Origin of the sequence: Cupriavidus sp. USMAHM13, assembly GCF_001854285.1 — a bacterium.
Taxonomy (GTDB): domain Bacteria; phylum Pseudomonadota; class Gammaproteobacteria; order Burkholderiales; family Burkholderiaceae; genus Cupriavidus; species Cupriavidus malaysiensis.
This window is the reverse complement of record NZ_CP017752.1, coordinates 1,294,073-1,752,037: the sequence shown is the minus strand read 5'-3', so window position 1 is coordinate 1,752,037 and position 457,965 is coordinate 1,294,073. Positions and strand designations below refer to the sequence as shown.

Here is a 457,965-nt window from a genome sequence, read left to right as displayed (position 1 = left end):
CCTGCTCGATCCGGCCGGACACGCCTTGCCGGACAAGGCGGACCCGGTGGCGCTCGCCACCGAGGCGCCACCGGCCACGGCCTCGGTGATCGCCGCGCCCGGCCTCGGCGCGCCGCCTTTCGCCTGGCACGACAAGGACTGGATGCAGCGGCGCGCCGAGGCCGACCGCTACGCCACCCCCATGTCCGTCTACGAAGTCCACGCCGCTTCCTGGCTGGGAGCCGCCAACGACCCGGCCTCCGGCTGGCAGACGCTCGCGCAGCGGCTGGTCCCCTACGTGGCGGAGCTGGGCTTCACGCATATCGAGTTCCTGCCCGTGATGGAGCACCCCTTCGGCGGCTCCTGGGGCTACCAGCCCCTCTCGCTCTATGCCCCCACCGCCCGCCTCGGCCCGCCGCAAGCCTTCGCCGCCTTCATCGACCGTTGCCACCAGGCCGGCATCGGCGTGATCCTCGACTGGGTGCCGGCGCACTTCCCGACCGACCCGCACGGACTGGGCCGCTTCGACGGCACCGCGCTGTACGAGCACCAGGATCCACGCGAGGGCCTGCACCAGGACTGGAACACGCTGATCTACAACCTGGGCCGGCACGAGGTGCGCGGCTTCCTGCTGTCAGGTGCCTTGCACTGGCTGGAGCACTTCCACGCCGACGGGCTGCGTGTCGACGCGGTGGCATCGATGCTGTACCGCGACTACAGCCGCGCAGCCGGGCAGTGGGTCCCAAATCGCTTCGGCGGCCGCGAGAACCTGGAGGCGGTGAGCTTCCTGCGCGAGCTCAACACCGTGGTCCACGAGCGCTGCCCGGGCGCGCTCACCATCGCCGAGGAATCCACCGCCTGGCAGGGCGTGACCGCCAGCACCGCGAGCGGAGGACTGGGCTTCGACTTCAAGTGGAACATGGGATGGATGCACGACACCCTGCGCTACCTGTCCCATGACCCGGTACACCGCGCCTGGCACCACCAGGACATGACCTTCGGCCTGGTCTATGCCTGGTCCGAGGCCTTTCTGCTGCCGCTGTCGCATGACGAAGTCGTGTACGGCAAGGGCGCCATGATCGGCAAGTGCCCGGGCGACGCTTGGCAGCGCTTCGCCGGCCTGCGCGCCTACTACGGGTTCATGTGGATGCATCCGGGCAAGAAGCTGCTGTTCATGGGCGGAGAACTGGCCCAGTGGCGGGAATGGAACCACGACGGCGAACTCGACTGGGCCCTGCTCGAGCACCCCATGCACCGTGGCGTGCAGGCCCTGGTGCGCGATCTCAATGCCTTGTACCGCGAACTCCCCGCCCTGCACGCCCTCGACCACAGCCCGGAAGGATTCCAGTGGGTGGTGGGCGACGATCACCAGAACAGCGTGTTCGCCTGGCTGCGCCGCGCCGCCCCGGGCAGCGACGAGGTCGTCCTGGTGGTGGTCAATATGACGCCGGTGCCGCGCCACGGTTACCGCGTGGGCGCGCCGCTCGCCGGCTGCTGGCGGGAGCGGCTGAACACCGACGCAGCCTGCTACGGCGGCAGCAACGTCGGCAATGGCGGCACCGTGATGACCGAGGCGCGGCCCTCGCACGGACAGCCGGCATCCCTCAGCCTGACGCTGCCGCCACTGGCCACGCTGGTGCTGCAATACGCCGGCGCACGCGAGTGATCATGCCCCTGCCTGTCGCCGACCGTCTCCTGCCCGGCAAGCCCTACCCGCTCGGCGCCCACTGGGATGGACTCGGCGTCAATTTCGCGGTGTTCTCGGCCAATGCCTCGCGCATCGATGTCTGCCTGTTCTCGACGAACGGGCGCAAGGAAGTGGCGCGCATGCCGCTGCCGGAATGCACTGACGAGATCTGGCATGGCTACCTGCCCAATGTCGCGCTCGGCTCGCTGTACGGCTTCCGCGCCTTCGGCCCCTACCAACCGGCGCGCGGCCACCGCTTCAATCCCCACAAGCTGCTGCTGGATCCGTATGCGCGCCAGCTGAGCGGCCCGGTGCGCTGGTCCGACGCCCTGTTCGGCTACCGGCTGCAGAGCGCCCGCGCCGACCTGATACCCGATCGCCGCGACAGCGCGCCGACCATGCCCAAGGCCGTGGTGGTGGATGAGAGCTTCCATTGGGGCAACGACCGCCCGCCCGACGTACCCTGGCAGGAAACCGTCATCTACGAAGCACACCTGCGCGGGCTTTCGATGCTGCGTGACGACGTGCTGCCGAACCTGCGCGGCACCTTCGCCGCGCTGTGCGACCCGCGCTTGCTCGATCACCTGCTGCGCCTGGGCGTGACCGCCGTGGAGCTGCTGCCGGTGCATGCCATCCTGCAGGACCGCTTCCTGCTGGAGCGGGGACTGCGCAACTACTGGGGCTACAACACCCTGGCGTACTTCGCGCCGGAGCCCTCCTACCTCGCCAGCGGCCAGTTGCAGGAAATCAAGGTGGCGGTGCGGCGCCTGCATGCCGCCGGTATCGAAATCATCCTCGACGTGGTCTACAACCACACCTGCGAAGGCAACGAGCTGGGGCCCACGGTCTCCTGGCGCGGACTGGACAATGCGTCCTACTACCGCCTGGTAGCAGGCGACGAGCGCCACTACGTCAATCACACCGGCTGCGGCAACACCCTCGCCTTGTCGCATCCGCGCGTGCTGCAGATGGTGCTGGACTCCCTGCGATACTGGGTCGAGTGCTACCACGTGGACGGCTTCCGCTTCGACCTCGGCAGCGTGCTGGGGCGCGAGCGCGATGGCTTCGACGCCGGCTCGGCCTTCTTTGACGCCTTGCTGCAGGACCCGGTCCTGGCCCATGTCAAGCTGATCTCCGAACCCTGGGATCTCGGCCCCGACGGCTACCAGCTCGGCAACCACCCCCCCGGCTTCGCCGAATGGAACGACAAGTTCCGCGACACGGTACGCCGCTTCTGGCGCGGCGATGCGGGCCAGCGCGGCGAACTGGCGGCGAGGCTGTCGGGCTCGGCCGACCTGTTCGACCGGCGCCACCGGCGTCCGTGGGCGAGCATCAACTACATCACCGCGCATGACGGTTTCACGCTGGCCGACCTGGTCAGCTACCAGGCCAAGCACAACGAAGCGAACGGCGAAGACAACCGCGACGGCACCGACGACAACGCCAGTTCCAACTGGAGTACCGACGGCAGCCTGGAGGGACCGACCGACGATCCGGCCACGCTGGCACGGCGTGCCCGCGTGGCGCGCGCCTTGATGGCCACCCTGCTGCTGGCGCAGGGCACGCCCATGCTCACCGCCGGCGATGAGTGGGGCCGCAGCCAGCAAGGGAACAACAACGCCTATTGCCAGGACAATGGGCTGTCGTGGCTGGACTGGAAGCAGGCGCAGAGTGCCGCGGCGCAGCCCTTGCTGGGCGTCGTGGGCCGCCTGCTGGCATTGCGCCGGCGCCTGCAGGCGCGCGCCGCCAACCGATTCGCCCACGGCCAGCTTGCGCCGTCGCCGGGACTGGCGGACATCGCCTGGTTCGACCTCGACGGCCGCCCCCCCAGCCCCGAGTCCTGGGCGGATCCCGGGATCCGCACGCTGGCGCTGCGGCGTGCCGCCACCCTGCTTCAGCCCGGCCGTTCAGAGCCGCTGCGCCAGCCTGCGCAGCCGGCCGGCGGCGAGACGGTGCAAGTGACCCTGCTGCTGCTGAACGCCGGCGACACCGATGCGGTCTTCCATCTCCCGGAGCCGCCACTGCCATGGCAACTGGCCTTCGACAGCAGCCGCCCGGACGCCGGCGCGGCGGACCGGCCGCTCCCGGACACCACGCTGCAGGCGGTGCCAGCCCATTCCCTGGTGCTGCTGGAGGCACAGGCGCCACCGGCGGTGCAGGCAGACGCGCCACCATCACCCATGTCCCTCGCCGCACCGGAGCCCACCGCATGAACGTCGCCACCGCCCGCCCGGCGCCGCCGGCCACGCCTCTGCAGGCACTGGCCATGCGGGCCGGCGTGCAGCCGCTCTGGCTGGACGCCTGGGACCGGCCGTGCACGGTAGCGGACGATGTCCTGCGCCGGGTGCTGGCCGGGCTCGGGCTCGCCTGTGCGACGGACAGCCAGTGCGAGGCCTCGCGCGCGTGGCTCGATGCCGACGACGCCACCCAGCCACTGCCGCCTCTGCTGACCGCGGACCAGGAGGCGGTCGTCCACCTGCCCTGGCGGCCGGGCCCCGATCCGCGCTACCGGCTGGAGCTGGAGGACGGCCGCCATGTCGCCGGCACGGCAGCGCGCGAGGATGCGTACACCCTGAAGCTGCCGCCGGTCGGCACCTGCGGCTATCACCGTCTGTCCATCGGCGACGCGGAAACGACACTGGCCGTCGCTCCCAGCCGCTGCTACCTGCCCGAAGACGCCCTGCGCGAGGCGGGACGCCGGGCCCGCCGCGCGTGGGGCGTGGCGGTGCAACTCTACAGCCTGCGCCGCGGCGCGCCGGCCGGCCTGGGCGACCTCACCGCGCTGGCCATTTGCTGCCAGGCCGCCGCGCGCAAGCATGCCGATGCGGTTGCCATCACGCCCCTGCATGCCGGCTTCTCCGCGTTCCCGGAACGCTTCAGCCCCTACGCGCCGTCCAGCCGCCTGTTCCGCAACCCACTCTACGTGGATCCGTGCGCGTTGTTCGGACAAGGTGCCGTGGACAGCGCGGTAGCCGCCCTCGGCATCGGTCCGTTGCTGGCACGGCACGAGCGCCGCGCCAGGATCGACTGGGCCGCGCTATCGCCGCTGCGCTATGCCGTGCTGCGCTGGCTGTGGCAGCGCAGCGAACAGCTGCTGGCACCAGGCATGCTGCGCGCCTGCGCGGCCTTCCGCTCGCGTGGCGGCAGCGCCCTGCACGCCCATGCCTGCTACGAGGCCATCCAGGCCCGGCGCATGGCCGAAGCCGCAAACCGCATGCACACGCATGAGGCCGCCGACTGGCGTTGCTGGCCGGTGCCGCTGCGCTCGCCGGCAGATCCGGCGGTCACCGCCTTCGCCTCGGCCCACGCGGAAGAGATCGCCTACCACAGCTTCCTGCAATGGCTGGCCTGCGACGGCCTGGCGCGTGCCCAGCATGCCGCGCGCGAGGCCGGCATGGCCATCGGCATCATCGCCGACCTGGCCGTCGGCACCGATCCAGGCGGCAGCCACGCCTGGTCGCACCAGCAGGAGTTCCTCACCGGCTTTCACGCCGGTGCGCCGCCGGACCGGTATAACCCGCAGGGCCAGGACTGGGGCGGCGCGGTGTTCTCGCCGCGCCAGCTGCGCCGCCACGGCTATGCCGCGTTCATCGACACGCTGCGCGCCAACCTGGCCCATGCCGGCGGCCTGCGTATCGACCACGTGCTGGGACTGGCCCGCGTCTGGCTCGTGCCGGCCGGCGCCTCCGCCCGGGAAGGCGCCTACTTCAGCTTTCCGCTGCAGGACCTGCTGCGCCTGGTGGTGCTCGAATCGTGGCGGCATCGCGCCATCATCGTCGGTGAGAACCTGGGCACGGTGCCGGCCGAGTTCGACACCATGCTGTCGGCACATGGCGTGCTGGGTATCGGTGTGCTCTGGTTCGAGCGCGTGCCCTCCGACGCTCCCCCCGCCCCGGCGGAGTCGACCGCGACTACTGCGACTACTGCGGGCACTGCGGGCACTGCGACCACAGCGGACATCGCGGACACTGAAGCAACCGCCCCCCCGGCCTTCCTGCCCCCCGCGCTCTGGCCGGTGCAGGCCGTCGCGACTTCCTCGACGCATGACCTGCCCACCATCGCTGGCTGGTGGTGGGGACGCGATCTGGCATGGCGTGCGCGGCTCGGCCTGCTCGCCCCGGGCGAGTCGCTCCCCGCGGCACAAGGTATCCGCGCGCTCGAACGCACCGCGCTATGGCAGGCGCTGTGCGCGGCAGGCCTGGCCGGCGGCGCCGAGCCCGCCCGCGCGCAGGCGCCGGTCGAGGCGGTGCTGGCGTGGCTGGGGCGCACGCCAGCGGCGCTGCGCCTGGTCCCGCTGGAAGACCTGCTGGGCCTGCGCGAACAGCCCAATCTGCCTGGCACCACGAGCGGCCATCCCAACTGGCAACGCCGGCTGGACGCCGACGTGCGCGACCTGTTCGACGCGCCCGCGATCCGCGCGCGCGCCGCCGCCCTGCGCAGCGGCCGCCTGCGGGGCGCGCCGCCGCCCCTGCCAGGAACCCGCCCAACCGGAGCCAGCCCATGACGGAAGCCATCCGCAACGGACATGCGGACGAAACCCGCACGGCGATGTCCTGCGCCATCATCCGGCGCGCCTTCCTGGACCATGTCTTCCATACGCAAGGCAAGCTGCCCGGGCACGCCGGACCGAACGATCTCTATCAAGCGCTTGCGCATACCGTGCGCGACCGCCTGGTCCAGCGCTGGATCAGCACGTCGGAAGCCTATCTCGGCCAGCCCTCGCGCACCGTCGCCTATCTGTCGGCGGAGTTCCTGGTGGGGCCTCACCTGGGCAACAACCTGGTCAACCTGGGCATCTACGACGAGGTGCAGGCGGCCATGCATTCGCTCGGCCTGGATCTCGACGACATCCTCCGGCAGGAGGACGAGCCGGGCCTGGGAAATGGCGGCCTGGGGCGGCTGGCGGCATGCTTCATGGACTCTCTCGCCACGCTGGAGATCCCCGCGCTGGGCTACGGCATCCGCTACGAGTACGGCATCTTCCACCAGGCCATCGTCGATGGCGTGCAGGTCGAGCAGACCGACAGCTGGCTGCGCCGCGGCAACCCGTGGGAGATCCAGCGCGCGGAATGGACGGTGGAGGTCCGCCTGGGCGGCCATACCGAGCACTATACCGATGAACATGGCTGCTACCGTGTGCGCTGGGTCCCGGCCAAGACGGTGGCCGGCGTGCCGTTCGACTCGCCGATCCTCGGCTACCGCGTCAACACGGTGAACACGCTGCGCCTGTGGCGCGCCGAGGCCACCGAGGCATTCGACTTCCCCACCTTCAACCGCGGCGATTACCTGGGCGCGGTGAGCAAGAAGGTGACCTCGGAGAACCTGACCAAGGTGCTTTACCCCAATGACGAAACGCAGCAAGGCAAGGAACTGCGCCTGGAGCAGCAGTACTTCTTCGTGGCGTGCTCGCTGCGGGACATGCTGCGCCTGCTGGCGGCCGACGGCATGCCGGTGCGGAGGTTCCACGAGAAATTCGCCATCCAGCTCAACGACACCCATCCGGCCATCGGCATCGCCGAGCTGATGCGCCTGCTGGTGGACGAGCACGACGTGCCATGGGACGAGGCCTGGGCGATCACCTGCCAGTCCTTTGCCTACACCAATCACACGCTGCTTCCCGAGGCATTGGAACAGTGGCCGCTGCCGCTCTTCTCCCGCGTGCTGCCGCGGCACCTGGAGATCCTGCTCGAGATCAACGCCCGCTTCCTCGACGAGGTGCGCATCCGCTTCTACGGCGACAGCGCCCGCCTGACGCGGCTGTCGCTGATCGACGAGCACGGCGAGCGCCACGTGCGCATGACCAACCTGGCCTGCGTGGGCAGCCATGCCATCAATGGCGTGGCGGCGCTGCATTCGCGCCTGATGCGCGAAGACGTGCTGAAGGACTTCTTCGACATGTGGCCGGAGAAATTCTCCAGCATCACCAACGGCGTGACGCCGCGGCGCTGGCTGGCGCTATCCAACCCGCGCCTGTCGAAACTGGTGTGCGAGGCGATCGGCAAGGACTGGATCTCGGACGCGGAGCGCCTGCATGCGCTGGAGCCGCTTGCCGACGACGCCGGCTTCCGCCATCTGTGGCAGGCGGTGCGGCGGGAGAACAAGCTCGACCTTGCGCAACTGGTGCGCCAGAGCACGGGCATGGTGGTGGATCCGGCATCGATGTTCGATGTGATGGTCAAGCGCATCCACGAATACAAGCGCCAGCACCTGGCCGTGCTGCATATCATCGCGCTCTATCACCGCATCAAGTGCGATCCGGACGCCGACATCGTGCCGCGCACCTTCCTCTTCGGCGGCAAGGCGGCGCCTGGCTACCAATACGCCAAGCTGATGATCCGCTTCATCACCAGCGTGGCCGATGTCGTCAATCGCGACCCCCAGGTGCGCGACCGGCTCAAGGTCGTGTTCCTGCCGAATTTCAACGTCACCTGCGGACAACGCATCTATCCGGCCGCCGACCTGTCGGAGCAGATCTCGCTGGCGGGCAAGGAGGCCTCCGGCACCGGCAACATGAAGTTCGCCATGAACGGCGCGCTCACCATCGGCACCTTGGACGGTGCCAATATCGAGTTGCGCGATGCCATCGGCGCCGACAACTTCTTCGACTTCGGGCTCAGCGTCCCGCAGGTACAGGCTTTGCGCGAAGATGGCTACGACGCCAGTGCGTGCTACCGTGGCAACGCGGAGCTGCGGGCCGTCATGGACCTGATCCGCCAAGGATTCTTCTCACACGGCGACGCGACACGATTCGACCTCCTGTTCGACGAACAGCTGCGGCACGATCCCTATTTCCTGCTGGCGGACTTCGCTTCCTACGTGGATTGCCAGCGGCAGGCCAGCGCCGCCTTCAGCGATCCGGCGCGCTGGCAGCGCATGTCGGTGCTGTCATGCGCGCGCTCGGGGTGGTTCTCCTCCGACCGCGCCATCCGGGAATACTGCGATCGGATCTGGAAGGTGAAAGCCGTGCCGGTGCGCTTGCTGCATCGCGCCAGCGGGGCACCGCGGCATGCGGAAGCCGCGGCACACGCGGGAGGGAAGCCATGACGGATTCCGGATGCCAACGCCGCGGTGGCGCTTTCGGCAGCGATTCCACCTCGACCGCCCCTTGCGGGCCGGCCGCGAGCGCCGCGCATGGCCACAGCGCCGGCGGCGCGCCGGCCGCAACCCACGCGCCGCATGACTATGCCTTTGGTCCGGCCTGGCTCCCCGACGGCCAGGTGCTGTTCCGCCTGTGGGCACCCGACGCGCAGCGCCAGGGCCGGGCAGTCGCGCTGGAACTGGCCGGCACGGAGCGGATCCGCATGGCACCGGGCGATGACGGCTGGTTCCGCGCGCTGGCGCCCTGCCGCGACGGCACGCGTTACCGGTTCCGGCTGGACGACGGCACCGCCGTGCCCGACCCGGCTTCGCGCTGGCAGCCCGACGATGTGCGCGGAGCGAGCGTCGCCTGCCTGCCCGAGGCGGTCCGCGCCTATCCCTGGCAACGTCCCGACTGGCACGGGCGCCCCTGGCACGAAGCCATCCTCTACGAAATGCACGTCGGCCTGTGCGGCGGCTATGCGGGCGCCACGGCGCAACTGGAGCGCCTGGCGGCAATGGGCTTCACCGCAGTGGAACTGATGCCGCTGGCCGAGTTCCCGGGCCGGCGCAACTGGGGCTACGACGGCGTGCTCCTGTTCGCGCCGGAATCCAGCTACGGCACGCCGGATGCATTGCGCGCGCTGGTGGACCGCGCGCACTGCCTGGGCATGATGGTACTGCTGGACGTGGTCTACAACCATTTCGGCCCGGAAGGCAACTACCTGCCGCGCTACGCCGCCTCCTTCTTCCGCGCCGACCGGCACACGCCGTGGGGCGCCGCCATCGATTTCAGGCAGCCCGAGGTACGGCGGTTCTTTACCGAGAACGCGCGCTATTGGCTGGATGAATTCCGTTTCGATGGCCTGCGTCTCGATGCCGTGCATGCCATCGAGGACGAAGGCTGGCTGGCCGAGCTGCCGGCCGCGTTGCGCGCCAGCCTGCCAGGCGCGCGCACACCGCGCCGCCGCATCCACCTGATCCTGGAGAACGACCACAACGATGCCGGCCTGCTGCACGCCGGCTACGATGCACAATGGAACGATGACGCCCACCATGCGCTGCACGTCCTGTTGACCGGCGAAACGGCGGGCCACTACCACGATTACACGGCAGCCGCCGGCACGGCTGGCACGGACCGCAGCGAGATCGTCGATGGGCAAGCCGGCGGCAGCCCGCCGCTGCGGCACCTGGCGCGCGTGCTGAGCCAGGGCTTCGCCTGGCAAGGCGAGGTTTCGCCCTACCGAACGCGGCTGCGCGGCGGCGCGGCGGGGCAGGCGGTGGCGCCGGTACGGCGCGGCCGGCCCAGCGCGCAGCTCCCGCCCACCGCCTTCGTCTGCTTCCTGCAGAACCACGATCAGGTCGGCAATCGCGCCCTGGGCGAGCGGCTGACCACGCTGGCGGGCGCCGACGCGCTGCGCGCCGCGGTGGCCCTGCAACTGCTTTGTCCGCAGATCCCGCTGGTCTTCATGGGCGAGGAAGGAGGCGCGAGCACACCGTTCCTTTACTTCACCGATCACCCGCCGCCACTGGCCGCAGCCATCCGCGCGGGACGCCGCCGCGAGTTCGCCGCCACCGCGCCGCGCGGCGACGACGCTCGCCTCGCCGCCGTGCCGGACCCGAACGACCCCGCCGCGTTCGAGGCATCGCGCCCCTGCCTGGAGCCGGAAAGCGAGTGGACGCACTACTATCGCACCCTGCTCGCGATCCGCCGCCGGCAGCTGCTGCCTCGTCTGGCGGGATGCCGCAGCGCGGGGGTCGACATCCTCGGCACGGCCGCCCTTTGCGCACGCTGGCGGCTCGGCGACGGCACCTGCCTCACGCTCTGGCTGAACCTCGGCGGCGCACCGGTGCCTTGCGGCACGCTGCCCGCCGAAGCCATCCTGCTGCACGAAAGCGGCGCCGGACGGGCCGCGGCGCTCGAGCGCGGCATCTTGATGCCCTGCAGCGCCATTGCCACGCTTTGCGCGCAGGTGGCGGCGCATGATCATGTACACAGCACCCGCACGACCTGACCTGCCGGCCGGCTCCCCGCTCCCCCGCGTGCCGATGCCGCCGCGCGCCACCGCCCGCCTGCAACTGCAGCCGGGCTTCACGCTCGACGATGCCGGCGGGGTGGTCGGCTACTATGCGGCCCTCGGCGTGAGCCATCTCTACCTGTCGCCGGTGTTCGGCGCACGGCCAGGCTCGACGCACGGCTACGACGTCACGGACTACACCCGCGTGCGTGACGAACTCGGCGGGGATGCGGCCTTGGCCACGCTGGCACGCCGCGCGCGCGCGGCCGGGCTGGGCCTGATCCTGGACATCGTGCCCAATCACATGGCGGCGGACGCGACCCACAATGCGTGGTGGCGCGACGTGCTGGCCAACGGCCCCGAGAGCGAGTTCGCCGGCTTCTTCGACATCAATTGGAAGGCGCACGATCCCGGCCTGCGCGGCAAGGTGCTGGTACCCATCCTGCGCCACACCTACTGGGAGTCGCTGACGCGAGGCGACGTCGAGCTGGTGCCGGCGGGCCCGCACGGCCCCGCCTTCCTGCGTTATTTCGAACAAGAGATGCCACTGGCGCCGGGCAGCCTCGATGCGCGATCGGCCGCGGATCCGGCCTGGTTCGATGCCGCGCGCGAAGGCGGCCGTGAGCGCCTGCATGCGCTGCTCGAACGCCAGCACTATCGCCTGGCCTGGTGGCGCACGGCCGCCACGGCGCTGAACTGGCGGCGCTTTTTCGAGATCAGCGATCTCGTGGGCCTGCGCCAGGAGCACCGTCCGGCGTTCGACGCCACGCACGCGCTGGTCTTCCGCTTGCTGCGGGAAGGCCATATCGATGGGGTACGCGTCGATCATGTCGACGGCCTGGCCGACCCGGCCGCGTACTGCCGGCGCCTGCGCGCGGAACTGGCGGTCCATGCGCAGCGCCGCCCCGCCTCCATGCCGCTGCGGCATCCGTGGCTCGTGGTGGAGAAGATCCTGGCGTCCGGCGAGGCCCTGCCGCAGGACTGGCAGGTCGACGGCACCACCGGCTATGACTTCATGGACCAGGTGTCCGCGGTACTGCATGATCCGGCCGGCGCGGCGCCGCTGGATGGCTTGTGGCGGCGCATCGCCGGGGAGCGGGAGGACTACGCGCGCGTGCTGGCGACGGCGCGCCGCCAGATCCTGACGCGCCATCTGGTCGCCGAGTATGAGTCCGCCCGCATCGGGCTGCATGCCTGGGCGGCATCCAATCCCGCCACCCGCGACCTGAGCGGGGCGGCGCTGGGCGCCGCACTGTCGGCGCTGCTGGTCGCCATTCCGGTCTACCGTTGCTATTTCGACGGCCACCTGGCAGGACGCGATGACGAGGCCGCCAGCGCCGAAGCCACGATGCTGCGCCGGGCCGCGCGGCGCGCGCGCGCCGGGCTGGCGCCGGAGGAATCCACTGCGCTGGACTTCATCCTGGGCTGCCTGCGCGCACCGTATCCGTCCAGGGCGAACGGCAGCGCTGTCGCGCAGATCCGCCGGCAACTGCAACAATTGATGCCTGCCCTGGCGGCCAAGGCCGGGGAAGACACGGCGTTCTACCGCTATGGCCGGCTGCTGTCCCGCAACGAAGTCGGCAGCCTGCCCGCGACGCTCGCCACGGCGCCCATGCACTTCCACGCCGAGATGGCCGCGCGGCACCTCGCCTTTCCGCATGCGATGCTGGCCACTGCCACGCATGACCACAAGCGCGGCGAGGATGCCCGCATGCGCCTGGCGGTGCTGAGCGAACTGAGCCCGGAATGGACGGAAGCCGTGACCGCGTGGGAGCGCGCGTGCGAACCGCTGCTGGCGACCCTGCCGCAGCAACCGGACCCGACCGACCGGCTGATGCTGTACCAGTCCCTGATTGGTGCGTGGCCGATGCCGCCGGATGCGCTGGCCCACCATGGCGAGCCCGGCATCTTCCTGCAGCGCATCGGCGAGTGGCAACGCAAGGCCATCCGTGAAGCGAAACTGCACGGTAACTGGACCCGGCCCGACCTGAACTATGAAGCCGCATGCGAGGCATTCCTCCGCGGCCTGGCGCTCGACTGGCCCGGGTCGGGCGTGCTGGTCCGCATCGGCCAATTCGCGCGGCGCCTGGCACCGGCCGGCGCGCTCAACAGCCTGGCGCAGGCCTTGATCCAGCTCACGGCACCAGGCGTTCCCGACCGCTATCAAGGGTGCGAAGGCTGGGATCTCAGCCTGGTCGATCCCGACAACCGGCGCATGCCGGACTTCGCTCGCCAGACGGCGCAATTGCACGATGCCGCAGGCTGGGCACACTGGCTCGACCACTGGCAGGATGGACGCGTCAAGCAGCAATTGATCCATCATGCCCTGGCAGCCAGGCGCGAGTCCGAACCCTTGTTCTCGCAGGGCCGTTACCAGCCCCTGACCGCCGACGGACCGCTGGCGTCGCAGGTGCTCGCCTTTGCGCGCACGTCCGGCGCCAGCCGTGCCGTCACGATCGCCACCCGCCTGTCGGCACGGCTGGTCGACCGCGCCCTGCCGCGTATCCCGCCGGGCTGCTGGACCCATACCGCACTCGATATGCGCGCGCCGCACGGCAGCCGATGGAGGGATGCCCTCACCGGGCAGCACCTGGTTGCGACCGACGGCACGCTGCCGATGAGCGAGATACTCATGCTGCTGCCGGTGGCCCTGCTGTTCCGTCAATCATGAACATCGATGGCGTCGGTCCTACGTACTGCACGTACTGCACGTACTGCGCGCACCGCAGCGTGACCGTCCCGGCCGGCCACGACGCCTTCGCACGCGCCGGACAGCGGGCGCCCGGTATCGCCGGAACCATCGTCGCGAAGCCGGATTCCAATCATGGAGCGCTGGCGCCGGCCTGGCGGAACAGCGTTGTACCACTCAGCCGGGCGGTCTTGCGCCCCGCACGCCTGCGCAGATGCAGCGCATGAGATCCAGGATCGCGCGTTGCGCGTGGAATCTTGCCTTGGCGGCCGCACCGCCCTGCTCGACGGAGGATTGCCCATGCCAGCGGCCATCGAAGACTATGCCCTGATCGGGAATTGCGAAACGGCCGCACTGGTCAGCCGCAGAGGCAGCCTGGACTGGCTATGCCTGCCGCGCTTCGACGCGCCGGCCTGCCTGGCCGCGCTGCTGGGGACCCGCGAGCAAGGCCGCTGGCGCCTGGCCCCGGCCGCACCGGGCGCCAGCATGCGGCAGCACTATCATCCCGGCAGCCTGGTACTGGAAACGGTCTTCGATCAAGGCGATGGCGAAGCCGCCTTGATCGACTTCATGCCGCTGCGCCGGAACGGTACGCCGCACGGTACGCGTTCCGATGTGATCCGCATCGTGCGCGGCCTGCGCGGCACGGTACGCATGCGGATGGACCTGACCTTGCGCTTCGACTACGGCGCCACCGTTCCCTGGGTCACACGGCTTGCGCACGAACCGGGCCTGCAAGCCGTAGCCGGCCCGGACATGGTGATATTGCGCACGCCGATACCGCTGCAAGGCCGGGGGCTGGCCACCATTGGCGAATTCTCCGTCGAGGCCGGCCAGGACGTACCGTTCCTCTTCACCTGTTCGCCCTCGCACCTGGCCTTGCCCGTCGCGCTCGATGCGCTGCGCGAGCTTGAACGGACGGATCGCTGGTGGCAGCGCTGGTCCGACCGCTGTACGGTCGGCGGAATCTGGCAGGAACCCGTCCGTCGTTCGCTGCTCACGCTCAAGGCGCTGACGTACCGTCCGACCGGAGGCGTGGTCGCGGCACCGACCACTTCCCTGCCGGAAGTGCCCGGCGGCGTGCGTAACTGGGACTACCGCTACTGCTGGTTGCGCGATGCCACGCGCACCTTGCTGGCGCTGATGTCCGCCGGCTACTACGAGGAAGCCGAGGCCTGGCGCAACTGGCTGACCCGTACCGTGGCCGGCAGCCCTGGCCAGGCTCAGATCATGTATGGCCTCGGCGGCGAGCGCCATCTGTGGGAGAGGGAACTGGACTGGCTTCCCGGTTACCGCGGCGCGCGCCCGGTGCGGGTGGGCAATCTTGCCGCGACCCAGCTCCAGCTGGACGTGTATGGCGAAGTCATGGATGCCCTGTACCACGCACGGCTGGGCGGCCTGCGCCACGACCCGGCCTCCTGGGCACTGCAGCGAGCGCTGATCGGCCATCTGGAATCGATCTGGACGCTACCGGACCAGGGGATCTGGGAAGTACGCAGCGGCGGTCATCCTTTCACCTTCTCCAAGGCCATGGCCTGGGTGGCACTGGACCGGGCCATCAAGACCGTGGAGATGCACGACTGGCCAGGCCCGGTGTCCCGCTGGCGTGCGCTGCGGGCGGCGATCCGGTCCGACGTTCTCGCCCACGGATACAATGCCGCGCGCCGCTGCTTCGTCCAATGCTACGGCGGCGACGCCACCGACGCCAGCCTGCTGCTGCTGCCGATGCTGGGCTTCATCGAGGGCGACGACCCCCGCATGCTCGGCACCATCGAGGCGGTCGAACGGGACCTGATGGCGCACGGCCTGGTGCGCCGCTATACCAGTGAGGCGGCGCCGGACGGTCTGCCGGGAGACGAGGGAGCCTTCCTGGCCTGCAGCTTCTGGCTGGCCGATGCCTATGCCCTGGCCGGGCGCCTGCAACAGGCGCGCGAGCTGTTCGAACGCATGCTCCGCTTGTGCAACGGGGTGGGCCTGCTGGCCGAAGAGTTCGATCCGCGCAGGCGCCATATGGCTGGAAACTTTCCGCAGGCCTTGTCGCACATCGCCTTGGTCAATACGGCGCTCCTGCTCGACAGGCTGGGCGCATCGTCTTGACCCCTGCACGGCGGCTCCGGTGGCACTGGCGAATCGGCCGCGGCCGGTGCAATGGTGCCACGCGTGCCCCGGCAGCGGCACCCTGCCAGCTTCGATCCGCCTCGAACTCCATCGGCGGCCTTGCGCCCATGTCCCGACTTCCAGCGTCAGGCAATAACGCCTTGACGCTTCACAACTAGCGCCCGTACCGCCCCACGATGCTCATGGCGCTGAGCGTATGGCCCTTGAGGGCCGCGAACAGCTCATCCCGGGTCAACCCGGGCGGCAACGCATCGGGCTCCAGCCTGGTCGCGATCACAGTGATCGTGTAATGGTGCGGCAGGTCGCCGACGGTCGGGCATGGGCCGCGATACGCGGCTTCGTCGCCGACGTTCTTGCCGAGCGTGATGCCATGTCCGCCGCCCTTGCCATCGCCCTCCTTCAACTGCCCGCGTTCCGGTGCGACGTTGTAGGCAACCCAGTGCGAGACGCCCATCCCGCCCGCGCCATCGGGATCCCACATCATGATGGCCAGGGACCTGGTGCCGGCTGGCAGGTTGGCCCAGGACAACTGGGGCGAGACCCCCTTGCCGCCACAGGCAGCGCCGCCGCTGTCGGCGCCGTCATTGGCATAGCGGGCGGCGATGGTGCCCGCGTCGGCAAACGACGTGGAAGATATCTGCATGCCGGCCGCGTGGGCGGTGGCGCCGCCCAGCAGGAGCAGCGCGCCGGCGACCGGCGCGCAGAGATGTCTGGTGAGTATCATGCGTATCCTCCGGTGAGGTGCGGACGCTGCGGGCAAGGCGTGCGATCCCGCCGCGGCGGCTGCATGCCCGCAGCGCGCGACGACGGCAGCGCAGACGGCATGGCCATTTTCGCTTGCAGCGCAATCATGCGTTGGACCCTTTGGCCCAAGGGAAAATCCCGATCGCAGCGTATCGCAGACGCCCATCGCCCGGGGGCGCACCAGCGTGGCATCGTCGCCCCGCCACGGGATGTGACGCAGCGGCCGGCTACTCGCACCGTGGGCGCGCAAGGCGCCCCGGGGCCATTCATCCGGCCAGGCCCTTGTTCGGGTTGATCAGGAACTTCTCCCCCGTCGCGCGCTTGTTGTAGACGGCGATGACGTCCAGGTCCAGCACCTCGGCCAGCGAGATCTCCTTCGAGTAGTGGCTGGCAAAGGTGGTCTTCAGTTCCGCCACCACGCGTTGCTTCAGCGCGTTGGCCCGCTCGCGCCCGATCTTCTGCAGGAACGGGAACAGCAGCCAGCCGCCCATGCCCCAGGCCATGCCGAAGTTGCGGCTGAACTCGGTCGGGCTGGTGTCCAGGCCGCCGTAGAGGTAGACCTGCTTGTGGGTGGTCGAGCCATAGCGGCTGTACTCTCTGGCCGTCCTGTTCAAGGCCGCTTCCATGCAGGTGAGGATCTGGCCGCCGAGCTTGCCGCCGCCCGTGGCATCGAAGGCGATGGTCGCGCCCGTGGCGACGAGTGCCTCGGTGAGGTCCTGCATGAAGGTGGGCGACGCGGCGTTGCAGACGTAGACCGCACCTTGCGCCTTGAGCAGGTCCGCCTGCTCCTGCTTGCGCACGATGTTCACCAGCTGGATGCCATCCTTGAGACAGATCCGGTTGAGCATCTGGCCCAGGTTGGAGGCCGCGGCGGTGTGCACCAGGGCGCTATGCCCCTCGAGCCGCATGGTCTCGACCATGCCTAGCGCGGTGAGCGGGTTGACGAATGACGACGCGCCATCCGCCGCCGTGGCGCCTTCGGGCAGGACCAGGCACTGGTCGACGGGAACGCAGCGGTACTGCGAGTACATCGCACCGCCGATGGCGGCCACGGTCTTGCCGATCAAGGCTTGCGCCGCAGGGGACGAGCCGGCCTCGACGACCACGCCCGCGCCCTCGTTGCCAACCGGCATGGAGGCATCCAGGCGGCCCGCCATGCTGCGCATCGCGGCTTCCGGCACGCGCGCGGTAACGACGGGGCGCTCGGCCGTGCCGCTGGCCTTGGCCGTGCTCATGTCGGCTGCACCGAACAGCAGGCCCAGATCCGACGGGTTGAGGGGTGAGGCTTCCATGCGGATGAGCACTTCATCCGGGCCGGGCTGCGGCACGTCGATGCTGTCCAGCGACAGCTGGAGTTCGCCGCTGCGCTGGATCTGCGAACGAAGTTGAAGTGCGGGGGGCATTCGATGTCTCCTTGGCCTGTCGGTTTGTGGTGAACGGGGCGGCAGCGGGGGCTGTCTTCGCCGGCAGTCAGCAATGTAGCAAGTTCCGGCAAACCCCGTACTGGGCCGGAAAATCAGGCCATGCGTCAGCCGACAGGCCCTCATGCACCGCACTGATAGTGGGAATAGTGGGGATAGTGGTGGATCGATCGATCCGCCGGCGGTCAGCCGTCCGGCCATCCCCCCGAGGACGTTGCCGCGGCACAGGTGCTTGTGTTCGCCACCTCTCCGGCTAGACTGGAAAGTACGGACGAAGGCTGCCTGTGCGGCAGCCGGCCCTCGCGCATCGTGCTTCGCGCCTCGCGCGGCTGGCCGACGAGCGCGCGGGCCGCTCCGGCAAGGAGACGGCATGGAGCGCTCCATGGCGAGACTCGAACAAGGCGTTGCATCCAGACTGGCGCGGAGCATGGCGGCCGGCGCGGTCATGCTCGCGGCGGCCGCCTTCGTCGCGTCGGCCGATGCCCAGCCCGTCGTCACAGGGCCGCTCAGCATCAACGGGTCGCTCCTCGTCCTCGGGCCGGTGACCGTCGATGGCCCGCTGACGGTGGCCGGGGACATCTATGCGCGCGGCCCGGTCACGGCGGCATGGATCGAACGGATTCCTCGCGGCGAACCCGCTGCACGCAGGTTCTGGGGCGACAACACGATTCGCGGCCCGCTGACCGTGCACGGTCCGCTGGTCGTGCACGGCGATCTGGAGGCGCATGGCCCGATCACCGTCGATGGCCCCATCGGGGCCGTCGGGCGCGTGGGCGCGGAAGGCCCGGTTACCGAGCGCCGCTGAATGCGCGCCGGGCGGAGCGTCTGCGGGTCTGTACCGTTCCTCAGGGGACACCCGGGCGAGACCCGCCGTGCGGCCGCCTGCAGTCGAGATTCCTTGCAGCTGGACGAACCTGAATCGAACGACCACGACGGAGCCGGGACTCGCCTTCGCCTCCAGCGCGATCGTGCCGGCATTCACCCCGGGTTCCGCGGCGGCCTGAGCCATTACCGTAACCTGGATCGGAACTGGGATCTGCAAGCGGCCTTCAACGGCCTGCTCGTGCAGGTTCCTGGCCTGTATCTTGTCGGCGAGCGGGACCCCGGCCTGGCGCTTGACAGCTGCTGGTGCGCCGGCGCACCGGCCAGACAGGCAGCCCGCCGCAGCCGCTTCAGGCCTGTGGCACCAGCCTTCCTCGCCGGGCCTTCGCCGTGCCATCTTGCAGGACCCTCACCACATCGGGACCCCGGGCAAAGTCCTCCCGGATCGATCGACCCAGTGCGAGCGCGGCAGCAGAGGCCGGGCCACCGGCGACATGAAGATGGATCGCGAAGGCCGGCAGCTCCGGCAGCCCGCATTCCGGCGCCAGGATGTCGAACTCCGACGGCACGGTGGAAGCCAGGGATGCCGTCACGGCGAGATCGGCCCGCACCGTGGCGGCGGTCGCGTCGATGCTGCCGCTCTCGAACACGGTCCGCCAGGGCCGTCCACACTTGCGCAGCGCATCGAGCACCGCCGGCCGGAACACGCACGCTTCGTCGACCAGGGAAACCGGCAGCCGGCTCCTGCGGAAAGCGGTGCCCCCTCTTGCCCCGACCCATACCAGGCGCTCCACGGCCAGGCATTCGCCGCGCGCGGCCCCAGGTAGCTCCTCGACCAGCGCGATGTCGACCTCCCCCCGCTTGAGGGTTCTCAGCAATTCCGTCGACGTGGCGCAGACAAGGGTCAGTTCGACGCGGGGATGATCCAGCGAAAACCCCTTCAGGATCGGACCGAGCCTGGCAGCAACGAGATCCTGCGGCGCGCCCAGGCGCACTGATCCTTCAATCGTGCCTCCCTTCATCTCGTCCCGCAGCGCGTCATGGACCGCCAGCAGGTGCCGGGACGGGCCAAGCCATCGCTCCCCCTCCGTGGTGAGGCGCAAGGCACGATGATCCCGAGCGAATAGCGGACCGGCCTGCGCTTCGAGCCGCCCGATCTGCTGGCTGATGGCGCCTTGCGTCAAGTGCAGCATGCGGCCAGCGGCTGTCATGCTGCCGTGGTCGGCCACGGCAACGAAGGCCCGAAGCAGGGCGATGTCGAGGTTGCGTGTCATTTCATCATTAGAGAACCTAATGGAAGGTATCAGACAATTTCGCTGTCGTAATGCCAAGTATGCGCGTAAAAAGAGGATTCCGAACAGCAGAAAGAGGCCATCCCGTGCCGATCCGAGACTACCTGCCATTGCTCGTCTTCGTCATGGTCGCCACCGCCACGCCGGGTGGCGCCACGACGCTGGCAACGGCATCGGGAGCCCATTTCGGCTATCGGCGCTCCTTGCCCTACATGACCGGCATCGCGGCCGGACTCGGCTCGATGGCGGCGGCCGCCGCCGCCGGCCTGGGCGCCGTCATGCTCGCCGGCCCGGCCCTGCAGATGGCCCTGAAGCTGGTCGGCTCGATCTATCTCGTCTGGCTGGCCTGGCGCATCGGACGCAGTTCATCTCCCCATGTCGGCTCGCCGCTACGCAAACCGGCCGGCTTCGCCAGCGGCGTCTGGATGCTCTGGCACAACCCCAAAGGCTGGACCATGACGCTCGGCGCCGCGGCCTCGTTCGCGACCATGGCGCACAGTCCGTTGCAACTCGGCGCGCTGCTCGGGCTTTCCTTCGCCGCGGCCGCCATGGTTTCGCTCTCGCTATGGTGCTGGGCAGGCCAGGCCTTCGCCCGCCTCCTGCGCAGCGAAGCGCAATGGCGTTGTCTCAACGGGACCTTGGCGCTGCTCCTTGCGCTGTCGATCGTCGCGATGTGGCTGCCCTAGACAGGGATCACGTGGGCTCCAATGGCGGCGGTAGGCACGCAGCGGACCTTGGCGCACCATCGGGATGCGCGCAGGCGGTAAGATGGGCGCTCCCTCCCCTCCATTGGAAATCCCACGATGCAAGTACTGGTTGACGCAGACGCCTGCCCGGTTGTCGTCAAGGAAATGCTGTACCGGGCCGCGCAGCGTGTCGAAGTGTCCGTCACGCTGGTCGCCAACAAGTATCTGCGCACGCCGCCTTCCCGCTTTATCAAGGCACTGCAGGTGCCGGCGGGATTCGACGCCGCCGATGACCGCATCGTCGAACTGGCCGGCAGCGGCGACCTCGTGATCACCGCGGATATCCCCCTGGCCGCCGCCGCCCTCGACAAGGGCGCCCACGTGCTCGACCCGAGAGGCACCTGGTTCAGCCGCGAGAACATCCAGGAGCGCCTGACCATGCGCGAGGTGATGGACCAGCTGCGCGCCTCGGGCATCGATACCGGCGGCCCGGCCCCCTACACCCCACAGGATGGCAAGGCCTTCGCCAGCCAGCTGGACCGCTTCCTGGCACGCCGCACGCCGCCAGGGTCGCCCGCCTGAGGCGTGGCTGGCACCGCCATGCGAGCGTGGGCCGGCTCGCATGGCGGTGCGATCGACGGTTGCTTGCCGGCCGGCTACAGTCCGCCGGAGCGTTGGGCCAGGACGAAAACCAGGACGTCGTCCATTGCCTGCCTCGCCCAGGAGAAAGCAGATCGCCGGGACCGCCAATGGCGCAGATCGAGCGAGCAATGGCGCAGTTTGCATGTCGAAATTGGCCTACCGATCTCTATACTGAGTCCCGATCCGGCGCAGAAGCCAACCCTGGCCCGGCATTTGATGAGTATCCCCATGACACGCAACCAGGCCTATTTCCTGGACATCGGATGGCAACCCTTGCTGAAGGACCTCGGTCTTGCCGCGGACCGGGTCCTGCGCAAGGCTGGGCTGCCTGACGACCTGCTGTCCCGCAGCGGGGACGGCCTGACCACAGACGAGTATTTCCGTTTCTGGCGCGCCTTGGAGGCCGAGGCCGGCGATGCCATGTTTCCATTGCGCATCGTCGAGACCGTTTCAGCCGAGTCGTTCTCCCCGCCATTGTTTGCAGCCCTTTGCAGTGCGAATCTCATGCAGGCGGTACAGCGCCTGGCCAAGTACAAACAGCTCGTGGCACCGATGAAGCTGGATGTGAATGTCGGACAGGCGGGCGAACTGACTGTGTCGCCTCGCTGGCAATCGGTGCCGACCGATGTCCCTTACTCATTGCAGGTCGCCGAGATCGCGTTCTTCCTGCGACTGGCCCGACTTGCCACCCGCGAACCCGTCAAAGCGCTTCGAGTGGAGATCTCGCGACTTCCGCCCAGTGCTTACACCCGTCGTTACGAGAACTTCTTCGGCGTGCGCGTACAGCATGGGGAGAGCCCAAGTATCACATTCACGGCCGCGGACGCTTTGCGACCATTTCTCACGATCAACGAAGGGATGTGGCGCGTCTTCGAGCCTGACCTGCGCCGCCGGCTCAGCGAGCTGGACGCGACAGCGACCGTTGCCGAACGCGTGCATGCCGTCTTGCTGGAACTGCTGCCCGGCAACGCGGCCACCATCGAGAAGACCGCCGAGCGCCTGGGCATGAGCAGGCGCACGCTACAGCGTCGCCTGGAAGATGAGGGACAGAGCTTTCGCGCCCTGGTCAATTCGACGCGGGAAAACCTGGCCCGCCACTACCTTGGCAATACCAAGATGTCCGCTGGGGAGATCGCTTTTCTCCTCGGCTTCGAAGATCCCAATTCCTTCTATCGCGCATTCCAGGACTGGACGGGGCAGACGCCCGACAGTGCTCGGCACGCCATGCGCCTGAATTGAGCCGGGACATTCCACTCTTGCCGGGTCCGCGAAGATGGCACGGATCACCGCATGGCTGGCACAGAATGCAAGTGCGTCGATGCGGTTCCATCTCTAAGGTCGTGGTGTCCCCACTCCCTGATGAGATTCCGCATGAGCTCCACGCGCGTCACCCGCTTCACACACTTCACACACGCCATCGCCCTGTTGGCTGGCCTGGCTCTGGCGCAACCGTCGTTCGCTCAGGAAAGCTGGTCGCTGGCCAAGGACGCCGAGGGCATCAAGGTCTATGTTCGCAACGTCCATGGCTCGCCCTTGCGCGAGTTCCGGGGCGAAGTTCCACTGGACAATACGCCTGAGCAGGTCGCCAGCGTGTTGCGCGATGCCGATGCCTTCCGCAGGTGGATGCCGGATGTCGCCACCTCGGAACTGCTCAAAGCCACCGACACCGAGCAGTTCCATTACCTCGAAAACAAGGCGCCCTGGCCGGTGTCGAACCGCGACGGGGTCTACCATTTCACCTATTCCCGAGCCGGGGACGGCACGATCACCATCCAGGTGGAGGCCATGCCCCGGTACGTCCCGCCGCGTGACGGCAAGGTGCGCATCCCCCAGGCCAACGGCCAGTGGAAGCTGGTGCCCGATGCCGGCGGCGTGCGTGTGACCTACCAGATGCATGCCTCCCCCGGCGGTGCGATCCCGGACTGGCTGGCCGACCGGACGGTAGTGGACACCCCGTTTGGAACGCTCAAGGCGTTGAGGAGCTACCTGCAAGCACCCCGCTGAAACCTGCCGCAGAAGCGTGGCGCCTTTTGCTTGAAGTGTGGCGCTGATCGCTAGAGCTGTGACACCACTCGCTGCATACAGTGGAGGTCAAGGAAGGGCGGCTCGAACCCGAGCCGCTATCCACTCAGCCCAGGATCCAAGGACATTCGATATGACGACCAAAGTTGCCCTCGTGACAGGTGCCTCCGCCGGTATCGGTGAGGCCACCGCGCTCAAGCTCAAAGCCCAGGGCTACACGGTATATGCGGCGGCACGTCGCGTGGAACGGATGCGGTCCCTGGCCGCTGCCGGCGTCCACGTGCTGTCGATGGATGTGACAGACGATGCCTCGATGCAGACCGCCATGACCAGGATCATCGCGGAAGCGGGCCGCATCGACGTGCTGGTCAACAATGCCGGGTATGGCTCCTATGGCGCGGTCGAGGACGTGCCACTGAGCGAAGCGCGCGCACAATTCGACGTCAATGTGTTCGGGGCGGTGCGCCTGACCCAATTGGCACTGCCGCACATGCGGGCGCAGCGCTCGGGCACCATCGTCAACATCACCTCGATGGGCGGCAAGATCCATACCCCGCTGGGAGCCTGGTACCACGGCACAAAGTTCGCGCTGGAGGCCATCAGCGACTGCCTGCGCATGGAAGTGCAACCCTTCGGCATCGACGTGGTGGTGATTGAACCGGGGGGTATCAAGACCGAATGGGCCGACATCGCGGCCGATAAGCTCCGCGTGATTTCCGGCAAGGGGGCCTATGCGGGACAGGCGCGTGCCATGGCCGAGTCGATGAATGGAGAGGCCAGCCGCAAGCGGCAGTCGCCCCCTCAGTTGATCGCCGACACGATTGCCAAAGCAGTCAGCGCTCGTCGGCCGAGGACCCGCTATGCGGTGGGCTTCGGTGCCAAGCCGATGATCTTCCTGCGCAGCCTGCTGTCCGACCGGGCGTTCGATGGCTTCATGCGCATGGCCACCGGCATTTCGCGCACCGCGCTTGCTGGCAAACCCTGAAGACCGCTGCGGGCAAAAGACAAGCCTCACCGGTTGCAAGGCTGGGGTCGCGGCCCGCCGGTTTCCGATCCCACCTGATAGCGGCGTGCCAACAGAATGCACGCCGGTATCCCATGCAGGGCGTATCCGGTCATGCCACGCACGACCGGCTGGCGAACTGGCATTTGCCGCCGGAGTGACTGCGCAAACGGCAAGCAGCCACCTGTCGAAACTGCTGGACGGTGGTCTTCTCTCGGTCGAGAAGGAGGGACGTCACCGCTATTACAGGCTCGCCGACCCGCATGTGGCATTGGTGCTCGAAGGGCTGGCGGCGATCAGTACGAACCGGGCCGTCCGCCGGAAGCCACTGGGTCGCGAAGCGGAGACATTGCGCTTCGCTCGTTGCTGCTACGACCACCTCGCCGGACGAGCCGGTGTCGCCGTTACGCAAAGGCTGATAGCGCTGGGCTATCTCGCGGTCGCACCTGTCCGGCTGACATCGGTTTCATTCCACATGATCGGGTTTCCCAGGCATCAGAGATCGGAAGCCGCACGCACGGGCCGACGGGCACGTTGGCGCAGGTAGATGTTGTTCAAGACCAGCGCGGCACCGGTCATGCACGCCCCGGCAATCTGCATATCGGTCGGCACGATGCCTTCCATGGCCGATACGAGAAAGGTCGTGATCGGCACGACATCCATGAACAGGACGCCGTTCAGCGGCGTGAGGATGCGGTTGCCGAGATTCCAGCAGAGAATGCCGACGAATCCGGCGACGGGTCCCATGTAGAGAAGATGGGGCAGGATGGCGAGCAGGTCGGCCTTGCCGGGGACGGGAATGACGTGCCGGGCCAACAGGACGCCGTTGATCGAGACGATGCTCAGAAGCCCGAGCCCGGTGGTGATGGTCGTGTATTTCAAGGCCGACCAGCGGGTGAAGAAGCTCGCGCTGAAGGTGTAGATCACCCAGCACAGGGCGCCGAGCACGATGAGCACGTTCGCGGCGTAGCTCTGCGGTTCGCCGAGAAGGCCGGCGATATCGCCTTTGGTGACAACCAGGATCACGCCGCAGAAGGACAGCAGGATAAACAGCAGCGAAAAGCGCGGCGGCAGAACGCGCCGGCCGATCGAGTTCACGACCAGGCCGAGCATCGGTTGGGTCGCCATCATGATCGAGGCAGTCAGGGCGCCATCCCTGCCGGCAATCTGCTGGCCGAGGAACACCAGAAAGCCGAAGCCGGCGAAGCCCACCGTCCCCAGGAACCAGGCCAGCAGCATCGACTGCCCGTCGGCGTGGAGCGCGGAGCGTCCCTCGGTCGAGACCAGCAGTACAAGGAATGCCATGCCGGCCGTCAAATAGCGCAGCGACGTGAAGGTGAACGGATCGATCCGCGTCAGCGCGCTGGACATGACGGGAAACATGATCCCGAAGGAGAGCGTCGCGACAACGCAGCACAGCACGCCTTTGGCATAGCCGCCGGAGGGCAGGCGGGACGCTCCTTGCCGCCTTGCGGAATCTGTTCCCGCCGACGGCGGGCGGGAAGCCAGGCGCCCGGGGCTGGCAGCGGCTGCGACGGTTTCCGATGGTTCCACGGACATGGGATTTTCTACCTCCTCGTATCGGGAGAGCGTCGGCCGGCTGGCTCGCTCCTCCATTGCTCGGATGGTAGGAGTTCCCTATCATTAAGAAAATTGGATATTTCTTATCGAACAGTTTCGAAGAACTGAACTATGATCCGGCCCAATCTCGACATGGATATCCTGCGCACCCTGGTGGCCGCACAGGACCTCGGCAGCTTCAATCGCGCAGCCGACCACATCGGCCGCTCGCAGTCGGCGGTGAGCCAGCAGATCCGCAAGCTCGAGGAACAGATCGGCGAGCCCTTGTTCCGCAAGGAGGGACGGGGGCTCGCACCGACCGAAGCGGGAGACGTGATCCTCAGCTACGCGCGGCGGATTCTCGACCTGAACGACGAGGCGGTCTCGGCCGTGCGCGGGATGTCGGTCGCGGGTGCGGTGCGCTTCGGCGTGCCGAGCGATCTCGCCGAGACGTGGCTGCCGAAGGTACTGGGACAGTTCAAGCGGGCCCACCCCGCCGTCCTGATCGAGGCCGTCGTAGAACGCAATGCGCTGCTGCTCGAACGCCTGGACAAGGGCCAGCTCGACCTTGCCCTGGCGTTCGGCGGGGACGCGCGGCACGACGGCGAGCTGCTTGCCACCTTGCCGATGACCTGGATCGGTCCTGCCGCGGGCCAGGCGGAGTTCAAGCCTGGACAGCCGTTGTCGCTGGTCGTGTATGCGCCCCCCTGCTTCTTCCGCCAGGCCTGCATCGAGGCGCTCGACAAGGCGGGAGTCGCCTGGCACACCGCTTTCACCAGCTCCAGCCTCCATGGGCTCTGGGCCGCTGTCGACGCAGGCCTGGGCATTACCTTGCGCACGGCGCTGGGGCTGCCGCGCTCGTTGACCGTACTGGATGCAAGCTCCGGCCTTCCGCCCGTTCCGACCATACGACTGGCCCTGCATGACGCAGGCCGCGCGCTATCGCCCGCCGCCGAGCGGCTGAAGACCATCCTGGTCGAGACGTTGTCCGAGAGCCTGCCGCCTCCCGGCTATTGAATGCCAGAGGCGCTGGCGTCGGTGAAGGATCCCGCCGCGCCGGTCCGGAACGGGCCGACGGCGATCCCCCGTCAGAACGGCCAGAAGAAGAAGTGCCGCTGCTGCTTGCGCGGATGGGTCACGCGCGGCGGCCGAGACTCCGGCCCGAGCCGCGCGCCCGCGTCGATCACCCGCGCGCGCAGCGCCATGTCGTAGAAGGCGCCAACCATCGGCAGGGCGCTGTGCGCGCCCTGCCCCCAGTAGTCGCCGAGCGTCACGCGTCCATCGTCGAATCCCACCCAGGCGCCCGCGACCAGTTGCGGATGCATCAGGATGAACCAGCTATCCGCATTGTCCTGCGTCGTGCCGGTCTTGCCGGCCACATCCGCGTAGATCCGGAAGCGCGACCGGATGCCGTTGCCCGTGCCACGGCTGATCACGTCGCGCATGACGTCGACGAGCACCTGGGCCGCACCGGCAGGCAGCGCCCGTTCGGGCACGGCGCTCGGGAATTCGGCGAGCACCTGGCCGTCATGATTCTCGATGCGCGTGACCATGCGCGGTTCAATATAGGCACCGCGGTTCGCGATGGTGCTGTATGCCGAGACCATTTCCTTCAGCGTGACCGGGCTCGTGCCGAGCGCGAGCGACGGTACGGCTTCGAGCGAACTCTCGCGCACGCCCATCGCGCGCGCGAGCTGCGCGACCTTCTCGGGGCGCTCCTTCTGCATGAGCTGGGCGGTGATGCGATTGCGCGAGTAAGCCAGCGCGTCACGCAGCGTCATCGGCCGGCCGCTGGGCGGTTCCGCGTCGGCCGGCCGCCAGACCGCATGCCCGCTCAATGGAATGGCGACATCCCGGTCGACGAAGGTATCGCTCGGCCGTGCGCCATCCGCGAAGGCCGCGCCGTAGAGGAAGGGCTTGAAGGTCGAACCGGGCTGGCGCCGGGCCTGTTGCACATGATCGAACGGCACTTCGCGGAAATCGCGGCTGCCGACCCAGGCCTTGATGTCGCCGTTGCGCGGATCGATCGCGACGAAGCCCGCCTGGACCTGCGTCTTGCTCCGGCACAGCGCGCGGACGAATGCAGCATTCGCCGCGAGCTTCCTCAGCGCGGCCTGGTCCGTCTGCCCCCCGTCGCGCGCGGCGCGGTACTCCGCCGTCTGCCGCATGAAGGCCTGGAACAGCTCATTGCCCGGCCAGCATCCCGTCCGCTCATCCCACGCCTCGTTGGCGATCGCTTGCAACTGATTGGTCTGCCAGGCCATCGCCTGCGTGGCCATCCCCTGCAGGCGGGAATCGATGGTGGTGCGCACCACCAGTCCGTCGGCATAGATGTTGTAGCCGTTCCGCCCGGCCCATGCGCTCAACCACTTGCGCAGTTGGGCCGAGAAATGCGGGGCGACGCCCGGTGGTGCGCTCTGCGGCTCGAAATCGACGTTGAGTGGTTGCCGCACCAGCCATGCGTAGGCACCGGGCTTGAGCTTGCCGTACTTGTCCATCTGCCCCAGCACCGTATTGCGCCGCTGCAAGGCGCGCTCGGGATTCAGCACGGGGTTGTAGGTGCTGTTGGCCTTCAGCATGCCGACCAGGGTCGCGCTTTCGAGAATGTCGAGCCGATCGGCGGATTTGCCGAAGTAGGTGCGTGCGGCCATTTCCACGCCGTAGGCGTTGTACAGGAACGGCACCGTGTTCAGGTAGGTCTCGAGGATCTGGTCCTTGCTGTACACGGATTCGATCTTGAACGCCGTGATCGCTTCCTTGAGCTTGCGCGTGAGGGTCGGCGCGCGGCCGATCTCGTCCGGATACAGGTTGCGAGCCAGCTGCTGGGTGATCGATGAGCCGCCCTGCCGGTCGCCCGAGAACGTATGCAACGCTGCCGACGCGGTACGCCTCCAGTCGATGCCATGGTGCTCGTAGAAGCGGCGGTCCTCGGTCGCGACCAAGGCGTCGACCATATAGGGTGAGATCCGCCTGAGCGGCACCCACTCGCGATTGACCGGCTTGAACTGGTCGAGCAGCCGGCCGTCGGCCGACACAATCAACGCCGGCCGGTCGATGCGGGCCTTGCGGATGTCGCCCATGCCAGGCGTGTACGGCACGAGCGCCAGCACGAACGCCACGAACAGCGCTGGCACGGCAAGGAGTGCAAGCACGATGCCGCGCCGCGTCGGGTGACGCAGGCGGCGCAGTGCGCTGCTGACAGCACGCCCGGCCGCTGCGCTGCCGGCGGCGAGCAACGGCCGGATGCGGGCGAGCAAGCGGGCGCAGTGCTCTCGAAGCAACGATACATAGCGGCTATTCACTGGGGCGGGGGCGCTGGCGGAAAGGGCCGGATCGTACCAAAGCGCAAGCGCGTTGCCGTTGTCAGGTTGCGACTGCAGCGCGCCGCATTTACAGACGATTACATTTGTTTCGCGTTGACAACAAGAGGCGAGCCTTATGCCGCAGGACTTCTTTTTTTCCGCAAGAAGCGCGGCCGGGTCAACGCTTGCCGACCCGGTCGCGGAGCGTCCCCGCGCTGGTGTCGAACGTCCTCAATAGATGCCCGCCGACCTCAATGCATCGACGGCCATGTGCATGCCCAGCACACCCAGGACAAGGCCCATCGCCCAGCGTTGGGCCAGCAGGAGTCCCGGGCGGCGCGACAGGAGCGTCGCCATGCTGCCGGAGCAGACCGCCACCAGGCCATTGACCGTGGCGAACACGACGATCAGCGACGATCCCAGCGCCAGCGATTGCCTGAGAACGCTGCCGTTCTGATAGTCGATGAACTGCGGCAGCAGGGACAGGAAGATCATCGCGAGCTTGGGATTCAACAGACTGGTCGTTGCCCCCATCACCAGCAGCCGGCGCGGCCGTTCGCGCGGCAGGTCGCGCACCTCCAGGGGAGAGCGGCCACCCGGCTTCACGGCCTGCCACGCCAGATAGAACAGATAGAGCGCGCCCACGGCACCCAAGGCACTGCCCGCATAAGGCACGCCGAGGAAGAACGCCGTGATGCCGAACGCGGCCCCGAACATATAGAAGAGATATCCGAACATGACGCCCGCGAGCGATATCATCCCCGCCATGCGGCCTTGCGCGATCGAGCGCGACATCACGTAGACCATGTTCGGCCCAGGGGTTACAGCGAGCATTCCGGCAACCGCCAGGAATCCGTAGATCGACGCCGTACTATGCATTTTCGTGGGCTCATCCAAGTGATCGTCGCTGCTAGTATCCGGCTGCCATACACTCCAGTAAAACGAATTAAACTGAACCCATTACTCAGCTTTTCTGATCAAAATGAAGAAGCTCGACCTGGACGTGCTTGAGATGCTGGTGGCGGTTGCCGAGACGGGTTCGTTCGCGCGCGGGGCAGAGTCCGTGCATCGGTCGCCGTCGGCAGTGAGCATGCAGATCAAGGGACTTGAAGAAGCGCTGGGAAAACCGCTCTTCGTGCGAAGCACCCGCAATGTCGCGATTACCGCGGAGGGCAAGACGCTATTGGACTATGGCCGCCGAATGCTGGCGATGCGAGAGGAAGCCTGGGCGTCGATCGTGCGTCCGGAGATCAAGGGCCGCGTCACCATCGGCGTTCCCGACGACTACGCCTCGTCGTTGCTGCCACAGGTCCTGGGCAAGTTCGCGGTCGCTCATCCGCGCGTCGAGATCCGGGTGATCGGCCTGCCCAGCAGTGCGCTCGTTCCCTTGCTCAAGGACAACACGCTGGACCTGGCCTGCATCACGAAAGCGAAGGGCATTGCGGGAGAGTTCATCCGGTACGAGCCGATGGTGTGGGCCGGGTCGCCGGCAAGAAAGGTGTGGCAGGAGCGCCCGCTTCCACTCGCTGTGTTCGCACAGGGCAGTACTGCACGCGCCAATGCCATCCATGCGCTGCAGCGGGAGAACATCAGGTTTCGCATGTCCTACGAGAGCCCAAGCCTGTTGGGCGTGCTCAGCATGGTCGAAGCGGGGCTCGCCATCGCGCCGCTGGCGCGATGCAGCGTGCCGGGGCACCTGGTCCAGCTATCGCAGAACGAAGGGCTGCCGCCCCTGGATGATCTCGAGGTCGCTCTGGCCCGCAGCGCCCGCTCCGCACGGCCGCCTTGCGATTTCCTCGCTGAACAGATCCTGGCTGAGATGCGCGTTTGAGCGGCTTGGGCTTCAGCGATGCGCCGAGATCCCGTGGTAGCGTAAGCGTTGCTTGGTCCGCCCGACTGCGAACGCACCACGAACGCACCACGAACGCCCCACGAACGCACCACGCACACGCCAGCCCCCCCAACGTAGAACAACCGTGAGAATCCACATGACGCCAATGAGACAAGCCGAACACGCCCCCCAGGCGTTTCAGACCGCCTGGAACAGCCATGACATGGAGTCCCTCGGAGCGTTGTTCCACGAGGATGCGACGTTCGTAAACCGGTTCGGGCACTACGTGCGCGGCGTGGCGGCAATTATCGAAATGCACGCGCCCATCCATGCCACCATCTACAGCGATTCCACGCTGGAGAACGAGCTGATCGACGTGGTCGCCATCCATGACGACGCGGCCGTCGTGCACTTCTGGAGCCGGCTCACGGTCGGCATCGCGCATCCGGCGGGTCCGCACGCGGTCGACACGCTGATCCTCGCCGTGCTGACGCGCAAGGCTGGCACGTGGCGGATCCAGGCGCTCGAGAACGTCACCCTGACGAATCCCCGTACGGGAGAAGCTATCTTGAGAGATAGCCGAGGTCTCTGATCGAACACCTGGATGTTGGCGCGCGGCTGGCCGGCAGTGCATGCCGCCGGCGGTAACTCATCTTGCGCCCATCGAGCGTTGTCCCGGCTCCAGAAGGCCGAAAGGCGGCCACTAGCGGCCAGTAGCCGCCCACGCGCATCGTTCGGTCCGCCACCATCGGCCGGCCATGTGTTCCCCCGCTCGCTTGCGCGATGGCATGGATGAGCTATTGCTTGTTCATACATCCCCCTCTTGGAGCAAGGTCATGGATGAACCCAGCGCATTGCAAGCCACCGTGGACCATCTGGTGCAAGCCGGTAAGGGCCTGCTGGCCGCGGACGAAAGCGGGCCGACGATCGCCAAGCGGTTCCAGCGCATCGGCGTGGAATCGAATGAGGAGAGCCGGCGGGCGTGGCGCACCCTGCTCTTGTCGACACCCGGCCTTGGCGAATTCATCAGCGGAGTGATCCTCTACGAGGAGACACTGGGCCAGTGCGCCGACGATGGCACGCCGCTGCCGGAACTGGCCGCGCGCCAGGGCATCGTGCCCGGCATCAAGGTGGACAAGGGCAAGCTCGCGCTCGCCCGTGCCCCCGGGGACGAGATCACCGAAGGCCTCGACGGGCTGGCCAGGCGGCTGGCCGGTTATCGCCAGCAAGGTGCGCGCTTCGCCAAGTGGCGCGCGGTATTCAATGTGTCGGACCAGCTGCCCGGCCGGCTCGCCATCGAGGCCAATGCGCAGGCGCTGGCCAGCTATGCCGCGATCTGCCAGGAGTCTGGCATCGTGCCCATCGTCGAACCCGAGGTGCTGATGGATGGCGCACACTCCATGGCCCGCTGCGCCGACGTCACCGAGTGCGTGCTGCACGAGGTCTTCCACGCCTTGCACCGGCATGCGGTGACGCTCGAACATATGCTGCTGAAGCCCAGCATGGTGCTCCCCGGCAAGGAGGCGGCACCGGCCGCTCCGGCCGAGGTTGCCGCGCAGACCGTGCAGGTGCTCAGGCGCACGGTGCCGGCGGCGGTGCCGGGCATCTTCTTCCTCTCCGGCGGCCAGACGCCGACCGAGGCCACCGCCAATCTCGATGCCATGAACCGGCTCGGCCCGATGCCCTGGCGCCTGAGTTTCTCCTACGGACGCGCCTTGCAGGAGCCGCCGCTGCTGGCCTGGCACGGCGAGGCCGCGAATGCCGCGCCAGCGCAACGGGCGCTGCTGCTGCGCGCAAGGCTGAATGGCATGGCGTGCTTGGGGCAGTACCAGCCGGCGCTGGAGGAGGGAGCGGGCTGAGCGTACGACGGGCAAGGCCTCCGGGAGGCGCCCCGGCCATCCATCCGGACGGCGGGGTTCCTATGCCGCTGGCGGGCGATTCGCCTTCACCGGCCGCCTCGGATTGGCAGCCATCCTGCGGGGCGCGAGAACACTGGCCAGTGCATCCAGCCGGAAGGAACCTCCGACCTCAAGGGTCGACCATGAGAGTCGACCATGAGAGTCGACCATGACGGCGATTTCGCCGACAATGCCGATATCGTGTCCCATCCCGGACAGCGCTGTCGACACCTGGAGAACTCGCCGTGCGCCTATACCTTTCGTCTTTCGATGTCGGTGCCGATCCCGGGCGACTTGCGCGACTGGTTGGCGGCGAAATGCGGGCGACCATCATCGTCAATGCGCTCGACCATCGTGCAGCGGCGCGCGCGCAGTGGCTGGAGAGTCAGGCGGCAAAGCTCCGCGCCTTGGGGTTCACGGTGCAGGAACTCGATCTCCGGCAGTTCTTCGGCGCCCGTGACCGCCTGAGCGAAGCCTTGCAGAAGTTCGACGCGGTATGGGTCAACGGCGGCAACGCCTTCATACTGCGCAGGGCCATGAGGCAAAGCGGATGCGATCTCCTGCTCGCCGATTTGCTGGAACGTGACAGGCTCGTCTACGCCGGATTCAGCGCGGCGGCAGTCATTGCCTCGAGCACGCTTCGTGCGCTGGACCGCGTCAGCGATCCAGCCGAAGTACCGCCGGGATACGATCCGGCCGTGGTCTGGGATGGGCTTGGATTCCTGCCGTTTTCCCTGGTCGTACACTTCGAGTCAGATCATCCCGAGTCGGCCGCGGTCGGCGCGGAAGTGGAGTATTACAAGCGTCACCGGATGCCATTCCGGACACTCCGGGACGGCGAGGCCCTGGTGATCGATGGCATTCGCAATGAGGTGGTCGGCCAAGCCGGTTTGCCGCGCTAACGTTCCGAGTCTTGCATTCGTTGAGCACTCAGTCTGGCGAGAGGTCCTGCGAGGCCAGCAAGGAAGCGCACGCGGTCACAATCACACCGGCGGCGCTGTGCCTGCGATTGCACTGCGGTGCCGGGCGAAGATGCGGGTCGGGGACACCCCGGGGTAACGCGGGAACAGGGGACCGGCGCACACACGCACCGCGGCGCAAGGCATGCGTTACGTGCTCGGGTGACGGGCACGCTCGTCCCGCGCAAATTCCTGGCGATGTGCCCGCTTGGCAGAACCGAACGCGACCAAGCTGAGCAGCGCCAAGGCCCAGACACAGATCATGCCGTACCGCATCACAAGGCCGAAGCCGTGTACGAGCGCGGCACGAACGATGACGCCGTGCGGATCGGCAGTCGCAAGCTCCGCGCCATGCTGCGTGAGTTGCGCAATACTGCCTGCGGCGACCTTTTCCGCGAGCCAACGCAACGGCGTGGTTTCGGCAATGCCAGGAAGCGCGTGCGTAAGATAAGACAGCACGCCTTCGAGGAGGATGAAACCCATCAGCGCGATATTGATGGCCAGGCTGATCATTCTCGCGCTCATATCGATGCCTGAAGCCATGCCCGCGCGGTTCGGCGACACGGCGCCCGTCGCGGTATTGGTGACCGGCGTATTGGTCAGGCCCAGCCCCGTTCCGCACAACAGGCAACCCGGCAGCATCGTGAGCCAACTGGCCTGCTCCATGCCGGCGCCGAACCTCATCAGCAGGAAACCGAGACCGATGGTGAACATGCCAAGCGGAATGACCCTGCGCGCGTCGAACCTGAGAGCGAGCCGCTCGGCAAGTGGCGGGACGACCAGCGTCGGCAGCGTGTAAGCGAGCAGTGACAGTCCGGTATTCACACTGGTATAACCGAGCGCGCCTTGAAAATAGATCGGCAGGTAGATCATGAACGGCCAGTAGCTGAAGTTCATGCCCACCGACCCGCACAGCGCCCCCGAGAACGGGCGGATCCTGAAGACGGAAAAATCGAACATCGGCCGGGGACTGCGCTTCTCGACAAAGATGAACACGATGAAACTCAGCACCGTCGCCGCGACAATGCTTAACGCGGCGGGGCTGCCCAAGCCGAGATCCGGTCCTTGCGTAATGAAGTAGACAAGGCCGAAGCACGACAAAGAGAGCGTGAGGATGCCGGCAACGTCGAGGTATTGCGCATGGGGGTCGCGCGACTCCCGCACGCCGGCGAAGACGAGACCCAGTGCCACGATCGAGATCAGTGCGTGGACGAGAAAGACCCATTGCCAGTTGGCGACCGCGACGATCATGCCTCCGATGATCGGGCCGAAGCCGAGGCCGATGCCGAAGATGATTCCCCAGACGCCAAACGCCCGGCTGCGTTCACGTCCCTCCTGAAACTGATGCGAGAGCACCGCCACCTGGCAGATCAGCATCGCTCCGCCGCCCATTCCTTGAAAAAAGCGGCTGACGATCAGGACAGGCGCGCTTTGCGCGAGCCCGCAGATCAGGGAGGTGACGGCGAACATCACGATGCTGGCCACATAGATACGTTTGCGTCCGAATCGGTCCGCCAGCGCCCCGGTCGCCATCAGCACGGTGGTGCATGCAAGCGTGTAGGCGTTCATGATCCATTGGATCTCCTTGAAATCCGCGCGCAGCACGCTTTCCAGGATGGGGAGTACCGTCGGGACACTGGATATCTCGAGGCCGAACATCAACGAAGTCAAGCAGACTGCGGCCAGCGCGAGGGCGTTTCTTGGCGGGTGGGAAAGTGTCATGGATATCGCAGTGGAATGCGTTTGCGTTTGCGTTTGCGTTTGCGTTTGCGTTTGCGTTTGCGTTTGCGTTTGCGTTTGCGTTTGCGTGAACACGTCCGGTGTACACGGCGGGAGCGGCCCGATCAGCATCTCGTCGGATGTACTATATCGGGAATAAATTTCCCCATTGACGCAAATAATTCCCATGAATTACTCCCACGAGGCCCCAATGTGATGGACAAACTGGATGGCGTGGCGGTCTTTGTGCAGGTCGTCGAAGCCGGCAGCTTTACGCTTGCAGCCGAGCGCATGCGGCTGACGCGCTCGGCCATCGGCAAGGTGATTGCGCGGCTCGAGGGTCGCCTTGGCGTGCGCCTGCTCCAGCGCACGACGCGCAGCCAGACACTGACGGAGGCCGGGCAGGCCTATTACGATCGATGCGTCCGGGCGCTGGCCGAACTGGAAGCCGCCGAGGTGGAACTCGAGAGCGGACACAGCGAGCCGCGCGGCCGCCTGCGGGTCAGCGTGCCGCTCGCGTTCGGCCACCATTGCGTCGCGCCGGTGCTGTTCGGGCTCGCACGCAAGCATCCCGATCTCCAGATCGATATCTCGTTTACAGACCGGGCAGTGGATCTCGTCGAAGAAAACATCGATCTTGCGGTGCGCATCGGCGCATTGCGTGACAGCACGAGCCTGGCGGCACGGCGCCTCGGGGTCCAGGACCTGAGCATCGGAGCCGCGCCGTCGTATCTGGCGCGGCATGGCACGCCTGTCGCGATCGATGAATTCGAGGGGCATGCGGGGATCGCTTACTCGCGCGCCGGCGTGATGTCGCCATGGCGCGTGCTCGACACGGACGGCATGGAGCGGGAGTTGCTGGTCAAGCCGCAATTGAGCCTGGACGATATCCAGGCGATTGCCGGGGCAGGCGTCGCCGGGCTGGGGCTCGTGCAGTTGCCGTGCTGGTTGCTGACGCGATATGTGGCGGCAGGTGAGCTCATCGCCGTGAGGGAGCGCTGCGGCGTGCGACTGCAGGAAATCCATGCGGTGTGGCCGAAGACGCCCTATCTGCCGTTGAAGACCCGTTGTGCGATCGATGCACTGGTTGCCGAGATTCCGCTGATGAACCTCGGCTGACCTCGGCTGACCTCGGCTGACCTCGGCTGAGGGCAAGGCTCGCCAGCGCCGGTACGTGAGCGCAAGTCGAGTGCCGGCAGTACACCTGCGACGCGGCGTACAAGGTCGATGTCGCGAGCGCGGCCCGGCCAGCCGGCCAGAAACAAACCTACACTCATCCATAGACTCATCCCCATCCGTGCCCCCGGATTCTGGCCGCCACACTGGTCCGCTGAATCATTGAGACCGGAGGTGAAGGACATGTCATGCGGGAATCGGCGCCAGGCGCCGAGCGCAGCCATGGCCCGGCGCTGGCGAGCCATGGCAACGACGCGATCAGCCCGCACGGCATGGCAGGCAGCGACCGATTTCAGGGATCCAGTGAACCAGGTCGGCCGGGGCGCGGGCGGGCCTATCCGCTCCCCAAGCGAGTTCCTCTTCACGCCGCGCATCGCGGCAAAGGAGATGCCATGGAAAAGCCTCTCGCCACCACGGCCCTGTTCATCGCGGGCTTCGGCCCCATCGTCCAGGATGCCCGGGCAAGCCGGGACCTCTACTGCCGGACCCTCGCCATCCCGTTCCGGGAAGAGCACGGCGGCTATCTCCATACGGAGCGCCTGGCAGGCGCTAACACCTTTGCCTTGTGGCCACTCTCCCAGGCGGCGCAATCGTGCTTCGGCGCGGAGGAGTGGCCCGGCGACGTGCCCATCCCGCAAGCCTGGATCGAGTTCGACGTCGAGCGCGTCGAAGCGGCGACGGCGGAACTCGAATCGCGAGGGTATCGGCTGCTGGTCAGGAACCGGCAGGAACCATGGGGCCAGACCGTCAGCCGTTTCATCGGACCGGAAGGGTTGCTGGTGGGCATCACCTTTACACCGACGATGCGGGCAGCCGGGTGATGGGCGCCGGGCGCGGCATGGCAGCGCGCGCTCACGGACGCGGCCGGGATGCGGCCGGGATGCGGCCGGCCCGGCCCCGCCTCTGCCGTTTCCGCCCCGCACCGCCGGTACCATCCCGCCGCCGGATCGGGAACACCACTGGCGCAAGCCCCGGCTTCGCCGTGGGTCCGGCCCCCGGGCCCGGCCCGTCAACACCCATAGCCCGCATCTATATATTTATTGAATTTTTCAACTTCACTCATCAGGCGGGCTCCTCGATACTCGTCCCCAGCCGCCGCTCAGAGCGGCATCCTTCCTATCGAGGAGACCACGCGATGATCCGCAGCGCCGCCGCAGCAAGACGGTTCCCCGGCATGGCCCGTTCCGCCAGCCATGCCTCCCCCGAAACCCGCAGGCGCCGTGGCTGGCCGCTGGCGGTCGCTGCGGTGCTGTCCGTGGCCTGCGGGACGTTCTCGTCGGCCCTGCAGGCGGAGAACGCCTATCCGTCCAGGCCCGTGCGCATCGTCTGGCCCTTCTCGGCCGGCGGCGACGTCGATGGCGTGCTGCGCGCGATGGCCCAGGTCCTGCAGCAGTCGACCGGACAGGCTTACGTGGTGGAGAACAAGACCGGCGCCGCCGGCGTGCTGGCGATGCAGGCCACGCTGTCGGCGCCGGCGGATGGCTACACGCTGCTGGCCGCGCCGGTCGGGGTCATGGCGGTCGCGCCGCAGGTACGCAAGTCGCCGATCGATCCCTTGACGGCGTTCGCGCCGGTCTGCCGCTTCGCCGAGACCTCCGGCTATGTCTTCGTCGGCAACCATGTCAAGGCCAGGACCTTCAAGGAGCTGATCGACTATGCGAAGGCCAATCCCGGCAAGCTGAGCTATGGCAGCGGCGGCATCGGCACGCAGCTCCACCTGACCGGCACGATGGTCGAGCGCACCTACGGCATCAAGCTGCTGCACGTGCCCTACAAGGGCGCCTCCGACAGCGTGGCGGACATCCTCGCGGGCCGCCTCGATATCATGTTCGACCCGACGCTGATCCCCTATGCCAAGAGCGGCAAGGTCCGCCCGCTCGCCTACCTGTCGCCCAAGGCGCCGGAAGACTTCCCCAACGTGCCGAACCGCGACCAGGCCGGCCTGCCCGCCATGCCCGGAGCCTGGTTCGGGCTGTTCGTGCCGAAGGACACGCCGCAGCCGGTCATCGACAAGGCGGCGCAGGAATGCGAAAAGGTACTGCAGAGCAAGGACCTGCTGGAGCGCATGAAGACCTTCGCGATGTGGCCGTCCTACGCCGGCCCCAAGGCGTTCGGCGAGCTTTACCAGCGGGACTACAAGACCTTCGGCGAGATCATCCGCAGCGCCGGCATCAGCCTCGAGTGACGGCCGGCGGGCGATGGCCGGGCGGCCGCCCGTCCGCCCCCCGCGCCTGCACCGCCTCCAGCCCGCCGCCGTGCGGGCCGCATCGCTTCCGCAAGGATCTTCCCCATGACCCAGGCAGATTGCCCAGCCCCCTCCTATCGCTTCGTCTACACGACGCCGGACGACCCGCTCGCCGAACCGCTGCTGGCCGGGCTGAGCGAGGAATACGCGAGCCGCTACCGGGAGCTGGCGGCGCAGCGCACCGAACCGCACGAGATGGAAAAGTACGCGCCGGCATTGTTTTCCCCCGCTGCGGGCGGCAACTTCCTGCTGCTGCTCGACCAGGGCCAGGCGATCGCCGGTGGCGCCTTCAAGCGCCATGCGGATGCGGACACCGCGGAGATCAAGCGGGTATGGACCCACCCGCAACGCCGACGCCAGGGGCTGGCCGCGCGCGTGATGCACGAGCTGGAACGGCAGGCCGCGCGGCAAGGCTACCGCCACCTCTACCTGACCACCGGCTCACGGCAGCCCGAGGCCATCCAGCTCTACCTGAATCTCGGCTATACGGCCCTGGAAGACCTGGCGGCCGTCACCACGGTCCGCATCGGCCTGCCCTTCGTCAAGCGCCTCCCCGCTGCGGATGCGGCGCACGCCGGTGCGGCCGCGGCTCAGGCCTGGATCGGCGAGCGCGCATAGCCGTCGAGCAGGATCTGCCGGAAGCGCTGCGCGGCCGGCGACAGTTCGCGCCCGGCAAGGCTGACCAGCGAGATCGGACGGGCCACCTGCGGATCGACCAGCGGGCGGCAGACCAGGTCCTCGCCGGCCATCAGTTGCGCGGACAGGCCGGACATGATGCCCAGCCCCAGTCCGGCCCTGACCAGCCCGGCGGCGGTCACCAGTTGCCCCACCCGGTAGGTGCGCTGCAGGCGCAGGTCGGCCTGGTACAGGAGCTGGTCGAAGTAAACGCTCATCGGGCCTTTGGCGTTGAGGGCCACGATCGGCTCGCGCACCAGGTCGGCACAGCGGATCGCCGCCGCGGCCGCCATCGGATGCGCGGCCGGCAACAGCACGGCGATGGTCTGGGTGCCGATGGCGACGGGCTCGAGCTCCGCGTCGGCCGCCACCTGCGTGATCAGGGCCAGGTCCAGGCGATGGCTCTTCAGCAGGTCGACCGAGCACTCGGTACGCAGGTCATGGATTTCCAGTTCGATGTTCGGGCAGGCCTGGCGGAACTCCGCGATCGCCTGCTGCAGGACCTCGGAGCCGAACAGCACCGGCAACGCCCCGAAGCGCACCCGTCCACGCCCCCCGACCAGGAATTGCTTCAGGTCGTGCTGCGCGCGCTCGACCTCGTCCAGCACCCGCTTGGCGATGGCGAGGAACTCCTCGCCGACCGGCGTCATGGCCACGTTGCGTGTATCGCGGTCGAACAGCTTGGCCTCGACCAGCCCTTCCAGCGTGCGGATGGTGGCGCTCAAGGTGGGCTGCGTCACATGCAGCCGCGTCGCCGAGGTACTGAAGCTGCGGGTTTCCGCCACCGACACGAAGGCACGCAGTTGGGACAGGCTGAATTTCATCGAGTCACTCTATCAATGAATAGAACATTTCTATTTCACATATAAGTTACCTTATTCAATACTCGGGCTCAACCACGCTCCGCCGCGGCCTCCGGCGACGGCCCAGGCGGTACCGCATGTGCCAACGACATATGCCAACGACACCATGAGGAACACGCCGACATGAGCCTGGATACGATCGCAACCATCCTCAACCCGCGCGCGGTGGCAATCGTCGGCGCCTCCGACGAATTGCAGAAATGGGGCGGCAGCATGCTCGCCCTGCTGCGGAAATTCCACTACGGCGGGCAGATCTACCCCGTCAATCCCAAAAGCCAGGAGGTCCAGGGCCTGCCGGCCTTCGCCAGCGTGCGCGCTATCGCCGCCCCGGTCGACATGGCGCTGGTGGCGGTGCCCAACGAGCGCGTGCTCGACGCGATCCGGGACTGCGCCGGCGCCGGGGTCAAGGCCGTGCTGATGGTCACCTCGCAGTTCGCCGAGGCCGGCGAGCAGGGCCGTGCCCTGCAGGAGCAGGTGGTGGCGATCGCCCGCGCGGCCGGCACGCGCATCATCGGCCCCAACTGCATGGGCTACTTCAGCAGCCATGCCTCGCTCTGCCTGTTGAACTCGCAGGCGCTGATGCGCAATGCAAGCCTGCCCGCGGGCAGCATCGCGCTGGTCAGCCAGAGCGGCGCGCTGGCCGGCACCATGCTGGCGCGCGCCTACGACCTGGGCGCCGGCTTCAGCTTCTGCGTCTCGCTCGGCAACCAGGCCGACCTGGAGATCTGCGATTTCCTCGAATACGCCATCGCGGATGCGCACACCCGCGTCATCTCCCTCTATGTCGAGGGGCTGAAGGATCCGCTGCGCTTCCTGGACCTGCTGCGCCGCGCGCGGGCCGCCGGCAAGCCGGTGCTGCTGACCAAGGCGGGGCGTACCGATTCCGGCCAGCGCGCGGTGCAATCGCATACCGCCAGCATGGCGGGTGCCTACCGCACCTTCGAGGCATGCGTGCGCCACGCCGGCGCGGTCATCGTCGACGATCCGCTCGAACTGGTGGTGCAGGCCGCGGCCTGGGCCAGCCTGCCCGCTCCCGCGAAGCGGGGCGTCGCGGTCTTCTCCGGCTCCGGCGGCGGCGGCGCGGTGGCATCCGACCTGGTCGACGAGGCCGGCCTGCGCGCCGCCACCTTGTCCGGCGCCACGGTGCAGGCGCTGGCCGCGCTGATGCCGGCGGCCTCCGCCCACCTACCCTTCGACCTCGGCTCGGTTCCTGCCGCCGACCGCCTCCGGCGGCCCGACTGGCTGAAGCGGGTATTGGCCACGATGATGGCGGACGACCATGTCGGCGCGGGCCTGTTCGTCATGACCACGCAGCCCGACATGGTCGGCGCGGCCGAGACCGTGATTGCCTGCCAGCGCGACGCCGGCAAGCCGCTGCTGTTCGTCAACGCCGCCAGCAGTTGCGGCGATGCCGCCGTGGCCAGGCTGCGGGAGGCCGGCCTGCCCCACTTCGCTTCCGTCAAGGAGGCCACCCGCTTCCTCGTCAACCGCCTCGCCGATGCCCGCGCTGCCGGCACGGACGAAACGCCGGCGGCGCAGCCGCCGTTCTCCCGGGCCGAGGTCGACGCGGCCTGCCGCCAACTGCGCGCCGGGCTCGTGCCCGAGCACCAGGCCAAGCAGCTGCTGTGCGCGGCCGGCATCGCCACCACCGGCGGCGAGGTCGCCGCATCCGCCGGGGAGGCCGTCGAGCTGGCGCGCCGGCTCGGTTTCCCCCTGGCGATGAAGGTCGTATCGCCGCAGATCAGCCACAAGAGCGATATCGGCGGCGTGGCCCTCGACATCGCCGACGAGGCGATGGTGGCCAGCCGCTTCGCCGACCTGCGGGCGGCGGCGGGCAAGGTTCCCGGGGCGGTGTTCGAGGGCTGCCTGCTGCAGCGGATGGCGCGCGCCGACGCCGAGTTGCTGGTCGGCACCCACTGGGATACCCAGTTCGGCGCGATGCTGACGTTCGGCTTCGGCGGCACGCTGGTCGAACTGCAGCGCGACACCGCCCTGCTGCCCGCCACGGCGTCGCGCCCGGCCATCGCGCGGGCGCTGTCGGCACTGCGCCAGTATCCGCTGCTGAACGGATACCGCGGGCGGCCGCCGGCTCGGGTGGACGGCATCGTCGAACTCATCCACCGGATGGGACAGCTTGCCGCCCACCTGGGCGAACGCCTGGCGGAATGCGAGGCCAATCCGGTCATGGTCCACGGCGACACGATCCTGGTAGCGGACGCACGCGCCGTCTGGAAGGAGGAGCAATGAGCCTGGTCACTTACGAACGATGCGGGCATCTGGCCTTGATCACCCTGCGCCGCAGTGAGCGGCGCAATGCCATCAACGCCGAGATGACCGCCCTGCTGCACGAAGCCTGGCAGCGCTTCGCCAGCAGCGACGAGCGCGTTGCCGTGCTCAGCGCCGACGGCGACCATTTCTGCGCCGGGGTGGATGTGCAGGACGCCTCCAAGGAAGCCTGGAAAGGCGTGCCCAATGTCGGCGTCAAGCTCGACAAGCCCCTGATCAGCGCGGTATCCGGATGGGCGGTGGGCGCGGGCTTCACGCTGACCATGATGAGCGACCTGTGCGTGGTCGACGAGACGGCGCAGTTCCTGTTTCCCGAAGCCAGGCTGGGCCTGTTCGGCGGCATCACCGCCAGCCTGGTGGCGCGCATCCCGCACAAGATCGCCATGGAATTCCTGATGCTGGGCGACCCGCTGGGCGCGCGGCGCGCCTATGAGGTCGGCCTGGTCAACCAGGTGACGGAGGCGGGCCGGCACCGCGAGCGCGCGCTCGAGATCGCCGAGCGGCTGGCCGGCTATGCGCCGCTGGTGCTGCAGACGATCAAGCGCTCGGCGCAGGAGACCTTGCCGAAATCGCCCGCCGAACTGGCCTACCCGCAGATGGGACATCTCACCGCGCTGGCCGCCAGCGAGGACTACCGGGAAGGCGTCAAGGCCTTCGCGGAAAAACGGAAGCCGGACTTCCGCGGGCGCTAGCACGCCGCGTCAGCCGCCGTGCCGAGCGCCGGGCATGGGCCTGGCCGGGGAGGCTCCCCTTCCCCGGCCAGGACAGCGAATACCCGGCGCGCCATGAAAGAGGAGACAAAAGAGGAGACAAGAAAAGAGAAAACAAGCGCGCCGCCGAATCTCACAGACGTGCCCGGATAGCTGTTATGCTTGCCATTGTCTTTCAAGAGAAACAAAAGAAACAATACTCCTGTGCAAGACAATACGTCCGAGCTTCCTCACCCTGCCTCAGACCTCTATACCGTCCACCTGGCCTGGCTTCGCTTAGCCATCGCCTGCTATCGAGAATACGTTTCAGTTGCAATCACCACGCTTTCCGAGCCGTATCGCGCAGGCTGGATCGAGTGGGACGGGCGGACCTATTACTACGTGTGCGGCCTCGACGCGCATAGCGCGCTCGGCCTTGGCCAGGTCTTCAGCGCGGCCACGCATGGCACGCTGGTCGTCATCGACCCGGCCGCCTATCCACCGGCACTTCTGAGCCTCTTCCCGATCGATCCCCGGCTTCTCTGCGGCGAGACGATCTCGCCGTCCTCGCTCGCCGGATGCCAGCAGCGGCCCGGCGACACCGGGCCGTAGCAGGCCGCCGTCCACGCTTCGATCCGGATCCCCCGATTCCGGCCCCGCCGGCCATCAGCAGACGTCCACCATGCTGAAGATGCGCCGCATGCCCGTGTCGGTGGAACGGGCGTGCTCGCGCGTGGTGCGGAACAGGCAGTCGAGGAAGGCAATGACGGCGCCGGGCATCGGTTCGAAGCTGCGCGTCACCAGGCAGGTCGCGCTCTCGCCAAGAGTCTCGCCGTCCAGGTGCAATGTCGTCACACGATCGCGCATCTCCGTCGTCTCGACGAGCGGCCACGGCACGAAGGTCAGCATATCGGTGTCGCGCACGATGGCCAGCGCGGCCTGCACCGAACGGGCGACGTGCAGGCGCTGCACCTTGCCGCGGCGAACCGTCGCGAAAAACTCGCGCAATACCGGCGACAGGTGTTCGACCGGGCGGCTGACCAGCCAGTCGTAGTCCTTCAGGTCGGCCAGCCGGCGCACGCCGGCGGCCGGGTGCCCGAGGCGCCCGACCACCGCGTAGGTGTAGCGGAACAGCCGGCGCGTCTCCAGCACGCCCGCCTGCGAGGCGTCCGGCGGCGGCCCGAGGGCGAAATGGAGGGCGCCGCTGCGCACGTCCGGGTATTCGTCGCCCAGGTGCTCGGCGATGTACAACTGCACGTCCGGGCGCAAGGCGCGGTACTCGCGGATCGTGGCCGGCAGCACACTCTGCAGCAACCAGGGGGTGACAGCCATGCGCACCTCACCGCCGGTCTTGCTGCCCCGCTGGAGCATCTCCTCGCCGGCGCGCTGCAACTGCCCCAGCACCAGCCGCGCATGCGCCAGCAGCGTGGCGCCCGCTTCGGTCGGCGCCAGGGCCTGCGCGTGGCGCTCGGTCAGTGCCGTACCCACCTGCTGTTCGAGTTCCCGCATGGACTTGCTGACCGCCGCCGCCGAGCGGCCCAGCGACAGGGCCGCCTTGCGCACGCCGCCGTGGTCCACCACGGCCACCAGGCACTCGAGTTGATGCAGTTTCCAGTGGATCGTCATCGCACGCTCTCCGCTTACTGACTGTGCGCCGGCCTGGCGCGGATGCGGCTTCGTTCGCTGCGGCACGCCGCGCTCCGACGGCGCGCCGCAGCCGCGCGCACCGGAAAGATCATCCTGGCCCCGCCCAATGGTGTCAATCAACGGTTGACGGCGAGCGCTCCCACGACCTTTTTCCGCGCCGACGGCTTGGCTACCATGCGCAGCAGGTATAGCGGCACGGCACCCGGTGCGCCGCCATCGCCGATATGGCCGGCGCGTGCTGCCGCCCCCTTCTCCCCCTTCTGCCACCCCACCCGCTTCCCGACGACCATGCCGACCACCGCACCCGATATTCCGCAAGCGATCCGCGACAGCGAAGCCGAGATGCGCGCGCTGCGCCACCGCATCCACGCCCATCCCGAACTGGCCTACGAAGAATTCGCCACCAGCGACCTGGTGGCCGAATGCCTCAGCGGCTGGGGCTACACGGTGACGCGCGGCCTCGGCGGCACGGGCCTGGTGGGCACGCTGCGCGCCGGCAGCGGCACGCGCGCACTCGGGCTGCGTGCCGACATGGATGCACTGCCGATCCACGAGGCGTCCGGCAAACCCTATGCCAGCACCATCGCCGGCAAGATGCACGCCTGCGGACACGACGGCCACACCGCCACCCTGCTGGCAGCCGCCAAGCACCTGGCCGCGACGCGCCGCTTCGACGGTACCGTGCACCTGATCTTCCAGCCGGCCGAGGAAGGCCTGGCCGGCGCGCGCAAGATGATCGAGGACGGCCTGTTCGAGCGCTTCCCCTGCGACGCAGTGTTCGCCTTCCACAATATGCCGGGCTTCCCGGTCGGCAAGCTGGGCTTCCGCGCCGGCCCGGCCATGGCGTCGTCCGATACCGTCGTGCTGACCGTGCACGGACGCGGCGGGCATGGCTCGATGCCGCACGGCACCATCGACCCGGTGGTGGTTGCCGCCCATATCGTGGTCGCGCTGCAGACCATCGTCTCCCGCAACGTCGACCCGCGCCGCATGGCCGTGGTCACCGTCGGCGCCATCCACGGCGGCGATGCGCCCAACGTGATCCCGGACTCGGTCGAGCTGCGCCTGTCGGTGCGCGCGCACCAGCCGGAAGTCCGCCTGCAGCTGCGCGAGCGCATCGAGGCGCTGGTGCAGGCGCAGGCCGCCGTGTTCGGCGCCCGCGTCGACATCGACTACCGCTGGCGCTACCCTGCCCTCGTCAACGACGAGGCCATGACACGCTTCGCGCGCGAGGTCGCGCGGGAATGGCTCGGCGCGGACGGGCTGGTCGAGGACTTCGAGCCCCTGACCGGCAGCGAGGACTTTTCCTTCATGCTCGAACAGTGCCCGGGCAGCTATTTCATCATCGGTAACGGCGACGGCGAGCTCGGCTGCAGCGTCCACAATCCCCATTACGACTTCAACGATGCCATCCTGCCGATCGGCGCCGCTTACTGGACCCGCCTCGTCGAGCGTTTCCTGCCGGTGAACGGCCAGGCCCGCGAGGAGGGCGCCGCATGAGTGCCGAGCACGCCCCTGCGGTGCCGCCGCGGGCCGCCGCCGCGGCCGGCGGCCAGGCCAGCCTGCCCAGGAAGATCGCCGCCATCACCATCGGCAACGGCCTCGAATTCTTCGACTTCGCCATCTACACCTACTTCGCCACGATCCTCGGCAAGCAGTTCTTTCCGGCCAGCTCGCCGATGACCCAGCTGCTGCTGTCGCTGGCCACCTTCGGCATCGGCTTCGTGGTGCGCCCGCTCGGCGGCATCGTGATCGGCAGCTACGCCGACCGCGCCGGCCGCAAGGCAGCCATGAGCCTGACGCTCTGGCTGATGGCCGCCGGCTCGGCGGTCTTCGTGGTGGTGCCGACCTATGCGCAGGCGGGGCCGCTGGCGCCTTGCCTGCTGGTGCTCGGCCGCTTGATCCAGGGCTTCGCCGTCGGCGGCGAGGTCGGGGCCTCCACCTCGATGCTGCTGGAGTATGCCGGCCCGCGCAACCGCGGCTTCTTCGCCAGCTGGCAGTTGTTCAGCCAGGCGCTCAGCACCCTGCTCGGCTCGCTGGTCGGGCTGGGCCTGAGCGCAGCCCTGAGCCCGGCGCAACTGGAGGCCTGGGGCTGGCGCATCCCCTTCCTGATCGGCCTGGCGCTGATCCCGCTCGGCACCTACGTGCGGCGCCATCTCGACGAGACCCATGCCCGGGCCGACGTGCGCGGCGGCAAGGCCGCCGGCACCCCCGTCATGGCCGTGCTGCGCGACCACCGCCGCAAGGTCGTGCTGGGCGTGCTGATGACCGCGGGCGCGACCTCCTCCAACTACATCGCGCTGCACTACCTGACCAACTACGCGGTCGGCGTGCTCAAGCTGCCATTCTCGACCGGACTGTGGGCCTCCCTGCTGGCCGGCGCCCTGCAGATGGTGCTGGCGGCCGCCGCCGGCATGGCGAGCGACACCTGGGGCCGCAAGCGCGTCGCCAACGTCGCCCGCGTGCTGCTGCTGGTGGCCATCCTGCCCGCCTTCGGCTGGCTGTCGGCGGCACCGGGCATCGGCCGCCTGCTGGCCGTGGCCGCGATCCTGGTGGTACCGACGGTGTTCATCTCCGTCAGTACGGTGACGATGATCACGGAGGTCTTCCCGCGCGCCGTGCGCGCCACCGGGCTGTCGATCGTCTACGGCATCGGCGTGTCGATCTTTGGCGGCTTCGCGCAGTTCCTCTCGACCTGGCTGATCGAGCTCACCGGCTCGCGGCTGGCGCCGGCGTGGTACGTGATGGCCCTGGGCGTGCTCGCCTTGTGGGCGGTCACGCGCTCCGAGGAGCAGGCGGGACGCGCGCTCGACTAGTCTCCACGGCTGCCGCGCCTGCCCGCGCCTCCCGGGCAGGCCCGCCGCGCATGCTACGATTGGGCGCTTTCCCTCCCGCCCTTCCCAGCCATGCGTGTCGGCCGCCCGATTCCTGCGCCACCGCAGCCCGTCTGCGATTTCTGCGGCGCCAAAGCCGTGCTCATGCAGCCCGGCGAATCCGCCTACCCCTACCGTGACGACCACGGCCCACTGTGGGTGTGCACCCCCTGCGAAGCCTGGATCGGCACCTATCCACGCAGCAAGCGCCACGTCCCGCTCGGCCGCCTGGCCAATGCCGAACTGCGCCAGGCCAAGTCCGAGCTGCACCAGGCGCTGGAGCCGCTGGTGGCGGCCAAGATGCGGCGCGACGGCTGCCGCGCCTTCGAGGCGCGCGCCAAGGGCATCCGCTGGCTGGCCGCCCAGCTCGGCCTGGCGGACACTTCCGGCAGCATCCACGCCTTCGACGCCGCCCAGTGCCGCCAGGCGATCGGCCTGATCGGGGCCTTTCTCGCCCAGCGCCGCGGCGCTGCCGGGGAGCCCGGCGACGAAAGCTGAGCGCGGCACCTCCCTGGCGGGCCCCTCCCTGAGCGAAGGCCTGCGGCTGCACCTGCCGCCGGGCAGAAGTACAATCTATCCGTCTCGTTTTCCGGAACGGAGGTTGGATTGAAAACCGCCACGGCTGCCCGCACCAAGTCCAGGACGGGCGGCACCAAGCCCGCCGCCAAGGCGTCCGCGCCCGCCACCGCGCGCACGCCCCTGCGCACCGCACCGCCCACGCCCACGCCCGAAAGCGACGCCGCCGGCGAGCGCGCCGACACGCCGACGCTGCGCGCCTTCTCCCTGCTCGAATTCCTGGTCGCCGCCGACCGGCCGCTGACGCTGGCCGAGATCATGCAGGGCTTCGACGCGCCCAAGGCCTCGCTGCACCGCATGCTGGGCGCGCTGGAGGCTGGCGGCCTGGTGATCCGCGAGCCCGGCGCGCGCAATGCCTACGCGGTCGGCCCGCGCCTGGCGCGCCTGGGCGTCGCCATCGTCACGCACTCCGGCACGCGGCAGTTGCGCCACGCCATCCTGGCCCGCCTGGTGGCGGACATCGGCGAGACCGTCAACCTGACCATGCTCAACGAGACCGAGGTGCTCTACCTGGACCGCATGGAGGCGCCGTGGCCGCTGCGCCTGGACCTCAAGCCCGGCTCGCGCGTGCCGCTGCACTGCTCGGCCAGCGGCAAGCTGCTGCTGTCGCTGCTGCCGCGCGAGCAGCGCGCCGCGCTGGTGCGCCAGCTGCGGCTGGAGCGCTTCACGCCCAACACCATCACCGACGTCGAGCTGCTGGAGGCCGAACTGGACCGCTCGGCGCACAAGCAGATGGGCGTCGACAACGAAGAGTTCGTGGCCGGCATCTCCTGCGTCGCCGTGCCGGTGCACGACACCGCCGGCCATGTGGTGGCGGCCCTGGCCGTGCATGCCCCCACCGCCCGCTCGCCGCTGTCGCGCTCGCTGCAGTTCGTGCCGCGGCTGCAGGATGCGGCGCGGGAACTGGCCGGTACCTTCTGAGGCGCCTGCCGCGCATCCACCGCGCCCCGCTGGCCGGTGGTGCGGCGACGGCATGGCACCGGCCCGCGCCGTCCCGGGCGCGGCAGCGATTCCCCGCCTGATTCCCTCCCCGCCGTTCAGCAGCTTACGCACCACCCCCAGGAAAAGACTGCTTTTCTCTCCGCTCACGCATTTGGCACCGAGCCACCGCTAAACTGGCGCGCACTTGCCGCCGGGCACCGTAGCAGAATGCACCGAATCACCGTGCGGCGATTCACCGCGCGAGCCGGCGCGGCCCAGGCCAACAACGTGGAGAAACGCGCACGCGAATGACCGCGCCCGGCACGGCTTGCGCGCCCCGATGGCGAGGCTGGCTCGGATGATCGAGTCGCTCGCGCCATCACTGCTTCTGCTTTGTGCCATGGCAGGCCTGCGATTCGGCCCCGACTTCTGCGCCCGGCGCGGGTCGCTGCGCCTTGCTGGGCGCGCTCGCGGCCGGCATCGGCGTGTCCACGCTGTTGCTGGCGGCCCTGCTCGCGCAGGAGCGGCTCTATCCGGTTCATGGGCGGACCTATCCGCACTGGCTGGCCCGCAACCTCGGCACCCTGGATGCCGCCGCGCTCGATCGGCTGCGGCGGACCGACTGCCTTGGCCATCGTCTCGAAATGTTCGAGAAGGATGATGGTGCCTGGGTGGTCCGATGCGGCTTCACGTGGCTGGAGGGTCGGACATTGCTGAGCCCGCCCTACCCCGGCCGGGTCCCCGGTGTCGGGCACCCCGGACTAGGCGTCATCCGACACATTGGAGGAAATACCGTTGTCATCCCAACAGATCTGGCTGTCCCTCTGCGTCCTGGCTTCGCTGGAAGGCGCCGGACTCTTCGTCATGGCCCTCGGCAACCCGGCCGCCGCCATGCTGTGCGCGCTGGCCGGCCTGTGCGCCGGACTCGCCCTCGCCTTCCGGCTGCTGGCCAGCCACCCGCCCCACGGCGATGCGCGCCTGCAGCGCCGCCGGCTCGCGCATGCTGCCAGCGCCGGCGCGGCGCTGGGCCTGGCACTGAGCCTCGGGCTCCAGGCCTGCGCACTGCCGGACGGGGAGATGGCCGCGGGCGCCGGCCCGGCCGCGTCTTACCACTGGCTCTGCCTGCTCGCGATGGTGTGGGCGATCTTCAGCTGGGCCGCCTACCGGCTTGCCCTGGCGGAGCGCCTCACCGCTTGAACCACCGCTTGAACCCAGCCGTCCCGCCCAAGGCCCCGCCCGGGGCCGCGGGCGGTTGTGGAGCGGCGCCGCGATGGAACTGCCCGGAAAGCGATTACGAAGGTTGCGGGGCACGCCGGACCGGCCGGCGGTCGAGCAACGACAGCTGCGCCGCGCTCAGCGTGTCGAAGTAATCCATCACGACGCTATCCTGGCCGAACCTCCGGCGATCGAGCGCCGCGTGGGCGAGCAGCATCGAACTCTGGTGCCGCAGGGTCGCACAGACCCTGATCTCGTCGGGATCGGCCTCGGGGTGCTCCTCCGCCAGTCCCAGCGCGATTTCGTCGATCATCCGGCCGACAACCTGCTTCAGTTGTGACGGCGGGAAATCCTCCCGCTGCGTCACGGCGGTCAGGTTGAGATGCAGCATGGGATGGCTGCGGTGATCACGCAGCACTTCGAGAAAGGACAGGCGCATGCGTTCCTCGACCGGGCAGCCGCGCGAGGCGATGCGGATCTCACGCAAGAGGCCGACCGTCTGCTCGAGATGCTGGTGCAGCAGGCAATGCGCGATGGCCTCCTTGCTGCCGAAGTACTGGTAGAGCGAGCCGATGCTGACACCCGCCACCTCGGCAATGTGGTTGGTGGTCGCTTCGGCCAGCGGGACCGCGTCCAGAACGCGAGTTGCCCCCGCGAGGATGCACGCGACCATGTGCTCCGAACGTGCCTGTTTCGGGACCTTCTTCAGCATGATGCCTTTCCTGTCCGCGACGGCGAATGCGAGTTTCCGCGCCCTGTACCGCCGCCTATGATTTGACGCACCGCCTCCCCTGCAAGCCCGACGGATCACGGAAACCGGCAGATGCCTGCCATGCCGGCGATCCGATGGGCCAGGAGGAAACCACAGTGGTACGCGGATATTTGCACCTCGCCAACTTTCTGACAACCGGATTGATTTTCACCATGACCGAATCGAGCCTTGCGCAGCACGTGGAGACCGGCGTGCCCGGGATGATCTTCGAGCGCAATGTGGAAGTGCCCATGAGCGATGGACTGACGCTGCGGGCCAATGTCTACCGCCCCGACCAAGCCGGCCGCTTTCCGGTCGTGATGCTGCACGGGCCCTACGGCAAGGACACCAGGGACGCCGACGCGCCCGCCTACCAGGACGCCTGGAACAAGCTTGTCGCCGGGAACCCGGAACTCTGCAAGACCTCGTCCTGCCGCTTCATCCGCTGGGAAGCGCCGGATCCGGAGCACTGGGTGGCGGACGGCTACGTGGTCGTTCACGCCGACTCGCGCGGCAGCAATGCCTCGCCCGGCATGCTCGATCCCTTCTCGCCGCGGCAGACCGAGGACTACGCCACGCTGATCACCTGGGCATCGCGCCAGCCCTGGAGCAGCGGCAAGATCGGCCTGCTCGGCATCTCCTACTACGCGATCAACCAATGGCAGGTCGCCGCGCGCCAGCCCGAAGGGCTCGCGGCCATCGTCCCGTGGGAAGGCGCCTTCGACCACTATCGCGACATCGCCTATCACGGCGGCATCGCCAGCACGGAGTTCCAGAAGATCTGGTTTGCCCGCCAGATCCTGCTCAACCAGCACGGCAACGGCGAGACACCGTATGTCGACGCAATCTCCGGCCAGAAGACCACGGGCGAGCCCTTGCCGCAGCACGTGCTCGAAGCCAACCGCATCGCGCCGACCGAGGCGCACCGCCGGCAGCCCTTCGACACGGCTTTCTACCGCGAGCGCACCCCGATCGGCGCCCGCATCCAGGTGCCCCTGCTGTCGGTCGGCAACTGGGGCGGCCAGGGCCTGCATGGGCGCGGCAACATCGAAGGCTATCTCGCCGCCGGCAGCCGGCAGAAGTGGCTGCGCATCCATACCGGTGATCATCATGCGCCGTTCTACGCGCCGGAGTCGGTCGCGCTGCAGAAGCGCTTCTTCGATTTCTTCCTGAAAGGGGAGAAGAACGGCTGGGATGACGAGCCGCCGATCCAGCTCGCCATCCGGCGTCCGGATTCGATTGCCTGGCGCAGCGAAACCGAGTGGCCGCTGCCAGGCACGCAGTGGCAGCGCTTCTACCTCAACGCCGAGGACACCAGCCTCGCCCCCGGCCGCAGCGGCGCCCCCGCCGCCGAACGTTCCTATCCGGCCATGAGCGGCGCCCAGACTTTCAGGACGGCGCCATTCAGCGAGGAGGCCGAGTTCACCGGCCCGGTGAAGCTGAAACTGTGGGTGCGTTCTTCGACGGCCGACATGGACATCTTCGCGACGCTGCGCCTGCTCGACCCCGAGGGCCGCGACGTCACGTTCGACGGGGCGTCCGAGCCGCATGCGCCGGTGTCGCAGGGCTGGCTGCGCGTGTCGCATCGCGCACTCGATCCGGCGCACTCGACCGAATACCGGCCTTATCACGCGCACCTCGCCAGCGAGGCGATGGTGCCGGGCCGGCTCTATGAGGTCGACGTGGAGATCTGGGCGACCAGCATCGTGGTACCGAAGGATTTCCGGCTCGCGCTGACGGTACAAGGCTCGGACTGGGCGCAGCCGGGCCTCGACGGTCCGTTCCACGGCTCGGGCCCCTTCCTGCACGCCGATCGCGATGATGTGGTCTATGGCGGCGTCAACACCATCGCCACCGGCGAGGGCCAGGAGTCCTACCTGCTGCTGCCGCTGATCCCGCGGCAACGCTGACGGGGGATCGGGCAGGACGAGATGGCGCGGCCATTGCAACCGGACCTGGTGGCCGGATGCCTTCCGCTTTTGCCCCCGGCCTTGCCCCCCCGCCTCTTGCCTTCCGCTTATGCTCCGACCCGCGGCGGCCGCGCCTCGCCCGCGCCGCCGCGCGCCTTGCCGCCCCGCTCCTCCTCGGTCCACCCTTCGCCGGCTCGCGTTCCGGGCTGGGCATGCGGCCCCGGGGAGGCAAGGCGCGCCGCCGGCGCCTCCTCCAGCTTCGGCGCCAGGCCCTGCAGCGAACGCCCATCGATCCCCACCTCCTGCAACAGCGAATCGATCAACGGCGCATGCGCCCGGTACGACAATGCGGCCGACATCGCCTGCTCGGCAAGGTTACCGCCCCCGCCGGCCGCCGGGCCGGCCGCCTCGGAGGCAGCGCCGCCCCGGTTCAGGCCATCCACCTGGATGATCTTGATGCCGTCGATGGCCTTGATCGGCTCGACCGAGTGCTGGATGATGCCAGGCAGCGCCTGCAGCAGGGCCAGCCTGAACTTCAGGCTGGTCTGGTCGGACGACAGCGCATTGACGGCGTCGTTCAGCGCGCGCTGCGCCTCGGCCTCCGCCAGGCCCTTCTGGCGGGTCGCCTCGGCCAGCTCGACGATGGCCGCGGCCTGCAGTTCCGCCGCCTCGCGCTCCGCGCGAGCCCGCGTCGTCACGTGCACGGCCTGCATCTCCGCTTCCTGGGCAGCCTCGATCAGCGCCACCTGCTTGGCACGATCGGCCTCGGCGGTGCGCCGGGTCGTCTCCACCATCTGCTCGGCCTTGACCGCCTCGGCAAGCGCCTCGTTGGCGCGTGCCTGGGCCTGGGACTGCGCCTCCGATTTGCCGGCGATGACGATGGCCTTCTCCTGCTCGGCGATCTCCGTCACCTTGGCCTGCTCGATGGCGGCCATCTGGGTCACGCGCTGCAGTTCGATCTCCTTGACGCGCACGTCGCGCTCGGCCTCGACCTTGCGGCCGCGCACGGCCTGCTCGCGCTGGATCTCGGTTTCCTGCACCTGCCGCTCGGCGGAGATGCGGCTCTGCTCGGCCTCCTGGTGGCGCTCGGCCTCATAGGAAGCGATGCGCGCGTTCTGCTCGGCGCTGCGCGTCTTCACCTGCTGTTCCTGCTCCAGCTTGAGGAAGGCTTCCTCCTGCTCGATGGTGAGCTTGCGCTCCAGCGCGTTGCGGTTCTTCTCGCGCACCGACACCTCGGTATCCTGCTCGACTTCGTTGCGCTCGCGCCGGCGCCGCTCGGTTTCCTGCGTCAGCTTGGTCAGGCCTTCCGCATCGAAGGCGTTGTTCGGGTCGAAGAACTCCTTGGAGGTCTGGTTGAAGTTGGTCAGCGACACGCTTTCCAGTTCCAGCCCGTTCTTGGTCAAGTCCTCCGCCACCGTGTTCTGCACGCCCTGCACGAACTGCTCGCGCGCGTCCTGCAGGTCCTGCATGGTCATCTGTGCCGCCGTGGAACGCAGCGCGTCGACGAACTTGTCGTCGACCAGCGAACGCAGGCTCTCGGGCGCCAGCGTGCGCTGGCCCAGCGTCTGCGCGGCGGTGGACACGCCCTCCACGGTCGGCTTGACGCGCACGAAGAACGCCACCACGACATCCACCCGCATGCGGTCCTTGGTGATCAGGCTGTCGCGCGTGGCCCGGCTGACCTCGAGCTTGAGCGTGTTCATATTGATCGGGATAACCTCGTGAAACACGGGCAGCACGATCGCGCCGCCGCTCATGATGACCTTCTGCCCGCCCAGCCCCGTGCGGACGAAGGCACGCTCGGCCGAGGCGCGTGTGTACAGGCGCGAGAAGATCACGCCGATCACGACCAGGCCGATGATGCCGGCCAGGGCGATGACGCTCCAGAAAACGAGGGAATCCAGGTTGGCCATGGGGTTGCGAGTCTCCGTCAGCGGAAAGTGGATGAAGCAGCCGGCGATTGCCCCGGCTGGCGGCCCCTACAACAGATCGGGCCGCGGATTGGGAATCGCGCGGTAGAGGCTGCCGGAGGCGCGCGCCACCACCAGCACCTCCTGGCCGCGCGACAAGGTCTGCGTGGCGTCCTCCGGCGCGACGCGGATGTAGTGCGCGCGGCCGTGATCGTCGATCAGGCGCGCGCCGGCCGGGTGCTCGGCGCTTGCCTGGCCCAGCGTGATCCTGGCGACGCGCCCGACGAAATCGGACTCGGACACCGCCGAGCTCTCGTCCTGCGGGAAATAGCGCACCAGCAGGCCGCCGGCTCCCCTGACGAACGGCAGCGCGGCCAGCGCGGCCAGCGCCGCCGCCACGGCGCCGGGAAGCAGGTGCGCCGTGGCGGTGGCCAGCAGCCATTGCAGCAGCAGGCCGGCAATGGAGAAACCTGTCAGGAACAGGATCAGCAGCATCAGCAAGGGCACGCGTCCGACGTGCAGCCAGCCCAGGCATGCGCCGACGATGCCGGCGCCGCCGCCTTCGCCCGCATCGAGCGCGCCGGCGGCCGCCGCATGCGGGCCCGGCAGGTGGGCGGTCAGGAAGTGGTCGGCGTGGCCGGTCAGTGTCAGGCCGGCCAGCAAGGCAAGCGCCTCCAGCGTGCCGATGGCGACCATGGCACCGATAGCGACCACGAACGGCACATAGCCGGGATGCAGGAGTTCACTCATGAGAGGGCAGCACAGGACGGTTCAGGAAGGCCGGACCCGCGGGCCGCGGCGCAAGCGGTGGCGCACGGCCTAGGCGGCGGCGCTGCCCTGCCTTGTCCGCAGCCGTTCGAGGCGCTCGCTGACGCGCTGCTCCTTGAGCAGGGCGTCGAGCTGCCTGAGCGATGCCGCGTCGGCCTGGGCAGGCGCCGCCCCCCCGGCAGGGAGCCCGCTGGCGCCGGCCATCGCACGGCTGAAGCCCAGGCCCAGCTGCTGCGCCCGTGCCGATGGTGCCGACGGCGCCGCTGGGTGCAAGGAAGCCGACGCCCGCGCGGCGAGCAGGTCGGACAGTGCCAGTTCCATCTCTTCGCGCTTGGCGCGCAGGGCCAGCAGTTCGGCCTCGGCCGCGCCGGTCCGCTCGACCGTCTCCTGCAAGCGCTGATGCAGCAGCACGAGGCTGTCCTCCAGTTCGATCTGCCGCGCGGCGCCGGTGCGTGCCAGCGCCTCCTCCCCGCTGCGAAGCGCGACGGCGATCTGCGCGTCGAGCCGCCCGATCTCGTCGTTCACGCGGGCGATGGCCTTGGTCGACTGGTAGCGGGCGGCCTCGTGCCGGCCCAGGTGCACGCGCGCCCGGCCGATCACCTCGTCGAACTCGCGCAGGTATTGCTCCAGGACAGCCAAGGGAGTCCGGCTCTCGATCGAGCCGACCAGCGCATGCACGTTGGCCGCCAGCAGTCTCGCGATGCGGCTGTGAAGTCCTTCGCTGTTCATGGCGGCTCTCCTCGGTGGACGGTGGCTGCGACGCATGGGGAAAGGCGACGCTGGCAGGCAGGGCAACGACGCATCCGGCAGCGATTCTTGCGGTGCGTCTGGCGGCAGGTACGAGGCGCGGCCCGGGAGGGGGCGGGACAGGTTCAGGATCGCGCCGGCCCGCGCCGTCGCGCCAGGTACCGGGGCGATTCTCGCCGGCGCTGCAATCGCTGGGCTTCAGACCATTCTCGAGATCGGCGTAATCCGTCTGAATTGCAGGAATCGCGTGGGATGCCGCGACGCCGGGCAGCATCCGACCAGGTGCGCCAGCACGCCTTGGCCCCGGGCATGGCTGCACGGAACAAGGCGCCGCCGGTGGCTCAGCGCAGCCCCAGCGCCTGCGCCAGGCTCCGGGCCTGGGGGAACCAGTGCTGCAGTGCCAAGCCCAGGCCGATGGCCAGCGCCGCCACGGCAAGCGCCGGACGCGCCGACACCCGCACGGCGGCGCGCAGCCAGCCGGCCTCGTCGGCACGGCGTGCCACGCGCAGCAGGCCGCCGGCCAGCAGGGCCTCGAACGCGATCTCGGCCAGCATCAGCGGCCCCTGGCTGAACACGTAGGCGGCACCGATCACGGCGGCGGCCAGCAAGCCGAGGGCAAGCAGGACCACGCCGAACAGGTCGTCGGCATCGGCCGCGCCGTCCAGCAGGTCGCCGGCGCCGCGCCCTGCCGCTTTCCCGGTCTCACCGAGGTCCGCCAGGCCGGGCAGGTCCGCCGCCGCCACATCGAAATCGCCGGAGGCGCCACCGCCATCGAAGGTACCGCCCTGCCCCGCCACCGGGCGCGCGCCGCGTGCGGCGCCGCCCGCCCCGCCGCGGGGCAGCGGCAGGCAATCCACCAGATCCACGCCCCCATCGGCCCCGTCGCTCGCACGCGCCGGTTCGTCACCGGTCCCGCGGCGCCCAGCGGGCAGCCCGACATAGGCCAGCCAGACGCGCACCGCGCACAGGAAGCCGCAGTAGGCCGCGACCGTCGCCAGCCCATAGCGCAGCGGCAGCGACGACAGCCCCGCGAGCCAGAGCAGCTTGCTGGCGAGCACACCGATCGACAGCGACCACAGCGCGATCAGCATGACGTGGCAGCGGATGAAGAAGCGGCTGGCCAGCATGGCCAGCACGCGGCGCTTGGCGAGCGGCTCGGGCAAGGCCCGTTCGGCGCCGGCACGCTGGCGGCGCCCGGGCGGGCGCGATGTCGGGTTCGCTTTGATGGTCATGCGGCGCATGATACCCGGCACCAGGCGCCGGGCGCCCAGATGAGCGCGACCGCGTCTATCACACGCCAGTGCAGGCAACGCTGGCAACGCTGGCAACTGGGGCACACCGACTCACACCGGCGCTCCTCCAAGCCGTCGACCACATACATACATTCACGCATGTATGTATAATCCGGCGCATCTCATGCCCGAGCAAAGGAACGCACAAGATGCAGCCGCAACAGATCGTCATCGTGGGTGGAGGGGTAGCAGGCCTCGAGGTCGCCACCGCCCTGGGCAGGCGCTCCGCACGCGCCGGACGGACCATGGCCGTCACCCTGGTCGACCGCGACTCCGCCCATGTCTGGAAGCCCATGCTCCATACCATCGCGGCAGGCACGCGCGACGTCTCCCAGCAGCAGACCACCTTCCTCGCCCAGGCCCGCGATGCGGGCTTCACCTACCAGCCGGGCGAACTCGCCGGCCTCGACCGGGCTACACGCGAGCTGCGGATCGCTCCGCTGCACGCGCCCGACGGGCGCCTGCTGGTGCCGGCCAGGCGCCTGGCCTACGACGCGCTGGTGCTCGCGATCGGCAGCGAGGCCAACGACTTCGGCACACCGGGCGTGGCCGCGCACTGCTTCAAGATCGACTCCCGCCTGCAGGCCGACGCCTTCAACCGCGAAGTCCGCCTGCGCATGCTCCAGTGCCTCGCGCAGGACGAAACCCTGTCGATCGGCATCGTCGGCGGCGGCGCCACCGGGGTCGAGCTCGCGGCCGAGCTGGTGCAGCTTGCGCAAGCCGCGGTCGCCTACGGCGCGCAAGGCTTGCCGGCCCGCCTGTCGATCACCCTGATCGAAAGCGGGCCGCGCCTGCTCGCGGCATTTCCGCAGGACATCTCGGCCGCCACCCAGGCCCGGCTCGAAGCGCTGGGCGTGCGCGTGCGCACCGCCACGCGCGTGACCGAAGCCACCGCGGACGGCTTCACTCTCGCTGACGGTGGCCAGGTGGCAGCCTCGCTCAAGGTGTGGGCGGCCGGCGTCAAGGCGCCCGGCCTGCTGGCGCGGCTGGACGGTCTGGAGGCCTCCCATGCCAACCAGTTGCTGGTACACCCCTCGCTGCAGACCACGCGCGATCCGCGCATCTTCGCCATCGGCGACTGTGCCAGCCTGACCCTGCCGGGCAACCAGCGCCCGCTGCCGCCGACGGCGCAGGTCGCCCACCAGCAGGCACAACACCTGATCCGCCATCTTCCCGGCTGGCTGCGGGGCGACAAGATTCCCGCCTTCTCCTATCGCGACTTCGGCGCCCTGGTCTCGCTGGGCGACTACGACGCCTTCGGCTCGCTGGGAAAATTCGGCCTGTTCAAGGGCCTGACGATACGCGGGCGGCTCGCGCAACTCAGCCACGCGCTGCTGTACCGCAGCCACCAGGCGCGGCTGTTCGGCTTCTGGCGCGGCGGACTGCTGTGGCTGGTCGACCGGCTCAACACCCGGCTGCGCGCGCCGATCCGGCTCGATTGAGGGCATCCCTCTCCGGGCGGGGTCCAGCGCCCGTCCGCGGCACACAAGCCAGTTATGGACCCAGCGGTCCATAACTGATATGCTGCCGGACATTGAAACTGCCCGCGAGCGCGTTCCCCGGTCCACCATGGCAAGGCCACAGGAATTCGATACCGCCGAAGCCTTGTACAAGGCGATGGACGTATTCTGGCGCAAAGGCTATGAGGCAACCTCGCTGGCCGACCTGCTCGACGCGACCGGACTGAGCAAGAGCAGCCTGTACGCCACCTTCGGCGGCAAGCGCGAGTTCTTCCTGGCCGCCTTCGACGCCTACCGCCAGGGACGGGCAGCGGAGATGCACCGCATTCTCGGGCACGGCCCCGCGCGCCAGGCCATCGAGCGCTTCTTCCGCACGCTCTTCGCCGATGTCGCGACGCCCGGTCCCTTGCGCGGCTGCATGAGCATCAACCAGGCTGTCGAAATGGCCCCGCAGGACGCGTCCATCCGCGAGCGGGTCATCGGCGACCTGCAGTACATCCAGGCGGCGCTGACCCAGGAGGTTGAAAGGGGCCGCGCGGACGGCTCGATCGCCGCCACGCGCGACCCCGCCGAACTGGGACGGCTGCTGGTGCTGGGCTTCCCCGGCCTGCAGGTGATGGCGCGCGCCGGCTTCCCGCCGCAGGAACTCGAGCACGCCCTGGCGCTGCTGCTCTCCCACCTCGACTGAACCGCGCCGGGTCCATGCGGCAACCGAGCCAGCCCGCCGATTTCATTTCCCCATTATGGACTGCTCGGTCCATATCCATCCGAAGCACCTTCTCAGGAGAACTCCATGCGCATCCAGCAAGTCCGCAATGCCACCTTGGTCATCGAGTACGGCGGCAGCCGCTTCCTGATCGACCCGATGCTCGCCGAGCAAGGCGCCTACCCCGGACTGCCGGGCACGATGAACAGGCACCTGCCCTACCCCACCGCCGCGCTGCCGGTGCCCGTCGCCTCGTTGCTCGACGTCGACGCCGTGATCGTGACCCATACGCACCCGGACCACTGGGACGAAGCCGCCCGCACCCTGGTGCCGAAACACCTCCCCGTGTTCGTCCAGCATGAAGCCGATCGCGCCTTGCTTGCTTCGCAGGGCTTCGGCGACGTCCGCCTGCTGCGCGACGCGATCTTCCAGGGCGTCACCCTGCGCCAGACCACCGGGCAGCACGGCTCGGACGCCGCCATCGGCGCCATCGGCGACATCCTCGGCGAGGTCTGCGGCGTGGTCTTCGAGCACGCCGGCGAGGACACGCTGTACCTGGCCGGCGACACGGTATGGAACGCGCAGGTCGAGGACAACCTGCGGCGCTACAACCCGCAAGTCGTGATCCTCAACGCCGGCGACGCCCGGGTGATCGGCCTCGGCGCCATCATCATGGACGCGCAGGACGTCTGGCAGGCCTATCAGGCCGCGCCGGGCGCGACCTTGATCGCCTCGCATATGGAAGCGGTCAACCACGCCGTGCTGACGCGCCGGGCACTGCGCGAATTCGCCATCGAGAAAGGCATGACGGACCGCCTGCGGATTCCGGAGGACGGCGAGGCTTACCGGCTCTGATGCCGAGCGGCCGTCCCGGGCCGCGCCCGCCGCCTCACAGCATCGCCGAATGCAGGTGATGCGGGTCCTCCAGTGTCTCGGCCACGATCTGCAATGACTCTTCGATCTCGTCGCGCTCGCTCGGGCCGCCCAGGCACAGTCGAATGGCATCAGGCGGATTACCGTCGGTGGAGAAGGCAGAGCCGGAGACCGCGCCGATGCCGCGCGAGCGCAGATGCAGCGCCAGTTCGGAGGGGCGCCAGGCACTGCCGTCGAGCGGCAGCCACAGGTGGAAGCCCTCGCCATCCGCCTCGTAGGGATGAGCACCCAGCACGCGCGCGGCGATCGCCTGGCGCGCAGCGTTCTCCTGGCGCAGCACGGCGAGCATTTCGTCGGCGGTGCCATCCTCGATCCACGCGCGCGCCAGCAGCGTGGTGAAGGGACTGGCCATCACCGAGGTGGCGCGCAGCGTGCCGGCCAGGCGCTGGGCCTGGCGCGGCGTGGGCGCGTGGACGAAAGCGGTGCGCAGCCCTGCGCCGAAGCACTTCGACAGTCCGGTGAGGTAGTAGGTCAGTTCCGGCGCCAGCGCAGCGAAGGCATCGGGCTTGCGACGCGGCAGCATGCCGTAGGCATCGTCCTCGATGATCGGCACGTTGTAGCGCAGCGCGATATCGGCCAGGATCTCGCGCCGCGCCTGGGGCATGGTGCGCGTGCTCGGGTTCTGCAGGGTCGGGTTGCAATACAGCACCGCTGGCCGCTGCGCCTTGCAGAAGGCTTCGAAGGCCGCCCCCAGCATGCCGTCTTCGTCGCCCGGCAGCGCCTGCAGGTGAACGCCAAGCTGGGCAGCGATGGCCTTGATGCCCGGATAGGCCAGCGCCTCGACGCATAGCGTCTGCCCGCTGCGCGCCACTTGCGACAGCAGCGCCACGAGGGCGCTGTGGATGCCCGGGCAGACCAGCAGCGTGTCGCCGCCGGCGGCCGGCACCAGCCGCCGCAACCAGCCGGACACCGCGGCCCGATCGGAGGGCGTTCCGCCGAAGTCCTGGTAGCGCAGCAGTTGGTAGGGATCGGTGCCGCCGAGCAGCGCGGCGGCCGATTCGCGCAGCCGCGCGGCCAGCGCCGGCGGCTCCGGCGGCATGTTCATGGTCATCTCCGCGCTGGTGCCGGCACGCAGCGGCAGCGCGGGGGCACGGCCGCGCACATAGGTGCCGCTGCCGGCCTTGGCATCGATCAGGCCGCGCTTGCGCGCCTCGCCGTAGGCGCGCGCCACGGTGGAATAGTTGAGCCGCAGCGCCTCGGCCATGTCGCGCAGCCCCGGCAGGCGGTCGCGCGCCTGCAGCCGGCCATCGGCGAGGGCCTCCTCGATCAGGTCGGGGATCATCAGGTAGGCGGGCTTGGGGCTGTCAGCGATGCGCTTCGCCCAATGACTGGTCAGGCCGGACACGGCTCTCTCCTTCTGGAACGTGCGCCGCGGCGGCGCCAGCGCTGCCGATGCATTTCGCGTGCCATCCGGACGTCATGGCGCCACGCGCCAGTCTCGCCTGCGCTTCGCTCCATGCATGGCCATGTGCGCCTGCATTGTTCGCATCATTGATCGCATCCTTGATTGCATTCCGGATCGCCACTTGATGGTGCGCGAGGCATCGCCTGCACCAAGCCGATGCCTCGCGCGGGCAGCCTCCGCGCGCTCGCGGTGCAGGGCCGCGGCGCCGCCAGGCGCCATGCCGGCGCGGCACGTGGCGCCGAGGCCATCGCGCGGATGCGATCAAGCATGCGATCGATCGCTCGCCGTATGAATGATCGGTCCTTGATCGCATGGTCGAGCGGCACCGATGGCATATCGCTTGCACCGCTGCCCATGCCGGCGGCGAGCGCCGGCCGGACCGCCCCGAGCCTCGCGCCGTCCGCTCAACGCAACCCATACGCACTGGAGCCAAGCATGCCCGCAGTCAACCACCCCGCCCACAAGGATGGCGATGTCCTCGTCGATTTCGAGGAGAAGGTGTTCGAGGACGTCAAGGCCGAGCCCGGCGAGAAGGCCCTGGTGACCTTCCACACCGTAGCCTTCGAAGGCTCGATCGGCTTCGTCAACCTGCTGCAGGCCACCCGCCTGCAGCGCAAAGGCTTCGACACCAGCATCCTGTTATACGGCCCGGGCGTCACGCTCGGCCTGCAGCGGGGCTTTCCCACGCTGGGTGACGAGGCCTTCGCCGGCCACCTCAACTTCAACAAGCAGCTCAAGAAGTTCATGGCCGAAGGTGGCAAGGTGTACGCCTGCCGCTTCGCGCTGCAAGCGCTCTACGGCCATGGCGAAGCGTCCCTGGTCGAAGGCATCCGCCCCATCAATCCGCTCGACGTGCTCGACTTGAAGCTGCTTCACCGCAAGGAGAACGCGCTCATCCTCGACACCTGGACCGTCTGAGCCGGCAGGGGATCCGCCATGTCCGACCCACGCATCGTGCGCGCCGCCGCCGTCCAGATCGCACCCGATCTCGACAGCGGCGCCGCCACCCTCGCCAAGGTGCTCGACGCCATCGACCGGGCCGCGCGCGACGGGGTACGGCTGATCGTCTTCCCCGAGACCTTCGTGCCCTACTACCCCTACTTCTCCTTCGTGCGCCCGCCGGTGCAATCAGGCCAGGAGCACTTGCGCCTGTACGAACAGGCCGTGGCCGTCCCCGGTCCCGTCACCGAGGCCGTGGCAGCGCGTGCGCGCCGCCACGGCATGGTGGTGGTACTGGGCGTCAACGAGCGCGACCACGGCAGCCTCTACAACACCCAGCTCATCTTCGACACCGAAGGCCGGCTCGCACTCAAGCGACGCAAGCTGACGCCTACCTTCCACGAGCGCATGATCTGGGGCCAGGGCGATGCCGCCGGTCTCCAGGTGGCAGAGACGGCCATCGGCCGCGTCGGGGCGCTGGCCTGCTGGGAACACTACAACCCGCTGGCGCGCTATGCGCTGATGGCCCGGCACGAGGAGATCCACTGCAGCCAGTTCCCCGGTTCGCTGGTAGGTCCCATCTTTGCCGAGCAGATCGAGGCCACCATCCGCCACCACGCGCTGGAGTCCGGCTGCTTCGTGGTCAATGCAACCGGCTGGCTGACGGAGGCGCAGATCGCTTCGGTCACCACCGACCCCGCATTGCAGAAGGCGCTGCGCGGCGGTTGCCACACCGCCATCATCTCGCCCGAGGGGCAACACCTGGCGCCGCCCTTGCGCGAAGGCGAAGGCATGGTGGTGGCCGACCTCGACCTGGCCCTCATCACCAAGCGCAAGCGCATGATGGATTCGGTGGGCCACTACGCGCGCCCCGAGCTGCTCAGCCTGCTGATCAACGACCGCCCGGCGGCCCCCGTGTCCGTCATGCACGCACCACGGCCCCAGGTGCCCGCCGCCGCCATCCACCCAGACGACCGGAGTCCAGACCATGCCTTCTCGCGACACGCTGCCGGCCTCGAGCCGGCAGTTGATGACTGAACTGCAGTCCATCGGGCTGCGGCTGGAAGACCCGCGCGCCGGTGCCGCCAGCCGGCGCGGCGGTGCCGGTCCGTCCGACCACAAGGCCGTCACCATCGACGGCGTGACCATCATGGTGCCGGTCCATACCAGTACCGCCTGGCACTCGCCCTACGTGGCAGCCACGCCCGACGCGCACGGGCGCAGCACGCTCATGCGCGGCGCCATCCCGATCGCCAGCGTGAGCTTTCCACGCACGCCGCGCTTCTATGCGATGCAGACGCTGGACGGCGTTCCGTACTCGCACATTGCCACCCTGCACGGCGCCGATGTGCTGGCGACCACGGTACTGCAGGACTGCATCCGCTACCAGAGCCGGCGCAAGACCTGCCAGTTCTGCGCGATCGGCCAGTCGCTGGCGGCCGGCCGCACCATCGCGCGCAAGACTCCGGAGCAGCTCGCCGAGGTGGCGCGCGCGGCGGTGCTGCTCGACGGCGTCAGGCACATGGTACTGACCACCGGCACGCCGCCGACGCCGGACCGCGGTGCCGCCCTGTTGTGCGACAGCGCCTTCGCCATCCGCGCCGCCGTGGACCTGCCGATCCAGGGCCAGTGCGAACCACCCGACGACAACCGCTGGTTCGCGCGCCTGCGCGCCGCTGGCATCGACAGCCTGGGCATGCACCTGGAAGCGGTGACGCCATCGGTGCGCGCGCGCATCATGCCCGGCAAGGCCACCGTGCCGCTGTCGCGCTACCTCGATGCCTTCGCGGCGGCGGTCGGGGTGTTCGGCCGCGGCCAGGTCAGCACCTACATCCTGGCCGGCCTGGGCGACACCGCCGAGTCCATCCTGTCGATGTCGCAGCGGCTGCTGGAGATCGGCGTCTATCCCTTCGTCGTGCCCTTCGTGCCGATCTCCGGCACGCCGCTGGAGGATCATCCGGCCCCCTCGCCGGACTTCATGCGCGCCGTGCTGGCGCCGTTGGGCCGCATGGTGGCCGCGGCCGGGCTGCGCTCGGCGGACATCAAGGCCGGCTGCGGCAAGTGCGGGGCCTGCTCCTCGCTGTCGGCCTACGAGGGGGATGCGGCATGAGACCCGAGTTATGCGTGGAGGTGCCGGCCGCGCCGGCCTACCAGGTGCGCTGGGCCGAGGCCGGCTGGGAGATCGAACAAGCCTACGCACTGCGCCGCGCGGTGTTCTGCGCCGAGCAAGGCATTTTTGCCGAGGACGACCGTGACGCGGTCGATGACGCCGCACAGCTGCTGGTGGCGGTGCGCTGCGACGAGGCCGCTGGCGGCCCGCCCGGCGCGCGCGGCCCGGTGGTCGGCACCGTGCGCATCCATGAAAGCGAGCCCGGGGTCTGGTACGGCTCGCGGCTGGCGGTACAGGCGCCCTACCGGCGCCACAGCCGGCTCGGCGCCACGCTGATCCGCCTGGCGGTGAGCAGCGCGCATGCGCTGGGCTGCCGGCGCTTCCTCGCCCACGTACAGAGCCAGAACGTGCCGCTGTTCCGCCGCCTGCACTGGACCACGCTGGCCGAGGAGACGCTGCTGGGCTGGCCGCACCACCTGATGGAGGCCGACCTGCACCACTATCCGCCCTGCCATGCACCGTATGCCGGCTTCGTCATCGACGACGGGAGCGCACAGCACGACAGGAGGCCGTCATGAGCGCCGCCACCCTGGCCGACCTGCTGCGCGCCAGCCGCGGCTTCGGCCACAAGACCGATATCGCCGGCCTGCTCGCCCGCCTGCAGCAGGCGCTGCCGGCCGGCGCGCAGGCGGAGGCGCGCGGCATCCTGCTCGGCGACGACTGCGCCGCCATCGCGGATGGTGACAGCCATCTGCTGTTCGCCATCGAAGGCATGGTCGGCGATTTCCTGCGCGCCATGCCCTGGTTCGCCGGCTACAGCGCGGTGATGGTCAACGTGAGCGACATCTACGCCATGGGCGGGCGCCCCCTGGCGGTGGTGGATGCCATCTGGAGCGAGGGCCTGGAGCCGGCCGACGAAGTCGTGCGCGGCATGGCCGCTGCCGCGGCCGCTTACGGCGTGCCGCTGGTGGGCGGCCACAGCAACGCGCGCAGCGACGGCCCCCAGCTTGCAGTGGCCATCCTCGGGCGCGCGCGCCGGCTGCTGACCAGCTTCGGCGCGCGCCCCGGGCAGCGCCTGCTGATGGCGGTCGACCTGCGCGGCCGCTTCGAGGAGCCCTATCCCTACTGGAACGCCACCACCGGCGTGCCCGGCGCACGCCTGCGCGCCGACCTCGAACTGCTGCCGGCATTGGCCGAGGACGGCCTGTGCGCTGCCGCCAAGGACATCAGCATGGCCGGCGCGGTCGGCACCGCCTTGATGCTGATGGAATGCTCGGGCGTGGGCGGCACCATCGACCTCGACGCGTTGCCGATCCCGCCGGGCGTGCCGCTGCCGCGCTGGCTGTCGGCCTTTCCCAGCTACGGCTTCCTGCTCGCCGTCGACGCGGCCGACGCCGCCACGGTGGCGGCCCGCTTCCACGCGCGCGGCCTTGCCTGCGCGGAGATCGGCATGCTCGACGCATCGCGCCGCGTGACAATCGCCCAGGCCGGCGAGCGGGCCTTGCTATGGGACTTCGGCTGCGAGCCCTTCATCCTGCCCCGGCCCGCCGCGGCCGGCTTGCCACCCGCCGGCATCGATGCCGTGCCTCTGGGAGCCTGAACCATGCCCGTCACGCACTTCCGCGTCCGCTGGCCCGACCAGCGCGAAACGCTGTGCTATTCGCCCTCTTCCGTCGTGACCGAGCACCTCGAGGCCGGCGCGGCCTACCCGCTGCCGGTGTTCCTGGACCGCGCGCGCAGCGCGCTGAACCAGGCCTCCGAGCGGGTGCGCCGCCGCTATGGCTTCGCCTGCTCGGCGGCCCAGGACCAGCTCGACGTTATCGAAGCCACCGCCGCCCGCTTTGCCGGCCAGGCCGGTGCCACGGTGACGGTACTCGCCTTCGAGCGCTAGAACGCCCTCCGTGAACCTCCCTCTGCCAAGGAACCCGCGTCATGCCTGACACCACGCCTACCCCTCCCGCCACCAGCGAGGCCCGCCACTACTCCGTCATCATTGTCGGCGGCGGCCAGGCCGGTCTCTCGCTCAGCTACTACCTGCGCCAGGCCGGCATCGAACACCTCGTGCTGGAGCAGCACACCATGACCCATACCTGGCACACCCAGCGCTGGGATGCCTTCTGCCTGGTCACGCCGAACTGGCAGTGCGCACTGCCTGGCCACCCCTATGCCGGCGACGACCCGCACGGCTTCATGAAGAAGGACGAGATCATCGCCTACCTGGACGGCTTCATCCGCGCGGTCGCCCCGCCCGTGCTCGAACACACCGAAGTATGCAGCGTCAAGGCGCGCCCGCAGGGCGGCTTTGCGGTGGTCACCACACGCGGTACCTTCGGCGCCGACCAGGTTGTGGTAGCGTCGGGCGGCTATCGCACGCCGATCGTGCCCCGCCTGGCCGAGCGGCTGCCGGCATCGATCAGGCAAGTCCAGTCGGCCGACTACCGCAACCCGCAGGCCTTGCCCGAGGGCGCGGTGCTGGTGGTGGGCTCCGGCCAGTCGGGCGCGCAGATCGCCGAGGACCTGCACCTGGCCGGGCGCCAGGTCTACCTCGCCGTGGGCGAAGCCCCGCGCTGCGCGCGCTTCTACCGCGGCCGCGATGTGGTCGACTGGCTGGCCGAGATGAAGTACTACGACCTGCCTGTCACCGAACACCCCCTGCGCGAAGGCGTGCGCGACAACACCAACCACTACGTGACCGGACGCGACGGAGGACGCGACATCGACCTGCGCCGCTTCGCCGCCGAGGGCATGGAACTGTATGGCGTGCTGGAGGACTACCGCGACGGGCGCCTGCGCTTCGCACCCGACCTGCGCCGGAACCTCGACAATGCCGACGCCACCTACAACCGCATCAACGCCGGCATCGACCAGTACATCGCCGCGCACGGCATCGACGCGCCGCCGCCCAGCCTCTACACACCGGCCTGGACACCCGCGGCCGAACGCACCGAACTCGACCCGCAGGCAGCGGGCATCGGCAGCGTGATCTGGTGCATCGGCTTCCGGCCCGACTTCGGCTGGCTGGAGGTGCCGGTATTCAACGGCCGCGGCCACCCCGGGCACGTGCGTGGCGTCAGCGCGCATCCCGGCCTGTACTTCCTCGGCCTGCCATGGCTGCACACGTGGGGCTCGGGCCGCTTCTCCGGCATCGCGCGCGACGCGCAGTACCTGGCGGAGAGGATCGCGGCGGCGTGCTCGCCGGAGGCGCTGGCGGCTTGAGGCCCACCGCTCGGCCGCATGCGCGGCCGCTCGCCGCTATGGCTCGACGCTCGGCGCGATCAGCGCCTCGAACCATTCGAAGAAGGCATTGAGGCGCGCGGAGCGCTGGCGCCGGTGCGGATAGACCAGCGAGAGCGGCATCGGCGCGGCGCGGTGCTGCGGCAGGACTTCGACCAGTTCGCCGCGGTCCAGCAGGTCCTGCACGTCGAAGCGCGGGATCTGGATCAGGCCGATGCCGGCCAGGCAGCAGGCGATATAGGTCTCGGCATTGTTCGCCACCACGCGGCTCGGCATCGACACCGTGACGGTCTCGTCCTGGTGGCGGTACTCCCAGGGCAGCGTCCGGCCGGTGAGCGCATTGGCGTAGCCGACCGCGACGTGGCCACGCGCCAGGTCCTCGGGCGCGCGCGGCGTGCCGTACTCCCCCAGGTAGCCCGGGCTGGCGCAGTTGATCAGGGCCAGCCGCCCGACCGGGCGCACCACCAGGCTGCTGTCCTGCAGGGCGCCGACCCGGACCGCGCAGTCCACGCCTTCCTGCACCAGGTCCACCATGCGGTCGGTCGAACCCAGCACCAGTTCCAGGCGCGGGTGGCGCCGCAGCAGCGCGGGCAGCGCCGGTGCGACCAGCCGGCGCGCGATACGGCTGGGCACGTCGACCACCAGCCGGCCGACCGCCTTGCGCTGGCCGGCGCGGAACAATTGCTCGACCTCGTCCGCCTGCGCCAGCAGGGGGCGCACGCGTTCCAGCAACTGCAGGCCATCGGCGGTCGGGCGCACCTGGCGCGTGGTCCGGTGCAGCAGGCGCGTGCCGACCCCCGTTTCGAGCTGCTGCACCGCGGCCGAGACCGAGGCACGCGGCAGTTCCAGCGCGTGGGCGGCCTTGATGAAGCTGCCCATCTCCGCCACGCGCACGAAGACGCGGTATTGTTCGAGTCGGTCCATCTCGGCCTTGTGCTCAAGCAGGGAATCCGCGCGGCGGACGCCGCGCCACGGCCCCTCTCCGGCGCACGGCAGCGGCGCTCACGGGGGAGGCGACGGCCGCATGATAGCGCGGCACCCCGCCCGTGCCGGTGCCTACCTGGTGGTGTAGCCGCCGTTGATCAGGATGGTCTGTCCGGTGATCCACCAGCCGTCGCTGACCAGGTGGCGGACAAAGGGCACCACGTCCTCGATGTCGGTGAGCCCGGTGCGGCTGAAGGCCGACAGCGCGGCCGCGGTCTTGTGGTAGGCCACCGCATCGTCGCCCTCGGCGGGATAGAAGAAGGGCGTGTCCATCGGGCCCGGCCCGACCGCCGTCACCGAGATGCCGCGCGCGCCGAACTCCTTGGCGGCGGCGCGCGTGAAATGCTCGACCGGCGCCTTGGTGCCGGCGTAGGCGGCATAGAACGGCGTGAAGGCCCCCAGCAGCGAGGTGACCAGGGTCACGATCCTGCCGTGGTCGTTGACGTGCTTGCCGGCCTCGCGCAGGAAGAAGAAGGCGGTCTTGGCGTTGACCTCGGCCATGTCGTCGTATTCGGCCTCGGTGATCTCGGTGAAGGGCTTCTTCAACACCTTGCCGATGGTATTGATAGCGATATCGGGCCGGCCGACCGCCTGGACCACATCGGCGAACAGGGCTTCCATGGCGCCGGCGCGGCGCAGGTCGGCCTGGAAGGCGACGGCCTGCGCACCGGCCGCCTTGAGCGCGGCCACGGTCTCCTCGGCGGCCGCGCGGGTGGCGTCGCTGTTGTAGTGGATCGCCACCGCGCGGGCGCCGTGCCGGGCGAGGTCGCGCGCGATCAGCCCGCCGAGGTTCTTCGCCCCGCCGGCGATCAGGACGGTCTTGCCTTGGATAGAGTGGTCAGCCATGCATGCCTCCGCATCGATTCGAGAGTCTCAAGACTAGGCGATCGCGCCGGCCTGCGCAGCCCGGCGCGGCTGGATGGATTGTCCAGGAATCCGTTCCAATCGCATGCCGCAGCACCGCAGCACCGCAGCGCTTCGACACCGCAGGCGCCACGGCCGGCGGCTTGGCGACCGGCGGCGGCCCGTGCTATGGTCCTCCGGCAATGCATGCGGCCCGCGCGCCGGCCTGCCGCGCGGGACTGGACCCCGACAGGCCCCATACTCAGGAGGGGATATGGTCAGACTGGTGCTGCTGCTGATGGGCATCGACTACCTGCACCGCCGCGCCCGCGCCATTCTCTGGACGGGCGCGCTCTGGGCGGTCGCCGGCATCGCCATCTTCATCGACGCGCTCGACGGCGCCCTGCATTTCCCCATCCAGTTCTTCGCCTGGCTCTTCCTGATCGAAGGCCTGGCGACGCTGGTGGTCGCCTGGAGCGGCGTGGGCGGCCAACGCGTGCTGCGCTACGTCAAGGGCATCGCCGTGGTCGGCGCGTCGGCCCTGATCTTCGCCGGCCACCACTACGGCCACTTCCTGCTGTCGATGATCTTCGGCGCCCTCTTCCTCATCGACGGGCTGCTCCAGTGCGTGTCGGCGTGGGTGGTGCGCTACCGGCGCTGGCACGTCGCCCTCGCCTGGGGCGTGGCCGAACTGCTGATCGCGGTGTTCTTCTTCCAGCCCTACCCGACCCACTATGTCGGCACGCTGCCCTACGGCCTCGGCCTGTTCCTCTTCTTCGGCGGCCTGAACATGCTGACGCTGGCCGCGCGCGTCAGGCGGCTGGCCGCCAATCCGGCGCTGCGCGGATCTTCGCGGCCCGGCCGGCTGCCCGAGGCCGACGTGGCGGGGACCATGCCGGAGGAGGACGGCGGCGGCGACGCTGCACCGGCACCGCCCGCCTTCGACCGCGCCGAATGGGACGGGCCGCCCGCCGACGGCGAACATGCGCTGACGGTGCACGTGTGGACGCCCACGGGATCGGCCAGGACACCCGCGCAGTCGCCGCCGATCATCCGCCGCTACATCGCCGCGGTCGACGCCAACGGCGTGATCTCCACCGGCCATGCCGCGCTGGAAACGCCGGAAGGCATCTACATCAGCCTCTACCCGGCGGTCGAGATCGACCGCTCGCCCGACGACTTCGGCCGCCTGCTGCGCGCCACCGCCGACAACGACGTACCCGGCCTGTTCCAGCCCGACTACGCCACCGAAGCGCAGGCCTGGTGTCCCTCCACGACGCGCGTGCGCATCCGCAACTACGATCCCCTGCGCTTGCAGGCCTTCTGGCAGCGCTACCGCCGGAACACCACCTACAACCTGACGCACCGCAACTGCTCCAGCACCGTCGCCCACGCGCTGGAAGCCGCGCTCGAAGGCGCGGTGGGCCGCCTGCATGGCGATCGTGCCGGCTGGCGCAGCCTGCTGCGCGTGCTGGTGACGCCGGAGCTGTGGGTGGCCGCGCAGATCCGCAAGCGCGCGGTGACCATGGCATGGACGCCCGGCCTCGCGCTCGACTACGCGCGCGCGCTCAGCATGCTGGCCGATCCCCGGCCTTTCGCCTGGCGCAAGGCCGCGCGCGCCGCGCGCACCACGCTCGCCCGGCTGCGCCAGCAACGGCGCGACTGGCAGGTGCAGGACGAAGACGCCGGCAGCGCGCGGCGCTGAGGCCGGCAGGCTGCCGGGCGCTCAGGCGGACGCATCCCGCCAGCCGTCGCAACGAGCGATCGACGGCAGCATGCCGGGCTTCGCGCGAGTCGAGGCTCCTGCCGGCGCGCCGGCCGCCCCTCCCGCACACGTGAACCGGCACACGGAGACGATCGGCGCCGCGCGGCAGGCGATGCGGGACACCGCCTCGCACGGCCTCGCACGGCTTCTCGACAGGCCTGGTGATTCCACGAATTCAAGAACCGGGACACCAGGGGCACCAGGGCACCAGGGCACTAGGACTCAGGGCACAAGTGCAGCTCGAACTGCCGCATCAGCGCCATCACCTGCGCGCGTCGCGGCGTCTTCAGCGCCATCAGGATGGCGCTGACGTGCTCCTTGACGGTGTCTTCGCGCAAGCCAAGCCGCCTGCCGATGACGCGATTCGAGAGACCGTCGAGCAGCAATTGCAGCACGTCGCCCTGACGGCGGGTGAGACCCAGCTCCGCCGGCGTGATCGGTTGGCGCGGGACGCCGGCGCACGGCGTGTGCGGCGGCATTGCTGGTGACAGGTCCCATTGCGCCGGCGCAGCCGCTGCCGGGGCCGGCAGCGGCGCCTGCCGGATCAACTGGCGGCGGTCGCGCACGCAGTGCTTGGCGAGGATGGCAGAGACATGCTCCTTGACCGTACCCTCCTGCAGGCCGAGCAGCAGGGCGATGCGCTTGTTGGAGAGACCGTCGACCAGCAGCGCGTACACGCTGGCCTGGCGCGCGGACAGCATGGGCAAGGCCACGGCCTGCGCATGCGGGGACCGTTCGTCCCCGGGGCAGCCCGGCAGCGTCGCGCCGACGGCCTGGCTCTCGTCTGCGACCGGCGCAAGGGCGCAACCCGCCGCGCCGTCCTTGCCACCACCGTCCGGCAAGCCGTCAGCGCGCATCGGCAAGGGCAAGCCCCGCCGCGCTTCCTGCTGCTCGCCGCAGGCCCGCACCTGCGTGTCGACACATGGCATCAGAACCCCAGCCCAGCCGGTCATCTTGTCGTTGTTACCGGTGCCTGCCACAGCGCAGTCCCTTCCCGCTCGATGGGTGGCCTGTCGGCCACCACGTTGCCCCTCCATTCCCGCATAGCCAGGACAGCTCTGACTTCCGGCTGTTTTCCGCGAAGTATACCGAGAAGGCAGCGCCCGTAAGGAAGCTTCGCATGACGGGTTGCGCGCGCGAGACACCCGGGCCCTTGCCGTGCAGAGAACGCCATGCGGCAAGCGCCGATGGCTGCCATCGATCGCAGCCGGAGCGCTGCGCGACGGCACGGCGCACATGGCACGCTAGGGAAAGCACTGATCCGATCGCCATGCTTCCGCGGCACCGCTGTAAGTCCCGCGTCAGGTCAACTGCCGAGAATCCAGGCTATCCAACTCAAGACACTAAAGGAGACGCTTCATGTCCACCGACCTGATCGGGAAGATCCAGGCGCACCCGAAATACGCGGCGCTCAAGCGCAGGCGCAACAGCCTCGGCATCCTGCTGACGATGCTGATGCTGATCGTCTATTACGGCTACATTGCCCTGATCGCCTTCGACAAGACGCTGCTGGGGCAGCCCTTCCGCAGCGGCGTGACCAGCATCGGCGTGCCGGTCGGCTTCGGCGTCATCCTCTTTACCGTCGCTATCACCGGCATCTACGTGCGGCGCGCCAACCGCGAGTTCGACCGCCTGACCGTGGACATCCTGGAGGACGTGGCGAAATGAAGACCCCATCCTTGCGCATCCTGGGCGGCCTCGCGGCCGCCACCGCCTGCGGCGCGGCATTCGCCGGCGGCGGCGACGTCGGCGAGACCGCCAAGCAGGCCACCAACACCACGGCCATCGTGCTGTTCTCGCTGTTCGTCCTCGGCACCTTGTGGATCACCAAGTGGGCGGCCTCGCGCACGCGCTCCGCCGCGGACTTCTACACCGCGGGCGGCGGTATCACCGGTTTCCAGAACGGCCTGGCGATCTCCGGCGACTACATGTCCGCCGCCTCCTTCCTCGGCATCTCCGCGGCGGTGATGAGCAGCGGCTACGACGGCCTGATCTACTCGATCGGCTTCCTGGTCGGCTGGCCCATCATCACCTTCCTGATGGCCGAGCGCCTGCGCAACCTGGGCAAGTTCACCTTCGCGGACGTGGCGGGCTACCGCTTCGCGCAGGGCCCCATCCGCAGCTTCGCCGCGCTCGGCACGCTGGTGGTGGTGGCCTTCTACCTGATCGCGCAGATGGTGGGCGCCGGCCAGCTGATCAAGCTGCTGTTCGGCCTCGACTACTGGGTGGCGGTGGTGATCGTGGGCGCGCTGATGATGGTGTACGTGCTGTTCGGCGGCATGACGGCGACCACCTGGGTACAGATCATCAAGGCCTGCATGCTGCTGGCCGGCGTCACCTTCATGGCCATCATGGTGCTGGCCCAGTACGGCTTCAGCCCCGAGGCCCTGTTCGCCAAGGCGGTCGAGGTCAAGACGGCCATCGCCAGCGCCTCCGGCAAGAACCCGGACGAGGCCGCCAGGATCGGCCTGTCGGTGATGGCCCCGGGCGGCTTCATCAAGGACCCGATCTCCGCCATCTCCTTCGGCATGGCCCTGATGTTCGGCACGGCCGGCCTGCCCCACATCCTGATGCGCTTCTTCACCGTGCCGGATGCCAAGGAAGCGCGCAAGTCCGTGCTGTGGGCCACGACCTGGATCGGCTACTTCTATGTGCTGATCTTCATCATCGGCTTCGGCGCCATCACCCTGGTGCTGACCAACCCGGAGATGGCCGACGTGGCCAAGGGCGTGATCAAGGGCGGCGCGGGCACCGCCAATATGGCGGCCGTGCTGGTGGCCAAGTCGGTCGGCGGCGACGTCTTCTTCGGCTTCATCTCGGCGGTCGCCTTCGCCACCATCCTGGCGGTGGTCGCCGGCCTCACGCTGTCGGGCGCCTCGGCGGTATCGCACGACCTGTACTCGACCCTGCTCAAGCAGGGCAAGGCCAACAGCCATGAGGAACTGCGCGTCTCGCGCATCACCACGGTGGTCCTGGGTATCGTCGCGGTCGCGCTCGGCATCGCCTTCGAGAAGCAGAACATCGCCTTCATGGTGTCGCTCGCCTTCGCCATCGCGGCTTCCGCCAACTTCCCGGTGCTGTTCCTGTCGATGCTGTGGAAGGGCTGCACCACGCGCGGCGCTGTCATCGGCGGCTTCCTCGGCCTGGTGTCCTCGGTCGGCCTGACCATTGTCTCGCCTTCGGTGTGGGAAGCCACGCTCGGCTACCCGAAGGGTTCGGCCTGGTTCCCGTACACCTCGCCGGCACTGTTCTCGATGGCGATCGGCTTCGCCGGTGTCTGGCTGTTCTCGCTGCTCGACAACAGCGCACGCGCCAAGGCTGAACGCGCCGCCTTCGACGCACAGGAAGTGCGCTCCGAAACCGGCCTGGGCGCAGCCGGCGCCTCCTCGCACTGAGGCATCGGCCCGGTGCCGACGGGCCCGGCGGCGCCACGCGCGCCGACGGGCCTGGTTCCTCCTCCCCCTCTGCCCCTCTCCCCCACCGCGCGCGCGGCAGCGCCCGCACCGCCCTGTGTCGACATCCGCGGCACAGATTCGGGCGTTTCTCATGTGGAATCGGAAATCTCTTGAGACACCGCTGGCGTCGCGCCGATAGCCTTGGCGCGCTCCCCATATGCCCGCCAGCCTGTCATGCCAAGCGCCTCACCCGCTCACGCCCCAGCCGCCGCCCCGCTGCGATATCGATGGTTGCTCTGGGTGCTGGGTATCGACTCGGCACTGCTGATCCTCGTGCCCTATCTGCTGTTCGTGGTACTGGCCATGCTGGGAGGCGGCATGTGCAACGGCTGCTCGGTCGGCTGGCGCGATGCGTCAGCGCTGATGCCCGCCTTCGGATGGGTGCTGCTCGGCGTGAGCGCACTCTTTCAGGTCGCACTCAGCGCAGTCGTCTATTTCGTGTACCGCTGGATCGATCGTCCGCCGCACCGCTGGCGCCCGCTGGCCGTGATCCTGCTGCTGGCCTACCTCTGCTGGCCCCTGCTCGCGCTCATTGCGGGCGGAGCTTCCGCTCCCTGAGCCACGCCCCCCCCGCGACATTCCCGCCGGCTCGCGGAAGCGCGCCCCGCACAAGGCAAGCAGGACAAGAAACGCGGCATCGCTGCAGCGAAAGGCATGGTGCGCATCCTCACCTTCGACAGGAAAGGCGCCAAGACCAAGCGCGGGATGGCCTGGCCTTGACGCTGACCGGTGCGCGCTACCTCGGCACGGAGGCTCGAAGGCGCGTACCGGCGGCGGCGCTTGCATTCCCTATGGCCACGGACGTGGCCGAGCAGCGCATGCCGCGCGGGTGGATAGCGGCCTGATCATGTTCTGCTCACCGGCAGCAATGGCGGCGTCAGGCAAGGCCCGGCGCCGCCGCACGGCCTCCTCCTCGCTCAGGTTCACTCCACCACCGCTCCGCTGGCCTTCACCAGCGGCGCCCAGCGCCCGCTCTCGCTCTGCAGGAAGGCGCCGAACTGCCGCGGCGACATCGGCATCGCCTGCAGCCCCTGGTCGTCGAAGCGCTTGACCACCTCCGGCGCCTTGAGCGCCTTGCGAGCCTCTTCGTTGAGCCGGTTGACGATGGCGTCCGGCGTGCCCGCCTTGACCACCATGCCGAACCACACGCCGGCATCCAGGCCGGGCACGCCCAGCTCGGCCAGCGTCGGCACCTCGGGCAGCTGGGCCGCGCGGCGCGGCGCGGCGATGGCGAGCGGCTTGACCTTGCCGCCCTGGATCAGCGGCGAGGTGGTGATGACCGGGTCGAACATCATGTCCACCTGCCCTGCCATCACGTCCTGCAGCGCGGGCGCGGAGCCCTTGTAGGCCACGTGGGTGAAACGGCCGCCGGCCTTGTCGGCGAACATGCCGCCCAGCAGGTGGCCGATCGAGCCGATCCCCTGCGAGGCATAGTTGACGCCGCCAGCCTTGCTGTGCGACAGCGCCATCAGTTCCTTGACCGACGCGGCCGGGCTGTTCTTCGGCACCACCAGCACCAGCGGTGAGGTCGCCAGCGCGGTGACCGGCTTGAAGTCCTTGAGCGGGTCGTAGGAGAAATTGCGGTACAGGCCCGGGTTGATGGCGAACATCTCGGTGGCGGCGATGAAGACGGTGTGGCCGTCGGCGTCGGCGCGCTTGACCTGCAGGGCGGCGATCTGCCCGCCGCCGCCCGGACGGTTCTCCACCACCACCGGCTTGCCCAGGCCGTTGCCCATCTGCTGGGCGAGCTGGCGCGCGATCATGTCGGTGATGCCGCCGGCCGGGAACGGCACCACGAAGGTCAGCGGCCGGTTCGGGAAGGTGTCGGTATCGGCGCCGGCGGCGGGTGCCGCCAGGCAGGCGGCGGCCGCTGCGGCGGCCGCGCCCAGTGCAAGGCGCGCGAACGCGCGCCGGGGATGGCGATGGCTCATGCTCTGTCTCCTGTTTCCTGTTTCTCGTTGTGGACGGGGCCGTCGATGCGGCCCTCTGGATGGCGGCGCGGCGCCGGTGCCGCGCCGCCGTGGTACGGCGGCCTGCGCTCTGAGGCCTCGGGTCCGGGGCCTGAGCGCCGGCGCCTCAGGCCGCGGCGAAGCTCGCGCGCACGCTGCCGACGCCGCTGATGCGCGCCTCGTAGCAACGGCCGGGCTCGGCCGCCACCATCGGGCCCAGCGCGCCGGTCAGCACCAGGTCGCCGGCACGCAGCGGATCGCCCAGCGAGGCGAGCTTGCGCGCCAGCCACACGGCGGCATTGAGCGGATGGCCGAGGCAGGCCGAGCCCTGGCCCGCCGAGACGCGCGCATCGCCGGCAAACATCTCCATCTGCACGGTCTTCAGGTCCAGCCCGGCCAGCGGCACCGGCACCGCGCCCAGCACCACCAGCCCGCTGGAGGCGTTGTCGGCCACGGTATCGACGTAGCTGATGTTCCAGTCGGCGATGCGGCTGCCGACCACCTCGATGGCGGGCAGCACGTAGTCGACCGCGCCGATCAGGTCGACCAGGGTGGCATCGGCGGCGCTCACGTCATGCTTGAGCACCAGTGCCACTTCGGCTTCCACCTTTGGCTGCAGGGTGCGCGCCGGCGGGATGGGCTCATCGTCGCCGTACACCATGTCGGCGAACAGCGTGCCGAAATCGGGCTGGTCGACGCCGAGCTGGCGCTGCACCGCCGGCGAGGTCAGGCCGATCTTGCGGCCGACCACGCGGCGGCCGCGCGCCTGCCAGAAGGCGACATTGGCGCGCTGGATGGCATAAGCGGTGTCGGCATCGCCGGCGGCGATCTCGCCGCGCAGCGGCGCGACCGGGCTGCGCTCCTGCTCGGCGCGGCGCAGGCGCTCGGCCAGGGTGGCGATGAGGTCTTGCTGGGTCATGTCTGGGGCGTCCTGTCGTTGGAGGGAGGGTTGGCAGCCGGTCTCAAGCGTCCGTTCCGGCCTGCGCGGCGTGCATCACGGCGAAGCCGGCGATCCATTCAGGAATCGCACGGTAGTAATCGATCTCGGCCTGGTAGGGACCGGCTGCCGCCAGCGCGGCAAAGGCGCCGATCCAGGTGCGGATCTCGTGCGCCGACTTGCCGCCCTCGCGCGTGATGGCGGCATCGGTCATGCCGTCCACGGCGCTCAGCTCGCCCCGCTGCAGGGTGGCCAGGAAGGCCTGGTCCCATGCCGGGTTGAGCGCGTGCATGGCGCTATCGCCGGCGGTGAAGGCGCGCGCCGCGGCGACGGTGCGCGCCTGCCGCGCCGCGCGCGCCTCGGGCGAGGGATTGCGCCCCGCGATCAGCCGCTCGGCATTCTCGGGGCTGGCCGTGGCCAGCTCGGGCACCGGGGGCTCGTGCGAGATGCCGCCCGAGCCCACCACCAGCACACGCTTGCCGCTGCGCGCGGCAAAGCGGCCGATGGCATCGCCCAGCAGGCGCGCGCGCCGGCACGAGGCCATCGGCGCGGCCACCGAATTGATGAAGACCGGGATCACCGGGTAGCGGTCGAGGCTCCCGGTCAGCACTTCCAGGGCCTGGGCGCAGCCGTGGTCGACCTGCATGCGGTAGGACAGCGCCACGTCGACGTCCGCCGCCAGCACCGCCTCGGCCAGCGCCAGCGCGGTGTCGCGCGGCACGTCCAGCGGACCGGCCAGACTCCGGAAATCGCCCACCGCGCTCGCCGCCGCGCCGATGCAGAACGGCGGCATCAGGTCATAGAAGAAGCCGTTGTAGTGGTCCGGCGCGAAGGCGATGACCAGTTCGGGATCGAAGGCGGCCACCCGCGCGCGCGCTTGCGCCAGTACGCCCTCCACTTCCGCCAGCACCGCCGGCACCGGATCGAAGTAGCCGTGCAGCGGCGTGTGCGACAGGCATTCGAGATGGATGGGCATGTCAGGCTCCCGCCACGCGTGCCAGGGCCGGCCCGCCGGCATCCGCCGCGCGGCCCGGCTGCGGCGCCGGCTGCGCCGGGCCTGCCGGGGCTGCGGCCACGCCTGCGGCGACGGGCAGCGCCAGCTTGTCCGCCACGCCGAGGATGGCGCGCGAGACATCCTGCGGCGAGCAGGTCGCGGCCACGAAACGGTCCGGACGCAGCACCACCACCGAGTCGGGCTGGCCGCCGAACCAGTCCTTCAGGCGGCCATGCACATCGCCCACTGCCAGCACGCCGTCCGGCACGTCGTCGCGGAATTCCAGTTGCGGGTCGGGCTTGGCGATGACGAAGCAGGCCCCCAGCCGCTGCCACGCCTCGCGCGCCGGGGCGCTGAGCCCGAAGGTCGGGTCCATGCCCCAGCTCAGCACGGCGAAGCGGTTGCCGATCACGTCGTCCAGACGCGCGATGCGGCCGTCCTCGCAGCGCACCAGCGGCTGCAGGAACATGCGCCCCACCGGCGAGGCACCGAGCGGATCGGGCCCGTGCACCAGGCGCCCCACCAGCGATTCGCGCTTCTCGCTCATCAAGCCCAGCAGGCGGCCGAGCGCCGAGTTGCCGGCTCGCTCCAGGCGCCGCGCGAGGAAGCCGGGCCGGGTCTCGCGCTCGGGCACCCCGGGCAGCAGCACCACGCCCTGCTCATAGCGCGGCATCGGCTTGAAGCGCATCTCGACGAAGTAGCGCTTGGCCGACGGGAAGGCGTTCATCACCCGCGTGAAGGCGTCGCGCAGGCGCGCCGCGCCACGGCTGGCCGGCGCGAAGATGTCGCCCGCCACCTCGGACAGGTGGATCATCGAGCGGGCATGGGCGCGCCGCTCCTGCGTGTAGCTGTCGAGCAGGCGGTCGCCGGCCTGGCCCTTGGCCACCATGGCCAGCTTCCAGCCCAGGTTGGCCGCGTCGCGGATGCCGCTGTTGTAGCCCTGCCCCTGCCACACCGGCATGATGTGGGCGGCATCCCCCGCCAGCAGCACGCGCCCGGCGCGGAAGCTGCGCGCCAGCCGCGCGTTGTGGGTGTAGACGCGCTTGCGGATGTAGTCGACCTTGTCCGGCTCCGGCACCAGCTTGCGGATCAGCGCCGCCATGTTCTCCGGCCGCGACAGTTCTTCCTCGGTCTCGCCGGGCATCACCATGAACTCGAAGCGGCGGATGCCGTGCGGCAGCGCAGCCGACACATAGGGGCGCTCCGGGTCGCAGTGCATATAGATGTGGGGCGTGCCGATGGGATCGTTGCGCACGTCCACCACGATCCACTGGTTGGGCTTGGTGCGGCCCTCGAAGGGCATGTCCAGCGCGCGGCGCACGAAGCTGTTGCCGCCGTCGGCGCCGACCAGGTAGGCCGCGCGCACGCGCACCGGCCGGCCGGCCTCGTCGGCCGAATCGATGGTGACGCCGTCGGCATCCTGGGTGAAGCCGCCGACTGCCTGGCCGAACAGCACCTGCACGTGGGGGAAGCGCGCCAGCCCTTCGTAGAGCACACGGTCCGCCAGTGGCTGGATGAAGGCGTTGCGGCGCGGCCAGCCGTACTCGTCGGTGCGCGGCTCGATCGAGGCGAAGCAGCGCCCGCCCGGCGTGACGAAGCGCATCCAGTGGTTCGGCGTGGTGTGCGGCAGCAGCGCGTCGGCCAGGCCGACCGACTGGAATACGCGCAGCGCCTCGTCGTCGAGGCCGATCGCGCGCGGGTAGTCGATGATCTGCTCGAGCTTCTCCAGCAGCACGACGCTCACGCCCTGCAGGCCGAGGATGTTGGCGATCATCAGGCCCACGGGGCCGGCGCCGATGATGGCGACGTCCGCGCGCAGGTCGTGGGGACGGCCGTCTCCGGCCGCCTTGTCCTTGTCGAAGGCGGGGTTCATGTCTCCTCCTTGTTCCCTGGCGGGCCGGTGCCGGCAAGCCTGGCGACCGCGGGACCCGCAGGGAATCGATGTGGATACGGTTGGAAAGGGTGCGATGCGGGAGCGTTGCCGGACGGCTTACCGCGGCTTACCGCAGCCGAGCGCGGTGGAACGCGGCTCGGCGCGGCGGCATGGCCGCCGCGGGCCGGGGCCTGGCAACCGCGGCGAGGCGGGGCGCGTGGGACATTGTCTGCTCCAGAATCGGTCTTGGTATGGGCTGCAGTCTAGAGTTCCGGTTGCCGCCGGACAAAAAAACGTTCAACATGTGCAAGGAATGCACGCCATTGATTTACAAGGATTTTTTTCCATGCCAGCCACCCCGGTAAAGCGCACGGTCCGACACTCGCCCTATGCCAACGTACGCGGCCTGTCACGCGGCCTGGCCGTGCTGCGGGCGCTCAACCGCATGGAAAGCGGCCGCGCCACCGCGCAGCAGCTCAGCGAGGCCGCCGGCCTGCACCGCACCACGGTGCGCCGCCTGCTGGAGACACTGATCGAAGAGGGACTGGTGTGGCGCAGCGAGTCCGACGACAGCTACCGCCTGACGCTGCAGGTACGCGCGCTCAGCGAGGGCTTCACCGACGACGAATGGATCTCCACGCTGGCCGCGCCGCTGATGGGCGAACTGCTGCAGCGCGTGGTCTGGCCCTCCGACCTGGCCACGCCCGACGGCGACGCCATGATCATCCGCGAGACCACCCACCGCTTCAGCCCGCTCTCCTTCCACCGCGCCATGGTCGGGCGCCGCCTGCCGATCCTGCTGACCTCGGCGGGACGGGCCTATTTCGCCTTCTGCAGCGACGCCGAGCGTGACAGCGTGCTCAAGGTGCTGCGCGCCGGCGGCGGCGGCCCCGAGCAGGCCGCGCTGGCCCATGACGAAGCCTTCCTGCGCCGCCTGGTCCAGCGCGTGCGCGACGACGGCTTCGCCACCAACCGCAGCGACTGGACCGAACAGCGCAAGATCGGCGCGCTGGCGGTACCGGTGCGGCACGGCGAGCGCGTGCTGGGCAGCCTCAACGTGGTCTACCTGGCCGCCGCGCTCGGCGCCAAGGAGGCCGTGGAACGCTTTGCCGCGCCCTTGCAGGAAGTGGCGGCGCGGATCGAGGCGGCCCTGGCCGGCAGGGCGGCCTAGGCATGCGTTGACGATGCGCTGACGATGCGCCGACGATGTGCTGACCATGCGCAGGTACACAGCGCTGACGCTGGCCGCGCCGCCGGAACCCTTCATGCCGGCCGGGATCCGCGCCATCGCGCATGAGGATCCACACAAGGTGCATTGGCCATCCGGCAGGACATGGATGGCGGATGGCGCGCTCGGTGCCCGGCTGCGGTGCTTTGTAGACCTTGCTACATGCTTGAAATAGGTGCTGCGCCCGCCTAGGATGAGCCGCATGAAACCCGCTCCTGCTCCGGCCGGCGCCGACTGGCGGCTCCTGGTCATCAGCCTGCCGACGACCGCGGCCACCGCCCGCATGCGATGCTGGCGTGCCATCAAAGCGCTGGGTGGCGCCGCCCTGCGCGATGGCGTCTACCTGCTGCCCAACCGGCCCGAACTGCTTCAGCCCTTGCAGGCCATCGCCGACGATGCGGCGGCCCAGGATGGCAAGGTGTGGCTGCTGCCGGTGCTGGCCATGCCGGAAGAGGCCGACTACCAGGCGCTGTTCGACCGGTCGGCCGAATACGCGGCGTGGACAGACGAACTGGCGGCGGCACGCGCGGCCATGGCGAGCCTTGGCGAGGCCGAGCTGCTGCGCTTGGCACGCCGTCTCGGGCGGGGCTACGACGCGATCCGGCGCATCGACTTCTTCCCCGGCGAACTCGCATCCATTGCCGAAGCGAAGTGGCGCGACTTCAATGCCGCGATCGATGCGGTGTTGTCGCCAGGCGAACCGCGTGGTGCCGCGCGGGGCATCATCGCGCGGCGCGACCCCGCGCAGTACCAGGGGCGCCGCTGGGCCACCCGCAGGCATCTCTGGGTCGACCGGGTGGCGTGCGCCTGGCTGATCCAGCGCTTCATCGATCCCCATGCGACCTTCCTGTGGCTCGACGACGTGCGGCAGTGCCCGGCAGACGCCCTGGGTTTCGACTTCGACGGCGCGACGTTCACGCACTTCGAAGACCGCGTGTCGTTCGAGGTCCTGCTGGCCAGCTTCGGGCTGGAGGAAGACAAGGGGCTGTCGAAGCTGGCGCAATTGGTGCACGTGCTGGACGTCGGCGGCGCGCCGGTCGCCGAGGCGAGCGGGTTCGAGGCTGTGCTGACCGGTGCGCGCCAACGCCTGCCGGATGACGACGCCCTCTTGCAGGAAATGAGCGCGGTGCTGGAGTCCCTCTACACCCACTATGCCGGCGCGGCCCGGCGCAAGCGATAGCGCTGCTCGAATGCGGCAGACGCCACGCCACGGCGCCGGGCCTGGCGAAGAACGCCGCCGGCGATCATGGCTTGCAACTGCCGACGGCTTAAATCGCCGCAGGCCGGCAAACCCGGTCGATTCTCGATCGGAGCCCTGCCCCCCCCACCAACGAGGGGTGTGGTCAGCCCCGGGGGCGGACGATACGTTAGCGACGCTGGCGGAATATAGGCGATGCCGGAACGAGGCACGGGCCGCCGCGGGACAAACCATAAGACATCACGGGGAAACGATATGCGGGTCATCGGCCTGGCGGCGCTCGCCGCCTGCTGCCTGGGGAGCCGGCCGATGCCGGGCCGGGACCATCGTCCCCAGGCACGCCACCGCCCGCCAGCCTATGCGCGCCCCCAGGGCCCCGGCGCGGCGGTCGTATCGGCGACGGTGGCGACGGTGGCGACGCTGCTCACCGCATGCACTCCCGTACAGCCCTACGTACCGCCGACGCGCGGCGACACGGCGCGCCTGCTGCTGCGGCCGACGACACCGGCCAACATGTCCTTCGCGCTCTACGCCTACGATGACGCGCATGCCTGCCACAGCCCGGCACGGGTGATGACGGGCAATGCGAGCACCGGCCACCAGTCGAGTACGCTGCGCGCCGGGCCGCTGGCGACGCTTTCCTATGTCGGCGTGGACGGCAGGCGATCCTGCCGCGTGGTCTTTTCCTTCTATCCGAAGGCAAACCACACCTATCTGCTGGCGATGTCGCAGGACGGCATGCGCTGTGCCGTGAACGTGCTCGATGCCTCCGATGGCGACAATCCCCGGCCCGAGCGCTCCTTGATCGCACGCACCCCGCGCGCCGGCGGCTGCGACCCCGTCAACAAGAATGCGCGGGCCGACGAGGCGATCAAGTCGACCTACGACGGTGCCACGCCGGACAGCGGCCAGCGTGCCGCCAACAGCCTGGACGATTTCAACGACCTGCTGCCGAAATGAACATCTTGCTCCACAAGGGATGGCGCGCCGCATGCCTGGGCGCGGCCTGGCTCGCGCTGGCGGCCCCGGCCGCGCAGGCCATGGCGCCTGACCAGTTCTTCAAGAAGACGGCGCCCAGCGTCTGGCGCGTGCTCACCTACGACGCCGACGGCATCCAGTTCGCGCGCGGCAGCGCGGTGGTGATCGGCAAGGAGACCCTGCTGACGAACTGCCACGTGCTGGCCAAGGCGAAGCGCTTCGTCATCAAGCAGGACAACATCAGCTACGAAGGCAAGCTGCAGTACCTCGATGTCGAGCGCGATCTCTGCCAGATCACGGTGCGCAACCTGAACGCACCGGCCGTGCCCCTGGGCGACAGCGACAAGCTGGTGGTGGGCCAGCACGTCTACACGCTCGGCAATCCGGAGAATCTCGAACTGACCTTGAGCGAAGGCCTGGTCTCCGCCTTGCGCCAGGATGAGGAATCCGGCCTGAAGCTGATCCAGACTTCCGCGCCGTTCTCGATGGGGTCGAGCGGCGGCGGCCTGTTCGATGAAGAAGGACGCCTGATCGGCATCACGACCCTGATCCATCGGCGCGGGCAGAACCTGAACTTCGCCATGCCCATCAACTACCTGCGGGAACTGCCTGCGCGCAGTGCCGCCGCACTGGCCAGGCGCTCGGCCGCGCTCGCGGCCGGGGCCGGGTCCAGTCCGGTAGCGGCACAGGGCCGTGCCCCCGTGGGCGACAGGCCCGGCGGGCGCCCGGCACCTGCCGCTTCCGGCTATGCCGAAGTGAACGACATCGACAAGCTGCTGCAGGTCGCTCCGCGCGCCCGTGCCGGCTACGAGAGCTTCCTGAGCAAGCCGCAGCCGCGCGCCTTCGCCATCGCGGAGAACGGCGGCTGGTGGATCTCCTATGGCATCAAGCCGAAGGACCCCGCCGCCGACCCCGATCCCGCCGTCCGCGCCGTGCCCGACTGCGAGACATTCCATCGGCGCCGGTGCACCCTGTACGCCATCGACAATGTCGTGGTGTACAAGCCGGAAAAGCAATGAGCGGGCGGCAATGAGCCCGCGGCCCCTGCCCGGCAGGACCGAGGCGGAACTCGCGCGGGATTAGCGCAGGACCAAGGCAGGACTAGGGCGCCACGATCTCGAACTGCGGATCGAACTTGTCCAGCATCCCCATCCAGGCCTGCAGCACGGCCGGGTCGCCTTCGATCTTCGCGCGCCCGGCGCCGACCGCCTCGCGCAAGGTGGTCTGGCCCAGCAGCGCGCCGATCAGCACGGCACGCGGCACGGTCAGCGTGGCCTGGGCATCGGCATGCTGCTGGTCGGCCTTGTAGCGGAACACCGCGTTCTCCACCGTGAGCGCGTAGCGCTTGCCGGTATCGGGCTGGACCCAGTTGATCTTGAGCGTGCGGCCGGCGGCGCGCTCGCCGTTCAGGCGCACCGCCAGGTAGTCGAGGAACATCGGGTCGGTCATCGCCTGCACCATGTCCGGGCTGGCCGACTGCGTCGAGGCGAGGCGCTGCACGCCGTTGCGCAGTTCGCGCGCGCCCATCAGGTAGGCGCTGCGCCAGCTGGCCGACTCGGCCTGGTAGCCGAGCTGCTCCAGCGCGTCGGCCTCGAGCTTGCGCGCGGCCTGGTTGTCCGGGTCGGCGAACACCACGTGCTTGACCACCTCCGCCACCCAGCGGTAGTCGCCCTGGGCATAGGATTCGCGCGCCTGCGCCAGCACCTTGTCGGCGCCGCCCATGTACTGCACGTAGCGCTTGGCCGCTGCCTCGGGCGGCAGCGGGTGCAGGTCGGCCGGGTTGCCGCTGTACCAGCCCAGGTAGCGCTGGTAGACCGCCTTGGCATTGTGGTTGACGGTGCCGTAGTAATCGCGCAGGTCCCACTGGCCGGCCAGCGCCGGTGGCAGCTTCACCCTTTCGCCGATCTCGGTCATGGTGTAGCCCTGGTTGGCCAGGCGCAGCGACTGGTCGTGGATGAACTTGTAGGCATCGCGCTGGCGGCCGAGGAAGGCGTCGATGTTCTGCTGCCCCCACTTCGGCCAGTGGTGCTGCGCGAACAGTACCTCGGTGCGGTCGCCGTAGCGGTCCAGCGTGGCATCGAGCGCGCGCCACCACTGGTTGGCGTCGCGCACCTGGGCGCCGCGGATGGTGTACAGGTTGTGCAGGTTATGGGTGGCGTCCTCGGCCGCGCACAGTGCCTTCCACTGCGGGAAGTACATCAGCATCTCGGCCGGCGCCTCGGTACCCGGCGCCATCTGGAACTCGATCTGCACGCCGTCGATGGTGCGCGTCTCGCCGCTCTTGCGCACCAGGTCGGTGGGCGCGATCAGCGTCACGGTACCGAGCGAGACCGTCTTGCCCAGGCCGGCGTCGACCTGTCCCGTCGGCCCCTTGGGCAGCAGCGCGCCGTACATGTACTGGGCGCGGCGGCTCATGGCATTGCCGGCGTAGATGTTCTCGCTGACGGCTTCCTCCATGAAGCCCTCGGGCGCCAGCACCTTGACGCGGCCCGCCTTGACGTCTTCCTCGCGGATCACGCCCTTGACGCCGCCGAAGTGGTCGACGTGGCTGTGCGTGTAGATCACCGCCACCACCGGCTTCCTGGGCCGGTGCTGGTAGTACAGCTCGAGCGCAGCGTGCGCCGTCTCCGCGGTCAGCAGCGGATCGATGAGGATCAGGCCGGTGTCGCCCTCGATCAGCGTCATGTTGGAGAGATCGAAGCCGCGCACCTGGTAGATGCGATCGGTGACGCGGAACAGGCCGTGCTTGAGGTTGAGCTGGGCCTGGCGCCACAGGCTGGGGTTGACCGTGGCCGGCGCGGCATCGGCGCGCAGGAAGGCATAGTCGCTCAGGTTCCACACCACCCGGCCCTGCGCGTTGCGGATTTCACTATCGGCCAGCGTGCCCAGCCAGCCGCGCTGGGCATCCTCGTAGTCCTGGCGGTCATTGAAGGGCAGCTGCTGCAGCACGGCCTCGTTGGCCTGGCGGGTGGCGGCGGTGGCATCGCCAGGCGTGGCGGCCGCGTCGGCCGCCAGCGCCGGGGGCATGCCGGCGGCGCCGGACAGCAAGGTCAGGGCCGCGGCCAGCGCGGCGGGCTTGCGAAGCATGGTGTCTCCTCGTTGTGTTCTCGTGGTGTTCCTGCACCTGCCAGGGGCGGCCGGCCCGGCTGCGGACGGCTCCGCCCGGCAGCATGACGCATCCCCTGCCCTGGCGGCAAGACTAGAATTGCTCTGAACATTCAGTACAATTCCAGTGTGCGAGCGATCCCCTTGCCCTGTCAAGGTGCCGGAATATCGAGGGAGGGTCCGGCACAAGGGGGCATCTGGCCGAGGCGGAGGGGCCAGTGCCCGCTGCTACAATTTCCCGCCGACCCAGTACCCCTGCCCATGACTGCCCCAGCCTCCGCCGCGCCCGCCACTCCGGCCACGCCAGACGCCCAGGCCACGCCGGCCAAGAACCGCCGCGGCCTGGAGACACGCCAGCGCGTCATCGCACTGACCAAGGGCCTGATCGCCGAACACGGCTATGCCGAAGTCACGCTGGACCAGATCTCGGCCGCTGCCAGCGTGGCCAAGAGCAGCCTGCTATGGCATTTCGGCAGCAAGGAAATGCTGCTGGCGGAGGCAGCCATCAGCCTGTTCCGGGAAATCGAAGGGGAGATGCAGGCGCGCGCCCCGGCCGGCCGGAGCCAGGCCGAGCGCCTCGACAATCTGTTCGATCGCGTCGCCGACTATTTCACGCGCCACCCCGAGACCAAGGGCGTGGTGCTGGCGCTGCTGTTCTCAGGCAGCGTTCCCGAGGCCGTGCGCGAACACATCCGCGCGGGTTGGGACGGGCATGTGCGCGCGCTGGTGGAGGCGCTGGGCACGCCGGAGCGGCCGCTGCCACCGGAGATGGCGCGGCTGCTGCTGGCGGTGTTCCATGGGTGCTATTGCCATTGGTATGCCAACGGGCGCGGCGAGCCGATCGCAGCCTACCTGGCGCCGGCGCGCGAGCTGATGCGGCAGTGGCTCACGGCGCCCGCTGGCGCAGCGCCGGCGGCAGGGGCAGCGGCGATCGAGCCCGGCGCCGCCGCGGCTCGCCGCAGGCGGTCTTGATGCAGGGTGAGGGGTGATGGCCGCACCCGCGCCGGCATGCGGCAAATAGGACTAGATGCTGAACGTCGGGTTGCCGAACTGCGTCAGCAGGGACTCGATCAAGCCGATGTCCTCGGTATGCGGCGTGCGGTCTTCGGTGATGCGGGAAGGCCCCGCGTAGATCGCGGTGATGTGCCGGCGCACGGTCAGCACACCAGACTGCGGCGCATCGACCTCGACCTCCAACCAAGGTATGTGCCGGTAACTGCCGGCAACCCAGCCGGTCGAAGTCAGATGCTGCACTTCCCACTCTTCGCTGTTCGGCATGTCTTGAACTTCCTCCTGTAGTCAGATCGTTGAGATCGGTCAGATCGGATGGCGCGTGGCCATCGCGGGAGCGGCGGAGCCGCTCATGTTTTGTGTCGGCATCGGATCGGGCCCTTGGCCGGCCCGCACCGCGGCATCTCCGGCCTGGCGCGCAGGCGGCGGTCCGGATGCACCGACAACCTCCTGTCGCAGACCCGCGTTTGCCAAGGTCGTTCCCGCTCAGCGCGGGGACTTGCCGCCGGGCAGCCGAAGGCCGCCGGCCTTGGCGCCGCGCAACTGGCGCGCACGCAGATGCGCCGCGGCGCGTTCGCCGGCGCTGCGCGCGGCCTGCTTGGCACGGGCTTCCGAACGGTGCGTGGCGTGCCGCATCGAAACATTGGCGACGACTTGCTCGACACCATTGCGGTACTCGGAAATGACGTAGTTCGCGAACCAGATGCCGGGTTCTTGCTGAATGGGGTACACCGAAACGGTGAACGGGGTGATGCTCTGATTCAAGTTGTTTCCTGCTTTGCCAGTGCGCGCGCCAGGGGCCTGGCGCCGCGCACTGCGGTCAACACGGACTGGTGCGGCTTCGGCTTCCAGTCGACGTGGAAAAAACAATGCGCGTCATGCCCATCGGCAGAATCGCTTGCACTGTTCGGGGAGGACCATGCTTGCGCTCGCCATCGCGCCCTGTACATGCGCGATCGCCGCGGAGCGGCGGTGCCGCTGGTCGGATAGTGACAGGCGCGTGGCGCCCGGAAGGGATCGGGTGTACACCCGAGCGGCCGCCGAGCTTGTTCTCTTCTATTGATGATGTGTCGCGGCCTGCCTATGGCTTATCACCGGCATGCGGTGATAAGGCGCAATGATACCATCTTCGATACCTGCCAGCAGGAACCGGCCCGTTCCCCCACGCCGCCGGCACCCCGCGCGTGCAGCGCTATCGCTGCCACCCCGCCTCGGGATCGCGCTTCTGGTCGCGATACGTCCACTGCGTTCCGCAGACCTGGCACACGAAGGTGCTGACAGTCAGCGCAGGCCCTCTGGCCGGCTTGATGCGCTGGGTATCCGTGATCCGCAAGGCGGGGTGCCCGGGTGCGCCGAACTTGTGCATTTCCATGGCCTGGCAGGCCGGACAGAGCGTCATATCGCGTCCTTCGTGAGTGATGGGGGCCACGGCCAATGTCCTGGGCAAGGAACGGCCCCTGCCAAGGGTAGCCATCATGAACGGGAAAGCCGGCGCCGCACAGGCGTGACGCTCCATGCGCCCGATCGGACACAGCCGCCGGGGCGAATCCTTGACATTCCATCCACATACAGGTATAAGGAGCGGGCAAGATTTTCAGGCAGTAACTTTGAAGTACTGGGTGCGTAACACACTTCAAGCGTTTCCTCGTTTCTTCCTTGATCGTCATGCTCCGCCAGCGGTTTTTCCTGGCGGAAATTCTTTGAGGAATCCAAACATGGAAACCGGTACCGTCAAGTGGTTCAATGACTCCAAGGGCTTCGGCTTCATCACGCCCGACGCAGGTGGCAACGACCTGTTCGCGCACTTCTCGGAAATCCAAGGCAGCGGCTTCAAGTCGCTCCAGGAAGGCCAGAAGGTCCGCTACGTGGCCGGCGTAGGCCAGAAGGGCCCGGCAGCGACCAAGATCGAAGCGATCTGAGTCTCGCCTCCCAGGCAGAAAAGCCCCGCAATGCGGGGCTTTTTTTGTGCCCGCCGGGATCCCGGTTGGAGCCCGCCGCGAGACGGTCAACGGGCCCGGCTCAAAGACCGGCCGTGCTCATGCCCTCCACCAGGCCGTCGATGATTTCCTCACCGGTCTTGACGGCGGCACGCTTCGCGGCACCCAGGCTCTCCCACTGCGCGACCGGCAGCGCGAAGACCCTGCCATGCTCGGCATTCGGCGGACTGCCTTCGCGGCAGATCACGACCGAGGCGTTGTACGCGCGGTCGGGCCGGGGCTCATGCCATTCCCGCGGCGGCTCGTATGGGTAAACCAGCGGGTAGAGATCGAAGCCCTTGTAGTTGGCGCTCGGGTAGGCATCCACAGCCTTCTCCGGTTGATGGTATGCCCCCACTGTACGCGCATTCCCCACATAGAAGGGGAATAGTTGGCGGCGACCTGGCGTTTCCACGACGCCTCGGACGGTCCGCCAGCGCACCAGTCGTACTGAGCCGCCCCAGGCCGATCCGCTTCCCCAGGGGCCATTCGCGCAGGCTCATGACGATCGGCCCAAGTTCTCCCCCAAACGTTTCGATCCGAAACATCGCGGCCCATCAGTCCGCGATACGCTCACCGTGTTGCCGCAACCACGGCAACCGGGATTGGCGTCCCGACCACGTAGACGGCCGCGAGCACGCGGCCGGATCTTGCAATCGCCCTGGAGGACGCCCATGCCCGAACCCACCCGCCAGACCCTGGCCGCCGAACGCAGCGGCCCCGACCTCTACCTGACCACGCGCTTCCCGCTGGAAACCCCGCTGAGCGTGGCCGAGCAGAAGGCCGCGCAACTGCATGCGCTGCTGCGCCTGCTGTGCGAGCAGGCGCCGGGCGATGGTGGCCCCGACGCCGGCGATGACTGCGCGCAGCACAGCGCGCTGTCGCTCGCGGCCGAGTTGGCGCACCAAACCCTGGTATTCAGCGAGATGGCGCTGCGGCACGCGCCGGAGACCGCCGGCATCGGCTAGCAAGAACACAGCAAAGCGGCCGGCATGGCCGGCCGCGCTGGCGGCGCTCCGCCGGCCAAGGCTCGTCCTGACACCTTGGCACCATTCGCGCAGGTCTTACAGCACGGTCAGGCGCACGTCGATATTGCCGCGCGTGGCGTTGGAATAGGGGCAGACGGTGTGCGCCTTGTCCACCAGCGCCTGGGCGACGTCGCGCTCCAGGCCCGGCAGCGCGATGCGCAGGTCGACCTCGATGCCGAAGCCGGTCGGGATCGCGCCGATGCCGACGTTGCCGGTGATCGCGACATCCTTGGGCAGCGCCACCTTGTCACGCGCGGCGACGAACTTCAGCGCGCCGAGGAAACAGGCCGAATAGCCGGCCGCGAACAGTTGCTCGGGGTTGGTGCCATCACCACCGGCGCCGCCGAGTTCGCGCGGCGTGGACAGCTTGACTTCCAACGCGCCGTCGGACGAGACGGCGCGGCCGTCGCGGCCTCCGGTGGCGGTGGCTTCGGCGCGGTAGAGGACTTTTTCGATCGACATGACAGGACTCCTGCTTGGGTTGTGATGGGCGGGCCGACAGGCTTCCGCCGGAATTTTCATACGATTAAATCGCACACTACTTATTTGCCGCAGCGACACCAGGGAAAGACTCCAGCCCCCAATTCCGCACAAGCCATCAGCAAAATCAGCAAAGGCGATCCGCTGCCGCTCGGGATCCCCTCGGATCCCTGCGCCGTCGCGCTCGCCATGGAGAGGAATATAGATCGCTCACGATTTAATTGCAAGCTACTTTTCACCAATGGAGGCAACCGGATCATGCGTCCGATGCGTCACTCCCTGGCGACAGGAGTCGCTCACGTAGCGCCCCGATCAGCACTTTTTCGCGCCAGCCAACGATTTTCATCTGTCCTTGTCGATTTCCGCCTGCCTCCTTCGTCGTACCATCAGAGCCGCCCGCCACGCGAGAGCCGCCGAAGGAGGGCAGGCTCCCCCTATGTCCCCGATCCCAACAGGAGAGAACAATGCGAGTCATGGTGATAGTGAAGGCAAGCGCCGAATCGGAAGCCGGCGAGATGCCCAGCACGGAGCTGCTGGAGGCCATGGGCAAGTTCAATGAGGAACTGGTCAAGGCCGGCATCATGCAGGCCGGCGAGGGCCTGCAGCCCAGCGTGCGCGGCAAGCGGGTGCGCTTCTCGGGCAAGGAGCGCACGGTGATCGACGGCCCCTTCGCCGAGACCAAGGAACTGATTGCCGGCTTCTGGCTGTGGCAGGTCAAGTCGATGGAGGAAGCGGTGGAGTGGGTCAAGCGCTGCCCCAACCCGATGGAAAGCGAATCGGAGATCGAGATCCGCCCGCTGTTCGGCATGGAGGACTTCGGCGATGCCATGACGCCGGAACTGCGCGAGCAGGAAGCGCGGCTGCGCGCCCAGACCCCGGGTCGATAAGCGCGGCGGCGGCGCGCGCGCCCTACCCTGCTTCCGCAGCGCGGCCCGGTCGGCTCACCCGGCCGGACCGCGCCGCCCTTCATTCGTACTGCTTGCCCAGCGCCAGCATCCCTGGCGTGCCGATGACATCGTTGAGCGCCGCGAAGGACAGCATCTTGTCCAGGTAAGGCGTGGTGGTACCGTGCGCGCCAAGGCTCTGCAGGTAGTCGCGCAGCGCGAAGCTCAACGCGCGCACCGTGCCACCGGGGAAGATCACCAGGCGGAAGCCGATCGCCTGCAGCTCGGCCGCGGACAGCACCGGCGTCTTGCCGCCTTCGACCATATTGGCCAGCAGCGGCGCGCGGCCGCCCAGGCGGGCGATGGCCGCGCCCATGTCTGCGCGGCTGCGCAGCGCTTCCACGAACAACACGTCGGCGCCGGCTTCCGCATAGCGCTCGGCACGCGCCAACGCCGCCTCCATGCCTTCCACCGCGACCGCGTCGGTGCGCGCCACGATCAGCGTGTCGGCATCGCGGCGCGCATCGCAGGCGGCGCGGATCTTGCCGGCCATTTCCGCCGCCGGGATCAGCGTCTTGCCGTCGAGGTGCCCGCAGCGCTTGGGCATGGCCTGGTCTTCCAGCTGGATGGCCGAGGCGCCGGCACGCTCCAGCACGCGCACGGTCTGCATCACGTTGAGCGCATTGCCGAAGCCGGTATCGGCATCGACGATCAGGGGCAGGGCCACGCGCTCGCGGATATGGCGCATGACCGAGGCCACGTCGTCGAGCGAGAGCAGGCCGATATCGGGCCGCCCGAGGCGCGTGTAGGCGATGCTGGCGCCGGACAGGTAGGCGGCCTCGAAGCCGGCCTGCTCGACCAGCAGCGCCGACAAGGCGTCATAGACACCGGGGGCGGTGACGATGTCGGGGCGTTGCAGTCGTTGCTTCAGAGTCATGAAAGATCCTGGTGAGTGGATGACGTCTGCCCGTGGCACATGGCCGGGCGTGGCGTGGCGTGGCGTGGCGTGGCGTGGCGTGGCGTGGCGTGGCGTGGCCGGCACTGTAGCGCGAAGCCGCCATCGGCGCACCCTGTCCCGGCATGGCCGGCCGCTGCCGTTCCCGCCACCGGCAACTGGTGGACTAGAATGCAAGCAACGCCCGGACCACCCCAGGATCCGGCCGCAGGCCCCTCCACCACGCGGCCTGCCCCTCAGGACCCCCGCCATGCTGATCTTCCGCCAACTCTTCGACCAGACCTCCTCCACCTATACCTACCTGCTCGGCGACAGCGCCAGCGGCGAGGCGGTGCTGATCGATCCCGTCTTCGAGCAGGCCCGCCGCGACCTGGCCTTGATCGCCGAATTGGGCCTGCGCCTGCAGTGGACGGTCGACACCCACGTGCATGCCGACCATGTGACCGGCGCCTGGCTGCTCAAGCAGCATGCCGGCAGCCGCATCGCCATCTCCGCGGCCAGCGGCGCCGAAGGCGCCGACCGCTACCTGCAGGACGGCGACACCGTCGCCTTCGGCCCGCGCCACCTGCTGGTGCGCGCCACGCCCGGGCATACCAACGGCTGCATCAGCCTGGTGCTCGACGACGAGAGCATGGCCTTCACCGGCGACTGCCTGCTGATCCGCGGCACCGGCCGCACCGACTTCCAGCAGGGCAACGCCAACGCCCTGTTCCACGCGGTGCAGGACAAGCTCTTCACGCTTCCCGACGCCTGCCTGCTGTACCCGGCGCACGACTACCGCGGCCTCACCGTCACCAGCGTCGGCGAAGAACGGCGCTTCAACCCGCGCCTGGGCGGCGAACTGTGCGAGAGCGACTTCGTCGGCTATGTCAGCAACCTGCGCCTGCCCCATCCCCGCCAGATCGACATCGCGGTGCCGGCCAACCTGCAGTGCGGCGCCGCCGCCAGCGCTCCGTCCCAGCAGGCCGAGCCGGTCTGGGCGCCGCTCAGCTATACCTTCGCCGGCATCTGGGAGCTCCAGCCGCAATGGCTGGAGGAACACCTGGAAGCGCCACAGATCATCGATGTGCGCGAACCCGCCGAATTCGACGGCCCGCTGGGGCGCATCCCGCACGCCCGCCTGATCCCGCTCGGCGACCTTGCCGCGCGCAGCGGCGAGATCGCGCCGGAGCGTCCGGTCGTCACCGTCTGCCGCGCGGGCGGCCGCTCGGCCCAGGCCACCGTGATCCTGCGGCAGGCAGGCTTCGAGTCGGTGGCCAATCTCGCCGGCGGCATGCTGCGCTGGCGGGCCGAGGGACGGGTGGTGGAGAACGCAGGCGTGTAGGCGGCGGCTGTCACCCCGGCGGCGATGGCAAGGCCGCTCGCGCGGCCCGTCCGGTCAAGCCGCCCGGCGAACGGATGACGCGCCGGCTGCCGAAGCGCCGGCGCGCCTCGCTACAATGCCCTCACCTGGACTTATCCCACTTGACGGTGAGAATCGACCATCCGCCCTCTTCCGGCCTCCCCGGCATCCTGCTGCGCCAGATCGAACCCATCGACATGGCCGCGTGGTATGCCTACCTGAGCCTGCCCGAGGTCTATGAGCACACCAGCTGGAACCTGCACGCCGCGGCGGACCTGGCGCCGCAGTTCGAGGGCTTCGCCTCCGCCGCACCGGACTCGATCCGCCGCATGGCCATCGTCGACCAAGCGACGGCCGGGGTGATCGGCACCATCGGCTTCCATACGGTGTCGACGGCCAACCGCGCGGCGGAGATCGCCTATGACCTGTCGCCTGCGTACTGGGGCCGAGGCATCGCCCGCGCCGTCTGCGCCTCGGTCACCGCGTGGTCCTTTTCCCACTACGGCTTCCAGCGCGTGCAGGCGGTAGTCCTGCGCAGCAATGCCCGCTCGGCGCGCGTGCTCGCCGCCTGCGGCTACCGCTGCGAGGGCTTGCTGCGGTCCTATCGGATGGTGCGGGGCCGGCCCGGCGACTTCTCCATCTACTCGCGGCTGGCCACAGACCCGGCCTGACCCGTGGACCCGCGGGCCCGCGCATGCCGCCAGGCGATCGCGCCGGGTCCCTCCCCGCCTACAAGTCCAGCACCAGCTCCCCGCCCGCCGCCCGCGACACGCAGATCAGGATCGAGCGGTTCGCTTCCCGTTCCGCCTCGCTCAGCACATAGTCCCGATGGTCCGCCCGGCCCGCCAGCAGCGGCACCTCGCAACTGCGGCACAGGCCTTCGCGGCAGGAGGACGGCAGGCATAGTCCGTGGCCTTCCAGCACGGACAGGATGCTCTGCCCGGCCGGCACCGTGAAACGCCCGCCCTGCCGTGCCAGCGCCACCTCGAAGGCACCGTCCGCCGGGCCCGCTCCCTCGGCCCCCTCGCCCCCTTCGGCGGCTTCGCCCCGCGCGGACGGCGGCGCGAAGCGCTCGAAGTGCACGGCCGGCGCGGGCACCCCGGCCGCGCCGGCGCCGGCCGACACCGCATCCATCATCGCGCCCGGGCCACAGCAGTACACATGCCAGCCGGCGGGCAGCTCGCGCAGGCTGGCGTGCAGGTCCGCCGGACCGCCCTGCTCGTCGTCGGCGTGGAGCCGGCAGCGCGCCGCATGGGGCGCGAGCGTCTCCAGGTAGGCCGCATGGCGGCGCGAGCGCACGCAGTACAGCAGGCGCCAGGAGCGCTGGTGGTCGATGCACCAGCGGATCATGCTCAGGATGGGCGTGATGCCGATGCCGCCGGCGATGAACAGGTGCCCCGCCGCATCGGCGTCGAGCTGGAACAGCGCGCGCGGCGCGCCGACCTGGAGCCGGTCGCCCGGACGCAGGCGCTCGTGCGCATAGCGCGAGCCGCCCCGCGAAGCCGGCGCCAGGCCGATCCCGAGCCAGTAGCGGGAGCCATCCCCGGCGCTGCTGGCAATCGAATACTGCCGCGTGCAGCCGTTGGGAAAGGCCACATCGACATGCGCGCCGGGCACGAAGGCCGGCAGCGGCGCGCCGGCCGGGTGGCGCAGTTCCACGCCCAGCACCCCCTCGGCCTCCCGCCGCAGCGCGGTGACGAGCAGTTCCATCACGCCACCTTTGCCTGCGGGGACGCTGCGCGCTGGCGTGCCTCGTCTTCGAGGCGGCGCGCCACCGCCCAGCGGAACTGCGACAGTGCCGCATCGATGGAGAACGGGATCATCTTGAAATCCGGTTCGAGCGCCAGCGAGCGCTGCTGCGCGGTGATGATGTCGCGGTCCTCGGCGAAGGCGGCCACCACGCTCTCGTGGATCGAGCGCGTCACCTCCGGCTGGTCGATGGCGAAGTTGTGCGGATGGGCGAAGAAGTAGTGCGTGGAGTGCTCGGTCTCCGGCGTCAGCGCCTGGCAGCCGCGGAACTCGGCCGCATCCACGCGGTGCCCTTCCGGCGCGCCGGTGCCGGCCGGCGCCATGCCCGAATCCATCACCAGGATGGCGGGCAGCGTGAAGTTGTAGATATTCCAGCGGTCGACCTTGCCCGGCCACTGCTTCACCTGCCTGGCAAACGGCGGCGCCTCGGTGCCGAGGGTCCAGCGCGTGATGCGCACGCCGTCCTCCAGCCGCTCCACCTGCGGCTGCACGCTGGCGTAGTCCTCGCTGCCGCCCAGCGTGGTGGGATGCACGAAGGGCAGGTGCGAGAAGTCGAGCAGGTTGTCGGCGATCAGCAGGTAGTTGACGTCATAGTGGATATAGCCGTCGAGGCTGCGCCAGGCGGGATCGTCCAGCCAATGCGTATCCGGGATCAGGGACGGATCGGCGGCCTCGGCATCGCCCATCCAGATCCACAGCCAGCGGTGCCGCTCCACCACCGGGAAGGTGCGCACCTTGGCCTGCGGCGGGATGCGCTGCTGCGCCGGCGCCTCCACGCAGCGCCCGCCCGTGTCGAACTTGAGCCCGTGATACAAACAGCGCACGCAATCGCCCTCGCGCCGGCCGATCGAGAGCGGGGCGCCGCGATGGCAGCAGCGGTCTTCCAGCGCGACCACCTTGCCCTGCGCGTCACGGTACATCAGCACGGGGATGCCGATGATGGTGCGCGCGAAGAGCTCGCTCGGGCCGACTTCCTTGTCCCAGCCGGCGACATACCAGGTATTGCGGATGAACATCTTCGTTTCTCCCAGGTGCGGCAATGGCACGGCCATTGCCAGCCTTTGCAATGTGCAGCGGCGCGATGCGCCTGCATGGTGGGGCGGGCATCGGCCGGTTTCAGTGATTCGGGGATTGGGTAATTCAGTGATTCAGTGATTCAGTGATTCAGTCGACGATCTTCCAGTCGCCGCCCTGGATCTGCACCATCGCCACCGCGCGGCGGTCGTAGCCGGAATGGTCGGTGGCGGACATGGTGCAGACGCCCTGCGTGGTCACCACGTCGCGGGTCGTCTCCAGCGCATCGCGCAGCGCCGCGCGGAAGGCCGGGCTGCCCGGCCTGGCCGTCGCCAGCGCCTTGCCCAGGGCCTGGCGCAGCACGATGCCGGCGTCCCACACATTGGCGGCGAACACCGATACCGACTGCTTGCCGTGCACCGCCTCGTAGCGCTGCACGAAATCGGCGGCGACCGGGCGCACCGGGTTGGCGCCGGCCAGCTGGCCGGCCACCAGCACCGGCCCGACCGCGAAGATCGCGCCCTCCGCGTCCTTGCCGGCCACGCGCAGGAAATCCCGGTTGGCGATGCCGTAGGTCTGGTAGACCTTGCCACGGAAGCCGCGCTCGGCCAGGGTCTTCTGCGGCAGCGCGCCGGGTGTGCCGGAGGCCGCGATGAAGACCGCGTCGGGCTTGGCCGCCATGACCTTCAGCGCCTGCGCCACCACCGAGGCATCGGTCTTGGCATAGCGCTCCTCGGCCACCAGCCGGATACCGGCGGGCGGTAACTGCGCGCGCAGTTCGCCGAGCCAGGCCTCGCCGTAGGCGTCGCCGAAACCGACGAAGGCCAGCGTGCGCACCCCGTCCCGCTGCATGCGCGCCAGCGTGGCCTGCATCATCAGGGCCTCGTTCTGGATCACCTTGAAGACCCAGCGGCGCGTGGCATCCATCGGCTGCACGATCTTGGCGCTGGCGGCCAGGCTCAGCAGCGGTACGCCCTTCTCGGCGGCCACCGCCGCCAGCGGCAGCGTGGCCGGCGTCGACGAGGAGCCGAGCACCACGTCGACCTGCTGTTCGTCGGCCAGGCGGCGGAAGTTGCGCACGCTGAAGGCGGGATCGGACGCGTCGTCCAGCACCGTGTAGCGGATCGCCTCGCCGCCGACTTCGCGCGGCAGCATGTCGACCGCCTGGCGGGCCGGAATGCCCAGCGATGCCGCGGGGCCGGTGAGGGACAGCGTGACGCCGACCTGGACATCGGCCCAGGCGGCAGGACTGCACAGGCCGGCGAGCGCAAGCAGCCAGCCCAGCGGGTGGGAACGGACCATGGTTGTCTCCTGTGTTGTGGTGATCGCGGTGATCGACGCCTTCTGCGAGGCGTGTTGACAGGAGTCTAGGCAGCGGCCCAATATGTCTCAACCTCATGACGAACATGATTGGAATGTACGCCATGCATAACGATGCCTTCGACTACAACCTGCTGAGCGTGTTCGACGCCATGCTGCGCGAGCGCAGCGTGACGCGCGCCGCCGAGCAGCTCGGCCTCACCCAGAGCGCCATGAGCCACGCCCTCAACCGGCTGCGCGACTACTTCGACGATCCGCTCTTCGTCAAGACCGGCAAAGGCATGGCGCCGACCACCAAGGCCGAGGCCCTGGCCGGCCCCATCCTCGAAGTGATGACCGCCATGCGCACGCGCGTGCTGCCGCAGGCGAGCTTCGACCCGGCCACCATGGAGCGCACCTTCACGCTATGCATGACGGACATGGGCGAGCTGGTCTTCCTGCCCCCGCTGATCAAGCACCTGCGCGTCATCGCCCCGCACTGCACGCTGCGCACCATGCAGGTCCCCATTCCGCAGATCGAAGCCCTGCTCGCCTCCGGCGAAGCCGACCTGCTGCTCGGCTCGGTACGCACCGCGCCGGAAACCTTGTTCCAGCAGCAGATCTTCATGCACGGCTTCGCCACCATCGTCAGCACCAAGAACCGCGACGTCGGCGAGCACCTCACCCGCGAGCAGTTCGAAACCATGCCGCACATCGCCGTCAGCCTGGCCGGCCGCACCAGCCCGGCCTACGACGCCGCCTACGAAAGCCACGGCCTGCGCCGCCGCATCTACCTGCACACCCCGCACTTCCTCGCCGTGCCGCTGCTGATGGACGAGCAGCCCGACCTGATCGCCACCGTGCCGCAGGAACTCGCCAATGTGTTCTGCCGCTACGGCATCGTGCGCACGGTGCAACCGCCCGTCACGCTGCCGCCGTTCGCGCTCAGCCAGTACTGGCATCCGCGCTTCCACCATGACCCGGCCATCGTCTGGCTGCGGCAGTGGATCAAGCAGATCTTCGACCGGTATCCGGTGATCGAGGCGGTGGGGGGGACCGTCCGGGACGCGGCGGTGGCGGCAAGGCGCAGCAAGCAGCCCGCCAAGGGCAGACGCATGTGAGAACCGCCAGAACCGGCAGCCCAAAGCAATGATGCCATCCGTCCATCTGCCTCCCCGATCCGCTGCGCAGAACGACACGCTGGCGCCGGCCTGAGCGACGGTCCTGTAAGTGCCCGCTGCCGCTGCCGGCCCGCCGCAGCACGAAAACGGCGCATCGGGTGTGGAGAAAGAGAGCACGGCTTACCACGCATATCGCCGCTTTGATTCCGCAACGCTTGGGGGAAAATCGCGACCTTCGACCTGTGCACGGGCACGGAAATTCGCGGGCGAGATTGCGGGAAACATGGGGATTTCAGGGGAAGGCGTCGGCCGCAGTGCGGTGGCCACGCCATATCACGCTTCGCACGCCGCGCCACTGACCCACGACCGCATCGCAGGATACCGCGCGGACGTCGACGGCCTGCGCGCGATATCGGTACTCGCCGTCCTGGTTTTCCACGCATTCCCGGGGTTCCTGCGCGGGGGCTTCGTCGGTGTCGATATCTTCTTCGTGATATCGGGGTACGTCATCACGAAGCACATGCTGCGCGAGATCGACGCCGGCAATTTCAGCTTCCTCGGCTTTTACAGCAGGCGGATACGGCGGATCTTCCCGGCGCTATTGCTGGTCTTCGTCGGACTCTATGCCTTCGGCTGGTTCAACATGCTGCCCGAGGAATTCAAGCAACTGGGCAAGCACATCGCGGCGGGCGCCGCTTCCATCGCGAATCTCGTGCTCTGGCGTGAAGCCGGATACTTCGACGTTTCCGCGGAACTCAAACCTCTCCTCCACCTGTGGTCGCTCGGCGTCGAAGAGCAGTTCTACCTGGCCTGGCCGGTTCTCCTGCTCGCCACGTTGCGCGCGCGCCAGTCCCCGCTCTGGCCGATCGCTATCGTAGGTCTCGGATCGTTCGCGCTGAACATCAGCAGCGTAGCGCACCACCACGCCGTCGCCGCCTTCTACTCCCCACTGACGCGCGCCTGGGAGCCGATGATCGGGGCGCTGCTTGCCTATCGGCACCATTCGGACCATGCGCGGCAGGCTGCGGCAGGGCGATCGGCACCGCTTGGCCAGGTCAAATCGATGGCCGGCTTCAGCCTGTTGGCGCTGTCGCTCGCCTTCGTCAATGCCTCCTCGGCGTTTCCCGGCTGGTGGGCGCTGGGCCCGACCATGGCGGCCTACCTGCTGATCGACGCCGGAGCCACTCGGACCATTGCTCGCCGCGTACTCGGCTGGGCGCCGCTCGTCGCGATCGGGCTGGTGAGCTACCCGCTCTATCTCGCCCATTGGCCACTCCTTTCGGCACTGCGGATCATCAGCAGCGGCACAGCCCCGGTGACATGGCGCGCCCTTGCCCTGCTGCTCAGTCTGCTACTGGCCATCCTGACCTATCGGTATCTGGAAATGCCGATCCGCCAATCGCGGCATCCGCGACGGATCGTCGGCATGCTCCTGCTGCTGATGGCGGGATGCGGCCTCGCCGGCTACAACGCCTACCAGCGTGACGGCATGGGATTCCGCATGTCGAGGATGGTCGGCGCCTTCGCCGATGGCGTGCAGTTCGACCGCGACAAGCTCTGGCGGCGCGGCGCATGCTACCTGGAAGGTGCGGACCGCGTTTTCAGTACCTCGTGCGTGGACCCCGGCACGGGAACGCTGGTCATGCTGTGGGGCGATTCCCGATCCGCCGCCCTCTATCCCGGCGTGCGCAGCGCCAGCCAGGAGCGGGGCGTGCGACTGGCGCAATTCAGCACATCGGGATGTCCGCCCCTGATCGGTGGCGAGGCCCGTTGCGCGCAGGCCAATGCACAAGCCTTGGCGCGCGCCAGAGAAACGCGGCCTGCGGTCGTCTTACTGACGGCAAACTGGACCACCGACCGCCTGCAGGCACTACGTGGCACCGTTGATGCGCTGCATACCATCGGAGTCAAGCGCATCGTCCTGATCGGACAGGTCGCCACCTGGCAAAGCTCGCTGCCCAAGCTCTATTGGCTGTTCTGGCGCGAGCACCACGAGACCATGCCAGCACGAACACTGTTCGGGCTCGACCCATTGTCGAAGCAGTACGATCAGGAGGGATCCGCAATCGCGAAGAGCCTGGGCATCGAGTACATTTCCGCGTACGACGCTATGTGCAATGCCTCGGGCTGCCTGACGCGGACCGGCCCGGGACGCGGCAATATCGTCATGTTCGACGATTCCCACCTTACCCCCGCCGGCGCCGAAGCGGTAATGGGGCGCATTGCGCCGCGGGTCTTCAACGACTAGCTGCCTGGCGGCGTGCCGGAACGCGGGAAACTCGCTTTCCCGGTGCGCTCGGGCGCAGGAAAGCAGCCCCGCGCTGCGTCACCCTTCCACGCGGAATTTGGCAGGTGGCTCCGGCCACATTCGCGCTCAGCCAGTACTGGCATCCACGCTTCCACCATGACCCGGCCATCGTCTGGCTGCGGCAGCGGATCAAGCAGATCTTCGACCGGTATCCGGTGATCGAGGCGGTGGGGGGTGGTGGGGCAGGCGTCGGCGCCGGGAAGCGGCCAGGCGGTGGAAGACGGCGGTAAGCGCCGCGGCACTTGCCTCGCAGCACGCACGGCGAAGCGAAAACGCATTCAGATGTATCAATCGGAAACACCTCGGCGCGTGGATGCCGGGTATCGTCCTGCTATCGCCCCAACCGGGGCGAGCGGGTTTAGCAGCCCGAATGACGTAGGCGGACACACCCCCAAACCCTGCCCAGGAGCCCGCCGATGCACGATCCCACCCGCTACGGACTGAGCGCCGAACAAAGCGGTACATCCCTCTTCCTAACCACGCAGCTCTATCGCACGTTGTCCGCGCAGGGCAATCCGGCATTGAGCAGCCTGACGTCGATCCTGAAGGCGATGGGGCTGCGGCTGACAGTGCGGCCGCTCTAGGCCTTGCGGCCTGCGGCCACCGCGGGTGGCGCGCCGCCCCATCTTGCGCCACGCAAACCCATCCGGTAGAATCCCGCCCCCACCCGTTTGGCCGAGATTGTCCGCCGCCATGCCTCAGATCGTAGTCAGCCATCTGCGCAAGACCTATCGCATCCATGAGCGCGACCCCGGCGTGCTCGGCGCCCTGCGCGCGCTGGCGCGGCCGCGCTATCGCACGGTGGAGGCGCTGGCCGACGTGTCGTTCACGCTGGAGCGCGGCGAGCTGCTCGGCTTCATCGGGCCGAACGGCGCCGGCAAGTCAACCACCATCAAGGTGCTGGCGGGCATCCTGCGGCCCGACGGTGGCCGCGTCGAGATCGACGGGCGCGTGCCCTTCGCCGACCGCGAGAAGCATGTGGCGCGCATCGGCGTGGTGTTCGGCCAGCGCACGCAGCTGTGGTGGGATCTCCCGGTCGGCGACGGCTTCGCCCTGCTGCGCGATATCTACCGGGTCGACCCGGCGCGCTTCGCGCGCACGCGCGACGAACTGGTCGCGCTGCTGCAGCTCGAGCGCCTGCTCGACCAGCCGGTGCGCCAGTTGTCGCTGGGGCAGCGCATGCGCGCGGAGATCGCCGCGGCGCTGCTGCACGAGCCCGACATCCTGTTCCTCGACGAGCCGACCATCGGACTCGATGCGCCGTCCAAGCTCGCGGTACGCGACTTCATCCAGCGCGCCAACCGGGAACGCGGCACCACGGTGCTGCTGACCACGCACGATATGCACGACATCGAGGCCCTGGCCCGGCGCGTGATCGTGATCGGACACGGCCGCGTGCTGGCCGACTGCCCGGTCGACGCCCTGCGCGCGCAGGTGGTCGCGGCCCGCCGCCTCGACGACGGCCTGCCGGAAGACGCGGAGGACGAGGGCATGACCATCGAGGCGGTCATCACGCGCTTCTACGCCATGCACGGCGCGGCCGAGGCCTGACCCGCATGCCGCCACCCGACCGCCTGCGCCCCTACCTCGCCGCTTTCCGCTCGCGCTTCCTGCAGATGCTGCAGTACCGCACGGCGGCCTATGCCGGCTTCGCCACCCAATGCTGGTGGGGCGGCATCAAGATCATGATCCTGGCGGCCTTCTACGGCGGCGCGGCGGCGGCAAGCGCGCCCATGTCGCTGGCGCAGTCCGTCACCTATACGTGGATGGCCCAGGGCCTGCTTGCGCTGCTGCCCTGGGGCGGCGACCCGGAGATTGCGCTGTCGGTACGCACCGGCGCGGTGGCCTATGACCGCCTGCGGCCGGTCGACGCCTATGCCTTGTGGTTTGCGCGCTCCGCCGGCTGGGCCGCCGCGCGCGTGCTGCCGCGCGTGGCGCTGATGCTGGTGTTCGCGGCCATCGCGCTGCCCTTGGCCGGGCTCGGCGGATGGGGCTGGCAGCCGCCTGCCGGCCTAGCCGAGGGCGCGGCCTTCCTGCTCTCGGTGCTGCTGGCGCTGCTGCTGTCCACCGCGCTCGTGATGCTGCTGAACATCGCCGCGGCGGCCGCGCTCAACGAGCGCGGCATCAATGCGCTGGCGACGCCGATCGTGATCGTGCTGTCCGGCAACCTGCTGCCGCTGGCACTGCTGCCGGACACCTGGCAGATGGCGCTGCTGATGCAGCCGCTCGCCGGCGTGCTGGATATCCCGGTGCGCCTCTACTCCGGGCAGCTGGCCGGCGCGCGGGCGCTGGCGGGACTGGGCCTGCAGGCCTTCTGGATCCTGCTGCTGGTCGGCGTGGGCCACGCGGCCATGGGCCGCACCATGCGCCGGCTCGAGGTCCAGGGGGGATGAGGACGATGAGGGGAATGCGTGAAATGAAGCCCATGGGATCGCTCGCCTTGTTCGCCCGCCTCGCCCTGTCCTCGCTGGCGGGGCAGGCGCGCTACCCGGCCTCGGCGCTGATGCTCACCCTGGGCCAGTTCCTCGCCACCGGCATCGAGGTGGTGGCGGTGTGGGCATTGTTCCACCGCTTCGGCGAGGTGCAGGGATGGAAGATCGGCGAAGTGGCGCTGTGCTACGGGCTGGTCAACTGCATGTTCGCCCTCGCCGATGCGCTGGGGCGCGGCTTCGACGTGCTGGGCACGACCCTGCTGCGCACCGGCGAATTCGATCGCCTGCTGCTGCGCCCGCGCCCGCTGGCGCTGCAACTGATGGGCTACGACGTGCGCATCAGCCGGCTGGGACGGCTGCTGCAAGGGCTGATGGTGCTGGCCTTCGCCACCGTGCAGGGCGGCATCGCCTGGACCCCGGCGGCCACCGCGATCGCCCTCTTCGCGCTGGCGGGCGGCGTGGCGCTGTTCCTCGGCATCCTCGTGCTGCAAGGCACGCTGTCCTTCTGGACCATCGAGAGCCTGGAGATCGCCAATGTGTTCACCTACGGCGGCGTCGAGGCGGCCCAGTACCCGATCGCGCTGTACGCCGCCTGGTTCCGCCGCATCCTGACCTTCGCCGTGCCCCTGGCCTGCGTGGCCTACTATCCCGCGCTGGCCATCCTGGGCAAGCCCGATCCGCTCGGCGCGCCGGCCTGGACCGGGCTGGTGTCGCCGCTCGCCGGATTCGCCTTCCTCGCCATCGCCTTCGGCGCCTGGCGCATCGGCGTGCGCCACTACGCCTCGACCGGCAGCTGACCCGCGCGCAAGGCGGCGACGACGGCGTCACCCATCGCGGATGTCCCGACCCGGGTCGTGCCTGCGGCATGGATGTCCGCCGTGCGCAATCCCGAGGCGATGACATCCCTGACCGCCGCCTCGATGCGGTCCGCGGCGTCCGCCTGAGCGAGCGAGAAGCGCAGCATCATGGCGGCCGACAGGATCGTCGCCAGGGGATTGGCGATGCCCTGGCCGGCGATGTCGGGGGCGCTGCCGTGGCTGGGCTCGTACAGTCCCCGCTTGCCCGCCCCCAGGCTGGCCGACGGCAGCATGCCGATGGAGCCGGTGAGCATGGCGGCTTCGTCGCTGAGGATGTCCCCGAACATATTGCCGGTGACCACCACGTCGAACGCCTTGGGCGCCTTGACCAGCTGCATGGCCGCGTTGTCGACGTACATGTGCTCCAGCGCCACGTCCGGATAGGCCTTGCCGACTTCGCTCATGACGTCGCGCCAGAGCCGGGAGGTTTCCAGCACATTGGCCTTGTCCACGCTGGTGACACGCCGGCGGCGCCGGCGCGCTGCCTGGAAGGCGACATGGGCGATGCGCTCGACCTCGGAACGCGCATACCGCATCGTGTCGAAGCCCTCGTCATCGCCCGGGAAATGCCCGTCCGCCGCCATGCGGCGTCCGCGCGGCTGGCCGAAGTAGACGTCGCCGGTGGCATCGCGAAGGATCAGGATATCGAGGCCGGAGACCAGCTCGGGCTTGAGGCTGGAGGCCCCGGCCAGCTGCGGATAGCAGAGCGCCGGCCGGAGATTGGCGAACAGGCCCAGGTCCCGGCGCAGCCCGAGGATGGCCTGTTCAGGGCGCAGGTGGCGCTCCAGCTGGTCGTAGCGCCAGTCGCCCACGGCACCGAACAGCACGGCATCGGCCTCTCTCGCCAGTTGCAGCGTGGCTTCCGGCAGCGGATGGCCGTGCGCCGCATAGGCGACCCCGCCTGCCGGCGCGTAGTCCATTTCGATTGGCAGGTCGAGGGCATCCAGGACCTTGGTGGCTTCCGCGACGATCTCGGGTCCGATACCGTCGCCGGGGAGGATGGCGATCTTCATGGGCAGGTGCTCCTTGGCGAAATCAGGTCGCACGCTCGATCCGCTTGGAGCCGCTTGGAGCCGCTTGGAGCCGCTTGGAGCCGCCGGAGCCGCGCAGCCGGGTTGCCCGGCCCGCGGTCCTTGCGATGGACTTGCCTGGCTTGGCCAAGCCGGCACCATGTTCTCGCAGCACGGGGCTGGCGGCGGCAACGGATCCTCCGGTGCCCGGAACGAGCGCGCGATGGGTGAGTGAACGCGCATTGTTCGCCGGCTCTGGAAGCGCAACAAGGCAAGCATCGATCCTGGTATAGGAAGTGCCAGTATCGGAGTCCGCTCATCCGGTGGAAAATTATTCCTTTTTCTTTTTATTTATTAGGATTTCATCCCAATAAGGTCCGCACCTGCAGCCCATTTTGGAATCGCCCTCCGCGTGCGCCGCGTAACATTTCCATCACTCTCAAGGATGACGGATCATGAGCACGGACACTCTGCGGTACTTCGATTACGCGGCAACGACCCCGGCGGATCCCCGGGTCATCGCGGCAATGCTTGGCTGCCTGGGCGCCGACGGCGCCTTCGGAAACCCGGCGTCGAACACGCATGCCGCGGGGCGGCAGGCCAGGGCGCTGGTCGAGCAGGCCCGCGCGCAGGTCGCCGGCCTGATCGGCGCGGAGGCCGATGAGATCATCTGGACCTCCGGCGCGACCGAGTCGAACAACCTGGCCCTCAAGGGCTTCTTCGACGCCGAGCCGGCGCGCCGCCACCTGGTCACCAGCAGGCTCGAGCACAAGGCCATCCTGGACACGGCATGCCACCTCGAACACCTCGGGGTTGCCGTCACCCGCCTGTCGCCCGACGCGGCCGGCGAGATCTCTGCGGCCGCCGTCGCCGCGGCACTGCGCGCGGACACCGGCATCGTCTCCCTGATGCTGGTGAACAACGAAATCGGAACCCTCACCGACGTCGCGGAGATCGCGCGCGCCGTCCACGCTGCCGGCGCCCTGCTTCACGTCGACGCGGCACAGGCCGTCGGCAAGACCGGGATCGACGTGAAGGCGATGGGGATCGACCTGCTGTCGATGTCGGCCCACAAGTTCTATGGGCCGAAGGGCATCGGCGCACTCTATGTGAATCGCCATATCGCGCCCCGCATTGCCTGCCAGATGCACGGCGGCGGCCATGAGCAGGGACTGCGCTCCGGCACCCTGGCCACCCACCAGATCGTCGCCATGGGCACGGCATGCGAGCTGGCGCGCGCGGAGATGGCGTCGGACAACCAGCGCATCGCGCAATGGCGCGAACGCCTGCTGGACGGTGTGCGGGCACTGGGGGTCGTCACCCAGAACGCCCGCGGCGCCAGGCGGATTCCGCACACGGTCAGCCTGACCGTGGCGCTGCCCGGCTTCTCCCCTTCCATGCTGGGCGACGACCTGGCCATCTCGTCCACCTCGGCCTGCAACTCGGCGGCCGGCAAACCCTCCCACGTGCTGACCGCGATCGGCCTGGACGCGGACGCCGCGGCACGCACGGTGCGGCTGAGCCTCGGCCGCTTCACCACCCAGGACGATGTCGACTTTGCGGTCGCGTGTTTCCGCCGGGCCATCGAGCGCTGCCGGGAAGCGGAGGAAAGCGGCCAGACACTTCAGGTCAAGCAGCTATCGGATGAGGTGGGTGTCAGCGCGCAGTTGAGCGGCACCGACGTACGCGCCGCGCACGCCATCGGCTTCCGCTCCATCGTCTGCAACCGGCCCGATGGCGAGGCCGCCGGACAGACGCCGTTCGCGCAGATCGCTGAGGTCGCCGGCGCGCTCGGCATGACGGTGCGCTACCTGCCGGTGGAATCCGGCCGCGTCACCGACGAGGCCGCCGCGGCCTTCCGCGCGCTGGTGGCAGGCCTGCCGAAGCCGGTCCTCGCGTACTGCCGCACGGGCACGCGCGCGGAGATGCTGTGGAATTCGGCCGGCATGCCACGATGACGATGGCTGCCTGCCGAGCGGAGCGCGCCGCCGCTCGGCCGGCTTCCACGCCGGCGATGCCGCCATCCGGCCGGCTTCCGAGGGCATGGCCTTTGCCGACACGCCAAGGCCGTCGTCGCGCCGAGGCCACGGGCCTATGATGCGGGTAGCAGCCACCCGCGCAGAGGTGGAACCGCCTCCGTAAGGAAACCCGCCTCTACCTCGTTCCCATGCATCTATTAGCCATCTCCGGCAGCGCCCGCGAGGCCTCCACCAATACCGCCATGCTGAAGGCGATGCAGGCGCTCGCGCCGGCCGGCATCGAGTTCTCGGTCTTTCACCATCTCGACAGGCTGCCGGTCTTTTCCCCGGACTTCGAGCAACATGCCCCGCTCGAAGTCGCCAGGTTCCTGGACCTCGTCGCCCGGGCCGACGGGCTCATCATCTCGAGCCCCGAGTATGTCCGCGCCATCCCGGGCGGCCTCAAGAACGCCATCGATTGGATGGTCTCCCGCTTCGAGATCGTCGGCAAGCCGGTGGCCCTGGTGCACGGCTCGCACCGGGGCGATGACATGCTGGCCTCGCTGAGGCTCGTGCTCGCGACGGTAAGCAGCAGCTTCCTGGAGCAACCGTTCCTGCGAATCCCGCTGATCGGCAGGACGCCGGAGGACATCGCGGCGTTGCTGCATGCCCCGCCATACGCCGCGCAGATCGGCGAGTTCCTGCGCGACTTCACGGCGGCCATCGCCCAAGTCCAGGGGCACGACGCCGGGCGCACGGCCCCGCCTGGCCGGGGCGGGTAAGATCGATCCTCCCGAAACGGAGGACGCATGCCAGATACCCTGCAAGCCAGCGAACGGCTGTTCTCATACGGCACCCTGCAGGCACCCTGCAGTTCGAACAGGGCTTGACGGAGCGCGCATGGCAGCGCGTGGCCGCCAGCGAGCGACCGGCGCGCTCAAACCTTCGGAAACACCTCCACCACATGCCGCAGCAGCCTGCCCGCCACCGGCGACAACGGCCGCCCGCTGCGCGTGACCACATGGATCCGGCTGTGGTTCAGGATCGGGTTGGCCAGCGGCAGCGACACCAGGTCGGTGAACTGCGCGCCTTGCAGCGGGATCGAGCGCGGCGTCATGATGTAGCCGAGCCCCAGCGCGGCGAACTCCCATAGCACCTTGAACGAGTTGGTGACGAGCATCGGCTTCAGCGTGACCTGCTCGTCCAGTTCCGCTGCCTGCACGTGCTTGCGCACGCCGAAGGACTCGACCAGTGCCGCGCCCTGGTGCGGCGCCAGGTCGGCTAGGCTCAGCGCCTTGCGCCGGCGTGCCAGCGGATGGTCCTTGCGCACGTGCACGCGGATCGGGGAGAGCCGGGAATAATGCGAGCGCAGGCGCGCGTCGTTGGGCGGCTGGAACACCAGGCCGATATGCGCCATGTCTTCGACGATGCAGCGCACGGTCTCTTCGGTGCCGGCCACGCGAATGTTGTAGGTCACGCCCGGATGCGCGACCAGGAAGTCGCGCAGCACGGGTTCGAGCACCATGTCGATGAAGCCCTCGCCGAAGGCCAGTTCGATGTGGCCGCGCTGGGCGTTCTTCAGGCTGTTCACCTCGGCCAGGAAGGTGTCGTGCAGGTCCTGCTGGCGGCGCGCGAACAACGCGAGCATGCGCCCGGCATCGGTCACCACCACGCCCCGTCCGCGCCGTTCCAGCAGCGTCAGGCCGGTGTCCTGCTCCAGCTTGGCCACGGCGCGGCTGACCACCGACGGGTCCAGCGACAGCACATCCGCCGCGCCGCGCACCGAGCCGGTCTCGATGATCTGCAGCAGGCACAGCGCCCGCCTGCGGTCCAGCACATCCTCCATCCGTTCTTCCATGGCGCCGGCGCCTCGTATGCGGTGATTTGAATGTTGTCATTTATACAACGATTCTCCGCTTCCGCTGTCATGGATGCGACGGACGCCTCTGCGGATAATGCGACCAACCACCCCCGATCCCAGCGCACCATGACCGCATCCACCGCCCCCGCCACCCCTTCCGCCTTGCTGCGCGCCATCGACGCCATCGCCCCGGAGTTCGTCGCCATCCGCCACCGGATCCACGCGCATCCTGAACTGGCCTTCGAGGAACGCCGCACCAGCGACCTCGTCGCCGAACGGCTGGCCGCCTGGGGCTACGAGGTCCATCGCGGCCTCGGCACGACCGGCGTGGTCGGCCGGCTGCGCAAGGGCTCGGGCACGCGCGCCCTCGGCATCCGCGCGGACATGGATGCGCTGCCGATCCAGGAAAAGACCGGGCTGGACTACGCCAGCACGCTGCCCGGCAAGATGCACGCCTGCGGGCATGACGGCCACACCGCCATCCTGCTGTGCGCGGCGCGCTATCTGGCCGAATCCGTTGACTTCAACGGCACGCTGAACCTGATCTTCCAGCCTGCCGAGGAAAACGAGGGCGGCGCGCTGCGCATGCTGGAGGACGGCCTGTTCGAGCGCTTTCCCTGCGATGAGGTCTACGCCCTGCACAACACGCCCGGCCTGCCGGTCGGCCAGGTCGGCCTGATCGCCGGCCCGGCCATGGCCTCGTTCGACCGCGCCACGGTGACGCTGCACGGGCGCTCGGCCCACGGCGCCATGCCCCACCACGGCATCGACGTGATGCAGGGCGCGGCCAGCATGGTGCTCGGCCTGCAGTCCATCGTCAGCCGCGAGATCGACGCGCTGAAGGCGGCAGTCATCACCGTGGGCTCGATCCAGGCGGGCGCCACCTACAACGTGGTACCCGAAAGCGCGACCATCAAGATCGGCGTGCGGGCGCTCGATCCCAAGGTGCGCACCCATATCGAAGCGCGCCTGCGCGACTTCGTCGCGGCCCAGGCCCGCAGCTTCCAGCTCGAGGCCGAGGTGGTCTACGAGCGCAAGTATCCGGTGCTGGTCAATCACGAGCGCCAGACCGAGCGCGCGCGCGAAGTGGCGGTGCGGCTGCTGGGCGACGACAAGGTGGTGGCGCGCGGGCCGGTGATGGGCAGCGAAGACTTCGCCTACATGCTGGAGCATCGTCCCGGCGCCTATATCCGGCTCGGCAACGGCCTCGGCGAGGACGGCGGCTGCATGGTCCACAACCCCCTGTACGACTTCAACGACAGGGCGCTGCCGGTCGGGGCGGCGTTCTGGGCCAGCCTGGCGCAGAGCTACCTCGCCTGAGCCCATCCGACCGCCCCCCCCCCGAATCCACAAGAAACCACAAGAAACCACAAGCCATCGTCAGACAGGGAGACAACCATGACCTCGCAGACACGCCGCCGCTTCCTCCAGTACGCCGGCCTGGGCGCCGGCTCCACGCTGCTCGCCGGCCTGCCCGCCCGGGCGGCGGAACCTTATCCAAGCCGGCCGCTGTCGCTGGTGGTGCCCTACCCTGCCGGCGGCGCGACCGATGCGTCCGCGCGCATCTTCGCGGAGTCCATCGGCAAGAGCGTGAAACAGCAGGTCGTGGTGGAGAACTACGGCGGCGGCACCGGGCTGATCGGCGCCAACAAGGTGCTGGCGGCGCCGGCCGACGGCTATACCTTCTTCGCCGGCTCGATCAACGAGGTATTCCTCGCCCCGCTGCTGAACCCCTCCGCCCGCTACAAGCCCCAGGACTTCCTGCTGGCCGCCCCGGTCAGCGACGCCAACATCGTGCTGCTCGTGCGCAGCGGCCTCGCGGCCGACTCGCTGGACAAGTTCCTGGACCTGGCCAGGCAGAACCGGAGCAAGCCGCTCACCTACGCCACCGTCGGCATCGACTCGATCTACCACCTGATGGGCGACGCCCTCGGCGCGCGCACCGGCGCGACCTTCCTGCACGTGCCCTACAAGGGCGCCGCGCCGGCGCTGCAGGGCCTCGCCGGCGGCGAAGTGGACTTCGCCATCCTGCCCTACCAGTCGAGCTTCGACAGCATGCAGGGAATGGGGCGGCTCAAGGTGCTGACGAGTTTCTCGCGCGCGCTGCCGGCGCCGCTCAGGCACATCCCGCTGATCTCGCTGAGCCGCCAGGTACCCGACTTCGAATACACCATCAGCGGCGGCTACTTCGTCAGGCAGGGCACGCCGGCCGAGCGCGTCGCGGCACTGCGCAAGGCCATCGGCGAAGCGCTGGCCAAGCCCGACGTCCGCGCCAGGCTGGAGGCCGAGGGCCGCACCGTGGAGCGGCCCATCGACAGCCAGGCCCAGGCCGACCAGTGCTTCGACCAGTACATGGGCCGCGTCACGCAATTGCTGCGCAGCGTCGGGCGCAAGGCGGTCGCCTAGCGTGCGGCCGGGCGCGGCCGCGCCCGGCCGTGCCGGCCGATCGGACGGCCCCGCCAGGGCGGGAACCGCCCTGGCTGCCGCGATGCCGGCGCCCGGGTGAAGCGCCCGCAACTTCGGCTCGCCCGGCGGCGCACGGATCCGCCCGCCCCCCGCGCTCCCTCGTGTTTCCCACGTAGAATTCGGCTGCCGCCGCGATGTACCGGCGCCATGCCTTGATATTCGGGATGCACGTCGATCTCCTCACCCTTTACTTTCTTGCGGTCGGAACGCTTCTCGCCAGTGCGGGGATGATGTTCTGGGAGCATCGGACACACCCACGGCGCAGCCGGTCGCTGCGGATCCTGGCGGCAGGATTCGGCACGCTGGCGCTTGGCTGCATCGCGGTGCTGCTTCGCCACGACCTGCCCGGCGCGCTCGGCTCCGCCATCGCCAACCTGGTCATGCTGTGCGGCTACCTGCTGGTCCTCGCCGGCGTCGCCTCCTTGCGCGGGCGGCAGTACCGCGCCGCCTCCGCCGGCCTGCTGCTCGCCATGGCGCTGGTCTGGGTGGCCGGCGGAGTGCATTGGCAGGACGCCATCTGGAACTACGCCAGCGCGCTCCCGATCGCGCTCATCAGCGGCCTGACCGCGTGGGAGATGCGGCGCTGCGAGGCGATGAAGGCGCTCCATGCGCGGCGCATCGTGGTCGCGGTGGCGGCCCTGCATGCGCTGATCTACGCGGCCCGGACCTTCGTCCTGCCGTGGCTGGTGACGGCCGGCGGGGAGCCCATGCAAATGCTTGCCAGCCAGATCACGATGTATGAGGGCGTGCTGTACTCGGTCATCCTGCCGATGACCCTGCTGAAGCTGGTGCGCGAGGAAACCCACGGACAACTGCTGCGCGAATCGCAGACCGACTACCTGACCCGCCTGGGCAACCGCCGCTGGTTCTTCGAACAGGGCGGGCGCCTGATGCGCGGCGCGGCGCAAGGCGGGCCGCTCGCCATGCTCGCCTTCGACCTCGATCACTTCAAGGCCATCAACGACCGCTACGGCCACCAGGCAGGCGACCAGGTACTGGCGGCCTTCGCGGAGACCGCCCGCGGCGTGCTGGGACCCGAGGCCATCCTGGCCCGCATCGGCGGCGAGGAGTTCGCCGCACTGCTGTGCGGCGACGGCGCGCGCCGCGCGCGGGCACTGGGCGAGGCCGTGGCGGGCCGTTTCGCCGAGACGGTGGCCCGGCAGGTCGACGGCCCCGGCATCGCGGCGACGGTCAGCATCGGCCTTGCGCAATTCGAGCACGACCTGCCCACACTGGCCGACGGGCTCGCCGCGGCGGACCGGGCCTTGTACCGTGCCAAGTCACTGGGCGGCAACCGCCTCGAAGTGGCGCGGCGCGATCCGCGCCCGCCTCAACCATCCACCGGGCAGGCCGGCGTCTCCAGCGTGAGCTGATAGAAGGCGGCATCGAGCCAGCGCCCGAACTTGAATCCGACCTGCTGGATGGTCCCCGCGTGGACGAATCCCAGCCGGGTGTGCAGGCCGATGCTGCCGGCGTTGGAAGCATCGATGCACCCCACCAGCACGTGCACCTGCGCCTCCCGCGCGCGCCGGACCACCTCCTCCAGCAGGCGCACGCCGAGACCGCGCCCGCGGTGCTCGTGGTGCACGTAGATGCTGTGTTCCACCGTGTACTTGTACGCCGGGAACGCCCGGAAGGTGCCCCAGCTGGCGAAGCCCAGCAGCGTGCCCGCGCCGTCGACGGCACCGATCACCGGGAAGCCGCCGGCGCGCTTCGCCGCGAACCAGGCCGCCATCGCCTCGGGCGGACGGGGCCGGTAGTCGTACAGGGCGGTGGAATTGGCGATCGCCTCGTTCAGGATCTCGAGGATGGCCGGCGCGTGCTCCGCTTCGGTGCAGTCGATCAGGGAAATACCGTCGCGCGGGTCTTGGGGGGTCATGGAAGCTCCTGGGTGTACGGGTGGGCCGGCGCCGCGCGCCAGGCCTCGTGCCGAGGATTATGCCGTGTTACCGGCCGGGCCTGGAGGCCACCGACGGAACGGACCGTACACATTGTTGGCGACCAGCGTAGCCGCCGTCATCAGGATCATCGAGCCGGCACCGCTGCGGTCAGCATGCCCGCCACGCCGATGATGCCGATACACCAGGAAGCGGAGGCCTGCAGCACGGCAGAGAAGCCGACGAACGAGAGGAGCAGCAGCATGAGCTGGCACGGACGATCCCGCGCCCTGCTATCCCGCTTGCGATCCGGGCTCACAAGGCGTGCGGCGCATGCCCTCCGCCATGCGCCGACGCATCGTCATATTCGCGCGAGATATCCTGGTTGGTGTAGTCGCGCAGCCGCGAGGCGGCAAACACGCTGAGCGCCGCGCACACCAGCACGTAGATGGCGATCGCATAGCCGGAGTGGTAGCGGGCGAACAGCGCCGTGGCGATCAGCGGCGCCGGGCCGCCGGCGATCACCGAGGCGAGCTGGTAGCCCATCGACGCACCGCTGTAGCGCAGCCGCCCGGTGAAGGTCTCGGCGATCAGCGCGGCCTGCGGGCCGTACATCATCGCGTGCGGCACCAGCGAAAGCACGATCGCGGCAAACACCCAGGCCGGGTTGCGGGTGTCGACCATGGCGAAGTACAAGAAGCCGAACACGCCCACCGCCAGCGCGCCCGCGATGTACATGCGGCGGCGCCCCAGCAGGTCGGACAGGTGGCCGAAGAACGGGATGGTGAAGAACTCGAGCACCGCGGCGGCGAGCACGGCGGTCAGCAGCAGGTCGCGCGACATGCCGAGCGTCATCACGCCATAGGTGAAGACGAAGGCCGTGAAGATGTAGAACGGCGCCTGCTCTGCCATGCGCACCAGCGCCGACAGCAGGATGTCCCCGGGCTGGCGCCGGATCACCTGCAGCATCGGCGCCTTCTCGATGCGATGCTCGGCCAGCAGCCGCGCGAAGACCGGCGTCTCGAGGATGTTCAGGCGGATATAGAGGCCGATGGCGACCAGCACGATGCTGAGCAGGAAAGGAATGCGCCAGCCCCAGGCCAGGAAAGCGTCGCCGCTCAGCCGGCTCACGGCCAGCACGGCGAGGTTGGCCAGGAACAGCCCGGCCGGCACGCCGAACTGCGGCCAGGAGGCGACCAGGCCGCGATGCGCGTCGGTGCGCGCCCACTCCATCGACATCAGCACCGAGCCGCCCCACTCGCCGCCGACGCCCACGCCCTGGACGAAGCGCAGCAGCGTCAGCAGGACCGCGCCCCAGATGCCGATCCGCGCGTAGGATGGCACGAAGGCGACGGCGAAGGTGGCCAGGCCCATCAGCAGCAGCGTGGCCACCAGGGTCGCCTTGCGGCCGATGCGATCGCCGTAGTGCCCGAAGATGGCCGCGCCGATCGGCCGGGCGATAAAACCGACCGCGTAGATCAGGAAGGCCTGCAGGGTGCCGACCAGGGGATCGGATTCAGGGAAGTACAGCTTGGCGAACACGAGGCCGGTCACCGTGCTGTAGAGGAAAAAGTCGTACCACTCGATGGTGGTGCCGACGGTGCTGGCGATCACGGCGCGGCGCAACTGGCGGCGCGCCTCCGTTTCGGACAGGGGTATCACGGAGGGGGATATCACGGAGGGGGACTCAACCCCGGATGGTGCGGGATCCATTTGCATGCCCCCAGCATGTCCATAGCGATAATGTATAGACAACCCGGCGGCCGGCGGGGTTCCGGCCGGCAGGGGTGCGGCACCCTGCGCCGGCGGCTGCGCGGCCGGCCGGTCTCGCATAGAAGACTTGCCTCGCGCCGGCGACGCTTGCCGCTCCCCGCCGATCCCTGGGCTCAGGATGCCTTGACGTTCTCGCTATGGTCCGCACCGCCGTCTTCACCTCCGGCCAGCGCCCCGGCCAGCGCGCCGATGAGCCGGCCGGCATCCACGCGCCGCTTTGCCGCCAGGCGGCGCTCTCCCAGCTCGCGCAAGGTGGCGCCACCGAAGGACTCCATGATGTCCGGCAGCCGGCGCACCGCGCCGCGGGCGCCCCAGCAACCGTCATTCACTTCGGTGGGGAAGACCCAGACCCGCTTGCCGATGACGTCGGCCGGCACACCTTCCGCGCGCGCTACCGCAGCGGTCACTTCCTTCACCAGCCCGGCGCGCGCGGCATCGGTGTACTGCCCTTCGGGCACCGAGGGCACGATGCGGTAGATCGGCGCGGTGGCCGGCTCGCCGGCGCGGTACACCGCCGCCGGCCGGTGGACGAAGATCCAGGTGACGTCGCGCACGCGCGGATTGCACGGGTCGAGGCCTTCGTGCTGGATCAGGATATCGGTCAGATCGCGCATCAGCTGCGCTTCGGCCTCCGGGGGCAGCGCCCCCTGCGGCAGGTAGGCATCGATCATGGGCATGGCGGACTCCTGTCGACTGGCTCGCAGTCTCTCGTGCTGCCGCCCCGACCACCGGGGCGACTGGAGGCCAGTGTAGGGATGCGCCCCGGGACCTGATAAGTGGCCGAACTGCCATTACACGGTGGCATTTCAGACAGCGGGATTTCGGACAGGACAATGCCCGCTGCAGGCACCGCCGCCGGGCCGGCGGCGGACCCGCCATCATTGCGCGGGCTGACGCGCAAAGCGGCGCCGGTACTCGCTCGGCGACACGCCCGCGACGCGCTTGAACAACTGCCGGAAGCCGCTCAGGTCGCTATAGCCGACCCGTTCGCACACCGCCTCGATGGCGATGCGCTGCTCCGCCAGCAGGCGCTTGGCCACCTCCATGCGCAGGGTCTGCAGGTACTTGAGCGGTGGAGCGCCGACGGCCTGCTTGAAGCGGCGGTTGAGCGTGCGTTCGCTGACCGCGAGCCGCTCGCACAAGCGCGCGAGGTTGAAGGGCTCGCGCAGGTGCTTCTGCATCCAGCGCTGGGCCTGGGCCACCAGCGGATCGTCGTGCTCCAGCCGGTCGATGCGGTCGAGGTCGATGAAGGTGTCCTGCGAGTCACGGCGACGGTCGATCAGCATCACCTTGGCCGTGGCCGCCGCCAGCTTCTCTCCCGCCAGCCGCTCCACCAGCTGCAACGCGAGACTCTGGTACGAGGTGACCGCACCGCTGCACAGGATGCCATCCTGCTCCGTCAGCACCTCGGCGGCGCGCAGCTCCACCGCCGGATAGCGCGCGCCGAAGCTCGCCGCCCGCGACCAGTGCGTGGTCGCCCTGCGGCCATCGAGCAAACCCGCCTCCGCCAGCAGGAAGGTTCCCGTGCAATAGGCCGCCAGCAAGGTGCCGCGCTCATGCTGGCGGCGCAGGGCCGCCAGCAGCGGCGCCAGGCGCGCGGGGCGACCCAGCAGCTTGTCGACGTCGGACACGAACGGCCCGGCCACCCACACGGCATCGGCCGCGCTGGCGCCGTCGATGCGGCCGTCCACCGCGATCATCTGGCCGGCAGCCGAACGCACCGGTGCGCCATCGAGCGATTCGACGCGCCAGCGGAACACCGCGCCGGACCTGCCGTCGGCCGCCGCGCCGGCCAGGCGGTTGGCGGCCAGCAGGATGTCGATCGGGGCGGCAATGCCCGAGCCCAGCGCGTGGTCCAGCGCCCAGATGCGGATAAGAGGCATGGTTGGCAGGAATGGCCTTGTATGGGGCCGATCCTAACATCCCAAGGGCAAGCGGACCGGGCGGGGCGCGCGCGATGCAACCGAGACACGCGCCGATGTGAAAGCGGCCGGCGCGTCCTGCCCTACGGCTTTCAGCCGGACCAGTCGCCAGGGCAAATCCCGCCTGCCCGCACGCGGCCAGCCACCTCCCCGATATGCTCCCTGATCGCCACCTCGCCCCGCGCCGACCAGTCCCGGCGCGACATCGCCCCGCTCACCACGCCCACGAAGCGCACCCCCGCCGCCCATGGCGGGTGCATTCGAGGATGCCGCTGGAAGAATCGGCCAGCGTGAGGTCGAAGTCGAACATCACGGCGGCGGTCTGCTGGCCTGTCACGTGCCATCTCCTGCGAGCCGGCGGCTCTTGCTATGCCCGGCACGCCCGGGCCCTGGTCCACTGCGTCATTCGACAAGCCCCCCCCGATCGACAGCGCCTCCGTACGCGTCGTTGCAAAGGCTCGCCATCTCCGTGCCATGGCTGCGCTTTGCGCCTGGCCTGCGACCTGGAGGCACCGCCGCTCGGGTGCATTTTCCCTGACGCCGCGGACTATTCCAGATGCTCCCCCGCTTCGTTCTCGCTGGAAAACAGCCGGAGTTCTCCCAGGTGCTGTGCCAATGCGCTCTTGAGTTGAGCGCGCTCGAAGGCGCTGGTGGTATAGCGCGTCACACTGCGGTAGTAGCGCTCGCTCAGATCGGCCATCATCCCCGCATAGGCTTGGGCCAGCTCCGGCAGGAAACTGAAATGTTCATAGTTGACGATGGCGGATACCTTCTCGCCGACCGGCGCCAGGCGCTCCTCGACCGCGCGGCGGATACGCTCGATATCCTCGACGCTGCGCACCTCCATGCCCTCGAGATTGATATAGAGACACTTGCTCCCTGCGTCGTAGCGCAGGCGTTTCGCCATCGGCAGATCCAGCAACTGCGCACGCAATCCCATCGGGGCGTGGGCAAAGATGCGAGCGTCCATGATTTTCAGCGGCGTGCGCACGACCGGGCGGAAGGTCATGTGCGAAAGAATGTCCTCCTGCAGATCGATCCCCGGTGCGATCTCGGTCAGCTCGAGCCCGGACTCGCCCAGTTCGAATACGCATCGCTCGGTGATGTACAGGACCACCGTGCCGTCCTCCCGGGCGAATCCACCACCGAAGGTCCGGTGCTCCACGGCATCGACGAACTTCGATGCCGGCCTGTCGTGGCGCACGCTCAGCTTGCCGTCTGCGACGGCGAGCTCGAACTTGTCGGCGGTGAAGGTGCCGACAAAGACGACCTTGCGCGCGTTCTGCGAGATATTGATGAAGCCGCCCGCCCCGGCCAGGCGGTGGCCGAAGCGACTGACGTTGACGTTGCCTTCCGCATCCGCCTGCGCCAGGCCGAGAAAGGCCACGTCGAGCCCGCCGCCATCGTAGAAATCGAACTGGCTGGGCTGGTCGATCACGGCCTGTGGATTGGTCGCGGCGCCGAAGTTCAGTCCGCTGGCCGGGATGCCGCCGATCACCCCTGGCTCCGCCGTCAGCGTCAGCAGATCGATGATCTGCTCTTCGGCGGCCACGTTTGCGATGCCCTCCGGCATGCCGATGCCCAGGTTGACCACGTCGTTGTTGCGTAATTCCATCGCCGCGCGCCGGGCGATGATCTTCCGGGCGTTCAGCGGCATGCTGCCGATGCTCGACAGCGGCACGCGCAACTCCCCCGCGAAGGCCGCGCTGTATGGCGTGGAAAATGTCTGCATGTGGTATTCGGGCTTTTCGGCCACCACCACGGCGTCGACCATCACCCCCGGAATCTTCACCTCGCGCGGCTTCAGCGTGCCGCGCTCCGCCAGGCGCTCGACCTGCGCGATGACGATGCCACCGCAGTTGTGCGCGGCCATCGCGATGGCTTGTGCCTCGAGCGTCAGCGCCTCGCGCTCCATCGTGATATTGCCGTCGGGATCGGCCGTGGTGCCACGGATGATCCCGACGTGGATCGGCAATGCCTTGTAGAAGAGATACTCGCGGCCGTCGATCGGCATCAGCCGCACCAGGTCGGCCTGCGTGCGGGCATTGAGCTTTCCCCCGCCCCACCGTGGATCGACAAAGGTACCGAGGCCGACGCGCGTCAAGGTGCCGGGCTTCCCTGCAGCGATATCGCGAAACAGGTGGCAGATCACCCCCTGCGGCAGGTTCCACGCCTCGATCGCGTTGTTGACGGCCAGCTCCCCCAGGCGCGGCACCAGGCCCCAGTGTCCCCCGATCACACGCCGGACGAGACCGATGTGGCCGAGGTGGTTCAGCCCCCGGTCCTTGCCATCGCCCTGCCCGGCCGCGTACACCAGTGTCAGATTGCGTGGACAGCGCAGGTCCGATGCCTCGCCAGCCTGGCTTTCCAGGAACAACTCTTCCATCGCGACCGCGATGTTCTCGGCGAAGCCGATACCGACGAAGCCGCCGGTGGCAACGGTATCGCCGTCACGTATCCATTGCACGGCCTGGCGCGCGCTCATGAGCTTGCCGGTCTGTGTGCCGTAGAGGTCTTGCCTGGCCAAGAAATCGCTCACCTTGTTGTCTCCTGCGCGCCTTGAGCTGCGCTCCGTCGGCTGGCGCTATGGTGTGATGCCCATCCAGCCATGCACTGCGATCCCGCAGCGAATCGACGGCTGTCTTGAGGCAAGTGATTAGCCGCACGTCCTGATCCGGCTCTCCGCTTGCCAGTCCGGCCACGGGGAGCACCGTGCGGACGCGGGACTTCGCACAAAGCGTGCCACCGGAGCCAAATCCCTTGTTCCGCGCGGCACCGCGGCCGTCCTGGTGGGGCCCGGCAAGCGCGCGGGCCCGCCGGGCCGGCGCTTGCAGCCACGAACCGTCCCGGATTGGAGACAACTGCTGGTGCGATCCGCGCTCCACGGGCCACTATCGCCCCCGGAAGCCGCGGAGAACGCCAGAAATGAAGGCGACGGCGATATCTCCACTCGTGGAAAAGCCGTCTCCAAATCGAGACACGAGGCCGATTTGCCGGCGTGGCGCGCACTATGTGCGACGACGACATGGCCTCAACCACGGCGGCGCACTACGGCCCGCCACCGTCACGTACACAGGCGGCCCGGGTGGCGGCGCGCCAGAGGCCCGCCGCCACCCGATGCTCTCCTCAGTTCGGCACGGAAACCGTCGCCACGCCACCCGAGACGCTCACCTGGATACGGTCACCGGCAGCCGGAGTCATGGTGAAGTTCGGCACGTTGGCGGCCGTGATCGGCGGCGCCGCTCCTGCCGCACCGCCGCGCGGCGTCGTGCGTACCACTTGCGACGGTGGCAGCGGCGTGCCGCTCCTCAGGTTCGCGTACACGGCGTCGAGCGCGCGTTGCTCATAGACGGCCAAGGGCACGAAGAGCGAGTCGTATCCCGGCAACAGATCAATGAAGCCGTCGAAGTGCTGCGCGTTCGTGACCTCGATATACGACAGCTTGCTGCTCCCATCGACCCGCGCATTGAGGCCCAGGTACGGGCGGGCGCCGTGGTTGACCGGCAGCAGGGCATCGTTGCGCCCCTGCACGATCAGGGCTGGCTTGCCACGCAGATTGCCGCTGCGCAGCGTCTGCGACAGGCCAAGCTGCAGCGCCTGCGAGGCGGCGTCACTGCCGCTCAGCAGGTTGCGCAGGCACAGCGCGCCATCCAGGTTGGCGGCCTGCGTACCGGAGGAGTCGATCGACTGCCTGCTCTGCGCCGCGCCACCCTGGGCAAGGTTGTTGATCAACTGCACGCCGGTCGTGGGCGGGATACCGTTGCCGGTCGCGGCCAGTTGCGCCAGCAGCGTGGCGTTCATCGTGGCCGGGTGGAACGAGCCATCCACCGCCGCAAAGCTGAGTTCGCACAGGTTGTCGAACACGCTGGCGCGCGCCAGGGCGTTGCCGAAGGTGGTGGCCACCGACGGATCGATCTCGAAGTACGCCATCGAGGCATGCAGGAGGTCGGATTCGGGCTCCCAACCGTAGTCGCGCATCTTCTGCAGCGCCTCGTCGGCCTGCGCCGCCGTGGTGGTGGCCGACAACAGGCCCTTGGCGTGCAGCGCTGCGCAGCGGTTCGCCTGCACGGTGGCAGGCCAGCCGAACGCCACGGCAAAGTAAGCCTGCGTCGGCGCGCTCGCCACGCTGGCCGACAGCGCCGCGCACAGCCGGAACTCGTTGGCATAGCTGACGTAGTCGAACAGCGGCTTGCCGTTGATCGGCAACGTTGCGCCGCCGCGCTGGACCTGCACGTTGATCGAGGGCGGCAGGCTCAGCGCGGGCTCGCCGACCGCCACGCCATCGATCAGGTTGTCGGTGTCCTGCTCCGCCGCCGCAATCGCCGCGCCGCCACCATTGGACACGCTGGAAGCGATCACGATGGTGTTGCCGGGACGCACCGGCAACTGGCTGACGGTCTGCCCGCTGGAGACGCCCAGCTTGTCGTTGATGGCCCAGAAGGCGAACTGCACCGCCTGCAGCGTGAAGAGGCCCCAGTCCTTCTCGGGGTTGCGCTGCGAGTGCGCATGCTTGAACGCCAGCCGGTTGGGCGTTGCCACGTTGAAGGCGGCAAGCCGGCTCGCGGCGAGCGGCGCGGCGAATTGCGCCTGGCTGCCGGCGAGCGTACGCGTCGTGCGCGTGCCGTCCTGCAGCGGCACCGTATCGGTGGCCAGGTCGTGCGGGCCGGCGCCGGTGCCCTTGTCGGTATAGGCGACGGCGCACTTGCGCTTGAGTCCCCACTCACCGGTCGAAATGGCCCCGTAGATGCCGCGCGAACCCGACGAGGTCGCGGTGATGATGCACGGATGCGCGGCATCGAATGCGTCGGGGATCTGCACCAGCAGCACCACGTTCTGCTGGCCGGAGCCGTCATCCGAGTACGCGACATACTCCGCGCCGGCCACCATGCCATTGCCGGAGGTGACGTTGCCGTCGGCATCGACGTTGGGGCCGTAGAGTGTGCCGTAGCCACCCTTGGCGCTGGTGTCGATCAAGGCGCGATAGTTGTTGTAGATGGTCAGGCGCCGCAGCTCTGCCGCGGTCGGCGCAACGGCGTTGGCCACGGCGGGTGCCGTGGCCGAGGCCAGCCCGGAGGCGCCCAGGCCCGCGGTCAGCAAGTCGTCGCTCACACCGTCGAAGCGCCTGACGGTCACGGTACCGACGAAGGACGGCTTGGTATTGCTCACCGTATTGCCGTTGTTGTTGCCGTTGCCGCCGGCATTGCCATGGTTGGCCGCTGAGTTGCCATCATCACCGCCACCGCACGCCGCCAGGCCGATGACGCCGGACGCCGCCATCGCTGCCAGCAGCATGCCGCGCGAGGACCAGCGGCCCGGACTCTTCCCTTGTATCGTTTTCATTCTGTCTCCTGTTTTTGATATTCACTGCAAATCGATCGCCGGGCGGGCGGAGGCAAGGTCGCGAAGGCATAGCCTGCCGCACCACCCGCCACGGGGTGGACTGGCAGTTCCACCGGGCACGGCCAGCCTTGCGGCGGGCGTGCCGGATCAGACCATCTGTGCGAGAGGGTCGCCCCGCGCTCCCGGCGAGGTAGTCATGGACAATTGCCGACGATGTAGTAGCCGGCGGCCGTCTGTGCCAGCGTGCTCGTGTAGAAGAGGTTGTCGAGCCCCATGCTCTGGTTCGAGCCGTTCGCGTAGGCAATGCCGCCACTGTCGTGCGCGCGCCCGGCCTGCACGTGCGCGTAGTTGCTGGCCGTGGTGGCGGTACAGGTGAAGGACGATTTGGTCGTCGCCGATACGGCGGCCGAGGGTTGGCTTTCCCCTGCCGTCGGATCGACCGCGGTCACGGTGTAGCTGTAGGTCGTGCCGGCGATCAGGCCGGAATCGGTATAAGCGGTGGCCGTCGCCGAACCGACCTTGCTGCCGTTGCGGTAGACGCCATAGCTGCTGGCATTGGCGACGGCGTTCCACGACAGCGAGACCGATGTGGAGGTCGTTGCCGTGACCGCAAGCCCCGTCGGCGCGCTGCCCGCCTGCCCCGTCCCGCTGCCGGCGCGCAGGTTGTTCTTGACCCAGTAGTCCATGACGAAGACCGGATAGTTGATGTGGGTGGCATCGACATAGTTGGTATTGTCGCCGCCGGTGCCGGCCGGCCACGCGTGGGCCATGCCGGAGACCGGGATCTCATGGGTGCGCACCTTGCCGTTGCTGTCGGTGTACGGCGTATTGGTGCCGCCGCCCGAAATCGACACCTGCGAACCCTGCGTGAAGGTGCCGCCGTAGACGAGACGCATGGCCGCCGCATCCATCGGGCCGTACGCCTGCGCCACGGTGTAGTCCGAGGTGCCCCAGACCGCGCCGGCGATCTGCGTGGAGAACTTGCCCGCGTTGGAGCCTGCCCATGCCTTGCATTGGTTCGCCGCCGTCGTCGCCGTGAAGCCTGACGGCACGTAGCCGATCTGCGCGGTGGTGGTGCCCGGCGGCGGACCGGCGTTGATGCCGATGCCGGCGAAGATGTCCGGTGCGATGCAGCCCAGCACCATGGTCATGCCGCCGCCGGAGGACAGGCCGGCCACGTAGACCTGGTTGGGGTCGATGGCGTACTGCGAATTGGTGACGAAGCGATTGACGAGGTCCAGCAGGACGCCGACGTGACCGGCCGTGCGGCTGGGCGAGGTGTTCGCGTAGTCCCAGCAATGGTTGCTGTAGACGTTCCCCGTGGCATTCGGGGCCAGGATCACGGCGCCATACTGGTCGGCGACCGACTTCCAGTTGAAGCCGGCGCCATTGGCGTTGTCGATGACATCGCCCGAGGCCGTCTGCACGCACCCGTGCAGCACCAGGACGAGCGCGCGCTTGCCGTTGGGCGTGGTCGGCTGGCTGGCCGGCCAGTAGAAGTAGCCCGTCAGGTTACCGCCATTGACGGCGTCCGCCGCCCAGGTCTGCTGGCTGCTCCATGCACCAGGCCCCGCCGTGGCGGCATGCAATGGAAATGCGCACAAGATCGCCACGCAGGCCGCCAGCCAGCCTGCGATCCGTCGCCATAGTCTTCTCGCCATGATGTCTCCTCATCTTCTTTTGTGGATGTCTTCGGGATTGCCAGCGCTGCCAGAACGGCAGGCTGGAGACGCCTGGAACAGGCCTGAAGCGGAGTCGACCAGTGACGCAAAGGCTGCGGCCGAGGCACAGTCCTGAACATGACAGCTGATTCATGTTTCATGCTAGTGGGAGCGCGGGGCGGCTGTCAACCCATCGTTGCGACAGGGCTCGCATGGCCTGCGCCGCCGGGCCGGCGCCACGCCGCAAGCGCTCGGCCCGCGGCGCCTCGTGTCCGGGAAGGCTGCCGGCGACCGTGCCGGCCGGCCAGCGCGATCGCCCGCGATCTGCCCCGAAATGACACGCTTCATGCCACGTTTAGTACTTTCATCATTAATGTCATATGTACTAAACAAAGATCATGGATCTCCCCGACTGCCGAAGGCTGGGGCCGCCCCGGCCACCGCGTTCGGCCGCGGCGACGTTCCCGGCCGCGCCTCAAGGCGCCGCACCACCGCCCCACAACGTCCGGCGTCGCTGCCTTGCCCGTCAGCGCACGACAGTCGTTCGCTCCATTGACGAAGCGATGCCTCAGGCCCGAAGCCTCGATTCAGGGGCAAGCAGCTTACGGATGGTGGAACTGGACCGTGCGCCCCGCACAGACGGAAAGCACTCCAGATGCCGGGGGAGTACTGCGGCAGGTCAATACATTCTGTCTAGGCCGGCGCACCTGCGACCGCGGTCTCGTGCAGATGGCGCCAGGCGATACGCCCCGCCCCGTCGCGCTCGAATACCACGGTAGCGCGCCGCACGGTGCGGCAGCCCGCACCATCGGTCTGCGTCTCGCGGTAGGCTACGACCGCGCCGCCAGGCCACGCGGCAATCTCGCTCAGCGCATCGATCTCGATGCGCAGGCCGGGACGCTTGCCGTGACCCTGCGAGAACAGCGTGTCGAGAGCGGCGCGATCGCATGCCGCGCCGGGCAGCGTGACCATGGAGAAACGCGGCGAGAAGCGTGCCAGCAGCGCGCCGAGTCGAGCGGGCCCGGCGCGCCCGGACAGCCATTGTTCGATGTCGACGTGCGCGTCGACGACTTCCTGGAAGAAGGGGTTGTGTGGAGGCATGGCGCTCAGGTCAGGTGGAGTCATTGGGAAACGGGGCGCGCGGCGGCAGCGCGTGGCGGTGCGAGCCGCGCCACCAGCGGCAGGGGCAGCAGCGTCAGCAAGGCAGCGAGCAGCAAGCATTGCCGATACGCCAGCGGCGCCGTGCCGGCTGCCTGGCGCGGCAGCAGGAAGTTCAGCGCGCTGCCGAGCACCGCAACGCCGATGCAGAAGCTCAGCTGGCGGTTGATGTTCCACAGCGCGCTCGCCTCGCCCATGCGCGCTGAGGGCACGTCGAGAAACGCCGCGCTTTGCGACGTGCTCGTGCACAGGCTGGCGCCGAATCCCATCGCGGCGAAGGCCAGCACCCGCCCCGCCTCGTGCATCGCGATGGGCGTGGCGAGCAGGACTATGCCCGCGCAATCCACCGCGATCCCGCTGAAGAAAAGCGGCCTCGCGCCCCAGGCCGGAAAGCCACGGCGCACGATCGCGATCGCGAGGAAAGACGCGGCAGCCCACGGCAGCATCAGGGCCCCCGTCTGCGTCGCGCTCAGTCCGAGCGCGCCCTGCAGGTAGAGCGCGGCGACCAGGTTCACCCCGGAAAAGACCCCGGGCACGCACAGATAGATCACGATGCCCATGCGCAGCAGCGGCTGCGCGAGCAGACCCAGGTCGATGAGCGGGGCGGCCGCGCGGCGCGCGTGACGCACATAGGCCGTGCCGGCGACGAGCGCGACGGCAAGCGGCGCGACGGCGAGGTGCGTGCCGCCGTGCTGGCCCGCCAGGGTCAGGCCGAACAGCAGCGCGGCCAGCGCGAGCACGCTCAGGGCCAGGCCCGGTACATCGAGCGGTGGCAGCTCGGCCGCCGCGGCGCCGGCGGGCAGCCAGGCCAGCGCGAGGCCGCATGCGGCCCCGGCGAGGGGAAGCATGCCGGCGAAGATCCAGCGCCACGATGCGTGATCGGCCAGCACGCCACCGAGCGCGGGCGATAGCGCTGGCACGAGCAGCGCGACCATCATCACCACCGATGTCAGCCGCGCGCGCGCTTCGGGCGCATAGGCTCGATAGGCCATGGCCTGCCCGACGGGTATCAGCAGGCCGCCGCCCAGCCCCTGCACGAGGCGCCAGCCCAGCAGCGCGCCGATCGACGGCGCGACGGCCGCGCCCGCGCTGGCGAGGCCGAACAGCAGCAGCGACCCCACCAGCACCCGCCGCTCGCCGCAACGGCGCGCGAGCCACGCACCGAGCGGGATCACCACGGTCAGCCCCAGCATGTACGCATTGCCGACCCACGCAAGCTGCGCGACCGACGCCTGCAGTTCGCGCTGCAGCGCCGGGTACGCGGCGTTCGCCACGAACATATTGGCAAGGTCGATGGCGAAGCCCAGCAGGTAGACGGCAGCGACTTTCGAGCGATCGGACATGGTCGGGGCAGGCAGGATCAGGCGCCGTAGTGTAGAGTCCGGGATTCGCTCGGGTAAGGCTGATAATGTGGCAGGACTGGTCGAATAGTTTTGACAATCGTTTTGACAATCGCAGGGGCCGGCGATGGTAAGCCTGGATCGTTTCGAGGTATTCCGCGCGGTCGTCGAGGCCGGCTCGTTCACGGCCGCGGCCGCGGTGCTCGGCCAGGCGCGGGCCGCGGTCAGCTTTCACGTCAAGCAGCTCGAGGCCGAGCTGGGCGTGACCTTGCTGACGCGGACGACGCGGCGCATTGCGCTGACCGACGCGGGTGAGCGCTTCTACCAGCGCTGCCTGCGCGTGCTCGCCGAAGCCGAGGGTGCGATCGAGGAAGCGCGCGGCGAGCACGGCGGCATGCAAGGCGTCCTGCGCCTGACATCGACCGTCGAATACTCGCTGATGGTCGTGGCCCCCGCGCTCGACGCCTTCATGCAAGCGCATCCCGGGCTGCGCGTGCGGCTGGAAACGCATACCGCACAGGTCGATCTCGTGCGCGAACGCTTCGACGTGGCGGTCCGGCTGGGCCGGCTCGAGCAGTTCCAGCACCTGCCCTACCGCGGCGTGTGCCTCGACACCTATGAGGTGCGGCCGGTGATGTCGCCCGCGCTGCTGGCCGGCGCCGGCCTGGCGCGCATCGGTTCGCCCGACGCGCTGGCGCGCCTGCCCCAGCTCGGCCACAGCCGGCTGGAGCGCATCGCCGCCTGGACGCTGCGCGATCGCGAGGGCCGCGAGCAGGTGTTCCGGCCGGCCGCGAAGCCGCGCCTGGTCGCGGACAATGCCTCGGTGCTGCTCGCGCTGGCGCGCCAGGGCAGCGGCGTCGCCCTGCTGCCGGAATGGCTGGTACGCGGCGACCTGGCCAGCGGGGCACTGATCGACGCGCTGCCGGGCTATCGCTTCCCCGAGCAAGGTGTCTATGCGCTGTATGCGCCGACGCGGCATGTGCCGCAGAAGATCCGCGCCTGGGTGGACTTCATGAAGCGCTATGTCCGCCGGCGCGCTGGGCAGGCCGGCCCCGATGCCGCGCCGGCGTGAGCGCGGATGCCGGCCGTGGATCTATCCCGCCGCCGGCACACCTGGCGCACGCCTCGGTACGCCGTGGGCACCGCCGCCACGGTGCCTTCCTGACCGCCGCCCAGGGCGGCCGGATCGACTGTTCGGCCCAGACAGGGACATTCGCGATCGGCCGGTACGCACGGCGTCGTCGCTTCCCGTGAACGGACACTTTGCGGTATCGCACATTGCAAACTGTATATGTTCGGCATGTGAAACGGGCTGATATCGTATTCGCCTGATACAGATGAATAGCGCCGATCCACTTCCCGTCTTGCACGGCCCGCCGAATGAAACTGCCGATCTATCAGATAGACGCATTTACCGATAAGGTCTTCAAGGGCAACTACGCTGCGGTAGTGCCACTCGAACGCTGGTTACCCGATAGCCTGATGCAGGCGATTGCCACTGAGAACAACCTGTCTGAAACAGCCTTTTTTGTAGAAAATGCCGACGGTGTGTTCGACATCCGCTGGTTTTCGCCGCTGACGGAGATTGCCTTTTGCGGACACGCCACGCTGGCGAGCGCATACGTGATCTTCAAGCGCTGCAGTGATACCAGGGCCATCGAGTTCTTTGCCGAGGCAGTCGGCCGGTTCAGCGTTCTGCAGACGCGTAATGGCCTGATCGAGATGAGCTTCCCGCAACGCCGGCCCGAAAAACTGGAAGAAATCCCAGACAATCTTCTCAAAGGGCTTTCGATAGCGCCCCGGGAAGTCCTGGTCAATCAGCAAGCCTACGTCGCCATCTACGATACAGAACACGAGGTGAGGTCCGTTGTGCCAGAACTCAATCTGCTCTCGGCACTGGGTCCGCTCGATGTCGTCGTGACAGCGCGCGGCGACAATCACGATTTTGTATCGCGCTACTTCTGGCCTGCCAATGGCGGCGATGAAGATCCCGTGACCGGATCGATTCACGCGGCGCTGGCGCCATTGTGGTCCGAGCGACTGGGCAGGTCAGAACTCGAGGCCATGCAGGTATCGCGCCGCAGCGGATTGCTGCATTGCCGCGTGCAGGACGACCGGGTCTATGTCTCCGGTCAAGCGGTCCAATACCTAGAAGGAACGATCGAGGTCCCGGAAGCTTAAGGTGACCGTCGTACCGGGCAAGCGGCCGTTCCAGTGGAGGCCGCCTACGACTGGAGATCGCGAATCGACAGTCCGGCGGCGGCTGAATCCCAACGACTTGTGTTTCGCCACATGGTTTTCCCGGACGGCCCCCGGGGCAGCGCGCCGCCGGTGACGGCGCCCCCTCACTCACATGCGGCCCTTCCACGGCACCAGCCAGGTCTCCGTCTTGCGCATCAGCAGGTCGAAGAGGTAGGCGATCAGCCCGATCAGCATGATGCCCATGATCACCACGTCGGTGCGCAGGAAGTTGGAGGCATTGAGCACCATCTGCCCGAGGCCGGCGGTGGCCGCCACCATCTCGGCCGCCACCAGCGTGGTCCAGCCGAAGCCGATGGCGATACGCATGCCGGTGAGGATGTCGGGCAGCGCCGCCGGCAGCACCACATGGTGGATCACCTGCCAGGGCGTGGCGCCCATCGAGTAGGCGGCGTTGATCTGCTCGATGGTGACCGAGCGCACCCCGGCGCGCGCCGACATGGCGAGCGGGGCGAAGCAGGCCAGGTAGATCAGCAGGATCTTGGAGGTCTCGTCGATGCCGAACCAGATCACGATCAGCGGCAGGTAGGCCAGCGGCGGCAGCGGCCGGTAGAACTCGATGGGCGGATCAAAGACACCGCGCGCGATGCGCGAGACGCCCATCATCACGCCGATCGGCACCGCCGTGGCCACCGCCAGCGCGAAGGCGCCGAACACGCGCACCAGGCTGGCGCGGAAATGCTCCAGCAGCGGCAGCCCGCCCTGCACATTGCCGTTCCAGGCGTCGACGAAGGCGGCGACGATGGCTTCCGGCGTGGGCAGGAACAGCGGCGGCAGCCAGCGCAGGTGGCTGGCCAGCCACCACAGGGCCAGCAGCGATACCACGGTGACGGTGGAGATGCGCGAGCTGGAGCCTTCGCCGGGCAGGCGGTAGCCCGACACGGTGCGCAGCGGGCGGCGCGGCGCGGCCGGCGCGGCGCGCACGGTGGCCGCGGCTTCGAGTCTCTGGGCGGGAGCGGTCATGGTCTTGTCCTCAGTGCGTGGCATGGATCAGGTCGACGATTTCTTCGCGGTAGCGGATGAACTCCGGGTCGGACTTGACCGCGCGCGCGTCGCCGCACTCGATGTAGCGCCGCGCGAAGGGCAGCTCGTAGCTGTGCTCGATGCGGCCCGGCGACGGCGTCATCACGATCAGCCGGGTGGCGAGGAAGAGCGCCTCCTCCACGCTGTGCGTGATGAAGAAGACGATCTTCTGCTCGCGCGCCCACAGCCGCAGGATCAGCGCCTGGATCGATTCGCGCGTGAGCGCGTCGAGCGCGCCCAGCGGCTCGTCCATCAGCATCACCTCGGGGTCGTTGGCGAGCGCGCGGGCGATGCCCACGCGCTGCTGCATGCCGCCCGAGAGCTGGTAGACCGGCTTGTCGGCCACCTTCTCCAACCCGACCTGGGCCAGCTTCTCGCGCGCCACGCGCAGCCGTTCGGCGCGCCCCACGCCGCGCAGGCGCAGGCCGAGCGCAACGTTGTCGACCACGTTGAGCCAGGGCATCAAGGCGTGTTTCTGGAACACCACGCCGCGCTCGGCGCCAGGGCCGTGCACGGGCTTGCCGTCGAGGCGGATCTCGCCCTCGGACGGCTGCATGAAACCGGCGATGCAGGACAGCAGCGTGGTCTTGCCGCAGCCCGAGGCGCCGAGGGCGACGACGAAGTCGCCGCGCTCCATGGTGAGGTTGACCTGCGAAAGGGCCAGCGTCTGGGCGCCACCGCGGCCGCCGTAGTTGACGCTGAGATTGTCGATTTCCAGCTTGGACATGACAGACTTCCTGAAGAGGCTCGAGGCCCCGCCCCGCCATGGTGCGGGGGCCTGCTGCATTCCCCGGCGCAGGGCACTGCGTGCCGCCGCCGGTGCCACGCGTGCCCGGCTTACTGCGCCGCGCGCCGCACCCATTCCGCATTGACGCCGGTGCTGTAGTCCGGCAGCACGTTCTGGATCGTGCCCTGCTCCTTCAGGAAGAGCGCCGCCGAGCGCAGCGCGCTGGCCGCGCCGCCCCCCAGCCAGCGCGCCGAGGCCTGTTCCTGCAGCGTGGGGAAGCCGTACAGCGCCATGCTGGCGGGCACCTCGTCCGCCTTGGCTCCGGTGATGCGCGCCACCGCCTTGACCATCGGCGAGTCGGCGTTCCAGGCGGCCTTGTTGTTGCGGTAGTTGTCGTCGGCGGCGGCCAGCACGCGCACGAACTTGACCATGAAGTCGGGGTTGTCGTGCGCAAACTTCTTGTTGGCGATCATGCCGTCGAAGGTGGACTTGCCGGTCTGCGCGGCGATCTGCCCCGATGTCACCAGCACCTTGCCCGAGCGCTTGACCTTGGCCAGCACCGGGTCCCAGATGAAGGTGGCGTCGATGTCGCCGCGCTCCCACGCCGCGGCCACTTCGGGCGGCCGCATGTTCATGATCTTGACGTCCTTGGGATTGACCTTGGCCTCCTCCAGCGCCACCAGCGTGTGGTAGTGCGTGGTGGAGACGAAGGGCACGCCCACGCGCTTGCCCTTGAGATCGGCCACGCCGTTGATCTGCGTGCCGTTGCGCGCCACCATCGCCTCGGCCGCGTTGATGTCGTCGAGGATCCAGAACAGTTCCACCTCCAGCCCCTGCGACAGTGCCGAGGCGATCGGCGAGGTGCCCGCCTCGCCGATGGCGATCTGGCCGGAAGCCATGGCGCGGATCACGTCGCCGCCGCCGGAGAACTGCCGGAACGAGACCTTGTAGCCGGTCTGCTTCTCCACCTCCTTCATTTCCTGCGCATAGCGCCACGGCACCACCATGTCCTGGTAGGCGATGACGACTTCCTTGCCCTGCGCGTGGGCGGCCGGCGCCAGGACGGCTGCCAGTGCCACGCTTGCTGCGAGTTGCTTGATCCAATGCATGGTCGGACTCCTCGATGAATGAGACTGCGTTCACGCCGCCCGCGGGGACGGCGCGGTGGACCGGTACCGGCGCGCCGCCCGCTTGCGGTGCGTGCAAGCGGGCTTGCTACGGTGCCTGTGCGAGGAGGAGAGGTTGATAAGCATGAGGCATGCCAGTGTCTCCTTTTGCCGGGGACGTCTCGGTGCGTCCTCTCGTTGTGCCGTCTGGCGCGCTGCCGGTGGCCCGGCGGCGCCGCGACATGCCGCTCTGCGCCGCATGTATGCGCCATGTTAGGGAGCCCGACCGGGCGGAGTTAGTGCCACCGGGGGCTTGTTATGGGTCCACCCGGCACGGTGTTCCGGTCACGCCCCATTTCTTATATTTTTCGATACGAATCGTACCGATTTACCAATTTCCTGATTGACCCCGGACGACTTCCGTCCTACATTCGCCTCACAAACTCTTTCCGGAACATTTAGTTCCGTTTTTTAACACATCGGAGACAAGCCATGCCAGAGCAACGCACCACCGCAGCCACCGGCCCGCAAGCCATGACGCCGTCCGAAGCCTTCGTCGAGACCATGGCGGCCAACGGCGTGACCGACATCTTCGGCATCATGGGTTCGGCCTTCATGGATGCCATGGACATCTTCGCGCCGGCTGGCATCCGCCTGGTGCCGGTGGTGCACGAGCAGGGCGCCGCGCACATGGCCGACGGCTACTCGCGCGTGTCCGGCCGCCACGGCGTGGTGATCGGCCAGAACGGCCCCGGCATCAGCAACTGCGTCACCGCCATCGCGGCCGCCTACTGGGCGCACTCTCCGGTGGTGATCGTCACGCCGGAAGCCGGCACCATGGGCATCGGCCTGGGCGGTTTCCAGGAAGCCAAGCAGCTGCCGATGTTCCAGGAATTCACCAAGTACCAGGGCCACGTGACCAACCCGGCACGCATGGCCGAGTTCACCGCGCGCTGCTTCGACCGCGCCATGGACGAGATGGGCCCGACCCAGCTCAATATCCCGCGCGACTACTTCTACGGCCAGATCAAGGCCGAGATCCCGCAGCCGCGCCGGCTGGACCGCGGCCCCGGCGGCGAGCAGAGCCTGAACGAGGCGGCCGAGCTGCTGGCCCAGGCGAGGTTCCCGGTCATCATCTCCGGCGGCGGCGTGGTGATGGGCGATGCGGTGGCCGAATGCCAGGCGCTCGCCGAGCGCCTGGGCGCGCCGGTGGTCAACAGCTACCTGCACAACGATTCCTTCCCCGCCAGCCATCCGCTGTGGTGCGGCCCGCTGGGCTACCAGGGCTCCAAGGCAGCGATGAAGCTGATCGCGCGCGCCGACGTGGTGCTGGCGCTGGGCTCGCGCCTGGGACCGTTCGGCACCCTGCCGCAGCACGGCATGGACTACTGGCCCAAGGACGCCAAGATCATCCAGGTCGACGCCGACCACAAGATGCTCGGCCTGGTGAAGAAGATCTCGGTCGGTATCTGCGGCGACGCCAAGGCCGCCGCCGCGGCGCTGACCCAGCGCCTGGCCGGCCGCACGCTGGCCTGCGACGCCACCCTCCGTCAGCGCGCCGACGAGATCGCCGCCGAGAAGGCCGCATGGGAAAAGGAACTGGACGAGTGGACGCACGAGCGCGACCCGTACAGCCTGGACATGATCGAAGAGCAGAAGCAGGAACGCACGCCGAACGGCGGCCACTACCTGCACCCGCGCCAGGTGCTGCGCGAACTGGAACGCGCCATGCCCGCCGACGTGATGGTCTCCACCGACATCGGCAACATCAACTCGGTGGCCAACAGCTACCTGCGCTTCGACAAGCCGCGCAGCTTCTTCGCGGCCATGAGCTGGGGCAACTGCGGCTACGCCTTCCCCACCATCATCGGTGCCAAGGTCGCCGCGCCGCATCGCCCGGCCATCTCGTACGCCGGCGACGGCGCCTGGGGCATGAGCCTGATGGAAACGCTGACCTGCGTGCGCCACAACATCCCGGTGACGGCCGTGGTATTCCACAACCGCCAGTGGGGCGCGGAGAAGAAGAACCAGGTGGACTTCTACAACCGCCGCTTCGTCGCGGGCGAACTGGACAGCCCGTCCTTCGCCGGCATCGCGCGCGCCATGGGTGCGGAAGGCATCGTGGTAGACCGCCTGGAGGACGTCGGCCCGGCGCTCCAGCGCGCCATCGACCTGCAGATGAACCACGGCAAGACCACCATCGTGGAGATCATGTGCACGCGCGAACTGGGCGACCCGTTCCGCCGCGATGCGCTCTCCAGGCCGGTGCGCTTGCTGGACAAGTACAAGGACTTTGTCTGAGGGCGGAGCAGGGGCCTTCGCACTGCCGATGTTCTGCTCCCCTCTCCCACTCGTGGGAGAGGGGCCGGGGGTGAGGGTGGGCGCCGGCGCGAAGTGCATGCCATCGTGCTGGCGCAGGCCTGCCCTCTCCCCCAACCCCTCTCCCGCACGCGGGAGAGGGGAGCCCGGTTGTCGGCAAGGCCAGGGCTTTCGCGCTGCCGAGGCATCGCCCCTTTGAACACCGCACTATCGAGTCCACACCATGAAAGCGCTCCACCGCATCATCGACCATGCCCGCGCCCAGCCACGCCGCATCGTGCTGTGCGAGGCCGACGACGTCCGCGTGCTGCAGGCCGCGCAGCGCGCAGCGCGCGAGGGCATTGCGCGCATCCTGCTGGTAGGCCGGCCCGACGTCGCCTGCCGCACGGCGCTGGAGGCAGGCGTGCCGCTGGAAGGCATCGAGCTGGTCGATCCGGCCACCTCCCCGCTGGCTCCGGCGCTGGCGGCCGAACTGCATGCGCTGCGCGCCGCCAGGGGCATGAGCGCCGAACAGGCGCAGGCGGCAATCCTGGACCCGCTCTGCTTCGCCAACCTGATGGTCCGCGCCGGCCATGCCGACGGTTCGGTCGCCGGCGCGCTGCACACGACCGCCGACGTGGTGCGCACGGCGCTGCAGGTCATCGGCGCGGCACCCGGTTGCAGGCTGGTCTCCAGCTTTTTCCTGATGATGTTGTGCGAGCCCTTCCACGCCCTCAAGGGCGGCCTGATCTTCTCCGACTGCGGCCTGGTGGTCGACCCCGATGCGCAGGGGCTGTCGGAGATCGCCATGGCGGCCGCGGACAGCGCGGCCGGCCTGCTGATGGAGGAACCGCGCGTGGCCATGCTGTCCTTCTCCACCAGCGGCAGCGCGCGCCACGCGGCGGTGGACAAGGTGGTGGCGGCCACCGAGCGCGTGCGCGCGCTGCGGCCCGAGCTGGCCATCGATGGCGACGTGCAGCTCGACGCGGCCATCGTCGCCGAGATCGCGCAGCGCAAGGTGGCGCATTCGCGCGTGGGCGGACATGCCAACGTACTGGTCTTTCCCAGCCTGGAAGCCGGCAACATCGGCTACAAGCTGGCCGAGCGGCTGGGTGGGGCCAAGGCCATCGGCCCGCTGCTGCAGGGGCTGGCCAAGCCGGCCAACGATCTCTCGCGCGGCTGCAGCGCCGAGGACATCTTTCACGTGATCGCCGTCACCGTGGTACAGGCCCAGCGTGCCGATGCGGCACGCACGCCGGCGGCCGATGCCACGGCGACCGCGGCCCCGGCACCATGAGCGCCCTGCCCGCCGCCGGCGCGGCGGCGCTGTTCGCGGGGGCGCTGCCCATGCTGGCCGTGATGGCCGCCGCCGGCTACTTCCAGACGGTGACCGGCTTCGGCCTCGGCATGATCGTGATGGGCGCGGCCAGCGTGCTGCAGCTCGCCCCGGTGGCGACGCTGGCCGTGCTGGTCAGCCTGGTGACGCTGGCCAACAGCGCGGTCGCCCTGCCCGGCCGGATGCAGCGCATGGACTGGCCGGCGGTGCGCGCCGCCACGCTGGGCCTGCTGCCCTCGGTGGTGGCGGGCGCCCTGCTGCTCGATTACCTCGACCAGCGCGCGGCCGACCTGCTGCAACTGCTGCTGGGCGCGGTGATCCTGTACGGCGGCCTGGGCGCGGCCTGGCGGCCCGAACCGCTGCAGCGGCGTTCCAGCCAGCGCAGCTTCTTCCTGAGCGGGGTCTTCGGTGGCCTGCTCAGCGGCCTGTTCGGCGTCTCCGGACCGCCCCTGATCTTCCAGTTCTACCGGCAGCCGCTGCGGCTGGCGGAGATCCGCGGCGCGCTGATCCTGGTCTTCACCGTGAGTTCGACGATACGCACGCTGTTCAGCCTGAGCCAAGGGCGGCTCGATGCCGCGCTCTGGCTGCAGGCGGCACTGGCGGTGCCGGTGGTGGCGCTGGCCACCGCGGCGGCGCGGCGCTTTCCGCCACCGCTGTCGGGGGGCGCCACGCGCCGGCTGGCCTTCGGCGTGCTGGTGCTGATCGGCGGCGGCCTGGCGGCGCCGGCGCTGCTGGCCTTGCTGCGCGGCGGCGCCGCCTGACGCAGCGGCGCGACTGCGCCGACGGCTGCCAGCCCAGCCCCAGGCTCTTCTGCAGAGGGGTCAGGCCTCGCAGGGCGGCAACTGCGGCCGCCCTCGTTTCTCCACGCTCGCGGGCATCGCGCGTGCCGCGGCGCGCCGCCATCCCCGCCCCGTACCATACCCGCCACCGCATTCCGGACCCCTGCCCAATTGGCGGGACGATTGGGTTAGCGCCCGCTCCCTCCCCCCTCGTACCCTTGCTGCGCCGGCGTATCGCCGCGCGGACAACCATAACGCCTGACACGGCGGAGGAACGAGGAGAAACGCATGAAGAGAGCGGGAGCATGCCTGGTGGCAGCATTGGGCGCGGGAGCGGGTACGGCAAGCGCCCAGTCGGGCGTGACCATCTACGGGGTCGCGGACGTCTACATGGAGTACGTCAAGTCCGGCGCCAACCATGCCATGCGCATCGAGGATGGCGGGCTGTACCAATCCCGCTGGGGACTGCGCGGCAAGGAGGAACTCGCATCGGGACTCGCCGCGGTGTTCAACCTGGAAACGGGCCTGGCGCTGGACAGCGGCAACGTCCAGCAAGGCGGACGGCTGTTCGGCCGCCAGGCGTGGGTCGGCCTGAGCAGCACCACCTGGGGCGCGCTGACCCTGGGCCGGCAGAACACGCCGATCTACTACATCGAGGGGCAGGCCTCGGCCTTCGGCTTCTCACCGTATGGCCCGCTCGGGCGCCTGCAGAACAGCGGGCCGGCCGGCAGCAGCCTGACGGCGCGCGCCGATAATTCCATCCGCTACGAGACGCCCGAGATCGCCGGCCTGCAGGCCAGCGCGCTGTTCTCCTTCGGCGCCGAGCGCACCGGCCCGCCGCGCGACGCGGACTGGCTGAAGGCGGTGGGACTGACCTACTCGCGCGGCCCGCTGTGGCTTGGCCTGGCCTACGAGCGCACGTACAGCATCGCCGCGGTCGCCAATGCCGACCGCGACGAACGCGCGATCGGCGCCACCTACGAACTGCCCTGGTTCAAGCTGTTCGTCAACGGGCGCCAGGCCACGCGCTGGGTGCCGGGGCAGGCAACGCTCAAGGACCGCGGCTTCCACGTCGGCGCCACCATTCCGGCGGGCCCGGCCGGCCTGGTGCTGCTGGCCTACGGCATGCAGCGCTCGGTCGACACGCCGAACCGCGGCCAGCAGGCCTCGATCGGCTACCAGTACTCGCTGTCCAAGCGCACCACGCTCTACGCGAATGCCAGCAAGATCTGGAACAAGAACAAGGCCAACTATACGTTCTCCAATGTGCCGAACGAGGTCACGCCGGGCGGCGTTTCCAACCCGCAGGGCATCATGGCCGGGATGCGGCACCTGTTCTGAAGTACGGCGGCAAGGAGGCCGGATACGGCCTCCGGGCGGGCGCTCCGCGCGGCAGGCGGAGTACCGCGCCGCGCTCAGCCGCGCGGACCTTCCCCCATGCCCGCGAGCGGGATGCCGCCGAGAAAGCGCTCGACCCGCGTGGCCAGGTCCACCGGCGCCTCGTCCATCGGATAGTGGCCCGCATTGCCGATCGCTTCGATCGCCAGTTCGAGGAACAGCGCACCGTAGGTCTGCTTCATGACCTCGGCGGTCAGCGACGGGTCGTGCTCGCCGACCAGCAGCAGCGTCGGGATACGGGTGCCGGCGAGCTGGGCGGAATGATCCGTATCGGCCCAGGCCCTGAAATAGGCCGCGAAGGCCTCGGCGTCGGCGTGCCGCTCCGACTCGCGGACCATCTTTTCCACCCAGTGCCGGCTCAGCCGATTGCCGGTCGAAAAGTCGATGATGCCGAAGCGCGCCTCGGCATCTCCGGAGGCGCGCTCGAACAGGCTGCGCGAGGCTTCGTCGAACGGCACCGCGGTCGGCGGCACCGGCGTGACACCGACCATGGCGGCGACGCGCGCGGGGGCGAGCGCCGCCACCGCCTGCATGCCCTTGCCTCCCATCGAGTGCCCGAGCAGCGCGAAACGCTGCCATCCGAGCGCATCGGCGCAGGCCAGCACGTCGCGCGCGATCTCGCGCATGGAGAACTCGCCCCGGACCGCCTTGCGGCTGCCGTAGCCCCGGTAATCGATAAAGGCGTAGGTGAAGCGCTCGCCGTCCAGCGCGTCGGTGAAGGCGCCCCAGCCCCGTGCATGGCCGAACCAGCCGTGCAGGGCGATGACATGCCTGGGACCGGTGCCGACCGTGAAGATTGCGGCGTCGATATCGCGGCTCATTGCGTCTCGCATTGCGTCTCCCGTTGTGATTGGATCGGACGCCCATCTTGCCGCACGCGCCGCGCGGCCGGCGCCCCGGCGGCGAGATTCCCGGACCATCGGGTAAGCGCCCGGCCCGTCCGGCGCCGCCGCGCAGAACGGTGGACGCTTGGGTAAACGCCTCGCCATTGCGGGAAGCGGCCCGCCGCCAGATCCGTAGAGTAGCAGCCGGGATACGCACGGTTTTCCGGTGCGTCGCGGCCGTGCAACACGGCACATTTCGACAAGACACGACGCCGTGCGGCGCACCGCCACGCACCGCCACGCATCATCGGCACCAGTCATGAGGAGACAAGATCCAATGCACCACCGCAAGCACCTGACCTGGCGCGCCGCTCCCGCGCGGCTGGCCGCGCTCGCCATCCTGGCCGCCACGCTCGCGGGCCTGCCGGGCGGCGCGGCACGGGCCGCGGGCACGGACGGGGCCCCATCGCCTGCGCCGTCGCCGGGCTGGAAGCCAACCAGGCCGATCGTCTTCATCGTGCCCTTTCCCCCCGCGGGCATCAACGATGTGCTGGCCCGCACCGTGGCCCAGCGCCTGTCGACCGCGCTGGGCCAGCCCGTGGTGGTGGAGAACCGCCCTGGCGCCAGCGGCAACATCGGCGCGGAGGTGCTGTCGCGGGCAACGCCCGATGGCCACACGATCGGCATCCTGAACAGCATCCACGGGGTCAACGCCGCCTTCTACCGCAAGCTGCCCTACGACATCACGCGCGATCTCGTGCCGGTGGCGCCGCTGGGCGAATCGCCGCTGGTGCTGGTCACCAATCCGCGCACGCCCTACCAGTCGGTCGCCGAACTGATTGCCTATGCCAAGGCGAATCCCGGCAAGGTCAACTACGGCGGGCCGACCAGCTACCCGCTCGAGATGATCAAGACGATGGCCGGCGTCGATATCACCAACGTGCCGTACAAGGGGAGCGGACCGACCATCAACGACATGATCGCCGGCCACATCGACCTGGCGACCGGCCCGCTGCTGGAATACATGCCCCACGTCAAGACCGGCAAGCTGAGGCTGCTGGCCGTGGGCACCGCCAACCGGCTCAAGGCGCTGCCGGCCGTCCCCACCGTCGCGGAGAGCATCCCCGGCTATGACATCACGGTGTGGTACGGCGTGTTCGCGCCCAAGGGCACGCCGGCGCCGATCGTGGAACGCCTGCGCGGCGAGATCCGCAGCCTGATGAAGGATGCCGAGGTACGCGACAAGCTGGCAGCGCTCAGCGTGGATACGGCCTTCAGCCAGGCCGGCGCGAATGCGCTGCCGAACCGCGTGGCCAGCGAAACCGAGCGCGCCAAGCGCATCGTCGCCAGGACCGGCGGCTATCTCAACTGAAGCGGCGGACCGCCGAGAGGAGGCAGAGGTGAGTGACCTCTTTCCACTGCGCCGCCGCTGCGCCGCCATGCTGGCCGCTTGCGCCCTGTCCGGGCCGTTGCTGGCACAGCCGCTGCCGCCCGAAGCAGCAGCTGCGGCGGCGCGACGTACGGCGGAACAGGTCTGCGCGGCGTGCCACGGGCAGGCGGGCCAGAGCACGCAGGCCCGATATCCCAGCCTGGCCGGCCAGGATGAAACGTATCTCTTCAAGCAGCTGCGCCAGTTCCGCGCGGCCGACGGCAAGCCGGCACTGCGCCAGGACGCCACCATGGCCGCGGTGGTTCACGGCATGGGCGACGAGGAGATGCACGAGCTGGCCCGCTACTTCAGCCGCCAGCCCCATGCGCGCGGACAGGCCGCGCAGCCGCAGCTGGTCGAGGCCGGCAAGGCCATCTATCGGCAAGGCAACCCCGCCAGCCGGCTGCCTGCCTGCGTGACTTGCCATCGGCCCGACGGCGGCGGCATCCCGCCGGACTTCCCGCGCCTGGCCGGCCAGCAGCCGGCCTATGTCGTCAAGCAGCTGCACGCATGGAAGGCCGGCACGCGCGGGGGACCGGGCAAGCTGATGAGCCTGCTGGTCCCGCTGATGAGCGACGAGGAGATCGAGGCGGTCGCGCAGTATGTCGCGCAGCTGCCCTGAGCGGCCCCCCCCTCGGCAAGAAAGACTTTCGCCGTCCCGCCGTACGCTTGCCGGCGACGGCTCCACCAGGAAGCAACAGAGGAAGAGAGTACGCAAGATGAAGATCGACAGGAGACAGTGGTTCAAGACCGCCAGCGCCCTCGGCCTGGGGGCCGCATCGTTCAAGGCGCTGGCGCAGGGCAGCCCCGCGGATGCCCGCGCCATGCCCGGCGGCGCGGCGCCGCTGCCGGTATCGCGCCCGGGCAGGATCCATACGATCGAGTCCGGCAGCGAGACGGTGCGTGTCGGCATCCTCGACCCGAAGGCGGCACCGGTCGTGCGGATCGAATCCGGCGATCTCGTCAAGTATCCCGACACCTGGGTCAACTGGGCCAACGGCGCCAAGTACGGCATGCGCTACGAAGACCGTGAGCCGGTGCGCAAGCGCTTCCCCCAGGGGCCCTACTCGAACGTGGGGCCGGTGGAGCTGCTGGGCGCGATGCCGGGCGACGTGGTGGAGTGCCGCATGGTGCGGCTGCGGCCGATCGGCTGGGGCTGGAACTCGGCGCCCAAGGGCGTCGGCGCGCTGCCGAACGATTTCGCCAAGCCCTACCTGCGCTACTTCAAGTTCGACGAGGAACGCCGGTACACCGAGTTCGCGCCCGGCATCCGCATCAAGCTGGCGCCGTTCCAGGGCGTGATGGCGGTGCAGCCGGCCGGCGACGAGCCCGTCAGCGGCATCCTCAGCGGTCCTTACGGCGGCAATCTCGTGCTGCGCGAGCTGGTCGAGGGCACCTCGCTGTTCCTGCCGGTCCAGCGCCCCGGCGCCATGATCTGGACCGGCGACTCCCATGCCGCGCAGGGCGACGGCGTGGTCAACCAGACCGCCATCGAGACCGCCATGGAAGACATGCGCATCCAGTACTTCCTGCACAAGCGGCGCGCGCTGGCCCTGCCGATGGCGGAAACGCCCGGCCACTGGATCGTGCTCGGCTTCGGCAAGAATCTCGACGAGGCGCTGACCGCCTGCCTGCGGCAACTGATCGAATGGGTCAGCGCGGCGGCAGGGATGGATCCGCAGGATGTCTATTCGCTGGCCAGCATCGCCGCCGACTTCCGCATCACCCAGTACTCCAACCAGACCGCCAGCAACTACACCTCGATTCCGCCCAAGACCGTGCACTGCATGCTGCCCAAGGCCGTATTCGACGCCGCCATGCTCGACCAGCTGTCGCGCTCGCTGCGCGGCTGACGGGCCCGCCCCTCGGCTGCCGCGCGGTGCCTCAGCCGGCCCGCGCGGAGCCGGTCATGCCGACGCGGCGGAACTCCGAGGGGCTGAGCCCGAGGTGCTGGACGAAGAAGCGCGTGAAGTGTCCCTGCGCGCTGAAGCCGAGCTGGTGCGCCACGTCGCTGATGCTCGCCTGCTGCTCGGCCAGCAGGCGCGTGGCGATGCTGACCCGCACCCAGTCCAGGTACTGCTGCGGCGAGATGCCCATGCAGGCCTTGAACTGGTCGAACAAGCGGCTGCGCGACATGCCCACGGCACCGGCGACCGTTTCCACGCTGGGGTTCTCCCACACATGCGCGCGGATATATTCCGCGGCACGCTTGATGCGGTAGTCGAGCGGCCTCGCGCTGGCCAGGACTTCGGTCATGGAGCGGCGCTGCACGTGGCGCGCGGCCACCTGGCCTACCAGCCCGGCGAGCGCGGCCTCGCAATCCGCCGGGCCGTCGCCGGCGTCATGGGCCAGGCAGCCGGCGAGCGCTGCCAGCGCCGCGGCGGTCGGCGCGTCCATGCGCACGAGCGGCTGCGGAAAACGCAGGCCGACGGCGGGATGGTCGGCCGCGAGCGTATCGCCCAGCCATTGCGGCTCCAGCAGCAAGGCCAGCAGCAAGGAAGGCTCGCCCTCCTGCGGCAGCTTGGCGTGCGTCGCCCAAGGATTGATCAGCAGCGCGCAGCCGTCGCCCAGCCGGTGCTGCTCGCCGTCGACCTTGAAGCAGGCGTCCGCGCCGCCGAGCTTGAAGATCAGGTGGAATTCCGCATGCGCATGGGCCACGAGCGGCCCTGCGGTCAGGTGCAGGGTGGCGCGCCCGAAGCTGCCAAGGGCGATGCGTATCTGGCGGTCTCTTGCCATTCAGAATGTCTCCGCGTGAACCGCGCCGGCCGGGCTGTCCTGCGGACGGCCCGGCACCGCCGCGCCGAGGGCCCGCGCACAGGCAGGCGTGCGGGGGCGGGCGCGGACGTTCCGGCTCGGGTGGGATCGAGTCCCTCTCGCTTGAATGCAAACGTTTGCATTCCGCCAGCGCATTATCGATGCCGCGCCAGGAGCGTCAAGAGGCGTATCGCAGACACTGGTCGCACGGACGCCGTGCCCACGCGAGAATCTCCAATGAAGACAAGGAGATAGCGCACGGCATCGGAAATCATCGGAAATACCCTAGGGTTGCCTGGGCACCACGGCAAGTGCTGCCGGCGGCGCACCAGGAACGCTCCCTGGTCCCGCCCGCTCAAGCCCCGCTCCACGGCGGCGGCACCTCCAGCCCGCGTGCCAGCCCTTCCAGCGCTGTCACGGTGGCGCCCGGCAATGCCACGCCATCCGCGCGGCGCGCCCGCGCTTCGGCATAACCGCGCTCGCCGGGCAAGCGTGGCGGGCCTTCGGCCGAAGGAGGCAGGCCGCGGATGGCCGCGGCCAGTTCGCTCACCTGCGCGTGGAAGCGGGCCGGCTCCATCAACTGGGCAATGTCGATGGCGAGGAACCACGCATTCTGCGTGTGGCGCGCTGCCCCCGCGCCCGCCTCCGCGCCGAGCGCCGGGGCAAGGATCGGATGGCCGGCCAGCAGGCTGCAGGCGATCTCGGCCATCAGGGCCAGGCCGGAGCCCTTGGCCCCGCCCAGCGGCAAGGGAGTCGCCGCCCGCCGCGCGTCCGTGGTCGGCCTGCCCTCGGCATCGATGGCCCAGCCAGGCGCCAACGGCATGCCGGTGGCGCGCGCCTGCATCAGCTTGCCCAGCGCGACGGCCCCCGAAGCCATGTCGAACAGGATCGGGTCAGACGGGTGAGACGGCCCCGGGCAGGCCATCGAGAGCGGCGCGGTCGAGACTCCCGCGGCGGCGGCACCGTGGTAAGCCATCAGCGGGCCGGAGGCCGCCATGGCCATGGCGAACAGCCCGGCCCGGGCGGACCGGGCGGTGTGGAAACCGAGCGCGCCGGTATGCGTGGTCTCGCGCAGCAGCACCAGGCTGGCCCCGGCGCGCCTGGCCCCGGCTTCGGCCAGTTCGCGTGCCGCGCGCATGCCGACCGCGCCGGCGCAGCGCCCGCCTTCCACCACGGACAGCGCCGGCAGGCACAGGCCGGGGCGCGGCTGTGCCTGGCCGTCCATCTCGCCGCTGGCCAGCCAGCGCGCATACAGCGGCAGGCGTGCGACACCGTGCCCGTGCGCGCCGCGCAGGTCGGCCCACACCAGGCTCTCGGCGACCAGCGCGGCATCCGGGGCTTGCAGGCCGGCACAGGCCAGCAGCGAGGCGGCGAAGGCCTGCAGCCGCGCGGCATCGATGCGCAGGGGAGCCGCTTCGCTCATGCCGCCTGCTCCCGCTCGCGCCGCACGGGGAAGTACCTGCGCAGCCAGTCCGCGACCAGGTTCAGGACCATGCGGTTGTCATCGGAGAAGATGAAGTGGTCGACATTCGCCACCAGGTGCAGGTCGGCCGGCATGCCGGCGTGGCGGAACAACTCGATCGATTGCTCGGTCGGCGTGACCGAGTCGTCGGCGGGATGCAGCAGCAGCAAGGGCCTGGGCGCGATCTTCGCGACCACCGCATTGGGGCGGAAGCGCAGCATGCTCTCGACCACCTCGAAGGGAAACTCCAGGAAGGAGCCGGCCGGCAGGTTGCCGCGCAGGCTGGGCGGAATGGGCACGATATCGAAGCGCGACACCGGCATCGACACCCCCTGGCTGCGCTGCGCGCGGCCGCGCGCCACCATCTCCTCGAAACGCTGCCAGGCCTGCGCGCCGGCGTGCTGCTGGCGCAGCTTGGCTTCGCCATCGCCCCAGCCGGCCGAGGCGATGCAGGCGGCGATGCGCGCATCCACGCCGGCCGCGTAGACGGCCACCGCCGCGCCGAAGCTGTGGCCCATCACCGCCACCCGCGCGGGATCGACCTGCGGCAGGGTCTGCAGGAAGCTGACCGCATGGCGCGTGTCGGCCACCTGGTCTTCGCACAGCACCTTGGCCCGCTCGCCCTCGCTGTTGCCGCAGCCGCGCATATCGAAGCGCAGCACGACGTAGCCGAGCGACGAGAACAGGCGCGTGGCCAGCTGCACCATGCCGTCGTCCTGGTTGCTGCCGAAGCCGTGCAGGACCGCGATGGCGGGCCGGCGCTCGCCGGGCTCGGCATCGGCGGGCAGATGGAGGGCTCCCGCCAGCAGGAGGCCGTCGGAGTCGAATGTCACAGGGGTATGCACGTTGTGTTTCCAGGGTGGGTTGACAGGAAGTCGTCGGCCCGGGCGAGCGGGCCATGGATACCGCCGGCGCGGCGGCGTTGTGCGAGCGGCTCAGCGGCCGCCGCGCTCCGCCAGCGCGCCGATGGCCCGGATGCCGGCGCGTACCGCATCCTCGTCGGTCTGCGACGAGGCCGCGCTTGCGCCGGCGGCGCCCACCAGCGTGTCGCCGAAGAAGATGGGCAGGGAGCCCTGGGAGGGGAACATCGGCCCGCCGTAGGACAGCGCGCTGATCTGGCCGAACACGATGGGATTGGCCCGGTAGCGTTCCATCAGCTCGCGCCCGCTGACGCCGCCGGTGGCGACGCTGGCGAGCGCCTTGCCGCGCGCCACGTCGAAGCTGCCGAACGGCACACCGCTCATGCGGGCAGCGGCCACCACATGCCCGGAGGCATCGACCACGACGATGGAGATGCCGGTCTGCAGCGACTTCGCATAGGCCACCGCGGCCTGGATCAGCGCTTGCGCCTGATCGAGGGAAATGTGGGCGGCCGGCACGGTGCCCGCGGGGGCCGCCGGCTGCGCGGACGCGGATGCCGCCGCGCCGAAGCAGGCGGACAGGACAAGGGAAGCCAGGGCTTTGCTCAGGGTCATGGGAGCTCCAGTGGAGTGAAACCTGCGGCCGCGCCGGCAGCGCGGCGGCGCCTCGCATGACATCGCCGTGCCGCCCCAGGGCCATCGACCATGAGGGTAAAGGCCCGCCGTGCCAGCGCAGGCACCCAAGACTCCACTGGCTTGCCCAATGGTCCGATTCTGTCCGGCCGGCATCCGTGCACCCTGTCCGGCGCGCCAGGCCGAGGCGGCATGCATCACCGAAGTGCGCAGCAGGGCCGGCTGACGGCTCGCATTAGAGACATTACGGGCCACCCGGCTGCCAGCGGGCGTGGCCGGACTTCCAAGCCACCGGACGGACGGCAAGGCGGACCCGCAATGTCCCAGCACTCACAAGAAGTAGCTCTCAACCCACATTCAGCATGCGCATTGCGCCACGATGACACTCCGCCCGTGCCGAACACGATACAAAGACCGCGCGATGGCGAGCGAAGCGGAACCAGACCGCGCCTCCGGCACGCGGGTGCCGCCGCCACCGCGCCCCAATGCGGCGCGGAGCCTCACCCCCGCTGCCCCGCCCCCCGCATCCGGTAGGTCAGCACCGGCCGCAGGCGCGCCAGGATGGTCAGCAGGCCTTCATCGCGCAGGGCATGCACCACGCTGTCGATCGGCTTGTAGGCGTCGGGGGCTTCCTCGTAACGCAGCGCGTGGTCGCCGCAGATGACCAGGCTGCCGAGCCGCGTGCGGGCGAGCTGGTCGGGCGTGTAGCGCCGCGCCAGCCGCTCGCGGCTTTCGCCACGCGACCACTTGCGGCCGGCGCCGTGGGCGAGCGAGAACAGGCTGTGCGCGGCGGGCAGCGGCCGCACCAGGTAGCTGTAGTCGCCGCGCGAGCCGGGGATCACCACCGGGCCCTGGTCGGCCGGCGCCGCGCCCCGGCGGTGCAGCCAGCCGCGCACGCCGTCCACTTCGGCCGCCGCCACGAGGTTGTGATGCCGGTCGAGCAAGGCCTGCCCCGCACCGCCGCCCAGGCGTGCCAGCACACGCCGCGCGAGCAGGGCGCGGTTGGCGCGCGCCAGGCCTAGCGCCTGCGCATGGCTGGCGAGGTAGGCGGCGGCCTCCGTGCTGCCTTCCGCCAGGCCATCGTGGCCGCAGCGCGCCATGTGCTCGTGCAGGACGGTCTCGCCCAGTCCGCGCGCGCCACCGTGCACCAGCAGCAGCAGGCGGGCAGGATCGATGCCGAGCGCCGCCACGGCGGCGGCGTCCTCGATACCGTCGACCTGCTGCAGCTCAGCGAAGGGATTGCCGGCCCCCGGGCCACCCAGGGCGTCGAGCACGGCAGCGTGGCTGCCGTGCGCCGCCGCCAGCCGCGCGGCCTCGTCCTGCCAGGCGGCATCGGGCGGACCGTCGAGGTCGCCCAGGCTCCGGTCGAGGCGCTCGGGGCTGGCTGCCGCGGCGTCGACGCCGGTCTGCCACAGCGCCATGCCGGCGCCGATATCGCCGCCGACCAGCGCCGGATAGAGGCGGCCGACGGCGAAGCTGGCGGCGCCCGCCGGATAGGCACGGCCGGGATGCAGGCCGGGCATGGCGACCAGCCGCCGCATGCCGGGCAGCTCAAAGGTGGAGTGGAGTTGATGGACAGCCTGGCTGTCGATCCAGGTGTCGTCCGAAGCGATCAAGGAGATCCCCTCGGCAAAATGCACGATGCCGTTGCCCATAGGCCTTTCCGGAGAGATTGCGGGAAGCAGGAACCAGAGGTGGCAGGCCGGAGCCGGGCAACGCAAGCCTTCCCGCGCAGGAGCGGGAAACGGGGAACAGGGTCAGCCGAGGCGCGGTCTGCAAAGAATCAGAACAGTCTTCATGTCGATCTCCTTTGCATAGCGGTTGGGTTGAGGCAAGTTGGCGATGCTAAGCCGGCCAGGTGTGCGCGGCAAGCCCCACGGCCGGGTGGAATGCTTCGCTGTCGCGACGGCACGACAGCGGCCGGCCCGGCCGCGCCGGCGCCCGCCGCGCCGCGGCGCCTGCTCGCAAACCCGGAGCCCGGGTGCCGGTGGCGCTGTCCGGCCTCCACCGGCGCCGCCTTTTTTCCTTGTGCATCAAGGCTGTGCAACCCTTGCACGTTTTCGAGAATCGTTTTACGCGAGGACCGGACCCGCCTAGCATGCGCTTACCCCTTCGATCCGGACACGAGACCGGCCACAGGAGACAGCATGCGATCGCACCACCACGGCAAGCCGCCGTCCGGCTGAAGCCCCGCTTCCGCTGCCACCGGACAGACCGGTGCAGCGGCAACAGGTAACAGGCCAGCCGGCCTGGCCGCCCCGCCAGGCCGCCTATTCCGACGCTTGATGCGCACGCGCGCCCGGTCCCCGCGAGGGCACCGGCCGGCCGCGCTTGCGCCCGGCGCCACCGCATTACCGCATTACCGGATGACTTGACCGCCCGCCGCCAGCCGCGGCGGTTCCCCTCTCCGAACGAGATCAACGAGACCAACGAGACCAACCATGACCCCCTCCTCGCAAGCGATCACCGAAGCCGCCACCAGCCGCTTCGTCACCATCCAGGAAGCCGGCCAGGACCTGCGCATCCACTACAACGACGTCGGCAGCGGCGCCGAGACCGTCGTCATGCTGCACGGCTCCGGTCCCGGCGCCAGCGGCTGGGCCAACTTCAGCCGCAATATCGAGCCCTTCGTCGCGGCCGGCTACCGCGTGCTGCTGGTCGACTGCCCAGGCTGGAGCCAGAGCGACACCATCGTCTGCACCGGCTCGCGCTCCGAGCTCAATGCGCGCGCGCTGCTGGGCGTGCTCGACGCCATCGACCACCCGGGCCCCGTGCACATCATCGGCAACTCCATGGGCGGCCACAGCGCCGTGGCCTTCGCGCTGGCCAATCCGGCGCGCGTCGGCAAGCTGGTCCTGATGGGCGGCGGCACCGGCGGCCCGAGCCTGTTCCAGCCGATGCCGCTGGAGGGCATCAAGCTGCTGCAGGGCGTCTATCGCGAGCCGACCCTGGAGAACCTCAAGAAGATGCTGAACGTCTTCATGTACGACGCCAGCCGCCTGACCGAGGAACTGATCCAGGCCCGCCTGGACAACACGCTGGCGCGGCGCGACCACCTGGAGAACTTCGTCAAGAGCCTGGCCGCCAACCCGCGCCAGTTCCCCGACGTGGGCCACCGCCTGGGCGAGATCGCCGCGCCGGCGCTGGTCATCTGGGGCCGCGACGACCGCTTCGTGCCGATGGACGTGGGCCTGCGCCTGGTCTGGGGCATGCAGAACGCCGAGATGCACATCTTCAACCGCTGCGGCCACTGGGCGCAGTGGGAGCATGCCGAGAAGTTCAACCGCATGGTGCTCGACTTCCTCGCGCACTGAGCCGTCCGTCCAGCGCCCCCCGCCACCACAGAACCACTACGGAAGAGACAACAGCATGGACGTTCGTGAAGCCATCCGCACGCAGCCGATGCGCCGGCTGCAGTGGCAGACCGTGGCGGTCTGCCTGGTGCTGACCATGATCGACGGGTTCGAGATCCTGGTCATGGCCTTCGTCGCGCCGCACCTGGCCAAGGCCTGGCACCTGAGCCCGGTGGAGGTCGGCTACCTGCTGAGCGCCGGCGTGCTCGGCACGGCCCTGGGGGCGATCTTCCTGTCGCCCCTGGCCGACCGTATCGGCCGGCGCCCGCACGCCATCGCCTGCCTGGTCCTGATCACGCTTGGCATGGGCCTGTCAGCGGCCGCGCAGAACGTACCGCAGCTGGTGGCGTTCCGCGCCTTCGCGGGGTTGTCGATCGGCGCGCTGGTGGCCACGCTCAACATCACCGCGTCCGAATACAGCTCGCAGCGCCGGCGCGGCGTGGTGATGGGGATCTACGGCATCGGCCTGCCCGCCGGCGCCGCCCTCGGCGGCGCCCTCAGCGGCCTGCTGATCGCCGCCTATGGCTGGCGCGCGCCCTTCATTTTCGGCGCGCTGATCACCGCGCTGATGCTGGTGGTGGTCATCGCCGTCCTGCCCGAGTCGATCGACTACCTGGTGGACAAGCGCCCCCGGCGCGCGCTGGCGCAGTACAACGCGATCGCGCGCCGGCTCGGCTACGCTGCCGTGGAGCAGCTGCCCGAGGCCGCCGCGCAGGCCCGGCGCGGCGGCGTGCGCCAGGCCATCTTCGGCGGCGTGATGGCGCGGCGCACCGTCTTCCTGTGGCTGTCCTACGCGCTGCTGACGGCCGCCTTCTACTTCGCCAACACCTGGACCGCCAAGCTGATGGCCGACGCCACCGGCAGCCCCGAGCTGGGCCTGCGCGCCGGCGTGCTGGTGCCGCTCGGCGGCGTGCTGGGCGCGCTGCTGTTCGCCGCCCTGACCCTGGTGGTGCGTCCGCGCCTGGCGACCCTGTTCATCCTGTGCGGCGGCGCCGCCGCCTTCCTCGCCTACGCCAATGCGCTGGGCCACGGCGCGGTCGGCCTGTCGCTGGCGCTCGCGCTGGCGGTCGGCGTCTTCGCCAATGGGGGCATCGCCGCCTTCTACGCCATCAGCCCCTCGGTCTACCCGGCGGCGGCGCGCGGCGCCGGCGTGGGCTGGATGATCGGCTTCGGCCGCGTGGTGTCGATCCTGTCGCCGCTCGCCACCGGCTACCTGCTGGCATCCGGCTGGGCGCCGCGGCTGACCTACCAGCTGTTCGCGGGGTGCCTGCTGCTGGCGGGACTGGCCTGCTGGCTGCTCGACCGCACCTACCGCGGTACTGACGGCGGCACGGAGAGCGCTTCCGGCGCGGCCGGGGCCTCGCCGGAAGCCGCCGCCTGAGTGGACGCGCCGGCGGCGCCGGAGGCCCCGGCGACGCCCGGCGCCGGCCCGGCCTGGTCCGCCGGCAAGGCATGCCCGCGCGTGGCCAGCCAGCGCACCACGCCGCCCAGCAACGCGGTATCCAGCGGCCGCGCCGGGTCCAGCGCCAGGCTGCGCCGGTAGTAGGGACTCAGGTCGAGCCCCACCCCCAAGCCCAGCACTTCGATCTCGCCGCGCGCCTCCTCGCGCGCGACCACCTGCTGCAAGTGGCGGTCGAGGTAGTGCGCATCGTTGGCGAGCGCGGTGGCACTGTCCATCGGGCTGCCATCCGAGATCACCACCACGATGCGGCGCGCGCCGGGCCCGCCCGCATCGAGCGCGCGCAAGCGCCCGCAGGCCCATTGCAGGGCCTCGCCGTCGATGCCTTCGCGGAACAGGTCGGACTTGAACAGCGCGGCAATGCCGGCCCGCGAGCGGCGCCAGCCGCGCGCCGCCTCCTGGAACACCAGGTGGCAGCGCTCGTTGAGCCGGCCGGGACGGGGCGGGCGCCCGCGTGCCAGCCAGTCCTGGCGGGCGCGGCCGCCATGCCAGCCACCAGTGGTGAAGCCCAGCACCTCGGCCGGCACGCCGGCCAGTTCGAGCGCGCGTGCCAGCGTGTCGACCAGCATCGCCACCAGTTCGACATGCCCCTTCATCGAGCCCGAGCAGTCGACCAGCAGGCTGACCGCGCAAGCGGCCCGCGGACGCAGGCGCTCCTGCCGGAACACGCGCCGCTCGGCCGGCGAAGCGGCCAGCAGCGCCAGCCTGCGCCCGTCGATGCGGCCGCTTTCCTCGCCGAAGGACCAGCCCTGCGGACGCGGCTGCGCCAGGGCGGCGGCCAGTTCGCGCGCCAGCCGCGCCAGGTTCAGCCCGCGCGCGGCGAGCAGGCGGTCGAGCCGCTCGCGGTATTCGCGCAGCAAGGCTGGCCGCACCTGCTGCGCGGCCTGCAGCTCGCGGTCGTAGCGCGTGGTGAAGACGCGATAGGCATCGGCGCCGTGCACCATGCCGGGCGCGGCCGCCAGCCCGCCGGCGACCGCCATCCAGCCGCCGGCCTCCTCGTCGACCTCGAGCCAGAGCGCGAAGGCGGCGCGCACCGCCGCCTGCCTGTCCTCGTCCTTGCCGTCCTCCGCCGCGGCCGGCTGCCCGAAGCCCGCCGCCGCCAGCATGGCGCCGACCTGGCGCGACAAGGCCAGTGCATGCGTGGCATAGCCGCGCTGGTCGGCGCGGTGGCGCCTGAGGCCGGCCAGCGCTGCGCCCAGCGCGGGCACGATGGCCGCGCGCGTGGCTTCGATCAGGTCTTCGGTATCTTCCAGCACCGGCCGGCCCTGCACGCGCGACCAGGCGATCTGCGCCACCGTGTACAGCAGGATGCCCGCGTGGCCGTCGGTGAAGCCCGCCTGGTGGAAGCCGCGCGACCAGTCTTCGAAGCGCGCGCGCAGGTTGGCGGCGACGCCGCGCAGCGCCGGCGGCACCAGCGCCTCGCAGCGCATCTGTTCCAGCCATTCGAACAGCAGCCGTTCGAGCGGATCGTGCGGACAGAGCGCGCGGTGCACAGCGGCATCGGAGTACGCCAGGCGCAGCGCCACGCCGTCGGCCGCGCCGCGCTGTCCGGCCAGGCCGTCGGCGGTGTCGGCGCGCAGATGGGGGGCCTGCAGCGGCAGCGGCCGCAGGCCGCGTGACAGGCGGCCTGCGCGGTAGTGCAGGCTGGCGTCGCCGCTGAGCGCGCGCGCCGCCGCCGCGCACAGTTCCTGCCGGCGGCGCAACCGGGTGGCCGCGACGTTTGCCGCCGTGCCGGCGGTGCCGGCGCCACCCCTGCCCTCGTTGCCGTCGTTGCCGTCGTTGCCGTCGCCGCTCATGCGGCCAGCCTCTGCAGCGGTGCGGCGGGTGCCAGCGCCATTTCCAGTTCGCGCCCGAACACGCGCTGGAAGTACTCGGCCACCACCGGCCGCTCTGCTTCGTCGCACTTGTTGAGGAAGGTCAGGCGGAAGGCCTGGCCGGGGTCGCGGAAGATCAGGCTGTTCTCCGCCCAGTCGATCACGGTGCGCGGCGACATCAGGGTGGACAGGTCGCCGCTGGCGAAGCCGGCGCGCGTGAGCGCCGCCACCGCCACCATCGCCTCGGCCAGTTCGCGCCCACCCGCTCCACCCGCGCCCGCCAGCCCGGGCACGCACGCCAGCACGATCGCGACCTCCTCCCCGGCCGGCAGGTAGTCCAGCGTGGCCACCACGTTCCAGCGGTCGAGCTGGGCGTGGTTGAGCGCCTGGGTGCCGTGGTACAGGCCGTTGAGGTCGCCGAGGCCGACGGTGTTGCAGGTGGCGAACAGGCGGAAGGCCGGATGCGGCCGGATCACCCGGTTCTGGTCGAGCAGCGTGAAGCGGCCGTCGCGCTCCAGGATGCGCTGGATCACGAACATCACATCGGGGCGGCCGGCATCGTATTCGTCGAACACCAGCGCCACCGGCCGCTGCAGCGCCCACGGCACGATGCCTTCCTGGAACTCGGTGACCTGGCGCCCGTCGCGCAGCACGATGGCGTCCTTGCCGACCAGGTCGAGGCGGCTGATGTGGCCGTCCAGGTTCACCCGCACGCAGGGCCAGTTCAGGCGCGCGGCCACTTGCTCGACATGGGTCGACTTGCCGGTGCCGTGCCGGCCCTGCACCATCACGCGCCGCCCGCGCCCGAAGCCGGCCAGGATGGCCAGCGTCGCCTCCGGCTGGAAACGGTAGGCCGGGTCGACCTCCGGCACATGCTCGTCGCGCTGGCTGAAGGCGGGCACCTGCAGCGGCACATCGATACCGAACACCTCGCGCACCGGAACCATGCGGTCCGGTCCGGCCATCACGCTTTCCGTCACGGCTTCCTCCTCGTCTGCGTCACATTGCGGTCCGCCACGCGGCGGCCTGCCTCCCTGGATGATAGTACCGTTTCGTTTTTCTGTACAAATCATTCCGTTTAATGGTTTACAGCATTGACCTTCTCGCAACCAGATCCTAGAGTCACGCTCAAACAAAGATGTTTACGGGACTAATCGTTCCGTTTAATTAACAAGAAAAGGAAACACGAAAAGGAGATCGACCGCATCCCGGATGCCGTGCGCGCCGCCCCCGCGGCCGCATGGCGCCGCCCGGGTGCCGGGCATGCGCCACATGCCCGCGCATCCGTTTTCCCCGACGCACGCGCTGCCGCCTTTCTGGCACCATGCCGACAGGCGCGCAAGGTAGTACAACAAAGCAAAGCACATGACAGCGCGGCGTCTTCCAACCCAAAGACGCATTGGAGACAGCAAGCAATGAGCAGTAATCCGCAACAAGGCAACGGGCTGCAGCACGGCCTGAAGCAGAGGCACATGACCATGATCGCGCTGGGCGGCGTGATCGGCGCGGGACTCTTCGTCGGCAGCGGCGTGGTGATCCGCTCGGCCGGCCCCGCCGCCGTGATCTCCTTCCTGCTGACCGGCCTGCTGGTGGTGCTGGTGATGCGCATGCTGGGCGAGATGGCGTGTGCCATGCCCGGCGGCGGCTCCTTCTACGAATACGCGCGCGAGGCCTGGTGCGACAAGCCGGCGGTGGGCGAGCTGGCCGGCTTCCTCAGCGGCTGGATGTACTGGTACTTCTGGGTCATCGTAGTGGCCCTGGAGGCGGTCGCCGGCGCCGACCTGATCCGCTTCTGGCTGCCCGGCGTGCCGGCCTGGAGCATCAGCCTGGTGCTGCTGATGCTGCTCACGCTGACCAACCTGATCTCGGTGAAGTCCTTCGGCGAGTTCGAGTTCTGGTTCGCCTCGATCAAAGTGGCGGCCATCGTCGTCTTCCTGTTCGTGGCCGGCCTCTACGCGCTCGGCATGTGGCCCGGCGCCAGCGCGGCGGCCAGCGTCGCCACCCTCACCGGGCACGGCGGCTTCGCCCCCCACGGCATCATGCCGGTCCTGACCGGCGCGGTGGCCGCCACCGGCTTCTACTTCGGCGCCGAGATCGTCACCATCGCCGCCGCCGAGACCAGCGAGCCGCAGAAGGCGGTGGCGCGCGCCACCAGTTCGGTCATCACGCGCGTGCTGGTCTTCTACGTCGGCTCGGTGCTGCTGGTGGTATGCCTGGTGCCGTGGGACTCGGACGGCATCGCCACGCCCTACGTCAGCGCGCTCAACGCCATGGGCATCCCGGCCGCCGCCCAGATCATGAACGCGGTGGTGCTGACGGCGGTGCTGTCGGCGCTGAACTCCGGCCTGTACGCCTCCTCGCGCATGCTGTTCGCGCTGACCGCGCGCGGCGACGCCCCGCGCGCGCTGGCCAAGGTCAGCCGCAGCGGCGTGCCGGTCAACGCCATCCTGTTCGCCACGCTGTTCGGCTACGGCGCGGTGGTGATGTCCTACGTCTCGCCGGACAAGGTGTTCGCCTTCCTGGTCAACTCCTACGGCACCGTGGCGATCTTCGTCTACATCCTGATCGCGGTCTCCCAGCTGCGCCTGCGCGCGCGCATCGAGCGCGAAGCGCCCGAACGCCTGCGCGTGCGCATGTGGGCCTTCCCGTGGCTGACCTACCTCGCCATCCTGGGCATGGCCAGCATCGTGGTGGCGATGGCCTTCATCCCCGACCAGCGCACGCCGCTGCTGCTGGGCGTGGCCAGCCTGTGCCTGCTGCTGGGCGCCTTCCTGCTGCGCCGCCACCTGCGCCGGCACGCCGAGGCCACCATGCCGGCCGGCGCCTCGCGCCCGCGCCTGCGCAAGCTCTGACCACGGCGGGCCGCCGCCGCGGCCCGCTCTTCTCCCCCCTACGTCCTTTCCCTCTCCGCGGGCGCGCCGAGCCATGGCGCCCCGCCGTGCCGCCATGCCGCCGGCCCTGGTACCAGCCGTACCAGCAGCCGTACCAGCCGGCGGCGCCGGCCCGCCCCGCTGGCCCAATCGATTCCCGCGCCTGGCCCTACAGCATCGCCGCCGCGCTCTCTATGCTGGTGGCATCACCGACGGGGCGGCAGCGCCGGCTCCCCGCACCACCCGAGAGAACGAGGAGAGACAAGATGAGCGACACGCAGGTCACCGTGGCCACGCTGCAGGCCTTCAACGACGCCTGGAACCGGCACGACATCGACGCGCTGATGGCCTTCATGGCCGACGACTGCGAATTCCACGCGGTGGCCGGCCCCGAACTGACCGGGCGCGCCTTCCGCGGCCGCGCGGCGGTGCGCGAGGGCTTCCTGCTGGCCTGGCAGACCTTCCCCGACGCGGCCTGGGTCGACGGCGAGCACTTCGTCAGCGGCCAGCGCGGCGTCAGCGAATCCACCTTCCGCGGCACGCGCGCCGACGGCACCCGCATCGAGGCGCGCATGGTCGATGTGTTCACCTTCCGCGACGGCCGCATCGCGGTGAAGAACGCCTACCGCAAGGACCGCCCGCCGGTGGCCGCGCCCGCAGCCAACTAAGCCGCCACGCCGGACCAAGGAGACCACCATGGACGCCATCGCCACCCGGCTGATCCTGCCCGAGGGATGCAGCACCGCGCCCCAGCGGCCCTACGATCCCGCCTACGATCCGCTGGTCGCGCCCAACCCGGGCGAAGGCCGCGAGTACGCGCCGACCTACTGGATCGGCACCGCCGGCGAACCGCCGCCGGACGACGGCCCGATCACGCAGGACGTGGACGTCGACGTGGCCATCATCGGCTCGGGCTTCACCGGGCTGACCTGCGCCATCTTCCTGGCCCAGGAGTACGGCATCAAGGCCACGGTGCTGGAAGCCAACCGCGTCAGCTGGGGCTGCAGCACCCGCAACGGCGGCCAGGCCCAGTGCGCCTCGGGACGCCTCAAGCGCTCGCAGTGGATCGAGCGCTACGGCCTGGAGACAGCGCTGCGCCTGCACCGCGAGGTGTGCGACGGCATGCAGACCTTCAAGGACCTGATCCGCGAGATCGACTGCGACCCGCAGCCCGGCGGCCACCTGTACGTCGCGCACCGGCCCCAGGTGATGCCGGGACTGGAGAAGGAGGCCAAGGTGCTGCGCGAGGTCTTCCACTACGACGCGCGCATCCTCGATGCCGACACGGTGCGGCGCGAGTACGTGGACGACAAGGAAACGGCCGGCGCGATGCACGAGCCGGAAGGCATCGGCATCCACGCCGGCAAGCTGGCCTTCGGCTACCTGCGCCGCGCGCGCGCGCTGGGCGCCACCGTGCACCCCGCCAGCCCGGTGCAGGGCTGGACCACGCGCGGCGGCGTGCACTACCTGCGCACCCCGGGCGGCACCGTGCGCGCCCGCGCGGTGGCGGTGGCGACCGGCGGCTACACCTCGCCCACGCTGCACCCGCAACTGAAGAACCGGCTCTTCCCCATCCTCTCCAATTCCATCGTCACGCGCCCGCTGACGGCGGCGGAGATCGAGGCCTGCAACTTCCGCACGCGCCAGGTCATCACCGATACCCGCATCCTGCGCCACTACTACCGGCTGATGCCGGACGGACGCCTGCAGATCGGCAGCCGCAGCGCCATCAGCGGCAATGATGCGCCGCAGAAGAAGTACGAGCAGAAGCTGATCCAGGACATGGTGCGCAAGTTTCCCGCGCTGGCGGGCATTGCGCTCGACTACTCCTGGTGGGGCTGGGTCGACGTCAGTCACGACATGATGCCGCGCATCTTCCAGCCGGACCCGGCGCAGAGCATCTACTATGCAATGGGCTATGGCGGCAACGGCGTGATGTATTCCGCCCAGGCGGGCAAGCGCATGGCGGCGCTGGTGGCGGGCAAGGGCAAGGAGCTGGACCTGCCCATCTTCGGCAGCGCGCTGCCTTTCCCCAATGTGCGCGAGATGGTGGAAGCGCAGGCCTTTGCGCCGTTCCGGCGCCTGGGACAGTGGTTCCTGTACCGCTGGTACCACCTGAAGGACGACGTGCTGTAGCCGCCCGCGCCAGGGCGGCGCGGGCCGGAAGCCAGGCCCGCGCCGCCGCATCGAGAACGAGACCAAGAGGAGACCGGTATGGCAGCAAGACCCCGCAGTGCCCCCTTCCCCGCCCAGGCCGAGCCGCCGCTCCATGGCGGCCGCCGCCAGGCCCTGCGCACGCTCGGCGCGCTCGGCACGGCAGCGGGCGCGGCCGCCGCGTTGCAGCCGTTCGGCGCCCTCGCCGCCGGCGTCACCATGCCTTTCGCCAACGGCGAGCGCGAGCTGGTGGCCTTCCCGCAGAAGCGGCCGCTGACCCTGCTGACCAGCCGCCCGCCCCAGCTGGAAACTCCGTTCGAGGTCTTCAACCAAAGCCTGATCACGCCCAACGACGCCTTCTTCGTGCGCTACCACTGGAGCGGCATCCCCACCGAGATCGACCCGCAGAGCTACCGGCTGCGCGTGGGCGGCAAGGTCGAGCGTCCGCTCGAACTGTCGCTGGCGGAGATCCGGCAACTGGCCGATGCGGTCGAGCTGGTGGCGGTCAACCAGTGCTCCGGCAACAGCCGCGGCTTCTCCGAGCCGCGCGTGGGCGGCGGCCAGCTCGGCAACGGCGCGATGGGCAATGCGCGCTGGACCGGCGTGCCGCTCAAGGCCCTGTTGCAGAAGGCCGGCGTGCAGGCCGGCGTGGTACAGGTCAGCTTCAACGGCCTCGACCAGCCGCCGCTGGGCAACGGGCCCGACTTCGTCAAGGCGCTGCCGCTGGACCACGCCATGGACGGCGAGGTGATGCTGGCCTGGGGCATGAACGGGCAGGACCTGCCGATGCTGAACGGCTACCCGCTGCGGCTGGTGGTGCCCGGCCATTACGGCACCTACTGGGTCAAGCACCTGTCCGACATCCAGGTCCTCGACAAGCCCTTCGACGGCTTCTGGGTCAGCAGCGCCTATCGCATCCCCGACAATCCCTGCGCCTGCGTGCCGCCGGGCACGGCCCCCGCGCGCACGGTGCCGATCAACCGCTTCAACGTGCGCTCCTTCATCACCAGCCTGGCCGACGGCGCGCGCGTGGCGGCCGGCCGCGCGGTCACGGTGCGCGGCATCGCCTTCGACGGCGGCTACGGCATCGCCGACGTGGCCTTCTCGGCCGACGGCGGCCGCAGCTGGCAGGCTGCCCGGCTCGGGCGCGACGACGGGCGCTATGCCTTCCGCGAGTGGACCGCCACCTTCACGCCGCCGCGCCGCGGCAGCTACGTGCTCAAGGTCCGCGCCACCAACCGCATCGGCCAGAGCCAGCCGATGGAGGCGCTGTGGAACCCGCCCGGCTATATGCGCAACGTGGTCGAGACCACGCGCGTCAGCGCGGTTTGAAGGAGGATGCCATGACGATGCACCATACCCTGCTCGCCGGCACCTTCTGCCTGGGCGCGCTCGCCGCCGGCCCCGCGCCGCACGCGGAGACCATCACGCTGCCGCAGGAAACCGCCACCTTCCGTGAAAGCACGCTGCCGGGCTACAACCTGGTGCTGCGCAACTGCATGGTCTGCCATTCGGCACAGTACGTGCTGACGCAGCCGCCGACGCTCGGCCGCGCGTACTGGGAAGCCACCGTGAAGAAGATGAAGGCACCGTTCGGCGCGCCGTTTCCGGAGGAGGACATGCCGGCGATGGTGGACTACCTGGTGAAGACCTACGGGGCCGAGCGGCCGGCTGGGGCGAAGGCGCCCGAGCGCTGAATGCGGCGGGACTTGCGGGGGGATGGCGATGGCTGATGGCTGATGGCTGGTGGCTGGTGCCGGTGGGCGGCGGGCGTGATCGTGGCTGCATGCGCCGGCCCTCACCCCCGGCCCCTCTCCCACGATGTGGGAGAGGGGAGCAGACCGTCGCCAGCGCGAAGGTACGCAGGCACACAGGCACACAGGCACGGAGATACGGAGATACGACGGCACGCAGGCGCGAAGGCACAAGCCTCGCCAGCGCCCGGGCTCCCCTCTCCCGCTTGCGGGAGAGGGGCTGGGGGAGAGGGCGAGCGCTGGCTGCGCCGCGGTGGCTTGGCATCGCACCGTGGGCTTCGTCCCACGCCTGCTGACTGGACCACGCCGTTGGCTGCGACCCTGCACTCGCGTGCCGGACCACACCGTTGGCTTCGCTTGAGCGTGGTGCCCTGCTATCCCACCCCTCTCCCCGGCCCTCTCATGAGGGGAGAGGGAGAACACCTGTTGGCTCGCCCGGGCTGCCTGGGTGCATCCGGCAGATCCGCCCGATCGACCCGGGCGCATCCGCAGGCCCGTCCGGCTTCGGCCATAATCCCTCCAACCGCTCCATGGACACCACCACCCTCAGCAGACCCGGCATGGCGACCCCCGCGAAGACCGGCACCAATACCTTCTGGAACCGCCTGTTGCAGCTGTCCCCGGATGCCGGCGTCAGCCTGCAGGCGCAGTTGCGCCAGCAGCTCGTCTCGGCCATCCTCTCGCGCCAGCTTCCCGAGGGCAGCGCGCTGCCCTCGAGCCGCGAGCTGGCGGTGACGCTCGGCATCGCGCGCAATACGGTGATCCTGGCCTTCCAGCAACTGGTCGAGGAGCACTTCCTGGAGACGCGGCCGCGCCGCGGCTATTTCGTCGTCGAGCAGTTGCCGCGTGCCGTGCGTCCCGGCGCCGGGACGCCGGCGGCCACCGGTGCCGCGCCCGCGGCCGGCACAGCCGAGCCGCCGCCGGCCGCGGCCGGCCCCGACTGGGGCGCGCGCCTGCCGGACCTGACCGGCCTGCACGCCATCGCCAAGCCGGCCGAGTGGCAGAACTACCCCTACCCCTTTATCTACGGGCAGTTCGATCCGGCCCTCTTTCCCACCGCCGAATGGCGCGAATGCTCGCGCATGGCGCTCGCCGTGCTGGAGATCCGCGGCTGGGCCTCCGACCTGATCGACCGCGACGATCCGCTGCTGATCGAGCAGCTGCAGAAGCACATCCTGCCGCGCCGCGGCGTGTGGGCCAAGCCGGACGAGATCATGGTCACGCTCGGCGCCCAGCACGCGCTCTACCTGCTGGCCGACCTGCTGACGCGCGGCGCGCGTGTCGGCCTGGAGGAACCGGGTTACAGCGATGCGCGCCATATCTTCGGCATGCGCGCGCGCGAGGTGGTGCCGCTCGCGGTGGACCAGTCGGGCCTGTGCCCGGACGAGGCCTTCGGCCAGTGTGACTATGCCTTCGTCACGCCCAGTTACCAGTGCCCCACCACCGTGACGATGCCGCTGGAGCGCCGCGAGGCACTGCTGCGCCAGGCGCGCGAGCACGACGTGGTGCTGATCGAGGACGACTACGACACCGAGAACCCGGCGCTGACGCAGCCGATCCCGGCCCTCAAGAGCCTGGACCGCGACGGCCGCGTGCTCTATGTGGGCAGCCTGTCCAAATCCTTCGTGCCCGGGCTGCGCCTCGGCTATATCGTGGCGCCGGCGGCCGTGATCCGCCAGGCGCGCGCGCTGCGCCGCTACATGCTGCGCCATCCGCCGGCCAACAACCAGCGCGCCACCGCGCTGTTCATCTCGCTGGGCCACCACGACGCGCTGCTGCGGCGCGTGGCGCCCATCTTCCAGCGCCGCGCCGACATGCTGCGCGAGCTGCTGCCGCGCTACCTGCCGCAGTGCCGCATCCAGAACTCGCCGGGCGCTTCCTCGTTCTGGATCGAAGGCCCGCCCGGGCTGGATGCGCGCCAGCTCGCCACCACCGCGCTGGCACACGGCGTGATCATCGAGCCGGGCGATGTCTTCTTCGCCGCCGGCGCACCATCGCCGCACTTCCGCCTCGGCTTCACCGCCATCGGCGAGGAACGCATCGAGGAAGGCGTGCGCCTGCTGTCCCAGCTGATCGCGCACGCGGCGACGCCGCGGCGCTAGCGCCGCCGCCCTCCGCCGGGCACCGGCCCGGCGCAGCGCTTCAGGCCGCCCAGGCCCGCGCCGCCCCGGCCCGGTAGGCTTCCTGCGCCGCGCCAGCCGGCGCCGCCGTGGCCGCGCCGGCCGCCGCGGGCAGGCGGAACACCTCGACCGCGCGCAGCATCTCCTGCGCCTGCGCGCGCAGGTTCTCCGCCGCTGCCGCGCACTGCTCCACCAGCGCGGCGTTCTGCTGGGTGGCCTCGTCCATCTGCGTCACCGCCTGGCCCACCTGGCCGATGCCGGCGCTCTGCTGCGCGCTGGCCGTGCTGATGCCGGCCATCAGCGCGTTGACCTCGCCGATGGCGCCCACGATCTCCTCCATGGTGGCGCCGGCGCGGTCGACCAGCGCGGTGCCCTGGTCGACGCGCGCCACGCTGGCATGGATCAGTTCGGCGATCTCCTTGGCAGCCTGCGCGCTGCGCTGGGCCAATGTACGCACCTCGCCGGCCACCACGGCGAAGCCGCGTCCCTGCTCGCCGGCGCGCGCGGCTTCCACCGCGGCATTGAGCGCCAGGATATTGGTCTGGAAGGCGATGCTGTCGATCATGCCGACGATGTCGGCGATCTGGCGCGAGCCCTGGTTGATCTCGCGCATGGTTTCCACCACCTCGCCCACCACCGCGCCGCCGCGCGCCGCCACCGACGCGGCGTCGTGCGCCAGTTCGCTGGCCTCGCGCGCGTGCTGCGCGTTCTGGCGCACGGTCACGCCCAGTTGCTCCATCGCCGCCGCGGTCTGCTCCAGCGCGCTGGCCTGGGCCTCGGTGCGCTGGCTCAGGTCCAGGTTGCCCTGTGCGATCTGGGCGCTGGCCGTGGCCACGCCCTCGGCATTGCGGCGCACCCCGGCCACCACGTCGCCCAGGCTCGCCTGCATGACCTTGAGCTGGGCCATCAGGCTGTCTTCGTCGCCGTCGCGCAGGGCGATGGCCACGCTCAGGTCGCCGGCGGCTACCCGGCGCGCCAGGCTGGCGCCGTCGCGCGGCTCCGCACCCAGTTCCCGCGCGATCGCCTGCACGATGCGCAGGCCGGCCAGCACGGCCGCGGCCACGCCCAGGCCGATCAGCAGCAGGAAGACCATGCGCAGACGCAGGTAGCGCGCGGTGGCCGCCTCGAACTCGCGCCGCGCCTCGCTGGCCTGGAGTTGCTGCAGGGCCTGTCCGCCAGCGCGCACCGGCGCGAACAGCGGCCGCAGCTGCTCGACCACCAGGCGCCGGGCCTCGTCGAGGTCGTTGCCGCGCAGGGCGGCCAGCGCGGGATACAGGCCATCGCGCAGGAAGCGCTGGCGCGCCGTGGCGAAGGCCTCGGCCAGCTTCGTCTCTTCCTCGGTCAGGGCGGTCTCCTGGTAGGCCTTCCAGGTCGCATCGAGTGCGGCCATATTGGCCTCCACCGCCGCCACGCTGGCGGTGACGGTGGCGGCGTCAGGGGTCAGCGCGGCCGAGGCCAGCGCGAGCCGGTCCTGCATCAGGCGGTCGTTGATGTCGGCCAGGTAGCGCGTCGGCTGCAAGCGGTCGACGTAGACCGACTCCAGGCCGGCCTCGGTGGAATGCACGCCCCACAGGCCCAGCGAGCCGATGGCCGCCAGCAGGACGGACAGCGTGGCGATCAGGACGATCAGGCGGGTGGAGATCTTCAGATGATTCATGACAAGTGCCTCGCAATCGATATCGGAAGTGTTGTGGCGATGGGCACGCTCCGGCACGGAACGCGGTGCCGACCCGGCCGTGCCGGGCGCCGGGCAGCCTGCCGGAGACGCAGGACGGCCGGGCCCCGGCAGCGCTGCCTCCCCCGCGAAGGCATTGCCGCCGGCACCTGGCCTGCTGGGCCTTACGTCGCCCGCGGGGGTCACCGCATACTACTTTCGTGGGGGATCGGAGTCCCAGGCGTGCAATTGCGTAGAGCCCGATTTCCGCCTGGGATTGGACTGTCAGAATTGGCTTAGAAAATCACCGGAAAGGCGGCAGTCACACTTCGGCGGAGCATTCGGCGACGAGCCGGGGGCGCACTCGCCTCCACGCGCAAGGCGGGACGAAATGAGCAGCTTCCGCGCGGCGCCGGACCGATGGCGGATGGCGGGAAGCGGACGACGCGAAGGGAAAAACGGGAGCGAAAAGCGGGAGGGGAAAAACGGAGGGAAAGGCGCGCAGCAGACAGCAGACAGCGGACAGCGAACGGCTGGGGCCGGCATCCGGCATGGCGGCTCCGGCCCGCAAGCGGGGCCGGTCCGTGGCGGGCAGGCGCGGCGAAAGCGCGCCGCGGCCCGGCGAGGCAAGGCAGCGTGGCCGGAGCGGCAACGCTGCCACCCCGTGTGCGCCGCCGGTGCCGTCAGTCGACGAAGGCGCGCTCGATCACGTAGTGGCCCGGCGTGCTGTTCTTGCCCTCGACCAGGCCGGCCGGCTTGAGCAGCGCCACGGTGTCGCGCAGCATCGCGGTGCTGCCGCACAGCATCACGCGGTCGTGCTCGGGCGAGAAAGGCGCGGTGTCCAGGTCGCTGAACAGCTTGCCCGAGGCGATCAGGTCGGTGATGCGGCCTTCGTTCTCGAACTCCTCGCGCGTGACGGTCGGGTAGTAGGTGAGCTTGTCCTTGATCACGTCGCCGAGGTACTCGTGGCCCGGCAGGTCGTGCTTGATGTAGTCCATGTACGCCAGCTCGCCCTTGTGGCGGCAGGTGTGGGTCAGGATCACGCGCTCGAAGCGCTCATAGATGTCCGGATCGCGGATGATGGACATGAACGGCGCCAGGCCGGTGCCGGTCGACAGCAGCCAGAGGGTCTTGCCGGGCAGCAGGTTGTCGACCAGCAGCGTGCCGGTCGGCTTCTTGCCGATCAGCACCTCGTCGCCGACCTTCAGGTGCTGCAGGCGCGAGGTGAGCGGGCCGTCCTGCACCTTGATGCTGAAGAATTCCAGGTGCTCTTCGTAGTTCGGGCTGACGATGCTGTAGGCGCGGGCCAGCGGCCTGCCTTCGACATCCAGGCCGACCATGGTGAATTCGCCATTGTTGAAGCGCAGCCCCGGGTCGCGCGAGCAGGTGAAGCTGAACAGGGTGTCGGTCCAGTGGTGGACAGATTGGACGGTTGCGATATTGAATTTGCTCATAGTCTTGCGAGTTCCAGTATCCGCCGGCACGGCAGCGCCAACGGCGGGAACGGCCCCCCAAGGGCGGCTCCCGCTTCAGCGAATGGGACGCGTCAGCAAGCCAAGCGATCACCGCGTCGACCAGCACGTCCACTTCGTCGGGCGCTATTGTAAAGCCCAATCGCGGGCAGCACCGGCACTCGGGCATGAATCTTGATAGTCATAATTCACATATGCTTATGCCGCCCCAGGCCCGGCGGCACGCCAGCCCGGCCCAGCCACGCCATTCCGGGCCATTCCGGGCCATTCCTGGCCATTCCGGGCGCCCCAGACGTCGCCCGCGCGTGCGCCGGCCTCACCCCGGCACCCGTGCCCCGGTGTCGGCCAGCGCGCCCGCGAAGTGGGAAAACGGGTCGAAAGCGTCACCTTTCCGCTCGCCTTGCCGCTCAGCTTGCCCGTCACCTCTCCCCTCGCGCACCGCGATCAGGACCAGGGTGGAGCGCCCCGCCGCCGCGCCAGGCTCGGGCCGGCCCAGGGACCAGCGCTTGCCGCAGAGCTGCAGCAGGCGCGGCGCAGCCTCCCCTTCGAGCCATACCATGCCTTTGGCCCGCAGCACCTGCGGCGGCAGCGTATCCAGGGCCTGCGCCAGCGCCGGACGCGAGAACGGCACATGGCTGTCGAAGCGGCTGGCGGCGAAGCGGGCCGCATGCGGTGCGTCCGCCTCCGCCTCCATATCAAGCCCTGTGGCCCCGGCGTCCCCCTCCACCCCGATGCCGAACACCAGGCGCGGATCGACCCTGCCCTGGTGGCAGGCGAGCAGGCGCGCATCCGGCACTTCGGCGGCCAGCCAGCGGCGCAGGCCGGCAAGCGCGGCCGCGTCGGCCAGGTCGGTCTTGTTGAGCAGCAGCAGGTCGGCGGCGCGCAACTGGGCGCGCACCGTATCGCCCACATAGCGGTCGTCGGCGAGCCGGCGCACCGCCTCGGCGTCCACCACGGTGATCACGCCGTCGCCGCGGAAGCCGCCGCCGGCGCGGCCGATCTGCGCGATGCGGCCCGGATCGCCCACGCCGCTGGCCTCCACCACCACCCGGTCGGGCGGCTCGGGCAGCGCCAGCACCTTGAGGAAGGCCTGCATCAGGTCGCCGCCGACCGCGCAGCAGGCGCAGCCGTTGGTCAGCTGCAGGATGCCGCTGCTGGCGGAGGCGCCCGCGCCGCGCGCGATCAGCCCGGCATCGACGTTGACGGCGCCGAAGTCATTGACCATCACCAGCACGCGCTCGCCGCTGCCGCGCCGCAACAGGTGGTTCAGCAGCGTGGTCTTGCCGGCGCCGAGGAAGCCGCCCAGCACCGTGAGGGCGATGTCGCGCGCCATCAGGACTGCCCCGGCGCCGGGAAGACGCGCCCGCCCAGCACCGTGCCCCACACCGGCACATAGCGCAGGGCCTCGCGCGGGACTTCGAGCGGGTCCTGCTCCAGCACGGCGAAGTCGGCATACTTGCCCACCTCGATGCTGCCCGCCACGTGGTCCAGCTTGAGCGTGCGCGCCGCGCCCAGCGTCATCGCCTGCAGCGCGTCGTAGACGGGGATGCGCTCCGACGGGCCCAGGATGCGGCCCGCCGCGGTCTGCCGGTTGACCGCGCACCACGCGGTGAAGAGCGGCCCGATCGGCGTGATCGGCGCATCCGAGTGCATCGAGTAGGTCAAGCCGCAGGTGCGCGCGGTATTGGCCGCGTTCATGCGGTTGGCGCGGTCCGGCCCCACCGTCATCGCATAGTGGGCATCGCCCCAGTAGTAGAGGTGGTTGGCGAACAGGTTGACGCACATGCCGAGCGCGGCCATGCGGCGGAACTGGCTGGCGTCGGCGAGCTGGCAGTGCTGCAGCGTGTGGCGGTGGTCCCAGCGCGGCTGCTCGCGCAGCACCGCCTCCAGCGCGTCCATGGCGACGTCGGTGGCTTCGTCGCCGTTGGTGTGGATATGCACGGTCAGGCCGGCGCCGTGGTAGGTGGCCAGCAGTTCCTTGAGCTGCTGCGGCGGCACCAGCCACAGGCCGTTGGGCGCGCCATTGTAGTAGCCGGGCCAGCGCAGGCGCGCGGTGAAGCCCTGGATGGAACCGTCGATGACCAGCTTGACCAGGCCGAAATGCAGCTTGTCGGTGTTGTGCGCGCGCGCCTGCCCGACGCGCGCCGCGCCCTTGCCTTCCAGGTCGCGCATCGGCGCGTAGGCCGGCACCAGGCGCAGCGGGTAGTCGGGATCGGCGGTGACACGGGCCAGGTTCTCGATCGAGTCGTCGCCGAGGTCGTTGACGAGGTCGGTGGCGATGGTCACGCCGGCCTGCTGGGCCACGCGCCCGAAGTTCCAGATGCCCTCCTCGGTCTGGCCGGCGTCGAAGAAGACGTTGCCGATGGTCTTGAAGACCAGGAACATCGCGGCGAATTCCTGCAGTTCGCCGCTGGGCCGGCCGTCCTCGTCGCGGGCGATGCCGTCGACCGGCGTCTCGGCGTCGATGCCCGCCCGGCGCAGCATGGCGCTGTTGACGTTCATCAGGTGCACGCTGGCGTGCAGCACCACCACCGGCCGCTCGCCCGAGACCTGGTCGAGCTCGCGCACGGTCATGCGCGCGCTGCCGAAGTGGATGGGGTCGAAGCCCCAGGCCAGCAGCGGGCGCGCCGGGTCGTCGAGCGCGGCCTCGGCCTCGCGCAGCCGCGCCACCACGTCCTCCAGCCGGGTCAGGCCGGGCCAGACACGCCCGTCCGGGCCGCGCCGGTCGTAGTAGCCGACGTAGACGAACTTCCACATGCCCCCTTCCAGCAGGTGCGAATGGCCCTCGATCATGCCGGGCATCAGGATCTTGTCGGTGAAGGTCTCGTCGATGCGGGCCGGCCCCCAGCCGCGCACCGAGGCAGCATCGCCGACGGCGAGCACGCGGCCGTCGCGCACCGCCACGTGGGTGGCGCTCGGCTGCAGCGGATTCATCGTGAGGATCTTGCGGGCGACGAAGACGGTGGTGGATTGCGCCGTGGTCGATTGGGGCATGGAAGACTCCGTGTCGGGTCGGGAGAAGGGTTGGCCGGCCCGCCGGAGCGAGGCCGGGGGAGCACCGGGCGGCAATCGGACGAGCGCCGGGACGCAGCCGGGACGCAATCAGGCAACGCACGCCGCCGCGCCGTCCGCCGGCACCCCGGCGGGCGCGGCCCCGGGCGCGAACGGCGGCGGCGGGCAAGCCCGGCCGTCGCGCCACGCCACGCGGTGGCAGGCCACATGGTGCCCGCCGTCCAGCTCGCGCAGGGCCGGTGCCTCGCTGCGGCAGCGCGCCTCGGCGGCCGGGCAGCGCGTGTGGAAATGGCAGCCCGCCGGCGGATCGAGCGGGCTGGGCGGATCGCCCTGCAGCCGGATGCGGCTGTGCCCGTCGCGCCGGGCCGGGTCCTTGACCGGCTCGGCCGACATCAGCGCATGGGTATAGGGATGCAGCGGCGTGCCGAACAGCTGCGCGCGGCTGCCGCGCTCGACGATGCGCCCGAGGTACATCACCGCCACCTCGTCGCACAGGTGCTGCACTACCGCGAGATCGTGCGAGATGAAGACATAGGTCAGGCCGCGCTCGCGCTGGATGCGCGCCAGCAGGTTGATGACCTGCGCCTGGATGGCGACGTCCAGCGCCGACACCGGCTCGTCGCAGACCACCAGCGCCGGATCCACCGCCAGCGCGCGGGCGATGCCGATGCGCTGGCGCTGCCCGCCGGAGAACTGGTGGGGAAACAGCCGCTTCTGGTCCTGGCGCAGGCCCACCAGGGCCATCAGTTCATCGACGCGCGCGGCGATGGCGGCGGGCGCCAGCGCGGTCAGCTGGCGCATCGGCTTGGCGATGATGTCCTGCACGCGCTGGCGCGGATCGAGCGAGGAATACGGATCCTGGAAGATCATCTGCACCTTGGCGCGCAGCGCCGCCAGCGCGGCACCGCGCGCGCCGAGCAGGTCGGCGCCGTCCAGGCTGGCGCTGCCGCCGCTGGCCTCGACCAGGCGCAGCAGCGCCAGCGCGGTGGTGGACTTGCCGCAGCCGGACTCGCCGACGATGCCGAAGGCGCTGCCGCGGCGCACGCGGAAGCTGACGCCGTCGACGGCATGCACCGTCGGCGCCGCCGCGAAGGGATGCGGGCGGCGCAGCGCGTAGTGCACGCGCAGGTCGCGCACGTCGAGCAGGACGTCATCGCGCAGCACGTCATCGCGCTGGCCGGAACCATGGGAGGCGGCGGCAGGCTGGCTGGGAAACATGGGCTTGTTCTCCTGCGGGCGGATCGGGATCAGGACAGGATGGACACAGCGGCCGCACCGGCCGCGCCGGACACGGTGGCGCCCTCGTGCGGCGCGGCCGCGCGCTGCCAGCAGGCGGCGGCATGGGCGGCCGGCCCGCCCCCCAGGTCCACCAGCGCGGGCCGCTCCTGCCGGCAGCGCGGCAGGGCTTCGCGGCAGCGCGGGGCGAAGGCGCAGCCGGGGCCGAGCTGGTCGAGCGCCGGCACCATGCCGGGGATCTCCGGCAGCGTGCCGGTGCCGGCGCGGGCGGCGGCCGCGCCGGTCTCCAGGTGCAGCACGCATTCGAGCAGGCCGCGCGTGTACGGATGCGCGGGACGCGCCAGCACGTCGGCCACCGCTCCCTCCTCGATCTTGCGCCCGGCGTACATCACCATGACGCGGTCGGCCAGTTCGGCGATGGCGCCCATATTGTGGGTGATCAGGATGATGGCGGTGCCGAACTGGCGCCGCACGTCGCGCAGCAGGTCGAACACCTGCGCCTGCACGGTGACGTCGAGCGCGGTGGTCGGCTCGTCGGCGATCAGCAGGCGCGGCTGGCCGGCCAGCGCCATGGCGATCATGGCGCGCTGGCGCATGCCGCCGGACATCTCGTGCGCATACTGGCCGGCGCGCCGCCGCGGCTCGGGAATCCTGACCGCGTCGAGCAGGGCCACCGCCTCCTCGCGCGCGGCGCGCCCGCGCAGGCCGCGGTGGCGCTCGATCACCTCGACGATCTGGCGGCCCACGGTGAAGACCGGGTTGAGCGCGGTCATCGGCTCCTGGAAGATCATGGCGATCTCGCCACCGCGCACTTCGCGCATGCGCGCCGGCCCCAGCCCGAGCAGCTCGGTGCCGTCGAAGCGGATGCTGCCGGCGGCGATGCGGCCGGGCGCGGGCACCAGCTGCAGCAGCGCCAGGCTGGTCATGCTCTTGCCGCAGCCGGACTCGCCGACGATGCCGAGCACCTCGCCGCGCGCCACGCGCAGGTCCATCCGGTCGATCACGCGCAGGGGGCCGCCGGCACCGGCGAACTCCACGCACAGGCCATCGACTTCGAGCAGAGACATGCGGGCCTCCTTCAGCGCTGCCGCAGCTTGGGGTTGAGAGCGTCGTTCAGGCCATCGCCCACCAGGCAGATGGCCAGCACGGTCAGGAAGATGGCGGCGCCTGGGAACACCACCGACCACCAGGCCTCGAAGATCTGGTCGCGCGAGCTGCCGATCATGTAGCCCCAACTGGTGACGTCCGGGTCCGACAGGCCGATGAAGGCGAGACCCGACTCGAACAGGATGGCCACCCCCACGTTGAGCGCCAGGGCCACGATCAGCGGCGGCGACGCGTTGGGCAGGATCACGCGCAGCATGATGTCGCGCCCGGAGGTGCCGATGGCACGCTCGGCGCGCACGAACTCGCGCTCGCGCAGCTTGAGGAACTCGGCACGCGTGAGCCGCGCCAGCGGCGGCCAGCTGACCAGCCCGATGGCCAGCACCACATTGCCGATCTTGGGCCCGAACACCGCCACCAGCACCATCGCCAGCAGGATCGGCGGCAGCACCTGGAAGAACTCGGTGACGCGCATCAGCACGTTGTCGACGTGGCCGCGGTGGTAGCCCGCCAGCGCGCCGACCAGCACGCCGATCACCAGCGTGGCGGCGGTGGCCGCGAGGCCGATCGCCAGCGTCACGCCGGCGCCGTGCAGCAGCCCGGCCAGCACGTCGCGGCCGAGGTAGTCGGCCCCCAGCGGCGCATCGGCCGAGGGCGGCGACAGCGGCGCCGCCACCACGTCCTGCGGATTGACCGCGTACAGCTGCGGCCCGAGCAGGCCAGCCAGCGCGATCAGCAGCAGCACCAGCGCGCCGAGCACGGCGCCGCGGTTGTGCAGGAACAGCTTCCAGCCCGTGTTCATCGGCGTCTCCTCAGCCCGTGGTGCGGATGCGGGGATCGAGCAGGCTGTAGAGCCAGTCGGTCAGGATATTGGCCGCCACCACCAACAGGCCGGACATCAGCAGGATGCCGAGCATCAGCGGGTAGTCGCGGTTGAGCACCGCGTCCGAGGCCAGGCGCCCCAGGCCCGGCCAGTTGAACACCGTCTCCACCAGCACCGCGCCCGCCATCGCATGCGAGAACTGCAGGCCGGCCAGCGTGACGATGGGCAGCAGCGTGTTCTTCAGCGCGTGGCGGTACACCACCACGCCTTCGCTCATGCCCTTGGCGCGCGCGGTGCGGATGTAGTCGGCGCCCAGCACGTCCAGCATGGTGGCGCGCGCCTGGCGGCTGTACTGCGCCAGGTAGATCATCGACAGCGACAGCACCGGCAGCACCAGGTGGTGCAGCACGTCGAGGACCAGGACCCAGCCCTGGCCGCGCTCGCCCATGGTGTACATGCCCGAGGCCGGGAACAGCGGCAGCCAGTAGGCGAACACGATCAGCAGCATCATGCCGCTCCAGAACACCGGCGCGGCGAAGCCGGCCAGCGAGATGAAGGTGACCACCGCGCTGAGCGCGCCGCGCGGCCGGTGCGCCGACACCGTGCCCAGCAGCGTGCCGGCCACCACCGCCAGCAGCAGCGCCGGCAGCACCAGCATCAGCGTGTTGGGCACGCGTTCCAGGATCAGTTGCAGCACCGGCTGGTGGAAGAACAGCGAATCTCCCAGCTGGCCGTGCAGCACGTTGCCGACATAGGCCGCCAGGCGGTGGCCGAGCCCGGCATCCAGGCCGAGCTGGCTGCGCAGCGCCGCCACCTGCTCGGCGGTGCCGCCGCCCGACTGCGCGGCGATCACGTCGGCCACGTCGCCCGGCGCGGCCGACAGCAGCAGGAAGTTGAGCACGATCACGGCCAGCACCATCACGGCGCCGGCGCCGAGGCGGCGCCCCAGGTAGAACAGCGTCTGCATCGAAGCCTCTCGCTATGCGCGCGCGGCGGCGCGGCGCCAGGCGCATGGCCCGGCCCCGCCGCCATCGCAGGGGATCCTCGTCGGGCCGCTCACTTGGCCCAGTACACCTCGTCGAACGGCGCGAACACGCCCCAGATGCCGTCCGGCAGGCCGCGCAGCTGCTTGCTGGCCACCGTGCTGTACGGCGTGGTATTGAGCCAGGCTACTGGCAGCTCGGTATTGACGATCTGCTGGAAGCGGTCGTAGATGGCTTTGCGCCGCGCGGGATCGGTCTCGACAGCGCCCTGCGCCAGCAGCTTGTCGACCTCGGCGTTGGCGTAGCCCTGGGTGTTGGACCAGATCACGCCCTTCTTGATATTGCTCGACATATAGGTGCGCGCCACCCCGATCACCGGGTCGCCCCAGTTGAAGACCGCGTCGGTGGTCATGTCGAAGTCCCAGTTGGCGATGCGCTGCGACCAGGTGGGGAAGTCCGGCGAGGGGCGCAGCTGCACCTGCACGCCCACCTTGGCGAGCTGGGGACGCAGGTACTCGGCGACCAGTTGCGAGGTGTCGGGCGCGCCGGGCAGGAAATCGAGCCGCAGCGCGAAGCGCATGCCGTCCGCCTTGCGCGCGAAGCCGGCCTCGTCGAGCAGCTGGTTGGCGCGCGCCAGGTCCAGCTTGTAGGGATTGAGCGTCTTGTCGTAGAGCGGGCTGGACGGGTGGATCGGGCCCAGCGCCGGCTGCGAGCGGCCGCGCTGCAGCTTCTGCGTGATGAAGTCGCGGTCGATGGCGTAGGCGATGGCCTGGCGCACCTTCAGGTTGGCCAGCGGTCCCTGGCGTACGTTGAAGGCCAGCCAGTTGAGCGCGCCCACGCCCTCGTAGCCCGCCTTGCCCACCACCAGCTTGGGGTCGGCGGCGAGGCGGTCGAGGTCGGCGATGCGGAACGGTGCGTAGGCCACGTACTGGATATCGCCGCGCTGCATCGCCAGCGCGGCGGCGGCGCGGTCCGGCACGATGTTGTAGGTGATCTTGTCGAGGTAGGGACGGCCCTTGCGGAAGAAGCCGTCGAAGCGCTCCAGCACGAGGTATTCGCCCGGTTTGTACTCGCCGAACCTGAACGGGCCCGAGCCGATCGGCGCGTTGTTGTGCGGGTTCTGCCGGATCGGCCCGTCGCCGTACACATGCTTGGGCAGGATGGGCATCAGCGACGGCGTGGACAGCGCCAGCAGCAGCGCCGGATCGGGCTGCTTGAGGCGGAACACGGCGGTATGCGGGTCGGGCGTCTCGACCTTGTCCAGCGCGGCCAGCATGGCCGGGCCGAAGGGATGGTTGGCGCGCACCGCCTCGGCCGAGAAGGCGACGTCGGCCGAGGTGACCGGCTTGCCATCATGGAAGCGCGCCTCGGGGTTGAGCTTGAAGGTGTAGGACAGGCCGTCCGGCGCCGCGCTCCAGCTATCGGCGAGGTAGGGCTTGAACTGCCACCTGGCGTCGGCCTGCAGCAGGCTGGCGAACAACTGCGCGGCCGGCACGCCGGTCGCCACGCCGGACTGGATGGCCGGGTTCAGCGAGTTGATGGCGGTGATCGACAGCACGTTGAGGTTGCCGCCGCGCGCCGGCTGGGCGGGCTGGGCGGCTTGTGCGGCGGCGCTGCCGGAGACGGCGGCGCACCACATGGCCGCACTGGTGCAAAGCCCCGCCAGCAGGCGGCGCGGGCGCGTAAGACACGTCGACATCGATGCTCCCCTTTTGCCATGCCGGCCTGGCGGCGGCACGGCAGGATCGAAGGCACCCCGCGCCGGCGCGGGCAGGCGGGGGCGGCGTTCTGCATGCTGCGTGTTGCGTGTTGCGTGTTGCGTGTTGCGTGCTGCGTGCTGCGTGGTGGCTGGCATGCGGCGCGGCATGCAGTCCTGCGGGGAAGCGCCGCGGCATCGCCGCCCAGGCGCGATGCCGGCTTCGCATGGAACCGTCGAGCGGTGGAGCGGTGGAAGGTCGGACCGCCCCGGGCCGGCTGGCGCACAGGCAACCCCCGTGGCCCCTTTATATGCGAGCCAGGGAAGCTGCCGTTAGGTCCAGTTGGGACGTATCGCTTGGGCCAGCAGGATCGGCGCGCGGCGCCCCCCAGCCGGCAGGCGGGGGAGCGGCTCGCGCGCGGTCTGTCAATGGCGGATTTCCTGGGCGGGCTGGCGGGCCGGCGGGCGCCGCCCGGCAGCGCTCAGGTGGCGCTCAGGTGGCGGTCGCAGCCAGCAGGGCCTCCACCTGCGCCAGCGCCGGCGCGTGGGCGCCGGCATGGGTCGCGGCCACGGCGGCGCTGGCGGCGGCCCAGCGGGCCTGGCGCGCGGGCGCGGCACCGGGCTCGCGCAGCAGGCCGGCCATCCAGCCGCCCATGGCGGCGTCGCCGCAGCCGACGGTGTCGGCCACGGCCACGGCGAAGGCCGGCTGCTCGTAGCGCTGCGCGCCATCCAGCAGCACCATGCCTTGCGCGCCGCGCGTCAGCAGCACGCGCGCGCGTGGCGCCAATGCGCGCAGCGCGGCCAGCGCGCCGGCTTCGTCGTGCCGCGGGTAGAGGCCACGCAGGTCCTCGTCCGAGACCTTGATGTAGTCGGCCAGACGTGCCAGGTGGGCGAACACCTCGGCGTAGTCCGGCGCGCGCATCGGCTCGCGGAAGTTGGGATCGAAGGCGATGCGCTTGCCGGCGGCGCTGGCCAGCGTGGCCTCCTCGCACAGGCGCGCGGCCAGCGGCTGGCGCGCCAGGCTGAGCGAGCCGAAATGCACCACGCGGGCTGCCTGGCGCCAGCCCTGCGGCAGGCGCGCCGGATCGAAATGCAGGTCGGCGCTGTCGTCGCCGACGAAGAAATAGCGCGGCGGATGCTGGGCACCGACGAAGGCCAGCAAGGGCGAGCGCGGCACCCGCTGCAGGAAGCGCAGGTCGAGGCCGGCGTCCGCGCTGGCCTCGGCGAGCTGGTCGCCCAGCTGGTCCTCGCTGATGGCGCCGGCAAAGGCCGTCGGCACGCCCAGGCGCGCGCCGACGCGCGCCACGTTCCAGCACGAGCCGCCCGGCAGGCCCAGCCATTGCTGGCCGCCCTGGTGGACCATGTCGGTCAGGGCCTCGCCGAACACGACGTAGGCAGGCAGGGTGGCATTCATCCGGCGATCTCCTCGGGCAGCGCGGCTGCGCTGGCGGCACTGGTGGCACTGGTGGCAGCGGCCGCCGTGGCGGCGGCACGCGCGCGGCGGATCAGGGCGGCCGTGGAGGCATCGTGCGCGCACGCCGGCCCGCCTTCCAGCTCGCGCGCGATGGGCGCGGCGAGCTGCTTGCCCAGCTCCACGCCCCACTGGTCGAAGGAATTGATGTTCCACAGAGCGCCCTGCACGAAGGTGCGGTGCTCGCACAGGGCCAGCAGCGCGCCGAGATGGCGCGGGTCGAGCCGCTGCAGCAGCAAGGTATTGCTGGGACGGTTGCCTTCGAACACCAGGTGCGGCACCAGTGCCTCGTCGCGCACGCCCTGCGCACGCACCTCGTCGGCGGTGCGCCCGCGCAGCAGCGCCTCGGACTGGGCGAAGCAGTTGGCCAGCAGCTTGCTGTGGTGGCCGGGCACCGCGTGCACCGGCTCCAGCGCGGCAATGAAGTCCACCGGCACCCAGTGCGAGCCCTGGTGCATCATCTGGAAGTAGGCATGCTGCCCGTTGGTGCCGGTGGTGCCCCACACCACCGGCGCGGTCCCGCAGGCGGCCGGCGTGCCGTCGAGCTGCACCGACTTGCCGTTGCTCTCCATCTCCAGTTGCTGCAGGAAGGCCGGCAACAGTTCCAGCGGCTCGCAGTACGGCGCCACGCAGCGGCTGGCGGCGCCGAGGAAGCTGCGGTTCCACACGTCGAGCAGGCCGAGCACCAGCGGCATATTGGCCGCCGCCGGCGCCTCGGCGAAATGCCGGTCCATCTCGCGCGCGCCGTCCAGCAGCGCGCGGAAGGCGTCGAAGCCGAGCGCCAGCGCAATCGGCAGGCCCACCGCCGACCACAGCGAGAAGCGGCCGCCCACCCAGTCCCAGAAGGGAAACATCTGCTCCGCGCCGATGCCGAAGGCAGCCACCGCCTCGCGGTGGGTGGAGACCGCGGCGAAATGCCGGGCCAGCTGGTCCTCCGGCACGCCCTGGCGCAGGAACCAGGCGCGCGCGGTATGCGCGTTGGCCATGGTCTCCAGGGTGGTGAAGGTCTTGGAGCAGACCACCACCAGCGTGGTGGCCGCCTGCACGCGCGCCAGCGCCGCGGCCAGGTCGCTGCCGTCGACATTGGCGACGAAATGCAGGCGCGGGCCGCCGCCCAGGTGGCCGAGCGCGCGGCACACCATGCGCGGACCGAGGTCGGAGCCGCCGATGCCGAGGTGGATCACATCGGTGATGGCGCGGCCGTCCCAGCCGCGCCATGCGCCCTCGCGCACCGCGCCGGCAAAGCGCGCCATGCGCGCCAGCACGGCTTCCACCTCTGCCGCCACCGGCACGCCGGCCGCCTGGAAGCCGTCCTCGGGGCGCGCGCGCAAGGCCATGTGCAGGGCCGCGCGCCGCTCGGTGGTGTTGACCGGCTCGCCGCGGAACATGGCGTCGCGCTTGCACAGCACGCCGGCCTGCTGCGCGAGTTCGTGCAGCAGCGCGATGGCGCCGGCGTCGACGCGGTTCTTGGCGTAGTCCAGCGTCAGGCCGGCCGCCTCCAGCGTGAAGGCGGTGCTGCGCGCCTCGCCGGCGGCGCCGGCGAACCAGTCGCGCAGGTGGACGTGGCGGATGCTCTCGGCATGGGCCTGCAGGGCCTGCCAGGCAGGTAGGGAGGACAAGATCATGTCGGCTCGGGTGTAGTCGTGGGCGGACAGGCTGGGGACGATAGCAGAGACGGGCGCCCGACGTCCCGCATGTCAGCGCGCTTTGTCACGGTCAATTCTTCGCTTGGGCCGGTGCATTCCCGCGGCATGCCGCTCTCACAGCTCCTCGTGCCACACCGCGCCGTCGCGCGACAGCAGCGCCGAGGACGCGGCCGGGCCCCAGGTGCCGGCGGTATAGAGCTTGGGCGCGAGGCCGCTGTCGGTCCAGGCCTGCTGGATGGGCGCCACCCAGCGCCAGGCCTGGGCCTGCTCGTCGCGGCGCACGAACAGCCCCAGGCGGCCGCGGATCACGTCCAGCAGCAGCCGCTCGTAGGCTCCGGTCTTGCGTTCGTGGCGGGCGCCCTGCCCGCGCGGCAGCATGCGCTGCAGGTCGAGCGAGGCCGGCTGCAGCGCCTGGGTGTCGCCGGGCTGCTTGACGAGGAAATGCAGGCGGATGCTCTCCTCCGGCTGCAGCGTGATCACCAGGCGGTTGCCGGGCTCATGGTCGAGCGGGCGCGGGAACACCGAGTAAGGCACGTCGCGGAACTGCACCACAATTTCCGCCACGCGCGCCTGCATGCGCTTGCCGGTGCGCAGGTAGAACGGCACGCCCGCCCAGCGCCAGTTGGCGATCTCGGCCTTGATGGCGACGAAGGTCTCGGTGCTGCTGTCGGCAGCGATGCCGGGCTCGCCGGCATAGCCGGGCACCGGGTTGCCGGCGGCGGCACCGCGGCAATACTGCCCCCGCACCACCCTCTCGGCCACCTCATGCTGGGCGAGCGGGCGCAGCGCCTTGAGGATCTTCAGCTTCTCGTCGCGGATGGCGTCGGCCGACAGGCTCGACGGCGGCTCCATCGCCACCATGCACAGCAGCTGCAGCAGGTGGTTCTGCACCATGTCGCGCAAGGCGCCGATGCCGTCGTAGAAGTTGCCGCGCCGCTCCACGCCCAGTTCCTCGGCGATGGTGATCTGCACGTCGCGCACCCACTCGCGCCGCCACAGCGGCTCGAACAGCGCGTTGCCGAAGCGGATCGCCATCAGGTTCTGCACCGACTCCTTGCCCAGGTAGTGGTCGATGCGGTAGATCTGTTCCTCGCCGAAATGCCGCCCCACGGCGTCGTTGATCGCCTCCGACGAGGCCAGGTCGTGGCCCAGCGGCTTCTCCAGCACCACGCGCACGCCGGCGTGGTTGAGCCCGGTGCGGGCGAGCTGCTCGCAGATGGGCACGAACAGGTGCGGCGCGGTGGCCAGGTAGCACACCACCACCGGGGCGCCGCGCGCCTGCACCAGCTCGGCCAGCGCGTCGAAGCCCTCGGGCGCGCGGGCGTCCACCTGCTGGTAGGCCACGCGCTCGAGGAACTGCCGCCAGGTGTCGACAGCGACGGCGCCCGGCAGCATGGGGCGCACCTCGCTCTCCAGCATATCGAGATAGGCCTCGCGCGACATCGCCTGGCTGCCCAGCGCCAGGATGCGGCCGCGCGGATGCAGCGTGGCGCTGGCATGGGCGTCGAACAGGGCGGGCAGCAGCTTGCGCCGGGCGAGGTCGCCGGTGCCGCCGAACAGGACGAAGTCGAACTCGGGCACGGCGTTGGGGTCAGGGCGGTTCATGGTGCGGTCTGTCGAAGGGAGGGGCGCCGGTCAGCGGGGGGCCGACCAGCCTTGGTATTGGCCGACGTTGGCGCGCGTGACCAGTGTCGGCGGCAGCAGCACGGTGCGGCTGGCCGGCGCCTGGCCATGCATCAGGCCGATGCCGATCTGCACCGCGGCGCGGGCGATGGCCCACGGATCCTGGCTGGCCGAGGCCTGCACCAGGGTGTCGGACTTGAGCGCGGCCTCGATGTCGGGCGCGCCGTCGACCGAGGCGATCAGGATGCCACGGCGGTTGAGCTGGCGTGCGGCCAGGTCGGCGCCGATGGCCTGCGGGTCATTGATGGTGAAGACAGCGTCGATCTTCGGGAAGCGCGTCAGGTAGAGCTGCATCACGTTGAGGCCGCCCTCGCGCGAGCCCTTGGCATCCTGGTCGTCGGACAGCAGGTGCAGGCCGGGATGCTCGGCCAGCACGCGCTTGCAGCCGCGCACGCGGTCCAGCACCGCCGACACCGGCGGGCCGTTCTGGATGATCACGTTGCCGCGGCCGCCCAGGCGCTCGGCGAGGAAGCCGCAGGCCAGCTCGCCCGCCCGCGTGTTGTCGGTCTGCACCACGGCGTCGGCACCGGCGGCCCCGACGTCCACCGCCACCACCACGATGCCGGCGCGGCGCGCCTTGCGCACCGCCGGCTCGATGGCGCGCGCGTCGGCGGCGTTGATCAGGATCAGGTCCACCTGCGAGACGATGAAGCTGTCGATCTGCGTGAACTGCTTGTTGAGGTCGTAGTCGGCCGACAGCACGGTGACCTTGGCCTGCGGGTTGGCGGCCTTGGCCGCGGCCTCCGCGCCGCGCGCCAGCGCGACGAAGTAGGGGTTGCCCAGCGAGCCCAGCGTGACGCCGACCTTGCGCAAGGGCCGTTCCGCCGCGGCTGCCTGCGGGGCGGCGGCCGGTGCCTGCGCCGCGCTGCGGCCGCTGCCGGCGGCCAGGGTCGCCAGCAGCGCGACGGCAATGGCGGCGATGATGGCGGCGGCACGCGCCAGCGCTGTGGGGAAGTAGCGTGTCAGCACGTCGTATCTCCTGCCCGATGTGTCTCGTTCCCGTTTCCCGTGTCCCATGTCCTGTGTCCCGTCAGGTGCGCGCCGAATCGCGGCGGCGGTAGCGGTCCAGCGCCACGGCGCCGATGATCACCAGGCCCTTGACGATGTACTGCCAGATATCGGAGACGCCCAGCAGCACCAGGCCGTTGGACAGCACCGCGATGATCAGCGCGCCCACCAGGGTGCCGCCGATCGAGCCGGTGCCGCCGACGAAACTGGTGCCGCCCAGGATCACCGCGGCGATGGCGTCGAGTTCGTAGGACTGGCCGAGCTGCAGCCCGTTGGCGGCATACAGCCGCGCCGCCGACATCACGCCGCCCAGGCCCGACAGCAGGCCGGACATCGCGTAGACGAACAGCAGCACCACCCACACCTTGATGCCCGACAGGCGCGCGGCCTCCGCATTGCCGCCGACCGCGTAGATCTGCATGCCCAGTACCGTGCGGCGCAGTACGAACCAGCACAGCGCCACCACCGCGCAGGCGATCACCACCAGCCAGGGCACGCCGAGCAGCTCGCCGTTGCCGAGGAAGGCGAAGCCGATGTCGGGGTTGTAGAGGGTGCTGTCGTGGCCGGCCAGGCGGGCCAGCCCGCGCACGGCGGTCAGCGTGCCGAGCGTGACGATGAAGGGTGGCAGCTTCATGAAGGCGACCAGCGCGCCGTTGACCAGGCCGAACGCCAGGCCGCACAGCAGCGCCGCCGGCACGCTGAGCGCGCCGAGCTGCGGCACCAGCGACACCAGCATGGCGGCCACCGCCGAGATCGACAGGATGGAGCCGACCGAGAGGTCGATGCCGCCGGTCAGGATGACGAAGGTCATGCCGGCCGCCAGCACCAGGTTGATCGAGGCCTGCTGGGCCACGATGGAGAGGTTCTGCCAGCTGGCGAAATGGTCGGTCAGCACGGCGAAGGCCGCGCACAGCAGCAGCAGGATGGGCAGCATGCCCAGGGCGCGCAGGCGTTCCTGCGCGGTGGGTCCGGCGCCGGCCAGGGCCGCGCCGGGGGCGTGGGTCAGCGAATCTTGCATGGTCGTCTCCTGCGGGGGGGGGCGTGGCGCCCTTCTGGTCTGTGGGTTCCGGTCCAGGGTTCCGGTCTGTGGTCCGGGTGTGCGGCCGGCGGCCTCAGTGCCGGAGCGGACCGGCGGCGGCAGCGCCCGCTGCCGCGGACATGGCCGCCACGGTTGCCGGCATGGCGTCGTCCGGCCCGGCCGCGCCGGTTGCCAGCGCGATGATGCGTTCCTGCATGCGTGCCGCGCTGTCGCCGGGATGCACCTCGCCGGCGATCTCCCCCGCGCGCATCACCAGCACGCGGTCGCACAGGCCCACCACCTCGGGCAGCTCGCTGGAGATCAGCAGGATGGCCACGCCTTGCCGGGCCAGGGCATCGATCAGGGCATAGATCTCCGACTTGGCGCCGATGTCGACGCCGCGCGTGGGCTCGTCCAGGATCAGCACGCGCGGACGGATCTCCAGCAGGCGCGACAGCATCACCTTCTGCTGGTTGCCGCCCGACAGCGCGCCGACGTTGACGCGCGCGTGCGGCACGCGGATGCCCAGCGCGCGGATGGCGCGCTCGGTGCGGCCGCTGCCGGCGGCGCGGTCGAGCCGGCCGAAGCGGCGCGCGTCGCGCCCCGCCACGATCAGGTTGATGTTCTCGTGCACGCTGTGGTCGAGGAACAGCCCCTGCAGCTTGCGGTCCTCGGTCAGGTAGGCGATGCCGGCCTCGATGGCCTGGCGTGGCGTGTCCAGGCGCACCGGCGCGCATGCGCCGCCGCCCTGCCCCGCCAGCCGCACCTCGCCGCGCAGGCGCGCGTCGGCGCCGAACACCAGCCGCGCCAGTTCGGTGCGCCCCGCTCCCACCAGGCCCGCCAGTCCCAAGACCTCGCCGGCGCCCAGGTCGAAGCTGCAGCCCTTGACGCGGCGCCCGTCCGCCATGTCGCGCACGGACAGCACGGCCCGGCCGGCGCCGGCCTGCTGGCGCGCGGCGCCGTGGTCCTTGGTATAGAAGCCGGACAGGTCGCGTCCCACCATCATCTTCACCAGCGCCGCCTGCGACAGCTCGGCGCGCGCCAGCGTGCCGACGAAGCCGCCGTCGCGCAGCACCGTGACGCGGTCGGCCAGTTCGTCGATCTCCGCCATGCGATGGCTGATGTAGAGGATGGCCAGGCCCTGCCGGCGCAGTTGCCGGATCAGCGCGAACAGCCGCTCCGTTTCATGCGTGGACAACGGCGTGGTGGGTTCGTCCATGACCAGGATGCGCGCCTCGAAATGCACCGCGCGCGCGATCTCCACCAGCTGGCGCTGGGCGATCGACAGGCCGGCCACGGCATCGAGCGCGCCGAAGTCGGCGCCCAGGCGCGCCAGCGTGGCGGCGCAGGCCTGTGCCATGCCGGCGCGGTCGACCAGGCCGTGGCGGCGCAGCGGACGGCCGAGATAGACGTTCTCGGCCACGCTCAGGTTGGGGGCCAGGCTCAGCTCCTGGTAGATCACCGCCACGCCGAGCGCGCGCGCGGCCTGCGGCCCGTCGATGGCCACCTCGCGCCCGTCGATGCGGATGCTGGCGCCGGCGTCGGGCAGGTAGGCGCCTGACAGGATCTTCATCAGCGTGGACTTGCCGGCGCCGTTCTCGCCCATCAGCGCATGGACCTCGCCCGCATAGGCGGTGAGCTGCACGTCGCGCAGCGCGCGCACGCCGGGGAAGGTCTTGCTGATATGGCGCAGCGCGAGCAGCGGCGCGGTGCGCGCGGCATCGACGGTATGTTCAGGCGACGGCATCGCTGGCCTCCGGGATCCGGGCCGACGCACCCTTGAGCCATTCGGCGCGCGGCGAGAAATTCATGAACAGCGGCAGCGCGGCGGCGCCCACGGCGCCGGCGTTGGCGCCGAAGCCGCCGCGCACCACGCGCGGCGCCCGCCGCGCCTCCGGCGCCCCCTCGTCGAGCGCCGCCTGCAGGCGCGCGATCAGCGTGCCGACCAGGCCGGCATCGACGTCGGCATCGAAGACCAGCAGGGGCACGTCGAGCACCGCCAGCGCCGCCTGCATGGCCGGCGCCAGCGCGTCGATGCAGTCGTCGAGCCACTGCGCCACGGCCGCATGGCCCTGCGCGATGTGCGCCTCCAGGTCGGCGTGGCCGTCCACCTGCGCGCCGTGGTGGCGCAGGTGGCGCGCCAGCGCGTTGAGCGAGGCGCGCGCCAGCAGGATGTCGCGGGCCCGCCCGGTGCGGGGCGCCGAGTCCAGCGTGCTGGGCGCCACCGGCATCATGCCGATGTCGCCGGCATTGCCCGACACGCCGCGCACGCAGTCGCCGTCGAGCACCACGCCGCCGCCGATCGCCGGGCCGAGGAAGACATAGAGGAAATCCTGGGCGTGGTGGCGGCCGTAGAACAGCTCGGCGATGGCGGCCGCGGTGCCATCGTTCTCGCTGAACACCGGCAGCCCGGTGGCGGCGGCCAGCGCCGCGCCGAAATCGGTGTCGTCCCAGGCATGGAAGCTGTCGCGCAGGGCCGCGTCCTGCAGGTCCAGCTCGCGCAGCCAGGCGCCCAGGTTATAGGGTTGGGCCAGGCCGATGCCGAGCAGGCGCTTGCGCTCGGCCGGCGCCAGCGCCTCGCATAGCGCATCCAGGTCTTCGCGCACCATGGCCAGGGCCTGCTGCGGATGGGGCAGGACCTGCTGGCGCGCACGGCTGGCCAGGATGCGGCCGCTGAAGTCGACCAGCACGCACTCGATGCTGGCTCGGTCCAGCCGCACCCCGAGGCCGAAGGCACCGCGCGGCTGCAGCCGGATCAGGCTGGCCGGCTGGCCGCGCTGCCCGTCCTGGCGTCGTCCCGCTTCGCACACCAGCCCCTCCTCGGTCAGCGTCTGCACGATGCTGCCGACCGCGGTGTTGGTCAGCTCGGCCATGCGTGCCAGGTCGGCCTTGGAAGCCTCGCCGGCACGGCGCAAGGCGAGCAGCAGGGCCCGCTCGTTGTAGAGGCGGAGGCTGGCGGAGTTGACCCCGCGTCCGGCCTTGGAAAGCGACATGCTGTCTCCTGTCCCGGTCGTGCGCGGCACCGGCTGGTCCGGACCGCGTCACGCCTCGATTAATTAATTCACGTTGAATTAAAGATTAGGACGGAGACCGGCTCAAGTGGGGACAAACCCGGAGACGACGGTTGGAGAGGGTGCGGCTACCCGCAGCGGGAAGCTGAAAATGCAGATTGCGACACTTACGACCGGTCAGCCGCTCGGCCGCCCGGTGGCGCAGGCTGCGCCCGGACCGCGCTCAGTCGGCCTTGGCGGCAGGCGCGCTGGCCGCCACGCCGGCGAGCGGGAGCGGCTCGAAGAGATGGTGGTGGAGATGGCCGCCGGCATAGACCGGCCGCTGCGTGCGCACGCGCTCGATCACGGCCCGGTCGGAGCCGCTGGCGGCCGAGCGGTACAGCAGCGGCACCGCGGCCAACGCCAGGGTCACCACACAGGGCAAGGCAAGGTGCAGCAGTTTCATGGCCGGCCGCCGGCGCACGGGAAGTGCGCCCGCAGGCGCTGCAGCGACAGGGGAATCGACGGGGACGGCGGGGGGCATGCAATCGAACGGCGGTAGAACGCAACACTACGGCGCAACACTGCAGCGCAGCGCAAAGACCGCGATCCTCGCACAGCGGCGGCCGCATGACCAGAGGCAGACCAGCCGCGCGGCGTGGCCGCCGCCCGCCAACGGCAGCGCAGGCTCAGCCGGCGCGGGCCGGCGTGGGCGCCGTGGCGGCCTGGTCGCAGGAAGCCTGCTGCAGCGCGGCGCGTTGCGCGGCACGCTTCTCGGCGCGGGCGCGTTCGATCACGGTCCAGTCGGGACCGGCGAGGGCAGGCAGGGCGGCGGCCAGGGTAGCGGCGCCGGCCAGGGCGAGGATCAGGGTCTTCATGGCGAGGAGGAGAGGGAGTCGGGGGGGCAAGGCGGGGGAGCGGAGCGGCCGGCAGGCCCGGACAGGCACCGGACCTGCCCTGCTGCGCCTGCCGGCGGCGCCCGCCTTCCCCGAACTGGGGGAGGAGGAAGGCGGTCCGCCGCCGGCCCGTGTAGAAAGGCCCGCCGCCCTGCCCCGCCATGCCGGCGCGCTCTCCTGGAGGACGAGGCGCGGCGGTCATGGCGGCACGCATGCCGGACGGCGGACAAGGCGAAGCCTGGTGTGATGCCTGTGCTGCGATGCCTGCGGGCAGCGCTTGCTGCCCGAGCCGGCCGTACCGGCCGGAAACGTCAGACGGGTTGAGCGGAAACGCCGGTCAGGTCGCGGCCGGCCAGGTCCATGCCGCCGGCGCGGTTGCCTTCGCTATAGGGATCGCGCGGCGCGTTGCCGCGTGCGCCTTCGCTGTAGGGATCGCGCTTGCCGAGGTTGGCACCTTCGGAGTAGGGGTCGCGCTTGCCGAGGTTGGCGCCTTCGGAGTAGGGGTCACGCTTGCCGTTATGCATGGTGTAGCCGTAACGGTCGCCGGCAATGCCGCTATCCCGCGGACCCGATGCATTGGCCTGAGCGCTGGCCAGGACGCAGGCGCTGAGGGCGGCTGCGGTTGCAAGGGTCTTGAGGAGCTTCGTGTTCATGATGGTTAAGCAGGTTTGGGGGAGGACGGCACTTCCATTTTCACGGTGCGGGATGGGCGGATCTGCGTCCCGCGCGCCGTCCTGTTCGCCTTTTGAGCTGTGCATTCGGCAATCGCGTCGTGCACAGGAACCCAGTGTAGCCATGGGTCACTCATTCTAGAAGTGATTTATTTTTCTTTTGTCCAGTCGATTTTTTCATAGAAAGAACCGGACAAGCGGGCGGGCAGGCAATCTGCGCTTCAGTCAGATCGGCGGGGACATGCTGGGACGAACGCCGACGGCTTGGCAGGCAAGGCATGGCAAGGCGCGTTCGCTGCCGGACGCAGCTTGGCGCTTCGCGCTTGCCTCAGGCGCACCTCACGCGAAGGGAAGAAGCCGGGCAGCTCAGGTTGCAGGTGGTCCGGGATAGCGTTGACGCGCGTGGAGCACGGCCAGCGCCGTCACGATCATCTCGTTCTCTTCCAGGATAACGAGATAGTTCTCGTGCGCGACCAGTTCGCGCGTGCCGGCAACGCGGCCCGGCCTGCGGGGAAACAAGGGGTCGGCCAGTCTAGCCACCTGGTCATCGATGTGGGGCCACAGCGTGGCGCCTGCGCGCGGATTGCCCTGCGCAAATTAGGCCTCGATTTCATCCAGGTCGTCCCGGTAGCTCTGCGTGCGCAGCACGACCTTCATGGGCTATCGAGCTGACGCCGCTTGGCCGCCCGGATCGCTTCCCATTGGTCCGGCTCGATGCGCTGGTTGCTGCCGTCGTCGAGGCCGGCACGCGCTGCCTCGACCTTCTGCTGCAGCCATTCGGCATGGGACAGTGCCTCATGCGCCGCCTTCATCCGCGCCGCAGCATCCTCGCGCGTCCGCTGGCCCGCGGACACGCTGTAATTGCTGGCGTCGATCCCGTCGATCCTGACGATATGCAACTCCCTCCGCAGGTATTCGACACAACTGTCCAGGCTGCGCCAGGTGCGCGGCCTGTCGTCACGTTGGGTCCCCAACGGGGTGTCCTGCGCGCCGATCCGCAAGGTCACGGACCAGCCACCGGGCTGGCCGACAATGGCGGCACCGGTGATGACCGACGCCTCGACGAGACGACGGGCGTTGGGCGTGTCTATGGTTCGGGTCCTCACTCGCACCTCCTTCACACAACAGGAAGCAGCCTGACAAATACTAGATAAAAACTCAATTACCTCACAAATAATGCAGTATCAAATACTTTCAGGAATGGGAAATCCGTCTCGCCGACGACGAATTGCCATCAATCGCGCGCCGTAGCCGGCACTTCCCGCACCGCCGGCGCCTGCTGCCAGCCCCCGCCCAGCGCCACGAACAGGCCGATCTGGTTGAAGGCGAGCTGGCTGTCCGAGGCGGCCAGGTCCATTTCCGCCGATGCCAGGCTGCGTTCCGCGTCCAGGCTCGACAGGTAGGGCGTGCGCCCCGCCTGGTAGAGGCGCCGCTGCTGCGCGGCGGCACCGGCGGCCTGGTCGCGCGCGGCGCGCAGCGCGGCATTGCGTTCCTGCTCGCGCCCGTAGCGGCTCAGCGCCGTGCGGGTCTCCAGCAGGGCCTTGAGCACCACGCCGTCGAAGCGCGCCAGCGCCGCGTCGGCGCCGGCTTCCATGCCGTGGATGCGCGGGCGTACACCGTTGGTGGGCAGGTTCCAGGTGATGCCGGGGCCGATGCCCCAATGCGCGGTCGGCCCGGTGCCGAAGTCCGACAGCATGCCGGTGAGGCCGGCCGAGGCGCCGATGCGGATGGACGGATACAGATCGGCCGTGGCCACGCCGATGCGCGCGGTGGCGGCAGCCAGCTCGCGCTCGGCCTGGCGCACGTCCGGGCGGCGCTTGAGCAGCGCGGCGCCGTCGCCCACCGGCAGCGGACGGCTCAGGCGCGGCTCCTCCTCGCAGGCGAAGGCCTCCGGCGCCAGCGAGCCGGGCGGCTGGCCCAGCAGCGCGGCAAGCCGGAAGCCCGCGCCTTCGCGCTCGGCCTCGAAGCGCGGCAGCGCCGCGCGCAGGGTGTCGGCCTGGGCCTGCGCGCGCATGGCGTCGGCAGGCTGGCCGCGGCCGGCGGCCACCAGCTTGCGTACCAGTTCGGCCTGGTGTTCGGCCAGCCTGGCCTGCTGCGTGGCCACCTCGTGCTCGTGCGTGGCGGCGCAACCCTGCACATAGGCACGCACCGTCTCGGCGACCACGCCGACGCGCGCCGCGTCGAGCGCGGCGGCACCGGCTTCGGCGCCGGCCAGCGCGGCTTCGTCGGCGCGCGCGAGCTTGCCGAAGAAGTCGATCAGGTAGGACACCGAGAAGCCCGCATCGCCGATGCTCAGGGCCGGGATCTTCTCCGTCTTGAGCAGGCTCTCGCCGGACAGCTGGGTGCGCTGCGCGCTGCCCCAGAGCGCGCCCTGCGGCAGGTTCTCGGCCTCCACCTCGTGGTAGATGGCGATGGCGCGGCGCAGGTTGGCGGCGGCCGCGCGCAGGTCGGTATTGGCGGTCAGCGCCTGCCGCACCAGCTGGTCGAGCCTGGCATCGTCGTACAGGCGCCACCAGTCGTCGGGCGGCGCGTCGGCCGAGACCCCGGCCGCGGCCCGGGCCCCGTCCGCGCCGTCGCCGGTGAGCGGGCCATTGGCGGCGGGCGCCTGCACCAGCGCCTGCGCCGGCACGTGGTAATCGGGGCCGACGGTGGTGCAGCCGGCCAGCAGCGTGGCGACCAGCAACGGCAGCGCAGCCAGGCGCGGGGTCCTCATGAGCGGCTCCCCTGCGGCGCCGCGGCCGCGCCGTCTTCCCGCACCGACACCGTGGCGGTGCGGCCGGACACCAGCCGCACGCCGGCCGGCACCGCGTCGAAGACGATGCGCACCGGCACACGCTGCGCCAGCCGCACCCAGTTGAAGGTCGGGTTCACGTTGGGCAGCAGGGTCGCGCCGTTGCTGCGGTCGCGGTCTTCGATGCCGGCGGCGATGCTCTGCACGTGGCCCCGCAGCGGCTGCGCTTCGCCCATGATGCGGATGTCGACCGGCGCGCCGACACGGATGCCGTGCAGCTTGGTTTCCTCGAAGTAGCCTTCGACATGGAAGGACTCCACGTCCACCATCGAGAACACCGGCTTGCCGGTGCTGACATAGTCGCCCAGGCGTGGCAGGCGGTCGTTGACGTAGCCCTCCACCGGGCTCAGCACGGTGGTGCGCTCCAGGTTGAGCTGCGCCACCGCCACCGCGGCCTCGGCCTGGGCCAGCGCCGCCGCGCCCTCCTCCACGCGCGCCCGCCCCTCTTCCACCACCTCGGCCGACACCACGCCGCTCAACGCCACGCTGCGCGCCGCCTCGCGCCGCGCCTGCGCCAGCACCGCGCGGCGGGCCGCGGCGTTGGCCTGCGCCTGGCGCAGCGCCAGCGCGAAGCGGTCGCGGTCGATCACGAACAGCGGCTGGCCGCGGTGCACGCGCTGGTTGTCCTTGACCAGCACCTGCGTGACCAGTCCGGAGACATCGGGCGCCACCTGCACGACCTCAGCACGCACATGGCCGTCGCGCGTCCAGGGCGCCACGGTGTAGTACTGCCACAAGTGGAAGGCGACGCAGGCGGCGAGCGCCGCCGCGGCCAGGGTCAGCACGACGGAAAGAAGGGAACGCGGACGGAAACTCATGGGTGCAACCAGCGCGCGGCGGCCACGACGCCACCGAGCAGCAGGGTGTAGAGAGCAAGGTTGAACAGGGAACGGTGCCAGACCACGCGATAGAAGCCGGCGCGGGCCAGGCCGGCGCGCAGCAGCACCATCAGGACCAGGGCCAGCAGCATCAGCAGCAGCAGCGTCGGCACGAACACGCCATAGACGTTGATCTCGCCGCTCATCGCATCTCCCGGCGGGCAGTACGGCGGCGCCTCATGACGCACGTCCCGGCATGTCGTGGCAGGTCGGATAGAGCGTGACCTGCAGCACCACCAGCGCCGCGCGGGCCTCGCGCGCGGCCCGGTTGGGCGGCGCGGCGAGCTGGGCCAGGGCGGCATCGATGCCGAGCGACAGCGTGCTCGGCGCGGGAATGTGCGCGGCATGCAGCCGCCCGCGGAAATGCGCGGCCATGCCGTCCAGCACGCCGGCCACCGCCGCGCGCGCCGCCGGCGGCAGGGCCGGCAGGCTGCGGTGCAGCGCCAGCGCGCTGAAGCCGGCCTGCAATTCGGCAAAGCCATCGCTGGACAGCGAAGCGTCGCTGGCGGCCAGGCGCGGCACCAGCTGGCTGAGCCGGTCCAGCATGCGGCCGCCCAGCGCGCCAGGGCCGGCACCCGCGCCGGCGACGCGCGTCACGGCGGCGTCGGCCAGGTCCTTCCAGCCGGCGCGGATCAGGCGGTGCGCCGCCACGCGGGCGCCGAAAGGCCGCGTCACCATGGACCAGAACGGCGCGAACAGCATGGCGCCGACGCTGGCCAGCATGGTGTTGAAGATGCCGAGGAAATTGACATCGTAGACGCTGTGGAAATTGGCCAGCGAGGCGGTGTTGACCGACAGCAGCATGGCGATCAGGTTGAAGCCGGGACGCTGGATCAGCACGCCGATGCCCAGGTAAGGCAGGGCCAGCAGCGCGGCCAGGGTCTCGAAATCGTGAGTGGTGGGCACCACCAGGAACAGGTAGAAGCAGGACACCGCCAGGCACATCGCCGACCAGCGCACGAAGGTGCGTGCCACCGGGCGCGGCTCCTCGATGGTGGCGAAGAAGCAGCAGGCGATCGCGGCCACCGCCACCGCGCCGCCGCCGTCCTCCCAGCCCGAGGCGATCCACAGCAGGCCGGCGCAGAACACGGCCAGGCCGGTCGAGCCGGCGTACCACAGCAGCATGCCGTGATCGTGGTGGTGGGCGCGCACCACCGGCTCGCCGCGGTGGCGCAGGCGCGGCCCGCGCAGGCCGCGCAGCCCGGTGCGCCGGCCCGCCAGGCGCCGCTGCAGCGTGCGGCAGTCCTCGCACAGCGCGGCCAGCGTGCGCAGGTGGTCGGCGGCGGCGGCAACCAGGCTGGCATGCCAGCGGCGATGGCCGGCCAGCGTATCGGTGGCGTCACCCGCGGTGGCGTCACCCGCGGTGCCGTCACCCGCGCCGGCCTCATCCGCGCCGGCGGCCGCAGGGGCCTGGCCGCTGCCTTCGAGGTCGCCGTCCAGCCGCGGCGCGGGCCCGGCAAAGCCGGCGCGGCACCAGGCGCGCAGCCGCGCCATGGCGTCCGCCAGCGGCGCCGGGATGCCCTCGGGATGGCGGCGCAGGTCCTGCATCACGCCGGCCAGCGAGGACAGCACCGGCAGCAGCAGGGTCATGCGCTCGCGCAGCGCCGCCGCCATGCGCAGCACCTGCGCATTCTCGGCATCGTAGGACAGCTGGGCGATCAGCTGGTCCAGCGCCAGGATGTCCGCCGCCAGCCGGTGGCGGCTGCCGTGGCGCAGTACGCTGGCCTCGGCGTCGGCCGACAGCATGTCGCCGGCCCACAACGCCGCGTCGGCCAGCCAGGCGGCGGCACGCGCGCCCAGCGCGCTCGCCACGTTGGCCGGAAAGACCACCGAGCCCACCACGCCGGCGCAGACGATGCCGATCACGATCTCCTCGATGCGCGCCACCGCGATGTCGAAGATCTGCTCGGGCTGGCCCACCGCGGGCAGCGCCACGATCGGCAGGGTGTAGGCGGCCAGCAGGAAGACGTAGCTGCGCGGGGTGCGCTGCAGCAGCGACAGGTACAGCAGCAGCGCGGTCCACAGGCTGACCGCCGCCATCAGCAGCACCGGGCCGTTGACCAGCAGCGGCACCGTCACCACCGCCGCGCTGGCGCCCAGCAGCGTGCCGAGCACGCGGTAGGCCGCCTTCGAGCGGGTCGCGCCGGTCAGCGGATGGGAGACGAAATAGACGGTCGCCATGGCCCAGTAGGGGCGCGGCAGGTCCATCCACAGCGCGATGTAGAGCGCCAGCATCGCCGCAAGGAAGGCCTTCAGCGAGAACAGCCACTGCCGGGCACTGGGCCAGCCGGACATGGTGACGAACCTGTTGGAATGGAATGGGAATGGATGGGGCGCCGGCACGGCCGCTGCGCTGGCGGCCGCGCCGTGCGGAAGGGGCGGCGCGCGCCGGGGCGGGCGCCGCGCGATCGTCGTCAAGCGATGGCGGCGACCTCGGCCAAGGGCAGGCTGCGGCATGCCGACCGGCCCGCGCGCCGCGTGCCGGGCCGGCGCGGCGTGTGCGCGCTGGCGCCGTCGAGACGGGCCAGGCCGCCGGACAGCTCACGGGCGCGCGCATTGCCCGCGGGGAAAATGCAACAGCCCGCCGCGGCCACGATGGCGACGGCCGTCGCGACGGTGGCGGGACGCGCATGCGCACGGATCATCATCTTGCTTCCTTCATTCTGCGAAAACCGGCGGATGGCCCGGCCCGCGCCCGCCGAGGCAAGGCGCGCGGTGTGGCGCGGGGGCCACGGGGGCATCCGGGGGCACCGGTGGAAACAAAGTGTAGTCAAATCCCCGGCATTCTCAGAATGATTTAATATTACACATCGCATTCGCTTTTTTCATACAAGGAGGCCACCGTGGCCATGGACATCCGCGCCCTGCGCTATTTCGTCGAAACCGCGCGGCTGAGGAGCTTCACGCAGGCCGCCGCCTCCCTCTTCGTGACCCAGTCCACCATCAGCAAGATGGTGCGCCAGCTGGAAGAGGAGGTCGGCCAGCCGCTGCTGATCCGCGAGGGCAAGCAGGTGCGCCTGACCGACGTGGGCCGGGTGGTCTACGAACGCGGCCAGGAAGCGCTCGGCGTGGTCCACCGGCTCCAGCTCGAGGTGGCCGACCTGTCCTCGCTCGGGCGCGGCCAGCTCACCGTGGGCATCCCGCCGATGGCCAACCTGTTCTTCTCTCCGGCGGTCAGTGCCTTCCGCCAGCGCTACCCCAACCTGGAACTGCGCCTGGCCGAGCACGGCGGGCACCTGGTCGAGCAGCAGGTGGCCAGCGGCGAACTGGAGGTCGGCGCCACCGTGCTGCCGGGCGACAGCGGGCTGGCGCTCGCCTCGCGCCAGTTCGCCAGCCATCCGATCTGGGTGGCCGGGCCGCGCAAGGCCAAGTGGGCCAAGGGCAAGACCGTCACGCTGGCCGCCCTGCGCGACGAACCGCTGGTACTGCTCAACGACGACTTCTCGCTGACGCGCAAGCTGCGCCTGGCCTTCCTCGACGCCCGCATCGAACCGCGCATCGTGGCGCAGAGCGGGCACTGGGACTTCCTCGCCTCGATGGCGGCGGCCGGCCTGGGCACGACCTTCCTGCCGCGTCCGCTGCTGGCCAAGCTGCACATCGAGGACGACCTGGCCGTGGCGCGGCTGGTCGAGCCCGATATGGACTGGGCGCTGGCGCATATCTGGCAGCCCGGCCGCTATCTGTCGCATGCGGCGCGCGCCTGGCTGGACGTGTGCAGCGAGGTGCTGGGGGCCTGAGCGGCACCGGACCGGGCTGGCCGCCTTCAGGACCGGCGCCCGGCTGCCGTTATCCGTCGCAGGGCAGTCACGACAAGCCGGAGCCTGGAACAGGCACGGCGGCGTGCGCCGGCTCGCCGCTGCCCGCCGAACCACGCTCCGACGCATGAACACCACAGACTACCGCAGCGACTCGAGGAGCGACGCTTCCCAGCTGTACGGCACCGCCTGCGCCGCCCCGCTGCGGGACCTGGGCACAGACCTGCGCCTCGCCGCGCCCGCCATCGTCGACGAGTTCTACGACCGTCTGGCACGGCTTTCCGGCCGGCAGCCGCTGCTCGAGGCGCTGTCGGCCGCCGAACTGGCCCGGCTCAAGCAGCTCCAGCAAGGCAACCTGCTCGCGCTCGCCGCAACCGACCTGAACGAGACGGACCACGGCACCATGGCGATGCGGGTCGGCAAGGTGCATGCCATGGTCGGCCTCGCCAGCGAGGCCCTGGTCCACAGCGAGGACATCCTGCACACCGCCGTCCACCGGCACCTCGACGCCAGCCGGCACGGCGAAGCCCTGTCGATCTTGTCGCGCCGGCTGATCCGCGACGTGGCCTGGCAGATCCGCGCCTACGAGGAGATGGAAAGCTCGCGCCACCAGGTACTGCTGGACATCACCCGCCTGGCCTGGGCGGCCGGCAGCTATACGGACCTGATCGGCCAGGCCGTCGGGATCCTCGGCCGGCATGGCGAGATCGCCGGCTGCTCGATCGGGCGGCCGGACCAGCACGGGCGCTTCCGCTTCGAGGCGGCCAGCGGGACGAACATCGAACCCTACCTGACCTATCTGGAGCATTCGCCGGCCAGCGCCATCGAGGCCGACAGCGGCAGCCGGGGCCGTGGGCCCACCGGCCGCGCCTGGCTGGGCCGGACCATCGAGCGCTGCCTGAACTTCGCCACCGACGCCCGCATGGCACCGTGGCGCGACGCCGCGGCGCAGGCCGGCTACCGCTCCAGCGCGGCGATCCCGCTGCACCAGCCCGGCTGCGCGCCGACCGCGGTCCTGACGCTGTACTGCGCCTATCCGGGCGGCTTCGCCGGGCCGCACCACGAGGCCTTCCTGACACAGCTGCAGGCCTTGCTGACCTTCGCGCTGGCAAGGTTCGACCTGCGCACGGGACTCTCGGTGGCGATCCCCTACGTCACGCGCCAGCACTGGGCCGCGCTGCTGAGGTCGGACGCTCTCGAGATGCACTACCAGCCCTTGCTGGACCTGCGCTCGGGCACCGTCAGCAAGGCCGAGGCGCTGGCCCGGCTGCGCGACGGCGAGCGGCTGCTCGCGCCCGGCACCTTCCTGCCCGCGCTGTCGCCGGAGGACTTCCTTGAACTGTATGCCCGCGGCCTGCGCCAGGCGCTGGCGCAGCGACGGCACTGGCTGCGCCACGGCTTCGACCTGGACCTGTCGCTCAACCTGCCGTTCAGCGGACTCGGCGACCGCCGCTACTTCGAGGCCACCCGGCAATTGCTGAGCGAGCAGGACTGCCCCGGCCACAAGCTGACCCTGGAGATCCTGGAGACAGACGACCTTCCGCGGGGCATCGACATCGGCGCAGAGCTGGCCCGCTTCAAGACGCTCGGCGTGCGGCTGGCCGAGGACGACCTCGGCTCCGGGCACAGCAGCCTGACGCGCCTGCGCAACCTGCCTTTCGATACGATCAAGATCGACCGCAGCCTGGTCGCCGCGCGCGCGGACCAGCCCCCGGGCGACAGCGCCCTGCACTTCATCTACCAGCTGACCCGTCTCGGCCATGCCCTGGGCAAGTCGGTCATCGTCGAAGGTGTCGAGGACGAAGACCTGCTGGAAGCCATCGCGATTCTCGGCGCGGACGCGGTGCAAGGCTATGTGGTGGCCCGCCCGATGTCCTCCGGGCAGCTGCTGGAATGGCTGGCCGGCAGGCAGGCGCGGCTTCCGGCAAGCCCGCCGGCACCGGGCAGCACGCTGGCCAGGCTGGCCCGGCTGCTGGTGTGGGAGGAGACCCTCCACCTGCTGCTGCGCGAAGCGCCGGAGCGCACCGCCGACGGCGGCGCGGCCGCACCACCGCCGGGCGCGGCCGGGGCCGGCCCCCGGCACGCTTCCCTGGCGGGCATGGCCGAACTGCTGCTGGCACCGGCGCCCCCGCGCGCCAGGAGCCGGCACCTGCATCAACGCATGCATGACCTGCTCCATGCGGCCTGGTCGCACGGGCCGCGCAGCCCGGCCTACGCCGCCGCGCGCGAACGCCTGGTCTCGACCCTGTGCGCGGCCTAGACCGCTGAATCATGGAAATAGACCAGCAGTGGACTAGTGGACTCGTGCCCCGCTACTGCAGGTTGCCCCAGCGCGGCACCGCCGGCTCGGCGGCAGCCCACTTCCAGCGCCCGCCCTGCTCGCAGGCCGTGGTGAGGAACCAGGCGCGCCGCCGCGCGGCGTCGTCGTCGACCGAAAACAGGGCTTCCTTGCAACGCGCCAGCGGCGTGTCGATGACACGGGTGACGCGCAGCCAGCCATGCGCATTGCCATAGGGCAAGGGGTGGCGGATCTCCCAGCGCTCCAGGCGATCGGGCTCGAGGGTGCCGATGACGGCGGCGATGCTGTCCTGCTCGGCTTCGTGCCAATGGCGGAAGAAGGCCTTGCCGGCGGCGTCGGCCGCCGCACTGACGCCGATCGCCACCCCCGCGCCCAGCGCCGGATTGGCGGTCAGCGCACCGGTGGCGACACCGGCCACCGCACCGGAGATATCGCCGAACGAGGAACAGCCGCCCAGCGATGACAGCAGCGCGCCGGCCGCCAGGATGCGCAGCAGGACGCGGCGCGGCGCCTGCGCCCCCGGCACCGCATTCATTGCAGGTTGCCCCAGCGCGCCGTGGCCGGCTCCGCCGAGGCCCATTTCCACTGGTCGCCGTCGCGGCAGATGGCGGCGACATAGAAGGCGCTGCCGCCCCCCGGCGCCGCCGCCGCGGGCGACGACGCCGGCAACGATGCGGCACCGGCGGGCGCCGGCGGATCGACCGAGAACACGATTTCCTTGCAGCTCAGTTGCTTGTCGCCGATCAGGCGGCTGACCGTCACGCGGCCGCGCTCTTCCGCCTCCAGCGGCGCCGCGTGGTCGGTGGCCCAGGAGGCCACCGCGCCCACCGCCAGCGCTCCGGCGGCCTGCGCGATGCGGTCTTGCGCGGCGGCGTGCACCTGGCGCTGGCTGTACTGCAGCGCCGCCTTGGCGCCGGCCTGCACGCCGAGGCCGATGCCGGTCGCCACCGCGGCATTGTCGGTTACCGCGCCCGCGATCGCGGCGCCGGCCACGCCGGCCCCGGCCGCCGTGCCCTCGTTGAGCAGCGAGCTGCAACCCGTGCCGGCCAGGGCGGCGGCGGCCAGCAGCAACGGCAGCGCGGCACGCGCGGCCGCGCCGCGCAGGATGGCGACAGGGGAGACGAGGCGGAGCAGGCAGAGGAAACGGGGAAGGCGGCGGAGGCTGTGCATGCGGGACGGTAGGATCGGCAATGGCCGCGCCGCTGCCTCCCGCCGCTGCCCCGCGCACTCGCGCGAGGCCGGACAGCGCCGGCGCAAGGCGTGCACGGCTGGAATCGGCGCCAGCATACGCGAGGCCACCAAGTGACGAAAGCGCCTTAATGTAAGAAAATGCAATACGCCCGGACGCCGGCCCGGCGGCGGGAAAGGATTGCGGCGCCCCATGCCGATGCCGCGCCGGCCCCTGGCTTGCCCCTATACTGCGTCCCCATGGCCTACGATCTCACCGACAAGCTCGTCATCGGCATCTCCTCGCGCGCCCTGTTCGACCTCGAACAGGCCAATGCCATCTACCAGAGCGAGGGCGTGGCGGCCTACGCCGAGTTCCAGCGCCGGCACGAAGACGAGGCGCTCTCGCCCGGCACCGCCTTCCCGCTGGTGCGGGCGCTGCTGCAGCTCAACGCCCTGATCCCCGGCCGCCGCCTGGTGGAAGTGGTGGTGATCTCGCGCAATTCGCCGGACACCGGCCTGCGCGCCTTCAACGCCATCGCCGCGCACAAGCTGGATATCACGCGCGCGGCCTTCACCGGCGGCGCCCCGATCGCGCCCTACCTGCAGGCCTTCAAGGTCGATCTGTTCCTCTCGCGCGATGCCGAGGACGTGCAGGCCGCCATCGACGGCGGCGTCGCCGCGGCGCAGCTCTACGCCGCGCCCGACGGCTTCCGTGCGCGCGACGAGCAGATCCGCATCGCCTTCGACGGCGATGCCGTGCTGTTCTCGCCCGAGTCCGAGCGCATCTACAAGGAGAAGGGACTGGACGCCTTCGTGCGGCACGAACAGCGCCACCGCCACAAGGCCATGGCCGAGGGCCCCTTCGCCAAGCTGCTGCTGCGCCTGGCCGAGATCCAGCAGCAGTTCCCGCCCGGGCACGGCCCGGTGCGCATCGCCATCGTCACGGCGCGCAACAGCCCGGCGCACACGCGCGTGGTACACACGCTGCGCGCCTGGAACGTCAGCATCGACGAAGCTTACTTCCTCGGCGGGCTGCCCAAGGACCGCGTGCTGGCCGCCTTCGGCGCACACATGTTCTTCGACGACCAGGACGGCCACGTGAGCGCCGCCGCCGCGGTGGTGCCGGCCGGGCGCGTGCCCTACAAGGGGGGCGAGCTGCTGCCGCCGCGCAAGCGCGCGCGGCGCGCGGCGGCGCCGGACAACGTCCACGGCGATGCGGCAACGGAAACGACAGCGGCAGCGGCGGGCGATGCCTCCCGGTGCACCGACGGCGCAGAGCCGGCCGCATGAAGACGGTCCTGCTCTACCTGCTGACCGCCTGCGCCGAGATCGTCGGCTGCTACCTGCCCTGGCTGTGGCTGCGCCAGGGCGCCAGTGCCTGGCTGCTGCTGCCCGGCGCGCTGGCGCTGGCCGCCTTCGCCTGGCTGCTGACGCTGCACCCGGCCGCCTCGGGCCGGGTCTACGCGGCCTACGGCGGCATCTATATCGCCACCGCCATCCTCTGGCTGTGGCTGGTGGACGGGGTGCGGCCGAGCCCCTGGGACCTGGCCGGCGCGGCGGTGGCGGTCGGCGGCATGGCCATCATCGCCTTCCAGCCGCGCTGAGCCGGCACCGCGCCCGGCCCCCGGCCACCCCCGGGGGCCGGCATTCCAGCCGCCCGTCCCGCCTCTTTGATCCAGCGCAAGTCCACCCGCACGTGGCATGACATCATCGGCAGGTCCCCGGTGGCGCCGGCGGCCCGCGCCGCCGCGCCCCGGCCTGTTCCCGTTCATGCTACGAGGAGTCGACATGCCAGCGACAATGAAAGCCGCCGTGGTGCGCAAGTTCGGTGCGCCGCTCGAGATTGACGAGGTGCCCGTACCGGAGCCGGCGCGCGGCCAGGTCCAGGTGAAGATCGAAGCGTCCGGCGTCTGCCACACCGACCTGCACGCCGCCGAAGGCGACTGGCCGGTCAAGCCCACGCTACCGTTCATACCGGGCCACGAAGGCGTCGGCTACGTCTCCGCGGTAGGCGCCGGCGTCACACGCGTCAAGGAAGGCGACCGCGTCGGCGTGCCATGGCTGTACAGCGCCTGCGGCTACTGCGAGCACTGCCTGCAAGGCTGGGAGACGCTGTGCGAGAAGCAGCTCAATACCGGTTATTCGGTCAACGGCGGCTACGGCGAATACGTGGTGGCCGACCCTGACTACGTGGGCCTGCTGCCCGACAGCGTGGACTTCGTCGAGATCGCCCCCATCCTGTGCGCGGGCGTGACGGTCTACAAGGGACTCAAGGTCACCGACACGCGCCCGGGCCAGTGGGTGGCCATCTCCGGCATCGGCGGCCTCGGCCACGTGGCGGTGCAGTATGCTCGCGCCATGGGCCTGCGCGTGGCGGCCGTCGACATCGACGACGACAAGCTCCGGCTGGCCGAGAAGCTGGGCGCCGAGGTCACGGTCAATGCGCGCCACGCGGATCCCGCAGCCTTCCTGCAGAAGGCCATCGGCGGCGCGCACGGCGCGCTGGTGACCGCGGTGTCGCCGCAGGCCTTCTCGCAGGCCATCGGCATGGTCCGGCGCGGCGGCACCATCGCGCTCAACGGCCTGCCGCCGGGCGACTTTGCCACGCCGATCTTCGATGTGGTGCTCAAGGGCATCACCATGCGCGGCTCCATCGTGGGCACGCGCAGCGACCTGCAGGAAGCACTGGATTTCGCCGCGCACGGCGCCGTCAAGGCCACCGTGTCCACGGCGCCGCTGGAGCAGATCAACGACATCTTCCAGCGCATGCGCGCCGGGCAGATCGAAGGACGGGTGGTGATGAAGATGTAGGCCCGTTCAGGGCGGGGGGCGGGGGGCGGCGGACGGCCGCGCTGACGCCGCCGCCGTCACAATCGTTTACCGCGGCCCGCCCTGGCCCTGCCACAGAATTCCACCATGCACCCGGCGCCGGACGGAACTGCCCGGCGGCCGGTGTGCTGCCGAGCCATGCTTGTGGAGAAGCCGCCATGTCAGACATCCAGGATCCCGATACCCGCCACGCGCGCAACAACCGCACGCTGCTGTTCGCGACCGTGACGCTGGTGGCGACGCTGGCCGCCGCCAACCTGGCGCGCTATCTGCTGGGCTGAAGCGCCGGCCGCAAACGCGGCGCCGGACGCCGGCTCAGCGGTTGCCGTCGAGCAGGTCGTTCAGGATCTCGTCGAACGCCTGCTGCGCGTCCTCCAGTGCCTGCAGGGCCGCGTCGAAGGTCTGCAGGGCCAGCTTGGACGGCTTGCCGCTGCCGTCCGGCGGGAACTGCGACTGCAGCGCGTTGAATGCCACCTGCACCTGGCGCGTCGCGCTGACCACGCGCTCCATCGCCTGTGCTTCTTCTGCCCGTGCCTGGGCTGCGTTCTGCTCTTCCATCCCGATCACTCCCTTGCGCGGCCGCTCGCCGCCTTGCTGCGGCGGCGTGCGGCCGCGCATGCGCTTTCCCTGGCGGAGCCCGGAGGCCTGGAAGCGCCCCCTGTCCGCACCGGGCGCCCTCCGGCGCCGTTGCCCCACATTCTACCGATCCCCTTGATGGGCAGCACGCCCGCCGCCGCGGAACGGGCGCAGCGTCTCGTCCGCCCTGCCGCAGGACGAGGCGCACGACGACAAGCGGGCCGGGCACCACGGCGTGGCAGCGCCTGCTGGTCTGGCGGCTCTCGCTGCTGCCGTTGGAACCCCTGCTGTAGCGGTAGCCGTAGCGACAGCTGCAGCGCAACGGCACGGCATGAACCTGTGGCCGGACGCACGGTCCAACCCGCGCTGCCGCGCGACCTGACCTAAGCTCCAAGAGGGAGCCGCTGCCGCAAGGGCGGCACGAGCGCGCACGCAGCGCCTACACTAGTCCACTGCCCCTGCCCCCGCTCCCACCTGCCAGCATCACCATCCGCCATGACGGCCCCTCTCCGCCCCTTGCCCGTGCTCGCGCGCACCGCCCTCAAGGCGACGCTGCTCGCTGCCGGCGGCTTCGCCTGCTATTGGACCTACCTGACCGTGAACCAGGGCCGCCTGCTGTTCGATGCGCGCCGGCGCCCGGCCCAGGAGGTGCTGCCGGATGGCATCTCGCTGTACGCGCACGAGGTGCCCGGCGGCATGCTGAGCGGCTACGTCTACCAGGATGCCGGCGCCGGCGGCGTGCGCGACCTGCTGTTCTACCTGCCCGGACGGGGCGAAGACGTGCTGCAGACCATGCAGCACCTGAAATGGCTGCCACGCCACATCGGCTTCGCCAGCTTCGACTACCGCGGCCTCGGCCATTCCGACGGGCGCCCGGGCGAGGCAGCGGCGGTGGCCGACGCCAGCCAGTTCCTGCTGCACCTGCGGCGCGCCCTCCCGGGCACGCGGGTCCATGTGGTCGGGCGCAGCCTGGGTACCGGCGTGGCGATCCAGCTCGCCGACCTGCAGGATTTCGAGAGCCTGCAGCTGATCACCCCCTACGATTCCCTGCTCGAACTGGCCAGCAAGCGCTTCCCGCTGGTGCCGATGCGCCAGCTGATGCGCCACCACTTCGACTCCATCTCGCATTGCGAAAAGGTCATGCAGCGCACCAAGGTGCTGCTGGCGGAACACGACAACGTGGTGCCGCATGCGTGCTCCGAGCGGCTCATGGCGGCGTGGCCCGGCCAGGTGGCGCGCCAGACCATGGCCGGCACCGACCACTACACCATCATCGAACAACCGGAGACCTGGCTGGCCCTGAGCGAATTCGCCCTGCAGTCCGACATGGGGTGCCAGGCGTCCCAGGCGCCCGCCGCGCCATTGCGGGAGGTCCAGCCGCCCGGCGAGGCGGCCCGGCAAGATGCCTCCGTGTTCGGTGCCGACGCCGCATGATGCGGGCCGGCAGCGGAACCAGGGCCGGGAAAAGTGCCGCCGACACCATACGGCCGCCCGTCGGCCGGCACTGTAGAATGCGCGCATGAACAGAATTGCAGCAAAAGCCGCCGGCGCCTTCCTGGCGCTGGCCGCAGCCGGTGCCCTGCTGGGCGGATTCGCCACCGTGCTCAGCCTGGAGCAGCTTCCCTCGGTGGAATCCCTGCGCGACTACCACCCCGACCTGCCGCTGCGCGTCTTCACCAGCGACAACGTGCAGATCGGCGAATTCGGCAACGAACACCGCGAATTCATCCCCTTCGAGCGCATGCCCAAGCGCATGACCCAGGCCCTGCTGGCCGCCGAGGACGACCAGTTCTACGAGCATGCCGGCGTCGACTTCTCCGGGCTGGCGCGGGCGGCGCTGGCCGACATCAGCGAGGGCTATGCCCAGGGCGCTTCCACCATCACCATGCAGGTGGCGCGCAACTTCTACCTGTCGCGCGCAAAGACGCTGTCGCGCAAGTGGTACGAGATCCTGCTGGCCTGGAAGATCGATCGCACGCTGCCCAAGGACCGCATCCTCGAGCTGTACATGAACCAGGTCTACCTGGGCGAGCATGCCTACGGCTTCGGCAGCGCGGCGCAGGCCTACTACGGCAAGCCGCTGGCCTCGCTGTCGCTGGCCGAGACGGCCATGCTGGCCGGCCTGCCCAAGGCGCCCTCGACCATGAACCCGGTGGTCAACTACCCGCGCGCGAAACGCCGCCAGGAGTATGTGCTGGGCCGCATGCTGGCGCTGGGCATGATTTCACCCGACGAGTTCAACCAGGCCAAGGCCGAGCGGGTCGCCGTGACCGATGGCGCCGGCGGCCGCTTCGGCTCCCATGCCGAGTACGTGGCGGAACTGGCACGCCAGCTGGCCTATGAGCGCTTCGGCGACGCGGCCTATACGCGCGGCATCAATGTGTACACAACGGTGTCGTCGGTGCGCCAGACGCTGGCCTACGATGCGGTGCAGGCCGGGCTGCAGGGCTATGCCCGCCGCCATGGCGGCAAGGGTCCCGCGCCGCAGGCGGCGCTGGTGTCGCTCGATGCGCGCACCGGTGCCATCGAAGCCATGGTGGGCGGCTCGGACTTCACCGTCAGCCGCTTCAACCACGCCACCCAGGCCCAGCGCCAGCCGGGCTCGACCTTCAAGCCCTTCATCTATTCGGCGGCGCTGGAACGCGGCGTGTCGCCGGCCACGCTGATCAACGACGCGCCGCTGGATACCGCATCCGGCTGGCAGCCGGGCAATGACGACGGCCGCTTCCTCGGCCCCATCACGGTGCGCCAGGCGCTGGCGGAATCACGCAACCTGCCGGCGATCCGCACGCTGCAGACCATCGGCATCCCCTACGCGGTCGACTACGCCGGCAAGTTCGGCTTTTCGCCCACGCGCCTGCCGCGCTACCTGCCGCTCGCGCTCGGCACCGGCGAGACCACGCCGCTGCGGCTGGCCGCCGCCTATGCGGTGTTCGCCAATACCGGTTTCCGTGTCGAACCTTATCTGATCGCGCGCATCACCGACGGCGACGGCAAGGTCCTGTTCGCCGCCGACCAGGACCAGCCGGCGCCGCAGCGCGTCATCCCGGCGCGCAACGCCTTCGTGATGGACAGCCTGCTGCACAGCGTGGTCGACAGCGGCACCGGCAACGCGGTGCGCCGCTACCTGCGGCGCGGCGACGTGGCCGGCAAGACCGGCACCACCAACGACGCCATGGACGGCTGGTTCGCCGGCTATGCGGCCGACATCGCCACGGTGGCATGGATGGGGTTCGACGATAACCGCAGCCTGGGCAACCACGAGTTCGGCGCCACCACGGCGCTGCCGATCTGGGCCGCCTACATGGAGGGCCGCCTGGCCGGCCTGCCGGAATCCGCGCCGCCGGCACCGTCCGACGTGGTGCGCAACGGCGGCGACTGGATCTATGCCGAGAATGCCGACGGCAGCCATGGCGTCGCCGCCATCGGCCTGCCGCCGCCGCAGCCCGACGCATCCGGCGACGGCGCCGGCGCGGCGGCGGCCGACGCCGAGGCCCAGTCCGCCGGCACGGCCGGGCAGCAGATGATGCCGGCGGCCGTGCCCACCGGCGGCGGCCCGCGCGGCGGCAACAGCGCCCCCCTCTAGTCCCAGGCAGAAAGCGGACACCGGTCGGCGGCACGCAGCCGCCGCCTCACGAACGAGAACAAGAAGCGCGCCGCGCGGCGCGGGCACGACATGGCCGATTCCTTTTCAAGCATCGCGATGATCTGGGGCGTGGCCGCGCTGGCCACCGTGGGGGTGCTGCTGCGCCCGTTCCGCCTGCCCGAGGCGTTCTGGGCCACGGCCGGTGCCGCCGTGCTGTGCCTCACCGGCCTGCTGGCGCTGCCGGCCGCGGCCGCCGCCGTGGCCAGCGGCTGGGATGTCTACCTGTTCCTGGCCGGCATGATGCTGATCGCCGAACTGGCGCGCAAGACCGGCCTGTTCGACCACGTCGCGGCACGCGCCGTGTGCCAGGCGCGCGGCTCGGCGCGCCGCCTGTTCCTGCTGGTCTATGGCTTCGGCGCCCTGGTCACCGCCTTCATGTCGAACGACGCCACCGCCGTCGTGCTGACGCCCGCCGTGCTGGCGGCGGCGCGCGCCGCGCGCCTGCGCCGGCCGCTGCCCCACCTCTACGCCTGCGCCTTCATCGCCAATGCGGCCAGCTTCGTGCTGCCCATTTCCAATCCGGCCAACCTGGTCGTGTTCGGCGAGCGCCTGCCGCCGCTGGCCGGCTGGCTGGCGCGCTTCGCGCTGCCGTCCGCCGCCGCCATCGCAGCGACGCTGGCGGTGCTGTACTGGACGCAGCGCGAGGCCCTGCGCGAACCGATCGCCGCCGCGGTGCCGGTGCCGCCGCTGTCGCGCCAGGCCTGGCTGACCGCGCTGGGCATCGTGCTGACCGGCGTGGCGCTGCTGGCGGCTTCGCGCTTCGGCCTGCCGCTGGGCTGGCCCACCTTCGCCGCCGGTGCGGCCACGCTGCTGCTGGTGTGCGCCTCGCGCCCGGCGCTGCTGATGCCCTCGCTGCGCGGGATTTCCTGGAGCGTGCTGCCCCTGGTGGCGGGCTTGTTCGTGCTGGTGGCCGGACTGCAGCAGACCGGCGCCATCGATGCGCTCGGGCGTGCCGTGTCGGCCGTTGCCGAAGCCGACGGGGTGGCCAGCCTGTGGGGCATCGGCACGGTGGTGGCGCTGGCCTGCAACCTGGCCAACAACCTGCCGGCCGGCCTGGTCGCGTCATCGGCGCTGGCGGCGGGACATGCCTCGCAGACCGTCACCAGCGCCGTGCTGGTCGGCATCGACCTGGGCCCCAACCTGTCGGTGACGGGCTCGCTGGCCACGCTGCTGTGGCTCACCGCACTGCGGCGCGAAGGCCATGCCGTGGGGACGCTGCAGTTCCTGCGCGTCGGCATGCTGGTGACGCCGCCCGCGCTGCTGGCGGCGCTGGCCGTGCTGGCTTGAACCTGCGGGCGGCTGGCGGCAGCTAGCGCGGCCGCGCCGGCCCCGGCGCCGAGGGGGAGGCCGATCCGATCGTCACGCGCAGCAGGCGCGCGCCGCCGGCGCCCTGGGTCGCGTCGGGTCGCTCCAGCACACCGTGCTCGACCATCGCCTGCGGCGGCGGCACGGTTGCAACGGGCAGGAGAAGAAGGCTGCTGCAGGGAAACGCGATCAATGGATTCACTTGCCCGTCCTCACAGGTTCGCCGCCTCGGGGCGCAAGCTTGTCGTTGGCGAGATAGGCGTCGTCGGGGCCAGGAACGCCCCGGTTGAGCATTATGTCTGCATAACGGTGCCCTTTTGTGGCGGCTTGAGTACTGTCACAAAGAATTCACAAGAGCCTGTGCCAAGACGTGCTTTCCTCTAGGCTTTCGGCGCCAGGCCTGGCGCCGGCTCCATCGCATGGACCGCTCCGCCTTCATGTTCCCGCCCCGCCTTCGCGCCCTCCTTACCACCTTTGTGCTGCTGGCCTGCTGCGGCGCCGCAGCCCAGGCCCAGATCCGCGGCGCCGGTTCGACCGCCGCCGCCCCCGTCTACCGCGTCTGGGCCGACAGTTTCCGCGCCGCCTCCGGCAGCGCCGTCGCCTATGACGCCGTGGGGTCGGGCGAAGGCATGCGGCGTATCCGCGCCGGCGAAGTGGATTTCGGCGCCTCGGACGTGCCGCTGGCCCCGGACGAGGCCCGGCGCCAAGGACTGGTGCTGGTGCCCACGGTGGTGACGGCCGCGGTGCCGGTGGTCAACCTGCCCGGCGTACCCGCCGGCCAGTTACACCTGAGCGGCGAGGCGCTGGCCGCGATCTACCTCGGGCAGATCGAGTCCTGGGACGCGGCGGAGATCCGCGCGCTCAATCCCGGCCTGGCGCTGCCGCGCCTGAAGATCCGCCCGGTGGCCCGCACCGACGCTTCGGGCACGACATTCCACTTCACCAGCTACCTGAGCGAGGTCAGCCCCGACTGGAAAGCGCGTTTCGGCGCGCGCTCGACGGTGGCCTGGCCGGCCGGCTTCCTGCCGGCCAAGGGCAGCGGCGAAGTGGTGCGCGCGGTACAGGGCACCAGCGGGGCCATCGGCTACGTCGACTACAACTATGTGCTGGAGGCCGGCCTGAACGCCGTGCTGCTGCGCAATGCCTCCGGCCAGTTCGTCGCCGCCGGCGTCAACGCCTTCCGCCAGGCCGTGCTCAACAGCGACTGGAACCGCAAGGGCGATTTCGCCAGTCCCCTGGTCAACCGCGGGGGGCACGATACCTGGCCGATCACCATGGGCACCTTCATCGCCGTGCCGGCGGTCAGCCGTGACGGCCCGCGCACGCTGGCGGCGCTGCGCTTCCTCGCCTGGGGCTACCTGCACGGCGACGAGCTGGCGCGCCAGGCCCGCTTCGTGCCGCTGCCCGAGCGGGTGCAGGCGAGCGCCTACCGCGAACTGGCCGGCGTCACCGACCGCGCCGGCAACGCCATCGGCCTGCAAAGCATGGGCGGGCCGGCGGCCGGCGCGCGCTGAAAGCGCCGCCGCGGCGCGCGGACACCGCTTGTCCTCCCTTGCCGCCGCTTGCTTGTCGCCCCCCGGTGCGTGCCATATAGTGGCGTAAGGCATGGCATCCGGCTTCGCCGCCACTTTCCAGGACGCGAACGACATGAGCAAGCAGCACCCGGTCCCGCCCCGTCCGGACCAGGCCGACGGCCCGCCGGTTTCGGAGCAGATCCGCGCCCGGCTGCAAGCGGCGCGCCAGCGCTTCCACGCCAACGACAATATCGCCGCCTACCTGGAGCCCGGCGAATTCGAGGCGCTGCAGGAGGAAGTGCAGGCGCGCATGGAGGACGTGCTGCGCAGCCTGGTGATCGACGTCGAGCGCGACCACAACACGCGCGAGACGGCGCGGCGGGTGGCCAAGATGTACCTGCGCGAGGTCTTCGGCGGCCGCTACGTCGGCGCGCCCAATGTCACCGAATTTCCCAACGTCGAACAGCTCAACGAACTGATGATCGTGGGCCCGATGCGTGTGCGCAGCGCCTGCTCGCACCACCTGTGCCCCATCATCGGCAAGCTGTGGATCGGCGTGATGCCGAACCAGCACTCCAACCTGATCGGCCTGTCCAAGTACGCGCGCCTGGCCGAATGGGTCATGCTGCGGCCGCAGATCCAGGAGGAAGCCGTGGCCCAGCTCGCCGACCTGCTGCAGGAAAAGATGAATCCGGACGGCCTCGCCATCGTGATGGAGGCCGAGCATTTCTGCATGCACTGGCGCGGCGTGCGCGACACCGACGCCAAGATGACCAACAGCGTGATGCGCGGCTGCTTCCTCAAGGACGACAGCCTGCGCCGCGAATTCCTGACCCTGCTGAGCCTGAACCGTAGCTGACGGAGGCCGCCATGCTCGTCCGCCTGCTGTACGCAAGCCGCGCCCGCCAGCCGCTGGCGCCCGCCGCGATCGACGACATCCTCGCCACCAGCGTGGAATACAACCCGCGCCACGGCATCACCGGCGTGCTGTGCCACGGCAACGGCGTCTTCCTGCAGGCGCTGGAAGGCGACCGCGAGGAAGTCAATGCGCTATACCAGGCAATCTCGCGCGATGCGCGCCACCATGAGCTGGTGCTGCTGCAGTTCGAGGAAATCGTCCAGCGCGACTTCCCCGGCTGGTCCATGGTCCGTGTCAATGCGGCCAAGGTCAATCCGGCCACCATGCTGAAATACTCCACGCACGGCGAGCTCGACCCCTACCGCACCAGCGGCGCGGCCTCGCTGGCCCTGCTCAAGGAACTGATCGCCGGGGCCTCGCTGGTGGCGCGCAATCCGGAGCGCGGGCGCAGCTAGCCGTCCCGCCGGTCCCGGGCCAGGCCCCTGCCACGCGGCTTCCCTCGCCCTGTGCCGGCGGCACGCCGGCCGCGCGGCGGCCGAAACAGGCAGGCAATGGAAAAGCGCCCTGCCCTGGCATCGCAGCCGCTCGCCCGCTCGCAAACCCGGCGTCAAGCGCGGCGCAATGGGAACGGCGGAAACCACGGCTTTGCCGGATGCGGTCAAATACGCTTGCCTACCGTCCCGGATTATTCCCAATCGGATTGCCAGCCTCCCTTTTTGCTGCAGCCGCGCTTGCGGTATTCGCAGCGTTTAAATCGCCTTGCCGGCAGCGCCATGCATGTGCGGGAATTGGGCGAAGGCGCTTCGCCCGGCCTCACTGCGGCGCAAGCCAGGCGCTATCCGCAGGCCGCCACGCGCGCCCGCCACATGTGCACCACATGTGTGCCACAGGTGCGCTGCATATGCGCCGTATATGCGCCGCCCATGCAGCGCAGGGACGGCGAACGATCGCGGCCATTAAAGGAAAAAAGAAAAGGGAAATCACCCGGGCACTGGAAATCACTGCAAGAGAATACATCCTGAGCGCCGCAATGGCTGGCGGATACCTCGCGCAGGCCGGCCGATTTGGTGTAATTCAACAATTCGATTTGCCCTTCCCAATGAGAATGCCATATGATGGAAAGTGTTTGATTATTTCTATGCGCCCCCTTCAAGGATAACGACAATGGCCACTTACAAGCAGTTGCTGGCGGAAAAGAAAGTATTGGAAGAAAAACTCGCGGAAGTCCGGGCCAACGAGATTGCCGGCGTCATCGAGCAGATCCGCGCGCTGATGGCGGAATATGACTTGTCGGTGGACGACCTGGCTCCCCGCAAACGGGGCCGGCCGGCGGGCAGCAAGACCCGGCACAGCGAACCGCTGCCGCCGAAGTACCGCGACCCCAAGACCGGTGCCACCTGGTCGGGCCGCGGCCGCGCGCCGGCCTGGCTCGGCAAGAACCGCGCCCGCTTCCTGATCCAGGACGCCGAGTAATCGCCCGCGGCGTCCCGGGCATCCCGGGCGACCTGCCCCGGCCAGGCCGGGGCAGGTCAATGCATTCTGCTTAAACATCTCCCCCCAGTGCCTGGAACAGCGTCACCGCCGCGGTGAGCTGGTTGTAGCGGTTCTCGGCCAGCGTCCGTTCCGCCGCGCGCGCGCTTTCCTGCGCCTCCAGCCAGGCCCGCAGCGACACCTGGCCGGCGCGGTAGCGCACCGCGTAGACCCGTTCTGCCGCGCGCGCGGCGGCCAGCGCCCGTTGCTGCTGCTCGCCCTGCTGCAGGTAGTGGGTGCGGGCCGACAAGGCGGTTTCGACATCCGTGAGCGCCACATACAGCGTCTGCCGGAACGACACGGCCGCCTTGTCGTAGCTGGCCTGGCTGGACTGGATGCTGAGGTCGCGCTGGCGCCAGTTGAGCAGCGGCAGGGCCAGGCTCGCGCCGAGCGTGCCGATCGGATTCTTGAGCAGGTCCACCAATGCCGTGCTGGAGGTGCCCAGCGTGCCGGTCAGCGCCAGCGTCGGATAGTAGCTGGCGCGGGTGGCGTTGACATTGGCGAACTGCTCGCGCAGGCGCAGCTCCGCCGCGCGCAGGTCCGGCCGCCGCGCCAGCACCCCGGCCGGCACGCCCGCGTCGATGGCCGGCGCCCGCAGCGAGAACAGGGGCGGCGGCGCCGACACCAGGTCCGCCGCGGGATCGGCCAGCAGCGCGGCCAGCGACAGCCGCGCGGCGGCCTGCTGCGCCTGCAGCTGCGACAAGGTGGCACGTTCCGATTCCAGGCTCTGCTCGGCTTCCAGCATCTCCAGTGGCGAGGCGGCGCCGGCCGCACGCTGCACCCGCACCAGTTCCAGCACCCGCTCCAGGTAGGCCACGCTGTCCTGCTCGCTGGCGATGCGCTGCGCCAGGTAGGCCAGCTTCCAGTACAGGTTGGCGGTGGTGCCGATCAGCGACAGGCGCGTGCTGGCCAGGTCCTGCTGCGTGGCGAGCGCCTCCCAGCGCGCGGCGTCGGTCAGGTGGGCCAGCTTGCCCCACAGGTCGGCTTCGTAGCTGACGGTGCCGGTCAGCGCGTGCGACGTGGCACTGCCGCCGCGGGCGAGCCCGCGCGCGTGCGCGCCATCGTATTCGGCGGCCAGTGTCGGCAGCTCGCCGGTGTGGGTCAGCCGGGCCTGCAGCTGGGCGGCGTGCACGCTGATGGCGGCGGCGGCGAGATCGCCGTTGCGCGCCAGCACCTGTTCGATCAGCCGGTCCAGGCCGGCATCGCCGAAGCGCCGCCACCAGCCGTCGCCTTCGGCGGCCGGCGCGACCCTGGCGGCGCCCCCGCCGCCCCCCTCGCCACCGTTCTCGGCGGCCCCGCGCGCGGCGCCCGCCGCCTCCTGCCGCCAGCTCCCCGGAACCGCCAGCGCCGGCTCCTGGTAGGGTGGATTGACCAGCCCGCCGCAACCGCCCAGCGCGGCGGCCAGGGTCGCCAGCATCCATGCCGCGCCGGCCCGGCGGCGAAGTACGGCAGACAGACGATGCGTCATGGCCTTACTCCCGCGCCAGCGCATCGATCGGCTTCATGCGCGCCGCATTGCGCGCGGGCAGGAAGCCGAACAGCACGCCGATGGCGGTCGAGCACAGCAAGGCGCCGCTGACCGCCGCCGCCGAGAACACCATGGGAAAGCCATCGGCGAAGACCGTGAAGGCCAGCCGGCCCAGCCCTGCCAGCAGCACCCCGCCGATGCCGCCGGTCAGGCACACCAGCGCGGCCTCCAGCAGGAACTGCACGCGGATGTCGCCCGGGCGCGCGCCCACCGCCATGCGCACGCCGATCTCGCGCGTGCGCTCGGTGACCGACACCAGCATGATGTTCATCACGCCGATGCCGCCGACCAGCAGCGAGATCACCGCGATCAGGGAGATCAGCAGCGTCATGGTGGCGGAAGTGGATTCGATGGTCTGGCGGATGGTGTCCATATTGTTGACGTAGAAATCGCTGCGTCCGTGGCGGCGCTGCAGCAGGTTCTCGATGGCGGCCTGTGCCGCCGCGGTGGGCACGTCGTCGGCCACGCGCACCGTGATCGATTTCAGGTAGTTCTGTCCCAGCAGGCGCGTCATCGCCGTGGTGTAGGGAATCCACACCGTCAGGCTGTCGTTGCCGCCGAAGGTGCTCTGCTTGGGGGCGGTCACGCCCACCACCCGGCAGGGCACGTTGCCCAGCACCAGGATCTTGCCGACGGCCTGCTGCGCACTGGCGAAAAAGGCCTTGCGCGTGTTGTCGTCGATCACCGCCTGCTGCGCCCGCAGCCCCACCGCGTCCTCGCCGAACCAGCGCCCGGCCGCCAGCGTCAGTCCGCGCACGTCCGCATAGCCGGCGCCGACACCCGCGATGCTGGCGGTGGCCGACACGTTGCGGTAGCGCACCGAGCGCGAGGCGCTGACGCCCGGCGACACGCTGGCGACGAAGGGCTGGCCGGCCAGCGCGTCGGCATCGCGCGTATTGAGCGTCTGCACGCGCGCGGCACGCTCGTCGCCGAAGCCGGCGCCCGGATAGACCTCGATGGTATTGGTGCCGATGGCGCTGATGTCCTGCAGGATGCGCTGGCGCGAGCCTTCGCCCAGCGCCACCACCGACACCACCGAGGCGATGCCGATGATGATGCCCAGCATGGTCAGCAGGGTGCGCAGCTTGTGCGCGCGCATGGCGATGGCGGCCATGCGCCCGGCCTCCGCCAGGCGCGGCCATGCCGCGGCGCCGTGCCGGCCCGCGCCGGCCGCAGGCAGGGCCGCGGCGCCGGCCTCGATCCGCGCCGGCGCCGCCGCGGCCGATGGCGCAGCGCGCCGGTCGGCCACGATGCGCCCGTCGCTGATCTCCACCACGCGCCGCGCGTGTGCCGCCACCTGCATGTCGTGGGTGACCAGGATCACGGTGTGGCCGGCGGCGTTGAGCGCTTCCAGGATGCCCAGCACCTCCTCGCCGCTGGCCGAGTCCAGCGCGCCGGTCGGCTCGTCCGCCAGGATGACCTGGCCGCCGTTCATCAGCGCACGCGCGATCGACACGCGCTGCTGCTGGCCGCCGGACAGCTGCGCCGGCCGGTAGCCGATGCGGTGCGGCAAGCCCAGCCGCTCCAGCAAGGCGTGTGCGCGCGCGGCGCGCGCGGCCGGCGGCGTGCCGGCATAGACCGCCGGCATGGCGACGTTGTCCTGTGCGTCGAGGTCGCCCAGCAGGTGGTAGCGCTGGAACACGAAGCCGAAATGCTCGCGCCGCAGCCGCGCCAGCTGGTCGTCGTCCAAGGTACGCGTGTCCTGCCCGGCGATGCGGTAGCTGCCCGTGCTGGGCTGGTCCAGGCAGCCCAGCAGGTTCATCAGGGTCGACTTGCCCGAGCCGGACGGGCCGACGATGGCCACCATCTCGCCCGCGCCGATGTCCAGGTCGACGTCGCGCAGCACCGTGACGCTGTCCTCGCCCGCGGGAAAGCTGCGCGAGACGCCGCGCAGGGCCAGCAATGGTTCTGCCGTGTGCATGCCGTCCCCGCCCTCACATGCCCATCGGCGGCGGGCCCATCGGCCCCCCGCGGGAGGACGACTGCGCCGCGGCCGGGTCGCCCACCACCACCCGCTCGCCATCCGCCAGGCCGCCGAGGATCTCGGCGCTGACATGGTTGTTGATGCCGACCCGCACCCAGCGCGGCCGTGGCCGGCCGTCGGCGCCGAGCACGCGCAGCCGGTAGCGGCCGTCGTCGCCGCGCGCGCCCAGGGCGGCCGCCGGCACGGTCAGCGCGCCGCGGTGCGCCGCCACCGTGACCGCCACCTGCGCGGTCATCGAGATGCGCAGCTTGCCCTGCGGGTTGGGCACGTCGAACTGGCCGTAGTAGTAGATCGCCGAGCTGGAAGTACTGCTGCTCGACGAACTCGAACCGGTCGACGTCGACGCGCTGCTGCTACTGGTGGCGGTACTGGTGCTCGACATCGATTCCGGGCCCGGCTCGATCGAGGCCAGCCGCGTGCGGTAGGGCTGGTCGGGCTCGCCCAGCACGGTGAACGAAACCGGCATGCCGGGCTTGACCCGCAGCACGTCCGCCTCGGAGATCTCGGCCATCACGGTCATGGTGCCGAGGTCGGCCAGCGTGACCAGGGTCGGCGCCGACTGCGCCGCGTTGACGGTCTGGCCGGCCTGCACCGGCACTGCCACCACGGTGCCGTCCATCGGCGCCACGATGCGCGTGTAGCCGAGGTTCACCGTGGCCGTATCGACGGCGATGCGGGCCTGCTCGATCTGCGCGTCGAGCGAGGCGATGCCCGCGCGCGTGCTGTCCAGCAGGGCCCTGGCGCTGTCGTAGTCGGCCCGGCTGCCCGCATCCTGCGACAGCATGACTTCCTGCCGCGCGAAGGCCAGCTCGTACTGCTGGAGCAGCGCTGCCTTGGCGGCGCGCTGCGCCTGCACGTCGCGCAGCGCCGCGCGGGCGTTCTTCAGGGTGTTCTGCTGCGTCAGCGAATCGATCTCCGCCAGCAGTTCGCCGCGCTTGACCTGCTGGCCCACCGACACCGCGAGCGTCTTGATCTGGCCTGACACCTGCGCGCCCACGTAGACCTGCCGCGCCGCCTTGATGATGCCGCTGGCGAGCACGGTGTCCTCGATGTCGGCGCGTACCGCGGCGGCGCTCAGGTAGGCCGGCGGCTGCGGGCGGCCGCGCCAGGCGAACGCCGCGCCGGCGAGCAGCAGCACCGCGCCGGCCGCCGCCGGCCAGCGCCAGCGCGGCTGCGCCAGGATCTTCGGCATCCGTCTCATGCGCCACCACCCAGGACCTGGTAAAGCGTGACCAGGTTGTCCTGCCACGCCAGTTGCAGCGAGATGTCGTCCTGCTGCGCGCTGTACCAGCTGCGCTGCGACGTCAGCACCGTGGTGTAGGACTCGACGCCGGCGCGGTAGCGCGCCAGCGACAGCTCATAGGCCGCCTGCGCCGACGCCACCAGGCGCTGCTGCGCCGCGCGCCGGTCGGCCATGGTGGCGCGCACGGCGAGCGCGTCGGCCACCTCCTTGAAGGCGTTCTGCACCGCTTTCTGGTACTGCGCCACGGCGATGCGCTGCGCCACCTTGGCCGATTCCAGCGAGGCGCGCAGCGCGCCGCCGTCGAAGATGGGCAGGTTGACGCTGGGCGCGAAGCTCCAGTAGCCGGTGCCCGCCTTGAACAGGCTCGACAGGCCGGCGCTGGCGGTGCCGCCGGCCGCGGTCAGCGTGATGGTGGGAAACAGCGCGGCGCGCGCGGCACCGATGTCGGCATCGGCCCCGCGCAGGGTCTGCTCCGCCTCCACCACGTCGGGACGCGCCAGCAGGACCGTGGAAGGCAGCCCGGCATCGATCTCCTTGCCCGCCGCGACCGCCGTCACCGCTTCCACGCCGGCCGGCGGCGCCAGTTCCACCGGCACCGGCGCGCCCAGCAGCAGCGCCAGCGCGTTCTCGTCCTGCGCCACCTGGGCGGCATACCTGGCGACGTCGCCCTGGGCCGCAGCGACCGACTGCTCGGCCTGCTTCACATCCACGGCCGAAGCCGTGCCCAGCGCGGCGCTGCCGCGCGTGATCTCGTAGGAAGCCTGCTGGCTGGCCAGCGTGCCCTGTGCCAGCCGCTCCAGCGCGCGGTCGGAGGCCCAGGCCAGGTAGGCGCTGGCGACATTGGCCACCAGCGTGATCTGGGCCGCGCGGCGCGCCGCTTCCGTGTTCAGGTAGCTGGCCAGCGCCGCGTCCTTCAGGCTGCGCACGCGGCCGAACAGGTCCAGCTCGTAGCTGGAGGTGCCCAGCGTGGCGGTGTACTCGTGCGAAACCGTGGCGGCACCGCTCGACGACAGGCCGGCCGGCGTGCGCGTGGCGGTGCCGCTGCCGCCCGCCGACAGGGTCGGCAGCAGCGCGGCGCGCTGGATGCGGTAGGCGGCGCGGGCCTTCTCGATTTGGAGCACCGCGACACGCAGGTCGCGGTTGTTCTCCAGCGCGATGGCGATCAGCTTGCGCAGCCTGGCGTCGGTGAAGTAGTCCTGCCAGGGCGTCTCGGCCGGCATCAGGCGCTGCTGCGCGGCGGTGGCGGTGGCCGCGGCGGCTGGGAACGTCGACGGCACGGCGCTCTCGGGCTGCTGGTACGCCGGCGCCAGCGTGGTGCAGCCGGCCAGCGCCAGGAGCGCGGCGGCCAGCGCGGCCGCGGCGTGCCGGCGGTACCCCGGCGCCACGGGCACGACGGCCGCGGCGGGCACGATTCGCTCGATGGTCTTGGTGGGCATGGGCATGGTCATGATCCGATCCGCGCTGCCGCCTGGGCCGTGGCGGCGCGCTCGCGCCGCCGCCCCAGCCAGCCGGCGACGAGGGTGTAGAACAGCGGGGCGTAGACGATCCCCAGCACGGTGGCGGCCGCCATGCCGCCGATGACGCCGGTGCCGATGGCGTGCTGGCTGGCCGAGCCGGCACCATGGCTGACAGCCAGCGGCACCACGCCCAGGATGAAGGCCAGCGAGGTCATCAGGATGGGGCGCAGGCGCATGCGCGCCGCCGCCAGCGTGGCGGGCAGCAGCGCCTCGCCGGCTTCGTGGCGGGCCTTGGCGAACTCGACGATGAGGATCGCGTTCTTCGCCGTCAGGCCGATGGTGGTGAGCAGGCCGACCTGGAAATAGACATCGTTGGAGAGTCCGCGCAGGGTGGCCGCCAGCAGCGCGCCGAGCACGCCCAGCGGCACCACCAGCATCACCGAGAACGGGATCGACCAGCTCTCGTACAGCGCGGCCAGGCACAGGAAGACCACCAGCACGGATACCGCGTACAGGGCCGGCGCCTGCGAGCCGGACAGCCGCTCCTCGTAGGACAGGCCGGTCCATTCGGCACCGATGCCGGCGGGCAGCTGCTTGACCAGGCGCTCCAGTGCCGCCATGGCATCGCCGCTGGCGTACCCGGGCGCGGCGCTGCCGACGATCTCGATCGACGACAGGCCGTTGTAGCGCTCCAGCCTGGGCGCGCCATAGGTCCAGGCGGCCGTGGCGAAGGCCGAGAACGGCACCATCGCGCCACTGCTGTTGCGCACATACCATTGGGCGATGTCCGCGGGCTGCATGCGGCTGGACGGCTCGCCCTGCAGGTAGACCTTCTTGACGCGGCCCTCGTGCAGGAAATCGTTGACGTAGGCGCCGCCCCAGGCCGTCGACAGCACATCGTTGACGTCGGCCACCGCAACGCCCAGCGCGCCCGCCTTGGCGAAGTCGACCGACAGCTGCACCTGCGGCGTATCGTCGAGGCCGTTGGCCCGCACGCCGGCCAGCGCCGGCTCCTTGGCCGCGGCGGCCAGCAGCGCGTCGCGCGCGGCCACCAGCTTGTCGTGGCCGAGGCCGCCGCTGTCCTGCAGTTCCAGGTCGAAGCCGCTGGCATTGCCCAGGCCCTGCACCGCCGGCGGCATCATGGCGAACACGCGCGCGTCGCGCAGGCCGGCAAAGGCGCGGTTGGCGCGCGCCGCCACCTCCGCCGCGCCCTGCCCGGCGCCGCGCGCGCTCCAGTCCTTGAGCTTGACGAAGGCCATGGCGACGTTCTCGCCGCTGCCGGCGAAGCTGAAGCCGGCCACGCCGAACACCGACTCGACCGCGCCCGCCTCGTGCTGCAGGTAGTAGCGCTCCACCTGCTCGAGCGCCGCCACGCTGCGCGCCTGGGTGGCGCCGGCCGGGAGCTGCACCGAGGTCATGATGATGCCCTGGTCCTCGTCGGGCAGGAAGGAAGCCGGCAGGTGCAGCAACGCCGCCACCATCACCGCGCCCAGCACGGCGAACACGGCCAGCCAGCGGCGCGGGCGCGTCAGCACGCGGCGCACGCCGTCCTGGTAGCCGGCGGCACCGCGCGCGAAGGCGCGGTTGAACCAGCCGAAGAAGCCGCCGCCCGCGCCGTCACCGCCACCGTGCCCGCCCGCGTGCGGCGCCGGCGCGCGCAGCAGCGTGGCGCACAGCGCCGGCGTCAGCACCAGCGCCACCAGCACCGACAGCGCCATAGCGGACACCATGGTCACGGAGAACTGGCGGTAGATCACCCCGGTCGAGCCGCCGAAGAAGGCCATCGGCACGAATACCGCGGCCAGCACCAGGGCGATGCCGACCAGCGCGCCGGTGATCTGCGGCATCGAGCGGCGTGTGGCCTCGCGCGGCGACAGGCCTTCTTCGGTCATCACCCGCTCGACGTTCTCCACCACCACGATGGCATCGTCCACCAGCAGGCCGATCGCCAGCACCATGCCGAACATGGTCAGCGTGTTGATGGAGAAGCCCAGCGCCGCCAGCACGCCGAAGGTACCCAGCAGCACCACCGGCACGGCGATGGTCGGGATCAGGGTGGCGCGCAGGTTCTGCAGGAACAGGTACATCACCAGGAACACCAGCACGATGGCCTCGGCCAGGGTCTTGATCACCTCCTCGATCGAGATCTTGACGAAGGGCGTGGTGTCGTAGGGATAGACGACCTCGACGTCGGCGGGCAGCTCGAGCTGCGCCAGCCGCGCCTTGACCGCGTTGGCGGTCTTCAGCGCGTTGGCGCCGGTGGCCAGCTTGACGGCCAGCCCGGTGGCCGGCTTGCCGTTGAAGCGCGACACCGAGTCGTAGCTCTCGCTGCCGATCTCGACGCGCGCCACATCGGCCAGCCGCACCTCCGAGCCGTCGCTATTGGTCTTCAGCAGGATGCGGCGGAACTGCCCGGGGGTCTGCAGCCGGCTCTGCGCCGTCACCGTGGCCTGCACCTGCTGGCCGGCCAGCGCCGGCGCGGCGCCCACCGAGCCGGCCGAGACCTGGGTGTTCTGCGCCTGCAGCGCACTGGTCACGTCGGCGGGCTCCAGCGCGTACTGCTGCAGCCTGGCCGGGTCGAGCCAGATGCGCATGGCGTACTGCGCGCCGAACAGCTGCACGTCGCCCACGCCGTCGACGCGCGCGATCGGGTCCTGCACGTGGGCGGCGACAAAGTCGGAGAGGTCGGCCTGGCCGAGCTTGCCGGTACGGGAGACAAAGCCGGCGATCAGCAGGAAGCTCGACGAAGCCTTGGTCACCGTCACGCCCTGCTGGCGCACCGCGGTGGGCAGCAGCGGCTCGGCCAGCTGCAGCTTGTTCTGCACCTGCACCTGGGCGATGTCGGGGTTGGTGCCGGCATTGAAGGTCAGCGTGATCCTGGCATTGCCCGCCGAGTCGCTGGTCGAGGCCATGTAGCGCAGGTTGTCGATGCCCTTCATCTTCTGCTCGATCACCTGGGTGACGCTGTCCTCGATGGTCTTGGCGGAGGCGCCGGCATAGGTGGCGGAGATCGAGACGGAGGGAGGCGCGATGTCGGGATACTGCGCCACCGGCAGGGTGGTGATCGAAAGCGCGCCGGCGAGCGCGATCACCAGGGCGATGACCCAGGCGAAGACCGGACGGTCGATGAAGAAGCTGGCCATCGCTTACCTCGCCGCGGTGACGGTGGCGGCCGCGCCGGCGGCCGGGCTGGCGGCGGGCACGGACGCGGCGTCCTGGCGGACGGGGGCAGCGGCGGTAGCGGCGGTAGCGGCGGCGGCTTCCACCGCCTTCACCTGCATGCCGTCGCGCACCGTCTGCAGGCTGTCGACCAGCACCTTGTCGCCGCTGGCGAGGCCGCCGGCGACCAGCGCGTCGTTGCCGGCGTTACCGGCGGCCCCGGCGTTGCCGCGCACCGTGACGGCGCGGGTCGCGACGCGCCCGCCGGCGTCGACCACCTTGACCGAGGCATTGCCCTTGGCGTCGCGCGCCAGCGCGAGCTGCGGCACCTTGATGGCCTGCTCGTCCACTCCCTCCTGCAGCAGCGCGCGCACGTACATGTTCGGCAGCAGCAGGCCGTCAGGATTGGGAAAGGTGGCGCGCAGCGTCACGGTGCCGGTGGTCTCGGAGACCGTGACGTCGGTGAAGGCCAGCCGGCCCGCGAGCGGATAGAGGCTGCCATCTTCCAGGCGCAGCCGGACCTCGGCGCCATCGCCGGCCTGGCGCAGCCTGCCGGCGGCCAGTTCCTTCTTGAGGCGCAGCAGCTCGGCGCTCGACTGCGTCACGTCGACGTAGACGGCCGAGAGGTCGTTGATGGTGGCCAGCGCGCTGTCCTGGCTGGCGGTCACCAGTGCGCCGGCGGTCACGCTCGACTTGCCGATGCGCCCCGAGATCGGCGCCTGGATGCGGGTGCGCTCCAGGTCGATGCGGGCGCTGCGCAGCGCGGCGCGGTCCGACACCACGGCGCCGGCGGCCGACTTGGCGCTGGCCACCGCGTCGTCGTAGTCCTGGCGGCTCACGCCCTGGATCTTGAGCAGGCCGGCATAGCGCTCGGCCTTGGCCTGGGCGGTGGCCAGCGTGGCCTCGGCCTGGGTCAGCGTGCCGCTGGCGTTGTCGACAGCGGTACGGTAGGTCGCATCGTCGATCTCGTACAGCACGTCGCCCGCCTTGACCATGGCGCCCTCGGTGAAGCGGCGCTGGCGCACGATGCCGCTGATCTGCGGCCGCACCTCGGCGCTCTGCACGGCGGACACGCGGCCCGGCAGCTCGCTGGTCACGGCGGCCGGCGCCGCGCGCACGGTCACCACGCTGACCTCGGGCACGGCGGCGGCCTGTGGCGGTGGCGCCTGGCGGCCGCAGGCGGCCAGCGCGGCGGCCAGGCACAGGGCCACGGCCAGCCCCCCGGTACGGCGCGGGTGCCCGCGCTGCGGCAGGGATTGGGGAAGCACTTCGGGGCGGTGCCCGACGAGGAATGCTGGGCCGCGATGCGAGGGCTCGCGGGTGCCGCGCCGGCCACCCGGCCCGGACGGGAATATCATGCCTTGACTCCGGTCTGCGCGCGATCGTGCGCCATGGCCAGATTGTCCCGAGAGCGCGCCGTCGCAGGGGTAAGCAGCCGGCAAGCAAGGTGTAAAGAAGGTGTAAAGGCGGGTGACGGCAGGTCACGGCGCATTGCCGGCGCCCGGGCCGCCACCCATAATGGCGCCGCATGGGGGCCATATGAACGGCCCCCTGACGAGACCCGAATGTGAAGATCCTGCTCATCGACGACGACGCCGAACTGTGTGCCATGCTGGCCGAATACCTGGGAGCCGAAGGCTTCGAGGTCACGGTATGCGGCAACGGCGAAGCCGGCACCGAGGCCGCCGTGAGCGGCGCCTACGACGCCGTGGTGCTCGACATCATGCTGCCGCGCATGAGCGGCATCGACGTGCTGCGCGCGATCCGCCAGCGCGCCGCCGTGCCCGTGCTCATGCTCACCGCCAAGGGCAGCGACGTGGACCGCGTGGTGGGCCTGGAACTGGGCGCGGACGACTACCTGCCCAAACCCTGCTATCCGCGCGAGCTGGTGGCGCGGCTGCGTGCCGTGCTGCGCCGCACGCAGCACGGCGGCGGCATGCCGGGAACGGGACAGGGGCAGGGACAGGGCCAGGGCACGGGGCCGGCGGACCAGCTGGCGGCGGCCGGCGTGGTCCTGCAGCCGGCGCAGCGCATCGCCCGCTTCGCCGACACCTTGCTGGAACTGACCGTGACCGAGTTCAACCTGCTCGAATACCTGCTGCGCAACGTCGACCGCGCCATCTCCAAGGACGAGCTCTCCGAGCGCATCCTGGGCCGCGCGCGCGAAGCCTACGACCGCAGCGTCGACGTGCACATCGGCAAGCTGCGGCAGAAGCTGGCGGCGGCCGGCGGCCCCGATCATCTGATCGCCACGGTGTGGGGTTTCGGCTACCGGCTCGAATCCCGGCCGGTGGCCTGAGCGGCCGCCCGTCCACGACCCGCGCGGAGCGCACATGCCCATGGGACGCTTGTTCTGGAAGATCCTGCTCGGCTTCTGGCTGACGCTGGTCGCCGTCGCCGGCGGCACCGGCCTGTGGTTCACGCTGCAGCGCGCGCACCCGCCGCAGGATGCCGCGCTCGGTGCGCTGGCCGCGCGCACCAGCGAAGCCGTGGTGCGCAGCGCGGCCACCACGCTGTCCCTGGGCGGCACGGATGCGCTATCGCGCTGGCTGGCCACGCTTGGCCCTGACCAGCGCCGCCATTTCTCGGTGCAGGAAGACGAGACGCCAGCCCCGTCGGAGACTCCGGCGCAGGCCCCGTCGCCGCCCGCGCCCGGCGCGGTCACGGTGGAACGCGGCGAACTGCTGGCCCCGCAAGCCACCATCCGCGCCGCCGCGCCCGACGGACGGCGCTACCGGCTGCAGTACCGCGAGACCGTCGAGGGCCTGCCCTACGAGGGCGACCCCGGCCCGCCGCCCGAGCTGCTGATCTCCTGCCTGCTCGGCAGCCTGGCCTTCAGCGCCCTGCTGGCGTGGTACCTGACCTCGCCGATCCGGCGCCTGAGCCGCGCCTTCGACCGTTTCGCCGCCGGCGACCTGGGTGAGCGCGCGGCGCCCGCCGTGGGCAGCCGCCGCGACGAGGTGGCCGATCTCGCGCGCGACTTCGACCAGATGGCCAAGCGCATCCAGGGCCTGATCGCCGAACGCGAGCGCCTGCTGCACAACGTTTCGCACGAACTGCGCTCGCCGCTGGCGCGCCTGCACGTGGCGGTCGACCTGGCGCGGCAGGATCCCGCCAGGACCGCCGGCGCGCTGGCACGCATCGAGCGCGAGGCCGAACGCCTGAACACCCTGGTCGGCGAGCTGCTGACCCTGTCGCGCATCGAGCACGGCAGCCTGGAGCTGGACGCCTATTTCGATCCGCGCGCGCTGTGCGCCGCCGTGGTCGAGGATGCCGGCTTCGAGGGCTCCGCGAGCGGCAAGGCGATCCTGCTGGAAAGCGGCGCCGCGCTGGGCGGCACCGGCGAGGCGCCCGCCGCGCTGATGCGCGGCAACCCGGAACTGCTGCGCCGGGCCATCGAGAACGTGGTACGCAATGCGCTGCATGTGAGCGCCGAAGGCGTGCCGGTGGAGGTCCGCTTCACACGCGATGCCGCCACGCAGACCTACGCCATCACGGTCAGCGACCGCGGGCCTGGCGTGCCGCCGGAGGCGCTGAAGACGATGTTCGAGCCCTTCGTGCAGGCGCACGACGGGCAGCGCGAAGGCTTCGGCCTGGGCCTGGCCATCGCCAGCCGCGCGGTGGCGGCCCATGGCGGCACCATGCAAGCCGCCAACCGCAGCGGCGGCGGCCTGGCCGTGACCATCCGCGTGCCGATGTGCGACGAGGCCGCTTAGCAGGCATGCGCGGCGCGCTCAGCCCGCTGCCGGCAGGGACAGGTCACCGGGCGGCTGCGCCGCCGGGCCCGCTTCGACCGCGTCGGGCCACGGTGTCAGGATCTCGTAGCCGTCCCGCGTCACCACCACCATATGCTCCCACTGGGCGGACAGGGAACGGTCCCGCGTCACCACCGTCCAGCCGTCGGACAACTGCTGCGTCTCCGCCCGGCCGGCGTTGAGCATCGGCTCGATGGTGAAGATCATGCCGGGAGAAAGCCGCAGGCCGGTGCCGGGACGGCCGTAGTGCAGCACCTGGGGCTCGTCGTGGTAGATCCGCCCGATGCCGTGGCCGCAGTATTCGCGCACCACGCCGAAACCCTCGCGCCGCGCCACCGACTGGATCGCATGGCCGATGTCGCCCAGGGTCGCGCCCGGGCGCACCGCCTCGATGCCGGCCATCATCGCCTCCAGCGTGGTGCGGACCAGGCGCTGCGCCAGCGCGCTTGGCTGGCCCACGATGAACATGCGGCTGGTGTCGCCGTACCAGCCGTCCTTCTCGATGGCGATGTCGAGGTTGACGATATCGCCGTCCTTCAGCACCTGCCCGGAGGGAATGCCGTGGCAGACCACGTGGTTGACCGAGGCGCACAAGGTCTTCGGATAGCCGTGGTAGCCGACATTGGCGGGCCGGGCCTGCAGGACCTCGACGATGTAGTCGTGGCAGAAACGGTCCAGGTCGTCGGTCGTCGCGCCCGCCTTGACCCGCGGCGCGACGGCTGCCAGCACCTGGGCCGCGAGCCCGCCGGCCCGGCGTGCCATGGCAACGGCGGAGGGGGGATGGAGAGGAACCCGCGCGGAACGCACCATCACGCCGCCCTCGCTTCGCCGGCGCCGTCCGCCGCGGTGCCGCCCTCGGCTTCCGCCTCGACCAGCATGCGGCAGATCTCGGCATAGCTCAGGGTCGGATTGAGTTCGGCCAGCATGCCGATGCGGAGCCAGTGCTCCGCCTGGGCGTTGACGGAACGGCTCAGTGCGCCGCTGGCCTGGCGCAGGGACGCGTGCATGGCGTCCGAGATCTTGACGATGCCCATGGCAGGTTGGGTATATACGATTTATAACGTTTCGTATATTAGCAGCACAGCGCCTCCGGCGCCACAGCATCCGCGCGCCCCGCCCTTCCTCATCACCGGTGGCGCTTGCGTCGCGGCACCGTTCCGCGCTAAAGTCGCGGCCGATTGCATGCAATTTTGTATGCAAAATATGAACACAAAATAATCGAGGAGACAGTCACCATGGAGCTTGCCCAGCAAGTCTTTCCCAATCTGCTCAACGGGCTCGAGTGGTCCGGCTGCGCGCTGGCCATGAGCGGTTCGCTGCTGGTCGCGCTGCACAACAAGGCCTCGCGCTGGGGCTGGATCTCCTATCTGTGTTCCAACCTGGTCTGGAGCGCCTTCGCACTGGTCACCGGCACCTACGGGCTGTTCGTCCAGCAGCTCGGCTTCACCGCCACCAGCCTGTACGGCTTGTACCGTCACACGCAGTACCACCGCGACCTGGACGCCGGCAAGCAGCCGGCATGATCCGGCGCGGGCCGGCGCAGGCCACCTTGGCCGGCCAGCCGGTCAGCAGCCGGTCAGCCGGCCAGGCCGCGCGCCAGCACCACCAGCTGGAGCGCCGCGAAGCCGCCCAGCACCAGCGCCGAACCGCGCCGGATCCAGCGCATCCGGGCCGGGCTGACCGCGTGGCGCAGCCGCGCCACGCACGCCACCAGCACCAGCCACCAGGCCGCCGAGCCGGCGAACACCCCGGCCACCATCCACGCGGGCGAGGCTGCACCGACGGCGGCGGCCAGCGTCGAGAAGATGGCCACGAAGGAAAGGATGGTGGCCGGATTGGCCAGCGTCAGCGCGAAGGTGGCCGCAAAAATCCCCAGGGGCCGCCCACGCCCCGGCCGCGCCACCGCACCGCCCGCGCCGGCGCCTCCTCGCCAGGTTCCCCACGCCAGCCATAGCAGGAACAGGGCGCCGCCCAGGCCCAGCGCCACGCGCGCGCCGGACAGCAGCGCGATCAGCGCGCTCACGCCCCAGGCCCCCAGCGCGCCATAGAGCGCATCCGCACTGGCCGCGCCAAGGCCGGCCGCCAGGCCGGCCCGCGGCCCCTGCTCCAAGGTCCGCTGGATGCAGAGCAGGCCGATCGGGCCGACCGGCGCGGCGATCGACAGGCCGATCAGCGCGGCCTTGGCAAACAATATCGGGTTCGTCATGTCCATGCGGCCAGTCTAGCGAACGCCACTTTCAACATGAATCGCCATTTTTAGGCAAAACTACGGTTTGGCCTGAATTTTTTCCGGCGATCCGCCATGAAGCCGAAACAGCCCGAAATCGATGACAAGTCCTGGCGCCTGCTGGGCGTCCTGCAGGCCGACGCGCGCTGCCCGTTGAAAACCGCCGCGGCGGCCGCCGGCCTGTCGATCCCGGCGGCGGCCGAGCGCGTGCGCAAGCTCGAGGAGGCCGGCATCATCCGCGGCTACCACGCCGACATCTCGCCTGCCGCTGCCGGCTACGGCATCCAGGCGGTGATCGGCATCACAGCTCCGCAACCCCAAAAGCGCAAGCTGCTCGACCTGCTCGGCCGCTCGCCGCAAGTGCTCGAATGCCTGCACGTCACGGGGGCCGACTCCTACCTGCTGCGCGTGGTGGCGGCCGACATCGCCGAATTGGAACAATTCATCGGCACTATCAACGGCTATGGCGAGACACGCACTTCGATCGTCATGTCGGAGCCGCTGCCCCGGCGCGGCCTGCAAAGGCCCTGACCGTGCCATGGCGGCGACCCTGCCCGGGAGCGGGCGGGCACGCGGCCCGACCGCACGCGCCCCGCACTCCCGGACCTCCGCGCTGAGCGGGACCAGGATTGCGGCACTGCCGCCTTGCGCGCCGCCGCCACGCCCACCGCCGGCCGGCGCGGCGAAGGAACGGCCCTGCCGCCTCCCGCGCGGAAGCGGTGCATCACCACGTCCCCGGACGCATCCGTGGCGGCGGCAGCCGCGCGGCCCGGCGCCCGGCCGGTAGTTTCCGCAGTCCACTCCGAACCGAGGAACGGTCCATGAACGCCCAAGCCGCGAACATCATCTCCCTGCGCAAGCCCGCCCCGGCGCGCGACACCCCCCCTCTGCCGGAGTGGATCCAGGCACGCATGCGACGGCATTTCGACGACCGGCTGGGCCGGCTCTGGGGTGGCGACCACCTGCTGCACGGCCGCGTGCCCGGCGCCGACGCCCTCTACCTGAACAGCAACGACTATCTCTGCCTGCTCGGCGAGCGGACGCTGGTGCGGGCCCAGGCGCGCACGCTGCTGCGCGGCGAGCGCGAACTGCTGATGTCGACCGTGTTCCAGCACGGCGACACGCCGCAACGCCGCGCCGAACGTCGCCTGGCAGCGCTGATGCAGGCCGAGGACGGACTGATCGCCCAGTCCGGCTGGGCCGCCAACGTCGGCCTGGTGCAGTGCATCGCCGGCCCGGGCATCCCGGTCTACATCGATATGAATGGCCATGCCTCGCTATGGGAAGGCATCACCGCGGCCGGTGCCCAGGCGGTGCCGATCCGCCACAATGACGTCGACCACCTGCGGCGCCAGGTGGAACGCCTGGGACCGGGCGTGATCCTGGCCGACTCCGTGTACAGCACCACCGGCGCCGTCGCGCCGCTGGCCGGGCTGGCCGATGTCGCCCAGGCCAGCGGATCGGTGCTGGTGGTGGACGAATCACACTCGCTCGGCACGCACGGACCGGGCGGCGCGGGCCTGGTGGCCGCGCTCGGACTGGGCGCGCGGGTGCATTTCCGTACCGCCTCGCTGGCCAAGGCCTTCGGCGGACGGGCCGGCTTCATCGCCTGCTCGCCGCAGTTCAAGGACTTCTTCGCGGTCGAGGCGCGGCCGGCCATCTTCAGCTCCGGCCTGCTGCGGCACGAGATCGCCTGGTTCGAAGCCGCCGCCGACTTCATCGCCGCCGCCGACGAGCGGCGCGCCCGCCTGCACGCGATCACGCGCAGCACGCGCGACGCCATCGCCGCGCTCGGCTACAACATCAGCGACGGCAGCGAACAGATCATCGGGCTCGAGGCCGGCTCGGAACCCCAGGTCATGCTGCTGCGCGACGCGCTGCAGGCCCGCGGTATTTTCGGCTCGGTCTTCTGCGCTCCCGCAACCCCCAGGAATCGGGCATTGATGCGCCTTACCCTGCATGCCAAACTGACGGCCGCGGAAATCGAGCGCCTGCTCGGTGTGCTGGCCGAGATCCGCGACGAGGTGCGGCTCGACCAATGGTCGTCGACGCGGCGCGCCCGCCGCGCCGTGCCGGGCATGCCTGGCACGCAGCCGCCGGCGCAATCGCTCGCTGCCTGACGGCGCGGGCGGCCGTGCCGGCCGGCGCGCGGTCATGCGGTCATGCGGCACAACCAAGATCGTCATAGAACGGTCACTGTACGGTCACAATGTGACAAGGCAGCAAGACGGAACGATGCGCTGCCATACGGGAAAATCGGCACACAGGATGAACAAGACGCATCAGCGCAAGCACAGCGGCGGGGCCTGGACCGGGCGCTTCGCGCGAGCCTGGCAGGCCGTGTTCGATACGGCCGCGCGCGCGGCGCTGCTCGACGAGGAGAGCGTGGCGCGGCTGCGCCGCATCCAGCTGGTGGGGATGCTGGGTGTCGTCGGCCATCCGCTCTACTACTGGATCTGGAGCCATGTCTTCCCGCAGCGCTACGAAAACCTCGGGCTGCGGCTGCTGTGCACCGCCCTGTTCATTCCGCTGCTGTTCGCTTCGCGCCTGTCGCGGCACGGCTGGCTCTCGCCCTACGCCCTGTTCGCCATCACGGTCGGCCTGCCCTTCGCCTTCGTCTTCTTCTACCTGGAGAACGCCGGCGCGCTGGCCTGGGCGGAATCGGTGCTGATCGCGGTGGTGATCCTGTACCACTTCAGTACCGCCTTCGCCACCATCTCCCTGCTGAGCGGCACCGCCGCCGCGGTGGCGGTGTTCCTGCTGGGGGGCAACTCCATGGCCAGCATCCCATGGGACGCGGTGCTGCTGCAGCTGCCCATCCTGGCCTTCGTGATCGCCGTGCTGTTCGTCATCAAGATCGACCGCCAGGTGCTGGTCGAGCAGAAGCAGCGCGGCATGGCGGCGGCACTGGCCACGGTGGCGCACGAGCTGCGCACGCCGCTGACCAGCCTGGCCATGACGGTCGACGGCATCCGCGCGCGGCTGCCGCGCGTCCTGCCCGCCACCGACCCGCAGCTGCCGGTCCTGCTGGAGGCGGCCGAGCGCATGCGCGCCGACCTCGCCCACGTGCACAACAGCATCGAGCTGCTGGTGGCCAATTCCAAGGACCCGCTCGCCGCCACCAAGGCCCTGTTCGACCCGGGCACGGCGATCCACGAGGCCATCGCGCGCTTTCCCTTCGAGCCGGGCCACGCCCGCCTGGTCCGCATCGAGGGCTGCGAGCCCATGCAGGTACTGGGCAATGCGCAGCTGTTCGAACTGGTCATCACCAACCTGACCAAGAACGCGCTCGAAGCCATCCGGCGCGCCGGCAAGGGCGAGATCCACGTGCGCTGCGCCATCACCGGCGACAGCATCGAAGTGGTGTTCCGCGACACCGCCACGGGCGTGCCGCCGCACGTGCTCAAGCAGATGTTCCAGCCCTTCTTCTCCTACCCGGCCCACCGCGGCACCGGCATCGGCCTGGCCTTCTGCCGCAACGTGCTGCGCAGCTGGGGCGCGTCCATCTCCTGCGACTCGGTGGAGCACGAGTACACCGAGTTCCGCATCCGCTTTCCGCGCCCGGAGCTGCGCGCCGAACTGCTGGTCGGCCTGCACCATTGAGGCGCCGGCACCTTGGCATGGCGGGTGCCGCCGCGCCAGCGCGCGCGGCGGCACCGGGCACGCCTCAGGCCGTGCCGCGCCGGTGCGTGCCGCCGCCGACGCTCTGCCCGGCATCGGGCGCCATGCGCCAGTAGCCCCACATCGACACCAGTGTCAGCACGCCGGCGAAGAGGAAGGCCAGGCGGAAGTCGGCCAGCGTGAAGGCGCGCCCCGCCTCCTCGCCGTGGATCAGCGCCGCCGCGCGCAGCGACACCGCGCCATAGGCGATGCCCAGCCCGATCGTCATCTGCGCCGCCGCGCTCCACAAGGTGCTGGCGGCGCTGGTCTGCGCCGGCGGCACGTCGGCATAGGCCAGCGTGGCCAGCGTCGAGAACTGCATCGAGCGCGCCACGCCGTAGACGAAGACCACGATCAGCACCCAGGCCAGCGGCGTCTGCGGCGTCAGCATGCCGCAGGCGATGGTGAAGACACCGGCCACCGCCACGTCGACGATCGAGACCAGGCGGAAGCCCCAGCGCCGCAGGATGCGCGTGGTCAGTGCCTTCATGCCCAGGTTGCCGAGCGCGCTGGCCAGCAGCAGCAGGCCCGACTGGAAGGCCGACAGGCCGAAGCCGATCTGGAACAGCAGCGGCATCAGGTAGGGCACCGCGCCGATGCCGATGCGCGTCAGCGAGCCGGTCACCACCGTCACCGAGAAGGTGGGGATCTTCAAGGTGGAGACGTCGATGAGCGGATGCGGATGGCGCGCCGCGTGGCGATAGGCGACCCAGCCCAGCAGCAGGCCGCCCAGCACGCAGCCGGCCGCCACCCACACGCCGGCACCCGGCTGGCTGGCCAGCTCGGCACCGTACAGCACCGCGGTCAGCGCTGCGCCGCTGAGCACCAGCCCGGCCACGTCGAGCGGGCGGCGCTCGCTGCCGCGCAGGTTGGGCACCAGCATGGCCACCGCCACCAGCACCGCCAGGCCGAACGGCACGTTGAGCAGGAAGATCCAGCGCCACGACGCGTAGGTGGTGATGAAACCGCCCACCGGCGGCCCCACCACCGGCGCCACGATAGCCGGCCAGGTGATGGTGGAGATGGCGCGCATCAGGCCGCTCTTGTCGGTGCTGCGCACCACGATCATCCGCCCCACCGGCACCATCATCGCCCCGCCCAGGCCCTGCAGCACGCGCGCCGCGGTGAACTGCACCACGTCCTGCGACAGCCCGCACAGCACCGAGGCCACGGTGAAGATCACCACGGCGCTGAAGAACACGGTGCGCGAACCGCAGCGGTCGGCCACCCAGCCGCTGGCCGGGATGAAGGTGGCCAGCGCCAGCATGTAGGCGGTCATGCCCAGGCTGAGGCTGTTGGGGCCGACGCCGAAGGAGTGCGCCATCTGCGGCAGCGCGGTGGCGATCACCGTGGTGTCGAGGTACTCCATGAAGAAGGTGGCCGCCACGATATAGGGCAGCCAGCCGCTGACGGCGCCGCCGCGCCCTGCGCTCCTCTCAGCCATGCCCGCTCTCCCGCGCCGGGTGCCGCGCCGGTTGCCGCGCCTGATGCCGGGCGCCGCGCGCCGTCATGCGCCGCCCTCTGCGTAGAGGCGGTCGAGGCGGTCGTACAGCGGCTTGTCGACCAGGCGCTGGCGCTCGCCGAAGGGGATCACCAGCGCAGGATCCTCGTCCAGGCGGCCCTGCGCGGCGAGCTGGCCGAGCGCGCGCTGCATGCCCAGCACCGCGCCCTGCAGCGCCGCGTTGGCGTACAGCACGATGCCGTAGCCCAGCTTGGCCAGCGCCTCGCGCGACTGCACCGGTGTCTTGCCGCCGATGACGATATTGATCAGCTGCGGCGCGGTGAACAGCCCCGGCAGGCGTTCGATGTCGGCCAGCGACTCGGTGGCCTCGATGAACAGGATGTCCGCGCCCGCCTCCAGGAAGCGGTGGCCGCGCTCGATGGCGTCCTCGATGCCGTGCACCGCGGCGGCGTCGGTGCGCGCGATGATCTGCAGGTTGGCATCCTCGCGCGCGTCGACCGCGGCGCGGATCTTGCCGACCATCTCGCCGGCGCCGATCACCTCCTTGCCGGCGAAGTGGCCGCACTTCTTCGGCATCACCTGGTCCTCGAACTGGATCGCGTCGGCGCCGCTGCGCTCCAGCGTGCGCACCGTGTGGCGCACGTTGAGCGCGTTGCCGAAACCGGTGTCGGCATCGACGATCAGCGGCAGCGCGACCGCGTCGCGCACGCGCGCGGTGTGCTCGGCGATCTCCGCCAGGCCGATGAAGCCGAGGTCGGGCAGGCCGAGCGACATATTGGTGACACCGGCGCCGGTCAGGTAGAGCGCCTCGAAGCCGGCGTCGGCGATCACGCGCGCACTGAGCGCATTGAAGGCGCCGGGCACCAGCAGGCCACGGCGCTCGGCGACCTTGGCGCGGAAAGCGGCACGGCGTTGGGCGGAAGACGAAGACATGATGGAAATTCCTGTGGAGGGAAGAAGCCCGCGTTTTGCGAGAATCGTGCCAGTCGGCCCGGCCACGCGCCGCGGCCCCCGGCGGGCCAGTCAAATCAAGGACTTGCGCGCCGTGCGGGCGGCGTACGCGCAACGGCGCCTCATGGCAGAATGTTCCACCGTTTCATGAAACGCAAGTTGGAACGTTCCAAGCTGGAACACTCCAGCTCCCCACCCCTTTCCAGCGACCGCCCGCATGGACTCCGACCTGCCCCGCCACGCCGCCTCCCCGTCCACCGCCACGCCCCCGGGCGACCGCCCCGGCGTCGCGCTGGTCAGCATCAGCCGCCTGCAGACCCTGTGCGAAAGCGTGGCGCCGCGCTACGCGGACCGCGCCCGCTTCCTCTCCGTGCGCGCCGGCTACGGCGCCGCGGTGGCGGCATTGCAGGCGCACGTGGAAGCCGGCAGCGTCGACGTGGTGCTGGCCGCCGGCTCCAACGGCGCCTACCTGCGCGACAACCTCAACGTGCCGGTGGTGATGGTCAAGGTCAACGGCTTCGACGTGCTGCGCGCCATCACCCAGGCGGTGGCCGCCTGGCCCGGCGCCGACATCGGCCTGGTGCTGCACGAATCCATCTCCAAGGAGCTGGCCGCGCTCGGCGCCTGGCTCAACGTCGGCCTCCGGCAGCGCGCCTACCGCTCCATCGACGAGGTGCGCACCGCGGTGGACGCACTGGCCGCCGAGGGCTGCAGCGTCATCATCGGCCCCGGCATGGCCTGCGACTTCGCCCAGCAGGCCGGCCTGGAAAGCGTCTTCCTCTATTCGCTGGGGGCGGTGGAAGAGGCGTTCGAGCGCTCGGTGGAGCTGGCCCGCGTGAGCCGGCAGAAGGAGTCCAAGCGGGTGCGCCTGAACACCATCGTGGCCCACCTGCGCGATGGCGTGGCCGCCTTCGACGGCAACGGCCAGCTCGAGGCCGTCAACCCCGCCATGCTGGAACTGCTGGGCCTGGCGCGCGAAGCCGAGGTACCGGCACGGCTCGCACAGGTGGCCGGCTCGCTGCTGCGCGAGGCCGGCGAACAGGGCACGGCCATCGTCGAGCGCATCGAACAGATCGACGGGCGCGCGCTGATCGTCAATTGCATGCCCATCGTGGAACACGGACAGCGCGCCGGCTCGGTGGTGACCGCGCAGGATGCGCTGGTGGCGCAGCGTGTCGACCGTTCCTTGCGCACCAGCCAGCGCCCCAAGCACCTGGTGGCGCGCCACGGGCTCGACGACCTGGCGGGCGCGTCGCCGGCGCTGGAGCGGGTGCGGCGGCTGGCGCGCGCTGCCGCCGCGCACGACGCCACCGTGCTGCTCAGCGGCGAGAGCGGCACTGGCAAGGAACTGGTGGCCCAGGGCATCCACAACGCCAGCCGCCGGCGCGGCAATCCCTTCGTCGCCTTCAACTGCGCGGCGCTGCCCGAAGGACTGATCGAAAGCGAACTGTTCGGCCACGAGGAAGGCGCTTTCACCGGCGCGCGGCGCGGCGGCAAGCCGGGGCTGTTCGAGATCGCCCACACCGGCACCATCTTCCTCGACGAGATCGGCGAAATGCCCGCCGCGCTGCAAAGCCGCCTGCTGCGCGTGCTGCAGGAGCGCGAGGTGATGAAACTGGGCTCGGGCCGCGCCACCCCCATCGACGTGCGCGTGATCGCCGCCACCCACCGCGACCTGCACGCGCTGGTGGCCCAGGGCAGCTTCCGCGCCGACCTGTACTTCCGTCTCAACCTGCTGCCGATCCGGCTGCCGGCACTGCGCGAGCGCCGCGAGGACCTGCCGCTGCTGGCGCACCACCTGCTGGCGCGCGCCGCCTCGCAGTACGGCCTGGCACGCGAAGGCAGGCAGCGCGTGCTGGACTTCCTCGCCCCGCTGTTCGACGGCTACGACTGGCCCGGCAACGTGCGCGAACTGGAGAACCTGCTGGCGCGCGCGGCCATCTACCTGCACGCCCCCGGCGCCGCGCTGGACGAGGAGGCACGCGAGGCCTTCCCGGAATTCGGGCGCATGACCGGGCAGGCGGCGAGCGAAAGCGGCGCGGCAAGCCCGCCCGCCCCCGAGGCACGCGCGCCCGTCACGCGCGAAGCGGTGCTGCAGGCGCTGGCGCGCCACGGCGGCAACCGCGCCGCCGCCAGCCGCGAGCTGGGCATCGGGCGCACCACGCTGTGGCGGCTGATGAAGGGATAGCCGCGCTGCCGGGCCGGGATGGACCGGGCGCGCGCGCCGAACAGCGCGTTCAGAAGATGGTTGAACATGGTGATTACCTGTGCTGAGCCGGCGTACTCCGGACCGGGGCCGGGGCCTGGACCTGCGCCGCCTTCGCCACGAAGATCCGCTCGGGAACCCGCGGGTTGCGCAGCTCCAGCGCCTCCAGTGGCCCGCGCCCGACCGCTGCGCGCAGCTCGAAGCGGATCGGATAGACCATGTGGGCCGGAGCCGCGAGCCGCCCGGCGCGTCGCATCGCTCGCCTTACAACACTTTCTGGAACACCTGCTGCCCTCATCTGTCGGGCGGCCTCATTAAACTCTGTCCGCACATCCGTATTGAAGCCGTTTTGATTTCGGAATACCCGCTGCATGCCAGAAATTTGAGCGTGGACGGAGCCCGAAGTGCTCGGCAGCAAAACCGCCGGTGCAGTTCCCGAACTATAGGTCCCGTTAGGGAACACCTGCTACTTTGCCCATTCCTGCTGAATTGGATGATGCGACTGCACAAGCCCGTCGGCAACCGTATTTGTGTTACCCGGTGCCCGATTCGCTTTGGGGACTAAGGTTGCCGTGTTGATCTGCATCATTCATACGATAGCCACCTGGCCGCCGGCATACCAAACCAAGCGGGTCAATCCAGCCTATCGGATTGGGTGCGTATTGATACGCGTTCAAGCCACCTTGCAGCCCGATCGGGTCCTTGCTGATGAATCTCCCCGTGCCTGGATCATAGTACCGATGCCGGCTGTAGACGAACGAGGGGCCGCTGACGCGGCCATCTCATTCATTTAAAGGCAATCCGAAACCAACTTAACCAAATCAGGGAAGAACGCGTCAAGCGCCATGCACAAATACTCTGGATCTCCATCGAATTTAAAGATATCTCCAGAAATCACTTTTCCCTCTTGATCCGTCAGATCGGCAGTTACCCTGTATTTATCACCCACACCTGTCAGATCAAGTGTTAGATCGATCTCCTTTGGGTAGAAGCTTACGTATGCCGTACCGCCGAGAGAGTTTCGGTAAAATCCTGAATTAGATGACTCAATATTAACCTTCCTTTCAATGACATATTTTACCCTTGCTACATATTCTGACAAATAGGATTGGATATCGGTCGCCATCACTTTTTCCCCCGACCAGTAACTGCTCCCAATATACCTTACGTCAGAGAGTGCGTCGAGCCGCCTTCTCTGGACTTCACCCATTCTGTTAATTTGGAATCGGTCGGATCGTTTATCGGTCGAATGGTCACGTGACCATTCGGCTTATCATGTGTCGCTTGAAGCCCGCACGAACAAAGCTTGCCGACATCCAGCTCAACATATTTCCCGCTGTCCAATCCCGCTTCCGAAGTGGCTGCCGACAAGCCCGGCTCTTTCCCATCGATTCGGGTCGTGTCTTTTCCTAAGCGCGGAGTCAAGCTATCGGGGGTCCCCGATGCATTTCTAAAGACAGTTCCGCTAGTTATAACCTTAGATTCAAAACCGGATAACCCAAGCGGATCAACCCACCCTGTTGGATTGGGTACGTATTGATAGACGTTGATCCCACCGGCAAGCCCGATCGGGTCCTTACTGACGAACCGGCCGGAGTATAGGTCATAGTACCGATACCGATTGTAATGCAGCCCCGTCTACTTGCCGCTACGGCCACCTTTCAGTTTTCGCAATCGCTTGGGGCGATGCACCCGCATTCGTCGTCGTAGCGGTATCCCGCGGCGAATGACACGTCGTTGAGCCTTGTGTGACAAGGCATCTCAACATCGAGCGACAGTTGACCAGAACAGATCGGATAGCAAATCGTACACACATCAAACTCTTTGGCTTCAAACCCAGTGAGCACAAATTTTTATAACGATAGCTTCGAACTCGGTTACTTCCATCTACGATCCCAATCGCTCTTTCGCAGCCTCTGCCACCGACTCATCCTGATCAACGGCAAGACGAGCCAATATATCCCCCGGAACTTTCGGATTAAGAGCAATTCTCCTCCGAACAGCCGATTCAGGATCCAGCGACAACCTTTCAAATATGTCTCGGCTTATCCTTCTTTTCATTGCGACGTCACACCGAATCATCCAATCGCTGCTTTCCGACAAACGATCCAAAACACTCATGGAAATCGTATTATTAAAGGCTACGCTCCGCGAAAGCTCCGGATATTTCTCCAAGACCGAAAACCACACATTATCAGATGCCTCCCATTGAATTTTTGAAAACTCGGCATCATCATCACTTTCTGCATATCTCTTGAATTCTTCTGCTGTTTGAATTTTCATCATCATTCACCCTTGGCATCTCGGCACTCCATGTCCTTCATCGACATTACTTTTCCCGTCTCGCCTTTGTGCTTCTGCCCCTGGAACCGGATCGGATTGCGCAACTCGACACGGCCATCCGATGCCTTGCGTAGCGCCTCTTTCACCACGCCCCACGCACGGTACTCCGCACTCCACGCAATCTCGCTGTGCTCGTCCGTCAGTTCCTGCGGCGTGCCCAGGTGGTCGCACTGATACCAGGCCAAGCTGTCGACAGCCGGCGCGGGCGGCGGGGGGCCCCACAGCGGGTCTTCATCTTGCCGGTAGTAGTCGCCGTACTCCGGTTGGTCGAGCAGTTCGATGGCGTCCTGCCGCACCGCCTGCGCCACCGGCACAAAGCTGCCCGGCTCGTACACGTAGTGCGTGGTGCGCGCGCCAAAGCCATCCTCGTCGGCGATCTTGCTTTCCCATGCGAGTGTGTCGCCGTCCCAGCCATACAGCGTGAAGCCGCATTGCAGCTCGCGGTTGCGCTTCACCCGTTCGCTACGGTTCCAGTGCGGCCCTGCCTCGCGATGTTCTTCGTAGTGGGCCTGGCTGTACTTCGTCAGGCGCCGGCCGAGGGCGTCGTAGCTGTAGTCCGCCTGCAGACGCTCGTCTTCGTAGTGCGTGAGCCGGTCGAACGGGTCCAGGTGAAACGACTTTCCTGTCCGTTCTTCCAGCGTTTTGTCTGGTTGCCCCGCGCGTCGTACTGGTAGTGGGTGCCGGCGTATTGCTTGAGCAGGTTGTCCAGCGCCTTGATGCGCGGCATGCGCTGGCGCTCGGCTTCGCGCTGCTCGGCCGGGTCGATCAGGTTGCTCGCCGGGTCGAACGCGAAGGTTTCGTGGCCAAGTCTGCTCTGTGCTTCGAGCAGCCGGCCCACCGGATCGTAGCGGTAGGCCAGTTGGCCCCGCCGCGTGTCGTTGATGTCGGTGAGCTGGCCGCTGGCGTCGTAGCGGTAGCGGCGCACCAGGAGGCGATTGCCGCCCACAGTCTGGCCAGTGGTCTGCGCGGCCGGCCCCACGGGCGTGAGCGTGTCGCGTGCCAGCACCTGCTCGCTCAACCGCCCCATGGCATCCCACTGCTGGGTTTGCAGCAGGCGGTTACCTTGCAGGCGCGCCACCTCGCGGTGCAAATCGTCGCGCTCGTAGCTGACCAGTTCGCGCTCGTCCAGTTGCAGGGCCAGCAGGTGGCCGCTGCCGTAGGTGAGCCAGCTTACCCGGTGCCCGTCCGGGCGCACGGTGGCGGTGCGCTGGTTGAGCGCGTCGTATTCGTGCTGCCACACGCCGACCAGCGGCTTGCCGAGGCAGGTGTAGTGCTGGTGCTCGCACACCAGGTTGCCGGCCGGGTCGTGGAACCATTGCAGGCGGCTGTCGGCGTTGGTCGCCAGCGCGAGGTTGCCGTTGAGGTCGTAGGCGAACTGCTCGCGTTGCCAGTCCTGCTCGCGCGGCGGTGTCTCGCCGGTTTGCAGCGCCGCGCGCCGCTCGGCAAGGCGCCCCATCGCGTCGAAGGTGTATGCAGTGATGCGCTGCCCGTCGATCGCGCGTGCCAGCTTGCCAGTTGCTTCTTCGTACTCGTAGCGCGTGGTCGCGCCGTCGAAGCCGGTTTCGGCCAGCAGGCGGCCGACCGGGTCGTAGTGGAACTCGGCATCGCGGCCGTTTTCGTTGCGCAGCGCGGTGAGCTGGCCGAGCTTGTCCCACTGGTAGCGCAGGCGCTGGCCGGCCGCATCGACGCGGCCGGCCAGCAGCCCGGCCTCGGTGTAGTTCCATTCAGTGCGCCGCCCCAGCGCGTCGACGTGGGCCAGCAGGCGCCCTTCGGCGTCGCGTTCGAAGTGCCCTTCGCTGTTGTCCGGGTGGCCGATGGCGGCAAGCTGGCCCGCGTCGTAGCGGTAGCGGGTGACGTTGCCCGCCGCGTCGGTGAACTGCACAAGCTGGCCGCGTTCGTCGTAGGCCCAGGTACTGGCCTTGGTCGAGCAATCCACGTAGCGCGTGAGCTGGCGGTCTGCGGAGCTGGCCCCACGGACTTGAGCTTCTCGCGCGCCAATGGGCCAGTGGCTTCCTCGTACTGATAACGCCTAGTGGCGCACCATCAAAGTCGGTCGGTTGTTAAAGAGCGATCAGAAATACAAAATCACCCCACACTGCCCTGCGAACCGCTGGCGATCAGCCTGGCGCCGCAGGCGGTCTTCATGTTGTGCAGCGCCACCGGCACACCGCCAATGTCGTAGCTGCTGCCGCCCTCGGCGATGGGGAAAACGCCCTTGCACTTCGGGCAGCTCACCAGGTGCCCCAGGCCGGCGATCTTCCGGCCGTTGAGGTCGGTGTTGTCGAAGCCCTGCATGACCACGCCGCCGTGGTCCGTCATGTCGCCTTCGCAAACGATGTCTTGCATATCCACTCCCATTTGATTTTGCCGTGCCAAGGCAGCACGGCGTGGATTCAGGGCACTGGAAACCAGGCTGGCCCAGTGCCTCACTGGTAATGCTTGAACTGCTCGACCAATTGACGCACCGTATCATCGTTCAGCCGCATATGTCCCGAGGCGGAGAATTCATCGCCGTACAGCGACGCATACTCGATCTCGATAACGATGCTGTTGTCGGCGAGCAGTTTCATCATCTGTACGTGGCACGCCAGATCTGCCAGCCCCGACACCGTGAAAAGAGGTATCTCCTCGCCCGCCTTCACGACGCTGTCTTGAACCGGCCACCCCGTCCTGAAGCAGCCCGTTGCGCTCAACCCCAGGTCAGCACGGAACTGCGGCCAAATGCTGGGGCCCAGCCCGGTGTACCGCCTGCCGCCCACCGTGACCGTCATGCTCTTGATGATCGCCGGGCCGAGCCCCGCGTTCGACAAGTAGATACCGTGCTTCTGGCCCGTGTCGTCGAAGTACTGCGTCGTGATCGCATACGGGCGATACAGCAGCTTGTTGCCGGTATAGCTTTGGTGGGTAGCCCAAGCCGCCCATAGGCCTGCGCCGGCCGAAGCGACCGAGATCGCGGCTGCAAACCCCGCCGCAGGCAGGCGGTGGAAAATTCTCGTACGCACTGGTTTCTCCCATGGCGCTGCACCGATGCAACACAAACGGTTCGCCGGCATTCGCCCCGCCCGCGCCAGAGGTGGGCCAGCCCCCGCTCTCGGGACAACTATTCTTGAATTGCGAGCGAGTGCGAGTGACTGCATTGACGCCCGCACCACCCTCCTCTTTCACCAATTGTCGGTACGGTAAAGCCTCGTGTTGCAGTGGTTGCAGATGAAGATGCGGCGCGGATCATCGCTTCCCTTGAGGCCCCAGTTCCTGATGCTCATCGACTGACAGACGGCGCACCGAATGCCGCGCGGCGTCCTGCACTGCGGGTACTTGTGCAGGTACTGCGCCAGCGTCAGGGTACGCTCGGCGACCCGTCTGCTCTCGGTAAGTTGGTCGTATATCCTTCCACATAGCCATCGAAGGAACAGAAAGGCCAACGCCCAGAACACGAGATTGATGGCGACTAGTTTCAGAAACTCCACGGCGCTCTTCCTTCAGGCCTCCAAGCACGGAAGCAGGTTTGCTTCTGGCGCAACAGCACGCCTACCCGCTCCCGCTTGACCGAGCCTTTCCTCGTTACTCAAAGAGCTTGAGCATCTGTGGCGAAAACGTCGATGGATCCTCCTTTTCGATGGACAGTACGTACTGCTGGACAGTGATTCCCTTTGCCGATGGGGAAAACGCCCTTGCACTTCTGGCAGCTCACCAGGTGTCCCAGGCTGGCGATCCTCCGGTCGTTGAGGTCGGTGTTGGCAAAGCCCTGCATGACCACGCCGCTGTGATCGGTCATGCTGCCTTCGCAAACGATGTTCTTACATATCAGCCCCCGTTTCTCCTAATCCTGATCTCGGCTCGCGCTAGATGGAATCCTGCTTGGCCCACTTACCGGTGCTGTCGCGCCAAGCGTAAACCGCATCGATCTTCGGGCCACCGTCTTCCATGACGAGAGCGTAGCGTCGACGTGGAGTGATGTCCTTCTCATTCAGCGTTTCTACATATACGTTCTTACCAGAACGGATTTCGGTGTCTTCCAGTACCTGCTGTGCAAACACTGGGGGACGGCCAGTTCCCATTGTGTCAAGACGAGCCCTTGCCTTCGTAGCTAAAGCCGACGTGCTTAGATGTGCCGTGAATATTTTCAGAAGCCTATCTTTATTCTCGTGAATCATTTTCTCCCGATAATCGGCATCTTGCGGACGCTCTCTTTGCTGCGCACGCCTTTGTGCATCAAACGAAGTTTCCCACTCCAGCATGTCTGCAATAAATGCCTGCAATCGCTCAACTGGTGTCATTTCCATCTCTCTTTAAGGACACTTACAAGGACAAGGATTTTCAAATGTGCGGGATCGCGTTACGCCATTCACCCGAGCTTGATACAAGATCGAATCTGGCCTTGTGGAACCTGACCCATATTGTGGCACTACCCGAACAATCACGTTGTTACCACGCGCCACTTGATCCGCGATGCCAGCCTCGAAATCCCGGAATTCACCACGATTTATGCTCGGATCTTGCGGGAAAACTTCCTTAACGCCGCCAAGACCGCCAAGGTTGCGCGCAATCGGATGCCCTGCGTCATCGCTAGCACACCCAAAGGCTCGAGCCGCAGCGCGTGAACTTGCATTGGTTGTGGTACCAGTGCCCAGATCCTCCGGACGAATTTTTGCGGTTGCACTCTTTAGTGTTCCGTTGTTGTTGTATCGATATTTTGTACGCGGGTTTGAACCCCAGAGGCCAAGAGAGTCAACCCATTCGACCGGATTCGGCGCGTACTGGAAGACATTAAGCCCACCCGCATATCCAATCGGGTCCTTGCTAACAAACCGCCCCACCTCCGGATCGTAGTACCGATACCGGTTGTAGTGCAGCCCCGTCTCGTGGTCATGGTACTGCCCCTGGAACCGGATCGGATTGCGCAGCTCGACACGGCCATCGGATGCCTTGCGTAGCGCCTCTTTCACCACGCCCCACGCGCGGTATTCCGCACTCCATGCAATCTCGCTGTACTCGTCCGTCAACTCCTGCGGCGTGCCCAGGTGGTCGCACTGGTACCACGCCAGGCTGTCGATCGGCGGCGCTGGCGGCGGTGGCAGCCACAACGGGTCTTCGTCCTGCCGGTAGTAGTCGCCGTACTCCGGCTGGTCGAGCAGTTCGATGGCATCCTGCCGCACCGCCTGCGCCACCGGCACGAAGCTGCCCGGCTCGTAGACATAGTGCGTGGTGCGCGCACCAAAGCCATCCTCGTCGGCGATCTTGCTCTCCCAGGCCAGCGTGTCGCCATCCCAGCCGTACAGCGTGAAGCCGCATTGCAGCTCGCGGTTGCGCCTCACCCGCTCGCTGCGGTTCCAGTGCGGCCCGGCCTCTCTTCTTTCCTCGTAGTGGGCCTTGCTGTACTTCGTCAGGCGCCGGCCGAGGGCGTCGTAGCTGTAGTCCGCCTGCAGGCGCTCGTCTTCGTAGTGCGTGAGCCGGTCGAACAGGTCCCAGGTGAAACGACTTGCCTTACCGTTATGCCAGCGTTGGGTCAGGTTGCCCCGCGCGTCGTACTGGTAGTGGGTGCCGGCGTATTGCTTGAGCAGGTTGTCCAGCGCCTTGATGCTCGGCATGCGCTGGCGCTCGGCTTCGCGCTGCTCGGCCGGGTCGATCAGGTTGCTGGCCGGGTCGAAGTCGAAGGTTTCATGCCCCAGGCGGCTCTGTGCTTCGAGCAGCCGGCCCACCGGGTCGTAGCGGTAGGCAAGCTGGCCGCGCCGCGTGTCGTTGATATCGGTGAGCTGGCCGCTGGCGTCGTACCGGTAGCGGCGCACCAACATGCGGCTGCCGCCGGCAGTCTGCCCGGGCGCCCCTTTGGCTTCGTGGGCCAGCACCTGTTCGCTCAAGCGGCCCAGTGCATCCCACTGCTGCGTCTGTAGCAGGCGGTTGCCTTGTAGGCGCGCCACCTCGCGGTGCGGGTCGTCGCGCTCGTAGCTGACGAGCTCGCGCTCGTCCAGTTGCAGGGCCAGCAGGTGGCCGCTGCCGTAGGTGAGCCAGCTTACCCGGTGCCCGTCCGGGCGCACGGTGGCGGTGCGCTGGTTGAGCGCGTCGTATTCGTGCTGCCATACGCCGACCAGCGGCTTGCCGAGGCGGGTGTAGTGCTGGTGCTCGCGCACGAGGTTGCCGGCCGCGTCGTGGAACCATTGCAGGCGGCTGTCGGCGTTGGTGGCCAGCGCGAGGTTGCCGTTGAGGTCATACGCGAAGCGTTCCACCTGCCAGTCCTGCTCGCGCGGCGGTGTCTCGCCGGTTTGCAGCGCCGCGCGGCGTTCTGCAAGACGGCCCATCGGGTCGAAGGCATAGGCCGTGATGCGCTGGCCGTCGATGGCCCGCACCAGCTTGCCGGTTTCTTTCTCGTACTCGTAGCGGGTGGTCGCGCCATCGAAGCCGGTTTCGGCGAGCAGGCGGCCCACCGGGTCATAGTGGAACTCCGCGTCGCGGCCGTTCTCGTTGCGCAGTGCCGTGAGCTGGCCGAGCTTGTCCCACTGGTAGCGCAGGCTTTGACCGGCGGCATCTACGCGGCTGGCGAGCAGCCCGGCCTCGGTGTAGTTCCATTCGGTGCGCCGCCCCAGTGCGTCGACGTGGGTCAGCAGGCGGCCTTCGGCATCGCGCTCGAAGTGTTCTTCACTGTTGTCGGCGTGGCGAATGGCGGCGAGCTGGCCCGCGTCGTAGCGGTAGCGGGTGACGTTGCCTGCCGCGTCGGTGAACTGCACGAGCTGGCCGCGCTCGTCGTAGGCCCAGGTACTGGCCTTGGTCGAGCAATCCACCTAGCGCGTGAGCTGGCGGTCTGCGGGGCTGGCCCCACGGACTTGAGCTTCGCGCGCGCCAATGGGCCAGTGGCTTCCTCGTACTGATAACGCCTAGTGGCGCACCATCAAAGTCGGTCGGTTGTTAAAGAGCGATCAGAAATACAAAATCACCCCACACTGCCCTGCGAACCGCTGGCGATCAGCCTGGCGCCGCAGGCGGTCTTCATGTTGTGCAGCGCCACCGGCACACCGCCAATGTCGTAGCTGCTGCTGCCCTCGGCGATGGGGAAAACGCCCTTGCACTTCGGGCAGCTCACCAGGTGCCCCAGGCCGGCGATCTTCCGGCCGTTGAGGTCGGTGTTGTCGAAGCCCTGCATGACCACGCCGCCGTGGTCTGTCATGTCGCCTTCGCGGACGATGTCTTGCATATCCACTCCCATTTTGATTTGGCCGTGCGTCGCCAGCACGGCATCAACTCACCGCGCTCTCTGCTGACGTCAATCTCCCGCACCGATGCAGTTCACACTCCTCGTTGTAGCGGTATGGCTCGTCGACCGACGCACTCTCGATCCGTGCGGAGCAAGACACTCCGACATTCCTAGACATTTCGCACTAGTAGTGCGTGCCGCAGAACCATACCTGTATCAACGATGACCGCCGAGCGGCATTGCACACTGCCCGATTTTGCGATACGTATCTCCCGCCAACGCGCGTTGCTTGACGCAGAGGTCACTATCCGTTCAACTCCGGCAGAGGAAAACCCCTCCTCTCCAACACAAGCATTGCTTTATCTAAAAATTTCAATGGCAAGTTCGTCTTTTCCCCATAAAGATCGACAATCCCAACCTCCACCACACTATCAACCAAATTTCCAAACTCATTCAAATCATCGCCGGACATCATAGACCTGAGACTCGCCGGAATTGGATCTCCCCTCCCATTTAGATCAAGCAATGCTCCTTTTGCATCCCACTCCACCAAACTTTTCGCGGAGGCTATCGAATCAAGATGATCCAATAGTTCACTTATGGCCGGATGCGAAATCCTCATTAACTCACAGTAACATCGAAGGCAGGAAGACGCATAAAGCTGCTTACCTTCTGAAGAGAAGCCGGCTAATTTTACAAGAAGCTCACCCCTATTCATGATGACCACACCGCCGAACTAGATTCATATCGAACTTTCTAAGTAAAGGATTGCACACAGAACACGGGGTCTTGTCTTTCCCATGAACTCCACTTGTACTACTTCTCCCACGAACATTAGCAACAGAGATCGTTGCCCCAGTTAAATCAATACCTTTATTCCTAGCCCGGGATATCGCGTTCACTTCAGCGCATTGAGCATCAAATTCATTCGATGGAATATCCTTTAACGCACCCTGAACCTCGGGGTTAGTGACGCCCCCTTGATTGCGCCCAACTACAATACGCCCGTCTTTGGAAACAATCACTGCGACCGTGTTTGGCCGCTGTGACGCCGGCAACCTTTGCGCCTTGTCCGCGAGCCTGCCTGCAAGTGTGCCGCTCAGTCCCAAAGGATCAATCCACTGCACCGGGCTTACAGCGTACTGGAAAACATTGATACCACCTGCATACCCAATCGGATCCTTGCCAACAAACCGCCCGACCTCCGGATCGTAGTACCGATATCGGTTATAGTGCAGCCCCGTCTCGTGATCATGGTACTGCCCCTGGAACCGGATCGGATTGCGCAGATCGACACGGCCATCCGATGCCTTGCGCAGCGCCTCTTTCACCACACCCCACGCGCGATACTCGGCACTCCAAGCAATCTCGCTGTGCTCGTCCGTCAACTCCTGCGGCGTGCCCAGGTGGTCGCACTGGTACCAGGCCAGGCTGTCGATGGCCGGCGCAGGCGGTGGCGGCAGCCACAGCGGGTCTTCGTCCTGGCGGTAGTAGTCGCCATACTCGGGCTGGTCGAGCAGTTCGATGGCGTTGTCACGCATGGCCTGCGCCACCGGGACGAAGCTGCCCGGCTCATAGACATAGTGCGTGGTGCGCGCGCCGAAGCCGTCCTCGTCGGCGATCCTGCTTTCCCACGCCATCGTGTCGCCGTCCCACCCGTACAGCGTAAAGCCGCATTGCAGCTCACGGTTGCGCTTCACCCGCTCGGCGCGATTCCAGTGCGGCCCGGCCTCGCGGCGTTCCTCATAATGGGCCTTGCTGTACTTCGTCAGACGCCGGCCGAGTGCGTCGTAGCTGTAGTCCGCCTGTAGCCGCTCGTCTTCGTAGTGAGTGAGGCGGTCGAACAGATCCCAGGTGTAGCGGCTTTCCTTGCCCTGGTGCCAGCGCTTGCTGAGGTTACCGCGCGCGTCGTACTGGTAGTGGGTGCCGGCGTATTGCTTGAGCAGATTGTCCAGCGCCTTGATGCGCGGCATGCGCTGGCGCTCCGCCTCGCGCTGCTCGGCCGGGTCGATCAGGTTGCTGGCCGGATCGAACGCGAAGGTTTCGTGGCCCAGGCGGCTTTGTGCCTCCAGCAGCCGGCCCACCGGGTCGTAGCGGTAAGCCAGTTGGCCGCGCCGCGTGTCGTTGATATCGGTGAGCTGGCCGCTGGCATCGTAGCGGTAGCGGCGCACCAGCAGGCGGCTGCCGCCAGCGGTTTGCGCGGGCGGGCCCTTGGACTCGTGAGCGAGCACCTGCTCACTCAGGCGGCCGAGCGCATCCCACTGCTGCGTCTGCAGTAGGCGGTTGCCCTGGGTGCGGACGACTTCGCGGTGCAGGTCGTCGCGCTCGTAGCTGACCAGTTCGCGATCGTCCAGTTGCAGGGCCAGCAGATGGCCGCTGCCGTAGGTGAGCCAGCTTACCCGGTGCCCGTCCGGGCGCACGGTGGCCGTGCGCTGGTTAAGCGCGTCGTACTCGTGCTGCCATACACCGACCAGCGGCTTGCCGAGCCGGGTGTAGTGCTGGTGCTCGCGCACCAGATTGCCGGCCTCGTCGTGGAACCATTGCAGGCGGCTGTGCGCGTTGGTGGCCAACGCGAGGTTGCCGTTGCCGTCGTAGGCGAAGGTTTCCACCTGCCAGTCCCGCTCGCCCGGCTCGGCATCGCCGGTTTGCAGCGCCGCGCGGCGTTCTGCCAAACGCCCCATCGGGTCGAAGGTATAGGCCGTGATGCGCTGGCCGTCCACGGCGCGCGCCAGCTTGCCGGTTTCTTCCTCGTACTCGTATCGAGTGGTGGCGCCATCGAAGCCGGTTTCGGCGAGCAGGCGGCCCACCGGGTCATAGTGGAACTCCGCGTCGCGGCCGTTCTCGTTGCGCAGTGCCGTGAGCTGGCCGAGCTTGTCCCACTGGTAGCGCAGGCTTTGACCGGCGGCGTCCACCCGGCCGGCCAGCAGCCCGGCCTCGGTGTAGTTCCATTCGGTGCGCCGCCCCAGTGCGTCGACGTGGGTCAGCAGGCGGCCTTCGGCATCGCGCTCGAAGTGTTCTTCGCTGTTGTCCGGGTGGCGGATGGCGGCGAGCTGGCCGACCTCGTAGCGGTAGCGGGTGACGTTGCCCGCCGCGTCGGTGAACTGGACCATCTGGCCGCGCTCGTCGTAGGCCCAGGCGCTGGCCTTGCCCGAGCAGTCCACGTAGCGCGTGAGCTGACCGCTGGAGTTGTACTCGAGCTGCTTGGTCTTGCCGCTGGCATCGGTGATGCCGATGGGCAGGCCCATCAGGTTGTAGACGTACTCGGTCTTGTTGCCCAGCGGGTCGATGGCCTCCGTGAGCCGGCCGCGCGTGTCGTAGTCGCGCAGCCAGAGGCCGCCCTCGGCATCACTGATCTTGATGAGCTGGTTCTTCGTATCCCACGCGTAGTGCACCACCGTGCCATCGGCCCGGATGTGTTCGAGCAGGTTGCCGACCTCATCGTAGGCGTAGCGGTCTTCGCTGCCATCGGGGTGGACATGGCGGATGACGTTCTTGGCATCGTCGCGGAAGAACCACTCGGAGCGTTTGTCCGGGTGGATGATGCGGTAGGTGTAGCCGAGGATGTCGCAGTAGTACCAGGTCTCCTCGCCATGCGCGTCGGTGACGTAGGTGAGGCGGATGCTCTCGTCCCATTCCAGCCGGGTGTCGAAGCTGCCGTCGTCGGCCCACTCGTGCACGGCGCGGGCATCGGGGCCTTCGCCCTGCCATTCGAGGTTCATGCCCCGGCCGGTGCGGTCGGTGTAGCGGGTGATCAGGTGGTGCTGGTAGGCGTAGGTCCAGACTTGCGCGTTCTCATCCTGGGCGATGGTGAGGTCGCCCGCCTCGTCGTAGCGGTAGAGGCTGAGGCGGCGCTGGGGCTCGTCCTCGCCCATCAGCCACAGGCCGATGATGCGGCCGTGCGCGTCCACGTCGGTACCCAGGTGGGTGTGCGGCTGGCTCGGGTCGTCCTGGTAGGTGACGAGGTCGGAGAGCACCACGCGCTCCCCCACGCGGTGGTCGTAGCCGAGCAGCAGGCCGGCGCCGCCGCGCAGTTCGATGCGCGTGAGCAGATAGCGGTCGCCATGGCGCTGGTAAGTTTCGCGGCGCTCGAAGCCACGGCACAGCGCCAAGCTGTTTTCGCCGGTCCGGATCAGCGTGAGGTCTTCGATACGGTCATCGTGCGCTTCGCCCACCCTGGGCAGCGGGTAGTCGTGGCTGCGGCCATCGGCGCCGTGGTAGCGCAGCCCCTCGCCAACCACATCGAAGCGCGTGGTGTACGGGGTGATCCAGCGCGCACCCAATTCTCCTGCATCGTAGGCCCCCAGGCTGGAGCGGTAGGTACGCGTCCAGTCGATGGGGAAAGGCCCGGGAAGCGAGAAGTCGGTATGGCTGAGCGTCTCGCTGCCCATGGCGAAGCTGATGCTGCGCTCGGTCTTGGCGCACGTACAGCCTTCCTTGAGCGGATTGGGGTCCTTCGTAGTGGGGTGCTGCCTGGTTTGGGCCTCCATCATGCCTTCCGAGCCCTGTCTCTCCCCCTTGCTCGTGGTCTTGGGCTTGACGTTGGCGCTCTGGCCGGCGGCACCGCGCGCACGCCAGCGCGCCAAGGCGGTGACCAGGGAGGCGAGCAGATAGCCGATGCTGTTGGCCACTTTCTCGTCGCCCAGGCCGGCGACCTGGCTCTTGAGCTCCGGCGCGAAGTTGCGTAGCGCCTGGGTGTTGCGAAGCACCAGTTCGCGTTGGCGCTCGTCGAGCAGGGCCTTGGCGGCCACGTTGGCGGCGGCCTTGCCAGCGGCTTTATAGACGCCCCACACGGCGCCGAGGAAGTTGCTGATGCTGGCCTTGGGGTCATGCAGCAACTGATCGCCAGCGGCACGCATTTGCTCGGCCGCTGCCTTGGCGTCGCCGGAGGCGTTGAGCTTGCCTGTGGCGAGCGCTTCGAGACCGCCGGCGATGTCAACAATCGCCTTGCCGCCCCAATCGCCAGCATCCTTGAGGATGCCGTTGAGCTTGCCCTGCGCCTCCTTGGCAAACGTGTCGATCTCGCCCACGATGCTGGCGTTGAGGTGGGCCACCAGCACGTTGATGAGAGCATCGCCGAGCAACGACTTGCCGGTCAGCTTCAGTTCCTGGCGCACCAGGAACAGAGTCGGGCGCAGGCTCATGCGCGCCGCCGCCATGGTCGGCGGCGCCGGCAGCACGCCGATGAGGTTGATGCCCAGGCTGACCCAGTCGAGCAGTCGGCGCTCCTTGGCCTGCGACAGGGTGACGATGTCGCCCAGGCTGTCGACCAGGGCGATGATGTTGCCGACCACCGGCAGCGACCCCGCCACGGTGCGGATGCGGTCGAGGGTGACCACGCCATCGCTGACCTTGCGCAGCCATTGGTCGAATTCTTGGGCGCCACGGTTGACGTCGCGCGCATCGATGGTGTTCAGCGGCGCGACCGCCACCTGGGGGGCGCGTTGCTGTTCCTGCGGGTTCGGGGTTGCCATACGTTACTCGTGGTGTAGGTTGGCTTGCACGGCATGACCACGGCCGTGCTCGGTGATGAATGGGGCGGTATTGGGCGCAGCGCTACGCAGCGGGGGCGGCAGGCCCTTTCGCGCGCCCGTGCCGACGCAGGGTGATGACCTTCAGTAGCTCGGATAGCAGCAGCAGCCCGAGGTTGAGCGGCAGGCTCGCCCCCTCGCCCGCGTGCAAGAGCCATGGAATGAATGACAGAGATGGCACCGCCAAGAGCAGGCGCAGCGGTACCTGGGCATAGGCCAGCGGCCGCGCGTAGCGGCTGCCCCGCAGAAACAGGCAGGCCGACACAGCGATGGACACGGTGAGCAGCAGGGACAGGCCGAACCAGACGGCCGCATAGCCGCCCTGCTCGTGCAATTGCCCGAATGCCTGAATGTCGTCGTACAGCGGAACGCGTCCGATGGCGAGGTTGAGCCAGAACAGGCGGATCAGATAGAGCAGATCCAGCCCGCCCCAGAACAGGTAGAGGCGACGCGTCACGACGGCACCTCCCATTGGGAATCTGATGTGGGCCCTGGATTGGCCGCGCTATGCCGTACCAGCGTCGGGGGCCACGCTGGCGCGCCGCGATGATAGCGTTGCTTGATCTTCCGGGTCTCGCCGTAGGCATGGACGGCCGAGTTGTCCTTGAGCCACGGGTCGGCATCCGCGGGGAGCGGCTTCCACTTCTGGATCTTGTCGCGCGTGGTGTTCATGTAGTCCTTGCCGTCGGAGCCGAACAGGCGCCCTTCGTCACCCATGGAGGTCAGGCGATTGATGAACATGACCCCGGTGTTCTTGATGCCGTGGTAGTCGTTGTCCGTGGTGACCCAGCGGCCGGGGCCCGATGCCGGCACCGGCGTGGCGCCAGCGCTCAGGGACTTCGCCATGGCTGGCACCGGCGCGGCGCCCATGGCCTGTGACGGCATGGCGCCAGCGACAAGGGACTGGACCTGGCTGGCGCTGCCACTCGGCGGATTCGCAGGCCACTTGGGCACGCCGACATAGCTGGCTTCCTCCCAAGGGTTAGCCGGGTCCAGCCCAAAACGAATCTTTGCCGGCCCTGGTGCTACGCCGGAGACGACGTTGCGCCCCGCTGAATCGAGCGTGCCCTTGAAGACTTTGCCGAGCGCGTCCTCGACCTCGAAGCCGCCGTTCGCCAGGCCGCGCTGGTTGGCGTAACGATTGAAGAGCTCGAGATTGCCCTGGCTGGGTTTGGGCGGCTCCGGGAAACTGGCCGCGCGGTTTTTCGGACCGGTGTAGCTGAACTTGGCCGCATGACCGGTGTAGCGCCCGCTGGTCTGGTGGGTGATGCCGCCCGCGTTGTACACCGTCGCGCTGCCGCCGCCGTTGATGACCAGCTCGGTCTTGGCATTGAGCGTGATGCGCTCGGCGGTGTGCGTGATGTTGAGCTTGGCCAGCAGGTTGATGCTGTCCTTCAGCGCGCGAATGTCGATGTCCCCTGCCGCCGCAATCAGGCGATAGCCCAGGCTCTGCACGAACAGGCGCATGCCACGGCTGGCGCTGGCGAGCAAACGCTTGCCGCTGGTCAGGCTGATGTGTTCCGTACTGCTGAGCGCGATGTGCTCGCCGCTGGCGATATGAGTCGAGCCGGGCGTGCTGGTGGCAATGCCAACCGGGCTGGCGATGACGACGTACGGCTGCGCGAACTCGGGAAAGTTGTTGCTGGACGGGTCGCCTGGGCCGTTGCCGACGATGCCCTGGTGTTGCTTCTGCAGCGCCTTGGCGACCGCATCCTGGTCACCCGCCTCCTGCGCCTGCACTTCGCGGGCCTGGGTGCCGAATCCCTCCTGCTGCTCACCAGCCACGTGCAGACGGGCGGCGGTTTCCTTGAGGTCCTTGTGGTGCTCGCTGGCGCGCGGACGCGGCTCGGTGGTCAGCAGCAGGCCGGAGCCGGCGCGCACCGCGCCGTGCTCGTCGGTGCGCAGCTCGAAGCCCTTGCCGCGCGCCTTGCCGCCGCCCGGGCGCGGGTGGACGAGGTAGCCCAGGTTGAGCGCGCTGGCGCCCTGGTCGCTGCGCAGGGTGGTGCTGATCTCGCCATGGGTGTCGTCGAACAGCAGTTCGTTGTTGCGCCCGGCCTTGTGCTCCTTGCTCTTGATGGTGCTGAGGATGTTGTGCCTGGGCAGTTCATAGGGCGGGCGCTGCAGCGCCATGTAGGTTCTGCCGATCACCAGAGGCTGGTCGCAGTCACCGTCGACGTTGCCTACCAGTACCTCTTGGCCGATACGCGGGATGGCCATGTGCCCCCAGGTGGCGCCGGCCCAGTTCTGCGAAACGCGGATCCAGCAGGAGCTGTGCTCGTCGGACTTGCCCTGCCGGTCCCAGGTGAACTGGACCTTGACCCGGCCCCACTCGTCGCAGTGGATTTCCTCGCCCGGCGGGCCGACGACGATGGCGACCTGCGGGCCATCGATGCGCGGCTTGGCCATGGGTGCGGGACGCCATTCCACATCATCGGGAACCAGCTCGGCGGTGTAGCTGTAGTGGGTGCCCTGCTGCGCGTCGGCGCTTTCCTCGGCCTGGCTGGTGTGCTGCACGCCGCGGTGCCTGATGCGCAGGGGCCGCCAGCCGCGGTTGAGGTCGGCGCGCGGATGGCCGTTGAGGTCGAAGGCCAGGCCGGGCACCAGGCGCGCGTCGTCGCCTTCCACTTCGGCGGTACGCGCGTCGCCGCGCAGCCCGCGCAGGCGGGTGCGGGTGAAGGGCTGCCCCGCCGCGTCTTCCTTGTAGCGCCCGGGGAATTGGTAGACCTCGTAGTCCGGCCCCTGGTGATCAAGCTGCGCGCCGTCGTGTTGATGCTGCTGGTTGTAGGTCGGATGCTTGAAGGTGTAGTCGCGCTGGGTCTGCCGCGCGGTGCGCACGCGCTCACGGTAACGGAAGCGGCGCAGCGCCGGCGTGGGCTGGTCGCCGCCTGGCGTGGCGTTGTATTCGACCGGGCCGCCGTCGATGGCGCCGAAGATGTAGAGATTGTCCCCATGCACCAGGCGGTGGCTGGCATCGGCGAAGGCAAAGGCGTAGTAGAAGCCCTCTTCCGCGGCCAGCCGGGCGAGGAAATGCAGGTCGCTGTCGCCCGCCTGCACGCAGTACTCGCGCGGCAGGTGCGTCTCGGTCACCAACTGTTCGTAGTCGGTGATCCCGTGCTCCTTGAGCACCGCCGAGAGGATGTCGGGCACGCTCTGCCGCTGGAAGATGCGCCAGTCGGCGCACAACCCCGTACGCGCGAGCTTGGGTTCGACCACGGCGCGGTAACGGGTGCGGCGAAAGCCGGTGTCTCCTTGCTCGAAATCACTGACCACGCCGTGGACGTAGCGCACGGGCTGGTCGGCGCGCCAGATGGTGAGCTGCGCGGGCTGGTCGAGCACCGCCCCGAAATCGATCGACGGGTCGGTGCTGGCCAGGTCGACCGACAGCGTGAACGGCTGGCTCAGTCCTTCGTCCAGGTCGAACGAGACCACATCGAACTCGAGGCCCCCCGCCTTGAAGGTGAAGCGCATATCGGATTGTCTTGCCATCGATGCTCCAAGTGGCTGAGCACCTGGTTGCTGCCGCTAAGTCAGGGCTGGCAGCAGGCTCTCAGCAGAGATGAACGTACATGGACTTCTCTGGACGCCAGCATGGGCATTGATCGACGGCGGGGATAAGAGACGATTCTGAAAATTCATGCCGAAATTCCGCAATTTGTACGAAATTCAATTCGGCAGTTCGGAGTCCCTACGTCCATCGCCCCCCGTTCCTTCAGGGCCAGCAGAAGAGAGAGAGAGAGAGAGAGATAAATATGCGCCGGAGATCGAGCGCCGTCCTGAAGCCGAGGCCCGCCAGCCCTGCGAGTTTGAGTCTGGCGCCGGGCGGATGGGGCACGAAGTACGTCCCCAGGCAACCCATCCAGCACGCCTACACGCCTACACGCCGCCGAAGGATCGCGTGCCGCTCGACAGCGACGATCCGCTGACCACGCCGGAGCGCCGGCCGCGGGACGTCGAAGCGACCGGCCGGAGGGCTCGCAGCGTAGAATACTCGCCGCCTGTTCAACCTGAATCCCGCCAATGCCTGTCTCCTACAATTCCGCGCAGATTAAGGAGTGGCTAGGCCCCTACACGGTATCCAAGGCCCGCTCCTACGCGCGCGCGGTCTCCAAGCTTCACTGGATGGACGACGATACCTTGGCGGGCCTGGTGCAAGGCACGCGCAGCCTCCCCTACGCTGTGCATGTCTATTTCCATCACACGAAGGAAGACGTGTCGATGAAAGGCGAATGCACGTGCCCGGTCGGCGTTGACTGCAAGCACGTGGCAGCGCTCCTGATCGCCGCTCTCGCACACGGCGCCGATCCCGCGCACCACGCCGGCCTCGCACAGCGGCCCAGGCCGGCAGCCGTCGGCGTGCGCGCGGAATTGATGTCGTGGCTGGACGGTTTCCGTGCCAGACGCGCGGCGCCCGCTTCCTCGGCCAGGCAGAAGGCCGCCAAGGCCACCCATGCGCTGGCCTATGTGGTCGGGCAGACCTATCGCGGCGTCGAGGTCTTCCTGTACAAGGCCCGCGTGGGCGTGGACGGGTCGATCCGCTCGCTCGACGCCCCCTGGCAGAACCTGGAGAGGGCGCTGATCGAGCCGCCGAAGTTCGTCAGCGAGGAGGACCTGCCGATCCTGCGCGGCTTGTGGCTGGACCGCTCGCGTGGTACCTACACCGGCAGCTTCAGCCTGCAAGGTGCTAATGGTGCCGGCACGTTCGAGAAGCTGGTCGCTACCGGCCGGCTGTTCGCGTCTTCCGCCACGGGCCCGACGCATTCCGGCACGCGCTGCCTGGTACGCGGCGGGCCTGCGCGCAGTACACAGATCGTGTGGCAAGCACAGGCCGACGCGCGCCTGCGGCCAGTCTTGCAGGCCGAGCCGCCGGCCGCCCTGCTGCTGACCGCCATCCGGCCATGCTGGTATGTGGATACGCATTCCGGCGAGGCCGGCCTCCTCGCTTTGCCATGGCCCGCGGAGCAGGTCGAGGATTTCCTGTCGATGCCGGCCATCACGCCGGAGGAATCCGCGCTGGTCGGCAAGGTGCTGCGTGACATTGCGCCCGACCTGCCCGCCCCTCCGTCGCATGAGGCCGCGCCGGTGCGGATCGTCGACACCGCGCCCGTCCCCGTACTGGCACTGGACACCTTGCCGACCTGGGCATCACCGCAGGATTTTGCTACGGTCAGCTTCGATTACGCAGAGCACAGCCTTCCGGCACACAGCAACACGACGCTGGTGCGCAACGCCGGCGAAGAGATCGTCCAGATCAGACGAGATGCCGACGCCGAACGCCAACGCCTGACCGAGCTGCACAAGGCCGGATTGCGGAAACTCCGGGCTGATCGCATCTTCGGGCCAAAGCCGTTCCCGGATGGCATGCTCGGTCCCGACAACAGCGGAGACTGGCCGGAGATCGTGAAACGGGGCCTGCCCGCGCTCAGGGCGAGCGGCTGGCGCGTCGTGATGAGCGACGCGTTCCGGCACAACGTGATCGAGATCGAAGCGATAGACGGCACGCTGCGCCCGACTGGCGACGGCTGGTTCGACGTGGAGATGGGCATCAGCGTCAATGGCCGTACGGTGCGCCTGGAACCGCTGCTGGCAGACCTCTTCCGTCGCGATGCGCGCTGGTTGTCCGGCAAGCTGGATGCAATCGCCGACGATGAGGCGATCGACTTGAAGACCGATCGCAACGAGCGGCTCCGCCTGCGTGCCGATCGGCTCAAGCCGGTCGTACGCGTGCTGATCGACTTGTTCGACGCGCTCGGCACCGGCCTGCGCATTGCCCGGTGGGATGCGGCCAGGCTGCATGCCCTGGATCAGTCAGGGCGCTGGCAGTTTCACGGTGATGCATCGGTCCGGCAACTCGCGCAGCGCCTGATGGCCGGGCCCGGCATCGCCGACGTGCCGGTGCCGCGCGGGCTGCACGCCGAACTGCGCGCCTACCAGCGCCAGGGACTCGCCTGGATGCAGTTCCTGCGCGAGCACGGGCTGTCAGGTGTGCTCGCCGACGATATGGGCCTGGGCAAAACCGTCCAGGCGCTTGCCCACATCCTCACCGAGAAGGAAGGTGGCAGGCTGGACCGGCCGGCACTGGTCGTGGTGCCGACGACCTTGATGCACAACTGGTGCGAGGAAGCGCAGCGCTTCACGCCGACGCTACGCGTGCTGGATCTGCATGGCCCTCAACGCCGCGATCGGTTCGAACGGATCGGCGCGCACGATGTGGTCCTGACCACCTACGCATTGCTGTGGCGCGACCGCGAGATCCTTGCCGGGCACGACTATCACCTGCTGATCCTGGACGAGGCGCAGTATGTCAAGAACGCCGCCACCAAGTCGGCGGCGACCATCCGCGAACTGCAGGCGCGACACCGCCTGTGCCTGACCGGGACCCCGCTCGAGAACCATCTTGGCGAACTGTGGGCCCAGTTCGACTTCCTGCTGCCGGGGTTCCTCGGCACCCGCCAGGACTTCACCCGGCGCTGGCGCACCCCCATCGAAAAGGGCGGCGATGCGGTACGGCGTGAACTGCTCGCGCGGCGCATCCGCCCGTTCATGCTGCGCCGGCGCAAGGATGAGGTCGCCACCGAATTGCCGCCGAAGACAATGATCGTGCGAACGGTCGAGCTCGAAGGCGCGCAGCGTGACCTGTACGAGACGGTACGTGCCGCCATGCAGGACAAGGTCCGGGCGGCCGTTGCTGCCAAAGGCCTCGCGCGCAGCCATATCATCGTGCTGGAGGCCTTGCTCAAGCTGCGCCAGGTCTGCTGCGATCCGCGTCTGGCCAAGGTCGGGCAGTCGGGCCGGGTCAAGGAATCCGCCAAGCTCGGACTGCTGCTCGACATGCTGCCCGAACTGATCGAGGAAGGTCGCCGCATCCTCTTGTTCTCGCAGTTCACCAGCATGCTCGACCTCATTGCGGCGGAGGTGGAAAAGGCCGGCATTCCCTATGTCCTGCTGACCGGGGATACCGCAGATCGCGCCACGCCGGTCAAGCGCTTCAAGCAGGGCGAGGTGCCGCTTTTCCTGATCAGCCTGAAGGCCGGCGGTGTCGGCCTGAACCTGACGGCGGCGGACACCGTCATTCACTACGATCCCTGGTGGAACCCCGCCGTGGAAAACCAGGCCACCGACCGCGCGCACCGGCTCGGACAGGACAAGCCCGTGTTCGTCTACAAGCTGATCACCGCCGGCAGCGTGGAGGAGAAGATCGTCGCGATGCAGGAACAGAAGGCGGCGCTCGCCGAGGCGATCCTGTCGGAGGATGCCGCCGGCGCCGTCAAGTTCTCCGCCGAAGACATCGAGGCACTCTTTGAACCGATCCCGACGGCGCAGGCTGTCATGCCCGCGACGAAGGCGCGGTCTCGCACCAGGGCGGGAACATAACGGGAAGCGCGCCCATACGCGGCGGCGATGCGGCGGCTCACGCCATCGTTCAGATCGGCACAGGGCAGACTCCCCGTCCTGCGACAACGCACTCGCCGCCGCAGTGCGGCTGGCTGACGGCCGCCATCGACAGCCATCGACAGCCATCGGCAGCCATCGACAGCCGTCGGCGCGGCGTAGAATGACCGCGCCCGCGCCGGCCCGGCGCGGCCTTGCTCACCGGATGCCATGCACGCGCCGCGCCCCTTCACCATCGACACGCCCGACGAAACCCTCGCCGCCGACCGCCTCGACGCCGCCGGCGGCATCCGCTGCCTGCTGCTGCACGGTGCCGGCACCAGCCACCGCGGCCGCTGGCTGGCGGTGCGCCAGGCCCTGGCCGCGCGCGGCATCGGCAGCCTCGCCATCGACTTCTCCGGCCACGGCGAGAGCAGCGCGCGCACGCCGAACTCGCTGGCCAAGCGCCACGCCGAAGCGGCCGCGGCCTTGTCCTGCCTGGATGCCGACGGCCCGCGCAGCGTGATCGGCATCAGCATGAGCGGCGAGATCGCCGTGCGCCTGGCCTGCGACCCGCGCCACCGCATCGGGCACCTGGTCACCGTGGTCGGCGCCGCCTACGACGAAGCGGCCTTTGCCACGCCCTTCGGGCCGGCCTTCAGCGCGCAGATCCGGCGCGAGCAGAGCTGGCGCCGCTCGCGCGTGTTCCGCGACATCGCCGCCTTCCGCGGCCGCATGACCCTGGTGCGCGCCGGCCACGACCAGGTCATCCCGCCCGAAATCGCCGCCACGCTGCAGGCCAACGCCGCGCAGGCGCAGGACGCGCGCATCGTCGACCTGCCCGGCGCCGGCCACATGCTGTCGGTGCAGGCCGCGCGGGATGCCGCACTGATGGCGCGGCTGTGCGCGGTGCTGGCCGAGGCGGTGGGAGCGCCAGGTACGGCCGCCGCCTAGCTGCCGCTTCAGGCATTCCGCACGGGTCATGCGGTAGCTCGCGAAGCTGTCTCCGCGCGGCGCCGCCGCGGCGGTCCTCACGCTGCGCCGGGGTTGCCGCCCGGCCGCGCCGGCGTGACTACACCACGATCTCCTGCGCCCCCTGCGGTCGCCGCGCCAGCAGCGCCGACAGCTTCTTCAGCGCCGCGCCCAGCGCCGCGCGGTCGCGCACGCCGCCGAGCGAGATGCGGATGGCGCTGGCGGCCGCGCCGCCGGCCTGGAAGGCGCCGGCGGGCGTGACCGCCAGGCCCTCGGCGCGGGCCGCGTGGGCCAGGTCGGCCGGCGTCCAGTAGCTCGGCAAGGGATACCAGACGTGGATGCCCGAGGCGCCGCCATCGAGCCCGCCCGGCGCGCCGCCCAGCACCTGCCCGGCCAGGCCGAGGCGCAGGCGCGCTTCCTCGCGCACGCCCTGGTGCAGGGCGTCGGCGCTGCCGTCGTGGATCCACTGCGTGACCAGCGCCGTGGTCAGCGGTGTCGACATCAGCGCGAACGAGCGCAGCGCCGCCAGGAAGCCGTCCTCGCCGACACCGTCGGGCAGCAGCACGAAGGCGGTGCGCAGTCCCGGCGACAGGCACTTGGACAGGGTCGAGATGTAGTAGACGCGCTGCGGCGCGAACTGCGCCAGCGGCGGCGGCGCGGCGGCGGCGAAGCGCCAGTAGGGATCGTCCTCGATGATGCGCAGGTCCAGCCGCGCCGCGGTCTCGGCCAGCGCGCGCCGGCGCGCCGCGGACAGGGTCGCGGTGGTCGGGTTCTGCTGGGTCGGGTTGAGATACAGCAGGCGGGCGCCGTGCGTGCGGCAGGCGCGCTCCAGCGCGTCGGGCAGCATGCCTTCGGCATCGCACTCCACCGCCACCAGGCGCCGGCCGAACTGCTCGGCGGCGGCGCGCACGCCGGGATAGATCAGCGGCTCGGCCAGGATGACGTCGCCGGGCGCGCTGAGCGCGAGCACCAGCGCCGCCAGCGCGGCCTGGGCGCCCGGGCAGACCACCACGCGCCGCGCGTCCACGCTGCCGAACATCGGCGCCAGCCACAGCGCGCCGGCCTGGCGGTCGGCCTGGCCGCCGCCGCCGAGATGGTAGGTCATCAGCAGGTCGGCATCGGCGCGCAGCAGCACCTGCGCCAGTCCGCGCTTGAGCATGTCCTCGAGGTCGAGGCCGGCCGGCGGCGGCGGGATGTTCATGCCGAGATCGACCAGGCCCTCCAGTTCCACCTTGGGCGCGGTCACGTAGCTGCCCATGGCGCCGCGCGCCTCCAGCAGGTGGCGCCGCTTGGCCTCGGCGTAGGCGCGCGTGACCGTGGTCAGGTCCACCTGCAGCCAGTCGGCCAGGCGGCGCTGGGCCGGCAGCCGGTCGCCGACGCGCAGGCCGCCGTCGGCGACCGCGCGCTCGATGGCATCGACGATCTGCTGGTAGCGCGGACCGGCGCCGCGCACGAAGCCGCCGATCCAGGGCGGCGGCGGCGCGCCGGGTGCCGCGGCGTCCTGGCTGCCGCCCGTCCCCTCCGTCTCTTGCATGGTTCCGCGCTGCGTCATTTTGTCGCTTATGTATGGATTATGTCTTACTTTAGCATCGCGCCAACCAAACCAAAACACATACATCCAACGTCTTGTATGCGCCCCCTCTTCCGGCCGCCGCGTCCCGCGCGGGTCGGCACGGGCCGTGACGGGCCACGCAGCCGGGTCGGCGGATGGACCGTGTGCTCCGTAACCAAGATGCGTGATATGTGCGATGCAGCAGCAAGAGCCGACGGATCGCGGGCCAGCCCGTCCCGTGCCGGCTTCCAGGCATTCCTTCCCCCTGGCGCCCGGGCGGCCGCCGGCAGGCTGGCCGGCGCCGGCCTGCTGGTGCTGCCGGTGCTGCTGTCCGGCTGCAGCCAGCTGGAACTGATGAACCCCAAGGGCGCCGTCGGCGAGCAGGAGAAAGGGCTGATCCTGGTCGCCCTGTTCCTGATGCTGCTGGTGGTGGTGCCGGTGATCGTGCTGACGCTGTACTTCGGCTGGCGTTACCGCGAAACCAACACCCAGGCGACCTACGCGCCGAAATGGTCACATTCGACCCCGATCGAGATCGTGGTCTGGAGCATCCCCTGCGTGATCGTCGCGGTGCTTGCCGTGCTGATCTGGAAGACCACCCACGAGCTTGATCCATACAAGCCGATTGCCTCCCAGACAAAGCCGGTGCGGGTCGACGTGATCGCCCTGAACTGGAAGTGGCTGTTCATCTACCCCGACTACGGCGTGGCCTCGGTCAACCGGCTGCAGATCCCGGTCGACACCCCGGTCGAATTCCGCCTGACCGCCGAGTCGCTGATGAACTCCTTCTTCATTCCCCAGCTCGGCAGCATGGTGTACGCGATGGCCGGCATGCAGACCCGCCTGCACCTGGTCGCCAACCACACCGGCACCTACCACGGCCTGTCGGCCGCCTACAGCGGCGAAGGCTTCTCCGACATGCGCTTCGACGCCATCGCCAGTTCCCGCGCCGAGTTCGACGCCTGGGTGGCGCAGGCGCGCCGCTCGCCGCTCAAGCTGGACCCCGCCAGCTACCGCGAACTCGAGCAGCCCAGCACCAGACACCCGGTCACCGTCTACGCCAACGCCACCCCCGCCCTGTTCGAAGGTGTGGTCAACCGCTTCATGCGCGGACCGTCGGGTGAGGACATCTGCCGCAACGATGTCCGTGACACCCCCTTCGCGCGCGTGATCGCGCAACGCAACGGGAACCAGGCCGCAGAAGAACAGTAATCATGCTCGGAAAACTCAATCTCGACGCCATCCCCACCCACGAGCCCATCATCATGGGCACGCTGGCGGCCGTGGCCATCCTCGGCGCCGCGATGCTGGCCGCCATCACCCGCTACGGCAAGTGGACCTACCTGTGGAAGGAGTGGATCACCTCGGTCGACCACAAGAAGATCGGCGTGATGTACATCCTGCTGGCGCTGGTGATGCTGCTGCGCGGCTTCGCCGACGCCATCATGATGCGCACCCAGCAGGCCATCGCCGCCGGCGGCGAAGCCGGCTACCTGCCGCCGCACCACTACGACCAGATCTTCACCGCGCACGGCGTGATCATGATCTTCTTCGTGGCGACGCCGCTGATCGTCGGCCTGATGAACGTGATCGTGCCGCTGCAGATCGGCGCGCGCGACGTGGCCTACCCCTTCGTCAACTCGCTGAGCTTCTGGCTGTCGGCGGTGGGCGCGGTGCTGGTCATGCTGTCGATGTTCGTCGGCGACTTCGCCGCCACCGGCTGGGTCGCCTATCCGCCGCTGTCCGGCCTGGGCTACAGCCCGACGGTGGGGGTGGACTACTACATCTGGTCCTTGCAGATATCGGGGCTGGGCACCACGCTGACCGGCATCAACTTCATCGTCACCATCCTGCGCATGCGCGCGCCGGGCATGAACCTGATGAAGATGCCGGTGTTCACCTGGACCGCGCTGATCACCAACATCCTGATCGTCGCCGTGTTCCCGGTGCTGACCGCCACGCTGGCGCTGCTGTCTGCCGACCGCTACCTCGGCATGCACTTCTTCACCAACGAGCTGGGCGGCAACGCCATGATGTACATCAACCTGATCTGGGTGTGGGGCCACCCCGAGGTGTACATCCTGATCCTGCCCGCCTTCGGCGCCTTCTCCGAGATCATCGCCACCTTCTCGCGCAAGCCGCTGTTCGGCTACAAGTCGATGGTCTACGCCACCTCGTCGATCGGCATCCTGTCGTTCTTCGTCTGGCTGCACCACTTCTTCACCATGGGTTCGGGCGCCAACGTCAATGCCTTCTTCGGCATCATGACCTCGATCATCTCGATCCCGACCGGCGTCAAGCTGTTCAACTGGCTGTTCACCATGTACCGCGGCCGCATCCGCTACCACTCGGCCACGCTGTGGACGATCGGCTTCATGGTCACCTTCGCCATCGGCGGCATGACCGGCGTGCTGCTGGCGGTGCCGGGCGCCGACTTCGTGCTGCACAACAGCCTGTTCCTGGTGGCCCACTTCCACAACGTGATCATCGGCGGCGTGCTGTTCGGCTGCCTGGCGGGCATCAGCTTCTGGTTCCCCAAGGTGTTCGGCTTCACGCTGGACGAGTTCTGGGGCAAGGTGGCCTTCTGGTGCTGGCTGGTCGGCTTCTACCTGGCCTTCATGCCGCTCTATGTGCTCGGCTTCAAGGGCATGACCCGGCGCATGAACCACTATGACGTGCCGGGCTGGCAGCCGTGGCTGATCGTCGCGCTGGTCGGCGCGGTCATCATCGCCCTGGGCATCCTCGCCATCGCCGTGCAGTTCTACGTCAGCATCCGCCGCCGCGACGCCAACCGCGACCTGACCGGCGATCCCTGGGACGGCCGCAGCCTGGAATGGTCCACGTCCTCGCCCGCGCCCTTCTACAACTTCGCCCACGTGCCGCAGATCACCTCGCTGGAGCAGCACTGGGACGACAAGGAAGCCGGCCGCGCCTACCAGCAGCCGGCCCGCTACGAGGACATCCACATGCCGCGCAACACCGGCGCGGGCGTGATCATCTCGGGCTTCGGCCTGGTGCTGTGCTTCGCCCTGGTCTGGCATATGTGGGTGGTGGCAGCGATCGGCCTGGTCGGCGTGATCGCCACCTTCATCGCCCGCACCTATGACAGGGATGTCGACTACTACGTGCCGGCGTCGGAAGTCGCCCGCATCGAGAACGCGCGCTTCGCGCAACTGCGCGAGGCCGCCTGAGCCATGACCACCGTACTCGTTCACCAACAACCCGGCCACGCCCACGGCCACCAAGCTCACCAGGCTCACCACGCTCACCACGGGCATGACGACGGCTCCCGCACCACGCTGGGGTTCTGGATCTACCTGATGAGCGACTGCCTGATCTTCGCCTGCCTGTTCGCCACCTTCGCGGTGCTGGCCAACAGCACCGCCGGCGGCCCGACCGGGCGCAACCTGTTCGAGCTGCCCTTCGTGCTCGGCGAGACCATGCTGCTGCTCGCCAGCAGTTTCACCTTCGGCATGGCCATGCTGGGCATGCAGGGCGCCCGCCCCGGCCGCGTCAACGCCTGGCTGGGCCTTACCTTCGTGCTCGGCGCGGCCTTCATCGCCATGGAGGTCTACGAGTTCGCCGAGCTGATCCACCAGGGCGCCGGCCCGCAGACCAGCGCCTTCCTGTCGGCCTACTTCGGCCTGGTCGGCACCCACGGCCTGCACGTCAGCGTCGGCCTGCTGTGGCTGCTGGTGATGATGCACCACGTGCGCCGCTTCGGCCTGGACGCGCCGACGCGCCGCCGCCTGGCCTGCCTCAGCCTGTTCTGGCACTTCCTGGACCTGATCTGGATCTGCGTGTTCACCTTCGTCTACCTGCGCGAGTTCGTATGAAGCCCACCTCCCTGCATGCCCACCACGGCGCCCACCATGCCGGCCATGACGGCCATGCCGGCGGCGACCATGGCAGCCTGAAAAGTTATGTGATCGGACTGGCGCTGTCGCTGCTGCTGACGCTGGCCTCGTTCGGCGCGGTGATGACCGGCCTGGTGCCGCGCGGCATGGCGCTGCCCGCCATCGTGCTGCTGTGCGTGGCGCAGCTGGTGGTGCAACTGGTGTACTTCCTGCACATCGGCACGGCGCCCTCGCAGCGCGAGAACGCCGGCATCTTCCTCTGCTCGGCCGGGCTGATCGCCATCATCGTGGCCGGCTCGCTGTGGGTGATGCACAACGCCAACACCAATATGATGCCGACCACCATGTCGGTGGAAAGCGCCAAGGCACGAGAGTAGTCCGCCATGCGGGCGGCATCGGCCGCCCCGGCAGAAGGGGGCCCCATGAACCAGGACGAAGGCGAACACACCATGGCCGGCGGCGCGGACGGCGCCCGCCTCGGCATCGAGAGCGTCGACCGCAACGGCCAGCAGTGGTACCGGCTCACGCTGGACGGCAGCGGCGCCGCGGCGGGCACGCCGGCCGGCGTCGCGGTCGGCCCGGCCTTCCGCGCCGAAGAGCTCGGCGACGCCATCGCCGCCGTGCTGTCCGCCTACCTGGCCATGCGCGACCGCCGCGCGCCGGGCCATGAGCGCCTGGCCGACACCCTGCGCCGGGTCGGGCCCGAACCCTTCCGCGCCGCCGCCGCAGCGGCCGCCACCGCCGCCGCCGCCGCGGCCGATGCGGTGCGCGCGCGCCGGGCCCCTTCCCGTCCGGCCGAGGCCGCCGCGGCCGCCGGCGTGCCGGCGCAAGCCATGAGCGCGCTGCCGGCCTGCTGCGCCTAGCCGCCGGGGCCGGCGGCCACGCCCGGCTTCAGCGCGCCACCCACTCGGGCGCCGACGACCCCAGCGTTCCTGCCGGCAACTCCCAGCGCATCGGCGTGCCGGCCACCGTCACCGGCATGCGCAGGCGCTGTGCCGGCCCCCAGCTGGTGTGCTCGATGGCCGCATCGAGATCGTCCGCGCCTTCCGCCGCCAGCGTGCCGGGGCGTCCCGGCAACGGCGCGCCCGGCGCCGCCGGATGGGCCAGCAGCAGGCCGGCCGTGCGCGCCAGCGAAGCGCGCGCGCTGCCGCCCTCCCCCGTCGCCAGCCGCCGCGTCAGGCCACGCAGCGCCGCCGCCGCCAGCAGATAGCCGGTGGCATGGTCCAGGGCCTGCCCGGGCAAGGGCACCGGGCGCGCGCTGCCGGTCACGCGCATGCCCGCCTCGGCGATCCCGCTGCTCATCTGCACCAGGCTGTCGAAGCCGCGCCGGCCCTGCCAGGGGCCGCTCCAGCCATAGGCATCGAGCGAAACGTCGACCAGCGCCGGATTGAGCTCGCGCCGGCGCGCCGCATCCAGTCCGAGGCGCGCCAGCGCATCCGGGCGATAGCCATGCACCAGCACATCGGCCCCGCGCAGCAACTGCTCCAGGCACGCGCGATCGCCGGCCTGCTTGAGGTCCAGGCGCGCGCGGCGCTTGCCCACCACCACTTCCGGCACCGTGCCCGGTTCCTCCCAGCCCGGCGGATCGATGCGCAGCACCTCGGCGCCGAAACCGGCCAGCCAGCGCGTGGCCACCGGACCGGCCAGGATGCGGGTCAGGTCCAGCACGCGGATGCCGCGCAGCGGACGCTCGGGCGCCAGCGCCCAGCCCGGCCGGGCCACCGCGCCGGCGGCCTCGCGGTGCAGCAGCGGCTCGGCCGCCACCGCCCTGCCCTGCGGGTGCGCCGTCCAGGCGGCGGCCGAACGCATCGCCGCCGCGCAACCGCCGCGCCCGACCACCGCCGCCTCCAGCTCGTCGACACGCCAGCGCGCCACCGCGCGCGCCACCGCCTCGCGCTCGACCGGCGCCTCCAGCACCGCCAGCGCGGCGTCGCGGTGATGCGGCGCGTTGGTGTGCAGGCGGATCCAGCCATCGGCGGCCTGGTAGTCGCCGGCCACCGGGTCCCACTGCGGCGGCAGCGCCCAGCCCTGCGGCCGCAGCGAGGTCAGGAACCAGAAGGAAGCCAGGCGCCGGTCGACAGCCACGTCGGGCCAGCGGCCCGAGGTCGAAGCGACCAGCTCGGCCAACGCCAGGCTGGCCGCGCCGACAGCGCCGGCGGCGAAATCGGTGAAGGCGAAGGCCGAAGGCGCGGCACCGGTGCCGGTGAACCGCAGCCTGGCCAGGTCGGCTTCGCTGCCGCCCGTGGCCAGCCAGAAGTCGCGCAGTACGCGCTCGGCGACGGACGCGCCGGTGGCGGCAGGCGTGGCGGTGGTGGTGGAAGGAGAGGAGGAAGGAGAGGAGCCGGCAAGGCTCGCGGAGGCTTCGTCGCGCATGATCGACCTCGGGTGTGGGAGAGACTGGATGGTTCGGACGGCTTGCGTTCGATGCGAAGCTTAGTCCCGCCAGCCGGCCAGTCAATCTTGATCCTTGCGATCAATGTATCGGCCGCCGCGCCTCCGGATACTCGAGCTGGAGCGCGACGAAGCCCGCCGTGGCATCGTCGTAGCGGGCGGCGATGCCGCGCAGCGCCGCAGCGAGCGCGGGCACGGCGGGCAGCCCCGCGCCGGCATCGGGCAGCGGCGCCGGCAGTGCGGCGCCGTGGCGCTCGGGCAGGAACACCAGTCCGCTGCGCAGGCGCACGCCGGCCGGCGATGGCGCGGTCGCCACGACCTGCGTGCGGTAGGTGCGCGCATAGGCGTCGGCCACCAGGGCGAGCGCGACATCGTCGGCGCCCGGGCGCAGGGCCGCGCCCAATGTCTCATGCCGCCAGAACGCCAGCCAGTTGCGCGCCGCCGTGTACAGGTCCCGCACGCCGAGCTGGAATGGCGCGGCGTCATAGGCATCATCCCAGCCGCCGGCACCGAGACGGCGTGCCACCTCGATGGCGCGCGCGCGGCCGCCGATGGCTTCGACCAGTGCCAGCGAGACCGGCACCGAGGCGCTGACGCCGGTGGTGGTGACGACCGGGCCGTCGACCGCATAGCGCCGGTCCTGCACCCACCGCGTGCGGGGAAACTGCCGCGCCAGCGCGCTGCGCGAATACCAGTGGCCGGTGGCGCGGCGGCCGTCCAGCACGCCGGCGCGGGCCAGCACCCAGGCGCCGTCGCAGATGCCGATCACGGTCGCGCCCTTGGCGCGCTGCTGCCGCACCCAGTCCAGCAGCGCGGGATCGTCGTCCTCGTGCACGGCCGGCACGACCACGTAGTCGGCGCCCTCCGGGAAGCGCGCGTCGAATGCCGCCAGCGACGCATCGGGCACCACCGAGAACGCCGGAAAGAGCCGCACCGGTCCCGGCCCGGTGCCCAGCGCGAGGACCTCGGCCACGTCGGCCAGCTTGAGCACACCGTAGGGCACGACGTAGTCGGTCAGTTCGGTGAAGGTATTGTGGCCGACCACGGCGACGACCGGCCGTGCCCGTCCCGGACGCGCCGGCGCGGGGGTGATGCGCGCGCTGGCCGGGCCGGGCGCGGCGGCTGGCGCTTGGACGGGCGCTTGGACGGGCGCCATGTCCCGGGCGGACGCCGCGTCCTGCGCCGCGCCGCCAGCGGCGCAGGCCAGCAGCGCGGCGCCGCAGGCCAGTCCTCGCAGCCGCCGACGCGCGATCCTGACGCAGGCGCTCGCGACAAGCGCGCTCATGACAAACCCGGTCATGACGAGCGTGCTCACGACAAACGCGCCACGGCCGCGTCGAGCGCCGCCACCGCGCGCGCGATGGTGGCGGCATCGGCCTGCTCCGGCCGGCCGCAGTCGAACGGCGGCGCCGGCGCGTACTCGAGCATCAGGGTGATCGCTCGGGCCTGGTCGCGCCCGTGCGTCAGCGCGGCGAGTTCCAGCGCGAAGTCGATGCCGGCCGTCACACCGCCGCCGCTCACGCGGTTGCGGTCGCGCACGATGCGCGCCGCGTCGGGGACGGCGCCGAAGCGCGCCAGGTGCTCGCGGTAGTTCCAGTGGCAGGCGGCGCGATAGCCTTGCAGCAAACCCGCCGCGCCGAGCAGCAGCGAGCCGGAGCAGACGCTGGTGACCCAGGCGGCCCGCTCGCCCTGGCGGCGCAGCCAGGCCAGCGTCGGCACGTCGCGCAGGGCCGCCAGCGTGCCGGGGCCACCGGGCACGCACAGGATGTCGAGCGGCGGGCAGGTGTCGAAGTCGGTGGTGGGCGTCAGCGCGATGCCACCGTCGCAGGGCACGCTGGCGCGCGCCTTGGCGACCAGGTGGAGGGTGGCGCCGGGCAGGTGGGAGAAGACCTGCGCGGGACCGGTCAGGTCGAGTTGCGTCAGGTGGGGGTAGAGAAGGAAGCCGATCGACAGCGGTGCGTGCATGGCGGGTCCCGGAAGGCTGCGCGGTGGCGCGGGGTAGTGGAAGGTACGGAAGGCGGCGCGGCTTCGATGCAGCGCCGCCAGGGCGAGTATCTTGACGCGCGGGTCTGGCGGCAATGACAATGATTTGTCGATTCCTGCCAACCAGCGGCGTAGCGCAATGCAATGCACAGCAGCGCGCCGGCCGCCCGCTCCCGCATGCCACCGAAATCGCCGAAGCCAGCCACCAAGCCCGCCACCGCGCCGGCGCCCCTGCGCCAGGTGGCACTGGTCGCCTTCCCCGAGTTCCAGATGCTGGACATCGCCGGCCCGGCCGACGTGTTCGCCATGGCCAACGCCTTCCACGTGGAACCGGCCTATCGCGTCACGGTGGTCTCGGCGGCCGGCGGGCCGCTGGCGGCCTCCAACGGCATCGCGCTGCATACCGAGCCGGTCGCGTCCCTGCCGGCGCGCCGCGTCGACACCTGCCTGGTCGCCGGCGGCGAGCGCGATGGCCTGGTGGCGAGCGTGGCCGACCACGCGCTGGCCGACTGGGTGCGCCAGGCCAGCCGGCACGCGCGCCGCTACGGCTCGGTCTGCACCGGGGCCTTCGCGCTGGCGCACTGGGGCCTGCTCGACGCCCACCGCGCCACCACGCACTGGGCCTCGGCCCACCTGCTGCAGCGCTACTACGGCGGCGTCGACGTGCAGGCCGAGGCGCTCTACGTGCAGGACGGCAAGGTGTGGACCTCGGGAGGGGTGACCTCGGGCATCGATATGTGCCTGTCGATGGTCGAGCAGGACCTGGGGCGCTGGGTGGCGGCACGCGTGGCCAAGCAACTGATCCTGGCGGTGCGCCGCATGGGCAACCAGTCGCAGTATTCGCTCGCGCTGGAAGCGCAGTCGGGACAGTACGCGGAGCTGGTGGACTGGCTGCGCGCCCGCCTGGACCAGCCCATCGACGTGGAGGCGATGGCGGAGCGGGCCGGCGAGGCGCCGCGCAGCTTCCACCGCCGCTTCCTCAAGGCCACCGGCATGACGCCGCACGCCTTCCTCGAAACGCTGCGCCTGCAGGCCGCGCGCGCCCGGCTGGAAGCGGGCGAGTCGGTCAAGGCCGCGGCGCGGGCCGCGGGCTTCGGCTCGGAAGCCCACCTGGCCAAGGCCTTCCGGCGCCGCTTCGCGTTGACGCCATCGCAGTACCGGGCGCAGTTCGGCGCCCGGGCCGGCTAGCCGCCTGGCCGGCCAGCCGGCCGAGAGATCGGGGAGCCGGGGCGCCGCGCGCCCGGCGGCGGCGCTCAGTCGAGCGAGATGCGGCCCGCCTTGATGATCTCCGCATAGCGTGCGCCATCGCGCTCGATCAGCTTCTGGAACTCCGCCGGCGTGCTGCCCACCGCCACATAGCCCAGGTCTTCCAGGCGCTTCTGCACCTCGGGCTGGCGCACCACCTCGGCGATGGTGCGTGACATGCGGTCGACCACCGCCTGCGGCGTGCCCGCCGGCGCCAGCAGGCCGGTCCAGGAGCTCATCACGAAGCCCGGGAAGCCGGCCTCTTCCATGGTCGGCACGTCGGGCGCCGCCGCCAGGCGCTTGGCCGAGGCCACCGCCAGCACGTTGATCTTGCCGGCGCGAGCCTGCGGCATCGGCACCAGCAGCGGATCGAACACCATCGACACCTGGCCCGACATCAGGTCGGTCAGGATCGGCGCGCTGCCGTTGTAGGGAATGTGGGTCATCTCCAGCTTGCTGACCATGGCGAAGCGGGTGCCCACCAGGTGCGCGCTGGAGCCGGTGCCGCTGGAGGCGAAATTCAGCTTGCCGGGATTGCGCCTGCCGTACTCGACCAGCTCGGCCACGCTGCGCGCGGGGATCTGCTTGGCGCTGAACAGGAACAGCGGCAGGTCGGCCATGTGGCTGACGGGCTTCAGGTCGGCGGGCTTGTAGGGCAGCGACTTGTACAGGCTGGGATTGGCCGAGTACGCCGCCAGCACTGCCAGGAAGGTGTAGCCGTCGCCCTTGGCGCGGGCGGCCACCGTGGTGCCCACGGTGCTGTTGGCGCCGGGCCGGTTCTCGACGATGATGGTCTGCTTGAGACGCTCGCCGACCTTCTCGAAAACCACGCGCGCGACCGTATCGGTCGAGCCGCCGGGGGTGTAGGGCACGATCACGCGGATGGGCTTGCTGGGCCAGGCGTCCTCGGCCGCGCCGGCGGCGGGCGCGGCGGCGCCCAGGCCCAGCAGGGCGGCGCACACGCCGGCAAGGCGGGTCAGGTGGGTGAGGCGGGTGCTGGCAGCCGGCAGGCGGCCGGCAAACGGTTGGGGTACTGCCATGGTGCTCCTCTTGTCGTTCTGATGTCGCTCTGGTTAGCCGCGTGCCGGGGCCACGCCGGTGCGGTCTCCGCGCACGCTGCCTAACCATGCCATGCCTTGACGGAAAGTAGGGACATTGGGACAAGAACGGCTGGTTTTTTTGTGCGGTCACCGGCAGGCGGCATGCCTTCCGTCAGCCCCAAATAATTGCGAATCATTCTCATTCGTAATAGAATCGCGACTTCCGCGATACCTGCGCAACACGCAACACAAGGCACGGCGCAACGCACGGCACGACACAGCCGACCCTGCCCGCCCGGCGTTGCGCAGCCACGGGGCCGCGGCGCCATCGCTTTCCACCTCCTCGCTCGCATGCAAGCCACCGGCACCCCCGGCACCCCAGGCACCGCCAGCGGTGCCGCCGAGCCTTCCCTTCACCAGGAGATCCGCGCGCTGTACCGCGACCACCACGGCTGGCTCAAGCACTGGCTGCGACAGCGCCTGGGCAGCGCCGGCGATGCCGCCGACCTCGCGCACGACACCTTCCTGCGCCTGCTCGCGCGCGACGCGGCCATCGTGGCGCGCGAGCCGCGCGCGCTGCTGGCCACGGTGGCACGCGGCCTGGTGGCCAATTTCTACCGGCGCCGCCAGATCGAGATGGCCTACCTCGAAGCCCTGGCAGCGCAGCCGGAAGCCACCGCGCCCGATCCCGAGGCGCGCGCGCTGGCGCTGGATGCGCTGGTCGAGATCGACCGCCGCCTCGACGCCCTGGCGCCCGCGGTGCGGCGCGCCTTCCTGCTGTCCCAGCTCGACGGCCTGGGGCAGGCGGAGATCGCCGCGCAACTGGGGGTCTCGCTGGCCACCGTGCAGCGCTACCTGGTCAAGGCGCTGCACCAGTGCTGCTTCGCGCCCTGAGCCCGCGTCCGCCCGATCGCAACCGCTTCCACCAGATCCTCGCCAGTCCCCCCGCCGCCATGTCCGCCGACACCGCCCCGAAACCCGCTGCATCCTGGCCCGCCGCCCCCGAGCCCCCGATCGATGAGGCCGTCACCCTGCGCGCCACCGAATGGATGGTGCAGCTCATGGCGGCCGCCGGCGACGCGCGAAGCGAGGCGGAATGCGAGGCGCAATGCCGGTGCTGGCGTGCCGCCCATGCCGACCACGAACGCGCCTGGCAGCACCTGTGCGCGGTCGGCGCGGCGCTGCGCGGCCTGCCGGCGCCGGTGGCCCATGCGGTGCTGGCGCGCCCGGCACGGCGCACCGGCGCTCCGGGCGGTCCGGGTGCTACGGGCGGCCGGCGCGGTGCACTGGCCTTGCTGCTGGCCGGCGGCGCCGTCGCCATCGGCTGGCAGTTCGAGCGCGCTGGCGGCTGGCCGGGCTTGCGCGCCGACTACCGCGCGGGCGTCGGCCAGCGCCGCCGCATCGCACTGGTGGACGGCACCGTGGTCGACCTGAATACCGACAGCGCGATCGCGCTGCGCTACGGCCCGGCCGAGCGCGTGGTGGTACTGCTGGCCGGCGAGATCGCCGTCGCCACCGCGCCCGACCCGGACCGTGCCGGCGCCGCCCGCCCCTTCCTGGTGGAGACCGGGCACGGCCGCCTGCGCGCGCTCGGCACGCGCTTCACCGTGCGCCTGCTGCCGCGGCACGGCGAGGTCGGCGTGCAGCAGGGCGCGGTCGAGATCCAGCCCGCCGGCGGCGGCCCCACGCGGACCCTGCAGGCCGGCGAGCGCACCACCTTCACGCGCGCCGGAGCCGCCCCGCCGACCCCGGCCAGCCCAACCGACACGGCCTGGACGGCCGGCATGCTGGCGGTGCACGACATGCGCCTGGAGCGCTTCCTGGCCGAGCTGTCGCGCTACCGCCACGGCCGCCTGGGCTGCCGCGCGGACGTCGCCGACCTGCGCCTGTCGGGCATCTTCCCGCTGGCCGATACCGAGGCCGTGCTCGAGACCCTGCCGCACCTGCTGCCGGTGGCGGTGCATCGCTTCACGCGCTACTGGGTCGACGTGCGCCGGCGCCCGGACTGACGCGCCCGCGGGCGCCACAACAAAAAATAATCTGCAGGACCTGAGGTCTTTTTCCGTTTCGCGTGGCCTGGCAGGAGAAGGCCGCATCGCGGCTGCTCGCGAAAGGAAACCCTCCGATGTACAAGACCTCCTCCCGTCCGCCCCGTTCTGGCCTGCATGCCGCCGCCCTGCGCGCGCTGGCCCTGGCCGGCGCCGGCGCGGCCGCCATGGTGCCGCCGCCGGCTGCGGCCCAAACCACCGCCGCCGCCACCGCCGCCGCCACAGACGCCACCGCCACCCGCCGCGGCTATGCCATCCCGGCCGGCCCGCTGCAGGACGCGCTGACCCGCTTCGGCATCGAGGCCGGCGTGCTCGTCTCCTACGAGGCGGCCGAGGTCGGCGGCCGCCGCAGCGCCGGGCTGCAAGGCAGCTACGGCGCCGCCGACGGCCTGGCCACGCTGCTGCGCGGCACCGGGCTCGCGGCCCAGGCCGTCCCCAACGGCTTCCTCGTCCGCCCCGTTCCGCCCGCCGCCGCCGACGGCGCGACGCTGCCGACGGTCACGGTCAGCGCCACCCGCCACGATGCCGAAGCCCTGCCCCTGCCCTACGCCGGCGGCCAGGTCGCGCGCGGCGCGCGCCTCGGCATGCTGGGCAACACCGACCTGATGGACGCGCCCTTCAGCGGTGCCGCCTACACGGCCGCCACCATCGAGGACCAGCAGGCCAGGACCGTGGCCGACGTGCTGGCCAACGATCCGACCGTGCGCTTCACCACCACTGCCGGGCATATCTACGAGAACTACACGGTGCGCGGTTTCGACATCACCTCCAGCGAGCTGGCGCTCAACGGCATGTACGGCCTGGCGCCCTCCGGCCACGCACCGACCGAGTTCATCGAGCGTGTCGAACTGCTGCGCGGCCCCACCGCCCTGCTGACCGGCATGGCGCCCGGTGGCGCCGTCGGCGGCGTCATCAACCTGGTGCCCAAGCGCGCCGGGGCCGACCCGCTGACGCGCCTGTCCACGACCTACCGGTCCTCGGCCAACTTCGGCGGCAGCCTCGACGTGAGCCGGCGCTTCGGCCCCGACAAGGCCTTCGGCATGCGCTTCAACGGTGCCGCCGACGATGGCCGCACCGGCATCGACGGCCAGTCCAAGCAGCGGCTGCTCGGCGCCCTCGCGCTCGACTACGCCGGCGAGCGCCTGCGCCTGTCGCTGGACGCTTATGCCAACCGCGAGCGGGTCAGCAACGGCAGCGCGTGGATGGCCTCCTTCACCGGCCCGGTGATCCCCACCGCGCCCAAGGCCGGCACCAACATCCTGCGCGGCACGCACGGCGAGATCGACAACATGGCCGTGGTCGGCCGCGGCGAGTTCGACCTCAGCGACGACTGGACCGTCTACGGCGGCGTCGGCACGCTCAGCCACCGCTACGCGGGCTTCCTCAACGGCACGCGCGCCAACGGCGTCAAGCCCTCGGGCGACTACACCGGCTACACCTACAACCAGCGCGGCTTCACCGACACGCTGTCGGCCGAGGCCGGCGTGCGCGGCACCGCGCGCACCGGCCCGGTCGAGCACCGCCTGGTGCTCGGCTTCAGTTTCCTGAACCAGCGCACCGGCACCCTCAACAAGAGCTCGGGCGCCTATCTCTCCAACATCTACCGGCCGATCGCTCCGCCGCTGGCGGCCGACCCCGGCAGCGCGCCGAAGACCTCGGACAGCACGCTGACCAGCTTCGCGCTGGCCGACACGCTGGCCTTCGCCCGGGACACGGTGCAGCTCACGCTCGGCCTGCGCCAGCAGCGCGTGCAGGCCGACACCTTCGCCGCCGCCACCGGCGCGCGTACCGCCAGCTACGACGAAAGCGCGGTGACGCCCGCGCTCGGGCTGGTGCTCAAGCCATGGGGGCCGGGCCTGTCGCTGTTCGCCAACTACATCGAAGGGCTGAGCCAGGGCGACACCGTCACCGACACCGCCGCGCGCAACTTCGGCCAGATGTTCGCGCCCTACAAGACCCGGCAGATGGAGGCCGGCGTCAAGTGGGACAGCGGCCGGCTGACGCAGACCCTGAGCGTGTACCAGATCACGCGGCCCAGCCTGGTCCAGGACCTGGCGACCCGCACCTACCACCCGGACGGCGAGCGCCGCCACCGCGGCATCGAATGGAATGTGTTCGGCGAAGCGGCGCGCGGCGTGCGCGTGCTCGGCGGCGTGGCCTACACGCGCGCCGTGCTGACCCGCACCGCCAACGGCGCCTACGACGGCAATACCGCCTTTGGCACGCCGCAATGGGCCGCCAACCTCGGCACCGAATGGGACCTGCCCTGGCTGCCCGGGCTGACGCTCTCGGGCCGCGCCACCTACACCGGCACGCAGTACGTCAATACCGCCAACACGCAGAAGATCCCCGCCTGGTGGCGCTTCGACGCCGGCGCGCGCTACATCACGCGCATCGCCGGCAAGCGCGTCGGCTTCTACGCCAACGTCGACAACCTGTTCAACGAGAGCTACTGGGCCGGTTCCTTCAACGATGGCTACGTGACCATGAACGCACCGCGCACGGTCCGGCTGACGACCACGGTGGACTTCTGATGCGGCGGCTCTCCCGTCTGCGCGCCCATGCCGCCCATGCCGCCCATGCCGTCAGCGCCGCCATGCTGCTGGCTGCGGGCCTGCCGCCCGCCACCGCATCCACCGCCGCGACTGCTGCGACTGCCGACACCCCGGACGCCGCGCCCGCCCAGGCGAGTGCCGCCACGCCGCGCGCGCTGCCCGGCCAGCCGCTGCGCCTCGCCGCCGCTCAGCAGGCACCGGCCACCGCCACGCTCGCCCTGCAGGCCGGCGACTTCGTCGAGGGCACGCTGGACGGCCCCGCCGCCACGCTCGACCTGCTGGACGCGCAGGGCCGCCACCTGCGCCGCCTGGTCGCCGCGGATGGCCTCTCGCGCGGCTTCCTGTTCGTGGCGCCGAACGATGCCGACTACCTGCTGCGCGTGCAGCCCGCCGATCGCTCAGCCGCCGCCGCGCCCCATGTGCTGACCATCGCGCCGCCGGTGCCGCGCGCCCGGCAACGCGCGCCCGGCACGCCATTGGAGAGCCCGCGCCTGCGCCGGCTGGCCCGGGATCTCGCCGAGGGCGGCGGCAGCGAAGCGTTCTGGCACGAAATGGCGGCACGCGGCACGCCGCTGGTCGAGGCCCTGGCAGATACCGCAAGCCCCGCGCAGACGTCCGCCGGCGGCCCCGCCGAGGTCCTGGTGACCTTCCTGTGGCGCGGCGCCGCCCACGGCGTGCGGCTGCTGGGCAGCCCGGCCGGCGACCACGACCCGCTGGCCCGCCTGGGCGACAGCGATGTCTGGTACCGCAGCTACCGCGTCCCCGCCGGCACGCGCCTGAGCTACCAGCTCGCGCCGGACGTGCCGGAGCTGGACGCCCCCGCCGCGCAGCGCCGCCGCGCCATCCTCGCCACGGCCCGGCGCGACCCGCTCAATCCGCAAGCGTTTCCCGCGTTGCCCCCCGATGCCCCAGATGCCTATGCGCAGAAGTCGGTGCTGGAACTCCCGGGTGCCCCGCCCCAGCCGTGGCACGCCCGGCGGCCGGGCGTGCCGGCCGGCACCGTGCAGCGCCACCGCCTGGCGAGCCGCCTGCTCGGCGACACGCGCGAGGTCTACGTCTACCGGCCCGCCCCGGGCGCGGCGGCCGGCCAGCGGCAGGCGCCGCGCGGAGCCCGGGCGGCAGCGCTGCTGGTGCTGTTCGACGCCCACGCCTACCTGTCCGCGGTACCCACGCCAGTCATCCTCGACAACCTGGTCCACGACGGACTGCTGCCGCCCATGCCAGCGCTGATCCTGGCCAACCCGAGCGCGCAGGCTCGCGCCACCGACCTGCCGCCCAGGCCCGCCTTCGCGGATTTCCTCGCCGAGGAACTGCTGCCCTGGGCCGCCGCGCAAGGCGTGGCGGCGCCGGCCGCGCGCACCATCATTGCCGGCTCCAGCTATGGCGGGCTGGCAGCGGCCTACGCGGCACTGCGCCACCCGCAGCGCTTCGGCCTGGTGCTGAGCCAGTCTGGCTCCTTCTGGTGGGCCCCGGGAGCGGCCCCCGGCACGGGCCCGGCGGCAGGCGACGCGGCCCCCGAATGGCTGACGCGCCGCTACGCCGCCAGCCCGCGCCTGCCGCTGCGCTTCTACCTGGAGGCGGGCCGCTTCGAGGACGGGCGCGGCCCGACCGGCATCCTCACCACCACGCGCCACCTGCGCGACGTGCTGCGCGCACGCGGGTACCCGGTGCGCCATGCCGAGTTCGCCAGCGGACATGACTACCTGCAGTGGCGCGGCACCCTGGCCTGCGGGCTGATGGCGCTGGCCGGCACCGCCAAGGCGCAGCGCGAACTGGCGGGCGACGGCGAGGTGGCGCGGGCCTGTCCGATGTCGTGACACGGCCGGCCGGCGCGCGGCCACGCCGCACCGCTTCCTTGCCAGGCACTCCTTGAGTGCCTGTTTTTTTCTGGGGGAGAGCGCTGGCCCCACCCGCGGCGGGTGCTCTACCAGCCGCCTGCCGTTGCTCATCGCGCAATTCGTTTCGCCAAACGAAACGCCATTGTGCAGGCCGAAACGTAAATCTATAGTCGCCTTCCAATAGCCCGGTGCAAACGATAGCGCCGGCACGACATAGAAACGGAGACAAGCCATGCCAACCCGGTTCCCGCGCGCCGCCTCGCCACGGCGGAAGAGACCCGCCAGCCGTCCCGGCACGTCGCGGGGCTGAGCGCCCTCCCGCGCTGCCTTCGCCCCGCATCCGGACCACCGGCCCCATGGATCACGCCAGCCCGCTCGCGCCCGTGCCGTTCTCGGCAGGGCATGCCGCCCCCCGCACCGCGCTGCCCGCCGGCGCCTGCGATTGCCATGTGCATGTCTACGACGGACGCTTCGCCGCCGCGCCGGGCGCCAGGCTGCTGCCGCCCGACGCCTCGGCCGACGACTATCGCCGGCTCCAGCGCCGGCTGGGCACGCAGCGCGCGGTGCTGGTGACGCCGTCCACCTACGGCAGCGACAACCGCTGCATGCTCGCCGGCCTCGCGGCCCTGGGCACCGACCGCGCACGCGGCGTCGCCGTGATCGACGGCACGGAAAGCGACGGCGAACTGGAGGCCCTGCACGCGCGGGGCGTGCGCGGCGTACGGCTCAATCTCTCGCTGGGCGTGGTCGGGTCGGCCGAACAGGTCGAGCCGCTGGCGCAGCGTATCGCGCCGCTGGGCTGGCACCTGCAGCTGCTGATGGCGCCGGACCTGCTAGCCGCGCTCGCCCCGGTGCTGCGGCGCCTGCCGGTCGCGCTGGTGTTCGACCATTGCGGCCGCATCGCCCCCGCGCAGGCCGGACAGCACCCCGCGCACGCCCTGCTGCTCGCCCTGCTGCAGGCGGGGCGCGCGTGGATCAAGCTCTCCGGCGGCTACCTCGTGAGTGCGCGCCACAGCGTCGAAGACCCCGCGCTCGATGCCCTGGCCGCCGGCTACCTGCGCGCCGCCCCGGAGCGCGTGGTGTGGGGCAGCGACTGGCCGCATGCCACCGCCAGCGCCGGCCTGCAGCCCATGCCCGACGATGCCCGCCAGCTCGACCGCCTGGCCGACTGGACGGCGGCGGCAGGCGGCGCGGCCACGCTGCGGCGCGTGCTGAGCGACAACCCGGCCGCGCTGTACGGCTTCCCTCCCGCCCCGCCCGGGGGGGCACTGGTGCCCGGCCGTCCCGGCACGGCTGCGACGTCACCGCAGCAGCACGGAATCAGCCACGGAACAAGCCACGGAATAAGCACGGAATAAGCACGGCGATACCGCGGCGACACGACCGCGACACGACAACGACACGAGAGACGACAGATGCCCTTCCACCCTTCCCCGCTTCCCGCCCACGGCGCGACCCGCCGGCGCGTCCTGGCCACCCTCGGCGCGGCGCTGGCCGCCGGCTCCGGCCTGGCACGGGCCGCCTGGCCCGACGGCCGTGCCATCACCTGGGTGGTGCCCTATCCGCCCGGCGGCAGCACCGACGTGCTCGGCCGCAACGTGGCGCAGCGCATCGGCGCGGCGCTGGGCAGCACGGTGATCGTGGACAACAAACCCGGCGCCACCGGCACCATCGGCGCGGCCTTCGTGGCCAAGGCCGCGCCCGACGGCCATACGCTGCTGGGCACCTCGATCGGCCCGCAGGCGATCGCGCCGCACCTGCTGGGCCACCTGCCCTACGACCCGATCGCCAGCTTCGCGCCGGTGATCACCCTCGGCACCATTCCGCACCTGCTGGTGGTCGGCGCGAGCCAGCCCTTGCGCAGCGTGGCCGACCTGCTGGCGGCCGCCCGGGCCCAGCCCGGCAAGCTCGCCTTCGCCTCGGGCGGCAACGGCACCATCCTGCAGATGCAGGGCGAACTGCTGCAGCAGCAGACCGGCACGCGCTTCGTCCACGTGCCCTACAAGGGCGACACGCCGGCGCTGCAGGACACGCTGGGCGGCCAGGTGCAGTTCATGTTCGCGCCCGCCGCCGCTGCCCTGCCGCACGTGCAGGCCGGCAAGCTGCGCGCCCTCGCCGTGACCTCCGCCCAGCGCCTCGCGGCCCTGCCGGACGTGCCCACCATGGGCGAAGCGGGCCTGCACGATTTCGTGGTCGAGCAATGGCAGGCGGTGTTCGCGCCGGCCGGCACGCCGGCCGCCGTGGTGCAGCGCCTGAACCAGGAGATCGCCCAGGCGCTGCGCGACCCGGCCATCGTCGCGCTGGCCGGCCGGCTCAGCGTGACCCTGGTCGGCGGCACCCCGCAACAGCTCGGCGCGCTGCAGAAGGCGGACTCCGCCAAATGGGCCGCGGTCATCGCCAAGGGGAATATCCGCATCGATTGACGCCCCTGCCAGGCCCGGCGCGCAGCCTGCCGGTCTCCGTATGCCGTACGCAGCTTTCCGCTTTCCGTTCTCGCTTTTCACTTTTCACTTTTTGCTTTTCGCTTTCCCCTGCCCTCCATTCCTTGATCGAGTCCGCACCATGAACCAGCTTCCCGAAGTCATCCGCAACATCGAGCGCGTCAGCGCCGAGGTCGTCCAGCAAGCCGCCACCTTCCAGGCCGCCATCCTGGCCGACGTGGCCGGCCGCCGCGGCACCATGCATGCCCGCGTGGCCCCGGTGCATGCGCGCATGAAGCTCGCCGGCCCGGCCTTCACCGTCGAGGTGCGCCCCGGCGACAACCTGATGATCCATGCCGCCATCGCCCTCGCGCAGCCCGGCGACATCCTGGTGATCGACGGCAAGGGCGACCAGACCGCCGCCCTGATGGGCACGCTGATGCTCAGTGCCTGCAAGCAGCGCAAGCTCGGCGGCGTGGTGGTCGACGGCGCCATCCGCGACAAGCTGGAACTGCTGGAACTGGACTTCCCGGTGTTCAGCGCCGGCTTCAACCCGGCCGGCCCCACCAAGTTCGTGCCGGGCCGCCTCAACCATCCGATCACCGCCGGCGGCGCCACCGTGAACCCGGGCGACCTGGTGGTCGGCGACGCCGACGGCGTGGTGGTGATCGAACGCGCCAAGGCGCCCGCCATGATGGCCCTGGCCACCAAGAAGGTGGCCGACGAGGCGGCGCGCCTCGACGCCATCGGACGCGGCGACACCGCCGCCAAATGGCTGCCGGCCGCACTGCGTGCCGCCGGCGTGCTGGCCGAAGGAGAGGCGCTGTGAGCCGCCCGACCATTCTCATCACCGCCGCCGACCTGGCACCCCAGGCCCTGGCGCTGCTGGCCGGCTACGAGATCGTCTACGCCGGCAAGACGCCGACGGAGGACGATATCGTCGCCCTGTGCGGCCGCCACGACCCGGTCGCCATCATCGTGCGCTACAGCAAGGTCGGCGCCGCCGCCATGGATGCCGCGCCTTCGCTGCGGGTCATCTCCAAGCACGGCAGCGGCACCGACACCATCGACAAGGCCGCCGCCAGGGCGCGCGGCATCGAGGTGGTGGCCGCGGTGGGCGCCAACGCCGCCGCGGTGGCCGAGCAGGCCCTGGCGCTGCTGCTGGCCTGCGCCAAGTCGGTGCCGCAGCTCGATGCGCGCATGCACGCGGGCCACTGGGACAAGGCCACGCACAAGAGCGTGGAGCTGGGCGGGCGCACCATCGGCCTGGTCGGCCTGGGGGCGATCGGCCGGCGCTTCGCCGGCATGGCCGCGGCGCTGGGCATGCGCGTGATCGGCTTCGATCCCTTCGCCGGCGAGCTGCCGGACTTCGTGCAGCGCGTCGACCTCGACACGCTCTGGCGCGAAGCGGACGCGATCTCGCTGCACTGCCCCCTGACCGAGGACAACCGCGGCCTGCTCAACGCGGCCACGCTGGCCCGCTGCAAGCCCGGCGTGATCGTGGTCAATACCGCACGCGGCGGGCTGATCGACGAGGCGGCGCTACTGGCCGCCGTGCAGGACGGGCAGGTGCGCGCCGCGGGACTCGACAGCTTCGCGGTGGAGCCGATGGTGGCCGGCCATCCCTTCCAGCGCCAGCCCGGCTTCATCCTGAGTCCGCATATCGGCGGCGTGACCAGCGATGCCTATGTGAACATGGGCCTCGGCGCCGCGCGCAATGCGCTGGCCGTGCTCGAGGCGGCCGGCACGGTGGCGGCCTGAGGCAGCCCCGGCACCTGCAGCGCCTGCTGCACCTGCTGCACCCGCAGTACCAGAGACGCGCGAAGCACACGAGGCACTCGGCGTGTCCGAAGTGCTCGAAGCACTAGAAGCGCAATGAGAAGCGCAACTGGAAGCGCAACCGAAAGCGCAATATGGGCGCCGGCCGCACGGCCGGCACCCCGAAAGGAGACAACATTGATACCACGAACCTCGCCGGACGGCCCCGTCGCCGGCATCCTGCGCGCCATCGCTTCCCTGGCCTCGCTGGCCGCCCTGGCGGCGGCCATGCTGGCGCTGGGCGCCGCGCCGGCGCAGGCACAGTCCTGGCCCGAGCGGCCGATCCGCCTGGTCGTCCCCTATCCGGCCGGCGGCAACGCCGACAACACGGCCCGTCTGCTGGCCACCCAGCTGGCCGGCCGCCTGGGCCAGCCGGTGGTCGTGGACAACCGGCCGGGCGGCAGCGGCACCATCGGCGAAACGGCGGTCGCCAAGGCCCGGCCGGACGGCTACACGCTGCTGCTCGATGCCACCGCCTTCACGGTCAACCCGAGCCTGTTCCCCAGCCTGCAGTTCGACGCGGCCAAGGATTTCACGCCGATCTCGCTGGTCAACCAGGCCCCCCTGCTGCTGGTGGTGCCCGCCGCCTCGCCGTTCAAGACCCTGGCCGACGTGATCGCGGCGGCCAAGGCCCGTCCCGGCAAGCTCACCTTCGCCTCGGCCGGCAACGGCGGCGCGCAGCACCTGGCGGGCGAACTGTTTCAGCAGGCCGCGCGGATCTCGCTCACCCATGTCCCGTACCGCGGTGGAGCGCCGGCCCTGACCGACCTCATCGGCGGCCAGGTCGACCTGATGTTCAGCGCGACCACCGCCAGCGGCCCCCTCGTCAAGAGCGGCAAGCTGCGCGCCCTGGCCATCACCTCGGCCGAGCGCGGCCAGGGCTGGGCACAGGTGCCGACGATGGCCGAAGCCGGCCTGCCGCGCTTCCAGGCGCACGAATGGAACGGCCTGTTCGCGCCGGCCGGCACGCCTGGCGCGATCATCGCGCGCCTGGAGGCCGAGACGCGCGCCAGCGTCGCCAGCCCGGGCATGCGGCAGCGCTTCGCGGAACTGGGCGTGCAGGGCGTGGGCTCGAGCGCGCGCGAATTCGACGCGTTCGTCAAGGCGGAGACCGGCAAGTGGGCCGGCGTGATCCGCACCAGCGGCATCCACCTGGAATGAGGGCCCCTGCCATGGACAAGCGACATCGTGGCCACCGCGCCGGCCGCGTGCGCCGCGCCGGCCAGGCCCTGGCCGCGCTCCTGCTGGCCGTGTCCGGCGCCTGCCTGGCGCAGGCCGGCACCTATCCGGCCAGGCCGGTGCGCCTCGTGGCGGGCTTCGCCGCCGGCGGGCCGACGTGGTGGCGCGCGCCTTCGCCGACTATGCCAGCCGCGCGCTGGGCCAACCCTTCGTGGTCGACAACAAACCCGGCGCCAACACCATCGTCGCGGCCCAGGCGGTCGCCACCGCTCGCCGGCAACTGGAGACATCGACAATGAAGCGCTTTCCATCCTATCCGCGCGCCCGGCGCGCCTTGCAGGCCATGGGGACCATGCTGGCCGCGCTGGCCTGCCTCGCCCTCCCCGCGGCGCACGCGGCCTATCCCGAACGCCCGATCACCATCGTCGTGCCCTACGCGCCCGGCGGCGCCGCCGATGCCGTGGCCCGCCTGCTGGCCAACCGCATGAGCGCCAGGCTGGGCCGCAGCGTGATCGTCGACAATCGCGCGGGCGCCAGCGGCACCATCGGCGAGGCCTTCGTGGCCAAGGCACCCGCCGACGGCTACACCCTGCTGTACGATGCCACGCCGTACTCCATCAATCCGCACCTGTTCCCGAGGATGCCCTATGCGAGCCAGGCGCTGCAGCCGCTGTCGCTGGTGCTGCTGGCGCCGAACATCCTGATCGTCAAGGCCGACTCGCCGTTCAAGACCGTCGGTGACCTGGTCGCCAGAGCGAAGGCGCAGCCGGGCCAGCTCAATTTCGCCTCGGGCGGCGGCGGCACGGTGCAGCGCCTGGCGGCCGAGCTGTTCCGCCAGCGGCTCCACCTGGAGATGGTGCATGTGCCGTACAAGAGTGGCGGGCCGGCGATTTCGGACGTGATGGCCGGGCAGGTGGACTTCATGTTCAGCACCGTGGCCGCCTCCTATCCCCTGATCGCGGGCGGCAAGCTGCGCGCGCTGGCGGTATCCGCGCCGGTCCGCTCCAAGCGCCTGCCCGACGTGCCCACGGTGGCCGAGGCGGCCATTCCCGGCTACGAAGCCTACGAGTGGAACGGCATCTTCCTGCCGGCGGGAACGCCCCCCGCCATCGCCGGTACCCTGCACAAGGCCGTGGTGGACGCGCTGGAGGACGAAGACGTCAAGCGCCGCCTGGCCGACCTGGGAGCGCAGCCGGTGGGCTCCTCGCCCGCCGACTTTGCCGCCTTCCTGAAGAAGGAAGACAGCAAGTGGGCGACGGTCGTGCGCCAGGGCAATATCCATCTGGACTGAGCCACCGGGGCGCCGGTCCCTGCGACTCCTGCAACTCCTGCGCCCCTCGAGATTCCGAGATTCCGAGATTCCGAGATTCCGAGATTCCGAGATTCCGAGATTCCGAGATTCCGAGATTCCGAGATTCCGAGATTCCGAGATTCCGAGATTCCTGAGATTCCTGAGACCCCTGCCACGCCACACCCATGTTCGCCACCAGCCCCCCTCTGGATCCCGTGCCGGGCGATTCCGCCGTGCCGCACTCCGCCGGCCTCAACCGGCCGGCGCAGGCCGTGCCCGCGCTGGCCTGCGACAGCCATATGCACATCTTCGACCCGCGCTTCGCGCCGTCGCCGCACTGGCGGCGCACGCCGCCGCATGCCGACGTGGCCGCCTACCGGCGGCTGCAGGCGCGCCTCGGCACCGCGCGCGCGGTGGTGGTCACGCCGTCCACCTACGGCACCGACAATGCCTGCACGCTCGACGCGCTGGACCAGCTCGGCAGCTGCGCGCGCGGCGTGGCGGTGGTCGGCCACGAGGTGGCCGAGCACGAACTGGACCGCCTGCACGCGCGCGGCATCCGCGGCCTGCGGGTGAATTTCGTCACACCGCAGTCGTGGGGCGAGACCACGGCCGCCATGCTCACCACGCTGGCCGGCAAGGCCGCGCGGCTGGGCTGGCATATCCAGGTCTTCGTCCATCCCGAGCAACTGGTGGCGCTCGAACCCGTGCTGGCGGCGCTGCCGGTGCCGCTGGTGGTCGACCACCTGGCCCGCATCGACCCGGCCGAGGGCACCGCGGGCGCGGCCTACGCGGCGCTGCGCCGCCTGCTCGAGCGCGGCAGCACGTGGGTCAAGCTGTCGGGCGCCTACATGCGTTCGGCCGTGCACGGGCCGAGCTACGCCGACACGCTGCCGCTGGGACGGGCCCTGGTGCAGGCCGTGCCGGAACGGCTGGTATGGGGCAGCGACTGGCCCCACACCACCGAGGCCGCGGGCACGGTCAACGATGCCGACCTGATGGACCTGCTGCATGCGTGGGCCGGCTCGGCCGCCGCGCTGGAACGCATCCTGGTGGACAATCCGGCGCGCCTGTACGGATTCGAGCCCGCCGCGTGAAGCGCCAAGGAAGCCAAGCCATGTTTCTGCTGCAAGCCCCCCAGGTCCGTGAGTTCGAATGCTTCACGGCCATGCCCGAGTCCTTCCGCCGCCGCGAGCGCAGCGAGTGGGCCGACGCCAACCGCGGCGGCGCCGTCGCCGATTCCTTCCTCGAAGGCCCGGTGTTCGACGACGCGGGCCACCTCTACGTGACCGACATCCCCTGGGGCCGCGTCTTCCGCATCGACCCGCAGGGCTGCTGGACCCTGGTGGCCGAATACGACGGCGAGCCCAACGGCATGAAGTTCCTCGATGCCGGCACGCTGCTGATCACCGACTACAAGAACGGGCTGATGCGCCTCGACCTCGCCAGCGGGCGCGTGGCGCCCTGGCTGGAGCGGCGCAACAGCGAGCGCTTCAAGGGCGTCAACGACCTCGTCTTCGACAGCGCCGGCAACCTCTATTTCACCGACCAGGGCCAGAGCGGCCTGCACGACCCGTCGGGCCGCCTCTACCGCCTGCGGCCGGACGGGCGGCTCGACCTGCTGCTGGCCAACGTGCCGAGCCCGAACGGCGTGGCACTGTCGCCCGACGAGCGCGTGCTCTACCTCGCCGTCACGCGCGGCAACTGCGTGTGGCGCGTGCCGCTGCTGGCGGACGGCAGCGTCGCCAAGGTGGGGCAGTTCTTCACCTCCTACGGCCCCAGCGGTCCGGACGGCCTGGCCGTGGACGCCGAGGGCCGCCTGCTGGTGGCCAACCCGGGGCTGGGCTACGTCTGGGTGCTGAACGGGCGCGCCGAGCCGGTCGAGGTCCTGCGCGGCACGCCGGGCAGTTCCACCACCAACCTGGCCTTCGGCGGCGAGGACAGGCGCACGCTCTACGTCACCGACTCGACGCACGGCCGCATCCTGCGCGCCGGGATGCCGGCGGCGGGGCTGCCGCTGCACCGTGGCGCGCCGGCCGCGCGGGGGGCCTGAAGCGGCTGCCCCCTGCAGGCGCCGGCAAGGCACGGCGGGCACTGCTAGAATCGGCGCGCCCCGCACTCATGCGCCCATGCGCGGCCGGCGCCCCTGCCTGCGCGGGCCGGCCACGTTCCCGACGGAATCCGATCGTGCCTATCATCCTGCTCGTCCTCGCCATGCTCGGCGCCCTGGTCTACGGCGCCGTGCGCCTGTACCTGACGGTGGCCTCGGCCTTCGGCACGCTGGCCGGCGCCGGCGCCGTGCTGGCGGCCGCCGCGCTGCTGGCGGCGCTGGTCGCCGGCCTGGTGCGGCGCTACCGCAGCATCCACGGCACCACGGTCAAGGGAGAACGCATCCTGACGCTCGAAGGCCCCTGGGGCAGCGTGTGCGTCGACGCCGAGCACAAGCATGGCCTGCTGACGCTGCACGAAGCGCGCTCGCGCTTCATCTTCGCGGATATCGCCGGCGCCGAGCCCGGCGGCGCGGACGGCAAGTGGTCGCTGGCGCTGCGCCTGGAGCACAATGCCCGGCCGCTGTGGCAGATCCCCATGGCCTCGCGCAAGGAAGCGCTGCGCTGGGCCAGGATCTTCACCCTGGCCGCGGCGCAGAAGCTGTAGCGCCCCGCACCTCGCTGCTTTGATCGGGGCCGGGAAGCGCGACGGCCGCGCTATCCCTTCAGGTACATGTTCAGGCGCTTGGCGGCGTTGCGCAGGTGGGATTCGGCCGCCTCCGCCGCGCGCTCCGCATCGCCCGCGACGATGGCGTCGTAGATCCGCTTGTGCTCCTCCTGCACCGCCTCGACCAGGTCCGCGTGGCGGCTCTTCGTATTGCTGCGCGCCTGCCGGATCAGCCGGCGCGCACCGTGCTCGAGGTGCTCGCTGAGGGCGCGGAAGTGCGGATTGTGGGTGGCATCGACGATGGCCTGGTGGAAGGCGAAATCCTCGTCGTCGCCGAGCCGGTCATTGGCGATCTCGTACTCCATGCCGACCAGCGCGCGGCGGATGCGCTTGAGGTCCTCCGGCGTGCGGCGCATCGCCGCGAAGCGGGTGGCGGCCACCTCGATGGTGACCAGCAGCTCCATCACCATCGACAGCGAGTGTTTCTCGTCGATCGCCACGTCCTGCATGCGGAAGGCCTGGCGCTGGCTGCGCTCGATGACGAACACGCCGCTGCCGGCCTTGGATTCCACCAGGCCTTCGGACTTCAGCTGCGACAAGGCCTCGCGCACCACCGCGCGGCTCACCGAGAACTGCTCGCACAGCAGGCGCTCGCTCGGCAGCCTGTCGCCGACGGCGAACTCCCCCGCCTGGATGGCCTGGCTCAGCCGCCGCGCGATCTCGTCCGGCAGGTGCTTGGCCTCCGGATGGAACATCACGCTTGGCGCGCGCTCGGCGCCGCTCGGTGCCGGTTCTGGCACGGTCTTGCTCACGGTTCTCTCCCTCGCGCCGCCTGGCGCGCACTGTACGTGTTCGTCTTTCGTCTGGTCCCGTACGTCTCCGTACGTTCTGTGCCCGGTTCCGCCCGGCCGACAGGCAGGCCGACAGGCAGGCCGACAGGCAGGCCGACAGGCAGGCCGACAAGCAGGCCGACAAGATAGGCCGGCAACTGGCCTTACAGGTCAATGTAGCACGTCTTGCCCCGGGCGCCACCCCCGCTCTCCGGGGCAGTCGCGGCAGCCGGCGCCGGCCCTGCGGGCTGCGCTCGCGACCGCTCGCGGCAAACCCGCAGGCCAGGGCGAATGCATGATTTTCCCCGTATTTCCCTGTGTTTTCCGCTATCAGTGGAAACCCGAAGACGCCCCTTCCGCCGTTGACGCCTCCCGCCCGACTCCCTATAGTAAACCTGTCTGACCACTTTTATAACTGTCAGACCAATAATCGTCGAACAAATAAAGGGATGACGCCGCCAGGCGCATCCGGATGGCCCAACTATCAAGGAGACATGCATGAGCGGTAGCCGTATTTCCCGTCCTTTGCTCGCGGCAGCGGCACTTTCCCTGCTGGCAGGCACGGCATCGGCGGCCCCGGTGAAGATCGCGCTGGTCGAGACCCTGTCCGGGCCGCAGGCATCGACCGGGCTGATGTTCCGCGCCGCGGCGCGCTTCGCCATCGACCGGCTCAACGCGGCCGGCGGCTGGAACGGCGAGCCGCTGCAACTGGTCGAGTACGACAACCAGGGCGGCCCGGCCGGCGCCGCCGACAAGCTGAAGGCCGCGGTGGCCGATGGCGCGCAGATCGTCATGCAGGGATCGTCCTCCGCCGTGTCGGGGCAGATCACCGAGGACGTGCGCAAGTTCAACCTGCGCAATCCGGGCAAGGAGATCCTCTACCTGAACCTGGGTGGGGAGGCGATGGAGCTGACCGGCGAGAAGTGCCACTTCTACCACTTCCGCTTCGCCACCAACGCGCAGATCCGCGTCAAGGCGCTGGTTGCCGCGATGAAGCCGCTGAACGCGCTGGGATCGCGCGTGTACTCGATCAACCAGAACTACTCCTGGGGCGCCGACATGCAGAAGGCCATCGGCGACTACGCCAGCCTGGGCGGCTACACGGTGGTCGACAAGACGCTGCACGACGTCAACAAGGTGCAGGACTTCTCGCCCTACGTGGCCAAGATCGCCGCCGCCAAGGCCGATACCGTGATCACCGGCAACTGGTCGAACGACCTGCTGCTGCTGATGAAGGCGACCAAGGCGGCCGGCCTGAAGACCCGCTTCGCCACCGTCTTCCTCGACCAGCCCGGCAACGTCGGCAATGCCGGCGAGGTCGCGCTCGGCCACTATGTCGCGCACCCCTTCAATGCCGAGGCGGGCGGCGCCGACGGCGAGAAGCTCGCCAATGACTTCAAGGCCAAGGAAGGCCACCTGCCGGTCTTCATCGAGCCGCAGTCGATCTTCGGCATCGAGATGCTGGGCGAGGCGCTGAAGTCGGTCAAGCCGGAGGGCGGCAGGCTCAGCACCAAGGCACTGGCGCTGGCGCTGGAAAAGGCCAGGGTCAAGACCCCGCTGGGCGAGATGAGCATGCGCGCGGCCGACCACCAGGTGCTGCTGCCGATGGTGGTGTCGGTGGTCAGCAAGGAGGCGAAGTTCAAGGTCGACGGCACCGACCTGGGCTTCAAGCCCGTCAAGGCCTTCTCCGCGGCCGACGCCGCCACGCCGCCGCAGGCGAGCTGCAAGATGCAGCGCCCCGGCTGATCGCCCTCTTCCCGCAACGCTGACCGGCCCGCGCCATCCGTGGCGCGGCCCGGCATGCGCGCCGCGCGCCGTCCGCCCGCAGGTCGATGGCAGTGCCGCGCACAGGACCCGCTCGTCCTTACGAAAGCCCAGGAAGCCTCATGGAATACTTCATCGTCTCGCTGCTCAACGGCGCGATCTACGGCCTGCTGCTGTTCATGGTATCGGCCGGCCTCACGCTGATCTTCGGCATGATGGGCGTGCTGAACTTCGCGCACGCCTCCTTCTACATGCTCGGTGCCTACCTGGCCTACACGCTGCAGGGCGTGCTCGGCTTCTGGCCCGCGCTGGTGGTCTCCCCCATCCTGGTCGGCCTGGCCGGCGTGGCGGTCGAGCGCTTCTTCCTGCGCCGCGTGCACCGCTTCGGCCACGCGCACGAACTGCTGCTGACCTTCGGCCTGTCCTTCATCATCGCCGAACTGATCAAGCTCTTCTTCGGCAACTTCCCGGTCGATTACCGCGTGCCGCCCGCGCTCGACTTCGCCGCCTTCCAGCTCGGCGCCACCGCCTATCCCTTCTACCGCATCCTGATGGGCGGCATCGCGCTGGCCATGTTCGGCCTGATCTACCTGCTGCTGACGCGCACCCGCGTCGGCATCGTGGTGCGCTCGGCCATCTACAAGCCGCGCATGGCCGAGGCGCTCGGCCACAACGTGCCGCTGGTCTTCATGGGCGTGTTCGGCGTCGGCGCCGCGCTGGCCGGGCTGGCCGGCGCGGTGGCCGGCGCCTTCTACACCACCAACCCGAACATGGCGCTGGAGCTCGGCGTGATGGTGTTCGTGGTGGTGGTGGTGGGCGGCCTGGGCTCGCTCGGCGGCGCCATGCTGGCCTCGCTGCTGATCGGCCTGATCACCTCGCTGTCGGTCGGCGTCGACCGCAGCCTGGCCGACCTGCTGGCCCTGGCCGGCCTGCGCGAATGGGCCGAGCAGGTGGGCGGCCTGCTCACGCTCAAGCTGTCGAGCCTGTCCGCCACCATCCCCTTCGCCTTGATGCTGCTGATCCTGCTGGTCCGCCCGTCCGGGCTGATGGGCGAGAAGGAATAAGCCACGGAGCCCGCATGACCCCGATCCAGAAAACCCTCCTGCTGCTCGCCGTCGCGACCCTCGCCGCGCTGCCCGCAGTGCTTTCCCCGGCCCTGGTCAACGCCTCGATCCAGATGCTGATCGCGGTGCTGTTCGCCGCGGCCTTCAACCTGCTGAGCGGCCAGGGCGGCATGCTGTCGTTCGGCCACGCCGCCTACTTCGGCATCGGCACCTTCGCCACCGTGCACGCGATGAACGCCTTCGGCGGCAACGGCCTGCTGCCGACGCCGCTGCTGCCGCTGGCCGGCGGCGCCATGGGCCTGCTGGCGGGCCTGGCGGCCGGCTGGTTCGCCACCCAGCGCGCGGGCGTCTACTTCGCCATGATCACGCTGGCCCTGGCCGAGCTGCTGCATGCGCTGGCGCCCCACCTGGCCGGCTGGTTCGGCGGCGAGGCGGGTATCTCCACCATGCGCATGCCGGCCTGGGGCTTCAGCTTCGGCGACAGCACGCAGGTCTACTACCTGACCCTGGCCTGGGTGCTGCTGTCGCTGGGCCTGCTCTACCTGTACACGCTGACGCCGGTCGGCCGGCTCACGCTGGGCCTGCGCGAGAACGCCAACCGCCTGCGCTTCCTCGGCTATGACGTGCACCGACTCGGCGTGCTGGTGTTCGCCGTGTCCGCGATGTTCTCCGGCGTCGCCGGCGGCCTGCAGGCCATCAATATGGAAGCGGCCAACTACGTGGTGTTCGATGCCTCGGCTTCCGCCGCGGTGGTGCTGAACAGCTACATCGGCGGCGTCAAGCTGTTCCTCGGGCCCGCGCTCGGCGCGGCGGCCATGACCTTCTTCGGCTACGCCGTGTCCGACCTGACGCGCTCCTGGCTGCTCTACCAGGGCATCCTGTTCGTGCTGGTGATGCTGTTCGTGCCGGCCGGGCTGGCCGGCCTGGTGCAGTCCTTGCTGGCCAACTGCCGTACGCACGGCCTGCGCCGCATGCTGCCGCTCGCGCTGGCCTTCGTGCTGGGCGCGCTGCTGCTGGCGGCCGGCACGGTCTTCACGGTGGAGATGCTGCAGCGCGCCTTCTCGCAGGACTACCGCGCGATGGCGGCCCTCGCCGGCGGCGGCCTGCCGCCGATCCCGCTGTTCGGCCGCGACTGGGACCCGCTCTCTCCGTTCACCTGGCTGGTGCCCGCCGCGCTGCTGGCCGCCGGCGTGCTCCTCGCCCGCCTCGCCAACGGCGCCTGGCTGCGCGTCAAGGACGCGGCCGATGCCGCCGCGGCCCCGGCCCGGCCTTCCGCCAACGCCCACAGGAATCCGGCATGAACCCGCAAGCCATCCTTTCGCTGCGCGGCCTGCGCAAATCCTTCGGCGACGTCGACATCATCCGCGGCGTCGATCTCGAGGTGCGCGCCGGCGAACGCCACGCGCTGATCGGTCCCAACGGGGCCGGCAAATCGACCCTGTTCCACCTGATCTCGGGCCGCCTGCCCGCCAGCGGCGGCCAGGTGCTGCTGGACGGCACCGCCATCCAGGGCCTGTCGCCGCAGGAGATCAACCGGCGCGGGCTGGCGCGCTCCTTCCAGATCACCAATATCTTCGCCGGCCTCAGCGTGTTCGAGAACGTGCGCCTCGCCGTGATGCGGCGGCACGGCCTGCAGTACGTGCTGTGGCGCTTCGCCAACCGCCTGCGCGCGGTGCGCGACGAGACCATGCAGCTGCTGGACCAGGTGCGGCTGGGCGCCCGCGCCGGCACCGTCGCCGGCGAGCTCTCCTACTCCGAGCAGCGCTCGCTGGAGATCGCTATGACGCTGGCCTCGGACCCCAAGGTGATCCTGCTCGACGAGCCGATGGCCGGCATGTCGCAGGAGGAAACCGACTACACCGCCGGACTGATCCGCGAGTTGTCGCAAGGGCGCACGCTGATGATCGTCGAGCACGACATGGACGTGGTGTTCTCGCTGTCCGACCGTATCAGCGTGCTGGTCTACGGCGAGATCGTCGCCACCGGCAGCCCGGAGGAGATCCGCAACAACCCACGCGTCAAGGAAGCCTATCTGGGCGAGGAGGCCGCCGCATGAGCGCAGGTATCGGACAACAACACAGCGGGCAGGGCGTCCGGCAAGCCGGCACGCGGCTGCTGTCGGTGGAAGGACTGCACGCCCACTACGGCAAGAGCCACATCCTGCACGGCGTCGATTTCCACGTCGAGCAGGGCGAGGTGGTCAGCCTGCTGGGACGCAACGGCGCCGGCCGCTCCACCACGCTCAAGGCCATCATGGGCCTGGTGCCGCCCAGCGCGGGCCGGATCCGGCTGCGCGGGCGCGATCTCGCCGGCGCAGCCCCCTATGCCATCTGCCGCAGCGGCATCGCCTTCGTGCCCGAGGAACGCGAGGTGTTCGCCAACCTGAGCGTCGACGAGAACCTGCGCATGGGCGAGCAGCGTGCCCAGCAGGGCGCGCCGAAGTGGACGGTCGAGCAGATGTTCGACTACTTCCCGCGCCTGAAGGAACGGCGCAACACCAAGGCCGGCAGCCTGTCCGGCGGCGAGCAGCAGATGCTCACCATGTGCCGCTCGCTGCTGGGCAACCCGCTGCTGATCCTGATCGACGAGCCCACCGAAGGGCTGGCGCCCAAGATCGTGCAGGTGGTGGGCGAAGCCATCGCCGACATCCACCGCCGCGGCGTCTCGGTGGTGCTGGTCGAGCAGAAGCTGGCCATCGCCCTCAAGGTCTCCAACCGCGTCTGCGTGATGGGCCATGGCCGCATCGTCTACGAAGGCACGCCCGCGCAACTCACCGCCAACACTCAACTGATGAAGGACTGGCTCGCCGTATGAACACCGCACAACCGCAAGGCATGCAGCACGGATATCCCGACGCCCAGCCGTTCGCGCCCGCCCGCTATCCCGGCCTGGCCGGCAAGGTCGTGCTCGACACCGGCGCCGCCAGCGGCATCGGCCGCGCCATGGCGCACGGCTTCGCCCGCCACGGCGCGCGCCTGATGCTGCTCGACCTCGACGCCGGCGGCCTGGCCGCCGCCAAGGCCGAGCTGGAGGCCGCCCATCCCGGCGTGGAGGTGGAGACCGTGCGCGCCTCCATCACCGACCCCGAGGCGGTCGAGGCCGCCTGCGCCGCCACCGAGGCGCGCTTCGGCCGCATCGACGTGCTGCTCAACAACGCCGGCATCTCGATGAACAAGCCCTCGCTGGAGCTGACGCCGGACGACTGGCGCCGCGCCATCGACATCGACCTGAGCGGCGTCTTCTTCTGCACGCAGGCCGCGGCGCGCCGCATGGTGCGCCAGGGCGGCGGCAACATCCTCAGCACCGCCTCGATGTGGGGCCTGGCCTCGTCGGCCCGGCGCCTGGCCTATTGCGCGGCCAAGGCCGGCGTGGTGTCGCTGACCAAGTCGCTGGCGGCCGAATGGGCGGAGCACAACATCCGCGTCAACGCAGTGTGCCCGGGCTACACCCGCACGGCGCTGGTCGACTCGCTGCTGGCGCGCGGCGCCATGGACGGCGAGGCCCTGCTGGCGCGCACGCCGCTGCGCCGCTTCGGCACGCCGGAAGAGATGGCCGAAGTGGCGCTCTTCCTCGCCTCCGACGCCGCCGCCTTCATCACCGGCCACGCGCTGGTCTCCGACGGCGGCTGGACCGCCGACGGCTTCTGAACGCGGGCGCCGCGACCCGCCCAAGACAACTCGACACGACACGACGCGCCGCAGTGCGGCGCATCGCAAGAACCACTGGACCACAAGGATTCCTTCTCATGTCTGAACGTAGCACCCTGCGCCCCGCCGCCGAATGGGTGGAACTGCGCGCCACCGACGAAGACTGGGCGCGCGCCGACCCTGCCCTGCTGGGCTCGCTGCTCACCCATATGCACCTGATCCGCGGCTTCGAGGAAGCCGTGCTGGAGCTGGCCGCCGAGGGCCTGGTCCACGGCCCGGCCCATTCGAGCATCGGCCAGGAAGGCGGCGCCGCCGGCTCGCTGGTCACGCTGAGCGGCGCCGACCAGATCAACGGCTCGCACCGCGGCCACCACCAGTTCCTGTCCAAGGCGCTCGGCTACCTGGCCCCGGCCGGCCTCGACCCGCGCGCGCCGCTGGCGCCGGCGGTGCAGACCCTGCTGCAGCGCACGCTGGCCGAGATCCTCGGCCTGGCGCAGGGCTTCTGCAAGGGCCGCGGCGGCTCCATGCACCTGCAGTGGGCCGAGGCCGGCGCGCTCGGCACCAACGCCATCGTCGGCGGCGGCGTGCCGATGGCCGCCGGCGCGGCCTGGTCGCACAAGCACGCGGGCACCGACGCCGTGGCCATCACCTACTTCGGCGACGGCGCGGTCAACATCGGCTCGGTGCTGGAGACCATGAACCTGGCGGCGGCGTGGCAGCTTCCGCTGTGCTTCTTCATCGAGAACAACCGCTACGCGGTGTCGACCACGGTGGAGGAATCGACCGCCGAGCCGCGCCTGTCCGCACGCGGACTGGCCTTCAACATCCCCAGCTGGAAGGTCGACGGCATGGATCCGCTGGCCGTGCACCTGGCCACGCAGGAAGCGCTGGCGCACATGCGCGCCGGCAAGGGCCCGACCATCATCGAGGCCGACCTGTACCGCTTCTTCCACCAGAACGGCCCCTTCCCCGGCAGCGCCTTCGGCTACCGCAGCAAGGAAGAGGAACAGCAATGGCGCGCGCGCGACCCGCTCGAACTGATGGCGCGCCGCATGCAGGAGCGCGGCCTGGTCAGCGCCGAAGAGATCGCCGCGCTGCGCGAGCGCGTCAAGCAGGCCATGCGCGAGGCCGCCGCCGCGCTGACCGAGGCCGATCCTTCGGGCAAGCCGGGCAAGCGCCGCATCCGCCCCGAGCTGTGGCCCAGCCCGGACTTCCGCGACGTCGGCATCCGCAGCGACCTGCGCGAGCTGCAGGGCCTGCGCTACGCCGAGCAGGACAGCTTCGGCGGCAAGCTGGAAACGCGCAAGTTCATCGACGTGGTGGCCGACGTCATGCACCGGCGCATGCAGGCCGATCCCTCGGTGGTGGTGATGGGGGAAGACGTGCACCGCCTCAAGGGCGGCACCAACGGCGCCACGCGCGGCCTGCGCGACAGCTTCCCGGCGCGCGTGCTCGGCACGCCGATCAGCGAGAACGCCTTCGTCGGCCTGGGCGGCGGCATGGCGCTGGATGGCCGCTTCAAGCCGGTGGTCGAGTTCATGTACCCCGATTTCATGTGGGTGGCGGCCGACCAGGTCTTCAACCAGATCGGCAAGGCGCGCCACATGTTCGGCGGCGAGAGCGACGTGCCGCTGGTGCTGCGCACCAAGGTGGCGATGGGCACCGGCTACGGCTCGCAGCACTCGATGGACCCGGCCGGCATCTTCGCCACCTGCCCGGGCTGGCGCATCGTCGCGCCGTCCAGTCCCTTCGACTACGTCGGCCTGATGAACACCGCGCTGGCCTGCAAGGACCCGGTGCTGGTGATCGAGCACGTCGACCTGTACAACAGCTCGGGCACGGGCCCGGTGGATGACCTCGACTACCACCTGCCGGTGGGCAAGGCCGCGCTGCGCCGCCAGGGTGCCGCGGTGACCGTGATCGCCTACCTGTCGATGGTGGGCCATGCGCTCGAAGCGGTGGAGCAGACCGGCGTCGACGCCGAGGTGATCGACCTGCGCTGGCTCGACCGCGCCAGCCTCGACTGGGACACCATCGAGGCCAGCATCCGCAAGACCAACAATGTGCTGATCGTCGAGCAGGGCGCGCGCGGTACCTCCTACGGCGGCTGGCTGGCCGACGAGATCCAGCGCCGCTGCTTCGACTGGCTGGACCAGCCGGTGCAGCGCGTGACCGGCGCCGAAGCGGCGCCCAGCATCTCCAAGGTGCTGGAGCGCGCCGCCGCGGCGCGCACCGAGGAAGTGGCCGCCGGCCTGCGCCAGGTGATGCGCGACCAGGGCGCCGCCTGATGCGCGCCTGCCCCGACCCATCGATGCAGCCAAGGATTTCCCCATGACCCTGAACATGATCGTTCCCCTCGAGGTCGGCATCGCCGTGCGCGACCTCGCTCCGATGCGCCGCTTCTACGAGCAGGTGCTCGGCCTCGCCTTCGTCAGCGAGGTGCAGGTGCCGCCGGCCGCCGCCGCGCAGGCCGCCATGCACCGCGACGGCTACACCGCCGTGCGCCTGCAGACGCCGCGCGGCGAGCGCGTCAAGCTGCTGGCCCCGGCCACGCCGCCGGCGCCCGCCGCGGTGCCCGGCTATATCCTCGACAAGGCCAACGCCAGCTACCTGACCTTCATCGTCGACGACCTCCAGGCCGTGGTTGAGCGGCTGGCCGCCGCCGGCGCACGCCTGCTGACCGGGCCCCGGCGCGTCGAAGTGCGCGCCGGCACCTGGCTGGCCTTCTGCCACGACCCCGAAGGCAATGTGCTGGAGTTCGTGCAGTACGACGACATCGCGGCCTACCGGCCCGACCTGTTCCCGGCGGAGGCGCACTGACATGGCGATTCTGCTGCGCATGCCCGAGGTGGCGGCCAATGCCACCCATGCCACGCTGCAGGCGTGGACCCGCGAAGAAGGCGAGACGGTCGCCGTGGGCGACTGCGTCGCCGAGATCGAGACCGACAAGGCGGTGGTCGAGCTGAACGCCGACGCGGCCGGCGTGCTGGGCCGCCGCCTCGTCGCCGCCGGCCAGGAGGTCGAGGTCGGCGCGCCCATCGGCGTGCTGCTGGTCGACGGCGAGAGCGCCATCGATATCGACGCGCTGATCGCCGCCGCCGGCGGTGGTGGCGCGACCCCGACGGCGGCCGCTGCGGCCGCCGCGGCCGAACCGACGCCGGCCACCGCACCGGCGGCCGGCGCGGCCAGCCCGGCCGCCGCGCCCTCGTCCCGCGTGTTCGCCAGCCCGCTCGCGCGCCGCCTGGCGGCCCGGCTCGGCGTCGACCTCGCCGCGCTGCGCGGCAGTGGCCCCAACGGCCGCGTGGTCAAGCGCGACGTGGAGCAGGCCGCGCAAGGCGGCCGCCCGCCGGCGGCTCCGGCCGCTGCCCCCGCCGCCTCCGCCAGCGCTGCCGTGCCGGCAGCAAGCACAAGTGCCGCCGCGCTGCCCGCCGATGCCGCTTTCACCGAGGTGCCGCACAGCAATATGCGCCGCACTATCGCGCGGCGCCTGTCGGAAAGCAAGGCCACCATTCCCCACTTCTACCTGGTGGCCGACTGCCGCATGGAGGCGCTGCTGGCGCTGCGCGCGCAGGTCAATGCCGGGGCCGCGCGCAAGATCTCCGTCAACGACTTCATCGTGCGCGCGGTGGCGGTGGCCCTGCGCGAGGTGCCCGAGGCCAACGTGGGCTGGACCGACAGCGCGATGCGCCACTACCGCGAGGCGGACGTGGCGGTGGCCGTGTCGACCGGGACCGGCCTCATCACCCCCATCGTGCGCGGCGCCGACCGCAAGCCGCTGTCGGTGATCAGCGCCGAGATCGCCGACCTCGCCGCGCGTGCCCGCGCCGGGCAGCTGCGCCCCGAGGAATACCAGGGCGGCAGCTTCAGCGTCAGCAACCTGGGCATGTTCGGCGTAAGCGAGTTCTCCGCCATCATCAATCCGCCGCAGGCCGCCATCCTGGCGGTCGGCGCCACCCAGGCGGTGCCCGTGGTGGAAGACGGCGAGCTGCGCCCCGGCCAGGTCATGCGCTGCACGCTGTCGGCCGACCACCGCGCCATCGACGGCGCGCTGGCCGCGCAGTGGCTGGCCGCGTTCAAGCGGCTGGTGGAAAACCCCTTGTCAATGTTGATCTGAGGACGCGACGTGACTGCATCCGCATTCGACCTGGTCGTCGTCGGCGGCGGCCCCGGCGGCTACGTGGCCGCCATCCGCGCCGCGCAACTGGGCATGAAGACCGCGCTGGTGGAAAAAGCGCAGCTCGGCGGCGTCTGCCTGAACTGGGGCTGCATCCCGACCAAGGCGCTGCTGCGCTCGGCCGATGTGCTGCGCCTGGTCAATGGCGCGGCCGCCTTCGGCGTGCGCGCCGGCAGCGCCAGCGCCGACCTGCCGGCCATGGTGGCGCGCTCGCGCGCGGTGGCCGCCCAGCTCAACAAGGGCGTGACCCACCTGATGAAGAAGCACGGCGTGACGGTGATCAGCGGCCACGCCCGCCTGGCCGGCCGCGGCCGGCTCGAGGTAGAGGGCGGGGCGGAGAGCGGGGCCGACGGCGGCCGCCAGGCCCTGTCGGCCCCGCACATCATCCTTGCCACCGGCGCGCGCGCGCGCCAGCTGCCGGCGCTGCCGGCCGACGGCAAGACGGTGTGGAGCTACCGCGAGGCGCTGGCGCCGCCGAGCCTGCCGCGCCGCCTGCTGATCGTCGGTGCCGGCGCCATCGGCATCGAGTTCGCCAGCTTCTACCGCGCCGTCGGCGCCGAAGTCACGGTGGTGGAGATGGCCGAGCGCATCCTGCCGGTGGAGGACGAGGAGATCTCGGCCCAGGTCGCCGCCAGCCTCAAGCGCGACGGCATCGCATTGCACGTGGCGACGGCGCTGGAGCGCGCCGAGCGCCACGGCGAAGGCTGGGCGCTGACGCTGCAGCCGCGTACCGGCGCCGCCACGCGCGTGGAAGCCGACGTGGTGCTGGTGGCGGCCGGCATCGTCGGCAACGTGGAAGACCTCGGCCTGGAGCACACCGCGGCCAGGGTCGAGAAGACGCATCTCGTCACCGACGGCTTCGGCCGCACCGGCGAGCCCGGCCTGTACGCCATCGGCGACGTGGCCGGTCCGCCCTGGCTGGCGCACAAGGCCAGCCACGAAGGCGTGATCTGCGTCGAGCACATCGCCGGCCTGCATCCGCACGCGCTCGATCCCGCGCGCATCCCGGCCTGCACCTACAGCCACCCGCAGGTGGCCAGCGTGGGCCTGACCGAGGCCCAGGCGCGCGCGCTCGGGCGCGAGGTCAAGGTGGGCAGGTTTCCCTTCGTCGGCAACGGCAAGGCCATCGCCATGGGCGCCACCGCCGGCCTCGTCAAGGTGGTGTTCGACGGCGCCAGCGGCGAGCTGCTGGGCGCCCACATGGTCGGCGAGGAAGTGACCGAGATGATCCAGGGCTATGCCATCGCGCAGACGCTGGAAACCACCGAGGCCGACCTGATGGCAGCCGTGCTGCCCCACCCCACCCTGTCGGAAGCCATGCACGAAGCCGTGCTGGCGGCGTACGGCCGCGCCCTGCACATCTGAGCGGCCCGGGCCCCGAGCCGCGCGACCGACACCTGCGCCACAGACAACCCTATCCAGGAGACACCATGTACGACTTCGACCAACGCACCCTGCTGCTGACCGGCGCCAACGGCGGCATCGGCCGCGAGACCGCCCGCCTGTTCCACGCGCACGGCGCGCGCCTGGTGCTGACCGACGTGGACGAGGGCGGCCTCGCCGCCTTCGCGCGCGAGCTCGACCCCGCCGGCGAGCGCGTCGCCACGCTGCGCATGGACGCGGCCGATCCCGGCGACAGCGCACGCGCCGTGGCGCTGGCGCAGGAACGCTTCGGCGGCATCGACTTCCTGGTGCCGTCGGCGGGCCTGTACGAGGCCCAGCCGGTCGACGGCATGAGCGACGAGCAATGGCGGCGCACGCTGTCGATCAACCTCGACGGCGTGTTCTACCTGGTGCGCCGCGCCATGCCGGCGCTGCGCGAGGGCAGCGCCATCGTCAACCTGACCTCGGTGGCCGCCCACCGCGGGGCCTACTACAACGCACACTATTCGGCCTCCAAGGGCGGCCTGCTGAGCCTGACGCGCAGCCTCGCGCGCGAGCTGGGCCCGCGCACGCGGGTCAACGCGGTCTCGCCCGGCATCATCGCCACGCCGATGACGGCCGATCTGATCCAGAAGCGCGGCGCCGACTCGGTCGAGCAGACGCCGCTCAAGCGCCTCGGCCAGCCGCGCGAGATCGCCACCGCGATCGGCTTCCTGTGCAGCTCGGCCGCCAGCTTCATCACCGGCGAGGTGCTGCACGTCAACGGCGGCCTTTACATCGCCGGCTGACGCCGGCAGTAGAATCGAAGCGGAGCCCGCCGCCGCGCGGGCACCGGTCACCTTGCAGCGCCCCCACTCTCATCGTCGCCAAGGAATCCCATCATGCTCACGCTCAAAGACCCCTCCCTGCTGCGCCAGCAGTGCTATATCGACGGCCGCTGGGTCGACGGCGCACGCCATATCGCCGTCCTCAATCCCGCTACCGGCGAGCACGTGGCCCAGGTGCCGCAATTCGGCGCCGAGGAAACCCGCCAGGCCATCGAGGCCGCCAACCGCGCCCTGCCCGCCTGGCGCGCGCGCACCGCCAAGGAGCGCTCGGCGCTGCTGCGCAAGTGGTTCGAGCTGCTGCTCGCCAACCAGGACGACCTCGCCGCCATCATGACCGCCGAGCAGGGCAAGCCGCTCACCGAGTCGCGCGGCGAGATCGCCTATGCGGCCTCCTTCATCGAGTGGTTCGCCGAGGAAGGCAAGCGCGTCTACGGCGAGACCATCCCGGCGCCGATCAGCAGCCAGCGCATCGTCGTCACCAAGGAGCCGGTGGGCGTGTGCGCCGCCATCACGCCGTGGAACTTCCCCGCCGCCATGATCACGCGCAAGGCCGGCCCCGCGCTGGCGGCCGGCTGCACCATGGTGCTCAAGCCGGCCTCGCAGACGCCGCTGTCGGCGCTGGCGCTGGCCGTGCTGGCCGAGCGCGCGGGCATCCCCGCCGGCGTGCTGTCGGTGGTGACCGGCTCGGCCGCCGCCATCGGCGGCGAGCTGAGCCACAACCCGCTGGTGCGCAAGCTGACCTTCACCGGCTCCACCGAAGTGGGCCGCGAGCTGATGGCGCAGACCGCCTCCACCATCAAGAAGGTATCGATGGAACTGGGCGGCAACGCCCCCTTCATCGTCTTCGACGACGCCGACCTCGATGCCGCGGTCGAAGGCGCCATCGTCTCCAAGTACCGCAACGCCGGCCAGACCTGCGTATGCGCCAACCGCCTGTACGTGCACAGCAAGGTCTATGACACCTTCGCGCAGAAGCTGGTGGCCGCGGTCGCCGCGCTCAAGGTGGGTAACGGCATGGACGACGGCGTGCGCATCGGGCCGCTGATCGACGGCAAGGCGGTGGCCAAGGTCGAGGAACACATCGCCGACGCCGTCTCCAAGGGCGCGCGCGTGCTCTCCGGCGGCAGACCCCACGCGCTCGGCCACACCTTCTTCGAGCCCACCGTGCTGGCCGACGTCAAGCCCGGCATGCTGGTGGCGCGCGAAGAGACCTTCGGCCCGGTGGCGCCGCTGTTCCGCTTCGACACCGAGGACGAGGTGGTGGCCATGGCCAACGACACCGAATTCGGCCTCGCCAGCTACTTCTACGCACGCGACCTGGGCCGCGTGTGGCGCGTCTCCGAACGGCTGGAGTACGGCATGGTGGGCGTCAACACCGGCCTGATCTCGAACGAAGTGGCACCGTTCGGCGGCGTCAAGCAGTCAGGCGTCGGCCGCGAAGGCTCGCACTTCGGCATCGAGGACTACCTGGTCGTGAAGTACACGTGCATGGCGGGGATCTGAGGGGGTGCCTGGTGCCGCTGGCAGGCACCATCATCCCGGATACGGGCCTGGGCACGACGCTGGCGCCTGCCCTCTCCCCCGGCCCCTCTCCCGCAGGCGGGAGAGGGGAGCGAACCGGCGCGGTGCAAACCCCGTCGCGCTGAACGAAGCCGAAACGAGATGCACCAGCACCGCACACCAAGCATAGTGTCTTGGCTCCCTCTCCCCGCATGGGGAGAGGGCGGGGGAGAGGGGTGGTCTAGCAAGGCACCACATCCAGCGAAGCCCTCGGTGAGATCCAGCACACGAGCAAACCAACGAAGCCCTCGGCGCCCGCATCACCAAGTCCTCCACCGACAACCCTCCCAACCACGGCAGCATCACCCAACCAACGCCAACCACACCATGCAGATCGACGGCAACACCCAACTCGTCGGCATCGTCGCCGCGCCGGTTTCCCATGTCCGCACCCCGCAGCTGTTCAATGCCGCCACCGCCAGGCAGGGCCTCAACGCGGTCTGCGTGCCCTTCCACGTCGCCCCCGAGGAACTGGCCGCTTTCCTCGACGGCGCCCGCGCGATCCAGAGCCTGAACGGACTGGTCGTCACCGTGCCGCACAAGGAAGCCGTAGTGGCCGCCTGCGGCGCGCTGAGCGACACGGCGCGCCTGGTCGGCTCGGTCAATGCCATGCGTTTCGACCGCGACAAGGGCTGCTGGAGCGGGGGCAACTTCGATGGCGACGGCTTTGTCGCCGGCCTGCGCGAACGTGGCCACGCGCTGGCCGGCAAGCGCGTGCTGCAGCTCGGCGCGGGCGGCGCGGGCAAATCGATGGCCTATGCCATGGCGCGCGAGCGGCCGGCCGAGCTGGTCATCCACAACCGCTCGGCCGACAAGGCGCAGGAGCTGGCCGCGCGCCTGCGCGCGGCGGTGCCCGGCGTCGACATCCGCGCCGGCGGCGACGATCCCGCCGGCTTCGACGTGGTCGTCAATGCCACCGCGCTGGGCCTGCGCGACAGCGACCCGCTGCCGCTCGCGGCAGAGCGCCTCGATGCGTCGACCCTCGTCTGCGAGGCGGTGATGCGGGAAGAGGAGACGCCGCTGCTCAGGGAGGCACGCGCACGCGGCTGCGCCATCCATCACGGGCAATGGATGCTGTATGGGCAGATCGTCGAGATCGCGCGCTTCCTGGGCGTGCCGCTGCGCGCGGAATGCGTGGAGCGCATCCTCGGCCCGGCGGACTGAAGCCGCTGCGCGGCGTGGACTTTCGGCAACAGCGGAATGCCGCGCTCGGCACGCGGGAGCAGGCAGACATCATTGTTTGCAATCGGCGGCGCAGCGCGCGGCTACGATCCAGTCCGCTGTGGCGATTCCGCTGATCTGCCGCAGCTTGCGCCGTCCGCCGCCGCAGCGCGGACGGCGCTTTTCCTTGCCGCCGGGGCCGCACCCCGGCCGGCCGGCGCGGGCGCATAAAAAAACGGCCTGGAAGCTTGAGGCTTCCAGGCCGTCCATCTGCTACATCCTGAGAATAGGTGGCGCGGCTGGCAGGATTCGAACCCACGACCCCTTGGTTCGTAGCCAAGTACTCTATCCAACTGAGCTACAGCCGCACGCGAGGACGTGACTATAACTGAACCACGGAAAAAGGCAAGTACTTTCGTCGATCACCTTGCGATGCAGTCCGCGTCGCGGCCGCCGTGGACCCAGGCAGCCGCGACCGCCTTGATCTCGACCAGCAGGTTCGGCCGCGCGAGCGACGCCACACCGAGGATCGTCCAGGCCGGGAATTCGCGCGTGATGCAGCGCGCCTTGATCTCCCGGAACGCGCCGAGCTGTTCGTCGATCCGGACGTGGTAGGAGACCAGCTCGACCAGGTCCTCGAAACCCAGCCCCTCGTGGACCAGGACCGCACCCAGGCGCCGGAAGGCGAGCTCGATCTGCTCCTCCACGCTATCGGGCACCGTGCCGTCCGGGCGGATGCCGACCTGGCCGGAGATGAAGACAAGGCCGCCGGCAGTGCGCCGGAACGGGGCGGGTCCCCGTGCCCCGGGAGGCCCGACATCGGCGATAATCTGGGCCGCACCGGCATGGCAGCGTATCGAACGACCATGCCAGTATCGAGCATTCGAATCAGGAGGACGCCATGCGTGACATCATCGACGGCTTTCTGCGCTTCCAGCGCGAGGTCTATCCGCAACGGGTCGAGCTGTTCAAACAGCTCGCCACGACACAGAACCCAAAGGCACTGTTCGTCACCTGTTCGGATAGCCGCGTCGTGCCTGAGCTGCTCACCCAGCGCGAGCCGGGCGAGCTGTTCGTGATCCGCAACGCGGGCAACATCGTGCCGTCGTACGGCCCGGAGCCCGGTGGCGTGTCGGCCACCGTCGAGTACGCGGTGGCGGTGCTGGGCGTGCGCGATATCGTGATCTGCGGGCATTCGGACTGTGGCGCGATGGGCGCGATCTCGCGCTGCACCTGCCTTGACCACCTGCCGGCGGTGGCGAACTGGCTGCGCCACTCCGATGCGGCCAAAGCCATCAATGCGGCCCATCAGTTCGATACGCCTCGCGCCAAGCTCGATGGCCTCGTGCGTGAGAACGTGATCGCGCAACTGGCCAACCTGCGCACCCATCCATCGGTGGCGCTGGCGCTCGAACAGGGACGCATGAGCCTGCACGGCTGGGTCTACGATATCGAGACCGGCAGCATCGATGCGCTCGATGGCAAGACGCGCCGTTTCGTACCGCTCGCCGAGTCGCCGACCACCGTTGCCGTGTCTTCGCGCAACCGCGGACAGGTGTGACAGCCTTCCCGCCCGGGAACAGGCCACCGACGCCTGCAGCCGTCTCGCACGAGACGGCATCCGCTTCAGCAGCCGTTCCCGCTTCAGCGCCCCCGCGGTGACGGGCACCGCGGCCCCGCCGCTTTCCGCGTAAGATGGAGCGCTTCGGCCACGGCGCCTCCTCGGGCCGCCGGCCTCCGCCACCCACCGGAAGCGCGATGAACCCGACCGCCCCCATGCCGCAGGAAGCGCCGCAGGAAATCGTCACCAGCATCATCGTCCATGACGTGGCGCCCGACGCCGTCGCGCAGTACGAGGCGTGGCTGGCGGACATCCGCGCCGCCTCGTCGAAATTCCCCGGCTACCTGAGCACCGACGTGATCCGTCCGGCCGGCGGCAGCCGCGAGTACGCGACCATCGTCCGCTTCGCCGACTTCCACAGCCTCAGCGCCTGGATGGAATCCGATGAGCGCCGCCGGCACATCGCCGACATGGGCCCCGCGCTGCGGCAGGGCGACCGCTACGAGATCAAGACCGGGCTCGATTTCTGGTTCACGCCGAAACACGCGCCGGTCAAGGTCCCGACCGCGTGGAAGCAGTGGCTCGTCACCTGGAGCGCCATCCTGCCGCTGAGCATCGTCGTGCCATGGGGCGTCCTGCCGCTGCTCGGGCAGCTCGGCTTCGACCACGACGCCTTCGTGAACAAGGCGGCCGTGACCGCGGCCATCGTGTTCCTGATGGTCTATGTGGTCATGCCGCGCTATACGCGGCTCGTCGCGCCCTGGCTGTTCAAGTAAGCGGCGCGCTGCGGGCCGAGCCGGCCGGCCCCGGCACCCGCGCTCAGACAGCACCGGCCGTGGCGGCCCCGTGGAACAACAGCAGGTTGCCGGTCTCGGTACCCTGGCGCCGCAAGGCCTTCCCATACGCGACCTGGGCCGGCTCCCAGCGCGCCAGCGCCGCGGCGATATCGGCCGGCGCAGATTGCAGCGCATCCGCCAGCGCCAGCGCATTGGCCGCCGCCTTGGACGTGCTGGCCGCCGTATGCGGACGCGGGATCGAGCCGGCGTCGCCCAGGATCGCGATGCGGCCGGACACCATGTGTTCGGAAGCCAGGTCCCGGATGGCCTGCGCGAACGGCTGCTCCGTCGCCGCGACGATCGCGCGGAAGGGCTCGGGCAGCAGGGCCTCGGCATCCTGCTGGAGATGGGCGAGCCAGCGCTCGTCGAGCAGGCCCTCCGGCACCGAGTAGCCGCGCGCCTTGCCATTGCGGTCGGTCATCACGGCAGCGAGCATGCGTGCGTCCGCGACGCGGTACCAGACCCAGTTGTAGAAGCGGTGGCCAGGGCGCGTGTCGTTGTGCTCGCCCGGCACCAGATAACCGAGGATGTGCGAGCCCCGGTTGTTGGCGAAGCCGAAATCGCCGGCCAGCATCTGGCGTGTCGACTCCGGCATGCGGGACTCCGGGACCAGCCCGCGCCAGGCCAGGTAGCCGGCATACGAGGGCCGCGCTTCGGGCCAGATCTGCTGGCGCACGGTCGAGTTGCCGCCGTCGGCGCCGATCAGCAGGTCGCCGGTCTCGACGCTGCCGTCGGCAAAGCGGGCGGTGACGGTGCCGGCCGCCGCATCCTGCTCGATGCCGACCAGCGTCCTGCCCTGCTGATAGCCGGCCTCGCCGAAGGCTGCGCGCAGCCGCGAGTAGATCAGGGACCACGATGTCTGCATCTGGGGCGCGAAGCGCCGGCTGCGCACCGTCCCGTCCGGCTCCAGCACGGTCCGGTAGCGGGAGGCGACGCCCAGCTCGACCTCGCCGGCATCGATGCCCAGGCGGCGGAACACCTCGATCACCTCGGGCTGCAGCACGATGCCGCCGCCGCGGCTGTCGAGGGCATGCGGCGAGCGCTCGTAGATGTCGACCTGCCAGCCGATGCGGCGCAGCAGGTTGCCGATGAACAGTCCCCCGAGGGAACCGCCGATGACCAGCGCGCGGCGCGCCGGGGTGTGCTTGGTATCCATGACAGGCCTCCTTGTTTTGTCGGAGGCCACAGTACGCGCGGCGCGGCCGCGGGAGAATCGCCACGCAGCGCTGCACAGCTTTGCGTCCGGCGCAACGCCTGCGCTGCGGGCCGGCAGGACGGTGCGGAACCGGCCGCGCCGCGCCGGCGCCAGGCCGGCGGCCCCGCCGCAAGCGCCGCCGCCGGCACTTATTGATCAATAGATCATCAACGGACCGCCTGCGGCGCTTCCTGCCCTGGCGCCGGCCGCTTGCCATAGCCGGCGCGCGCCGGCCACCAACAGTCACCGCCAGTCACCGCCAGTCCCGCCCGGCGCCACCACCCGCAGCGACGTCCCGCCGGCGGCTTTGTGCTGGACGCAACGCTACCTTGCGCTGCGCCCTCATTCCAAGCCCGCCTTGCGCCACCTAAGCTTCGGCACATCCCAACCCCGATGCCCGAAACCCGAAGCCATGGAAACCACGACCTCCTCCCTCCACAGCGGCTCGCACCAGGCGGCCGCGCCGATGTCCCCGGCGCTGATTGCGCTGTTCTCGCTGTCCGCCGGCGTGCTGGTGGCCAACCTCTATTACGCACAGCCGATCATCGAACTGATCGCACCGGCCATCGGGCTCTCGCCCCAGGGGGCGAGCGTCATCGTCTCGCTGACCCAGATCGGCTACGCGATCGGCCTGTTCTTCCTGGTGCCGCTCGCCGACCTGCTGGAGAACCGCCGCCTGCTGATGCTCAGCGGCGCCGCCGCCGCGCTCAGCCTGATCGGCGCCGCGCTGTCGTCGCAACCGGGCTGGTTCCTGCTCGTCTCGCTGCTGCTCGGCCTCAGTTCCGTCAGCGTGCAGATCCTGATCCCGCTGGCCGCGCACCTTGCCCCCGAGGCGCTGCGCGGGCGCACCGTCGGCACGATCATGGGCGGCCTGCTCTCCGGCATCCTGCTGTCGCGGCCGCTGTCGAGCATGCTGGCGCAGTTCTTCGGCTGGCGCGCCGTGTTCTTCTCGGCGGCCGCGATGACGCTGGCCACCGTCGCCATCATCGCCATGACCCTGCCGCGCCGCGTGCCGCAGCATCGTGCCAGCTACGCCAGCCTGATCGCCTCGCTCTGGCACCTGCTCGCCCGCTACCCGGTGCTGCGCCAGCGCGCGCTCTACCAGGGCCTGCTGTTCGCCGCCTTCAGCCTGTTCTGGACCGCCGTGCCGCTGGAGCTGGCCAGCCGCCAGGGCCTGTCGCAATCGCAGATCGGCATCTTCGCCCTGGTCGGCGCGCTGGGCGCCATCGCCGCGCCGATCGCCGGCCGTCTTGCCGATGCCGGCCATACCCGCCTGGCCTCGTTCGGCGCCATGGTCGCCGCCGCCGCCAGCTTCCTGCCCGGCCTGGCCGCAGGGCACGCCGCGCTGTACGGCCTCGCGCTGACCGGCATCGTGCTGGACTTCGCCGTGCAGATGAACATGGTGCTGGGCCAGCGCGCGATCTACGCGCTCGATGCCGCCAGCCGCGCACGGCTCAATGCGCTGTACATGACGTCGATCTTCGCCGGTGGCGCGCTCGGATCGGCAGTCGCCAGCACGCTGTATGCCCACGCCGGCTGGCATGGCGTGATCGCCGCCGGCAGCGGCCTGGCCCTGGTATCGCTCGCCGCGCTGGCACTGGCCCCGCGCCGCTGATTCGGCCCGTTCCCCGATAACGCTCACGACCGGAGGTATCCCTGTCATGGACTCCCGACTCTTTTCCCCCATCTCCATCGGCCCGCTCCAGCTCGACCACCGCGTCGTCATGGCACCGCTGACGCGCTCCCGCGCCGGACAACCTGGCAATGTGCCCACCGCGCTGAACGCCGAGTACTACCGCCAGCGTGCCTCTGCCGCGCTGATCATCTCGGAGGCCGCGCAGATCTCCCAGCAGGGCCAGGGCTATGCCTGGACACCCGGCATCCATACCGAGGCGCAGATCGCCGGCTGGTCCGCCGTGGCGGATGCCGTGCACGCCGCCGGCGGGCGCATGTTCCTCCAGCTATGGCACGTGGGACGCGTGTCCCACCCCGTCTTCCAGCCCGGTGGCGCCCTGCCGGTGGCGCCCAGCGCGCTGCCCGTGCCGGGCAAGACCTTCATCCTCGACGAACACGGCCGTGGCGTCTGGGGAGAGATCCCGGTGCCACAGCCGCTGAGCGTCGAAGGGATCGCCGCCATCGTCGCGGACTACCGCCAGGCCGCGCGCAACGCCATCGAGGCCGGCATGGACGGCGTGGAAATCCATGCGGGCAACGGCTACCTGCTGGACCAGTTCATCAACTCGGCAAGCAACCAGCGCACCGACCGATATGGCGGCAGCATCGAGAACCGTGCCCGGCTCCTGCTGGAGGTGGTGGACGCGGTCGCCGCCGAAATCGGCGCCGCGCGCGTGGGCGTGCGCCTGACGCCGATGGGCCGCTTCATGGGCATGGACGACGAGACGCCCGAGGCCACCTTCGTCCATATCGCGCGGCGCCTGAACCAGTGGCCGCTGGCCTACCTGCACCTGGTCGAGCCCGCCATGGTGGGCACCGTCAAGGACGAGGCCGCGGACCCGCGCTGGGACCGCATGATCCGCATGATGCGCGACACCTACCAGGGCGTGCTGATGCTGGCCGGCGGCTACGACGGCCCGTCCGCGGAGAAGGCGCTCGCCGAGGGCCGCGCCGACCTGATCGCCTTCGGCCGGCCCTTCATCGCCAACCCCGACCTGCCGCTGCGCCTGCGCACCTCGGCGCCGCTGAACCAGCCGGATCCGGCCTCGTTCTTCGGCGGCGACGCAGCCGGCTACACCGACTACGCGCCGCTGCCCGACTACGCGCCGCTGCGGTAAGCGACAGACGGTCACGTACCGGGCGCCCTGCGCGCCCGGCCTAACACCTTCGTCTGGTGCGGTCACGACCATTCCGCAATGGCTGCGGTCCGCACCGCCTCCTACACTGCCGAAATCGGCCAGCCCGGGCATGCCGCCCACCGACGCCGGTGCCACGCACCGGAAGCCAAGGAGATTTCCCCATGCCCTCTCGACGCCAATGGTGGATGCTGATCTGCGCCATCGTCCTGGCAGGAGGCGGCCTCGCGCTGTACCTGATGCTGGAGCGGGAGATCGCCCCAGTCCAGGCGCCGGCACCGGAATCATTCGAGCGCGCGCAGGTACTGCGCGGCGCCCGCGTGGCGGCGCTGGGCGATTGCGCGGTCTGCCACACCGCGCCCGGCGGCCAGCCCTATGCCGGCGGCCTGCCGCTGCGCACGCCGTTCGGCACCATCTATTCGACCAACATCACGCCCGATCCCGAGACCGGCATCGGCACCTGGTCGCTGGCGGCCTTCACGCGGGCCCTGCGGCGCGGCATCGCGCGCGACGGCCATCAGCTTTATCCCGCCTTCCCGTATGTCCACTACACGCGCATGTCCGACGACGACATCGCCGCGGCCTACGCTTACCTGATGCGGCGCGACCCGGTATCCGCCGCCGCGCCGCGCAACGACCTGATCTTCCCGCTCGGCTTCCGGCCGCTGGTGGCGTTCTGGAACGTGCTGTTCCTCCGCCCCGGAGCGCAAGCGCCTGACAGCGCCCGCAGCGCGCAATGGAACCGCGGCCGCGAACTCGTCAACGGCCTCGGCCATTGCGCGGCTTGCCATTCTCCGCTGAACCTCATCGGCGGCGAGAAGTCCGGCCAGGCCTTCGCCGGCAACCTCATCGACGGCTGGGAGGCACCTTCGCTGCTCCACCTCGCCAACGGCGCCGTGCCGTGGACCGAGGCACAGCTCGCCACCTACCTGCGCACGGGCATCTCGGGCGCACACGGCGCGGCGGCGGGCCCGATGCTGCCGGTCACGCAGGAACTGGCCACGGTGCCTGCATCCGACGTGGAGGCCATGGCCACCTATCTGTTCTCGCTGCAGCAGCCCGCGCCCGACGACCGCGAGCGGCCGCGCGACACCGCCGGCGCCCCGGTCCCGGGCGATGCCGATGCCGTGCAGCGCGGCCGGGTCCTGTTCGCCGGAGCCTGTGCCTCATGCCACGGCGAGCGCTCGCCCATGCAATCGCTCGGCAAGCGGCCGAGCCTCGCCACCAGCAGCGCGCTCCACTCGGCCAGCCCGCGCAATGCCATCCAGATGATCCTGTACGGCGTGCCATGGCAGGGCGAGCAGGCGCTCCACTACATGCCGCCGTTCCAGCAGGTGCTGGACGACAGCCAGGTCGCCGACCTGGCGGCCTATCTGCGCGCCGCCTACGCCGGGCGGCGGCCATGGGACGGCGTGCCAGCCACCGTCAGCAGCATCCGCAAGGGAGTGATGTCGCAATGATCACGCTGAGAGTCAACGGCAAGAGCCACGCGCTCGATATCGATCCGTCCACGCCGCTGCTGTATGCCTTGCGCGACGAGCTCGGGCTGCACGGCGCCAAGTTCGGCTGCGGCCTCGGCCAGTGCGGAGCCTGCACCGTGCTGGTCGACGACCGGCCGGTCTTCTCCTGCCTGGTCCCGGTGGCCGCGCTGGGGCAGCGCGCGGTCCGGACGATCGAAAGCCTGGGCTCCGCCGAGCGGCCCGGCCCGCTGCAGCAGGCCTTCATCGAACACCAGGCGGCCCAGTGCGGCTACTGCATCGCCGGCATGATCATGCGCGCGCAGGCGCTGCTCGAAGCGAACGCCCACCCCACCGAAGCGGAGATCCGCGCGCACATGGAACCCAATCTCTGCCGCTGCGGCACCCATATGCGGATCCTGGCGGCGATCCGCGCGGCCGCCGCCGGCACCCGCGGCGCGGCCAAGGCGGCGGAGGCCACGCGATGAGCCGCGAGCTCCCCGACGGCCCCGACGGCCCCGACGGCCCCGACAACCCCGCGCGCCGGGCCCTGATGATCGCGGGCTCCCTGGTGGTCGGCTTCACCCTGCTGCCGGCGCGGCGCCCGCTCGCGCAGACGGTGCTGGCCGACGAGGGTGCCGCGGTCACGGTCGCCAGGCAGTTCGTCGCGCTGGCGGGCAGCCTGAAGACCAATCCCTATCTCGACGCCTGGATCCAGGTCGCCCCCGACAACCAGGTGACGGTCTACACCGGCAAGGTCGAGCTCGGCACCGGGGTGCGGACCGCCCTGTTGCAGGTCGCGGCCGAGGAGCTGCAGATCGAGCCCCGCCGCATCGTCTTCCTGACCGCCGACACGGCGCGCTCTCCCGATGAGGGCCTGACCGCCGGCAGCCATACCATGGCGGACAGCGGCAGCGCCTTGCTGAATGCCGCCGCCCAGGTGCGTGGCCTGCTGGCCGACGCCGCCGCGCGCCGGCTGCGCGTCGACCCGGCCAGCCTCACCCTGCGCGACGCCCGCATCGCGGCGCCGGACGGCCGCTCGCTGACGTTCGCCGAGCTGCTGCCGTACGTCAATCTCCACGTGCAGGCCAAGCCCGTCTCGCCGCTGCGCGATCCGGCGGCCTTCACCGTGATCGGCGCGTCGATGCGGCGTCTCGATATCCCCGCCAAGGTCTCGGGGGGACCGAGTTACGTACAGGACCTGCGCCTGCCCGACATGGTGCACGCGCGCGTCGTGCTGCCGCCCGCCTACGACGCGCCGCTGCTCGCGGTCGACGAGGCCGGCGCGCGCGCCACGCCAGGGTTCCTTGCCATCGTGCGCGACGGCAGCCTGCTGGCCGTGGTCGCGCAGAAGGAATGGCAGGCCGTGCTGGCGCAGCGCGCCTTGTCGGCCGGCTGCCGCTGGGGCAAGGGGCGCGCGCTGCCGGCGCCTGACGAAGTGGCCGCGCAGCTGCGGCAGATCGCCACCCAGCACCTGACCATCGCCGACGCCAAGGCGCCGATGCCGGCGGCCGCGCGCACGCTGGAAGCGGCCTACAGCAAGCGCTACCTGATGCACGGCTCGATCGGCCCCTCCTGCGCCGTCGGCCGCATGGAGAGCGGCCGGCTCACGGTCTGGACGCACTCGCAGGGGGTCTATCCGCTGCGCGACGGCCTGGCCGAGATGCTGTCGATGCCGAAGGAGAAGATCCGCTGCGTCCATGTCGAGGGCTCCGGCTGCTACGGTCACAACGGCGCCGACGACGCGGCGGCGCATGCCGCCCTGCTCGCGCGCGCCTTGCCGGGACGCGCGGTGCGCGTGCAATGGATGCGCGACCAGGAAAACCTGTGGGACCACTACACGCCCGCCATGATCACGCAGGTCCGGGCCGGGCTGTCGGCCGACGGCACCATCGTCAGCTGGGACTATGCCTTGTGGAGCAGCTCGCACAACGAGCGCGTGGTCAACGCGGGCCGGCTGCTGCCGGCCACCCAGCTGGCCAAGCCGTTCACACCGGCGCCGTCGGTGCCGATGCTGCAGCCGGAGGGCGGCGGCGACCGCAACGCGATCCCCCTGTACCGCCTGCCAGCCAGGCACATCGTCAATCACTTCTCGCCGACGATGCCGCTGCGCACCTCGGCCATGCGCTCGCTCGGCGCGCATCTCAACGTCTTCAGCATCGAGACCTTCATGGACGACCTCGCGCGCGCGGCCGGCATCGATCCGGTCGAATTCCGCGTGCGTCACATGGATGACCCCCGCGCGCTCGAGGTGATCAGGCTGGCCGCGCGCGAGTCCGGCTGGCCGCGCAAGGCGAAGGCCGCGCGCGCGGGCAAGCGGGGCGTCGGCTTCGCCTTCGCGCGCTACAAGAACCTGATGGCCTATGTCGCCATGGCGGTGGAGGTCTCGGTCGAGCGCGACAGCGGCAGGGTGCGCCTCGAATCGGCGCAAGTCGCGGTGGACTGCGGCCAGGTGGTGAACCCCGACGGCGTGCGCAACCAGATCGAAGGCGGCATCCTGCAGGCCGCCAGCTGGACGCTCTACGAGCAGCTCCGCTTCGACCGCGACGGCATCCGCAGCGTCGACTGGAGCAGCTATCCGATCATGCGCTTCTCCACCGTGCCCGCGCAGATCAAGGTCCACCTGATCGACCGGCCCGGCGCCCCCTTCCTCGGCGTGGCGGAAGCCGCCATGGGGCCGACCGCCGCCGCCATCGGCAACGCCCTGCTGGATGCCACCGGCCTGCGCCTGCGCGACCTGCCGCTGGGCGGCGAAGCGCTGCGCGCGCGGCTCGCCCCCTGAGCCCGCCACCGCCGCGGCAGCAATGCCGCGGCGCCGGCCGGTGGTTCCCGGCTGCCGGCTGCCCGCCATCGACTGCCGCGCCGCCGGTGCGCCTCGCACTTCATTTATCACTCGAAAAACAGCGATTCATCAGGGTAACTACTGCCTGAATCGTTCTTGGTCGCCTGTCACCTCCAACCTATAATTTATCAACCGATCACTGATCGACTGATAAATTAAGGAGAGAGCGATGGCACTGGCCAGGCTTGCACACTATTCCATCCGTACCACCGACCTGGAGCGCTCATGCGCGTTCTATGAGCGTGTCCTGGGCTTCCGGCGCGGCTTCCGGCCGGCCTTCGACTTCCCGGGCGCCTGGCTCTACCTGGGCGACGACGAAAGCGGCTTCGGCACCGTGCACATCATCGGCGTCGATCCGGACAGTCCCGCCGGCCTGTCCGCCTACCTGGGCGACCGGACCCTGCCTGCGTCCGGCACCGGCACCCTCGACCACATCGCCTTCCTCGCCACCGGTGTCCGGCAGATGTGGGACACCCTGCGCGCCGCGGGAATTCCCTGGCGCGACCGCACGGTTCCCGGCCTGGGCCTGCACCAGGTCTTCATCGAGGATCCGTCCGGCGTCACGATCGAACTCAACTACCCCGCGGCGGAAGTCGCCGGCCTCGACATCGCCGGCCTTGCGCAGCCCGACGGCACCCATGCCCTGACTGGAGAACTGGAATGACTACCACACGGCTCACCAAGCCGAAGGCGATCGTCGTAGGCGGCTCGCTCGGCGGCCTGCTTGCCGCCAACATGCTGATGCGCGACGGCTGGGACGTCGAGATCTTCGAGCGCACGCCCGAAGCCCTGGTCGGACGCGGCGCCGGCATCGTCACGCATCCGGAGCTGTTCGAGGCGCTCGCCGCCGCCGGCGTGGCGGTCGACGACAGCATCGGCGTGCACGTGGACAGGCGCATCACGCTGTCGCGCGAGGGCAAGGTCTTGTCGGAACGCGCCATGCCGCAGACGCTGACCGCCTGGGGCAAGATCTACGAGGTCCTGAACCACGCCTTTACGGGCACTTACCGCACCGGCGCCACCGTGGTATCGGCCGATACGCATGGCGACCATGCCGTGGTGACGCTGCAGGACGGCTCGGCGCACCGCGCCGACCTCGTGGTCGCCGCCGACGGCTTCCGCTCGGGGCTGCGCGAGCAATGGCTGCCGGCGGCCGGGCTCGAGTACGCCGGCTACATCGCCTGGCGCGGCCTGGTCGACGAGGCGCAGCTCTCGGCCGGCACCCGCGCGGACATCTTCGAGCAGTTCGCCTTCTGCCTGCCGCCGCATGAGCAGATCCTCGGCTATCCCGTGGCCGGCGCCGCCAACAGCACCGCGCCGGGCCAGCGCCGCTACAACTTCGTGTGGTACCGCGCCACGCGCGAGGACGACGAGCTTCCCGACCTGCTGACCGACGCCAGCGGCAAGTGCTGGCGCAACGGCATCCCGCCCGCGCTGATCCGCCCTCGCGTGCTTGCCGACATGGAGAGCGCGGCCACCGAGCTGCTGGCGCCGCAGTTTGCCGAGGTGGTCGCCAAGACCGCCCAGCCGCTGTTCCAGCCGATCTTCGACCTGACGGTGCCACGCATGGCGTTCGGCCGCATCGCCCTGCTCGGCGACGCCGCCTTCGTCGCGCGCCCGCACTGCGGCATGGGTGTCACCAAGGCCGCCGGCGACGCCATGGCGCTGGTGCGCGCGCTCGGCAGCGGTGCGCCGGTGGCGGACGCGCTCGCGGCCTACAGCAGCGAGCGTGTGCAGATCGGCCACGCGATCGTCGAACATGCGCGCCATCTCGGCGCCTACATGCAGGCGCAACTGAAGAGCGACGAGGAGCGCGCGATGGCCGAGCGCTACCGCACGCCCGAGGCGGTCATGCGCGAGACCGCGGTGTCCCGGCGCTTCTGAGCCCCCTGCCATCCATCGGAGACCCTGCCATGCCCCAAGCCGCCCCCTACCCCTCCCATGCGGACGCCACCGAGCGCGATGCACCGGTGGTCCCCCACCCCATCCTCGGCCGCCCGGACTTCGCCCGCCTGCAACGCATGCGCCGCCGCTTCGCCTGGACGCTGACGGCGGCCATGCTGATGGCCTATTTCGGCTTCATCCTCACGCTGGCCTTCCGGCCGGCCCTGCTGGCCGTGCCGCTGGTTGCCGGCCGGCCCATGACCGTCGGCATCCCCATCGGCTTCGGCATGTTCGCCTTCACCTTCGCGCTGGTCGCGCTCTACGTCCATCGCAGCAATACCGTCTACGACCGGCTGATCGCCGGCATCCGCCAAGGAGAACTGCAATGAAGCGCCTGCTGAGCCTGGTCTTCGCGCTGGCCGCGGCCGCTCCGGCCCTGGCCGCCACACCCCCGGTCGGGCAGGGAATGAACCTGACCGCGATCGGCATGTTCCTGGTGTTCGTCGCGGCCACCCTGGTGGTGACGCGATGGGCCGCCCGCCGCAACCACAGCGTGGCCGACCACTACGCGGCCGGCGGCAGGATCACCGCGCTGCAGAACGGCTGGGCGATCGCCGGCGACTATATGTCCGCCGCCTCGCTGCTCGGCATCTCGGCGCTGGTGTTCACCAGCGGCTACGATGGCCTGATCTACTCGATCGGCTTCCTGGCCAGCTGGCCGATCATCCTGTTCCTGATCGCCGAGCCGCTGCGCAACCTCGGGCGCTACACCCTGGCCGACGTGTTGTCCTACCGGCTGCGGCAGCGCCCGATCCGCGCCTTCTCCGCCACCAGCTCGATCGTGATCGTGCTGCTGTACCTGGTTTCGCAGATGGTCGGCGCGGGCAAGCTGGTGGAACTGCTGTTCGGCTTCAGCTATACCTCGGCGGTGGTCCTGGTCGGCGTGTTGATGGTGGTCTACGTGTTCTTCGGCGGCATGCTCGCCACGACCTGGATCCAGATCATCAAGGCGGCCCTGCTGCTGGCCGGCTGCGCCTTCATGGCCTTCATGGTGATGAGCCGCTTCGGCTTCAGCCTGGACCGCCTGTTCGAGCAGGCCATCGCAACGCACGGCAAGCACGCCGCCATCATGCGCCCTGGCGGCCTGGTCTCGGACCCGGTCTCGGCCATCTCGCTCGGCCTCGCCCTGATCTTCGGCACCGCCGGCCTGCCGCACATCCTGATGCGCTTCTTCACCGTGAGCAACGTCAAGGCCGCGCGCAAGAGCGTGCTCTATGCCACCGGCATCGTCGGCATCGGCTATGCGCTGATCATCGTGATCGGCTTCGGCACCATCGCCCTGGTGGCCGGCGATCCGCTGTACCACAACGGCTCGGGCGCGGTGATCGGCGGCGTCAACATGGTGGCGGTACACCTGGCCCATGCGGTCGGCGGCAACCTGTTCCTCGGCTTCATCTGCGCGGTGGCCTTCTCCACCATCCTGGCCGTGGTCGCCGGGCTCACGCTGGCCGGCTCCTCCGCCATCTCGCACGACCTCTATGCGACCGTCGTGCGCCGCGGCCAGGCCACCGACCACGAGGAAATGCGCGTCTCGCGCGCCACCACGCTCGTGCTGGGCGTGCTGTCCATCCTGCTCGGCATCCTGTTCGAGAAGCAGACCATCGCCTTCATCGTCAGCCTGACCTTCTCGATCGCCGCCAGCTCGAATTTCCCCGTGCTGCTGCTGTCGATCTACTGGCGCGGCCTGACCACGCGCGGCGCGGTCATCGGCGGTACCCTGGGACTGCTCACCGCAGTGGTGCTCACGATCCTGAGCCCGACGGTGTGGGTACAGGTGCTGGGACATGCCACGGCGATCTACCCGTACGAGTATCCGGCGCTGTTCTCCATGCTGGTGGCCTTCGCCGGCATCTACGTCTTCTCGGTGACCGACCGCTCCGCGCGCGGCGCCTGGGAGCGCTCGGCCTACGCCAACCAGCAGGTCGCCAGCGAGCTCGGCATCGCCGGCAGCGGGAAGGCCGGCGGATGAACGCGGCGCCCGCCTGCGCGCCGACGCGGCGCAGGCGGGCCCGGGCCGTTGTTTATCGGTCGATCGGCGGCTTGGTAGAATCCCCGGACATCACCCGCACCCGATCGTCAGAGGGCATCCCATGGAAGCAGGCAGCGCAGCGGACAGCGACGACAACAGGATCACCCGCAGGCTCCTGCCGGAGGAGCGGGAACAGCAGATCGTCGACAAGGCCATCGAGCACTTCACCCGCAACGGCTTCGGCGGCAGCACCCGCGAGCTGGCCCGCCAGATCGGGGTCACGCAACCCTTGCTCTATCGCTATTTCGACAGCAAGGAGGCGCTGATCGAGCGCGTCTACAACGAGGTGTTCAAGTGGCGCCCGGAATGGGAGCGGCAGATCGCCGACCGCTCCATTCCGCTGGCCGAGCGGCTGTACGTCTTCTATCTCGACTATGCCTCGGTGATCCTGCGCGAGGAATGGATCCGCCTGTTCATCTTCGCCGGCCTGACCCACGAGGGCATCAACAACAAGTACCTGAGCAAGCTGCGCAGCAAGGTCTTCCTGCCGGTGCTGGCCGAAGTGCGCGAGGCCTTCGGCATCGCCCCGCCCCGCCATGCCGCCGACACCGAGGCCGAGATCGAGATGATCTGGGGCCTGCATGCCGGCATCTTCTACCTGGGCGTGCGCAAATGGATCTACGGGCTGAAGGTGCCGGGCGACATGGCAGCGGTGATCCGCCAGAAGGTCGACGTCTTCCTGCACGGCGCGCCGGCGGCGATGCGCAAGCTGCGCGACGGCGGGCGTACCGCGCCATAGCGGCGCGACCGGATCGTCCGCCCCGGCCCGCGCGCAACGGCATGGCGCGCCGGCTCGATGCCGGGCGGTGAAGATCGGCGTTGCGAGCAGTACAACGCAGCTTTCGGCCTGACCCCGCTTATCGCCGTCGCGCGCGGGGCGCATCATGGCTCCATCACCTGGAGAACCAGCCATGACGCTCAACATCACCATCACTTCCGACTTCATCTGCCCCTGGTGCCTGATCGGGGAACGCCGCCTGGACACGCGGGAGGTCCGCGACGCCGAACGGGCGGTGCAGGCCGGCGGTGTCCGCAGCGTGCCGCAGTTCGACATCGACGGCGAGATCGTCAGCGGCGCGCAATCCGTCGCGGTGTTCGAGGCGGCACTGCGCCGGGCCGTGGCGCAGCAGGACGACTGCAGCAACGGCGCCTGCTCGCTGTCCTGAACATCGTCCCCCTGGGAAGAAGGAGCACCACCGTGCGCACACCATCGCCATCCGGACAACACCGCGGCTTTGCCAGGATGTTCCAGCCGGACCGCCTGACCCTCGGCCTGATGCTGCCGCTGGCCCCCTTGGAGAACGGCATCCCCGACATGCGCGGGCAGCTCGACCTCGCCGCGCGCGCCGACCGCCTCGGTTTCGCCACGCTATGGGTCCGCGACGTGCCGCTGTTCGATCCGCAGTTCAATGACGCCGGCCAGATCTACGACCCCTGGGTCTGGCTCGGCCAGCTGGCGACGGTGACGCGCGACATCGCCCTCAGTGCGGCCGGGATCGTGCTGCCGCTGCGCCATCCGCTGCACACGGCGAAGGCCGCCGCCTCGGTCGACGTCGTCAGCGGGGGGCGCTTCGTGCTGGGCGCGGCCTCGGGCGACCGCCCCGCCGAGTATCCCGCCTTCCATCTCTCGCACGAAGCGCGCGGCGCGGCCTACCGGGAATCCGTCGAAGTGATCCGGCGCAGCACCGCGGAAGACTTCCCGCGGCTGTCCGGCAGCTTCGGCACCCTGGACGGCCTCGACCTGCTGCCCAAGGCGAGCGGACGCTACCTGCCCATGCTGGCGGTCGGCAGCGCGCAGCAGACGCTGCAGTGGATCGCGCGCAATCTCGACGGCTGGGTCACCTATTTCCGCCCCATCGAAGCCCAGAAGCCGAGGATCGACATGTGGCGCAGCGCGGTCGAGACCCAGGCCCACGGGGCCTTCCGTCCCTTCGCCACGTCCATGTTCATCGACCTGGCCGACGACCCGGACGCCGCGCCGTCGCCGATCTTCCTCGGCTATCGGCTCGGCCGCCACCGCCTGCTGGAAGAGCTCGACGCCCTGGCCAGGCATGGCGCGAACCACGTGGCTTTCAACCTGCGCCACAGCACGCGGCCGGCCGGGGAGGTCCTGGAGGAACTGGCCGAGTTCGTGCTTCCGCGCTATCCCAGCGCTTGAATGGATGGCAGCGCGGCAGCCGCCGGCGCAAGCCGGCAGTCGGTCTCAGACAAAGCGTGGGATAGGCCCGCGTTGCGGTGTCTGGTTCGGCAGATCGACTTCCTGCCGGTCGATGTAGCACCATCCCCAGCCCTCCGGGGGATCGTAGCCCTCGATGATGGCGTGCCCGGTCGCTTCGAAATGCGCGCGGGCATGCTTGTGCGGCGAGCTGTCGCAGCAGCCGACGTGGCCGCAGGTCCGGCACAGGCGGAGGTGCACCCACGCGCTGCCGATCCTCAGGCATTCTTCGCATCCCCGTGCGCTGGGCACGACATCGAGTATCCCGTCGGTGTGCTGGCATGAGTTCATGCTGACTCCTTGTTCAGGCTGCTGAGGTAAGCGTGGGCCCCATCGCCGACCGCCGCCGCGACGCGCTTGGTCGAGCCGGCGCGGACGTCACCGATGGCGAAGACCCCGGGCATGCCGGTCTCGAGCCTGGGCGGCCGCCAGGACGGGGAACATCTGGTGCCTGCGCCCCCGGCGTCATCTGCGTGCGGCTGGGTCATGGACCTGCTCCCATGGTCAACGGCGCCCGGCGGGCGCATCGTCCAGCGCAGCCGCCGCCGTGGAATCCCCGGGCGGTTGGCATGCTGCGGCTCCGCGCTACGCGAGGCGGGTATCGATCGGCAAGCCGGACTTCAGCGTCAGCGTCACAGGCGTGCGCTCGGCGATCTCCGCCAGGCGCGCCTTCTGGCCGTCGTCCAGCCCCTGTATCGCCAGCGTCCGTTCGATGCGGCGCTCCTCGCTGCCCACGATGCGCAGCGAGACATCGAGCGACGCGAAGGACCAGCCCTTGCGTTCGGCATACATCTTGAGGGTGATCGCCGTGCAGGCGCCGAGGCTGGCCAGCAACAGGTCATAGGGTGCAGGGCCCGCGCCTTTGCCGCCCAGCGCGGGCGGCTCGTCCGCCGTGATGGCGTGTCCGCCCACGACGATGTCCGTGCGATAGGGCGTCGATTCGATATGGGCGCTGCCGTGGGTCATGGTACCGGCTCCTCGGGATGATGTGGCGAAGCATGGAATAGGGCCCGCTCACCGCCAGCCCGCCTCCGGCATCCTCGCAAAACGACGGTGACACCAGTAAACCTTTGGTATGCACCGGCAAACCCGCGTCCTGCCGGCCCTGCGCCCACCTTGCAGGGCACGGCGTCCGGAATGTACGGTAGCGCGCTGCGGCGTGGCGGTGCGGGGCCTTGTGGACCATGGTGCAGGCATAGTCGACACCTGTCTGCCGGCTTGGAAGCGGCAGGGCCTGCCCGCAGGTCCATGCGCCCGACGTCATCGAGGCCGCGAGGTCAGGCCGGATGGGCGCGGACCCCGCGATGCAGCTTGCGGGTCGCCCCGCCCGCCGGCTCAGTGGCCAAGACCGCTCGCCGCGATCTGCTGCTCCACGAACTGGGCGAACAGCGCATGCAGCCGTGTCGTCGGGTGAAGGTCGTCGGCGAACATATAGGTCTGATCGGCATTGGCCGTCACGTAGGTGGGCGGCGAGCACAGCAGGGCCGTGTTATCGGGCGTCTTCGCCGGGTCGCAGGCGACGCTGGTGTTCGACACCAGGAAGCCATCCGCCTTGAAGTTCGCGATGACCTGGTTCTCCCATGTGTAGGAATCGATCTGGATGACCTTGCCCTGCACGCCGTCGGCCTGCAGCGCCGAGTTCAGTCTGTCGTTGAAGATCTGCGACAGCTGTGTCAGGGTTGCCCCGCCGTCGGCCGCCGCAAGCCCTTTGGGCGCCAGTCCGATATTCGGGACATTGACCACGACCACATGCGTGGCGCCATTCTGGACGATCTGCGCGACCACCTGGGCCAGGGTACTTGCCGCGGTCTGCACGGTCTGTGCCGCGGCCGGCAAGGCTCCGGCGCGCAGCACGTCGTTCGCGCCGGCGAAGACCAGCACCAGTTGACTGGAGTCGAAGCGGCCGTGCGTGTTCAGGTAGGACGAGACCTGTTGCGTGACCGGCATTTCGACATTGCCGATCACATCGGTCAGGAAATCGTACAGATTGGCCGCCGTTGCCACCGTGGCGCCGCCCTCCGCATAGCCGAAGCCGCCGTGCGCGCTCAACTGATGTGCCGCGCTGATCGTGAATGCCGCGGTGAGCGTGTCGCCATAGTATTGGGCGACGTCCTGGGTCCAGACCTGGCCCGGATTGGTCGTGAAGCGCCCTCCGCCGACGGCGCTGGCGAGCGGCGCATAGGTGCCGACATCCGACAGGCTGTCGCCGAACGAGACGATCTGCAGGTGAATGCCGCCCGCCGGGGCAGCGGCGCCATTCGAGCCCCCTCCCCCACCGCCGCCACCGCCACCGCCACATGCAGCAAGCAGTGAAAGCACCGTGGCAAGCATGGCGCCCCGTACCTTGTGATGGCTTCCTTGCATCGCTCCTCCACCGTGGAAATCGGCCGCAGGCGGCCACGAACATCAGGCCGGTGCCTCCGGGGGCACCTTCCCTTCGGTGGGCGAGCAGCGAGTCCGGGACCGGACGCGGGTTGCCCGTCGACTTTCATTGTAGGCAGCACGCGGTGGCATTGGCAGGCGGAGATCGTGACCGGCGGAGGCGGCCTCGGCCGCGAGCGTTCCCGCGCACACGCTAGCCACGGCGATCGTCGCGGTGGTCGTCGCGGCGGTCGTCACGGCGGTCGTCACGGCGGTCATGGCGGTAGTCATCTCGGTGGTCATCATGATGAAACGCCCTGCCTTGCGGATGGCGACGGTTCCACTCTTCGCGTGCCCACCACCGGCGACCGTCCCAATAGCGGTCGCCATGCCAGCCGATGACCACATTCGGCTCCTCCACGACAGTGGGCGCCTGCCCATAGACCGCCGGCGGCGCCGGCTCGACATAGGCCAGGGCACTCCGCTCGTCCGCGGACTCATGCGCCAGCGTGACGGCCGAGGCCGCCATGGCGAGGATGCCGAGGGAGAAACAGGTCGCGTAGCATCGGAGCATGATCCACCCCCATTGGGAAAGCCATCGAGTACTTCCACTCTATGGCGGCGAACCTGCCGGCTGCCTGCGGCGCAGGCTGAAAGGCCTGTCGGTCCTTGTCCTACATCGCCGAGTTCACCCGGGATGCCGCACGCTGCGGGAGCAGCAGGATGCAGCCTGCAATGAAGGCAACCAGGACACCCGACGCATAGAAGCGGCTGAAGTGCAGGCCGCCTTGCGCGACAGGCTTGTCGAGCAGGTCGCCGAGGGTCGCGCCAAGCGGACGCGTGAGCACGAATGCGACCCAGAAGAGCGCGGTGCGCGAGATCCTCGGCCAGAGCCGGAGCAAGGCCGTGATGAGAAGCCCGCCAGAGAAGATCGCCGCGCCGACTTCATAGCCGAGCCCGAGGCCGCCCCGGTCCTCGCCGGCCACCCAATCGCCGAGTGCGGTTCCGAGCGTCTGCGAGAACATGATGGTGATCCAGTAGAACCATTCCGCGCGCGCGCTGACGACGCTCCCGACGGAAACCGTGCCCTCGACGCGGTACCAGACCGCCAGGCTCGCGACCAGCAGCGTGGCGACGATGGAGACCCCGCCCGGATAGCCGACGCCGAGCGAGCGGTCGCAGAAGTCGGCCAGCGTCGTGCCAAGCGTCGTCGTGGCGACGATCGTGGCCCAGTACAGCACCGGGTAGAACCGGCTCGCACGGATCTGGGCCGAGACCAGCACGAGGAAGCCGGCAAGGAAGATCAGGGAGCCGACGAGATAACCGAGCTTGAGCGACATCGTCACCCAGTCGCCGCTGGTTTCACCAAGCGTGGTCGCTGCAATCTTGATGATCCAGAAGCCGAACGTGATCGCCGGCACCTTGCTGACAGCGTCTTCGAGGGGACTTCGGGGATTGGAACGCATAGGTAGGGTCCTTTGCTGCCGCCTTGCCGCGCACGGATGCGCGCGGATGGGAATGCAGCCGATGCGGGCAGTTCCTTTCCCTGTTCGATGCCGTGCGTGGCGAGGGTTCAGCCAGCGTTGTGACGGTTTGTAACCGGTGGTCCGATCCGCTCGCACCTGCTGGATCCGCCTGGCGCGCCTGGATCCGCCTGAAAGGGAGCAAGCGCCACGCCGGGTCTTTGCCTGGGGCGTCCCGGGCTCACATCGAGCGGTTGAGCCGGCCATCGTTTCGCAGAATAGGAGATCGTCCGACATCCGTATCGACGGCCCCATCCTAGAACGAAAGCACAGCCACGTGAAACGCGGTGTGTCAATACCAGCGGCGCGATGAGATGAAGAAGCGGCAGTTGTGATGGACTGCAGGAAAGACCCAGGGCCGATGAGCGTTCCAACACCTGATGCCGTGTCGCGGCAACGCGCCGTTCTCATCAAGCGGCAAGCGCTGGCGCGGCATGCGGGATAGATGGGATAGATGGGATAGGTGGGATAGGGATCGTGCGGCCTTTGCCGCGTCGCCTGGAGCGGACGCGGCGGCGACGAATCCTCCATGCCATCCTCAAAGGAGAGACCATGCGCAAGACCCGAACGACCCGAACGACCTCGCACACCCGTGCGTTCCGCAAGACCTGCCTGGCAGCAGCGCTGGCAGCGGCCACGGGTACCGTGCTGGCACTGGATAGCGGCGGCATCGTGCGCACAGCCGCGGACGACTACTCGACAACGGCGCCGGCCACCGCGCCGGCCAACCCTGCGGCGCCTGCCCAGTCCGGCCGCATGCAGGGCGAGCGTGACACGCAACAGCCCGCAACCCCGGCCATGAGTTCAGACAAGGCTAAGGAGAAACTGAGCGACAGCACCATCACCACCAAGGTCAAGGCCAAGCTGCTGACCACCAAGGACCTGAAGTCCACCGGCATCCACGTCAAGACCAGGGACGGCGTGGTCAATGTCAGCGGCAACGTGCCGAGCAAGGAGCAACACGATCGCGCGCTCGAGACGATCCGCAGCGTGAAGGGCGTGAACTCCGTCCACGACACCTTGAAGATCTCCTCACGCTGACGCAGCTGACGCAGCCGACGCAGCCGACGCAGCCGACGCGCCGCCCGGCCCGTCCCCCGCGCCCCGCGCGGGAGGGCCGGAGCGATGCGACCCATCGCCCGCCTCGAAGGAGTCATCGTGCACCTCATCACCAGCGCTGGCCCACTTATCTCGCTGATCGCTGGGATCCTGATCCTGCTGATTCCGCGCCTGCTCAACTACATCGTCGCCATCTACCTGATCGTCATCGGCTGCCTGGGATTGTTCGGCGGGCATGTGCGTTGAGTGCAGGCACGTACCGCGTCCTGGCGACACGGTCAGGGAGCGGTCGCAGGCCGCGTCGGCGTCGATGCCTTGGCGCGCATTGACGCCTTGACCTTCTATTCCGGGAAGCTGTCCACCTGGATCACCTTGTCGAGCGCACGCAGGAAGGCCAGCGCCTGCGGTGCGGCTGACGTCGCGGCGATTTCCTCCAGCGCCTTGGACTGGCGGATGGCGCCGGCCAGCCGCTGGCTCTCCTCTTCGCCGATCTCCTGCGCCAGTGACAGCAGATCATGCAAGTCACGGAGGCCCCCCGCACGGGGCAGACCCATATCCGGGCAAAGCCGGCCGATGACGAGCGGATCGTCAAGTGCCTCGGCAATCGCCAGGGTTTCCGCGTCACGCAAGCGCCGAATCGGCCGGAGTCCCCCCAGCGCGACCATGCCGGCCACCCTCAGCGCCGGATTGGAGACATTGCCATACAGCGCATGCAGGGCTGCACTGGCGAGCCAGATCTGCTGCCGGACAGCGCCATGCACGACCGGCGCGAGTCCCGCATCCGGCTGCCCGGCGTATCGCCACAAGCAGGCACATGCCATATAGAGATGCGACAGCGCATCGCCCAGACGCGTCGACAGCAATTCGAGACGCTTGAGCTTGCCACCCAGGATCCCGACGCAAACGTCCGTGGTGAAGGCAAAGCTGGCGGCGAGCCGGGTAATCGTGCGTGCCTCGCGCTCGAAACCCCGAGGGACCTGGCCCAGCAGCGGCGCCTGGAGAAGAATGCCGCGCAGGCAGTGCAGCACTTGGCCGCAATGCCCGAGCAGGGCTTCGCCGAGGGCACTGGCGTCGCGCTGCTCGACTGCCTGGATTTCCCTCAGCAGATAGGGATGGCAACGCACCGCCCCCTGCCCGAAGATGATCAGCGCGCGGGTGAGGATGTTCGCCCCTTCGACGGTGATGGCGATCGGCGCATGGCGATAGGCGATCGACAGCAGGTTGGACGGGCCGGCGCAGATGGCCTTGCCGGCGAGGATGTCCATGCCGTGGTTGAGCGCTCGGCGCGCCGCTTCGGTCGAATGGTATTTCACGATGGCGCTGGCTACGCTCGGCCGCTCGCCCTGGTCGAGGACGCAGGTGGTCAGCCGTCGCGCGGCATCGGTGGCATAGAGCTCGGCGGCCATCTGCGCCAACGGCGTGGCGATGTTGGGGAAGCGGTGGATGGACAGGCCGAACTGATTGCGCAGTCGCGCGTAGCCGTTGGCCACATACAGCGATGTCTGCTGCAGCGCCACGCTGAGGGCAGGCAACGATATCCCGCGGCCGGTGGCCAGGCACTCCATCAGCATGCGCCACCCCTTGCCGATGTTCTGCTTGCCGCCGATGACCCAGTCGAGCGGAATGAACACGTCTTCGCCCTGCACAGGTCCGTTCATGAAGGCCCCGTTCATCGGCCTGTGGCGTGCGCCGATGCGCAGGCCCGGATGCGGCACCGGGATCAGCGCACAGGTGATGCCCAGCTCCTGCGAGCCCGCGGGCCTGGCCGGATCGATGGCGTTGAAGGCAAGGCCGACGACCGTGGCAACCGGTGCCAGTGTGATGTAGCGCTTGGAGAAGGTCAGCGCGAAGCCCGGGGTCATGGCACCGTTCCATTCACGCTGCGTCAGTACCCCGACATCGGGGATCGCCGCCGCGTCCGAGCCCGCATAGGGAGAGGTCAACGCAAAGCACGGCAGATCCTCGCTGCGCGCCAGGCGTGGCAGGTAATGCGCTTTCTGAGCCTCGGTGCCGTAGCGCAGCAGCAATTCGGCGGGCCCGAGCGAATTCGGCACCATCACGGTCACCGCCGCGGCCAGGTTGACGCTTGCGATGCGCGTGACGACGGCGGCATGGGCGGCATGGCTGAACTCGAGTCCGCCGTAGGCGCGCGGGATGATCATGCCGAAGAAGCGATGCCTGCGCAGGTAGCTCCAGACTTCAGCCGGCAGGTCGTGCGCCTCGTCGATGGCGAAGTCGTCGAGCATGCCGCACAGTTCGGCCACCTGCTCTTCGAGGAAGACCCGCTCCTCCTCATCCAAGCGCTCGGCCGGGATCGCCGCCAGCCTGGCGAAATCGGCTTTGCCCGCAAACAGGCAGCCTTCAAACCCGACCGTACCGGACTCCAGCGCGGCCCGTTCCGTCTCGCCGATCTTCGGCAAGGCCTCGGTGAACGCGGCCATCAGGAGCCGTCCGAGCAAGGATGACAGCATCGGCGTGTGCCAGGTCGGGGGATTCGGTGGCACGCCCTGCGCCGCGCCGGTTCCCGCCAGGCGCGCGGCGGCCGGCCTAGGCCGATTTCCTCGCGCCCGTCAGGGGCAGCACCAGCACCAGCACCAGCACGATGCGCGATGCGCCGGGCGGCGCTCAGGCATGGATCCAGGCCCGCGCCTGCTCCAGTTCGTCGATGTGGAACGTCTTGACTTCTGCCTTGGTGAAGAACCGCGCCAGATGCATCGAAGCGTGGATCCATCCCGCGTCGGCCACCACGGCGGCGCGCGTGATCCTGCGCGCCAGCGGAACGCCGAGCGTCAGGTCGGTCCACAAGGCCTTGGGTTCAATGCCGGTGAAATGCTCGATGCGCTCGAGCACGCGGGTCTTGCCATGCAGTTCGAGATCCCCGCGCATGCGCTCGATCGCGTCGCGCAGGTCCTGGTCGGTGACCTTGCCTTCGACCGATATTTCGACGACCGGGGAATCGGGGTCGGTGTGGTAGAGGATCATGACGGAACCCCCTGGCTGGAAAGACGTGACATGAAAGACGTGACACGCTCAGGCACGGACAGAGCCGGCGTTCGATCACGCTTTGATGGTACGCCTTTTCATCGGGCCCGGATCACAAGGGGGCGCTGGCTCGTCCGAATGGAATCCGCCAGCCGCGGGACGAGATTGCCATGATCGGTTGACGATGAGGCGTGGGAGAGACAAAAGAGGCTGCCTGCGGTCTCGTCTCAGATCAACGGGGTGCCGGTCACTGAAGGTCACTGAAGGTCACTGACGAATCAGAGAATTGCACAGCCCTGCTCCAAACCAGGTAGTGGCAATGGCTGGGGCGGGCCGATGCGCCCCGGGCGGAGGGGGGTGGACCGCCATGGCGCATCCAGGAACGCGCCATTCCGACCACCCCCGACGGGCAGGTAGAACCCGTCAGCCACACCTACTCATTGCGGTCGTACGAGAACTGGATGCCAGCCGTGCCGCCGGTTTCGATGAACAGGTTGATGAAAGCCGGCACGGTCTCGCTGCGCGACCAGTCGCGCTGCAGTTCGCAGAACAGCTGCGCCACGCTGATCATCTTGCCGCCGGCTTGCTCGATGCGGCGCAGCGCCGCCTCGTGCGCGGCCAGCGAGGTGCCGCCGACCGCGTCGACCACGACATAGACTTCGTAGCCCTCCGCCAGCGCATCCAGTGCCGGGAACGTCAGGCAGGCCTCGGTCCACAGCGCCGTCATGATGAGCTTCTTGCGGCCCGTCGCCTTCACCGCTGCGCGGAACTCCACGTCCTCCCATGAATTGATGCTGGTCCGGTCGTAGGTCGGATGGTCCTTCAGCACCTTGGCGAGTTGCGGGATCGGCGGCTTGTTCAGGCCGGTCTTGACGTTCACCGTCGAGTGCACGATCGGCAGTTTGTAGGCAAGCGCTGCCTGCGCGGTACCGACGATGTTATTGACGAGCAATTGCCGATCCATCGAGGCGATCGAGTTCACCTGCACCGGCTGGTAGTCGATGACGACGAAGGCTGCATTCTGCGGCGTGAGCAGATGGTCCTTGAGAGGATCGCGGATGGGTTCGCTGGCCATGGTGGTCTCCTGGAAAAATGGGCAGACGCTCGCTTTGCGGTGCGCGTCGCACCGCTGGTCAATGACCGGTTCCCGGTTGCGGCGAGCCCTTGCAGCATAAGTGAGGACCGCCCGCCAGCGTGATAGCGAGCGGCAGAACTTGCTGTTCGACGCTGCCGAACGATGCGTAGCAGCGCCGCGGCTGGCGGCTCCCCCTATCCAGCCTGCCCTGAATCCGGCCTCGTCGATGGGCCTCGCGATGCTTCGTTCCCGGCCTCGCCTGGCTTCTCGACAGACCGGGTGAGTCAACCGACTCCAGAATCAGGACACCGGCCGCTCAGCCTGCGGCCCCCGGCCTTGCCACGATCAGGTCGATGGCGGATGCAATCAGTGCGTCGATCTGCGCCTCGCCAGGGCGCTGTCCGGTGGCGAGCGTGCGATGCAGGACACCGGCAATGACCATGCTGTGGAAATGCTGCGCCGCCACTTCGGGCGTGGTGTTCAGTTTCGTACCGGCAGCCTGTTGCCGCGCCAGGTAGGCGGCGATGAACTGGCAGGTAGCCAGCGGTCCGCGCGTGTACCAGACCTGCCCGATCTCGGGAAAGCGGCGCGCTTCAGCAATGATCAACCGCAGGAACGCCAGGTGGCTGTCCTGCAGCAATGACTCGAGGAAACCCCGTGCGAGCACGTGCAGCCCTTGGGCCGTACTGTTGCATGACGGTTCCATCTGCTCGACCTTCTCGAGGAAGCGGTCGCACAGCGCCTCGACCACCGCGACGAAGAGGCCGTCCTTGCCGCCGAAATAGCTGTAGACATTGGTCTTCGAGCCACCGCAGGCCTTGACGATTTCATCCACGCTGACGCCATCGTAGCCGTTGGCCAGGAACATCCCGGCGGCAGTTTCCAGGATCGCCGCACGCTTGGCTTCGCCGCGGCGCGTGATGCGCACGGCGGGCTTGTCCGCGGAGGCGGGCGGTTTCTGCGTCGGCGATGGCATAGATTTCACAGGACGGTTCCGGAACGGATGGGATGGACGGCGCAGTCTACCAAAGGCAACCGCCCTCAACAAAGCGTACCATACCGTACGGTTTGTGCTATATTGAGATCGCTGCCGGCACCGCGCTACCCGCCCAACGCCGCGGCCTGCCTCACCTGAATGAAGGAGATGAAATCTTGAAGACCGCCTGTCTGGCCACCGCCGCCTTGCTGATCGTCGCCGCCGGCGCACAAGCCGCCCCCCGCAAGACCGACCCGTTCATCGATGGTGCTCGCAGTGAAGCGCCCGCTCCTATCCAACCACTCGCCGCGCGCGGCACGCCGCAGCCCTTGGCCGATGAACAGTTCCGCGCACTTGCCTTGCGCAAGACCGATCCCTTTACCGACGGCGCGGTACGCAGCACCGCACCCTACGCCGACGGCGCCGCGAAACCCGTCGATGCGTTCACCGACGGCGCCTGACAGCGCCTCGCCGTCACGCACGGCGCATTCCCCTGCGTGACGGTGTGCCCCGATGCCGCACACGATATTCGCCACGGCGCGCCTTACCCGCCCAGCGCCCCGGTGCTAGTGTCCCCGTGCGTCGCTCCCCTTCATCGCGGCCTTGTCCGCACCCTTGCCCATGTCGGGCCAACAGGAGACCATCATGTTGCCCGTGATGCCTATTTCGTCCTCGAACGACAACGACAACGACATCGATGCACAGGAAACCCAGGAATGGCTGGATGCCCTGGAAGGCGTCATGGCCCATGAAGGCCCGGAGCGCGCGCACTTCCTCATCGAGCAATTGATCCGGCGCGCCCATGAGGCCGGCATCTACCTGCCATTCAGCGCCAACACGGCTTACCTGAACACGATTCCGGTCGAACGCCAGGCGCGCAGCCCTGGCGACCACGAACTGGAGCATCGCATCCGCTCCTATATCCGCTGGAACGCCATCGCCATGGTGCTGCGCGCGGGGCGTGACACCAACGTAGGCGGCCATATCGCCAGCTTCGCCTCGGCGGCCACCTTGTACGAAGTCGGCTTCAACCACTTCTGGCACGCGCCCTCCGGGCGGCACGGCGGCGACCTGGTGTTCTTCCAGGGACACTCGGCGCCGGGCTTCTACGCCCGCGCTTTCCTGGAAGGCCGGCTCAGCGAGGCGCAGATGGACAACTTCCGGCAGGAAGTCGGCGGCCAAGGCATCTCCTCCTACCCGCATCCCTGGTTGATGCCGGATTTCTGGCAGTTCCCGACCGTGTCGATGGGTCTTGGCCCGATCATGGGCATCTACCAGGCCCACTTCATGAAGTACCTGCAGGACCGCGGCTTCGGCGACCACCATGCACGAAAGGTGTGGGTGTTCTGCGGCGACGGCGAGATGGACGAACCCGAGTCGCGCGGCGCGCTGGGCATGGCCGGGCGCGAGCGGCTCGACAACCTGGTCTTCGTCATCAACTGCAACCTGCAGCGCCTGGACGGCCCGGTGCGCGGCAACGGGAAGATCATCCAGGAACTCGAAGCGGAATTCCGCGGAGCCGGCTGGAACGTGATCAAGGTGGTGTGGGGCAGCAAGTGGGACGCGCTGCTCGCGCGCGACAAGGAAGGCATCCTCGCGCAGCGGATGATGGCATGCGTGGATGGCGACTACCAGACCTTCAAGTCCAAGGACGGCGCCTATGTGCGCGAGCATTTCTTCAACACGCCCGCGCTCAAGGCGCTGGTGGCGGATTGGTCCGACGACGACATCTGGCTGCTCAACCGTGGCGGCCACGATCCGCACAAGGTCTACGCGGCCTACCTGGCCGCGGCCAGCCACACCGGCCAGCCCACCGTGATCCTGGCCAAGACCATCAAGGGTTACGGCATGGGCGAGGCCGGAGAGGCCCAGAACATCACCCACCAGCAGAAGCACATGCGCGTGGAAACGCTGGCGCGCTTCCGCGAGCGCTTCCGCCTGCCGCTGAGCGACGAGCAGTTGGCGGATCTCAGCTACCTGAAATTCGAGGAAGGCTCGCGCGAGCACGCCTATCTGCACGAATGCCGGCAGGCGCTGGGCGGCTACCTGCCCTCGCGCCGCCGCACGGGACCCTCGTTGCCGGTGCCGCCGCTCTCGGCATTCGACACCCAGCTCAAGGCCAGCGGCGAGGGCCGTGAGTTCTCTACCGCGATGAGCTTCGTGCGCATCCTCAATGGTCTGCTGCGCGACAAAGTGCTCGGCCGCCGCATCGTGCCGATCGTCTCGGACGAATCGCGCACCTTCGGCATGGAAGGGCTGTTCCGGCAGATCGGCATCTGGTCGCAGCAGGGGCAGACCTACACGCCGCAGGATGCCTCGCAGCTGAGCTTCTACAAGGAATCGAAGGACGGCCAGATCCTCCAGGAAGGCATCAACGAAGCGGGCGCCATGGCCGAATGGATCGCCGCTGCCACGTCGTACAGCACGCACGGCGAGCCGATGATTCCCTTCTTCATCTTCTATTCGATCTTCGGCTTCCAGCGCTTCGGCGACCTCGCCTGGGCTGCCGGCGACCAGCGCGCCCGCGGCTTCCTGCTGGGCGGCACGGCGGGCCGCACCACGCTCAATGGCGAGGGCCTGCAGCATGAAGATGGCCACAGCCTGGTGTGGGGCAGCGCCATCCCCAACTGCATCTCCTATGACCCCACCTTTGCCTATGAACTGGCGGTGATCATCCAGGACGGCCTGCGCCGCATGCTGCAGGAACAGGAGGACGTCTACTACTACATCACCGTGATGAACGAAAACTACGAGCATCCGGCGATGCCGGAAGGAGCGGAGCAGGACATCCTGAAAGGCATGTACGCGTTCCGCCGCGCTGGCGATGGCCAGGGAGCGCGCGTGCAGTTGCTCGGTGCGGGCACGATCTTGCGTGAGGCCATCGCCGCGGCTGACCTGCTGGAACAGGACTGGGGCGTCCAGGCCGACCTGTGGGCCTGCCCGAGCTTCACCGAACTGGCTCGCGACGGCAACGACGTGGTGCGCTGGAACCTGCTGCACCCCGACCAAGCGCCGCGGCAATCGCATGTGGAACGTTGCCTGGCCCAAACCCGCGGCCCGGTCATCGCCGCTACCGACTACGTGCGCTTGCTGGCCGAACAGATCCGACCCTTCGTGCCGCGTGCCTACACCGTGCTGGGCACCGACGGCTACGGCCGCTCGGACACCCGCGAAAAACTGCGCGACTTCTTCGAAGTGGACCGCCGCTGGATCACGCTGGCGGCACTGAAGGCGCTGGTAGACGAAGGCTCGCTGGAACGAAGCGTGCTGCGGGACGCCATCACCAGGTACGGTATCGACCCGGAGAAGCGCAATCCGCTGCATGGATGAGCCGCGGCCGGCGACACCTCCGCTGCCCCTCCCCAAGGCCGCGTTCCGGGGCGCCGCACGGGGGCCGGCCGGCCCAAGCGATCGCTTTGCCGCAGCGCAACAGAGATCCGCGATCGCCGCGCCATAGCGCAACGGGTCGGGCGGCAGGTTGCCGCATGTGGACAAGCACGCAAGCACCGCTCTTTTGCACTACCGTTCAATCTCCTGTCACGACGAATGCGCAAAGCCAATATGCAACTCAGGACCGAGGAGATCGAAGCCTACCTGCTGGTGGTGGAACTGGGCAGCGTCAGCGGTGCCGCACGCCGCATGTCGCTATCGAAGTCGGTCGTCAGCAAACGCATCAACGACCTCGAGCGCAGCCTTGGCGTCACATTGCTGCAGCGCTCCACGCGCCGTGTACAAGCCACCGAAAGTGGCCAGCATTTCTACGATCAGGCCCGTGCCGCGATGACGCAGCTGACCCACGCCGCGGAGAGCATCTCGGAGACGTCGCAACAACTGTGCGGCGAACTGCGGATCCTGGCGCCGATGAGCTTCGGCACGCTCTGGCTGTCGCCATTGATCGCCGAGTTTGCCAGCGCCTACCCGCGCTTGCACGTCGTGATGGATCTCGACGATCGAGTAGTCGACATCGGCCATGAGCGTGCCGACGTCGCCATCCGCATCACACGGCTGGGCGACAGCGCACTGATCGCGCGCAGGCTGGCAGTGAGCCGGCGCGTCGTATGCTGCAGCCCCGCCTATGCCGCACGCGCGGGCCTGCCGGCCAGCATCGGCGACATTGCCCGGCACGCCTGCCTCAGCTACAGCAACTCGCCGCCCGGCCAGGTCTGGGCGTTCCAGGACACCACACCGCAGGCCACGCGCAGGGCAATCACTGCGCGTGGCACATTCACCGCGAACAATGGCGAAGTACTGCGCGACGCGGCACTCGCCGGCCACGGCCTCGCGGCACTGCCCTTGTTCATCGTCGCCGCCGACCTGGCGGCGGGCCGCCTGATCCACGTCCTGCCGCACGAGACACTGCTCGACGACGGCATCTTCGCCGTTTATCCGCGTACCCCCTTCACCTCAAGAAAGATCCGCACGCTGGTGCAATACCTGCAACAGGCGATGTCGCCGCCACCGTGGGAAACGGAAGCCGGAGCCGGGTCCGCCGTGCCGGAGCCGGAATCGACGCTCCGGCGCCGACAAGGCTGAACGGCCAGGCCAAGAAGTCCGGCCCGCGCCGGTGACTGGCTCGCCATCGACCGGCCATCGGTACCAACCGCCTGGGCTCGGGCCGCCGGCCGCGCCCGGTGACCCGGGTATATCGGGGACTGCCCTGCTTCCGCCTCCTCGAAGCGCCGTCTTCCGCCATTGCGCCATAATCTGCGACCGATGCGATTCGCGCACGCCAGAAAACATATGCTCTATGAGACGCAAAATCCCTAGTACGATTGCGCTCGCGGTGTTCGAAGCCGCTGCCAGGCAGGGCAGCTTTGCGCGTGCCGCGAGCGAAGTCTGCCTGACGGAAAGCGCGGTCAGCAGGCAGATCGCTTCGCTGGAGACCTATCTTGGCGTCAAGCTGTTCACGCGCGTGCGCAAGCAGGTCGTCCTGAACGATGCCGGGCGGCTTTACCTCAAGAACATCGCGCGCAACCTGTCCGACATCGAAGCGCATACCGCCGCGCTGATGTCTCATAAGGGCGTGGGGGGTGTGCTGGAGCTTGCCGTGATCCCCACCTTCGCCAATCGCTGGTTGCTGCCGCGCCTGAGAGACTTCCGCGAGCGCCACCCCGACATCATCCTGAATCTCTCCGAGCGGCCGTTGCCGTTCGGTTTTGACGAGACGAACTTCGATGCGGCCCTGAATTTCGATCATCCCTCCTGGACCAATGTGGTCAAGGTGGACCTGTTCGACGAAGAGTTGGTGCCGATCGTCAGCCCACGCTATTTCGACGCCCTGCTGCTCGCCGCGCCGGCTGACCTGGCCCGCATGCCGCTGCTGCATAAGGCCACGCGGCCGGAAGCCTGGAAGCACTGGTTCGAAGCGGCCGGGGTGGCCGACTTCACGCCGGTGCCGGGCATGCATTTCGAGCTGTATGGGATGGTGATCGAGGCGGCCCGTGCCGGCTTGGGCGCCGGGCTGGTGCCGCGCGTCTATGTGCAGGATGAAATCCAGCGCAACGACCTGATCGTTCCCTTCGATCTTTCGCTCAAGCATGAAAAGCGCTATTGCCTGGTCTATCCCGAGCGCAAGAAGGACTCTGAACTGGTGCGGGTGTTTCGGGACTGGGTGGTCGGCATCGAGTCCGGCTTCCATGCCCGGCTGACATAGCGCAGCGCCGAGCCTGTCGTCCGCAAGCGCCCCGCCTGCGGACGCCATCCTCGCGCCGGCCCCTCCTTTCCCCGGCGCCAATGCAGCGCTGGCCGGCGTAGTCCGGGTCTGTCCGCCGACGCTTCCACTATCTACGCCGCCCACCGTCTACGCCGCCCACCGGTCGATGCCTTGCTGCCGCGCGGCATCGCTCAAGACTTCCGCTCTATCCCCCGCCGGACAGGCCTGTCCGGCTCCCGCGTCTCGAATGCCGCGCCGGCGCCGACCTTGCGCGAGCACGATGCCGACCACCGCCTCGCACCCGTGCCGTGCGCGCCTGCGTGGCAGCACGGGGCGGCCGGAGCGTGCCCGCGCAGGCGGCGGCCCGGGCAATTCCCCTCCGCCTGCGGACTGCCTCGGAAAGTTCATGACAAAACCTCATCTTCTCTGGAGTTCTTTTCGTTTGCCAGCGGCAAGCGCGATCACCAGAATCGACACGCAGGAAACGACACATCTCGACACATCCACCGGGCTTCCTGCCAATCACAGAGGACACTTTGCATGCCATCGCATTACCAACTCCTGATCAACAATGAATGGGTCGACCCTGTCCAGGGCGAATGGTTCGATTCGCTCGACCCGTACTCCGGCGAGCCTTGGGCACGGATCCCACGGGGGACACGGGAAGACGTCGACCGTGCGGCCCAGGCCGCGGCCGCCGCCATGAAGGGGCCATGGTCCAGGCTTTCGCCCACCGCGCGAGGCATGCTGCTCTACAAGCTCGCCGGCCTGATCGAAGAGAACCTGGAGCTGCTCACCGAAGTCGAAGCACGCGATAACGGCAAGCTGCGCAGCGAGGTCCGCGGCCAGGTGGGTTACGTCGCCAAGTATTTCTACTACTACGCCGGCATGGCGGACAAGATCCAGGGCGCCGTCATTCCGATGGACAAGCCGAAGGTCTTCAATTACACCCGCATGGAGCCGGTCGGCGTCATCGGCACCATCACCCCGTGGAACTCTTCTCTCCTCCTGACTGCCTGGAAGGTGGCGCCCGCCTTGTGCGCCGGCAACACGATCGTCGCCAAGCCGTCGGAACACACCTCCGTTTCGCTGCTGGAACTGGCCAAGCTCTTTGTGCAGGCGGGGTTCCCGCCGGGCGTGTTCAACGTGGTGACCGGCTTCGGCAAGGATGTCGGCGAGCCGCTGGTGGAACATCCCCTGGTTCCCATGATTGCCTTCACCGGCGGTGACGAGGGTGGCCGGCGCGTCAACATGGCGGCCGCCGCGCATTTCAAGAAGGTCACGCTCGAGCTTGGCGGCAAGTCCCCCAATATCGTGTTCGACGACGCCGACCTGACCAATGCGGCGAATGGCGTCATCACGGGCATCTTTTCCGCCGGCGGCCAGACCTGCATGGCCGGTTCCCGGCTGCTGCTGCAGGAGAGCATCCACGACGCGTTCGTCGATCGCCTGATCGCGATCGCCGGCAAGGCCAGGCTGGGCGACCCATCCCGCCCGGACGTGCAGATGGGACCGGTCGCCACGCGTCCGCAGTTCGACAAGGTGGTCGACTATATCCGCATTGCCAAGGAGGAAGGCGCGACTTGCGCCTTTGGCGGCAATGTCCGCAGCGGCCCCGGATTCGGCGCCGGCCAGTTCGTCGAGCCCACCATCTTCACCAATGTCTCGAACGAGATGCGCATCGCGCAGGAGGAGGTGTTCGGCCCCGTGCTGTCGGTGCTGAAGTTCAAGGATGAGGACGATGCGCTGCGCATCGCCAACGACATCCGCTTCGGCCTGGCCGCGGGTGTATGGACCAAGAGCCTGCACCGGACCATGTACATGTCCGAGCGGCTGCAAGCGGGCACGGTCTGGATCAACAACTATCGCTCCACCAGCTTCACCACGCCGTTCGGCGGCTACAAGGACAGCGGACTCGGTCGCGAAGGCGGCATGGAGGCCGTGAAGGAGTTCATGGAGACCAAGAGCGTGTGGATCTCCACGGACCTGGAAATGCCGGACCCGTTCATCCGCAAATACTGACCCCACCGCGAGGAGACACATCATGAGCACTGCGCACAGTGCCGACAGCTTCGACGTGATCGTGATCGGCTGCGGCATCTCCGGCCTCTCGGCAGCCGTTGCCGCGGCCGGCCGTGGCGTCAGCGTCGCTGTCATCGAGCGCGCCACGCGCGAGGAATCCGGTGGCAATACCCGCTGGACCGAGGCCTACTTCCGCATGAAGAGCGATACCGAGGTCAGCGACGATTTCGACGAGTTGCTCAGCGCGAACGCGGGCGACAATCTCGACCCCGATGTCATTCGCAGCATGGCCGCTCCCTACGAGGACTGGCCACCCCAAGTCAAGGCTCATGGCATGCCGGATCCCGAATTGCTGTCGACGCTTTCGAGCCAGGCCGGGCCGACCGTGCAGTGGCTCAAGTCCTTCGGTATCCGCTTCGATGCGCTGCCCACTTACTTCGTCACCGCCGCGGCCCCCCGCCTGATGCCGGTAGGCGGAGGACTGGCCATGATCGAAGCGTTGCATGCCCACGCCTCCGATCTTGGCGTGCGGTTCTTCTACGAAACCACGGCCAGCCGTCTGGCACGCCGGGATGCCAGCGGCAATCTGCGGCTCGGCCTGGTGGACGGCGGTGGCAATGCCTTCGCGCTGCGGGGACGCCATGTCGTGATCGCATCGGGCGGCTTCGAGGGAAATCCGGAGATGCTGGCGCAATACCTTGGCCCGGCGGCACGCTACATCCGTCCCGTGGCTCGCGGCGGCTATTACAACAAGGGCGAAGGCATCCGCATGGCGCTGGCCCTCGGCGCAGCGCCTGCCGGCGACTTCAGTTCCTTTCACGCCGAACCGCTGGACCCCCGCTCGGCCCAGGTCGAGGCGCTGGTCATGAACTTTCCCTATGGAATCCTCGTCAACAAGCTCGGCCAGCGCTTCACCGATGAAGCACCGGGACCGGTCGATGTTCACTACGACCATATCTCCCGGGCCTTCAAGGACCAGCCCGGCGGGATCGCATTCGTGATCTTCGACGGACGGATCGACGACGTGCCGAACTGGAGGAAAGGCATCCGCACCGACCAGCCGCCCCTGCGAGGCGAGAGCATCGCGGAACTGGCCGCGAAATGCGGCATTGCGCCGGAGGGTCTGGAGAAGACGGTGCAGTCCTTCAATGCCGCATGCCGGCCGGGCGAGTTCCGTCCGCTCGAAGTCGATCATCTCTGCACTTCCGGCATCCATCCGCCCAAGTCCAACTGGGCACGGCCGGTCGATACGGCCCCGTACTACGCCTACCCGATCATGCCGGGCATCTGTTTTACCTTCGGCGGCATCAAGGTCAATCGCCACGCCCAGGTGGTGGATACCGACGGCAAGGCGATTCCAGGGCTCTATGCGGCCGGCGAAGCTGCCGGCCTGTACTACCAGGTCTACACCGGGGCGACCTCGGTGATGCGGGGCGCCGTGTTCGGCAAGCTGGCCGGCGAGCATGCCGCGGCACAGGCGGGAAGACACCAGGAACGTTGACAAGCCCCCGCGGCCGCAGGAGATGCGGTCGCCCAGGATGCGGCCGCCAAAGAACAGGAAGCTACGGAACGTAGCAGGAGACAATGATGACCAACGCAACCCAGGCGCGGCGCCTCTCGCGCGTCGTCGGGGCAGGCACGCAAGTGGCCGCCCTCGCTATCGCCCTTGCCATGACGTTCGGTAGTATCCAGCCTTCCCGGGCGCAAGGTGGCTGGACCCCGGGCAGGCCCATCCGCCTGATCGTTCCTTACGCCCCCGGCGGAGGCACGGATGTCCTGGCCCGGCTGGTGGTGGCAGGTATCGAGAACGGCCTCGGCCAGCCGCTCATCGTGGAGAACCGCCCCGGCGCGAACGGCGTGATCGGTGCGAACCTCGTCTATCGCGCACCGCCTGATGGCTACACCCTGCTCTTCGCCGCCGCCGACTTCATATCGGTCGCCCCGTACATTCACCCGAAGGTCGTGCAGTTCCAGCCCAACAACTTCCGCCCCGTGGCCCCGGTGGCAAAGATGGGATTCGTCCTCGCCGGCAGGCCCGACGCGGAAACCCGGACCGTGCAGGACATCGTCGCCAAGGCGAAGAACGGCCCTGTCTCGTACGGGCACTGGGGCCCGGGCAGCATGGCGCAGATGGGCATGGAGATCCTGAAGACGAAAGCGCATATCGGCACGATGCTCGAGGTTCCCTTTGGCGGCGCCGCGCCGGTCATGACAGCCGTGATGGGAGGACAGGTCGACTACGCCTTCATCCCGACGCCGCTGGCGGTCGCCAACAAGACCAAGCTGCGTCTCTACGCGCTGGGATCACCGGAACGGTTCCCGTCGATCAAGGATATCCCCACCCTCGCGGAAAGCGGCTATGCCGTCGATGCCGATACGTGGTTCGGCATTCTCGCCCCGCCCGGCACGCCGCAGGCCGTGGTCGACGCCATCCAGGCACAGGTGGCGCGCGTCACCGGCCAGGCCGACTTCCGCGCGCGCCTGGCCGACATGGGATATACGCCGATCACGATCGATCCGAGGAAGTTCGGCGAGTTCGTCCAGGCCGAGAATCAGCGCTGGGGCGCGGCGGTCAAGGCGGCCCGCATCCGTGTGGAAGAGTGAGGCCGTGGCCGTGGCCGTGGGCAGGCGGCAAGCGGGTCCGCCAGGCCCGACGTAGCGCGGGTCAGGGGCGTGGCGCGCGGGGGCGAAGTCACCGGGTGGCGCGGTCGGATGGCATGCCGAAGCCCTGGCCCGCGAAGAGTCTCTCGGCCATGAAGTCGATGAACACGCGCAGTTTCGGCGCCAGGTGCTTGCTGGAGGGCCAGAGCAGGCGGAAGGAGCCTTGGTGTTCTATGTGCTTGTCCAGCACGGTGGTCAACTCGCCCAGTTCGAGCGCCTTGCTCACCATGAAATCAGGCAGGCAAGCGATGCCCAGGCCATCCTTGGCCACATCGAGCAGTGCTTCGGACGTGTTGCAGACCATGGTCGCCGGCAGCACCACGTCCGCCGCCGCCGCGTGGCTGCGCTTCAGCGGCCAGGCTTCGAACTTGCCGGTGCTGGGGAACTTGTGCTGCAGGCAGGCATGGCCGGCCAGATCGGCGGGCACCCGCGGCGTACCGTGGCGGGACAGATAGCCGGGCGACGCGACCAGCAGCAGGCGGTAGGTCCCGAGCGGACGGGACATCAGGCGCGAGTCCGTGGGCTCGCCGGTGCGCACGACGGCATCGAATCCTTCCTCGATGACATCCACCAGCCGATCCGAAAAATCCACGTCCAGTTCGATGGCCGGATAACGATGCATGAAGGCGGTCAGCACCGGCATGACCAGCCTGCCGACCAAGGGCAGGCTGATGCGCAGCCGCCCTTGCGGGGCCTGGCGCGTCTCGGACAGCTCCAGCTCGGCGGCCTCGACCTCGCACAGGATGCGCCGGCAGCGCTCCAGGAACAGCGTGCCTTCGGCGGTCAGCGTAATGCTGCGCGTGCTGCGGTGAAGCAAGCGGACGCCCAGCCGTTCTTCCAGCCGCGCCACGCTTTTGCCGACGGCGGAGGACGACACGCCAAGATTGCGCCCGGCCACTGAAAAGCTGCGCGTTTCGGCCGCCTGCACGAAGAACGCGATCCCGCTGAGTGATTCCATACCTCCATACCGCGAAGATTTAAGACTTTTTGTCCGCTATGTTCTGAACATTAGCATTATTGTCTTGCGTTCGCCATTAGCCTAAGGTAGTCGCCTGCGCTTCACGTGCGATCCCTGTGCGTGCAAGCGGCGCGCTGAACAGGCAGACCATGACGATTTCGACAGGAACAGGAACGCCCGGCAACGAAGGCAAAGCCGTGGAAGGATGCGGCCGGCTTCCCAGTTCGTGCGGGCCTTTTCGGTTGCCTGCGCGGCGCGCCGGAACGGCTTTCCGCCCCGCCCGATCGCGCTGACCCCATCCACTCAATACTCTGGAGCTTTCCATGCCGCACGCTTCGGCCCATCGTCTGCCGCTCCCCTCGACCCTGCCGCTTGCCAGCCTCACCGAGCGCGTCGATTCCGTCATCGACACCGCCATTGCGGAGCAGCGCGTCGTCGGCGCCACCGTCCTGATCGCCAGGCATGGCGAGACGGTCTACTCCCGGGCCGCCGGGTTCGCCGACCGGGAAGCCGGCCGTGTGCTGGCGCCGCACACACTGTTCCGGCTCTCCTCCGTCTCGAAGGTCTATGCATCGGTCGCGGCCATGGTACTGATCGGGCAGGAGCGGATCCGTCTCGATGCGCCGGTCACGACCTGGCTCCCCGACTTCCGGCCGGCAGCGCCGGACGGCAGCGTGTGCGACATCACGGTCCGTCATCTGCTCACCCATACCGCGGGCCTGGGCTATGGCTTCTTCGAGCCTGCCGACGGGCCGTACCATCGCGCCGGCGTATCGGACGGGATGGACATCGCCGACGTATCGCTGGAAGAAAATGTCCGGCGTATCGGCACGGTGCCGCTCCTGTTCGCGCCCGGCTCCGCGTGGAGCTACTCGCTTGCGACCGATGTGCTCGGGCTCGTGATCGAGAAAGCGTCCGGCCTGCCGCTTGCCAAGGCGATCCGGGCACTGGTGACGGCACCGCTCGGCTTGGCCGACACCGGCTTTTCCGTGGCCGACTCCGCCCGTCTCGCGGCGGGGTATATCAACGAGGGTGGCGCGTCCCGCCGCATGGCCGACCTCGAACTGGTCCGCCTGCCCTTTATCCCGGAGGCGGAAGGCATGCGCATGGCACTGGGGCGGGCCTTCGAGAGCCATGCCTTTGCCTCGGCCGGCGCGGGCATGATCGGCTCGGCCGAGGATCTGCTCGCCCTCCTCGAAACCCTGCGCAAGGGCGGCGCGCCGCTGCTGTCAGCGTCCCAGGTCGAGGCCATGGCGACAGACCAGGCGCCGGGCATGGACCTCCTGCCATGGCCGGGCCGCGGCTTCGGCCTCGGCTTCACGGTGCTGCGCAATCCAGCCGCGGCCAACTCGCCCGAACCCGCGGGGACGTGGCGACTGGGCGGCGCCTACGGGCATTCGTGGTTCGTCGACCGCGCCAACGGCCTGACCGCCGTCGCCTTCACCAATGCCGGCCTGGAAGGCCAGTCGCCTGGCGGACGGTTCCCGGATGATCTCGCCAACGCCATCTATGGGTGATCGGCTGAGCGGGGAGGATGAGCCAGCGTGAAGGCGGCAATGCAGCCTCCGCAATGGCGTGCAATGGGGAGGCCGGAAGAAGACCATGCGAACGAGTCGCTGGGTTGCACCCTGAGGTTGGGCCTGCTTTGCGTAGTGGGAAGCGGTGGCCGAGGATCGACGCGCAACGAATCGCCGGCATCTGAATGATCCCTGCTTGAGGAGGGCGAGATGCCAAGCGATCTTCGCTAAAGTTCCGGAAAAACGGTGCCATTCAATACAAGAATGGCAGAGATTTTCAGGGAAAAGAACCTTAGGAATCGCTGATCCATGAGGCTTGCGCTTGATGTTGCACAAGCCAAGGATTTGCCAGGGAATTCGGTTTTCGCAACGCGGCAGAGAGGGACGATTCAAGCCATTTTTCTCTCGTTTCGCACCTTTCCTGGCGCGCTGTGCGCGCTCAGGATGGATTGCTCCCCTGTGAGGCCGACAACAGCTTCCTGGTGAGCGCCAGATTCGCCAGGCCAGACGGGCTGAACCACCCGTGTCGCCAAACGCGTGCTCCAGATGACTGCCGTGCTGATTAAATCAGTCTTTCCCTAACTCATGAAAACGATCTTGCTCCCTATCCATCTCGCAGCCATGGGCGTGTGGCTTGGTTGCGTTCTCACAGAAGCACTATTTGAGCGGGCACTTTCGGGCAAAAGCCGGGAGCATGAGTTGCTCTTGTCAGCCCTTCACAAGCGCGTCGATATCATCGTCGAAATCCCGGCGTTCATAGTTGTGCTCGTCACAGGCTGGATCATGCTCCCGAGCGCGGCATCGAGCTCGCTATTGCTCACCAAAGTGGCCTCAGGCCTTGTCGCCATGGCAGCGAATGTATTTTGCGTTGGCTTGGTCTTCAAACGCTACGCTGCCGCATCGGCCAACAACTGGGATGTCTTTGCCCGTCTTGATAGACTTCAACACAAGGTGGGCGCTGTTGTTCTTATCGGCATCCTGGGCGCGATGAGTGTTGGTTTTTACTTGTATGCACGCGCCTGACGGACTGCTGAAGTCGACTTCCTGGCACACTCACGGCACAGTCCAGACCTTAGCCCTGCCGCGCCTGGGCGGCGGCCTCAAACAACTCGTCGACGCTGGTGGCCTTCTCCAGCGACCAGATGGCGCTGAGGAGCTGCTCACCGTGAGGCCTGCTGATCGCCGACCCCGCCGTGCGCCAGAACTTCTCCTCGATGCCCGCGCGCGTCAGCGGGAACCGGGAAGAGCCCCACAGGTCCTCCGCCTGCTCGGTCAGCGTCTCACCGGACTTCAGCGTGACCGACACCCGGTTTGGAATCTTGCGCGGCGTCATTGCCGTCAGCACAGGGTCCTCGACCACCTTGATCTTCGCCATCAGCGCACGCACGTCCGGGGCCGCCAGATTGGCTTCGGCGTAGCTGGCGTTGGTGATCGTTCCATCGAGCAGGGCGCGCGCCACCACGTAGGGCATGCTGTGGTCGGCCGACTCTTTTGTCGCCGGGGCCCACATTTCCCGCTCACTGCCGGTGAATCGGTATCCGAACTGCGTTGTGGCGACCAGCACCCGCTCGATCTGGTTGCGATCCGGAATCCTCTTCGACAGCCGGATCGCGGACTCTACGGCGGTGATGGTGTGGCCTTGCGCTGGATAGGGCTTGACCAGCACGTCATGAATGCGGAAGCCCGTGCCCCGGGTGCCGAAGCCCGCCGTGTCCAGTTCAAGACCGGCGCCGGCCACCAGGCGGTTGAACCCCATCGTTCCCTCGAAGATGGGGCTGGGACCGGTGATTCCCTCCCTCGCCAGGCGGGCGGCGAAGACACCGCTGCGCGACGCCGATGCATCGGCGAGCCCCTTCCAGTTCGAGAGCACCTGGACCCGGGTCTGATTCATGGCGACATGGTCCACCAGCGCGATGTTCACGGCTTGTGTCAGCTGTTCTACCGGTAACCGCATCAGCTTGCCAGCAGTCAACGCAGCCGTCACCACACCATAGCTGGGGTTGTCCCAGCCGCGCGCGCTGAGCGATGCCGCATCGAACAGCCGGCACTCAATCTCGTAGGCCGCGATCGCCGACACAATGAAGTCGGTGATCGAGCGGCCTTCAGACTGGGCCACGGCCAGGCACACCGAGAGGTGATCGCTCGGATGGCCCGCCTCCTTGGACAGGTAGCCATCATTGAGGTCGTAGTACCGGATTGCCGCGCCGTTAGCGAAGGCGGCCAGTTCCGCCGAGCCCCGGCGGCGCGTTCCGATCAGCGCCGCTTCGGCCGGGCCGCTCGCGTCGGCCAGGCCGAAGCACCTGGCAATGACCGGCTCGTCCAGCGCGGCCAGCGCGCAGCCGAAGGTGTCGACCAGGCGCAGCTTCAGCGCCTCCAGCGTCGCCGCGTCGATATCGGCTTCGCCGAGCGCGTGCACGTACTCGGCCAGCCGTTGCGCCAGCGGCGCTGCATCGGAACGCGGCGCAACCGGTGCCCCCCGTGCCAGCCCGCCAGCCCCCATGAGGCCGATGGCCGCTGCAGCCGGCAAGGCCCTGAGGAGAAACCCGCGCCTGCGATCCGACGTGTGACTCGTTGCCTGTCTCACTGCCTGTCTCCTTGTCTTCCGAGTTGGTTCTTGTGTGTGAATCGGCCGGTCGCGCTGCGACTGCGGCGATGGTTGTCGCTGCGGGAGACGCCCATCACGTTTGCGATGAGGCGACCGGCTCGCCCGCAGCCGTCATGGAAGAGCCCACCGGATCGCAATACGAACATCATGTATGCATTCGACTGATTTTTCAAGACAAGGATGCATAAAACACCATGCAATATGCCAAAATGCATACACCAAGAGAAAGGAGATCTTCACGTGCCTAGCCTCACATCTATCCGCCGGACCCGTCCCGCGCGCCGGTGAACGGCGGACTCCCTCCTGCTGGAGACACCTGCCGGGCAGACCAAGGCGCCGCTGACGTCAGGCTCCTTATCTCACCCGCGCATAGGCATCCTCAAACGCCCGTACCACGGCATCGAAAGCACGGGCGCCGTGCCCGCTCTCGATCCGACAGAAAGCCAGTTGCCGCCAGGGCGCCTCCTTTCCCAGGTTCATCTCCCGCAGCGGATAGGCGGCCCGCAACTGCTGCCGCGGCCGTGGTATCACGGTGGCGCCCATGCCTCCGGCAACCATGGCAACGATCGCGTCCGTGGACTCGATCTCCGCAACGGCTTTGGCATTGGGCGCGATCTGGCGCACGAAGTCGGCGGCAATTCTGCCGCCGGTGATGCCGCGGTGATAGCGTATCCATCCGTGCATGGCCAGCGCTTCGGCAGGCGAGCGCGCAGTGGAGCCATGCGGTGCAAGCAGCGCGAAGACCTCGCGCGCGAGATCGCGCCAATGCAGCCGTGATGATCCGCCCGACAGCGGCCGCACGAGGAGCGCAGCGTCGATGCGGCCGCCTCTCAGATCGTCCAGCAGTGTGGCCGAGGGCGCGGATGTGAGCCGGATCTCCAGGCCGGGATACTGCTGGCGCAGCTTCTGCAAGGCGACAGGCCCGGCGCTGACCAGCGCACTTGGAATCAGGCCCAGCCGCAGGATTCCCTCGATACCTGGGCTGCGTCGCGAACGCATCGCCTCGATCGCCGCCATGGCTTCCTTCACCACGGCCGCCGTCTCGAGCCCGAACGGCGTAGGCGTGACGGAGGCGCCGGAGCGGTCGAACAAAGGATGTCCGAAGTATTGCTCCACTTGCTTGATCTGCAAGCTGACCGCGCTCGGCGTGAGGCTAACCCTCTCGGCGGCCGCCACGAAGCTGCCGCTCTCGACCACCGCCGTCAGCGTATTCAACATGTCGAGCTTCATAAGGTTTTCTCACTTTGTGATCAATGAAAAATCAGCTTCCTTTAGGCTCACGAAGCTTAAGATCTGATGCAGCCCATGACAAGGGCGACACAAGAACAGAATCGAAGGAGACAGCATTGACACCCCATTTGCGCTGGCACCGTGGGGCCGCGGCGCTCTGCGCGGCCATGGTGATGAGTACCGGTGCGGGCGGCGCCCAGCCTGCCGCTGGCAAATTTCCGTCCCGGCCGCTGACCCTGGTGGTGCCCTATCCCGCAGGGGGTTCCAATGACAATGCCGCCCGGCTGCTGGCCAGGAAGCTGAGCGATGCGTTGGGTCAGCCGGTCGTGGTGGACAACCGGTCTGGCGCCAGCGGTACGCTGGGCGCCGAGCATGTCGCCAGGGCCGCGCCGGACGGATACACGCTGCTCTATGCATCCTCGTCCTTCCTGACGGCATCGGTGCTCCGGGCGCGCCCTGTGTACGATCCACTGAAGGATTTCGTGCCGGTGGCGCGTGTCAGCCGTGCTCAGTTCGTGATCACGGTCGGCAAACACGTATTGGCAAAGACGCTTCAGGATCTGATTGCGCAAGCCAGGACCCATCCTGGCAAGCTCAGTTATGGCAGCTCGGGTATCGGCAGCATCAACCACTTCGCCACGGAAGCCTTTGCCGAGAGCGCCGGCATCAGGCTGACGCATGTGCCCTATCGTGGCATGACACCTGCCATGCAAGACCTGGCCGGCGGCCACGTCGACATCGTGCTGGGCAGCGTCCCTTCCACCATGGCGCAGGTGAAGAGCGGGCGCGTACGCGCACTGGCAGTGACGGGGGAAAGCGCAGCGCCGCAACTGCCGGGATTGCCGATCGCGGCGTCGGCCGGCGCGCCGGGATTCACCTTCGACGCCTGGTCTGGCGTGCTCGCGCCGGCAGGCACGCCGCAGGCTCTGATCGACCTGCTCGGCACTGAGGTCGCGCTGGCACTGAAGGACCCCGCCCTGCGTGCCGCCTTCGACGCCGAAGGCGCGAGCCTGGCACCAATGGGTTCCGCGGAGTTCAGCCGGATTCTTGCCACCGAGCTGCAGCGGTTCCGCCAGCTCGCCCAGAAAGCCGACATCCGGGCGGAGTGAAAACATGGAATATATGCGCAGCAAGCTGTTCCTGCCTGCCACCCGGCTTGATCTGGCCGGCAAGGCACTGGCCAGCGGTGCGGACGCCGTCTGCATCGACCTCGAGGACGCCGTGACCAAAGCCGGCAAGGACGACGCGCAGCGAGCCGCCAGCCTGTACCTGCAATCCGTCAGGCGCTCGGTGAGCCCGCCGCTGATCGTGCGGATCAATGCCGTGGGCGGCGACCACTGGCGGCAGAACCTGGAGGCGGTGGCCCTGCCGTCTGTCGTGCAGATCAATCTGCCGAAAGTCGAGCAGCCCGACGCGATCCTCATGGCAGCGGCCGCGCTGGATGTTCTGGAGCACCAGCGCGGCATCCTTTCGCCCATCGGCCTGCTGATCAACATCGAAACGCCTGCTGCGCTGGCCCGGGCCGCTCAGCTTGCCAGCGCGCATCCGCGCGTCGCGGGCCTGCAGGTGGGCTTCGGCGACCTGTTCCTGGCGTGCGGCATCGACCGCAACAACGCGGCTGCCCGTGACCATGTCCGCATGACGGTCTCGGTTGCGGCCGCGCAGGCAGGCATTCCCTGCTATGACGGTGCCTTCGCTGACGTACGCGACACGGCCGGCCTTGAGCGCGAGGCGCGCAACGCGCGGGCCTTCGGCTTTACAGGCAAATCTTGCATCCATCCGCGCCAGGTTGCCACCGTCAACGCGGCGTTCACGCCGGGCGGTGACGAGATGGCCTGGGCCCGCAAGATCGTCGAGGCCGCAGGTCATGTTGACGACCCCGGCCAAGGCGCCTTTCTTGTCGATGGACAGATGGTGGACGAGCCGCTGTTGCGGCTGGCCCAACGCCTGCTCGCGAGAGCGCCAGTCTGAGCGCCTTATCGCCTTATCGCCTTATCGCCTTATCGCCTTATCGCCTTATCGCCCTATCCGGAACCCCATCATGTCATGTCCATCCCAGTACACGACGGGCCGTGGCGGCCCGCTCGCGGGCATCACCGTGCTCGATCTCAGCGCCTATCTGGCAGGCCCTTACGGCTGTACTCTGCTGGCCGACCTCGGCGCGCGGGTCATCAAGATCGAACCGCCGGGAGGAGACAATGTGCGCCACTACCCTTCGACACTCAAGCCGGAGGCACGTGGCTTCGTTGGAAACAACCGCAGCAAGGAAGGCATCGTACTCGACCTGAAGCACCCCGATGGGCTGGCGGCGCTGAAGCGCCTGATCCGGCAGTCTGACGTGCTGGTACACAACTTCCGCCCCGGCGTGCCGGCCAGGCTGGGCATCTCATATGCGTGCCTGAGCACTGACCATCCCCGCCTGGTCTACTGCGCCGTGACGGGCTACGGCGAGTCCGGGCCGCTGAAAGACCATGCGGGCTACGACCAGGTGCTGCAGACCATGACGGGCTTGTCTGAAGCGCAGGGCGCAGTACGGAACGAGCCACCGCAACTGCTGATGGGGTCGATCGTCGACTACTACACCGCTTGCATGGCTGCATTCGGCATCGTATCGGCACTCTATGCCCGCGAACACACTGGCTGCGGCCAGTACGTCGGTGCTTCGCTGATGCGTAGTGCGCTGGCGATGCAGGCCGGGCGTTTCGTGTGGGCTGACAGCGAGCCGCTCGACGCCGGCAGAGAGTTTGGTTCGGGGGGCGTGACAGGCTTGCATCCGACCCGCGATGGCTGGCTCTACATTTCGGCCAATACGCCGCATTTCTGGAAGTCACTGTGCCGCCTGCTGGGGCTGCCAGCCTTGGGCGACGACGATCGCTACGACAGTATCCGCAAGCGTGCGGAGCGCGCCAGCGAAATCGTGCCGGCCATCCGCGAGGCCCTGCTGGCACGCAGCGCCCTGGAGTGGGAAGCCGTCTTTGGCAGCGAGGTGCCGTGCGCAGCCGCCCGATCGGTCAGCGCAATGTTCAGCCATCCGCAGGTTCTGGCCCAGGACCTGGTGCATCGCTACGAGCACCCGACGGTGGGCTCGTTCCTGGGCTTCAAGAACCCGATCGAGTTTGGCGCCACGCCCTGCCCCGCCCCCTTTGCCTCGCCGACGTTGGGCCAGCACACGCGAACCGTGCTCGCCTCATTTGGCTTCGAGCCAGCGGAGATCGAAGCCCTGGAGCGGCAAGGAACGACCAGCATGCATCAACCTGCCCAGGCGTCAGCATGAATACCACCCAGACCCGTTGGCGCTTCCGGCCCGATCACTCCAATTGGGGCGACTATGGCCCCGACGACCGGCTAGGCCAGTTGAATGAGATTACCCCGGAACGAAGACGGCGCGCCCTGGAGGAAGCGACGGATGGCATCGCCTTCTGCCTGTCGCTGCCACTGGACAAGGGTCCACGGCTCAATGCGAGCCGGCATCCGCCGAGTCTCGCCGCGGCGCTCCGCGACGGTCGTCCGCGCTACAACCAGTGCGCCCGCGACCTGCATGCCGGTCTGACCGACGTGGTATGCGACGACAGGGTTACGCTCTACACGCAGTTTTCAACACAGTGGGACGCCCTGGCGCACGTCGGTGCCTTGTTCGATGCGGACGGTGACGGCGAGCCAGAGATCCGCTACTACAACGGCTGGCCGCCAGCCGACATTGGCTTATCCGCCCTCGGGATCGAGCACATGGCTGCGACGGGTGTGCAGGGCCGCGGGGTGATGATCGACCTGCACCGGCACTTCGGCACGGCGCGCGTGCAGGTGGGCTACGAGAAGCTCGCCCGCATCCTCGACATCGACGGCATCGTGGTGGAGCCGGGCGACATGGTTTGTTTGCACACCGGTTTCGCGCAACTGCTGCTGGATGGAGCGCCGCGGACGGCCGAGGATCTCGCGCAGGCCTGCCCTGTGCTGGACGGCTCCGATCGGCAATTGCACGAATGGATTTCCGCAACACGCATCGCTGTGCTTGCTGCCGACAACGTCGCGGTCGAAGCGCGGCCCGCCGCGCCGGAGGCTGGCTATTCCGGGCCACTGCTGCCGCTCCACGAACACTGCTTGTTCAAGCGAGGCGTGCATCTCGGCGAGTTGTGGCACCTCACCCCGCTCGCCCGATGGTTGCACGCCCACCAACGTTATCGCTTTCTGCTGACGGCCCCGCCGCTGCGGCTGCCGGGGGCCGCCGGGTCGCCCGCTACGCCGGTCGCCACCGTGTGACAGCCGGCGATTCGTCCATCATTCGTCGGAGCTACCTCATGCAACGTACCCAATTCAGGCTGCTGACTGCTTTTCTGGTCGGTGCGGCGGCACTCGTGCCTGCCCTCCTGCACGCACAGCCAGCGTGGCCCGGCAAGCCGATCCGGCTCGTGAGTCCGGCGGCCCCCGGCCAGGCTGCCGACGTCATCGGGCGGACGGTGGCTCAGGGACTTGCCACTGCCCTTGGCCAGCCGATAGTGGTCGAGAACAGGCTGGGCGCGGGCGGAATGATCGGCACTGACGCCGTAGCCAAGGCGGCGCCTGACGGCTACACATTGCTGATCGCGAGCAGTGGCCCGCTGGTGATCACGCCGGCGGTGTTCCGGAAGGTACCTTATGAGCCGATCAAGGACTTCGTGTACGTCGCCAGTCTGGCCACGACGCCGCAAGTCCTTCTGGTTCGCGCCGACTCGCCCTACAGGACCTTGGCCGACTTCATCAACGCGGCCAAGGCCAGGCCGGGCGAGCTTGCCTATGGATCGACCGGCACCACGAGTCAACTGGCCATGGAATCGCTGGCGATGCATGGCGGCATCAAACTGAACCATGTGCCCTTCAAGGGCAATACCGAGGCAACGACACAGCTGCTCGGCGGGACAATCGCCGCGGTGTACGACACGGTTCCCGGCTCGCTGACGCTTGTGCGATCGGGCAAGCTGCGGCCGCTCGGCGTGGCAGCGCCGAGGCGCTCGCCATTCCTGCCAAACACCCCGGTTTTGGCTGAAGCCGGCTTTGCCGGCGCCGAGGCAGTGGGCTGGATCGGCATCGCCGCGCCAGCCGGAACGCCGGCGGCAATCGTGGACCGGCTGCACGCGGAGATCAGCAAAGTGCTGGAGAGGCCTGAAGTGATGGCGCAATTCCAGCGCCTCGGCTTCGCGCGTGCCGGAGCGGGCAGGCTGGAGTTCGAGTCGTTCGTCAGGGAGGAAAAGAAGAAATGGGCCGAAGTGGCCAGACGAACGGGAGTAGAGGTTCAGTAGTGCCGCAGCAATACCAAGAACAAAATACTCAGGAGGCATGTGTAATGAAGAAGAAGCTTGGACTCTTAACCTTGCTGGGCGCCGCCTCGGGGCAGGCGGTCGCGCAATCGAATGTCACGCTGTACGGGCTCGTCGACACCAATATCGAGTACGTCAGCAATTTCTCGGCAATCCCACCCACTCAGCAAGGATTCCCTGGCCCATCTCGCAACAGGTTCGCCATGGCCTCCGGCGGGCTGTCCGGCTCGCGCTGGGGTCTGCGGGGCACCGAAGATCTGGGCGACGGCATGAAGTCCCTCTTTGTGCTGGAAAGCGGCTTTTCAAGCGACGACGGCAGGATGCAGCAAGGTGGGCGTCTCTTTGGCCGTCAAGCCTATGTCGGCCTGCAGCGCAACGGCATCGGCACGGTCACGTTCGGGCGCCAGTACACCTCGATTTTCAACGCCTTATCGGATTTCTCCCCGACCAAGTACGGCTCTCAGTACGAGCCTCTCGGCCTTCAGCTCGGTTTGAACTACCGCTCCGACAATGTCGTGAAGTATGTCGGCAGCTTTGGCGGGCTGACCGCCAACGCCTACTGGTCCTTCGGAAACGGTGCCGCAGGTGCCGGCGAAGTTGCCGGCCAGTTCCGTCGCGACACAGGCTATGGTGGAGCGCTCAGTTATGCCGAGGGATCGTTCGGCGCGACCGCCGTCTATGACCAGTACAACCCTACGCTTTCCGCCACGACGGGCGCAACCGGCAGCTTCAGGAAGTTCGCCGTCGCGGCCAGCTACGAGGCGGGTCCGGCAAAAATCATGGGCGGATATCGCTGGGGGCTGAACAAGAGCGCCACCGATGCAATCCTCTTGCGGGATGACTACTACTGGGTCGGCATCAACTACAAGGCAGCCTCTGCCCTCACGCTGACGCTCGGCTACTACTATGACGACGTGAAGAACCTGGCCGGTACAAACGTCAAGAATCCGTGGCAGCTTTCGTTTATTGCGGACTATGCCTTCTCAAAACGTACGGATGTCTATCTCACCACCGCCTATGCCAGGCACTCCGGACTGAACTTTGACACTTCCGCAATCAACTTTGCCAACGGCTATTACCTTGCCGCCGGCAAGAACAGCATGATGGGCGTGGCGATCGGCCTGCGCCACCGGTTCTGATGCCAGCGCGTCGCCAGCACCGTCTGTAGGCGCTGAGTTCCGCGTACTCGTCGCACGGCTCGCTGGAACGTGTGAGCCGCCTCGCCGCGGCTCAAGGCATGCATGCTGCATCTCATGGTGGAACAGAGGATCGGTGGAAGCATCGATGAGGAAGATCGTGCGGAACAGCCGACCGAGATGCACACCAGCCTCCTAGACGGGTTGACCTTTCGCCGCCGCGCCGAAGCGCATCGGAGCCCGCACTGCCGAGATAAAACCCGCTAACTGTGGGACGTGGCATGTGGGACGCGACACCCGCGACATCTTGTCCCACCCCGCCCATATGCAGTGCAGCAATCCGCATTCCCCACTAAACTTTCATAAATTACTAAAAATTCAAAACAGACAATCATGCAGCTATCGCCCCTGGTCCAGCGCTTCGTCCTGCATTTCGGCGAGATGGGAAGCCGCTGGGGTATCAACCGCACTGTCGGCCAGATCTACGCGCTGCTGTTCACCGCCGCGCGGCCGCTCAATGCCGACCAGATCGCCGAGGCCCTGGGCTTTTCCCGCTCCAACGTCAGCATCGGGCTGAAGGAGCTGGAGTCCTGGCACCTGGTCAAGCTGAGCCACCAGCCCGGCGACCGCCGCGAGTATTTCTCCGCGCCGGACGATGTCTGGGCCATCTTCCGCACGCTGGCGGAGGAGCGCCGCCGGCGTGAGATCGACCCCACCTTGTCGATGCTGCGCGAGGTGCAGCTCGAATCCCCCGCCGACCCCGACGACCGCCATGCGCAACAGCGCATGACCGAGATGTACCAGTTGATCCTGCTGGTGACGAGCTGGTTCGGCGACATGCAGAGGCTGGATGTCGCCACGCTGGAAAAGCTGATGCGCCTGGGTTCGCGCGTGACGCGGCTGCTCGAGGCCAAGGACAAGCTGAGCGGCGCCCTTGGCGGCAAAGCCACGCGCGCGGCCGGCAGCGGCAAGTCTTCCCGTAGCAAGCAGTAAGGAGTCGCCCCCCATGTTTTCCGAGCTCGACCCGGTCATGCTGGCGCGCGTGCAGTTCGGCGCCAACATCACCTTCCACATCCTCTTCCCCACCATCAGCATCTCGCTGGCGTGGGTCCTGCTGTTCTTCAAGCTGCGTTTCAACAAGACCGGCGACGCGCGCTGGATGGCCGCCTACCGCTTCTGGGTCAAGGTCTTCGCGCTGACCTTCGCGCTCGGTGTGGTCAGCGGCATCACCATGAGCTTCCAGTTCGGCACCAACTGGCCCGGCTACATGGAGACGGTCGGCAATATCGCCGGTCCGTTGCTGGCCTATGAGGTGCTGACGGCTTTCTTCCTCGAGGCCACCTTCCTCGGCATCATGCTGTTCGGCACGCGGCGCGTCAGCAACCGCGTGCACACCGTCGCCACGCTGCTGGTGGCCGGCGGCACCACGCTGTCGGCCTTCTGGATCCTGGCACTGAACTCCTGGATGCAGACCCCGGCGGGCTTCGAGATGATCGACGGGCGCGCCCACGCCACCGACTGGCTGGCGGTAGTCTTCAACCCGTCCTTCCCCTATCGCCTGGTCCACATGCTGCTGGCCTCGGGCCTGACCGTGGCCTTCCTGGTGGCGGGCATCTCGGCCTACCGCTGGCTGCGCGGCGACCGCGCGCCCGAGGTCCGTTCCACGCTGCGCACCGGCGTCGTGCTGGCGGCGGTGCTGATCCCGCTGCAGATCGTCGCCGGCGACCTGCACGGACTCAACACGCTGCACCACCAGCCGGCCAAGCTGGCGGCGATGGAAGGCATCTGGAAGACCGGGAAGGGCGCCCCGGCGGTGCTGTTCGGCCTGCCCGACGCCAGCACGCGCAGCAACGACTTCGAGATCGCCATTCCCAAGCTGGCCTCGCTCTACCTGACGCACAGCCTCGATGGCGAGATCCGGGGCCTCGACGCTTTCGGCGAGCGCCATCCGCCGGTGGCGCCGGTGTTCTTCGCCTTCCGCATCATGGTGGGGATGGGCCTGCTGATGCTGGCGGTGTCCTGGCTGGCCGCCTGGCAGACCCGGCGCGGACGCGAGCCGCGCCGCTGGCTGGCGCGCGCGCTGATGGCCATGACCTTCTCGGGCTGGGTGGCGCTGGTGGCCGGCTGGTACGTCACCGAGGTCGGCCGCCAGCCCTATCTCGTGTACGGCGTGCTGACCACCGCGCAGGCCGCCTCCAAGGTGCCGGCCACCATGATCGGCAGCACCCTGGTGATGTACCTGACGCTCTACGCGGCGCTGATCGCGGCCTATGTCTCGGTGGTGTTCTACCTGGCGCGCAAGGCCGGCGAGGCCGACGCGCAGGCCGATATTCCCCGCGGCATGATGCCCAGCCACTTCCGGAGCGCGCAATGACCGACCTGAGCCAGGCCTCCGGCTGGATGCCGGTGGTATTCCTCGCCCTGATGGGCCTGTCCATGCTGATCTACGTGATCCTCGACGGCTACGACCTCGGCGTCGGCGTGCTGCTGCGCCGCGCCGACGACGCCGAGAAGGACGCCATGATCGCCTCCATCGGCCCCTTCTGGGATGCCAACGAGACCTGGCTGGTGCTGGGCGTTGGCCTGCTGCTGACCGCTTTCCCGCTCGCCCACGGCGTGATCCTGACCAACCTCTACCTGCCGGTGGCGCTGATGCTGGCCGGCCTGATCCTGCGCGGCGTGGCTTTCGATTTCCGCGTCAAGGCGCGTGCCCACCACAAGCCGTGGTGGAATGCCGCCTTCTATGCCGGCTCTCTGCTGGCTGGCTTCTCGCAAGGACTGATGCTGGGCCTGTACATCACCGGCTTCCGCTACGACCTGCCCAACCTGCTGTTCGCCGTGGTGGTGGGCCTGTGCCTGGTGGCGGGCTACTGCCTGCTGGGCGCCGGCTGGCTGGTGATGAAGAGCAGCGGCCGGCTGCAGCGGCGCGCGGTCTACTGGGCACGGCGCAGCCTGTGGCTGACGGCGGTGGGCGTGAGCGCGGTCTCGGTGGTGACGCCGCTGGTCAGCGAGCGTATCTTCGACAAGTGGTTCTCGCTGCCGAACCTCATCCTGCTGGCCCCGGTCCCGCTGGTCACGGTGGCGTTGTTCGTCATCGTCGACCGCCTGCTGCGCCGCATGCCGGCGCTGCTGGACGCCGGCAACGAGCGCTGGTGCTGGGTGCCGTTCGCGGCGACCGCCGCAATCTTCCTGATGGCCTTCAACGGCCTGGCCTACAGCCTCTTCCCCTTCCTGGTGGTCGACCGCATCGACATCTGGCAGGCCGCCAGCGCACCGGAATCGCTGGGTGTGATCCTGGTGGGCGCCGCCGTGGTGCTGCCCACCATCCTCGGCTACACGGTCTACGCCTACCGCGTGTTCTGGGGCAAGGCCACCGACCTGCATTATTATTGAAGATGTGAAGCCGGCCGCCCGCGAGGCCGGCCGGCTGCCCTTCCCCGACTTCGATGCAAGGCCTGCACCGTCCCGACCCTTCCCTTGCCAACGGCCTGGCGCCGCGCCTGCTGGCACGGCTGCGCGAGCGCGCCGGCGCCCAGGTGCGCGCGCTCACACGCAGCAATTCCGGCCTGAGCCTCGACTACGACAACCCGCCCGGCGACCCCGGCCTGTTCGGCCCGGCGGCGCTCTGCTGGCGGGTGCACGCGGATTTTCCCGCCATGCTGGCGGGCGGTGTCAGCGCGCTGCTGATGCAGACGCTGCATCCGCTCGCGCTGGCCGGCGTGTGGGACTTCTCCACCTTCCGCACCGACATGCAGGGCCGCCTCGGACGCACCGCGCAGTTCATCGCCGGCACCACCTATGGCAGCCGCGCCGATGCCCTGGCGCTGATCGAGCGCGTGCGGCGCATCCACGCCGGCGTGCGCGGCACCGCGCCCGACGGCCGTGCCTATGCGGCGGACGACCCCGCCCTGCTGACCTGGGTGCACGTGGCGGAAGTCTCCAGTTTCCTGGCCGCCTACCTGCGCTACGTCGGACCGTTGTCGGTGGCCGAGCAGGACAGCTACTACGCAGAGCAGGCGCGTATCGCCGAATTACTCGGCGCCACCGGGGTGCCGCGCACGCGCGCCGCCATCGCCGACTACCTGCAGGCGATGCGGCCGCAGCTGGAAGCCAGCGAGCGCACCCATGAAGTGGTGCGGCTGGTGATGCAGATGCCGGTGGCCAATCCGCTGCTGGTGCCGGCCGTGCGCATCATGGCGGACGCCGGCATCGCCCTGCTGCCCGACTGGGCGCGCCGGCAGCTGGGCCTGCACGGCGCCTCGGTGCGCCGCCCGGCCTCGCTGGCCGGCATGCACCTGCTGGCGCCGGCGCTGCGCTGGGCGCTGGGCCCCGGACTGGCCGCGCGGGCGCGGCGCCGCGCGGCACGCCCGCCGGCATCCTGACGCCGGCACGCCCGGCAGGGCCGCGGCGCTCAGCCGGCAATGCGGCCGGGCAGGTTCAGGCGTGCGCCTGGCAGAAGGACTCCATGGCCTGCGTCAACGTCCGCACCGCCCCTTCGGTGACCGCGTTGTAGAGCGAGGCGCGCAGGCCGCCGATCGACCTGTGCCCCTCAAGCCCGACGATGCCCTGCTCGCGCGCCTCGGCCATGAAGGCCTGGTCGAGCCGCGCATCGCCGAAGGTGAACGCCACGTTCATCTGCGAGCGCCACGGCCGGCTCGCGTGGATCGAGACCGCGTCGCCCAGGCTTTCCAGCGTCTCGTACAGCATGCGCGACTTGCGCTGGTTGATGCGCTGCATCGCCTCCAGGCCGCCGATCTCGTCGCGCAGCCAGCGCGTGACCAGCGTCAGCACATAGATGGCGAACACCGGCGGCGTGTTGTAGTTGGAGCCGTTGGCGATGTGCGTCCTGAAATCCAGGATCGCCGGCAGGCCGGCGGGGATGCGCTCCAGCAAGGAGCGCTTGACGATGGCGACGGTCACGCCGGATGGCCCCAGGTTCTTCTGCGCGTGCGCGTAGATCATGGAATAGCGATCCGTGCGCAGCGGCGCGGAGAGGAAATCCGACGACATGTCCGCGATCAGCGGCACCGGCGCCATCCGCTCCGGCGCGGCGAACTGCAGCCCCTCGACCGTCTCGTTCGACACATAGTGCAGGTAGGCCGCCGCCGGATCGATCTCCAGCCGGTCCAGCGAGGGCAGCTCGCGATAGCCCGTCGCGGCACCATCCCAGACCACCTGGCTCGGACGCACGCGCGCGGCTTCCAGCGAGGCCCGCTTGCTCCAGTAGCCCGAATCGATGTAGGCCGGCGGGCCGAAGCCCTCCCCGGCGAAGTTCATCGGGATCATGGCGAACTGGAGGCTGCTGCCGCCTTGCATGAAGACGACGGCATAGTCCTCGGGCAGGCCGAGCAGGCGGCGCAGGTTGTTCTCCGCCTCGAGCAGGATGTCGCGGAACCACTCGGACCGGTGGCTCATGCCCAGCACGGAGATGCCGGTCTCGGGCAAGGCCGCGATGGCCTGGCGGGTGTGCGCCAGGACGGATTCGGGAAGCGCGCCGGGGCCGCCGGAGAAGTTGAGCTGGTTCGGGTTCATCAGTGGTCGCGATGATTGGTTTCAGGGCTGGACCGGGATGCCGCGCGCAGCAGCATGCCGGCAAACGCTTCGAATACCTTGCGCATCTGCGCTGGCTTGTGGGGGAAGGTGGCGGGGTCGTCCATGTCGTGCACGACCATGGCGGTGGCAACCTCGAAGACCAGCAGGCGGCCATCGGGCGCCTCCGCGCAATCGAAGCCGATATAGTCGAGGCCCGACTGCGCCGCGATGCCTTGCAGCGCGTCGCGATGCCGGGCGGCGAAGCCGGTATCGAAGTCGGCCATGAAGCGGGCCTCTTCTTCCCTGCGCTCCGGGTGGGCGATCATCTCCTCGTAGGGATAGTGGACCATCCAGTGGCGCGAGATACCCATGTGGCAGACGTAGGGCACGCCGTCGATCAGGACGATGCGGTACTTGCGGAAGAGGCCGTCCGCGCCGCTGTAGTCGATGAACGGCGCCACGTAGAACGTATCGGCCTCGGCGCCTTCCAGGTACTGGCGCAGTTCCGCCTCGTCCGCCACCCGCGCGAGGCCCTTGCCGGCGTGGGAGCCGACCGGACGCACGATGAACGGATACTGCCCGTCGACTTCCTGCGACAGGTTCCACTCGCCCCTGGCGGCGGCCAGCAGGCGCTCGCGGCCGACGCGGACCGTATGCGCCATGGCGATGCCGGGCAGCTTGCCCAGCAGGGCATAGGCGGCCTCGCGCGTGGTCAGGGCGATGTGCTCGGGCCGGTTGAGCACCGGGCGCGCCGAGGCAGCGATCAGCTCGGCCGCCCGTCCGAGCGCGCCGGCATTGGCATCCAGCGCGCACGCGGCGACCAGCAGGACATCATGCTCGGGCAAGGCGGCGGGCGGCGCCAGGCCGGGGTCGACATAGAGCGCTTCGACCTGGATGTCCGCGCCGGCGAGCAGGCACTCGAACGGCGTGTTCGCCATCAGGTCGCCCGGCGCCTTCAATGCCAGCAGACGCACGGGCCGCGGTGCCACCGCCTCCTTGAGGCGATAGTGCGTGCGGGTATGGAGCGCGAGTTTCTGGACGTCGAGGGCGGCATCCTTTTCATACTTCATCTCGAGTACCAGGGCCAGGTCCAGCAGGGCCTGCGGATCGTCATGCGCCTGGCAGTACTCGAGCAGGTGCGCGCCGACCGGTGTCAGGTCCTCGCCTGCTACGGCTTTTCTCAGCAACGTGGCCAGTCCGAGCGGCTGGTATGCGGGCGAATGCGGCGGACGCTGGTCGACAGCGTCGGTTTCGATGGGGGTCATGGGTGCCCGGTTGCCTATGGGTTCGGTCGGTGCGGTCCGCGCGGAACGGGCGGCGGCATCGGCCGCCGGCGCGGTCGCCGCGAAACGTTCAGTTGCTGCGGCCTGGACCGGCTTGCGCGCATGCGCCGGAGAAGGAAGCCGCCTCGCTCACATAACCGACCTCCTCCTCGAACCACCCCCGCAGAAGCGAAGCCGACGGCACGCCGCGGCCAAGCGGCGCCGGAACGGGAACCGCTTGCGCACGGGATGAGACCAGCCTCAGCACGACGGCACCACGGCGCCTTGCCTGTTCACTCATACGATTCCTTTCATTGGCTTGTACCGACCGGCAGGCGGGCGGCGGGCAGCGACACGACGCCCGCGAGCATCACGGCGCCGGCCGGGCCGGGTAGTTGGAGCACAAGGGTACCCCTGGCCACCGGCCCGCAATCGAATGAAAAGACATGGGAATTGACGCAAGCTTGCGTTTGCCGGCCGGAGCGTGGATAGCGCACGCCCCGTGCCCGGGCGGCCGGGCGGACAACGGCCTGCCCGGGTGACATCCGGCCGGGCAACCGCCGAAAGACGGCGATCGAGGCGGGCCTGGCCGGTGACCGCTGATCCGCGGCCGGCGGTGAACGCTATCCGGCAGCTATCCGGCAGCTATCGGACAGCAACTCCGCAACTACTCGGCAACCGCGGCGGAACTGCCGGCGGAGCCGCGCAGCGCGGCTTCGGGCAGGCGGGCCACCAGGAAGGGCGACAGCAGCGAGGCCGCCGCGCTGAGCAGGAACAGGGTGCGGAAGGCCTGCTCAGCGGCCTGGCGCACGGCGGCCGCGTCGCCGTCGCCGGCGCCGGACATGGCGCGATGAAACATGCTCATCAGCACGTCTTCGCCCCCCTTGAGTTCGGCCACGCCCACCCCGCTATGGCGCAGCAGGGCGATCAGGATGGTGGTCAGCACGGCCACGCCCACGGCGCCGCCGAGCATGCGCGAGAAGGCCGTCAACGCAGTCGCCACGCCGACCTGGCTGGGCGGCACGGCGTTCTGCGTGGCCACCAGGGCGCTGGGCAGCTGCAGGCCGATGGCCAGCCCCAGCGCACTCATCACCAGCGCGCACAGCCAGGTGGTGCGCGGATCGACGAAGGCCAGCGCCAGGATGGCCACCGGCGCAACCAGCGCCCCCACCAGCTGCAGCGGCTTGTACCGTCCGCTCCAGGACATCAGGCGACCGGAGATGAAGGCGCCGAAGGGGATCGCCAGCGTCAGCGGCACCAGGCGCAGCGCCGCGGCATCGGCGTGGGCGCCGCCCACCACCTGGAAGCGCAGCGGCAGCAGCACCGACATGGCGATCAGCTGGAAGAAGCACAGGAACAGCGTCACGCAGCAGATCGCCACCGTCGGCACCCCCATCATGCCCAGCGGGATCATCGGATCGGTGGCGCGGCGCTCCTGCCACAGGAACAGCGCCAGCCCGAGCACGCCGGCCAGCAGCAGTGCCAGCGAGGCCGGCGCGGTGGCGGCCTGGCCCTGGCCCAGGCGCGTCAGGAACACCAGCAGCCCGCTCAGGCCGCCGCCGAACAGCAGCGCGCCCAGGTAGTCGATGCGGTGGCGGCGCCCGCCCGCGGGCAGGTGGCGCAGCGCACGGCGCACCACCACCAGCGCCAGCAGGGACAGCGGCAGGTTGATCCAGAAGATCCAGCGCCAGGACAGGTAGTGGGCCAGGTAGCCGCCGATCACCGGGCCGGCCATGCTGGCCACCGCCCACACGCCGCTGACATAGCCCTGGTAGCGGCCGCGCTCGCGCAGCGGCACGACGTCGGCGATGGTCGCCTGCGAGACCGAGATCAGGCCGCCGCCGCCGAGGCCCTGCAGGATGCGGGCAAGGATCAGCTGCGGCATGGTCTGCGCCATGGCGCAGGCGAGCGAGGCCAGCAGGAACAGCGCGATGGCGAAGGTCAGCACCGAACGCCGGCCCAGCAGGTCCGACAGCTTGCCGTAGATCGGCGTCACCACGGTGGAGGCGACCAGGTAGGCGGAAATGACCCAGGCCATCACCTCGAAGCCGTTCAGCTGCATGGCGATCTCGGGCAGCACCACGGCGACGATGGACTGCTCCAGCGCGCCCAGCAGGATCGCCAGCATCAGGCCGAAGATCACCTGCATGACCGGCACGCCGGGCGGCGCAGCGGACGAGGGTGCGAGGGAAGGCGAAGCGGAGGCAGGCGCGGCGGCGCCGCCCTGGGCGGACGGCGTGTCGGGGGGACGGACTGTCATGTCGGGAGAGTGCGGCACGGCCGGCCGCGCGGCGAAGCGCGTGAAGACGCGCCGTGAGCCATGCCGCGCCCTGCTGCCCCGGCCGTTGCTGCTGTTTTTTGTGTTGGGGGCAAGCGAAGCCGGTATTGTAGGCTGAAGCCGGCCGCGCTGCCGGCCGCAGCATGGGGCGGCGGGGCCGGCGCGCGGCTGGAAGCTCGGCTGGAAGCTCGGCTAGAAGCTCTCCCAGTCCCCGCTGGCATGCTCCGCACTGGCGGCCCGCCGTGGCGCCTGCGCCACCGGCCGGCCGGCGGCGGGGCGCGACGCCTCGCGCCGGGCCGCTGGCAGCACACCATCCTGCGGCTTGCGCGTCACCGGTGGGCGGGCCTTGCTGGGCAGCACCGGCTGGCGGGCCGGCTCAGCGGCGGCGGAGGGCGCTTCGCTCCCGGTCCTGGCGGCCCTGGCGGACCCGGTGGCCCTGGGAGGCTGGGGGGGCTTGCCGGCCGTTGCGCCCGCATTCGCTCGCGCACGCGCGGGAATCGCCGGGGCGGCGGCCGGGCGCGCCACGGCGGCCCGGCGCGGCGCCGCCGGGGCCGGCGCGGGATCCTGGCGGGTCCATGCGGACGCGGCCAACGCGGATGGCGTGGACGGCGTAGATGGCGCCGCGACCGATACCGGCGCCGCCGGCGCGGCACCGACCTCGAAGCGAGAGGCCTCGTCGACCAGCCGCGCCGCCTGCCCCTTCAGGCTGTCGGCCGCCGCCGCGGCCTGCTCCACCAGCGCGGCATTCTGCTGCGTCACGCTTTCCATCTGCGCCACGGCGCGGTTGATCTGCTCGATACCCGATGACTGCTCCTGGGTGGCGGCCGAGATCTCGCCCATGATGTCGGTCACGCGGCGCACCGACGCCACGATCTCGTCCATGGTGCGGCCGGCATGCTCGACCTGGCGCGCACCGTCGTCCACCTGGCGCCCCGATGCCGTGATCAGCTCGCCGATCTCCTTGGCCGCGGCCGCGGAGCGCTGCGCCAGGCTGCGGACTTCGGATGCCACCACGGCGAAGCCGCGGCCCTGCTCGCCGGCGCGCGCGGCCTCGACCGCGGCGTTCAGCGCCAGGATGTTGGTCTGGAAGGCGATGCCCTCGATCACGCCGATGATCTCGGTCACGCGCGCCGAGGATTGCGAGATGCTCTGCATGGTCTGCACCACCGCGCGTACCGCCTGCCCGCCGGCGTCCGCCACCGCCGACGCGCCGACGGCCAGCTGGTTGGCCTGGTTGGCGTGGTCGGCGTTCTGCCGCACGGTGGAGGTCAACTGCTCCATCGAGGCGGCAGTCTGCTGCAGCGAGGCGGCCTGCTCCTCGGTGCGCTGGGACAGGTCGGTATTGCCGCGCGAGATCTCGTCAGTGGCGGCACCGATCGAGGCCGAGGCGCCCTGCACTCCGCGCGCCAGCGCCGACAATTGGCCGAAGGCACGATTCAGCGCCTCCAGCATGCGGCCCAGTTCGTCGCGCCCGTGCCGGGTGACGGAATGGTTCAGCCGCCCCTGGGCCAGCGCCTCGGCGGCCGCCAGCGCCTCGCGCGCGGCCGCGGTGATGGAACGCGTGATGGCGACCCCGGCCACCACCGCCAGCAGCACCGCCACCAGCGTCAGGCCGGCCAGCAGGTTGCGCGCGGTCGCATAGCTGGTATCGGCATCCCGCAAGGCGCTCACGGCCAGTTCGCGGCCGGTCGCGGCGAGTCCGTTGAGCTGCTCGAAGTAGGGTGCCTGGGCAGCCGGCAGCGTCGCCACCAGCGATGCCCGCGCCCCGGCGAACTCGCCGGAGCGCAACTGCCTCAGCACCATGTCGAGCTGGCCGTTGTAAGTGTCACGCGCCGACTTCAAGGCACGCATGCGTTCCTGCACCTCCGGCCTGCCGCTGGCATTGAGCACGCGATCGAGCTCGTCCAGCGTGGCGGACATCTGCTGGCGCAGGACATCGATCTGATTACCATTGCGCTCCACCGCCGTGGGATCCTCGCTCAGCGTGGCATCGCGCACCATCACCCCGATGGTCAGCGCCGACTCCTTGACCCGGTCCAGGTCCAGCACCTTGAACAAGCGCTGCTCGACAGTCTGGTGCATGGACACATTCAGCGCATGCAGGGAAAACGCCCCGACCAGCGCGACCGCCACCAGCAGTACCGCCACCAGCGCGAAAGCCCCCGACAAGCGGAAGCCGATGCCGACATTGCGCAAACGCATCTGCTCAATCCTCCTCAATCCTCGGTCTCTACGTTATGAACGCACACGCGCCGGCATGGCCCCGCAAGGCAGACGCCGACGCAAGCGGCGCTAACGGCCGCGCCATGCGCCACCTTGAGCGGAAAAACGAATAGAGGGGGAAAGCGCCGCCTGTTCCGCCAATGGGCAGGACAGCGCGGCGCGTCTAATACAGATGAGGTACCCCGGACAACGCCGGAAGCAGGACATCGCGGCTCCGGCCGCGATGTATCCATGCAGCGGGCCAAAAAAAGAAGCCCACGCGCGGGGTGCTCGTAGGCTTTCGAGGACTGCCAAGAGCCGAACGGCTCTGCTGTGAATATAAACGCGCTTACATGAGGTGTAAATCCTGCTTCCATCAGGGAAACCCCGGATGGCGCAGGTGTAGCTTCTGCCACTTTTTTGTGAACGGAAGGATGACGCGCACCTCTTGCCAGCGCAAAGAAGACGCCCCCTCCCGGCCGCCAAGCCTTGCAGCGACGTGGTCCGGGAGTCATGCGCCAGAACCGGCAGTCCGGCACCGGAAGATACCAGCAGATAACATTTCACGGTTCTCACGCTGCGTTTTAGAGGTAAACCTCTAAATGACGAGAGTGAGGACTGAGTCAATCTCCGAAAAACTTTGTTACTCTCGCCGGCTGAAGTGTTCCCCTTCTCTCCTGGCGACACCTCTCGGCCCCAGCCGCAGGGCAGCCCAGCGTCCCGCAACGGACCTTGCCCGATGCGCGCCGAGACGGTCAGCCCCTGCGGCCCTTGCGCCGGCACCGAGAGCGAATGTTTCATCCCTCGCCGCCATCGGGTTGCCGCGGTTTCCGCCCTGCTCTCGCCCGCAGCGAAGCCTGGAACCGATCCCCGAAGCGTAGTCAGCCGCCAGGACCCGTTCGGGCTCTTCCGGAGAAGCCGTGCACAAGAAGGTAACCAGGCCAACCCGCAGCAAGCGAAAACTGCAGTCGCTCCATTACGCCGCGCACTACGGTACGCACTCGCCGGTCGTCGTCCATCTCTCCAACGGCGTCCGCCTGCAGGGCCTGGTGCTGCGCATGGACGACTACGTGCTGCTGCTGGGCAAGCATGTACAAGACCAGCAGCCGCAGGTGGTATACAAGCACGCCATTTCCTGGGTGATGCCGGCCGCCGCCGCCAACTCTCCCTTCGATGCCCACCGGGACGAGGCCATCAACTCGCCCGAGTTCGTCGATCTCTTCATTCCACGCGGCCGCCGGCGGGGCTAGTTCCCTGCCCGCCGGGCTCCGGAATGCCCCGCTTGCAGATTCGACGCGAAGATCACTCTAAATCTTCTTCCCGCCCTGTCGATAACCCTTGCAACGGAGGCACCACTGATCCTGCAACGCAGGTGGCCAACGTTACGGCACCCGCCGGAATGTGCATATATCACTGGAAATAGGAGCCCACCATGTCAATGGTCATCAATACCAACGTGTTGTCTCTGATGACTCAGAACAACCTGAATGCGTCGCAGTCGAACCTGAGCACTGCGATCCAGCGCCTGTCGTCGGGCCTGCGCATCAACAGCGCCAGCGATGACGCCGCCGGCATGGCCATCGCCGACCGCATGACGTCGAACATCAACGGCATGACGCAAGCGCAGCAGAACGCCAACGACGGCATCTCGCTGGCCCAGACCACCGGTGGCGCCCTGAGCTCGATCACCGACAACCTGCAACGTATCCGCCAACTGACGGTGCAAGCGCAGAACGGCACGAACTCGGCTTCGGACCTGCAATCGATCCAGGACGAAATCACCCAGCGCCTGCAAGAAATCGACCGCACCTCGCAACAGACCCAGTTCAACGGCATCGCCGTGCTGTCGTCCAAGGCCAGCGCAGTCAGCATCCAGGTCGGTGCCAACGACGGCCAGACCATCTCGATCGGCCTGCAGGAAACCAGCACCAAGACCCTGAACCTGACGGGCTTCAGCGTGGCCGGCCAGCAGAACGCCGCCGCCAGCCAGACCGACCTGCAGAACGCCGTCGCCGCCGGCACCGCCGTGCAGGACGCCAACAACAAGAACCTGTACCAGGTCACCACCAAGAACGTGTTCGCGACCTCGGCACAAGTGCTGTCGAACCTGAAGGATGGCGACACCGTTGCAGTGGCAGGCGGCAACACCTACACCTACAACGCAAGCGCCGGCAACTTCAGCTACACGGTCAACACCACCTCGGGTAACGTTGCCGCGCTGGCCAACTCGCAGAAGCCGGCCTTCGGCCAGGCCACCGGCACGTACACCAACCAGACCGGCGCGACCGTGCAGTTCAAGGTCGACAGCTCGGGCAAGCTGACCGCCGCCGACGGCACCACCACGCTGTACGACGACGGCTCGGGCAACCTGACCACCAACAACACGACCGGTTCGTACGCCCAGGCCACGCTGGCATCGACCTTCACCGCCGCGTCGGGCGCCGCTGCCGGTAAGGCAACCATCTCGATCAACGGCACCACCTACAGCTCGGATGGCGCCAACGGCCTGAACAACACCGCCACCGCGACGAGCAGCGACGTGCAAGCGGCCATCCTGGCCGGCGGCTCGGGCAATGCCACCACGGTCACCCTGGGCAAGACCAGCGGCCTGAGCACCACGGTCAAGATCGACGGCGCCAGCGGCAAGACCGACGGCGCCAACGGCGCGACCTCCCAGTACATCGACGCTAACGGCGGCCTGACCAACACCGCCAGCTACACCACCAACTACCTGGTCGACTCGACCACGGGCAAGGTGAGCGTCGCTGCCAACAACGCCAGCACGGTTGCGGCAAACGATCCGAACATCAACGCCAAGGTCGGCCAGACCGCCTACGTGGATGCTTCGACCAACGCCTTCACCACCGCCGCTCAGTCGTCCACCGGCGCTTCGACGGCCGACCCGCTGACCGCCATCGACAAGGCCCTGGCCGCAGTCGACAAGCTGGCTTCGAGCCTGGGCGCGGTGCAGAACCGCCTGTCCTCGGCCCTGACGAACCTGGGTACCAGCATCACCAACATGAGCTCGGCCCGTTCGAACATCCAGGATGCCAACTACGCGACGGAAGTGTCGGCGATGACCCGTTCCAACATCCTGCAACAAGCCGGTACCTCGGTGCTGGCCCAGGCGAACCAGTCGTCGCAAAGCGTGCTGAAGCTGCTGCAGTAAGCTGAAGCCCCGCCAGCGCGGGGCCGGACGCCAGTCCGGCCCCGCGCGGGAGCATTTCCGCAGGGCTCCGGCCCTGCGAAAGTCCTTCCTTTCCTGATGGGTTCGGCCAAGCCAGGAACACCCCATGACGACCACCTCCTCGACCTCCAGCAGCTCCAGCCCCCTGATCACGTCACTCGGGGTCGGCTCCGGCCTGGACCTGAGCACCCTGCTGACCCAGCTGACCACGGCCGCGCAGACGCCGCTGACGCAGATCAAGAACCAGGAGACGGCCTACCAGACCAAGCTGTCCGCCTATGGCCAGCTGCAGAGCATGCTGACCGCCTTCCAGACCACGGCGCAGCAGCTCTCCAAGCCGAGCTTCTTCAATTCCACCACTGCCACCTCCAGCAATGCCGGCACGGTGGGCGCGACCTCCAGCACGAGCGCGGTGGCAGGCAGCTATGCGGTCAACGTGACGCAGCTCGCGCAAGCCCAGTCGCTGGTCAGTACCGGCCAGGCCAGCCAGACGGCCAGCACCATGACCGGCACCATCCACATCAACCTGGGCACCATCTCCGATCCGAACAACACGCTCAGCAACGGCGTCTACGGCAATGGCACGACCTTCGCCGCCAAATCGGGATCGAGCGGCGTCGACATCACGATCGACAGCAGCAACAACACGCTGCAGGGCATCGCCGGCGCCATCAACAAGGCCAACGCCGGTGTCACCGCCAGCATCATCAACGACGGCTCGGGCACGCCCTACCGCCTGGTGCTGACTTCGAACGCGACCGGCGCCAACAGCAGCATGCAGATCACGACGAGCAACGAGTCCGGCAGCGGCGCCTCGCTGTCGTCCCTGCTCGGCTATGACCCCACCGGGGGCAGCGCGCAGAACATGCAGCAGGTGGTGGCCGGGCAGAACGCGAAGATGACGGTCAACAACATCGCGATCCAGAGCGCCAGCAACAGCGTCACCGATGCCATCCAGGGCGTGACCTTGTCGCTGTCGCAGACCGGCGCGTCGACCGTGGCGGTGAAGCAGGACACCAAGACGATCGAAACCGGCGTGCAGTCCTTCGTCACCGCCTACAACAACCTGCAGAGCACCATCACCAGCCTGTCGGCCTATGACGCCAGCACCAAGACGGCCCAGCCGCTGACCGGCGACTCCACGCTGCAGGTGCTGCAGCAGCAACTGCGCTCGGTGCTCAACGCCGCGCAGAGCGGCAGCGGCAGCGGCGCAAACGCGATCAAGACGCTGGCCCAGGCCGGCGTCACCTTCCAGAAGGACGGCACGCTGTCTTTCGACTCCACCACGCTGGACAGCGCGCTGTCCAGCAACCCGAACGGCGTGGCCGCGCTGTTCGCCAACACCAACGGTGTCAGCGGCTACGGCAACCAGATCAATTCGCTGGTCACCAGCATGACCGGCACCAACGGCGCCCTCACCGCTGCGACCAACGGCATCAACCAGACGCTGACGAGCCTCAGCTCCCAGTACACGGCCTTGCAGGGCACCATCAACGCGCAGATCCAGAACTACCAGACGGAGTTCAGCCACCTGGACGTGCTGATGTCGCAAATGCAAAATACCAGCAGCTATCTCACGCAGCAGTTCAACGCGATGACCAAGAGCAGCAGCACCTCGGGTTGATCGCCGGAGCCGGAGCCAAGAATCATGTATGCACGCAATGCCGCCAACACCTACGCCAAGATCGGCGTGCAGACCGGGGCCATGTCGGCCAGCCCCCAGCAGTTGATCACGATGCTGTACGATGGCGCCCGCGGTGCCATCGCCCGCGCCAAGTTCCACATGGCCGACGGCAACATCGCCGACAAGGGCAAGGCCATCGGCCATGCCATGCGGATCATCGACAACGGCCTGCGCGCCTCGCTCGATCATGAGGCGGGCGGCGACATCTCGGCCAGCCTGGAACAACTCTACGAGTACATGTCGCGCCGCCTCTTCCAGGCCAACCTGAACAACGACGCGACCATCCTCGAAGAAGTGGACCGCCTGCTGGAGAACCTGGCCTCGGCCTGGGCGCAGATCGCCGCGACGCCGCAGCCGGTCGCCATGGAGTCCTGACATGCCGGCAAGCAGCCCGATCCTTGCCTGCTACGTGGAACTGGAGGCGCTCGCCAAGCGCATGCTCGGCGCCGCGGAAGCTGGCAGGATGGACGATGTCTACGCGCTGCAGGAGTCCTACCTGGCGCGCGTGGAACACCTGAAGACCCTGGACCACGACGCGCCCGCCAGCGTGGACGAACGCGACCGGCGCCGCGGCCATCTCGAGCGCATCCTGGCCTGCGACGCGGCCATCCGCGACCTGCTGATGCCCGAATGGAACCGCCTGAGCGACCTGCTGCGCAACAGCCGCCGCCAGCGCGACCTGCACCAGGCCTACCAGCCCGCCTGAGTTTCCCGCCGCCCTCGGCCCGAGCCCCCCCCCTCGAACCCGTCCCCCGTCCCCCGTCCCCGCACCGCGCCCGGCCCCCGGCGCCCGCCACCCGGCAATGCGGAACGGTCCAGGGCACAACGCGGCCTGACGAACGCCAGCCATGACCAGCATCCCGTCCTTGCCCGACCCTTCGCTGCTGACCGGCGCTTCGGCCTCGCAAGTCCGCTCCGCCCTGACCGCGTCGCGCCTGGCCACGCTGCTACCCCTCTCCGATGTGCCGGAAAGCGGGATGCAGAGCACCAGCGGCGGCACCGTGGAAGCGCGCGGGCTCGGCCAGGCCACCGCCGCCGGCACGCCCGGCGGCCCGCTCGCTGCGGGCGGCTCCACGCGCGAGACCTTGAGCTGGACCGCGCGCACGATCCTCGACCTGGTCGAGCGCACCGACGGCACGGCGGTACGCGGCGGCCAGCCGCTGCTGCCGGCCGCGCCGGCCGGGGCCGCAGCCGCGGCCACGCTGCGCAGCGCGCTGACGATGCTGGTCAACCAGAGCGGCATGTTCTACGAGAGCCATCTGGCGCAGTGGTTCAACGGCGCGCGCTCCCTCGATGCGCTGCGCCAGGAACCGCAAGGCCGTCTGCCGGCCGCATCGCGGCCGGACGCGCAGGATGGCGCCGCCGCCGGCACGACGGCGCAGGCAGCGCAGGCGGCGCCCGCGGCCACGCCCGACGCCCGCCCCGCCCCCCCGGTGCTGCTGCTGCCGGCCCCCACGCCAACGCCTGCACCAGCGGATGCGGCCGCCCGCCCGGCGCTGCCGGCCGGCGAGACACTGCTGGCCGCCCAGCCCGACGGCGACACCGATGCAGCGAGCCACAGCCCACCCCGCCCCGCCCAGCCGGATGGCCACGCGGCCCAGCCCGGCGCGGCAGCGCCGAGGCCCGGCAACCTCGCCGCCGAAGCCTACGCGGCGGTCGCCCGCGGCACCGCGCGCCCGGCGCGCGAACTGCAGGCAACGGGCAGCGACAGCGCCGCGCAACCGGCCCGCGCCGGCGTGCCCGACGCCCAGGAGGCGGCGCGCGGCGCGGCTCCGATCATCCATCCGGCCAGCGAGAACCTCGTCAGGCAGCAGCTCGACCTGCTGGCCAGCCAGCAGTTCCGCTGGACCGGCGAAGCCTGGCCCGGCGTTCCCCTCGACTGGGAAATCCAGCCGCAGACGTGGGACGACACCGGCGGCGGCGCGACGGACCGCGCCTGGTCGACGCGGCTGCGCCTGACATTGCCCAATCTCGGCGAAGTCGAGGCGCGCCTCAGCCTGCACGGTACCGGCCTGCAGGCGCTGCTGCTGACCCCCGACCGCGCGGTCGCCACCCGCCTGAATGCCGAGCGCTCCGCGCTGGCGGGCAATCTCTCGGCCAATGGACTGGTACTGATGCGGCTGGACGTCGAGGCCCTGCCGGCGAGCACGCAGGAGGCCGCGCCATGAACGGATCCGATGGACAGGATGCACGCGCGGCCGCCGTCGCGCTGCGCTACGACCCCGAGCATGGCCGCGAAGCCGCCCCGCGCGTGGTCGCCAAGGGCTATGGTGTGGTCGCCGATGCGATCATCGCGCGCGCCAAGGAGGCGGGCGTCTATGTGCACGACTCGCCGACGCTGCTCAACCTGCTGATGCAGGTTGACCTGGATGCGCAGATTCCGCCCGAACTGTACGTTGCCGTGGCCGAGCTGCTGGCCTGGCTTTACCGGCTGGAGCAATCGTCGCCCGAGGCGGGCTGACGCCGACGGTGCCGCGGGCGCTGCGCCACCGGCCCGATCGGTGCATCGGGCGCGCCGGGCGCATCCGGCGCGACACCTCCTGCCACGCGCCCTGCCCCGGACCTCCGCCCGGCGCCTTCGCCATCGAGCCGGCCACCCGCTTGCGGAGAGCCGATGCCTCGCTTCAGGCCGAGGCCAGCAGCCCCTTCAGCTCCCGCGCCACGCGCTCCACGTCGGCACGCTCGAGCTGCAGGCCGGAAGGCAGGTTGATCGCATGCGGCCCGATCTCGTAGCAGACGCGGTTGCGTTCACGCGCCTGCAAGGCCGAGGCGCTGCCGGCATAGGCCTGCAGGCTGCTCAGCGGGCTGAAAAAAGGGCGTGTGTCGATGCCGCGCTCGGCCAGGTGCCGGATCGCGGCGACCTTGCCGCCCAGGCGTGCGGGCAGCACCGCCGTGACCATCCAGTAGCTGTTGCGCACCTGCGGCGGCTCGCTGTTGAGCGTGATGTCTGAGCAGCCGTCCAGTGCCTCGCGGTACCAGGCGAAGATCTCGCGCTTGCGCGCCACCAGTTCCTCGATGCGCTCGATCTGCGCCAGCCCGAGCGCCGCCTGCAGGCTGCTCATCTTGTACTTGTAGCCGACCTCGCGATTGTCGAACAAGGTGTCGCCGGGCTGGCGGCCGTGGTCGCGCAGCACCAGCACGCGGCGGTAGATGGCATCGTCATCGGTGATCAGCATGCCGCCTTCGCCCGTGGTCAGTGTCTTCGAGCCATGGAAGCTGAAGGTGCCGACCGCGCCGAGCGTGCCGGCCGCGCGGCCCCGGTACTGCGAGCCGGCGGCCTCCGCGGCGTCTTCGATGACGGCAATGCCATGGCGCCTGGCCACCGCGTGCAGCGCCTCGTAGTCCGGCATGCCGCCGTACAGGTCGACCGCAATCAGCGCCCGCGTGCGAGGCGTCACGCAAGCCTCCACCGCCTCGGCCGACAGGCACCAGGTGTCGCGCTCGATATCCGCGAACACCGGGGTCGCGCCGACGTAGCTGATCGGCGCGGCACTGGCGATCCAGGTGCAGTCCGGGACGATCACCTCGTCGCCCGGGCCGATGCCCAGTGCCAGCAGCGACAGGTGGAGCGCCGACGTGCACGACGGCAGCGACACCGCATGCCGCACGCCGTGGTAGTCGGCGAAGGCACGCTCGAAGCGCTCGTTGTAGACATTGGCGTTCGACAGCCAGGCATGGGAGACCGCGTCGGTCACATAGGCGATCTCTCGCTCGGTGATGGAGGGGCCGGAGACGTGGATGCGTTTCATCATGGACAGGAGGTTCGGGACATGGGCCACGGGCGCCAGGCGCGCCGTGGACACCTTCAGAGATAGAGGAAGTCCAGCCCGCGGCTGCGCCAGCTCTCGACCGACTCGATGGCGGCGCGCGCATTGCGCGGATTGACGCCAACCAGGACTCGCCGCACCCCGGCGGGCAGCGCTTCCGGCGGCACCACCGGTCTGCCCCAGCAAGGCCGTCCGTACAGATGCACGTTGCGGTCGACGAAGCAGGTGACGTGATCGATCGAAGCCAGGCTCGCGGCGACGAAGTTGCCGTAGAAGCCGGCGCCATAGATCGCGCTGGCACCCTCCGCGCGCTGCTCGAAGACCTGCACGCGCGTGGCGGCCTCGCGCCAGTAGCGTGCCATCTCCAGCGCCGCTGCCTCCAGCCCGGCTATGGCAGCCGCGTCCGGCGGCACCACGGCGCCCTGCGCCTGCCTGGCCCGCCGCGCCGTCACGACGAACACGACGTCGTGGGACTGTTCATCCACCTGTACGTCGGTGAAACCATTCGCGGCCAGCAAATGGCGCAACGACTCCGGCGTGAAGTGGTTGAGATGGTCTGCGACGATGAAGTCGCCGATATTGCGCCTCACGTTGGGAACGGTGAAGTGGAAGGTACCGTCCGGCGCCAGCAGCGCACGGATCTCTGCCAGCACCTGGGCGAGCCGCGGGATATGTTCCAGCGCGAAGAACGACAGCACCACGTTCATGGAGCCCGCCCAGGCAGGATCAACGCGGTGCGTCGCCCATCGGGCCGGGACCGGGAAACGCTCCCACAGCGGGATGTACTTGTCCGTCACGTCGAACAGGAAGGGTACGATGCCGGGTGCCAGTGTCGCCGCGACGCGCAACGTGTCAGCCTTGGCGCAACCATAGTCGAGCACGCGGCAACCGGGCCGCAGTTCGACCTTGGACAGCAGGACCCTGGCCTGGTGCTCGGCCAGCGCTACCGGCCTGCCGTCGACGATGGTGTACTCGGTGGTGGTAAGAATCTCATAGGAATTGGCGTAGTAGTCCGCCAGGTCGAGCAGCTCGCCGGTCTGCAGATGACCGCAGTGGCGGCAGAAGTACACCTCGGTGCGTCCCGCCACACGCGAGTTCATCGTGGTGAACGAGCTATCGCTGGCCGAACGGTAGATCGGTGCCACCAGCGGGGTCCCGCATACATTGCAATCACATGCCACTGTCATTCCCCCGCGCCGCTGCGCGGCGCTGCGTTGATCGATCGGCGGTCCGCCCGCCGGAGCGCTGCGGGCGCCTCAGAGATAGAAGAAGCTGATGCCGCGGCCACGCCAGGCCTCGACGGCCTCGATCGCGCCGCGCGCGGCGCGTGGGTTGACGCCCACCAGCACGCGCCGCACATTCTCGGGCAGCCCGTCCGGAGCCACCACGGGACGGCCCCAGCAGGCCTGCCCGTGCAGATGCGTGTTGCGGTCGACGAAGCAGTCCACGCGCTCGGGCGATGCCAGGCTGGCCGCGATGAAGTTGCCATAGAAACCCGCCCCGTAGATGGCGCAGGGCCCGTCGCCGTCCGCCTCGAAGGCACGGATCCGCGCCGACGCCTCGTTCCAGTACGCCGACATCTGTCGCGCCGAGGCTGCCAGCGCCCCCAGTTCCACCGCGTCCGGCAGCGGCGGCCGCGGCACCGGTGCTGCGGCCAGCCGCGCCGTCACCACCAGCGCGGCATCGTGCGCTTCGTCGTCGACCTCGACGGCATCGAAGCCGTTGGCAGCCAGCAGGTAGCGCATCGAGGCCGGCGTGAAATGATTCACGTGGTCGGCCACGATGAAGTCCGCGGCATTGCCCAGTACGTTCGGCACCACCAGGTAGAAGGTGCCGCCCGGCTTGAGCAGCGCCTTGATGTCGGCCAGCGCCCGCTCCAGCCCGGCGATGTGTTCGAATGCGAAAAAAGACAGCACCACGTCCATGCCTGCCGCCCAGGCCGGATCGACCTGGTGGGTCGCCCATTGCGTGGGCACCGGGAAGCGCTCCCAGTACCCGACGTACTTGTCGGTCACATCGAACAGGAATGGCCGGATCTCCGGGCTGGTGGCCACCACCTTGCGCAGCGTCGCGGCTTGCGCGCAGCCGTAGTCCAGCACCCGGCAGCCTGGCGGAAACTCGACCTTGGCGCGCAGCACTCGGGCCTGATGATCGGCGCGATAGACCGGCTGGCCGTCGACGATCTGGTACAACTGGTCAGCCTCCGCGCTGGCCAGGTTGATTTCGTAGACCTTGGCATAGTAGTGGGCCAGGTCCGGCAGCTCACTGGTCTGCAGGTGGCCGCAGCGGGCGCAGAAATGGACCTCGGTGCGGCCGCCGACCGGGGTGTTCATCGTGGTGAACGAGCGATCGCCGGCAGACCGGTAGACCGGCTCGCCCAGCGCGCCCGCGCAGACATTGCAGCAATTCACGAGTCCCCTTCCTTGACGAAGTATTCCTGGAACAGCGCTTCCACTTCAGCGCCCGCGCTGATCGACGGCTTCCAGCCCAACCGCATGCCGTAGTCATCGCGGAAGTTGAAGAAGCGCGACTGCATCGACCAGCGCGCCTCGCTCGAGACGTTGAATCCCGATTGGTGGATCACCAGGAAATCCAGCACGATCAGGTCGCCTGGGCGCGTCAGCGGCGCGACCTGCTCGTAGCCCGCAGCCACCTGCTCGTCGTCGACGATCCCGATGCGGTAGGCGCCGGCCTTGGCCGCGCCGGCGCCGCTCTTGCTGCAACGGCGGATGCCGTCGCGATGCGAACCGCGGCACACCACCACGGGCCCGAGTTCCGGCGTCAGCGCGCGCAGCGGGCTCCACAGCACGATGCCGTCGACGCTCTGCGGCTGGAAAATGAACTCCTGGTGCCAATGGCTGCGGAACTGCTCTTCATGCGGCCGATCGATGCGGATGCCGTAGCTGGCGCCACCGATGCCGGCCAGGTCGGTGTTACGCAGCTGCTTGAGCAGTGCTTCCGACTTCTCTGCCGCGACCAGGCGCAGGAAGGCGGGAATCTGCTTGACCAGGTCGTAGACTTCGCCGCCCAGCCGCCGGTCGTGCGCGACCAGCCGCTCATAGCCCGCATCGAAGCACTCGGGCCGAAAGTCGCCGCGAGCCAGCGCGACGCCATGCCGCTGCGCCACCAGGCCGATGATCTCGTGGATCGCCCGCTGGATCGGCAGGATCTCGCGTTCCACGTCATAGAAGCCGCGCAGCACCAGCACACCGTCTCGCGCGAACGCCTGCCGCATGGCGCCATCCAGCCCCGCCGACACCGCCTCCATGTCGCCCTCCCCCCTCACACGCGCTTCAGGTAGCCGTCCGGCGCCACGGTGATCTGCAGCTTCGTCTCGAGCGCGAGATCGATCTCGAAGTGCAGGTCCTCACCGTCAACGCCCTGCGCCGGCTCGCGCTTCAGCGCTTCCAGATAGGCCCATACCGCGGTCTTCGGGCTATTCCCCTTGCCCCATGGACGATCCGCCGAGAGATGCGGTGCCTGGTCCTCGACCAACGTATCGAACACAACGCAGTAGCTGCCGCGGCTGGTCAATGGCGCGTAGGCCTGCAGTTCCGCCAGCACGTGATCGTGGGTGTGGTTCGAGTCCAGCATGACCAGCACGCGCTGGTAGCCGGCGGCGCGGCGGCGGACTTCCGTGACGACGGCGGGGTCGATGCTCGAACCTTGCAACATGTCGATCTTGTGTGACAGCGGATGGTGCTCGATCTCGGCGCGGTTGTGGGCACGGATGTCGATATCCAGCCCGAGCACTCGGCGATGCGAGGCGCGCGGATCGAAGGCGGTGCCCGCTTCGACCGCCTCGCAGTAGTCGAGCATGGCCAGCATGGAGGCGCTCAGGATGAGCGAACCACCATGGGCGATGCCGGTCTCGATCACCAGGTCGGGACGCACTTGCCAGATCAGTTCCTGCACCGCCACGATGTCCTGCGGATACTGGATGATCGGACGTCCCAGCCAGCTGAAGTTGTAGCAATACCTGCCTGCCGCGGCCACCTTCTGCATCCAGTCCAGCGAGGCGCCACGCAGCGAAGAGTCGGCGCCGAGCCGGCGGATGTTGTCTTGTACTTCCTGTTGGAATTGCTCAATCGGATTCATGTCGTTCCCGCTTGCGTTCCGGCGCGCTTCCTGTCACGGCGCGCCGCTGTCGTTTAGCCTCTTGCTGCCCTTCCCCACGCGCCGGTAACCGGTGCCCCGCCGTGTGCGTCAGTGCGCCGATTCCCGTCAATATTCGATGGCAACCTTGTCGATGCGCCCGCCGATCTGAGCCCCCTGGTACAGGCAGGACGCATAGTGCGGCGGGAACCCCGCGCGCGCCATCGCCTCCGCTGTCTGCGCGATGTCATAGGCGACCCGCTGCAGGCGGATCTCTTCTCCGTCCAGCACCGCGAACGCCGCACGCGGATCGCCATCGCGCGGCTGGCCGACCGAGCCGGGGTTGCAATAGGTCCGCTCGCCGATGACCGCCAGCGTCTGCACATGGGTATGGCCGGAAAACAGCCTCCTGGCCTGCGCCGGCACGGTCTGCGCATCGATCCGGTAGAGGTACTCATCCATCGGGTCGTTCCAACCGCCATGCACGAAGCGGTTGTCGCCTTCGGCATGCATCGGCACCGACTGCTCCAGCCAGGCGCGTTGCTCGGCGCTGACCACGCCTCGCTGGTAGGCGATGATCTCGCTGACCAGGCGCGAGCGCGGGCAGTCGACCGCCGAGACCAGGTAATAGTCATGGTTCCCCATGACGTTGAGCGCGCCCAATTCGCGCAGCAGGTCGATGCATTCGCCGGGCTGCGCGTAGTAGCCCGCGACGTCGCCCAGCGAGAGAAAGCGGTGGCAGCCGAGCCCGCGCGCGGCGTCGACCACCGCGCGCAATGCCGGCAGGTTGCCGTGGATATCAGAAAGAATCGCCAGCATATTCGACGAAGTCCTCCGCGTAGCGCCAGGCGCGCCCCGCTCGCAGCACCGGCGTGGCAGGACGGCGCGCGTGCGCGTAGAAGTCCACCGCCATGGCGGCCTCGTTGTAACCGAAGGCCGTGCGCAGCGAGGCACTGCTGGAAAAGCGCGGATTGATCTCGAGCAGGTAAGCCTGCCCGGCCTCCACGCGGAACTGGAAATTGGTCGGACCGAGCGGACGCAGATGGCGCACCAGGGTCCCTGTAGCGGCCACCACCGCCGGCTCGTGCGCGGTCTCGGCGAAAGCGGTGTTGCCCGCCTGGGCCAGGCGCCGGCGCATCACGATGGGGGGCAGCGCCTCACCGTCGCCAAAGCCGAACACGCCGACGGTGTACTCCTCGTCGTCGCTGCCGACGATGCGCTGGACCAGGTTGTTGCCGCCATGGCGGCCGCGCCAGTAGGCATGGTCCGCAGCGTCGTGCAAGCGCACCACGCCGCGCGAACCGTTGCCGTCACGCGGCTTCATCAGCAGGGGGGCGGGACCGAGAGCCGACAGCAGCATCTCCCAGTCACCGTCCTGCCGTGTCGGGATGGCCGGCAGTCCGAGCGACGCGACCGCCTGGCCGCAATGCCACTTGTCAGCCGACAAGGCGATCAGTTCACTACGATTCAGCGCCAACGGCACGCCCAGCCCGGCGAACAGCTCGCGCTGGCTGTCGAGATAGAGCACATCGAGTTCGAGTGCCGGAAGCACCAGGCCCACCTGCTCGGCACTGACCAGCTCGCGCCAGAAGCGCCGGTAGGCTGGATCCGACTCGTCGCAGCGCGGCTTGGCGTGGAAGGCATCGCACAGCGAGCGGCCCACGCTGTCCGGGTTGCGATCCACCCCGACCACGCGCAGCGGCAGGCCGCTGGCGCGCAGGCTGCGCACCACGCCTTGCCCGATGATGGCTCCGACACCGGTGACGACGACGGTCAGCACGATCAGTCCTCCTCTGCCCGTGCCGGTGCCGGTGCCGGCGCGGCGGCGGCCTGGCGCGCCAACATCTCGCGCCAGCCGATGGTGCCCGAGACGATGTGCCGGGCGCCCTCCCGGCCGCAGTTTGCCACCAGGTCGAGAGCGCTAACGTAGGGCGTGAAGGCGCCGTGTCCCTGCGCATAGGGCCGCAACTGGTAATCCATGTATTCGACGGCGATGCCGGCTTCGTCGAAGCGGGCGTGCTCCAGATAGCGGCTGGCGCCGTGCCCGGTGACATAGCGCGCCGCGCCGACATGCCGGCAGATGTCCAGCAGCCGGACCGTCTTCGCCCCTGGCACGCCAAGCCGCGAGCTGTCGCGGAAGGCGGTACCAGCGGCCAGACCGAAGTAGTCAGCCAGCGCTACCATCGAGGCGCGAGCCAGTTCGCACAGCGAAGTGGTGGGCAGGCCCAGCACCCCGTCGAGCAAAGCGAGTGCGTCCTGCAGGTGCGGCGCGCCGCGGCAACTTTGCGCCAGCTGGGCCCGGTGCTGCTCGCGCCAGCCCTCGCTGTCGTCGACCTCGACCTCGTCGATGCGGTCGTCGAAGCCTGGCGCACGCAAGGGCACGCTCATCCAGCGCACGCCCTGCGCAGTCTTCAGCTGGACCCGTTTGGTGAAACTGCGGCGCGCGAACTGCACGTCGTCGTAGAAGACGAAGGTATCCGCCAGGCGGATCTGCTCCAGCATGCCCACCCACGGGAAGTACATCGGCTGCGACACCACCACACAATGCGCGCGGGCGGCGGCAGGCGCGGCTACCGCCGCGGAAGTGCGATCAGTCATGGCCGACACGGCGGATCTCCGGCACGGCGACGACGAACTCGCCCCCCCAATCGTTGACATGGGCCTGTTGCGCCGCCACCTCGCCGGCGATGTTCCAAGGCAGGATCAACACCACGTCCGGCCGGTCCTCGCGCAACCACTCCGGCGGCAGCACGGGAATGTGGCTGCCCGGCAGGAACTTGCCCTGCTTGGAAGGCGCGGCATCGCAGACGTAGGGCAGCAGGTCGGGCCGGATGCCGGCGTAGTTCAGCAAGGTATTGCCCTTGGCGGCCGCGCCGTAGCCGGCCACGCGCCGCCCGACGCGCTTCTGTTCGAGCAGGAAGCGGCACAGGCCGTCCTTGACGCCGTCCGCGCGCGCCTGGAAGCCGGCATAGGTCGACAGCCGGCACAGGCCGAAGCGCTCCTCCTCCGCCAGCACCTGCGCCACGGCGGGCGCGTCCGCTCGCGGGTCGGCCTGGTGGCAGCCGAACACCCGCAGGCTGCCGCCGTGCGTCGGCAACTTCTGCACGTCGCACACGCGCAAGCCTGCGGCGGCGAAGATCCGCCGCACGGCGGACAGCGACAGATAGGAAAAATGCTCGTGGTAGACCGTGTCGAACTGGATCTGCTCGATCAGCCGCTGCAGGTGCGGAAACTCCAGCGTGATGGTGCCGCCCGGCTTGAGCGCCGCGCGCAGCCCCTGCGTGAAGTCATTGATGTCCGGCACATGCGCGTAGACATTGTTGCCGGCGATCAGGTCTGCCTGCCGGCCCGACGCGGCGAGCCGCTCGCCCAGTTCACGGCCGAAGAACTCGCGCAGCGTGGGCACCCCCGCACGCTCGGCGGCCTGCGCGGTGCCCAGCGTCGGCTCGATCCCCAGGCAGGGAATGCCGGCGCGGACGAAGTTGCGCAGCAGGTAGCCGTCGTTCGAGGCCACTTCGATGACGAAGCTGTCCGGGCCCAGCCCGAGCCGCCCGCTCATCTCGCGCGCGTAGCGCGCCGCGTGCTCCAGCCAGGTCTGGGAGGTCGAGGAAAAGTAGGCGTAGTCGTGCCGGAACAGCTCGTCGGCGCGGGCGTAGTCCTCGGTCTGCACCAGCCAGCAGTGCGCGCACACGCGCAGCTTGAGCGGGAAGTGGGTCTCGGGCGCATGCAGGTCGGGCTCGCTCAGGTAGGCATTGGATGGCGGCGCGAAGCCGAGATCCAGGAAGACGTGCTCGAGCGGCGCGGCGCAGTGTCGGCAGTTCATAGGGCGATTCCAGGAAAATCCGCCGTCAGCAGGGCATGTCCGCGGTCGCGCGCGGAGACATCGGCCACCGGCAGCGGCCAGCCGATGCCGGCGCGCGGATCGTCGTGACGGACCCCGCCTTCGGCGGCCGGCGCATAGGCTGCCGTGTGCAGGTACAACAGTTCGCTGTCCGGCTCCAGCACCTGGAAGCCGTGGGCGCATCCTTCGGGGATGACGAGCATGTGGCCGTTGTCGGCGCTGAGCTCGAAGGCCTGCCAATGCAGGAAGGTGGGCGAGCCTGCGCGCAGGTCGAGAGCCACGTCCCAGACGCGGCCGCGCAGGCAGCGCACCAGCTTCATTTCCGCATGCGGCGGACGTTGGAAGTGCATGCCGCGCACCGCGCCCACGCGGGCGGTGCGCGAATGGTTGGCCTGCACGATGCGGCGCGCGCCGAGCAGCGGCGCCAGCTCATCGCTGCAGAACAGGCGCGCGAAGGCGCCGCGATGGTCGGCGAAGCGCTCGCCGCGCACCAGCGCGAGGCCGCCCAGGCGGGCCGGCTCGATGCTCAGGCGCTTGTCCATACCGCTCCGGCGCCGGCGGCGCAGTCGATGTAGTCGGCCAGCTGGGCATGCGTCAGTCCGGCGCCGCCCTGCAGCGCCTGGCGGTACCACTGGGCGGTGGCGCGCAGTGCATCGTCCAGTCGCCACACCGGCGCCCAGCCCAGCAGCTTGCGCGCCTCGGCGCTGTCCAGGCCGAGCAGCGCGGCCTCGTGCGGACCGGCGGTGTCGGCATCGACCCAGCCGAGCTCGGGCCAGAATGCCCGCATCCGTTCCAGCACCGCGCCGACGCTGCGGTTGTCGTCGGCCGCCGGGCCGAAGTTCCAGGCCCGCGCGCAGGACGCGTCGCCCGCCAGCAAGCGCTGCCCGAGCAGCAGGTAGCCGGACAGGCAGTCCAGCACATGCTGCCAGGGGCGCGTGGCGCGCGGCGAGCGTACCTGCAGCGGCTGCCCGGCCGCCTGCGCGCGCACCAGGTCCGGCAGCAGGCGATCTTCCGACCAGTCCCCGCCGCCGATCACGTTGCCCGCGCGGGCGGTCGCCAGCAGGATGCCGCGCGCCTCGAGGAAAGCCTGCCGGTAGCTCTGCGCCGCCAGTTCGGCGGCCGCCTTGGAGGCCGCGTAGGGGTCGATGCCGCCGAGCGTGTCGCTCTCGCGGTAGCCCCAGGCCCATTCGCGGTTGTGATAGACCTTGTCGGTGGTGACCACCACCACCGCGCGCACCTGCGGGTGCCGCCGGCACAGTTCGAGCAGGTTGGCGGTCCCCATCAGGTTGACGGACCAGGTGTCGAGCGGCTCGCGGTAGGACTGCCGCACCAGCGACTGGGCGGCCAGGTGGAAGACGATCTCGGGACGGCTCGCGGCAAAGGCAGCGTCCAGGCCGGCGAGGTCGCGCAGATCGCCCTCGCGGTGCGCCACGGGAAGATCGAGCTGCCGCCAGTGGTTGCGCTCGCCCGTGGGCGCCAGCGCATAGCCGGTCACGCTGGCGCCGAGGCGGGCCAGCCACAGCGCCAGCCAGCTGCCCTTGAAGCCGGTATGCCCGGTCAGCAGGACACGCCGTCCCGCGAAGATATCGCCGAACTGCTTCACTGCCAGACCTTCCACGCCGGCCGGCCGCCCGCCCACTGCTCCTCGAGCTGGTTCTTGTCGCGCAAGGTATCCATCGCCTGCCAGAAGCCGCCGTGGTGGTAGGCCGCCAGGTGGCCGCTCGCAGCGAGCCGCATCAGCGGCTCGCCTTCCCAGCTGCTCTGGTCGCCGTCGATCAGTTCGATCACGGACGGATCGAGCACGAAGTAGCCGCCATTGATCCAGGCGCCGTCGCCGGCCGGCTTCTCCTGGAAGCTGCGCACCGCGCCGCCGTCGATATTGAGGGCGCCGTAGCGCCCGGGCGGCTGGATCGCCGTCACCGTGGCGGGCTTGCCGTGGCTGTGATGGAAGGCGACCAGCTTGCCGATGTCGATATCGGCCACGCCGTCGCCGTAGGTGAAGCAGAACGGTTCGCGGCCGAGGTATTCGCGCACGCGGCGCAGGCGGCCGCCGGTCAGGGTGGCCTCGCCGGTATCGACCAGCGTGACGCGCCAGGGCTCGGCGTGCCGCTGGTGTACCTGCAGCTCGTTGGCCCGCATGTCGAAGGTCACGTCCGACATGTGCAGGAAGTAATTGGCGAAGTACTCCTTGATGACGTAGCCCTTGTAACCGAGGCAGATCACGAAGTCATTGATCCCGTAGTGGGAGTAGATCTTCATGATGTGCCACAGGATGGGCTTGCCGCCGATCTCGATCATCGGCTTGGGCCGCAGGTGCGACTCTTCGGAGATGCGCGTGCCGAGGCCGCCGGCCAGGATCACCGCTTTCATGCCGCCTCCCGCTGCGGCTCGGCCGCGACGCCGGCGATCTCCCGCCGCGACGGCACGCCCTGCCGGTCCAGGTAGGCCAGGTCGATGCCGAAGCTGTCGCGCAGGAAGGCATCCAGCACCTGCTTGTCGCGCCCGCACTCGTCGAGCCGCGCGCTCAGCAGGCGATACAGCGGCAGCGAGTACTTACGCTGCGCCGCGCTCTCGATCAGCAGGTCGAGCGCGCGCTCGCGCTCGCCGCGGGCATATGCCATCTCGCCGAGCGCATAGGCCACCAGCCAGTGCTTGTTCCATTTCGCCGAGATGTTCTCCAGCAGGTTGCTCAGCGCCTCGTGCTCGGCCCGGTCCAGGTGGCCCATCACCAGCTGGACCAGCTGCTCCAGCGGATACCAGGCGCCGCCGAGGAAGAGACCCTCGCCCGCGCGCGCCGGCACCTGCGGCACGTCGCGGTATTCGGCGACCAGCGCCGTGGCCTGCTGCTCGAACCAGCGGCAGAACGGTGCCGCATCGCCCAGCGCGCTCTGCTCGAAGCGCGAGCGCAGGGTCAGCCGCAGTGCATTGAGGCCCGGCACGTCGCCGGCCAGCTCGACCGCCGTGGCCACATAAGCGTCCTCGCTCTCGCAGGCGAGGCCGCCGAGGCCAACGGCGTGCACGCAGGCCGCGGAGATGCGCTCGTGGAAGGCGCGGCCGGCCAGCGTCACCACCGGAACGCCCATCCAGAGCGCATCGCAGGTGTTGGCGCCACCGGTCATCGGCGCCGTGTCCAGCACGATGTCGAAGCTGTTGTAGAGCACGTACTGGTTGACACGGGAGCGCGGCACGCAGACCACGCGCTGCGGATCGATACCGGCCTGCTCCATGCGCGCGAGCAGCAGTTGCTTGACTTCGTCCTTGTCGAGTCCGTTGCACTCGACCATCAGGCGGCTGCCCGGACACCGGGCCAGCACCGCGCTCCACAGGCCGAGCGTGCGCTCGCTGATCTTGGCCAGGTTGATGCAGCAGCCGAACGTAACGAAGCCGGCCTCCAGCGCAGGCGTCTGGCGCACCGCGTAGTGAGGCTCGTAGACGCTCAGCGGCACATTCACCAGCGGGGCATACGTCGCGGCGATCACCGGCGCGCGCAGCAGCTTCTCGGTGTAGTTGGCCTCGTTGCCGGCCGGGTCGCTGATGCCATCGCTGATGCGGTAGTGGATGGCCGGCAGCCCGGTGGTGCCGGGGTAGCCGATCCAGGTCATCTGGATCGGTGCCAGGCCGTAGCTCATGTAGGTCACCGGCGTGACCCCGGTGTAGCCGCCCAGGTCGATCAGGATGTCCAGGCCGGCGGCATCGATCTCGTCGGCGATCTGCGTCTCGGACTTGCCCGCCAGGTCGACGAACCTGTCGGCATAGAGCGCGAACTTCTCCGAGACGTTGTCCCGGTGCGCATTCAGCGCGAACAGCTCCACTTCGAAGCGGTCACGGTCCAGGTTGGCCAGGAATGGCAGGATGAAGTACGCGCACGCGTGGCCGTACAGGTCGTTGGAGAGCATGCCCAGGCGGATGCGGCCCGACACGGGCGTCGCACCGCGGCGCTTGCGGCCGGTGCGCTTGCGGGACAGCAGCCTGGCATAGGCCTGCGCTTCGCGGCGCAGGTCCATTGCCGTCACGCTGGTTTCGAACAACATCGTGAACAGCAGGCTGCAGCGATGCAGCTCGGCCTCAGGCGCGATCTTGCTGATGCGCATCAGCACGCGCATCGATTCCGCCACGTCGCCGAGTTCCTTCAGGGAATTGGCATAGTTGAGCAGCCCTTCGATATTGTCGGGCTCGAGCTCCAGCGCCCGCGCCGCCGCGTTGCGCGCGGCCAGGAAGTCGGTGTGGGCATACAGCACGGCGGAGTAGGACACCCAGGCCGGCACCATCTCCGGCGCACGTTCCAGGCAAGCCTCCATCACGACGCGCGCCTCGACCTGACGGCCGTCCTCGCTGAGGAAGCAGCCCTGCATCAGGAGCAGCTCCGGCGAGTCGGGAAAGCGTTCGAGGCCGCGTCCGACCATCTCGATGGCCTGCGGACGGCGCCCCAGCCCGACCAGCGCCGCTGCGGCCCAGCGGTAGGCCTCGGAACTGGCCGAGGCCTCATCCGCCAGCGCCTTCTCGGCGTGACGCAGGGCCTGCTCGAAGCGGCCGGCCAGGCAGCCGGCGCGAGCGCGCTCGGCCAGATCGGTGTGTTTGCGGCTGCCCCGGTGGGCGGCCTTGGCGACGACGGGATGAGTCATGGGTGCAAGCGGGCTGGCGGCCAGGAGCGGTACCGATCGCCAGCGCCGGTGAAATAGATGCGATGAAGGGAACGAGGGGCAGGAACGCGCAGCCAGCCGCGGGGGCGCCCTTGCGGCCGCCACGGACCCGGAGCAGGCAGCGCCGGGAACGTGGCCGTGCTCAGACCGTCATGTTCATGATGTCCTGATACGCCGTGACCAGCCGGTTGCGTACCTGCACGCCGGTCTGGAAAGAGATGTTGGCCTTCTGCATCTCGATCATCACGTCGTTGAGCGAGACACCGGGCTTGCCCATGTCGAAGGCCTCGGCCAGGCCGTAGGCATGCTCCTGCACCGCGTTGATGCGCTTGAGCGAGCGCTGCAGCTCGCCGGCGAAGCCGCCCGACTGCAGCGCGGTGGTGTCGGCGGGCGACCCGCCACCGGCCGCCTGGGCCAGCCCGCGCAGCTGCTGCAGCATGCCTTCGATAGGGGAAATGGTGCTCATGGCGCTCTACCGCTCCAGAATTGCGTCTCAAACATCACATTAAGGCCTGGACACGCACGATCCAGGCCTTCGACGATGCCGAAGCGTACCCGCCCCCCCGCCGCACGCATGCGCTGAATTCGGGTGGAAAACCCATGCTATTCGCCCGATTGTCCGCCCCCTTCGTCGCCGATCATCGCTAGCGTGCCGTCCATGGCGCGGACTATCCGCCACGCCGTGCCGCCGGTACGCCAAATGACCAACTACCGCGGGGAGTACGCGTGTTTTTTCTGCAGCGTGATCTGAGCCACATCGATGCCGCCACCCTGGCCGGCGCCAGCGGCGGCAAGCCCGGCAGCCGGACCGGCGCCGGCCTGGAGACCGGCGCATGACCGCGGCCGCCACGCTGCCCAGCCGCGCTGAGCTGGTCGAGCGCCTCAAGGCCAACCCGCGCCTGCCGCTGATGCTGGGTGGCGCGGCGCTCGCCGCGGCGATCGCCGTGGGGGTGCTGTGGTCGCGCAGCCCCGACTACCGGGTGCTGTACAGCAACCTGTCGGAGCGCGACGGTGGCGCGGTGATCGCCTCGCTGCAGCAGATGAACGTGCCGTACAAGTTCGCCGAGGGTGGCGGCGCCATCATGGTGCCCGCCGACAAGGTGCCGGAGACCAGGCTGCGCCTGGCCTCGCAAGGCCTGCCCAAGAGCGGCAACACCGGCATGGAACTGATGGATGCGCAGAAGTTCGGCATCAGCCAGTTCGCCGAACAGGTCAACTACCAGCGCGCCCTGGAAGGCGAGCTGGCACGCTCGATCGAGTCGATCTCCGCCGTGCAGTCGGCACGCGTGCACCTGGCCATCCCCAAGCCCACGCTGTTCGTGCGCGAGCGCCAGAAGCCGACCGCCTCGGTGGTACTGCAGCTCTATCCCGGCCGCGCCATCGACGAGGGCCAGGTCGCGGCGATCGGCCACCTGGTTTCCTCCAGCGTGCCGGAACTGACCCCCAAGGCCATCTCCATCGTCGACCAGCACGGCAACCTGCTGTCGGGCAGCGGCGACAACCAGCGCCTGCTGGACGCCACCCAGCTCAAGTACGTGCAGACGCTGGAACAGGGCTATGCCCAGCGCATCGAAGCCATCCTCTCGCCCATCGTGGGCCAGGGCAATGTGCATGCGCAGGTCACGGCCGACGTCGACTTCTCCATCGTCGAGCACACCGACGAGTCGTACAAGCCCAACCAGGACCCGGCCAACGCGGCCGTGCGCAGCCAGCAGACCAGCGAGTCGTCCTCGCAAGGCTCGACGCCGGTCGGCGGCGTGCCCGGCGCGCTGTCGAACCAGCCGCCCCCGGCGGCCACCGCCCCCATCGCCACCGCGCAGGCGCAGCGTCCGGGCCAGCCCGGCCAGCCTGGCCAGGCCGCCCAGCAGCCGGCCCAGGCCGCCACGGCCAGCACGCAGTCGAGCGGCCCGAGCAACAGCCGCCGCGACACCACCACCAATTACGAACTCGACCGCAGCGTGCGCCACGTGCAGCAGTCGCCGGGCGGCGTGCGCCGCCTGTCGGTGGCGGTGATCGTCAATTACCGCCAGAAGACCGGCGCCAACGGCAAGACCGTGGCGGAGGCGCTGCCGGCGACCCAGCTCAAGCAGATCGAGAACCTGACCAAGGAAGCCATGGGCTACTCCGGCGACCGCGGCGACTCGCTCAACGTGGTCAACAGCCCCTTCACCCAGCCGCGCGACGAGACGCCGGAACTGCCGCTGTGGAAACAGCCCGACATGATCGAACTCGCCAAGACACTGGCCGGCTACCTGATGCTGGCACTGCTGGCGATGTTCCTCTGGTTCAAGGTGGCGCGCCCGGTGCTGCGCAAGTACACCGCGCCGCCGCTGCCGGCACCGGCCGAGCCCGAAAGCGGCGAAGCGGTCCTGCTGCCTGCCGAGGAACAGGCCAATCCCGAGACCCTGCGCCTCACGGCCAAGTACGAGAGCGATCTCGCCCTGGTGCGCGACGCCGCGCAGCGCGATCCCCGCCTGGTGGCCAGCGTGATCAAGAACTGGATTGCCAATGACGACAAATAACGGCTTGCAGAAGAGCGCCATCCTGATGATGGCGATCGGCGAGGACGCGGCCGCCGAAGTGTTCAAGCACCTGTCGCCGCGCGAGGTGCAGACCCTGGGCTCGGCCATGGCCGACCTCAGCGCGGTCACGCGCGAGCAGATGGCCGAGGTGCTGGGTGATTTCCGCGACGAGACCGAACAGTACCTGGCGCTGAACGTCGATTCCGGCGCCTTCATCCGCAGCGTGCTGAACAAGGCGCTGGGCGAGGAGCGTGCCGGCTCGATCATCGAGGACATCCTCGAGTCGCGCGATCCGGGCGGCGGCATCGATTCGCTGAACTGGATGGATTCGACTTCGGTGGCCGAGCTGATCCGCGACGAACACCCGCAGATCATCGCCACCATCCTGATCCACCTGGACCGCCAGAAGTCGTCCGAGGTGCTGGGCATGTTCACCGACCGCCTGCGCAACGACGTGATCCTGCGTATCGCCACCTTCGGCGGCGTGCAGCCGGGCGCGCTGCAGGAACTGACCGACGTGCTGACCAAGCTGCTGGCGGGCCAGAGCCTGAAGCGCAGCCGCATGGGCGGCGTGCGCACCGCGGCCGAGATCATCAACCTGATGAGCACGGCGCACGAGGAAGCGGTGATCGACGGCGTGCGCCAGCACGACAGCGACCTCGCACAGAAGATCATCGACGAGATGTTCCTGTTCGAGAACCTGCTGCAGGTCGACGACCGCGGCATCCAGCGCGTGCTCAAGGAAATCGCCACCGAATCGCTCATCGTCGCGCTCAAGGGCGCGCCGCAGGAGCTGCGCGACAAGTTCATCCGCAATATGTCGACCCGCGCCGGCGAAATGCTGCGCGAGGACCTCGATGCGCTGGGCCCGGTGCGCGTGTCGCAGGTCGAGACCGAGCAGAAGGCGATCCTGCAGGTGGTGAGACGCCTGGCGGAAGCAGGCGAAGTCCAGATCGGCGGTGGCGACGATGCCTACGTTTAAGCGCCCCGATCCGCACGCCTACCGGCTGTCCGCCGGGCCGGAGCCGCGCCGCGAGGCGCCGGCCGACGGCTTCACGCCGGCCTTCCGGCCGGCGCCGCAGCCCGACTTCTCCGCCCTCGATCCGCAGCCGGCCCCGGCCGCGGCGGGGCGCGGCGACTGGCGGCGCTGGAAGATGCGCTCGCTCGATCCGCGCGACGACCTGCCGCCGCCTCCGCCGCCGCTGCCGTTCGAACCCGCGCCGCCGCCGATCGATTTCGAAGCGATCGATGCCATGCGCGAAGGCGCGCGCAAGGAAGGCTATGCCCAGGGCTACGCCCAGGGCCAGACCCAGGGCTATGGCGACGGCCACCGCGAAGGCTATGCGCGCGGGCTCGAACTGGCGCGCGGCGAGGCCGCCCGCCTGCAGGAACTGGCCGGCACCTTCCGCGGCGCCCTGACGCACCTGGACGAGGAAGTCGCGCAGACCCTGCTGTCGCTGGCGCTGGACGTGGCGCGCCAGCTGGTGCGCGGCACGGTCGTGGCCGATCCGGCCATGGTCCTGCCGGCAGTGCGCGAACTGCTGGCCACCGAACCGGCGCTGTCGGGCTCGCCCTGCCTGCTGCTGCACCCCGACGACGTGGCCCTGGTGGAAACGCACCTGAGCGGCGAGCTGGAAGCCGCCGGCTGGACGGTGCGCGCCGACGGCGGCATCGAGCGCGGCGGCTGCGTGGCCAGCGCGGCCAGCGGCGAACTCGACGCCACGCTGGCCACACGCTGGAGCCGCGTGGTCAAGGCGCTGGGCCGCGCCGACAGCTGGGAGCCCCCGCATGGCTGACAGCGCCGAGCGCCTCGAGGCGCCGATCCTGCACAGCCAGCACTGGCGCGACACGCTCAACGGCGCGCGCGCCCGCCTGGCCGAGATCAACAGCATCCGCAACTGCGGCCGGCTGACGCGCGCCGCCGGCCTGGTGCTCGAAGCGGTCGGGCTGCGCCTGCCGGTGGGCAGCGACTGCCTGATCGAACTGCCGGCCGGCCAGCGCGACGGCCAGGGCCGCCGCACCGCCGAGGCCGAAGTGGTGGGCTTCGGTGCCGACCGCCTGTTCCTGATGCCGCAATCGGACGTGACCGGCCTGCTGCCCGGCGCACGGGTCTACCCGCTCGAACCCTCGCCGCTGCCGCCGGGCGACCATGCCCCGCGCGAGCCCGGCTCCAAGCGCCTGCCGGTCGGCGAAGGCCTGCTCGGGCGCGTGCTCGACGCGGCCGGACGCCCGCTCGATGGCCTGGGCCCGATCAGCGCCGCCCAGGAAGTGCCGCTGGCAGGCACGCAGATCAACCCGCTCGACCGCGCGCCGATCGAGACGGTGCTGGATACCGGCGTGCGCGCCATCAACGGCATGCTGACGGTGGGACGCGGCCAGCGCATGGGCCTGTTCGCCGGCTCCGGCGTGGGCAAGAGCGTGCTGCTGGGCATGATGGCCCGCTACACCAGCGCCGAGGTCATCGTGGTCGGCCTGATCGGCGAACGCGGCCGCGAGGTGAAGGACTTCATCGAGAACATCCTCGGCGCCGAAGGCCGCGCCCGCTCGGTGGTGGTGGCGGCGCCGGCCGACACCTCGCCGCTGCTGCGCATGCAGGGCGCCGCCTACGCGACCCGGCTGGCCGAGTACTTCCGCGACCAGGGCCGGCACGTGCTGCTGATCATGGATTCGCTGACGCGCTATGCGATGGCCCAGCGCGAGATCGCGCTGGCCATCGGCGAGCCGCCGGCCACCAAGGGCTACCCGCCCTCGGTCTTCGCCAAGCTGCCCACGCTGGTGGAGCGCACCGGCAACGGCCCGGAGGGCGGCGGCTCGATCACCGCCTTCTATACCGTGCTGGCCGAAGGCGATGACCAGCAGGACCCGATCGCCGACTCCGCGCGCGCCATTCTCGACGGCCACATCGTGCTGTCGCGCAGCCTGGCGGAAGCCGGCCACTATCCGGCCATCGACGTCGAAGCCTCGATCAGCCGCGCCATGACCGCGCTGATCACCCCGGCCCAGTTCTCCAAGGTGCGGCGCTTCAAGCAGCTGATGTCGCGTTACCAGCGCAACCGCGACCTGATCAGCGTCGGCGCCTACGCACCCGGCCACGACCACGAACTGGACCTGGCCATCCAGATGCATCCGCGCATGGAAGCCTTCCTGCAGCAGGACATCCACGAACGCGCCGACTATGACGGCTCGATCGACCAGCTGTCCGCTCTCTTCGAATAGGAGTGAACATGGCCAAGCCCACCCCGCTCAACCTGCTGGCCGACCTGGCCCAGAACGACACCGAGGCCGCGACGCGCGAACTCGGCCGCCTGCAAGGGCTGCGCACCCAGGCCGAACAGCAGCTCGCCGCGCTGAACAAGTACCGCGAGGAATACCGGGCGCGCATGCAGGCGATGGCACAGGACGGCATGACGGCCACGCGCTGGCAGGACTACGCGCAGTTCCTGACCTCTCTCGACGGCGCGATCCGCCAGCAGGGCCAGGCCCTGGCCCAGGCCGAAGCGGCACTGCTGACCGGGCGCGCCAACTGGCAGTCGCAGAAGCGGCGCCAGAACTCCTTCGACACGCTGGTGGCACGCGCCGAGGCGCGCGAGCAGGCCGCCGGCGCGCGCCGCGAGCAACGCGCCAACGACGAGTACGCCGCCCGCCTGGCGCGCGCCGCAAGCCACCGCCAGGACTAAGAACGAAAGCCAACCAGGCGCCGCCGCACCTGCGCCCGACGACGACGAAGACATGATCGACATCAGCCAGATTACCGCCGGCATCGCCAAGCTGGCCAACGCCGCCAACACCAGCAACACCGGCAACGCCAGCAATGCCGCCGGCACGACCGGCACCGCCAACGGATCGGCCGGCGCCAGCGGCAACAGCAACGGCACGGGCTTCGGCGACGCGCTCGCCAAGGCGCGCGACAACGGTGGCAGCAGCAACAGCAACAGCAGCAGCAGCAACGGCGGAAACAACGCCAGCAACAACGCCAGCACCGGTAGCAGCAGCCAGTCCGGCAACGCGGCCGCGTCGACGGCGGACAGCAACGCGGGCAAGGCCCAGCAGGCGGCCCCGTCCAGCTCGCAGGCCGCCGCCGCGCAGGCGCCTGGCAATGCATCCGGCACGACCGCGGCCAAGCCAGGCGCCGCTGGCAAGGACCAGGACGACGACAGCGCGGTCGACGCCGCGCAGGCCGCCATGCCCGACAGCGCCGCCCTGGCGGCCCTGGCCGCGGCGCAGATGACGCCGTTCCATGCGGCCACGGCTGCGCTTCCCGATGGCAAGCTCCAGGCGGGCAGCGGCGGCGATGCGGCGGCACTGCCGGGCGCCGGCGGCAACGGCAGCGCCGCGGCAGGCAATGCGGCCGCCACCACGCTGGCGGCGATCGCCTCGCAGCGGGCGGCGCTGCAGGGCAATGCCACCGCGACGGCCGGCAATGCGGACGACGCCGACGCGGCCCAGGCCCCGTCGGTCAGCGCTGCGCAGGACGCCAAACCCGCCGCAGCCACCGCCACCGGCACCGGCAAGCAGGACCCGCTGCAGGCCTTGCTGGCAGGCCAGGCCGGCAAGAACGGCACGGGCACGACGACGGGCACCCAGGGCACGGCGCTGGCCGCCACGGCCGCACCGGGCGATGGCGCCAAGGGTGCGGCCCAGGCCGCCACCGCGCCGAGCGCCGCCGTGACCGGCGCCGGCGGCGCCACCACGGCCGCTGGCGCCAAGGCCGCCGCCACCGACACGGCGAAGAGCATGGACGCCGCCACCTTCGCCGCGATGGCCGGTGTCCAGGCCGGCGGTACGCAGGCCGCCCAGCCTGCCGCGACGGCGGCGCAGGCCGCCCCGCTGGCGGTATCGCCGCCGCTCGGCGACGCGCAGTGGCCGCAGGCGCTGGGCCAGCAGATGGTGCGCCTGACCACGCAAGGCAGCCACACCGCCGAGCTCGACCTCAATCCGCCCAACCTCGGGCCGCTGAAGGTCGTGCTGAACGTGGTCAACGACCAGGCCCAGGCCCAGTTCGTCTCGCCGCACCAGGCCGTACGCGCGGCGGTGGAAGCGGCGCTGCCGCAACTGCGCACCTCGCTGGCCGAAAGCGGCATCCAGCTGGGCCAGACCTCGGTCGGCGCCGACAGCTTCGCCGGCCAGCAGCCCGGCAACGGCCAGTCCCAGCAACGCCAGGCCTCGAGCGGCGGCTTCGCCCGGCTGGCCGGCGTGGGCGACAGCAACGCGCCCGTGCAGACCGTGACCGTGCCGGTCCGCCAGCTCGCGCGCGGCGAGATCGACACCTTCGCCTGAGCACCGGCGGGTGACCGCGGGTGCCGGAAACGGTACCCGCCGCCCTCACCCTTCCCGCCCCCTTCCCGCCCCCTTCCGGCCCCCTTCCGGCCCCCTTCCCGCCTGCCCGGCCGCGCCGGGCGCCGGTATCATGGCAGTGACGAACGGCGGCGCCGCACCCGGCGCGCCGTGCCGCGTGCAGCCATGACCTTCGACCTCTTCGATGACCTCCCCCCCGAAACCCCGCATACCGAGCCCCTCGCGGCCGGCGCGGTGATCCTGCGCGCCTTCGCCCATGCCGCCGCGCCGGCGCTGCTGGAGGCGGTGGCCCGCATCACGGCGAGCGCGCCCTGGCGCCACCTCGTCACGCCGGGGGGGCAGCGCATGTCGGTGGCCATGACCAACTGCGGCAGCTTCGGCTGGGTGTCGGACGCGCGGGGCTACCGCTACGAGCCGGCCGACCCGCTCAGCGGGCAGCCCTGGCCGGCCATGCCGGAGCCGTTCCGCACCCTCGCGGCCGAGGCCGCGCAGGCGGCCGGTTTCGCCGGCTTCGCGCCGGATGCCTGCCTGGTCAACCGCTACCTGCCCGGCACCCGCCTGTCGCTGCACCAGGACCGCGACGAGCGCGACCTGCGCGCGCCGATCGTGTCGGTCTCGCTGGGCCTGCCCGCCACCTTCCTGTTCGGCGGCCTGCAACGCACCGACCGCACCGCGCGCGTGCGCCTGGCCCATGGCGACGTGGTGGTGTGGGGCGGTCCGTCGCGGCTCGCCTACCACGGCGTGGCGCCGCTGGCGGACGGCGACCATCCCCTGTGCGGGCACGAACGCATCAACCTGACCTTCCGCCGGGCGCGCTGAGGCGCCCGGCGCCCGGCGCCCGCCGCTGCGCCGGGGCCTGGCACGCTCCCTGCTAGTGAGAGCACAACGCTCTCACACGGCCTCGTCCGCACGCACCGATGCTGCACCCGCCCAGACTCTATCTCTACCTCGACGCGGTGGCCCGCCACGGTTCCATCCGCAAGGCCGCGGCCCAGCTGCACGTGGCCTCCACCGCCCTCAACCGCAAGATCCTCGAAGTCGAGGAACAGATCGGCACCGCCCTGTTCGAGCGCCTGCCGCGCGGCGTGCGGCTGACCGCCGCCGGCGAGGTGCTGGTCGCCACCATCCGCCGCAGCCTGGCCGATCTCGATGCCGCCGCCGCGCAGATGTCGCAGCTGCGCGGACTGGTGCGCGGCAGCGTGCGCCTGGGCGCCGCCGAATCGGTCGCCAACGACTTCCTGCCGGAGGCGATCGGCCGCTACCAGGCCCGCTATCCGGGCGTGCAGTTCCGCGTCACGGTGGCCGGCACCGGCGACCTGCTGGCGGCCTTGCGCGAGGACGAGACCGACCTGCTGCTGACCCACGATCCGCCCGCCTCGCCGCTGCTGCAGGAACTGGCGGTATCGTCTCAACCCTTCTGCGCGATGCTGCGGCCCGACCATCCGCTGGCCGGCCGCAGCACCTTGCGCCTGGCCGACTGCCAGCCGTATCCGGTCGCGCTGGGCCCGGAGTGCTTCGGCAGCCGGCGCCTGATCGACGCCATCTGCGCGCGCAACCGCCTGAGCCTGCGCGTGATGCTGCAGGCCAGCAGCGTGGAGATGCTGAAGAGTTTCGCGCGCGAGACCGGTGCGATCTGCTTCCAGTTCCAGGCGGGCACGCTGCGCGAGGCGCGCGCGGGCACGCTGCACGCGCTGCCGCTGAGCGACCCCGAGCTGTGCGCCGGCCGCCTGGTGCTGGCCACGCGCAAGGGCCGTGCGCTGCCGCCCGCGGTGGCTGCCTTCGCCGAGCACCTCAAGGCCTCGCTGGCGGATCTGCACCAGCCCCTGAGACAGGCGGCCTGAGACCGTGGCGCGGCATGCCGCGCCACGGTGCGCGCCGCGCACACATTTTGCGCGCGCCATGAGCCAAAAATAGTGCTGGTTGCGCGCAGGCGAATTCCGCAAACTGGACCCGACACGAACCGGCACCGCCGCCTGGCGACCGGCGCCGACAGCAGCCACCTGCGCGCAATGCAGGGGAAACCATAAGACCGACGCAGGACGAGCCGCCATGCCCGCCACCCACGCTACCGCCACCCTCAGCACCATCCTCGGCGCCACCCTCGTCGCCATCCGCCCGCAGCGCGCCGGCAGCCCGCCACACGGTATGCGCCGCGCCGGCTAGTACCGCGCCGCCCCCCCTCCTGACGCCCCCTCGCGCCGTCACCACGGCAAGAGCCAGCCGGCACCGGTCCGCCTCCGCGCGACCGGCCGGCGCGGGGGAGCTTTTGCCTGAACCATCGCAACCACGACCAGGGAGTCCTCCATGTTCCAGTTCCAGTTCCAGCCCCACCCCCGCACCCGTCCGCACGCCAGGCTGCGCGCCACCACCGGCAAGGCCCTGCTGGCCGCCGCCGCCGCGCTGCTGGCCAGCGCGGGCGCCATGGCACAGTCCAGCGTCACGCTCTACGGCCAGGTCGACACCTATGTCGGCAGCTCGCGCGCAGCCGGCGGCCAGCGTGCCTGGCAGGTCGGCGCGGGCGGCATGCAGACGTCCTACTGGGGCATCAAGGGCACCGAGGACCTCGGCAACGGGCTGAAGACCATCTTCGACCTGAACGGCTTCTACCGCGCCGACCAGGGCGCGATGGGCCGCTTCACCGGCGACACCATGTTCAGCCGCAGCGCCTTCGTCGGCCTGCAGAGCGACAAGGCGGGCACCATCCGGCTGGGCCGCAACACCACGCCGTATTTCATCTCCACCATCCTGTTCAACCCGCTGGTGGATTCCTATGTGTTCGCGCCGTCGATCTTCCACACCTACTTCACCGCGCGCAGCGGCGCCGTCTACGACCCCGGCATCATCGGCGACTCGGGCTGGAGCAACTCGCTGGTCTACTCCACGCCCAACTTCGGCGGGCTCACCGCCAACTTCATCTACGCCTTCGGCGAGCAGGCGGGCGACAACGGCAAGAACAAGTGGGGCGGCAACGTGCTCTACTTCAACGGCCCCTTCGCCGCCACCGTGGCCTTCCAGCAGGTCAAGTTCAACAGCGTGCCGGGCGACGTGACCTCGCCGGCGGCGCTGGCGGGCTTCGACAAGCAGAACGCCGTGCAGGTCGGCCTGTCCTACGACTTCAAGGTGGTCAAGCTGTTCGCGCAGGGCCAGTACATCAAGTCCAACGTCAACAACACAATCGGCGACATCAAGCACACCAACGGCCAGCTCGGCGCCTCGGTACCGATCGGGGCGGGCAGCGTGCTGGTGTCGTATGCCTATGACAAGACCAAGAACAATGTGGGCGATTTCAACCGCAATACCGTGGGCATCGCCTACGACTACAACCTGTCGAAGCGCACCGACCTCTATGCGGCCTACTTCTACGACAAGCTGAGCGGGCAGTCGCACGGCGACAGCCTGGGTGTGGGCATCCGCCACAAGTTCTGAGGGACGCGCGGATGCGCGGCGGATTGCGCCCCGGATTGCGCGCTTCGACACTGCCTGGCTGAATGGCGGCTTGGCCGGTCCTTCGGACCGGCCGTTCGCGGACGGCTACGGCAACTCAATCGCCAGCCGCGCGCGGCTGGCGCTCCGGTGGAGCGCGCCGATGCGATCCATCCAGCCTAGTCCAACGGATCGCTGAAATCGGACGGTGCGGATGGTGCGGATGGTGCGGATGGTGCGGATGGTGCGGATGGTGCGGATGGTGCAGATCGTGCGGATGATGCCCGCCGCGGCGGGCATGCCGCGTGCGGCGCCGCGCGCCTGACCGTGGCGGGAGGGCGCTGCCGCGGCCGCCCGCCGAAAGAAAACGGCCCCGCGCTTGCGCGCGGGGCCGTTCACCTGCTTACCGCTGTGTGCGGACGGGCCGGCTTACACCGACACCGTGTCCGCGACCTCCTTGAAGTCTTCGATCTGGTCGAAGTTCATGTACTTGTAGATCTTGTCGCCGTTGGCGTTGATCACGCCGATGTCGGCCATGTACTCGTCCTTGCTCGGGATGCGGCCCAGGCGCGAGCAGATGGCTGCCAGTTCGGCCGAACCCAGGTACACATTGGTGTTCTTGCCGAGGCGGTTGGGGAAGTTGCGGGTCGAGGTCGACATCACCGTGGCGCCTTCGCGCACCTGGGCCTGGTTGCCCATGCACAGCGAGCAGCCCGGCATTTCGGTACGCGCGCCGGCGGTGCCGAACACACCGTAGTGGCCTTCCTCGGTCAACTGCTTCTGGTCCATCTTGGTCGGCGGCGCGACCCACAGCTTGACGGGGATGTCACGCTTGCCTTCCAGCAGCTTGGAGGCTGCGCGGAAGTGGCCGATGTTGGTCATGCACGAGCCGATGAAGACTTCGTCGATCTTGGCGCCAGCCACGTCCGACAGGGTCTTGACGTCGTCCGGGTCGTTCGGGCAGGCCACGATGGGCTCGTGCACGTCGGCCAGGTCGATCTCGATCACGGCGGCGTAGTCGGCGTCGGCGTCCGGCTCCAGCAGCTTCGGATCGGCCAGCCATGCCTCCATGGCCTTGATGCGGCGCTGCAGGCTGCGCGGGTCCTGGTAGCCCTCGGCGATCATCCACTTCAGCAGCGTGATGTTGCTGTTGATGTACTCGATGATCGGTTCCTTGTTCAGGCGCACGGTGCAACCGGCGGCCGAACGCTCGGCGGAGGCGTCGGACAGTTCGAACGCTTGCTCGACCTTCAGGTCGGGCAGGCCTTCGATTTCCAGGATGCGGCCGGAGAAGATGTTCTTCTTGCCTTGCTTGGCCACGGTCAGCAGGCCTTGCTTGATGGCGTACAGCGGGATCGCGTTGACCAGGTCACGCAGGGTCACGCCGGGCTGCATCTTGCCCTTGAAGCGCACCAGCACCGATTCCGGCATGTCCAGCGGCATCACGCCGGTGGCGGCAGCGAAGGCCACCAGGCCCGAGCCGGCCGGGAAGCTGATGCCGATCGGGAAGCGGGTGTGCGAGTCACCGCCGGTGCCGACGGTGTCAGGCAGCAGCATGCGGTTCAGCCACGAGTGAATCACGCCGTCGCCCGGGCGCAGCGAGATGCCGCCGCGGGTGCTGATGAACTGCGGCAGGGTGTGGTGGGTCTTGACGTCCACGGGCTTCGGATAGGCCGCGGTGTGGCAGAACGACTGCATCACCAGGTCGGCGGAGAAGCCCAGGCAGGCCAGGTCCTTCAGCTCGTCGCGGGTCATCGGGCCGGTGGTGTCCTGCGAGCCCACCGAGGTCATCTTCGGTTCGCAGTAGGTGCCCGGACGGATGCCCTTGCCTTCGGCCAGGCCGCAGGCGCGGCCGACCATCTTCTGCGCCAGGGTGAAACCCTTGCCGGTGTCGACCGGGTTCTGCGGCAGGCGGAACAGCGTCGACGGGGCCAGGCCCAGCGCTTCGCGCGCCTTGGCGGTCAGGCCGCGGCCGACGATCAGCGGAATGCGGCCGCCGGCGCGCACTTCGTCGAACAGCACGTCGGACTTGACCTTGAACTCGGCGATCACTTCGCCGTTCTTCAGGGCCTTGCCGTCATAGGGACGCAGTTCGACCACGTCGCCCATTTCCATCTTCGACACGTCCAGCTCGATCGGCAGCGCGCCGGCGTCTTCCATGGTGTTGTAGAAGATCGGGGCGATCTTGCTGCCCAGGCACACGCCGCCGAAGCGCTTGTTCGGCACGAAGGGGATGTCTTCGCCGGTGAACCACAGCACCGAGTTGGTGGCGGACTTGCGCGAGGAACCGGTACCGACCACGTCGCCCACGTAGGCGACCAGGTGGCCCTTGTCCTTCAGCGACTCGATGAACTTGACCGGGCCGCGCTTGCCATCTTCCTCGGGCTGGAACGCAGCGCCTTCGCGCTTGTTCTTCAGCATCGCCAGCGCGTGCATCGGGATGTCGGGACGGGTGGTGGCGTCCGGGGCCGGCGACAGGTCGTCGGTATTGGTTTCGCCCGGCACCTTGAACACGGTGATGGTCAGGCTCTGCGGCACTTCCGGACGGCTGGTGAACCATTCGGCGTCGGCCCAGCTCTGCAGCACGGCCTTGGCGTTGGCGTTGCCCTGGTCGGCCTTTTCCTTGACGTCGTGGAAGGCATCGAACATCAGCAGGGTCTTCTTCAGCGCGTCGGCGGCCACGCCACCCACTTCGGCGTCGTCCAGCAGCTCGATCAGCGGGGAGATGTTGTAGCCACCCAGCATGCTACCCAGCAGCTCGGTCGCCTTGGCGCGGCTGATCAGTGCGCAGGTTTCCTTGCCCAGCGCCACGGCGGCCAGGTAGGAGGCCTTGACCTTGGCGGCGTCGTCCACGCCTGCGGGCACCCGGTGCGTGATCAGGTCGACCAGGACCTGCTCCTCGCCGGCCGGCGGATTCTTCAGCAGTTCGATCAGGTCGGCGGTCTGCTTGGCGGTCAGCGGCAGCGGAGGAATGCCGAGCGCGGCGCGTTCGGCGACATGGGCGCGATAGGTATCAAGCATGGGAACCTGCTATGTAATAGGGTTTCAAAAAAACGCGTGGCTACGCGATTGTAAGGCTAAGTGCGCCCAAGGTCAAATGTCTTATATCTTATATAAGAGTAAGCCGACCAAGACCGCCCCCATAGAGAGCGCTCACTCTCCCTGCGCCGCCTGAAATACCGGAACATCGCCTGACTGGCAGCACAAGATCGGCAGTCCGCCGGCGTCCGCAACAGACATGCGGTCATGCCGTCCGGCTGGCAGCCACCCGGTGCGCCGCCGGGTCCCGCTCAAGTTCCGCTTGCGGCATTCGTTAACCTGATGCATATGCGATCCGTACCGCGCATGACCCGATCCGTCCGCCTCAAACGGTCGATCTGACCGGGTTTCGCCCTTTTTTTCGACCCTTTGCCTGCCGCTGATTCCCACAAGAATGGCAGGGCATTCCAAGACAGGCTTCTCATGGCGAACACGCTTTCCCCCTCCCAGGCCGGCGGCAACACGAACAAGCGCGGCCGGCTACTGCTGATCGGCGCCGTGCTGGTCGCAGTCCTGGGCGCTGGAGGCTTTTTCCTCGGCAGCCTGCTCAGCAACCGGCAGCCGGCGGCGCCGGCCGCGCCCGTCATCCCGCCGCCCATCTTCGTGCCGCTGGACGCCTTCACGGTCAACCTCAAGAGCGAGGATGGCGAGCGTTTCCTGCACACGGCGATGTCGCTGAAGGTGGCGGACGAGGATTCGCGCACGCGCCTGACGGCCTACCTGCCCGAGGTGCGCAGCCGCATCCTGCTGCTGCTCTCGGCCAAGCGGCCGGAGGAACTGGCCACGGTCGAGGGCAAGCGGCAGCTGGCGCAGGAACTGCAGCGCGCGCTGACCGAACCGTTCACCAAGGGCTTGCCGCCGCAGAAGATCGTGGATGTTCTGTTTACTTCCTTCGTGGTGCAGTAGGCCGATGCCCTGCCCCGCGAGCCAATCCGATATGAAGCCGCCACCCGCCTCGTCTCCGATCCGCCGGCCCGCCAGCCGGCAGCGGGCGGGCTGAGCCGGAATCCAAGCGCTTCGACCAATCAGCCGCTCATGGGGCAGGACACTAGATGGCCTACGACAAGTTCCTTTCGCAGGACGAGGTAGACGAACTACTCAAGGGCGTGACCGGTGAAACGGACACGACCGAAGATGCCGGCATCGCCGTCTCGGAAGACGGCGTGCGCCCGTACAACCTGGCCACGCAGGAACGCATCGTCCGCGGCCGGCTGCACACGCTCGAGATCATCAACGAGCGCTTCGCGCGCCAGCTGCGCACCGCGCTGTTCAACTTCATCCGCCGCGGCGCCGACATCTCGGTCGGCTCGGTGCGCATCGAGAAGTACGGCGAGTTCGTGCGCAACCTGCCGGTGCCGACCAACCTGAACCTGGTCCACATGAAGCCGCTGCGGGGCACCGCGCTGTTCGTGCTGGACCCGAACCTGGTCTTCCTCGTCGTCGACAACCTGTTCGGCGGCGACGGCCGCTTCCACACCCGCGTGGAAGGCCGCGATTTCACCCAGACCGAGCAGCGCATCATCCGGCGCATGCTCGACCTGACCCTGGAGAGCTACGGCCACGCCTGGCGCACCGTGCACCCGATCGAGTTCGAATACGTCCGCTCGGAAATGCACACCAAGTTCGCCAACATCGCCATCCCCAACGAGGTGGTGGTGACCACCGCCTTCCATATCGAACTGGGAGCGGTGGGCGGGCAGATGCACGTCTGCTTCCCGTACTCGATGATCGAGCCGGTGCGCGACCTGCTGATGAACCCGCTGCAGGACGAGGTCGAGGTCGACAAGCGCTGGCTCCAGCAACTTTCCCAGCAACTGCGCGCGGCCGAAGTGGAACTGGTCGCCGAGTTCACCCATGTGCAGAGCAGCGTGGCCGACGTGCTGGCGCTGCGCGCCGGCGACGTGCTGCCGATCGAGCTGCCGGAGATGATCTTCGGCAAGGTCGACGGCGTGCCCGTGATGCAGTGCGGCTACGGCACCATGAACGGCCAGTACTCGCTGCGCGTGGAACGGATGCTCAATCACCAAGAAAGCGATTCCAACAAGGAAACCGATCATGACTGACGGCAAAGAGGACAAGCCGGTCGACCCGATGGACGACTGGGCCAGCGCGCTGGCTGAGCAGACCAGCGCCACCGCTGCCGCCGAGGCGAGCACGCCGGTAGCCGCGCCCGCCGCGGCCACCGTCTTCCCCCCGCTGGCCCAGGAGGCCCCGACCGGCTTCCACAACGATATCGGGATGATCCTCGACATCCCGGTGCAGCTGACGGTGGAGCTGGGCCGCACCAAGGTGCCCATCAAGAACCTGCTGCAACTCGCGCAGGGCTCGGTGGTGGAGCTCGACGGCCTGGCCGGCGAGCCGATGGACGTGCTGGTCAACGGCTACCTGATCGCCCAGGGCGAGGTGGTGGTGGTCAACGACAAGTTCGGCATCCGCCTGACCGACATCATCACGCCGTCCGAGCGCATCCGGAAGCTGAACAAATGAGTGTGAGTGTGTGCGTGCGCCGGCGGTGGCGGGACAAGGCGACGCCAAGCGCGCTGCTCCTGCTGCCGCCCGCGGCTCACGCCTTCGCCCCGGCCGCCTCCGAGGCGACGGCCCACGCCGGCAGCAGCGCGGCCGCCAGCCTCGCCCAGCTCGGCCTGGGACTGTTCTGCGTCATCGCGCTGATCCTGGCGCTGGCCTGGTTCGCGCGCCGCTCCGGCCTGGTGCGGCAGGGCCAGGCCGGCGTCATGCGCACGATCGGCAGCGCCATGCTCGGCGCGCGCCAGCGCCTGGTGCTGGTCGAGGTCGGCGATACCTGGCTGGTGCTGGGCGTCAGCCCCGGCGAGATCCGCACCCTCCATACGCTGCCCGCGCAGCGTGCCGAGGCCGCGCGTGCCGAAACGACCTCGGCCAGCAGCTTCACCGAGAAACTGCTGCGCTCGATGCAGGAAAACCTGAAGTCATGATTCCCCTGCATGCTCCGGCGGCGCCACGCCGCCGGTACTCTTCCCTGTTGCTGCCGGCGCTGCTGTGCGCGGCGGGTGCCGCGCTGGCGCTCTCCCCCGCGCTGGCGGGCGCGCAGGCACTGCCCGGCGTGATCAGCAAGCCGGCACCGGGCGGCGGCCAGATCTGGTCGCTGTCGGTGCAGACGCTGGTCCTGCTGACCTCACTGTCCTTCCTGCCGGCGGCCATGCTGATGATGACGGGCTTCACCCGCATCATCATCGTGCTGGGCCTGCTGCGCAGCGCGATGGGCACCGCCAGCTCGCCGCCCAACCAGGTGCTGGTGGGGCTGGCGCTGTTCCTGACCTTCTTCGTGATGTCGCCGGTCTTCGACCGCATCTACAACGATGCCTACAAGCCGCTGGCGGAAAACAAGCTGAGCCTGGAAGACGCCGCCGCCAAGGCCAGCGTGCCGCTCAAGAGCTTCATGATGAAGCAGACGCGCGAGAAGGACCTGGCCCTGTTCGCGCAGATGGCCAAGACTCCCGAGATGCAGGGCCCCGAGGATGTGCCGCTGTCCATCCTCGTGCCTGCCTTCGTCACCAGCGAGCTGAAGACCGCCTTCCAGATCGGCTTCACCATCTTCATTCCCTTCCTGATCATCGACCTGGTCGTGGCCAGCGTGCTGATGGCCATGGGGATGATGATGGTGCCGCCGGCCACCATCTCGCTGCCGTTCAAGCTGATGCTCTTCGTGCTGGTCGACGGCTGGCAGCTGCTGCTGGGCTCGCTCGCGCAGAGCTTCCTGAACTGATCCGCCCGACGGCACCGACCGTCCCAACCGTCCGATCCGTCCCACCGCGGCACGCGCCAGGCTTCCGACATGACTCCCGAGACCGTGATGACCATCGCCACCCAGGCGATGAAGATGACGCTGCTGCTGGCGGCGCCGCTGCTGCTGGTGGCGCTGGCCGCCGGCCTGGTGGTCAGCCTGTTCCAGGCCGCCACGCAGATCAACGAGATGACGCTGTCGTTCATCCCCAAGCTGGTGGCCCTGTTCGCCACCATGGTGCTGGCCGGCCCCTGGATGATCAACACCTTCGTCGACTACATGCGCGAAGTCTTCCAGGGCATCCCGGGACTGGTGCACTGACGGCCGCCCCGTGCTGAACGTCACCTCGGTCCAGCTCTACACCTGGATCGCGACCTTCCTGTGGCCGCTGTTCCGCCTGCTTGGCCTGTTCAGCGCGGCACCGCTGTTCAGCGAGGCGTCGATTCCGCGCCGCGTCAAGCTCGGCCTGGGCATGGCGCTCGCCGCCATCGTCGCGCCGACCATCGGCGAGGTGCCGGTGGTACCGGTGTTTTCCTATGACGGCCTGCTGATCATCGTCAACGAGGTCGGCATCGGCCTGGCCACCGGCTTCACCATGCGGCTGGTGTTCGCCGCGGTGCAGTCCGCCGGCGAGATCATCGGCCTGCAGATGGGCCTGTCCTTCGCCACCTTCTTCGACCGCAGCGCCGGCGGCCAGACCATGGTGCTGGGGAGCTTCCTCAACGTCGTGGCCATGCTGATCTTCCTGGCGATGGACGGACACCTGGTGATGCTGGCCACGCTGGTCGACAGCTTCAACAGCCTGCCGATCGGCGGCACGCCGCTGTCGGGCCAGGGCTGGCTGGCGGTGGCGCGCGCCGGCGGCACGATCTTCTCCTCCGGGCTGCTGCTGGCCCTGCCGCTGATCGCGGCCCTGCTCACGCTGAACCTGGCCATGGGCATCCTCAACCGTGCCTCGCCGCAGTTGTCGATCTTCGCCGTCGGCTTCCCGGTCACGCTGGCGGGCGGCCTCCTGGTGATGTCGCTGGTGATGCCGCAGATGGGCACCTACATGCTGCACCTGATCGAGATCGGCCTGTCCTCGCTGAACGCCGTGCTGGCGCAGCTCGCGCACTGACGCGCACTGACGCGACCGACACGTACCGACACGCACCGACACGCACTGACACGCACCGACACGCCGCGGTGCGCCCGTCGCCTGGCCACTGTGGCGCCACGGCCACTTCAATCCCCTCTTCGCGGCCTTCAACCCCCGCGCTTCCGCTGCCGATAACCCCTTTCAGCAGGAGCAAACCGCGCGCGCCCCGACACCTGCCCAACGTGAAAGCTAACAAGGGAGAGACCCATGCATTCATTGCAGGGAAATCACCGGCTCGTGGGGTCAACCAACCCGTGTGCATGCCATGCAGGCCAGCGGCCACAAGCATGCCCCGACACCCATGCCGTCGCAACGATACGACGCCCCGCCTTGCGCGGCGCACTGGCCGGCCTGCTGTCCTGCCTGGTGCTGGCCGCCTGCGGCGGTGGCGGCGATGACAGCGCCGGCAGCAGGAACGGCAGCGGCACCACCGCGACCTCGTCGCCGACCGGCACGACCACGCAGCAGGTCACCATGGCGGCCGCCTGCAACGGTTGCAGCGCGCTCGGCCCGCACACCTATGCCGGCTCCGGCATCGGCGTCTGGCAGGGCAGCAATGACGGCAGCGATACGGCCACCGTGCCGGTCAGCATCGCCGGGCTGACCGGGCAGGACGTCACGCTGGTGCTCACCAACACCAGTTCGGCAGCGGCGACGATGCCGCCGATCACGCTGGCGGTCTCGTCGCTGGTCGAGCCCTCCCGCACCATCCAGCAGGCCGGACAGAGCGCAGAAAGCGCGCGCACCGATATCAGCGACTTCAACCGCAGCGGCTGGGCCAGGCTCGCCACCGCCGCCAACGCGCCGCGCCTGTCCGTGCAGTCCGCGGCCAGCGTCACGCCGGCCGCGCTCGGCAGCACGCGCGACTGGTACTACAAGGACGGCTCGGTGCGCAGCGCCACGCTGCAGGGCCAGTGGACCGGCTCGGACGGCGCCGTCATCAACCTGTGGGTGGAGAACAGCGAGTCCGGCCCCGGCATGGTGACGCCGGCCTTGGTCAGCACGCTGGGCTCGACCTACGCCCGCGCCGGCGGCATCTATGACATGCTGCGCACGGTGGGCGGGCCGGTCTGGGGGCCGCACAACTACAACAACCTGATCGCCGGCAGCGGACAGCCGATCGACCTGGTGGTCATGAACTTCGACCGCAACAACGCCCCCTACGGCCTGGTCGGCTACTTCTGGGCGATGAACAACTTCGTCAACAGCAGCACCACGCCACTGAGCAACCAGTCGGTCTCGCTGTACCTCGATTCGGAGACGCTCTACCTCGGCGGCAGCCGGGGCGTGCAGACCATCCTGACCACCATGGCGCACGAAAGCCTGCATATGCAGAATTTCTACCGCCGCAGCATCAGCATGGGCCCGCTCTACGCGTTCTCGACCTGGCTCGAGGAAGCCACGGCGATGATGATGGAAGACTTCGCCGACTTCACCATCGACCCGAGCTACAACGCCATCCGCGATGTCCGCCTGCCGGACTACATCGCCTACGGCGGCGGCAGCTACGACTGCGGCCTGACGGTCTGGACGCCGTTCTCGGGCAGCTGCGAGAGCTACTCCGTGTCGGGCTCCTTCGGCGGCTTCCTCAACCGGCAGCTCGGCCTGGCCTTCTACAAGAACCTGCTGACCAGCGCCAGCAGCATGGATTCGCTGGCCTCGCTGGATGCCGCCATCAAGTCGGTGCAGCCGGACTCGGGCGTGGTGGACCAGCTGACGCGCTGGGGCGCCACCACGGGGGCCCTGATGAGCGCCGCGCAGACGCCCTCCGGCTACGGCTATCCGCTGCGCGCCGACAGCGGCTTCACGCTCCCCGCGATCGACCCGGCCACGCTGGCGGCCCAGCGCACGCTGGCCAGCACCGTGCCGGCCATGCTGCAGGCCTACGCCAGCTTCCCGGTGGTGCGCAAGGCGGTCAGCGGCACCTACAAGGAAGCCGTACAGGTACCGGCCGGCAGCACGCTGTCGATCGTGGTCCAGTAGCGCTGCGTCGGCGCGGCGCAGGAGCGGCCGGCGGCATGCCGTAAGATGCGGGGCAGCCGGCGCGGGCGGCATCGAGCCCGCGCCACGTCCGCGCCACGTCCGCGCCTCGCCCATGCCCCTTCGCCCGCCCCCCCTGATCGTCGACCTGTCCCCGCCCTGCCGCGTCGATGGGCAGCCTGCCCGGCCCCAGTCGGTCTGGCTGCTGGCGCGGCTGCGCTACGCGCAGCTGGCCGGCGAGGACGGCGTGACGGCCGCCACGGTGCGGGCGCGCTTTGCGCGCGCGGCCGATATCCGCATGCCGGTGTCGCGCGCCTTTGCCGACTTCCGCCGCTGGCAGGTAGCGGTCGGCTGGGGCCTGGAGCGCGGCACGGCGCCCGCCCGCCTCGATCCGGCACGGCGCAGCCAGGGCCCGTTCTGGCTCGCGCCCGGCGCGGGCCGCCGCCTCGCCTTCATGCTGGACGGCAAGCGCGCCGGACGCGCGGCACTGGCCCGCTATCTCGACCTGGCCTCGGCGGCGGCACCGGGCGGCGAGGCGCAGGATGTCGCGGCGGCCCCGGCGGGACTCGGCTATGCCCTGGCCGAGCCGGCCTTCTGGAACCACCTGACCCACGCCATGCGCGGCCTGCGCATGGGCGCGCCCGGCAGCCCGGACAGCGGCATGGCGGCCGCCTTCCAGGCCGCGCGGCGCTGTGCCGGCGACGATTTCCAGCATGCCCTGGTACTGCTCAAGGAAAGCCTGGCCTGGCGCCGCAACGATGAACTGGAGCGCTGCCGCGCCGCGCTGTACCGCTTCGACCGTATCGTCATCGGCGGCGGCCTCAGCCAGTCGCTGCCCACCTTCGCCGCGATGGCCCACGTGGTGCGCGGCTGGGAGCGCTATGCGCGCGGCGACACCGCCGCGGCACGCGCCGAGCTGGACAGCCTGGCCGCGGCGCGCGCGCTGCGGCCGGTGCTGCGCTACAACCCGCGCGTGCGCTTCGAGTACCTGAACCTCGGCGCGCTGCTGCACAAGCACGACGCCATCGCCGCCACGCAGCCGGCGCCGTCCGGCGCGCGCCAGCCGCGGCGCCGGAGCACGGCCGGCGCCAAAGCCGCGCAGGCGGCCCTGGCCGCCTTCTCAGGCGCGCTGCAGGCCGCCTACGAGGCCGACTCGGTGGAAGCCGCGCAGCATGCCGCGGCCAACCTCGGCTGGTGCCTGTGGCTGTTCTGGCAGCACGGCCTGATCGATGGTGAGCGCGCACTCGCGCCGGCCGCCGTGCAGTGCCAGGCGATGCGCTGGCTCGGCCTGTCCGAATGGATCTGCGACCGCTTCGGCGTCGGCGGCGGCTCGGCCTGGAACCTCATCTTCCTGTTGCGCGTGGCGCGCGGCAACTGCCGCCCGGCCGACGGCAGCGTGGCGGCCTTCCGCGCGCAGCAGCCGCTGCGCGTGGCGGACGCGGTCGAAGCCCTGCGCCCCTTCCACGCGCCGCTGGCGCCGGCCAAGGGCTTCGTGCGCTGGTCCTCGGCGGCGGCCTTCGCCATCGAAGAACACGACAGCGGCCATGCCCGCCTCGGCGCGCTGCAGCTGGCCAACCTGCTGCTGGAATCCGCCTGGCACCTGACCCGCGAGGAAGGCGGCAGCCGCGCGGCCTGCGCTGCCATCGAGCGCCTGGCCCGGCAGGTCAGGGCGCTGCGCCCGGCCGAGCGGCGCTTCTTCGCCGACCAGGTGCGGGCCTTCCCGGACACGCTGCGCGCGGTGGCCGGCGAAGCCGGCGGGGCTGGCGCGGCCGACCAGACCAGCGCATCCGGTCGCGGCACACGCCGGCGCGCCCCCGCGCGCTGACCCGGCGGCGCCCGCCGCTCGCCGCAACTCGCTGCCTGCCTGACTGCTCGCGCGAACAGAGCGTCATCTTTCTTTCACAGTGATGGGCTACCTTGCCGGCTCCGATCAGGGAGGAACCCATGCGCACACAAGAAAGGGGCGGCCTGCTGGCCGTACTCGCCGCGCTGACCACCGCAGGCATGCTGTATGGCTGCGGCAGCGACAATCCATCCGGCGAAAGCGCGACGGCGCCCATCGCCACCCAGCCGCAACCGCAGCCGCAGCCGCTGGGCGACGCCGCCAGCGTGAGCGCCAACATCCAGTCCGCCTGGGTGGTGCTCGGCGAGGACAACCAGGCCATCGCCCGCGCCATCACCAGCTACAGCGCGCCGCTGCCGGCTTCCGGCAGCGCCGACCCCAACGCCTCCTGCCCGCTGCTGACCGTGGATGGCAAGGCCAGCCGCATGACGCTGCGCGTGGCCGCCGGCACCGTGCCGCTGCGCACCACCGCGAGCGCTCCGGCCGACTCCAAGCCGTCCAGCTTCCCCGTCAATGTCTGCGAAGCGAAGCTGCCGGCCGGCGCCGCCACGGCCAGCGTGGCCGGCCAGAAGCTGCCGCTGCCCAAGGCCGAGCCACAGCGCATCCTGGTGCTGGCCGATACCGGCTGCCGCCTGAAGAAAGCCGACAACGCCTACCAGCCCTGCAGCGACGGCACCGCCTGGCCGTTCGCCGCGCTCGCCACCACCGCCGCCGGCTTCAACCCCGACCTGGTGCTGCATATCGGCGACTACCACTACCGCGAGAACGCCTGCCCCGACGACATCGCCGGCTGCAAGGGCAGTCCGTGGGGCTATGGCTGGGACACCTGGCAGGCCGACCTGTTCAAGCCCGCCGCGCCGCTGCTGGCCAAGGCGCCCTGGATCATGGTGCGCGGCAACCACGAAGAATGCGCGCGCGCCGGCCAGGGCTGGTACCGCTTCCTCGATACGCGCCCCTACGCCAGCGCCACCTCCTGCGACAACCCGGCCGACGACAACACCGCCAACTATTCGGAACCGTATGCGGTGACGCTGGGCAGCGAATCGCAGGTGATCGTGTTCGATACGGCCAAGGTGGGCAAGGCCGCGCTGAAGACCACCGATGCGCAGTTCCAGGTCTATCGCAAACAGCTGCAGTCGGTGGCAGCGATGGCGGGCAAGACGGGCATGAGCACCACCATCTTCACCAACCACCATCCGATCCTGGCCTTTGCGCCGGTGGCCGGCGCCAATCCGGCCCCGGGCAACCTCGCCATGCAATCGGTGATGACCGACCTGAACGGTACCGCCTACTACCCGACCGGCGTGCAGGTAGCGCTGCACGGCCACGTGCATGACTTCCAGGCCATCAACTTCGCTTCCACGCACCCCGCCACCATCGTCTCGGGCAACGGCGGCGACAACCTGGACGTGGCCCTGCCCGACCCGCTGCCCGCCGGCATCCTGCCCGCACCCGGTACGACGCTGGACAAGATCACCCATCACAGCAGCTTCGGCTTCATGCTGATGGAACGCCGCGCCTCCCCTGCCAAAGGCTGGCTGTTCAAGTCCTACACCGTGGCGGGCAAGCTGCTCACCACCTGCACGCAGACCGGCAGCAGCCTGGCATGCGACAAGAGCGGCTTCGTCGCGCCCTGAGCGCGGCAGGCCTGGCGGCGGCGCTGGCGCTGGCCGGCACCGCCGCGCACGGCGCTCCGGCGGCGGCGGCCGGCGTCACGCTGCTGCCGGGCGCACCTCCCGCGCGCGTGGTGGCGGTCATCGGCGCAGGCACGCCGCAGGTGGCCGCCAAGGTGGATCCCGCAGCCGCGGTGTTCCGCGCGGACGCCGGGCTGGCCGCGCTGGGCCGGCGCATCTTCTTCGACGCGCGCCTGTCCGAGCCGCGCGGCCAGTCCTGTGCCGGCTGCCACGACCCCGCGCGTGCCTTCTCGCCCACGCTTTCGCCGGCCGCGCTGCAGGGCCCGGGCGTGCCGCAAGGCAGCCGGGCGGGACGCTTCAGCCTGCGCAACGCGCCCTCGCTGCTCTACGTGCGCTACGTGCCGCGCCGCCACTTCTACCAGGATGACGATGCGCTGCAGCCGGTGCCCTTCGGCGGGCTGTTCGCCGACGGCCGCGCCGACACGCTGGCCGAGCAGGCGCGCGGCCCGCTGTTCGACCCCAACGAGATGAACAACGGCTCGCCGGCCGCCCTGCTGCGCAAGGTCAACCGGACCGAGCTGGCGCCGGCGCTGGCCGCGCGCTTCGGCGCGGCGGTGCGGCACGATCCCGAGCGCCTGGTGCGCGCCCTCGGCGAGGCGCTGCAGGCCTACCTGCAGAGCGACGAGATGGCGCCCTTCAGCTCGCGCTTCGACGACTACCTGCGCCGCGGCACGCCGCTGAGCGCGCAGGAGCAGCGCGGCCTGGCGCTGTTCAAGAGCCCGGACAAGGGCAACTGCATGAGCTGCCACACGCTGTCGGACACCGCCCGCCGGCCCGAGCGCTCGCTCTTCACGGACTTCGGCTACGACGCCATCGCGGTGCCGCGCAACCGCGCCCTGCCCGCCAACCGCGACGCGCGCCACTTCGACAACGGCCTGTGCGACAGCGCGCGCAGGCTGCGCTGGCCCGAACCCACGCAGTGGTGCGGCTACCTGCGCACGCCCGGCCTGCGTAATGTCGCCGTACGCCAGCGCCTCATGCACAACGGCGTGTTCGGCTCGCTGCGCGACGCGGTGGCCTTCTACAACACGCGCTCGACCGATCCGCGCCGCTGGTACCACGGCGCCCCGACCTTCGACGACGTGCCGGCGGCCTACCGCGCCAACATCAATGTCAACTCGATGCCGATGAACCGCCCGCCCGGCATGGCGCCAGCGCTCAGCGAGCAGGACGTCGACGACATCGTCGCCTTCCTGCGCGCGCTCACCGATGCGCCCTACGTCGGCGCCATGCCGCCGGCGGCGGGCACGCGCGCGGCGGCGGCTACCGCGCCGGCGCCGGCACGGCCCTGAGCCGGGGCGCGATGCCGGGCTCCCCGCCAGCGTCAGAGCAGCGGCTTGCCGCTCGCCAGCAATTGTTGGAGCTCGCGCGCCGGCACCGGCTGGGAGAACAGGTAGCCCTGCCCTTCCTCGCAATGCATGGCCTGCAGCGCGCCCAGCTGCAAGACGGACTCGATGCCCTCGGCAATGGTGGTCAGGCCCAGCTGGCGTCCCATGGTGACGATCAGGCGGGCGAAGGAGGCATCCTTGTCGATCATGCTGACAAAGCTGCGGTCGATCTTGATGCGATTGAGCGGCAGCTGGCGCAGGATCGACAGCGCGGAGTAGCCGGTGCCGAAATCATCGATCGCCACCGTCGCGCCCAGCGCACGCACCTGGTTGAGCTTCTCGATCAGCGCCTGGGTGTTCTCGACGGCGACCGATTCCGTCAACTCCAGCTCGATGTTGGTGGCCGGCACCCGGCACTCGGCCATGGTGCGCGCGAACTGCATGACGAAGTCGGGCTCGCGGAACTGCGCGTGCGAGACATTGATGGCCATGCGGAAGCCGGTATGGCCCAGGTCGATCAGGCGGCGCAGCTCGCCCAGCGCCGAGCGCACCACCCAGGCACCGATCAGCACCATCATGCCGGACTGCTCCGCCAGCGGGATGAAGCGGCCCGGCGGGATCAGCTCGCCGCTCTCGGCGCGGCAGCGCAGCAGCGCCTCGGCGCCGACGATGACACCGCTGCGCAGGTCGACGACCGGCTGGTAGACCAGGAACAGGCGGTTGGACGACAGCGCGCTGCGCAGTTCGTTGAGCAGCCGCATGCGTTCGCGCACCAGCTCGGACTGCGAGACATCGTAGTGCAAGGCCTGTCCGCGCGCCCGCGTCTTGGCCTGCTTGACGGCGATCGACGACTTCGTGATGGCGTCGTGGCCGATGCCGCGCGCGCCGGCCGGCACGTGCAGCAGGCCGGAAGTCGCCGACAGCCGCAACATCTGCCCTTCGATGACGAAGGGTTCGGCGAACACCTGCGCGATGGCCGCCGGCGTGATGCGCTGCGGCAGGCCGAGCAGGCCGAACACGTCCACCGAAAGGTAGGCCAGCCGCGTCGGCGCCGGGAAGCACTGCGCCAGCCGCGCCGCCACCGCCTTGAGCACGAGGTCGCCGAAGTGCTGGTCGAGCGTCGAGTTGATGTCGGCGAAGCCGTCCAGGTCGATCTGCGCCACCACCGCGTCGCTGGTACTGCCTTCGTCGAGCCAGTCGATCAGGGCGTTGCGGTTGGGCAGCCCCAGCAGCGACTCCGAATAGGCCAGCCGGGTCATGCGCTCGTTCAGCAGCACGTTGTCGAAGCCGGCGGTGATATTGGCCACGAAGACTTCGATCAGGCGCTGGTCGACCTCGCTGAGCGAGCCCGGCACGTCGATATAGGCCGCCATGCCGGCCATGCTGGAAACCGGGAAATACAGGCCCAATGCCTTGCCGGCAGTGCTCCTGCGCTCGCGCAGCGTCGCGTGCAGCAGCGTGATGACCTCCTGGTGGGCCGGCGCGCAGTGCGACAGCGGCTGCCCGATCATGTCGGCGTAGCGCCGCGAGGCGGCGACCACCAGCGGGTCGAAGCGCTCGCTGGTACTCAAGGCGCAGACCAGGCCCTCGTTCTGCACGCCGAGCAAGGCGCAGAGCTGGATCACGACGCCTTCCGCGAAGCTTTTCAGGCCACGCAGCCGGCTCAGGTCCATGCTGGCGCTGATGATGCTCTCCAGCCCCTGCCGGGTGGCTTCCACCTGCCGCAGCTGCTGGTATGAGCGGATCGCGACCATCAGCGTGGTGAACAGGCGGGTGCGCGTGAGCTCCGTCTTGGTCTTGTAGTCGTTGATGTCGTAGAGCCGGATGGTGTCCATCTCCGGCGCATAGCCGGGCTGGCCGGTACGCAATACGATGCGCAGGCAGCCGCGCCGCGCCTCCTCGCGGATGTAGCGCACCAGTTCGAGGCCGGCGTCCGGCGTCTCCATGACCACGTCGAGCAGCACCACGGCAAGCTCGGGCTCGGCGTCGATGCAGGCGCGCGCCTGCGCCGCCGAGCGGGCATGCAGGAACTGCAGCGGGCGGCCGAGCACCTCCAGCCCGCGCAGCGCCAGTTCGGTGGTGTCGTGGACGTCGGGCTCGTCATCGACGATCAGGACCTTCCAGGGCTCCGCGGCGCTGGGCGCGGGCTCGAGGGACTCCTCGGCGAAGACGATGTCGTCGAGGTCGCTGGCAGGCGGAGAAAGGGGACGCATGTTGTTGGAATCGATTCAAAGAGACGGTGCTGCCGGGCTGGCGTGCAGCGGGATCTTGAGCACGAAGCAAGTACCGCGGCCAGGCACCGAATCGGCCTTGAGTTCACCACCGAGGATGGTGGTGGCGATGCGGTGGGCGATGGCAAGGCCCAGGCCGGAGCCGCCGGTGCCCAGCCTGGTGGTGAAGAAGGGCTCGAAGATGCGGCCCAGCACATCGGCCGGCATGCCCACGCCGTCGTCGCTGACGCGGATTTCCAGCGCATCGCCCGCGGGCCTGCAGTCGATCGTGATGCGGCCGCCCGCGCGCCCCTCGAAAGCATGCAGCACGGCGTTCTGCAGCAGGTTGCCGACGATCTGGCCGATATGGCCCGGCAGCGAGTGGCAGACGATGCCGGGCGCGATCGCGTTGACCACCCGCACGTCGCGGTGCTTCCAGTTCGGCCGCAGGCTGGCAACCAGGTCGTCGACGCTCTGGCGCACGTCGAACTCGCGCCGCCGCTCCGAGGTCTGGTCCACCGCGATCTGCTTGAAGCTGGCCACCAGCTTGGCCGCGCGCGAGACCGAGCGCTGCAGCAGGCGCATGCTTTCGTCCAGTTCGGCCAGTCCTTCCTGCAAGGTGGTGCGCTTGAGCGTGCCGCCGGCCAGGTGCCCCAGCAGCTGCCGCAGCCGCTCGGCGGCCACGGACAGGATGGTGACCGCCACGCCGAGCGGGGTATTCAGTTCGTGCGAGATGCCCGCCACCATCGAGCCCAGCGAAGCCAGCTTCTCCACCTGCACCAGCTCATGCTGCGTCTGCTGCAGGTGCGACAGCGCCTGGCTCAGTTCGGCGGTGCGCGCGGCCACGCGCTGGTCCAGCTGCGCATTGATGCGGACCAGTTCCTCGCGTCCGCGCACGAACACCATGACGATCTCGGCGATGACCAGCAGGTAGCCGAGCAGGCGCACCGCGTGCAGCCCCCACCAGTTCAGGCCCCATGAATTGCTGAGCACGAACATGACGCCCGCGATGCCGAACAGCGCGCAGAACACCGAGAACGACCAGGCATGCGGCCTGGCGCGGCCCCGGATCGCACGCTGGCAGACGCCGGCGGCGAACAGGAAGCCGAGACCGCCGCCGACGTTCAGGCACTGGGTCAGCAGCGTATAACGCCCGGCCGCCTGCACGCGCGGGGCCAGTTCCGGCCAGATCAGCGCCGGCACCCCGATGATGAGGGCCGCCAGCGTGACCAGCGCCAGCCAGGCCAGGGCCTTGCGGGTCGGAATGAAGCGGCGCGAGACCGAGGCCGCCATGAACACGCCGCCGCAGAAGGTGGCCAGGCTGTGCAGCCAGACGAAGGCCTGGTTGTAGCTGCTGAGGCCGTGGAAGCCGTCGAGCAGGCTCATGGTGCTGAGCGCGCAGATGGCCCACGGGTTGGCGTAGCGGCGGCGGTCGTACAGGAACAGGATCAGCAGCATGACCGCCAGCAGCGAGCCGGAGAAGAAGCCCAGCATCTCGATGGCGGTATGGACCGGCAGGCTGAACCAGCGCTGGTCGTCGCTGAGCGCGCGCAAGGCGAGCAGCGCGGCCGCCGGAATGGCATAGGCCACGCCCAGCCGCCAGCGCATGCGGCCCGGCGGCAGGGGGGCGGCGGCATCCGGCGGCGGTGCCCGGTGGCTCTGGCGTTGCGGCATCGCGGATCAGCCCGGCCGCGTGGCGCGGCGCGCGGCGGCGCCCACGCCCCGGACAACCCGGGCGGCGGAGGCGCTGCCGGGGCAGCCGCGTCGGTCACAAGGCGCGCGCCAGGCATACGCCGGGCGGCGCGGCGCCAATGCGCCGTGCTGGCTCCCGCCGGGCCGGCAGTTCCGGGCCCGGCGACGGAACCAATTCCCAACCGGTCCGACGTCGAGTGGCTTGAGCATGGGCGACAAGAGAGGAGCGAGGCGCACGCCGAGGCGTTCCGCGCCAACGGATCACGCCTTGTCTTATCGGCAGCGCGAACGGATTCAGTAGGGTCCGGGTGCCTCGCGCGTGTCGCGAACGGTGCCTGTACCCCTTGCGAGGGGGCCAGGGGGGGACAGCAGGCAAGCCTGGCATCGCCCCCGCGCGCCGCCCGTGCCGCCCTGCAGAACGCATGCGCGCCGATCGCCCGGCAAAGTGCCGGGCGCGTTGACAGCCGCTTGCCGCCAGGCCTACGCTCGTCCGATGCCCCGGCTCTCCCGGGCAGACAAAACATACAAGAAAACAATAAGAACAATAAGAACGACAACCGAGACACCCACCGTGCCAAACCGACTCTCCGTCCTGCGCCCCGCCCTGCCCATCCTCCTCGGCGTTTCCGTCATGCTCAGCCTGGCCATGGGCCTGCGCCAGAGCCTGGGCATCTTCATGCCACCGCTGACCCGCGACATCGGCATCACGGTCTCCGACTTCACCGTCGCCATCGCCGTGCAGAACCTGTCCTGGGGGCTGCTGCAGCCGCTGGCCGGCGCCTGGGCCGGACGCCTGGGATTCCGCCGCCTGATGCTGGGCGGCTCCGTGCTCTACCTGGCGGGGCTGGTCCTGCTGGCCACCGCGCACGGCCTGGTCGGGGTCACGCTCGGCGCCGGCGTGGCGATCGGGGCGGCCATGGCCTGCACCGGCAGCGCGATCTCGCTGGCGGTGGCGGCACGCCCGGTGCCCGCGGCATTGCGCAGCACGGTGCTGGGCCTGGTGTCGGGCGCCGGCTCGCTGGGCGCCCTGCTGGCCGCGCCGATCGGCCAGCTGGTGACGCAGGCGCATGGCTGGCGCAGCGGCATCGGCGCCTTCATCCTGCTAGCGCTGCTGATGCTGCCGGCCGCCTGGTTCGCCGGACGGGTCGACCGGCTGCCGCTGCCAGCCAGCGCCGGCGGCGGCGACCAGAGCGCGCGCGCGGCGCTCGGCACGGCGCTGCGCCATGCCCCCTTCGTGGTGATGGCGCTGGCCTACTTCGTCTGCGGCATGCAACTGGTGTTCCTGACCACTCACCTGCCGACCTATCTCGACGCCTGTGGCATGGACCCGATGCTGAGCGCCCAGGCGCTCGGCATGATCGGCGGCTTCAATGTGCTGGGCAGCCTATTCTTCGGCTGGGCCGGCGGGCGCTACAACAAGCTGCTGCTGCTCGGCGGCATCTACACCACCCGCTCCCTGGTGCTGACCTGGTATTTCTCCTCGGCGCCCACGCCGGCCAGCACGCTGGCGTTCGCCGCCATCATGGGTTTCCTCTGGCTGGGCGTGGCGCCGCTGGTGTCGGGCTGGATCGCCGAGACCTTCGGCCTGCGCTGGCAGGCCATGCTCGGCGGCGTGGCCTTCTTCAGCCACCAGATCGGCAGCTTCGTCGGCGCCTTCGGCGGCGGCCTGGTCTATGACGCCCTCGGCTCTTACACCATGGCCTGGCGGGCCGGCGTGGTGATGGGACTGAGCGCCGGCCTGGCCCAGATCGCCTTCGCGCTCGCCACCCGGCCCCGCCCGCCACGCGTGGTCCCCACCTGAAGCCACGCGCAATGCACCGATACAACTTCCCGCTTTGCGCACCGGCGCGGGCGGGCAGATAATGGCGGGCGCCCGGCCGACGCCCGCCCGGGTGCCCGCCTCCGCCGCCATCCGTCCCATGCCGTCACACCAAGGCCTTCCCCATCCCCAGCGCGCCTGGGCCGTCCTGACCGTGTTCAGCGGCCTGGTCCTCGCCGTGCTGGACGGCTCCATCGCCAATATCGCCCTGCCCTCGATCTCGCGCCAGCTCGGTGCCGCGCCGGCGGACACCATCTGGGTGGTCAACGGCTACCAGCTCGCGGTCACGGTCTGCCTGCTGCCGCTCTCCTCGCTGGGCGATATCCTCGGCTACAAGCGCGTCTACCGCGCCGGGCTGGCCATCTTCCTGCTGGCCTCGCTGCTGTGCGCGCTCTCGGTCAACCTGCCGATGCTGGTGGCGGCACGCGTGCTGCAGGGCCTGGGCGGCGCCGGCATCATGAGCGTCAACACCGCGCTGGTGCGCTTCATCTATCCGCCCCGCAGCCTGGGCCGCGGCATCGGCCTGAATGCACTGGTGGTGGGCATCACCACCGCCATCGGCCCCTCGCTCGGGGCGCTGATCCTGTCGGTGGCGGACTGGCCCTGGCTGTTCGCCGTCAACGTGCCGGTGGCGCTGCTGGCGCTGACGCTGAGCCGCCGCTCGCTGCCCGAGACACCGCCGCAGCCGCGCGATTTCGACTACCCGAGCGCAGCGCTGTCGGCGGTGGTGTTCGGCCTGTTCATCCTCGGCGTCGACGGCCTCGGCCACGCCTCGCTGCGGCTGGCCGGCGGCGCCGGACTGGTCGCCGCGCTCGCGCTGGGCTGGGTGCTGGTGCGCCGCCAGCATGGCCGCCCCGCCCCGCTGGTGCCGGTGGACCTGTTCCGCAGCCGCGCCTTCACGCTGGCGGTGGGCACGTCGTTCTGCTCTTTCATGACGCAGATGCTGTCCTTCGTCGCCATGCCCTTCTACCTGGAGTACCAGCTCGGCCGCTCGCTGCACGAGACCGGCCTGCTGATCACGCCCTGGCCGCTGATGGTGGCATTGATGGCCCCGGTCTCGGGACGGATGTCGGACCGCTACCCGGCCAGCGTCCTGGCCGGCGGCGGCCTTGGCCTGCTCGCCACGGGCCTGCTGAGCCTGGCGCTGCTCGACAAGAGCGCCGGCAATGTCGACGTGATGTGGCGCATGGCGATGTGCGGGCTCGGCTTCGGCCTGTTCCAGTCACCCAACAACCGCGCCATGATCGGCGCCTCGCCGCCCGAGCGCAGCGGCGGCGCCAGCGGCGCGCAAGCGACCACGCGCCTGCTCGGCCAGACCACCGGCACCGCGGTGGTCGCGCTGCTGTTCAGCCTCGACCGCAGCGGCGCGGCACGCATGGCGCTGGTCGTCGCGGCATCGGTGGCCACGCTGGGCGCGGTGGTCAGCCTGAGCCGGCTGCGCGACGACAAGGCAACGACGCACGGGCACGCGGCGGCGGAACCGGACGCCTGAGCACCCCAGCGACGCCAACAAGGCCAACAAGGCCAACAAGGCCAACAAGGCACGCCAAGCATGGTGTCTTGGCGCCCTCTCCCCGCACGGAGAGAGGGCGGGGGAGAGGGGTGGTTTAGCAAGGCGCCACGCAAAACGAAGCCGTCGGTGTGATCCAGCACGCGAGCACAAAAGCGAAGCCGTCGGTGTGATTCCCGCCACCGCGGCACCGAAAGCGCCCGCACCCCCACCACTCAATCCGCCTTCGCTCCCGAAGCCTTGATCACCTTGGCCCACTTGGCGATCTCACTGCGCTGGAAGGTGGCCAGCCGCTCCGGCGAGCCGAGCATCGGTTCCAGCCCCAGCGTCTTCATCTTGGCCTGCACGTCCGGCAGGCTGTAGACGCGGTTGGCCTCCGCATTGAGCTTGTCCTGCAGTTCCTTGGGCAGGTGCGCGGGCGCGAAGATGGCGAACCAGGAATCGGCATCGAAGCCCGGCAGGCCCTGCTCGGCCAGCGTGGGGATGTCGGGCGCCGAGGGCGAGCGCTTGAGGCTGGTCACGCCCAGCGCGCGCAGCTTGCCTTCGCGCACCACCGGCAGCGCCGACGGCAGGTTGTCGAACATCATGCTGATGTGGCCGCCGAGCAGGTCGGGCAAGGCCATCGCGCGGCCCTTGTAGGGGACGTGGGTCAGCTTGACGCCGGCCAGGGTATTGAACATCTCCCCGGCCACATGCGGCGAGGTACCGACCCCGGGCGTGCCGAAGGTCAGCGCGCCCGGCCGGGTCTTGGCCAGCGCGATCAGCTCGGCCACGTCCTTGGCCGGCACCGAGGGATTGACCACCAGCACGTTGGGCGTGGACGCCACCAGGATGATGGGGGTGAAGTCCTTGACCATGTCATACGGCATCTTGCTGTAGAGCGAGCCGTTGATCGAGTGCGTGCCGACCGTGCCCAGCACCAGCGTATAGCCGTCGGCAGGCGAACGCGCGGCCGCTTCGGCGCCGATATTGCCGCCCGCGCCGGGCTTGTTGTCGACCACCACCGGCTGGCCGAGCGCCGACTTCTCGGCGAACAGGCGGGCCAGGATATCGGGCGCGCCGCCGCCGGGGAAGGTCACCACCATCCGGATCGGCTTGCTCGGGTAGGTGTCGGCGTGCGCCGGAGCGGCGGCCACGACGGCAAGGGCGGCGGCGGCGAGGGCCGTGCGCCAGGACTGGATTCGCATGCTGTTGTCTCCTGCAGGCCCGCTTCTGCCGGGGGCCTTGCCAAGTTGGCTTCGGTTCGTGAGAGGGCGTGGCGCGGCCCGCCCGGGCCGCGCCACGTCCGCGCGGGGAGCCGGCCCCGTCAGACGGGCAGGTTGCCGAACTCCTGCATCACTTTATCGTGCAGGCGGCGCATGCCCTTGAGCCAGCGGTCGTAGTCCTGGCCCTTGCGGCGGTAGTACTCCAGTACTTCGGGGTGGGGCAGGACCAGGAAGCGCTCGTCGGCGATGCCCTCCAGCGTGACCGCGGCGACATGCTCCGGCGTGACCGAGCCATCCTGCAGGAAGCCCTTGCGCTCGCCCTTTTCGCCATACAGCATCTTGGTCTGCACGCCCTGCGGGCAGATGCAGCTGACCTTGATGCCGCGGTCACCGTAGGTGATCGACAGCCACTCGGCAAAGCCGATGGCGGCGTGCTTGGTGACCGCATAGGGCGCCGAGCCGATCTGCGACAGCAGGCCGGCCGCCGACACGGTGTTGACGAAATAGCCGTCGCCACGCGCCAGCATCTGCGGCAGCACCGCGCGTGCCGCATGGATGTGGGCCATCACGTTGATCTCCCAGATGCGCTGCCATTCCTCCGCGCTGGCGTCGAGCGCCTTGCGCAGGATGATGCCGGCGTTCGAGCAGAACACGTCGACCTGCCCGAAGCGGCGGGTCGCCTCGTCGGCCAGCGCCTGCACCGCGGCGGCATCGGCCACGTCGGTACGGCGGGCGAAGACCTCGCAGCCCGGCGCCTCGGCGGCCGCGGCTGCGGCGACCTGCTCGGCGCCGTCGGCGTCGATGTCGGCCACGGCCACGCCGCGCGCGCCGGCGCGGGCGAAGGCCAGCACCAGCGCGCGGCCGATGCCGGTGGCACCGCCGGTCACGACTACCGTCTTGTTGCGGATATCCATCTCATGTCTCCTGTTGCTGTGTTGTTGCTGTGTTGTTGCTGTGTTGTTGCTGTGTTGGGGAATGGGCAGGATGAAGGGGTACGGATCAGGGCAGGCGCTCCTCCGTGCTGTCGCCGCCCTGCCAGAGCCGGTGCTGGATCGCATCGGCCAGCGCGCGCACGCGCGGACCGAGGTTCGCTTCCAGGATCTCGGGCGGCAGCCGTTCGGCCGCGCCGCCGATATTGATGGCCAGCACCTCGGCGCCGCCCTGCAGCCGCACCGGCGCGGCCGCGCCGGCGACGCTGCGCTCCCACTCGGCGTGGGCGAGGCAGAAACCGTGCCGCGCGTAGTCGCGCAGCGCACGCTCCAGGCGGCTGCGCACGCCCGGCCAGCGCGGGCCGTAGTGCCGCTCCAGCGTGGCCAGCACCGGCTGTCGGCGCGCCGGCGGCAGGCCGGCCAGCCAGGCGCGACCGATCGCCGAGGTGGCCATCGGCAGGCGCGAGCCGGGCGTCAGGCGCTTGACCAGCGCGCCGCGCGGCTGGCAGGCCTCCAGGTAGATCATCTCGTGCCGGTCCGGCATCGCCAGCGCCACCGTGCAATCGGTGGCGAACGACAGCGACTGCATCAGCGGCCGCGCGATGTCGCGCAACCGTGAGCCGGCGATATAGCGGTGGCCCAGCACCAGCACGCCCTGGCCGAGCCGGTATTTCTCGCGCTCGGGTGCATAGACCAGATAGCCCAGCCGCGCCAGCGTGTAGCTGAGCCGGGACACCGTGGGGCGCGGCAGCCCGGTGCGGCGCGACAGCTCGGCATTACCGAGATAGTCGTCGTCGGGGCCGAAGGCACGCATCAGTTCCATGCCGCGCGCGAGCGCGGTGACGAAGCTGCGGTCCGCCTCGCCATCCTCCGCCGCTGCCGCCACCGGCGCGCCGGAAGCGGCGCCGGCAACGGGCGCCGCGCTCGCATCGGTTGACAAAGGGATCGTTATGGTGCGCTTCATGACGACAACGACAGGAAAAACGACGACCAGCGGCCTGGGCCGCCAGGGCGTGAGAACGACCTATTTCGCGCAGCGAAATACATCTCCGTATTCCTTGACTGTGCATCAGGCCGTATGCAACAGTCAATTAGAACGAACGATCGTGCGGGAATATCAGGGCTGACCTGCCTTCCACGACACGACGGGCCACGGCGCCGGTCCACGCCGCCGGGCCGCCAACTTCAGGAGACAAGAGATGCACCACACCTTATCCGCCACCGCGCCGCCACGCCGCTAGCGCTCGACGCCTTGGCGGCGCACCTGCCGCCCACCCTGCTTCGCCGCGTCCGGGCCCGCACGGCCCGTGCGTGCCTTCGTTCGCGATTCGAAAATAGGCAAGTCTGTGGCACTGTTCCTTCAGCAATTCCTCAATGGCCTGACGCTCGGGGGCGTCTACAGCCTGGTGGCGCTGGGCCTGACCCTGGTCTACGGCATCCTGCATGTTCCCAACTTCGCGCACGGCGCCTTCTACATGGCCGGCGCCTACGTGTCCTATTACGCCATGACGGCGCTCGGCTGGAACTACTGGCTGGCCATGGCGGGCGCGGCGCTGGCCGTGGCGCTGCTGTCGATGCTGGCCGACCGGCTGGTGTTCCATCCGCTGCGCAATGCGCCGGAGCTGCACGACATGATCGCCGCGATCGGCATCATGCTGTTCCTCGAGGCCGGCGCGCAGGCGCTGTGGGGCGCCGACTTCCAGCGCATGCCCACGCCCTACGGCCAGCTCGTCGACCTGTTCGGCCTGACCGCGCCGGCACAGCGCCTGCTGATCATCGTGGCGGCCTTCGCGCTGATGGTGCTGCTGCACCTGTTCCTGACCCGCACCGTGACCGGCGCCACCATCATGGCGATGGCGCAGAACCGCGAGGGCGCGGCGCTGGTCGGCATCGACGCCACCCGGGTGACGCTGCTGGTGTTCGCCATCTCGGGTGCGCTGGCGGCCATCGCGGCCACGCTGTACGCGCCCATCAACCTGGTCTACCCGAGCATGGGCAACCTCGTCATCACCAAGGCCTTCGTCATCATCATCCTCGGCGGCATGGGCAGTTTCCCGGGCGCCATCGCCGGCGGCCTGATCATCGGCATGGCTGAGAGCTTCGGCGGCTTCTACGTGTCGACCGATTACAAGGACATCATCGCCTTCGTGCTGCTGGTGGCCATCCTGTCGGTGCGCCCGCAGGGCCTGTTCGCCGCCAAGACCGCATAAGGAGCCGGAAGCCATGAACGCATTGCAAGGCAAGACGGGCTGGGCGCTGCTGCTGGCACTGGCGGTGGCCTTTCCGCTGGTCGCCTCCAACAGTTACTTCCACACCGTGATGACGCTGGCCTACATCTACGCCATCGCCACCCTCGGCCTGAACCTGATCACCGGCTACACCGGCCAGCTCAACCTGGCGCATGGCGGCTTCATGGCCATCGGCGCCTACACGCTGGGCATCCTCACGGTCGACCACCAGGTGCCGTTCTGGACCGCGTTCGCGCTGTCCGGCGTGGTCTGCATGGTCATCGGCTACTTCGTCGGCCTGGTGTCGCTGCGGCTGCGCGGGCACTACTTCTCGATCTTCACGCTGTGCGTCGGCTACATCATCTACCTGCTGATCGAGAAGTGGGAAAGCCTGACGCACGGCACCGTGGGCCTGATCGGCATCCCGGTGCCGGCGGCCATCGGGCCGCTGCAGTTCGACAGCGTGCTGGCGCAGTACTACCTGGTGCTGGCCTTCCTGGTGCTGGGCACCTGGCTGATGCACCGCATCGTCAGCTCGCTGCTGGGACGCAGCTTCCTGGCCGTGCGCAACAGCGAGGCGCTGGCCGAAGCGCTGGGCGTCAACCTGATGCGCACCAAGGTGCTGTCCTTCGTGCTGTCGGTCGGCTATGCGGGCTTCGCCGGCGCGCTGTATGCGGGCCAGGTGCGCTTCCTCGGCCCGGACATCGCCCGCACCGACCTCACCTTCGACATGGTGATGGCCATGCTGGTGGGCGGCACCGGCACCTTGCTGGGACCGCTGCTGGGCTCGGTGCTGGTGCCGTGGGTGACGCAGACGCTGCAGTTCCTGCAGGACTACCGCATGCTGGTGTTCGGCCCGGTGCTGATCCTGCTGATCATCTTCGTCCCGGACGGCATCGTCGGCTCCTGGCTCAAGCGCCAGGCGCGCCGCGAGGCCGCCATGCGCCGCACCGCACGGCAACCGGGCACGGCCCAGGCCGCCCGCGCCGCCAGCCCCACCGCCGGAGCCGACCATGCTTGAGATCCGCAACCTGACCAAGAAATTCGGCGGCCTGACCGCCGTGCACGATGTGTCGGTCAAATTCGAGGCCGGCCACATCAATGCCATCATCGGCCCCAACGGCGCCGGCAAGACCACCTTCTTCAACCTGATTGCCGGCACGCATGCGCCCAGCTCGGGCCAGATCCTGCTGCGCGGCAGGGACGTGGCCGGCCTGCGCGCCGACCAGATCGCGCGCCTGGGCGTGGCCCGCACCTTCCAGGCCACGCACCTGTTCGACCGCGCCTCCGTGCTGGACAACCTGATCGTGGGCCACCGGCTGCGCACGCGCTCCGGACTGGCCGACGTCATCTTCAACACGCGCCGCCTGCGCGAGGAAGAGCGACTGTGCCGCGCCAAGGCCGAGGAGGCACTCGACTTCGTCGGGCTCTCCCACCTGGCGCACGAAGTGGCGGCGGACATCACGCAGGAACAGCGCAAGCGCGTCGCCTTTGCGCTGGCGCTGGCCACCGACCCGGAACTGCTGCTGCTCGACGAACCGGCCGGCGGCGTCAATCCGGAGGAGACCGTGGGCCTGGCCGAACTGATCCGCAAGATGGTGCGCCATGGCAAGACCGTCTGCCTGATCGAACACAAGATGGACATGATCATGCGCATGGCCGACAAGATCATGGTGCTGAACTACGGCGAGAAGATCGCCGAGGGAACGCCCGCGCAGATCCAGCAGGATCCGCTCGTCATCGAGGCCTACCTGGGAGCCGACCATGTTGCAGCTTGAGCGCGTCTCGCTTTCCTACGGCAGCTTCCGCGCCCTCGACAACATCAACCTGCACGCCGGCGCCGGCGAGCTGGTGGTGCTGCTGGGCGCCAACGGCGCCGGCAAGAGCTCGATCTTCCTGGCCCTGAGCGGCATCCACCGCACCAGCGGCGGCAGCATGCGCTTCGACGGCCGCGAGCTCGGCGGCATGAAGCCGTCGCAGATCGTGCAGGCCGGCCTGGTGCACTGCCCCGAGGGACGCAAGCTGTTCCCCGCCATGAGCGTGGAGAAGAACCTGGTGCTGGGCGCCTACGTGCACCGCGGCGACCGCGCCGGCAGCCAGCGCACGCTGGAAGAGGTCTACCAGATGTTCCCCATCCTGCGCGAGAAGCGTCACCAGGCCGCCGGCTCGCTGTCCGGCGGGCAGCAGCAGATGGTGGCGCTGGGCCGCGCGCTGATGGGCCGCCCGCGCGCGCTGCTGCTCGACGAGCCCTCGCTCGGCCTGGCGCCGCTGGTGGTCAAGCAGATGTTCGAGGTGATCCAGCGCATCAACCGCGCCGGCACCACGGTGCTGCTGGCCGAGCAGAACGCCTACGCGGCACTGGGCATCGCGCACCGTGCCTACGTGATCGAAGGCGGGCGCATCGTCATGGAAGGCGACCGCGACACCCTGCTCAAGGACGAAGGCATCCGCAAGGCGTACATCGGCGGGTGAGCGATGCAAGCGGGCCGAGGGTGTCATCCTCGCAGCCCCGACCAGCGGGCGCCGGCCCTCTCCCCCGGCCCCTCTCCCGCAAGCGGTAGAAGGGAGCACACCGGCAGCACTCCACGGACCCGGCTACCCGCCCTGCTCCCTGGGCACAGCAACACGATGAACAAGCAAGCCATACCCGAGCAATACGCAACGACAACAGGAGACAGCCTCATGCAGCAAAAGACGATCCGCCGCATCTTCCCGCTGGCCGCCACCGCCATGGCCGCCCTGCTCGCCTCGGGCGCCGCGCTGGCGCAGGAAGTGGTCAAGCTGGGCTACACGGGCCCGCTTTCCGGCGGCGCCGCCCTGTACGGCAAGAACGTGCTGTCCGGTATCCAGATGGCCGTGGACGAGATCAACGCCAAGGGCCTGGAGGTGGGCGGCAAGAAGGTCAAGCTCGAGGTGGTGTCGCTGGACGACAAGTACTCGCCGGCGGACGCCGCCATCAACGCGCGCCGGCTGGTGCAGCAGTACAAGACGCCTGCCGTGTTCGTACCGCACTCGGGCGGCATCTTCGCGCTGCAGGCTTTCAACGAGCAGGAGAAGTTCCTGGTGATGGCCTACTCCAGCGTGCCGCGCATCACCGACGTGGGCAACAAGCTGACCATCCGCATCCCGCCGGCCTATACCGGCTATATCGAGCCGTTCATCAAGGCGGAGATGAAGCGCTTCGGCAAGAACGTCGCGCTGGCGCCGGCCGACCACGACTACGCCAAGGCCTGGGTGCAGGCCTTCGTGCCGGCGTGGGAGGCCGCGGGCGGCAAGGTGGTGGCCAACAATCCGATGTCCTATACCAAGGCCACCGACTTCTACAGCGGCGTGTCGCGCGTGCTGGCCGACAAACCCGACGTGATGTTCGTCGGCGGCCCTTCCGAGCCCACCGCGCTGGTGGTCAAGCAGGCGCGTGAGCTGGGTTTCAAGGGCGGCTTCATCGTGATGGACCAGGCCAAGCTCGACGAGATGGCCAAGGTCACCAACGGCCTGGCCATGCTGGAAGGCTCGATCGGCGTGCTGCCGCTGGTCAACGATGCGCGTCCGGCGGCGCAGGCATTCAACGGCCGCTACAAGAAACTGCATGACGGCAAGGATGCCACCACCGAGATGTCGTTGAACTACACCATGGTGTACGCACTGGCCGGCGCCATGAAGCTGGCCGGCACCACCTCGGACGCCACGGCCATCCGCGCCAAGCTGCCCGATGCGGTGAAGACCATGGCCAAGGATGCCAACCCCAACGAGGTGGAGGGCATCGACGCCAAGGGCGGCACGGTGGCCGACACCATCGTCGGCGTGGTGCAGGGCGGCAAGATCGCCCAGGTGCGCCTGTCCGAACTGGGCAAGTAAGCCGGCACCGGGAAAGCCTGCGGCGTGCGGCGGGACACTCCCGCCGCGCGCCGCTTGCCTTGGGGCCCTCCGCCCAGGACTAGCGCTGCGGTTGCTGTTGTTGCAGCTGTTGCTGTTGCTGCTGCTCTCGCTGGCGCCGCTGCGCGTCCTGCTGCTGGCGCTGCTGTTCCTGCATCTGCTGCTGTTGCCGCTGTTGCTGCTGTTGCTGTTCCTGCATCTGCCGCTGCTGCTGGAACTGCTGGCGCTGCTGCTCGGCCTGCTGGCGCTGTTGCTCCTGCGCCTGCCGCTGCTGGTCAGCCTGGCGACGCTGCATCTCCTGCATCTGCCGCTGCTGTTCCTGCATCTGCCGTTGCTGCTGCTCCTGCATCTGGCGTTGCTGGTCTGCCTGCCGGCGCTGCTGCTCCTGCATCTGCCGCTGCTGCTCGGCCTGCTGGCGCTGCAGCTCCTGCGCCTGCCGCTGCTGGTCAGCCTGGCGGCGTTGCATCTCCTGCTGCTGGCGCTGCTGTTCCTGCATCTGCCGCTGCTGGTCCGCCTGCTGCCGCTGCTGGTCGGCCTGGTGGCGCTGCGTTTCCTGCTGCAGGCGCTGCTGCTCCTGCATCTGGCGCTGCTGGTCCGCCTGCTGCCGCTGCTGGTCGGCCTGGTGGCGTTGCGCCTCCTGCTGCTGGCGCTGCTGCTCCTGCACCTGGCGCTGCTGGTCCGCCTGCTGCCGCTGCTGGTCGGCCTGGTGGCGTTGCGCCTCCTGCTGCAGGCGCTGCTGCTCCTGCATCTGGCGCTGCTGGTCGGCCTGCTGCCGCTGCTGGTCGGCCTGGTGGCGTTGCGCCTCCTGCTGCAGGCGCTGCTGCTCCTGCACCTGGCGCTGCTGGTCCACCTGCTGCCGCTGCTGGTCGGCCTGATGGCGTTGCATTTCCTGCTGCAGGCGCTGCTGCTCCTGCACCTGGCGCTGCTGGTCCGCCTGCTGCCGCTGCATCTCCTGCTGCTGGCGCTGCGGCGTCTCGAACGGTTGAGCCGGCCCCGCGCGTCCCGGCTGCGTGCCCGGCATCGGTGCGCCAGGCATGCCCGGTCCGCCGCGCGGGAACTCCTGCGATCCGCGCGCTGGCGGCACCGCCAGCGGCTGGCGCGGCGGCTGCGCGCCGATCGCCGGCACCTGGGCGCGCGGCGGCTGCCCCGCGCGGCTGAGGCGCAGGCCGGGCCCGGGTGCGGCGGACAGGGCCGGCACCGGCGCCGCGTGCAGCGCCGCGCCCGCGCCGGGCACGGTCGCGCCCTCCCTGGCGAAGCGGCCGGCCAGTTCGTCCGGCGGGCGGCGCGCCGGCGCGCGCAGTGCCACCACCGGGCGGGACCAGGCGCCGGCCGGCGGCGGTGCGTGCCGCGCCGCGGCTGCGCCGGCCAGGCTGGCCTGCACCGGCGCCAGCAGCGGCGCGCCTTGCCCCTCGCCGGCCGGCAGGTGGCGCCAGTCGCCGCGCCGGGCACCGTGTGCCACCGGGCGGCCCTGGACGAAGGCGGCAGCGCTCATCACGCTGATCGCACCGGGCACCAGCCGGTTCGGCACGGCGCCGGGCGCCGGCGCGCCGAAGGGCCGCCCCCCGCCGCCGGCGACGTTCACATTGACGTTGACATTGACGCGGGCCACATAGGCCGGGCTGGCCCGGTAGACCGGACGATAGGGCTCGGCCGGCCCGAGCGGATACCAGGCGACGCCAGGCCCGGCGGCAGCAGCGGCGCCGACGAAGGCCACCAGCGCCGGCGCATAGCAGGGATGAGAGACCCGCGGCCCGGGCACCCAGCCCCAGCGGTGGCCGATGAAGGCCCAGCGGCCATAGTGGAAGGGGGCGAAACCCCAAGGCTCGCTATCCACCCAGGTCCATCCCCACGGCGCGATCCAGACCCAGTTGCCGCTGCTGTAAGGCACCCAGTCTGCCGCCACCACATTGGGGTACCAGACCGCGCCGTAGCCCTGGTCCTGCTCCCAGGCGCCGTAGGCGTCGAGTTCCTGGTAGCCCGGCATCTCCGGCGAGACATAGCGGGCCGAGCGTGAAGCGTCTTCGCGTGCATCGCGTGCCAGCGTCCAGCGGTCGAAATCGTCCTCCGGGCCATACGGCACCGGCCCGGCATCGGCGAGGTCGGTGCCGCCGAGGCGGATGCGCTCGCCGGCGGCCAGCGCCAGCGAGCGGGTGTCGCCATACAGCTCGGCGCGGCCGCGCCGTACCGTGACCATGGTGGTGGAGCCATCGGCGGCGACGTCGAGGCGGTAGTCGCCGGGTTCGGCCGGCACCAGCGCCAGGTTGGGCGTATCGATCTCGACCGACTGGCCGGCCGGCAGCGCGCGCACGCGCAACTGCAGGGTGCCCTGCGTGAGGCGCACCTGCGCCATGGTGTCGTCCAGGTTGAGCACGCCGATGGCGGTGCCGCCGCCGAGCCGCAGCGCGGTCGAGCCGATATGCAGTTCGGTGCGCCCGGCGGGATCCACCCAGAGGCTGTCGCCGGTGCTGATGGGTCGGTTGGGGCTGGCCTGCACCCAGGCATCCGAACCCGCCGGCGCCAGGCTCAGGCCACCGGACCGCTCGGTCACGGTAGCGACGCGCGCGGGAGGATCGGCCTGCTGCGCGCGTGCCGGCGCGTGGGCGGCCAGGAGCAGGGCCGTGGCCAGCATGGCCGCGCGCAAGGTCGCCTGGACAGCGCGCCGGGAAAGCGGAAGGGTATGCATGATCGGTGTGCCGGCGGGGCCCGAAGCCCGCCGTCCTGTACGGAGCCTATACCGTGGAACGCGCCGCCGCCGTTTGCGCGCACGTGATTTTGTAAGCAGATCTGTCTCCCGCCGGGCATGCCGGCGGCGTGCCGGAAAGCGGGGATTCAGAAGGAATCCAGAAGGAATCCAGAAGGAATTCGGGGGGATCCGGACGGAATTCGGAGGGGAAAGGCGGGCCGGAGCGAGCACGGGCACGCCCCGGGGCGTGCCCTGTCCGGGTCAGCCGGTCTGGCTGCGGATGTACTCGGTCAGCCGCTCCGCCGACATGGGGCGGCCATAGAGGTAGCCCTGGGCCTCGTAGCAGCCGTTGGCGAGCAGGAAGTCGCGCTGCTCGGCGGTCTCCACCCCTTCGGCCACCACGCCGATGCGCAGGCTGGCGCCGACGTCGATCAGCGAATGGACGATGGCGGCGTCCACGGGGTCCTGCGTGACGTTGCGGATGAAGCTCTGGTCGATCTTGAGCCGGTCGACCGGGAACGACTTCAGGAAGCTCAACGACGCATAGCCGGTGCCGAAGTCGTCGCAGGTCAGGGTCACGCCGTCGCGCCGCAGCGCCTGCAGCTGGTCGGAGATCTCGTCGCCCTGCTGCAGGGCGATGGTCTCGGTGATCTCCAGTTCCAGCCGCTCGGGCGCGAGCTGCAGCTCGCGCAGGACATGGCGCACCTCGGTCAGCAGCCGGCTCTCGGCCAGTTGTGCGGCGAACAGGTTGATGGCCACGCGTGGCGCATTGGCGAAACCCAGCGTCCACACCCGGGCCTGGGCACAGGCGGTATGCAGCAGCCACATGCCGACATCGCCGGCGACGTTGCTGGCGGCCAGCGCGTCGATGAAGCTGGCCGGCTGCAGCAGGCCCAGGGTCGGGTGGCGCCAGCGCATCAGCGCCTCGGCGCCGACCACGCGCCCGTCGCGCAGGTCGACCTGGGGCTGGTAGAGCAGTTCGAACTGGCGCTGCGCATAGGCTTCGCGCAAGGCCTGCACCAGCGACAGGCGCGTCGCCACGTCGGTGCGCATCTGCGGCTTGAAGAAACGGATGGTGCGGCCGCCGTCCCGCTTGGCCCGGCCGAGCGCCAGGCTGGCCGAGGCCAGCACCTCGGACACGTCGTTGCCGGCGGCGGGTACCACGCAGGCGCCGACGCTGGCCAGCACATGGTGGCGGCGGCCCTCGACCTCATGGAATTCGGACAGCAGGGACAGGATGGCGGCGCTGATATGGCGCACCAGGGTCGGGTCGGAGATCGAGGGCAGCAGCACGCCGAACTCGTCGCCGCCCACGCGGCCCAGCTCGGCGTCGCGCGGCGAGGCATCGCGCAGGCGGCGCGCCACCTGGCGCAGGATGGCATCCCCCTCGCCGAAGCCGTGCATGTCGTTGAAGGCGCGGAAGTCGTCGATGCCGATCAGCAGCAATGCGCAGCGGGGCACCGCCTCCTGTGTCAGGCGTGCCTCCAGCCGCTTCAAGAATGCCTGGCGCGAGGGTATCCCCGTGAGCGGATCCACGTCCGCATCCGGCGAGGCACCGGTCGCCTTGGCCTCCGACCTGGCCACCATTCCAGCCTTGTAGGTGATTATCGACATCGTTCGGATCTAGCTATTTGGCTAGTGTGACGAAAACTTGGAAAAAATCAAGCGCCCCGCATCGCTTTTGCTGCGGCGCAATAGTACAAGCCGCCATCCCATCGCCGGCATTGAAATGGCCTGGACGTTACAGTACCCTACGCCGCACAACTGCGCCGGCGGCCCGGCCGCGCCCGACCCAAGCCCGCCCGCGGCCCGGCCGCCGGCGGGCTGTCGCCGTCCCGCCCGACGCAGAACCAAGCCGCTACCGGAAACCGCACCGTGAACCACTGGACCATCCGTACCCGCATCCTGGCCAGCTTCTCCTTCATCCTGCTGGTGATGCTGCTGATGAGCGTCGTCGCCTACAACCGCCTCACCGCCATCGACCACGAGGCGGTACAGATGCAGCGCGACGCGCTGCCGGGGCTGAACTACAGTACCGGCCTGCGCGGCGTCTGGGGCGAACTCTACGTGCTCGGCTGGGAAACCGTGAGCGCGGCCAGCGACAGCCAGCGCCAGCAGTTCCAGGAGCAGACGCGCGACGCCCTGCAGCGCCTGGACAAGCTGCAGCAGCAGTACGAATCGACCATGTTCCGCGACGACGACCGCGCCCGCTTCGCCGCCTATACGGCGGCACGGGCGCGCTATGAGGAGGCCGCGCGCGCCTTTGCCACGCCCGACGCGTGGAAGGGCGCGGCCCCGGCCGAGGCGGCGCTGCGCGGGCCGGCGCACGAGCGCTGGACCGAGGCGCGCAAGGTGGTGCAGGAGATGGTCGACGACAACAACGCGGTCGCCAACCGCGCCTCCGGCGCCATCGTCGGCGCGGTCGATGCGGCCAAGACCAGCATCGAGGTCGCGCTGGTGGTGGCGGTGCTGGCCGCCATCGTCTGCGGCTACCTGCTGCTGCGCGCCATCACGGTGCCGATGCAGTCCATCGTCTCGCTGCTGGGGGGCATCCGCGGCGGCGACCTGCGCCTGCGCATGGCGCTGCGGCGCCATGACGAGTTCCTCGCCGTCGAGGAGGGCTTCAACCAGATGTCGGGCGAGCTGACCGGCCTGGTCAGCCAGGCCCAGCGTTCGGCCATCCAGGTCACCACCTCGGTCAACGAGATCGCCGCCACCGCGCGCCAGCAGCAGGCGACGGCGACGGAAACCGCCGCCACCACCACCGAGATCGGCGCCACCTCGCGCGAGATCTCCGCCACCTCGCGCGACCTGGTGCGCACCATGTCCGAGGTGTCCGGCGCCGCCGAGCAGACCGCCGGCCTGGCCGGCACCGGCCAGGCCGGCCTGTCGCGCATGGAGGCCACCATGCAGCACGTGATGGACGCGGCCGGCTCGGTCAACGCCAAGCTGGCCACACTCAACGAGAAGGCCGGCAACATCAACCAGATGGTGACCACCATCGCCAAGGTCGCCGACCAGACCAACCTGCTGTCGCTGAACGCCGCCATCGAGGCCGAGAAGGCCGGCGAATACGGCCGCGGCTTCTCGGTGGTCGCCACCGAGATCCGGCGCCTGGCCGACCAGACCGCGGTGGCTACCTACGATATCGAGCAGATGGTGCGCGAGATCCAGTCGGCGGTGGCGGCCGGCGTGATGGGCATGGACAAGTTCTCCGAAGAAGTCCGGCGCGGCATGTCGGAAGTGACCCAGGTTGGCGACCAGCTGTCGCAGATCATCGGCCAGGTGCAGTCGCTGGCGCCGCGCGTGCAGATGGTCAGTGAGGGCATGCAGGCCCAGGCCAACGGCGCCGAGCAGATCAACCAGGCGCTGATGCAGCTGTCCGAAGCCGCGCAGCAGACCGTGGAATCGCTGCGCCAGTCGGGCCAGGCCATCGACGAGTTGACACTGGTGTCCAACGAACTGCGCGCCGGCGTCTCGCGCTTCAAGGTGTAAGCCCCGCCGAGGCCGCCATGAAGCTCTTCCTGCTGTTCGGCATCGGCGCCGACCGCTATGCACTCGATGCCGGCGAGGTGATCGAGGTGCTGCCGCTGACGGCGCTCAAGCAGATCCCCGGTGCGCCCGCCTGGGTCAGCGGTCTGCTGACGCACCGCGGCGGCCCGGTGCCGGTGATCGACCTGAGCGCGCTCGCCACCGGCGCGCCGGCGGCCGCGCGCACCAGCACGCGCACGGTGCTGGTGCACTACCGCCGCGCGGGCGAGACGCAGGTGCATTGCCTGGGCCTGCGCCTGGAACGCGCCACCGAGACCCTGCGCTGCGATCCCGCCGAGTTCGTCGACGGCGGCATCGCCGCGGGCGAAGCGCGCTACCTGGGCCCGGTCCGGGCCGATGCGGGCGGGCTGGTGCAATGGGTCCGGGTCGACGCGCTGCTGCCTGCGGCCGTCCACGCCCTGCTGTTCGCGGCGGCGGAGGCATCATGAACCGCCTCGCCCCCATGAGCCTGCCGGCCCAGATCGCGGCGCTGCTCAAGCAGCGCACCGGGCTGGATGCCGAAGCCCTCGGGCCCGGCGCCATCGCGCGCGCCGTGCAACAGCGCCTGGATGCCATCAATGAAACCGATCACCAGGCCTACTGGCTCAGGCTGCACGGCGAAACGGAAGAGTTCCAGGCACTGATCGAGGCCGTCGTGGTGCCCGAGACCTGGTTCTTCCGCCATCGCGAAGCGTTGCACGCGCTCAGCCGCTTCGCCGTGCAGCGGCTGCGCGGCATCGATCGTCCGCTGCGCCTGCTCAGCCTGCCCTGCTCCACCGGCGAGGAGCCCTATTCGATCGTCATGGCGCTGCTCGACAGCGGCGTTCCCGCCCACCGCTTCCAGGTCGAAGCCGTCGACATCAGCGCGCTGGCGCTCGAGCACGCGCGCGGCGGCCGCTATCGCGACCATGCCTTCCGCAGCGGACCGCTGGACTTCCGCGACCGCTATTTCCGCCGCGCGGCGGGCAGCTACCAGCTGGACGAGCGCGTACGGGCCCGCGTGCGGCTGCGCCGCGGCAACCTGCTGGAGCCCGGCCTGCTCGACGGCGAGGCGCCGTTCGACTTCGTCTTCTGCCGCAACCTGCTGATCTACTTCGACCCCGCCACCCAGCGCCAGGCCGTGGCCGCGCTCGCACGCCTGACGCATCCGGACGGCATGGTCTTCGTCGGCCCGGCCGAGGCCAGCCTGATGACCGCACGCGGCTTCCACTCGGCCAAGGTGCCGCTGGCCTTTGCCTTCCACCCGCCCGGCCATGCCGCCGCGCAGGCGCCGGCCGTGGCGTCGCGGCCGGCGCCGATGCCGGTGCCGCCACGCCCGCCGGCACGCCAGGCCGCCCCCCTGGCGCGCCGGATCCAGCCTGCGCCGCGCGCCGCCGACACCTCCGCCTCCCCTCCGGTCCACCCGCCCTCCGGCCGCGCCACCGATGCCGGCAGCGCGCAAGCGCTGGCCCGCATCGCAGCGATGGCCGACGGCGGCGCATTGGAAGCCGCGACGCGGGCCTGCGAGGATTGGCTGCGCGCCCACGGCGACAACGCCGATGCCCACTGCCTGCACGGCATCCTGCAGGATGCCGGCAGGCTGCCGGCGCTGGCGCGCGAGTCGTATCGCAAAGCCTTGTACCTCGACCCCACGCACGAGGAGGCGCTGCACCACATGGCCGCGCTGCTCGAAAGCGAAGGCGATGCGCAAGGCGCGCTGCGCCTGCGCCAGCGCGCCGAGCGCCATGCACGGGACCGACGCCATGCTTGAAGCCGGCCTGCCCCCACCTTCCGCCGAGCCAGCCATCGACGCCTGCTGGCGCCGCATCGGCGTGCGCGGCGACGGCAGCTGCGAGCGGCTTGCCGGCTTCGTCCACTGCCGTAACTGCCCGGTGTACGCGCAGGCCGCGGTCGCGCTGCTGGACACCATGGTGGCCGGTACCTCGCCGTCCGCCGGCGCGCCGGCGGGCGCGCCCCGCGCGACGCAACAGCCCGGGACGGAACACGGACCGGCGCTGTCCTGCCTGGTGTTCCGCGCCGGGCAGGAATGGCTGGCGCTGCCGGCCACCGCCCTCGGTGAGATCACCACGCCCTGTCCCATCCATTCCCTGCCCCACCGCCGCCACGCCGCCGTGCTGGGCGTGGCCGGCGTGCGCGGGCAACTGCTGGCCTGCATCAGCCTGGCCACGCTGCTGGGAGGCCAGGCCGCGGCGCAGGACGGCGCCGCGCCGGGCACGCGCGTGCTGGTGCTCGGCCAGGGCCGCGCCGCCATCGCCCTGCCGGTGGACGAAGTGGCCGGTGTGGAGCGCTTCGCGCAGGATCGCGTGCTGCCGCTGCCCACCACGCTCTCGCGCGTCGCCCTGCCCTACCTGCAGGGGGTGCTGCACAGCGGCGGACGCCACGTCGGCCTGCTGGATCCCGACCGCCTGCGCCAGGCCCTGCTGGAGATCCTCGCATGAATCCCGAGCAACTCCGCGATGCTTCGCTGCTGGAGCTGTTCGCGCTCGAAGCGGAAGCGCAGACCGCCGTGCTCAACGACGGGCTGCTGGCGCTGGAGCGCGATCCCGGGGCCGCCCGCCAGCTCGAGGCCTGCATGCGCGCCGCGCACTCGCTCAAGGGCGCGGCACGCATCGTCGGCCTGGAAGAGGCCGTGCGCGTGGCCCATGCGATGGAGGACTGCCTGGTCGCCGCCCAGCAGGGCAGCCTGCGCCTGAGCGCAGCCCACATCGACGCGCTGCTGGAGGGCACCGACCTGCTGCAGCGGATCGGCCAGCCCGGCACGGCACCGCACGAGCAGGTGTCACGCATCGAGCCCTTGCTGGCACAGCTCGAGGCGCTGCTGGCCGCGCCACAGGCGCCGGCGGCGAAACCGTCGGCGGGCGTCCCCGCGCCGGAGGCCGTCGCTGCCGAGGCCCGCGCCTTGAGCCCGGCCGTGACGGAACCGGACCTGTTAGCGGAGGCCATGGCCGCGCTATCGATGCCGGACTTCGGATCGCTATCCTCCCTGTCCGCGCCGGCCACGCCAAACGCATCGGACACGCCGACCGCGCCGGCGCCGCAGGCGGATGGCCGCGAGCGCGTGCTGCGCGTCAACGCCGAAACGCTCAACCAGCTGCTGGCCATGGCCGCCGAAGGCATGGTGGAATCGAACGGCCTGCGGCAATTCGGCGACGCCATGCAGCAGATGCGCCGCCTGCAGATGCGCGCCACGCGCGCGCTCGACACGGCCCGCGCCGGGCTGTCCACCGAAACGGCGGACCAGCGCGGCCTGGCCGCGCTGGCCGAAGCTCAGGACCTGCTGGCCGGCATGCATCGCCAGTTCGCCGAGCACCTGGCCGGCTTCGAGCAGTACGACCACCGCGCCGGTCGGCTGTCGCGCCGCTTGTACGACACGGCGCTGGCGTGCCGCATGCGGCCGCTGTCCGACGCCATCGCCGGCCACACCCGCATGGTGCGCGACCTGGGCCGGACCCTGGGCAAGCAGGTGCGGCTCGAACTGAGCGGGGCGCAGACGCAGGTGGACCGCGACATCCTGGAGCAGCTCGACGCCCCGCTGGCCCACTTGCTGCGCAACGCCGCCGATCACGGCATCGAGCCTCCTGCGCAGCGCGTGGCGCAGGGCAAGCCGGCGGAGGGATGCATCACGCTGCACGCGCGGCACAACGCCGGCCGGCTGATCATCGAGATCGCCGACGACGGCGCCGGCGTGGACCTGGAGCGCCTGCGCAGCGCCATCGTGCGGCGCGGGCTGGCGAGCGAGCAGACCGCCGGCAGGCTGTCGCAGGGTGAGCTGCTCGAATTCCTGCTGCTGCCGGGCTTCAGCATGCGCGACACCGTGTCGGAGATCTCGGGCCGCGGGGTCGGGCTGGACGCCGTGCAGGAAATGATCCGCCAGGTCCACGGCAGCCTGCGCCTGTCGCAGCGCAGCGGCGAAGGCATGCAGATCCACCTGGAGCTGCCCTTGACGCTGTCGGTGGTGCGCGCGCTGCTGGTGGAGGTCGACGGCGAAGCCTATGCCTTTCCGCTCGGGCGCGTGCAGCGGGCCACGTCGGTGCCGCGCGATGCCATCGAGCAGCTCGAGGGCCGCCAGCATTTCCACTTCCGCTTCGCGCAGCGCCAGGTCGGCCTGGTCGAGGCGGCCCAGGTGCTGCAGCGCCCCGTCGGCGCGGCCGTGCGCGATGAAGTGCCGGTGGTGGTGATCGGCGAACACGAACACACCTACGGCATCGCCGTCGACCGCCTGCTCGGCGAGCGCACGCTGGTCGTGCAACCGCTGGCCGAGGCGCTGGGCAAGGTCAAGGATATCGCCGCGGGCAGCCTGACCGACGACGGCACGCCGGTGCTGATCTTCGACATCGACGACCTGCTGCGTTCGGTCGAGCGGCTGGTGGCCGAGGGCGGCGTCGCGCGCGCCCGGCAAGCCGGCACCGAAGCGGAAACCCTGCGGCGCCGGCGCGTGCTGGTGGTCGACGACTCGCTCACGGTGCGCGAGCTGGAGCGCAAGCTGCTGGCCGGGCGGGGCTATGATGTCGGGGTGGCGGTCGACGGCATGGACGGCTGGAACATGCTGCGCGCAGAGTCCTTCGACCTGGTCATCACCGACATCGACATGCCGCGCATGGACGGCATCGAGCTGGTCACCAGGATGAAGCAGGACGCCGCGCTGCGGCCGATCCCGGTCATGGTGGTGTCATACAAGGACCGCGAGCAGGACCGCCGCCGCGGCCTGGAGGCCGGTGCGGATTACTATCTGGCCAAGGGCAGCTTCCACGACACAGCGCTGCTGGACGCGGTGCGGGACCTGATAGGCGAGGCGCGCGCATGATGAAGATCGGTATCGTCAACGACTCACCCGCCGCCGTGGCCGCGCTGCGCCGCGCGCTCGCGCAGGATGCGTCGCTGACGCTTGCCTGGGTGGCGGCCGATGGCGCCGAGGGCGTCAGCCGGGCCGCGCGCGACACGCCCGACCTGATCCTGATGGACCTGTTGATGCCGGTCATGGACGGCGTCGAGGCCACGCGGCGCATCATGGCGGCGACTCCCTGCCCCATCGTGGTGGTCACCACCGACGTCGAGCGCAACACGCGCCTGGTCTTCGACGCCATGGGCCATGGCGCCATCGATGCGGTCGACACCCCCACCCTGGTCGAGCCCGACGCGCAGCGCGCTGCGGCTCCGCTCTTGCGCAAGATCCGCACGGTGGCGAGCCTGGTGGGCGGGCAGAGCCGGCAGCCGGCGGCCGCGCCGGAGACGCCGCGACGCTCCACCACCCAGCGCCTGGTGGCAATCGGCGCCTCGGCCGGCGGCCCGGCGGCGCTGGCCACCCTGCTGGGCGCGCTGCCGGCGGAATTCCCGGCGGCGATCGTGGTCGTACAGCACGTCGACGAGGCCTTTGCGGCCGGCATGGCAGCCTGGCTGGACGAGCAATGCCGGCTGCCGGTCAGGCTGGCGCTGGACGGCGAGGCGCCGCGGCCGGGCACCGTGCTGCTGGCCGGCACCAACGACCACCTGCGGCTCACCTGCGCGACGCAGATGGTCTACACGGAGCAACCGAAAGACTGCCTCTACCGGCCGTCGATCGATGTGTTCTTCGACAGCGTGGCGACCCACTGGGCCGGCGACGCGACGGGCGTGCTGCTGACCGGCATGGGCCGGGACGGCGCGATCGGGCTGAAGGCCATGCGCGAGCGCGGCTTCCTGACCATCGCGCAGGACCAGGCTTCCAGCGCTGTCTACGGCATGCCCAAGGCCGCGGCGGCGCTCGGCGCCGCCCGCGAGATCCTGCCCCTGGAAAGGATCGCCGCGCGTCTGCAGAGCGTGGGCGGCGGGGCGATGTTCGGCAAGCAACCGGGGTAGCACGGCGGTCCCTGCCGGCCGGCACGACGCCAGCGGGGCCCGTCCAGCGATATTGAGGAAGTGAGATGGCAACACAAGGTGAATTCGGCACCGGCGGCGGCAACCAGTACGACTACCAGGCCATGGTGTTGCTGGTCGACGACCAGGCGATGGTGGGAGAAGCGGTGCGGCGCGCTCTGGCGGGCGAGCCCGACATCGACTTCCACTACTGCGCGCAACCCGCCGAGGCCATCGGCGTGGCGGAACTGACGCGCCCCACCGTGATCCTGCAGGACCTGGTGATGCCCGGCGTGGACGGCCTGACCCTGGTCCGACGTTACCGCAACAATCCTGCCACGCGCGACATCCCCATCATCGTGCTGTCGACGAAGGAGGAGGCGCAGATGAAGAGCGCAGCCTTCTCGGCAGGCGCCAACGACTACCTGGTCAAGTTGCCTGACAGCATCGAGCTGGTGGCACGCATCCGCTACCACTCGCGCTCCTACCTGAACCTGCTGCAACGCGACGAGGCCTACCGCGCCCTGCGGCAGAGCCAGCAGCAGTTGCTGGAGATCAATCTCGAACTGCAGCGCCTGACCAATTCGGACGGTCTCACCGGCCTGTCCAACCGGCGCTACTTCGACGAGTACCTGAACGCCGAATGGCGGCGGGCGCAGCGCGAGCAGAGCCAGCTTGCGCTGCTGATGATCGACGTCGATGCCTTCAAGGCCTACAACGACACCTACGGCCACGTGGCCGGAGACGAAGTGCTGCGGCGCGTAGCCAGCGTGATCCGCGAGAACTGCGCGCGGCCGGCCGACCTGCCGGCCCGCTTCGGCGGCGAGGAATTCGCCATGATCCTGCCGGCCACCTCGCCGGGCGGCGCGCGCCTGCTCGGCGAGAAGGTGCGACGCGCGATCGAGGCGCTGCAGGTGCCGCACGAAGGTTCGCCGACCTCGCCGTGGCTCACGGTCAGCATCGGCGGCGCGGTGATCGTGCCGGCGCCGGACCAGGTCTTCAGCCGCCTTGTCGAACTGGCCGACACCGGCCTCTACCAGGCCAAGCGCAACGGGCGCAACCAGGTGCTGATGGCGTGAGGCGTGAGGGGCCAGGTGGTATCGGGGCCGCCGGGATCCTCGCCAGCCTCGGCAAGGCAGCCCCCATCCGGGGAAAATCCGCCTCGGAATGGACCGCACACTACGCCACGGGTATTGCTTTCGCGATGCTTCCGCCGGGCATCCAGGGCACCGCGTGGCTGTACGCATCAGTCTTTGCACCGCCCCTTGCACCAGCGGTCGCAGCCGGCTGGATCCGCGGTCATAATCGGCTATCCAGGCACCACGGACTTCATCGACAATGATCACAGGACACGTCTTTATCGCCACCAGCCTCGACGGCTTCATCGCGCGGACCGATGGCGACATCGGCTGGCTGCTGGAACGGGATGATCCGGCGGAAGACCATGGTTATCCGGCCTTCATCGCCGACAAGGACGCGATCGTCATGGGCCGGGGCTGCTACGAGAAAGTCCTCACGATGGGCGAATGGGCCTACGACAGGCCCGTGCTCGTGCTGTCGCGGCAATTGGCCGGCAAGCCAGTACCGGATAGCTTGCAGGGAAAGGTGCGCTTCTCGGACAGCACGCCCGCGCAAGCGATGGCGCAACTGGAGGCCGCCGGCGCGCGCCGCGTGTACGTCGATGGCGGCCGCCTGGTCCAGTCGTTCCTGCGCGATGGCTTGATCGCCGACCTGGTCATCACCACGGTGCCGGTATTGATCGGGGCAGGCAGGCCACTGTTCGGCGCCCTGCCGCGCGACGTGAGCCTGGCACTGGAATCGAGCCGGCGCTTTCCTTCCGGCCTGGTGCAGTCGACCTATCGCGTGCTGGCCTGATCCGCGGCGATGTGGTGAAGAGGCATGGGGCTGGCGCATCCGGCGCCGCGATCGGCGCTGCCTCGGCGGGCGCAGCGTGACAGCGCAGTCATCGCCCGTTCGTCGCCCGTTCGTCGCCCGTCAGCCGCCGTCTTCCCGGCCCTGGCCCGGCGAGGGCTCGTTGCCGCGCTCCGACTGCAGGATGTCCAGGTGCGCGAGATAGCGGTCGAGCTCGGCGCGGCCTTGCTCGGTGATGCAGTAGACCCGGCCGCTGCCTTCGACCAGTTCGGCCGTGATGGCCCTGGCGATCATCAGGCTGCGCAGGATGGGCCGCAGCGAGCGGATATTCTTGTCGATGCCGTGCTCGCGCAGGCGGTCCACCAGGTTCAGCACGGTCGCGGGCCGTGCCTTGACGAACTTCAGGATGTAGAGGCGCGAAACGAATCGGTCGAGTGTGGGTGTCTTCATGGGCACTGGCCCCGCGCCGCCGGCAGGCCGCCAGCAGGCACGGGAGGAAATGACATCAGGCTCAGGCCATGACTGCTGCTCCGGCAGTCGGCGGCTTCTCCATCATCGGCGCGGGCGCTGCCCGCATGCCGGGACCCGCTCGGGCCCCTGGGTCGGTCGATCCGCGCCGCGGTGCGCGCGGGCGGTCATGCAAAAAAAAACGGGGTGCCCCAAGAGCACCCCGAGTACCACTTCATCTTGCGCGCGCCGGCCGGATGGCCGGCGCCTGGTCGTGGGGCGTCACTCTTCCTGGAACGCTTCCTCGCGCTTGGCCTTGATCGAGGGCAGCGCCACCACGGCAACCAGCGCGGCCGCGGCGATCAGCAGGCCGAGCGACAGCGGGCGGGTGACGAACACGCTGAACTCGCCGCGCGACAGCAGCAGGGAACGGCGGAAGTTCTCTTCCATCATCGGCCCCAGCACGAAGCCCAGCAGCAGCGGTGCCGGCTCGCACTTCAGCTTCAGGAACAGGTAGCCGATCACGCCGAAGCCAGCCGCCATGAAGACGTCGAAGGTCTGGTTGTTGACCGAATACACGCCGATGCCGCAGAACACCAGGATGGCGGGGTAGAGGAAGCGGTACGGCACGGTCAGCAGCTTCACCCAGACGCCGATCATCGGCAGGTTCAGGATGATCAGCATCAGGTTGCCGATCCACATCGAGGCGATCAGGCCCCAGAACAGCGCGGGGTTGCTGGTCATCACCTGCGGGCCCGGCTGGATGTTGTGGATGGTCATCGCGCCCACCATCAGCGCCATCACCGCGTTGGGCGGGATGCCCAGCGTCAGCAGCGGGATGAAGGAGGTCTGCGCCGCGGCGTTGTTGGCCGATTCCGGACCTGCCACGCCTTCGATCGCGCCCTTGCCGAATTCGTGCGCGTACTTGGAGGTCTTCTTCTCCAGCGAGTACGCCGCGAACGAGGCCAGTGCCGCGCCGCCGCCCGGCAGGATGCCCAGCGCCGAACCCAGGAAGGTGCCACGCAGCACCGCCGGGATCATGCGGCGGAAGTCTTCCTTGGTCGGCCACAGGTTGGTCACGTGGTCGGTGAAGGTCTCGCGGGCTTCCTTCTGCTCCAGGTTCGCGATGATTTCCGCGAAGCCGAACATACCCATGGCCAGCGCGACGAAGTCGATACCGTCGGTCAGTTCGGGGATGTCGAAGGAGAAGCGCGCGGCGCCCGAGTTCACGTCGGTACCGATCAGGCCCAGCAGCAGGCCCAGCACGATCATCGCCACCGCCTTCGGCAGCGAGCCCGACGCCAGCACCACGGCACCGATCAGGCCCAGCACCATCAGCGAGAAGTACTCGGCGGGACCGAACTTGAAAGCCAGTTCCGACAGCGGCGTGGCGAAGGCGGCCAGGATCAGCGTGGCCACGCAGCCGGCGAAGAACGAGCCCAGGCCGGCGGTGGCCAGCGCCACCCCGGCGCGGCCGCGCCGTGCCATCTGGTAGCCGTCGATGGTGGTCACCACCGAGGACGATTCACCGGGCAGGTTGACCAGGATGGCGGTGGTCGAGCCGCCGTACTGGGCGCCGTAGTAGATGCCGGCCAGCATGATCAGCGCGGCCACCGGCGGCAGCGTGTAGGTCACCGGCAGCAGCATGGCGATGGTGGCCAGCGGCCCCAGGCCCGGCAGCACGCCGATCAGGGTGCCCAGCACGCAGCCCAGGAAGGCATAGGCCAGGTTCTGCAGCGACAATGCCGTGGAGAAGCCCAGGGCAAGGTGTTCGAACAATTCCATGGGACCGACTCCTTAACCGGTGATGAAGGCAGGCCACACCGGCATCTGCAGATTGATGCCGTACACGAAGGCGCCGAGGCTGATCAGCACCAGCACCACGCCATTGAGGAGCGCGCCCTTCCAGCTGAATTCATGGCTGGCCATCGACGACACCAGCACCAGCACGAACACCGACAGCACCATGCCGAGCGGCTTGAGCAGCAGGCCGAACAGCACCACCGAACCCAGGATCCACAGCAGGGTCTTCAGGTCCCAGCGCGCCAGGTGGTCTTGCTCGCCCTTGCTCGACAGCGAGCCGATCAGGACCAGCGCGCCCAGCAGGGCGAGCACCAGCCCGAGCAGGAATGGAAAGTAACCGGGTCCCATCTTCGCCGCCGTTCCCATGGAATAGCCGCGTGCGACCCAGGAAAAGCTCAAACCGACCAGAATGAACATCAGGCCGGAGGCAAAGTCCTTTTGGCTGCGTATGCGCAAAACGATTCTCCTCGAAGTACACGAAATGCATCTGCCGCACATCTCTGTTGCTGCCCGGCAGTCCCCCCTCAGCGTCGGTACATTGACCCCATCCGCCCGAGAATGGGTGCAACGTTAGATAGGTGTGCTTTCATCCGCCTTTCAGTTGTCTTGAACTAGGGGTATTCACCGATGCGCTGCCTGCACGCGCGCCGCGCGTGCCGATGCGTCGCGATCCCAGCCACGTCAAGCGAATCCGGCCGTTTGCGGTCAACATGTCTGAGGGAAAGGACATCGAGGCGGCGCCTGTCTGTCTGCTCGCTTCCGGAGACGAAACAGCACGCCCTTACAAAGAGCTTTCATTTCAGGCTTCAGCCAGAGGGGACGGCGCAGGCCATATCCGCGGCGATGCGGATGAAAGCCATCCGAAAGGAAGACCCGCCCTGCACAGGCGGCACGGCCGGCGGCGATGATCGATGCCCGCAGTGGCGGAAACCGGCGGCAGGCGCCGCCGGAAAACAACGGGGCATGCACCCCGCGCGCGGCTAGCTGCGCGGATTGGCGCGCACGCCGGCCGGCACCGCGGCCGGCACACTGCCGGCTGCCAGCATGTGGCTGGCGCGCCAGGTGCCACGCAGGTAGTAGAGCGTCGCCAGCGTCACCGACACCACCGAGCCCACCGGGAAGCTCCACCAGATCGCGCCCGCGCCGAAGGGCCCCGAGAGCACGCTGGCGAACGGCAGCCGTACCAGCCACATCGACACGAAGAGGATGACCAGCGGTGCCATCACCGCCCCGGTGGCACGCACCGTGCCGAACAGCACGATGGTGAAGCCGAACAGGATGAAAGACCACAGCACGACGGCATTGATGTGCTGCGCGATCTCGATGGCCTCGCCGTCGCCCGGCAGGAACAGGCCCAGTGCATGGCGGTTGAATACGTAGATCAGCACCACCAGCGCCCCCGTCATGGCGAGGTTGAAGGCCAGCCCGGTGCGCGTGATGCTGTTGACGCGGTGCCACAGCCCCGCACCGACGTTCTGCGCCACCATCGACGACACGCTCGCGCCTACCGCCAGCGCCGGCATCTGCACGTAGGTCCACAGCTGCGACGCCACACCGTAGGCCGCCGTGGTCTGCGAGCCGTGGCGGTTCACCAGCGACATCATCACCAGCGCCGATGACGAGATCACCACCATCTGCATGCCCATCGGCAAGCCCTTGACTACCAGCGAACGCAGGATGGCGAGATCGGGCCACAGCAGCGACAGCTCGCTGCGTGGCAGCCAGAGGAAGTGGCGGCGGCGGCGCAGCAGCGCCAGCATGGCCACCAGGCTGGTGGACTGCGCGATCAGCGTCGCCAGCGCCGAGCCGGCGATGCCCAGCGCCGGCACCGGTCCGGCGCCGAAGATCAGCAAGGGGTTGAGCGCCACGTCGAGGCCGACGGACAACAGCATGAACCAGAACGGCGTGCGCGAATCGCCCGCGCCGCGCAGCGTCATCATCACGAAGTTGTAGAAGTACATGAAGGGCAGCGCGACGAAGATGATGCGCAGGTAGGCGATGGCGAACGGCGCCGCGTCGGCCGGTGTGCCCATGGCCAGCAGGATCTCCGGCGTGAAGACGTAGCCGAAGGCCGACGCCGCCACCGACAGCAGCACGAAGAAGGTGGTGCTGGTGCCCACCACCCGCCGCGCCTGCGCGATATCGCGCGCGCCCACCGCCTGCCCCACCAGGATGGTGTTGGCCATGCTGACGCCGAACACCACGCCGAGCAGGAAGAACAGGATGATGTTGGCGTTGGACGTGGCGGTCAGCGCCGCTTCGCCGAGGAAATGGCCCACCCAGATCGAATTGATCGAAGCATTGAGCGACTGCAGGATGTTGCTGCCCAGCACGGGCAGCGAAAACAACAGCAAGGTCCGTGCGATGGGACCGGTGGTGAATTGCGCCTTGTTCTTCATCTTGGCCTGTCGGGTCGGCTGGTGACTGGTGGCTCGGCAAAGCACCATCTTCGTGCGAGTCGGCCGATTCTGGCAAGCGCCGGGAGCGGCAGCGCCATTCAGGGTGCCCGCGCCGCCGATCGCTGCGATAATGTCAGGCCACGAACAACTTGCCATCCCGACCATGCGCAGCGCAAGCCAGGGCCCCCGCAAACGCCCCCAAGCCGCCCAGGCGCCCCGGGCCGAGGAGCGCGCGGCGGCCACGCCGCCTGCCGGCGCCGCCGGCGACCCCGCGGCCGACGCCCGCCAGTTGGCGCACCGCCCGGTGCCGCGCGCCGGAGAGGGCAAGCGCGGCGAAGCCGGCCACCTGGGCTACCTGCTGCGCCAGGCCAGCGCCGGCAACCGCCTGCGCATGGAGCGCGCGCTGTCCGACCTCGGCGTCACTTCGCCGCAATTCGTCGTGCTGACCATGGCCGGCGCCTATCCTGGCCTGTCGGGTGCCGACGTCGCCAGGCTGGCCCTGCTGACGCCGCAGACCGTCAGCGTGATCGTCGCCAACCTGGAGAAGGCCGGCGCCATCGCGCGCCGGCCTCACCCCGTGCACGGACGTATCCAGGCCATCGCCCTGACCGCCGCCGGGGAAGCCCTGCTGGCACGCTGCCGCGAACGCGTGATGGTCAACGAGGCGCGCCTGCGCGCCACCCTGTCGCCAGAGGAAGAGGCGGTGGTACGGCGCTGGCTGGCAAGCCTGGCGCTGGATGCGGATGACGCGGACGCTGCGGCGGACGCAGATAAAGCGGGCGACGCAGGAAGCGGCGGCTGAAACACATCGCGCCCTTTCGCGCCGACGGCCCGCGCGCGCCCCTGCCGCCCCCTACTCCAGCCGGATATTGCCGGCGCGGATCAACTGCTGGTAGAAGGCATCGTCCTTGAGCAGTTGCCGGCTGAACTCGGCCGGCCCCTGGAAGGACGGGTACTGGCTGAAACGGATCAGCAGGCCTTTCATGTCGGGCGCGGACATCACCCGTCCGGCCGCCGCGGCATAGCGCTCGACCACCGCCTGCGGCGTAGCGCGCGGCGCATAGAGCGCAAACCAGCTCGGCAGCGCCAGGTCGAGATCCTGTTCATGCAAGGTCGGCACGTCGGGCAGCTCCGGATGCCGCTCGGTGCCGGTCACCGCCAGCGCCTTGAGCCGGCCGGCCTTGATCTGCGGCAGCGCGACGCTGTCGTAGATCACGTCGATACGCCCCGCCAGCAGATCGTTCATCGCCTCGGCCGAGCCCTTGTAGGGCACATGCAGCATGTTCACGCCGGTCTTCATGCCGACCACGGCGCCCTGCAGGTGGGTGATGGTGGCCAGGCCGGCGGAGCCGTACGACACCTTGCCCTCGTGCGCCTTGGCGTAGGCGATGAACTCGCGCATGTCCTTGGCGGGCAGGTCGCGCCGCGCCGTGACGATGCCGATCGAAGACGACAGCTTGGCCACCGGCACGAAATCCTTCAGCGGGTCGTAGGGAACGGCGCGCAGGTGAGGCGTGATCACGTGCACGGCGGTAGGCGCCAGCAGCAAGGTACTGCCGTCCGGCGGCGCGTTGGCCACCGACTGCGCGCCGATGGTGCCGCCCGCGCCGACCTTGTTCTCCACCACGAAGGGCGTGCCCAGCTCGCGGTTCATGCGTTCGGCAAACAGCCGTGCCAGCGTATCGGCATTGCCACCGGCGGGGTAAGGGACCACCAGCCGCACCGGCCCCTTGTAGTCGGCCAGCGCGGCCGGTGCCGCCGCACAGCCCGCCACCAGCGCCAGGGCGGCGGCCAGCGCCCTGAAGGTTCGCGTCATGTTCCCGGTCTCCTGCGCGCGGCGCCGGCCGGCATGCGCCGGGCCCCGCCGCCGTTGTCATCCGCCCCTGCGCCGCCGGCGCTCAGCGCCCCTGGTACTGCGCGCGGCGCTTCTCGCGGAAGGCGCGCATGCCTTCCTGCGTATCCTCGCTCTCGCGCACCGCGGACAGCTCGCGCACGGCATCCGCCATCAGCTCGGAAGGGCCCTTCGGCATCACCGTCTGCGCGACGAAGCGCTTGAGCGTGGCCAGCACCAGCGGTGCCGAGCGCGACAGCTCGTCGGCCATCTTCAGCGCGGCTTCCACCTGGCCGCCGACCGGCACGATGTCATTGACCAGGCCCACCTCGCGCGCGCGCTGCGCATCCACGGTGCGCCCGAGCAGCATCAGCTCCATGGCGACCTTGTGCGGCACCCGTGCCGCCAGCCCCGCGATCATGCCGCCGGTGAAACCGAGGCGCGCCTCCGGGTAGGAAAAACGCGTGTTGTCCGCAGCCACCGCCAGGTCGCACATCATGTGGAGCACCAGCGCCCCGCCCACCACCCAGCCTGCGGTGGCGGCAATGATGGGCTTGTCGGTGACGAAGCCCGAGCCCGGGATGCAGCGCCACAGTTCCGGCAGGTTGCCGACATCGGCGCCGGCCGAGAAGGCCTCGTTGCCGGCGCCGGTGATGACCGCCACGCGCTGCGCGGACGCGTGGAACTCGCGGAAGCCCTGCTGCAGCAGCTCGGCCGTCTCCTTGCAGATGACGTTGCGCTTCTCGGGGCGGTTCAGGGTGAACAGCGTGACCTTGCCATGCTGTTCAATGGTGACGACGCTCATGCTCTTTGTCTCCTTGTCCGATGTTGTCCTTGCCGGCAAGCTTCCGGCAGCCTCGCGGCGACCCGCTGCCGCGCGCGGCTAGCCGATGCGCGCGCGCGCATCCACCGCCACGCAACCCGCGCCAGCGGCGCGCACCTTGAGCGGATTGACCTCGATCTCGAAGTCGCGCTCGCGCAGGGCATGCGCCAGCCAGCCCATGCGGACGATGACGGCGGCGAGCGCCTCCACATCCAGCGCCGGCCGGCCGCGCCACCCCTGCAGCAGCGGCGCCACCCGCAAGCGCGCCAGCGCCGCCAGCGCGCTCTCGCGTGACAGCGGTGCCGGCAGCACGACGATGTCCCGCAGCAGCTCGACCAGGATGCCGCCGCTGCCGATCACCACCTGCGCGCCGAACTGCGCGTCGCGGCGCGCGCCGACCAGCAGTTCCAGCTCCCCTTCTTCCTGCGCCTGCAAGGAGAAGCCGGTGATGGAAGCCTGCGGCGCCAGCGCAGCGATGCGCTCGCGCATGGCCTGCAGCCCGGCGCGCAGCGCCTGCGCGTCGGCCACCCCCAGCAGCACGCCGCCCACCTCCGACTTGTGCACGATCTCGGGCGACACCACCTTGGCCACCAGTGGAAAGCCGATGGCCGCACTGCCGGCCACGGCGGCCTCGGCGTCGGCGAACACCTGGCCACGGTTGACCGGGATGCCGGCACTGCGCAGCAGCGCCTTGGCCGCGGCCTCGTCGAGGGTGCCAGCCAGGCCGGCCGGCAGGACCATGTCCACGCCCGGCTGCGCCACCGATTCCGGCCGCCAGGCGGACCAACGGCACCAGGCCGCGAGCGCCTCCACTGCCTCGCCGAGGCTGTTGGTGAAGGGCACGCCCGCCTCCAGCAGCCGGGCGCGCGCCGCAGCGGCGGCCTTGCCCGGCTGCATCACGAACAGCATCGGCTTGCCGCTGGCCGCGCCACCCTGTGCCAGCCGGGCGGTGGCATCGGCCAGCGCGGGCGCGGTGGTCATCACGAACAGGCCGAGGTCCGCCTGGGCATCATCCAGCGCGAGGGCCGCCGTGCGCTCGCCGACCTCGGCGGCGTCCGCGCCGTCCTCATGGCGGCGCCCGCCGAGGTCGATCGGATTGCCTGCCTGGCCTTCGGAATACAGCGCCGCCAGCGCTTGCTGCGTGGCCTGCCCGAAGCGCGCCAGCGGAATGCCGGCTTCAGAGAGACGGTCCGCGCTGAGCGCGCCGCCGCCGCCCGAGGTGGTGACGATGACGGCGCGCTCGACCTGCCGCGCCGGGTAGCGCGCCATGGCGGCCGCCAGCACCTGCATGGCGGCAGGGTCGTCCATCAGCACCACGTTCTCGCGCCGGCAGACGGCCTCCAGGCTGGCATGGTCGCCCGCCAGGCTGGCCGTGTGCGAGAAGGCCGCACGGCTGCCGTCGGCGGTCTTGCCGGCCTTCACCGCCAGCCAGGGCTTGCCGGCGGCGCGGGCGCGCCGCGCCAGCTCGATGAAGCGCGCGGGCGACTTGATCCCTTCGATGTAGGTGCAGATCACCCGCGTGCGTGGGTCGGCGATCAGGAACTCGACGAAATCGCACAGTTCCAGGTCGGCCTGGTTGCCCACCGAGACACAGTGCGTGAAGCCGATGCCGATGTCGTAGGCGCGATCGAACAGCGTGGCCATCAGCGCGCCGCTCTGGCTGACGAAGCCGATCGGACTCTCGATCAGGGTGTCGACCTCGAGCGCCGGCGACGAGCACAGCACCAACCGGTTGGCCGGACTGATCACGCCCAGGCAGTTCGGCCCGATCAGGCGCATGCCGCGCGCGTTGGCGATCTGCACGATCTCCCGTTCGAGCGCCGCGCCTGCGGCGCCCGCGTCCGAGAACTTCGAGGTGATGATGATGCCGGCCCGCGCGCCGCGTGCGGCACAGGCCGCCACCTGTTCCTTCACCTTGGGCTGCGGCACCGCCATGATCACCATGTCTGGCGCCTCGGGCAACGCGTCGATGCTCGGAAACGTCTTCAGCCCGAAGAGCGTCTCGCGCACCGGGTTGATCGGGTAGACGGTGCCGCCGTATTGGTGCTTGAGCAACATGCGGAACAGCCGTCCGCCGAACTTGCCCTGGTCTTCCGATGCCCCGATCACCGCCACCGAGCGCGGGGAGAGCAAGGCCGCGAGATTGTCGGCCGAGGTCTTTGCTGGGTCCATGCTTTGTCTCCGTCTTGTCGTTCTTCTGGCGCGGGCCGGATCGGCGTCCGGCTTCCGCTGCACTGCATGCCCGGCGTGCCCGGACGGCGCGCTCAAGCGGGGCGCTTCAGCGGGGCACCTCAGCGGCGCGTGGCCGCCCGGTATGCCGCGATGCGGTGTTTCAGTCCCGGGCGCGCGGCGGAGCGCACCAGGTCGGCAAGCTGGCCCGCGCGTGCTGCGGCGCCGGCGCTGCCGCCCAGGGCGGCGGCATGGATCGCGGCCTGCGTCGATGCATCCAGGCGGCACGCCTGCTCCAGCAGCGCCGCCAGGCCGGCCGCGCGCGCGTCGGGCACGACCATGGCGTCCACCAGGCCGGCGCGCAGCGCGTCCTCGCTGCCGATCGCGCCACCGCCGGCGATCCAGCTGCGCGCGCAAGTGGCGCCGACCAGCGCGGCCAGCCGCTCGGTACCCAGCACCAGGCCGAAGCCGGCGCCGGGAAAGGCGAAGCTGCTGCCCGGCGCGGCCCAGCGCCGCGCGCAGGCGGCGACCAGGTCGGCGCCCGCGCCCATGGCGCGCCCCTGGACCAGCGCGACGGAGACGAAGGGCGCGGCATGCACGGCCTGCAGCAGCAGTTCGACGCGCACGAAGCGCGCCAGCAGCGAGTCGTCGCTTTCCTGCTCCAGGTCCTCCAGGTCGAAGCCGGTGCAGAAGTGCTTGCCGGCACCTTCGATGGCCAGCAGGCGCGTGCCGTCCGTGTGGCAGGCCTCGACCGCTGCGGCCAGCGCCGCCACCAGCGCCGCGCTGAGCGCATTGCCGCGCGCCGGCCGGTTCAGTGTCAGGTGCGTCAGCGGGCCTTGCCGGGCGATGCGCAGCAAGGGCTCGGCAGCGGATGCGGGGGCGTGGTTCATGCGGCGGGGCGCGCCCACAGATTGGGCACCATGGCGTTGGAGTAGCCCGACACGAAGGGCTTGGCCTGCCCGCTCTGCGGGTCGTAGACGTGGCGGTCGATGCGGCCGATATTGCCGCCGTACAAGTGGATGCTGACCGAGACGCGATCATCGTAGGCATTGCGCACGCGGTGCACGTCGCCCAGCGTCGGCGATACCGCGGCCACCTCGCCGCGCTCGAGCCTCACCGGCTCGCCGTCCGGCACCATGCGGCCCGCTTCCTGGCGGAAGCGCTGGTCGATCTCGGCGCCGCGCAGCACGCCGATCAGGCCCCACACGGTGTGGTCGTGCACCGGCGTCTGCTGGCCCGGCCCCCACACGAAGCTGACCAGCGAAAAGCGATCGAGCGGATCGCCGTAGAGCAGGTGCTGCTGGTAGTAGAGCGCGTGCGGCCGCGCCAGGCTCTCGGGCAGCCAGTCGTCATGCGACACCAGGTCGCGCAGCGGCGCGGTGAGCGCGGCCAGCAGCGCGGCCTCATTGCCAGCCGCATTGCCACCCATCTCGCTGCCCTCGCGCTGCGCGCGTTCCACCTGCGCGCTGACAGTCGCCACGAAGGCGCGCAAGCGTTCGATCGGATGCTGCATCATGCCTCTCCCGTGATGTCCTGTTGCGCGCCATGGCTGCCACCGGCGTGGCGCGCGCGCACCTCGGCGTTGTGCTCGCCCAGCGCCGGGGGGTCGAGCCGGATCGGCAGGCCCTGGCCGTCGAAGCGCAGCGGCGAGGCGAAGGTGCGCGTGCGATGCCCGCCCGGCAGCGTCAGCGGCCGCACCCAGTCCATGTGGCCGACCTGCGGATCGTCCAGCGCGGCGGCATAGTCGTTGATGCGGGCATGCGGCACGCCGGCAGCGCGGAAGGCGGCGATCCAGTGCTCGACGCCCTGCTCGCCGAAGCGGACCTCCAGCAGGTCCTTGAGCGCCTCCTGGTGCTGCGCGCGCTCGCGCGTGCTGGCGAAGCGCGGGTCGGCGGCCAGCTCCGGCAGGCCGACCACGCGCACCACTTCCAGCCACAGCTTCTGGTTGCCGGCGGCGATGGCGAAGTAGCCGTCGGCGGCGCGGAAAGCCTGGTAGGGCGCATTGCGCGGATGCGCGGAACCCAGCTTGACGGGGCTGCGTCCGTTGCCGAAGTACTCGCTGGTCTGCAGTGCGGCGATGCCCAGCGTGCAGCCGTACATCGGCACGTCGATATGGGCGCCGGCGCCGCCGGCGCGCACGCGCGCCAGCGCGCTGGCGATGGCGAAGGCGGCGTACAGCCCCGAGGCGAAGTCCGCCAGCGGCACGCCGCACTTGACCGGCGCGCCGCCGGGCTCGCCGGTCACGCTCATCACGCCGGCAGCGGCCTGGATGGTGAGATCGAAGCCGCCTTCGCCGGCACGCGGGCCGCTCTGGCCGTAGGCGGACACCGAGCAGTAGACCAGGCCCGGCTTCTCGTCGCGGAAGGCGGCGTAGCCCAGCCCCAGGCGGTCCATCACACCCGGCCGGTTGTTCTCCACCACCACGTCCGCGTCGAGGACCAGGCGGCGCGCCAGTGCCGCATCGGCGGGATCCTTCAGGTTGAGCGCCACCGAATGCTTGTTGCGGTTGAGCGAGGCGAAGTTCTCGGAGAACCCGGCCGACAGCGGCGGCCACTGGCGCAGCGTATCGCCCTCCGGCGGCTCCACCTTGATCACCTCGGCGCCCATGTCGGCCAGCAGCATGCCGCAGAAGGGGCCGGCGGCCACCGTACAGAACTCCACCACCTTGACGCCTGCCAGCGGCAGGTCTTGTTCGCTGAGATCGGGCATTGCAACGTCCGTGGAAATTGGCGGCCGCGGCACCACCGCTGGGCCCGGCCGGATTGCGATCGATTATAGGAACGTTCCAGATTCGGCTACAATCGTTCCACATTTGAGAACGCACCCCTCCTTGTCGGCCGGCACCGCGCGGGCAAGGACGCCCGAACCGCATGAACAACACCCTGATCAAGGGCCTGGGCGTGATCGAGCTGCTGGCGCACAGCGAACGCCCGCTGGGCCTGAGCGAGATCGCCGCCGAGCTCGGCCTGGCCAAGAGCAATGTGCACCGCCTGCTGCAGGCGCTGACGGAGCTGCGCTACGTCATCCGCGCCGGCGACGGCAGCGGCTACAGCGCCTCGATCAAGCTGTGGGAGCTGGGCTCGGCCGTGCTGTCCCGGCTCGACCTGCGCCGCCACGCCGAGATCTGGATGGACCAGCTGATGCACGCCAGCGGCGAGAGCGTGCACCTGTCGGTGCTGGACCGCGGCGAGGTGGTCTACGTGCACAAGATCGACAGCCCCAACCCGGTGCGCGCCTACACGCAGATCGGCGGACGCGCGCTGGCGCACTGCGTGGCGACCGGCAAGGCCATGCTCGCCTTCCTGCCCGAAGCCACGCTGCAGCGCATGGCGGCAGCGCTGGTACCCTCCACGCCCCACAGCATCGTCGAGCCCGCGCGCTTCCTGCGCGAGATGGAGAAGATCCGCAAGCAGGGCTACGCCGTCAATCGCGGCGAATGGCGCGAGACCGTGTCCGGCATCGCCGCGCCGATCACCGACTGCCACGGCCATGTGATCGCCGCGGTCGGGCTGTCGGGTCCGGCCGAGCGCTTCCGTCCCGGCCGTCTCAAACCCTTTGCCGACATGGTGCAGGAGGCGGCCGCCGAGATCACCGCCAGCCTCGGCGGCGGCAGCCACGACGCGCTTGCCCTGGCTACCCGCAGCATGGCGGACCTGCGGCGGCGCTGAGCCCCGCCTGGGGCGCCGGCCTGTCCCGGACATGGCGCGAAAATGCTCCGCAATGTTCCGTACCGCGGAACATTCTCGCGCCATGCGGCACATGCAGAAATCCTGGCAAGGCGCTATGCTTGCGCTTTTCCCCCGCCCCCGGCGGGCGGCGCCCAGCAGACAACCACCAGGAGAATGGCATGTATCAGGATCTCGCTCTCTACATCGATGGGGAATTCGTCAAGGGAGGAGGCCGGCACGAGCAGGACGTGATCAATCCCGCGACGCAGGAAGTGCTGGGCAAGCTGCCCCACGCCAGCAAGGCCGACCTGGACCGCGCGCTTGCCGCCGCGCAGCGCGCCTTCGAAAGCTGGAAGAAGACCTCGCCGCTGGAGCGCTCCAAGATCCTGCGCCGCGTCGGCGAGCTGGCGCGCGAGCGTGCCAAGGACATCGGCCGCAACATCACCATGGACCAGGGCAAGCCGCTGGCCGAGGCGGTGGGCGAGGTGCTGGTGTGCGCCGAGCATGCCGACTGGCATGCCGAGGAATGCCGCCGCATCTACGGCCGCGTGATCCCGCCGCGCCAGCCCAATGTGCGCCAGATCGTGGTGCGCGAGCCGATCGGCGTCTGCGCCGCCTTCACGCCGTGGAACTTCCCCTTCAACCAGGCCATCCGCAAGATCGTCGCCGCCGTCGGCGCCGGCTGCACGCTGATCCTGAAGGGGCCGGAAGACTCGCCCAGCGCGGTGGTGGCGCTGGCCCGGCTGTTCCATGACGCCGGCCTGCCGGCGGGCGTGCTGAACATCGTCTGGGGCGTTCCCAGCGAAGTCTCGACCTACCTGATCGAGTCGCCGATCGTGCGCAAGATCTCCTTCACCGGCTCGGTGCCGGTCGGCAAGCAGCTGGCCGCGCTGGCCGGCGCGCACATGAAGCGCGTCACCATGGAGCTGGGCGGCCATTCGCCGGTGCTGGTGTTCGACGATGCCGACGTCGAACCGGCCGCCGAGATGCTGGCCCGCTTCAAGCTGCGCAACGCCGGCCAGGTGTGCGTGTCGCCGACGCGCTTCTACGTCCAGGAGAAGGCCTACGACAAGTTCCTGGCGCGCTTCACCGAGGTGATCGGCTCGATCAAGGTCGGCAACGGCCTGGAGACCGGCACCGAGATGGGCCCGCTGGCACACGAACGCCGCGTGCTGTCGATGCAGCAGTTCCTCGACGACGCCAGCCACCGCGGCGGCAAGATCGTCGCCGGCGGCTCGCGCATCGGCGACAAGGGCTTCTTCTTCGCCCCCACCGTGGTGACCGACCTGCCCGACGACGCCAAGCTGATGGTCGACGAGCCCTTCGGCCCGGTCGCGCCGGTGACCCGCTTCAAGGACACCGAGGAAGTCCTGCGCCGCGCCAACAGCCTGCCCTACGGCCTGGCCTCCTACGTCTTCACCAATTCGCTGAAGACGGCCACGCAGGTCTCGAACGGCCTCGAGGCCGGCATGGTCAACATCAACCACTTCGGCATGGCGCTGGCCGAGACGCCCTTCGGCGGCATCAAGGACTCCGGCATCGGCAGCGAAGGCGGCCAGGAGACCTTCGATGGCTACCTGGTGACCAAGTTCATCACCCAGGTCTGAAGCCCCCGGCGCGCACGCGGCACCGGCCCGCACGGGCCGGCCGCATCCACGCCGTGCCGACCTCGCGGCGCACCGCCCGGTGCGCCGCGCTCCCCCTCAGCGCGCCGGCGCCCGGCCGCCATAGGCGAACACCGCGTCATCGAGATCGATGGCGGGAAACTCGTCCTTCTCCCCCCAGTAGTCCTGCGTGTGCTGCCATTCGCGCTTGCTGCCGCGCTTGGGCAGCAGGTGCATGCCGCGCATCAGGTAGCCCGGATTGAAGTTATCCGGGTCCACCCAGCTGCCGAGCGCCATCTCGCGGTCCTCGGGCCGCAGCACCGGCACCACGCTGCCGACACCCTTGTCGCGCATATGGCGCAGCAGCCGGCAGACGAAATCGCCGATCAGGTCCGCGCGCAGCGTCCAGCTGGCGCGGAAGTAGCCGAATACCCAGACCAGGTTGGGCACGCCGGTGAACATCATGCCGCGGTAGGTCACGCTGTCGGAGAACACCAGCGGCTTGCCGTCGATGGTGAAGGCGATATCGCCGAGCACGCTGAGGTCGAAGCCGGTCGCGGTGACGATGACGTCGGCCTCCAGCGTGCGGCCCGACTTGAGCTGGACACCCCCTTCGACGAAGCGCTCGATCTCGTCGGTGACCACCGAGGCCTTGCCTTCGCGCACGCTCTGGAACAGGTCGGCGTCCGGAATGTAGGCGATGCGCTGCCGCCAGGGCCGGTAGCGCGGCGTGAAATGAGTGTCGACGTCGAAGTCGGGCCCGAGGCTGGCGCGCACCCCCGCCAGCAGCTCGGCCTTGACCGTTTCCGGTTCCTGCTGCGCGCGCTGCGTGAACACCGCCTGGTCGTGCAGGATCTTGCGCCGCACGATCTCGTGAATCCAGCTCTCGTCGATCTTCAGCTGGCGCAGTTCGTCGGCCAGCACGTTGGCATTGCGTCCGGTGATGAAGTAGGTAGGCGAGCGCTGCAGCATGGTCACGTGCGCGCAGCGTCCGGCCAGCGCCGGCACCAGCGTGGCCGCGGTCGCGCCGGAGCCGATCACGAGCACGCGCTGGTCCGTGCAGTCCAGGTCCTCGGGCCAGTCCTGCGGATGGACGATGCGGCCGCGGAAATCGGCCATGGCCGGCCATTCTGGCGTATAGCCCTGGGCGTGCCGGTAGTAGCCCTGGCACATCCACAGGAAGTTCGCCGTGAAGCGGACCGTCGCGCCGGTATCACTGCGGCTGGCTTCGATGGTCCACAGGCTCTGCTCGCTCGACCATGAGGCCGAACGGATCGCGTGGCGGTAACGGATGTGGCGCGCCAGCCCGTTCTCGGCGATGACTTCGCCCATGTAGGCGAGGATCTCCGCCGCGGTGGCGATCGGGGTGCCGGTCCAGGGCTTGAAGCGGTAGCCGAAGGTGTAGAGGTCGCTGTCGGAGCGCACGCCCGGATAGCGGTGCGTCAGCCAGGTGCCGCCATAGCCCGCCTGCGACTCCAGCACGACGAAGCGCATTTCCGGACACTGGTCGTTCAGGTGGTAGGCAGAGGCGATGCCGGAGATGCCGGCGCCGACGATCAGCACGTCGAAGTGTTCGGCCGCGCCGGCGGCCTCCGGCGCTGGCGCCGCGTTGGTGGCGTTGGTGGCGTTGGTGGCGTTGGTGGCGTTGGCAGTGAATGCAGCTTCAGTCATGACGCTCCTCCAGATGGCGTTCGATGCGTTCCAGCAGGCGCTCGGGCTGTTCCAGCATCACCAGGTGCCCGCAATCGATCTCTTCGTAGCGCGCGCCGGGCACGGCCTGTGCCAACGCGCGGCAATGCGCCGGCGGCACCAGGCGGTCCTGGGCCAGCCCGATCACCAGCGTGGCGGCGCGGACCGCCGGCAGGCAGGCACGGATATCGACGATGGCGTCGAGCGCCGCCTGCCGGTCGCTGCCCGGCGCCAGTCCGGTGGCAAAGCGCGCCAGCACGGTCTCGACCAGCGACGGGTCGCTGGCGGCGAAGAAGCGCTCGGAGACACCATTGAGCAACAGCAGGCGGGCAAGCTGCGTGCGGTCGGTGCGGGCCAGTGCCTGCCACAGGTCGAACTGCACGCGCATGCGCAGGTCGGTCGCGGCCCAGCCGCCCAGCACCACCAGCCGACGCACCTGCCCCGCCAGCCTGGCCGCGGCCGCCGCCGCCACCACGCCGCCCAGCGAGTAGCCGACCAGGTCCAGCGCTTCGCCCTCGGCCAGGGCGGCGACGGCCTCCACCTGCCCGACCAGCCGTTCCAGGGTCAGCGCCGAGCCGTCGTCCACGCTCAGGCCCGAGCCGGCCAGGTCGGGCACCAGGCAGCGCCGCCGTTCGGCGAGGCGCGCCAGGATGGGCGCCCAGCCCGTCTCCGCGCTGGACGATGTGCCATGCACGAGGATGGTGGGCCGGCCGCGGCCGGTGTCGATCAGGCTGGTACGGACGCCTGCCGCGTCCACGGTCAGTCTTTGCATTGCGCCATGTCTCCTGTCTGTTTTCCTGCTTCTGGTGGTGCCGCCGGCAACGTGATGGCGGCGGCGCGGCCGGGACGGCGCTGTCCGCGGCGGGACGGGCACCGCGACGTGCGCCCTGCCGTCCGCCCTGACGCCCGCCCTATTGCGCGGTCAGCCCGCCGTCGACGGTGAACTGCGCGCCGGTGATGTAGCGCGCCTCGTCGGAGGCGAGCAGCAGGAAGGCGCCGACGATGTCGTCCGGCGTGGCGAGGCGGCCGAGCGGCGTGATGCCCTCGATGCGCGCCCGCGCGGCCGCCGCCGCGCCGGCGTCGAGCGCACCGATCGAGCCCAGTACCATCGGCGTCTCGACGAAGCCGGGATGGATGGAGTTGACGCGGACCGGCGGCGAGCACTTGGCGCCGTGCAGGGCCGCCGAGCGCGTCAGCAAGGTCACGCCGCCCTTGGCGGCGCAATAGGCCGCCACCTGGTCGCCGCCCACCAGCCCGTAGATCGACGACACGTTGATGATCGAGCCGCCTCCCTCGCGCATCAGCGGCAGGGCCGCGCGACAGCCGAGAAAAACCCCGGTCAGGTTGACGTCCAGGGTGCGCTGCCAGTCGGCCAGCGAGCAATCGGCAATGGAGCCGCGCAGGGCGATGCCGGCGTTGTTCACCAGCACATCGAGCCGGCCGTGGCGGCGCTCGACCTCCGCCATGGCTTCCTGCCAGGCCGTTTCGCGCGCCACGTCCAGGTGCAGGAACAGGGTGTCGGCACCCGCTGCGGCCAGCGCCTCGCACAGCGCCTGCCCGGCATGCGCGTCGATGTCGGCCAGCACCACCGCGGCCCCCGCCTCGGCGGCCGCGCGGCTGAAGGCAGCGCCGAGCCCGGAGGCCGCGCCGGTGACCATCACGATCTTGTCTTGCAGGCGTGGCATCAGGCCCTCCCTTGTCGGTGACCGCGCTGCGCGGCGGTCGGTGCGTGCTCCTGGGTCCGCGCCTTGTCCTGCGCCTTGTCCTGCGCCCTGCTCCGCGCCGGTTCGGCGCCGGCATCCGGTGGCAGGCCGAGATGACCCAGCACGAGATCGCTGAGCGCGGCGACCATGCGCTCAGGGTCCGACGGCAACGGCGATTGCGGGTTGTAGAGGCTGTTGAAATGCATCGCACGCGCGGCATGCATGGCCAGCATGATGCGGTCGCGCCAGCCGGGGATCGCGGTCACCTCGGGATAGCGCGCCAGCGTATCGATCAGGCGCCCGCTGACTTCGTTGCCGAGGCGGCCGACCGGCTCCCAGGCGGCCGGATCGTCGAGCGCGCGCTTGAGCACCGCGCGCAGCACGCCCTGGCTGCGGCTCTGGATCTTCACCGCCAGGTCCACGCAGGCGACGATCACCGCCGCGGGCGGCTTGTCCTGCATGACCGCGTAGGCCAGCAGCGCATCCGTCTCGGCGCGGATGCGATCGAAGGCGCGCGCGAGCGCGGCCTGGACGAAGCGCTCCTTGTCGCCGAAGCGGAAGTAAAGCGCGCCGATCGAAGCACCCGCGCGCTCGGCCACCAGCGCCATCGAGGTGGCCTCGATGCCGACCGCCTCGATGCAGGCCAGCCCTGCATCGAGCAAGGCGTCTTCGGTGGCCTGGCTGCGCGCCTGCTTCGGCCGGCGGCGTTCGCCCGCTCCGCCCTCCTGGGACGGCACCCGCTCCACGCTTGCCTTCATCTGCGCCGCTCCGGAAATAGAACGATGGTTCCACTTATAAGCGGCAAGCCCGGTTCACGCAAGCGGTGCG

Annotated in this window: 389 protein-coding genes, 1 tRNA gene and 5 pseudogenes (1 of these 395 running past the window's edge); 217 read left to right on the top strand and 178 right to left on the bottom strand. The window is 69.5% G+C overall.

Annotation, left to right across the window (positions count from 1 at the left end; all coding sequences use genetic code 11):
* The 7 genes from glgB to BKK81_RS26015 all read left to right on the top strand — a co-directional run.
* A protein-coding gene (gene glgB, locus BKK81_RS26045; protein WP_071018933.1) for a 1,4-alpha-glucan branching protein GlgB crosses the window boundary here: on the top strand, positions 1-1,645 show its 3' portion. The gene continues 620 nt to the left of window position 1, outside the view; the window shows 1,645 of its 2,265 coding nt (coding positions 621-2,265); its start codon lies beyond the left edge, outside the window; its stop codon occupies positions 1,643-1,645.
* Between the two features lie 2 nt (positions 1,646-1,647).
* Positions 1,648-3,879, top strand: a complete 2,232-nt coding sequence (gene glgX / locus BKK81_RS26040; RefSeq protein WP_071018931.1) for a glycogen debranching protein GlgX — start codon at positions 1,648-1,650, stop codon at positions 3,877-3,879.
* Positions 3,876-6,170: a 4-alpha-glucanotransferase gene (malQ, locus tag BKK81_RS26035; RefSeq protein WP_071018929.1), complete on the top strand. Its 2,295-nt coding sequence runs from the start codon at positions 3,876-3,878 to the stop codon at positions 6,168-6,170. The genes glgX and malQ overlap by 4 nt, the downstream gene beginning before the upstream one ends.
* A complete protein-coding gene (locus tag BKK81_RS26030; RefSeq protein WP_071018927.1) occupies positions 6,167-8,710 on the top strand; it encodes a glycogen/starch/alpha-glucan phosphorylase in 2,544 nt (847 codons plus the stop codon). The genes malQ and BKK81_RS26030 overlap by 4 nt, the downstream gene beginning before the upstream one ends.
* Positions 8,707-10,758: an alpha-amylase family glycosyl hydrolase gene (locus tag BKK81_RS26025; protein ID WP_083384450.1), complete on the top strand. Its 2,052-nt coding sequence runs from the start codon at positions 8,707-8,709 to the stop codon at positions 10,756-10,758. The genes BKK81_RS26030 and BKK81_RS26025 overlap by 4 nt, the downstream gene beginning before the upstream one ends.
* Positions 10,733-13,432 carry a malto-oligosyltrehalose synthase gene (treY, locus tag BKK81_RS26020; RefSeq protein WP_418235903.1) on the top strand — a complete coding sequence of 900 codons (2,700 nt, stop codon included), beginning with the start codon at positions 10,733-10,735 and terminating at the stop codon, positions 13,430-13,432. Before BKK81_RS26025 ends, treY begins: the two co-directional genes overlap by 26 nt.
* 318 nt (positions 13,433-13,750) lie before the next feature.
* On the top strand, positions 13,751-15,547 hold the full coding sequence (locus BKK81_RS26015; protein ID WP_071018923.1) for a glycoside hydrolase family 15 protein: 1,797 nt from the start codon (positions 13,751-13,753) through the stop codon (positions 15,545-15,547).
* A 175-nt stretch (positions 15,548-15,722) separates the two neighbouring features.
* Here BKK81_RS26015 and BKK81_RS26010 read toward each other — a convergent pair whose 3' ends face one another.
* Entirely contained in the window at positions 15,723-16,292 is a 570-nt protein-coding gene (locus BKK81_RS26010; protein WP_071018921.1) for a YbhB/YbcL family Raf kinase inhibitor-like protein, read from the bottom strand.
* A 286-nt stretch (positions 16,293-16,578) separates the two neighbouring features.
* Positions 16,579-17,715: a zinc-binding dehydrogenase gene (locus tag BKK81_RS26005; RefSeq protein ID WP_071018920.1), complete on the bottom strand. Its 1,137-nt coding sequence runs from the start codon at positions 17,713-17,715 to the stop codon at positions 16,579-16,581.
* 388 nt (positions 17,716-18,103) lie between these two features.
* Here BKK81_RS26005 and BKK81_RS26000 point away from each other — a divergent pair, with 388 nt between their 5' ends.
* Positions 18,104-18,538: a hypothetical protein gene (locus BKK81_RS26000; RefSeq protein WP_071018918.1), complete on the top strand. Its 435-nt coding sequence runs from the start codon at positions 18,104-18,106 to the stop codon at positions 18,536-18,538.
* A gap of 367 nt (positions 18,539-18,905) precedes the next feature.
* Here BKK81_RS26000 and BKK81_RS25995 read toward each other — a convergent pair whose 3' ends face one another.
* Positions 18,906-19,829 carry a LysR family transcriptional regulator gene (locus tag BKK81_RS25995; RefSeq protein WP_071018916.1) on the bottom strand — a complete coding sequence of 308 codons (924 nt, stop codon included), beginning with the start codon at positions 19,827-19,829 and terminating at the stop codon, positions 18,906-18,908.
* Between the two features lie 50 nt (positions 19,830-19,879).
* Between BKK81_RS25995 and BKK81_RS25990 the strand changes: the two genes are divergently transcribed.
* The 5 genes from BKK81_RS25990 to BKK81_RS25970 all read left to right on the top strand — a co-directional run bounded on the left by BKK81_RS25990 (position 19,880) and on the right by BKK81_RS25970 (position 24,182).
* The gene (locus BKK81_RS25990) at positions 19,880-20,533 is read left to right on the top strand and encodes a LysE family translocator (protein ID WP_083384449.1); all 654 of its coding nucleotides are present in this window, start codon (positions 19,880-19,882) and stop codon (positions 20,531-20,533) included.
* A gap of 117 nt (positions 20,534-20,650) precedes the next feature.
* Positions 20,651-21,115, top strand: a complete 465-nt coding sequence (locus BKK81_RS25985) for a YaiI/YqxD family protein (protein ID WP_071018914.1) — start codon at positions 20,651-20,653, stop codon at positions 21,113-21,115.
* A gap of 288 nt (positions 21,116-21,403) precedes the next feature.
* Positions 21,404-22,414: an AraC family transcriptional regulator gene (locus BKK81_RS25980; RefSeq protein WP_071018912.1), complete on the top strand. Its 1,011-nt coding sequence runs from the start codon at positions 21,404-21,406 to the stop codon at positions 22,412-22,414.
* Positions 22,415-22,546: 132 nt separating this feature from the next.
* The gene (locus BKK81_RS25975) at positions 22,547-23,179 is read left to right on the top strand and encodes an START domain-containing protein (RefSeq protein WP_071018910.1); all 633 of its coding nucleotides are present in this window, start codon (positions 22,547-22,549) and stop codon (positions 23,177-23,179) included.
* Between the two features lie 151 nt (positions 23,180-23,330).
* Complete coding sequence (locus BKK81_RS25970; RefSeq protein WP_071018908.1) at positions 23,331-24,182, top strand: oxidoreductase; 852 nt, start codon at positions 23,331-23,333, stop codon at positions 24,180-24,182.
* Between the two features lie 513 nt (positions 24,183-24,695).
* Here the strand turns inward: BKK81_RS25970 and BKK81_RS25965 are convergent.
* A complete protein-coding gene (locus tag BKK81_RS25965; protein ID WP_083384448.1) occupies positions 24,696-25,760 on the bottom strand; it encodes a DMT family transporter in 1,065 nt (354 codons plus the stop codon).
* 132 nt (positions 25,761-25,892) lie between these two features.
* Here BKK81_RS25965 and BKK81_RS25960 point away from each other — a divergent pair, with 132 nt between their 5' ends.
* Complete coding sequence (locus BKK81_RS25960; protein ID WP_071018907.1) at positions 25,893-26,777, top strand: LysR substrate-binding domain-containing protein; 885 nt, start codon at positions 25,893-25,895, stop codon at positions 26,775-26,777.
* A 71-nt stretch (positions 26,778-26,848) separates the two neighbouring features.
* On the opposite strand, the gene BKK81_RS25955 is transcribed toward BKK81_RS25960, so the two are convergent.
* Positions 26,849-29,017 carry a penicillin-binding protein 1A gene (locus tag BKK81_RS25955; RefSeq protein WP_442873401.1) on the bottom strand — a complete coding sequence of 723 codons (2,169 nt, stop codon included), beginning with the start codon at positions 29,015-29,017 and terminating at the stop codon, positions 26,849-26,851.
* 276 nt (positions 29,018-29,293) lie between these two features.
* Positions 29,294-29,941 (bottom strand): LysE family translocator, encoded by a 648-nt coding sequence (locus BKK81_RS25950; RefSeq protein WP_071018903.1) that lies wholly within the window; start codon positions 29,939-29,941, stop codon positions 29,294-29,296.
* A gap of 103 nt (positions 29,942-30,044) precedes the next feature.
* Between BKK81_RS25950 and BKK81_RS25945 the strand changes: the two genes are divergently transcribed.
* The 4 genes from BKK81_RS25945 to BKK81_RS25930 all read left to right on the top strand — a co-directional run bounded on the left by BKK81_RS25945 (position 30,045) and on the right by BKK81_RS25930 (position 33,693).
* Complete coding sequence (locus BKK81_RS25945; protein ID WP_071018901.1) at positions 30,045-30,893, top strand: LysR substrate-binding domain-containing protein; 849 nt, start codon at positions 30,045-30,047, stop codon at positions 30,891-30,893.
* A gap of 166 nt (positions 30,894-31,059) precedes the next feature.
* Entirely contained in the window at positions 31,060-31,485 is a 426-nt protein-coding gene (locus BKK81_RS25940; RefSeq protein ID WP_071022344.1) for an SgcJ/EcaC family oxidoreductase, read from the top strand.
* Between the two features lie 244 nt (positions 31,486-31,729).
* Complete coding sequence (locus BKK81_RS25935; protein ID WP_071018899.1) at positions 31,730-32,752, top strand: class I fructose-bisphosphate aldolase; 1,023 nt, start codon at positions 31,730-31,732, stop codon at positions 32,750-32,752.
* A 356-nt stretch (positions 32,753-33,108) separates the two neighbouring features.
* The gene (locus BKK81_RS25930; RefSeq protein WP_231908083.1) at positions 33,109-33,693 is read left to right on the top strand and encodes a Type 1 glutamine amidotransferase-like domain-containing protein; all 585 of its coding nucleotides are present in this window, start codon (positions 33,109-33,111) and stop codon (positions 33,691-33,693) included.
* A 207-nt stretch (positions 33,694-33,900) separates the two neighbouring features.
* On the opposite strand, the gene BKK81_RS25925 is transcribed toward BKK81_RS25930, so the two are convergent.
* Positions 33,901-35,472, bottom strand: a complete 1,572-nt coding sequence (locus BKK81_RS25925; RefSeq protein WP_071018895.1) for an MFS transporter — start codon at positions 35,470-35,472, stop codon at positions 33,901-33,903.
* A gap of 210 nt (positions 35,473-35,682) precedes the next feature.
* Here BKK81_RS25925 and BKK81_RS25920 point away from each other — a divergent pair, with 210 nt between their 5' ends.
* The 4 genes from BKK81_RS25920 to BKK81_RS25905 all read left to right on the top strand — a co-directional run bounded on the left by BKK81_RS25920 (position 35,683) and on the right by BKK81_RS25905 (position 39,508).
* Positions 35,683-36,588, top strand: coding sequence for a LysR family transcriptional regulator (locus BKK81_RS25920; RefSeq protein WP_071018893.1), 906 nt, complete (start codon positions 35,683-35,685; stop codon positions 36,586-36,588).
* Positions 36,589-37,037: 449 nt separating this feature from the next.
* Complete coding sequence (locus BKK81_RS25915) at positions 37,038-37,466, top strand: VOC family protein (RefSeq protein ID WP_071018892.1); 429 nt, start codon at positions 37,038-37,040, stop codon at positions 37,464-37,466.
* A gap of 314 nt (positions 37,467-37,780) precedes the next feature.
* A complete protein-coding gene (locus BKK81_RS25910) occupies positions 37,781-38,830 on the top strand; it encodes a Bug family tripartite tricarboxylate transporter substrate binding protein (protein ID WP_071018890.1) in 1,050 nt (349 codons plus the stop codon).
* Between the two features lie 105 nt (positions 38,831-38,935).
* Positions 38,936-39,508 (top strand): GNAT family N-acetyltransferase, encoded by a 573-nt coding sequence (locus BKK81_RS25905; protein WP_071018888.1) that lies wholly within the window; start codon positions 38,936-38,938, stop codon positions 39,506-39,508.
* On the opposite strand, the gene BKK81_RS25900 is transcribed toward BKK81_RS25905, so the two are convergent.
* Positions 39,481-40,389 carry a LysR family transcriptional regulator gene (locus BKK81_RS25900; protein WP_071018886.1) on the bottom strand — a complete coding sequence of 303 codons (909 nt, stop codon included), beginning with the start codon at positions 40,387-40,389 and terminating at the stop codon, positions 39,481-39,483. The genes BKK81_RS25905 and BKK81_RS25900 overlap by 28 nt on opposite strands.
* Before the next feature lie 162 nt (positions 40,390-40,551).
* Between BKK81_RS25900 and BKK81_RS25895 the strand changes: the two genes are divergently transcribed.
* The 3 genes from BKK81_RS25895 (at position 40,552) to BKK81_RS25885 (ending at position 44,015) form a co-directional block, all read left to right on the top strand.
* Positions 40,552-42,675, top strand: coding sequence for an acetate--CoA ligase family protein (locus tag BKK81_RS25895; protein WP_071018884.1), 2,124 nt, complete (start codon positions 40,552-40,554; stop codon positions 42,673-42,675).
* Positions 42,672-43,406, top strand: coding sequence for an enoyl-CoA hydratase/isomerase family protein (locus BKK81_RS25890; protein WP_071018883.1), 735 nt, complete (start codon positions 42,672-42,674; stop codon positions 43,404-43,406). The genes BKK81_RS25895 and BKK81_RS25890 overlap by 4 nt, the downstream gene beginning before the upstream one ends.
* A 222-nt stretch (positions 43,407-43,628) precedes the next feature.
* Positions 43,629-44,015 (top strand): hypothetical protein, encoded by a 387-nt coding sequence (locus BKK81_RS25885; protein WP_071018881.1) that lies wholly within the window; start codon positions 43,629-43,631, stop codon positions 44,013-44,015.
* Positions 44,016-44,069: 54 nt separating this feature from the next.
* Here the strand turns inward: BKK81_RS25885 and BKK81_RS25880 are convergent, their stop codons facing one another.
* Entirely contained in the window at positions 44,070-45,029 is a 960-nt protein-coding gene (locus BKK81_RS25880; RefSeq protein WP_071018879.1) for a LysR family transcriptional regulator, read from the bottom strand.
* A gap of 309 nt (positions 45,030-45,338) precedes the next feature.
* On the opposite strand from BKK81_RS25880, the gene BKK81_RS25875 reads away from it, so the two are divergent.
* From BKK81_RS25875 to BKK81_RS25855, 5 genes are all read left to right on the top strand, one after another.
* Positions 45,339-46,550: a M20 aminoacylase family protein gene (locus BKK81_RS25875; protein WP_071018877.1), complete on the top strand. Its 1,212-nt coding sequence runs from the start codon at positions 45,339-45,341 to the stop codon at positions 46,548-46,550.
* Positions 46,547-47,866 (top strand): MFS transporter, encoded by a 1,320-nt coding sequence (locus BKK81_RS25870; RefSeq protein WP_071018875.1) that lies wholly within the window; start codon positions 46,547-46,549, stop codon positions 47,864-47,866. The genes BKK81_RS25875 and BKK81_RS25870 overlap by 4 nt, the downstream gene beginning before the upstream one ends.
* A 90-nt stretch (positions 47,867-47,956) precedes the next feature.
* Positions 47,957-48,421: a zinc-finger-containing protein gene (locus tag BKK81_RS25865; RefSeq protein ID WP_071018873.1), complete on the top strand. Its 465-nt coding sequence runs from the start codon at positions 47,957-47,959 to the stop codon at positions 48,419-48,421.
* A gap of 201 nt (positions 48,422-48,622) precedes the next feature.
* Positions 48,623-49,420, top strand: coding sequence for an IclR family transcriptional regulator (locus BKK81_RS25860; RefSeq protein ID WP_071022342.1), 798 nt, complete (start codon positions 48,623-48,625; stop codon positions 49,418-49,420).
* A 795-nt stretch (positions 49,421-50,215) separates the two neighbouring features.
* A complete protein-coding gene (locus BKK81_RS25855; protein ID WP_071018871.1) occupies positions 50,216-50,617 on the top strand; it encodes a hypothetical protein in 402 nt (133 codons plus the stop codon).
* 94 nt (positions 50,618-50,711) lie between these two features.
* Here BKK81_RS25855 and BKK81_RS25850 read toward each other — a convergent pair whose 3' ends face one another.
* Positions 50,712-51,347 (bottom strand): TetR/AcrR family transcriptional regulator, encoded by a 636-nt coding sequence (locus BKK81_RS25850; protein ID WP_071018869.1) that lies wholly within the window; start codon positions 51,345-51,347, stop codon positions 50,712-50,714.
* Between the two features lie 212 nt (positions 51,348-51,559).
* Here BKK81_RS25850 and BKK81_RS25845 point away from each other — a divergent pair, with 212 nt between their 5' ends.
* Positions 51,560-53,296 carry a CocE/NonD family hydrolase gene (locus tag BKK81_RS25845; protein ID WP_231908082.1) on the top strand — a complete coding sequence of 579 codons (1,737 nt, stop codon included), beginning with the start codon at positions 51,560-51,562 and terminating at the stop codon, positions 53,294-53,296.
* Between the two features lie 107 nt (positions 53,297-53,403).
* Here BKK81_RS25845 and BKK81_RS25840 read toward each other — a convergent pair whose 3' ends face one another.
* The 4 genes from BKK81_RS25840 to BKK81_RS25825 all read right to left on the bottom strand — a co-directional run bounded on the left by BKK81_RS25840 (position 53,404) and on the right by BKK81_RS25825 (position 57,953).
* On the bottom strand, positions 53,404-55,209 hold the full coding sequence (locus BKK81_RS25840) for a flotillin family protein (protein ID WP_083384441.1): 1,806 nt from the start codon (positions 55,207-55,209) through the stop codon (positions 53,404-53,406).
* Positions 55,210-55,275: 66 nt separating this feature from the next.
* Positions 55,276-55,956: an OB-fold-containig protein gene (locus BKK81_RS25835; RefSeq protein ID WP_071018868.1), complete on the bottom strand. Its 681-nt coding sequence runs from the start codon at positions 55,954-55,956 to the stop codon at positions 55,276-55,278.
* Positions 55,957-56,025: 69 nt separating this feature from the next.
* Complete coding sequence (locus BKK81_RS25830; RefSeq protein ID WP_071018866.1) at positions 56,026-56,703, bottom strand: PspA/IM30 family protein; 678 nt, start codon at positions 56,701-56,703, stop codon at positions 56,026-56,028.
* Between the two features lie 359 nt (positions 56,704-57,062).
* Positions 57,063-57,953: a hypothetical protein gene (locus BKK81_RS25825; RefSeq protein WP_156811446.1), complete on the bottom strand. Its 891-nt coding sequence runs from the start codon at positions 57,951-57,953 to the stop codon at positions 57,063-57,065.
* 68 nt (positions 57,954-58,021) lie between these two features.
* On the opposite strand from BKK81_RS25825, the gene BKK81_RS25820 reads away from it, so the two are divergent.
* The 3 genes from BKK81_RS25820 (at position 58,022) to BKK81_RS25810 (ending at position 61,034) form a co-directional block, all read left to right on the top strand.
* Entirely contained in the window at positions 58,022-59,455 is a 1,434-nt protein-coding gene (locus BKK81_RS25820; protein WP_335582877.1) for an NAD(P)/FAD-dependent oxidoreductase, read from the top strand.
* 127 nt (positions 59,456-59,582) lie between these two features.
* A complete protein-coding gene (locus tag BKK81_RS25815) occupies positions 59,583-60,161 on the top strand; it encodes a TetR/AcrR family transcriptional regulator (RefSeq protein ID WP_071018860.1) in 579 nt (192 codons plus the stop codon).
* A 105-nt stretch (positions 60,162-60,266) separates the two neighbouring features.
* Complete coding sequence (locus BKK81_RS25810; protein ID WP_071018858.1) at positions 60,267-61,034, top strand: MBL fold metallo-hydrolase; 768 nt, start codon at positions 60,267-60,269, stop codon at positions 61,032-61,034.
* Between the two features lie 34 nt (positions 61,035-61,068).
* On the opposite strand, the gene BKK81_RS25805 is transcribed toward BKK81_RS25810, so the two are convergent.
* Entirely contained in the window at positions 61,069-62,457 is a 1,389-nt protein-coding gene (locus tag BKK81_RS25805; RefSeq protein ID WP_071018856.1) for an aminotransferase-like domain-containing protein, read from the bottom strand.
* 495 nt (positions 62,458-62,952) lie between these two features.
* Between BKK81_RS25805 and BKK81_RS25800 the strand changes: the two genes are divergently transcribed.
* Genes BKK81_RS25800 through BKK81_RS25770 form a run of 7 tightly spaced genes read left to right on the top strand, consistent with a single transcriptional unit; the run spans position 62,953 to position 68,782 of the window.
* Positions 62,953-63,435 (top strand): MSMEG_0572/Sll0783 family nitrogen starvation response protein, encoded by a 483-nt coding sequence (locus BKK81_RS25800; RefSeq protein WP_071018854.1) that lies wholly within the window; start codon positions 62,953-62,955, stop codon positions 63,433-63,435.
* 18 nt (positions 63,436-63,453) lie between these two features.
* Positions 63,454-64,494, top strand: coding sequence for a Nit6803 family nitrilase (locus BKK81_RS25795; RefSeq protein ID WP_071018852.1), 1,041 nt, complete (start codon positions 63,454-63,456; stop codon positions 64,492-64,494).
* Positions 64,487-65,566: an MSMEG_0568 family radical SAM protein gene (locus BKK81_RS25790; protein ID WP_071018850.1), complete on the top strand. Its 1,080-nt coding sequence runs from the start codon at positions 64,487-64,489 to the stop codon at positions 65,564-65,566. Before BKK81_RS25795 ends, BKK81_RS25790 begins: the two co-directional genes overlap by 8 nt.
* Positions 65,563-66,144: an MSMEG_0567/Sll0786 family nitrogen starvation N-acetyltransferase gene (locus BKK81_RS25785; RefSeq protein ID WP_071018849.1), complete on the top strand. Its 582-nt coding sequence runs from the start codon at positions 65,563-65,565 to the stop codon at positions 66,142-66,144. The genes BKK81_RS25790 and BKK81_RS25785 overlap by 4 nt, the downstream gene beginning before the upstream one ends.
* Positions 66,141-67,166 carry a sll0787 family AIR synthase-like protein gene (locus BKK81_RS25780; RefSeq protein ID WP_071018847.1) on the top strand — a complete coding sequence of 342 codons (1,026 nt, stop codon included), beginning with the start codon at positions 66,141-66,143 and terminating at the stop codon, positions 67,164-67,166. The genes BKK81_RS25785 and BKK81_RS25780 overlap by 4 nt, the downstream gene beginning before the upstream one ends.
* 3 nt (positions 67,167-67,169) lie before the next feature.
* Positions 67,170-67,457, top strand: a complete 288-nt coding sequence (locus BKK81_RS25775) for an MSMEG_0570 family nitrogen starvation response protein (RefSeq protein WP_071018845.1) — start codon at positions 67,170-67,172, stop codon at positions 67,455-67,457.
* A gap of 41 nt (positions 67,458-67,498) precedes the next feature.
* On the top strand, positions 67,499-68,782 hold the full coding sequence (locus BKK81_RS25770) for an MSMEG_0569 family flavin-dependent oxidoreductase (protein ID WP_071018843.1): 1,284 nt from the start codon (positions 67,499-67,501) through the stop codon (positions 68,780-68,782).
* 36 nt (positions 68,783-68,818) lie between these two features.
* Here the strand turns inward: BKK81_RS25770 and BKK81_RS25765 are convergent, their stop codons facing one another.
* Positions 68,819-69,724, bottom strand: a complete 906-nt coding sequence (locus tag BKK81_RS25765; protein WP_071018841.1) for a LysR family transcriptional regulator — start codon at positions 69,722-69,724, stop codon at positions 68,819-68,821.
* 132 nt (positions 69,725-69,856) lie between these two features.
* Positions 69,857-70,630, bottom strand: a complete 774-nt coding sequence (locus BKK81_RS25760; protein WP_071018839.1) for an SDR family oxidoreductase — start codon at positions 70,628-70,630, stop codon at positions 69,857-69,859.
* Positions 70,631-70,901: 271 nt separating this feature from the next.
* Here BKK81_RS25760 and BKK81_RS25755 point away from each other — a divergent pair, with 271 nt between their 5' ends.
* Positions 70,902-72,332, top strand: a complete 1,431-nt coding sequence (locus BKK81_RS25755; protein ID WP_071018837.1) for an HdeD family acid-resistance protein — start codon at positions 70,902-70,904, stop codon at positions 72,330-72,332.
* A 275-nt stretch (positions 72,333-72,607) separates the two neighbouring features.
* Here BKK81_RS25755 and BKK81_RS36850 read toward each other — a convergent pair whose 3' ends face one another.
* On the bottom strand, positions 72,608-73,372 hold the full coding sequence (locus BKK81_RS36850; RefSeq protein ID WP_269466465.1) for a LuxR C-terminal-related transcriptional regulator: 765 nt from the start codon (positions 73,370-73,372) through the stop codon (positions 72,608-72,610).
* Positions 73,373-73,751: 379 nt separating this feature from the next.
* Between BKK81_RS36850 and BKK81_RS25745 the strand changes: the two genes are divergently transcribed.
* The 3 genes from BKK81_RS25745 to BKK81_RS25735 all read left to right on the top strand — a co-directional run bounded on the left by BKK81_RS25745 (position 73,752) and on the right by BKK81_RS25735 (position 76,405).
* Positions 73,752-74,060 (top strand): DUF485 domain-containing protein, encoded by a 309-nt coding sequence (locus BKK81_RS25745; RefSeq protein WP_071018834.1) that lies wholly within the window; start codon positions 73,752-73,754, stop codon positions 74,058-74,060.
* On the top strand, positions 74,057-75,787 hold the full coding sequence (locus BKK81_RS25740; protein ID WP_071018832.1) for a cation acetate symporter: 1,731 nt from the start codon (positions 74,057-74,059) through the stop codon (positions 75,785-75,787). The genes BKK81_RS25745 and BKK81_RS25740 overlap by 4 nt, the downstream gene beginning before the upstream one ends.
* A 291-nt stretch (positions 75,788-76,078) precedes the next feature.
* A complete protein-coding gene (locus tag BKK81_RS25735) occupies positions 76,079-76,405 on the top strand; it encodes a hypothetical protein (RefSeq protein WP_071018830.1) in 327 nt (108 codons plus the stop codon).
* Between the two features lie 365 nt (positions 76,406-76,770).
* On the opposite strand, the gene BKK81_RS25730 is transcribed toward BKK81_RS25735, so the two are convergent.
* The 4 genes from BKK81_RS25730 to BKK81_RS25715 form a co-directional block, all read right to left on the bottom strand.
* Positions 76,771-77,778: a Bug family tripartite tricarboxylate transporter substrate binding protein gene (locus tag BKK81_RS25730; protein WP_083384440.1), complete on the bottom strand. Its 1,008-nt coding sequence runs from the start codon at positions 77,776-77,778 to the stop codon at positions 76,771-76,773.
* A gap of 145 nt (positions 77,779-77,923) precedes the next feature.
* Positions 77,924-78,715, bottom strand: coding sequence for a 2-keto-4-pentenoate hydratase (mhpD, locus tag BKK81_RS25725; RefSeq protein WP_071018828.1), 792 nt, complete (start codon positions 78,713-78,715; stop codon positions 77,924-77,926).
* 43 nt (positions 78,716-78,758) lie between these two features.
* Positions 78,759-79,709: a 3-carboxyethylcatechol 2,3-dioxygenase gene (locus BKK81_RS25720; RefSeq protein WP_071018826.1), complete on the bottom strand. Its 951-nt coding sequence runs from the start codon at positions 79,707-79,709 to the stop codon at positions 78,759-78,761.
* 1 nt (position 79,710) lies between these two features.
* The gene (locus tag BKK81_RS25715; protein ID WP_083384439.1) at positions 79,711-81,600 is read right to left on the bottom strand and encodes a bifunctional 3-(3-hydroxy-phenyl)propionate/3-hydroxycinnamic acid hydroxylase; all 1,890 of its coding nucleotides are present in this window, start codon (positions 81,598-81,600) and stop codon (positions 79,711-79,713) included.
* Positions 81,601-81,946: 346 nt separating this feature from the next.
* On the opposite strand from BKK81_RS25715, the gene BKK81_RS25710 reads away from it, so the two are divergent.
* The 4 genes from BKK81_RS25710 to BKK81_RS25695 all read left to right on the top strand — a co-directional run bounded on the left by BKK81_RS25710 (position 81,947) and on the right by BKK81_RS25695 (position 86,023).
* Complete coding sequence (locus tag BKK81_RS25710) at positions 81,947-82,771, top strand: DNA-binding transcriptional regulator (RefSeq protein ID WP_071018824.1); 825 nt, start codon at positions 81,947-81,949, stop codon at positions 82,769-82,771.
* Positions 82,772-83,030: 259 nt separating this feature from the next.
* Complete coding sequence (locus tag BKK81_RS25705) at positions 83,031-84,008, top strand: chromate resistance protein ChrB domain-containing protein (RefSeq protein ID WP_071022335.1); 978 nt, start codon at positions 83,031-83,033, stop codon at positions 84,006-84,008.
* Positions 84,009-84,281: 273 nt separating this feature from the next.
* Positions 84,282-84,986 (top strand): hypothetical protein, encoded by a 705-nt coding sequence (locus BKK81_RS25700; protein WP_071018822.1) that lies wholly within the window; start codon positions 84,282-84,284, stop codon positions 84,984-84,986.
* On the top strand, positions 84,983-86,023 hold the full coding sequence (locus BKK81_RS25695) for a S1C family serine protease (RefSeq protein ID WP_083384437.1): 1,041 nt from the start codon (positions 84,983-84,985) through the stop codon (positions 86,021-86,023). Before BKK81_RS25700 ends, BKK81_RS25695 begins: the two co-directional genes overlap by 4 nt.
* 82 nt (positions 86,024-86,105) lie before the next feature.
* Here BKK81_RS25695 and BKK81_RS25690 read toward each other — a convergent pair whose 3' ends face one another.
* Positions 86,106-88,091 carry an alkyl/aryl-sulfatase gene (locus BKK81_RS25690; protein ID WP_071018820.1) on the bottom strand — a complete coding sequence of 662 codons (1,986 nt, stop codon included), beginning with the start codon at positions 88,089-88,091 and terminating at the stop codon, positions 86,106-86,108.
* Positions 88,092-88,370: 279 nt separating this feature from the next.
* On the opposite strand from BKK81_RS25690, the gene BKK81_RS25685 reads away from it, so the two are divergent.
* Positions 88,371-89,081 (top strand): TetR/AcrR family transcriptional regulator, encoded by a 711-nt coding sequence (locus BKK81_RS25685; RefSeq protein WP_083384436.1) that lies wholly within the window; start codon positions 88,371-88,373, stop codon positions 89,079-89,081.
* A gap of 51 nt (positions 89,082-89,132) precedes the next feature.
* On the opposite strand, the gene BKK81_RS25680 is transcribed toward BKK81_RS25685, so the two are convergent.
* From BKK81_RS25680 to BKK81_RS25670, 3 genes are all read right to left on the bottom strand, one after another.
* Positions 89,133-89,387: a translation initiation factor 1 gene (locus BKK81_RS25680; RefSeq protein WP_071018818.1), complete on the bottom strand. Its 255-nt coding sequence runs from the start codon at positions 89,385-89,387 to the stop codon at positions 89,133-89,135.
* 219 nt (positions 89,388-89,606) lie between these two features.
* On the bottom strand, positions 89,607-89,885 hold the full coding sequence (locus BKK81_RS25675; protein WP_071018816.1) for an isochorismatase: 279 nt from the start codon (positions 89,883-89,885) through the stop codon (positions 89,607-89,609).
* 427 nt (positions 89,886-90,312) lie between these two features.
* Positions 90,313-90,519, bottom strand: coding sequence for a hypothetical protein (locus BKK81_RS25670; RefSeq protein WP_071022330.1), 207 nt, complete (start codon positions 90,517-90,519; stop codon positions 90,313-90,315).
* 316 nt (positions 90,520-90,835) lie between these two features.
* On the opposite strand from BKK81_RS25670, the gene BKK81_RS25665 reads away from it, so the two are divergent.
* Complete coding sequence (locus BKK81_RS25665) at positions 90,836-91,039, top strand: cold-shock protein (protein ID WP_071018814.1); 204 nt, start codon at positions 90,836-90,838, stop codon at positions 91,037-91,039.
* A 100-nt stretch (positions 91,040-91,139) separates the two neighbouring features.
* On the opposite strand, the gene BKK81_RS25660 is transcribed toward BKK81_RS25665, so the two are convergent.
* On the bottom strand, positions 91,140-91,424 hold the full coding sequence (locus BKK81_RS25660) for a hypothetical protein (protein ID WP_071018812.1): 285 nt from the start codon (positions 91,422-91,424) through the stop codon (positions 91,140-91,142).
* Between the two features lie 346 nt (positions 91,425-91,770).
* On the opposite strand from BKK81_RS25660, the gene BKK81_RS25655 reads away from it, so the two are divergent.
* Positions 91,771-92,064 carry a hypothetical protein gene (locus BKK81_RS25655; RefSeq protein WP_071018811.1) on the top strand — a complete coding sequence of 98 codons (294 nt, stop codon included), beginning with the start codon at positions 91,771-91,773 and terminating at the stop codon, positions 92,062-92,064.
* A 96-nt stretch (positions 92,065-92,160) separates the two neighbouring features.
* Here the strand turns inward: BKK81_RS25655 and BKK81_RS25650 are convergent, their stop codons facing one another.
* Positions 92,161-92,586, bottom strand: a complete 426-nt coding sequence (locus BKK81_RS25650; RefSeq protein WP_071018809.1) for an organic hydroperoxide resistance protein — start codon at positions 92,584-92,586, stop codon at positions 92,161-92,163.
* A gap of 482 nt (positions 92,587-93,068) precedes the next feature.
* Between BKK81_RS25650 and BKK81_RS25645 the strand changes: the two genes are divergently transcribed.
* Complete coding sequence (locus tag BKK81_RS25645) at positions 93,069-93,491, top strand: YciI family protein (protein WP_071018807.1); 423 nt, start codon at positions 93,069-93,071, stop codon at positions 93,489-93,491.
* A 79-nt stretch (positions 93,492-93,570) separates the two neighbouring features.
* Here BKK81_RS25645 and BKK81_RS25640 read toward each other — a convergent pair whose 3' ends face one another.
* Positions 93,571-94,425, bottom strand: a complete 855-nt coding sequence (locus tag BKK81_RS25640) for an isocitrate lyase/PEP mutase family protein (RefSeq protein ID WP_071018806.1) — start codon at positions 94,423-94,425, stop codon at positions 93,571-93,573.
* A 271-nt stretch (positions 94,426-94,696) separates the two neighbouring features.
* Between BKK81_RS25640 and BKK81_RS25635 the strand changes: the two genes are divergently transcribed.
* Both BKK81_RS25635 and BKK81_RS25630 read left to right on the top strand, forming a co-directional pair.
* Positions 94,697-95,767, top strand: a complete 1,071-nt coding sequence (locus tag BKK81_RS25635) for an MBL fold metallo-hydrolase (protein ID WP_071022325.1) — start codon at positions 94,697-94,699, stop codon at positions 95,765-95,767.
* Positions 95,768-95,913: 146 nt separating this feature from the next.
* Complete coding sequence (locus BKK81_RS25630; protein WP_071022322.1) at positions 95,914-96,456, top strand: GNAT family N-acetyltransferase; 543 nt, start codon at positions 95,914-95,916, stop codon at positions 96,454-96,456.
* 58 nt (positions 96,457-96,514) lie between these two features.
* Here BKK81_RS25630 and BKK81_RS25625 read toward each other — a convergent pair whose 3' ends face one another.
* From BKK81_RS25625 to BKK81_RS25615, 3 genes are all read right to left on the bottom strand, one after another.
* Positions 96,515-97,495: a PDR/VanB family oxidoreductase gene (locus tag BKK81_RS25625; protein WP_071018804.1), complete on the bottom strand. Its 981-nt coding sequence runs from the start codon at positions 97,493-97,495 to the stop codon at positions 96,515-96,517.
* On the bottom strand, positions 97,495-98,550 hold the full coding sequence (locus BKK81_RS25620; RefSeq protein ID WP_071022319.1) for an aromatic ring-hydroxylating dioxygenase subunit alpha: 1,056 nt from the start codon (positions 98,548-98,550) through the stop codon (positions 97,495-97,497). The genes BKK81_RS25625 and BKK81_RS25620 overlap by 1 nt, the downstream gene beginning before the upstream one ends.
* Positions 98,551-98,698: 148 nt before the next feature.
* On the bottom strand, positions 98,699-99,850 hold the full coding sequence (locus tag BKK81_RS25615) for an ABC transporter substrate-binding protein (RefSeq protein WP_071018802.1): 1,152 nt from the start codon (positions 99,848-99,850) through the stop codon (positions 98,699-98,701).
* 122 nt (positions 99,851-99,972) lie between these two features.
* On the opposite strand from BKK81_RS25615, the gene BKK81_RS25610 reads away from it, so the two are divergent.
* The 6 genes and pseudogenes from BKK81_RS25610 to BKK81_RS25585 all read left to right on the top strand — a co-directional run bounded on the left by BKK81_RS25610 (position 99,973) and on the right by BKK81_RS25585 (position 106,505).
* The gene (locus BKK81_RS25610) at positions 99,973-100,968 is read left to right on the top strand and encodes a LysR family transcriptional regulator (protein WP_071022316.1); all 996 of its coding nucleotides are present in this window, start codon (positions 99,973-99,975) and stop codon (positions 100,966-100,968) included.
* Between the two features lie 109 nt (positions 100,969-101,077).
* Complete coding sequence (locus tag BKK81_RS25605; RefSeq protein WP_231908224.1) at positions 101,078-103,216, top strand: acyltransferase family protein; 2,139 nt, start codon at positions 101,078-101,080, stop codon at positions 103,214-103,216.
* A 539-nt stretch (positions 103,217-103,755) separates the two neighbouring features.
* Positions 103,756-103,860 (top strand): annotated as a pseudogene (locus BKK81_RS35665) (helix-turn-helix domain-containing transcriptional regulator); the annotation flags it as partial.
* Between the two features lie 109 nt (positions 103,861-103,969).
* Positions 103,970-104,827 carry an ABC transporter ATP-binding protein gene (locus BKK81_RS25595; protein ID WP_071018800.1) on the top strand — a complete coding sequence of 286 codons (858 nt, stop codon included), beginning with the start codon at positions 103,970-103,972 and terminating at the stop codon, positions 104,825-104,827.
* Positions 104,828-104,832: 5 nt separating this feature from the next.
* Positions 104,833-105,669 (top strand): ABC transporter permease, encoded by an 837-nt coding sequence (locus BKK81_RS25590; protein WP_071018798.1) that lies wholly within the window; start codon positions 104,833-104,835, stop codon positions 105,667-105,669.
* Between the two features lie 32 nt (positions 105,670-105,701).
* Complete coding sequence (locus BKK81_RS25585) at positions 105,702-106,505, top strand: ABC transporter permease (RefSeq protein WP_071022312.1); 804 nt, start codon at positions 105,702-105,704, stop codon at positions 106,503-106,505.
* On the opposite strand, the gene leuB is transcribed toward BKK81_RS25585, so the two are convergent.
* Complete coding sequence (leuB, locus tag BKK81_RS25580) at positions 106,484-107,578, bottom strand: 3-isopropylmalate dehydrogenase (protein WP_071018796.1); 1,095 nt, start codon at positions 107,576-107,578, stop codon at positions 106,484-106,486. The two genes, BKK81_RS25585 and leuB, sit on opposite strands and share 22 nt — an antisense overlap.
* Before the next feature lie 452 nt (positions 107,579-108,030).
* On the opposite strand from leuB, the gene BKK81_RS25575 reads away from it, so the two are divergent.
* Both BKK81_RS25575 and BKK81_RS25570 read left to right on the top strand, forming a co-directional pair.
* Entirely contained in the window at positions 108,031-109,533 is a 1,503-nt protein-coding gene (locus BKK81_RS25575) for an aminotransferase class V-fold PLP-dependent enzyme (protein ID WP_071018795.1), read from the top strand.
* 263 nt (positions 109,534-109,796) lie between these two features.
* On the top strand, positions 109,797-110,315 hold the full coding sequence (locus BKK81_RS25570; RefSeq protein WP_231908223.1) for an NADPH-dependent FMN reductase: 519 nt from the start codon (positions 109,797-109,799) through the stop codon (positions 110,313-110,315).
* Between the two features lie 155 nt (positions 110,316-110,470).
* On the opposite strand, the gene BKK81_RS25565 is transcribed toward BKK81_RS25570, so the two are convergent.
* The gene (locus tag BKK81_RS25565; RefSeq protein WP_071018791.1) at positions 110,471-111,379 is read right to left on the bottom strand and encodes a LysR family transcriptional regulator; all 909 of its coding nucleotides are present in this window, start codon (positions 111,377-111,379) and stop codon (positions 110,471-110,473) included.
* Between the two features lie 141 nt (positions 111,380-111,520).
* Between BKK81_RS25565 and BKK81_RS25560 the strand changes: the two genes are divergently transcribed.
* From BKK81_RS25560 to BKK81_RS25550, 3 genes are all read left to right on the top strand, one after another.
* Positions 111,521-112,714, top strand: a complete 1,194-nt coding sequence (locus tag BKK81_RS25560; protein WP_071018787.1) for a M20 aminoacylase family protein — start codon at positions 111,521-111,523, stop codon at positions 112,712-112,714.
* Between the two features lie 78 nt (positions 112,715-112,792).
* Positions 112,793-113,800 carry a tripartite tricarboxylate transporter substrate binding protein gene (locus tag BKK81_RS25555; protein WP_071018776.1) on the top strand — a complete coding sequence of 336 codons (1,008 nt, stop codon included), beginning with the start codon at positions 112,793-112,795 and terminating at the stop codon, positions 113,798-113,800.
* A gap of 224 nt (positions 113,801-114,024) precedes the next feature.
* Positions 114,025-115,233 (top strand): GGDEF domain-containing protein, encoded by a 1,209-nt coding sequence (locus BKK81_RS25550; protein ID WP_071018774.1) that lies wholly within the window; start codon positions 114,025-114,027, stop codon positions 115,231-115,233.
* Here BKK81_RS25550 and BKK81_RS25545 read toward each other — a convergent pair.
* The 10 genes from BKK81_RS25545 to BKK81_RS25505 form a co-directional block, all read right to left on the bottom strand.
* On the bottom strand, positions 115,191-115,739 hold the full coding sequence (locus tag BKK81_RS25545; protein WP_071018772.1) for a GNAT family N-acetyltransferase: 549 nt from the start codon (positions 115,737-115,739) through the stop codon (positions 115,191-115,193). The genes BKK81_RS25550 and BKK81_RS25545 overlap by 43 nt on opposite strands.
* 313 nt (positions 115,740-116,052) lie before the next feature.
* Positions 116,053-117,450, bottom strand: coding sequence for an MFS transporter (locus tag BKK81_RS25540; RefSeq protein ID WP_071018770.1), 1,398 nt, complete (start codon positions 117,448-117,450; stop codon positions 116,053-116,055).
* Positions 117,451-117,623: 173 nt separating this feature from the next.
* On the bottom strand, positions 117,624-118,187 hold the full coding sequence (locus BKK81_RS25535) for a tautomerase family protein (RefSeq protein ID WP_071018768.1): 564 nt from the start codon (positions 118,185-118,187) through the stop codon (positions 117,624-117,626).
* A 201-nt stretch (positions 118,188-118,388) separates the two neighbouring features.
* The gene (locus tag BKK81_RS25530; RefSeq protein WP_071018766.1) at positions 118,389-119,393 is read right to left on the bottom strand and encodes a GlxA family transcriptional regulator; all 1,005 of its coding nucleotides are present in this window, start codon (positions 119,391-119,393) and stop codon (positions 118,389-118,391) included.
* Positions 119,394-119,646: 253 nt separating this feature from the next.
* Positions 119,647-119,769 carry an HAD family hydrolase gene (locus tag BKK81_RS36575; protein WP_231908221.1) on the bottom strand — a complete coding sequence of 41 codons (123 nt, stop codon included), beginning with the start codon at positions 119,767-119,769 and terminating at the stop codon, positions 119,647-119,649.
* Between the two features lie 210 nt (positions 119,770-119,979).
* Positions 119,980-121,917 carry an acyl CoA:acetate/3-ketoacid CoA transferase gene (locus BKK81_RS25525; RefSeq protein ID WP_071022309.1) on the bottom strand — a complete coding sequence of 646 codons (1,938 nt, stop codon included), beginning with the start codon at positions 121,915-121,917 and terminating at the stop codon, positions 119,980-119,982.
* 641 nt (positions 121,918-122,558) lie between these two features.
* Complete coding sequence (locus tag BKK81_RS25520; RefSeq protein ID WP_156811550.1) at positions 122,559-124,724, bottom strand: 3-hydroxybutyrate oligomer hydrolase family protein; 2,166 nt, start codon at positions 124,722-124,724, stop codon at positions 122,559-122,561.
* Positions 124,725-124,966: 242 nt separating this feature from the next.
* Positions 124,967-126,433, bottom strand: a complete 1,467-nt coding sequence (locus tag BKK81_RS25515; protein ID WP_071018762.1) for an extracellular catalytic domain type 1 short-chain-length polyhydroxyalkanoate depolymerase — start codon at positions 126,431-126,433, stop codon at positions 124,967-124,969.
* A 693-nt stretch (positions 126,434-127,126) separates the two neighbouring features.
* Entirely contained in the window at positions 127,127-127,534 is a 408-nt protein-coding gene (locus BKK81_RS25510) for a DUF4440 domain-containing protein (protein ID WP_071018760.1), read from the bottom strand.
* Positions 127,535-127,554: 20 nt separating this feature from the next.
* Positions 127,555-128,934 carry an MFS transporter gene (locus BKK81_RS25505; RefSeq protein ID WP_071018758.1) on the bottom strand — a complete coding sequence of 460 codons (1,380 nt, stop codon included), beginning with the start codon at positions 128,932-128,934 and terminating at the stop codon, positions 127,555-127,557.
* Positions 128,935-129,058: 124 nt separating this feature from the next.
* On the opposite strand from BKK81_RS25505, the gene BKK81_RS25500 reads away from it, so the two are divergent.
* Both BKK81_RS25500 and BKK81_RS25495 read left to right on the top strand, forming a co-directional pair.
* Positions 129,059-130,003, top strand: a complete 945-nt coding sequence (locus BKK81_RS25500) for a LysR family transcriptional regulator (RefSeq protein ID WP_071018756.1) — start codon at positions 129,059-129,061, stop codon at positions 130,001-130,003.
* A 308-nt stretch (positions 130,004-130,311) separates the two neighbouring features.
* Positions 130,312-131,112, top strand: coding sequence for a PhzF family phenazine biosynthesis protein (locus BKK81_RS25495; RefSeq protein ID WP_071018754.1), 801 nt, complete (start codon positions 130,312-130,314; stop codon positions 131,110-131,112).
* Between the two features lie 168 nt (positions 131,113-131,280).
* Here BKK81_RS25495 and BKK81_RS25490 read toward each other — a convergent pair whose 3' ends face one another.
* The 3 genes from BKK81_RS25490 to tauA all read right to left on the bottom strand — a co-directional run bounded on the left by BKK81_RS25490 (position 131,281) and on the right by tauA (position 134,049).
* Complete coding sequence (locus tag BKK81_RS25490; protein WP_071022307.1) at positions 131,281-132,153, bottom strand: ABC transporter permease subunit; 873 nt, start codon at positions 132,151-132,153, stop codon at positions 131,281-131,283.
* A 10-nt stretch (positions 132,154-132,163) separates the two neighbouring features.
* Positions 132,164-132,940, bottom strand: coding sequence for a taurine ABC transporter ATP-binding protein (locus BKK81_RS25485; RefSeq protein WP_071018752.1), 777 nt, complete (start codon positions 132,938-132,940; stop codon positions 132,164-132,166).
* Positions 132,941-133,050: 110 nt separating this feature from the next.
* Positions 133,051-134,049, bottom strand: coding sequence for a taurine ABC transporter substrate-binding protein (gene tauA, locus BKK81_RS25480; protein ID WP_071018750.1), 999 nt, complete (start codon positions 134,047-134,049; stop codon positions 133,051-133,053).
* 489 nt (positions 134,050-134,538) lie between these two features.
* On the opposite strand from tauA, the gene xsc reads away from it, so the two are divergent.
* The 4 genes from xsc to BKK81_RS25460 all read left to right on the top strand — a co-directional run bounded on the left by xsc (position 134,539) and on the right by BKK81_RS25460 (position 139,800).
* Positions 134,539-136,347, top strand: a complete 1,809-nt coding sequence (xsc, locus tag BKK81_RS25475; RefSeq protein ID WP_071018748.1) for a sulfoacetaldehyde acetyltransferase — start codon at positions 134,539-134,541, stop codon at positions 136,345-136,347.
* Between the two features lie 241 nt (positions 136,348-136,588).
* Positions 136,589-137,641, top strand: coding sequence for a phosphate acetyltransferase (gene pta, locus BKK81_RS25470; RefSeq protein ID WP_071018746.1), 1,053 nt, complete (start codon positions 136,589-136,591; stop codon positions 137,639-137,641).
* A gap of 50 nt (positions 137,642-137,691) precedes the next feature.
* Positions 137,692-138,441: a sulfite exporter TauE/SafE family protein gene (locus BKK81_RS25465; RefSeq protein WP_442873419.1), complete on the top strand. Its 750-nt coding sequence runs from the start codon at positions 137,692-137,694 to the stop codon at positions 138,439-138,441.
* 306 nt (positions 138,442-138,747) lie between these two features.
* Positions 138,748-139,800: a porin gene (locus tag BKK81_RS25460; RefSeq protein ID WP_071018745.1), complete on the top strand. Its 1,053-nt coding sequence runs from the start codon at positions 138,748-138,750 to the stop codon at positions 139,798-139,800.
* A 74-nt stretch (positions 139,801-139,874) separates the two neighbouring features.
* Here the strand turns inward: BKK81_RS25460 and BKK81_RS25455 are convergent, their stop codons facing one another.
* On the bottom strand, positions 139,875-140,690 hold the full coding sequence (locus BKK81_RS25455) for an alpha/beta fold hydrolase (protein WP_231908220.1): 816 nt from the start codon (positions 140,688-140,690) through the stop codon (positions 139,875-139,877).
* Positions 140,691-141,018: 328 nt separating this feature from the next.
* Here BKK81_RS25455 and BKK81_RS25450 point away from each other — a divergent pair, with 328 nt between their 5' ends.
* The 3 genes from BKK81_RS25450 to BKK81_RS25440 all read left to right on the top strand — a co-directional run bounded on the left by BKK81_RS25450 (position 141,019) and on the right by BKK81_RS25440 (position 143,963).
* A complete protein-coding gene (locus BKK81_RS25450; protein WP_071018741.1) occupies positions 141,019-142,053 on the top strand; it encodes a Bug family tripartite tricarboxylate transporter substrate binding protein in 1,035 nt (344 codons plus the stop codon).
* 28 nt (positions 142,054-142,081) lie between these two features.
* A complete protein-coding gene (locus BKK81_RS25445) occupies positions 142,082-142,732 on the top strand; it encodes a c-type cytochrome (protein ID WP_231908219.1) in 651 nt (216 codons plus the stop codon).
* Positions 142,733-142,829: 97 nt separating this feature from the next.
* A complete protein-coding gene (locus BKK81_RS25440; RefSeq protein ID WP_071018739.1) occupies positions 142,830-143,963 on the top strand; it encodes an acetamidase/formamidase family protein in 1,134 nt (377 codons plus the stop codon).
* 31 nt (positions 143,964-143,994) lie between these two features.
* On the opposite strand, the gene BKK81_RS25435 is transcribed toward BKK81_RS25440, so the two are convergent.
* The 5 genes from BKK81_RS25435 to BKK81_RS25415 form a co-directional block, all read right to left on the bottom strand.
* Complete coding sequence (locus tag BKK81_RS25435) at positions 143,995-144,846, bottom strand: helix-turn-helix transcriptional regulator (RefSeq protein WP_071018737.1); 852 nt, start codon at positions 144,844-144,846, stop codon at positions 143,995-143,997.
* 373 nt (positions 144,847-145,219) lie between these two features.
* Positions 145,220-146,287 carry an Ldh family oxidoreductase gene (locus BKK81_RS25430; RefSeq protein WP_071018735.1) on the bottom strand — a complete coding sequence of 356 codons (1,068 nt, stop codon included), beginning with the start codon at positions 146,285-146,287 and terminating at the stop codon, positions 145,220-145,222.
* Positions 146,284-147,159 carry an alpha/beta hydrolase gene (locus BKK81_RS25425; RefSeq protein WP_197524056.1) on the bottom strand — a complete coding sequence of 292 codons (876 nt, stop codon included), beginning with the start codon at positions 147,157-147,159 and terminating at the stop codon, positions 146,284-146,286. The genes BKK81_RS25430 and BKK81_RS25425 overlap by 4 nt, the downstream gene beginning before the upstream one ends.
* Positions 147,160-147,261: 102 nt before the next feature.
* On the bottom strand, positions 147,262-147,801 hold the full coding sequence (locus BKK81_RS25420) for a GlcG/HbpS family heme-binding protein (RefSeq protein WP_083384433.1): 540 nt from the start codon (positions 147,799-147,801) through the stop codon (positions 147,262-147,264).
* A gap of 518 nt (positions 147,802-148,319) precedes the next feature.
* Complete coding sequence (locus BKK81_RS25415) at positions 148,320-149,474, bottom strand: RNA ligase RtcB family protein (RefSeq protein ID WP_071018732.1); 1,155 nt, start codon at positions 149,472-149,474, stop codon at positions 148,320-148,322.
* A 786-nt stretch (positions 149,475-150,260) separates the two neighbouring features.
* Between BKK81_RS25415 and BKK81_RS25410 the strand changes: the two genes are divergently transcribed.
* Both BKK81_RS25410 and BKK81_RS25405 read left to right on the top strand, forming a co-directional pair.
* The gene (locus tag BKK81_RS25410) at positions 150,261-151,133 is read left to right on the top strand and encodes an alpha/beta fold hydrolase (RefSeq protein ID WP_071018731.1); all 873 of its coding nucleotides are present in this window, start codon (positions 150,261-150,263) and stop codon (positions 151,131-151,133) included.
* A 55-nt stretch (positions 151,134-151,188) separates the two neighbouring features.
* A complete protein-coding gene (locus BKK81_RS25405; protein ID WP_071018729.1) occupies positions 151,189-152,553 on the top strand; it encodes an MFS transporter in 1,365 nt (454 codons plus the stop codon).
* Here the strand turns inward: BKK81_RS25405 and BKK81_RS25400 are convergent.
* Together BKK81_RS25400 and BKK81_RS25395 are read right to left on the bottom strand one after the other, a co-directional pair.
* The gene (locus BKK81_RS25400) at positions 152,481-154,427 is read right to left on the bottom strand and encodes a cobaltochelatase CobT-related protein (protein ID WP_071018727.1); all 1,947 of its coding nucleotides are present in this window, start codon (positions 154,425-154,427) and stop codon (positions 152,481-152,483) included. The two genes, BKK81_RS25405 and BKK81_RS25400, sit on opposite strands and share 73 nt — an antisense overlap.
* The gene (locus tag BKK81_RS25395; protein ID WP_197524072.1) at positions 154,424-155,392 is read right to left on the bottom strand and encodes an AAA family ATPase; all 969 of its coding nucleotides are present in this window, start codon (positions 155,390-155,392) and stop codon (positions 154,424-154,426) included. The genes BKK81_RS25400 and BKK81_RS25395 overlap by 4 nt, the downstream gene beginning before the upstream one ends.
* A 468-nt stretch (positions 155,393-155,860) precedes the next feature.
* Between BKK81_RS25395 and BKK81_RS25390 the strand changes: the two genes are divergently transcribed.
* The 6 genes from BKK81_RS25390 (at position 155,861) to pdxR (ending at position 163,325) form a co-directional block, all read left to right on the top strand.
* Positions 155,861-157,297, top strand: a complete 1,437-nt coding sequence (locus BKK81_RS25390) for an amino acid permease (RefSeq protein ID WP_071018723.1) — start codon at positions 155,861-155,863, stop codon at positions 157,295-157,297.
* Between the two features lie 284 nt (positions 157,298-157,581).
* Positions 157,582-157,983 (top strand): nuclear transport factor 2 family protein, encoded by a 402-nt coding sequence (locus tag BKK81_RS25385; protein WP_071018721.1) that lies wholly within the window; start codon positions 157,582-157,584, stop codon positions 157,981-157,983.
* 28 nt (positions 157,984-158,011) lie between these two features.
* Positions 158,012-159,451, top strand: a complete 1,440-nt coding sequence (locus tag BKK81_RS25380; RefSeq protein ID WP_071018719.1) for an NAD(P)/FAD-dependent oxidoreductase — start codon at positions 158,012-158,014, stop codon at positions 159,449-159,451.
* A 78-nt stretch (positions 159,452-159,529) separates the two neighbouring features.
* Positions 159,530-160,801, top strand: coding sequence for a SorA family sulfite dehydrogenase catalytic subunit (gene sorA / locus BKK81_RS25375; protein ID WP_071018717.1), 1,272 nt, complete (start codon positions 159,530-159,532; stop codon positions 160,799-160,801).
* 11 nt (positions 160,802-160,812) lie between these two features.
* On the top strand, positions 160,813-161,166 hold the full coding sequence (gene sorB / locus BKK81_RS25370; RefSeq protein ID WP_071018716.1) for a SorB family sulfite dehydrogenase c-type cytochrome subunit: 354 nt from the start codon (positions 160,813-160,815) through the stop codon (positions 161,164-161,166).
* A gap of 617 nt (positions 161,167-161,783) precedes the next feature.
* Positions 161,784-163,325 carry a MocR-like pyridoxine biosynthesis transcription factor PdxR gene (gene pdxR, locus BKK81_RS25365; RefSeq protein ID WP_071018714.1) on the top strand — a complete coding sequence of 514 codons (1,542 nt, stop codon included), beginning with the start codon at positions 161,784-161,786 and terminating at the stop codon, positions 163,323-163,325.
* A gap of 40 nt (positions 163,326-163,365) precedes the next feature.
* Here the strand turns inward: pdxR and BKK81_RS36845 are convergent, their stop codons facing one another.
* The 26 genes and pseudogenes from BKK81_RS36845 to BKK81_RS25240 form a co-directional block, all read right to left on the bottom strand.
* On the bottom strand, positions 163,366-165,000 hold the full coding sequence (locus BKK81_RS36845) for a methyl-accepting chemotaxis protein (protein ID WP_071018712.1): 1,635 nt from the start codon (positions 164,998-165,000) through the stop codon (positions 163,366-163,368).
* A gap of 680 nt (positions 165,001-165,680) precedes the next feature.
* On the bottom strand, positions 165,681-166,451 hold the full coding sequence (locus tag BKK81_RS25355; RefSeq protein WP_071018710.1) for a ferredoxin--NADP reductase: 771 nt from the start codon (positions 166,449-166,451) through the stop codon (positions 165,681-165,683).
* A 334-nt stretch (positions 166,452-166,785) separates the two neighbouring features.
* Positions 166,786-167,802 (bottom strand): CobW family GTP-binding protein, encoded by a 1,017-nt coding sequence (locus BKK81_RS25350; RefSeq protein ID WP_071018708.1) that lies wholly within the window; start codon positions 167,800-167,802, stop codon positions 166,786-166,788.
* Positions 167,802-169,463 carry an amidohydrolase gene (locus BKK81_RS25345; protein WP_071018706.1) on the bottom strand — a complete coding sequence of 554 codons (1,662 nt, stop codon included), beginning with the start codon at positions 169,461-169,463 and terminating at the stop codon, positions 167,802-167,804. The genes BKK81_RS25350 and BKK81_RS25345 overlap by 1 nt, the downstream gene beginning before the upstream one ends.
* 108 nt (positions 169,464-169,571) lie before the next feature.
* Positions 169,572-170,699 (bottom strand): ABC transporter ATP-binding protein, encoded by a 1,128-nt coding sequence (locus BKK81_RS25340; RefSeq protein ID WP_071018704.1) that lies wholly within the window; start codon positions 170,697-170,699, stop codon positions 169,572-169,574.
* A gap of 29 nt (positions 170,700-170,728) precedes the next feature.
* Positions 170,729-171,784 carry an ABC transporter ATP-binding protein gene (locus BKK81_RS25335; RefSeq protein WP_071018702.1) on the bottom strand — a complete coding sequence of 352 codons (1,056 nt, stop codon included), beginning with the start codon at positions 171,782-171,784 and terminating at the stop codon, positions 170,729-170,731.
* Positions 171,785-171,795: 11 nt separating this feature from the next.
* The gene (locus BKK81_RS25330; RefSeq protein WP_071018701.1) at positions 171,796-172,623 is read right to left on the bottom strand and encodes an ABC transporter permease; all 828 of its coding nucleotides are present in this window, start codon (positions 172,621-172,623) and stop codon (positions 171,796-171,798) included.
* Between the two features lie 10 nt (positions 172,624-172,633).
* On the bottom strand, positions 172,634-173,611 hold the full coding sequence (locus BKK81_RS25325; protein ID WP_071018699.1) for an ABC transporter permease: 978 nt from the start codon (positions 173,609-173,611) through the stop codon (positions 172,634-172,636).
* An 89-nt stretch (positions 173,612-173,700) separates the two neighbouring features.
* Positions 173,701-175,326: an ABC transporter substrate-binding protein gene (locus BKK81_RS25320; protein WP_197524055.1), complete on the bottom strand. Its 1,626-nt coding sequence runs from the start codon at positions 175,324-175,326 to the stop codon at positions 173,701-173,703.
* Between the two features lie 490 nt (positions 175,327-175,816).
* Positions 175,817-176,737 (bottom strand): carbohydrate kinase family protein, encoded by a 921-nt coding sequence (locus tag BKK81_RS25315; RefSeq protein ID WP_071018696.1) that lies wholly within the window; start codon positions 176,735-176,737, stop codon positions 175,817-175,819.
* Positions 176,734-178,416 carry a glucose-6-phosphate isomerase gene (pgi, locus tag BKK81_RS25310; protein WP_071022297.1) on the bottom strand — a complete coding sequence of 561 codons (1,683 nt, stop codon included), beginning with the start codon at positions 178,414-178,416 and terminating at the stop codon, positions 176,734-176,736. Before pgi ends, BKK81_RS25315 begins: the two co-directional genes overlap by 4 nt.
* A gap of 138 nt (positions 178,417-178,554) precedes the next feature.
* Complete coding sequence (zwf, locus tag BKK81_RS25305) at positions 178,555-180,045, bottom strand: glucose-6-phosphate dehydrogenase (protein WP_071018694.1); 1,491 nt, start codon at positions 180,043-180,045, stop codon at positions 178,555-178,557.
* 30 nt (positions 180,046-180,075) lie between these two features.
* On the bottom strand, positions 180,076-181,011 hold the full coding sequence (locus BKK81_RS25300) for an ABC transporter substrate-binding protein (protein WP_231908240.1): 936 nt from the start codon (positions 181,009-181,011) through the stop codon (positions 180,076-180,078).
* 142 nt (positions 181,012-181,153) lie between these two features.
* Entirely contained in the window at positions 181,154-182,149 is a 996-nt protein-coding gene (locus tag BKK81_RS25295) for an ABC transporter permease subunit (RefSeq protein WP_083384430.1), read from the bottom strand.
* A 94-nt stretch (positions 182,150-182,243) separates the two neighbouring features.
* Entirely contained in the window at positions 182,244-183,896 is a 1,653-nt protein-coding gene (locus tag BKK81_RS25290) for a sugar ABC transporter ATP-binding protein (protein ID WP_071018693.1), read from the bottom strand.
* On the bottom strand, positions 183,883-185,142 hold the full coding sequence (locus tag BKK81_RS25285) for an ROK family protein (RefSeq protein WP_071018691.1): 1,260 nt from the start codon (positions 185,140-185,142) through the stop codon (positions 183,883-183,885). The genes BKK81_RS25290 and BKK81_RS25285 overlap by 14 nt, the downstream gene beginning before the upstream one ends.
* 241 nt (positions 185,143-185,383) lie before the next feature.
* Entirely contained in the window at positions 185,384-185,605 is a 222-nt protein-coding gene (locus tag BKK81_RS25280) for a hypothetical protein (RefSeq protein WP_071018689.1), read from the bottom strand.
* Between the two features lie 223 nt (positions 185,606-185,828).
* A complete protein-coding gene (locus BKK81_RS25275) occupies positions 185,829-186,017 on the bottom strand; it encodes a hypothetical protein (RefSeq protein ID WP_071018688.1) in 189 nt (62 codons plus the stop codon).
* A 329-nt stretch (positions 186,018-186,346) separates the two neighbouring features.
* A complete protein-coding gene (locus tag BKK81_RS25270; RefSeq protein WP_071018686.1) occupies positions 186,347-186,688 on the bottom strand; it encodes a hypothetical protein in 342 nt (113 codons plus the stop codon).
* A 384-nt stretch (positions 186,689-187,072) separates the two neighbouring features.
* Positions 187,073-187,285 (bottom strand): annotated as a pseudogene (locus tag BKK81_RS36560) (type II toxin-antitoxin system RelE/ParE family toxin); the annotation flags it as partial.
* 74 nt (positions 187,286-187,359) lie between these two features.
* Positions 187,360-187,812 carry a hypothetical protein gene (locus BKK81_RS25265; protein ID WP_071018684.1) on the bottom strand — a complete coding sequence of 151 codons (453 nt, stop codon included), beginning with the start codon at positions 187,810-187,812 and terminating at the stop codon, positions 187,360-187,362.
* A 128-nt stretch (positions 187,813-187,940) separates the two neighbouring features.
* The gene (locus BKK81_RS25260; protein ID WP_071018682.1) at positions 187,941-189,419 is read right to left on the bottom strand and encodes an efflux transporter outer membrane subunit; all 1,479 of its coding nucleotides are present in this window, start codon (positions 189,417-189,419) and stop codon (positions 187,941-187,943) included.
* Positions 189,416-190,315, bottom strand: a complete 900-nt coding sequence (locus BKK81_RS25255; RefSeq protein WP_071018680.1) for an efflux RND transporter periplasmic adaptor subunit — start codon at positions 190,313-190,315, stop codon at positions 189,416-189,418. Before BKK81_RS25255 ends, BKK81_RS25260 begins: the two co-directional genes overlap by 4 nt.
* Positions 190,312-190,521 carry a DUF1656 domain-containing protein gene (locus BKK81_RS25250; RefSeq protein ID WP_071018678.1) on the bottom strand — a complete coding sequence of 70 codons (210 nt, stop codon included), beginning with the start codon at positions 190,519-190,521 and terminating at the stop codon, positions 190,312-190,314. Before BKK81_RS25250 ends, BKK81_RS25255 begins: the two co-directional genes overlap by 4 nt.
* Positions 190,522-190,552: 31 nt before the next feature.
* The gene (locus BKK81_RS25245; protein WP_071018676.1) at positions 190,553-192,670 is read right to left on the bottom strand and encodes an FUSC family protein; all 2,118 of its coding nucleotides are present in this window, start codon (positions 192,668-192,670) and stop codon (positions 190,553-190,555) included.
* 119 nt (positions 192,671-192,789) lie between these two features.
* A complete protein-coding gene (locus tag BKK81_RS25240) occupies positions 192,790-193,023 on the bottom strand; it encodes a hypothetical protein (protein WP_071018674.1) in 234 nt (77 codons plus the stop codon).
* Positions 193,024-193,218: 195 nt separating this feature from the next.
* On the opposite strand from BKK81_RS25240, the gene BKK81_RS25235 reads away from it, so the two are divergent.
* A complete protein-coding gene (locus tag BKK81_RS25235) occupies positions 193,219-194,112 on the top strand; it encodes a LysR family transcriptional regulator (RefSeq protein ID WP_071018672.1) in 894 nt (297 codons plus the stop codon).
* A gap of 145 nt (positions 194,113-194,257) precedes the next feature.
* Positions 194,258-196,390 (top strand): EAL domain-containing protein, encoded by a 2,133-nt coding sequence (locus BKK81_RS25230; protein ID WP_071018670.1) that lies wholly within the window; start codon positions 194,258-194,260, stop codon positions 196,388-196,390.
* 52 nt (positions 196,391-196,442) lie between these two features.
* Here BKK81_RS25230 and BKK81_RS25225 read toward each other — a convergent pair whose 3' ends face one another.
* Together BKK81_RS25225 and BKK81_RS25220 are read right to left on the bottom strand one after the other, a co-directional pair.
* Positions 196,443-196,964, bottom strand: a complete 522-nt coding sequence (locus BKK81_RS25225; protein WP_071018668.1) for a hypothetical protein — start codon at positions 196,962-196,964, stop codon at positions 196,443-196,445.
* The gene (locus tag BKK81_RS25220) at positions 196,961-197,599 is read right to left on the bottom strand and encodes a hypothetical protein (RefSeq protein ID WP_231908217.1); all 639 of its coding nucleotides are present in this window, start codon (positions 197,597-197,599) and stop codon (positions 196,961-196,963) included. Before BKK81_RS25220 ends, BKK81_RS25225 begins: the two co-directional genes overlap by 4 nt.
* Before the next feature lie 258 nt (positions 197,600-197,857).
* Here BKK81_RS25220 and BKK81_RS25215 point away from each other — a divergent pair, with 258 nt between their 5' ends.
* From BKK81_RS25215 to BKK81_RS36795, 4 genes are all read left to right on the top strand, one after another.
* Positions 197,858-198,889 carry a 5'-nucleotidase gene (locus tag BKK81_RS25215; RefSeq protein ID WP_071018666.1) on the top strand — a complete coding sequence of 344 codons (1,032 nt, stop codon included), beginning with the start codon at positions 197,858-197,860 and terminating at the stop codon, positions 198,887-198,889.
* A complete protein-coding gene (locus BKK81_RS25210) occupies positions 198,886-199,203 on the top strand; it encodes a YnfA family protein (protein ID WP_071018664.1) in 318 nt (105 codons plus the stop codon). The genes BKK81_RS25215 and BKK81_RS25210 overlap by 4 nt, the downstream gene beginning before the upstream one ends.
* Before the next feature lie 184 nt (positions 199,204-199,387).
* On the top strand, positions 199,388-200,410 hold the full coding sequence (gene adhP, locus BKK81_RS25205) for an alcohol dehydrogenase AdhP (RefSeq protein WP_071018662.1): 1,023 nt from the start codon (positions 199,388-199,390) through the stop codon (positions 200,408-200,410).
* Positions 200,411-200,586: 176 nt separating this feature from the next.
* The gene (locus tag BKK81_RS36795) at positions 200,587-200,709 is read left to right on the top strand and encodes a hypothetical protein (RefSeq protein ID WP_257786786.1); all 123 of its coding nucleotides are present in this window, start codon (positions 200,587-200,589) and stop codon (positions 200,707-200,709) included.
* A 34-nt stretch (positions 200,710-200,743) separates the two neighbouring features.
* Here the strand turns inward: BKK81_RS36795 and BKK81_RS25200 are convergent, their stop codons facing one another.
* Entirely contained in the window at positions 200,744-200,986 is a 243-nt protein-coding gene (locus tag BKK81_RS25200; RefSeq protein WP_071022287.1) for a hypothetical protein, read from the bottom strand.
* 513 nt (positions 200,987-201,499) lie between these two features.
* On the opposite strand from BKK81_RS25200, the gene BKK81_RS25195 reads away from it, so the two are divergent.
* The 3 genes from BKK81_RS25195 to BKK81_RS25185 all read left to right on the top strand — a co-directional run bounded on the left by BKK81_RS25195 (position 201,500) and on the right by BKK81_RS25185 (position 205,937).
* Positions 201,500-202,438, top strand: coding sequence for an alpha/beta hydrolase (locus BKK81_RS25195; RefSeq protein ID WP_083384429.1), 939 nt, complete (start codon positions 201,500-201,502; stop codon positions 202,436-202,438).
* An 85-nt stretch (positions 202,439-202,523) separates the two neighbouring features.
* A complete protein-coding gene (locus BKK81_RS25190; RefSeq protein WP_071018660.1) occupies positions 202,524-204,590 on the top strand; it encodes a penicillin-binding protein 1A in 2,067 nt (688 codons plus the stop codon).
* Between the two features lie 90 nt (positions 204,591-204,680).
* On the top strand, positions 204,681-205,937 hold the full coding sequence (locus BKK81_RS25185) for an arsenic transporter (protein WP_071018657.1): 1,257 nt from the start codon (positions 204,681-204,683) through the stop codon (positions 205,935-205,937).
* Between the two features lie 22 nt (positions 205,938-205,959).
* On the opposite strand, the gene BKK81_RS35660 is transcribed toward BKK81_RS25185, so the two are convergent.
* Positions 205,960-206,157, bottom strand: a complete 198-nt coding sequence (locus BKK81_RS35660; protein WP_156811444.1) for an arsenite efflux pump ArsB — start codon at positions 206,155-206,157, stop codon at positions 205,960-205,962.
* Between the two features lie 217 nt (positions 206,158-206,374).
* Here BKK81_RS35660 and pstS point away from each other — a divergent pair, with 217 nt between their 5' ends.
* The 4 genes from pstS (at position 206,375) to BKK81_RS25165 (ending at position 209,801) form a co-directional block, all read left to right on the top strand.
* Positions 206,375-207,469: a phosphate ABC transporter substrate-binding protein PstS gene (pstS, locus tag BKK81_RS25180; RefSeq protein WP_231908216.1), complete on the top strand. Its 1,095-nt coding sequence runs from the start codon at positions 206,375-206,377 to the stop codon at positions 207,467-207,469.
* Between the two features lie 133 nt (positions 207,470-207,602).
* Positions 207,603-208,328 carry a GTP cyclohydrolase I gene (gene folE, locus BKK81_RS25175; protein ID WP_071022283.1) on the top strand — a complete coding sequence of 242 codons (726 nt, stop codon included), beginning with the start codon at positions 207,603-207,605 and terminating at the stop codon, positions 208,326-208,328.
* 11 nt (positions 208,329-208,339) lie between these two features.
* Positions 208,340-208,783, top strand: a complete 444-nt coding sequence (locus BKK81_RS25170) for a BLUF domain-containing protein (RefSeq protein ID WP_071018656.1) — start codon at positions 208,340-208,342, stop codon at positions 208,781-208,783.
* A gap of 709 nt (positions 208,784-209,492) precedes the next feature.
* Entirely contained in the window at positions 209,493-209,801 is a 309-nt protein-coding gene (locus BKK81_RS25165) for an H-NS histone family protein (protein WP_071018654.1), read from the top strand.
* A gap of 70 nt (positions 209,802-209,871) precedes the next feature.
* Here BKK81_RS25165 and BKK81_RS25160 read toward each other — a convergent pair whose 3' ends face one another.
* Genes BKK81_RS25160 through BKK81_RS25135 form a run of 6 tightly spaced genes read right to left on the bottom strand, consistent with a single transcriptional unit; the run spans position 209,872 to position 220,587 of the window.
* The gene (locus BKK81_RS25160; protein ID WP_231908215.1) at positions 209,872-211,326 is read right to left on the bottom strand and encodes an efflux transporter outer membrane subunit; all 1,455 of its coding nucleotides are present in this window, start codon (positions 211,324-211,326) and stop codon (positions 209,872-209,874) included.
* 4 nt (positions 211,327-211,330) lie between these two features.
* On the bottom strand, positions 211,331-213,307 hold the full coding sequence (locus BKK81_RS25155; protein ID WP_071018651.1) for a MacB family efflux pump subunit: 1,977 nt from the start codon (positions 213,305-213,307) through the stop codon (positions 211,331-211,333).
* Positions 213,308-213,320: 13 nt separating this feature from the next.
* Positions 213,321-214,562 carry an efflux RND transporter periplasmic adaptor subunit gene (locus tag BKK81_RS25150; RefSeq protein WP_071018649.1) on the bottom strand — a complete coding sequence of 414 codons (1,242 nt, stop codon included), beginning with the start codon at positions 214,560-214,562 and terminating at the stop codon, positions 213,321-213,323.
* Between the two features lie 5 nt (positions 214,563-214,567).
* On the bottom strand, positions 214,568-216,061 hold the full coding sequence (locus BKK81_RS25145) for an efflux transporter outer membrane subunit (RefSeq protein ID WP_231908214.1): 1,494 nt from the start codon (positions 216,059-216,061) through the stop codon (positions 214,568-214,570).
* A complete protein-coding gene (locus tag BKK81_RS25140) occupies positions 216,058-219,213 on the bottom strand; it encodes an efflux RND transporter permease subunit (RefSeq protein WP_071018647.1) in 3,156 nt (1,051 codons plus the stop codon). Before BKK81_RS25140 ends, BKK81_RS25145 begins: the two co-directional genes overlap by 4 nt.
* A gap of 3 nt (positions 219,214-219,216) precedes the next feature.
* Positions 219,217-220,587: an efflux RND transporter periplasmic adaptor subunit gene (locus tag BKK81_RS25135; protein WP_083384428.1), complete on the bottom strand. Its 1,371-nt coding sequence runs from the start codon at positions 220,585-220,587 to the stop codon at positions 219,217-219,219.
* Between the two features lie 251 nt (positions 220,588-220,838).
* On the opposite strand from BKK81_RS25135, the gene BKK81_RS25130 reads away from it, so the two are divergent.
* A complete protein-coding gene (locus tag BKK81_RS25130) occupies positions 220,839-221,528 on the top strand; it encodes a response regulator transcription factor (protein ID WP_197524069.1) in 690 nt (229 codons plus the stop codon).
* A gap of 40 nt (positions 221,529-221,568) precedes the next feature.
* Positions 221,569-222,945 carry an ATP-binding protein gene (locus BKK81_RS25125; RefSeq protein ID WP_071022275.1) on the top strand — a complete coding sequence of 459 codons (1,377 nt, stop codon included), beginning with the start codon at positions 221,569-221,571 and terminating at the stop codon, positions 222,943-222,945.
* Positions 222,946-222,963: 18 nt separating this feature from the next.
* Here BKK81_RS25125 and map read toward each other — a convergent pair whose 3' ends face one another.
* Both map and BKK81_RS25115 read right to left on the bottom strand, forming a co-directional pair.
* Positions 222,964-223,794, bottom strand: coding sequence for a type I methionyl aminopeptidase (gene map / locus BKK81_RS25120; protein WP_071018643.1), 831 nt, complete (start codon positions 223,792-223,794; stop codon positions 222,964-222,966).
* Positions 223,794-224,018: a ParD-like family protein gene (locus BKK81_RS25115; protein ID WP_071018641.1), complete on the bottom strand. Its 225-nt coding sequence runs from the start codon at positions 224,016-224,018 to the stop codon at positions 223,794-223,796. The genes map and BKK81_RS25115 overlap by 1 nt, the downstream gene beginning before the upstream one ends.
* 201 nt (positions 224,019-224,219) lie before the next feature.
* Between BKK81_RS25115 and BKK81_RS25110 the strand changes: the two genes are divergently transcribed.
* Positions 224,220-224,507 (top strand): nicotinamide mononucleotide transporter, encoded by a 288-nt coding sequence (locus BKK81_RS25110; protein WP_071018639.1) that lies wholly within the window; start codon positions 224,220-224,222, stop codon positions 224,505-224,507.
* Between the two features lie 53 nt (positions 224,508-224,560).
* Here the strand turns inward: BKK81_RS25110 and BKK81_RS25105 are convergent, their stop codons facing one another.
* Complete coding sequence (locus BKK81_RS25105) at positions 224,561-225,196, bottom strand: LysE family transporter (protein WP_197524054.1); 636 nt, start codon at positions 225,194-225,196, stop codon at positions 224,561-224,563.
* A gap of 90 nt (positions 225,197-225,286) precedes the next feature.
* Here BKK81_RS25105 and BKK81_RS25100 point away from each other — a divergent pair, with 90 nt between their 5' ends.
* The 3 genes from BKK81_RS25100 to BKK81_RS25090 all read left to right on the top strand — a co-directional run bounded on the left by BKK81_RS25100 (position 225,287) and on the right by BKK81_RS25090 (position 228,814).
* Positions 225,287-225,742: an Lrp/AsnC family transcriptional regulator gene (locus BKK81_RS25100; RefSeq protein ID WP_071018637.1), complete on the top strand. Its 456-nt coding sequence runs from the start codon at positions 225,287-225,289 to the stop codon at positions 225,740-225,742.
* A gap of 290 nt (positions 225,743-226,032) precedes the next feature.
* Positions 226,033-227,331: an alpha-hydroxyketone-type quorum-sensing autoinducer synthase gene (gene cqsA / locus BKK81_RS25095; RefSeq protein WP_071018635.1), complete on the top strand. Its 1,299-nt coding sequence runs from the start codon at positions 226,033-226,035 to the stop codon at positions 227,329-227,331.
* A 148-nt stretch (positions 227,332-227,479) separates the two neighbouring features.
* Complete coding sequence (locus BKK81_RS25090; protein WP_071018633.1) at positions 227,480-228,814, top strand: sensor histidine kinase; 1,335 nt, start codon at positions 227,480-227,482, stop codon at positions 228,812-228,814.
* A gap of 64 nt (positions 228,815-228,878) precedes the next feature.
* On the opposite strand, the gene BKK81_RS25085 is transcribed toward BKK81_RS25090, so the two are convergent.
* Together BKK81_RS25085 and BKK81_RS25080 are read right to left on the bottom strand one after the other, a co-directional pair.
* The gene (locus BKK81_RS25085; RefSeq protein ID WP_071018632.1) at positions 228,879-230,315 is read right to left on the bottom strand and encodes an MFS transporter; all 1,437 of its coding nucleotides are present in this window, start codon (positions 230,313-230,315) and stop codon (positions 228,879-228,881) included.
* A gap of 63 nt (positions 230,316-230,378) precedes the next feature.
* A complete protein-coding gene (locus BKK81_RS25080) occupies positions 230,379-231,266 on the bottom strand; it encodes an isocitrate lyase/PEP mutase family protein (protein ID WP_071018630.1) in 888 nt (295 codons plus the stop codon).
* Positions 231,267-231,501: 235 nt separating this feature from the next.
* Between BKK81_RS25080 and prpR the strand changes: the two genes are divergently transcribed.
* Positions 231,502-233,472: a propionate catabolism operon regulatory protein PrpR gene (gene prpR / locus BKK81_RS25075; protein WP_071018628.1), complete on the top strand. Its 1,971-nt coding sequence runs from the start codon at positions 231,502-231,504 to the stop codon at positions 233,470-233,472.
* Between the two features lie 73 nt (positions 233,473-233,545).
* Here the strand turns inward: prpR and BKK81_RS36555 are convergent, their stop codons facing one another.
* The 19 genes and pseudogenes from BKK81_RS36555 to BKK81_RS36140 form a co-directional block, all read right to left on the bottom strand.
* Complete coding sequence (locus tag BKK81_RS36555; protein ID WP_231908213.1) at positions 233,546-233,710, bottom strand: hypothetical protein; 165 nt, start codon at positions 233,708-233,710, stop codon at positions 233,546-233,548.
* A 36-nt stretch (positions 233,711-233,746) separates the two neighbouring features.
* Positions 233,747-233,953 (bottom strand): annotated as a pseudogene (locus tag BKK81_RS36790) (hypothetical protein); the annotation flags it as partial.
* A 154-nt stretch (positions 233,954-234,107) separates the two neighbouring features.
* Positions 234,108-234,242 (bottom strand): annotated as a pseudogene (locus tag BKK81_RS37110) (RHS repeat-associated core domain-containing protein); the annotation flags it as partial.
* Between the two features lie 38 nt (positions 234,243-234,280).
* The gene (locus BKK81_RS35655; protein ID WP_156811443.1) at positions 234,281-234,616 is read right to left on the bottom strand and encodes a hypothetical protein; all 336 of its coding nucleotides are present in this window, start codon (positions 234,614-234,616) and stop codon (positions 234,281-234,283) included.
* Between the two features lie 365 nt (positions 234,617-234,981).
* Positions 234,982-235,128 (bottom strand): annotated as a pseudogene (locus tag BKK81_RS37105) (RHS repeat-associated core domain-containing protein); the annotation flags it as partial.
* A gap of 249 nt (positions 235,129-235,377) precedes the next feature.
* Entirely contained in the window at positions 235,378-235,779 is a 402-nt protein-coding gene (locus BKK81_RS35645) for a hypothetical protein (RefSeq protein ID WP_156811442.1), read from the bottom strand.
* Positions 235,776-236,288, bottom strand: a complete 513-nt coding sequence (locus BKK81_RS36145; RefSeq protein WP_071018624.1) for an RHS domain-containing protein — start codon at positions 236,286-236,288, stop codon at positions 235,776-235,778. The genes BKK81_RS35645 and BKK81_RS36145 overlap by 4 nt, the downstream gene beginning before the upstream one ends.
* Positions 236,289-236,356: 68 nt before the next feature.
* On the bottom strand, positions 236,357-237,769 hold the full coding sequence (locus tag BKK81_RS25060) for an RHS repeat protein (RefSeq protein ID WP_071018622.1): 1,413 nt from the start codon (positions 237,767-237,769) through the stop codon (positions 236,357-236,359).
* A 149-nt stretch (positions 237,770-237,918) separates the two neighbouring features.
* Positions 237,919-238,179, bottom strand: coding sequence for a PAAR domain-containing protein (locus tag BKK81_RS25055; RefSeq protein WP_071022269.1), 261 nt, complete (start codon positions 238,177-238,179; stop codon positions 237,919-237,921).
* 80 nt (positions 238,180-238,259) lie between these two features.
* Positions 238,260-238,835: a hypothetical protein gene (locus BKK81_RS25050; RefSeq protein ID WP_071018621.1), complete on the bottom strand. Its 576-nt coding sequence runs from the start codon at positions 238,833-238,835 to the stop codon at positions 238,260-238,262.
* Between the two features lie 159 nt (positions 238,836-238,994).
* Positions 238,995-239,300 (bottom strand): hypothetical protein, encoded by a 306-nt coding sequence (locus BKK81_RS25045; protein WP_071018619.1) that lies wholly within the window; start codon positions 239,298-239,300, stop codon positions 238,995-238,997.
* 98 nt (positions 239,301-239,398) lie between these two features.
* Positions 239,399-239,608, bottom strand: a complete 210-nt coding sequence (locus BKK81_RS35640) for a PAAR domain-containing protein (RefSeq protein ID WP_156811441.1) — start codon at positions 239,606-239,608, stop codon at positions 239,399-239,401.
* Between the two features lie 67 nt (positions 239,609-239,675).
* Entirely contained in the window at positions 239,676-240,110 is a 435-nt protein-coding gene (locus BKK81_RS34620; RefSeq protein WP_197524052.1) for a hypothetical protein, read from the bottom strand.
* 12 nt (positions 240,111-240,122) lie between these two features.
* Positions 240,123-242,609, bottom strand: coding sequence for an RHS repeat-associated core domain-containing protein (locus BKK81_RS25040; RefSeq protein ID WP_071018617.1), 2,487 nt, complete (start codon positions 242,607-242,609; stop codon positions 240,123-240,125).
* A gap of 149 nt (positions 242,610-242,758) precedes the next feature.
* The gene (locus BKK81_RS25035) at positions 242,759-243,019 is read right to left on the bottom strand and encodes a PAAR domain-containing protein (RefSeq protein ID WP_071018615.1); all 261 of its coding nucleotides are present in this window, start codon (positions 243,017-243,019) and stop codon (positions 242,759-242,761) included.
* Between the two features lie 304 nt (positions 243,020-243,323).
* Positions 243,324-243,737: a hypothetical protein gene (locus BKK81_RS35635; RefSeq protein WP_156811440.1), complete on the bottom strand. Its 414-nt coding sequence runs from the start codon at positions 243,735-243,737 to the stop codon at positions 243,324-243,326.
* Entirely contained in the window at positions 243,730-248,490 is a 4,761-nt protein-coding gene (locus BKK81_RS25030; RefSeq protein ID WP_071018614.1) for an RHS repeat-associated core domain-containing protein, read from the bottom strand. Before BKK81_RS25030 ends, BKK81_RS35635 begins: the two co-directional genes overlap by 8 nt.
* Positions 248,491-248,572: 82 nt before the next feature.
* Positions 248,573-249,004: a hypothetical protein gene (locus tag BKK81_RS25025; protein WP_197524046.1), complete on the bottom strand. Its 432-nt coding sequence runs from the start codon at positions 249,002-249,004 to the stop codon at positions 248,573-248,575.
* Positions 249,001-252,033 carry a type VI secretion system Vgr family protein gene (locus BKK81_RS36140; protein WP_083384424.1) on the bottom strand — a complete coding sequence of 1,011 codons (3,033 nt, stop codon included), beginning with the start codon at positions 252,031-252,033 and terminating at the stop codon, positions 249,001-249,003. The genes BKK81_RS25025 and BKK81_RS36140 overlap by 4 nt, the downstream gene beginning before the upstream one ends.
* A gap of 531 nt (positions 252,034-252,564) precedes the next feature.
* Here BKK81_RS36140 and BKK81_RS25015 point away from each other — a divergent pair.
* Positions 252,565-255,918, top strand: coding sequence for a DEAD/DEAH box helicase (locus BKK81_RS25015; protein WP_071018609.1), 3,354 nt, complete (start codon positions 252,565-252,567; stop codon positions 255,916-255,918).
* 228 nt (positions 255,919-256,146) lie between these two features.
* Positions 256,147-256,869 (top strand): alpha/beta hydrolase, encoded by a 723-nt coding sequence (locus tag BKK81_RS25010; RefSeq protein WP_071018607.1) that lies wholly within the window; start codon positions 256,147-256,149, stop codon positions 256,867-256,869.
* 118 nt (positions 256,870-256,987) lie between these two features.
* Here BKK81_RS25010 and BKK81_RS25005 read toward each other — a convergent pair whose 3' ends face one another.
* Positions 256,988-258,421 carry an aminotransferase-like domain-containing protein gene (locus BKK81_RS25005; protein WP_083384756.1) on the bottom strand — a complete coding sequence of 478 codons (1,434 nt, stop codon included), beginning with the start codon at positions 258,419-258,421 and terminating at the stop codon, positions 256,988-256,990.
* Positions 258,422-258,784: 363 nt separating this feature from the next.
* Between BKK81_RS25005 and cyoA the strand changes: the two genes are divergently transcribed.
* The 5 genes from cyoA to BKK81_RS24980 are packed head-to-tail and all read left to right on the top strand — an operon-like array spanning position 258,785 to position 263,159.
* Positions 258,785-259,651: a ubiquinol oxidase subunit II gene (gene cyoA / locus BKK81_RS25000; protein ID WP_418235923.1), complete on the top strand. Its 867-nt coding sequence runs from the start codon at positions 258,785-258,787 to the stop codon at positions 259,649-259,651.
* Between the two features lie 2 nt (positions 259,652-259,653).
* On the top strand, positions 259,654-261,630 hold the full coding sequence (cyoB, locus tag BKK81_RS24995; RefSeq protein ID WP_071018605.1) for a cytochrome o ubiquinol oxidase subunit I: 1,977 nt from the start codon (positions 259,654-259,656) through the stop codon (positions 261,628-261,630).
* A gap of 3 nt (positions 261,631-261,633) precedes the next feature.
* Complete coding sequence (gene cyoC / locus BKK81_RS24990; protein WP_071018604.1) at positions 261,634-262,275, top strand: cytochrome o ubiquinol oxidase subunit III; 642 nt, start codon at positions 261,634-261,636, stop codon at positions 262,273-262,275.
* Positions 262,272-262,673: a cytochrome o ubiquinol oxidase subunit IV gene (cyoD, locus tag BKK81_RS24985; RefSeq protein ID WP_071018602.1), complete on the top strand. Its 402-nt coding sequence runs from the start codon at positions 262,272-262,274 to the stop codon at positions 262,671-262,673. The genes cyoC and cyoD overlap by 4 nt, the downstream gene beginning before the upstream one ends.
* Before the next feature lie 45 nt (positions 262,674-262,718).
* Positions 262,719-263,159, top strand: coding sequence for a hypothetical protein (locus BKK81_RS24980; protein WP_071018600.1), 441 nt, complete (start codon positions 262,719-262,721; stop codon positions 263,157-263,159).
* Between the two features lie 28 nt (positions 263,160-263,187).
* On the opposite strand, the gene BKK81_RS24975 is transcribed toward BKK81_RS24980, so the two are convergent.
* The 3 genes from BKK81_RS24975 to BKK81_RS24965 form a co-directional block, all read right to left on the bottom strand.
* Complete coding sequence (locus BKK81_RS24975) at positions 263,188-264,669, bottom strand: CoA transferase (protein ID WP_083384422.1); 1,482 nt, start codon at positions 264,667-264,669, stop codon at positions 263,188-263,190.
* 100 nt (positions 264,670-264,769) lie between these two features.
* The gene (locus BKK81_RS24970; RefSeq protein ID WP_231908212.1) at positions 264,770-266,002 is read right to left on the bottom strand and encodes a DJ-1/PfpI family protein; all 1,233 of its coding nucleotides are present in this window, start codon (positions 266,000-266,002) and stop codon (positions 264,770-264,772) included.
* On the bottom strand, positions 265,999-266,772 hold the full coding sequence (locus BKK81_RS24965; RefSeq protein WP_231908211.1) for a DJ-1/PfpI family protein: 774 nt from the start codon (positions 266,770-266,772) through the stop codon (positions 265,999-266,001). The genes BKK81_RS24970 and BKK81_RS24965 overlap by 4 nt, the downstream gene beginning before the upstream one ends.
* Before the next feature lie 75 nt (positions 266,773-266,847).
* Between BKK81_RS24965 and BKK81_RS24960 the strand changes: the two genes are divergently transcribed.
* On the top strand, positions 266,848-267,858 hold the full coding sequence (locus tag BKK81_RS24960; protein ID WP_071022251.1) for a GlxA family transcriptional regulator: 1,011 nt from the start codon (positions 266,848-266,850) through the stop codon (positions 267,856-267,858).
* A 65-nt stretch (positions 267,859-267,923) separates the two neighbouring features.
* On the opposite strand, the gene BKK81_RS24955 is transcribed toward BKK81_RS24960, so the two are convergent.
* Positions 267,924-268,955, bottom strand: coding sequence for a tripartite tricarboxylate transporter substrate binding protein (locus BKK81_RS24955; RefSeq protein ID WP_071018598.1), 1,032 nt, complete (start codon positions 268,953-268,955; stop codon positions 267,924-267,926).
* A gap of 351 nt (positions 268,956-269,306) precedes the next feature.
* On the opposite strand from BKK81_RS24955, the gene BKK81_RS24950 reads away from it, so the two are divergent.
* From BKK81_RS24950 to BKK81_RS24890, 13 genes are all read left to right on the top strand, one after another.
* A complete protein-coding gene (locus BKK81_RS24950; protein ID WP_083384421.1) occupies positions 269,307-269,849 on the top strand; it encodes a sigma-70 family RNA polymerase sigma factor in 543 nt (180 codons plus the stop codon).
* A complete protein-coding gene (locus BKK81_RS24945; protein ID WP_156811438.1) occupies positions 269,831-270,964 on the top strand; it encodes a FecR domain-containing protein in 1,134 nt (377 codons plus the stop codon). Before BKK81_RS24950 ends, BKK81_RS24945 begins: the two co-directional genes overlap by 19 nt.
* A gap of 116 nt (positions 270,965-271,080) precedes the next feature.
* Positions 271,081-273,537 (top strand): TonB-dependent receptor, encoded by a 2,457-nt coding sequence (locus BKK81_RS24940; RefSeq protein ID WP_071018596.1) that lies wholly within the window; start codon positions 271,081-271,083, stop codon positions 273,535-273,537.
* Positions 273,537-275,375 carry an enterochelin esterase domain-containing protein gene (locus BKK81_RS24935; RefSeq protein WP_231908210.1) on the top strand — a complete coding sequence of 613 codons (1,839 nt, stop codon included), beginning with the start codon at positions 273,537-273,539 and terminating at the stop codon, positions 275,373-275,375. Before BKK81_RS24940 ends, BKK81_RS24935 begins: the two co-directional genes overlap by 1 nt.
* A 377-nt stretch (positions 275,376-275,752) precedes the next feature.
* Positions 275,753-276,754, top strand: coding sequence for an amidohydrolase family protein (locus BKK81_RS24930; protein WP_083384420.1), 1,002 nt, complete (start codon positions 275,753-275,755; stop codon positions 276,752-276,754).
* 57 nt (positions 276,755-276,811) lie between these two features.
* The gene (locus BKK81_RS24925; protein WP_071018594.1) at positions 276,812-277,819 is read left to right on the top strand and encodes a Bug family tripartite tricarboxylate transporter substrate binding protein; all 1,008 of its coding nucleotides are present in this window, start codon (positions 276,812-276,814) and stop codon (positions 277,817-277,819) included.
* Positions 277,820-277,958: 139 nt separating this feature from the next.
* Complete coding sequence (locus tag BKK81_RS24920) at positions 277,959-278,645, top strand: methyltransferase (protein ID WP_071018593.1); 687 nt, start codon at positions 277,959-277,961, stop codon at positions 278,643-278,645.
* Complete coding sequence (locus BKK81_RS24915) at positions 278,642-279,577, top strand: NAD(P)-dependent oxidoreductase (RefSeq protein WP_071018591.1); 936 nt, start codon at positions 278,642-278,644, stop codon at positions 279,575-279,577. The genes BKK81_RS24920 and BKK81_RS24915 overlap by 4 nt, the downstream gene beginning before the upstream one ends.
* Before the next feature lie 285 nt (positions 279,578-279,862).
* Positions 279,863-280,795: a tripartite tricarboxylate transporter substrate binding protein gene (locus tag BKK81_RS24910; protein WP_071022241.1), complete on the top strand. Its 933-nt coding sequence runs from the start codon at positions 279,863-279,865 to the stop codon at positions 280,793-280,795.
* Between the two features lie 370 nt (positions 280,796-281,165).
* Entirely contained in the window at positions 281,166-282,104 is a 939-nt protein-coding gene (locus tag BKK81_RS24905) for a tripartite tricarboxylate transporter substrate binding protein (protein WP_157903435.1), read from the top strand.
* 185 nt (positions 282,105-282,289) lie between these two features.
* Complete coding sequence (locus BKK81_RS24900; RefSeq protein WP_071018589.1) at positions 282,290-283,201, top strand: amidohydrolase family protein; 912 nt, start codon at positions 282,290-282,292, stop codon at positions 283,199-283,201.
* Between the two features lie 20 nt (positions 283,202-283,221).
* The gene (locus BKK81_RS24895) at positions 283,222-284,157 is read left to right on the top strand and encodes an SMP-30/gluconolactonase/LRE family protein (RefSeq protein ID WP_071018587.1); all 936 of its coding nucleotides are present in this window, start codon (positions 283,222-283,224) and stop codon (positions 284,155-284,157) included.
* A gap of 134 nt (positions 284,158-284,291) precedes the next feature.
* A complete protein-coding gene (locus tag BKK81_RS24890; protein WP_071018585.1) occupies positions 284,292-284,759 on the top strand; it encodes a hypothetical protein in 468 nt (155 codons plus the stop codon).
* Positions 284,760-284,809: 50 nt separating this feature from the next.
* On the opposite strand, the gene BKK81_RS24885 is transcribed toward BKK81_RS24890, so the two are convergent.
* A complete protein-coding gene (locus tag BKK81_RS24885) occupies positions 284,810-285,571 on the bottom strand; it encodes a FadR/GntR family transcriptional regulator (protein WP_269466464.1) in 762 nt (253 codons plus the stop codon).
* Positions 285,572-286,087: 516 nt separating this feature from the next.
* Between BKK81_RS24885 and BKK81_RS24880 the strand changes: the two genes are divergently transcribed.
* The 13 genes from BKK81_RS24880 (at position 286,088) to BKK81_RS24820 (ending at position 301,172) form a co-directional block, all read left to right on the top strand.
* Positions 286,088-287,335 carry a branched-chain amino acid ABC transporter substrate-binding protein gene (locus tag BKK81_RS24880; protein WP_071018581.1) on the top strand — a complete coding sequence of 416 codons (1,248 nt, stop codon included), beginning with the start codon at positions 286,088-286,090 and terminating at the stop codon, positions 287,333-287,335.
* Between the two features lie 140 nt (positions 287,336-287,475).
* On the top strand, positions 287,476-288,417 hold the full coding sequence (locus tag BKK81_RS24875) for a branched-chain amino acid ABC transporter permease (RefSeq protein WP_071018579.1): 942 nt from the start codon (positions 287,476-287,478) through the stop codon (positions 288,415-288,417).
* Between the two features lie 14 nt (positions 288,418-288,431).
* Positions 288,432-289,718 carry a branched-chain amino acid ABC transporter permease gene (locus BKK81_RS24870; RefSeq protein WP_071018577.1) on the top strand — a complete coding sequence of 429 codons (1,287 nt, stop codon included), beginning with the start codon at positions 288,432-288,434 and terminating at the stop codon, positions 289,716-289,718.
* Positions 289,715-290,473, top strand: a complete 759-nt coding sequence (locus BKK81_RS24865; protein ID WP_071018575.1) for an ABC transporter ATP-binding protein — start codon at positions 289,715-289,717, stop codon at positions 290,471-290,473. The genes BKK81_RS24870 and BKK81_RS24865 overlap by 4 nt, the downstream gene beginning before the upstream one ends.
* A complete protein-coding gene (locus tag BKK81_RS24860; RefSeq protein WP_071018573.1) occupies positions 290,470-291,231 on the top strand; it encodes an ABC transporter ATP-binding protein in 762 nt (253 codons plus the stop codon). The genes BKK81_RS24865 and BKK81_RS24860 overlap by 4 nt, the downstream gene beginning before the upstream one ends.
* Before the next feature lie 20 nt (positions 291,232-291,251).
* The gene (locus BKK81_RS24855) at positions 291,252-292,064 is read left to right on the top strand and encodes an SDR family NAD(P)-dependent oxidoreductase (protein WP_071022235.1); all 813 of its coding nucleotides are present in this window, start codon (positions 291,252-291,254) and stop codon (positions 292,062-292,064) included.
* Between the two features lie 98 nt (positions 292,065-292,162).
* Complete coding sequence (locus BKK81_RS24850) at positions 292,163-294,352, top strand: alpha-ketoacid dehydrogenase subunit alpha/beta (protein ID WP_071018571.1); 2,190 nt, start codon at positions 292,163-292,165, stop codon at positions 294,350-294,352.
* A 43-nt stretch (positions 294,353-294,395) separates the two neighbouring features.
* On the top strand, positions 294,396-294,884 hold the full coding sequence (locus tag BKK81_RS24845) for a VOC family protein (protein WP_071018569.1): 489 nt from the start codon (positions 294,396-294,398) through the stop codon (positions 294,882-294,884).
* A 1-nt stretch (position 294,885) separates the two neighbouring features.
* Positions 294,886-296,178 carry a pyruvate dehydrogenase complex dihydrolipoamide acetyltransferase gene (locus BKK81_RS24840; protein WP_071018568.1) on the top strand — a complete coding sequence of 431 codons (1,293 nt, stop codon included), beginning with the start codon at positions 294,886-294,888 and terminating at the stop codon, positions 296,176-296,178.
* Between the two features lie 9 nt (positions 296,179-296,187).
* On the top strand, positions 296,188-297,603 hold the full coding sequence (gene lpdA / locus BKK81_RS24835; RefSeq protein ID WP_071018566.1) for a dihydrolipoyl dehydrogenase: 1,416 nt from the start codon (positions 296,188-296,190) through the stop codon (positions 297,601-297,603).
* Positions 297,604-297,668: 65 nt separating this feature from the next.
* The gene (locus BKK81_RS24830) at positions 297,669-298,409 is read left to right on the top strand and encodes an SDR family NAD(P)-dependent oxidoreductase (RefSeq protein WP_071018564.1); all 741 of its coding nucleotides are present in this window, start codon (positions 297,669-297,671) and stop codon (positions 298,407-298,409) included.
* A 93-nt stretch (positions 298,410-298,502) separates the two neighbouring features.
* A complete protein-coding gene (gene gabD, locus BKK81_RS24825; RefSeq protein WP_071018562.1) occupies positions 298,503-299,951 on the top strand; it encodes an NADP-dependent succinate-semialdehyde dehydrogenase in 1,449 nt (482 codons plus the stop codon).
* Positions 299,952-300,335: 384 nt separating this feature from the next.
* Positions 300,336-301,172, top strand: a complete 837-nt coding sequence (locus BKK81_RS24820) for a shikimate dehydrogenase family protein (protein WP_071018560.1) — start codon at positions 300,336-300,338, stop codon at positions 301,170-301,172.
* Between the two features lie 69 nt (positions 301,173-301,241).
* Here the strand turns inward: BKK81_RS24820 and BKK81_RS35625 are convergent, their stop codons facing one another.
* From BKK81_RS35625 to BKK81_RS24810, 3 genes are all read right to left on the bottom strand, one after another.
* The gene (locus BKK81_RS35625) at positions 301,242-301,439 is read right to left on the bottom strand and encodes a hypothetical protein (protein ID WP_156811437.1); all 198 of its coding nucleotides are present in this window, start codon (positions 301,437-301,439) and stop codon (positions 301,242-301,244) included.
* 21 nt (positions 301,440-301,460) lie between these two features.
* A tRNA-Arg gene (locus BKK81_RS24815) sits at positions 301,461-301,537 on the bottom strand.
* Positions 301,538-301,591: 54 nt separating this feature from the next.
* Entirely contained in the window at positions 301,592-301,996 is a 405-nt protein-coding gene (locus tag BKK81_RS24810; protein WP_257786975.1) for a RidA family protein, read from the bottom strand.
* Positions 301,997-302,070: 74 nt separating this feature from the next.
* Here BKK81_RS24810 and BKK81_RS24805 point away from each other — a divergent pair, with 74 nt between their 5' ends.
* Positions 302,071-302,730, top strand: coding sequence for a carbonic anhydrase (locus tag BKK81_RS24805; RefSeq protein ID WP_071018556.1), 660 nt, complete (start codon positions 302,071-302,073; stop codon positions 302,728-302,730).
* 197 nt (positions 302,731-302,927) lie between these two features.
* Positions 302,928-303,506, top strand: a complete 579-nt coding sequence (locus tag BKK81_RS24800) for an antibiotic biosynthesis monooxygenase (protein WP_071018554.1) — start codon at positions 302,928-302,930, stop codon at positions 303,504-303,506.
* Positions 303,507-303,549: 43 nt separating this feature from the next.
* Here the strand turns inward: BKK81_RS24800 and BKK81_RS24795 are convergent, their stop codons facing one another.
* Positions 303,550-304,722, bottom strand: coding sequence for an FAD binding domain-containing protein (locus BKK81_RS24795; RefSeq protein WP_071018552.1), 1,173 nt, complete (start codon positions 304,720-304,722; stop codon positions 303,550-303,552).
* Positions 304,723-305,173: 451 nt separating this feature from the next.
* On the opposite strand from BKK81_RS24795, the gene BKK81_RS24790 reads away from it, so the two are divergent.
* The 12 genes from BKK81_RS24790 (at position 305,174) to BKK81_RS24735 (ending at position 318,001) form a co-directional block, all read left to right on the top strand.
* A complete protein-coding gene (locus BKK81_RS24790; protein ID WP_071018549.1) occupies positions 305,174-306,376 on the top strand; it encodes an MFS transporter in 1,203 nt (400 codons plus the stop codon).
* Positions 306,377-306,422: 46 nt separating this feature from the next.
* Positions 306,423-307,553, top strand: coding sequence for an alkene reductase (locus BKK81_RS24785; RefSeq protein WP_071018547.1), 1,131 nt, complete (start codon positions 306,423-306,425; stop codon positions 307,551-307,553).
* A 182-nt stretch (positions 307,554-307,735) separates the two neighbouring features.
* Positions 307,736-309,031: a cytochrome c gene (locus BKK81_RS24780; protein ID WP_071018545.1), complete on the top strand. Its 1,296-nt coding sequence runs from the start codon at positions 307,736-307,738 to the stop codon at positions 309,029-309,031.
* Positions 309,028-309,516 carry a (2Fe-2S)-binding protein gene (locus tag BKK81_RS24775; protein WP_071018543.1) on the top strand — a complete coding sequence of 163 codons (489 nt, stop codon included), beginning with the start codon at positions 309,028-309,030 and terminating at the stop codon, positions 309,514-309,516. Before BKK81_RS24780 ends, BKK81_RS24775 begins: the two co-directional genes overlap by 4 nt.
* Positions 309,513-311,810 (top strand): xanthine dehydrogenase family protein molybdopterin-binding subunit, encoded by a 2,298-nt coding sequence (locus tag BKK81_RS24770; RefSeq protein WP_071018541.1) that lies wholly within the window; start codon positions 309,513-309,515, stop codon positions 311,808-311,810. Before BKK81_RS24775 ends, BKK81_RS24770 begins: the two co-directional genes overlap by 4 nt.
* Before the next feature lie 229 nt (positions 311,811-312,039).
* Complete coding sequence (locus BKK81_RS24765) at positions 312,040-312,534, top strand: VOC family protein (RefSeq protein ID WP_071018539.1); 495 nt, start codon at positions 312,040-312,042, stop codon at positions 312,532-312,534.
* Positions 312,531-313,754, top strand: a complete 1,224-nt coding sequence (locus BKK81_RS24760) for an FAD binding domain-containing protein (protein ID WP_071018537.1) — start codon at positions 312,531-312,533, stop codon at positions 313,752-313,754. The genes BKK81_RS24765 and BKK81_RS24760 overlap by 4 nt, the downstream gene beginning before the upstream one ends.
* A 29-nt stretch (positions 313,755-313,783) precedes the next feature.
* Positions 313,784-314,143 carry a DUF485 domain-containing protein gene (locus BKK81_RS24755; protein ID WP_071018535.1) on the top strand — a complete coding sequence of 120 codons (360 nt, stop codon included), beginning with the start codon at positions 313,784-313,786 and terminating at the stop codon, positions 314,141-314,143.
* Positions 314,140-315,783, top strand: a complete 1,644-nt coding sequence (actP, locus tag BKK81_RS24750) for a cation/acetate symporter ActP (protein ID WP_071018533.1) — start codon at positions 314,140-314,142, stop codon at positions 315,781-315,783. Before BKK81_RS24755 ends, actP begins: the two co-directional genes overlap by 4 nt.
* Before the next feature lie 121 nt (positions 315,784-315,904).
* Positions 315,905-316,582: a TetR/AcrR family transcriptional regulator gene (locus BKK81_RS24745; protein ID WP_083384416.1), complete on the top strand. Its 678-nt coding sequence runs from the start codon at positions 315,905-315,907 to the stop codon at positions 316,580-316,582.
* Positions 316,583-316,754: 172 nt separating this feature from the next.
* On the top strand, positions 316,755-317,009 hold the full coding sequence (locus tag BKK81_RS24740; RefSeq protein WP_071018531.1) for a hypothetical protein: 255 nt from the start codon (positions 316,755-316,757) through the stop codon (positions 317,007-317,009).
* Between the two features lie 32 nt (positions 317,010-317,041).
* The gene (locus tag BKK81_RS24735) at positions 317,042-318,001 is read left to right on the top strand and encodes an LLM class oxidoreductase (RefSeq protein WP_071018529.1); all 960 of its coding nucleotides are present in this window, start codon (positions 317,042-317,044) and stop codon (positions 317,999-318,001) included.
* A 45-nt stretch (positions 318,002-318,046) separates the two neighbouring features.
* On the opposite strand, the gene BKK81_RS24730 is transcribed toward BKK81_RS24735, so the two are convergent.
* The 5 genes from BKK81_RS24730 to BKK81_RS24710 form a co-directional block, all read right to left on the bottom strand.
* A complete protein-coding gene (locus tag BKK81_RS24730) occupies positions 318,047-318,349 on the bottom strand; it encodes a UBP-type zinc finger domain-containing protein (RefSeq protein ID WP_071018527.1) in 303 nt (100 codons plus the stop codon).
* Positions 318,350-318,643: 294 nt separating this feature from the next.
* Positions 318,644-319,024, bottom strand: coding sequence for an OsmC family protein (locus tag BKK81_RS24725; RefSeq protein ID WP_071018525.1), 381 nt, complete (start codon positions 319,022-319,024; stop codon positions 318,644-318,646).
* Between the two features lie 369 nt (positions 319,025-319,393).
* On the bottom strand, positions 319,394-320,422 hold the full coding sequence (locus BKK81_RS24720) for an SGNH/GDSL hydrolase family protein (RefSeq protein ID WP_071018524.1): 1,029 nt from the start codon (positions 320,420-320,422) through the stop codon (positions 319,394-319,396).
* A gap of 211 nt (positions 320,423-320,633) precedes the next feature.
* The gene (locus BKK81_RS24715) at positions 320,634-320,993 is read right to left on the bottom strand and encodes a hypothetical protein (RefSeq protein WP_071018522.1); all 360 of its coding nucleotides are present in this window, start codon (positions 320,991-320,993) and stop codon (positions 320,634-320,636) included.
* Between the two features lie 100 nt (positions 320,994-321,093).
* Positions 321,094-321,885 (bottom strand): COG4705 family protein, encoded by a 792-nt coding sequence (locus tag BKK81_RS24710; RefSeq protein ID WP_071018520.1) that lies wholly within the window; start codon positions 321,883-321,885, stop codon positions 321,094-321,096.
* 609 nt (positions 321,886-322,494) lie between these two features.
* On the opposite strand from BKK81_RS24710, the gene BKK81_RS24705 reads away from it, so the two are divergent.
* Positions 322,495-322,983 carry a BON domain-containing protein gene (locus BKK81_RS24705; protein WP_071018518.1) on the top strand — a complete coding sequence of 163 codons (489 nt, stop codon included), beginning with the start codon at positions 322,495-322,497 and terminating at the stop codon, positions 322,981-322,983.
* A 117-nt stretch (positions 322,984-323,100) separates the two neighbouring features.
* Positions 323,101-323,247 (top strand): DUF3096 domain-containing protein, encoded by a 147-nt coding sequence (locus BKK81_RS24700; RefSeq protein ID WP_083384752.1) that lies wholly within the window; start codon positions 323,101-323,103, stop codon positions 323,245-323,247.
* 95 nt (positions 323,248-323,342) lie between these two features.
* On the opposite strand, the gene BKK81_RS24695 is transcribed toward BKK81_RS24700, so the two are convergent.
* From BKK81_RS24695 to BKK81_RS24680, 4 genes are all read right to left on the bottom strand, one after another.
* A complete protein-coding gene (locus tag BKK81_RS24695) occupies positions 323,343-325,442 on the bottom strand; it encodes an acyl-CoA dehydrogenase (protein ID WP_071022228.1) in 2,100 nt (699 codons plus the stop codon).
* Positions 325,443-325,626: 184 nt separating this feature from the next.
* Positions 325,627-325,983 carry an STAS/SEC14 domain-containing protein gene (locus BKK81_RS24690; RefSeq protein ID WP_071018514.1) on the bottom strand — a complete coding sequence of 119 codons (357 nt, stop codon included), beginning with the start codon at positions 325,981-325,983 and terminating at the stop codon, positions 325,627-325,629.
* A 433-nt stretch (positions 325,984-326,416) separates the two neighbouring features.
* On the bottom strand, positions 326,417-327,058 hold the full coding sequence (locus BKK81_RS24685; protein ID WP_071018512.1) for a hydrolase: 642 nt from the start codon (positions 327,056-327,058) through the stop codon (positions 326,417-326,419).
* A gap of 316 nt (positions 327,059-327,374) precedes the next feature.
* Entirely contained in the window at positions 327,375-328,034 is a 660-nt protein-coding gene (locus tag BKK81_RS24680; protein ID WP_071018510.1) for a TetR/AcrR family transcriptional regulator, read from the bottom strand.
* A gap of 176 nt (positions 328,035-328,210) precedes the next feature.
* Here BKK81_RS24680 and BKK81_RS24675 point away from each other — a divergent pair, with 176 nt between their 5' ends.
* The 7 genes from BKK81_RS24675 to BKK81_RS24645 all read left to right on the top strand — a co-directional run bounded on the left by BKK81_RS24675 (position 328,211) and on the right by BKK81_RS24645 (position 338,313).
* Entirely contained in the window at positions 328,211-328,495 is a 285-nt protein-coding gene (locus tag BKK81_RS24675; RefSeq protein ID WP_071018508.1) for a hypothetical protein, read from the top strand.
* A gap of 184 nt (positions 328,496-328,679) precedes the next feature.
* Complete coding sequence (gene aceE / locus BKK81_RS24670; protein WP_071018506.1) at positions 328,680-331,364, top strand: pyruvate dehydrogenase (acetyl-transferring), homodimeric type; 2,685 nt, start codon at positions 328,680-328,682, stop codon at positions 331,362-331,364.
* 231 nt (positions 331,365-331,595) lie between these two features.
* On the top strand, positions 331,596-332,567 hold the full coding sequence (locus tag BKK81_RS24665; RefSeq protein WP_071018504.1) for a LysR family transcriptional regulator: 972 nt from the start codon (positions 331,596-331,598) through the stop codon (positions 332,565-332,567).
* A 214-nt stretch (positions 332,568-332,781) separates the two neighbouring features.
* A complete protein-coding gene (locus BKK81_RS24660; protein ID WP_071018502.1) occupies positions 332,782-333,687 on the top strand; it encodes a LysR substrate-binding domain-containing protein in 906 nt (301 codons plus the stop codon).
* 540 nt (positions 333,688-334,227) lie between these two features.
* The gene (locus BKK81_RS24655; RefSeq protein ID WP_071018500.1) at positions 334,228-335,709 is read left to right on the top strand and encodes an aldehyde dehydrogenase; all 1,482 of its coding nucleotides are present in this window, start codon (positions 334,228-334,230) and stop codon (positions 335,707-335,709) included.
* 22 nt (positions 335,710-335,731) lie between these two features.
* A complete protein-coding gene (locus BKK81_RS24650) occupies positions 335,732-337,210 on the top strand; it encodes an FAD-dependent oxidoreductase (RefSeq protein ID WP_071018498.1) in 1,479 nt (492 codons plus the stop codon).
* A gap of 83 nt (positions 337,211-337,293) precedes the next feature.
* Complete coding sequence (locus tag BKK81_RS24645; protein ID WP_083384412.1) at positions 337,294-338,313, top strand: Bug family tripartite tricarboxylate transporter substrate binding protein; 1,020 nt, start codon at positions 337,294-337,296, stop codon at positions 338,311-338,313.
* Positions 338,314-338,401: 88 nt separating this feature from the next.
* Here BKK81_RS24645 and BKK81_RS24640 read toward each other — a convergent pair whose 3' ends face one another.
* Positions 338,402-339,328 carry a LysR family transcriptional regulator gene (locus BKK81_RS24640; protein WP_071018494.1) on the bottom strand — a complete coding sequence of 309 codons (927 nt, stop codon included), beginning with the start codon at positions 339,326-339,328 and terminating at the stop codon, positions 338,402-338,404.
* A 323-nt stretch (positions 339,329-339,651) separates the two neighbouring features.
* Here BKK81_RS24640 and BKK81_RS24635 point away from each other — a divergent pair, with 323 nt between their 5' ends.
* Together BKK81_RS24635 and BKK81_RS24630 are read left to right on the top strand one after the other, a co-directional pair.
* Positions 339,652-340,845 carry a serine hydrolase domain-containing protein gene (locus BKK81_RS24635; protein ID WP_071018492.1) on the top strand — a complete coding sequence of 398 codons (1,194 nt, stop codon included), beginning with the start codon at positions 339,652-339,654 and terminating at the stop codon, positions 340,843-340,845.
* A 585-nt stretch (positions 340,846-341,430) separates the two neighbouring features.
* Positions 341,431-341,868, top strand: coding sequence for a hypothetical protein (locus BKK81_RS24630; RefSeq protein WP_071018490.1), 438 nt, complete (start codon positions 341,431-341,433; stop codon positions 341,866-341,868).
* A gap of 49 nt (positions 341,869-341,917) precedes the next feature.
* On the opposite strand, the gene BKK81_RS24625 is transcribed toward BKK81_RS24630, so the two are convergent.
* Together BKK81_RS24625 and BKK81_RS24620 are read right to left on the bottom strand one after the other, a co-directional pair.
* The gene (locus BKK81_RS24625) at positions 341,918-343,429 is read right to left on the bottom strand and encodes an MmgE/PrpD family protein (protein ID WP_156811436.1); all 1,512 of its coding nucleotides are present in this window, start codon (positions 343,427-343,429) and stop codon (positions 341,918-341,920) included.
* Positions 343,430-343,804: 375 nt separating this feature from the next.
* On the bottom strand, positions 343,805-344,680 hold the full coding sequence (locus tag BKK81_RS24620; RefSeq protein WP_071018486.1) for a LysR family transcriptional regulator: 876 nt from the start codon (positions 344,678-344,680) through the stop codon (positions 343,805-343,807).
* Positions 344,681-344,796: 116 nt separating this feature from the next.
* Between BKK81_RS24620 and BKK81_RS24615 the strand changes: the two genes are divergently transcribed.
* The 10 genes from BKK81_RS24615 (at position 344,797) to BKK81_RS24570 (ending at position 355,489) form a co-directional block, all read left to right on the top strand.
* Positions 344,797-345,789 carry a tripartite tricarboxylate transporter substrate binding protein gene (locus BKK81_RS24615; RefSeq protein WP_197524050.1) on the top strand — a complete coding sequence of 331 codons (993 nt, stop codon included), beginning with the start codon at positions 344,797-344,799 and terminating at the stop codon, positions 345,787-345,789.
* A 4-nt stretch (positions 345,790-345,793) separates the two neighbouring features.
* Positions 345,794-346,651, top strand: coding sequence for an HpcH/HpaI aldolase/citrate lyase family protein (locus BKK81_RS24610; RefSeq protein WP_231908208.1), 858 nt, complete (start codon positions 345,794-345,796; stop codon positions 346,649-346,651).
* A 70-nt stretch (positions 346,652-346,721) separates the two neighbouring features.
* Positions 346,722-347,954 (top strand): CaiB/BaiF CoA transferase family protein, encoded by a 1,233-nt coding sequence (locus BKK81_RS24605; RefSeq protein ID WP_071018484.1) that lies wholly within the window; start codon positions 346,722-346,724, stop codon positions 347,952-347,954.
* Positions 347,951-348,937: a cyclase family protein gene (locus tag BKK81_RS24600; RefSeq protein ID WP_071018482.1), complete on the top strand. Its 987-nt coding sequence runs from the start codon at positions 347,951-347,953 to the stop codon at positions 348,935-348,937. The genes BKK81_RS24605 and BKK81_RS24600 overlap by 4 nt, the downstream gene beginning before the upstream one ends.
* Positions 348,938-348,975: 38 nt before the next feature.
* Positions 348,976-349,953: a Bug family tripartite tricarboxylate transporter substrate binding protein gene (locus tag BKK81_RS24595; protein ID WP_071018481.1), complete on the top strand. Its 978-nt coding sequence runs from the start codon at positions 348,976-348,978 to the stop codon at positions 349,951-349,953.
* A gap of 44 nt (positions 349,954-349,997) precedes the next feature.
* Entirely contained in the window at positions 349,998-351,110 is a 1,113-nt protein-coding gene (locus BKK81_RS24590; protein WP_071018479.1) for a porin, read from the top strand.
* A 390-nt stretch (positions 351,111-351,500) separates the two neighbouring features.
* The gene (locus tag BKK81_RS24585) at positions 351,501-352,100 is read left to right on the top strand and encodes a GbsR/MarR family transcriptional regulator (protein WP_071018477.1); all 600 of its coding nucleotides are present in this window, start codon (positions 351,501-351,503) and stop codon (positions 352,098-352,100) included.
* A 13-nt stretch (positions 352,101-352,113) separates the two neighbouring features.
* Positions 352,114-353,481: a cytochrome ubiquinol oxidase subunit I gene (locus tag BKK81_RS24580; RefSeq protein ID WP_071018475.1), complete on the top strand. Its 1,368-nt coding sequence runs from the start codon at positions 352,114-352,116 to the stop codon at positions 353,479-353,481.
* Entirely contained in the window at positions 353,478-354,500 is a 1,023-nt protein-coding gene (locus tag BKK81_RS24575) for a cytochrome d ubiquinol oxidase subunit II (protein ID WP_071018473.1), read from the top strand. Before BKK81_RS24580 ends, BKK81_RS24575 begins: the two co-directional genes overlap by 4 nt.
* Positions 354,501-354,553: 53 nt before the next feature.
* Positions 354,554-355,489: an oxygenase MpaB family protein gene (locus tag BKK81_RS24570; RefSeq protein ID WP_071018471.1), complete on the top strand. Its 936-nt coding sequence runs from the start codon at positions 354,554-354,556 to the stop codon at positions 355,487-355,489.
* A gap of 55 nt (positions 355,490-355,544) precedes the next feature.
* On the opposite strand, the gene serC is transcribed toward BKK81_RS24570, so the two are convergent.
* The 4 genes from serC to BKK81_RS36840 all read right to left on the bottom strand — a co-directional run bounded on the left by serC (position 355,545) and on the right by BKK81_RS36840 (position 362,381).
* Positions 355,545-356,639: a 3-phosphoserine/phosphohydroxythreonine transaminase gene (gene serC / locus BKK81_RS24565; protein WP_071018469.1), complete on the bottom strand. Its 1,095-nt coding sequence runs from the start codon at positions 356,637-356,639 to the stop codon at positions 355,545-355,547.
* Positions 356,639-357,904, bottom strand: coding sequence for an ATP-grasp domain-containing protein (locus tag BKK81_RS24560; protein WP_071018467.1), 1,266 nt, complete (start codon positions 357,902-357,904; stop codon positions 356,639-356,641). Before BKK81_RS24560 ends, serC begins: the two co-directional genes overlap by 1 nt.
* Positions 357,905-358,568: 664 nt before the next feature.
* Positions 358,569-360,050, bottom strand: coding sequence for an MDR family MFS transporter (locus BKK81_RS24555; RefSeq protein ID WP_231908237.1), 1,482 nt, complete (start codon positions 360,048-360,050; stop codon positions 358,569-358,571).
* Between the two features lie 321 nt (positions 360,051-360,371).
* On the bottom strand, positions 360,372-362,381 hold the full coding sequence (locus BKK81_RS36840) for a methyl-accepting chemotaxis protein (protein WP_071018464.1): 2,010 nt from the start codon (positions 362,379-362,381) through the stop codon (positions 360,372-360,374).
* A 920-nt stretch (positions 362,382-363,301) separates the two neighbouring features.
* Between BKK81_RS36840 and BKK81_RS24545 the strand changes: the two genes are divergently transcribed.
* The 7 genes from BKK81_RS24545 (at position 363,302) to BKK81_RS24515 (ending at position 369,713) form a co-directional block, all read left to right on the top strand.
* A complete protein-coding gene (locus BKK81_RS24545) occupies positions 363,302-363,631 on the top strand; it encodes an RNA chaperone Hfq (RefSeq protein WP_071018462.1) in 330 nt (109 codons plus the stop codon).
* Positions 363,632-363,813: 182 nt separating this feature from the next.
* Positions 363,814-365,550, top strand: a complete 1,737-nt coding sequence (locus BKK81_RS24540) for a flagellin N-terminal helical domain-containing protein (RefSeq protein WP_071018460.1) — start codon at positions 363,814-363,816, stop codon at positions 365,548-365,550.
* Positions 365,551-365,674: 124 nt separating this feature from the next.
* Entirely contained in the window at positions 365,675-367,192 is a 1,518-nt protein-coding gene (fliD, locus tag BKK81_RS24535) for a flagellar filament capping protein FliD (protein ID WP_071018458.1), read from the top strand.
* Positions 367,193-367,216: 24 nt separating this feature from the next.
* Positions 367,217-367,627 carry a flagellar export chaperone FliS gene (fliS, locus tag BKK81_RS24530; RefSeq protein ID WP_071018456.1) on the top strand — a complete coding sequence of 137 codons (411 nt, stop codon included), beginning with the start codon at positions 367,217-367,219 and terminating at the stop codon, positions 367,625-367,627.
* A 1-nt stretch (position 367,628) separates the two neighbouring features.
* Positions 367,629-367,958 carry a flagellar protein FliT gene (locus BKK81_RS24525; protein WP_071018455.1) on the top strand — a complete coding sequence of 110 codons (330 nt, stop codon included), beginning with the start codon at positions 367,629-367,631 and terminating at the stop codon, positions 367,956-367,958.
* A gap of 142 nt (positions 367,959-368,100) precedes the next feature.
* Positions 368,101-369,420: a flagellar hook-length control protein FliK gene (gene fliK, locus BKK81_RS24520; RefSeq protein WP_071018452.1), complete on the top strand. Its 1,320-nt coding sequence runs from the start codon at positions 368,101-368,103 to the stop codon at positions 369,418-369,420.
* Positions 369,417-369,713, top strand: coding sequence for an EscU/YscU/HrcU family type III secretion system export apparatus switch protein (locus BKK81_RS24515; protein WP_071018450.1), 297 nt, complete (start codon positions 369,417-369,419; stop codon positions 369,711-369,713). The genes fliK and BKK81_RS24515 overlap by 4 nt, the downstream gene beginning before the upstream one ends.
* 163 nt (positions 369,714-369,876) lie before the next feature.
* On the opposite strand, the gene BKK81_RS24510 is transcribed toward BKK81_RS24515, so the two are convergent.
* From BKK81_RS24510 to fliE, 14 genes are all read right to left on the bottom strand, one after another.
* On the bottom strand, positions 369,877-371,004 hold the full coding sequence (locus BKK81_RS24510) for a DegT/DnrJ/EryC1/StrS family aminotransferase (protein ID WP_071022221.1): 1,128 nt from the start codon (positions 371,002-371,004) through the stop codon (positions 369,877-369,879).
* Between the two features lie 53 nt (positions 371,005-371,057).
* Positions 371,058-372,164 carry a class I SAM-dependent methyltransferase gene (locus BKK81_RS24505; RefSeq protein ID WP_197524049.1) on the bottom strand — a complete coding sequence of 369 codons (1,107 nt, stop codon included), beginning with the start codon at positions 372,162-372,164 and terminating at the stop codon, positions 371,058-371,060.
* A 111-nt stretch (positions 372,165-372,275) separates the two neighbouring features.
* Entirely contained in the window at positions 372,276-373,430 is a 1,155-nt protein-coding gene (locus tag BKK81_RS24500; protein WP_071018446.1) for a class I SAM-dependent methyltransferase, read from the bottom strand.
* Entirely contained in the window at positions 373,427-374,287 is an 861-nt protein-coding gene (locus BKK81_RS24495) for a phytanoyl-CoA dioxygenase family protein (protein ID WP_071018444.1), read from the bottom strand. Before BKK81_RS24495 ends, BKK81_RS24500 begins: the two co-directional genes overlap by 4 nt.
* Before the next feature lie 14 nt (positions 374,288-374,301).
* Complete coding sequence (locus tag BKK81_RS24490; protein ID WP_071018443.1) at positions 374,302-375,117, bottom strand: cephalosporin hydroxylase family protein; 816 nt, start codon at positions 375,115-375,117, stop codon at positions 374,302-374,304.
* A gap of 126 nt (positions 375,118-375,243) precedes the next feature.
* Positions 375,244-375,933, bottom strand: coding sequence for a metallophosphoesterase family protein (locus tag BKK81_RS24485; protein WP_071018441.1), 690 nt, complete (start codon positions 375,931-375,933; stop codon positions 375,244-375,246).
* Entirely contained in the window at positions 375,914-376,894 is a 981-nt protein-coding gene (locus tag BKK81_RS24480) for an ATP-grasp domain-containing protein (protein WP_071018439.1), read from the bottom strand. Before BKK81_RS24480 ends, BKK81_RS24485 begins: the two co-directional genes overlap by 20 nt.
* A gap of 2 nt (positions 376,895-376,896) precedes the next feature.
* On the bottom strand, positions 376,897-377,712 hold the full coding sequence (locus tag BKK81_RS24475) for a WbqC family protein (RefSeq protein ID WP_071018437.1): 816 nt from the start codon (positions 377,710-377,712) through the stop codon (positions 376,897-376,899).
* Positions 377,705-378,937, bottom strand: a complete 1,233-nt coding sequence (locus tag BKK81_RS24470; RefSeq protein WP_071018435.1) for a class I SAM-dependent methyltransferase — start codon at positions 378,935-378,937, stop codon at positions 377,705-377,707. The genes BKK81_RS24475 and BKK81_RS24470 overlap by 8 nt, the downstream gene beginning before the upstream one ends.
* On the bottom strand, positions 378,934-379,497 hold the full coding sequence (locus tag BKK81_RS24465) for a dTDP-4-dehydrorhamnose 3,5-epimerase family protein (protein ID WP_083384407.1): 564 nt from the start codon (positions 379,495-379,497) through the stop codon (positions 378,934-378,936). Before BKK81_RS24465 ends, BKK81_RS24470 begins: the two co-directional genes overlap by 4 nt.
* Positions 379,482-380,564 (bottom strand): CDP-glucose 4,6-dehydratase, encoded by a 1,083-nt coding sequence (rfbG, locus tag BKK81_RS24460; protein ID WP_197524067.1) that lies wholly within the window; start codon positions 380,562-380,564, stop codon positions 379,482-379,484. The genes BKK81_RS24465 and rfbG overlap by 16 nt, the downstream gene beginning before the upstream one ends.
* Complete coding sequence (rfbF, locus tag BKK81_RS24455) at positions 380,555-381,325, bottom strand: glucose-1-phosphate cytidylyltransferase (protein ID WP_071018433.1); 771 nt, start codon at positions 381,323-381,325, stop codon at positions 380,555-380,557. Before rfbF ends, rfbG begins: the two co-directional genes overlap by 10 nt.
* Positions 381,322-383,577, bottom strand: a complete 2,256-nt coding sequence (locus BKK81_RS24450; RefSeq protein ID WP_083384406.1) for an O-linked N-acetylglucosamine transferase, SPINDLY family protein — start codon at positions 383,575-383,577, stop codon at positions 381,322-381,324. Before BKK81_RS24450 ends, rfbF begins: the two co-directional genes overlap by 4 nt.
* Positions 383,578-383,737: 160 nt before the next feature.
* Entirely contained in the window at positions 383,738-384,061 is a 324-nt protein-coding gene (gene fliE / locus BKK81_RS24445) for a flagellar hook-basal body complex protein FliE (protein ID WP_071018431.1), read from the bottom strand.
* A gap of 367 nt (positions 384,062-384,428) precedes the next feature.
* On the opposite strand from fliE, the gene fliF reads away from it, so the two are divergent.
* From fliF to BKK81_RS24400, 9 genes are all read left to right on the top strand, one after another.
* Positions 384,429-386,117 carry a flagellar basal-body MS-ring/collar protein FliF gene (gene fliF / locus BKK81_RS24440; RefSeq protein ID WP_071018430.1) on the top strand — a complete coding sequence of 563 codons (1,689 nt, stop codon included), beginning with the start codon at positions 384,429-384,431 and terminating at the stop codon, positions 386,115-386,117.
* Entirely contained in the window at positions 386,104-387,099 is a 996-nt protein-coding gene (gene fliG, locus BKK81_RS24435) for a flagellar motor switch protein FliG (RefSeq protein ID WP_071018428.1), read from the top strand. The genes fliF and fliG overlap by 14 nt, the downstream gene beginning before the upstream one ends.
* Complete coding sequence (gene fliH / locus BKK81_RS24430) at positions 387,086-387,913, top strand: flagellar assembly protein FliH (protein ID WP_083384405.1); 828 nt, start codon at positions 387,086-387,088, stop codon at positions 387,911-387,913. The genes fliG and fliH overlap by 14 nt, the downstream gene beginning before the upstream one ends.
* Positions 387,906-389,333: a flagellar protein export ATPase FliI gene (fliI, locus tag BKK81_RS24425; protein WP_071018426.1), complete on the top strand. Its 1,428-nt coding sequence runs from the start codon at positions 387,906-387,908 to the stop codon at positions 389,331-389,333. Before fliH ends, fliI begins: the two co-directional genes overlap by 8 nt.
* An 8-nt stretch (positions 389,334-389,341) precedes the next feature.
* Positions 389,342-389,794, top strand: coding sequence for a flagellar export protein FliJ (gene fliJ, locus BKK81_RS24420; RefSeq protein WP_071018425.1), 453 nt, complete (start codon positions 389,342-389,344; stop codon positions 389,792-389,794).
* A 505-nt stretch (positions 389,795-390,299) separates the two neighbouring features.
* Complete coding sequence (locus BKK81_RS24415; protein ID WP_442873418.1) at positions 390,300-391,394, top strand: flagellar hook-length control protein FliK; 1,095 nt, start codon at positions 390,300-390,302, stop codon at positions 391,392-391,394.
* Between the two features lie 183 nt (positions 391,395-391,577).
* Positions 391,578-392,231 (top strand): DNA oxidative demethylase AlkB, encoded by a 654-nt coding sequence (gene alkB / locus BKK81_RS24410; RefSeq protein WP_071018421.1) that lies wholly within the window; start codon positions 391,578-391,580, stop codon positions 392,229-392,231.
* 98 nt (positions 392,232-392,329) lie between these two features.
* Positions 392,330-393,253 carry a LysR family transcriptional regulator gene (locus BKK81_RS24405; RefSeq protein WP_071018420.1) on the top strand — a complete coding sequence of 308 codons (924 nt, stop codon included), beginning with the start codon at positions 392,330-392,332 and terminating at the stop codon, positions 393,251-393,253.
* A gap of 580 nt (positions 393,254-393,833) precedes the next feature.
* Positions 393,834-394,838, top strand: a complete 1,005-nt coding sequence (locus BKK81_RS24400; RefSeq protein WP_231908236.1) for a porin — start codon at positions 393,834-393,836, stop codon at positions 394,836-394,838.
* A gap of 105 nt (positions 394,839-394,943) precedes the next feature.
* On the opposite strand, the gene BKK81_RS35620 is transcribed toward BKK81_RS24400, so the two are convergent.
* The gene (locus tag BKK81_RS35620) at positions 394,944-395,234 is read right to left on the bottom strand and encodes a hypothetical protein (protein ID WP_156811434.1); all 291 of its coding nucleotides are present in this window, start codon (positions 395,232-395,234) and stop codon (positions 394,944-394,946) included.
* 30 nt (positions 395,235-395,264) lie between these two features.
* Positions 395,265-397,856 carry a bifunctional aconitate hydratase 2/2-methylisocitrate dehydratase gene (acnB, locus tag BKK81_RS24395; protein ID WP_071018418.1) on the bottom strand — a complete coding sequence of 864 codons (2,592 nt, stop codon included), beginning with the start codon at positions 397,854-397,856 and terminating at the stop codon, positions 395,265-395,267.
* A 441-nt stretch (positions 397,857-398,297) separates the two neighbouring features.
* On the opposite strand from acnB, the gene fliL reads away from it, so the two are divergent.
* The 11 genes from fliL to BKK81_RS24340 all read left to right on the top strand — a co-directional run bounded on the left by fliL (position 398,298) and on the right by BKK81_RS24340 (position 409,581).
* A complete protein-coding gene (gene fliL / locus BKK81_RS24390) occupies positions 398,298-398,780 on the top strand; it encodes a flagellar basal body-associated protein FliL (RefSeq protein ID WP_071018417.1) in 483 nt (160 codons plus the stop codon).
* Positions 398,781-398,926: 146 nt separating this feature from the next.
* A complete protein-coding gene (gene fliM / locus BKK81_RS24385; RefSeq protein WP_071018415.1) occupies positions 398,927-399,937 on the top strand; it encodes a flagellar motor switch protein FliM in 1,011 nt (336 codons plus the stop codon).
* Positions 399,930-400,361, top strand: coding sequence for a flagellar motor switch protein FliN (gene fliN / locus BKK81_RS24380; RefSeq protein WP_071018413.1), 432 nt, complete (start codon positions 399,930-399,932; stop codon positions 400,359-400,361). The genes fliM and fliN overlap by 8 nt, the downstream gene beginning before the upstream one ends.
* Positions 400,358-400,825 carry a flagellar biosynthetic protein FliO gene (gene fliO / locus BKK81_RS24375; RefSeq protein ID WP_083384403.1) on the top strand — a complete coding sequence of 156 codons (468 nt, stop codon included), beginning with the start codon at positions 400,358-400,360 and terminating at the stop codon, positions 400,823-400,825. Before fliN ends, fliO begins: the two co-directional genes overlap by 4 nt.
* On the top strand, positions 400,822-401,616 hold the full coding sequence (gene fliP, locus BKK81_RS24370) for a flagellar type III secretion system pore protein FliP (protein WP_071018411.1): 795 nt from the start codon (positions 400,822-400,824) through the stop codon (positions 401,614-401,616). Before fliO ends, fliP begins: the two co-directional genes overlap by 4 nt.
* 69 nt (positions 401,617-401,685) lie before the next feature.
* Positions 401,686-401,955: a flagellar biosynthesis protein FliQ gene (fliQ, locus tag BKK81_RS24365; RefSeq protein ID WP_071018409.1), complete on the top strand. Its 270-nt coding sequence runs from the start codon at positions 401,686-401,688 to the stop codon at positions 401,953-401,955.
* Positions 401,956-401,965: 10 nt separating this feature from the next.
* Positions 401,966-402,751: a flagellar biosynthetic protein FliR gene (gene fliR / locus BKK81_RS24360; protein WP_071018407.1), complete on the top strand. Its 786-nt coding sequence runs from the start codon at positions 401,966-401,968 to the stop codon at positions 402,749-402,751.
* A 351-nt stretch (positions 402,752-403,102) separates the two neighbouring features.
* On the top strand, positions 403,103-404,755 hold the full coding sequence (locus BKK81_RS24355; RefSeq protein ID WP_335582891.1) for a M30 family zinc metallopeptidase: 1,653 nt from the start codon (positions 403,103-403,105) through the stop codon (positions 404,753-404,755).
* A 112-nt stretch (positions 404,756-404,867) separates the two neighbouring features.
* On the top strand, positions 404,868-406,577 hold the full coding sequence (locus BKK81_RS24350) for a hypothetical protein (RefSeq protein WP_071018405.1): 1,710 nt from the start codon (positions 404,868-404,870) through the stop codon (positions 406,575-406,577).
* 119 nt (positions 406,578-406,696) lie between these two features.
* Positions 406,697-408,232 carry a metallophosphoesterase family protein gene (locus tag BKK81_RS24345; protein WP_083384401.1) on the top strand — a complete coding sequence of 512 codons (1,536 nt, stop codon included), beginning with the start codon at positions 406,697-406,699 and terminating at the stop codon, positions 408,230-408,232.
* The gene (locus BKK81_RS24340) at positions 408,202-409,581 is read left to right on the top strand and encodes a cytochrome-c peroxidase (RefSeq protein WP_071018403.1); all 1,380 of its coding nucleotides are present in this window, start codon (positions 408,202-408,204) and stop codon (positions 409,579-409,581) included. The genes BKK81_RS24345 and BKK81_RS24340 overlap by 31 nt, the downstream gene beginning before the upstream one ends.
* Positions 409,582-409,613: 32 nt before the next feature.
* Here the strand turns inward: BKK81_RS24340 and BKK81_RS24335 are convergent, their stop codons facing one another.
* The gene (locus tag BKK81_RS24335) at positions 409,614-411,830 is read right to left on the bottom strand and encodes a putative bifunctional diguanylate cyclase/phosphodiesterase (protein ID WP_071018401.1); all 2,217 of its coding nucleotides are present in this window, start codon (positions 411,828-411,830) and stop codon (positions 409,614-409,616) included.
* Positions 411,831-411,845: 15 nt separating this feature from the next.
* Positions 411,846-413,501 carry an ATP-binding protein gene (locus tag BKK81_RS24330; RefSeq protein ID WP_071018400.1) on the bottom strand — a complete coding sequence of 552 codons (1,656 nt, stop codon included), beginning with the start codon at positions 413,499-413,501 and terminating at the stop codon, positions 411,846-411,848.
* Between the two features lie 649 nt (positions 413,502-414,150).
* Here BKK81_RS24330 and BKK81_RS24325 point away from each other — a divergent pair.
* Together BKK81_RS24325 and BKK81_RS24320 are read left to right on the top strand one after the other, a co-directional pair.
* Positions 414,151-415,320 carry an MFS transporter gene (locus BKK81_RS24325; RefSeq protein WP_231908234.1) on the top strand — a complete coding sequence of 390 codons (1,170 nt, stop codon included), beginning with the start codon at positions 414,151-414,153 and terminating at the stop codon, positions 415,318-415,320.
* Positions 415,321-415,438: 118 nt separating this feature from the next.
* Positions 415,439-416,830 carry an MFS transporter gene (locus BKK81_RS24320; protein WP_071018398.1) on the top strand — a complete coding sequence of 464 codons (1,392 nt, stop codon included), beginning with the start codon at positions 415,439-415,441 and terminating at the stop codon, positions 416,828-416,830.
* Between the two features lie 233 nt (positions 416,831-417,063).
* Here the strand turns inward: BKK81_RS24320 and BKK81_RS24315 are convergent, their stop codons facing one another.
* The 3 genes from BKK81_RS24315 to BKK81_RS24305 form a co-directional block, all read right to left on the bottom strand.
* Entirely contained in the window at positions 417,064-418,035 is a 972-nt protein-coding gene (locus tag BKK81_RS24315; protein ID WP_071018396.1) for a tripartite tricarboxylate transporter substrate binding protein, read from the bottom strand.
* 119 nt (positions 418,036-418,154) lie between these two features.
* A complete protein-coding gene (locus tag BKK81_RS24310; RefSeq protein WP_071018395.1) occupies positions 418,155-418,967 on the bottom strand; it encodes an SDR family oxidoreductase in 813 nt (270 codons plus the stop codon).
* An 85-nt stretch (positions 418,968-419,052) separates the two neighbouring features.
* On the bottom strand, positions 419,053-419,946 hold the full coding sequence (locus BKK81_RS24305) for an IclR family transcriptional regulator (RefSeq protein WP_071018393.1): 894 nt from the start codon (positions 419,944-419,946) through the stop codon (positions 419,053-419,055).
* A gap of 382 nt (positions 419,947-420,328) precedes the next feature.
* On the opposite strand from BKK81_RS24305, the gene BKK81_RS24300 reads away from it, so the two are divergent.
* From BKK81_RS24300 to BKK81_RS24280, 5 genes are all read left to right on the top strand, one after another.
* Positions 420,329-421,192 carry a branched-chain amino acid ABC transporter permease gene (locus BKK81_RS24300; RefSeq protein ID WP_071018392.1) on the top strand — a complete coding sequence of 288 codons (864 nt, stop codon included), beginning with the start codon at positions 420,329-420,331 and terminating at the stop codon, positions 421,190-421,192.
* Between the two features lie 13 nt (positions 421,193-421,205).
* On the top strand, positions 421,206-422,231 hold the full coding sequence (locus tag BKK81_RS24295; protein WP_071018390.1) for a branched-chain amino acid ABC transporter permease: 1,026 nt from the start codon (positions 421,206-421,208) through the stop codon (positions 422,229-422,231).
* On the top strand, positions 422,224-422,988 hold the full coding sequence (locus BKK81_RS24290) for an ABC transporter ATP-binding protein (protein ID WP_071018388.1): 765 nt from the start codon (positions 422,224-422,226) through the stop codon (positions 422,986-422,988). Before BKK81_RS24295 ends, BKK81_RS24290 begins: the two co-directional genes overlap by 8 nt.
* Complete coding sequence (locus BKK81_RS24285) at positions 422,975-423,682, top strand: ABC transporter ATP-binding protein (protein ID WP_071018386.1); 708 nt, start codon at positions 422,975-422,977, stop codon at positions 423,680-423,682. The genes BKK81_RS24290 and BKK81_RS24285 overlap by 14 nt, the downstream gene beginning before the upstream one ends.
* Positions 423,683-423,892: 210 nt before the next feature.
* Positions 423,893-425,065, top strand: a complete 1,173-nt coding sequence (locus tag BKK81_RS24280; protein WP_071018384.1) for an ABC transporter substrate-binding protein — start codon at positions 423,893-423,895, stop codon at positions 425,063-425,065.
* A gap of 79 nt (positions 425,066-425,144) precedes the next feature.
* Here BKK81_RS24280 and BKK81_RS35615 read toward each other — a convergent pair whose 3' ends face one another.
* Both BKK81_RS35615 and BKK81_RS24270 read right to left on the bottom strand, forming a co-directional pair.
* Positions 425,145-427,766: a DUF6600 domain-containing protein gene (locus BKK81_RS35615; protein ID WP_156811433.1), complete on the bottom strand. Its 2,622-nt coding sequence runs from the start codon at positions 427,764-427,766 to the stop codon at positions 425,145-425,147.
* Positions 427,767-428,027: 261 nt separating this feature from the next.
* Entirely contained in the window at positions 428,028-429,353 is a 1,326-nt protein-coding gene (locus tag BKK81_RS24270) for a putative bifunctional diguanylate cyclase/phosphodiesterase (protein ID WP_071018381.1), read from the bottom strand.
* Positions 429,354-429,641: 288 nt separating this feature from the next.
* Here BKK81_RS24270 and BKK81_RS24265 point away from each other — a divergent pair, with 288 nt between their 5' ends.
* From BKK81_RS24265 to BKK81_RS24230, 8 genes are all read left to right on the top strand, one after another.
* The gene (locus BKK81_RS24265; protein ID WP_071018379.1) at positions 429,642-431,261 is read left to right on the top strand and encodes a methyl-accepting chemotaxis protein; all 1,620 of its coding nucleotides are present in this window, start codon (positions 429,642-429,644) and stop codon (positions 431,259-431,261) included.
* 17 nt (positions 431,262-431,278) lie between these two features.
* A complete protein-coding gene (locus BKK81_RS24260; protein ID WP_071018378.1) occupies positions 431,279-431,746 on the top strand; it encodes a chemotaxis protein CheW in 468 nt (155 codons plus the stop codon).
* Between the two features lie 14 nt (positions 431,747-431,760).
* A complete protein-coding gene (locus BKK81_RS24255; protein ID WP_071018376.1) occupies positions 431,761-433,047 on the top strand; it encodes a CheR family methyltransferase in 1,287 nt (428 codons plus the stop codon).
* Complete coding sequence (locus BKK81_RS24250) at positions 433,040-433,735, top strand: chemotaxis protein CheW (protein ID WP_071022193.1); 696 nt, start codon at positions 433,040-433,042, stop codon at positions 433,733-433,735. The genes BKK81_RS24255 and BKK81_RS24250 overlap by 8 nt, the downstream gene beginning before the upstream one ends.
* Entirely contained in the window at positions 433,732-436,101 is a 2,370-nt protein-coding gene (locus tag BKK81_RS24245; protein ID WP_071018374.1) for a hybrid sensor histidine kinase/response regulator, read from the top strand. The genes BKK81_RS24250 and BKK81_RS24245 overlap by 4 nt, the downstream gene beginning before the upstream one ends.
* Positions 436,101-437,132 carry a chemotaxis response regulator protein-glutamate methylesterase gene (locus tag BKK81_RS24240; RefSeq protein WP_071022191.1) on the top strand — a complete coding sequence of 344 codons (1,032 nt, stop codon included), beginning with the start codon at positions 436,101-436,103 and terminating at the stop codon, positions 437,130-437,132. The genes BKK81_RS24245 and BKK81_RS24240 overlap by 1 nt, the downstream gene beginning before the upstream one ends.
* Before the next feature lie 65 nt (positions 437,133-437,197).
* Entirely contained in the window at positions 437,198-438,208 is a 1,011-nt protein-coding gene (locus BKK81_RS24235; RefSeq protein WP_197524048.1) for a response regulator, read from the top strand.
* Between the two features lie 259 nt (positions 438,209-438,467).
* The gene (locus BKK81_RS24230) at positions 438,468-439,004 is read left to right on the top strand and encodes a dihydrofolate reductase family protein (RefSeq protein WP_071018372.1); all 537 of its coding nucleotides are present in this window, start codon (positions 438,468-438,470) and stop codon (positions 439,002-439,004) included.
* Between the two features lie 120 nt (positions 439,005-439,124).
* Here the strand turns inward: BKK81_RS24230 and BKK81_RS24225 are convergent, their stop codons facing one another.
* From BKK81_RS24225 to BKK81_RS24210, 4 genes are all read right to left on the bottom strand, one after another.
* Positions 439,125-439,451: a helix-turn-helix transcriptional regulator gene (locus tag BKK81_RS24225; RefSeq protein ID WP_071018370.1), complete on the bottom strand. Its 327-nt coding sequence runs from the start codon at positions 439,449-439,451 to the stop codon at positions 439,125-439,127.
* Between the two features lie 279 nt (positions 439,452-439,730).
* Positions 439,731-441,233 carry a tripartite tricarboxylate transporter permease gene (locus BKK81_RS24220; RefSeq protein ID WP_071018368.1) on the bottom strand — a complete coding sequence of 501 codons (1,503 nt, stop codon included), beginning with the start codon at positions 441,231-441,233 and terminating at the stop codon, positions 439,731-439,733.
* A gap of 12 nt (positions 441,234-441,245) precedes the next feature.
* Positions 441,246-441,707 (bottom strand): tripartite tricarboxylate transporter TctB family protein, encoded by a 462-nt coding sequence (locus tag BKK81_RS24215; RefSeq protein ID WP_071018366.1) that lies wholly within the window; start codon positions 441,705-441,707, stop codon positions 441,246-441,248.
* Between the two features lie 524 nt (positions 441,708-442,231).
* Positions 442,232-443,650: an MATE family efflux transporter gene (locus BKK81_RS24210; RefSeq protein WP_071018363.1), complete on the bottom strand. Its 1,419-nt coding sequence runs from the start codon at positions 443,648-443,650 to the stop codon at positions 442,232-442,234.
* Positions 443,651-443,939: 289 nt separating this feature from the next.
* On the opposite strand from BKK81_RS24210, the gene BKK81_RS24205 reads away from it, so the two are divergent.
* Positions 443,940-444,452: a MarR family winged helix-turn-helix transcriptional regulator gene (locus BKK81_RS24205; protein WP_071022186.1), complete on the top strand. Its 513-nt coding sequence runs from the start codon at positions 443,940-443,942 to the stop codon at positions 444,450-444,452.
* A gap of 51 nt (positions 444,453-444,503) precedes the next feature.
* Here BKK81_RS24205 and BKK81_RS24200 read toward each other — a convergent pair whose 3' ends face one another.
* From BKK81_RS24200 to BKK81_RS24175, 6 genes are all read right to left on the bottom strand, one after another.
* On the bottom strand, positions 444,504-445,466 hold the full coding sequence (locus tag BKK81_RS24200) for a tripartite tricarboxylate transporter substrate binding protein (RefSeq protein WP_071018361.1): 963 nt from the start codon (positions 445,464-445,466) through the stop codon (positions 444,504-444,506).
* An 82-nt stretch (positions 445,467-445,548) separates the two neighbouring features.
* A complete protein-coding gene (locus tag BKK81_RS24195) occupies positions 445,549-446,286 on the bottom strand; it encodes an enoyl-CoA hydratase/isomerase family protein (RefSeq protein ID WP_071018360.1) in 738 nt (245 codons plus the stop codon).
* Positions 446,287-446,364: 78 nt separating this feature from the next.
* Entirely contained in the window at positions 446,365-448,476 is a 2,112-nt protein-coding gene (locus tag BKK81_RS24190) for an acetate--CoA ligase family protein (RefSeq protein ID WP_071018358.1), read from the bottom strand.
* 119 nt (positions 448,477-448,595) lie between these two features.
* Positions 448,596-449,363 carry an enoyl-CoA hydratase/isomerase family protein gene (locus BKK81_RS24185; protein ID WP_071022183.1) on the bottom strand — a complete coding sequence of 256 codons (768 nt, stop codon included), beginning with the start codon at positions 449,361-449,363 and terminating at the stop codon, positions 448,596-448,598.
* The gene (locus BKK81_RS24180) at positions 449,360-449,902 is read right to left on the bottom strand and encodes a cysteine dioxygenase (RefSeq protein ID WP_442873417.1); all 543 of its coding nucleotides are present in this window, start codon (positions 449,900-449,902) and stop codon (positions 449,360-449,362) included. Before BKK81_RS24180 ends, BKK81_RS24185 begins: the two co-directional genes overlap by 4 nt.
* An 83-nt stretch (positions 449,903-449,985) precedes the next feature.
* On the bottom strand, positions 449,986-451,182 hold the full coding sequence (locus BKK81_RS24175) for a CaiB/BaiF CoA transferase family protein (RefSeq protein ID WP_071018354.1): 1,197 nt from the start codon (positions 451,180-451,182) through the stop codon (positions 449,986-449,988).
* Positions 451,183-451,343: 161 nt separating this feature from the next.
* On the opposite strand from BKK81_RS24175, the gene BKK81_RS24170 reads away from it, so the two are divergent.
* Together BKK81_RS24170 and BKK81_RS24165 are read left to right on the top strand one after the other, a co-directional pair.
* The gene (locus tag BKK81_RS24170) at positions 451,344-452,141 is read left to right on the top strand and encodes an IclR family transcriptional regulator (protein ID WP_071018346.1); all 798 of its coding nucleotides are present in this window, start codon (positions 451,344-451,346) and stop codon (positions 452,139-452,141) included.
* Between the two features lie 179 nt (positions 452,142-452,320).
* The gene (locus BKK81_RS24165; RefSeq protein WP_071018345.1) at positions 452,321-453,748 is read left to right on the top strand and encodes an NAD-dependent succinate-semialdehyde dehydrogenase; all 1,428 of its coding nucleotides are present in this window, start codon (positions 452,321-452,323) and stop codon (positions 453,746-453,748) included.
* Positions 453,749-453,844: 96 nt separating this feature from the next.
* Here the strand turns inward: BKK81_RS24165 and BKK81_RS24160 are convergent, their stop codons facing one another.
* The 4 genes from BKK81_RS24160 to BKK81_RS24145 form a co-directional block, all read right to left on the bottom strand.
* A complete protein-coding gene (locus BKK81_RS24160) occupies positions 453,845-455,416 on the bottom strand; it encodes a flavin-containing monooxygenase (protein WP_071018343.1) in 1,572 nt (523 codons plus the stop codon).
* Positions 455,409-456,206 (bottom strand): alpha/beta fold hydrolase, encoded by a 798-nt coding sequence (locus tag BKK81_RS24155; RefSeq protein ID WP_071018341.1) that lies wholly within the window; start codon positions 456,204-456,206, stop codon positions 455,409-455,411. Before BKK81_RS24155 ends, BKK81_RS24160 begins: the two co-directional genes overlap by 8 nt.
* Positions 456,207-456,345: 139 nt before the next feature.
* Entirely contained in the window at positions 456,346-457,119 is a 774-nt protein-coding gene (locus BKK81_RS24150) for an SDR family oxidoreductase (RefSeq protein WP_071018340.1), read from the bottom strand.
* Positions 457,119-457,895 carry a TetR/AcrR family transcriptional regulator gene (locus BKK81_RS24145; RefSeq protein ID WP_071018338.1) on the bottom strand — a complete coding sequence of 259 codons (777 nt, stop codon included), beginning with the start codon at positions 457,893-457,895 and terminating at the stop codon, positions 457,119-457,121. The genes BKK81_RS24150 and BKK81_RS24145 overlap by 1 nt, the downstream gene beginning before the upstream one ends.
* Between the last annotated feature and the right edge of the window lie 70 nt (positions 457,896-457,965).

Excerpts from the sequence above, each read along its gene's own strand:
- BKK81_RS25185 (WP_071018657.1), top strand. The coding sequence starts at position 204,681 with ATGGCCGATTCCTTTTCAAGCATCGCGATGATCTGGGGCGTGGCCGCG.
- BKK81_RS24570 (WP_071018471.1), top strand. The coding sequence starts at position 354,554 with ATGCAAGGCCTGCACCGTCCCGACCCTTCCCTTGCCAACGGCCTGGCG.
- BKK81_RS24590 (WP_071018479.1), top strand. The coding sequence starts at position 349,998 with ATGAAGAAGAAGCTTGGACTCTTAACCTTGCTGGGCGCCGCCTCGGGG.
- BKK81_RS24840 (WP_071018568.1), top strand. The coding sequence starts at position 294,886 with ATGGCGATTCTGCTGCGCATGCCCGAGGTGGCGGCCAATGCCACCCAT.
- BKK81_RS25330 (WP_071018701.1), bottom strand. The coding sequence starts at position 172,623 with ATGAACACGGGCTGGAAGCTGTTCCTGCACAACCGCGGCGCCGTGCTC.
- BKK81_RS25515 (WP_071018762.1), bottom strand. The coding sequence starts at position 126,433 with ATGGCGAGAAGACTATGGCGACGGATCGCAGGCTGGCTGGCGGCCTGC.
- BKK81_RS25270 (WP_071018686.1), bottom strand. The coding sequence starts at position 186,688 with ATGAACACGAAGCTCCTCAAGACCCTTGCAACCGCAGCCGCCCTCAGC.
- BKK81_RS25395 (WP_197524072.1), bottom strand. The coding sequence starts at position 155,392 with ATGGTTCCGGTGCGCGAGGTGTTCGGTATCGATGTGCCGCTGCAGGTG.
- BKK81_RS25550 (WP_071018774.1), top strand. The coding sequence starts at position 114,025 with ATGCACGTCGATCTCCTCACCCTTTACTTTCTTGCGGTCGGAACGCTT.
- BKK81_RS25520 (WP_156811550.1), bottom strand. The coding sequence starts at position 124,724 with ATGCTGCTGGCAGCGATGGCGGCGTCCGGCGTCATCGGCCTGGCGGCG.
- sorB (WP_071018716.1), top strand. The coding sequence starts at position 160,813 with ATGACGATGCACCATACCCTGCTCGCCGGCACCTTCTGCCTGGGCGCG.
- BKK81_RS24950 (WP_083384421.1), top strand. The coding sequence starts at position 269,307 with ATGCAAGCCACCGGCACCCCCGGCACCCCAGGCACCGCCAGCGGTGCC.
- pstS (WP_231908216.1), top strand. The coding sequence starts at position 206,375 with ATGGACCGCTCCGCCTTCATGTTCCCGCCCCGCCTTCGCGCCCTCCTT.
- BKK81_RS25710 (WP_071018824.1), top strand. The coding sequence starts at position 81,947 with ATGCCAGCCACCCCGGTAAAGCGCACGGTCCGACACTCGCCCTATGCC.
- BKK81_RS25465 (WP_442873419.1), top strand. The coding sequence starts at position 137,692 with ATGCTGGCCGTGATGGCCGCCGCCGGCTACTTCCAGACGGTGACCGGC.
- BKK81_RS26030 (WP_071018927.1), top strand. The coding sequence starts at position 6,167 with ATGACGGAAGCCATCCGCAACGGACATGCGGACGAAACCCGCACGGCG.
- BKK81_RS24190 (WP_071018358.1), bottom strand. The coding sequence starts at position 448,476 with ATGGACCCAGCAAAGACCTCGGCCGACAATCTCGCGGCCTTGCTCTCC.
- BKK81_RS24225 (WP_071018370.1), bottom strand. The coding sequence starts at position 439,451 with ATGAAGACACCCACACTCGACCGATTCGTTTCGCGCCTCTACATCCTG.
- BKK81_RS25385 (WP_071018721.1), top strand. The coding sequence starts at position 157,582 with ATGAGCGACACGCAGGTCACCGTGGCCACGCTGCAGGCCTTCAACGAC.
- BKK81_RS25685 (WP_083384436.1), top strand. The coding sequence starts at position 88,371 with ATGACTGCCCCAGCCTCCGCCGCGCCCGCCACTCCGGCCACGCCAGAC.
- BKK81_RS25510 (WP_071018760.1), bottom strand. The coding sequence starts at position 127,534 with ATGCCTCCACACAACCCCTTCTTCCAGGAAGTCGTCGACGCGCACGTC.
- cyoC (WP_071018604.1), top strand. The coding sequence starts at position 261,634 with ATGACCACCGTACTCGTTCACCAACAACCCGGCCACGCCCACGGCCAC.
- BKK81_RS25965 (WP_083384448.1), bottom strand. The coding sequence starts at position 25,760 with ATGTCCGTGGAACCATCGGAAACCGTCGCAGCCGCTGCCAGCCCCGGG.
- BKK81_RS25740 (WP_071018832.1), top strand. The coding sequence starts at position 74,057 with ATGAAGACCCCATCCTTGCGCATCCTGGGCGGCCTCGCGGCCGCCACC.
- BKK81_RS25005 (WP_083384756.1), bottom strand. The coding sequence starts at position 258,421 with ATGCAAGAGACGGAGGGGACGGGCGGCAGCCAGGACGCCGCGGCACCC.
- fliM (WP_071018415.1), top strand. The coding sequence starts at position 398,927 with ATGGCCTACGACAAGTTCCTTTCGCAGGACGAGGTAGACGAACTACTC.
- BKK81_RS24485 (WP_071018441.1), bottom strand. The coding sequence starts at position 375,933 with ATGCTGGCGATTCTTTCTGATATCCACGGCAACCTGCCGGCATTGCGC.
- BKK81_RS25910 (WP_071018890.1), top strand. The coding sequence starts at position 37,781 with ATGATCCGCAGCGCCGCCGCAGCAAGACGGTTCCCCGGCATGGCCCGT.
- BKK81_RS25290 (WP_071018693.1), bottom strand. The coding sequence starts at position 183,896 with ATGCCGTCGCCTGAACATACCGTCGATGCCGCGCGCACCGCGCCGCTG.
- mhpD (WP_071018828.1), bottom strand. The coding sequence starts at position 78,715 with ATGACCCAGCAAGACCTCATCGCCACCCTGGCCGAGCGCCTGCGCCGC.
- BKK81_RS36795 (WP_257786786.1), top strand. The coding sequence starts at position 200,587 with ATGTCAGACATCCAGGATCCCGATACCCGCCACGCGCGCAACAACCGC.
- BKK81_RS25850 (WP_071018869.1), bottom strand. The coding sequence starts at position 51,347 with ATGCTGAAGAAGGTCCCGAAACAGGCACGTTCGGAGCACATGGTCGCG.
- BKK81_RS24560 (WP_071018467.1), bottom strand. The coding sequence starts at position 357,904 with ATGACCCCCATCGAAACCGACGCTGTCGACCAGCGTCCGCCGCATTCG.
- BKK81_RS25335 (WP_071018702.1), bottom strand. The coding sequence starts at position 171,784 with ATGTCTCTGCTCGAAGTCGATGGCCTGTGCGTGGAGTTCGCCGGTGCC.
- BKK81_RS24755 (WP_071018535.1), top strand. The coding sequence starts at position 313,784 with ATGCCCCAAGCCGCCCCCTACCCCTCCCATGCGGACGCCACCGAGCGC.
- BKK81_RS24910 (WP_071022241.1), top strand. The coding sequence starts at position 279,863 with ATGCTGGCGCTGGGCGCCGCGCCGGCGCAGGCACAGTCCTGGCCCGAG.
- BKK81_RS24340 (WP_071018403.1), top strand. The coding sequence starts at position 408,202 with ATGCGACAAGAGCGGCTTCGTCGCGCCCTGAGCGCGGCAGGCCTGGCG.
- BKK81_RS25825 (WP_156811446.1), bottom strand. The coding sequence starts at position 57,953 with ATGACCATCAAAGCGAACCCGACATCGCGCCCGCCCGGGCGCCGCCAG.
- BKK81_RS24580 (WP_071018475.1), top strand. The coding sequence starts at position 352,114 with ATGTTTTCCGAGCTCGACCCGGTCATGCTGGCGCGCGTGCAGTTCGGC.
- BKK81_RS24895 (WP_071018587.1), top strand. The coding sequence starts at position 283,222 with ATGTTTCTGCTGCAAGCCCCCCAGGTCCGTGAGTTCGAATGCTTCACG.
- BKK81_RS24495 (WP_071018444.1), bottom strand. The coding sequence starts at position 374,287 with ATGGAGGCGGTGTCGGCGGGGCTGGATGGCGCCATGCGGCAGGCGTTC.
- treY (WP_418235903.1), top strand. The coding sequence starts at position 10,733 with ATGTACACAGCACCCGCACGACCTGACCTGCCGGCCGGCTCCCCGCTC.
- BKK81_RS25925 (WP_071018895.1), bottom strand. The coding sequence starts at position 35,472 with ATGACACTTTCCCACCCGCCAAGAAACGCCCTCGCGCTGGCCGCAGTC.
- BKK81_RS24170 (WP_071018346.1), top strand. The coding sequence starts at position 451,344 with ATGAACAACACCCTGATCAAGGGCCTGGGCGTGATCGAGCTGCTGGCG.
- BKK81_RS25115 (WP_071018641.1), bottom strand. The coding sequence starts at position 224,018 with ATGGGCATCGTCAAGATCTCGGACGCCATGCACGCGTCCCTGCGCCAG.
- BKK81_RS25940 (WP_071022344.1), top strand. The coding sequence starts at position 31,060 with ATGAGACAAGCCGAACACGCCCCCCAGGCGTTTCAGACCGCCTGGAAC.
- BKK81_RS24620 (WP_071018486.1), bottom strand. The coding sequence starts at position 344,680 with ATGAAGCTCGACATGTTGAATACGCTGACGGCGGTGGTCGAGAGCGGC.
- BKK81_RS25430 (WP_071018735.1), bottom strand. The coding sequence starts at position 146,287 with ATGAGCGAAGCGGCTCCCCTGCGCATCGATGCCGCGCGGCTGCAGGCC.
- BKK81_RS25325 (WP_071018699.1), bottom strand. The coding sequence starts at position 173,611 with ATGCAGACGCTGTTCTACCTGGGGCGCCGCCTCGGCGCCGGCGCCGTG.
- fliQ (WP_071018409.1), top strand. The coding sequence starts at position 401,686 with ATGACTCCCGAGACCGTGATGACCATCGCCACCCAGGCGATGAAGATG.
- BKK81_RS24450 (WP_083384406.1), bottom strand. The coding sequence starts at position 383,577 with ATGACTCATCCCGTCGTCGCCAAGGCCGCCCACCGGGGCAGCCGCAAA.
- BKK81_RS25655 (WP_071018811.1), top strand. The coding sequence starts at position 91,771 with ATGCCCGAACCCACCCGCCAGACCCTGGCCGCCGAACGCAGCGGCCCC.
- BKK81_RS25990 (WP_083384449.1), top strand. The coding sequence starts at position 19,880 with ATGCCAAGTATGCGCGTAAAAAGAGGATTCCGAACAGCAGAAAGAGGC.
- BKK81_RS24200 (WP_071018361.1), bottom strand. The coding sequence starts at position 445,466 with ATGACGCGAACCTTCAGGGCGCTGGCCGCCGCCCTGGCGCTGGTGGCG.
- fliJ (WP_071018425.1), top strand. The coding sequence starts at position 389,342 with ATGGCCAAGCCCACCCCGCTCAACCTGCTGGCCGACCTGGCCCAGAAC.
- BKK81_RS24975 (WP_083384422.1), bottom strand. The coding sequence starts at position 264,669 with ATGCGCGACGAAGCCTCCGCGAGCCTTGCCGGCTCCTCTCCTTCCTCC.
- BKK81_RS25150 (WP_071018649.1), bottom strand. The coding sequence starts at position 214,562 with ATGCCGAAGATCCTGGCGCAGCCGCGCTGGCGCTGGCCGGCGGCGGCC.
- BKK81_RS25090 (WP_071018633.1), top strand. The coding sequence starts at position 227,480 with ATGAACAAGACGCATCAGCGCAAGCACAGCGGCGGGGCCTGGACCGGG.
- BKK81_RS24405 (WP_071018420.1), top strand. The coding sequence starts at position 392,330 with ATGCTGCACCCGCCCAGACTCTATCTCTACCTCGACGCGGTGGCCCGC.
- BKK81_RS25435 (WP_071018737.1), bottom strand. The coding sequence starts at position 144,846 with ATGGCAAGAGACCGCCAGATACGCATCGCCCTTGGCAGCTTCGGGCGC.
- BKK81_RS26025 (WP_083384450.1), top strand. The coding sequence starts at position 8,707 with ATGACGGATTCCGGATGCCAACGCCGCGGTGGCGCTTTCGGCAGCGAT.
- BKK81_RS25595 (WP_071018800.1), top strand. The coding sequence starts at position 103,970 with ATGCCTCAGATCGTAGTCAGCCATCTGCGCAAGACCTATCGCATCCAT.
- BKK81_RS36845 (WP_071018712.1), bottom strand. The coding sequence starts at position 165,000 with ATGAATCATCTGAAGATCTCCACCCGCCTGATCGTCCTGATCGCCACG.
- BKK81_RS25405 (WP_071018729.1), top strand. The coding sequence starts at position 151,189 with ATGGACGTTCGTGAAGCCATCCGCACGCAGCCGATGCGCCGGCTGCAG.
- BKK81_RS25055 (WP_071022269.1), bottom strand. The coding sequence starts at position 238,179 with ATGCAAGACATCGTTTGCGAAGGCGACATGACGGACCACGGCGGCGTG.
- pdxR (WP_071018714.1), top strand. The coding sequence starts at position 161,784 with ATGGCGACCCCCGCGAAGACCGGCACCAATACCTTCTGGAACCGCCTG.
- BKK81_RS25905 (WP_071018888.1), top strand. The coding sequence starts at position 38,936 with ATGACCCAGGCAGATTGCCCAGCCCCCTCCTATCGCTTCGTCTACACG.
- BKK81_RS24730 (WP_071018527.1), bottom strand. The coding sequence starts at position 318,349 with ATGAACTCATGCCAGCACACCGACGGGATACTCGATGTCGTGCCCAGC.
- BKK81_RS25985 (WP_071018914.1), top strand. The coding sequence starts at position 20,651 with ATGCAAGTACTGGTTGACGCAGACGCCTGCCCGGTTGTCGTCAAGGAA.
- BKK81_RS25535 (WP_071018768.1), bottom strand. The coding sequence starts at position 118,187 with ATGCCCATGATCGATGCCTACCTGCCGCAGGGGGCGCTGCCCCCGGAG.
- BKK81_RS24955 (WP_071018598.1), bottom strand. The coding sequence starts at position 268,955 with ATGGCAGTACCCCAACCGTTTGCCGGCCGCCTGCCGGCTGCCAGCACC.
- BKK81_RS26010 (WP_071018921.1), bottom strand. The coding sequence starts at position 16,292 with ATGATACTCACCAGACATCTCTGCGCGCCGGTCGCCGGCGCGCTGCTC.
- BKK81_RS25915 (WP_071018892.1), top strand. The coding sequence starts at position 37,038 with ATGGAAAAGCCTCTCGCCACCACGGCCCTGTTCATCGCGGGCTTCGGC.
- BKK81_RS24930 (WP_083384420.1), top strand. The coding sequence starts at position 275,753 with ATGGATCACGCCAGCCCGCTCGCGCCCGTGCCGTTCTCGGCAGGGCAT.
- BKK81_RS25895 (WP_071018884.1), top strand. The coding sequence starts at position 40,552 with ATGAGCCTGGATACGATCGCAACCATCCTCAACCCGCGCGCGGTGGCA.
- BKK81_RS25080 (WP_071018630.1), bottom strand. The coding sequence starts at position 231,266 with ATGTCTTCGTCTTCCGCCCAACGCCGTGCCGCTTTCCGCGCCAAGGTC.
- BKK81_RS25645 (WP_071018807.1), top strand. The coding sequence starts at position 93,069 with ATGCGAGTCATGGTGATAGTGAAGGCAAGCGCCGAATCGGAAGCCGGC.
- BKK81_RS24660 (WP_071018502.1), top strand. The coding sequence starts at position 332,782 with ATGAGACGCAAAATCCCTAGTACGATTGCGCTCGCGGTGTTCGAAGCC.
- BKK81_RS25220 (WP_231908217.1), bottom strand. The coding sequence starts at position 197,599 with ATGCACAGCCTCCGCCGCCTTCCCCGTTTCCTCTGCCTGCTCCGCCTC.
- BKK81_RS24685 (WP_071018512.1), bottom strand. The coding sequence starts at position 327,058 with ATGGCCAGCGAACCCATCCGCGATCCTCTCAAGGACCATCTGCTCACG.
- BKK81_RS24860 (WP_071018573.1), top strand. The coding sequence starts at position 290,470 with ATGAGCGCAGGTATCGGACAACAACACAGCGGGCAGGGCGTCCGGCAA.
- BKK81_RS25010 (WP_071018607.1), top strand. The coding sequence starts at position 256,147 with ATGCACGCGCCGCGCCCCTTCACCATCGACACGCCCGACGAAACCCTC.
- BKK81_RS25410 (WP_071018731.1), top strand. The coding sequence starts at position 150,261 with ATGACCCCCTCCTCGCAAGCGATCACCGAAGCCGCCACCAGCCGCTTC.
- sorA (WP_071018717.1), top strand. The coding sequence starts at position 159,530 with ATGGCAGCAAGACCCCGCAGTGCCCCCTTCCCCGCCCAGGCCGAGCCG.
- BKK81_RS24925 (WP_071018594.1), top strand. The coding sequence starts at position 276,812 with ATGCCCTTCCACCCTTCCCCGCTTCCCGCCCACGGCGCGACCCGCCGG.
- BKK81_RS25085 (WP_071018632.1), bottom strand. The coding sequence starts at position 230,315 with ATGGCTGAGAGGAGCGCAGGGCGCGGCGGCGCCGTCAGCGGCTGGCTG.
- BKK81_RS24820 (WP_071018560.1), top strand. The coding sequence starts at position 300,336 with ATGCAGATCGACGGCAACACCCAACTCGTCGGCATCGTCGCCGCGCCG.
- BKK81_RS25130 (WP_197524069.1), top strand. The coding sequence starts at position 220,839 with ATGCTGGCCGAATACCTGGGAGCCGAAGGCTTCGAGGTCACGGTATGC.
- fliE (WP_071018431.1), bottom strand. The coding sequence starts at position 384,061 with ATGAGCACCATTTCCCCTATCGAAGGCATGCTGCAGCAGCTGCGCGGG.
- rfbF (WP_071018433.1), bottom strand. The coding sequence starts at position 381,325 with ATGAAAGCGGTGATCCTGGCCGGCGGCCTCGGCACGCGCATCTCCGAA.
- BKK81_RS25960 (WP_071018907.1), top strand. The coding sequence starts at position 25,893 with ATGATCCGGCCCAATCTCGACATGGATATCCTGCGCACCCTGGTGGCC.
- BKK81_RS25260 (WP_071018682.1), bottom strand. The coding sequence starts at position 189,419 with ATGAGGACCCCGCGCCTGGCTGCGCTGCCGTTGCTGGTCGCCACGCTG.
- BKK81_RS25285 (WP_071018691.1), bottom strand. The coding sequence starts at position 185,142 with ATGTCGCTTTCCAAGGCCGGACGCGGGGTCAACTCCGCCAGCCTCCGC.
- BKK81_RS24865 (WP_071018575.1), top strand. The coding sequence starts at position 289,715 with ATGAACCCGCAAGCCATCCTTTCGCTGCGCGGCCTGCGCAAATCCTTC.
- BKK81_RS25830 (WP_071018866.1), bottom strand. The coding sequence starts at position 56,703 with ATGAACAGCGAAGGACTTCACAGCCGCATCGCGAGACTGCTGGCGGCC.
- BKK81_RS25705 (WP_071022335.1), top strand. The coding sequence starts at position 83,031 with ATGAAACCCGCTCCTGCTCCGGCCGGCGCCGACTGGCGGCTCCTGGTC.
- BKK81_RS25170 (WP_071018656.1), top strand. The coding sequence starts at position 208,340 with ATGCTCGTCCGCCTGCTGTACGCAAGCCGCGCCCGCCAGCCGCTGGCG.
- BKK81_RS25145 (WP_231908214.1), bottom strand. The coding sequence starts at position 216,061 with ATGACCATGCCCATGCCCACCAAGACCATCGAGCGAATCGTGCCCGCC.
- BKK81_RS24960 (WP_071022251.1), top strand. The coding sequence starts at position 266,848 with ATGCCACCGAAATCGCCGAAGCCAGCCACCAAGCCCGCCACCGCGCCG.
- BKK81_RS25390 (WP_071018723.1), top strand. The coding sequence starts at position 155,861 with ATGAGCAGTAATCCGCAACAAGGCAACGGGCTGCAGCACGGCCTGAAG.
- BKK81_RS24710 (WP_071018520.1), bottom strand. The coding sequence starts at position 321,885 with ATGCGTTCCAATCCCCGAAGTCCCCTCGAAGACGCTGTCAGCAAGGTG.
- BKK81_RS25505 (WP_071018758.1), bottom strand. The coding sequence starts at position 128,934 with ATGTCCGATCGCTCGAAAGTCGCTGCCGTCTACCTGCTGGGCTTCGCC.
- BKK81_RS24855 (WP_071022235.1), top strand. The coding sequence starts at position 291,252 with ATGCAGCACGGATATCCCGACGCCCAGCCGTTCGCGCCCGCCCGCTAT.
- BKK81_RS25250 (WP_071018678.1), bottom strand. The coding sequence starts at position 190,521 with ATGAGCGGCGAGATCAACGTCTATGGCGTGTTCGTGCCGACGCTGCTG.
- BKK81_RS24665 (WP_071018504.1), top strand. The coding sequence starts at position 331,596 with ATGCAACTCAGGACCGAGGAGATCGAAGCCTACCTGCTGGTGGTGGAA.
- BKK81_RS25030 (WP_071018614.1), bottom strand. The coding sequence starts at position 248,490 with ATGGCAACCCCGAACCCGCAGGAACAGCAACGCGCCCCCCAGGTGGCG.
- BKK81_RS36555 (WP_231908213.1), bottom strand. The coding sequence starts at position 233,710 with ATGGTCTATCCGATCCGCTTCGAGCTGCGCGCAGCGGTCGGGCGCGGG.
- BKK81_RS35640 (WP_156811441.1), bottom strand. The coding sequence starts at position 239,608 with ATGACCGATCACAGCGGCGTGGTCATGCAGGGCTTTGCCAACACCGAC.
- BKK81_RS25610 (WP_071022316.1), top strand. The coding sequence starts at position 99,973 with ATGCATAACGATGCCTTCGACTACAACCTGCTGAGCGTGTTCGACGCC.
- BKK81_RS25240 (WP_071018674.1), bottom strand. The coding sequence starts at position 193,023 with ATGATGATCCGTGCGCATGCGCGTCCCGCCACCGTCGCGACGGCCGTC.
- BKK81_RS24725 (WP_071018525.1), bottom strand. The coding sequence starts at position 319,024 with ATGACCCACGGCAGCGCCCATATCGAATCGACGCCCTATCGCACGGAC.
- BKK81_RS25980 (WP_071018912.1), top strand. The coding sequence starts at position 21,404 with ATGACACGCAACCAGGCCTATTTCCTGGACATCGGATGGCAACCCTTG.
- BKK81_RS24290 (WP_071018388.1), top strand. The coding sequence starts at position 422,224 with ATGCTTGAGATCCGCAACCTGACCAAGAAATTCGGCGGCCTGACCGCC.
- BKK81_RS34620 (WP_197524052.1), bottom strand. The coding sequence starts at position 240,110 with ATGACACCAGTTGAGCGATTGCAGGCATTTATTGCAGACATGCTGGAG.
- BKK81_RS25835 (WP_071018868.1), bottom strand. The coding sequence starts at position 55,956 with ATGAGTGAACTCCTGCATCCCGGCTATGTGCCGTTCGTGGTCGCTATC.
- BKK81_RS25780 (WP_071018847.1), top strand. The coding sequence starts at position 66,141 with ATGAGCGCCGCCACCCTGGCCGACCTGCTGCGCGCCAGCCGCGGCTTC.
- BKK81_RS25275 (WP_071018688.1), bottom strand. The coding sequence starts at position 186,017 with ATGAAGACCCTGATCCTCGCCCTGGCCGGCGCCGCTACCCTGGCCGCC.
- BKK81_RS24745 (WP_083384416.1), top strand. The coding sequence starts at position 315,905 with ATGGAAGCAGGCAGCGCAGCGGACAGCGACGACAACAGGATCACCCGC.
- BKK81_RS24490 (WP_071018443.1), bottom strand. The coding sequence starts at position 375,117 with ATGAATCCGATTGAGCAATTCCAACAGGAAGTACAAGACAACATCCGC.
- BKK81_RS25665 (WP_071018814.1), top strand. The coding sequence starts at position 90,836 with ATGGAAACCGGTACCGTCAAGTGGTTCAATGACTCCAAGGGCTTCGGC.
- BKK81_RS24540 (WP_071018460.1), top strand. The coding sequence starts at position 363,814 with ATGTCAATGGTCATCAATACCAACGTGTTGTCTCTGATGACTCAGAAC.
- BKK81_RS24920 (WP_071018593.1), top strand. The coding sequence starts at position 277,959 with ATGAACCAGCTTCCCGAAGTCATCCGCAACATCGAGCGCGTCAGCGCC.
- BKK81_RS24245 (WP_071018374.1), top strand. The coding sequence starts at position 433,732 with ATGAATCCCGAGCAACTCCGCGATGCTTCGCTGCTGGAGCTGTTCGCG.
- BKK81_RS25460 (WP_071018745.1), top strand. The coding sequence starts at position 138,748 with ATGAAGAGAGCGGGAGCATGCCTGGTGGCAGCATTGGGCGCGGGAGCG.
- BKK81_RS24900 (WP_071018589.1), top strand. The coding sequence starts at position 282,290 with ATGTTCGCCACCAGCCCCCCTCTGGATCCCGTGCCGGGCGATTCCGCC.
- BKK81_RS24600 (WP_071018482.1), top strand. The coding sequence starts at position 347,951 with ATGAATACCACCCAGACCCGTTGGCGCTTCCGGCCCGATCACTCCAAT.
- BKK81_RS25125 (WP_071022275.1), top strand. The coding sequence starts at position 221,569 with ATGGGACGCTTGTTCTGGAAGATCCTGCTCGGCTTCTGGCTGACGCTG.
- fliP (WP_071018411.1), top strand. The coding sequence starts at position 400,822 with ATGATTCCCCTGCATGCTCCGGCGGCGCCACGCCGCCGGTACTCTTCC.
- BKK81_RS35635 (WP_156811440.1), bottom strand. The coding sequence starts at position 243,737 with ATGAATAGGGGTGAGCTTCTTGTAAAATTAGCCGGCTTCTCTTCAGAA.
- BKK81_RS25810 (WP_071018858.1), top strand. The coding sequence starts at position 60,267 with ATGCGCATCCAGCAAGTCCGCAATGCCACCTTGGTCATCGAGTACGGC.
- actP (WP_071018533.1), top strand. The coding sequence starts at position 314,140 with ATGAAGCGCCTGCTGAGCCTGGTCTTCGCGCTGGCCGCGGCCGCTCCG.
- BKK81_RS26015 (WP_071018923.1), top strand. The coding sequence starts at position 13,751 with ATGCCAGCGGCCATCGAAGACTATGCCCTGATCGGGAATTGCGAAACG.
- BKK81_RS24690 (WP_071018514.1), bottom strand. The coding sequence starts at position 325,983 with ATGATCCTCTACCACACCGACCCCGATTCCCCGGTCGTCGAAATATCG.
- BKK81_RS25785 (WP_071018849.1), top strand. The coding sequence starts at position 65,563 with ATGAGACCCGAGTTATGCGTGGAGGTGCCGGCCGCGCCGGCCTACCAG.
- BKK81_RS25950 (WP_071018903.1), bottom strand. The coding sequence starts at position 29,941 with ATGCATAGTACGGCGTCGATCTACGGATTCCTGGCGGTTGCCGGAATG.
- BKK81_RS25295 (WP_083384430.1), bottom strand. The coding sequence starts at position 182,149 with ATGCAAGATTCGCTGACCCACGCCCCCGGCGCGGCCCTGGCCGGCGCC.
- BKK81_RS25970 (WP_071018908.1), top strand. The coding sequence starts at position 23,331 with ATGACGACCAAAGTTGCCCTCGTGACAGGTGCCTCCGCCGGTATCGGT.
- BKK81_RS25930 (WP_231908083.1), top strand. The coding sequence starts at position 33,109 with ATGCGGGCGACCATCATCGTCAATGCGCTCGACCATCGTGCAGCGGCG.
- BKK81_RS25615 (WP_071018802.1), bottom strand. The coding sequence starts at position 99,850 with ATGGTCCGTTCCCACCCGCTGGGCTGGCTGCTTGCGCTCGCCGGCCTG.
- BKK81_RS24935 (WP_231908210.1), top strand. The coding sequence starts at position 273,537 with ATGCGGCGGCTCTCCCGTCTGCGCGCCCATGCCGCCCATGCCGCCCAT.
- BKK81_RS35655 (WP_156811443.1), bottom strand. The coding sequence starts at position 234,616 with ATGGCGACCGATATCCAATCCTATTTGTCAGAATATGTAGCAAGGGTA.
- BKK81_RS25485 (WP_071018752.1), bottom strand. The coding sequence starts at position 132,940 with ATGTCCAAGCTGGAAATCGACAATCTCAGCGTCAACTACGGCGGCCGC.
- BKK81_RS25775 (WP_071018845.1), top strand. The coding sequence starts at position 67,170 with ATGCCCGTCACGCACTTCCGCGTCCGCTGGCCCGACCAGCGCGAAACG.
- BKK81_RS24705 (WP_071018518.1), top strand. The coding sequence starts at position 322,495 with ATGCGCAAGACCCGAACGACCCGAACGACCTCGCACACCCGTGCGTTC.
- BKK81_RS25560 (WP_071018787.1), top strand. The coding sequence starts at position 111,521 with ATGACCGCATCCACCGCCCCCGCCACCCCTTCCGCCTTGCTGCGCGCC.
- fliI (WP_071018426.1), top strand. The coding sequence starts at position 387,906 with ATGGCTGACAGCGCCGAGCGCCTCGAGGCGCCGATCCTGCACAGCCAG.
- BKK81_RS26005 (WP_071018920.1), bottom strand. The coding sequence starts at position 17,715 with ATGCCCCCCGCACTTCAACTTCGTTCGCAGATCCAGCGCAGCGGCGAA.
- BKK81_RS35615 (WP_156811433.1), bottom strand. The coding sequence starts at position 427,766 with ATGCATACCCTTCCGCTTTCCCGGCGCGCTGTCCAGGCGACCTTGCGC.
- gabD (WP_071018562.1), top strand. The coding sequence starts at position 298,503 with ATGCTCACGCTCAAAGACCCCTCCCTGCTGCGCCAGCAGTGCTATATC.
- BKK81_RS25870 (WP_071018875.1), top strand. The coding sequence starts at position 46,547 with ATGAGTGCCGAGCACGCCCCTGCGGTGCCGCCGCGGGCCGCCGCCGCG.
- fliN (WP_071018413.1), top strand. The coding sequence starts at position 399,930 with ATGACTGACGGCAAAGAGGACAAGCCGGTCGACCCGATGGACGACTGG.
- BKK81_RS24760 (WP_071018537.1), top strand. The coding sequence starts at position 312,531 with ATGACTACCACACGGCTCACCAAGCCGAAGGCGATCGTCGTAGGCGGC.
- BKK81_RS24315 (WP_071018396.1), bottom strand. The coding sequence starts at position 418,035 with ATGCGAATCCAGTCCTGGCGCACGGCCCTCGCCGCCGCCGCCCTTGCC.
- BKK81_RS25585 (WP_071022312.1), top strand. The coding sequence starts at position 105,702 with ATGGGATCGCTCGCCTTGTTCGCCCGCCTCGCCCTGTCCTCGCTGGCG.
- BKK81_RS25455 (WP_231908220.1), bottom strand. The coding sequence starts at position 140,690 with ATGCGAGACGCAATGAGCCGCGATATCGACGCCGCAATCTTCACGGTC.
- BKK81_RS36840 (WP_071018464.1), bottom strand. The coding sequence starts at position 362,381 with ATGCGTTTGCGCAATGTCGGCATCGGCTTCCGCTTGTCGGGGGCTTTC.
- BKK81_RS25575 (WP_071018795.1), top strand. The coding sequence starts at position 108,031 with ATGAGCACGGACACTCTGCGGTACTTCGATTACGCGGCAACGACCCCG.
- BKK81_RS24220 (WP_071018368.1), bottom strand. The coding sequence starts at position 441,233 with ATGGAATTGTTCGAACACCTTGCCCTGGGCTTCTCCACGGCATTGTCG.
- BKK81_RS24720 (WP_071018524.1), bottom strand. The coding sequence starts at position 320,422 with ATGCAAGGAAGCCATCACAAGGTACGGGGCGCCATGCTTGCCACGGTG.
- fliF (WP_071018430.1), top strand. The coding sequence starts at position 384,429 with ATGACCGCGGCCGCCACGCTGCCCAGCCGCGCTGAGCTGGTCGAGCGC.
- folE (WP_071022283.1), top strand. The coding sequence starts at position 207,603 with ATGAGCAAGCAGCACCCGGTCCCGCCCCGTCCGGACCAGGCCGACGGC.
- BKK81_RS25230 (WP_071018670.1), top strand. The coding sequence starts at position 194,258 with ATGAACACCACAGACTACCGCAGCGACTCGAGGAGCGACGCTTCCCAG.
- BKK81_RS24330 (WP_071018400.1), bottom strand. The coding sequence starts at position 413,501 with ATGCCGCAACGCCAGAGCCACCGGGCACCGCCGCCGGATGCCGCCGCC.
- BKK81_RS25890 (WP_071018883.1), top strand. The coding sequence starts at position 42,672 with ATGAGCCTGGTCACTTACGAACGATGCGGGCATCTGGCCTTGATCACC.
- BKK81_RS25935 (WP_071018899.1), top strand. The coding sequence starts at position 31,730 with ATGGATGAACCCAGCGCATTGCAAGCCACCGTGGACCATCTGGTGCAA.
- BKK81_RS24850 (WP_071018571.1), top strand. The coding sequence starts at position 292,163 with ATGTCTGAACGTAGCACCCTGCGCCCCGCCGCCGAATGGGTGGAACTG.
- BKK81_RS25880 (WP_071018879.1), bottom strand. The coding sequence starts at position 45,029 with ATGACGATCCACTGGAAACTGCATCAACTCGAGTGCCTGGTGGCCGTG.
- BKK81_RS25355 (WP_071018710.1), bottom strand. The coding sequence starts at position 166,451 with ATGAGCAAATTCAATATCGCAACCGTCCAATCTGTCCACCACTGGACC.
- BKK81_RS25995 (WP_071018916.1), bottom strand. The coding sequence starts at position 19,829 with ATGACACGCAACCTCGACATCGCCCTGCTTCGGGCCTTCGTTGCCGTG.
- BKK81_RS24210 (WP_071018363.1), bottom strand. The coding sequence starts at position 443,650 with ATGAAGAACAAGGCGCAATTCACCACCGGTCCCATCGCACGGACCTTG.
- cyoD (WP_071018602.1), top strand. The coding sequence starts at position 262,272 with ATGAAGCCCACCTCCCTGCATGCCCACCACGGCGCCCACCATGCCGGC.
- BKK81_RS25315 (WP_071018696.1), bottom strand. The coding sequence starts at position 176,737 with ATGAATGCCACCCTGCCTGCCTACGTCGTGTTCGGCGAGGCCCTGACC.
- acnB (WP_071018418.1), bottom strand. The coding sequence starts at position 397,856 with ATGCTTGATACCTATCGCGCCCATGTCGCCGAACGCGCCGCGCTCGGC.
- BKK81_RS25035 (WP_071018615.1), bottom strand. The coding sequence starts at position 243,019 with ATGCAAGACATCGTCCGCGAAGGCGACATGACAGACCACGGCGGCGTG.
- BKK81_RS25800 (WP_071018854.1), top strand. The coding sequence starts at position 62,953 with ATGCCCGCAGTCAACCACCCCGCCCACAAGGATGGCGATGTCCTCGTC.
- BKK81_RS25695 (WP_083384437.1), top strand. The coding sequence starts at position 84,983 with ATGAACATCTTGCTCCACAAGGGATGGCGCGCCGCATGCCTGGGCGCG.
- alkB (WP_071018421.1), top strand. The coding sequence starts at position 391,578 with ATGACCTTCGACCTCTTCGATGACCTCCCCCCCGAAACCCCGCATACC.
- BKK81_RS24940 (WP_071018596.1), top strand. The coding sequence starts at position 271,081 with ATGTACAAGACCTCCTCCCGTCCGCCCCGTTCTGGCCTGCATGCCGCC.
- BKK81_RS25745 (WP_071018834.1), top strand. The coding sequence starts at position 73,752 with ATGTCCACCGACCTGATCGGGAAGATCCAGGCGCACCCGAAATACGCG.
- aceE (WP_071018506.1), top strand. The coding sequence starts at position 328,680 with ATGTTGCCCGTGATGCCTATTTCGTCCTCGAACGACAACGACAACGAC.
- BKK81_RS25110 (WP_071018639.1), top strand. The coding sequence starts at position 224,220 with ATGGAGCTTGCCCAGCAAGTCTTTCCCAATCTGCTCAACGGGCTCGAG.
- BKK81_RS25865 (WP_071018873.1), top strand. The coding sequence starts at position 47,957 with ATGCGTGTCGGCCGCCCGATTCCTGCGCCACCGCAGCCCGTCTGCGAT.
- zwf (WP_071018694.1), bottom strand. The coding sequence starts at position 180,045 with ATGAACCGCCCTGACCCCAACGCCGTGCCCGAGTTCGACTTCGTCCTG.
- BKK81_RS24880 (WP_071018581.1), top strand. The coding sequence starts at position 286,088 with ATGAGCGGTAGCCGTATTTCCCGTCCTTTGCTCGCGGCAGCGGCACTT.
- BKK81_RS25415 (WP_071018732.1), bottom strand. The coding sequence starts at position 149,474 with ATGGGCAACGGCATCGTGCATTTTGCCGAGGGGATCTCCTTGATCGCT.
- BKK81_RS24345 (WP_083384401.1), top strand. The coding sequence starts at position 406,697 with ATGCGCACACAAGAAAGGGGCGGCCTGCTGGCCGTACTCGCCGCGCTG.
- BKK81_RS25555 (WP_071018776.1), top strand. The coding sequence starts at position 112,793 with ATGACCTCGCAGACACGCCGCCGCTTCCTCCAGTACGCCGGCCTGGGC.
- adhP (WP_071018662.1), top strand. The coding sequence starts at position 199,388 with ATGCCAGCGACAATGAAAGCCGCCGTGGTGCGCAAGTTCGGTGCGCCG.
- BKK81_RS24240 (WP_071022191.1), top strand. The coding sequence starts at position 436,101 with ATGAAGATCGGTATCGTCAACGACTCACCCGCCGCCGTGGCCGCGCTG.
- BKK81_RS24610 (WP_231908208.1), top strand. The coding sequence starts at position 345,794 with ATGGAATATATGCGCAGCAAGCTGTTCCTGCCTGCCACCCGGCTTGAT.
- BKK81_RS25200 (WP_071022287.1), bottom strand. The coding sequence starts at position 200,986 with ATGGAAGAGCAGAACGCAGCCCAGGCACGGGCAGAAGAAGCACAGGCG.
- BKK81_RS25840 (WP_083384441.1), bottom strand. The coding sequence starts at position 55,209 with ATGGCCAACCTGGATTCCCTCGTTTTCTGGAGCGTCATCGCCCTGGCC.
- BKK81_RS24475 (WP_071018437.1), bottom strand. The coding sequence starts at position 377,712 with ATGACTGATCGCACTTCCGCGGCGGTAGCCGCGCCTGCCGCCGCCCGC.
- BKK81_RS25680 (WP_071018818.1), bottom strand. The coding sequence starts at position 89,387 with ATGCCGAACAGCGAAGAGTGGGAAGTGCAGCATCTGACTTCGACCGGC.
- BKK81_RS25155 (WP_071018651.1), bottom strand. The coding sequence starts at position 213,307 with ATGCACACGGCAGAACCATTGCTGGCCCTGCGCGGCGTCTCGCGCAGC.
- BKK81_RS24640 (WP_071018494.1), bottom strand. The coding sequence starts at position 339,328 with ATGGAATCACTCAGCGGGATCGCGTTCTTCGTGCAGGCGGCCGAAACG.
- BKK81_RS25540 (WP_071018770.1), bottom strand. The coding sequence starts at position 117,450 with ATGGATCCCGCACCATCCGGGGTTGAGTCCCCCTCCGTGATATCCCCC.
- fliG (WP_071018428.1), top strand. The coding sequence starts at position 386,104 with ATGACGACAAATAACGGCTTGCAGAAGAGCGCCATCCTGATGATGGCG.
- BKK81_RS25165 (WP_071018654.1), top strand. The coding sequence starts at position 209,493 with ATGGCCACTTACAAGCAGTTGCTGGCGGAAAAGAAAGTATTGGAAGAA.
- fliK (WP_071018452.1), top strand. The coding sequence starts at position 368,101 with ATGACCAGCATCCCGTCCTTGCCCGACCCTTCGCTGCTGACCGGCGCT.
- BKK81_RS25350 (WP_071018708.1), bottom strand. The coding sequence starts at position 167,802 with ATGGCGCGCGACATCGCCCTCACGGTGCTGGGCGGCTTCCTCGGCGCC.
- BKK81_RS24780 (WP_071018545.1), top strand. The coding sequence starts at position 307,736 with ATGCCCTCTCGACGCCAATGGTGGATGCTGATCTGCGCCATCGTCCTG.
- BKK81_RS25730 (WP_083384440.1), bottom strand. The coding sequence starts at position 77,778 with ATGAGCCATCGCCATCCCCGGCGCGCGTTCGCGCGCCTTGCACTGGGC.
- BKK81_RS25225 (WP_071018668.1), bottom strand. The coding sequence starts at position 196,964 with ATGAATGCGGTGCCGGGGGCGCAGGCGCCGCGCCGCGTCCTGCTGCGC.
- BKK81_RS25210 (WP_071018664.1), top strand. The coding sequence starts at position 198,886 with ATGAAGACGGTCCTGCTCTACCTGCTGACCGCCTGCGCCGAGATCGTC.
- serC (WP_071018469.1), bottom strand. The coding sequence starts at position 356,639 with ATGAACCCGAACCAGCTCAACTTCTCCGGCGGCCCCGGCGCGCTTCCC.
- BKK81_RS25140 (WP_071018647.1), bottom strand. The coding sequence starts at position 219,213 with ATGGCCAGCTTCTTCATCGACCGTCCGGTCTTCGCCTGGGTCATCGCC.
- BKK81_RS25100 (WP_071018637.1), top strand. The coding sequence starts at position 225,287 with ATGAAGCCGAAACAGCCCGAAATCGATGACAAGTCCTGGCGCCTGCTG.
- BKK81_RS24800 (WP_071018554.1), top strand. The coding sequence starts at position 302,928 with ATGAACCCGACCGCCCCCATGCCGCAGGAAGCGCCGCAGGAAATCGTC.
- prpR (WP_071018628.1), top strand. The coding sequence starts at position 231,502 with ATGGACTCCGACCTGCCCCGCCACGCCGCCTCCCCGTCCACCGCCACG.
- BKK81_RS24905 (WP_157903435.1), top strand. The coding sequence starts at position 281,166 with ATGCTGGCCGCGCTGGCCTGCCTCGCCCTCCCCGCGGCGCACGCGGCC.
- tauA (WP_071018750.1), bottom strand. The coding sequence starts at position 134,049 with ATGCATTGGATCAAGCAACTCGCAGCAAGCGTGGCACTGGCAGCCGTC.
- fliL (WP_071018417.1), top strand. The coding sequence starts at position 398,298 with ATGGCGAACACGCTTTCCCCCTCCCAGGCCGGCGGCAACACGAACAAG.
- BKK81_RS24805 (WP_071018556.1), top strand. The coding sequence starts at position 302,071 with ATGCGTGACATCATCGACGGCTTTCTGCGCTTCCAGCGCGAGGTCTAT.
- BKK81_RS25640 (WP_071018806.1), bottom strand. The coding sequence starts at position 94,425 with ATGACTCTGAAGCAACGACTGCAACGCCCCGACATCGTCACCGCCCCC.
- BKK81_RS25590 (WP_071018798.1), top strand. The coding sequence starts at position 104,833 with ATGCCGCCACCCGACCGCCTGCGCCCCTACCTCGCCGCTTTCCGCTCG.
- BKK81_RS24280 (WP_071018384.1), top strand. The coding sequence starts at position 423,893 with ATGCAGCAAAAGACGATCCGCCGCATCTTCCCGCTGGCCGCCACCGCC.
- fliO (WP_083384403.1), top strand. The coding sequence starts at position 400,358 with ATGAGTGTGAGTGTGTGCGTGCGCCGGCGGTGGCGGGACAAGGCGACG.
- BKK81_RS24515 (WP_071018450.1), top strand. The coding sequence starts at position 369,417 with ATGAACGGATCCGATGGACAGGATGCACGCGCGGCCGCCGTCGCGCTG.
- fliH (WP_083384405.1), top strand. The coding sequence starts at position 387,086 with ATGCCTACGTTTAAGCGCCCCGATCCGCACGCCTACCGGCTGTCCGCC.
- BKK81_RS25340 (WP_071018704.1), bottom strand. The coding sequence starts at position 170,699 with ATGTTTCCCAGCCAGCCTGCCGCCGCCTCCCATGGTTCCGGCCAGCGC.
- BKK81_RS24595 (WP_071018481.1), top strand. The coding sequence starts at position 348,976 with ATGCAACGTACCCAATTCAGGCTGCTGACTGCTTTTCTGGTCGGTGCG.
- BKK81_RS25945 (WP_071018901.1), top strand. The coding sequence starts at position 30,045 with ATGAAGAAGCTCGACCTGGACGTGCTTGAGATGCTGGTGGCGGTTGCC.
- BKK81_RS25620 (WP_071022319.1), bottom strand. The coding sequence starts at position 98,550 with ATGTTCATCCGCAATACCTGGTATGTCGCCGGCTGGGACAAGGAAGTC.
- BKK81_RS25715 (WP_083384439.1), bottom strand. The coding sequence starts at position 81,600 with ATGAACCCCGCCTTCGACAAGGACAAGGCGGCCGGAGACGGCCGTCCC.
- BKK81_RS24875 (WP_071018579.1), top strand. The coding sequence starts at position 287,476 with ATGGAATACTTCATCGTCTCGCTGCTCAACGGCGCGATCTACGGCCTG.
- BKK81_RS24310 (WP_071018395.1), bottom strand. The coding sequence starts at position 418,967 with ATGGATATCCGCAACAAGACGGTAGTCGTGACCGGCGGTGCCACCGGC.
- BKK81_RS24775 (WP_071018543.1), top strand. The coding sequence starts at position 309,028 with ATGATCACGCTGAGAGTCAACGGCAAGAGCCACGCGCTCGATATCGAT.
- BKK81_RS24305 (WP_071018393.1), bottom strand. The coding sequence starts at position 419,946 with ATGAAGCGCACCATAACGATCCCTTTGTCAACCGATGCGAGCGCGGCG.
- BKK81_RS24165 (WP_071018345.1), top strand. The coding sequence starts at position 452,321 with ATGTATCAGGATCTCGCTCTCTACATCGATGGGGAATTCGTCAAGGGA.
- BKK81_RS26000 (WP_071018918.1), top strand. The coding sequence starts at position 18,104 with ATGGAGCGCTCCATGGCGAGACTCGAACAAGGCGTTGCATCCAGACTG.
- BKK81_RS24415 (WP_442873418.1), top strand. The coding sequence starts at position 390,300 with ATGCCCGACAGCGCCGCCCTGGCGGCCCTGGCCGCGGCGCAGATGACG.
- BKK81_RS36140 (WP_083384424.1), bottom strand. The coding sequence starts at position 252,033 with ATGGCAAGACAATCCGATATGCGCTTCACCTTCAAGGCGGGGGGCCTC.
- leuB (WP_071018796.1), bottom strand. The coding sequence starts at position 107,578 with ATGAAGATCGCCATCCTCCCCGGCGACGGTATCGGACCCGAGATCGTC.
- BKK81_RS25900 (WP_071018886.1), bottom strand. The coding sequence starts at position 40,389 with ATGAAATTCAGCCTGTCCCAACTGCGTGCCTTCGTGTCGGTGGCGGAA.
- map (WP_071018643.1), bottom strand. The coding sequence starts at position 223,794 with ATGGTGCGTTCCGCGCGGGTTCCTCTCCATCCCCCCTCCGCCGTTGCC.
- BKK81_RS25545 (WP_071018772.1), bottom strand. The coding sequence starts at position 115,739 with ATGACCCCCCAAGACCCGCGCGACGGTATTTCCCTGATCGACTGCACC.
- BKK81_RS24790 (WP_071018549.1), top strand. The coding sequence starts at position 305,174 with ATGGAAACCACGACCTCCTCCCTCCACAGCGGCTCGCACCAGGCGGCC.
- BKK81_RS25815 (WP_071018860.1), top strand. The coding sequence starts at position 59,583 with ATGGCAAGGCCACAGGAATTCGATACCGCCGAAGCCTTGTACAAGGCG.
- BKK81_RS24160 (WP_071018343.1), bottom strand. The coding sequence starts at position 455,416 with ATGACTGAAGCTGCATTCACTGCCAACGCCACCAACGCCACCAACGCC.
- BKK81_RS24335 (WP_071018401.1), bottom strand. The coding sequence starts at position 411,830 with ATGCGTCCCCTTTCTCCGCCTGCCAGCGACCTCGACGACATCGTCTTC.
- BKK81_RS25755 (WP_071018837.1), top strand. The coding sequence starts at position 70,902 with ATGGTCAGACTGGTGCTGCTGCTGATGGGCATCGACTACCTGCACCGC.
- pta (WP_071018746.1), top strand. The coding sequence starts at position 136,589 with ATGAAAGCGCTCCACCGCATCATCGACCATGCCCGCGCCCAGCCACGC.
- BKK81_RS24830 (WP_071018564.1), top strand. The coding sequence starts at position 297,669 with ATGTACGACTTCGACCAACGCACCCTGCTGCTGACCGGCGCCAACGGC.
- BKK81_RS25500 (WP_071018756.1), top strand. The coding sequence starts at position 129,059 with ATGGTAAGCCTGGATCGTTTCGAGGTATTCCGCGCGGTCGTCGAGGCC.
- BKK81_RS25245 (WP_071018676.1), bottom strand. The coding sequence starts at position 192,670 with ATGTCCGGCTGGCCCAGTGCCCGGCAGTGGCTGTTCTCGCTGAAGGCC.
- BKK81_RS35625 (WP_156811437.1), bottom strand. The coding sequence starts at position 301,439 with ATGGACGGCCTGGAAGCCTCAAGCTTCCAGGCCGTTTTTTTATGCGCC.
- BKK81_RS25700 (WP_071018822.1), top strand. The coding sequence starts at position 84,282 with ATGCGGGTCATCGGCCTGGCGGCGCTCGCCGCCTGCTGCCTGGGGAGC.
- BKK81_RS25495 (WP_071018754.1), top strand. The coding sequence starts at position 130,312 with ATGAAACTGCCGATCTATCAGATAGACGCATTTACCGATAAGGTCTTC.
- glgX (WP_071018931.1), top strand. The coding sequence starts at position 1,648 with ATGCCCCTGCCTGTCGCCGACCGTCTCCTGCCCGGCAAGCCCTACCCG.
- BKK81_RS25720 (WP_071018826.1), bottom strand. The coding sequence starts at position 79,709 with ATGCCCATCCATCTCGAATGCCTGTCGCACACGCCGCTGCACGGCTAC.
- BKK81_RS25400 (WP_071018727.1), bottom strand. The coding sequence starts at position 154,427 with ATGAGCGGCGACGGCAACGACGGCAACGACGGCAACGAGGGCAGGGGT.
- BKK81_RS25380 (WP_071018719.1), top strand. The coding sequence starts at position 158,012 with ATGGACGCCATCGCCACCCGGCTGATCCTGCCCGAGGGATGCAGCACC.
- BKK81_RS24255 (WP_071018376.1), top strand. The coding sequence starts at position 431,761 with ATGAGCCTGCCGGCCCAGATCGCGGCGCTGCTCAAGCAGCGCACCGGG.
- fliS (WP_071018456.1), top strand. The coding sequence starts at position 367,217 with ATGTATGCACGCAATGCCGCCAACACCTACGCCAAGATCGGCGTGCAG.
- BKK81_RS24635 (WP_071018492.1), top strand. The coding sequence starts at position 339,652 with ATGCCGCACGCTTCGGCCCATCGTCTGCCGCTCCCCTCGACCCTGCCG.
- malQ (WP_071018929.1), top strand. The coding sequence starts at position 3,876 with ATGAACGTCGCCACCGCCCGCCCGGCGCCGCCGGCCACGCCTCTGCAG.
- BKK81_RS24655 (WP_071018500.1), top strand. The coding sequence starts at position 334,228 with ATGCCATCGCATTACCAACTCCTGATCAACAATGAATGGGTCGACCCT.
- BKK81_RS25255 (WP_071018680.1), bottom strand. The coding sequence starts at position 190,315 with ATGAGTTTCCGTCCGCGTTCCCTTCTTTCCGTCGTGCTGACCCTGGCC.
- BKK81_RS25280 (WP_071018689.1), bottom strand. The coding sequence starts at position 185,605 with ATGAAACTGCTGCACCTTGCCTTGCCCTGTGTGGTGACCCTGGCGTTG.
- BKK81_RS35645 (WP_156811442.1), bottom strand. The coding sequence starts at position 235,779 with ATGATGATGAAAATTCAAACAGCAGAAGAATTCAAGAGATATGCAGAA.
- BKK81_RS24150 (WP_071018340.1), bottom strand. The coding sequence starts at position 457,119 with ATGCCACGCCTGCAAGACAAGATCGTGATGGTCACCGGCGCGGCCTCC.
- BKK81_RS25975 (WP_071018910.1), top strand. The coding sequence starts at position 22,547 with ATGAGCTCCACGCGCGTCACCCGCTTCACACACTTCACACACGCCATC.
- fliD (WP_071018458.1), top strand. The coding sequence starts at position 365,675 with ATGACGACCACCTCCTCGACCTCCAGCAGCTCCAGCCCCCTGATCACG.
- BKK81_RS25420 (WP_083384433.1), bottom strand. The coding sequence starts at position 147,801 with ATGACCCTGAGCAAAGCCCTGGCTTCCCTTGTCCTGTCCGCCTGCTTC.
- BKK81_RS24155 (WP_071018341.1), bottom strand. The coding sequence starts at position 456,206 with ATGCAAAGACTGACCGTGGACGCGGCAGGCGTCCGTACCAGCCTGATC.
- BKK81_RS24650 (WP_071018498.1), top strand. The coding sequence starts at position 335,732 with ATGAGCACTGCGCACAGTGCCGACAGCTTCGACGTGATCGTGATCGGC.
- BKK81_RS24845 (WP_071018569.1), top strand. The coding sequence starts at position 294,396 with ATGACCCTGAACATGATCGTTCCCCTCGAGGTCGGCATCGCCGTGCGC.
- BKK81_RS24770 (WP_071018541.1), top strand. The coding sequence starts at position 309,513 with ATGAGCCGCGAGCTCCCCGACGGCCCCGACGGCCCCGACGGCCCCGAC.
- BKK81_RS25765 (WP_071018841.1), bottom strand. The coding sequence starts at position 69,724 with ATGGACCGACTCGAACAATACCGCGTCTTCGTGCGCGTGGCGGAGATG.
- BKK81_RS25570 (WP_231908223.1), top strand. The coding sequence starts at position 109,797 with ATGCTGAAGGCGATGCAGGCGCTCGCGCCGGCCGGCATCGAGTTCTCG.
- BKK81_RS25320 (WP_197524055.1), bottom strand. The coding sequence starts at position 175,326 with ATGTCGACGTGTCTTACGCGCCCGCGCCGCCTGCTGGCGGGGCTTTGC.
- BKK81_RS24185 (WP_071022183.1), bottom strand. The coding sequence starts at position 449,363 with ATGAACCACGCCCCCGCATCCGCTGCCGAGCCCTTGCTGCGCATCGCC.
- BKK81_RS24510 (WP_071022221.1), bottom strand. The coding sequence starts at position 371,004 with ATGATGAAACGCATCCACGTCTCCGGCCCCTCCATCACCGAGCGAGAG.
- BKK81_RS25195 (WP_083384429.1), top strand. The coding sequence starts at position 201,500 with ATGACGGCCCCTCTCCGCCCCTTGCCCGTGCTCGCGCGCACCGCCCTC.
- BKK81_RS24470 (WP_071018435.1), bottom strand. The coding sequence starts at position 378,937 with ATGAACTGCCGACACTGCGCCGCGCCGCTCGAGCACGTCTTCCTGGAT.
- BKK81_RS25450 (WP_071018741.1), top strand. The coding sequence starts at position 141,019 with ATGCACCACCGCAAGCACCTGACCTGGCGCGCCGCTCCCGCGCGGCTG.
- BKK81_RS24980 (WP_071018600.1), top strand. The coding sequence starts at position 262,719 with ATGAACCAGGACGAAGGCGAACACACCATGGCCGGCGGCGCGGACGGC.
- BKK81_RS24465 (WP_083384407.1), bottom strand. The coding sequence starts at position 379,497 with ATGGACAAGCGCCTGAGCATCGAGCCGGCCCGCCTGGGCGGCCTCGCG.
- BKK81_RS25530 (WP_071018766.1), bottom strand. The coding sequence starts at position 119,393 with ATGCCTCTTATCCGCATCTGGGCGCTGGACCACGCGCTGGGCTCGGGC.
- xsc (WP_071018748.1), top strand. The coding sequence starts at position 134,539 with ATGCCAGAGCAACGCACCACCGCAGCCACCGGCCCGCAAGCCATGACG.
- BKK81_RS25650 (WP_071018809.1), bottom strand. The coding sequence starts at position 92,586 with ATGTCGATCGAAAAAGTCCTCTACCGCGCCGAAGCCACCGCCACCGGA.
- BKK81_RS25160 (WP_231908215.1), bottom strand. The coding sequence starts at position 211,326 with ATGACGCATCGTCTGTCTGCCGTACTTCGCCGCCGGGCCGGCGCGGCA.
- BKK81_RS24630 (WP_071018490.1), top strand. The coding sequence starts at position 341,431 with ATGAAAACGATCTTGCTCCCTATCCATCTCGCAGCCATGGGCGTGTGG.
- BKK81_RS25565 (WP_071018791.1), bottom strand. The coding sequence starts at position 111,379 with ATGGAGGATGTGCTGGACCGCAGGCGGGCGCTGTGCCTGCTGCAGATC.
- BKK81_RS25490 (WP_071022307.1), bottom strand. The coding sequence starts at position 132,153 with ATGACCGCTCCCGCCCAGAGACTCGAAGCCGCGGCCACCGTGCGCGCC.
- BKK81_RS24785 (WP_071018547.1), top strand. The coding sequence starts at position 306,423 with ATGGACTCCCGACTCTTTTCCCCCATCTCCATCGGCCCGCTCCAGCTC.
- BKK81_RS24740 (WP_071018531.1), top strand. The coding sequence starts at position 316,755 with ATGACGCTCAACATCACCATCACTTCCGACTTCATCTGCCCCTGGTGC.
- BKK81_RS24870 (WP_071018577.1), top strand. The coding sequence starts at position 288,432 with ATGACCCCGATCCAGAAAACCCTCCTGCTGCTCGCCGTCGCGACCCTC.
- BKK81_RS24320 (WP_071018398.1), top strand. The coding sequence starts at position 415,439 with ATGCCGTCACACCAAGGCCTTCCCCATCCCCAGCGCGCCTGGGCCGTC.
- BKK81_RS24180 (WP_442873417.1), bottom strand. The coding sequence starts at position 449,902 with ATGGGTGGCAATGCGGCTGGCAATGAGGCCGCGCTGCTGGCCGCGCTC.
- BKK81_RS24765 (WP_071018539.1), top strand. The coding sequence starts at position 312,040 with ATGGCACTGGCCAGGCTTGCACACTATTCCATCCGTACCACCGACCTG.
- BKK81_RS24295 (WP_071018390.1), top strand. The coding sequence starts at position 421,206 with ATGAACGCATTGCAAGGCAAGACGGGCTGGGCGCTGCTGCTGGCACTG.
- BKK81_RS24575 (WP_071018473.1), top strand. The coding sequence starts at position 353,478 with ATGACCGACCTGAGCCAGGCCTCCGGCTGGATGCCGGTGGTATTCCTC.
- BKK81_RS25670 (WP_071022330.1), bottom strand. The coding sequence starts at position 90,519 with ATGACGCTCTGTCCGGCCTGCCAGGCCATGGAAATGCACAAGTTCGGC.
- BKK81_RS25105 (WP_197524054.1), bottom strand. The coding sequence starts at position 225,196 with ATGGACATGACGAACCCGATATTGTTTGCCAAGGCCGCGCTGATCGGC.
- BKK81_RS25440 (WP_071018739.1), top strand. The coding sequence starts at position 142,830 with ATGAAGATCGACAGGAGACAGTGGTTCAAGACCGCCAGCGCCCTCGGC.
- BKK81_RS24645 (WP_083384412.1), top strand. The coding sequence starts at position 337,294 with ATGATGACCAACGCAACCCAGGCGCGGCGCCTCTCGCGCGTCGTCGGG.
- BKK81_RS24605 (WP_071018484.1), top strand. The coding sequence starts at position 346,722 with ATGTCATGTCCATCCCAGTACACGACGGGCCGTGGCGGCCCGCTCGCG.
- BKK81_RS24175 (WP_071018354.1), bottom strand. The coding sequence starts at position 451,182 with ATGCCCGATCTCAGCGAACAAGACCTGCCGCTGGCAGGCGTCAAGGTG.
- cqsA (WP_071018635.1), top strand. The coding sequence starts at position 226,033 with ATGAACGCCCAAGCCGCGAACATCATCTCCCTGCGCAAGCCCGCCCCG.
- BKK81_RS25690 (WP_071018820.1), bottom strand. The coding sequence starts at position 88,091 with ATGCTTCGCAAGCCCGCCGCGCTGGCCGCGGCCCTGACCTTGCTGTCC.
- BKK81_RS24195 (WP_071018360.1), bottom strand. The coding sequence starts at position 446,286 with ATGAGCGTCGTCACCATTGAACAGCATGGCAAGGTCACGCTGTTCACC.
- BKK81_RS25135 (WP_083384428.1), bottom strand. The coding sequence starts at position 220,587 with ATGATATTCCCGTCCGGGCCGGGTGGCCGGCGCGGCACCCGCGAGCCC.
- BKK81_RS25525 (WP_071022309.1), bottom strand. The coding sequence starts at position 121,917 with ATGAGCGCGCGCCAGGCCGTGCAATGGATACGTGACGGCGATACCGTT.
- BKK81_RS24585 (WP_071018477.1), top strand. The coding sequence starts at position 351,501 with ATGCAGCTATCGCCCCTGGTCCAGCGCTTCGTCCTGCATTTCGGCGAG.
- BKK81_RS25770 (WP_071018843.1), top strand. The coding sequence starts at position 67,499 with ATGCCTGACACCACGCCTACCCCTCCCGCCACCAGCGAGGCCCGCCAC.
- BKK81_RS24555 (WP_231908237.1), bottom strand. The coding sequence starts at position 360,050 with ATGCAGGTGATCTTCGGCCTGATGCTGGCGATCCTGCTGGGCGCGCTG.
- BKK81_RS24680 (WP_071018510.1), bottom strand. The coding sequence starts at position 328,034 with ATGCCATCGCCGACGCAGAAACCGCCCGCCTCCGCGGACAAGCCCGCC.
- BKK81_RS24235 (WP_197524048.1), top strand. The coding sequence starts at position 437,198 with ATGGCAACACAAGGTGAATTCGGCACCGGCGGCGGCAACCAGTACGAC.
- BKK81_RS25760 (WP_071018839.1), bottom strand. The coding sequence starts at position 70,630 with ATGGCTGACCACTCTATCCAAGGCAAGACCGTCCTGATCGCCGGCGGG.
- BKK81_RS24350 (WP_071018405.1), top strand. The coding sequence starts at position 404,868 with ATGCCCCTTCGCCCGCCCCCCCTGATCGTCGACCTGTCCCCGCCCTGC.
- BKK81_RS24795 (WP_071018552.1), bottom strand. The coding sequence starts at position 304,722 with ATGGATACCAAGCACACCCCGGCGCGCCGCGCGCTGGTCATCGGCGGT.
- BKK81_RS24270 (WP_071018381.1), bottom strand. The coding sequence starts at position 429,353 with ATGGTGGCCAGGTCGGAGGCCAAGGCGACCGGTGCCTCGCCGGATGCG.
- BKK81_RS25015 (WP_071018609.1), top strand. The coding sequence starts at position 252,565 with ATGCCTGTCTCCTACAATTCCGCGCAGATTAAGGAGTGGCTAGGCCCC.
- BKK81_RS25625 (WP_071018804.1), bottom strand. The coding sequence starts at position 97,495 with ATGGAACTGCTCGTCACCGCGCTGCGGCGGGAGGCCGAGGGGGTGCTG.
- BKK81_RS25345 (WP_071018706.1), bottom strand. The coding sequence starts at position 169,463 with ATGCCCCAATCGACCACGGCGCAATCCACCACCGTCTTCGTCGCCCGC.
- BKK81_RS24525 (WP_071018455.1), top strand. The coding sequence starts at position 367,629 with ATGCCGGCAAGCAGCCCGATCCTTGCCTGCTACGTGGAACTGGAGGCG.
- BKK81_RS24400 (WP_231908236.1), top strand. The coding sequence starts at position 393,834 with ATGGCACAGTCCAGCGTCACGCTCTACGGCCAGGTCGACACCTATGTC.
- BKK81_RS24250 (WP_071022193.1), top strand. The coding sequence starts at position 433,040 with ATGCTTGAAGCCGGCCTGCCCCCACCTTCCGCCGAGCCAGCCATCGAC.
- cyoB (WP_071018605.1), top strand. The coding sequence starts at position 259,654 with ATGCTCGGAAAACTCAATCTCGACGCCATCCCCACCCACGAGCCCATC.
- BKK81_RS25845 (WP_231908082.1), top strand. The coding sequence starts at position 51,560 with ATGACCGAATCGAGCCTTGCGCAGCACGTGGAGACCGGCGTGCCCGGG.
- BKK81_RS25190 (WP_071018660.1), top strand. The coding sequence starts at position 202,524 with ATGAACAGAATTGCAGCAAAAGCCGCCGGCGCCTTCCTGGCGCTGGCC.
- BKK81_RS24715 (WP_071018522.1), bottom strand. The coding sequence starts at position 320,993 with ATGCTCCGATGCTACGCGACCTGTTTCTCCCTCGGCATCCTCGCCATG.
- BKK81_RS24260 (WP_071018378.1), top strand. The coding sequence starts at position 431,279 with ATGAAGCTCTTCCTGCTGTTCGGCATCGGCGCCGACCGCTATGCACTC.
- BKK81_RS25795 (WP_071018852.1), top strand. The coding sequence starts at position 63,454 with ATGTCCGACCCACGCATCGTGCGCGCCGCCGCCGTCCAGATCGCACCC.
- BKK81_RS25790 (WP_071018850.1), top strand. The coding sequence starts at position 64,487 with ATGACTGAACTGCAGTCCATCGGGCTGCGGCTGGAAGACCCGCGCGCC.
- BKK81_RS24230 (WP_071018372.1), top strand. The coding sequence starts at position 438,468 with ATGATCACAGGACACGTCTTTATCGCCACCAGCCTCGACGGCTTCATC.
- BKK81_RS24325 (WP_231908234.1), top strand. The coding sequence starts at position 414,151 with ATGCTCAGCCTGGCCATGGGCCTGCGCCAGAGCCTGGGCATCTTCATG.
- BKK81_RS25875 (WP_071018877.1), top strand. The coding sequence starts at position 45,339 with ATGCCGACCACCGCACCCGATATTCCGCAAGCGATCCGCGACAGCGAA.
- BKK81_RS24145 (WP_071018338.1), bottom strand. The coding sequence starts at position 457,895 with ATGAAGGCAAGCGTGGAGCGGGTGCCGTCCCAGGAGGGCGGAGCGGGC.
- BKK81_RS24285 (WP_071018386.1), top strand. The coding sequence starts at position 422,975 with ATGTTGCAGCTTGAGCGCGTCTCGCTTTCCTACGGCAGCTTCCGCGCC.
- BKK81_RS24695 (WP_071022228.1), bottom strand. The coding sequence starts at position 325,442 with ATGGCCGCGTTCACCGAGGCCTTGCCGAAGATCGGCGAGACGGAACGG.
- BKK81_RS25215 (WP_071018666.1), top strand. The coding sequence starts at position 197,858 with ATGGCCTACGATCTCACCGACAAGCTCGTCATCGGCATCTCCTCGCGC.